Below are 438,175 nucleotides of genomic sequence, written 5' to 3' on the forward strand. Positions count from 1 at the left end.
ACCGAAATGACTCAAAAAGAGGCAGAAAGTAAAGGTTTGGAGGAATACGGTGTTGTAACTGGAAGACGTAGGAGAATTGGTTACTTTGATATGGAGCTTGCAAAGGAATCTTGCAGAATCAACGGTGCAACTCAAATCGCTTTAACTTGTGTTGACAGATTATTTGACTGTGCTCGTGTACAGGATTACGGCGAATTGTCCGCTGAAACCAAAGCTTTCATTGAAGATATACAAACTGAAACTGGTGTGCCGGTAACTATCATTTCTACTGGGCCTGATTTAAAAGACACAATTGATTTAAGAAAAGAATTATTATAATTCTTTTTTCCACTATTTTTCATTGATTCATGATTATTTGTGAAGATAAGATTATCTTTTACAAGTCAAACGATTAATTATTGAATAGGCTAATTTTTTAGGAAGAGTCTTATCTTTTCAAGATTCAACAAGAATTCAAAATAATAATCATAGATGTGATATTATTTATTATGAAGAGTTTCGCCTTCGTATCTGATTATTTAAAATAATTAAGTGAAATTCTAGACAGTACCAAAAACATCAAATAAAGTAGAAAATTACTACAGACAAATCAATCCAGAATAAATAAAAATTATACAAAACTAAAAATGGATTTTTGACATTTTTAGACTATTAAATGAAAAATTGGTCTTAAAAACACATAAAAAATCAAATAATTCTATAAAATTTTACAGACTCTTTATTTGAAAAATTAGCTAATATTAATTAATTTAATATAAATATTAGTTGTTATAAAATTATTATTAAAAACAATATTGTTTTTAACTTGTAATATTAAATGGAGCTGGTTATATTTTGTATAATGAAAATTCCTACGAACAATCAATAATTGAATTGTTTCAGAATTTAGGATATAATCATTATTATGGTCCAGATATTGAAAGAGATTATACTACTCCTTTATTCAAATCAGATTTGGAAAATTTATATGATATTAATTTTTCATTAGATGAAGAAGCTGTTGATAAAGCTATTGAAGCTATTCAAGATTTTGGTATTGGATCTTTAGAAGAGAAAAACAATAAATTTATGAATTTTCTTCAAAATGGTATAAATGTAAATTATTGGAAAAATAATAAAGAAGAGTCTACTCATGTTAAACTTATTAATTTTGATAATTTAGATTCTAATTTATTTACAATAATCAATCAATGGACTGTTGTTGATAATGAAACTAAAATTCCAGATGTTGTTGTATTTATTAATGGGATTCCTTTAGTAGTTTGTGAGTTAAAATCACCTTCTCGTGATGATACTGATACTTCAGAAGCATATACTCAATTAAAAAAATACATGAAAGTAATTCCAAATTTATTTAATTATAATGCTTTTTGTGTAATGAGTGATTTATCAATATCAAAAGCAGGAACAATAACTGCAAATGAAGACAGATTTATGGAATGGAAAACAACAGATGGAAGTTATGAAACAACACAATGGGCAGATTTCACGACTTTTTTTGAAGGGATATTTGAAAAAAATAGATTCATTGATATTTTAAAGAATTTTATTACATTTTCAAATGATTCAACTAAAAAAATTAAGATTTTAGGTGCTTATCATCAATATTTTGCTGTTAATAAAGCGGTGGAATCTACTATTAAAGCTATTGGAAGTAATCATAAAGCAGGTGTATTTTGGCATACTCAAGGAAGTGGAAAAAGCTTATCGATGATATTTTATGTAAATAAACTCCAACAAAGACTTGAAAGCCCCACTTTTGTTGTAATAACTGACCGTAATGACTTAGATGATCAATTATTTTTACAATTTAGTAAATGTAGTGACTTTTTAAGACAAACTCCAAAACAAGCATCAAGTATGAAAGATTTAAAAGCATTGCTAAAAGACAGACAAGCTAATGGCATATTTTTCACAACAATGCAAAAATTTGATGATTATGATGAATCTTTAACTGAGAGGGATGATGTCATAGTAATTTCTGATGAAGCACACCGTAGCCAATATGGTTTTGAAGAAAGAGTAAATCCTAAAACTGGTGAAATGATAATTGGCGCTGCAAGAAGAATCCGTAATGCTCTTCCAAATGCAACATATATCGGTTTTACAGGCACACCTATATCAAAAGCTGATAAAAGCACTAGGGAAGTATTTGGAAATTACATTGATATTTATGACATGACTCAATCAGTTGAGGATGGTGCAACAGTACCGATAAGTTATGAAAGCCGTATTGCTGAGGTTAAATTAGATGAAACCATATTGCAAAAAATCGATGATAAATATTGGGAGCTACGTGAACAAGCTGAAGAGTATAATATTGAGCGAAGTAAACGTGAATTAAGTAAAATGGAATCGTTACTTGGAGCTCCTGAAATAATTGAGGATATTTGTCAGGATATTGTACAACACTATGAAAATAATCGAGCTATTGAATTAACAGGTAAAGCAATGATTGTTGCATATTCAAGAGCAATTGCAATAAAAATGTATAAAAAAATATTAGAGTTACGTCCAGATTGGGAGGAAAAAGTAAAAGTAGTGGTTAGTGATTATAATAAAGATCCTGAAGAATGGTATAATATCATTGGAGGTAAATCTTATAGAAAAGAACTTGAAAACAAATTTAAAGATGATGAAGATCCAATGAAAATAGCTATTGTAGTAGATAAATGGTTAACTGGATTTGATGTTCCGTCACTTGCGACAATGTATGTCTACAAACCAATGAAAGGTCACAATTTAATGCAAGCAATTGCTCGTGTTAATAGGGTATTTAAAGGGAAAGAAGGTGGACTTGTCGTTGATTACATTGGAATAGCATCTGAACTTAAAAAAGCCATGAGTGAATATACTGAAAGGGATAATAAAAATTATGGGGATATGGATGTTGATAAAATTGCTTATCCAAAGTTCCAAGAAAAATTAGAAATTTGTCAGGATTTGTTCCATGGTTTTGACTACTCTAACTTCTTTGGTGAAAGTAATTTAAAGAGATCACAAGTTATTTCTGAGGGAGTAAATTTCATGGAAGATTTATCTCGTGGGGAAACTAAAGATTCATTTTTAAAAGAAGCATTGATTCTTAAAAAATGGTTATCTTTGTGTAGAAGTAGGGCAAATGAAAAAGAAAGATTTGAAGTTGCATTTTTTGAAGCAGTTAGGACTGTAATTGTTAAAGTATCTTCTGATAATAAATTATCCTTTAATCAAATCAACAAACAAATTACTGAATTACTTAATCAGTCTATTAAAAGTACTGGAGTAATTAATGTAATTAATGTTAGTGATGAAGTATCCTTATTTGATTCTGAATTTTTAGATAAAGTACGTGCAATGGAATCATCAAATTTAATAATTTCTCTTTTAGAAAAACTACTTAATGACCAAGTTAGTGGTTATAAAACTACAAATATTGTAAAATCAGAGGAATTTTCTGAATTGCTAAAACAAACTATGAACAATTATATTAATGGTCATATAACAAATGACGAAGTCATTGAAGAGTTGATTAATATTGCAAAACTTTTACATGACGCACATTTAGAGGGAGAGAAATTAGGGTTAACTGAAGAGGAATTAGCTTTTTATAATGCTATTGCTTTGCCAAAGAACATTCATCAATTTTATGATGATGAAACATTAGTTAAAATTACTCAAGAATTGACTGAGTCTTTAAGAAATAATCGGACAATTGACTGGCAGAAAAAAGAATCCGCAAGAGCGAATATGAGAAGAACAGTAAAAAGATTACTTAAAAAATATGATTATCCTCCAGAGGATATGAATTTTGCTTTAGAAAAAGTTATAGCACAATGTGAATTATGGGTTGATGGAACAGCATAGGTGATTAAATGGTAGAAAATAGTAGTGAAATAGGATTTGAAAAACAAATTTGGGATGCAGCAGATGAACTTAGAGGTTCAATGGATGCTGCTGAATACAAACATGTAGTATTAGGTTTAATTTTTTTAAAATATTTATCTGATAAATTTGAAGAAAAATATCAAGAACTTGTCGATGAAGGGAAAGGATTCGAGGAAGACATTGATGAATATACTTCAGAAAACATATTTTTTGTTCCATCTGAAGCAAGATGGGAAGAAATTGCTAAAAAAGCAAACACGGAAGAAAATGGCCTTACAATAGATAATGCAATGAAAGCTATTGAAGATAATAACAAATCTCTTAAAGGAATTTTACCTAAAAACTTTTCAAGACCTGAATTAGATAAAAAGAAATTAGGTGCGGTCATTGATATATTCACTAATGTGCAGATGTCTGATAAAGGAGATAAAAAAGATATTTTAGGACGTACTTATGAATATTGTTTAAGTATGTTTGCAGAAACTGAAGGTAAAAAGGCAGGAGAATTTTACACACCAGCATGTGTTGTAAAAACATTAGTATCAGTTTTAAAGCCGTATGATGGAAGGGTTTATGATCCATGCTGTGGTTCTGGAGGAATGTTTGTCCAATCCAAAAATTTCATTGAAAATCACAGCGGAAATATTAAAAAAATCTCTATATATGGACAAGAATCAAATCCTACTACTTGGAAAATGGCAAGAATGAATTTGGCAATACGAGGATTAGAAGCAGACCTTGGAGGACATCAAGAAGATACATTTCTCAATGATTTACATAAAACATTAAAAGCAGATTTTGTAATGGCGAATCCACCATTCAATCTTAAAAAATGGGGACAAGAACAATTACAAGATGATTTAAGGTGGAAATATGGAATTCCACCAAAAGGAAATGCAAATTTTGCATGGATGCAACACATGATTCATCATTTATCTCCAAGAGGAAAAATAGGTCTTGTTTTAGCTAATGGTTCACTTTCTTCTACAAATTCTGGTGAAGGGAAAATTAGACAATCTATTGTTGAAGATGATTTGGTAGAAGGTATTGTTGCATTACCAACACAATTGTTCTATACTACAGGAATACCAGTATGCTTATGGTTTTTAAATAGGGATAAGAAACAAAAAGGTAAAACATTGTTTATTGATGCACGGGAAATGGGAACAATGGTTTCACGCAAATTACGTGAATTAACTGAGGAGGATATTGAATTAATTGCTGATACATTTACTAAATTTGAAGAAGGAACTTTAGAAGATGAGAAGGGGTTCTGTAAAGTAAGTGATTTAGATGAAATTAAAAAACATGACTTTATTTTAACTCCCGGTCGTTATGTTGGATTTAAGCCTGAGGAAGATGATGGAATCCCATTTGAAGAAAAGATGAAAACATTAACTGAGGAATTGGATGAACTGTTTAAAGAATCCAATGAACTTGAAGAAAAAATTAGGAAAAGTTTAGGGGAAATTGGGTTTGAGTTCTAGAGAATATTCTAAAGAAAAAACAATTGATATTATTAATGAAGTATTAAATCAATTCATGGAAAATGATATTATTCTTTTAGATATAGGGGCTAATGAAAGAACAATATCTCATAAGATTGCATGTTATTTAGATAAGAAGTTTGAAAATTTGGATGTTGATTGTGAGTACAATCGTGATATAAATAATATTAAAAATATATCTGGAATTTGTAATAACTTCAATCATGTTCTTCCAGACATTATTGTTCATAAAAGACTTGAGGATTTTAATCATTTAGTTATTGAAATTAAAAAAGATGCTTCAGAATATGATAAAAAAAGAGATATTCAAAAGTTAAATTGTTTAAAAAAGAAATTTAATTACAATTTTGCTTTATTTATTTCTTTTGATGCAGAAAAACAAAATCCAGAAATTACATGGGATTTTGATAGGGAATTTGATGAATTACTTGATATTAATTGTTTTGATGATGAATTATAAAAAATAAATGATGTGATAAATTTGAGTTTAGAGTTTAATGAAGATACTTTAATTGATTTATGCGAATTAGTAACAGATGGTTCCCACCATAGTCCACCTTCACAAGTAAAAGGTTATTATATGGCCTCTGTTAAAGATATGGGAACATATAAATTTAATTATTCTGATTGTAGAAAAATATCTGAAGAGGATTATAATAAATTAGTTAAATCTGGATGTTCTCCTAAAAATGATGATATTTTAATTGCAAAAGATGGATCGCCTTTATCAAATATTTTTATTTACAAAGAAGAATATCCTATGGTTCTTTTATCGTCTATAGCAATCATAAGGGCAAATAAAAACAAGATACTGCCAGAATTTTTAAAATATTATTTAGAAAATCATTCTATTAAAAGATATATTCAAACTACTTATACATCAGGATCAGTTATTCCAAGAATTATTCTTAAAGATTTTAAAAAATTTCCAATAATTTATCCTAATATGGAGAATCAAAAGAAAATAATTGGAATTCTAAGAACTATTGATAAAAAAATTGCTATAAATGAAGAAATAAACAAAAATTTTGAAAAAACTTTGAGTGAAATATTTAAAAGTTGGTTTATTAATTTTGAAATTTATGATAATACTGTTGGAATGAAAATTGATGAAAATTTTGGTGAAATTCCTAAAATATGGACAGTTGAAATGCTAGATGAATATGTTGATTTTGTATCTGGTATTGAACCTGGAAGTAAAAATTATCACGAAGAAAAAGAAGATAATTGCATACCATTTATACGTGTAGGGAATTTAGGATCAAGAGATAATATGGTGTATATAGATAAAAATCTTTCAAAAAATAAAATTTTAGAACCAACAGATATTGTTTTATCTTTAGATGCAACAATAGGAATTGTTAAAATAGGATTGAAGGGTGCATATTCCACAGGTATGAGGAAACTTGTAATAAAAAATGATAATATAACTAAAGTATTTTTATATTGTCTTGTAAAATCAAAAAGAATTCAAAATATTATTGAAACTTTTGCTACTGGAACAACTATATTACATGCTGGAAAATCAATAACTCATATGGATTTTGTTTTACCGGATGCTAAAACAATGAAAAAATTTAACAAAATTGGAGAACCAATTTTCTTAAAAATATTAAAAAATAAAAAAGAAATAACAAAATTAATAAATCTTAGAAATTTACTATTGCCTAAACTAATGTCTGGAGAAATAGATGTGTCTAGTATAGAATTATAATTAGTAAAGAATATTCTGAATTAATATTCTAAATTTGAGTTTAGAATGGAATGTTACAACTGTTGGGGAATTATGTTCCAATGTTTCAAGTGGGGGCACACCAAAAAGTACAAATGAAGAATATTATGGTGGAGACATTCCTTGGTTGAATACTAAAGAAGTTAATTTTAATAGAATCTATGATACTGAAAAACATATTACAAATGAAGGTTTTGAAAATAGCGCTGCAAAATGGGTTAAAAAAGATTCTGTGATTGTTGCAATGTATGGAGCAACTGCTGCAAAAGTAGCAATGAACATGGTTGATCTCACTACAAATCAAGCTTGTTGTAATTTAACTATTGATAAATCATTAGCAAATCCGAAATTTGTTTATTATTATCTTTATAGCAATTATGAAAAATTATTGAACTTAGCATCTGGTGCTGCACAACAAAATTTAAATTCAAATATAATAAAAGAATTTCCAATCAATATTCCCTCTTTAAAAGTTCAAAATAATGTTGTTAATTTATTATCTACAATTGATGATAAAATAGAAATCAACCAGAAAATAAACAAAAATTTAGAGAGTATTATAAAAATTTTTTACAAAAATTGGTTTGAAGATTTTGAACCTTTTAAAAAAATGGAATTTCATAATACTAAGTTAGGTAAAATTCCAAACGGTTGGAATGTCTTACCATTGAAAGATTTTATTAAGTTTCAAGAAGGTCCAGGTATAAGAAATTGGCAGTATGTTGATGAAAATGGTGTTAATTTTTTGAACATTAGATGTATTCAAAATAATGATTTGATTTTAGATACTGCCAACATGATTTCAAAAGAAGAAGCTGAAGGAAAATATTCTCATTTCATGCTTGAAGAATGGGATCTCGTTATTTCATCATCAGGAACATTAGGTAGATATGCAATTGTTAGAAGAGAGCACCTTCCATTATGTTTAAACACAAGCATTATAAGATTTAGTCCAATGCATTCATTTAATCATTATTCTTATATTTATTCATATTTAACTTCAAGAGGTTTTTATCATCATCTTTTAACAATGGGTAGTGGTAGTGTTCAATTAAACTTTGGACCAACACATTTGAAAAAAATTGATTTAATTGTGCCTCCAAAATATATTTTAAATGAATATAATGATTTAATTTTTCCTTTAATTAAAAAAAGTGTAACTATAAAATCAGAAATTACTAAATTAATTAAGTTACGAGACACATTACTTCCAAAATTAATGTCTGGTGAAATTGATGTTTCAGAGGTAAATTGTGATTTAGAATAGGCATTATCTTCTATTCACTAATTTTTTTTTATCAATTTGGTATCATTATTGATTAATTCCATAGATTTAATAACACTGTTATATTATTTTTAATAAAATATAAATCTATTTAATTATCTTTTTAATTTTATCCTATGAATTTCCGATGGGCAAGTTTAACATTACTTTGATTAACCATTGCATATTGCATTGTTGTGTCAATTTGAACATGTCCTAGTAATTTCTGTACTTGTTCTATGGGCATTCCTTTATCAATGGCATTTGTTGCCATTGTTCGTCTAAATTTATGTGGATGAACATTATTTATATTGCATTTTTTACCAAGTTCCCTTAATCTAGTTTCTACTCCATTTATTCCTAGCCGTTTAAATGGTTTATTTAGCGAAACAAATAATGCAGGATTTGTGTCAGTCCTTGTTTGCAGATATTCCATTAAATGTATTTTTGTTCGTGCATCGAAATATACTACTCTTTCACTTTCACCTTTACCAAAAACAACACATTCTCTTTCATAAAAGTCAACATCATTTATGTTTAGATTTACTAATTCCCCCACCCGTATTCCAGTTGATATTAATAATTCTACCATAGAAAGATCTCTTATTTCATCACAGTTGTCTCTTAAAACTTCTAAATTTTCATCGGTCAATACTTCTTTAACAACGCGCCCTGTTTTCACCCGGTGTATTCTTCTAACAGGATTTTTAAGTATGTAATCCTCATCCTCTAACCATGAAAAAAAACTTGAGAATATTCGTCTTATATTATCTATGGTTGTTTTTGATGAATTTTTGGCATATTTATGATCAAAAAGATATTTTCGTAAATCATCAGTTGTAATGTTATAAACTTGTTTTTTTAACTTTAACAACATTTTTTCAATTGTTGATTTATAATAAACAATTGTTTTATCAGAACAACCTTCTACTTGCTTTGCTGATAAAAATAATTTCAATAACTTGAAATTATCTGTTTCATTCATTTCATTATTATTATCAATCAATTCAATATCTTTAAAAGAATTTAATAATGAATTTGTCAATTTTAGATATTGACCTTGATTTAAATAAGGTTTCATTTGGTTTTGTATTTTTGATATTATTTTTGTTTTCATTTTATCACTCCTTAATATCAAATTTTCACTCTTTTTATATAAAATAGGTGAGATAATTTTCAAATCACAATTTACCTCTGAAACATCAATTTCACCAGACATTAATTTTGGAAGTAATATGTCCCTTAACTTCTGCAATTTTTTAATTTCTAAATTGTTGTAATAAATTTCTTTAAATAATGGTTCTGCAATTGCATTGAATTTGGATAAAATGATATCGTCTGGCAAAACAAATTCGATTAGTTTCGTGTCTTTATTATTAATCGCTTGCATTGTTGTTCCAGTACAAAAATTATTTTTAAGTGTATCAAATGTGTCAGATAATAAAAATGTCCAAAGATAATAAAAATAATTATCAGAACATTTTAAACCACAAAATCCAGTAGAAAAAATGTAATTATTCAATAAATCATGGCAGTAATCATCAACCATAATCAATTTCCGTGAATCAATCATTTTTGCAAACCAAATACTTTTTTCAATTGGTTGCATATTAGCTCTACTAGGTTTATTTTCAATGGTTATTAATGTTTCGTCATTTGTAATAATGGAGTTGTCTACATCGGCAGTAGCAATATAAATCTTAGAATTATTAAATTCATTAATTCCAGAACCAATAATAAAGCATGATCTTTTACTGCCCAAATAATCAACAACCCAACCTTTTGGTATTAATCCTAATGTAGATTCAATAAATTCATCAGATAAATCAAACTGAAAAAACCAATTATCAAAAATTTTTAAAATTTGTTCCTCTAAATTTTTGTTTAACTTTTTATTAATCTCGATTTTTCTGTCAATTTCACCTAAAAATGAAGATATTTTCTGTTGTTTATCAATTGAAAAATTAGGTACTGTATAATTTTGAATAGCTTTTTTATCTCCTCTTGGCATCTTTGTTCCTTTTGCATTTGCCATTACATAATTGAAAAAATCATCTGAGGATAAAACATAGTACAAGAACTTAGAATCATAGTTTTCATTAGATCTTAAAACATAAATATCATTAGAACACCCACCTTCCATATCAGAATACCATATTTTTTTAAAGTATGGACGTATGTTATTAATTAATATGTCTTTAGGCATATATTCTCTGACAGACTTTGTATCAGGCAATGAGCTAGCTATTGTAATTCCTCCTTTATTTGGGAGCATATTTTCTGTAGAAATATAATTGCTTTCATTTATTTCAGATACTTCAATTTTTGAAGATACAAACTTAGCAACATCATTTAATACTAAACTCAAATTTATCGGAAATTTAAAATATGCCAAATAAAATAATAAATTTAAATGTCGGAATTTTTATTTCTCAGATACTTGCTGTGCAGGGAATTCTTCTGATATAACTGTGATTCTATATTTATTGTAGTGTATGTCAGATTTTATCAAGTATTACGAATTTGATTGGTAATACTTTTCTTATTTTGTTCAAGTAATAGATTAGTCATCGTTATTTTGATGATCGACTTTAAATATCAAGTTAAATAAAATAATACGTTTTTAATATAACAATTATTATATTGAACAAAATATTAATTTTATTATCTTTTTTAACTAATTGGGTAAATCATAACTTGGCATTATTACTTTCCTCCGCTTTTATAAAAAAAAGTAATAACAAACTTATATATTATTATTACTTTTTATAGTAACTTGAGGCATGTTTATATTAGCATGTTTTAAAAATTATGGGGGGTTTTTACAATACCGAAAGTGTTGATTGGCGGACGGGGAGGTAGTGGTAAAAGCACTATTGTTTCATTACTTGCTCGAAAGCTAAAAAATAATGGAAATAAAATTTTAGTGGTGGATTGCGATGAATCGAATTTAGGATTAAACAAAATTTTAGGTGTAAAAAAATCAAATGAGACATTAATGGACAATTTAGGTGGTAAAGAAGTTATTACAAGTAAATTGATTGATATTATTCAAAAAGAGAATAAGCAAATTAATATTTTTGATGAAATGTCATTAGATAGTCTATCTGGGGAATATGTATCTTGGAATGAGAATTTGGGATTTTTGGAGATTGGTAAAATTGAACATGTAATGGAAGGATGTGCATGTCCAATGGGAGCTGTCGCACGTGATTTTTTAAATCATATTGTAATTAATGAGGATGAATGGATTTTAGTTGATACTGAAGCGGGCATTGAACATTTTGGAAGAGGTGTTTTAGAGGGTGTTGATTTTATAATTATCATCGTTGACCCTTCTGAAGATGCAATATTATTAGCAAATAAAGCATTTAAATTGGCTTCTGAAAATAATAAGAATTTCGGCGCTATTTTAAATAAAATTGATGATAGTATAGAAGAAATATTAAAAAGTAAATTAGATTCTAATATTAATATTTTAGGCATTATTGATTATTCTTCAGATATAGCTATGTCAAATCTCAAAGGAAATTCATTAGAAAGTGTTTTCATTGATGGATTAGATGATATTCTAAAGTGTATTAATTAAAAAGAATATTTGTATTTAAAGGGTGAATTTATGAAATTAAAAAATTTTAAAAGAGAAAATATGATTCCCTTGCCTGTAACCTTAATATCTACAGCAAATAAAGAAGGAATCAGAAATATTGCTCCATATTCATGTGTAGTGACTATATTAAGACCTACAAATCTTGTTTGTATAGCTTCTGCAATGATGAGGGATACATATGTAAATATTGAAGAGACTGGTGAATTTGTTATTAATATGATATCAACTGACATGGTGGATACGGTTATACCAACTTCATCTCATGTTGCTTTTGATGTAGATGAATATGATTTAGCAAATTTAGAATCCACAACATCAAAAGAAATAAATGCTCCAGGCATTAAAGGCGCGTATTCTAAAATGGAATGTAAATTAAGAAAAATTTACAAAGATGAGGATCCGATTGGGATTCCCTATCTGTTAATAATTGGAGAAGTGGTTCATCTTGAAGTTGAAGATGATTGCTTAGATGAGGAATATGGTGTTTTAGATTTAAATAAAGTAAAACCTTTGATGATGTTGGAATCTGATAAAGGAATGCATTTCTGTACAATAGAAGACATTAATAAATTTGAAACTTTTGGAGCAATGTTTCCAGATGGAAATGATCCTTTAGAGTGGATGTATGGAGATGATTAAATGAAAATTGAAAGTATAAATGATTTTAAGAAATTAGAGGGTCCTCGCGTTCAAGAAACACCTGGATTTTATGGTGAAAAACTTATAGAGGGGGTTGTTATTAAAAAACTTAAAATGTTTAGTGATGAAAGAGGATTTTTATGTGAATTTATTAGACTAAATGATGAGGAGTTAAAAGCAAGTAATATAAAACAAATGATAGCTTCATATTCTTATCCTGGCATGATAAAAGGATGGCATCTTCATTCAAAACAGGAAGATCATTTATTTTGTGTTAGTGGAATGGTTAAAATTGTTCTTTATGACTTTAGGAAAGAATCTCCAACTTACGGTTTGATAAATGAAATTTTTATGGGGGATAAATCTCCAAGCATTGTGTATATTCCGCCAGGAATATTTCATGGAACAAAAAATATTGGAGTTGATATATCAGTTGTTATTGGCATGCCGTCTTTATTATATGATATAAATGATGTGGATGAAAGAAGAGTCAATCCAATCGATAATGATATTATTCCTTATGATTGGGATTGTAAAATGGAATAATTCAATAAGGGGGAAATTTAAATGAATAAAAAAGCTGTTTTCATTATAGGTGTTTTGATGATTTTCACATTTATCAATGTTGTGGCGGCTGAAAATTCAACAGATATTGATTTAGAAATTAATTATGAATATGATGAGGATATTAATCCAGAAATATCAATATCTCATAATAGTAATAATATAAATTATACAAAAAACCTAGTTCCATCAAATAAGTATAAAATTAAGATTGATAAATTGGATGATGGGGATAAATGTTCTGTTTCAGTTTCTGCTTCAGGATACATAACTCAAATTCAAAATATAACCGTTAGTTCTCAATCAGGCACCAATGCTATTTTCAATCTAAAAGCTAGAGATATTTATAAAATCGGTTATGATGTTACAAAATCTGCGGATAACTTACTTCATTTTTCATCAGCTGATGATGTGTTAGTTATCACTACTGCAGGAATGACAAGAATTAATGGTTTTACAACAGAAGATGCATTAGATGGCATTTATAATGCTGCTAATGGGCATATAACTTATGGAAAAGGCAATATTTTAACTTTATCCTCAATAAGAACAGATACTACCGATTTTGCATTTTTTGTTAAAAATGGAAGTTCATTAACAGTGGCATTCTATAAAAACGCTTCTACAACTCCAATATATACTGGAATTGGAGGTGTTGGATTAAATGCAAATAAATGGAAACAATTAAAAGATTTATTAGGTGCAGATGAAGCTTATACTTATATAAGTATAGCTAATGCATGGAATGCAGGATTATATTCAGATATATTAACTTTAGCTGCATATCATGGGCATGTTTGTACTGGTTTAATCAGCGGTCAGGCTATGGTTAATACTTTAATGAAATATTACCCTCCACGTGGCGAAACTGGTGCTCAACCTCTTGAAAATACTGCATATTATGTTTTAGGAGTTCCAGGAGGTTCTGATGATGATGCATTTACATGGACGATGGATGTTACTCCTGGTAAAATGGCATACATCGGTTTTGACACAATGAAAAATAAAAATATGAATGGATTTATTAGATGGAATACCTCATCAAATACAGGAATTTTAGTGATAATGTCCTATGATGAAGCAAAAATAAAAAATACATTCAAAAGCTTATATCCAAATGTTAATCCAGACAATAGTGTTGCTGAAGATTTAAAATATCAAAATTGGTTGGTTACAACTTTAATGAATAATCCAGAATCATTAGTTACTATTGAAGCTGCTTATAAGAATCTTACATCAGAACAGAAAAATCAGTTAATAGGAAATCAATTATGGGCTGCACAAAATGTTTCTGCTCGAGGTTTGGATTTAGAGTATATCCATAGTTTAAATTTACCATATGCGCAAATCGAAATAGAACACATGAATTACACACATTTGTCTGGGTCACAGTTAAAACAGATGGGAGTTACGGCTTCTCTAAAAGCTATAGATTATTTTAAAAGTATTAATATTACAATAGAAAAAGACATGTTTAATTTCTATGCTTTAACCGGTGCCGGATTTGTACGTATTAATGACACTTCAACATCAATGTTATTTGATGGTATTGAAGAGGTGTTAGGTCTTAGATTAAGCAGAGGTAATTTATTACCGGTCCATACGGCATTGTGGAAAGATCTGATAGTTGAATTTTACTGGTTAAATACGTCTGATATTTATAAATCAATTACATATAGCTTAAAATATAATTCAACTAATGGCCAATTTCAGGAATGTTTGCAACAATACAATATTCAAGATCGTGCTTTAAGATATGATCCTCCTTATGATGCATTAATTGGCTGGTTATTCCATAATCATGTTTGTACGGGTAGTTCTCCGGGAATATTGTTGGCAGATAAAATATTTGATGAAATGCCTTTAGATGAAAACGAAAATTATGTTTTAGTTTCAACTTATACTTATTGTAAAGATGATACTTTATCTAGATTGCTTGGTGTATCTCCAGGTATGGGTAATTATTATAACTTGGCTTATTCTAATAAAGATGTTAATGCCGGAAAATTATGGACTGCTGATTCTAATATTATTATTAAATGGAATTCAAAAACAAATACTGGAACTGCTACAATCATAAGATTTGGTTATCCGATTTTTAAAGAGGGTGCTGATGAATATGCTGAATGGATGAGATTTGTAAAAGGGGATTATTCGTCTGAAAATATTGTATCTTTACCAACATTGCATTTTGAAGTCACCAAACCAATTACTAAATCAGATTATGATAGGATTGTTTCTGGAAAATCAGGTAATGTCGGAATTAATGTATTGAATTATATTAAGAATTTACCTGATAAAATTCCTCCTGTTTCAAATATTAACAATGAAAAATCAAATGAAACTGATATTAACAAGAATTATCATTCTAATATTAATAAAAATAATGGAAAATCTAATAAAACTTATATGAGTAGTAAGGTTACTTCTTCGTTTTTAAGTAATACTGATGGATTTAATTATGATGTTGGTGTTTCTAAAAATTCTCTTGCAAGTAATGGTGATGCTGAATCTGGAGAGGATGGATCAGGTGATGAAAAATCATATGAAGTTTCTAAAACAATAAATAAAAAGCAGAATCCTGATTATATTCTTCCGGCTATTATATTCATGGTTGTTTTGGGTATAATTGTTGGATATGGGTTTATAAGAAATAAAAATTAAACAAATTTTGTATTTTCACATTGTGGAAATACATTTCATTTTTTTTTTAAATTTTGCCTTGTAGAGATATTCTCACCAGATAATTGTGATTTTGGCATCTTTGACGTTTGTTCAATTTTACTTAGTATATTCCTTGGTGGGAAGAGACTTCCCAGCATTCATCACTAGATATTGATGGCGTTTTAATCTAAATATTTCTTCTTAATTTTTTAAGAACATCCATAAATCCGTATAATGCGGTTTCATATGTTTTAAAGTTTTTACCAGTAATCAATCCATTCGCATTGATTGTAATGTTGTTTAATTCTAGCTTGTCATGTGAATCTTTGAATATTTCGTTTTTAAGTTGTTTTTTTGTATTTTCAATGTTTATTGTATATGGCAGTTTATACGAAAATGAGCCCTCAGCATAGTCGAGAGAGATGCTTTCATTATCATCAATTTCCGATAAATTTAAAGCAACTTTTTTATAATCTTGTGCTTTTAATTCATCGTTGATTTGAATATATTTATCACTGCAAACTAATTCAGTGATATTGTCTACTTCAACTATACAGGTTTCCTCAAAGTCTCTGACTTTTACAATTTCGCAATCAGTGTTTTTTAGGATATAGTCTTCACAGTAACTGATCCTATTGATCTTTTCTGCTGTTGTCCGGGTGTTTGTTGGAATTCTGGTTGCAAGACAGGTAGTTGATCTTGAATATGGGATATTTTTTTTATCTAAATATTCATGGATTTCTCTAGAAGTTAATTTTGCTTCAATAAAAGGTGTTTTGAATCCTTTTTCATAAGTAATCAAAATTCCGGGCCGGTCAACAGTCAAGTCGCTAATGTTGCTCCCGTCACAAATAAAATCAAAACCTTTTTCATTGGCTATCTTTTCAATTTCATCATACATTAGCTTTCTACAGGTATAGCATCTCTTAGAGTTATTTGATAAGAAAAGTTCATCTTCATAAAAGTCAATACTGATTATTTCCTGTTTTATTCCAAAGGTTTCGGTTGCTTTTTTAGTATTTTCGACAAAACCGGTAGGCAACAAATGGTTGTTTATGGTGATTGCCAATGTGTCCTTTGCTGTTTGTGCGGATAAATAAGCTATTAATGTTGAATCGGCACCGCCTGAAAAACCTATGGCAACCTTCTTATCTTTTAAAATATTTTTTACAATATTGATTTTATCTTCTAAATTCATTTCTATCAGTTTTAAGTTTCTATTCTAATATTTAAATATATTGAGAGCATCAAAGTTGCCAGTTTCGGATGAAAAGGTTATTTGTCTATCAAGCATGTTTGAAACGTATTTGGGATATATCATGTTTTGATAGATAATGAAAAAACGGTGAATGTATGGGGATTCAAATGATTATTTTTGAGCAATAATCACTAAAAGATGTTCATTCTTTTTTTTATAGTTTTCAATGCTGTTAAATCCTGCATTAAGCAGGTATTCATTTAATTCACCAGCATTATAAATTCTCATTCCTTCAATGGTTGATATCCATTTTTCATCATCGGGATGATTGCCATCAGTTCCCTGAGCAATCATAAATCGCCCCTTAGGTTTGATAACTCTTGCCACTTCTTTAAATGTTTCATCGAGTTCGGGCCAGAAGTAAATTGTTGAAAAAGCACTTATTAAATCGTAACTTTTATCATCTATTGGCATATCACTAACGTCCCCTTGAATAACACTGCATCTTCCACCATCAATGGCTTTCTGATTTCTTTTAATGGATTCCTGAACTGAAATGTTGGAATAATCAAGACCGTCAACATTATTTTCTGTCAGTTTAAGGAATTTTTCAATATTGGCTCCTCCGCCACAGCCGATATCTAATATTTTATCATTTTTGCCAACATCAACACTTTCAAATGCAAATTCAGAGATGTGTCTATGTTCTTCATTCATATCTTTGATAGTTTTTATTCCCTCTTCACCGTGAGGTTTCATGTACTGATCAATCTTTTTTGCAGCCATAATCAAAACCTTTAATAATTTTTTAAATATATTTAATATTGGTGATTCAATGGATAATAAAGTTATCGTAATTATTATAGCAATAGTCGTTGTTGCTGTAGGTGCATATTTCCTTTTAGGAAGTGGAAGTAATGAAGTAACTATTGGGTACTTGCCATCAGACCATGATGCAGCATTGTTTGTTGCTGATGCACAAGGACAATACAAGGCTAACGGAATTAACACAAAATTGGTTCAGTTTAATAATGGTGGAGATTTAATGACTGCCATGGCTAGTGGGGATGTTGATGTGGGTTATGTTGGAATAACTCCAGTACTGTCTTCAATTGCCAATGGAGTTCCAGTTAAAGTAATTTCCGCCGCTCAAACTGAAGGATCTGGAATTGTTGTTGCAAAAGATTCGGGAATTAACTCAGTATCTGATTTAAATGGTAAAAAAATAGCAACTCCCGGTGAATCTTCAATTCAGCATATGCTGCTTACATACTATTTAAAACAAAACGGTATGTCTTTAAGTGACCTGAAGATTTCCTCTATGAAAGTTCCATCAATGAATGATGCTTTAAAAACTGGTAAAATAGATGGAATGATTACTTTTGAACCGTACGTATCTATTGCCGAGAAAAACGGTGCGAAAGTATTTGTGGATTCCTCTGAAATTATACCTGATCATCCATGCTGTGTTGTAGTGGCTTCTGATAAGTTTATTGACGAACATCCTAATGAAACTCAAACAATATTGGACATTCATGAGAATGCAACCAATTACATCAACAATAACACAGATGAAGCCGCAAGTCTTTTACCAAGTGATATTGTAAGTGATGTTGAAGTTGAAAAGGTGGCCATGTCCGGTTTTCCATTTATTTCTGGTTTGAATGATACTTATAAACAAAAAGTCATGGATTTTATGAAGTTGGAAGTTGATTTGGGTGTTTTAAAAAAGCCATTGTCAGAAGATGAAATTTTTTATCAAAGTAGTTGATTAAACTACTTTTTATTTTTTTCTTGATTGTTGATTGTTATTGAAATTACCTTTGTGATGAACAACGGTTGATGGGCAATATGATGACAATCTTTCTGTTTTAATTCAAAATAAAGATATAGAATCTAAAACAGATTTTTTGATTAATTGTTATAACAATTCATGTTAATTTATTTATAACATGCCGATTAAATATATTACTGCATTTAATTTAAATTAATTTTTGGTGAAAAAAATGAATAAAAAGATTATATTTGTTTTAGTGTTGGCACTTGCAGTATTCCTTGTAGCGGGTTCAGCTAGTGCAGGTTTTTTTGATTTTTTAGGAGGAGAATCTAACAGTACTGTAAAAATAGGATATTTGCCTTCAGATCACGATGCTGCATTATTTGTGGCAGACGCTCAGGGTTTATATGAAAAAAAGGGAATCACTACCGAACTTGTTCAGTTTAACAATGGTGGTGATTTAATGACTGCCATGGCTAGCGGGGATGTTGATGTAGGTTATGTAGGTATTGCACCGGTATTGTCTTCTGTTTCTGCAGGAGTTCCTGTAAAAATTATTTCTGCCGTTCAAAATGAAGGCAGTGGAATTATGGTGACCTCTGATTCCAATATTGATGATGCTAAAGATTTAAAAGGAAAAGTTGTCGCAACTCCCGGTGAATCGTCCATTCAACATGTATTGCTTTCTGATTATTTGAATAAACATGAAATGTCTTTGGATGACATTAATGAATCCGCAATGAAAGTGCCATCTATTAACGATGCTTTAAAAACTAAAAATCTTCCAGCGGCCATTACATTCCAGCCATATGTAAGTCTTGGTGTAAGTGATGAGGGTATTGAAGAATTAGTTGATTCTTCTGAAATCATGCCAAATCATCCATGCTGTGTTGTAGCGGCTTCTGATGATTTTTTAAATAATAATAAAGACACTGCTAAAGAAATTATTGCAATTCATGAAAATGCAACTAATTTCATTAATGAAAAAATAGCGGCTGGTGAGACTGGTGAAATAGTTAAATTATTGCCTAAAGATATCGTTGCTGACGAGGATGCGGAAGTAAAATCTTTAGAAAGTTTCCCATTCATATCCGGAATAAATGAAACATATAAATCTAATGTAGATGCATTTCAAAAATTAGAAGTTCAATTAGGTATCTTAAACGAAACTATTGCACATGATGATTTGTATTGGGAAGCATAGTTAATTAGCTATGCTTCATTTTTTTTTTTAATGGGGATGCCTGGTTTTTTCATATTCCTCTCTTAAATCGGCGATAGCCTTTTTAGTTTTTTCATCGGATACTTTATTTATGATCCTTTGATTTTCAATTAATATTTTCATATATTCCTTTCTTTTTTCCTCATCAACCATTTTATGCCTTGAAAAGTTAACGAGGCATTCAATTAGTGCAGATAATCCTCTATTAAACGGCATTGCATTTTCATCATTTTTCATGACTTTTCTGATTTTGCCGGTTATATAATAAATATCACTTCCTTTTATTGGAAAATCCTTAGGTGTTTCTTTTTTATCAATATTTTCAACATCCACAATAATGTAAGCGGGAGTATTTTTAATAATGGCAATGTCTGTATCGTCAGTATAATATTCATCGCTTAAGCAGTTTAGTGTTGAATAGGTAAAAACTAAGGAATTCTGTGTAATATTGACCACATATTCATTAGTATCTAAGATATTCTTCAGTGTCTTTGATCCGTCAAATATCCTGCAGAATACTTTATCCTCTCCAAGGTAGGTAAATGCAAAGGCACCTGCATTTTTTACACCCTCTTTATTAATGGTTGTTGTAATGCATTCATATTGGATATTTTTTTCAATTCCGATTTCACTTAAATCATAATTCATTTTATCAAGCCTGATTATGGAAATAGAGTATAGTTATAAGTCGATTTTCCCATCAACATAATCATCTTCATGGGATTTTAAAATATAAAAAAATAGTTAATTTCTCAAAAGAGAAATTATAATTTAATTTTAATGTCAAGTGCGCTTGACCCTTCTTCATAGACAAAGATTGGGTTAATGTCAAGTTCTGATATTTCTGGGAAGTCTAGGGTTAATCTAGCTACTCTTTTAATGGCTTCTTTAACTTCTTCAACATCACAAGGTGCTTCTCCCCTGTATCCTTCAAGTAATTGGGATACTTTGGTTGATGCAATTTGTTCTTCAATCTCTTCAGAACTCATGCCTTTTGCAAGGTTGAATGATACATCCTCAATAAGGTTAACATAGATTCCACCCATACCAAATGCAATCATAGGACCGAATTGTCTGTCGCGAATCATACCGACAATGACTTCTTCACCTGAATCCATCATTTTCTGCACTTCCACACCATCAGGAACAATATCTGGGTGTGCGGCTTTAGCATTAGCAATGATCTCATCATAAGTTGCTTTTGCCTCTTCAACGTTATTAATTCCTACTTTCACGCCGCCAATATCGGATTTGTGCAAAATTTTATCGGATGCGATTTTAAGTACAACCGGGAATTCCATTTCTTCTGCAAGTTTGCCTGCTTCATCAGCACTTGTTGATAATTTAATCGGCGCTGCTGAAATTCCATAAGCTTCAGCTACTGCATATGCTTCACTGCCAAGTAATGTGTCTCTGCCATCTGCTTTTACTTTGTCAAATATTCCAGTTACTGTATCTCTGTCGACATCATCAATTTTATCAATGATGTCATCATAGTTTCTCTCTTTCAATCTTGCAAATTTAACCATGGCCTCTACAGCATTAACTGCAGTTTCAGGGAATACATAAGTTGGAATGCCGTTTTCTCTTAAAACATCATTTGCATTTTCAAAGGACGGTCCTCCCATATTAACAACAATGACCGGTTTGTCAAATTTCTTTTTCTCTTCTACGATTGCATCTGCAATTCCATCAGGATCAGCTGATGCTGTAGGGCAAACCATCACGATTAAACTGTCAACGTCCTCATAACCTAAGACAAGTTCTAATGATTCTTTGTATCTGTGCACTGGTGCATCTCCTAATACGTCAATAGGGTTTTTAGCACTTCCTTCATCAGTTACACATTCTTTTAGTTTAGCAGTGGTCTTTTCATCGAATTGGGCAAGTTGGAGTCCTGCCTTTTCCATAGCGTCCACGGTAAGCACTCCTCCACCACCGGCATTAGTGATAATGGCCACTTTGTCTCCTTTTGGAAGCGGCGCTTTAGAGAATGCTAATCCTAAATCGAACAATTCCGTCATAGTTTCAACACGCATAATTCCGGATTGATGGAATGCGGTGTCAAATGCCAAATCACTGCCGGCTAATGCTCCGGTGTGTGAAGATGCTGCTTCTGCTCCTGCTGAACTTGAACCTGATTTGAGAACAATAATAGGTTTTTTATGTGCAGTTTCTCTCATAGTTCTTACAAAATCGTCATCATCAGAAATAGATTCAAGATAACAAATGATTACATTTGTTTCATCATCGTCAGCTAAATATTGCAACAGTTCAATTTCATTTGCTCCTGCTTTGTTGCCTAAACTGATAACTTTACTAAATCCAATTCCTGAAGTTACGCTCCAATCGATGATAGCTACCATCATGGCTCCACTTTGTGATATAAATGCCATATTTCCAGTAGGCGGCATCATCTGTGAAAACGATCCGTTTAATGGAGTGTGAGAATCTGTAATTCCTAAACTATTTGGTCCAATAATGTTTATACCATATTCTTTACCAAGAGCAGTTAATTCCGCTTCCAGTTTAGCACCTTCTCCTCCAACTTCTTTAAAACCAGCAGTAATAACAACCATGTTTTCAATGCCAACTTCACCACATTCTTTAACAGCAGTATTCACGAATGGGGAAGGGATAGTTATAATTACTAAGTCTACTTTTCCAGGTACGTCTTTTATATTTGCGTAAGCTTGTTTTCCAAGGATTTTCCCACCTTTAGGGTTTACAGGATATATTTCTCCTACAAATCCATCGTTGATAAGATTATCTACAATGATATATCCTACTTTCCCTGGTGTATTTGAAGCTCCAATAACAGCTACGGATTCAGGTTTAAACATTTTACTGAGATCTATCATTAGTTTCTCTCCTGTTGTTTTATATTAATGATGTCAATAATTTATAATGATAAATAATTAACATTTAATATACCCATATTTATTGTTATATTATTATTTAAATATTTTCTTTAATCATTAAAAAAAATAAAGGTTTATTTTTCTTTTTAATTAATTTTTAGGTGAAAATCTATTTTTGTTTATATAGTTATTAACATTTATAATATATGATAACAAAAATTAAATATAAATAATAAATTATTGATATTACAATATTTTTAAAAATATCAAATTAGGAGATATTATGAGCTTGATTATCGCTTATGTTGGAAAAAAAGGATGTGTAATGGCAAGTGATAAAAGAAAAATAGGATATTTCGGTGATAAAAAAAATTTAGCTACATTAGAGGAAGAATTATATAGCGGAAGCATTGATAATGATGAAGACTTTTTAACTAGGGCAAACGAGCTTGGCATTTCAATTAAAATTACAGACGATGCTAACAAACTTAAAATAATCGGCAATACCATTCGCGGTGAAGTAAGTACTAAAGGAACTATGGAAACAAGAAGAAGGCGCATTTACGGAACCACTAACGGATATCAAATAATTGAATTGTTAGGTTCTGATACCGAATCCCGTAAAGCCGGAAGTGGAGGAGTCATTATATTTGGAAATGATTACGCAAAACGTATGGCTGAAACATTGATTAAACGGGAATGGAAAGCTTCTCAAAGCTTAAGATACATGGGGGAGATTTTCAAGGGAATTTTAGAGGAGGTTGCTTCAAAAACTCCCACTGTAGGCAATAAAATAGATGTATTGATGAGACAGCCCAAGTTTGATAAAAGTGCCGCTCAAAAACATCTGGACGTTACAATTGACCATGATATTAAGGTTCTAATTAAATTCAGGCAAGACTTAACAGAAAGATTGGTTCAACAAAATTTGGAAATTGAAATGGCCAGCAAAATCATTAGCAAAGGGGACATTGGCAAAGTTGTTGACATTGATGGAAACATGCTGTTTGTACAGTTAAATAATAAAACCCAGGCAGTTGATGGAAATTGGAAACAGCTTGCAGGTCCGGGTCAAAACGTATTGATGTTTACAGACAGTGATAACGTTAAAACTGGAGACAAGGTGGTCATTGAAAATGAGGATTTGTGCCTAAAAAAAGACAAGTCCTCTTTGTCCTGTGATATAATTTTATGTTCCTTATAGTTGAGGTTTAAATGAAAATTACATTTTTAGGTAGTGGCGGAGGAAGATTTTCCGCTATCAGCCAACGAAGGATGACCGGGGGTTTCAGATTGGACAATCTCGGCGGAAAAAATTATCACATTGACCCAGGTCCTGGAGCACTAATAAGAACTTACCAGTTCGGGTTTGACCCTCGTAATTTAAGTGGAGTCATTGTTTCACATTCTCATACAGACCACTACAATGATGCAGAAATTCTCATTGAAGCAATGACTAAAGGAATGACTAAAAGACAAGGAACTATCGTTGGTGGGGAAAGTGTTTTGGAAGGATATGAAAGATGGGGGCCATGCATTTCTGATTATCATAAATCGAAGTCTGACAAAATAGTCTTAAAGCCTGGGGAGTGGAATAGATTAGATAATGTTTCAATTAAAGGTACTGAAACCTCACATGGCGATCCAACAGGTGTCGGATTTCAGATAGATTGCAATGGCTTTAAAATTTCTTACACTTCCGATACAGGTTATTTTGATGGTCTGGCCCAAGACCATGAGGGTGCTGATATCTTAATAGCTAGCGTGTTGAGGCCGGGAAACAGGTCGATTAATGGACATATGTGTTCCCGCAATTTCGTTGATTTAATCAATGAAGTCAAACCGAAGGTTGCCGTAATGACACATTTGGGTCTAAAAATGATTTCAAGCAATCCTGTTACAGAAGCTAGAAAAGTTTATAAACAAACAGGTGTTAAAACTATTGCTGCATATGACGGTTTATCATTCAATGTGAATTATAATAATCCTAAAAAATTCAGGCTAATTTCACTTAAAGACACACAGTCTTCAATTCACAGCACCAGTCATGCCTTGTTTGAAAATGAAAGAAAAAATTCTTACCAATTGTCCTTCAAACATAATGAGTTTGATGAAGTTTTAATGGCAAGAAAAGATTAGGATCATTTTTCTAGATTGCTGGGGTGGATAAAACCTGAACGAATCATATGATCTGCAAGAACAATTGCAGTGCTTGATTCGGCAACAACGCTAACTCTGGGACATATGCATGGGTCATGGCGGCCTTCTATTTCTATTTTTTTATTTTCCATTTTTTCTAAATCAACAGAATTTTGACATTTGGAAATGGAGGGAGTAGGTTTCACTGCAATTCTTGAAACAATTTCCATGCCATTGCTCATGCCTCCAATGATTCCACCGGAATTGTTTGTTTTTGCTGTTGCTTTATTTTCATTTATTTGATATTCATCATTTGTTTGCGAACCACTTTTAGTCGCCATGTCAAATCCAAGACCGATTTCAACTCCTTTTATTGCCCCAATGTTCATTAAAATTCTTGCTAAGTCCCCATCAAGTCTTCCAAATACAGGTTCTCCTAATCCTGCAGGCACTCCAATAGCTATTGTTTCAACAATCCCTCCAATAGAGTCTCCTTCTTGTTTTTTAGCCAAGATTAATTCTTCAATTTTCCGGGCTGCCTTTAAATCTCCGCAACGAACAGGATTTTTCTCGACATTTTCTTTGATAATTTCAAGATCATTAATTTCAGCTTTAATATCTCCAATTTGAGCAACATGTGAAATAATTTCAATATTTTGGGTTTTTAAAAGTTTTTTAGCTATTGCTCCACCAATCACATGTCCAATAGTAACTCTGCCGCTTCCACGACCTCCGCCGTTATAGTCATAGTTGCCATATTTCATCATCCAAGCAAAATCTCCATGAGATGGGCGTGGTGTATTTTCAAACATTGAATAATCTTTTGAATGTTGATTTTTATTAAAAACAACTCCAGTAATTGGAGTTCCATCTGTTTTACCATTAAAAATACCAGATAAAATTTGAACTTCATCTGCCTCTTTTCTGGAGGTGGTTATGCTGCTTGTTCCGGGTTTTCTTTTATCAAGCTCTTTTTGAATGTCCTCTTGTGTTAATTCAAGATTTGCGGGGCATCCATCAACAACAGCTCCAACCGCTTTTCCATGGCTTGACCCAAAGCTTGTTATTTGAAATTTTTCACCAATTGAATTTGACATTTTTAACCTCTTTAAACTTGGTTTATTTTTTTATATTTTAAACTTTTTAAATGTTTAATTTTGATTGTAATGGATTCTTTCAAAAACTTTGTTGATTTGAAATTGGGATGTTATTGTGGGGTTGCTCAAAACATCATGATTTTGAATCTTTATTATTTGCATTCCTACTTATTATGTATTGTTTAATAATAGCTTCATTATATTGAACTGTATTCTAAAAATTATTTTTTATCATAATATAATGTTTAATATTTTGTATTTGGATGATTTCCATAAATTTAATTAACTCATCAATTCAAAAATTATTATAGAAATGTTACGAGAGAAACAGTATAAGTAACTGATAATTAAGTGATTATTATGGAATTTCCAACTACAAGAATGAGAAGACTAAGAAAAAATGCTAAAATAAGAAATATTGTTCGCGAAACTAAACTTCAAAAGGAAGACTTAATTTATCCGATTTATTTTAAGGAAGAGCTTCAGGGGAATGAAAGGGAAGAGATTTCATCACTTCCAGGGGAATACAGATATTCTTTAGATAGCGGGGTTGAATTTGCAAAACAGTTAGAGGCGAAAGGTTTAAAATCCATTATTGTATTCGGAATTCCAAGAGAGGAAAGTAAAGATGAAATAGCAACACCGGATTACTCTGCAACAGGTATTGTTCAAAAAGCCGTTCGGAAACTTAAAAAGGAAACTGACTTGGTTGTCATCACTGACGTTTGCCTATGCCAATATACTTCTCACGGACATTGTGGCATGATTGTTGAAAACGGGGATAGCGACGATGGAATTGAAATATTAAATGATGAATCCTTACCTTATCTTGCAAAAGTTGCCTTGTCTCATGCTGAAGCCGGAGCGGATATTGTGGCTCCGTCTGATATGATGGATGGGAGAGTTGATGCAATACGTAAAATATTAGACGAAAATGGATATTGTAATGTAATGATAATGTCTTATTCGGTTAAATATGCCTCTGCATTTTATGAACCCTTTAGAGTTGCAGCTTGCTCATCACCTCATGCGGGAGATAGAAAATCTTATCAGATGGATCCGGCTAATGCAGTTGAAGCAATTCGTGAATGTGAACTTGATGTAATTGAAGGATGCGACTTTTTAATGGTTAAACCGGCACTTCCATATTTGGATGTTGTTCGCATGGTCCGTGATGAGTTCATGTTGCCTTTAGTTGCTTATAATGTAAGTGGAGAGTATGCAATGATTGTGGCAGCTATTGAAAAAGGATTTTTAACCGAAAAAGCAATCACCGAATCATTACTTTCAATTAAAAGGGCTGGAGCAGATTTAATAATCACTAATTTCGCATCTTATTTGCTCTTGAATGATGTGATAGAATGAATGCAGATGAGATTGCAAAAATTGCTCAAATTGCATCTGCACTTGAAGTAAGTGGATATCCAAAGCCGGGTAATGTTCATAGAACTCGTAATTATGATGATATGGTTTTTGAAGACTTTTTGATAAGTGGAATTGTAATTGGAGATACTATTCGTGAAGCATGTACAAATGTTGATGTTAAGAATCCACAATTGGGCAAATACATCTTACAGGCAGTTGGCGAAACTGATGGATGGATTAAAAACAACACAAATTTGGGCATTGTTATGATGCTGATGCCAATTGCTGTTGCATCGGCCGTTAGTGATTCATTTGAGGATATACGTGAAAATATTAAATTGCTGATGAGCAATACTTCCGTTGATGATGCATGTGATTTATATGATGCAATCAATATTGCAGATGCCGGAGGGATGGGTGCTCAGGATGAATATGATGTTGCAAGTGATGATGCTAAAAGGGAATTGAGAGAGAATAATCAAAGCATGTTTGATGTGTTAAAAATCTCAGCTCCATGGGATATGATTGCACGTGAAATGACTGATGATATGCCGGCTGTTTTTGAAGTTGGATATCCTGTTTATCACAAGTTGAAACAGGAAAAATCTCAAAATGAAGCTTGTATTTTAACATTCTTAACCATATTGTCCCATATTCCGGATACTTTAATTTCAAGAAAATATGGGTCAGATGAAGCTTTAAAAATATCAATGATGACTCGTGATGTTCTTAAATTAGAAGGTAGCGAAGACTTTATGGATATGGTCAAAGAATTCGATGACTATTTATTTGAAAATCATTATAATCCAGGCACTACTGCGGATTTAACTGCAGCATCAATTTTTGTAAGTTATTTGAAATCAAACTTCAGGTAATTTTAACAAAATCAGTATATGTTGAATATGTTTTTGGATTTTGTATTGATGAACAGGGATATTGTTGAAACAAATATTGATGGATTATACTGATAAAAGAGTATTGTACTTGAATTAAGAAATGATTGGCATTATGGGGAGGTTTTAAAATGGCAGAAAAAATAGCTTTAGCATCATGTAATGGCATGAGTTCAAATGGATTAGTATCACGTGTGGCTGTCGGGGATTGTAAAAAACAGAATGAAGATGTGATTTCAATATGCATGGGTTCAACTTCAGCGGATGTTGATGGATTTAATGATGGAATGCTTAAAAAATTCCCTATTGTTGCCATAAATGGTTGTGCTAATGGATGTGTTAATAAAATTTTAGAAAATAAGGGAATTGATGTAGCTAGGACAATTGGTGTTGGCGAAGTTTTAAAAGATCATGGACTATCTTCAAATAATCCTTTCAGATTAGACGGTGAAGGGGAGGAATGTGTTAAAATTATCGTTGATGAATTAAATAAAACAATTGATTCGATTGATTGATTTTTCTTTTAAAGTGCTTCGATTATCACTATCTTTATAAATTACTTAAAACATAAATTGTCTTGTTATTAATCTTAATATATGGTGTCTAAATGAGTGAGGATATTAAAAAAACCATTAGTGAATTACATATTTATGAAAAAAAACTGTTAAAAGAATTAGAGGCGAATACAGAAGCAACTCCTGGTGAAATTGCTGAAAATTCTGGTATGGATATTAAATCTGTTATGAGCGCATCAGGTTCTCTTGCTTCAAAAGATATTATTGAAGTAAATAAGAATGTTCAGGAAACTTATTTCTTAACTGACGATGGGATTAGATATGCTAACGAAGGCCTTCCCGAAAGAAAAATTTTAGATGTTTTAGCTACCAAAGGCTCAATCGGCATGAAAGACTTAGTTAGTGAAACTAATATCGAAAAAAAAGAAAAGGGCATTGCTATTGGTTGGCTGCGCCGTAAAAATTGGGCTCAAATTGATAATGGCGTAGTTAACATTACAGACACAGGTAAGGATTTTGCCTCTAAGGTTGGTGTTGATGAAAAGGTATTGGTGTATCTTAAAGCTAATGCTGGAGGGGTAAAAAGTTTCAGTGATGATTTAATTGACGGTTTTAAAAAGTTAAAAGGTAGGAAAAATATTTTAGATATTAAAAAAGAAACCTCACATTCATTTAAAATCTTACCTAATGGAAATGCTATCTTAAAACAAGGTTTTGAAATTAAAAAACAAGCTACTCAATTAACTCATGAACATTTGAAAGAAGGGGAATGGAAAAGCTTAGAATATCGTCCATACGATATCAATGCAGAATCCCCGGCAATATTCGCTGGTAAAAAGCATCCCTTAAGGGTAATTATTGATGAAATTCGTGAAATCTTTTTAAACATGGGTTTTTCAGAAGACAATGGTGAATATGTGGAATCCGCATTTTGGAACTTTGATTCACTTTTCCAACCACAAGATCATGCTGCTCGTGAAATGCAAGATACGTTTTATCTCAAAAATCCATTAACATGTGATTTGCCTGATGATGATTTAGTAAAACTTACAGCTGAAACTCATGAAAATGGAGGCATGACAGGTTCTATTGGTTGGAAATATGATTGGAGTGAAGATATTGCACGTCAAAGTGTCTTAAGGACCCATACAACAGGAATATCTACTAAACATTTATTTGAACATGAACCTCCAATTAAAATGTTTTCAGTAGGAAGGGTATTTAGAAGAGAAACTTTTGATTATAAACATTTGCCTGAATTTCACCAGGTTGAAGGGCTTGTGTGTGATGAGAAAATAAGCTATCAGAATCTTTTGGGCACTTTAAAGGAATTCTATAAAAAATTGGGATTTGAAGTAAGATTCCGGCCCGCTTACTTCCCTTATACTTATCTTTCAACAGAAACCGAAATCTATTTGGAGGAAAAAGAAAGCTGGATTGAACTTGGTGGTGCGGGAATGTTTAGGCCGGAAGTATTAAAACCCTTAGGAATTAATCAGCCAGCTTTAGCATTTGGTTTGGGTATTGAAAGGCTTGCTATGATTAGATATGATGTGGAAGACATCCGTATGCTTTATAAAAGTGATATTAAATGGCTTCGTGAGTTGCCTATTGTCAATGGGGTTCGTTTATAATGTCAATTAAACTAGTTTCTTGGAATGTAAATGGTATTAGGGCAGTTTCCAAAAAAGAAGAATTCTGGGACTGGTTTGACAATACTGATGCAGATATTATTAACTTTCAGGAAGTAAGGGCAACAGAAGATAAAATCCCTAAGAAATTAGCTGATGTTGATGGATTTCATCAGCACTTTAATGAAGCTGAAAAGAAAGGATACAGTGGCGTTGGAACATACTCTAAAATCGAACCTGTTGATGTAGCATATGGTTTAGGGGTTGAAGAGCTGGACCGTGAAGGAAGAATATTGAAAATCGCATATCCTGACTTCATGTTATATAACATTTACTTTCCAAATAGTGGAATGAATGCTAAAAGACTGGATTTTAAGGTTGATTTCTGCAATGCTTTACTAGAACAGTTGGTTGAACTTAAAAATGAAGGTAAGAACCTAGTTATCACAGGGGATTATAATATTGCTCACAATCCAATCGACGTATACAATCCTAAAAACTGCGAAGGCAAATCAGGATATTTGCCGGAAGAAAGGGCATGGTTAGACCAACTGGAGGGGGCAGGTTTTGTTGATACTTTCAGGATGTTTGATGAAGGTGAAAATAACTTTACTTGGTGGAGCTATAGAACCCGTGCACGTGAAAGAAACGCTGGATGGAGACTGGACTACTTTTATGTTAATGAAGAAATGAAAGAAAACGTAAAATCAGCAAAAATTCTATCAGACATTTATGGTTCAGATCACTGTCCTGTAACCTTGGAATTGGAATTTTAAGATTTGGCGATTATAAGATTGTGTTTACATCACCAATATTATCTATTATGGTTATATCTAGTTTTTCTTTTTTAATGTAGGCTCTGTCATCTTCAGTAACATCGGAATTTACAAGGATTGCACTCATTCCAGCATTAACGGCGCCAAGTGCATCTTCTTTAAATTTGTTTCCAATCATAAGTGATTTTTCAGGGTTGCCTTTCATTTTTCTAAGTGCTACATCGTAAATTAACTTGTTTGGCTTGTTTTTTCCAACCTCTTCAGATGTAATGACCTCATCGAAAAATGAATGGATGTTGAGCCTTACTAGCTTTTCCCATTGCTTAATGGTTATTCCATTAGAGATTACTGCAAGACGATATCCTTGACTTTTAAGGTAGATTAATGTGTCTATGGTTTCTGGAAATGGCCTTAACAATGCCATTTTAACATTATGGTATGTAACCATCCCAAGAGCAACTAGCATAGGGTCTTCATGGCCTAAAACAACTTGAGTTAGTACATTAAAGTGTTTGCCATAATTGGATCCTTTTTCACGGATAATTGTTTTTAAAACACCATATGCTTCATCTTTATCAAGAGGTAAACCGTTATCTACCATCAATCCTATAGCTGCTTTTCTTGCAGTTTCAGCAAAATCTGAAGTGTCAAGCAATGTACCGTCTACATCGAAAAATACAACACGTTCATCATCATTTTTAATCATATGATTTTAATTATTGTCTTGGAAATATTTAAATTTTTAGAAAAATGCATCTAGGCTTTGCTGGACTTCACCTTTTGCCATGTCCTGCAAGTCTTTTTTACTATATCCAAATGAATACATAATCCTTTCAACTGCTGGAATCAACTGGTTATTGATATAATACTCTTTATCATAGTCATAACCTTCACTGTACTCGTATGGAACTGCTCTTTGACTGATGGTTCCTTTTCCTTTCACAATAATGTATTGGATGATGGTTCCGCGGGATACTTTAACTCCATGTTCCTCAATTCTTTGAGCGGCAACAACATGTGGACCAATCTGCTTGTATTGGTTTAATGGTTTGGTTATTTGAGTGTGGATGATGAGTTCTTTTTTATCAACTTCACCTTTTCTTATTCGTTTTAAGACTTTTTTAACTTCACCAATAGCTTTATTGGAATCCCCTTCTTTTAAAATGGCCATTAAAATAGATTCCTGGGTTTTCTTTACAATAGGCGCCCAATCTCTTCTAACTAACTCTAATCCCTTAGCTATAATTTCTCCATCTTCAATTACAGCATATCTTTTTTTGCTTACAAAGAATCCTCTTCTGTAAAATCCTTCGTATTCAAGCTCCATGCTTTCGGGAAGATTTGAGTTAAGATACTTTAAGAATTTTTGAGCTTGTGCTTTAATTTCAGCTTCAAGTTCTAATTGTTCTTTTGTTTCAACAGCCATTTCGACACCTTAATTTTAATATATCTTTTGTTGTTATAATACTTTTCTAAATCAATTTTTTAAAGTAATTTCAATTTAATTGCTTTTATATGGTAATATCGGCCTTAAAAATTTATTTTAATACTTTTAAAATGCTCTAGGGCATTCTTTATAAGTCATGTTGATTATACTATATGTGAGGTTTGATATTATGAAAAAACGATTGATTTCAAGCTATGATGAAAAAAACGACACTTTTGTTGGAAAACTTCAGGAAGAATCTGGATACTATGTGGACTATGAAATATCTGATGGGATTTACATGGGAATTAACAATTTCAATTTGCCTTCAGCAATATTCATTCCAAATGCATCTAAAGTCCTGAACATTTCCAAATCAGTTTTAGAAAGTCCCGACGTATTGATAAATATTAAATGTGATGATATTTCATTGTCATTTAAGATGTTTATTGAAAATTTAAAAATATTTTCAGCAATATGCAGAAACAACTTTGACATTCCAAATATAAATTATGAGATGGACAGCAACTTTTAAGTTGGAGATAATTGTTTTGCGAAAGATTTTAAATTGTAACCTATTTCGGGTTATTCCTTTTTTTTATTTTTGGAGATGGCCACAGGATTTGTATATGTCAGTAATATTAAATAATCGTGATGAGATCTGGTATATTTTCCTATTTAAACGCTTGACCACACACATGGAAAATACTAATGATGATGAAACCGAAAATGACCTCCTAAAAATGTTTAAGTCGTTTCAACCTGAAATCACTATTTAAATACCTGATTGATAGCTTCTAAATCACTCAAGTTTTTCAAATAGCTTATCTTTAATTAACTTTTAAATATAACTTAAATTTAATAGTAATATAAGTTAGGAGATGATATAAATGAAAGATCCAAAAATCGATATTAACTCTGGAGATGAAATTGTTATTGTCGTACCTGAAGGAGCTGTTAAAGATGGCGAATTAGAAATAGATTTAGATGAATTGGGTATTGATATAGAACAATTAGATGAAACTGTTAATATTGTAATTCAGGTTGAAGGTGAAGATTTCATTGAAACAGAACTATTAGATGATGACGATTTTCCTGATGAACCGAATGAATGGTACTTTGATGATGACCCATATGGGATTGTTTATTACGAATTTCCGGAATAATGGCGAGGAGTAGTTATATGGCAAAAGAAATTCCATATTATATTCTTGATGGTGAAGACAAATTCGAATGTATTGCTTCAGATGGACAAGCATATATTGATGATGAAGATTTAAGAAATTTATTAATAGATATTTTGGGCGATAAAGTTTCACATGATGACATTCAAAAAATTCTTGATGCTGCATCTGATGAAAACATGTCTGAAAAAGAATTCGATAAGTTAGTTGATGAGTTTATTTTAAAAAATTCTAATTAAAACTTCTATTTTTAGCCAAAAAAATAAAACATTTATATATGATGATGAAGTAATATTTTATTATCATTATTCTTTAAGGCTCTTTTTTGCTCTCAAAAATTAGGCTGTTATCTTTCTTGCTTACGGTTTAATTGAAAAGAGACTTACAGACAGCGATTATTATATTATATATTATATTTATTAGGTGAAATAATGGCAATTTCTCAAGGAAAATCAACAAGAAGTCCATCAGGTGCAAGAAATGTTGCACACCGTGGAAAAAGGAAATCCGAATTAGGAAGAGATCCTGCTGAAACTAGGGTAGATGAAAAAAGATTAAGAAAAATCAGAACCCGTGGCGGAAACGAAAAACTCAGATTAGCTACAGGTAATAAAATCAACGTTACAGATGCCGATGGTAAAACCAAAGTTACAGATGTCTTAGGAGTAATTGAAAACAGAGCTAACCCTAACTACGTAAGAAGGAACATCATTACCAAAGGTGCTATCGTAGAAACTCCTGAAGGCAATGCTAAAGTTACATCTAGACCTGGTCAAGACGGTGTTATCAACGGAATTTTAATTTAAAGATTTTTATCTTTAAATACTCTTTTTTTACTATCTTTTTAAATTTATATACTTGTTTTTACATATATTTCCATGTCAATTATTTAATTGGGAGATATAATGTCAGAAGATAAAATCAATATGAATCATGGTGCTGGCGGAGAAGTGATGGCTAATTTAATAGCCGGCACAGTTCTAGATAATATCACTAAAAAAAGTGTAAATGGTGGAATTAGTCTAGATGACTTAGATGATGGTGCATCAATACCTGTTGGAGATTATGAAATTATTTTTACCACAGACGGACACACAATTGATCCGTTATTTTTCCCAGGTGGAGATATTGGTAGGATTTCAGCATCAGGAACAATAAACGATGTTTCTGTAATGGGTGCTAAACCATTAGCCATTTCCAATGCAATTATCATGCAAGAGGGTTTTCCTATTGAAGATTTGGATAAAATCATGAAATCTTTAGATGAAGCTTGCCGGGAAGTTGATGTGGCTGTAATAACTGGCGATACTAAAGTAATGCCTCAGGGTAAGCTTGAGGGTATTGTCATGGTCACTACAGGCATTGGAATAGCTAAAAAAGGTGAAGTTGTCCGTGATTCTGGTCTTGAAGTTGGCGATAAAATTATTGTCACTGGTAGTTTGGGGGATCATGGAATGAGTCTCATGTCATTTAGGGAAGGTTTTGGTTTTGAAACTGAGTTGAAGTCTGATGTTGCTCCCATGTGGAATATAATTAAAAAAGCTTTAGAGATTGGTGGAGTTACAGCAATGAAAGACCCTACCCGTGGCGGATTTGCAAACGCCATTAATGAAATGGCTTCAAAGGCAGGTGTGGGGGTTGTCCTTGAACAGGAAGCAATTCCAATAAAAGAGGCAGTTCATGCTGTATCTGAAATGTTAGGCATTGATCCATTTGAAGTAGCTAATGAAGGAAAAGTAGTTATGGGAGTTAAAGCAGATAAGGCTGAAGCGGTCCTTGAAGCCATTAAAGGCGAAAAATATGGTGAGGATGCAGCAATAATTGGTGAAGTTGTTGAAGGGAATTATGTTGTTGTCAATACTCCGATTGGTGGCGAAAGAATTCTTGAAGCACCAATAGCCGATCCAGTTCCTAGAGTTTGTTAAGGTGATAAAATGGCAACTATGTTTACAAGAAGAGTTATTTCATATATTTTTGATTTTATTGTGGTTTCAGCATTAATGGGGGTTTTATCTTTCTTTATATTTTCAATTATGGGACCGAAAAATGTTCATTTGGTTTATCAGTATCTGCCTTATGTGGTGCCTTTTGGAATATTTGTTTACTTTGTCCTTTGTGAAAAATTAGCTGGTGCAAGCATTGGCAAGTCTATAATGTATCTTCAGGTTAAATCTAAAAATGGTGCGGATATCTCTTGGCCGCAAGCTATTGTACGTAATTTAACTAAAATTTACTGGATTCCAATAATTTTCGACTGGCTGATTGGTAAAATATTACATACTGATAGATTATTCAACGACATTACAAAAACTATCGTGATAAATGATAACAGATAAATTTGAGACAGTATTATGATTAAAAAAGTTCAGGTTCTTTGGTATTTAAACAAAGAGGATTTGGAGAATTATTGTATAGATTTTAAAGAATACAAATCTCATAAGCTTGAAGGATATGAAATCGTTGAAGTCGATGAGGATTTAATTTATGATTTATGTGATTATAATCCGGATAGATTGGAACCTTTAGGTTATTTTAAAAACAAAAAAGAACTTGAAAACTATTTGGCCGATACAATAACAAATAATGAATATGATTTAGAGCTTGATTCTCCGGAACTTAGAGAAAAAATTGATAAGGCAATTGGTTCTGTCGAATTCAGCGGTGAGGATTATTATATTTCAATCGGTGAATGCATTGGTTGTGAGGATACTCAAATAGCCAGCTGGTATGATTCACTCAGGAAGGAATATGATAGCTCTTCAAGGGACAATGTGTGGGTTTTGGCCGTAACTGGTTATGATCCTTATGAATTGTCCTTAACCGGAAGAACCTTATCTTATGTTCTTGCAGATATTTTAAATGTTACTGAAGCATCACTAGATAATTTAATACCGAATAAAGGCCATATCACTGTTGAAGAATGGAATGAAATTTTAGACAAGGTATATAAGAAAAACAAAATCTATTTGGGTTTGGATAGGGTTGTTTGACTATACTTCTCCATTTTCAAACTCACTTGGACTAAAATAAGTGGCCTTTGCTAGATTATTGTCCAGCAATTCTTTATTGATGTCCATATTGTCAGTATATACAATAGCTAATGTGCGGCCATATCTGTCTTTTGGCTGTTCATCATCAATATTTAGATATACGGTTTTTCCAAGGCAATTGTCACTAACAAAATTCTTTGCCTGACTTAATCCCGGTTCATCCTCCGGTGTTTTTACTTGTGTTAGTTGCACCCTTCCGACACCATAAACTTGAATCGTGTTTCCGTCAACAACTTCAAGACATTTTCCCACTTTTTCATAGTGTACTGTTTTGCTGTTTATTGTTAAGGTTCCAGTTTGGTTTTCTTGAGTGCTTGTGTCTTCTATAAATACGTTTGCAACGGTCACTATCGTTGTCATTATGGATATGATTAATAGGATAATGGATATTGTTTTCTTATTCATTCTTCACTTCCTCCTTGCTGTTAACTCAACTTATGAGGAAATTTATATGTTTAGTTATTCTTTTGTTAATTTTAGTATAAATTAATTAACATTGAAATTCAAATTAATTTCATGCATTATGTAAATTCTAAAAGTATATTGTCCGGTCAAAATGGGATGAATCTTTATAGGGGATGTAGTCATGGCTGCATATATTGTGATTCTAGAAGCGAAATTTACGGCATGAATCATTTATTTGAGGATATTGAAGTTAAAGAAAATTCACTAGAATTGCTTAAAAAGGAATTGATTAAACGTCCCAAATCCATGATTGGATGCGGTTCCATGAGCGATCCATACATTCCTCTTGAAAAAAACATTAAATTTACTAGAAAAGCATTGAAATTGATAGATAGATATGGATTTGGATTTACATGCATTACCAAGTCGGACCTGATTTTAAGGGATTTGGATTTGCTCAAAAAAATCAATGAAAAATCCAAAGTCGTTGTTCAAATTACCTTAACAACCTCTGATGACGAGTTGTGCCGTATTTTAGAGCCAAATGTTTGCGACACTTCAAGACGTGTTGATGTCCTAAAAATTTTAAATGATAATGATATTCCAACAGTAGTGTGGCTATGTCCAATTTTGCCTTTCATTAATGATACTGAGGAAAATATAAACTCTATTTTAGATTATTGCATTGATAATAATGTTCATGGAGTGGTATGCTTTGAAATGGGACTTACTTTAAGAAAGGGAAATCGCAAATATTTTTATGAAAAATTAAATCAACATTTTCCGAGCCTTAGAGAAAAATACATCACAAAATATGACAATAATTATAATTTGTTAAGTCCCAATAATAATAAATTAATGAATATTTTTAAAAAAAGAACAAGTGAACATGGTATTTTGAATAATAATGATGAAATATTCGGGTATTTATCCGATTTTCCTCAAAAATCTGTTCAATCGAAATTAATCTAAATTATTAAATAACTTGTTTTTCATAACTAATACTGATGAATTTTGATGATTTAAATATTTCAGATGAAATTAAAGATGCAATAAATGATATGGGGTTTGAAAGGCTAACTCCAATTCAGAAATTGTCAATACCTGAAGTTTTAAAAGGAACTGATGTAACTGGTCAGGCACAAACTGGTTCAGGTAAAACTATAGCTTTTACAATTCCTATACTTTCAAAAATATTTATTCCAGACAGATCGCCTCAGGCCATTATCTTATGTCCAACAAGGGAGTTATGTATGCAAGTGGCATCGGAAATTGCAAAAGTTGGAAATAATATCCGGAAACTTAAAGTTTTAGCGGTTTACGGAGGCCAACCGATCGGCAAGCAAACACGTGTTCTTAAAAAAGGGGTTCATATTGTTGTTGGAACACCGGGTCGTGTAATTGACCATATTGATAGAGGCAATCTTGATTTGATAGGTGTTGAAAGTGTTGTTTTGGATGAAGCTGATGAAATGTTGGATATGGGTTTTAGAGAGGATATTGAGACAATTTTAGAAAGTACTCCTCATCAAAGACAAACTTTACTTTTCTCAGCAACAATGCCAAAGGATGTTATAAGAATTGGCAAAAGCTATCAAAAGAATCCTAAATTTATAAAAATTGCCAATAAAAAGAAAAATATTCCAAAAATAACTCAATATGCATTTAAATGCAATATCAAAGATAAGTTTGATGGATTGACCAGATTGATTGAATCATATGATGTCAGGTTGGCTTTGATTTTCTGCAATACTAAAAAGAGTGTTGACTTTGTAGCTAAACACTTGAGAAAACAGGATTTCAATGTGGATAGCCTTCATGGAGACATGAAACAAGTGGTTAGGGATAAAATTATGAATAAATTTAGAAACGGCAACATTAATATATTGGTTGCAACTGATGTTGCTGCCCGTGGTTTGGATGTTGTTGATGTTGGTGCTGTTATCAATTATGATGTCCCTCAAAACAGCGACGATTATGTTCATCGTATTGGAAGAACTGCAAGGGCTGGAAAAAGTGGTTTAGCTTTCATGTTAGTTTCAAAAGATGAAATTCAAAGGTATAATAAGATTAAAAAGGACAATAACATTAAAATAACAGAAAAAGAATTGCCAACTTTTCAGGATATTGAATACATTAAAAACAAGCGAGTTTTAAATAATGCAAAATCACTGATTGAAGAGGGCAATTTAGATGAATATTTAAAAATAATTAAAAATGAGTTGGAATGCAGCGGTGTTGATATGGCCGCCGCATTATTAAAGATGATTAGGGAAAATTAATTATTTTCCACCATCAATAATATTAAATTTAATTTTTTGGTTTTCAAGTTCACGAGTAAATGCCTTGCTCATGTCCCCAACGCAAATTGCAAGGACATTTAAACCTTTACGGGCAGCATTTGCAGTTGCTTGTGGTGCAGCATATTCAATTGATATTGGCATGCCTAGTTTTAAAGCAACAGCACGTGAAACAGTGCCGGCAATGGCAATTCTATCTATTTTTTCACCAGTGTTGGTTCCTTTTTCATATATGTTTTTAATGAGTTCAAAATCACAGGATTTAGATCCTCCATCTTTTATAGTAGGAACATTGATTACAGTAACTTCACCAAGTCCCATGTCAATTATTCCAGTTAAATTAGTTAAAGCAACATCCATTCCTTCTTCTGCATCGTCCAATACTACGCCTGTTGCATTTTCTTCTTTTTTATGAGCATATAAAACTCCATCTTCCATAAATAATCCAACAATATCATCTTTATCAAGATTTTCTTTTGCTATTGCCGGCCAGATGGTTTTATAATGATTCATAGTTTCTAAAACAGAATCCGAATATTTTCTTAAATTAATTGCATCTTTTTTAACTTTGTCAATACCGTCTTGGGTAATTTTATATGGGGATCTACCGTCTTTTGAAGTTATATAGCCTAATTCCATCAATGTTTTAATATTTTCTGAAACAGCTTGGACAGTGATCCCTAACTTTTCAGCCAAATCTTTCTGTTTGAGATGAGGGTCTTGTTTTGAAATTTCACTTAATATTTGGAAATGTGTTAACGCACCTCTTTTTTTAAATGCTCTCATCATTTTTCATTCCTCAATTAAAGTTGATTAATTACTATTTTTATCTTTACTAATATATATACTATTTTGTTAGTTTGCCTTCAAGAGAATTGTTGAATTGTTTAATAAATTCAGACTTTTTATCAAAAGGTATATATGCACCACATGCCATGGAGTGTCCACCACCACTTCCTCCAACTTTACTTGCAATATTACGTATAATATTTCCAAAGTGAATTCCATCGTATGATAAAAGTCTTGAACATCTAAGTGAAACTTTAATTCCTCCATCATCTGTTTGAGTAAATCCTATAATTGGCTTTTTCCAATTGCAATATCCCAGTATCATTCCAGTAATGGTACCAACTATTTCCGGTTTAATGCCTGTGCCGTCAAAGTATTGTAGGTTTTCAAGTTCAACTATATTTGAGTCTGCATCCTCAGCAACTTGTTCAATAGATTGGGCTAAATTGTGTCTATGGTCGCGGTTTACGACTTCAAGCTCGTCTAAAGCTGCAACTCTATCTCCTTTCAGCACTTCCATTGCTATTTTTTCTTCATGGTTTCTTCCACAAGCATTCATTGCTGTTGAAAATTCAGAAGCATCTCTTAGAAAACTGTCTTTGGATTCTTGTAAAAATGTGTACGAATCACCAATAATCAATTGTGAGATGTATTTAACATAATTCCCAGGGACTTCTTTAGCTATCATTCCTGAAAGTTTTTGGTAAAGTTTACCCTTATCTTCCATTGTGAGTTCATTCAGTGTTTTTCTATTATTTTTCTCATCAATGCCAAGTTCTTCTAAAATAGCCATTGTTTCTGAAGTATTGTTGGTTATGGGGAGTTTAACATCATTGAAATAAGATAGGGCGACGAATAACGGACGTGTATTCCTTCCATAAATGTTAATGTCATTTTCAATGACTTCAAGGTATCCTCCATCAATTGCATCTTGCTGAATTATTTTGTTCAATCCTTCAAAATGACCGCTGTGAGTATTTTGCATATCTCCAATAGCAGATAGGACTCCAATCCAACTTAAATCATCATATCCAAATTCTTTTGAAAGGAAATAGCATAATCCTCCTCCACAAACATAATATGATCCGTCAATTCCATGGTGAATAGGATTAATTTCTAGATAAGTGTAGTCTTTACCGTTTTTATAATCCAGGTCTCTTAATGGAGGATGGTGATCTAGAATAATTATTTTCTGACTCTTCTTTGCATTTGTATCTATTAATTGGCCAGAACCTAAATCTGAAAATATTGTTAAATCATGGTCTAAGTCAATGTTGTCCAGCACGTCTAGATTTACAAATTCAATTTCATGGTTCTTGTTCAGTCTGTCTAGTATGGTTGATAATATTGCGCCTGAACAAATTCCATCACAGTCAATATGGGAATAAACTTTAATGTCCTCACTTGATTGGATGATTTTTTTAGCTTCTCTGTACTGTTCAGACATTAATTGTGGTATTTGCATAATAATCAGTTTCTCATTTTTTTAATCTCTAAACTAACTTCACGAATAAGTTCCAGTTTGGTTTTGTCCCATTCAACAAGGGCTCTTCCAGATTTTTCATACCATTTTCCAGGATATGAAAACTCTTTTTGAATAGTGTGGGTTAATCCAAGTCTTTTCAATGCTCTTTCGATGTCATTGAGTGTAGGTTCTTTTACAGCATCTACTTTGGCGATTTTTCGACCTTCTTTAAGGGTTAAATTCTTATTTAAATATTGTGGCCAAACAGTTATCATATTTTCACCTATTTAATTTGATTTTCAAAGAGATCTAGTGCATCTTTAACCACTAAATCCATATTATAATATTTATATTTTGCAAGTCTACCTGCAAAAATCACATTTTCTTCTTTTTCCATTTCCGCTTCGTATAATTTAAACTTGTCCAAATACTCTTTTGTAGGATAAGGGTAACATTTCTCACCGTTAAATCCGGGATATTCTTTCATAATGGCTGTTTTCCCATCAACCTTTTGTTGAGTTAGCTTTTTAAATTCAGTAATCCTTGTAAAGTAGGGATCGTTTGGATAGTTAACAACGCCTGTTTCCTGATAAGAATCTTGGTCCAGTATATCATATACGAAGTTTAAGCAGCGATATAATAATTCTCCATATTTGTAATCATAAAAGTAATCAATTGGGCCGGTATAGATTAAGGTGCTGTAATTGATCTTGTGGATATAATCTTTATAGTCTGAGTTTAGGCCAACATGGATTTCATCTGATTTAATCATGTTTTTACACATTTGGGTAAATCCTTCCTTTGGCATTCCCTGATAGGTATCTTCAAAATATCGTGTGTCATGATTAAATCTAAAAGGAATCCTTGAAATAACACTTGGACTTAAATTGGCGGCAGATGTTCCCCATTGCTTTTCAGTGTAGTTTTTAAATAGTTTTTCATAAATGTCACGACCGGCATTTTTTAAGACAACATCCTGTGAGGATTTTATCTCATCAATATCTTCTTTATGTTCGTCAATCCATTTTTTCATAGATTCTTCATCCAAATCAAGGTCGTAAAGTGCATTTAATGTATCTATGCAAATGGGCATTGGAACTAGTTTTCCATCAACATAGCTTAAAACCTTGTGTTCGTAGTCTATCCATTTGGTAAATTGTGATAAATAATCATGAACGTCTTTATGATTGGTATGGTAAATGTGGGGGCCGTATTTTTGAATTAGAATGTCGTCTTTGTAGAAATCATATACGTTGCCTCCAATATGGTTTCTTTTTTCAATGACTAATACCTGTTCGTCTAATTCATTTGCAATTCTCTCAGCAAGTGTTAAACCAGAAAGTCCAGCACCAACAATCACATATTTGTAATCATCCATTCTTCATTGCTCCTTTAATTTTTCGAATAATAATTCCATCATATCCGGAACTGTGTATGTGTCGGGGTAAATGTAGGCAACATTATATTTTTCTAAAACTTTTGCTGTAATCGGACCAATTGAAACGGTTATTAAATTGTCAGACAAAAATTTGGCTATTTTTTCCTTATCTTCAACGATTTCAAAGAAATTCTCAACAGTCAATGGACTTGTAAATGTTATTGCATCGATTTTTTTATTTTCGATTTTTGAAATCAAATCCTTGACTGCTTTACTGTCCATTGGAAATAGGGATTTATATGCTTCAGCTAAAATAACTTCATTTCCAAGTTTTTCCAGCTCTTCAGGTAAAACCGGCCTTGCTGATGCAGTTCTTGGAATTCCAATAACTTTGCCGGTTATTCCATGTTTTTTAAACTCGTCAATAAGGCCTTCTGCGGTAAAGTCAGCAGGTATTAAATCAATAGTTAAACCTTGTTTTTCAAGTAGTTTTCCGGTTTTATTTCCAATGGCTGCCAATTTGCAAGTTATGGATTTGATAAAATCCGGGTAGAACTTGTTGAGTGAAACTATTGTTGTTGGTGAAGTAAATACAATCCAATCAAATTCATCTTTTTTTGCAACAAAATCTTTTAGGGATCGTGTGTTCACCGGTTTTAAATCAAGTGTTGGAGCAAGAATTGCCTCACCACCTAATCTTTCAACAATTTCGCAGGCTTTTTGAGCTCTGTCTTTTGGTCTTGTTATTGCAACAACAGGTTTTGACATATTTCATTACCTTCATTAATTTAATAATGTGATATACTATGTTTTAAGTGTTTAATATTATTTGTCATTGTTATTTTTCAACCTTGTAGAAACCATGTTAAAATTTTTAGATGAATATTGATTTTTAACTTGTTTTATTCAGATAATCATTTATTTACAGAAGAATCCAAGTATTTAAAATGAGTGTTTCTACAAGTTTAATAAAAGGTTTCATCTGAAGTTTCTAGGAATGAAGGTCTCTTTCAAAAACTTGTGTGATTTGAATTTTTACTATTTTTTGAGCCACGAAATTTTTTCGTTCTATTTTTTCTTTATTTTTAATTTAAAAGTAGTAAAATTAATATATAAGGTGGAACTTAAATATTAATATGTCTAATAAGAATATTAAAGCTTCATATGAATGTATGGAGTTAAAAGAATATAAACTTTCCGATTTTATTCCAGAGTTTTTTCTGAATTCCGCCAATATGATGATCTTTCTCGATTTGGTTGTGAAAAATATTGCTGATAATCTATATTAGACTGGAAAAAAAGAGGAAAAAACTTATTTTTGAAAAATAGAATTAGTATTTTATCCAAGTTGTAAATCAAAAGATGCTGTTAAAAATGGAACTTACGAAAGGAAACTAATCTTTTTTTAAGAATTGGAGAACAAATTTGTACTATTCAAAAATATAAATGCAAAAAAATGCGGCAAAGTTTTTTTATATACTGATTTTATCTTCACTTGTTTATCCTAATTCTAATATTACATTGCCTGTTATTGAGTGTATTGAAAATTTATATCAAATTTTATGGTGCAGGGCTCCCACAAAATACGATTTGACTTAAAAAATCAACACAACATCGAAATCTCACATCAAAGCATAGAAAACATATTATTAAACTCAAATTATCAATTTAACTATCAAAATTGGACTTATTTAAGGTTTATTATTTATTCGACAGTCTTTGGGTTAAAATTAATGGGATTTGGATATTATATTTTTAGCATTATTCGACGTTAAACTGAATACTTTAGTTTCAGTCAAATTAGTCGAATCAGAAGATTCCAAGACCATTTATCAATTCTTAAACGAATCACTAAGAAATCAAAAGAAAATATCAATATGAACATGACTTAAAACATGAATATCGAGAAGCAATAGATAAACTAAAAGTAAAACATCATTTCTGCAAATTTCACGTGAAACAAAACATAAACAAAAGATTTAAAGACTATTTTAATAAAAACCAACTAACAGATGAAGAAAAAGAAATCTTAACAGAATTAAAACAAGACATTTATAAAAATATTGGATGCAGAAACACTCAATGATGCTAAAAAAACTACGTGACATGTTAATTGATAAAAAAATACCCTCCAAACAACTTCACAATACAAAATACTATGGAAATTCATCATTCCCAACTTTAAAAAATTAACAAACCACCTTGAAAACACAAATATTCCATCAACAAACAATAAAATCGAAAACATCCTCCAAAAAGTATTTTCAAAACATATAAAAAGAACAATGAAGATAAAACAAGAACTTTTAACAAGATTCATCCTAACTAAATTATTGGAACATAAAAAATGAAAAAGAAAAAAATCACACAAGTTTTTGAAAGAGCCCAAGGTCATAAAATATAAAGATTTATATTAGATTAATTACAAAAGAACTATTAATTAACTTAATGGAGGTACGTACAATGGTTAGTTCAATAGTTGCTGCAATTATTTCCTTTTTCTTACCTGGAATTGGTCAAATAATTCAAGGAGAAACTAAAAAAGGAGCAATAATGTTTGTAGTTGCAATTATATTGTGTGCTGTGTTAAACTACGGTTTAGGATCAATTGGAAGTATTATATATTTAATATATGCACTATATGCAGCTTACGATGCTTATAATATGTAGAAAAAATTAAAAACATCACCATTTAAACATCACATATTCATTAATGATGATTAAAATGACAAATCGTATTGGAAAAGTTTTCTCAATAACAACATTTGGATCAAGTCATGGAAAAGCTATTGGAGCTATTATTGATGGCTGTCCTGCAAACCTCGAATTAAGTGTTAGAGACATTCAAAAAGAACTTGATAAAAAAAAGCCTGGAAATAATAGTGTTTCAACCCCTAGAAAAGAATTTGATAAAGTAGATATTTTATCAGGTATGTTCAAATGGAAAACAGATGGAACACCAATTGCAGGAATTGTTTTTAATGAAAACCATCACTCAAAAGATTATTCTGATTTTGAAAAGACACCTCGCCCTTCCCATGGCGACTTTGCTTGGATGATGAAATATGGCAATTATGATTATGCTGGAAGTGGTCGCGTAACTATTGGTCATGTAATTGGAGGAGCAGTGGCTAAAAAACTCTTAAAAACACAAAATATTGAAATAATATCTCATGTTAAGCAAGTTGGAAATATTATCGGTTGTGAAAATGATTTTAATAATATAAAAGAGAATGTTGAAAAAAATCCTGTTCGTTGCGGAGACCTAAAAGCTGCAAAAGAAATGGAAGAGTTAATTTTAGCTAAAAAAGCTGAAGGAGATTCAGTTGGTGGTGTTGTTAAAACTATTGCCTGTGGTGTTCTTGTGGGATTAGGAGAACCTATATTTAGAAGACTTGATGGAGATTTATCAAGAATTTTAATGAATATTGGATCTGTTAAAGGTGTTGAGATTGGTTGTGGATTTGATGTAGCTAATCATTGTGCAAGTGAAATTAACGACGAATATGAAATAGTTAATGATAAAATAAATATTAAATCTAATAATTCTGGTGGAATAATTGGTGGAATGAGTAATGGAATGCCAATAATATCAAAAATAGCTATTAAACCTATATCTATCTCTAAATGTCAAAATTCGATTGATTTTGATTCAATGGAAAATAAAAAAATAGAGATAAAAGGAAGACATGACCCTTGTATTTGCCCAAGAGTGTGTATTGTAGTTGAATCTTCAACAGCCATTGTCCTTGCAGATCATATGATTCGCTCTGGTTTTATACATCCAACAAATTTAGATTTTAATAAGTCAATATAATAGAAAATCTATTTACTTATGGTTTTTCCAATTTTTAACTCATCAAATTCCCTATTATCTATTACTGCTTGAAATGTGTTTTTTCACTCATTTTTAAATAATGTTTTATTACTACCATGAGCATTAGAATTAACATCTTTAAGAGAAGTCATTTTAAGTTTTCTTGGATTATTATAATTAGTATTTAAAGACATTCCATCAAATGCAGCTAATGTTTTAACGCCTGTTTCTTTATTAACTTTTTTAGCTTCAGTTACTGGATTCAATGCTAACATTTTAAGGCCCAAATGTGTCATAATAGCTACTTTGGGTTTTACTTCATTTATTAAATCAATGAAATTTAGTGTGCATATATGGCCATTAATTGATTTAATGCCTGGTCTTAAAACACTAGTGATTAAAATATCTGAACCTTTATGATAATCAGATAATTCATCAAAATAAGCAGTATCTGATGTATAAGATATTTTAAATCCTTTATAATCAATTTGAAAGCCAACACCTGCAAGGTCTCCATGGCGTGTTTTAGTACATTTATAGTAAATCCATCTAATTTATTTACTTCATCAGGTTTTAAAATAAGTTTATCAGACATGCTTTGATGATATTTAGATATGCAAGAACCCCATTTTTGATATCCTCCAAGAACACTAGGACTTCCAACAATAGTTCCTGTTCTTTTAGTCATTCCTTTAGTTATGGCTTCAATGAGGATTTCTGCATCATTATAATGGTCTGTGTGTGCATGAGAAACAAAAACTCCATTAATATTTCTAGGATCTAATCCAAATTGATAAGTTCTAATAAGAGCTCTTGGACCTGAATCAACATGATAATTTTTACCAGCTAAATTATCAATTCTAAACCCACCAGTCATTCTACGCTGAGAGATAGCAGAAAATCTTCCACCCCCCCACTGCCTAAAAATGTAAGTTTCATTTAAACCTCCTACAACGAGCATAAAATTATATCACAACTTAAAGGAGATTTATTTTTTTTAAGACATAAAATTTCATTATCAATTATAACTTTATCTCCAAGTTTATCATCATTATCACTAAACATTAAAACATTTTCACTAGGACCTGCTAATTGTTTCCAATCACCATTCATTGCTCGTGTTTTATCATTAAGTTCAACTTGAATCATATTTCCGTCTATTAAGACAACTTTTCCAATTTCACCTTTATTAATAATATTACTTGCCATTTCAATAGCTAAATTTTGTTGAATTAGTTCTTCGGTTAATTTTTTTCTAAATTTAGTTAAAACTTTGATATCGTGATCTACTGTGACATTAGATGTTTTGAGCTTCATTTTCATCAAAATTTGGGCTTTTAATTAACACATCAAAATGTCGACCAATTGATGGTGTTTTTTGAGAAATTTCTTCTAAAATATTTCCAAAAATTTCACCTATGTATTTTAAATTTTGAGAAGATTTCCAGTATCTATTAATTAAAGTTTCAGCTTTTTGTTTTGCAAATTTATTTCCAAATATTATAATACCACTTTTACCTGCTTGGCGTGATGATACCTCAGAACCTAATAACTCTACGATTTGATAACCATTTGTAGTTCCATAAATTCTTTTTCTTCTGGTTTCAAAGGTTCCTTTAGTACTTACTTCACCTCTTACAGAATTTTCAACAATATTAATTTTATTTGCGTCATCTGTTATTTGTTTTGAATAATTCAGGAGAAAACATTCAGTAAATACTAGAAGAAATGGAAACTTTTAAAGGATTTTCATGTTTTTTTGGCAACAGATGGATCCTATGTTGAAATTCCTGATCATCCACAAGCACGTGAAGAAATGGGAGTTCCACCAAATAATGAAGTTGAAACATTTGCTGCAAATGCAAGAATCTCTTGCACAGTCGATACAAAAATGGACTTTGTAATATCAATCAATAATTGAAAAATCAAACCGTAAATGAAATAACATTTAGCATTAAGACACTTAGATGATGTAAAAAAAAACAAAATTAATATGAATATATAGTAATCACATGCTATTGATAGATTACTATATATTCCACAGAAATCATGTTAAAAACAGAAAAACATTTGAATTCATACTATTTAATCCGTGGAAAAACAAGTACATGAGTGTTGGCAGAAATTATTAGATTTTGAACATTTTTCATTTTATCCTTTAGCTTTTTTCAATATTTTTTTAAGTTAGTGATATGAACTTTATTGCACTAATGACTGAATGTAAATCCATTTTATTCTCTTTAATAAGATTAAACAATCTTATTAGGTTGTATGATGCTACGATTGTGAACATTTGGTTTTGTACTCTTTTTAAACCAACTATTGGAAGATAATCATAGTTGTAAATTCTTTTGAAAGTTCCGTTATGTGCTTCTACAGTCTTTGAACGTAATTTATAGTCTTTTATTCTATCTTTAGTAGACATTAATCTTTCAACTTTGTATGTAACTTCGTGGACGTACCTTGTTATTGCTCTATGGTTGGTTGTATAGCATTTCACTTTATATTTGTAATTTTTGCAGGCTAGGTAGTTTGAATAGACTAATTTGATTTTATTTCCTCCTCCTTTTTTTTGTGGGGCAGGATATGCTCCATCAAGAGTTAATTCTTCATTATTGGGACAAATAAAAACATTTTTATATTCATCAAAAACAAAATAATCTATAGCAAATGGATTGTCAGGTAGATTACCTGAATTCTCTCTATTTTACTGTTTTGTTGGAATTAAAGCAGTTATACCTAATTCCTCGAGATATTGTAAATTTGCTAGTGTTGAATAGATTGTATCCGCGCTAATTTTTGTGGGTTGTAATTTTAGATTAACGAGGATTTGATTCATTAATGCAGGAATTTGATAATGATCCGTAGGATTTTGAACTGCATTAACTCCACATATTAACTTCGATTTCGTATCAGTTCCCAATTGAATATTAAATGAAAATTTAGGATACTTTTGTCCATTATCTTTAACTTTCATCAGTCGAGCATCATGATCATTCAAAGCTAACGATACCTGTCCAGAATAGTCCAACAACTGCCACCAATAAAAAAAGAATTTCAACTTTTTCTTTATCTGATTTTGATTTATCATCTAAAAATTTTCGTACGGTTCTTCTAAGCTTTTTAATTTCATCTTTTGTTAATTCTTCGACCAAATAATGCTTTATTAATAAAATAATATCTTTTTTCTTTGATTATATTGAATGAAGAATTGTAAGCATTTTTTTTATTGTTCCATCAATTGCAATATGTTCAAAATCAGTTAATCCAATTCTATTTGCCACAATCAGAATAAAACTCATAATTAATTGGTAAATTTGTTGAAAAATACTTACAATAATCTCGTATTGTTCTGTCACTTGGTTCTATAAAATGTGAAATTAAATTATACAAATAATTGTACTTTGCATTATAAGCTAACTCCACAGTGCTTGTTATTTTATTAATATATCCATAAAAAATTAGTTTTATCATATCTTTGAGGTCAAAAGGTGGTTTTCCAACATTGGAAATTTTTCGTTTGATTTTAAAGAAATTAAACGCACCATCAACGATTGTTGATGCAAGATACATAAGTTGAAATTCATCTTCCATTTCTTCAATTTCCCTACTTTTTTCGCTCAAAATATAGTTATCCAAAATCATATCAATCAAAAACTCCTATATTAAATTAAACAATTATAGAATTAACTATAACTAATTATATATTAGTTATTTCTAATATAAATAGATTTAAATAACTTATAGCTAGAATAATAAGTAATAAAATATTAAAATTAAATATTAATAATTTTTACAAATAATTAGATTAAAATACCCATAATTACAAGGCCAATATAAAAAAAAGTATGAATTTATGGAAAAAAATTTTCACGAATTAAAATTGAACAAAGTTTAATAAAAATAGGAAAATAGGTTAAAAATTAAATAATATTTAAATCTCAATAATTTCTGCCAACACTCTACATTCAAAAAAAAGACAACAAAAAAATGGGCATGGAGAAAAAAATCATGATAATATTAGGATATAAGCTTGTAATAATGCAAAAATAAAAAAAATTTCCACGACGAAGAACTAAAAAAAATTGCAAGAAAGGGTGTCCGCCAAAAATCTAAAATTAATTTTTGAAACTGATTAAAACTACTTCAATTCAAAAACAAAGAAAAATTTGCATTAAAAAAATTACTTTTGGCGAACACCCGAAAACAAAAAAAGGTATTCAAGTTCAGAATTAATTAAAGTAAAATTAAAAACTGGAGAAACAGAAAATACTATTTAACCAATTTTACCAAAAGAAATCGCAACATCCGAAGAATTAAAGCATATTAATAATGGTGAAAGATGGAAAGTAGAAACCGATTATGACATGTTTAAAAAAAACAAATTATACATTGAAAAATTCAGTGGAAGAAGACTAACCATAATAGAACAAGACTTCTACAGCCACATATTCCTACTAAACCTACTAATAGGAATAAAAAACTATGCAGAACTAAAAAAATAACAAGAAAACCAAAAGAAACAGCAAAATACGCCTACAAATACCACTCCAATATCAACACACTCATCGGAGAAATCAAAGACCAACTACCAAGACTCCTAACAAACAACCAAGACGAAATACAACAAGTAATAAAAGAAATAATGGAAATCGGCTCAAAAGAACTTGTAGCAACGAAAATACTTGCACAAATAAATGCAGAAAGAGATAAAGATAAAAATTGGAATAAAAATTGTAAAACAAGCAAAAGCCAGGGATTTTAAAAATCTGAAAACCTTAACTTGATAGTACTGGAATAAAATAGACTTTGTTGAAATCCTATATTTTACACTTGAAATTTCACATCGACTTTGTTTTTTATGATGTTAAATTCGTGTTTTTCTTGTTTTAGCATATAATTCTTTTTATTTTTTTATACTTGAAATATTACTGAGTATTTTTTAAAAATAAACATTAGTAAGTTATTTATAGTTAAATGTAGAATATATATTATTATGAATCAGAAAAATACACATTCTCCAAGTATACTTAGGTTTTCAGAGCATAAAAGTCTTTTGGATTTTTGCTTTAAAAAGCAGACAAAAAAATTTTTCAAAAAATATAAAAACGCATGTAAAAGTGATATTAAGCATAATGAATTGATAAAATTCATTGAATATTGTTATAGTTATGCTAAAATTGTTTTAAACAAATATTCGTGCAAATATTCTAAGAAATTATACTCTCAACCAGCATTATTCACAATCATTGCTTTAAAGATTTACTTAAAAATAACTTATCGCTAAATAATGGATTTTATATCCTTTTCAGACGCATTAAGAAAATATCTCAAGATTAAAAAGGCTCCAGATTACTCAACAATACAGAAATTCTTTAAAAGAATGCCAACAAACATGTTTGAAAGAATAACAGAACAAATAATTCAACATTTAGAAATTAAACCCACAACACTTGCTCTTGATGGTACAGGATTCACCAATGACTACACAGACAAATATTATGCACAAATAAGGGGCAAAAAACGAAAAAGCTACACAAAATGCCATATTGCAATTGAAGTAGATACAAGAATAATCCTTTACTCACAAGCACTAAAAGGCCCAAAACACGATACAAAATTCGAAATAGCATCAATAAGAAGCTTAAAAAAATATAATATCAAATACATAATAGCAGACAAAGCTTACGATGACAACAAAATAAGAGAATGCATAAACGAAGAAATAAAAGCATCAGACCAAATACCACTCAAATCCAACTTCAAACACGGATGGTACATAAGACTAAGCATAAAAACCTTCGATAAAAAAATATATTCAGGAAGAAACAACGTAGAAAGCGTATTCAGCGTAATTAAAAGAAAATTCTCAGGAACAAACAAAAGCAAAAAAACAAGACAACAAAACAAAGAAACAAGACTCAAAACAGCAGTTTACAACATCGACAGAGTAGTGAAAATTTTAAATTAGGATTTCAACAAGGTCAGTCTCTTTCAAAAACTTGTGTGATTTGAATTTTTACTATTTTTTGAGCCACGAAATTTTTTCGTTTAATTTTTTCTTTATTTTTAATTTAAAAGTAGTAAAATTAATATATAAGGTGGAACTTAAATATTAATATGTCCAATAACAATATTAAAGCTCCATATGAATGTATGGAGTTAAAAGAATATAAACTTTCCGATTTTATTCCAGAGTTTTTTCTGAATTCCGCCAATATGATGATCTTTCTCGATTTGGTTGTGAAAAATATTGCTGATAATCTATATTAGACTGGAAAAAAAGAGGAAAAACTTATTTTTGAAAAATAGAATTAGTATTTTATCCAAGTTGTAAATCAAAAGATGCTGTTAAAAATGGAACTTACGAAAGGAAACTAATCTTTTTTTAAGAATTGGAGAACAAATGTGCACTATTCAAAAATATAAATGCAAAAAAATGCGGCAAAGTTTTTTTTATACTGATTTTATCCTCACTTGTTTATCCTAATTCTAATATTACATTACCGGTTGTTGATTGTATTGAAAATTTATATCAAATTTTATGGTGCAGGGCTCCACAAAATACGATTTGACTTAAAAAATCAACACAACATCGAAATCTCACATCAAAGCATAGAAAAACATATTATTAAACTCAAATTATCAATTTAACTATCCAAATTGGACTTATTCCGGTTATTACCTATTCGACAGTCTTTGGGTCAAAATTAATGGAATTTGGATATTATATTTTTAGCATTATTCGACGTTAAACTGAATACTTTAGTTTCAGTCAAATTAGTCGAATCAGAAGATTCCAAGACCATTTATCAATTCTTAAACGAATCACTAAGAAATCAAAAGAAAATATCAATAGGAACATGACTTAAAACATGAATATCGAGAAGCAATAGATAAACTAAAAGTAAAACATCATTTCTGCAAATTCCACGTGAAACAAAACATAAACAAAAAATTTAAAGACCATTTCAATAAAAACCAACTACCAGACAAAGAAAAAGAAATCTTAACAGAATTAAAACAAGACATTTATAAAAATATTGGATGCAGAAACACTCAATGATGCTAAAAAAAAACTACGTGACATATTGATTGATAAAAAAATACCCTCAAAACAACTTCACAATACAAAATCCTATGGAAATTCATCATTCCCTACTTTAAAAAATTAACAAACCACCTTGAAAACACAAATATTCCATCAACAAACAATAAAATCGAAAACATCCTCCAAAAAGTATTCCCAAAACACATAAAAAGAACAATGAAGATAAAACAAGAACTTTTAACAAGATTCATCCTAACTAAATTATTGGAACATAAAAAAATGAAAAAGAAAAAAAATCACACAAGTTTTTGAAAGAGCCGAATGAAGTATTTTAAAAATATTTAAATATTAATGAATTAAATACTTTTAAATATTGAAGTATTATTTAAATATTTTTTTGTATTACTACTATATTGTTTTTATTAATTTTTGTAATACTTTAATCCTTTAATATGGTGATGTTGATATGGATAAAAAAATTTATATTGGTATTGTAATTGTTATTGTAGCTATAATTACTGTTTTTGCAGTTAATTACAGTGATAATTCAAATGAAAGCGTAAATGGGATGATAACAATAAAAGATATGGCAGGTAGAACTGTTAATGTCCCAGATAATGTGGAAAATGTTGTAGGTGTTGGATGTACTGCAAGAGAGATTGTTTATCTTGATGCAGAAGACAAAATTGTAGGAATTGAACAGATGGAATCTGATTCTAAAGGAGGATGGGGTAATGAATTACCATACATAAAATCTAATGAAAAATTAATAAAATTACCAATAATTGGCAATGCAAAAACTGACACTGTTGATTATGAAAAATTATCAAGTTTAAAACCGGATGTTGTATTTGCAGGAACTCCTGAACAAGCTAATCTAATTCAAAATAAAACAGGTATTCCAACATTTGTTACATATGTTGGAGCTGTTGGAACAGAACAACAAATGGAAAAGTATGAAAACTCATTAATCATGATGGGGAAGATTTTAGGTAAAGAAGATAGAGCTAATGAATTAATCGGTTATATGGATGAAATTGAAGATGATCTTGAAAAAAGAGTCGAGCATGCTAAAAAAGATAAAACAGTTTATGTTGCAGGACAAGCATTTTACGGTGTTCATGGTATAACTTCTACTAATCCTTATTATCCTTCTTTTACACATTTAAATACTACAAATGTTGTAAATGGGGTTGGTGGAGATAATGCAACTATACATGCAATCCAAGTTGATAAGGAACAATTAATTAAGTGGAATCCAGATTATATTTTTATTGAAGGTGCAAGCTATCAGGTTATTAGAGAAGATATTTCTAAAAATCCAGATTATAAACATATGTCTGCTATAAAAGATAAAAAAGTTCATAATTTATTAACTTACTGTTTATACAGCTATAATAAAGAAGAAATGTTTTCAAACTCTTATTATGTAGGTAAGGTTTTATATCCTGAAGAATTTAAAGATGTGGATATGGATAAAAAAACAGAGGAGATATTCATTAAATTCAACGGAGATGGCGGTGAAAACGCTGCAAGAAATATAACCTCACATTATAAGGCATTTGAAGCTGTACCGGTTTAATTTAATATTATGGATGGTATTTATGGATATTATGGAGGAACCTTCAGTTTCTGTTTTGGAATTTGAAAAAATTTTAAATTTTGCAACTAAAGGAATTAAAGTATTTAATATTATTAAAACATCATTAAATATAGGATTATTTAATATTTTAGAAGAAGAACATAGCTGTTCAGAACTTTCTAAAAGATTTTCAATTGATCATGATGTAATTTATTATATTTTGGAAGCTTTGGTAAAATTAGAGTTAATAGAAAAAAATAATGGAAATTACAAAAATAAAGAAATTTCTAATATTTATTTAAACTCAAATTCATATTTTCAAAGAAAAACCATTATCGAATCTTTAAACCAACCTTTATCATATTGGAATGATTTGGAAAATATCCTGTATTCTAAAGAAATAAAATATGATGAAAACTTTTTTGAATTTATTATTAAAGCAATGGCTGAAGATGCTGTGTCTGGTGAGTTGCAAGAAACTTTAAATATAGTTAAAAAATATGATGAGTTTAAAGATTCTAAAACATTATTGGATATTGGAGGGGGTCATGGTTTGTATGCTATTGGATTTAAAAAATTAAATCCCGATTTAAAGGCATTTGTTTTTGACTTTCCAAATGTATTAAATGAAACTAAAAAATTTTGTGATAAATATGATTCGGATATAGTTTTAATTCCTGGAAATTTCTATGATGATGATTTAAAAGGTTCTTATGATGTAATATTTTCTTCTTACAATCCTGGTGGAAAAAATGCGAAAATTGCAGAAAAAATTTATGAGTCATTAAATATGAATGGACTTTTTATAAATAAACAATATTTCCCGACAAAAACAGAATTGAATTTAGATGATATTTTAAATAATTTAGAATGGAATTTCACTAATTTTAACATGTCAAATAAAGGAAAAATAAGATACACCTTTAAAAATGATTTGTCTTATGAGTCATATTTAAAGAATTTAGAAGATCTTGGATTTGAAATTTTAGATATATTTCCGATTAATCATCATAATGCTTCTTTTGGAACAACAGCAGAAGATAAAATCATAATTGCAAAAAAAGTGAGATAGTTGAAGTCAAGCACTAAAACATATCAAGAGTATATAAATAGAAAACTTATAATTATTTTAATTTTATCTATATTATTGGCAATAACAGCTTTATGTTCAATAAAAGTAGGAGCTACTAATTTAAGTTTTAAAGAAATATTATTATCTATTTTTTTAGAAACTAAAGATTCATCAATAATTTGGAATATTCGGATATCAAGAATTGTCGTTGCGATAGTTGCAGGGATTTTTATGGGGGTTGAAGGTACAATACTGCAATGTGTACTTAGAAATCCTCTTGCAAGTCCTTATACAATGGGCATTTCTCAGGGTGCTGCTTTTGGAGCTTCATTTTCCATAATTGTTTTAGGTGCTGGAACATTATATAGTTCCCAAGCAGATGCAGTAATACTGAATAATCCTTACCTAACTGTTTTTTTCGCGTTTATAGGTGCTTTAATTGGTGTAATTGCAATAATTATAATTTCAAAAATTCGGAATTTGACTCCGGAAGTAATGATACTTGCAGGAGTTGCAATGAGTGCATTATTTTCAGCAGGAACTATGTTTTTACAGTATTTTGCAAGTGATACTCAAATTGCTGCAACTATATTTTGGACATTCGGTGATGTAAGCAGAGCTGTTTGGAATGATTTTTGGATTATGTTAATAATACTTATTCCATCAATTTCCTATTTTATTTATCATTCTTGGGATTATAATAGTCTTTCTGCAGGTGAAGTTACAGCTAAAAGTTTTGGATTAAATACTGAAAAAATTCGTTTAACTGCTTTATTATTGTCATCATTCACGGCAGCTTTAACTGTTGCTTTTTTAGGAGTAATTGGATTTGTAGGATTAATAGCTCCACATATTATGAGAAGAATTCTTGGTAATGACCATAGATTTTTAATCCCGGCATCTGGATTGTTGGGAGCTTTGATTTTACTAATTTCAGACACATTGGCTAAGTCAATTCTGGCGCCAATCATTCTTCCTGTCGGTATAATAACTGCATTTATGGGCGGTCCTATGTTTCTTTATATAATTATAAAAATGAGGTATTAGGTGATTTTATGATTTTATCAGTTAATGATGTATTTTTTTCTTACAAGGATATTGAAGTACTAAGTGGAATAAATTTTACAGTTGAAGAGGGCGATTTTGTTTCTATTTTAGGGGTTAATGGTTCTGGGAAATCTACACTTTTAAAATGCATAAATAAAATATTAAACTATAAAAAAGGTTCTATTTTATTAAATGATGAAGATATTGTGAGCATGGATAATTCAGAACTAGCACAAAAAATCGCTTATGTTCCTCAAAAAGTTCCCATTGAAAGATCAACAGTTTTTGATGCTATATTGCTAGGAAGAAGGCCATATATAACATGGAATGTTTCTGAAAGTGATATAAAACTAACAAAAAATATAATGAAGCTGTTAAATATAGAATCTTATGCACTAAGATATATTAATAATCTTAGTGGTGGGGAATTACAAAAAGTTGTTTTGGCTCGTGCACTTGTTCAAGACCCTAAAATTCTTCTTCTCGACGAACCTACAAGTGATTTAGATTTGAAAAATCAATATGAGGTAATGAATTTACTTAAAACAATTGCAAAAGATAAAAAAATAACTCCAATAATTGTTTTACATGATATAAACTTAGCACTAAGATATTCTAATAAATTTATTTTACTAAAAGATGGGAAGGTTTTTAGTTGTGGTGGTGAAGATACTATTAATAGTGAGAGTATAAAGGAAGTATATGGTATTGATGCTTATGTTAAATATTTAAACGGTATTAAAACAGTTATTCCAAAACCATATTAATTAAAAAGCATTATATGTCCATTATTGTATTAATTTTTCATTTTCCACTAATTGAATTAATACATAATGGTTTGTTTTTAGGCATTTTTATTTCCGATAATTATTATTTTTCTTTTAGCTCTAGTAATTTCTGAATAATTGCATTGAAAACATTCAGTATTGACATTAATTTTGCAAACCATAACTATAAATCTTAAAAATGCTAAATTTCTTAAAGAGATAATTATTGGAGGTATTGAAATGGGTGAACTGTCTAAACTTCCGAATATTGGTAAAGTATTAGCGGGACAATTAAATGAAGTTGGAATAAACACTGTCGATGACTTGATTGATATTGGCAGTAAAGAAGCATGGTTAAAAATTAAAGGGATAGATGAAAGTGCATGTATAAATAGATTAATGGCATTGGAAGGAGCTATACAGGATATTCGTTGGCATGACTTATCTGAAGATGATAAAAATAATTTAAAAGATTTTTATAATAACTATTTGTAAGTAAATTTTTAAAAATATCCTTACTTGCAACGTGAAATTTTGTAGTACCTAACTAACCAAAAAATAGTTACTATACAATTTTTCGATGACCTACTTTAAATAAATATGGACTAACGTTAGTTTTCATAACTTATGTTTGTTTTTAATAATTCAACGGAAAACATTCAGTATTGACATATTTTTTTTTAGATAAAATTAAGAAAGGATTTTTAAAAATCCAGGTGAATATCGAATTTTTAGTTTGTTTTATTTATATAATCCTTTATTTGCATAAAAATCAAATTATTTAAGATAAGGGGTTCTACAAGGTTATCTTTTTAGATTTACTCTTTTCCATGAATTTTATTATTGTGAATGTAAACAATTATATAATATGAGAGATTATTTTTTTTATTAGGTGATAATTATAAGTAATGTATTAGTTGCTTATTTTTCAGCTAGTGGAGTTACCAAAAATGTAGCTGAGAAAATAGCTAATGAAAATGGATATGATGTATTCGAGATAGTGCCTGAAGAGTTTTATATTGTTGCAGACTTAGATTATACCAATAAAGACTCAAGATCAACAATTGAAATGAACGATAAATCATTCAGACCTCCAATTGTTGAAACTTGTGATGTGAGTGGATATGATACTGTTGTTATCGGATTTCCTGTATGGTGGTATAAAGCACCTGCAATCATCAATACATTCATTGAAAGTGTAGATTTATCTGGAAAAACAATCAAGGCATTTTACACTTCCGGAGGTTCTGGTATTGATAAATGTGTAAGTGATTTACAAGCAACTTACTCTGGACTTGACTTTGCAAAAGGAACACGCTTCACGAGGGATGTTTCAAAAGCAAAAGATTGGATTGAAGGATAAACTTAAAAAAATAAAATTAGGAAAGAACTAATCTTTCATATCCATTATATGGGATTCATCATTGATTTTGACTGTAATATTCTAAGAACTGCCAAAACTTAATTCCGTACTGTCTAAATTAATTGTATGATCAGTGTTGATTATGGGAATGATGCGATGCTGTAGCTGGAGAATCTTCAGCTATTGGGAGCTTGAAGTTTGTTTGATGGATGTAGAAGTTCCAACATCAGCATTTCCACTCATATTTTGATAGATAAATGCTCCACATAAATCAAGATATTCGCTTCAGGGGTCTATTTCAACCACTTGTCCAAGTTAGATAACATTGGTTAATTCAATGCTATTTTTGCATTGGATTCAGTTGAACATTTAATGTTGCTTTTCCATAATTGCTGCATTGTGTTGAACTGCTACTTTCACTATTTGCTTCACAATCAGTTATAAAATATTCCTAGATCATTTATTGTTTGTTATTGCATAAGCTCTTATACGAAATTATTTAATAGCTATAATTGCAGTTGTTACTTTTCTTCATAATATATTTTATACAGTATATTAAAAATCAGTCAAAAATTTAAATTTCGTTTTAAAATTTTTTTTATAAATTTAATTTAATGTGTTTATTCAAATGTTCGTTTAAACATAATTTAAATTCTAAATGAAACTAAAGATATTTAAAACTTTAATTACATACTGTTTAATATAATTTATAGGAATATAGAATTATGGCAGACAAAAACGAATGGGGCAGTAACATGTCATTCATACTTGCAATGATAGGTTCTGCAGTTGGTCTTGGAAACATTTGGAGGTATCCTTATGTACTTTATTCAAATGGGGGTGGTGCATTTTACATTCCGTATATTGTAGCTATCCTTTTAATGGGTATTCCATTTTTAATTTTAGAGTATGGTGTAGGATATAATTTCAAGTCTTCTTTTGCAAAGGCGGTAAAGAAGATTAACTCTAAATGTGAGTATATTGGCTGGTTTTTACCAGTTGCGGTTTTTATGATTATGATTTATTACTCAGCTATTTTAGGTTGGGATGGAATTTACATTATTTTAAGTTTCTTTAAGGGTTGGGGAGCAGATCCTAATTCTTATTTCATAACTTCTGTTCTACAATCTAGCGACTCTTATTTAGGATTATTACAGTTCGTTCCATTAGTTGCAGTTGCAATGCTTGCTGGTTGGGTAATTATTTGGTTTATTTCACATAGGGACTTAGAAGCGGGTCTTGGAAAGGTATCCAAAGTTTTAGTGCCTTTATTATTTATTATAATGGTAATCATTGTTGGATTTTCACTGACTTTGCCTGGTGCTTCAATTGGTCTATCTGAGCTATTTAATCCTGATTGGTCTTTACTTACACATTTTGAAATTTGGATGGCTGCATTTGGTCAGATTGTTTTTTCGTTGAGTTTGGGAATGTCGATTGCATTTACATTTGCAAGTTATACTAAAGACGATTCTGATTTGGTTACAAACACTATTTCAATTGTTCTTGCAAATTCTTTGTTTGAAAACTTTGCAGCATTGGGTGTTTTCTCAATTTTAGGTTATATGTCTTTGCAATCCGGTACAGCAGTAGCTGACCTTGTAACTCAGGGAACTGGACTTGTATTTATTGCATATCCTACAGTATTTAATGTACTGGGCAATTGGGCATTTATTTTAGGTCCACTGTTCTTCTTAACAGTTTATCTGGCGGGCCTTACAAGTATTTTATCTACTATTGAGCCGTTGTCTTTTTCAATTCAGAATAAGTTCGGTCTTTCAAGAGGAAAAACAATGACAGTATTGATTGTTGTTGGTGCAGCAGTGTCTATGCTTTATGCTACTGGATATGGTGGATCTCTTCTTGGATTTGTAGATACATTTATTAACCAAATTGCATTGTTGTTGGGTGTAGTTGCTGAATGTATCATATTTGCTTGGATATTCAAAGCCGAAAAACTAATTGACTTTTTAAATTCACACAGCAAAACAATTAAACTTGGTAAATGGTGGTTAGTGATTGTTAAATATATTCTTCCAGTTTTCATAGCTGTTATTTGGATTGGTGGAATGATTGACGTATTTAATAACGGTTCTATCGACCAATTAAATTTCACGATTATTTCAGCGTTGATATTGGTAATAGCAAGTTTAATGTTCACAATTCTTCCGGCACGTAATCCTGAATGGGATAATGCTAAAGAGAGAGTTTAAGTAAAATATTTGCTTAACTCATTTTTTTCTTTTTTTTCTAGGGTAACGGTTTCAACACCATTTTTTTCGTCATAAATCCTTTCATAATTATTTTCATGAGAATCAGCATTGCCGGCCTCTTCTGTGTAGTATACTCCCAGTATCAACCCTAATACTGAAAGTAAAAATATAATGAGGATAACGGTGTTTTTTATATTCATGATTAATAGTAACATTTTTATAATATATAAGTGCAACAGAAAAATATTTTAACAGCTATATTCAAATATCTATTGAAAGTTTAATGAGGTGAAAATATGAAAGGCTTTATTTTATTAATAATTGCAATCATTGCAGCAATATTGCTCGTTGGTGGTGCAGCCGCATTCTATTTTATTAAGAATGCAGGAATCAGTACTGATGATGCGGATTCAGATGCGGTAAATGATGTGGTAGATAAAGTAAGTAATGTTACATCTTCTGGAAGTTCCAACTCTTCATCAGATGATTCAGACAGCATTGTTGATGATATTGTAAGTGAAGAAGTTAAATTCAATGCTCAAAATGGTGAAGGATACTATCGTGAAGTAACATATAAGGATGGAGGATTTAGACAGTATGATACTGATTCCGGCAAATTGATAGGTTCATCCTATGGTTCCGATCAGGGTAAACTTCCAAGCATGGAATGAGATGATGATTTTTGAAGAATTGTTAAATCATTTTGAAATTAGGGAAACTTTCCCTAATTACCTTTTAAATCAAACATTCAACGATGTCTTTTTAGAGGGAGATATAACTAAAAAAGATAATATTTATGAAATAACAGTTACAACTCGCCAGGACTTGACCCATATGATGTTTATCAAACCGCGCGAGGAGTTTCCGGTTGTTATAATGTCTATTCTTCCTAACGGGCTTTTAAATGGAATGAAGTTTGGTCAAAATAAAGGTGATGAAATTCCGATTAATAAATTATAACACTATTTTTAACTATTTTTATATAATATTAACTTCTAAAATTACATTATAGTAATTTAATAATTTTGTTGATATCATGGACAAAAAAGAGTTAATTAACAGTGGAAAAGTAAAAAGCGTATTTGCTACTGATAAAGATGATGAAGTCATAATCGAGTTTAGAGATGATATGACTGCTGGTGATGGTGAGAGAAAAGAGGTTATGAATGATAAAGGAGCTTATAATGCTGTGATTTCTGCTAAAATCTTTAAAGTTTTAGATGAAAATGGCATTGCAACTCAATTTGTCGACTTAATCGAACCTAATGTCATGCTTGCAAAAAAGCTTGAAATGATTCCAATCGAGGTCATTGTAAGAAATATCGCAACTGGTAGTCTAGTTAGAAAATATCCCCTTGAAGATGGCACTAAATTAGAACCTCCCATTTTACAAATGGACTTTAAAGCAGATGAATACCATGACCCGATGCTTAATGATTCCATTATCAAATCCTTAGGAATAGCTACTCAAGAAGAAATTGATATTTTAACCGAAGAAGCTTTGAAAATCAATGAAATATTAATTGAATTCTTTGAAGATGCAGGAATTATCCTAGTTGATTTTAAGGTTGAATTCGGTAAGGATGTTAATGGAAACATTCTTTTAGGTGATGAAATATCTCCTGACAGTTGCAGATTATGGGACAGTAAAACCCTGCACATGCTTGATAAAGAATTGTTCAGAAAAGGCAAGGATGATGAAGTAATGGATGCTTATATTGAAGTATATAATAGAATCCTCACAGATGAAGAAAAGGTGATTTAAATGTTATTCGATATTGAAGTTAAAATTTCACTTAAAAGTGGCATGTTAAACCCTGAAGCCACTACAATTGAGAGATCTTTAGAATTATTAGGTTATAATGTTAAGAATGTAAGGACTAAGGAAATTCTCACATTCCAAATGGAAGGGGAAGACCGGGAGGTAATAAGAGCTAACGCTACTGACATGTGCGAAAGATTGCTCTGTAATCCGGTTATTCATAATTATAAAATCAGCGTTATTCCACAAAACTCCGCTTGCGGTAAATAGGTGTAAAAATGAAAATTGGAGTAATCAGATTTCCGGGAACCAATTGTGACCGTGATGTGGCACAAGCATGTGAACTTGCAGGTCTCACACCTGAATATGTCTGGTGGAGTGAAGAAAAATTAACAGACTATGATGGCATTGTCATTCCTGGAGGATTTTCATATGGGGATTACCTAAGGGCAGGTGCAATTGCATCTATCACTCCGATCATTGATGGAATCAGGCAATTGGTAAAGGAAGAAAAACCTGTTTTAGGAATATGTAACGGTGCACAGATTTTAGGTGAAATTGGACTTGTTCCAGGCATTTTCATTACAAATGAAACTCCCAAATTCAATTGTGAATGGTCTAGATTAAAAGTCGCCACCAATAGGACTCCATTTACAAAAGCATTTAAGAAAGACCAGATTATTGATCTTCCGATTGCACATGCTGAAGGGAGATTTTACACAGAGGACATTGATTTGTTAAAAGACCAAGACCAAATCGTTTTACAATTTGAAGGTAAAAACCCTAATGGTTCTATGGAAGCTATTACAAGTGTCTGCGATGAATCAGGTCTTGTCTGTGCAATGATGCCTCACCCTGAAAGAGCATGTGAGGAAATATTTGGTTCAGATGATGGTTTGAACTTCTTTAAAGGATTTTTATAAAGTGATTATATGGTAGTTTATTTGATTGGTGCAGGACCTGGAGATGCTGATTTAATAACTCTTAAAGCTGTAAAAGCTCTAAATAAAGCTGATGTTATTTTATACGATTATTTGGCTAATGAAGAAATATTGGCTCATGCTCCTGAAACAGTTGAAAGAATTTATGTGGGTAAAAAAGCAGGTGAGCATTACAAAACTCAAAATCAAATTAATGAGTTAATAATCGAGCAGGCCCAGACTCATGAAAATGTTGTTAGACTTAAAGGAGGAGATCCTTTTGTCTTTGGAAGAGGTGGAGAAGAAATATTGGCTTTAATGGAACATGATATCAAATTTGAAGTAATTCCAGGTGTAACTTCCGCTATTGGAGCGCCAACCTCTCTTGGACTGCCTGTAACTCACAGAGCATTAGCAACCTCAGTCACTATTGTAACAGGTCATGAAGATCCAACAAAACCTGAAAGTCAAGTGCACTGGGATTATACTGCTGATACTTTAATAATATTGATGGGTATTGGAAATATTAAAGAGAATACCTCGGAAATCATGAGATATCGTTCAGCTGACACACCGGTATGTGTTGTTGAAAATGGAACATTGGCTAATGAAAATCTTTTATTTGGAACATTAGAGGATATTTCGGATAAAAAAATCAACACTCCAGCCATCATGATAATTGGAGAGGTTGTAAATTTGTATAGGGATATTTACGATTATCAAAGGTGATTTAAATGTGCGGAATTGTAGGATGTATATTGAAAGAGGATAATGATGTAGCTCCTATTCTTTTTGAGTCCATATCCAAATTAGAATATAGGGGATATGATTCCATTGGTTTGGCTACATTTTTTGAAGATAAGATACATATTAAAAAGGATGAAGGCAAAATAGAAGAAGTTGACAAAAAATTAGATCTTGAAGACATGCCGGGAAGCTTTGGAATTGCACATGTAAGGTGGGCAACACATGGAAATCCATCCAAACTCAATTCACACCCTCATGTTGATGAAGACAATACTGTAGCTGTTGTTCATAATGGTATTATTGAAAATTACTTGGAAATTAAAGAAAAATTAATTCTTGAAGGTCATGTATTCAAATCAGACACCGATACAGAAGTCATTGCACATTTGATTCAAAAATTCATGAACGAGAAATTTGATTTGGAACATGCTGCTAGAAAAACAATTGATGTTATTGAAGGATCTTATGCAATTGCCGCAATATCCGTTAACGAACCTGATAAAATTGTTGCAACACGTAAAGACTCACCATTGATTGTTGGAATAGGTGAAGACGGTTATTATCTTGCATCTGATTCACCAGCTATTTTAAAATATACCCGTGATATAATTTTTCCTGAAAAAGGAGAAATAGTCATTTTAGATAAAGAAGGTTTTGTTGTTCATGATGAATTTGATAATATGGTCAACAAAGAGATAGTCACCATTGATTGGACTCCTGAAATGGCTGAAAAAGAAGGTTATGATCACTTCATGATTAAAGAGATTAATGAACAGGCAATAGCTGTTAAAAACACATTAACTCAAAAGGACAACATTCAAAAGATCATTGATGATGTGGGTGATGTTCAAAGGATTTGTTTTGTAGCATGCGGAACCTCTTATCATGCATCTTTGACAGGCAAATATTTAATCGAATCTCTTGCAGGCATTCCGACTGATGTTATACTTGCATCTGAATTCAAATACTCCGCCAATACTTTAAATGACAAAACATTAGTGATATTCATATCACAGTCTGGTGAAACTGCAGATTCTCTTAAAGCTTTAGACATGGCCAATCAGACTTCAAAAACATTAGGTGTTGTTAATGTTGTGGGATCATCAATTACTAGACGTGCAAAATATGTTATTCAAACTCAAGCGGGTCCTGAAATTAGTGTGGCGGCAACAAAAACCTATGTTGCACAGTTAACCGCAATTTATTTATTCGCAGCACTGTTGTCTAAAAATGTCGGACTTTTAAATGAGATTTATAGGGTGCCTGAATTCATTGATGAGGCGTTGGAGAGTGTTGAGTTAGTAAAAGACTTATCAAAAAGATATAATTATGCTCGTGACTTTTTCTATTTGGGTAGAGGATATTCATACCCTACAGCATTGGAAGGTGCTTTGAAACTTAAAGAAATCACCTATATTCATGGTGAAGGTTATGCTGCAGGAGAACTTAAGCACGGTCCTTTAGCTTTAATTGATAAAGACATTCCGGTGGTTGTTGTTATTCCTCCTGGAGAAAGTTATAGAAAAACAATGAGTAATTTGGAGGAAGTTAAGTCTAGAGGTGCTAATGTATTGGCTATTGGTTCTTGTGATGATGAATCTCTTAAATCAAAGGCCAATAATGTAATTGGAATAAATGGCAACGTTAAAGAAATTATTGCGCCATTGGTTTATATTGTGCCTTTGCAGCTGATAGCATATTATATTACTCTTGAAAAGGGTCACGACCCGGATAAACCTAAAAACTTGGCTAAATGCGTAACAGTAGAATAACCATTTTCTACTTTCAATTTTTATTTTAAATGTTTAAATTACTTTTTTTTATCTAATCTGGGCTGATTTAATTCAAATTACTTTAAACAATATATTTTTTAAAATAATCATTTATAATTGCCAGATGCATGTATTCACTTTGCAATACTTTAAAGCTATAATTTTCAATCGAAATCAATCTTTTGTTATTAATTTTAAGTAATATGAGCTTTTTATTATATTTATATTCTTTATATGGATTATTTTTTATGAATTAGGCTTATTTGAGCTTTTTTTAAAAATCAAAAGCTTTTTATACAAAAAAGTAAAATAGAGTATAATACAAAAATATATGTGGAGTTATATATGTTTGATAAAAAATGCAAATTAGTTTTAATGATATTAGTTTTCATGTTGTCTTTAAGTGCTGTTTCAGCAATTGATTCAAATACAACAGATGATATGGAAGTTAATGATATGGAGGAGGAACCTCCATCGGCGATTAATGAGGATTTATCTGCAGATGAAGTTCTGGCCACTTCAAATTCTTCTGGAAATTATAGTTTAAGTGGTAATGATGTAAAAATGTATTATGGTGGAACTGCTAACTATGAAGTGGTTTTATCACAAGATGGAAAACCTGTCAATAATACTCCAATCACTGTAAATATTGATGGGATTAATTATAATGAGACCACTGACGATAAGGGTAAAGTAGCTATTTCTTTAAATTTGAATGCTGGAAATCATGTTGTTTTTGCCTTTTATGGTAATTTAACTAATGTAACTAATAATGTTGAGGTATTGCCGGTTATCAAAGCTAGTGATGTTGTAAAAACTTATAAAAGTTCTAAAGAATACTCAGCAAAATTCCTAGATAGTAACGGTAATTTATTAAAAAACACCAAGGTCAAATTCAAACTAAACGGCAGAACATATAATAAAAAAACCAATTCAAAGGGAGTGGCCAAACTTTCTTTGAATCTCAAAGCAGGGAAATATATTGTTACGGCGATTCATCCTAACGGATATCGGATGTCAAATAATATTGTTGTAAATTCTTCTATTAAGACATCAAACCTTAAAAAGTATTATAGGAGCTCTAAGAAATTTAAAGCTACTTTTTATGGTAAGGATGGTAAAGTCTTAGCTAAAAAATATATTAAATTCAAATACAACGGCAATACTTTTTATAAGAAAACCAACAGCAAAGGGAAAGCTAGTTTAAACATTATCACTAAGCCTGGTTCTTATAAAATATATTCTATTAACACAAAAACTGGTGAAAAAGTTAAAAGTGAAATTAAAGTGTTACCAACATTGTCTGCTAAAAAAATGACTGTTTTTACAGGTTCAACCTCTAAATTCAAGGTTACATTGTATGTAAACGAAAAATTAGCCAATAATAAGAAAGTTCATATTTATATTAATGGAGCAAAGAAAAAAGTCAAAACAAACAGTAATGGAGTTGCAACTGTAAACTTTAAGTTGAATAAAGGAAATTATGTCTTCAAATCAGTTGATCCCTACACAGGTTACGTTTTGAAAACAAAAGTCAATGTTAAATTGGCTTCTATTAAAGCACATGATATTGCTGCAATAGAAAATGAATCTTCAACCTTTGAAGCTACACTTTTAAAGCAGAATGGTGCTGTTGCTAAAAATACCAATATGGAAATTACCATAGCCGGAGTTGCCCATACTGTTAAAACCAATTCTAAAGGTGTTGCTAGTATTGCTTTTAAATTGCCAAAAGGACAATATGGTGTTGTCTGTAAGGATTTAAATACGGGTTATACCTTAAAGGTTAAAATTACTGTTGTTGAAGATCGTCTAGGTCGTTCCTATAATCAATATGGTATTTCAGAGGACGGTTCAACAATTTTAGCTATTGGCAGGCCATCTGCCAGTGGTGAAGAATCTAAATACGGATATTCCTTTTATATGGTTGAGCTTGAAAGAACATGTCCATACTGCGGAAGTCATGAGCTTTACTGGGGTATTTTCTGGGCAGGTGATGAAAAAACTGACAAGGGAATATTCCCTGCTACCGGTCATAAGGAAGGTTCTTCAGCTGAAGGGGCAATTTTCTGCGCTCACTGCGATAGTGATTTTTCAATATTTGGACATAATCATGGCGGTATCGGAGGAAATTTGACTCCAATTACCCAACCTGTAAAGACCACTAAAGAAATGGCTTATTTACTTAAAAGTGGAAATTATGTAATGGTTTAATTTCCTTCTTTAATTTTTTTTAATCTTTTTTTCATCTCTAAAATCCGATTTCTGGAATTATTTTCAATGTCTTGTTTTTCAGTGTAGGCATTTTCAACTTCAACAATATAATTTGCTTCAGCAGAAGTTGTTGATGGAATGTTCATTTTAACTAGATTGCGCTCAACACGCCTTTTTGTTTTTTCATCATCTATTTCCTGACCTAAAAATATTGGTGTTTTAACTGCTGAAGATATTTTGGTGTTGTGGCGTGCAGCATGTCTTTTTTCAGCTCTATTCTCAAGAATGAATTCACTAGAATTGTTTAAACCGGGGTCTCTAAATGGTATTCCAACATCAGAGAGAGCTATTCTTATCTCATCATTTTTCGGAAGTGAATAATCGAGCATTAATGGATTTGGACTAGCCAGTGTTCCGCCTTGTTTTCTTCCAAATATTGGACCTAAACCAATATAAAATCCGGCTTCAATAAAGCCTTCTCTGACAGGTGCTGATGAGGTGTAAGTTGCTATTATTCCATTGTCTTTAATTATGCGTCTGAATTCTTTGAAAAATTCAAGTGAAAATAACTCGGGAGCCATGTTTTGACTAAACGGGTCTAAAAATATTGCATCATAAGAATTGCTTTCAAGTTTTTGAACTGTTTGTCTTGCATCTTCAACAAAAACATTAATGCTGATGTTTTCTGGAATTTCTGAAGTTTCTAAACTTAATCCTGCATAGTCTTGAGCGACTAATTCATCTTCAATTGCTTTTTTAGTAATGTCATGCTCTGGAATTGGAGATGGCACTAATAGTCCGCATGCCAGAGTCGGTGCGGATATTTCGACCATGTCAATGGTCAGATCAGATTCCGAATTTTTAATGAAATCCGCTATTGCCGCTGAGGAATTGTAACCTAGTCCGGCGCAAATATCTAAAATGACTATGTCTTCTGAATAGTCGAATTTCATAGGTTTAATAAATTTCTCAAAAGACTCACTTATTGCACCGGTAGATGTATGTAATGTTTCAACTTTATGATTTATTTCTTTTGAATTAATAGAATAAGATCCATCATCTGTTAAAACAAAATAATTCTTATAACTATTAAAAAAATTGAGTCTGTATTCATTATTTTGACTACTTTTTTCCTGAGCAAAAGTTTCGTTTATCAAATCAAAAATATCATCATTAATTATTCTGGCATCATTTTCATAACTCATTTTATCTAGATGTTATTTAGTTGTTGAAACTTTAAATATTTGGTTGTTGGAATATCTGTAATGTTATTTCTAGTGAAACATTGCATATTTGGTCATTTCCATTTGAGTTTTATCAAAATCCTCTTAAATAAGTATTATTGACGATTTCTTATATGTTAAATCTGATTAGTTACTGCATTGCTTTTAGGAGCAATAATATTTGAAGGCAGGATTTTGCATGGCGGATGGATTAATATTTTCAGATTTATCACTAAAATTTGTTAGAATCATATATTTTATCGTTCGTTTGTATTTTATTTTTTTTAGGTTAGATCAGTTCTAAAAAGGGATATTAAAAAATAAAGCTTGATATTGTCGTTATTTTTTATAGTTTCACTTTAAATTTAAATTCCATTTTAAGCTTGAATTTTAGAGTAAAAAGATGCCTAACCATTTTTTATGATTAAAAAGACATAAATTAAGCTTTTTTAATTGCCTGAGAATCAATTTCTTTAATTTTCACTTTAACTTAAGATGTTCAAAGTATATTATTTATGGCTTAATTTTATTAATACTCATTAATTTTGCTTATTTTAGAGTTTAGGAATATATATGGGATTTTCAAATTTTAATCCTTTTTTAATATTATTGGGTATTTATCGGGCATATTTTATTAAATGGAGCCATTATCTATTATATTTTATTTGAAATAGAATCACAATACAATATCAGGCATACTTAAAATTTATTTATCCTGCTTTGTATAGGTGAAGTTTCAAAGTGGTGAGTTGAATTTCATTTTAATTCAATTGAAAAGAGGGGATTTGGACTGGTTTTAGCCATTTAAATTTTGTCTGAAAATTCTTTTTTTAACTATATCATTTATATTTTCACTTATTTTTTAATAAAAACATTTATATATGACCTGTTTTAAAATACTTACTGTCAATCTTGAGTATTGTTGAATATTACTGATATTTGATGTAATACTTTTTTACATCAGCTTGAGGTTGACAAAAAGCGAGATGAGAATATGAGTTTCAATAAGAATATTATTACAATATTTTTGTTTGTTATGTTATCTTTCGCTATAATCTCTGAAGTTTCAGGGAGTAGTGGCGCTGAAACTGATGAAATGGAATTTGATCAGTCAGTATATCCAGTCAATATAACCCAACTGGATTTGCCAAGTGAAAGTGATGCTAACAATCATGATTTCAACAAAGATGTCAAATTCCAAAATGAACACGACTCATTTAAAAACTCTTCTAAATTTGATATAGAGTTGGATGGGGATGCAAATGGGCATACTCCTGATAATTTATCAATAGTTCATAATTTCAATGATGATGGTAAATATTTTGATGGTAACTGCCTTATAGAGAATTTCACTAATAAAAATACGACTCCTGAGGTTTTTTCGATTAGTTCCAATTTCTCCAATGAAGATACTCCTATGATGGATGGGGGATATAATGATTTCATGAAGGCTCCTACAGGCCAATTAATGAATAATATCATTTCTAGTCTATTAGGATTAAATAATATCGCACCAAATTTCAAAAAATATAATTATGAATCTAAAAGTTATAATAAGTATAATGCTATAATTCAGCCGTGCTCTGATATAAAAAACACAGCTACTGTGGCTGATGATATTAAAATCATAAAACCTCAAGTGAAAAAATCTATTAAAAAACACTCCCTTAAAAATAAATTGAAGTTGATTAAAATATTGAAACTTCGATTAGGTTAAGTTTAACTTAACCTCAATTTTCCTTTTTTTAATTTTAGAGTGTCCACCTAAATTGATTTTTAATTTTTGGTCAAAAAATTTTTAGGTGTGGATTTTACTTATTTTTTTATTTTTCTTTAAATTTTAATTTAACTTGTTTTTAGATGGTTAAGTTTATATACTTTGCTGTACCTATTTATTATTAAGTATAAGTAGATATGGTATTATTATTTATACTTAAAAGAACGCATGACACGAATCAATTAAAATTAGGTATTGAAACATTAGATTTTAATGCTCCAAAAGATCATATTTCGCGTTTGTCTTGAATTTATTGAAGAAATTTTTCCACTTTTGGAAATCAAAGATCCTAAGAAAAAGAGAGGAAAGGAATTTATTCCTTTAGATTAAATGTTAAAATTACTTGTTTATGCAAAAACATAACATATTGACTCTGCAGTAGTAATTGTAGACATGACAAGGTATTATGGCATTTATAAGTATGTTTCAGATGATGTTAAACCATCAAAATGTTCAATTCAAAGGTATAGTCGTGAATATGGGCAATATTTTGAAGTATTATTGTAAATGATCTTGAAAAAATCCTTTGATGATGGATTAACTGATCCTAATCATGTTGCTATTGATGGAACTATCAAAAAAGCATATAATTCCAACAACTATCCAATCACAAAAAAAGAAACACTAATATGCGCCGATTACTACGAAAGAGGAATTATAAGCAAAAAAACCATTGAAAAACTCAATAAAAAACCAATTACAACTCAAAATAACAATATTCTAAAAAAATAAATTATCCAAAAAAATCAATTTAGGTGGACACTCAATAAAATAATTTTCTAAAACACTATATTTTTTTATCATATTTTATTCAGGTAATTGCAAGTATGGTCTGAAGAAAATATATTTCCATCTTTTAAAGCTTGGCTTCTACAACCTCCACATTTACATTTATATAAACATTCATTACAAAATCCAGTTCTTTTATATCTTAGATTTTCCATTAAATTGGAATTCCAAATTTCATTAAAATCATCTTTTAAAATATTACCTATTGTTATGGGCAGATTGCTACATGGTAAAATATCTCCATTATATTTGACAGAAATGAGAGATTTTCCAACTTCACAACCTATTGCTTTTTTGTCCCAAAGAATCCATTGAGGATAAAACATGAAAACTTTTATTGATGGCTTTTGAGTTGTTAGATATTCATGAACATTATTTAAAAAGGTTTCTGTTTCTAAAGAGTTTAACATCAAATTTCTTAAATTTTTTCCTCTTCCACTTGGATTTAATGCTTCAAAAGTAATAGAATCTAATTTTAAATTTTCTGCCATATGAATTAAATTAATAAAATCATTTGCATTGTTTTTACTTACACAAACACCCATATCAACAGATATATTTTGATCTTTAACAATTTTCATGGCATTTAATGCATCATAATATGAATTGTCTCTAAATTTGTTATGAATATTAGCATTTGTTGATTCAAAACTTATGCTCATTCCATCAATACCAATTTTTGATAAGTATTTTGCTTTTTTTTTATTTATTAAAGATCCATTTGTTAATATTGTTGTTTTAAAGTATTTTTTTGATTCTTTGAGTATATCGAATATGTCTGGTCTTAAAAAAGGTTCTCCACCACTAATTATAAGTTTATCAATATTTAATTCATTTAAAGATTTAATAACTTCTAAAATTGTATTTAAGGATTCAAAATTATTGTAATATTTCATTGAGTCCATATAACAATAAGAACAATTTAAATTACAGTATTCAGTGACTCTCATTACACATTTCATCTTTAAACATCCAGCACTGAGGATCATTTCCTAAATAAAAACCATTTGAATGTGCAGCTCCTCTGCATCCTCCACAAAGATATTTATAAATGCAATTCATACAATTTTTTATTAAGTCCCTATTTCTTAAATTTTTAAAAATGACTGAATTTTCCCAAATTTCTTCCAAAGTCATTTTATTTAAATTTCCAGAATTGACTTGTAGTCTTGGACAAGAAAAAACAGATAAATCTTGATTAATACATAATGCAGATATTCCTGCTGTACATCCACCACAAACATGGTTTTTATCTAAGAAATTATCTAAATTTTCACTAAAAATTAACCATAAAGGGTCATTTGATTCAACATTTAATCCAGTTTCTAGAGAATAAGATTTCATTAAATTGAATACATTTAGCATATCCTCAAATGATAATATATTTGAGTTGTCCGATTTGTTTATTGGAGTAATTCTTTCTATTATGCATCTATCTACATCGTTTTCCAATGCTAAATTTAAATAATTTTTTACATCATCATAATTACTTTTCATCAATGTCATTCTTAATGAAGTATAAATATCATTTTTTTTCAAATTTTTTATTGCTTCAATTGATTTATCAAAAGTTCCAGATCCTCTAATTAAATCATTAATTTCTTTACAAGATCCATCTACACTAATTGTTACATCAACATTATATTTTTTCAGTTCTTTAATTGTATTTTCTGTTATTAGTGTCCCATTTGAAGTAATGTGGTTAGTTAATGACAGATTATTAGAATATTCTAAAATTTTAAATATTTCCGAATGTAGTAAGGGTTCCCCACCACTGAATATTACATTTTTTGTTCCTAAATCTTTTGCTTGATTTAATATTTCTTTAACTTTTTCTAATGATAAATCACCATATTTTGAATATTTACTAGCATAACAATAACTACAATTTAGATTGCATCGACCAGTTATGTGAAATACTAATAAAAAAGGAGTAAATTCCATGTTATCACCTTGTATTTGTGGGGCAAATAAGTTTAGCCCCACAATTTTTTTTAGTGGTTGTGTTTGCAACCTAACATCAAAAATTCTTCATAACTCATAATTTATCACCTGTTTTTGTTTTCACAATTAATATTAATATTACTAATTAGTAATAACTAATTAATAAAAAATTAATTGTTATTAATACAATTGTATATTTTAGTATATAATGTTTTTCATTGTATTACTTAATTTAATAATAATTATTATTTATTTGTATTATATTAATTTTTTGATAAATTAGTGGCTTTTTATTCATTTTATTTAATTAACTTCATTAAAGATAGATGGATTTAAAATAAGGATAGTTTAATACAATCATGATTTTTAAATGAAGGTTGTCATATTTTTTAGGAAGTTAGAAAAAATATTTTTTTTAACCTTGTAGAAACTTACTTTAAAATAGTTGTATTGCTCTTTAAATATTATATAACACCTCTTTGAGTTTTGTTTCTTTATTTTGGAGTTTTGTGTTTTGGCTATAGTTTCCTTCGTTTAATCTCCTTTTTATTACATATATTACGCTTTCTACATTCATAAATTATTAAAAAATTCAATAAAAAAACTAATATATTGAACATATCTTGTGCATATATTTTAAAATAACTAAATTTTTTTTAAAGTATCTATTTTTGGCATGAAAATATTTAAATAGTACTTAAATTATAGTAATAATATTAGTTAAAACTATATTAATTAATTAATACTTTTTTAATTATTAATAATAATTAAATGGTTTTGATAAAAATCTTGTTAGTATTTAGAAAATAATTCAGTTTTTTTTCTTTGATATTGCAAGTATTTTAATAAATGTTTATTAAATGGTGGAAGGATATGAATAATGATTTAAATAGAAATAAATTTTATTTTAGTAACAAAGAAATAACTTTGCTTGCTGCTTTTTTTGTTTTGTTGTTAGCAGATAATTTCATTTGGACATTAGGTCCAATGGTAGGTAATGTTATTTATGGTGTAGTTGAAGGAGTGATTTTAATAGTGGCTGCTATTGTTGTTGGTAAAAAATATACTATGGTAACATTAGGCTTTGTTAGGACTTTAGCAGAATTTATTATAGCTGGAGCATTTGTTGGAAGTTTAACAGCATTTTCATATATTATTTGTGCTATAATTTTAGAAGTTATTTTGTTAACTTCAGATTCATATGGTGAAAGTTTAAAAACAAATATTATAGGCACGGCAATTTATGGTATAGTAAGTAGAATTGTTTTTTTAGGAATTAGTATGATTTTTTATGGGATGGTTTTACCTAATTCATTACTTGCATTCATGGTCATCGTTCCAACTATTTCATTCACAATAGGTGGTTTGATTGGAACTTCTTTTGGTAAACGTGTTAAAACAATATTGTTTTCAATTTAGGTGATTTAATGGGCAGTATAGTTATTAAATTAAAGAATCTTATTTCAATTCCACGCCCACATTTATTTGTAATTCCCGCAGCAGTTGGTATTTGTGGATATGTTTTATCTTCATCAAAAGTTGATTTGTTTGGAATAATATTTAGCATACTTATACCCATTTTAATATGGTCTGGGGGTCAAACATTCAATGATTTTTATGATGCAGATTTTGATAAGGTTTATCATCCTGAATGGCCTATTCCATCTGGCAATATAACAAAAAAAACAGCTTTGGTATATGGTTCTTTATTTTATGCTTTGGGAATTATATGTTCATTGGGGTTTAATATTTATTGTACGATAGTCACTTTGTTTATAATATTTTTTTCATTTATTTATAGCAAGCTTAAAAGAAAAGGAATATATGGTAATATTTGCTTTGGTATTTGTGTTTCATTATGTTTACTAATAGGTTCAACAATCGCAAAAAATACTACATTCATGATTTTTTACATAATGTTAATATCTATTTTGATTCATATGTCTGATAATATTATAGGGACTTTTGCTGATATGGATGTTGATAAAAAATTAGGTTTCAATACATTACCTATTGAATTTGGGATAAAGAAATCTGCAAGGATTTGTCTTTTATTTATTATAATTTCTTTTATCATGACATTAATACTGTCAGGGTTTACATTAAATTATTTTTTACCTTTAGCGATTATTGCATTTATTTCAATTTTTTGGAGTTCATTGATGGTGTATTCTAATCCTAGAAAATTCACTAAAATTAGTGGCTTTTGGATTGTTTATTCTTTTTTCATGGGTGAAATATTATTTTACATGTCCTTTTTGGTAGGAGGATGATTATTCATGCATAAAAAAGTTGAAAATTCTTTAAATAATGGGTTGGAATATTTAATTTCCCAACAAAAAGAGAATAAATATTGGAATTATGGTTTTAAATCTTGTAGTTTTGCCACTGCAATAGCTTCTATTGTTTTTCAGGAATATGGGCGGAAAAAAGAATCAAAAAAAGCTATTAATTGGCTTTTAGAAAATCAGAATGATGATGGTGGTTGGGGTGATATAAAGGGAGGTCCTAGTGAAAAAAACTCTACTTTGTGTAGTTTAGCAACCTTTAAGTTAAATAATTATTATGAATCGAATTTAGATTATTTACTCAAATATTTTTTAAATTATGATGTATCTCCTCAAACATTATGTTATTTAGCTTATGTGGGGTTGATTAATTGGGATGATGTTAAAATTCCTAAATTATGCATGATGTCAAATCCTATTTTATTTAATGAAACGGAGTTTAAATTAGATGAACCAATGGTTTTCATTGAAAGATTCACATCAACAGCAGTAAGCCTTTTAAAAACTTTAAATTCAAGTGATGATTGTGAATTGGCTTTTGTCAAAAATGCTTTTGATAATATTTTTAAATTTCAGGCTTTTAATGGGTGTTGGTTTGGTTATACTCATATTACTGCTTTGATATTATTAGCCATGACAAATTTTAATTTTGATTGTAAAATTAATTCTTTAAATTGGATTTTGAATATGCAAAATGATGATGGGGGTGTGTCTATATCTGAGGGATTACCTATACATGACACAGCTTTAAGTTTAATAACCTTAAAAAATGGGGGTTTAGATATTAACAAATATGTTAATTCTAAAAAATGGATTTTAAATTCTCAAAAAACTAATGGGGCATGGGGTTGGATACCTGATTACTCACCAGTTGATTCTGATGATACTGCTCTTTGTTGTTTGGCTCTTGATTTATATAATAATTCCAATGACATTTTTGCTGCGAGGTATAATGCTATTAAATGGTTGAAATTAAGGCAAGTGGATGATGGGGGAATTGCTACTTTTCCAGTTGATTATGATGGATATGTTCCTGGTGGGGAAATCACGACATTGAGTGTCACATCTAGAACTCTTAAAACTTTTATTTCAATGAATGATTTAGATGAATCAAAAAAAGCAGAAAAATATTTGTCGAATAAAGTTTTTAATAAATTTTCATTGAACGATTGGTTTTTTGGATATTACTCTTTATCTTTGGCTATTGAAGTGTTAATTAAACGGGGTTTTAACGAAAAGAATTTTAAAGAAATTATGGCTTTTTTAGTTAAAAATCAGAATAAAAATGGGTCTTGGGGGGATGAATCAGATTCAAATAGTTGTGTGGAAGAAACATCTTTTGTTTTATATATTTTAATTTTGTTGGGTATGAACATTTTTGATGATGTTATAAAAAAAGGATTGGAGTTTTTGCTGAAAAATCAATTAGATGATGGTAGTTGGAAATCATCTTATTTAGGTTATATTCCTCCTGTTAGATATGATAATAAAATTTGGACAGAATATTCAGTAATAAGGTTGTTTAACTTGATTTTAGAGAGGTAATTTTTTTTTTAAAATAATTAAATTAATATAATGCATTGAACTTTTAATTTTAATAAATTTTTGGATAATTAATAAATATTTGGGGAAACATTATGAAAACTAAAAATTATGAACAAAATAATAAAAATAAGTTTTATTTTAGTAATAAAGAAATAGCTTTAATTTCTACTTTTTTAGTAATGTTGCTTATTGGGGAATGTGTTTGGTTTGCAGGGCCTATTATAGGTATTGTGTTTCATGGAATAGTTTGGGGAATAATCTTAACAATTGCTGCAATTATTATTAATAAGAAATACACGATTTTAGCATTGGGGGTAGCATATACATTAATTGATTTTACTTCAGCAAGTATGTATGGAGGAACACTTTCTGCACTTAATACTTTAGTAGGGGTTTTAATTTTAGAGTATTTCCTACAAATTACTAAAGATTATGGTTCTAATTTAAAGATGGATTTATTAGGGATAATATTATTTGCATTAGTTTCAAGATCGGTTTATGTTTTTATTATGACTTGCGTGTATGGTATGAATATTCCTTTTTACTTAGCAATATTTTCTTTTATACTGCCTCATTTATTCACTTTTCCAATTGGAACTTTGATTGGTTATAAAATGAGTAATAGAATAAAAAATGTAATATGAAAAGGAGTTGTTCTTATTATTGAATATGTTAAATCTAATTCGTTTGTACACAGACTGGATCCTCGTTCGAAGCTTTTATTTTCGTTTTGTATTTTAGGTGCTTCTGTTATAACATATTCAATGCCTTTTTTATTTTTGTTAATAGTTATTTCATTAATAATATGGAAATTATCAGATATTCCCATTAAAAATTTCAAGCCATTTTTTCTAATGATTTTTGTTATAGTGGTAATTGGAATAATCACTCAAGCAGTTTTTTTCACTGATAAACCAGGTTATAGTGGAACTAAAACAGTTATTTTTAATTTAATGCCGTGCAATATTCCATTTATTGGCTATTTGCCGGTTACTGTTGAAGGAATAAACTATGGTATTATTTTTTCAATGAGGATGGTTGCAATATTTATTCCCCCACTCATTCTTCCATTTACAACACATCCTAGTGAAATTATAATGATGTTGAGGAAATTTAGATTTCCGGAATGGATGATTTTGTTGTTTACAATGGCAATACGTTTTTTACCATTGACTATTCAAAATATTTCAATTACAAGAAACGCACAAAAAATTAGGAAAGATAAAATAAACTTACGTGACTTATTGTTACTTTTAGAATCAATTATAATCACATCACTTAGAACGGCTAAGCAAATGGCCTTAACATTGGATGTAAAATCTTTTGGGTATAGTGAAAAGAGAACATCAATGAAAAACATTAGCTTTAAGAAATTAGATTTTGTTTTTTCACTATTTTCAATTTCTATTTTTATTTTTTCAATAATGTTATATTGGGGAGGTTGGTGATAATGGAACCTATAATCGATGTTGAAAATTTGTCTTTTAAGTATTTTGGTTGTAATGATTTTGCTCTTAAAGACATTAATATAAAGATTGGAAAAGGTGAATTTATAGGCGTTATTGGTAAATCTGGAAGTGGAAAATCAACATTGCTTCATTGTTTAACAGGTATTATTCCTCATGAAATTAAAGGGGAAAAAACTGGATCGGTTATGATAAATAATTTAAACACTGATGAGCATGGAATATCTGAAATAACTAATCAATTAGGGATAGTTTTTCAAAATCCAGAAATTCAACTTTTTAATATTTCTGTTGAAGATGAATTAGCTTTTATTTGTGAAAATTTAGCATATCCTATTGATGAAATTAAAAAATCCGTTGATTTTGCATTGGATACAATTGGGATTCGCCATTTAAAAGATGAATATCCGTTTAATTTATCGGGTGGTGAAAAACAAAAGGTCGCTATTGCTTCAGTATTGACTGTACGTCCAAAAATATTAGTTTTAGATGAACCTACTTCTGAATTGGATGCAAAAGGAAAAGAAACAGTATTTAAAACATTAAAAAAGCTTAAAAATGATGGGATGACGATTATATTAGTTGATCATAACTTGGATGGGTCTTATAAATTAGCCGATAAATTAATTTTATTGGATGACGGCAAAATTGAGATGTTTGGAGAAACTGAAAATATTTTAAAATCTCCCATGATTGAATCATTAGGTTTAAGACTTCCACAACAAGTTCAAATGGGTTTAAAACTAAAATTAGATGGCATGTTAATGGATATAGAAAATATGGCAAGGCTATTGGATGAGAAAATAATAAATAAGGAATTTTCTATTAAATACTTAAATTTAGTCAATAATTCTAATGTTGAAAATACCATAAAAATTGAAAATTTGTCTTTTAAAAGAGATAATCATGTTATTTTAAAGAATATTGATCTTGAAATTAAAAAAGGTGATTTCATAGCTTTAATTGGAAAAAATGGTTCGGGTAAAACAACTTTAGCTTTGATTATAATGGGCATTCTAAAAAAAAATAAGGGGGTTGTAAATGTTTTTGGAGAAACTAATGGCGACATTAAAAAAATCAGGAAAAAAGTCGGATTTTTATTTCAAAATCCCGAACATCAACTATTTTGTAATACTGTGACTGAAGAGATAAAATACGGGCTTGAAAATGATATTGATATGAATAAGATAATGGAGAATATGAATCTTAAGAGATTGAAGGATAATCATCCGTTAACTTTAAGTAGGGGCGAAAGACAAAGAGTAGCAACAGCCACGGCAATTTCTAATAATCCTGAAATTTTAATAATTGATGAACCTACAACAGGTCAGGATTGGAATAATATAAAATCATTTATGAATATTTTAAAAGAATTAAACGATAATGGCAAAACTATTCTAATAATAACTCATGATATGAGAGTTGTTGGCGAATATTGTAAAAAAGTTATTTTGATGGATGATGGTGAAATATTGTTTAATTTAGAGACACGTGAAGCATTTGAGAAATTAAGCGCTTTTGAAAATTATGATATAAAACCTTCGATTATTGCAGATATAAGTATTAAATCCGGCATTAGTCCTCCTTTGTTGAATATAAATGAATTAATTGGTGATGATAATGTTTAGAGATTTATTAAAACTTGCGAATAAACGTAGAAATAAACTAATATTTGCATCATTTTTACATGTGTTGTCTTCCGGGATTTCAATTATTCCCTTTTTCATAATTTATTTAATAATATTGGTTTTTTTCCAAAATTCAATAGATTTTAAATATCTTACAGCTATTTTAATAGCCATACCATTGGTTTATGTTTTGGAATTTTTTATAATGATGTTTGCTTATAATGTTTCCCATAGGGCAGCTTATGAAATTATTTATGAGGTTCGGCTTGATTTAGCTAATCATTTAATTTCATTACCTCTTAGTAATTTTAAAGAAAAACGCACTGGGGATTTTGAAACGGTTTTAAATGAAAATTCGGAAATCTTGGAACTTTTTTTAGCCCATCATCTTCCTGAAATGATTAGTACAATTTTTGTTCCTTTTTTCACAGCATTGTTTTTATTTTATATTGATTGGAAAATGGCATTAGTTTGTTTATGTCCAATTGTTTTAGCTTTTATACCAATAATTTCTCAACTTAACTCTTTAAATGATATGATTAATAATCATTTAAAAACACAATCACATATGAATTCAACAATTTTGGAATATGTGATGGGTATAAAAGTTATTAAAGTTTTTAATAGGTCAAAAGACTCATTTGATAAGTATAAGGGAGCTATTTTAAAATGGAAAAATAGTATGAGAATATGGTCAACTCAAAGAGCATTATCTTTTACTTTATATCAGGCATTTATCGGTTCTACTTTGTTATTCATTATTCCATTTGGGGTTTATTTTTATATTGATGGAACGTTGATTCTAGAATCATTTATATTTTTCATGATAATGGGACCAATTTTTGGTAATCAGTTCATGAGAATATATGAGTTTATTAGGCATAATATGGAGGAACGGGAGTCTTTAAATAGGATTAATCAAGTGTTATCTCTTAAACCAGTTAAAGATTGTGGAACAATTGCATTGGAAGATATTAGATGCATAGAGTTTCAGGATATTTCCTTTTCTTATGATGGTGAAATCAATGCTTTAAAAAATTTAAATCTTTTATTTGAAGGAGGTAGAAAATATGCATTAGTTGGACCTTCGGGATCAGGCAAAACCACAATTATTAGGCTTATTCTTAGATTTTGGGATGATTATAATGGTAAAATAAAAATTAATGGTATTGATATAAAAGAAGTCTCATTAGAAGAATTATTGTCATTTATTTCAATTGTTTTTCAAGATAATTTTTTGTTTAATGACACAATTTTTGAAAATATTAAAATTGGAAATCCTAATGCTAGTTTGGAAGAGATTATACAAGTTTCTAAAGAAACATACTGTCATGATTTTATAAAAAATCTTCCTAATGGCTATGACACAGTTGTTGGAGAAGATGGTTCTAAATTAAGTAGTGGTGAAAAACAAAGAATTGCTATTGCTAGGGCAATTTTAAAAGATGCTCCTTTAATAATTTTAGATGAATTTACCGGATTTGTAGATGCTGAAAATGAATATTTGATACAAAAGGCGTTAAATAAACTCACAAAAAATAAGACAGTAATAATAATTGCGCATAAATTGTCTACAATACGAAATGTAGATCATATCTTTGTTCTTAATGAGGGGGAGCTTGTTGAAGAAGGCAATCATAATCAGTTAATTCATTTAGATGGGATTTATAAAAAATTATGGAGTATTCATAGTTCAGCTGATAATTGGAAGGTGAGATAATGATTAGGGATCTTTATTCTCTTTTTGGAAAGAACAAATATAAAGTTAAAAAATCTTTGTTATTTTTGTTATTGCATAGTTTTATTAGTATTGTTCCTCTTTTCATAATATTTTTGTTTATACTGGAATTTTTTAAAAGCAGTATAAGTATATCCAATTTAATTTATTTCACAGTCTTTTTAGCCGGAACTTATATTGTATTTAATAGTTTAGAGCACCATATTTATTTATATTTTATGAATTTGGGGTTGGATATTTCCTATGACTTACGTTTAGATATTGGTAAAAAATTAACAGAATTACATTTGGGATTTTTTAATATTAGTACATTAGGTGAGATAAACACAATAATAAGTGAATATGTATCTAAGGTTGAATATTTTGTTACATACACTGCCCCATTTATGGTTTCTTCAATAATTACTGTTGTTTTACTCAGCATGATTTTTTTCATATTGGATTGGAGGATTGCTATTTGTTCGTCTATGGTTTTTCCATTATCTTATTTGTCATTTAAACATTCCGATAAGGTTTCTAAGATTGTTGTTAAAAATAGGGAAAAATCTTTGATTAAATATAATTCTGCGATTGTGGAGTTTATTAGGGGAATAAATATAATAAAAATTTATAATTTAAATTCAAAACAGTTTAAAAAGTTTCATTTAGCTACAAAAGATTTTAGGGACAAAAATATTGAAAATGTTAAAGCTACAATGATTCCAAACATTTTTGTCCTATTTTTTGCAAGTATTAGTGTAATAATTTTATTTCCAATCGGAATCTATTTGTATATAACTAAATCAATAAGTCTTTTTAAAATAATATTTTTCTTTATTGCAACACCCAGTATATCATCGGCTATGACTGATTGTCTTTTTGGATATATTCATCTTAAAAATCATGTCGGATATGGAGTTAAATGTATTAATAATTTAATGGATGAAAAAATCATTTCAGAAAATAAAAATGAAGTAAAATTGAATAATTATGATATTATAATTTCTGAGGTTACTTTTGCTTATGAAAACGAAAAAGTTTTAAATAATATTAGTTTTAAATGCAACGAAAAGACTTTAACTGCACTAGTTGGACCTTCAGGTTCTGGAAAAACAACTATGATAAATTTAATTTTAAGATTTTGGGATGTTCAGGAAGGTTCAATAGTTATTGGAGGTTATGATATAAGGGAAATGCCTTTAAAACAATTATCAGATATAATTTCAATTGTTTTTCAAGATGTTTTTCTTTTTGATGCATCTCTTAAAGATAATATTAAAATGGCTAAAAAAAATGCAACCGATGAAGAGATTATTAAAGCATCTAAAGATGCAATGTGTCATGAGTTTATAGAAAAATTGCCTAATGGTTATGATACAATCGTTGGGGAGAATGGTTCTAAATTAAGTGAAGGTGAAAAACAAAGAATTTCTATTGCTCGAGCAATTTTAAAGGATTCTCCAATAATAATATTGGATGAACCTACTTCTTCATTAGATGCTGAAAATGAGTATTTAATTCAAAAAGCTATTGAAAAGATGATTAAATCAAAAACTGTTATAATGATAGCTCATAGACTCCATACCATAAGTTCTGCAGATCAAATAATATTTTTAAAAAAAGGAGAAATTTTTGAAAAAGGAACTCACAATGATTTAATGGATAAAAAAGGGCATTATTATAATTTTTGGAATATTCAAGAAAAAGTAAGGGAATGGAAATTTTAAAAAATATTATTTCTTCCAAGCATTGAATAAAGATTTTTTTAAGAAAAAACTGAATAAATTAACAAAAAAATACTGAAAATTAATAAAACAAAGAAAAAAACTAAATTGCAGAATCATGGGGATTCTCCTTAAATTAAATTTTGCAGATTAGCTATTTTTTTATAAAGGATTTACATTTTTTAAGTCTTTTATGAGCAAGATTTATATAATTTCTAATTTAAATCTTATTTTAACAAATAGAATATGGTTGAATAAATGTTTGAGATTAAAGCAAAAGATGGAAAAGGCCGTGTAGGTGTTTTAAAAACCAAACATGGTGATGTAAAAACTCCTGCATTAATGCCTGTTATTCATCCTCGAAAACAAGCACTTGATGTTGGTAAATATGGTGCGGATATCGTAATTACTAATGCGTATTTAATTTATAAAGACCATGAATTAAAACAGAAGGCAATTGAGGAAGGTCTTCATAGATTGATTAATTTTGACGGTCCAATAATGACTGATTCGGGTTCGTTTCAATTATCTGTTTATGGGGATGTTGAAATAACGAATAGGGAAGTCATTGAATTTCAAGAATTAATTAAAACTGACATTGGAACAAGTTTAGATATTCCAACCGCTCCATTTGTGGAAAGGGAAAAAGCAGAAAGGGATATGGAAATCACTCTTGAAAGGGCTCGTGAAGCGGTTGAGTTTAAAAAAGAGAATAATATTGAAATACTTTTAAACTCTGTTGTTCAAGGATCGACCTTTCTGGATTTAAGACGTGAATGTGCAAAAGAACTGTCAGCATTAAATGCAGATTTATATCCGATTGGGGCTGTAGTGCCTTTGATGGAATCATATCACTACAAAGATCTTGTAGATGTTGTAATGAATTCCATGAAGGAGCTATCCGACACTGTTCCTCGTCATTTAATGGGAGCGGGGCACCCGATGATTTTTGCATTATGTGTGGCTATGGGCTGCGATTTGTTTGATTCGGCAGCTTATATATTATATGCAGAGGATGATAGATTATTGACAAACAGGGGAACATTCAAATTGGAAAACTTACAGGAAATGCCCTGTTCTTGTGAAGTATGTACTAAATACACTCCAGATGATTTAAGGGCAATGCCCAAGGATAAAAGACGGGATTTAATAGCGCAGCATAATTTGCATGTTTCATTTGCAGAAATTAGATTAATCAGACAGGCAATTTATGATGGAAACTTAATGGAACTTGTTGAAGAGAGATGCAGAGCTCATCCTGCACTTCTTGAAGCTCAAAGGCAGCTTGGAAACTATACTGGGGATTTGGAAAAATACGAACCGAGAAGCAAGAAATCAGCATTTTTCTACACCGGTCCGGAATCTCTCTGCAGACCTGAAGTCTTGAGGCATATGCAAAAGTTACGTCAAATGCCTAAAAAACGTGATTTGGTAATATTGCCTCCAACAAGAAAGCCTTATTCTAAATTCATCTCAGGAAAACTTGGGGAGTTCTATATCTATGGATCTGAACAGGATTTGGATTTAGATGATTCTGATTTCATGGTTTTGGATATTCCATTTGGATTGGTACCTCTTGAAATTGATGAGGTATATCCCTTAAGCCAAAATGATGCTCCTAAAACTCGTGATGTAGACAGTATTGAATTTATTGAAGATTTTATAAATGAATTTGTTGAATATTATGATCAGGTTTTAATACATTCAAGAATCATTAAGGACTTGGAAATAGGCCTGTATAATAAATGCACTTCCTCAGATGAGATAAGATATAAAAAAGATGATGTTAAAAAGATTAAAGCTATTGCAGATTATCAATTTGGTGTTGGAGCAGGTGATGTGCTATTTACAGGCAATATCAACATAGAAAAAAGCAAAAAAACAGGCAAAATCCGACATATCTATGATGGAAAAGTGTTAATTGTAAATATGAGGGCATCTGATTCTTATTTGATTTTATCAAAAGAAGGTGCAAAAAGACTTCACAATGGTATTCCTTATCCGAAAAATAGGGTAGTTGTAAATAAAGACGCGGAACCATTTGCACTTGACGGAAAAAGCGTATTCTGCAAATTTGTAGTTGAATGTGATGAGAATATCCGCTCTAAAGATGAAGTTTTAATTGTCAATGAGGAGGATAAATTACTTGCTTATGGAAAAGCACTACTTGGAGCATGCGAAATAGAACAATTCGAAACCGGCCAAGCAATCAAAACCCGTAAAGGAATGAAACAGTGATATTATGAATGATAATGATAATAATGTGAATACTGGACGTCATGTTGAAAATAAGGAATTAATTAAAAATGCCAGAAACCCTGTTGGCGAATTGGGTCATCAAATACTTGATAGGATGAATAAATCCCATGAATCAATGGCGCAATGGGGAGTAACTCATTTTGATGTTAAGGAAGATTCAAAAATCTTGGACATTGGATGCGGAGGTGGAAGAAATCTTGAAAGATTTGCCGCACTGGTGTCTGGCGAAGGCAGAGTTGTTGGAATTGATTACTCCGAAGTAAGCGTTGAAAAATCCATTGCATTGAATAAGGAAGCTATTGACAATGGAATTGTCAACGTGTTAAAAGAATCAGTTTCTGACATGCCATTTTATGATGAAACCTTTGATATTGTAACTGGTTTTGAGACTATATACTTCTGGCCGGATGTTATCAATGATTTAAAGGAAGTTAATAGAGTTTTGAAGAAAGGAGGTTTAGTATTTTTCTGTAATGAAGCGGTCTATAGGGAAGGCGAAATGGAAAAATATGATGATTTGGTAGAATTGCTTGACATGAAGATATATTCCGAAGACGTTTTAAGGGAATCTCTTGAAAGGACAGGGTTTAAGGATTTCAAAGCATTTGTAAATGAAGAAAATGATTGGATTTGCATTACTGCAATAAAAATCTAATTTCTTTATTTTTTTAGATTATAACGAAACCTTTATATATCATTAAAACATAAGTTTATTTGTTGTTAGTTTTCATGCGGTGTTAGTCCAGCCTGGTTAAGACTCTAGCCTGCCACGTTAGAGACCCGGGTTCAAATCCCGGACGCCGCATTTTTATATGCAGTTGTGGTATAGTCTGGTTATTACTTGGGCCTTCCAAGCCTACAACCCGGGTTCGAATCCCGGCAACTGCATTTGGATTATGATTTTTTTTTAAAGTTCTTACATTGTTTAATTAATACTTATTTTTTAGTTACTTTTATATAATAATAGGAATATAATATTTATAATTAAATTAATTTTTAAGATTATAATTAAGGTGATTTAATGGTAGGAATAGTAGGATATGGGGCACATGTGCCATCATATAGAATAAAGGTAGAAGAAATTGCTAAAGTATGGGGGGATGACCCTATAGCTTTATCAAATGGTTTAATTGTTAATGAAAAATCTGTTCCTTCTCCTGATGAAGACACTGCAACTATTGCAGTAACTGCTGCAAGATATGCACTTGCAAGAGCTCAAATTGATCCGTCAAAAATCGGGGCTGTTTATGTTGGTTCCGAATCACATCCATATGCGGTAAAACCAACTGCTTCCATTGTTGCTGAAGCAGTTTGTGCGACTCCAAAATTGACTGCCGCTGATTTAGAATTTGCTTGTAAAGCTGGAACTGCAGGCATTCAAATGTCAATGGGATTAGTTAAATCCGGTATGGTTGACTATGCATTAGCTATTGGAGCAGATACTTCACAAGGGGCTCCGGGTGATGCTTTGGAATACACCGCATCTGCTGGTGGAGCCGCTTATATTGTCGGTGAAAAAGACACAATTGCTGATATTAATCATACCTGTAGTTATACAACAGATACTCCTGATTTTTACAGAAGGGAAGGTCAAGATTATCCATCTCACGGTGGACGTTTTACAGGAGAACCTGCTTACTTTAAACATGTTTTAAGTGCAGCAAAAATGTTATTTGATGAAACTGACTCAAAACCTGAAGATTATGATTATGCATGTTTCCACCAACCTAACGGTAAATTTTACTTGAGGGCGGGTAAAAAATTAGGATTCGGTTCAGAACAAATTAAACAAGGATTATTAACTCCTAATATTGGAAATACTTATTCTGGTGCTGTACCATTAGCTTTATCTAATATTTTAGACGTGGCTGAACCTGGAGATAACATATTTGTCATTTCATATGGATCCGGTGCTGGAAGTGATGGTTTTACAATAACTGTCAAAGATGAAATTGTTGAAAGAAGAGAATTAGCTCCAAAAACAGAAGATATCATCAGTAAAAAAACCTATGTTGATTATGCTGTATATGCTAAATTCAAAGGTAAAATTAAAATGTAAGGGGGCTTAAATATGAGAGATGTTGCGATTATAGGAGTTTCACAAACAAAATTCGGTGAATTATGGGATTCATCATTTAGAGATTTAATTGCTGAAGCAGGTGTAAAAGCGTTAGTAGATGCTGAAATAGATGGTGCAGACATTGAAGCAATGTTTGTTGGTAACATGTCATCTGGACTTTTTGTACAACAGGAACACATTGCTGCTCTTATCTCTGATCATGTTGGTCTTAATCCAGTTCCAACAACAAGAGTTGAAGCTGCCTGTGCATCAGGAGGTCTTGCATTAAGACAAGGTATTATGGCTGTTGCATCAGGATTCCATGATGTGGTAATTTCTGCAGGTGTGGAAAAAATGACAGATGTCGTTGATGCTACTCCGGCTATTGCCACCGCATCTGATCAGGAATGGGAAGCACAGCAAGGTGCTACTTTCCCATCATTATATGCAATGATTGCAAAAAGACATATGTACGAATACGGAACCACTCGTGAACAGCTGGCACAATTTTCTGTAGTGAACCATAAAAATGCATCTAAAAATCCAAATGCACAATTCCCCTTTGAAGTAAGTGTTGATAAAGTGATTAACTCAACAATGGTTGCAGATCCATTAACACTCTTGGACTGTTCTCCTGTAAGTGACGGAGCAGCAGCAATTGTAATGGTTCCTGCTGAAGATGCTAAAAAATATAGTGATACTCCAATTTATGTAAAAGCTTCCGCACAAGCTTCTGGAACCTTAACTTTACATGACAGAAAAGATTTAACTACCATTGAATCTACTAAAGTTGCATCCAGAAAGGCTTATGAAATGGCAGGGGTTACTCAAAAAGACATTGACTTGACTGAAGTACATGACTGTTTCTCAATCAATGGGCTTTTGGCTGTAGAAGATTTAGGATTTGCCGAAAAAGGTAAAGGTGGAGTGGCTATTGAAGAAGGACAGACTGAAATTGATGGTGATTTCCCTATCAACACATCAGGCGGTCTTAAGGCACGTGGACACCCATTAGGCGCCACAGGCATTGCTCAAGCTGCCGAAGTCATATGGCAACTTAGGGGAGAAGCCGGTAAACGTCAGGTGGATGGTGCGGAAATCGGTATGACTCACAACATTGGAGGTACTGGCGGTACTGCAGCTGTACACATTTTCGGAAGAGATTTATAAATCTCTTAAATTTTTATTTTTTTCATGATAATTAACACAGGTTCCAGAACCGATATTCCCGCTTTTTTTAGTAAATGGTTTTATAACAGGATTAGTGAAGGATTTGTTTGCACCCGCAATCCTTATAATGATGACATTTATAAATATCCGCTGGATCCTAAAATAATTGACTGCTTATGCTTTTGCAGTAAAAATCCAAAACCTATGCTTAATGATTTGGATAATCTTGATGATTTCAATCAGTTCTGGTTTGTAACTATTAATCCTTATGATAAAGACGTTGAAGTTAATGTCCCTAATTTTAAAAATGTTATTAAATCTTTTAAAAGGTTATCGGACTATTTGGGAATTAATAATGTGTCTTGGAGATATGATCCTATTTTTATTTCAGAAAAATATGATTTAGATTTTCATATTGAAATGTTCACTAAAATTGCACATGAACTTAGAGGTTACACTACTGACTGCACAATCAGTTTCATTGATTTGTATCGGAAGGTTTTAAGAAATTTTCCAGATGCGGTGGATGTTGCAACTGAAGAGAGATTAATTATTGGCAGTGAATTTTCAAAAGTTGCGAATGACTGCAATATTAAGATGAAAACTTGTGTTGAAGGAACTCTTCTAGATAAATTTGGTTTTGATTCAAGTGGATGTATGACTCAAAATGTGATTGAGAAAGCTATTGGTAAAAATTTAAAAATCCCTAAAGGAAAATATAGGATCCGTGAATGTGATTGTATATTTGGGAGGGATATTGGAGCATACAATACCTGCCTTCATGGATGCAAGTATTGTTATGCAACCGTAAATCCAAAACGGGCTCAGAAGAACTATAAGCTACATAACTCATGCTCTCCACTTTTGATTGGCAATATTAAGGATAGTGATATTGTGAAAGAAGTTAGGGAGCCAAGTTATATAGATACTCAACAAAAACTACTTTAAATGCTCTTTTTTTAAACATGCTCAATTAAATATGCATTATTTATTTTCCCTCTAGTCGTTTTATATCTAAAATCATTTGATCAAAGTCAGAAATGAAGTTCTTATCTTGTACAACTCGGAATTTTTCATATTTTTCAAGAACATGTTCTCTGGCTTCTTCGGCAGAGATTTTACCTTTGTCAACTAGGATTGGCAGCCTTCGAAGTTTAAGGTAATCATCCAGCAGTTCCTTCCAATCCTTCATGCCCATTGGGATTCTATCTTCTGCACGTGATTCAGCTAAATTTAAAAAACCTTCTACTAAACTGTTTAATCTAGATAATTCCTTCTGATTTAGATAATTTTTTGATATGACTACATCACTTTGGAGTATTTTTCCATTTGGTGCTTTTTTCCAAGTTGTCAATCCCATATGCGTTTTTTCAATATCGCTTCGTGTTTCTATGATTTCAGCAGCAGTATGGTTGCTTATTGCATATATCAGTTTGTTCTGCACTGTAGCAAAGAATTCTTTTGTGATATCTGCATTTTTGTCATAATCAAAACTTGTTGCATAAATGTCAGTGATTTTTTGATTGAATCTTCTCTCTGAAGCCCTTATCTCACGAATTGTTTCTAATAATTCATCAAAATAGTCTTCTGTAAATCTTCCACCTTTTTTCAGAAGTTCTTTATCTATGACAAATCCTTTTACCATATATTCCTTTAAAATTTTATTGGCCCAACGACGAAACTGGGTTGCTTCTTTACTGTTGATTCTATATCCTATTGATATGATTGCATCAAGATTATACCATTTTTGGGGCCTACCTCGATTATTTGATTTTTTTAAGGATTTCTTAATAAAATCAGAATTATCTTTAAAAAGGTCTTTAGAAGATATGCTTACTTCTTTTTCATTTAGCTCACCTTCCTGAATGATATTTGAGAAATGCATTGAAATATTGGCGGAAGTTGTTCCAAATATTTCTGCTATGACTTTTTGACTTGACCATAATGTTTCGTTACCAATTATGAATTCAGCTTCTATATCGTTCTGTTCACTTTTGTATAATAACTTTTCAATAAGTTTGAATTCTGGCATACATGTCCTCCTTGGTTTAATTTAAAAATTATATGATTGGTTTTATATATGTTAATTATAATTATATCCCTTTTTGTAAGAGCATTTGATAAGTAAGTGCGACGGGATAGGGTCTCCTTTTTCCCTACTCTTGTATCAGTGAGACACTTCTTGTATGAAGTTGTTTTAATCCCTGTTGTGTTGGGATTTCCTCCTGTGAAATTCTTAGCTTGGTAACGAGCCTAAGAAGTTGCATGAGCAAAATGTCTAATGAAACACTAGTATCCAGTGTTGTCAGGGCTAGAGGAAGAATAAGAATGGTTAATTAAAGTGAACGAATGCAAGCATCGTGACAAATGACGATAGGTAGGATACAAAGCACTATAAAGAGTGCTACTATCGATTGCAATTAGGAAATAAGTACTTTACTTATGCTTATAACGCACAACCCGTAGAATTGCCGGTGTAAAGTTCGGACCTTACCTTATTCGTATCTGATGGGAGATTAACCCGGTAAGCCATTTGAAGTCCTAAAAGAAGACTCTTTTTTTTTAGGTAAGCGGATTGCGAATGAAGTGGAATTCTTCAGGTGGTAGAGGATTTTGAAAAAAGCGAAAGCCGTTAATTATCGAAAGATAGCAGGAAAACAGGGAAATTATTAACTGTGAACGGATACCTGCCCTTTTGTGGTAGGCATGGAAACATGGCTAACTTTCAAAGAGTAGACAACGTGTAAATAAAACTATTAATGTTTGTTTGTTAAAAGGATGGTGATAAAGTTGAGTTATGCTCAAAACAACATTGTTTTAGAGTCCACAACATCATACGCTACGCTATGGTCTGATACTGATTGGAAGAAGACCTATAAGTATGTAAATAAACAAAGATTTAGGATATTTCGTGCCGAAAGTGAAGGTGATAGTCGAAAAGTTAGAGATTTACAGCGAATGTTAGTTCGTAGCCCTGCCGCATTAAAAGTAGCAATTAAAAGGGTTACACAGACAAATAAAGGTAAAAGAACTCCTGGTGTGGATAGATATCTTGCATTAAGCGATGCTGAACGAGGAAAATTGTTTATTAAGATAATAAATAGAAATATAAACAAACATAACCCCAAGCCTGTGTATAGGACTCAAATTCCGAAAAGTAATGGTAAAACTCGTTCTCTTGGTATTCCTACCATTATTGACAGAGTTTATCAGGAATTACTTCGTTTAGTCTTGGAGCCGCAATGGGAAGCTCGTTTTGAACCTATAAGTTATGGTTTTAGGCCTGCAAGACGAGTTCATGATGCAATGGAAAGAATTTTCCATGACATACATTATCGCAGATTCAATTATGTATTCGAGGGCGATTTCAAGGCATGCTTCGATACATTAAGCCATGAATTCATCATGGAACAATTAAAAGGATTTCCGTATGTCGGATTGGTTGAAAAGTTTCTTAAAGCTGGATATGTGGAAAATGGAGAATTTTTCTCCACCAATCAAGGAACTCCACAAGGAGGGTTGTTATCGCCATTGCTAGCAAATATTGCCTTACATGGATTAGAAAACTGTTTAAATATTTCATATTATGAATACCATAGCAGTAAAGGTTATATGACTTTTATTACTCGTGGAAAATATCGGGTTGTGAGGTATGCCGATGATTTTCTTATATTTGCAAGAAATAAGGAAGATATAGAAGCAATACCTAACATTCTTAAAGAATATTTGGATAGGAGAGGTTTAATCCTCTCTGAAGACAAAACTTGTTTCACAACCATCTTTAAAGGATTTGATTTCCTAGGTTTTAATGTTAAAATCGAAAGAGATAATAAATGCATTATTAAACCATCAAAAGACTCTGTTAAAAAGGCTAAAGCCAAAATTAAAGATATCTTCGAATATGCTAAGGGACAGAATGTGGAATATCTCATTGATAAGTTAAACCCAGTGCTTGATGGCATTGCAGAATTTTGGAAACCTATGGCTTCTTCTAAAGCATTTTCAAATCTTGACAATTATATTTGGAAGAAAAATTGGAAATTCCTAAATCATCTTCATCCTAATAAAAGTTCTGGTTGGATAGTTAATAAATATTTCCCCAGACCTGAGAAAGATGATGAACATCAAGATAAATGGATTTTAACTGACTCAAATACAGGTAAACAGTTGAATAAAATGTCATGGACTAATATTGAAAGGCATACAATGATTAAACATAACTATTCGCCTTTGGACAAAAGCAAATATGATTACTTTTACAAAAGAAGACTATCGACTGCAAATATTTTCAGATAAAGGTCTATTTGAGCCGTATGTATCGAAAGATACACGTACGGTTCTCGAGAGGGTGCGGATGAGTAATCATCCAATCCTATCTAACTATTTGTTCGATATATAAATAAATTCCAAAAAGTAATGGATAACTCTTATACTTTTAGGCATTGTTTGTTCGTATTATATGGAACAAGATTTGAATTTGAGGTAGATAATTTCTATACTTTTATGCAAACAGCAACATGAAACTGGTTAAAAAGAATCAGAAGTTGCATAATCCAAATTCTCCACTTTTAATTGGGGAGGTTAAAGATAGTGATTTTGTAAAGGAGATTTCTGAGCCTAGCTTTATTGATACTCAACAAAAATTAATATAAAAAAAGCAAAGCAGGATTATTCCGCGGTAACTTCAATAGTAAAAGTCATTGCTTCAAGAGTTTCGGTTTGACCAGATTTAATGGAGTAAATAGGTGAACCGTGTAAAATTAGATTATTGTTAACTTCTCTGATTTTGTTATCTTTTACTTCTTGCATGTGTGTTCCTTCATAAAAGAAACCTGCATTTGAGTCGCCTTCTAATTCGTATGAAATAACTTCGCCACTATTTTTGTTAGTTGCATTAATTTTTAAAATCATAGTTTTAATCTCCAATTTTTGATAGTTATTATTATGTTTGTTAATGTTTTTAAATAATGCGGTTTAAATTTAATAATAATGTATCAAATTCCGGATTTTACTCTTTTTTTGCAAATACTAAGTTATCAATAATGTCCATATCTAAATTTTCTTCAACAATTTCGGCCAATCTATTTAGGGAATAGTCCTTTTGCGTTTCATATGGATCTTCACCATATTTGGCTTCAAGACCTTTTTTAACCCGGATATAATTTAAAAACTCTCTTCTGAAATTGTAATTGTGGAATATTCCATGGAAATATGTTGCAAAGACATTGTCGTTAGATGCCCCATCGATTTTTCCGTTATCATTATTTCCCTGACCTTTTTCAATATTTAAAAGTGGTGTGGAATTTAAAAGTTTGCTGGTTCCTTCATGGATTTCATAGCCCCTTACCTCTTCGCCTACAATGTTTTTAAATATTTCACCTGCAAGTCCGTTGATGTCTTGAGGTATTGTTGCAATTGACTGTGTAACGATTTTTCCAGCTCTTGAAAAGCTTGATTCAATATCTAGGAGACTTAATCCATTTATTGTCCCATGACTGGACTCACGTTTATCTTCATCATTAATTACATTACCCAATATTTGCAGGCCGCCGCAAATTCCGATAATGGGAATTTCAGCTGATTTTTCAATTATTCTATCTGCAAGGCCGCTTTCACGAAGTGCATGCATATCCTCTGTTGAATTACGAGTACCTGGAATTAAAATAGCGTCAACATCTCCAATATCATCATTAATGCCAATCATTTTAAGGGAAACATCATCTTCATACTCAAACGGGTCGATGTCTGTGAAATTAGCTATTTTCGGAAGCCTTATTACTCCAATGGTAATTTCCCGATTCTCTGCAAATTCATGGGTTGTTAGGGATGCCGAATCCTCTTCTGGCAATTTTAAAGTTTCGTCATAGGGCAATACTCCTAAAACGGGTTCGCCAGTTATCTCTTCAATTCTATCAAGGCCAGGTTTTAGGATATCGAGGTTTCCTCTGAACTTATTGATTACGGTTGCTTTTAGGCGGGACCTGTCATAATCATCAAGCAATACATAAGTTCCGGCAATGGCTGCAAAAACCCCTCCCATTTCAATATCTGCTATCAATATTACATTTGCATCAGCGAGGTGGGCTATTTCCATATTGGCTATATCTTGATCTCGCATATTAATTTCAGCAGGAGAACCGGCACCTTCAATGATTATAATGTCATATTCGTCTGATAAAATCTTAAAACTTTCTTTTATTGCATTAAGTGCCGTGTCATGGTATTTATGCTGGTAGTCATAAAAGTTCATATCTCCAACGGATTTTCCCTGAATTATTACATTTGAAGTGAAATCTCCTTTTGGTTTTAATAAAACCGGATTCATATGTATACTTGGTTCAATCATTGCCGCTTCCGCTTGTAGCATTTGTGCTATGCCTATTTCTCCATTTTCTTTTGTGGTGTATGAGTTTAAAGACATATTTTGGGACTTGAAAGGTGCTACTTTATATCCTCTGTTTTTATAAATTCTACATAATGCTGCTACAAGCATACTTTTTCCGGCATTTGATGATGTTCCTTGAACCATGATACAGTTTGTCATGCATTAATATATTGAGTTGATATTATAAATAATTTAAAAATGAGAAAGTTTTAATCTTATTTGAAGTATGGATTTCGCATATTTTGGTGAATGTCAATAATTTTGGAATACAAAATCAGTAAACAAAACTATTTTCATGACACGTTAAAACAATTGTTGGAAATGGTACTCATTGAACGCATCAATCCTGAAGTCAAAACGGATATGGCCTATAAAGTAACAGAGAAAGATAAAAGAATACTGGGGGGAAATAAGTTACTTGCTCTCAATTAACATCCATCATCATTATTTAAAACTTCTTTTCTGGAACGATTTGGCATATCTCAGTGAAAAACAAGATTGATTTGTGAAAAGGCGGCCGTTAATGTTAATGTCACCTCATTAAATCAAATCTAAAAAAGTAGCTATTGAATTATCAACCTTATGTTAATGGAAACATAAAATTACTCCCAAAAACTATCTTATAAGTGAAATTAAAAACCATCAATCCAATATGATTAAATTTGAAAATGATAAAAAAGCACAAATTTATAGTGTAGAAAACCACAAAAATATAGTATAAAAAAGCACAAATTTATAGTGTAGAAAACCACAAAAATATAGTTTAATGAGGTTGAAAAAATATGTCAGAAGTATATTACGAAAGAATACTGGATGAAACAATTGAAAAAAGACTTAAAATGGTGGGGGCAGTTGTTATTGAAGGTCCAAAATGGTGCGGTAAAACAACAACTGCAAAACAACATGCCAAAAGTATTTTACAACTACATGATCCAGACAATAGGCAGAACTATTTGGAGTTAGCTGAGATAATGCCTTCAAAATTATTAGAAGGTGAAAAACCTCGATTAATTGATGAATGGCAGGTCGCACCAGTATTGTGGGATGCTGTGAGAACAAAAATAGATAATACTCCAGGATACGGTCAATTTATCCTAACAGGTTCAACAAGCATTAACAATGATGAGATTATGCATACAGGAACTGGACGCGTAAGCAGAATGACAATGCTGCCTATGAGTTTATATGAAAGCAAGGAATCTAACGGTAAAATATCCATTTTGGAATTATTCAAGAATCCTGACATGAACATTGATGGAATTGAATCAGAATTAACAATTGAAGATTTGGCATTTGCAACCTGTAGAGGAGGATGGCCAGAAAGCATCATACAAACTGATAAGGAAGCACAGTTATTTGTTGGTGAAAATTATGTGGATAATATTTGTAAATCAGACATATCCACAGTTGATAGAGTTAAAAGAGATCTAAACCGAGCTAAAAAAATATTAAGATCATATGCATGAAACAATTCCACAGAAGCAACAAAACAAACCATTTTAAAAGATGTTAGGGGAAATTATCCCGACATGGCTTACTCCACATTGGACGATTATCTAAAAGCACTATTCAAATTATTTGTCACAGTAGATATTCCTGCCTGGAATCCGAATATACGGTCAAAATCTGCAATAAAATCATCAGATAAACGAGAATTCATCGACCCTTCAATAGCAACAACTCTGTTAAATTTAGACCCTGAGGGATTACTGTTCGACCTAGACACATTCGGACATATATTTGAAAACTTATGCATGAGAGATTTATCCGCATACACTTCATCCATGGGAGGGCAAGTATTCTACTATAGAGACCGTTACGGCTTGGAATGTGATTGTGTATTAACTTTAAAAAATAAAGATTATGCATTAATAGAATTTAAATTAGGAAGTACAAAAATCGAAAAAGGAGTAAAAAACTTATTAAAACTTGACAGTCTCATTAAAAAGACGATTTCTGAAACTGATTTATATATTAAAGAGCCAAAATTTTTAGCAGTGGTAACTGGAGGAAAATTTGCCAAAACAAGAGAAGATGGAGTAAAAGTCATTCCAATAGGATGTTTAAGATAAAATCATAATAAAAAACATTTTGAAAATCCAAAATGTAAACTATACTCCGAAACTAACAGGAAACATAACATCCATCTTTTTCATTGACGATTGTGTTCAACTATTCAAACTAATTTCTGAAAGGATTCATATACTCGCAGTAGAAAACAAAATTGATTTGTTAAATCCTTGCTGTTAATGTTAATGTCAACTCTTTTTATTTTATTTAATTAAGACTCGTGTTTATTTCCTTTGAAACATTTAATAGTCTCGTGTAGTTTTTCACTTTCTTTTTCAACCAGAAACCTTAGTGTATCCTGAAAATTTATTCCTTTGGTGTATTCATTAACATTGTCGAGATAGTCTTGTATGGTCAGTTCAATGTTTCTTTTCCGCTGCATCCGCTGCTGACCATAAAAAGGATTGCAGATTGAAGCAGAGGTGTTGTGATTTCAAGGAACTGTCTGATAACCTCCTTGTCAGGTAAATCCTTAAAGCTAATTTGAACAGGAAGATGCTGTTCTTTTTGTTCAATCCAGATAATGTGTGGATTTCAATTTCAAAGTACCTGTAAAAGGATTTTACTGTTGAGAGATACAATACAGCTGATGAATACATCATTGTCTGCTGGAGATGATTGTTGTAGCTTATCAGTCTCCTTTTTAGTTTTCTGTGTTTTCATCTTGCTCCTTTATCTTCTTCAATCAATTCAGCCAATGTTGTTTTCTGGAACCGTTCATGGTGTTTCAACATGTAGGTGATTGGTTGTGCATTTCTTTTTTTAGTCTATTCTGATGCAGTATTCTTCTTTCAGGTCGCTCATGTTTTCATATATCATTTTTAACTACCTTTTAACTTGTCCGAGAGCATTTGAAAAGTAAGTGCGACGGGATAGGGTCTCCTTTTTCCCTACTCTTGTATCAGTGAGACACTTCTTGTATGAAGTTGTTTTAATCCCTGTTGTGTTGGGATTTCCTCCTGTGAAATTCTTAGCTTGGTAACGAGCCTAAGAAGTTGCATGAGCAAAATGTCTAATGAAACACTAGTATCCAGTGTTGTCAGGGCTAGAGGAAGAATAAGAATGGTTAATTAAAGTGAACGAATGCAAGCATCGTGACAAATGACGATAGGTAGGATACAAAGCACTATAAAGAGTGCTACTATCGATTGCAATTAGGAAATAAGTACTTTACTTATGCTTATAACGCACAACCCGTAGAATTGCCGGTGTAAAGTTCGGACCTTACCTTATTCGTATCTGATGGGAGATTAACCCGGTAAGCCATTTGAAGTCCTAAAAGAAGACTCTTTTTTTTTAGGTAAGCGGATTGCGAATGAAGTGGAATTCTTCAGGTGGTAGAGGATTTTGAAAAAAGCGAAAGCCGTTAATTATCGAAAGATAGCAGGAAAACAGGGAAATTATTAACTGTGAACGGATACCTGCCCTTTTGTGGTAGGCATGGAAACATGGCTAACTTTCAAAGAGTAGACAACGTGTAAATAAAACTATTAATGTTTGTTTGTTAAAAGGATGGTGATAAAGTTGAGTTATGCTCAAAACAACATTGTTTTAGAGTCCACAACATCATACGCTACGCTATGGTCTGATACTGATTGGAAGAAGACCTATAAGTATGTAAATAAACAAAGATTTAGGATATTTCGTGCCGAAAGTGAAGGTGATAGTCGAAAAGTTAGAGATTTACAGCGAATGTTAGTTCGTAGCCCTGCCGCATTAAAAGTAGCAATTAAAAGGGTTACACAGACAAATAAAGGTAAAAGAACTCCTGGTGTGGATAGATATCTTGCATTAAGCGATGCTGAACGAGGAAAATTGTTTATTAAGATAATAAATAGAAATATAAACAAACATAACCCCAAGCCTGTGTATAGGACTCAAATTCCGAAAAGTAATGGTAAAACTCGTTCTCTTGGTATTCCTACCATTATTGACAGAGTTTATCAGGAATTACTTCGTTTAGTCTTGGAGCCGCAATGGGAAGCTCGTTTTGAACCTATAAGTTATGGTTTTAGGCCTGCAAGACGAGTTCATGATGCAATGGAAAGAATTTTCCATGACATACATTATCGCAGATTCAATTATGTATTCGAGGGCGATTTCAAGGCATGCTTCGATACATTAAGCCATGAATTCATCATGGAACAATTAAAAGGATTTCCGTATGTCGGATTGGTTGAAAAGTTTCTTAAAGCTGGATATGTGGAAAATGGAGAATTTTTCTCCACCAATCAAGGAACTCCACAAGGAGGGTTGTTATCGCCATTGCTAGCAAATATTGCCTTACATGGATTAGAAAACTGTTTAAATATTTCATATTATGAATACCATAGCAGTAAAGGTTATATGACTTTTATTACTCGTGGAAAATATCGGGTTGTGAGGTATGCCGATGATTTTCTTATATTTGCAAGAAATAAGGAAGATATAGAAGCAATACCTAACATTCTTAAAGAATATTTGGATAGGAGAGGTTTAATCCTCTCTGAAGACAAAACTTGTTTCACAACCATCTTTAAAGGATTTGATTTCCTAGGTTTTAATGTTAAAATCGAAAGAGATAATAAATGCATTATTAAACCATCAAAAGACTCTGTTAAAAAGGCTAAAGCCAAAATTAAAGATATCTTCGAATATGCTAAGGGACAGAATGTGGAATATCTCATTGATAAGTTAAACCCAGTGCTTGATGGCATTGCAGAATTTTGGAAACCTATGGCTTCTTCTAAAGCATTTTCAAATCTTGACAATTATATTTGGAAGAAAAATTGGAAATTCCTAAATCATCTTCATCCTAATAAAAGTTCTGGTTGGATAGTTAATAAATATTTCCCCAGACCTGAGAAAGATGATGAACATCAAGATAAATGGATTTTAACTGACTCAAATACAGGTAAACAGTTGAATAAAATGTCATGGACTAATATTGAAAGGCATACAATGATTAAACATAACTATTCGCCTTTGGACAAAAGCAAATATGATTACTTTTACAAAAGAAGACTATCGACTGCAAATATTTTCAGATAAAGGTCTATTTGAGCCGTATGTATCGAAAGATACACGTACGGTTCTCGAGAGGGTGCGGATGAGTAATCATCCAATCCTATCTAACTGTTTGAAATGTACATATTTGTACATGATGTCGAAAAGTTAATTCTTTTAGTTACTTTTGTTTACTAAAATAGAAAACTTTTTATATATCTTAAGTTTAAATAAATATTTAAATAGTATATCAAACTTAATTTTTTAATGATGAATTCTATTAAAAGGGAGGTTTATTAATGAAATTTGAAGAGCAAGAATCCATTGAAGATTCTCAAAGTGAAGAAATTGTTGAGCCGGAAATAAAAGAAACTGGTGAAAGTGAAGAAAACCAACCCATGTTAGATTATGATAATATTAAAAGTTCACAAGATATTGAAGTTCCACCCTTATTAATTGATCAGGTAATTGGACATGAAGAGTCTATTGAAACAATTAAAAAGGCAGCTAAACAAAGAAGGAATGTTTTGCTTATAGGTGATCCTGGTGTAGGTAAATCAATGCTTGCAAAAGGTATGGCGCAAATTTTGCCACATGAAAGTCTTCAGGACGTGTTGGTATATCCTAACATGGAAGATAACAATCATCCACTTATAAGGTCAGTTCCTGCTGGGGAAGGTAAAAAAATTGTAAAAGCAACAAAAGGATCTGCAAAAGGTCATGAAGAAAGAAAAACCATTATTACAATGTTTGTAATTGGTGGGATATTGGTAATCGGATTTATGTATGGCAGATTGCTGGAATCTATTATTGCAGCGGCGTTAATTTTACTTATATCTATCCAAATCAAACCAAAAAATACAAGCATGGCTCCAAAATTATTAGTTAACAATGAAGAATCAAGATTTGCACCATTTATGGATGCGACTGGAGCACATGCTGGTGCACTCCTTGGAGATGTACGCCACGATCCATATCAATCCGGAGGGCTTGGAACTCCAGCACATGAACGTGTGGAAGCGGGAATGATTCACAAAGCTAATAAAGGGGTTTTATACATTGATGAAATTGGTACAATGAGCATGAAAACTCAACAAGAATTGTTATCTGCAATGCAGGAAAAACAATATTCTATCACCGGTCAAAGTGAAAACTCAAGTGGAGCAATGGTGAGGTCCCAAGCGGCACCATGTGATTTTGTTTTAGTGGCATCCGGAAACCTTCAAGTTCTTGAAGGAATGCATATTGCAATGAGATCTAGAATTAGGGGATATGGTTACGAAGTGTTCATGAAAGATTACATGGAGGACACGACTGAGAACAGAGAAAAATTAGTTCAATTCGTAGCTCAGGAAGTTAAAAATGATGGAAGGATTCCTCATTTTGCAATTGATGCTTTAGATGAAATTATCATGGAAGCCAAAAGAAGATCAGGTAAACAAAATGCATTAACTTTAAGGTTAAGGGACTTAGGCGGGCTTGTACGTTCTGCAGGTGATGTGGCTATTGAAAAAGGAGAAAGTATTGTAACTGCCGAACATGTGGTTGAAGCTAAAAAATACGCAAGAACATTGGAACAACAAATTGCTGACAGATCCATTGTTCAAAGAAAAGATTATAGTATGGTTTCTGCTGAAGGTGGAAGGGTTGGTCTTATTAACGGACTTGCAGTAATTGGAGACAGAAGCGGTATTGTATCACCAATCGCCGCTGAAGCAGCACCGACCCAATCTAAAAATGGCGGTCAAATCATTGCCACAGGTAAACTAGGTGAAATTGCTCAGGAATCAGTTCAAAACGTAAGTGCATTAATTAAAAAATACACCAACAAGGATATCTCTCAATATGATATTCACATTCAGTTTATCCAAACTTATGATGGTGTGGAAGGGGATTCTGCCAGTGTAAGTATTGCAACAGCAGTAATTTCAGCTATTGAAGAAATCCCGATTGATCAAACTGTAGCATTAACCGGTTCACTTAATGTGCGTGGAGATGTAATGCCTATTGGTGGAGCAACTGCTAAAATTGAAGCGGCAGCGGAAGCTGGAATGAAAAAAGTATTGATTCCAAAATCTAACCTAAAAGATGTTATGATTGAGAAAAAATATGAAGATATGATTGAAATAATCCCAACTGAAACTCTAAGTGATGTTTTGGAAAATATTTTAATTAGCGGATCCAGTAAAGATAAACTAATTGAAAAAATGAAAAACATCGGGTCTAAAGTTGTTAAAAAAGTTCCACAAACTAATTTAAACAATCCAACTACTCATTAGTTGGGTTTAACTATTTTTTTTATTTATATTGGGGACGTGACATGGCTCAAAATTTTGTATAACTTATTTGAATAATATTATATGATTCCTTGCTCTAACAGTTCAAAAATAAGTAAAATTTGGAAATTATAATTTATTCTGAACGCGAAATAATCATGTTCCGACATCTATTTTATGCATATAATTAACTTTATATATTTTTTAAATCTAAAATACTCACATGGTGAGAAAATTTAGATTTAATTTTGCTAAATTAACTAGTAAAGCTACTTCACAATTGGCTAAGTATGGTTCTGGTGAAGGTAAAGCTATACCAGGGTATATATTTTTAAAAGTTGGTGGAATCGAATCTTTGAGGGAATTGGCTAATGAACTTAAATTAGGTTCTATTTTAGTAACAGGTACTAATGGTAAAACAACTACAACAACTTTTTTAATTAAATTATTATCTAATGATCTGAAAATAAGAAAAAGTTTTGAAAGCAATACAATCAATTCAATCACAACTAGTCTTTTAAAACAGAAAGGGGATTTGGGTGTATTTGAATATGGGATAAGAAATGTCGAATTCGGAATTCCCGATAAAGTTCAAAATGTTCTAAAACCAATTGGTGTAGTTTACACGACTATTTCTAAAGAACATACTCAAGTTAATGGGGTTAAAAACCCGTTTTTATCATATTACCATGCGAAAAAATTGTTAACACAAGATATGGAACATGGAGTGATTGTAACTAATTGTGATGATCCAAGAACTGCATTAATAGGTATTAATAAACAGGATAGAGTTAAAATCAATTATTATGGAATTGATACTGATAAAATAAAAGATATCTATGATGTAGGCTCAGTAAAATGCCCTAAATGTAATGAACATGACTTAAATTACTCTAAAGTATTCATGAATCATAGGGGATTTTATGAATGTGAATGCGGATTCAAACGTCCAGAACCAAATGTCAAATTATGCGACATTGAGTTCGGAGTCGATTATTGGAAATTAGAAATTGAGGGTGATTTATTTAATTATCCTGCAAAAGAAAATGTTTCTTTTGAATTGGAATTGAATGTTCTTCCATTCGGATTTCACAATATCTACAATACATTAGCTGCAATTACTGCATATGCATCATTCACACCAAAAATTGATAATATAGAGAATACTATTAAAAATGTATTTGACAATTTAGACAGCTCATTTATTCCACCTGGAAGATTTGAAGTTGTCAAATTTAATCAGAAAGTCATCGGTTTAGGTCAGGGAGATAATGGAGACGCATTAAAAATAAATGGATTGTTTATGAGTCAATTTATTAAGGAACCATTGGAATTTATTTATACTACTCCTGATGAATATGAGGAAGAAATATTTCAGGACCATCTAAAAACAATTGAATGTCTAAATCCCGAACATATAATTGTTGTTCCGGGAAGAAAATCTGTAAAAAAAGCCGAAGAATATTATAATTTGATTAAAAAAGAATTTGATAATGTTGATTTTTATCCATTGAGTTATAAGGAAATGGATGTTAAAATTAAAAAATTAACAGAGTTGGCTACACATTCCAACTACGATTATGTTATGATGTCTGGCTGCGGCGAAGAACAAGCAATGTGGGAAAAAATAAAAAGAAATATAGTTAATAGATAATTTTGCTATCTATAATTTCTTTAATTGTTTTATAAAATTCACAGTCACTTTCTTCCATTTTTTCAAAGTTTGAATCAATGTTGCAACTGCAAATGTCACTTTTCCCGATAACATATTCTTGGGAGCCTTTTTTAACTAAGATCCCGAATAATTTTTCTTCAGGGTCACTATATGTATCAAATTCTTCCTGTGTGAGCTGTAGGTTATAGTCTTTAATAGAAAATATGTCGCATTCATTCAAAACAGGTACAAATGTCATCATACCGTATGGGAGGAATATATTTTCATTTTCATGGATTTTAATGAGTTTCTCTTCATATGAGTCCTCATCTGTTATTCCATAACCTTTCATCTCCAGGATATTATTTGTTTTCATGTAATTTTCATCATCAATGACAAAAGCAAGTAAATTAGGGTCAATATAATTATCGCATGTAGCTCTAATATTTTTAATAGTTTCACCAATGTTCATCACAAATCGCCTCGAACTTTTCACATAATGATTTTACTTCCTCAATTTTATCAATTTCACCGATCCACTCTACAGGTATCGAATCATAACCATAATAAATTCCAGCTAAACCGCCGCAAATAGCCGCATTCGTATCAGTGTCTCCGCCAATATTTACAGCTTCAAGTACTGCATCTTTGTAATTGTCAGTTGTAAGAAGTGAATGCACAACACATTCAAAGGTATAAATCACATAACCTTTGCCACTTAAGCAATCCAAATCATTGTTGAATATCTTTTCAAAGTATATTAGTTGATTGGAATCTTTATAATATTCTTTAATTTTATCATATGCTAAATGAAGGTGTTCTTCAATTGTTAAATTGTTTTTAAGCATGGATTTAGCTATTTCGACATATAGTACGCAGGCAATCTTTGACCTTGCATGGGCATGGGTTAAAGCTGAAACATTTTCAATAGTCTCATAATCAATATCTCCAATGTATGATAGCGGCAAAATTCTCATTAAGGAACCATTTCCATTGTCTTGCTCTTCTCCACATCCGGATTTTAATGCGGGAATTCCTCTTTGATAATTAGCAATAGCCGTTCCAACAGTTATCCCGCAATCGAATACTACGCTGCCTTGCATATATTTGGCATAATTATGCCAGTCACAGAATTTAATCATCATATCTTCCAGGTCAATTCCATTTTTTTCCACGATGCTGTCCATTGTAGCAAGTGTCATTGCAGAATCATCAGACCAGGTTCCTTTAGGCTGATTATATGTGCCATGACCTCTCATACCAGTGACAGGATTTTTCCTAAGTGTTTTTCCTGATTTAAACTCGACAGGAACTCCAAGTGCATCTCCAACAATAAAACCAATTATGCCATCCTGAACTTTCATGTCTAAATCTTTATTGATTATAGTAATTAATTGTGTTTATCGGTTAATTTTATAATTTCATAAAACAAATTTTATATAGATGATTATAAAAACAAAAAATCTCTGTTTAAGGCATTGGCACAAATCGGATGCCGAATCTCTCTACAATCTGGCTAAAAATCCAAACATTGGTCCTGTTGCAGGTTGGCCACCTCACAAAAGCATTGACTATAGCTTGAATATTATTAATACAGTATTTGCTCGTGATGAATGTTATGCAGTAACTAAAAATGATGATTTAATAGGTTGTGCCGAGCTTTTAATTCACCCGGACACTAATCATTGGTGGGGGGAGGATTCAGCTGAACTTGGTTATTGGATAGGCAGTCAATATCAGGGTAGAGGATATGCGAGCGAAGCCTCTAAGGCATTAATTTCAAGAGCTTTTAATCAGTTAAACATTAAACGAATTTTTGCAACATATAAAAGTGAAAATATCCAGTCTAAGAGAGTTTTAGAAAAATTAGGATTTGAATACTACTCCCAATTAAATAATATTGATTATTTGAATAGGCCTTTTCGCGAAATCGCTGTGATATTAGAAAAATAGTTATATATTAAAACATATTAACTTTAACTAATGACAAGAATATGTAAAAATTGTGATTTTGTTAATCAGGATGATTATGATTATTGTGCTAAATGTGGAACTCCACTTGTTGAAGGAATTAAACCTAAACAGATTTATGTTTACAAATCAGATCAACTTCAAATAAATAAAAAAGCACTTATTGCAGCTTATATTGTAACTATATTTTTGTCTTGGTGTGGTTTTGTAGTGGGTCTTATTTCAAAACATACTAATTTGGCAGTTTTCACATTCTTCGGTTTTTTCATGCCATTTTATCTGGTTCAATCACCTCATCCAACCTTAAGAAAGCATGGCATGATTATGATGGTAATATCTCTTTTTGGTGTAGCGCTCTCGTTTTATGTTATGCTTCATTAAAAATGAATAATTAAACTGGGATAAATTTGATGTTTCCTAACAATATTTGTATTGGAATCATAGGAACGTTAATTCCATTTTGAAGCATTGCAACACTCATGGAATCTCCTCTGGACATGGTTCCGGCAACATTTTCATTGCTTGCATAACCATTGTATGCATCATTTGACCTAATGTTGTCCACTATGCCAAAACCGAAAATGGCTTGAGCAGCATGATTGTTTACACTGACGATTAAATGAGGACTCTTATTATAACTGTATTCCATAATTTCCTTTACAGCCCCATATGGATCTTCAGGATTGTTTATATGGACATTATGCAATGTTTGTCCTTGTGAATTAATGGAATTTCCGGGATAAATCCATTCAAATCCAGTTATGGAAAATGATGCGGCCATATCGATACTTGCATCTTCCTCTGCATCTTCTGCAACCACTATCACAGGACTATTTATAGTAATTGTTGATAATAACAAGACCATCACTACAATTCCTATAAGGATAAAATGTATCTTTTTCATAATTATTCTTTTAAGAATTTTAAATATTAATACTTAACTTTTTTAATGAATTAAAACATATATAAATTCATAGAAATTTTGGTGATAATGTGATTATAGGCGGTTCATCTTCACAAGACTTAGCAGCTAATGTTGCAAAAGAACTCTCAGAAGAGTTATGTTATGTTGAAACTCGAAAGTTTCCAGATGGAGAAAGATATTTAAGAATTATTGGAGAAATTGAAGACGAAGTAACAATTATTCAATCAACAGGATATCCTCAAGATGAAAATTTAATGGAATTATTATTTATAATTTCAAACCTTAAGGATTTGGGAGCAAAAAAAGTCAAAGTCGTTGTTCCTTATATGGGTTATGCAAGACAAGAAAAACGATTCAATCCCGGCGAAACAATTTCAGCTAAAATCGTCTGTGATTTAATTCAAGCGGCCGGTGCTGATGAGTTTATCACTTTCAATATTCATGAAGAATGTGTTTTAAACTTTTTCGACATCCCTGCAAGAAACATATCAGCCATGCCTGCTATTGCAGAATACTTGGATAAAAAATACTTTAAAAAAAGTGGTGAAAAACCATTAATTATCGCACCGGATAAAGGGGCCTACGGTTTTGCACAGGAGATATCTGAAATTATCGGATGTGAATGCACTTATTTAACTAAAGTCCGTTTGGGGCCTGATAAAGTCGAAACTAAAATAGTTGATGTTAGATGTGATAGTGAGAGTGAAAACACTGTTAATGTTGATAGCGTAAAGGGAATGCATGCAATTATTATTGATGATATTATAGCAACTGGAGGAACTATTGTTAATGCTATTAACATCTTAAAACAATATGGCGCTTCATCAATCGATGTATGTTGCGTACATCCAATTTTAACCAATAACGGAGCTACCAGAATTTATTCTGCTGGTGCTGATAAAATCATTGGAACTAACACCTTATCTTCTGACACTTCACGGGTATCTATTGCAAAAGCGATTGCAGATGCATTGAGGCAGTAAAATGGATAAAGAAACTATTAAAAAAGAATTAACTGAGGAATCAAATAATATTTTGGCTAAGTATAGTGAACCTGATGTTGTTGATGGGGTTTCTGTAATGAATATGTCTTCAAAAACAGTATTTTTAGGTTCTCTTAGGGTTTACAATGAAGATGTTGTAGGTAATATTAAAAAGGATTTAGAAAAAAGATTTAAAAATTATGGGGATTTATCAATAAGGGATGAAAAAGTTGTTCCTTGCTGTGCTCCGAGATACATACATATTAGTTTCAATATTTCAATTTCCAACTGATATTATGAAGGAATTCAAATTAAAATCACCTTATAATCCATTAGGCGATCAACCAAAAGCCATTAACTCTTTAGCTCAAGGAATAAATGATGATGTAAAAGAACAAACACTTTTAGGTGTAACCGGTTCTGGTAAGACTTTTACAATGGCAAATGTCATTGAAAAAGTCCAAAAACCTACACTTGTCATTTCACATAATAAAACATTGGCAGCACAATTATATGAAGAATTTAAAGAATTCTTCCCAGACAACGCTGTTGAGTACTTTGTTAGCTATTATGATTATTACCAGCCTGAAGCATATGTGCCAAGAACGGATACATTCATTGATAAGGAAGCTTCAATTAATGAAGACATTGATATAATGAGACATTCAGCAACCCAATCTCTCCTTTCAAGAGATGATGTTATTGTTGTAAGTAGTGTAAGTTGTATTTATGGTATTGGGTCTCCTGAGGATTATGGCGAATTTGCTTTCGGAATTCATGTTGGCGACATTTATGATAGGTCTGAAATTCTAAAAAGATTGATTTTCATGCAGTATGAGAGAAATGATATTGAATTCGACCGTGGACAGTTCAGGGTCAGAGGAGATGTCATTGAAATTAATCCTGTTCATGGAACGCCGCCGATTAGAATTGAATTGTTTGGTGATGAAATAGATGCAATTAGCATAATTGACAAGGTCACTGGAAAAAAGCAGGAATCCCTTAAAAGATACATGATTTACCCTGCAAAGCATTTTGTCGTTGGCCAGGATAAGATGGATACCGCTCTTTTAAAAATTAATACTGAATTGGATGAAAGATTGTCTGAGCTAAATGCAACTGGAAAGTTATTGGAAGCTCAAAGACTGGAGCAGAGGACTCGCTTTGATATTGAAATGCTTCAGGAAATGGGGTATTGTCCGGGAATTGAAAATTATTCAATGCATTTATCAGGACGTAAATGGGGAGAAAAGCCATATTCCCTATTGAAATATTTTCCAGATGACTATTTGACCATCATTGATGAATCTCACGTTACTGTTCCTCAAATTAGAGGAATGTATAATGGAGACAGAGCGCGTAAAGAGACTTTAGTAGAGCATGGTTTCAGATTGCCTTCCGCTAAAGAAAATAGGCCTTTAAGATTCGATGAGTTTGAATCATCAATAAATCAGGTTATTTATGTATCGGCAACACCGGGCAAATATGAACTTGCAAAATCAAGAAATGTTGTTGAACAGATTATCCGGCCAACTGGTTTAGTGGACCCGGAAGTTTTAATAAGGCCAGTAACCGGCCAGGTAGAAGATTTGCTTAAAGAGGTTAGATTAACTACCAAGAAGGACGAAAGAGTTTTAGTCACTACTTTAACAAAAAGAATGGCAGAAGACCTAACAGATTATTATGCTAGAATTGGTATTAAAGTAAGATATATGCACTCTGAAATTGATACATTAGAGAGAATTGACATTGTAGATGATTTAAGGCGCGGCAAATTTGATGTTTTAGTTGGTGTAAACCTATTGAGGGAAGGTTTGGATCTTCCTGAAGTTTCTTTAGTAGCTATTTTAGATGCAGATAAGGAAGGATTTTTAAGAAATGAAACTTCATTAATACAGACAATCGGCCGTGCTGCAAGAAACGTTAACGGTCGTGTAATAATGTATGTGGATGACATGACAGATTCTGTTAGAAATGCATATGACACTACACTTAAAAGGCGCAAATTGCAAATGAAATATAATGAAGTTCATGGCATCACACCAAAATCCACTCAAAGAACATTAAAAGAGAAGTTAGTTGAAGATGACAAATACAAAGTCATTGGTGCTGATGTCAATAGTATGCCAAAAGATGAGCTTCGTTTATTAATTAATGATCTGGAAAAAGATATGAAAGATGCGGCTGCAAGACTTGACTTTGAAAGGGCAGCTGATTTGAGAAACAAGCTTTATGCCTTGAAAGGATTTGATAGGTAGTTTTTAATTTATTTTAGATAACGGCATCACTGAAGATGTCCTTATTGGAGATGAAACAATGCCATTCTATTGGGATTTACCGGATAATTTCTCAATTAAGTGCCGGACATTAAAACAATATTGATTTTAAATAAATTATTGATTATCAATCATATGTTAATTTTTACTTTCCAAATGCTCTGTCTAAATTATTTTATATATAATCAGATCTAATAATATTATGGAGTTTTATTATGACTAATGAAGATAAAAAGCAAATTATCATCAAAGGTGCACGTGAACATAATTTACAAGATATTGATGTTAGCGTCCCCCGTGATGAATTTATTGTAATTACCGGTCTAAGCGGGTCTGGAAAGTCTTCACTTGCTTTCGATACAATTTATGCTGAAGGACAGCGTAGATATGTTGAATCATTATCAGCTTATGCAAGGCAATTTTTAGGTCAAATGAAAAAGCCTGAAATGGAATCCATAGAGGGTTTGTCTCCAGCCATTTCAATTGACCAGAAAACTACAAGGGAAAATCCAAGATCTACTGTAGGTACAATTACTGAAATTTACGATTATTTAAGATTATTATTTGCAAGAATCGGTATTCCGCATTGTCCTAATTGTGGAAAAGAAATCTCACAACAGACTATCGGCCAAATTGCTGAGACTATCATTGAAGAAGGGGAAGGAATTAAAATTCAAATTTTATCTCCTGTAGTTCGTGATAAAAAAGGTCAATTCAAAGACGTTTTTGAGGACCTTAGAAATAAAGGATTTGTAAGGGTTCGTGTTGATGGGAAAATCCGTGATTTAGATGAGGATATTGGTCTTGCAAAGACTTACAGGCACAATATTGATGTTGTTGTTGACAGATTAAAAATTAGAAAAGATGTTGATTTTAAAAGGAGATTGGTTGATTCTCTAGAAACTGCAGCGGAATTCACAGACGGATTAATTAGTGTGTTATTTGACGGTGATGATGGGGAGTATGAGAAAAAATACTCTGAACATTTTGCTTGTGTTGATTGTGGAATAAACTTTGAAGAATTGACTCCAAGGATGTTTTCCTTCAATGCTCCACAAGGAGCATGTCCAGAATGCAATGGTATTGGTTCTAAATTAGAAATTGACCCGGATTTGGTAGTTCCGGACAGGTCATTAACTTTAAATGAAGGAGCTATTGTGCCATGGGCAAGTTCGGCTAAAAAAGAAAATTATTACTTCCAAATGCTTGATGCCGTTTCTAAACATTTTAATTTCAGCATGGATGTTCCATTTAATGAACTTGATAAGGAATATCAAAACATAATTCTTTTTGGTTGTGATGAGAAGATCCCATTCAATTTTAAAAGAAGAAATAAATCTTATATGGTTAATCGTAAATTTGAGGGTGTCGTTCCAAGAATGCAAAGATTATACTTTGAAACTAAATCAAGCTATTCAAGAAAATATCTCTCAAAATTCATGTCCGATAGGAAATGTTATGTCTGTGACGGCAAGCGTTTAAGGCCTGAAGTATTATCAGTCACTGTTGGCGGAAAATCAATCATTGATGTGTGTGATTTAGCAATCAAAGATTCATATCAATTTTTCCAAGATTTGGAATTAAGTGAAAGAGAAAATTTCATCGCAAAAGAGGTTTTAAAAGAAATCAAAGAGCGTTTAAGTTTTTTAGTTGAAGTGGGCCTTGATTATTTATCCATGTCAAGATCATCAGGTACATTATCAGGTGGTGAAGCTCAAAGAATTAGATTAGCTACTCAAATAGGTTCTGGACTTGTTGGAGTATTATACATTTTAGACGAACCAAGTATAGGGCTTCATCAAAGGGATAATATCAAACTTATTGATGCATTAAAAAGACTTAAAGACTTAGGTAATACTTTAGTGGTTGTCGAACACGATGAAGAAACCATTTTATCAGCAGATCATGTTGTAGATATTGGTCCGGGAGCCGGTGAGCATGGCGGTAAAGTCGTAGCTCAAGGAACACCATTGGATATAATGAATAATCCCGATTCAGTTACAGGCCAATACATCTCAAGGGTTAAAAAAATTGACATACCAAAACAGAGGAGACATGGGAATGGGAAATTTATTAAAATTATTGGAGCTGAACAAAACAATCTTAAAAATATTGATGTTGAAATCCCTCTAGGTAAATTTACTTGTGTAACTGGTGTTAGTGGTTCTGGTAAAAGTAGTTTGATTAATGAAATCCTATACAAGGGAGCTCAGGGCAAATTATCTAAAAAATTCATGTTTGCCGGCAAATATAAAGAAATTGAAGGGCTTGAAAACATAGATAAAGTTATTGCAATTGATCAAAAACCTATTGGAAGAACTCCCAGATCAAATCCTGCAACATACACTGGTGTATTTACTGATATTCGTGAGTTATTTGCAAATACTCCTGAATCAAAAGCAAGAGGTTATAAACCTGGAAGGTTCTCATTTAATGTTAAAGGAGGAAGATGTGAAGCTTGTTCTGGTGATGGTATTGTTCAAATTGAAATGCACTTTTTAGCTGATGTTTATGTTCCTTGTGAAGTTTGCGGTGGTAAAAGATACAATGAAGAGACTTTAGATATTCGTTATAAAGGTAAAAACATTTATGAAGTCTTAGAAATGACTGTTGAAGAAGCTTTAGAATTCTTTGAAAACATTCCTAAAATCACTAAGAAACTTCAAACATTATATGATGTTGGATTAGGATATATGAAGATAGGTCAACCTGCAACAACATTGTCTGGTGGGGAAGCTCAAAGAATTAAGTTGTCTAAAGAGTTATCAAGAACCAGCACTGGTAAAACATTATACATTCTTGATGAACCAACTACTGGTCTTCACTTTGATGATATTAAAAGACTTTTGGATGTACTTTATAGATTGACTGATGCAGGTAACTCTGTTGTTGTTATTGAACATAATTTGGATGTTATTAAAACTGCGGATCATATTATTGATCTTGGTCCTGAAGGGGGAGATGGTGGTGGAGAGGTTATTGCTACTGGAACTCCTGAGGAGATTGCTAAGGCTGGAACTTACACAGGTGAGTTTTTAGATCGTATGCTTGATGAAAATATCACTCCTTATGCTAAAGAATTAGTAGAGGATATTGGTAAATAATTTCTTCTTTTTATTATTATTTTTTTAAATTTTCATTAACATTTATATAGTATTTTTTTATAATATATTGTCGGAAGGTATATTCCGACGTTATACTTCCGTTAATTTATTTAGTGATTATTATGGTTTTAAGTACAGGAAATACTGCTTGGATGCTAGTTTCATTAATATTGGTTTTATTGATGAGTGTTCTGGGAATAACATTTTTTTATGGTGGTTTATCAAAAAGAAAAAACGTTCTAAACTCAATGTTTTTATCATTGATTGCATTTGCAATAGCTAGCTTAATTTGGATTTTGTATGGTTATCAATTTTCATTTTCAACCTCAAGTTTGGGAGATTTTATTGGAATACCTGCTAGTTTGTTTATGGATGGAATTGGAGTTGATTCATTAACAGGAACCATTCCAACACTGGTTTTTGCAGGATTCGAACTAACATTTGCAGCTTTAACCGCAGCTATTGTAGCTGGTGCAGTTGTTGGAAGGATGAAAACAAAAGCATGGATTATATTTACAATTTTATGGGTTAGTTTGGTTTATATTCCAATTTGCCATTGGATATGGGGTGGAGGATGGTTAATGAACTTAGGTGCGGTTGATTTTGCCGGAGGAGTTCCAGTTGAGGTTAACTCTGGTTTTTCAGCTCTTGCATTAGCATTGATATTAGGAAAAAGAAAAGATGTTTCATTACTTCCCCATAATTTAGGCTATTCGATTTTAGGAGCTGGATTTTTATGGTTCGGATGGATGAGATTCAATGGAGGATCTGCACTTGCAGCTAATGGTTTAGCAGGTTCTGCAATTTTAGTTTCTAATACTGCTGCAGTTGTTGCAATGCTTACTTGGCTGGCTTTGGATTATTTCAAAGTTGGAAAGCCAACAGTTTTAGGGGCAATCACTGGTGCAGTTGCAGGATTGGTCGCCATTACTCCTGCTGCAGGTTATGTCTCTCTTTCAGGTTCAATAGTAATAGGTTTAGGTGCATCTTTAATTTCTTACTTTGCTGTTTACAATCTTAAAGCAAGATTTGGTTATGATGATGCATTGGATGTATTTGGTGTTCATGGACTTTCTGGCGTTTGGGGATTGATTGCCACTGGTTTATTTGCATCCCCTGCAATAAATGGGGTGGCGGGATTTTTTTATGGAAACCCCAGTCAGCTAACACTTCAAATAATAGCTGTTGCTGCAACTGCAATTTATGCATTTGCAGTAAGTCTTTTAATAGCAAAAGCATTAGATATTATTATGGGATTGAGAGTAAACGATAGAGAAGAAATTACCGGTCTTGATTCAGCACTACATCAGGAATCAGGATACAGACTTTAACAATGTTTGGGATATTATGAAAAGAATTATCGCAGTAATAAGAGAAGAAATGTTTGAAAATGTTAAAATGGCACTTTTAGAAGCAGGTTGTGAGGGAATGAATGTTTCTGCTGTAAAAGGAAAGGGAAGACAGTTAGGCATTAGAGAATCTTACAGAGGTTCTAGTTATTGCATTGATTTAATTCCAAAAACAAGGGTTGAATTAATTGTCAATGAGAATGATTTGGATAGAATTATTGATGTCATTGTTGAAAGTGCAAGAACCGGAGATGTTGGGGATGGTAAAATTTTTGTCTCAGATGTAGAAGAGGTCATCAGAATCAGGACTGGTGAGAGAGGTTCTGACGCTGTTTAATTTATTAATTATAATTTATATTAACCTCTTATTTTTCATTATTTTTTTTAAATTTATTCATTTTTTAATCTGTTTTATAAACATTTTTTTTTGATTTTTTTTATTTTCTCTGATTATTTAAACAGATTTATATAATATGTTGAATAATTTATTATTATCTAGGTGTATTGAAAGTTTATGCTTGGATACACTTATTGCCTAGGTGATAATATGAGAGAGTTATATGAAAAAATGATTGACGAGGCAATGGCTGCTCAAAAAGCAGATGTTGCTGTTATATCAGAAAATAGATACAAAAACTTTAAAATTGTTGATGCAAAACCATATGCTGATGCTGTTTCAAATATGACAGTATTTGATGGTCAGGCGGAATCTGTTATAAATTTACACAAGGAATCTGTTAAAAACCATTTTGAGATTTTATCTTCTATTGCTGATACTTTAAAATGTGAAGATGATCCTTTCATTGAACATTTTCAAACTCCTCCAGTTTTAGAAATATTATGTGATGAAGATGGGGAATTTGCAGACAGTGTTGATAAATTTATACAAGCTATTGCAGATTCAGAAGCTATTGTGTCAAAAGAAGCAATTAGAAGATATGGGGGATTCTATGGACCTACTTGTGTTGTAGACTTTGCTTTAATGCCTGGAAGTACAAGTAATGTTGTAAATCAAATTTTACAAAAAACTGACATTCCCGTAGCTCACAAGCAAGCAATTTTATCTGCAAAATCATGGGGTATGAATACCTCCTATGGTATTGGTGATGCATTTGCTAATGCTTTAGAAGATGGTGCAACCGCTGCAGAAGCAACTGAAAATGAAGTTGCAACCTTGCAAATGATTTATAAGACTCCTATTGAAGGACAAGGTACTTTAATGGATGATGCTGAACATTCATCTTTTGATGTAAGAGATTACATGACCAAATATAAAAAAGCCATGACAAAAGCTGTTAAAGCTGCGATGGATGATGGTGTACACTATGGAAACATTGTAACCGTACCTGCATATTGTGTTGGGGACATTGGACATCATATTGGTCAATCTACTTATAACATGTGTAAAGATGATGTGACATTAGCTATTGTTCAAGCAACAGCTGATGTTATTGAGTCAACATTAAGAAATAATTTGGATAAGTATCAATCTCCATCAAATGTGTTAAATCTCGCTACTGGTTCATCTGCATGTGCAACAGAATTTATTTTAGAATTGGATGGATTTAATGCACCAATGGTAGTTGACTTATTTTCAAAAAGATTCCACAATTATGTACAGCTGTATCCTACTAGAGGGGCTGCTGCCGAATTGCACAACTGTGACTTTATGGACATGATCTACAGAGGATTTAATTCTATAAGTGAAGCCAGAAAAATAAGGGCAGGACTTAAAAAAGATCTGGTGCCTAAAATTAGTGGATTGGATGTTGATTTAAGTCCGGTTTTAGCTAATGAAATTGTAATGAATCCGCAATTATACACTTATCCTGCATGTGCAATAACTGTCAGATTCTCATCACTTATGAGATTGGCAGATTATCCATGTCTTTTAACCTCAGAACCAATTACTGCAACTATGATGACCAACCTCATTGCTCTTAACAAGGAAGTGGCTGGTTCTCCGGTAAGGGGATGTAAAAACTGCGCATCCGCTTCTTTAGTGGATAATAGACATGAATATTGTCAGTGGAGAGAGTCTGTATAGGAGGGTAAAATGACTTGCAATATACGAAAAAAATTCGTTGCAGAACTTTTGGGAACATTTTTTCTCGTATTGTTCGGTACTGGCTCAGCTGTTGTGACACTTTTAATTTCACAAAGCATTGACCCTAATAATGTTGGAATCGGTATTTTAGGAGGTCTTGGAGACTGGATTGCAATAGCATTAGTATTTGGTCTAACTGTAATGATATGTATTTACGTGTTCGGTAAGATATCTGGTGCACATTTAAATCCTGCTGTTACTATTGGTTTGCTTGTAACTAAAAACATTGCTTTAAAGGACAGTATTTACTATATTGTTGCTCAAGTAATCGGCGCATGTTTGGGAAGCCTATCATTATACTTATGTTTAGGTGCTCCGGCTGTAGCAATTGGAGGGTTAGGTGCAACAGCTCCGGGACTTGGCGTAACTTACCTGCAAGCTATGTTTGCAGAATTCTTAGGCACATTCTTCTTAATGATGGTTGTAATGGGTGTTGCAATTGATAAAAAAGCAGAACCTGGTTTTGCTGGAATATCAATTGGTATGACTGTTGCAGCAGTAATTGCAGTTTTAGGCGCATTCACTGGTGCTTCAATTAATCCTGCACGTACATTTGGACCATACTTAATGGATATGTTACTTGGTGGTCAAAATCTCTGGGTATATTACCCAATATACTTGATTGGACCAATTTTAGGTGCAATTTGTGCAGCATTTGCTTATGCATACCTAGCAAAAGATAGTGGAGTTTGCGAACTCCCGCAACCGTTTAGGGATGAATAATTCTTTTGAATTATTCTATTTTTCTTTTTTTAGAAAGCTATATAACATATATTAAACTAATAATGTTGTATGGTGATAATTTGAGTTTTGATATCGGAGAAGCAATTTTAATATTTATTCGTGGAATTCTTATGGGTTCGGCGGATATTATTCCCGGAGTTTCCGGAGGAACAATCGCATTAATTACTGGGATATATGGACATTTAGTAGAAGCAATAAGTAATATTCGTTTTGGATTTTTAAAACCATTGCTTAAAGGGGATTTTAGTGGTTTTTGGTCAAAATTATTGGAAGAAATCGATTTTAAATTCTTAATACCTCTGATATTAGGTATTGGAGTTGCCTTTTTAACACTTGCAAAAGTTGTAACTTATTGTATGGATTTCCACACAGCAGTAACTTATGCATTCTTTTTAGGATTGATTATAGCTTCAGCTGTAATATTATTTAAAAAACTCGATGAATTAAACATGAAAAATTTAATTTTTGCAATAGTTGGAGCTATTTTAACTTACATCTTTGTAAGTTTAAATCCAATAGCTGCAAATCACTCGTTAATTGTAATATTTTTCTCAGGAATAATTGCAATCTGTGCCATGATTTTACCTGGCATTTCAGGATCTTTCCTGTTATTTTTGCTTGGACAATATAAGTATATGTTAAATGCACTTCATCAACTTCAGATAACTGAAATAGTCACATTTGTAGTTGGTGCAGTAATAGGAATTCTTGGATTTTCAAAAATCCTTAATTTCTTGTTAAAAAATCATCAAGAAGTAACTATGGCATTTCTAATTGGCATAATGCTTGGTTCACTAAAAGTTCCATGTGTGGAAATCGTCAGTTCAGTGGGTATGGACTTTTCAGGTTTTATCCCCTGCCTTATTGTTGCAGTAATCGGTTTTGTAATTATTATTGTATTGGAAACTAAATTTGATTATAAAGAATAATCAAATTTTTCACTTTTTTAATGTTTATTAACCATTAACAATATAATTATAAACAATGCTAGTTTTAAAAAATATTAAAAAACAGTGGAAACTGTATCCTGTCGGCTCACCAAAAGGCGCATTGAATCATAAAAGAGAACCTGACTTTGTAGGCAATATTAAATTTAGTCAAGATGGAGATTCGCTGTCTATTTCTCGCTTTGTAGCTGATTATAATTTTAAAGATACCTCCACATTAAATGAAACACTACTTCCTCCAGGAGAGGTAATTAAACTATTGCGTTCTCAAGCGGTTTTTCTTGCAACACCTGATGAGAATGTTGAAAAATTTTTAACATCACTTAATATTAAAGTTAGGCGCACAAGGGTATGCGATTACTGTGCTTATGAGGGAAATATTACTGTTGTCAATTCAGATTATTCATATGGTTATCACAATCAATTAATTTGTAAAGATTGTGCTCATGATACTATTAAAGAAGAGTTGAAGCTTCAAGGATTTGATAAAAAGATTTTTAGAAATCTTAAAAAAACATTAGAAAAAACAAATAGTTTAGAAAAAACTTTATCAATCCTGGATCCTCATTTCGACCCCTTAAAAAATAGGAGATTAACATTATTTGATAAAACCCGCAAATCCAAACATATCATTCCGCCGGTGGATATGAAACGTTTAAAAATTCCTAAAAACTTTAAAAAGGTTCTTTTAGATTCTGGAAGCACTGAATTATTGCCAGTTCAATATTTGGCCATTAAAGAGGGACTTCTAAAAGGTGAGGATCTGCTGGTTGTTAGTGCAACGGGTTCGGGCAAAACTTTAGTTGGGGAGCTTGCAGGAATTGCAAAAGCCCTGAATGGCAAGAAATTTGTTTTCCTGACTCCATTAGTTGCTCTTGCAAATCAAAAATATCGTGATTTTAAAAAGAAATACTCAAAACTAGGTTTAAAAGTATCTATTAAAGTTGGAAGAAATCGCGTAAAAGCAAAAGGGGAACTCAATCTGCCGGATTCGGACATATCCAAAGCAGACATTGTTGTTGCAACCTATGAGGGAATTGATTACCTTTTGCGTAATGGAAATTCGGATACCTTGTCTAAGTTGGGAGTAGTTTTAATTGATGAAATTCACATGATTGATGATGAGGATAGGGGAACACGTCTCAATGGTTTAATTAAGCGTGTAAAACATTTGTATCCTAAAACTCAAATTATAGGCTTGTCAGCTACTGTTAAAAATCCTGAATTTTTAGCTTCTGAATTTAACATGAAATTGGTGGAGTATGCTGAGCGCCCAGTGCCTTTGGAGCGTCATTTAGTTTATGTAAGAAACGAATCCCAAAAAAGACACATCATGCAGAAACTTGTTAAAATGGAATTCAATACCAAATCTAAGAAAGGATATCGTGGACAGACTATCATATTTACTAATTCAAGGCGTAAAACTCACCAAATTGCTAATTATTTAAATAATAAACGTATCAATGCTCATGCATACCATGCGGGATTATCTTATTATAAAAAAGAAAGAATTGAAAAGGACTTTGATAGGGGCAGGATTTCTTGTGTTGTAACTACTGCAGCTCTTGCTGCGGGTGTGGATTTTCCAGCTTCCCAAGTAATTTTTGACTCATTAGTGATGGGCAATAAATGGATCAATCCAAATGAATTCTCACAAATGTTGGGGCGTGCTGGAAGGCCGTCTTATCATGATAGAGGCATTGTTTATTTAATTCCTGAAGTTGGAAATGATTTTCAAGGAGAATCTGAAGAAGCAATGGCCTTAGACCTTTTAGAAAGTAACAGTGAAGATGTTTATATTGAATATGATGAGGAGTCATCTTACGAACAGATCCTTGCAGATATTTCATCAACTTCTATCGGCTCTGTTGATGAGTTAAATAAATTTTATAAAAGCATCGATGTTCCGATTAGCATTAAAATAGCTATTGAGGAAATGGAAGACTTAGGGTTAATTGATAGGGTTTCAAACAGATTAAAAATAACTAAATATGGAAGGGCAACATCGGTATCATTTTTATCAATTGATGATGCGGAGTTTATTAAAAATACACTTCATGATGGAAATTACTTGAAAAGATATGTTGGCATATCTCCAATGTATAAGAAAAAAGACAAGTATGACAAGCTTAAAGTTTTAATTTTAGCAATAGCGCTGGATTTGGAAATGTTTGACAATGTATATTTGTCAAGCGTCATTCACAATCAAATCTCAAATGCTTTAAAAATCAAATTCTCGACAAGATTATTTGCAGAATCAACCTTGGATATAATATCTTCAGGAGAAGCAATTGACAAAATTGATAAAAAATTCCAAGAGGCATTAATAGCTCTTCAAAGTGATTTTATGCAATGCAGATGTCAGGATAGGCCATTTTGCAGTTGCATGCAAAGGGGAATTTCAGAAGTAATTGTCCATGAAAGGCTTAAAGGTAGAGATCCTCAAGATATTTCAAACAAACTATTTAAAAAATATCAGATTCAAGTTTATCCGGGAGATATTTTCTCATGGCTAGATAATTTTGTCAAGAACTTGGATGCAGTCAAAAGAATTGCAAATGCATATGGTAATGGGAATGTAGTTAAAAAAACTAATTACTTAATTAGGAAAATAGAAAATGGGTGATGTAATGCTGATGAAAAATATTAATTGGTTGCAATTACAATACTGATGTATATGGCAGTCGAAAAAGCAGTTTTTCAAGCAATGAATACTGCTGCATGTGAACTTGCCTGAGTATCATAATGGGAATCTTTGGACAAATGAAATAAGGTGATAATATGCCACATCCACATAAAAAAGCTATAGAAAACATGAGTCCCTCCTCATTGGTGGGAATAATTGAAGAATCTAAAGTTACATACGTTCGTGAAAATTTAAGTGTGTTTTTACATGAAAGTCAAATTAAACTATTAAAACAGGTTAAAAAACATGAGAAACCTCATCACAAGCGTATCAGAATTAGACAATATGAAAAAGCAGATAAAAATGATTTATTCAATCTACATTCAGAGCTATATTTAAAAAAATACCAAAAACTTGCTAAAAAAGATTTAATCGAAATTGATGAAAATCCTGAAAATGGCCTTGCATATGATTGTTGTTTGACGGATAAGGGAATTGAAATTTTAGAAGAGATTAATCGCCTTGAATGTCAATGGGAAGAAGTTGCAGGTTTCAATGAAAAGGATATTGAAGTTTTAAAAAATCTAGCATTGAATTCGTTTGAAATTTCATACAAACACAAGAAGAATCAAGGGTTTATATTTTAAATTCCATAGCTATTGGGTTAAAATATTTTCAACATTCTCAATAGCTTTATTTTCTATTTTTAAAATCTTCATATTTTAAATCACCACCATGCCTTAGGACTTTGTTTTGATGGATACATCTGTAAAATGTGTTTGTTAATCATTTTAGAGGGAATCTAGATTAAAAACACTTTATATTCATTTAAAACTCAAATTATAATGCTGATGTACACTTTATTTATACATTATTTTATTTAATTTCAAATATACTTTAAAACTTTATATATTTTTATCAATAAATCTATATGATAATTCATATCAATTAGGTTGTATTTTTATGAAAACAAAAAACTTTTTAATTGGTATTTCATTATTAATACTTATTTTAAGTATTGGTAGTGTTTGTGCAGAGGATTTGGATAATTCAACTTTAAATCAAGTAAATGGGAATGATAATTCGTCTTCTATTTTATCAAACAGTGCTGAAAATGTTATTGGAGATAATTTGGAAGAGATTACTGTAAATAATTGGGATGAATTGCAGTATTATTGTTATTTAAATGATGGGAATTATGTTTTAAAACTTAAAGAGAATACCAATTTTTATCCGACTGACGTTGACGATGTTAGTTATCAAATACAGGTAAATAATAATGTTACAATCATTGGAAGTTCCGGAGCTTATTTTGGAGATGCCTCTGCTAATGCACGTTCAATTAAATATTTGGCTATTAGTGTATCTGAAAACTCAGGTCATGGTATAACCTTAAAAAATGTCACATTTAAATGGATTTCCTCAAAATTTGAACCTAATGCAATATTTTTACAGATGGGAGGAAATGTAACTAACACTGTTGAAAATTGTATTTTTAATAATATTTCCATGACTGGAGGTCACTCTTCTATCCTGCATATTATGAAAGGGGATGTTGTTTTAACAAATTGCTCTTTTACAAACTGCACTACTGATTTCGGTTGCTTGAGTGTATATAATCCCGATGATGATCCTACAACATTATGCACAAGAGCTAGAGGTGAGGTAAATAATTGTTACTTTGAAGGTAATTACGCTAGAACCGAACCTGGATGCATTAATAATTGCGGAATACTGGTTGTGAGAAATTCCACTTTTTACAGGAACGCCGCTTTTTGGTGGGCAGGTGCAATACATACTCATGGCGGTGCAAATACAACGATATATGATTCTAACTTCACCGATAATGTGGCTGGTTGGAATGGTGGTGCACTATATACATATAGTTACTTGCAGATTTATAATACTATATTTGTAGGTAATAATTGCACTACTAATAATGGCGGTGGTGCAATAGGTGCCTGTAAATATTTACATGCTCCATATATTTATATTAAAGATTCATTATTTAATCATAATGAGAACTTATGTTGGAGTTTGGATGAACTATCAACTACCGGTACTGGTCGTGGTGGTGCTATATCAATTATGGATGAAGGAGGCATTACTGTATTAAATACCACTTTCATATCTAACAGTGCATCTATTGGCACTGCCATCTGTGCAATTCAACATGTTGATCATGGTTCACCTGATGTTACTTTGATTGGTAATAGGTTTATTAATCATACTCGTGTAGGTGATGCATTAGTTATCAGATTAGCGCATTATTCAAAATGCATATTGCAGGATAATTATTATTCTGGAAACTCAATTGAATTTTCAAAACTCAAACTCACAGCAGATGATAGGATAGGGAATGAAGTAACTCTACATATTGATGCTAGCTTAAAAAATGCAAATTATTATGATTCTGACATTTTAGACAAAGCCACTTATGATGTTTACATGGATGGCGAATATATTAAAACAGTAAATTCCACAGATTTCACACTGAATATAAAAAACATCATAAAAGCTCAAGTTTATGTGGTTCCATCCATATCTAATAGTACAAGTAATGAAGTTTCTGTAGGTTTACCGAAAGAGTATATTCATGTATCACAAAAATCAGGTAATAACAACAATAATGGATCTAAAGATAATCCGGTTGCAACAATCTCGAAAGCTATTGAACTTGCAAATTCAACTGGAAATATAAAAATATTGGATGGAACATTTTCAGAGACAAATCTTAATGTTAATTACAACCTATCAATTATTTGTGAAAATAATGTTGTAATTTCTGCCAATGGGAATATTTTCAATATTGGCAATTTTGAGTTTGAAATTGTAAATGGGGTATTTAGAAATTGTAAAAAGGCTGTTTCGTCTGATGAGAGAATTATTAATCATGAAGGAGGATTTTTAAAATTGAAAAATTGCACTTTCGAATCAAATTCATATGAATCTGCATTAATTGAGAGTGGAGGCACAGTTGAAGCAAGTAATTTAAATTTCAAAAGCAATACTGGAATTTTAATTTTAGCCAATACCTATACTATCCTTTCCTCGGTATTTGATTCAAATATTGCAAATATTGCAAAACGCAATGCATTAATTAAATCAACAGCTGGAACTCAATGTTTCATTTCAAATTCAGCATTTACAAATAATAATGTTAAAGAAGGATGTTTATATTATAATGCTAACAATAATAATCAGAAGACATTAACCGTCACCAATGTCGTATTTTCAAAAAATAGTGGGGATAGAGGAACATCAGGAATATATATGTCAACTGGAGGTGTTCTTTGGGTAAAATCATCATTATTTATAAATAACACTGATTCTGGGGCATATGGTGCCGTAATATTTTCTTCTAGTGAAATTCATGTAAGTGATTCCATATTCCTAGGCAATAATTTTGCAAATTCGAATAATGCGATTTTCAATTCTAAATCTAATGTAAATTTAAAGAAAATATATTGTAGTGGAAATTGGTTTGGAAATACTCAGGATAACTACAATATCGCTCCTCCAATTTCACCATTATCTCATTGTGATTATTGGTTGTTTTTAACTACATCTGCTAATGCAACATCTATATTCCAACAGGAAACTGCAATCGTGACCTTTGATTTAAATAATAAATATGATAAAGATGGAAACGTTTCTTATTGGGATTCAAGTAATTTGCCAACAGTTGAACTTGATATTTCAACAACCGGAGGTAATTCTAGTCAAGATAAAGTCACAATTGTTTATGGAATTGCAAATACTCTCTTTACTTTAACAGATGTTGAGGGCAGTTTAACCGCCAGCTATAATGGTGTATATGCTACAGTTAATTTTACAGAATCAGATATTGATCCCAATATGTTTGTTTCATTTGATGATGCTGTTTCAGTTGGGGAGACCACTACAATTGAAATAACTTTACATTACAATGCTACAGGCACTTTGACACTTAATTACAGCAATAAAACATTATCTAAACAAATTAAAAATGCAACAACATCCTTCAATATTGATGATTTGTCTGTTGGAGAAAATACTATTTTAATTTCCTATTCTGGTGATGGATATTATGCCGCAAGTAACAAAAACATTTCAATAACTGTAAACAAACTAAATTCAACAACCAATATTTCAGTTGGAGAAATTAAAGTTGGTGAAGATGTTATTCTAACAATTGAGGTTTCTCCAAATGTAACAGGAAACGTAACATTAATAATGAATAATGAGGAAGAAAATTTAACATTAACTAACTCTAAAGCTAATTATACAATAAATTCTATTTCTAGAGGAGATTATTATATTGTGGCTATTTATAATGGGAATGATAAGTATTTGCCAAGTCAAAATTCAATTGGTTTTTCTGTTGATAAACTGAACACAACCATATCGGCAAATGTGGCAGATATTACTTATGGTGAATCAGCAGTTATATACATAGTTTTAAATGATACTGCTTATGGAAATGTCACTGTTAGTGTGGATGGTAAAAATTACACAAATTCCACTATAAATGGAAGTGCCAGGGTAACTATTTCAGGTTTGTCTGCTGGAGATAAAGTTGCATCTGTATTTTATAGTGGAAATAATGTCTTCAATTCTAACAACTGCACATCTTCATTTAATGTAGCTAAAGCAACTACTACATTAACAATCACAGTAAATGATATAATGGTTGGAGATGATGAAAAGATTTCGGTAACTGTTTTAAGTGGGGTTAGTGGAAATATTACAATTACTTGTGGTGATTTTAATGTTACAAAGAATATTCCACTTACAGGTAAAGTTTCATTGGAACTTCAGGGACTGTCTTTTGGGGTTTATGATGTTTCTGCAATTTTATCCAGCGATAATTATTTGACAGTTCAAAACAGTACTCAGTTTAAGGTTTCAAATTATAACACTCCACAATGGTCAAATGAAGGTTATGATAGTCATAATACTGGAAAATCCCCATATGAAACTAATTCGAATGGGGCGATTATTTGGAATAATGATCTAACTGGTGAGGCGATTGGAAATTTGGTAATTGATTCTAATGGAAATATTTATGTGGTTACGACTTCAGGTATTTATTCATTTGATAATGATGGAAATCAATTATGGTATTATGGTATAGAAGTTGGAGGCAATTATTCTGGTTTGGCGGTTAGCCGTGATTTTATTATAGCTCCTGAAGTAGGAAATACTCTTCATTTAATTAATCAAAGCACCGGAAAAAAATATGGTTCTATTCACCAAGGATCAAGCAGGTTTGCACCTGTTGTTGATTCAAATGCAAATTTATACATAGCTGGTGAATATCAATATGAGCCTGGTGATTATAATTTAGTTATTGCACCATTTAATCTGTGGAAAAGTGGAGGAGATCCAAGATTGATTTGTTTGGGAAAATCTAGTCCAAAGTCAGCTCCCGTCATTGTTAATGATTATATTTGTGTTGTTGCCTGTAATGATAGTCTTAAAATTGTTGATATTTTAAATAAACAAATTATAGCAAGTATTTCTGGCAATACTAATGGTGTCCGTCCTGTTGCAGGTTCGGGAAATATGATTTATGGAGTATTGGATGATGACATTGTTGAAATTAACTCTGAAGGCAGTATAATCTGGAAAACCAAAGTCACAGGTGGCATTGGCAAGTATTTGGCATTAAATGAAGAACAAGGATTATATTTCATTAATTCACTAGGAAACTTATATAAATATGATTTGGTTAATGGTAATGAATCATTAGTTTCTAATTTGACTTTTACTTCGGGTATGCTAATTGGAAATGATGGAAATATTTATATTGGTTCAAAAGACATGTTTTATGCATTTGATAGTGAAAATAATTTATTATGGAAAAGTTACATTGGAAATCAAGTAATTGGAAATCCGGTTATGGGGAATAATGGAATAATCTATTTAACTACAACTAATGGAATTTATGCATTTTCTTATGCCAAAATGGAACCTTCAACTTTTAATGCTTCATCGAGCAATATCACTTTTGGTGAAACTGCTATAATAACTGTTTGTTTGCCTATTGATGCAATGGGAAGTGTATCTTGTGGAATTGGCAATGACATTTATTATGGTACTGTAAATAATGGTGTAGCCAATATTGAAATTCCAAATCTGTCTGGTGGAAAAAACATTGTTGATGTGACTTATTTGGGAGATAATAAGTATGAATCTATATCAAAGCCTTTGGAAATCCAAGTCAATCGATTAAATACTTACATTGAACTTTTAAATAATACTATTTATTATTCTGATAATCTAATAACTGTTTTAAAAGATATAAATGATAATGCTGTTGTTGGCGAAACGGTTCTTGTCAGCATTGATAATAAAAAGTATGTTTTAACTACTGATGATTTGGGCAGGATATACCTTAACTTAAAGTTAAATAAGGGCCGTTATGTGGCGGTTATTAATTTTAATGACAGCATAAAGTATTGTGCAAGTAATCTGACTTCAACTGTTAATGTATTGGGCACTATTCAAGCAAACGATATGCTTCGCGGATACAATAGTGGAGTTGATTTTAAGGCATTATTGCTTACAAATGATGGAAACCCTCTAGCTAATGCTCAGATTACATTCCTTGTAAATGGTGTTCCATATAATGCTACAACTAATGTTGAGGGTGTTGCTATTTTAAATATGAAATTAAAAGTTGGTGTTTGGGATATTGTTGTTTTAAATCCGTTCAGTGGTGAAAATTCAACTTATAAATCAACAATTGTTAAAAGAATAACAGATAATTACAATTTAAAGATGGATTATTTAGATGGATCTTACTTCAAAGTTCGCATTGTTGGTGATGATGGCAATTATGTAGGTGAGGGCCAGGTAGTTAAATTTAAGATAGGAAGTGATACATTCACGGCTAAAACCGATTCCAAGGGTTATGCCTCTTTTAAAGTAAAACATGTTCCTAAAACTTACACTGTCATGACTACTTATAAAGATTTCACTGTTTTCAATAAGTTATTTGTAAAACAGATTCTTAAAGCTAAAGATCTTTCTAAGAAGAAATCCAAATACTATAAGTACTCGGCCGCTTTAAAAACTTCTAAAGGAAAAGCTATTGTGGGTAAAAAAATTATCTTTAAAATTAAAGGTAAAAGATACACTGCTAAAACAAATAAGAAAGGCATAGCTACTATAAAAATAAAACTTAAGTTAAAAGTCGGCAAGTACAAGATACTTGTTAGATTTTCAAAAACAACTATCATTAAGAAATTAACTATTAAAAGAAGATAGTTGATTCTAATTTTTTCTTTATTTTCATAATTTTTATTTTATTTCAAAATTTAATCATTTATAGTTTAATTTAATTCAATTTGTATTACTTTATATATTACTTGGTATATACATTAATAATATAAAGTTCAGTTTAATTTTTCTTATGTGGGCTTTATAATTTTTAAAATCATTGAATCGAGTGATTGGATGAAAAGTTTGGATAAAAATACGTTTATTTGTATGGTTCTATTCGTATTGATGGTATTTTGCATCGGTACGGTTAGTGCAGAAGATATTACGCACGATACTAACTTAACCAGTGATTATAGTGGGGAAGTTGTAAGTGCGAGTGGAGACACTATCTATGTTGATAGTTCTTCAACAAGTAATGATGAACAAGGGACTGAGGATAATCCTTATAAAACCATTTCTGCTGCTGTTAACTCGGATAAAGTTACTGGTGGGGAAACTATTTTTATAAAAAATGGATTATACTCCGAAAATGTTGTAGTTTCTCCAAAAAAAAGCATGTCTTTTGTTGGTGAAAGCCAAGAAGGTGTAATAATTACTTCTAATTCTTCTAATGCAGGTATTTTTAAAATATCTGAGAATGGAATTGCTCTTTCATTTAAAAATTTAACATTTAAGGATGTAAATGCAGGTAAATTTAATCTTCCTATGAGAATTGGTGGAAACCAAGACTTATATATGGGGGATTGTTCTTTTATTGATTGCTCTAGTAAATTTGGCGCATTCCAAATATATACTTCAGCTGCTGCAACCATTGAAAACATAAAAATACTTAATTTCAAATCTAGCGCCACAGCTGGAACTGGGGGTATTTATTTAACTGGTAATGGTGTTTATAATCTTAAAAATATTTTAATTGATAATTCTACATATTCGGGATCTAGTGGCCAAATGCAGGGAATTGTTTATTTATATGGTAGTGGATCATCCATACCAACCGCATACTTCTCTAATCTTACAATTTCAAATTGTAATGTCATATCAAATTCGATTATTAGATCTTCAGGCAATCTTAATATTAAAAATTCAAGAATTGTTAATAATTCTGTATTGAAGAATTCAAATGGTGCTGCTGGGGATGGAATTTTTTATGATACTCATTCTATAAACATTACAACTTCAGTAATTGCAAACAATTCCTGTCCTAAAATTGCATTATATAAAACGCCTGATAAAGAGTTTACTATGAACTACTGTAACATTAGGGGCAATACTTACGGTACCGGATTTGCTGATGGGGGAGACTATGATGTAAATTATAATTATTGGGGATCTAATAGTTTGCCTGATGGTGTGGTTGCTGATGTTTGGGTTATTGATAACGATGGCACTTACCAATTAAGTAATGGTGAAGATTTAACAGTTGAAATTCCGGAACTTTATAATGCACCTCCTTCCGTAATAATTCATGTTGATGCTATTGCTGGTGATGATACTAATAACGGTAGTGCTGCTGCTCCAGTTAAAACCATAGCAAAAGCTGTAGAATTAGCTCAAGGAGAAGGAAAAAGTGGTAAAATTATTGTTAATGCAGGTACTTATGCTGTAAACAATATTCAAACTACTGCTGCATTATACATATCTTCTAATGGCACTGTCATCTTTGATGGTAAAGGAGGTAGGGCATTATATGTAAAATCTGGTAATTTACATATTTCTGGAATTACATTCACTAATTGTAATGAGTCTAATTCAGGTTCCATTATTCGTATGGATACTAATGCGACTTTAATTGCTGATAATTGTATTTTCACTAAAAATGGTGGTGAAACATATCGCCAATCATTGATATATGTAGATGGTGCTGATTTAACTGTAACTAATTCTGTATTTAGTGACAATGCCGCTCATAAAACTTCTACTAGTTATGGCAGTATTTATGTCAAAAATCAGGGTAAGTTACATGTGGATAATTGTAACTTTACTGATAATTTCTTAAAATATGGGTTATATATTTCAAGTTCCAATGCTGAAGTTTATAATTCAAACTTCTTTAGAAATAAAGGTACTTCCTCAAGTGGAAGTGCGGGTATTGGTATTTATGTAAGTGGTACTTCTTCTGCTTATTCTACAGGAAAATCAGGCAAGGCTATTGTTAAAAATTGTAGTTTTATAAATAACACTGCCATCTCTGGAACTTATTATGGAGGTAAAGGCGGGGCTATTTACGTAAACAATAATGCTTCTATGGATATTGATGGATGTTACTTTGAAAACAATGTTGCTCTTACTGGTGGGGGACCTGGTCAAGGTGGTGCAATTTATGCTTCTGCTGGTGCAATATCTGTTAATAATTCTGTATTCAAAAACAATGTTGCCGATAATGGTTCTGAAATCTATTTAAAATATCATGTTAGTAATTCCTCTAATCCTTTGTCTGCTGCTGGATTGAATAAACTAAACATTACTAATTCCATTATCCTCAGTGACGTAAATGGAGCAATTTATGCCGATAATAAATCATACGTTGCAGATGTTAATGAAAACTTCTGGGGAACCAATGTCGAACCTAGTGATAAGGTATCCGATAATATTGATATTGGAAATTGGATAGCATTAACTGCTAATATTAATCCGGCTGATGCTCAAATTGGTGATGAAGTGACAATTAATGCTGCTTTCAGTTCTTTAGTATATGCTGATGGTAGTGTTGTTAATTATAATAGGGTATTGCCTGATGGTTTAAAGGTAACATTCACTTCTAGTAGCGGTAACTTAAATGAAGAGGTCGATGTTGCAAATGGTGAAGCTTCTACAACTTACACAATTGATGCAAATGATAAGTATATTACCGCTTCGTATAAAGATGCTGTTGCAAAAATTCCATTGGGCACTGAATTTGTTTATGTATCTCCTGATGGTAGCGATGCTAATTTAGGTAGTGAAGCAGAACCTGTTGCAACCTTGGCACATGCTATTGAAATTTCTTCAAAAGGAAAAATCATTGTTTTAGCAGGCACCTATAAAACCGGCAACTTAGGATATATAAGTGAAAACTTAACTATAATTGGTGTTGGTAATGTAATATTTGATGGTGAAAATGCCAACAGGATATTATACTTTGGAGCTGATGCTAAGGGTTTCATAGCTAATGTTACCTTTGCAAATGGGTATGTTACCGGTGAAAGTGGTGCATTAATTGGAAATGCAGGAAACTTAACTATTGAAAATTGTACTTTTGCTAATTCCACTTCCGCTAAAAACGGTGGTGCAATTTACAACGCAGGTATTTTAACTATCAGGAATTCAATATTTGAAAACAACAAAGCTAAGGAAAATGGAGGTGCAATATTCACTCAAAATGCAGGAATAGGTGTAACTCCTGAATTAATAATTGAAGGTACTGTATTTAGTAATAATAGTGCTGTAGGTACAGGCAATTTCGGCGGAGGAGCCATTTTCGTACAACAGGCTAAGAATAATTTATTAATTTCTAACTCCAACTTCACTTCAAACCATGTTGAAAGATCAGGAGGTGGGGCTATTGAAATAGTAAACACCAATAAAGCCAATATTACTTCATGCAACTTTGTTTCTAACACTGCTAAAGGTGAAGATGCTTCAAGTAATCATGGTGGAGCAGCGATAAGTTTTGTTGGTTCATATGAGGATATTAAAGAAACCTTAACAGTTTATAACTCATTATTTGAAAATAACTCTGTTGAAGGTCTTGGTGGTGGAGCCATTTATGTCAGGGCTGCTACTGCGAATATTGCAAATTCCGTATTCATCAATAACTTGGATAATTCAAATTATACAATTTATTCAAGAGTAACTAGTTATACTACTCCTAAAGTAACTGCAAATGATAACTGGTGGGGAACTAACGATTCACCTAAAGGATTTGTTTCAGATAAAGTAACTTTAAACAGATGGGCTATTTTAACAGTTTCAAATGATACTGAAATTGTGGCTGGTGAAAATGTAACAATTACTGCCAATATCAATTCATACAATAATGGAGTTGCTGTTGGAGAATTGGAAAACCCAATTTGCATACCTCGTGATGTAACTATTTCAACATCTAATGGCGATATTAAAGGTAAATTAGAATCCGGTGAATTCAGCTATGTTTATAATGTTCCTTTAACCCTAAAATATATTAAAGTCACTGTCGATAATCAAAGTGAAATGATATACTTGATATCTTCCACTATTAATGTTAAGTTAGAAAATATCACTGTTAAAAAAGGGGATAGGCCAACTTATGTAATTAATGTAACTGATGATGGCGGAACAATCGTAAATCAAGGCAATATAGAATTATTCATTAATAACATCTCTTTTGCCAATTTAACAGTTGCAAATGGTATTGCAAAGGGCAAATTTGTTATTTCGTTAGATGAAGGTACTTATGATGTGGTTGCTAAATACAGGGATAATGGAGGATTATTTGAAGAAAACTTCGGAACAGGTTCTATAAAAGTCAGCGGAAACAATAACAATATTTACGTATCTAACTTCTTCGACTTCTTTGATGAAGATGGATACATGTACACTGATATTCCATTCAATTCTTTAACTTTCAGGGACACATTCAATGCTAAAGATTTAGGAATTAATAAAATAACATTCACAGCACCAATGACATTTAATAATTATGGTAAATTGGGCATATTTAATAATATTACTTTTGATGTTGTATCTCAGGATATTACATTAAGGGATCTTACTTTAATCCTTAATAATGGAATTTCTGGTTCTGCTATTTATGTTGCTGGAGATGATGTAAGTTTAAATGCATTAAAAATTAATTATGAAACTGTTGCAAATAGTGAAGCATATGGAATATTTGCTAATGGTGTAGATAACTTAACCGTATCCGGAATAGTCATTGACATTGTTAGTAATTCTATTGGAAGTGTTGGTTATCACCAATATGCTATTAAAGTTCGTGATTCAACCAATGTTGTTGTAACTGGTGGAAACATAAATGCTAATTTGCCTGCTTGTGATGTGGATTACGAAGAATCCGGCATTGATGCTGATTTAGTTTTAGCTATTGGTATTCAAGGCAGTGAAAATGTAACAATTGCTAATGCAAGAATAAATACTAATGTAATTGGTGCTTATGGAAGTTACCCAACACTTGATTCTATCATGGCTAAGGATGTAACTAATTTATTAATTAGTAAAAACACTATTGCTCAAACCGATTTCATAACTACCGGTGCAGGTTACTCTAATGTTGTAGATTTATACACTTGTAACGATGCTCAAATAATGGGCAACAACATTTTAGTTAACTCCACTGCAGGTACAAACGGTGCAGGCACTGCTTATCCAATTCAATTAACTGGTCCGTACAAAGGTCTTTTAGTTGACGGAAATACTTTAACCGCAATTAGTCGCGGTCCTACTTTAGGTATTTACTCACAAAACTATTATGGTGCATCTTATATTACTGTAACCAATAACTTAATTAATGTAACTGGTTTAGCAACTAATACTAGTTCCTGGTCTTTAGTTTCAGGAATAGAACTCCAAGATACTCTTGCTAAAGTATACAATAACACAGTTTACTCTCAAAGCATTGGTGATTATTATGAAAATAATTATTTATATGGTATAAGCTATGCTCAGAATATAAATGGGAATCATTCATTTGATATTAGGGATAATCAAATATTCACTAAAGGTAAATATTCAGTATATCTATTAAATGCTATTAATTCTAATGTAACCACTAACAATTTGCATGGTCATGAATTATGGGGCGATTCAGCTGCAACTATTGTGTCTGGTAATGGAAATGTTATTAAAAACAATTACCCTCCATATCTGGCTGAAATAATTATTGATGTTCCAAATGTATTTGCAGGATATGATGCTACCATTGTTGTATCTGTTACAAATGCTACTGGAGGTAATGTAACTATCAAAGTAAATAATAAAGAATTTAAAGATTTGCCACTTATTAATGGAAAAGTATCACAATTGGTTGAATTTGCTGATTTAATTGATGTTAACAATGTAACTGTTACTTATAATGGTAGTGAATTGGTTAATGCTGGTGAAGCCAATACTACTTTCAGACTTTTAGACGGAGTCATTACCAATTCCACATTCTTCAACTACTTTGATGAAAATGGATACTTATTGCCTACTCCTGAAGGAGCTACTTTAGACTTCCGGGGACCATTTATAGGTAATACTTACTCAGTATACATTAACTCACCTGTAAATGTTATTTCATCTACTGGGGATGCTGTATTTGACAGTGGAGTAAATCCTGGTAACTGGGTAAAATTCAATGTTGTTGAGGGTGCAAACCACACTAATATCACAGGCATTAGCATTATTAACGGCGATCTATTCATCAAAGGCGCTTCTTACGTAACTGTTGATGATATCTATATGAAAGCTAATATGAGCGGTGTTGGCGCAGGTACAGGATTCTTGTCCATACACTCTAATGCCTACTACACTACCGTTAAAAATTCAAAATTTGAAAACGGCGGCACTGGCTCAAGCTGTGTTGTTTTAGGTAAAGGCGGCAAATATGCAACATTTGACAATAATGAGTTCTTAATTACTGGATCTTCTGGTAATGTATTGTCTTCCAACATATTTGTGGGATCTGGAGAAATTCCTCAATTTGTAAACTACACCAACAACATAATCAACTCCCAAGTTCCCGCTTCCCCATTCATGTACGGAATTACTGTATGCGGACAAGGCAACATTATTGAAAATAACAGCATATTGAACTTTAAAGGCAATGCAATTGTCAATCAATGGGGCGCTACTTCAACCGAAAACATATACAGAAACAACACCATTACCGGCGGAGGATCAATGAGTGTCGGCACTTACAGTTTAGTAGAAAATAACAATATTGCCGAAGGAGCTTTAACTGCAACCGAAGGATGTACTTTAACTGGAAATACCGTTAACTCATTAGCAATTAATGGTAAAAATGTTGTTGCATCCAAAAACACTATTCTGACTACTGTAAATGTTGGATCTGCTGCTAAAAACACAACATTCACAGAAAATAATGTATCAGATCTTGTAACTGTAAACTCAAATGACAATAGACTTACTTATAATACGATTAATACTCAAACTGTTTATGCAATTGATTTAAAATCAACTTCTAATAACGTTGTAACTGATAATAAATTGTCTAGTGCTTCTTATTTGGGTGATAAAGCAGTTAATTATGTTGAAGGCAATAATAACACAGTTGTTAGGAATGGTGGCAATGCGATTATAACTATTGATGCCAATACAGTATTTGTTGGTAATAATAATACTATTGTTATTTCTGTTGTAAATGCAACTGGTAATGTAACTGTAAAAGTAAACAATAAAGAATACTTTGAAGTTGTTTTAGTAAATGGCACTGTAACTATTAAAGTTAATGCTTCTGATATTGCAGTTGGCGAAAATAACATTACTGTTACCTATAATGGCGATGACTATATTTGTGTTGGAACTGCAACTTCTACATTCACCGCATTAACAAATGTAGTAACTGAAGAGGTATTCTATGAATTCTTTGATGATACCGGATTCTTAAATGGGGATGTGCCATTTGATGAGTTAATATTCAAAGGAGAATTTAATAAACTTTCATATTACATATATCTTGATAAGCCGATTAAGATTACTGGTGAAAATGCTGTATTAAATGATATGTGCATTATTATTAACAATGATGATGTAATTATTCGTAATCTTACTTTAAATTCAACTATGGAATTTGGTTCATTGATTACTGTTGGTGGAAGTAATGTAACTTTATCTAACTTAAATATTACTTACATTGTTGGTGATGTATCTGCTGAAATTATTAATGTAAATGGTCAGAATAATGTAAAACTTTTAAATAACATAATCACATTTGAAAGTAATCACAGTGTAGATAATGATGATCATGCATTAGGTGTAAATATAGTTGATTCAAGTAACATTGTAATTGATGGAAACATAATTAGAGTTAAATATCCAGCATTATATGTAAATAACTGGGAAGAATTAGGATTAAATTATGTGAATGCCGTTAGAGTAAAAACAGTTGAAAACTTAAATATCACTAACAATATAATTACTGCAGCTTCAAATAACTTCAATGCTAGTTTCCCAACTATTCAGGCAATGTTAATTAGTACTGTAACTAACGGTTTGATTGACCACAATAATATCTCAATTATTGATGAATTATGTGAACAAGGTAAATCTAGCTATCTTTATGCAATGAACTTTGCTAAATCAACTAATTTGGTTATTTCTAATAATAACTTTAATTTATCCACCAAAGGTGGACAAAATGCTGCAGGTACTGCATATGCATTACAAGGTACCACTTCTGAAGTAAAAATTCTTGGAAACAATATAACTTCAGTATCTAACGGCCCTAACTTAGGTATTTATGTTGCAAGCATGTCTGGTGAACCATCTACTTTATATATTGCTAATAACTTTATCAATGTAACCGGTTATGCAAGTTCTTCTCATTCATGGGCATTAATATCAGGTATTGAAATTCAAAATGGGGATGTTAAAGCATATAATAACACTATTTACACTTACAATGTTGCAGGATATGTTGACGAAGCTCCGGTTTATGGTATAAGTTATGAACAATTCATGTATGGTGAACGTTCATTTGATATTCAGAATAATACAATTTTCACCACAGGCAAATACACAGTTTCAGTATTAAATGGAACTCCAGCCAATGTAACTGGTAATATTTTATATGCTAATGAATTATTTGGTGATAATTCAGTTGCTGAAGGTTATGTGGGTGTTGTTGAAAATAACTATCCTCCATTTGAAGCTGAAATTTCTATTGATGCTAAAATGGTATGGATTGGAACTAATGGTGTAATTACTGTTAATGTTGCTGGTGGTACTGGTAATGTAACAATTAGAATTGGAAATAAAGTATTTGAGGAATTGCCGTTAGTGAATGGTAGTGTAACTCAGGTTGTTGATGCAGAGGATTTAGTTGCAGGGGATAATGCTATTGAAGTAACTTACAATGGAGATGGGTTAATTGCTCCAACCATTGTCACTGGTAATTTACAAGTTATTAATGGCGTAATTACTAATGAAACATTCTATTACTACTTCAATAAGGATAATGGTAATTATTTAGTAGATATTGTTCCTGAAGGAGCTACTTTGGACTTCCAAGGATTATTTATTGGTGGAAACTACTCAGTATATATTGATACTCCTGTAAATGTTATTTCATCTACTGGAGATGCTGTATTTGACAGTGGAGTAAATCCTGGTAACTGGGTAAAATTCAATGTTGTTGAGGGTGCAAACCACACTAATATCACAGGCATTAGCATTATTAACGGCGATCTATTCATCAAAGGCGCTTCTTACGTAACTGTTGATGATATCTATATGAAAGCTAATATGAGCGGTGTTGGCGCAGGTACAGGATTCTTGTCCATACACTCTAATGCCTACTACACTACCGTTAAAAATTCAAAATTTGAAAACGGCGGCACTGGCTCAAGCTGTGTTGTTTTAGGTAAAGGCGGCAAATATGCAACATTTGACAATAATGAGTTCTTAATTACTGGATCTTCTGGTAATGTATTGTCTTCCAACATATTTGTGGGATCTGGAGAAATTCCTCAATTTGTAAACTACACCAACAACATAATCAACTCCCAAGTTCCCGCTTCCCCATTCATGTACGGAATTACTGTATGCGGACAAGGCAACATTATTGAAAATAACAGCATATTGAACTTTAAAGGCAATGCAATTGTCAATCAATGGGGCGCTACTTCAACCGAAAACATATACAGAAACAACACCATTACCGGCGGAGGATCAATGAGTGTCGGCACTTACAGTTTAGTAGAAAATAACAATATTGCCGAAGGAGCTTTAACTGCAACCGAAGGATGTACTTTAACCGGAAACACTGTTAAATCATTAACAATTGATGGTAAAAACGTTGTTGCATCCAAAAACACTATTCTGACTACTGTAAATGTTGGATCTGCTGCTAAAAACACAACATTCACAGAAAATAATGTATCAGATCTTGTAACTGTAAACTCAAATGACAATATAATTACTGGAAACTTCATTAATTCTACTACAACAGAATATGCTATAGATCTTAAATCTACTACTAATAACACTGTAGTTAATAACATATTACACTCTAGTGCTTTAACTGGAAATTCTGCTGTAACTTATCAAAATGTGAATAACACAGTTAAAAATAATTTCCCAATTGACCCTAAATTAAGTATTCAGGTTGAGAATATTCTCGTTGGTCAAAATGCAGAAATCCACATTAAATCTGGTGAAAATATATCAATTGCTGTTGAAGTAATTTTAGATGGTAAAAAATACTCTCTTAATCTTGTAAATGGTGAAGCTATATTAATTGTATCTGGATTAAATGCTAATACTTATACTGTATCTGCATACTCTGAAGGTAATTTATTCTATATGCATTCTAATTGCTCTAATCAATTCACTGTTGATAAATTAGCACCTGATGTAAATGTTGCTATTGGTGAAATAAAACTTGGTGAAGACGTTATTGTGTCTATTAACATTCCTCATGCTACTGGCAATGTTAATGTTATTGTTGATGGTGTTGGAGTGGTTGTTTCTTTAGATGTGAATGGAAATGCTACATATACTATTGATAGTATTTCTGCTGGAAATCATAGTGTTGTTGTTGCATATCTTGGTGATAATCATTATCTTCCTAAGGTAGAAAGTATTCATTTCAATGTTTCAAAAGAAATTCCTGAAGTAAATATCATGGTGCCTGGGGATATTAAGGTTGGTGAAGATGTGAAGGTAACTGTTAATATTCCTCATGCTACTGGCAATGTTAGTATTATTGTTGATGGTGTTGGAGTGGTTGTTTCTTTAGATGTGAATGGAAATGCTACATATACTATTGATAGTATTTCTGCTGGAAATCACAGTATCGTTGTGATTTACTCTGGTGATGAAAAACATGATTCAGTTTACAAAGCAACTTCAATCTTTTTAGAAGAATTCAGCACTAAATTTGATAATATCACTGTTGAATGTGGTAAAATAACTGCTACTTTACTTGTTAGTACTGGTGAATCTATTGCAAATGCTGCTATTTCATATACTATTGATGGTGTAAAGTATACTACTACAACCGATGAAAAAGGTACTTTTGCAATTTCTAATGTTACTGATAAATTAGTATGTATTAATTATGAAGGGGGAGATGCTTTGCTTGGATGCAATATCTCAATTTCATTAAAGAATATGGCTAAAGTAACTGATTCTAGTGTGATTACTTCTGAAGATTACACTCAATACTCTTGTGAAGCCATAACTGGTGAAAAAGGAGGATACTACTCACTGCGTCTCACTGATCCTAGTGGCAATCCATTAGTAAACAAATCAGTTGGTATTGGATACAATGGTATATTGGCTTGGTACACTACTGATGAAAATGGTACTGTCAATAAATTAATTGGTTTGCAAAATGCTGGAGTATACACATTTGCATCTGCATTTTTAGGTGATGAAGACAATAATGCTTCATTTGCGGTAAATAGAATTATTATTGTTAAAAAACCTACCTACATTAAAGCATCTTCAAAAGCATACAAAGCAACTGCAAAAACCAAAAAATACAAAGTAACACTTTCGACTGTCAAAAACATTGACGGTAAAATGTATTTAGCTGCTGGTAAGAAGATAACTTTAAAAGTTAACGGTAAAATATACACCGCTAAGACTAATGCGAAAGGTCAAGCAACATTTAAACTTAAACTTACCAAAAAAGGTAAATACACAGCTAAGATTTCTTATGCTGGGCAATACTTGTTGTATGAGGCATCTAGTACAAATGCAAAAATAACAATTAAATAGAAGAGTATTTCACTCTTCTAATTATTTCTTTTTTTATACTCAAATTTAATTAATTTTAAAGATAACTTTATAAACTAATTTTTATATATACTCTATTGCCTTTAAGTGATTTTTAAAAATATATTTTTAAAATCTCTGAAAAGAGTAAAACTTTTGAAGGGGGTGAAAAATATAGGTTTAAATTGGAAATTGATATTGGGATTAATAATTATATATGGTGTTCTGAGTATTTCTTCACTTTCAGCTACTGAAATTGATGATAATTCATCATTAGAAGGAGTAAGCATTGAAAAAGTTTCAACTATTGCTAATGGCACTGTATTAAATTCTATTGATGAAGAAATTCCCGATGAACCTGATTTGGTAGTTGATGATACCGTATATGTCACATCAAAGAATATTGATGATTATTTTGATAGTGGTGTTTTAAAATCAAGATTTAATGGCAAAACAGTAATTTTTGCTGAGAATTTTGAAAATTTAGGTAAATTAACAATTAATGCAGACAATGTAACTATTAAAGGTATGGGATATTCCTTAAAAAATTGCGTATTTAATTTAGAAGCAAAAAATATTACTTTGTCTGATTTAAATATCGATCTTGATAGTGAATTTGCAAATAATGATTATGCGGGTGTTTTAGTTTATTCAGATTATGCAAATTTGATTAATCTTAATATTAATTATGTTGTTCCGACTAATGTTCAAGCATATGGTGTTTATGTAGAAGGAATAGGCAACAGAGCTGTTAAAAATCTTCGCATGATTAATTGCAGCATTAATTTTGAAGGACATAATAATAATGTAAAGGTTTATAATTGTGCTTTAAAAATAGTAGATTGTGATAATGCTTTAGTTGCAAATAACACGATTTCATCAGCTTTGCCTCTTAAAGATATTATATTTGGCGCAAATGGTGCAGAACTTGCTTCTGATTTAGTATTGACTGTTGGAATTGGCGGATGTGATAACCTAACATTTGTAGGAAATAAGTTAATATCTGAAGTTAATAAACGCCCTCAATGTGCATATCCATCTTTAGATACAATGTTAATATCTAAGTCTCATAATTCATTAATAGCTAATAACTCTATCTACATGTCTGACTTTTTAACATTTCCGGGAGTAGATAATTATCTTTATGGATTGGATATTTATAATTTGGAAAATCTGACAGTTATTGGTAATAATATTTCAATTATCACAACTGGAGGTAAGTTAGCTGCTGGTACTGCATATCCGATTCAAATCACAGGTCCTATTGCTAATGTAAATATAACTCATAATGATTTGTATTCATTTTCCAATGGTCCAAACATTGGTGTTTATTCACAAAACTTCTATGGTGCAACTTCATTATCAATTACATACAATAAAATCAATGTAACAGGTTTAGCAGGTACACATGAATGGGCTTTAGTGGCAGGTATTGAATCACAAGATACTCACTCTATAATTCAACATAATATAATTGAAGTTCACAGTGTTGGTGATGTTTCAATTAATGATAATTTATATGGGGTTAGTTATCATCAAAGTACTTCTGGAGACCACCAATATGATATTCAAAACAATACTGTATTCAGTGATGGTTATTATTCAGTTAATTTATTAAGTTCTGTTAATTCAACAGTAGCTAATAATTTATTAGTAACTTATAATCCTAAGGCAAATAACACCAATGGATATAAATATGGAGATTTGTCCGCTCATAAAAATATGGAATTTTACAATAATCCGGTAATTTCCGCATTTAATTATTTTGCTAATCATGAAAATAATGTTGATAACGGAGAGGAATTTAATTATAATCCAACTAATAATAATGATATTTCAAATAATATTGACGGCAGTCAAATTTCCAGTGATGAAGATACAAATAATCATCATTACAATCCTTTAATTCCGGGATCTTCTAATCAATCTGGAAGTCATGAGGGTGAAGAAGGTTGGGTGATACCTATTGAGGAAAATGGCAATAATCAACACAATGGCGAGTCTCAGGGTAATAATGATGGAAATGGGAATTCTACCAAGACCATCATGTCTTTAAAGGAATTGATTATGAACTATATTAACTCCAATACTCAAAGTGGTAAAGTTAATAACACTTCCTATAATGGTCATAAGGTTAATGCTGATTCAAATAATTCTGATGATTCCCCATCCGATTCCGGAAGTGAATCAATTGCAAGTCAATCTAAATCAACCAAAAGTGTTGATGAATCTTCAACTGGCGAGTCTTCAAGTGTCAGTAAAAAGATTTATGAAATTGATGAGAAAAACGAGATAAATAAATTTATTCCATCAGTATTTTTCATTATACCTATGCTGATATTATTTGTTATTGGACTTAGACGGAAAAAATTAAATTTTAAATAAAATTAGTCATTTTTGACTGATTTTCTCTTTTTTTTATTTTTAATTTTTATGATACTTTTAAATACCTTGTTATTATATAACTATATCTATCAACGATAAATTATAATTTATAAAGTTAAAATTAAAATAAATGAGGTATTTAATTTGAAATTTAATAAATTGGTATTAATAACTTTCATTGTTTTAGTTTTATTAACAATATCTGCTGTAAGTGCAAATAATGTTAATGTTAATCAAACAGAGGATAGTTTAGACCTTTTAGGTGAAAATCAAAATTCTATTTATGTTGATGCCATATTTGGGTTGGATTCAAATAATGGATTTTCAAATGAATCTTCTGTTAAAACAATCTCCAAGGCTATTTCAATATCCGGTGGTGATGACAATATTTATTTAGCTGACGGAACTTATAGTGGTTTGGAAAATACTAGGTTGAACATTACCAAATCTTTAAATTTCATAGGTTCTGGAAACACGATTATTGATGGGAAAAATAAAAACTATTTATTTATTGTTTCAGATAATATAACTGTCACATTTAAAAATATACAGTTCGTTAATGCTTATAAATCTCCAAATTCTTATTCTGTGCATTATAATCATCAGGTTTATGGGGCAGCTATTGACATTAAAAATTCAAATGTGGTAATTGATAATTGTACCTTTAAAAATAATGTCTTATATTATGATACAATTGACGAGAGTATTTACGGTGGGGCAATTAGTAATTTTGGTGATTTGACTATATTGAATTCTTATTTTGAAAATAATACTGCATTATCTACATCAGGATTATTGTCATATGGCGGTTGTGTTTATAATAAAGGAAGATTATTAATCAACAGTTCAGTTTTAAATAAATCAAAAAGCGTTGATTTTGGTTATGGTGCAGGTATTGGTAACGATGGATATGCTGTCATTGATTCAAGTGTCATTACAAACTCCTACACTGCTCAAGAATGTAAGGGTTCGGCTATTTATAATGCCGGAGAATTAATCTTGACGAATTCGAAAATAGAAAATAATCATATTAAAAGAGCAAGCTTCGACACCATGTTTGGTTCTATTTATAACTCAGGAAACTTTACAGCATATGGCAACATATTTAGAAATAATACTGCACATTATCAAACACCAATGTCAGCATATAAAGGATCTCCTAACATATACAATTGTGGAAATTTAAATTTAACTTATAATGCATTTACGGATAATTTAGGATTTGAAGGCATCTCACAAGATGTTTATATTTATTCTGGTGATGAGTTATGCCTTGATTATAATTGGTGGGGTACAAATGAAAATCCATTCACTGATTTAAATAGAATTAATGTTGACTTAGTTAATTCTTGGTTAATATTTAATTTAATACCGGATTATACAAAACTTGACATTGGAGATGATGTTGAAATTTCTGCATTCTGGTCAAGTAGCAGTAATGTTTTGCCTAAAATTGAGTTATTGCCTATATTTAACGTGACTTTCATGCCGGATAACATTGTAAAAGCATTGACCGGTGGTGAAACCTCATTCATATTCAATCACAGTCAAGTTAAAAGTTCATGGATTGTTACCGCAAGCATAGGGTCTTTTTCTCAAGGCGTAATTGTTGATGTTGGTAAAATTTACACTGATGTAAACATTGCCAGCGATAATAATATAACTTATGGTGATGATTTAAACATTAATATTGAAGTTACCAGTCATGATTCAAGTGTTGTAGAGGGCAATGTCTCTGTAATTATTAATGATAATGTATATACAGTTAGTTTAACAAATGGAAAAGCCAACATCACTGTTTCAAATTTAGTTCCGGGAAAGCATATTGTTAAGGTAAGATATAATGGAAATGACGATTATTTTAAGGCATTTAACAATGAAACAGTTAATGTTGAAAAACAAGATGTTAACATGTCCCTAACAATTCCGGAAATATATATTGATCAAAAAGGAAGGGTGATAGTTACATTACTTCCAAAAGGGGTTCAAGGTCAGGCTTTTTTGTATATTAACGGAGTTCGCAAAAAAATAGTTTATCTATACAATGGCAACACTACTATTTCATTAAGCAACTTTGCTGAAGGGGAATACAAAATCACTGTTGAATTTGTTGAAACCATGTATTATAAATCGTTTAATGCAAGTGGTGTTTTAAAAGTCAATAAATATGTTTCAGCTTTAAATCTAAGTGTTGAAGATGTTTATGTCGGTGAAAACGTCACAATTAAAGTCATAGTTTCACCAGATTCACTAAGGGGTGAAGCGACTTTAATAATAAATAATTTTAATACAACAATTAATTTGGATAATGCAACAACCACGGTTAGTTTATCAAATCTTACAGGTGGAACTTATAATGTGATGGTTTTATTTAAGGGTGATTCAAAATATTACCCATCTAATGCTTCAGCAACATTTAAAGTATTAAAAGCAAATTCCAGTTTAAACGTGAAGCTAAATTATGATGAAAATAAATTAAATGGAACAATAACTGTTGAATGTATTCCAAATAATTGCACTGGAGTCGTGGGAGTTTATATTAACTATAAAGAATACAGATTAAACCTTACAGGTGGAAAAGCTACATTCAATGTTAATTATTATAAGGGAACCAATTATATCTATGTTTATTATGATGGTGATAAGTATCACTATGGTTGTAACTGGAATACCACAATTGGCGTGGCTGATGAGTTTGTATTTATAGGAAAAAACGTCACCGGATGGCAATATAATGATTTTAATTATACGGTAAGATTGCTGGAAGTAAATGGTGTTCCTTTACCAAGCAGAACTCTAACAATTACTTTTGAAGGCAAATCTTATAATGTTACCACTAATAGCCATGGATTTGCAGAGTTTAACTTGAATTTGCCTAGTGGGGAATATAGTATAGCTACAACTTATAAAAACACAACAATTTATAATACCATAACTGTAAAGGACATTAAATTTAATTTAACTAGTAAAAATATAATCTATGGTGAAAATGGAGAGTTTAAAGCCAGTTTTGATGAAGGAATCTCAGGTAAAGTTAATTTCATAATAGATGGCATTTTAAATGTCAGTGTAAATATTGTAAATAAAACTGCCGTATTTAATTTATCCGGAATTGATGCAGGTTCATACACTCTTAAAGCTATTTATACAAATGATTTATTTAGTTCAAATGAAGTTTTAACTACTTTCATAGTTAAAAAGGCAGACGCTAGTTATAATTTAGTTGCAAATGATGTAACTCCTGAAATGGATCAAATCATTTCATTAAGTAATCTTGGAAATGCTACAGGCGAAATAACATTCGTTGTTAATGGGACAGTTTATAGAGAATATATTAATAACTCACAGGTTTCTATAAAATTGTCTGGTCTTCAAAAGGGTAATTACTCATTTGTAATTAGTTATGGGGGAGATAAAAATTACAATAATTTCACCATATCCTCAGTATTTTATGTAAAATCTTCTTATTCTAATGTTGTTTTAAAAATTAACAATGCTCATTATGGTGAAAATTTAGCTGCAATAGTTATTTTAGATACAAATGCAACTGGAACTGTGAGATTTAGTGTGGGACATTTAATTAAAGATGTTGAAATCAAAAATGGAATTGCAAAATGGAGCTTCACGGGATTAAATGCAGGAAAATATAATATATCTGCAAATTATTTGGGAAATCATTATTATATATCTTCAGCCAATGTTACCTCATTTGAAGTTCAAAAAGCAAATTCAACAATTGTTTTATATACTAAAGGAGCATATTTAGGAGAAAATATCAGAATCTATGCTAATTTAAGCACTAATGCAACAGGTGTTGTTAGTTTTAGTATGTTGGGATATTATACTCCAAGAGATAAGGTGATTGTTGATTCAACTGCAAACTGGTATATTTCACCTTTAAAAACCGGTTCATACACTGTAATTGCAAAATACAAGGGAGATTCTAATTATTGCCCATCAAATACTACATTTATTTTAAACATTACTCAGAAAAAAGCTATTTTGAATGTTTCAATAAATGATGTTGGATTAAACGATAGGATAATTGCAAAAATTACATTAGTGTCAAGTGAAGGTGAAAAGTTAAATGCAACAATTAAACTAATTGTTAACTCAAAATCTTACTCTGTTACAATTAGAAATGGTGCATTAACATTTGTAATTGGCAAATTAAATGAGGGCAGTTATACATATAGCGGGACTTTTGAAGGTGATGATAATTATTCTTCAAGTTACTGTGAGGGCAATTTTGAAGTGAGTGACAATTTATTAGACGTTAATGTCACGGTTAGCGATATTGAAATGTTTTATAAAGGTAGTGAAAAATTAACTATTTCTCTTGTATCCGCTAAGGGAAAGGTTTTAAGTGGAGAGAATGTTTTTGTAATCATTAATAATAAAAATTATAAACTCACAACAGATGTTTCTGGAAAAGCTTATTTAATTTTAAATTTGACATCCGGAAATTACACAGCATATGTTTATTTCAATGAAACTACTAAGTACAAATCTGCAAATGCCAGTGCAAATGTCATGATATTCCCAACTGTTGAAGGAATTGATGTTGTTAAGCTATATGGAAGTGGAACACAATATTTTGCCGTATTTTGTGATTCAAATGGGAAGGTTCTAGCGAATACCAAAGTTACTTTTAAAATTGGCACCAAAACGTTTACCACAAAAACATTGCCAAATGGTATTTCCAGATTAAATATTAATTTTGCTCCTGGAAGTTACATAATATCAACTGTAAATCCGGTTACCGGTGAAAAGGTTACTAATAAAATATTTATCTATAATTATTTGGTGGAAAATAAGGACATAATCCAATATTGGGGTGCTAAAAAAGTTTATAAGGTGCGTGCTTATGGTCATGATGGCAAACATGTTGGTGCTGGAGTTTGTGTGAAAATTAAAGTAGGTGGAAAAACTTATAATGTTAAAACTGATAAAAAGGGTTATGCTTCTCTAGTAATTAATTTAAAGGTTGGTTTACATACTATTAAATCTACTTATAATAAATATTCAGTATCCAATAAAATCATGGTCAAATCAATCATAATCACTGATAATTTCAAAGTTAAAAAAGGTAAAAAAATTAAGTATGCAGTCAAATTAGTTAATAAAAAAGGCAAAATCCTTAAAGGTAAAAAGATTACTTTTAAATTCAAAGGCAAAAAATACACTTCTAAAACTAATAAGAAAGGAAATGCTATAATTGTCCTTAATATACCATATAAAGTTGGTAATTATAAAATAGTATATAAATATGGCAAAAAATTTAAAATAGCTAAGACCATTAAAGTTATAAATTAAGTTTTGTTAAAATTTTTCATTTTTATTTTTCCATGGTAGATTAACTCTATGCTATGTCCCATTTTTTTCAATAATGTTTTATTTAATTAAAAATACATATTTTTATTTTATATTTTTCATCAAAAACTATTAAAATAATCAACTGAATTTTTAAGCATTCAGTAGGAAAAATTTTATTAGTTTTTCTAACCAATTATTAATCATGATTTTCAAACTTAAAAGTAAAGGTCACAAAAATGTAACTTCACTTCACAAATCTACTTTTGAGATAACAAAAGATGCTGAAATTGGTCCGACTGCAGATTGTATTATTGGCACTGGTGCAGATAGTTCAATGTTGAACTTCCCACAGGAGTTTAAGGATAAAATAGCTAACTCCAATACTAAAATTAAAGTTATATTGGATACAGAAAACGGTCATGATGAAATAAATGGATATGGTCATGAAGATTTAACATTAACTCATCAGACGGATATTGTTTGTAGAACCAGTGATTATACATGCTCACGTACATTGATGATTAGAGCCGATAAAGCGGCATGTGATCTTGATAGCAACTTAATTGAAGATTTAAAAAATGAGAAAATTATGGAAATTTCCATAATATTAATTTAAAATCGTTAAGTTTATATAACTTAATAAACATAATTTTTAATAACTACTTTTGTTTTATGCGGGGGTGGTCGAGCGGTCAAAGGCGCTAGGTTGAGGGCCTAGTGGGTCAGTCCCTTCGCGGGTTCAAGTCCCGTCCCCCGCACTACTTGAACTTATTTTTCGGATCTTTCAAAAACTTAGGTTATTTAAATATCTGCAAGTTTTTTATTAAAACTTTTTCTTTGGAGTTATTTTTATAATTTAAAGCTAATTAATCAGTTGTTTTGAAAATTTTAAAGGAATAGATTAATCGAAAAAACTATTTATCACACAAGTTTTTGAAAGAGACAACATTTATATTATGATTTAATCAAATATACTTTATATATTTTTAAAGGTGATACTTTGTATAAAAAATTAACATTTGTTCTAGCAGTAGTGTCTTTAATATTAATTTGCGCTCCGATTATTAGTGCTGATGAGTTGAATACTACTGATTTTAATGAGTTAGATAGTCAAATTAATCTTGCTCCTGAAAATAACACTTTAATTTTAGAAAAAGATTATCGGTTAACCAATACTTCCCAAAAACATATTGTAATTGAGAAATCGATTACTATTGATGGGAATAATCATACAATTGATGCTCCCGATGTTTCAAGAGTATTTTGGGTTAAAGCAGATAATGTGGTAATCAAAAACATTAACTTTGTCAATTCAAAAGCAGATGGCCTTGCAGGTGGAGTTATTTCTTGGTGGGGGGATAATGGAATACTTGCAAACTGTAATTTCACCAATAACTCTGCTGTATCTGGTGGTGGAGCAGTTTATTGGGGTGGAACCAATGGTGTCATTACCGATTGTAATTTTAAAAACAACTCTGCTGTTACTGGTGCGGATTTAAGCTTGACTTGTGGTGAAGGATTTGATCCTCATCAAATTCACATTGCGACTGTAAACAATGACGGTGGAGCAATATGTTTAAAGGGGAAAAATATTTCAATCAATCATTGTAATTTTGAAAATAATCGCTGCGGATTTTCAGGAGGAGCCATTTCAGTTAAATTTGCTCGCAATATTAAAATTTTAAATTCCAAATTTGAAAACAATAGCTGTGGGGATTTTGGCGGTGCAATAGACTTAAATTCTGATAAAGCGATTATATGCAATTCTACTTTTACAAATAACTCTCCAAAGGATTTATTCAACAACTGTGTGAATACCTCAATTGTTTATTGTAATAAGTTGGCTGTTGACACACGGTATGAAATTAATTATGCTGATTCATTTGACGTGTTAGCTCGGTTAATTGATAATACTCCTGAAGGAGGTATTTTAACACTAACAAATGATTATCAATACGTTGACGGTGCAAATAAAGGTATTTTAATAAACAAATCAATCACTATTGATGGCAATGGCTATACTTTGAATGGTAATCACCTGTCAAGAATTTTTAATATTACTGCCTGTGATGTGGTAATTAGAAATATTAACTTTATTAATGGCAATGCCTATGGAAAATACTATATAAAGTATGTCGGAGGCGGAGCAATCTATTGGAATGGAGCAAATGGAGTTATGGAAAATTGTAACTTCACTGGCAACACTGGACAGGGAATAGAAGATGACCCATTTGTTGAGGATAAAAAATACATCGATAAAAATGGAATTATTGTCCATATACATATTCAGAGACCAGTAGGTGCAAAAACCAATGAAGGTGGAGCTATTGTTTGGAATGGTACAAACGGCACTGTTTTTAAATGTATTTTTACAAACAATAATGTTGGTTATCCTAACAGTGGTGGAGCAATCTGTTGGAGAGGTGATTTTGGCAGAATTTTAGAAAGTCAATTTTATTACAACCATGCTTGGAGTGGAGCTGCAGTCTCTTGGTTTGGGGATAACGGCACAATTCGATTTTCAAAATTCTTCAATGCAGGTTCAATTTTTTCAAAAGACTTAATATGGTTAGGTAAGAATGGAAACATATCCTATTCATTTTTAATATCTTCTAATGGTATAAATTCAATTTATGGAGATGTAGTTGCTGACTATAATTTCTGGGGAGATATATTGGGAAATGCTCCTATTTCTAAAATTGATAATTTAAAAAATTGGATCGTTTTGAATGTGACATATGATAAAGGATTTATAACTAAAGGTAAAACTGTTGTGGTTAATGGAAGCTTTTTGCTTTATGAAAACGGTTCTTTTTCAAATTTTACTGTATTTGATACTCCAAATGCCGTATCTATAAAAGCCAATCAGGACGGTTTTATAAAGGTTGTTTATAAGGATGGTAAAATCACAGTCAGAATTGTTCCAAAGACAAAAATTGTATCTGGGAACCTAAAAAAATATTATAAGCAATCTAGGCATTTTAAAATTCGTGTTTATGGAGCGGATGGAAAATTGGCCATTGGCAAATATGTTAAATTTACACTAAACAGGGAAACTTATAAGGTTAAAACTGATAAAAAAGGTTATGCAACTTTAAAATTAAACTTAAAACCTGGAAAATATAAAATCACTACTCAATTTGCCAATGTTAAAGTCAAAAATAAGATAACTGTTAAAACCACTTTGATAACTAAAGATATTTTCAAAAAAGTTAAGAAATCAGCAGAATTCAAGGTTAAGGTTCTAAATTTTAAGGATAAAAAATCTTCCACTCAATTAGTTAAAGTCAAATTCAAGGGCAAACTCTATAAAATAAAAACCAATAAAAAAGGAGTAGCCATATTTAAACTACCTAAAAATCTTAAAGTTGGAAAATACACTATTAAAACCATGCATGATGGTTTAACAAATAAAAACAGAATTATAGTTAAAAAATAACTATAATTTACTATTTTTTTATACTTTCTTTTTTCATAACTTATTTATCTTATTAAATTAAAATCTATAGATAATTAAACTTTATATGGTGATAATTATGAAAGCTGTAATTCCCGCAGCAGGTTTTGGAACTAGATTTTTACCTGCTACAAAGGCACAACCTAAGGAAATGTTGCCAGTTTATGACAAACCCACTATTCAGTATGTTATTGAAGAAGCAGTAGCTTCAGGTATTGATGATATTTTAATAGTAACAGGTAGAAACAAACGTTCAATTGAAGACCACTTCGACAAATCATTTGAACTTGAGCAAACCCTTCAAAGCGCAGGTAAAGATGACCGTTTAAAGCAAGTTCGAGCCATAACTGATTTGGCGGATATTTGTTATGTAAGGCAAAAGGAACAAAGGGGTCTTGGAGATGCTATTTACTGTGCTAAAAAACATGTCGGTGGCGAACCATTCGCAGTACTTTTAGGAGATTCAATTACTAAAGGTCCAACTCCATGCACCAAACAATTAATGGACGTTCATGAAAAATACGGCGCTTCAGCTATTTCCCTTGAAGCTGTACCAAAAGAAAAAGTGGAAAGATATGGCATCATTAAAGGAAGGGAAGTTGAAGATAATGTTTATAATATTGAACAATTAGTGGAAAAGCCATTAGCTCATCAAGCACCATCTAATCTTGCTATTATGGGGCGTTATGTTTTGACACCGGATATTTTTGATAAAATCGATGAAACTGAACCTGGCGTTGGTGGTGAAATCCAGTTAACTGATGCACTTCAAAAATTAGACGCTATTTATGGTGTAACCTTTGAAGGAAAGACTTATGATATTGGTAATAGATTCGAATGGCTAAAAACTTCTATTGAATTTGCAATGTATGATCCGGAATCTAAAGAGGATCTGATTAATTACATGAAAGAAATGATAAATGAGGAGTGAATATGGAAACTCAAAGAATTTTAGTAACTGGAGGAAGTGGGTTTATCGGAACAAACCTTTGTAATGAACTTAGAAGTCGAGGTCATGAAGTTTTGGCTGTAGATTTACTTCACCATGAAGGTGAAGCTGATTTATACTCTGATTCTTATTCGGATTATGTAAGGGGAGATGTGAGGAATTATCGTCAAATGGAACGAATTTTTGAGGATAATGATAAATTTGATTATGTTTACCACTTAGCAGCTGAATACGGCAGATGGAACGGTGAGGGATATTACGAAAACCTTTGGGAAACCAATGTAGTTGGTTTAAAAAACATGATTAAACTTCAAGAAAAATTAGGATTTAGAATGATTTCTTTTTCCTCAGCTGAAGTGTATGGGGATTATGAAGGAATTATGAGTGAAGATGTCATGGAAAACATACCTATTTCCCAAACTTACCAAATGAATGATTATGCTATTTCAAAATGGGCTGGAGAGTTAATGTGTATGAATTCAGCTACTATGTTTGGAACTGAAACAGTACGTGTAAGGCCGGTTAATTGTTATGGTCCTCATGAAGCTTATTCTCCATATAAGGGTTTTATCCCAATTTTTATTTATAAAGCTTTACATGGGCTTCCTTATTCTGTTCACATGGGTCATAAAAGAATCATCGATTATGTTGAAGATACTGTAAGAACTTTTGCAAATATTGTTGATAATTTTATTCCTGGGGAAGTTTACAATGTTGGAAGTAAACAAGAATGGGAAAGGGATATCAAACAATACTCTGATATGGTTTTGGATGCTGTTGGTGTTGATGATTCATTAGTTGCTTATACTCCTGCTGAAGAATTCACAACAAAAGTTAAAACTATTGATTTTTCAAAAGCTATTCGTGATTTAAAACACAATCCTCAAGTTCCACCTGAAGAAGGTATTAAAAGAACTGTTGAATGGATGAAATTTTATTATAGAATAGAATAAAATGAAAACCATTGTTGTTATTCCTGCATTTAATGAGCAGGCAACTATTGGAGGTGTTGTTGAGAAATCACTCCAATATGCTGATGATGTTTTAGTAGTTGATGATGGAAGTAAGGACAATACTTCTGAAATAGCTAAAAATGCTGGTGCATCTATTATAAAACATCCTACTAATTTTGGAAAAGGTGTTGCACTTAAAGATGCTTTTAACAATGTCGATGGCTATGATGTTGTTGTAACTATTGATGGTGATGGACAACATAATCCAGAGGAAATACCTGATTTAGTTAAGCCTATTTTAGAAGGCCGTGCTGATTTTGTAAATGGCAGTAGGTATATTGACGGATTTGAAGAAAATACTCCGGCTTATAGGCGTGTAGGTCAAAGAGTATTGGATATTGCTACTAATGTTACGGCGGGAACTAGTGTAACTGATTCACAAAGTGGATTTAGAGCATTTCGGGGCAATACTATTTTTTGCTATAAATTTAGAGATCCCGGTTTTGGAATAGAAAGTGAAATGATTGCTGATGCAGCTGAAAATAATTTAAGGATTCTTGAAGTTCCGATAACAGTTAAGTATGATGTTGAAAACTCATCTACTAAAGGGCCGGTCAGTCATGGTGTAGGCGTACTTTTAAAAATTGTTAAAGATAAATTTATTAGGATAACTAAAAGATAACTATGCAGAATAGAATTATTCTAAAGACAGGTGAAGAAATTTCCCCATTGGGATTTGGAGCTATGAGATTGCCATTAAAACATGGTAAAATTGACAGGACTAAAGCAAAAGGATTGATTTATCAGGCTATTGATAGGGGAGTTAATTTTATAGATACTGCTTATTTATATGGGGATAGTGAAAGCTTTTTAGGTGAAATTCTCACTGACGAGCATGCTGATGTTAAAATTTCCACAAAATTGCCTACAATCAATGTTAGAAAATACGAGGATATGGAGAAATTTTTAGAAGAACAGCTTGATCGCCTTCAGAGGGATTGTATTGATTATTATTTTATTCATGCAGTTGATTTAAAGGTTGTTAATAGATTACTTAAAAAAGATTTATTTAAATTTATTTCTAAAGCTAAAAGGGAAGGTAAAATAAAATATGTCGGTTTTTCATATCACGGTCCAAAAGAAGAATTCCCATTAATTGTTGATGGTTTTGACTGGGATGCTGTAATGGTTCAGTATAATTACTTTGATGAGGATATCCAAGCCGGCATGGAAGGAATCGAGCATGCTGCATCAAAAGGATTGGGAATTTTTGTAATGGAGCCATTGAAAGGCGGAATTTTAGCTGGAAAAATGCCTGCTGAAGCTGAAGAAATATTTAAAAAGGCAAACCCTAATAAAAGTAATGCTGAATGGGCTTTAGAATGGGTTTTGAATAATCGCAATGTTACTTGCGTGCTGTCTGGAATGAATAGTTCTGAGCAAATTGAAGAGAATTTAAAAGTAGCCGATAATACTCCTCCATTATCTATGAGTTTTGAGGATATGGAAACAGTCGAACTTGTTAAAAGAGTAATGAGAAATTCTTTAAGGATTAATTGTTCAATATGCGGATATTGTATGCCCTGTCCTAGAGGAGTCAATATTCCTGAATGCATGAAAATTTACAATGAAAAATATCTATTTGGCCATAAAGGATTAATCAATCAGTCTTTCCTTGACTATTATCAGTATGTTGGAGGAATCATGGGAAATGCAGGCAATGCGGGTAAATGTAATGGCTGTGGAAAATGTCTAAGGAAATGTCCTCAAAAATTAGACATTATAAAGGAGCTTAAAAAAGTTGAAAAGGAATTTGAATTTCCCGGAAGCAAATTTGCACTTTCTTTTGTAATGAATGTTGGGTTTCCGATTTATAAACATGTAATTAAATTTTTAAATCGTTAATTTCATTTTTATATAAAGTTATATATTTTAAAAATAAAAGTATTATTAAGGTGGAAAAATGAAACTCGAGGAATTATTGGCACCATGTCCTAAATGTGGTTCAAAGGATAAGATTGCTCACAGAAAATTATTAGATAATCACAGGGCTCATGCTGAGATGGATACTGTAAAATGTGAAGAATGTGGTTACATATTTTTCGTAAATGATGAAATGGATCCTGATGAAAAGAAAAAGTTATTAATGGAATTAAATAAAATTTACGGATAAAAATGACATTTCATGTAATGGTTATTCCTACCCTTAACTGTCCATCAAGATGCAAATATTGCTGGGGTTCTGAACATAAAAAAGAAATGATGGATACTGCAATTATTGACCAAATTGCTGATTGGTTAGTTGATTTTAGGGATGATAAAGTTCATTTCACATTCCATGGTGGAGAACCTCTCCTTGCAGGTTATGACTTTTATGAATATGCTTTAGAAAAACTTTCAAGCTTGGATAATTTTGAAGGATTTTCTCTTCAAAGCAATATTTGGCTTTTGACAGAGGAGTTAATTGATTTATTCCTTAGATACAATGTAGTTGTAAGTACAAGTATTGACGGGCCAAAGGAAATTAATGATTTTCAAAGGGGAGTAGGTTACTATGATAAAACTATGCATAATTATGAATTAGCTAAAAGCAAAGGTTTAATCATTAACTTTGTCTTAACAGTAACTGATTATTCTAAAGACTTCTCTGATGAATTATATGATTTTTTCAAAGGAGAAAAAATGAATTTAAAGATTCATGCCGCATTACCTTCTCTAAGGAGAGATAATGCAGATCCATGGGCACTTGATCAGGAGGAACATGGAAAGCTCTTAATCGATTGGTTGGATAAATACCTTTATGACTTAGATAAATTTACAATAATGGATTTGGATCATATCTGCAGAAGCTCACTTAGAAGAAGAGGTACTTTATGCACTTTCGCTGATTGTATTGGAACTACACTGGCTGTAGGTTTTGACGGTTCAATTTATCCTTGCTATCGTTTTGTGGGAATGCCGGAGTATGTTTTAGGCAATGTTGCCACAAATCCTAGTTTCGATGATTTAAAGTCATCAGATGCATGGGCAAAACTTCAGGAATTCAGAGAATATGTTGATGAAAACTGTAAAAAATGCAGGCATGTTAAATATTGTGAAGGGGGATGTCCTTACAATGCTATTGTTGCATATCAAACTCCACAGGCTGTTGACCCTCAATGCACCGCATATAAAATGATTTTCAATGATGTTTCTAAAAGAATGAATAAAGAATTTGCTCATTCTGCTTTTGGAATGGGAGCTCCGTCTCCTAGAAAAAAAGGAGGTGCATTCAGTATAATGGATTTGGCAATGAAACCTTAATTATTCTATTAGATTAAACTTTTCTTTGAGCTTTGTTTTTTCATGTTGAAGTGTTGTGCTTCTACTATAGTTGAATCTTCTTTTTATTACAAATACTGTGTGTTCTACATTTATCTTTCTTGCATATGACCTTCCAGAAGGTTGTGCTATTTAGCATATAATGTCCGGTTTTCGCAATTTTTTTAAAAGTATTTGGTCAAATGCATCTGTTTTTCATTTATGCATTATATTAGGTTTTTTCTGAATCAGATGATATGTCTGATAATATATAATGTGATTTATATGATTTTAATTGTCTCATGGATGGTATTGTGCATTGTATTTTGGATATTTATTCGCTGCTTAATTTATCATTCTTGTGTCGGATATTCTTAAGAAGAATTTCTGGATTGCTGTAATGGGAGTAGCTTCGTAAGTTTCAAAAATCTGGTTATTTTATCTTAAACTTCCAAAATTTTTATTATTTCAATATAAACGATTTATTGGCATTAGATTATTAAAGTTGCCTTCATATAAATAAAAGTTTTAAATGAAAAATTATTTAAAGTGAAATCACACAAGTTTTTGAAAGAGTCATGATTTCTACAAGGTCAAACTTTATATATTCCTTTTTTTATAATTAATAATAGTAATACTGAGTATTTAAATAAATTCAAAAAAAGTAATACTTTTTGGCTGTGAGTAATTACTTTTTGATTTTTTTTAATTGTTTCCTTATTGGTGGGGTTACCTTTAAAAAAATTTTAAGTAATACTGAGTATTTAAATAAATTCAAAAAAAGTAATACTAAAGAGGGTGTTAATGTGATTGATGAAATAACAGATTTATTATTTGGATTAAATATGACTATTATTTCAGGTATATTTCTATTGATTGCAATTGTTTTCATGATTTTTGGAATTGACACACCAGTTTACTTAAACCCGGCATGGGGAACAGTAATTATAAGTGGTATTCCAATGTTACTTTTAGCTTTAACAAGATTAATCCGTGAAAGATGGATTTCTTCAGCATTACTTATTGCAATAGCTATGGTAGCTTCACTTTTCATTGGTGAAATATTTGCAGCCGGAGAAGTTGCTTGGATTATGGCATTAGGAGCATTATTAGAAGATTGGACTGTTAAAAGAGCTAAAAAAGGTTTAAGGAATCTTATTGATTTAACTCCGCAAACAGGTAGGAAAATTGTTGGGGGAGTTGAAAAAGTTGTTCCTGTTGAAGATATAAAAATTGGGGATACTTTAAGAATACTTCCTGGTGAAAGTGTACCTGTTGATGGGGAGATAATAAATGGCGCTTCTTCACTTGACCAATCAATTATGACTGGAGAATCTTTACCGATTGATAAGGGAATGGGTGATGAAGTATTTTGTGGAACCATGAATATGTATGGAGCTATTGATATTGAAGCTACAAGTTTAGGTGAAAATTCATCACTTCAAAAATTAATTGATCTTGTAAAATCTGCTGATGAAAAACAAGCTCCAACCCAAAGAATTGCAGATAAATGGGCAACTTGGTTAGTTCCTGTTGCATTAATGATAGCTATTGTTGCATGGTTGGCAACTGGCAATATTGAAAGGGGAGTGACTGTTTTAGTAGTATTCTGTCCATGTGCACTGATACTTGCTACACCAACAGCAATCATGGCCGCTATTGGTCAGGCAACAAAATATGGGGTATTAATAAAGTCTGGTGAAGCTTTAGAAACCTTAGGTGGATTAAATACTTTGGTATTCGATAAAACTGGTACTTTAACTTATGGGGATTTGGAAGTTTCTGATGTTATATCTGTAAATGTTGATTTAAATGAATTTGATTTGCTTAAGATTGCTGCATCATGTGAGAAATTAAGTGAGCATCCATTAGCTAAAGCAGTTGTCAATAAGGCTCATGAAGCGAAAATTGATATTGAAGAGCCCCAAAGCTTTAAAATGTATCCTGGAAAGGGTGTTGCATGTCTAAATTCTTACGGCAGTATATATGCTGGAAACTCCAAATTCTTATTGGAAAATAAAATCGATGTTGATGTGGATAGTTATTTGGATGCACTAAAAAACGAAGGGAAAGCTTCAATTATCATTGCATTAAATGGCCAAATTGTTGGATTAATTGGTTTGTCTGATGTAATTCGTGAAGATTCTAAAAGCATGATTGATAAGTTACATGAATTAGGTACTGAAACTGTAGTGCTTACAGGAGATAATGCGGAAACTGCTAATTATTTTGCTTCACAGGTGGGAATTGGTAAAGTTTATGGAAATTTACTTCCAGAAGAAAAACTTGAATGGATTGAAAAACTTAAAAGTGAAGATAAAAAAGTCTGCATGATTGGTGACGGTGTTAATGATGCACCTGCACTTAAAACTGCTGATGTAAGTGTAGCTATGGGGTCTGTTGGAAGTGATGTAGCTATTGAAGCAGCAGATATTGCTCTTTTAGGTGATGATATAGGAAAAATCTCCTATCTTAAAAAGTTGTCCAATTCCACATTATTTACAATTAAGGTAAATATTGCACTTTCAATGACAATTAATGCATTGGCAATTATATGCTCTATTCTTGGTTTGCTGAATCCAGTTACAGGAGCAATTGTTCACAATGCAGGGTCATGTCTTGTAGTTTTAAATGCAGCATTGTTGTATGACAGGCATTTTGATGATTCAATTAAAAAAATCGATTCAGAAAATGTAGAACATAATCATTATCACTATCACAATGATGGTGAGCACACTCATTCTCATGAAGGTATTGAGATATTGGATGAAATTAAAACTGAAAATGGAATAAAACATATGCATTTTCACAAACATGCTTTAAATAGAGAAAGTTGTGAATTATATCACAACTAATTTTTATTTTTTATACTTTTTTACATATTTTATTATTTTTTTTATTAACTGTTCATTTGTAAAATTTAAATATCATTATAATTCATTAACATTTATAAAGTATGCTTAACATAAATAGTTACATTATTTTATTTAATGGGGATAAAACATGTTAACATCTGTTCAAAAAGAAATTTTACAAACATTAATTAATTTATATCAATCTTCTAAGGGTAAGTCTATTAAGGGTGAAGATATTGCAGAAGTTATGAGTAGGAATCCAGGTACGATTCGCAATCAGATGCAATCTTTAAGAAGTTTAAGTTTAGTTAAAGGAGTTCCCGGTCCCAGAGGAGGATATAAGCCAACAATTGAGGCATATCATGCTTTAAATATTTCAGTTTCTGATAATGATTCTACTGTTCCTATTTATATAAATGGTGAAAGATTGGATGATATTTCTGTTGCCAAAATCGAGTTTACAAGTATCCCTCAACCTACCGAATGTGAAGCCGCAATAAAAGTTTTAGGAAGTATTAAGAACTTGCATTTGGGGGATGAAATAAGAATCGGCCCCACACCTGTTAATAACTTGGGGGTACTAGGTACAATCGTCGGTAGAGATGATATGGACAATATCTTGTTGGTTGATACAACAACCATAAGAAGCATCCCTAAATTAACTGTTGGAGATATTGCAAGTCGTAGTGTAATCTCATTCACTGTAGATTGCTCTATTAAAGATGCGGCGAAAAAATTATCTGAAAATAAAATTGATGGCGCACCGGTTATTAAAGACGATAAGGTAGTGGGCGTGTTTACTTTAACTGATTTGGTAAATGCAATAGCTAATGATGAAGAAGAGAGTACTGTTGGTGATTTGATGTCAACAAATGTAGTTATTGTTAATGAAAATTTAAAGATAGCAAATGCTATTGAGGTAATGCTTAAAAAATCTATTTCTAGATTAATCATCGCCGATAATAATCAGGTTTTACTCGGAATTGTCACAAGAACAGATTTAATTGACAGCATAACAAATTTAAAACAATTCCCAATTATTACTAATTAAGTGATTTAATGAAAGTTAACCAAATAAATGTTGCTCAAGATATGAAAATATCTGATTTAGTTAGCCAATTTGATAAATCCGGTGTTTTAGGTGCAGGCAGAGTTGGAAGAGCTTGTAATATTTTAACCGATATGATTCAAGATGATGAAATGAAGGTATTCATGAGTCTTGGAGGTCCTTTAATTCCTGGAGGCATGAGAAATATTGTAACTCAAATGATTCGTGAAGGGCATGTTGATTTAATTGTATCTAGTGGAGCAAATATTACTCATGATTTGCTTGAAGCGTTTGGAGGAGCACATTATCGCCATGAAGGAAAAGACGATGAAGAGCTAAATGAAGAGGGTATCGGAAGAATTGCCGATATTAATGTCGGATCCGATGATTTCACTGTTTTTGAAAGTGAAATAATTAAGATATTTGATAATATATCCTCTACTAAAAGCCATATTTCAATTCAGGAACTGCTCTATGAAATCGGATTATTAATAGATGATGATTCTTCATTTGTCGCAACCGCTGCAGAAAATAAAATTCCTATTTTCGCTCCGGGTTTGATTGATTCTATGATGGGTTTGCAATTATGGATATTTAATCAGGATCATGACTTTGTAGTTGATGCGGTTGCCGATATGCATTATTTGTCGGATATTGTTTTCGAAGCTCCTAAAGTTGGAGCAATCCTTTTAGGGGGAGGTCTTACTAAACACTACACCTTGGCATCTAATGTTATAAAAGGCGGTTTGGATGCTGCTATTCAAATTACAATGGACAGACCAGAAGCGGGTAGTTTGGGAGGTGCTCCTCTTGAAGAAGCCAAATCATGGGCTAAGGCAAGATGTGGTTCTAGTCTAGCAAGTGTTGTTGGAGATGTAACTGTAATTTTCCCATTAATATATGCAGCGGCCTTAGATAAAATTTCAAGTGATTAAATGAGTTATATTATTTTAGCAATTTTATTCTTGTTATCCGGATTTTTCATGAAATATTCAGATGATTTATTTGATGTAAATCATGATGTATTGTTAGCCAGTGTCTATGGCATATTATGTGGTTTGGTTTCAGCTTTTGCAACTGTAAGTGATGCTGGATCAGCTTACATGTTTATGGCGATTCTGATAGGTAATTTAATCGCCTTTAAAGTTGATGGCATTCATCATATTATTACACTTATTGTATTTATAATAATTTGTCTGATATGTGGAATTCCAGATTTAAGTTTAGTTATTTTATTAACTTGTATTCTAGCGGCACTTTCAGATGAAGTAGGTCATGAAACTATTTCTAAAATCTCAGATAATGTTTTTTTAAATCTATTTTTTGAATATAGATTTGTAATGAAAATAATAATATTTCTACTTGGAGTTTTCGGAGCATTTGATATTTCAGTATTTATTTACTTCATATTCTTTGAAGTGGCTTATGAAATTGCAGCGATTGTTTTTGAAAATTTAAATTAAAAAAAAGTTAAAAAAGGAATTAAAAAAATTAATTTATAATTCTTATTTATTCAATTTCAATACCCATTCTACCAGCTACTCTTGCGAGTAATATGGTAATAATTACCGCTACAATAGTCACTACAATAGCATAAGTGAATAAACTTGGAAGAGCATCTCCAGCTCCGATAACGGATTCAATTAATTTTTGAATTGCTTCATTCCATGCTAAACCTGCAACGAATGCAAATGCAGTAGTAATTAAAGTAAGAATGGTTTCCATAATTAATTTTCCTACTTCTGATGCCATATTTCTGCCTCTATTTAATAATTTTTTATAAAGTTCTAAAGAACATTAATACTTTTATTTTTCTTAATTAAAATAGGTTTACTTTTGTTCAAGTGATTTAATTAAATTTTCACATGCAAGTTTCGGATTGTCTGATTCATATATGCTTCTTCCAACGATTATTGCATTTGAATATTCTAATGTTTTTTTACCGTCCCCTCCTTGTTTTCCAACACCTGGAGAGATTATATATGCATCTTTTCCAACAATATTTCTAATGTCGGATAAACGATCTAGTCTTGTAGCAGGCGCAACATAATTTTTAATTCCCATTTTCACACCCATTTTAGCTATTTCATCGGCATTTTTTTGTAAAAACATTATAGCACCTGGATGAGACATTTCTGTTAATAAAAATAACTCTTTTTCGTGTTTTTCTGCCATATCCAAACATGCCTGGACACTATCTTTTCCAACAAATCCATGGCAAATTATTGCATCGGCTCCTGCTTTAAATGTTTCGTCGCATATTTTTGAGTTTGTTGCATTGATATCGGCTACTTTAAAATCACATATCACTTTAAATCCAAATTTATCTTTTAATTTAGTGATTATTTCAAGTCCTTCAGCAAGTGCTAGTGGGTAACCAACTTTAATGGTGTCAATATGGTCTTTAACATTGCCACAAATTTTTATTGCATCTCTTTCATTCATTACATCAAGAGCCAAAATTAAGTTATTTTTTATAATCATAGTATCAGCTTTCTTTTTTTTAACTAATAATTTTTTAAGTTCGCCTAATTTTTCTTAAATTATTAAACAATATATTTATATGTAATAAGTAATAAAATATTGTATTATCAATAGAACTTTATAAAATTTTAATTTAAATTTAAGTTTTGATTGAGAAGATTATCAAATTATTTTGATATAAATTTGGAGGAAAAAATTTATGCATATTATGGAAGGATATTTGCCATTACAATGGTGTATTGTTTGGTTTGTTGTTGCAATAATATTCGTTGCTTATGGTATTTATCAAATTAGAAAAATCGTAGATGAAAATCCTGAATCCAAAGCATTACTTGCTGTGAGTGGAGCATTCATGTTCATCTTATCATCTTTGAAATTACCGTCTGTTACTGGAAGTTGTTCTCACCCTTGTGGTAACGGATTAGGTGCAGCATTATTCGGACCTGCTGTAACCTCAGTATTGGCAGCTATCGTACTTATTTTCCAGGCTCTTTTGCTTGCACACGGTGGATTAACCACTTTAGGTGCAAATATTGTTTCTATGGGTATCGTAGGTCCTATTATAGCTTGGATTGTATACAAAGGTTTAACTAAAGCTAATGTTTCATCAACTGTTGCAATTTTCTTTGCAGCATTTTTAGGTGACTTATTAACTTACGTAGCTACTTCATTCCAATTAGCTTTCGCATTCCCTGCTCCTAGTTTTGCAGCTTCATTAACTAACTTCTTAACTATTTTTGCAGTAACTCAAGTGCCATTGGCTATTGGTGAAGGTATTTTAACTGTAATTATTTGGGATAGATTAAAATCTTACAAACCTAAATTATTAAACAAACTCGGTGCATTAGCTCCTAATGAAGCATAGGTGATTAATATGAAAACATCAACATTAATAATATTAGCAGTTGTTTGTATAATTCTCTTCATTGCACCATTAGTAATGTTCAGTGGTCATGGAGAAGATGATGGATACTTTGGTGGTTCTGATGATGCAGCTGGTGAAGCTATAGAACAATCTGGTTTTAAACCATGGTTCTCTTCAATATGGGAACCACCTAGTGGCGAAATTGAAAGTTTATTATTCGCTCTTCAAGCAGCTATAGGGGCAATCATTATTGGTTACTTCTTTGGATACTGGAGAGGACAAGGTAAAGAAGAATAATTAATCTTCTTTACTCTTTTTTCTATTTTTTTTTAGTGATTTTATGAAATTTGATATGGATTATATAGCGCATCATAATGAACTAACTGAAGCAAATCCTTATTTTAAATTGTTTTTAACAATTTTCTTGTTAGTTTTAACATTGGCTCTTGATAATTTATATTTTGATATTTTTATCCTTATTGCAATGTCTATTGTAATTTTAGCAATAGCTAAAATAAGCTACCGTTCATATTTTAAATTTTTAACTATTCCCATGGCATTTGTTATTATAACATGTTTCTTTTTAATATTCTTCTTTGGAAAGGGGGAAGTAATTTATGAAACTGGATTGTGGGGTATTGTAGTTACAACAGATTCTCTACATTATGGTGTTTACACATTCTTTAGAGTAGCTGGATGTTTGCCGTTATTAGGTTTTTTAGCTCTAACAACACCTGTTGCGAAAATATTGCATTGTTTAGCCACTCTAAAAGTTCCAAAAATTTTCATTGAAATTGCACTTTTAATGTATAATTCAATATTTATATTCTTAAATGAAATAGACACAATGCAAAAAGCACAAGAAACAAGATTAGGTTATAATTCCTATTGGAATTCATTTAAATCTTTAGGTGCACTTGTAAGTACAATATTTTTAAGATCTCTTGATAAAAGTGAAACATTACAACATTCTCTTGATTCAAGAGGTTATACTGGCGAATTGCCTGTTTATACACCAAAAAAGAGGGATAATTAATGTTAGAAGTTAAAAATATAAAATACTCTTATAATGCAGATTACCAAGCACTTAACGGCGTTAGCTTAAAAATTGAAAAAGGAGAAATGGTTGCACTTGTAGGAAAAAATGGTGCAGGAAAATCAACATTATTTTTACATTTAAATGGCATTTACAAACCAGATGAAGGAAAAGTCTTTATTGATGGGGAAGAGTTAAAGTATGATAAAAAATCTTTACTTAAATTCAGACAAAAAGTTGGAATTGTTTTTCAAAACCCTGATGATCAAATCTTCGCCCCAACAGTAGAGGAAGATGTTGCTTTTGGACCTTTAAACTTAGGTTTACCTATGGAAGAGGTACAGGACAGAGTTGAAGAGGCATTAGCTCGTGTAGGAATGTCAGGATTTGAAAAAAAGGCACCTCATCACTTAAGTGGAGGTCAAAAGAAAAGAGTTGCAATTGCAGGCATTCTTGCAATGAAACCGGAAATCATGGTTTTAGATGAACCGACTGCTGGACTTGACCCGCAGGGTGTTGAAAACTTAACTAACCTATTAAAAGAACTTAACCAAGAAAACATTACAATAATTATTTCAACACATGAAGTTGATTTGGTTCCAGATTATGCAAAAAGGATTTTTGTTTTAGTAGATGGGTTATTAATTGCTGAAGGCACTCCTAAAGAGATTTTTTCACAACCTGAAATTCTTAAGAAAGCCAATTTGAAAGTTCCTATTGTTACTGAATTATTCCAACAACTTGAAGCGGAAGGCTTTGATATGGAAGATGATTATCCTTTAACAATCGAGGAAGCTAAGGAAAAGTTTCTCAAATTCGCAAAATAGAAACTATTTTTTTTTAAATAAGATTTTTTTCATAATTATACTTTCTAAATTATTACTCCAAGTAATACTTCATAATACTTTTTTATTTTAATTAAACATTTATATTAATAGAAACATAATTTTTTTATAAGGTGAATTTACATGAGGATTGGAATTTGTGATACAACATTTGCTCGTTTTGACATGGCTTCTGCAGCTATTGACGAGTTAAAAAAGAATGCTTATGATTTAAAAATAATTCGTGAAACCGTTCCGGGAGTTAAAGACTTGCCGGTCACTGCTAAAATCCTCATTGAAGAGGAAAACTGTGATGTAGTATTGGCTCTTGGAATGCCTGGGCCAATGGAGAAAGATAAGATGTGTGCTCATGAAGCATCGACAGGTTTAATTAACGCACAGCTTATGACAAATACTCATATATTAGAGGTATTTGTCCATGAGGATGAAGAAGAAGACCCAGTTGAACTTGCTAAACTTGCAGAAAATAGAGCACGTGAACATGCTCGAAATTTAATTAAAATGATGTATCATAGAAAAGCAATGAGGAAAGAAGCAGGTATGGGAATACGTGAAGGAAAAGAGGATGCTGGTCCATTATAAATAGGTGTAAGATGAATTTTGAAATTTCCGATGAAGATAAACATTCAACTTATGTTATTCTTCCAGCATATAATGAGGCAACGAGAATTCAACCGGTCATTGAAGAAATTGCTAAAAAAGGATATAAAATGATCATTGTTAATGATGGTTCTCTAGACAATACATTAGATGTAGTTATGGAATCCCAAAGGAAATATCCTAAAAATATTTACATATACTCCCACATTATCAATCGTGGTGTTGGGGTGGCAATGCAGACAGGTTTTGATGCAGTTTTAAGATATAATCCAAAATTCATTGTTAATATGGATTCAGATGGTCAACATTCAGCCGATGATTTAGAAAATGTTTTAGAGCCATTAATAACTGGTAGGGCTCAAGCCGTAATTGGAGTTAGGCCTCTTAAGGACATGCCTTTAAGTAGAAATATTGCCAATGCTATAATGAATTTGTTAACAAAAATATTTTATAAAGTAGATGTAAGTGACTCACAAACGGGTTTTCGAGCATTGACAATTGAAACTTTAAGAAAAATTAATATTAATGCTAGAGGATATCTTATTTCATCAGAATTCATCCGTGAAGTTAATGATAATGATATTCCATTTGTAGAAGTTCCTATTCAAACAATCTACACTCCGGAAACTCAAGCAAAAGGAACAAATATTACAGAAGCATTTAAAATATTGCTTCAAATGATTAGACATCAATTTTAAGGTGATTAAATGTTATTATATTCAATATTATTCCCAATAATTTCAGTTATTGCTATTGTTTGGTTTTTAATTAGATATTTAAAGGAAAAACAATCTTTGCTTACAACTATATTGTGGACTAGTTTATGGCTGTTTGTTATTTTATTTTCAATTTTCCCAAATTTTAGTGAGAAATTTGCAAACCTATTTGGCATAACCCGTGGTTTGGATTTTATCATCATTGTTGTCTTTGCAGTGTTGTTTTACATAATTTTTAGATTATTTAATAAAATTGACAAATTACAGGATGATACAAATAAGATAGTAAAAGAGATAGCTCTTTCAAATGAAATATCCCTTGATGATAAAGAGGATGAATAATGCTTTATTTTAGAGGTTGTACTGCAAGAGAAAAACAGACAGATATTTCAAAAGCAACAGAGAAATTATTAAATCTCGCAGGTGTTGGCTATCATATTCTAGAAGATGAAAATTGTTGTGGGTCAGTCTTGCTAAGGACAGGTTTTTTAAAAGAAGCACAGGAACAAATTGAAAAAAATACAGAATGTCTGAAGGATGAAAAAATCATAACATCTTGTGCAGGTTGTTATAAAACACTAAAAGAAGACTATGAAGGTTTGGATGTTATTCACATTTCACAATTATTGTCTCACTTAATCAAAGAAGGCAAATTTGATTTTAAAAAAAGCGATTTGGATGTTACTTATCATGATTCATGTCATTTGGGTCGTCATATGAATGTTTTTGATGAACCTAGAGATGTCATTGAAAATGTAGCCAATTTAGTTGAAATGGAAAATATTCGTGAAAATAGTTTATGTTGCGGTGCTGGAGGTGGTGTAAAATCAGCATATCCTGAAATTGCAGCACAAATGGCAAAATCAAGAATTGCTCAAGCTAAAAATACTGATTGCAATGTCTTAATAACTTCTTGTCCGTTTTGCAAACTAAACTTAGAAAACGAAGAGATGGAAGTACTTGATTTAACTGAATTTTTAGTAAAATATGGAGGGTTAGATGAAATCCAGTGAACTTGAAACTATGAGAAAATCATTTAACACAGTTAAAAATAGATCAGACTCTATTAAGGATTCGCACTCTTCTAAAAGACTGATTAAACTGGTTCAGGAAGTTAAAAAGTATTCAATTGAACATAAAAATGAGTTATTTGATGAGATTTGTGAATCATTTAGGCGTAACGATATTGATGTGAAATTTGCAAAAACCTCAAAGGATGCATTAGATTACATTGATGCTTTACTTAATGAGTATGATGCTAAAGTAATTGCTAAGGCAAAATCAAATACATTAGGTGAAATTAATCTTAAAGATCATTTGAATATTGAGGTTATTGAAACTGACCTTGGGGACAGGATCCTGCAGCTTAAAAAAACCGATAATAAACCAGTTCATCCGACAGGGCCGGCTTCACATTTAAATGTACGTGAAATTGCCAAGATTGTCAATGGTTCTCTAGATGCCAAGGTTCATGAGAATCCTCGTGAAATTATGGAATTTGTTAGAAGTGATGTTCTAAAACGCCTTGAAAATGCAAGAGTAGGTATAAGTGGAGCTAATGCAATTGCTGCCGAAGAAGGTTCTATTGTAATGGCTCACAATGAAGGTAATATTTCAATTGTGTCTCTAAAAGATTTGCATATAATTGTAGTTGGAATTGATAAAATAGTGCCGACATTGGAGGATGCTATTTCTGTTGTAAAATTGGAAACACTGTTTGCAACAGGAAATTATGTCACTTCATATATGAATGTAATTTCAGGACCATCAAAAACGGCAGATATTGAGAAAAAACTCCTAAAAAATATGTATGGTGCTGAAAGAGTTGTAGTTATTCTTTTAGATAATGGTAGAAGCGAAGCAATCGAAGAATGTTTATATTGCATTGGATGTGGAAATTGCATTGTTCACTGTCCAGTATATAATTCCGTTGGAAACGAATTTGGATTTAACAATTACTTAGGTGGCCTTGGTGTTGCGATGTCTAAATTTATTGAAGACGATGAAACTTGTTTTAACTCAGGACTTTATATGTGCACTTTATGTGGATTATGCACTTTAAATTGTCCATTGAGCATTCCTACAAATGAAATACTTGAAAATATGAGAAAACTGTCTACTGATATCGGATTTTACCCTAAAGCTCATGGTAAAATTAAAGACAATGTTAGCCAAAATAATTCCCCATATTAGTTATTTTATTATTAATTTTGCCAAACACTCTATTTTATTAAAAATTTCTAATAAAACAATAGTATTTATAAATAATAAAGGAATAATATTATTATATTATAATATTGGAGGAAATACATGCTTCTATTAATTAGTCCTATAAATCGTGAAGAAGCTCTTGAATCTATTGAAGGTGGAGCAGATATTGTTGATGTGAAAAATCCTAAAGAAGGATCTCTTGGTGCTAATTTCCCTTGGGTTATTAAAGAAATAAGAGAATTGACCCCTGAAGATAAGCTAGTTAGTGCTACTCTAGGAGATGTGCCTTACAAGCCAGGTACAGTTTCACTTGCAGCAATGGGCGCACACGTTTCAGGAGCAGACTATATTAAAGTAGGTTTATATGGAACAAAAGACCATGATGAAGCAGTTGAAGTCATGGAAAACGTTGTAAAAACTGTAAAAGATGTTAGAGAAGATACTATTATTGTAGCAGCAGGTTATGCTGATGCTCACCGTGTAGGTGCAGTTGACCCTATGGAAATACCAAAAGTAGCAAAGGATGCAAGTTGCGACCTTGCAATGCTTGACACTGCTGTTAAAGACGGTCATTCTTTATTTGATTATTTGGATTTAGATCAACTCAAAGAGTTTGTAGACGAAGCTCACAGTTACGATTTGTTAACTGCACTTGCAGGTTCTGTTAAAAAAGACCAATTGAAACCATTATATGATCTTGGTTGTGATGTGGTTGGTATTAGAGGAGCCGCTTGTGTTGGTGGTGACAGAAATACTGGTAAAATCCACCATACTGCCGTAGCTGAGCTTAAAGAATTAATTGATTCATTTTAAGTAGGTGTTATATTTATGTCATTTTCTAAAAAAGTACAAGAAGCTAGAATGTCTTACACTTTTGACGATTTTCTTTTAACTCCTAATGCAAGCTATGTTGAACCAAAAGATATTGATACTAAAATTGAATTAGGAAATGGAATCAAGTTAAATATTCCAATTTTAAGTGCTGCTATGGATACTGTTACTGAAGCAGATCTTGCAATAGCTATGGCGCAGGAAGGAGGGGTAGGTGTAATTCACAGAAACATCACACTTGAAAGACAGGTTGAAGAGGTTAAAAAAGTCAAATGTGCTGAAGATTTAACTATTCGTGATGTTGTAACTATTACTCAAGATTCAACTATTGCTGATGTTCAGGCAAAAATGCAAGATGAACTTATCAGTGGCCTGCCGGTTGTTGACGGTGATGAAATTATAGGCATTATCTCTAAAAGAGATATCAGGCCTGTTTTAAAATCAGAACCTGATAAGACGGTTAAAGATATCATGACTTCAGAGGTTGTAACTGTTGAAGAAGGAGTTACTGCCGAAGAGGCTTTGAATATTGCTTATGATAATAAAGTTGAAAGATTGCCTGTTCTTCGTGATGGTAAATTAGTTGGAATTATTACTATTAAAGATATTTTAAACAGATCCCAATATCCTAGTGCATCAAGAGACGATAATGGTGATTTTTTAGTTGCTGCTGCCTGTGGTCCATTTGACTTGGACCGTGCAATGGCACTTGACCAAGCTGGTGCGGATATTATTTCAATTGATTGTGCTCATGCTCATAATATGAATGTAGTTAAATTTACGGAAACTATTAAAGATAATATTGATGCTGAATTATGTGTAGGTAACATTGCAACTGCAGAAGCTGCAGAAGACTTAATATCAATGGGTGTTGATGCACTTAAAGTAGGTATTGGTCCCGGTTCAATGTGCACCACCCGTATTGTTGCAGGTGTTGGTGTACCTCAATTAACTGCAATTTCAGATGTTGCTGATGCAGCAGCTGAATCAAACATTCCAGTTATTGCTGATGGAGGCATTAGATATTCTGGTGATGTTGCAAAAGCAATTGGTGCCGGTGCAGATGCTGTAATGCTTGGAAACTTACTTGCAGCTTCATACGAAGCTCCGGGAGACATTGTTGTTATGAATGGTAAACAATACAAAAAATACCGTGGAATGGGTTCAATGGGTGCAATGACCAGTGAATTTGATGGTGGGGCAGATAGATACTTCCAAGGACAAAAAAGTAAAATGAACCATACTAAATATGTCCCAGAAGGAATTGAAGGAGCTGTACCATATAAAGGAACTGTTTCTGAAATATTATTCCAATTAGTAGGTGGTTTAAAATCATCTATGGGTTATTGTGGTGCTGAAAATATTAAAACAATGCAGGAAAAAGCAAACTTTGTTAGAATTACAAGCAGTGGTATTAAAGAATCTCATCCACATGACTTATTAATTACTAATGAAAGTCCTAATTATCCAACACTTGACTAGTTGAATATTATTTTGAATTTTTTTGATGGGAAGTTTGGAATTGACAAAAAGATTTATAGGTAATTATTTTTCTCATCAAAAAAGTAATTTTTTACTTAATATGCTATTTTTAAGCAAACATTTAAATATTAGTTAATCTAATATTGTAATATTAGATAGTTTTATGATTATTTTATATAATCAATTTATTTTAAATTATAATTCATTACGGAGAGAATATAAATGGCAAGAACTAAAAAAGTGGGTATTACAGGTAGGTTCGGTGCAAGATACGGAAGAAAAGCTAAAAGATCTGTTAAAATCATTGAAGAAAACATGAAAAAAAATCATGTTTGTCCTAAATGTGATAGGCCATATGTAAAAAGACAAGCTGCTGGAATTTGGAAATGCAGAAAATGTGGTGCAGTATTCACTGGTGGAGCTTATGTTCCTCAAACCCCTATGGCAAAATCTGCAGCACGCAGTATTAGAGATATTAAAGTGGAGGAATAGGCCTTGTATAGGTGTCCACGTTGTGGAGCAGAAGTAGACCATAAAAGCTACATGGAAAATAAATGTCCTAAATGCAGATATAGGATTTTATTTAAAAATGTTCCAGAAACCACAAGAGTTATAAAAGCAAGATAATACCTTTGCTTTTACTAAATTTTTTTACTATTTTTGATTTAAATGTTAATATCAACTTCTAGAAAACCTTCTCAAAAAACTAGAAAGTTTTGTAAAAACTTAGCACATGCTACAGATTCAATTTCAGTTAATAGAGGTAAAATGAATATGCGTGAGTTATTGTTAAAGACAATAGAAGTAGATGAATATAACTTAGCTGTTGTTAATGAGATTAAAGGAAATCCGAGTAGAATTTCTTTTTATTCAAATAAAGGTGAATTATTACTTACGATTCTTATTGGTGTAACATTAGCTAAAGAAAAATCAGATATTGCACCATATAAATTAAAATTAGTGTCTGAAGTTAAAGAACTTGATGTTTTAAGTGAAATTTTAGACTTAGATTTAGTAGACAAAGCAGAAGATAATTATATTTTAGTTTCTAAAAGCGATGATTCAGTAGCTAGAATTCATTTCATTAATAAGTTTGGAGATAAACGTGAATTCCAAATTAATGTTAAAAAGATTTTAGAGGTCACAAATGATTGATGAAAGTCCTCTGGAACATGTGAAAAGTAATATAGCTGTTGAATTTGAAAGTAGCAATCAAGCTGAAATTATTTATGATGCAATAATTTTAGAATTTGAAACTGCTCCGGATTTTAGATCATCCATGACAATTGAGTTAGATGGATCTAATATTATGATTAATATTGATGCAGATGATTCTACTTCATTTAGAGCTTCTGTTAACTCGGCAATTAAGTGGATTAAATTAGCATTAGAAATAAATACTTTAACAGATTAATTTTATATAATAATTAAAGGTGATATAATGGAGATTCCTGAAAATATTCAAGAACAATTAAACCAGTTTCAACAATTACAACAACAAGCTCAAGCTATAACTATGCAAATTCAAAATGTTGAAGTACAGGTTCAAGAAACTGAAAAAGCATTAGAAGAACTTAAAAAAACTGATGAAAATACCGAAGTATTCAAACAAGCTGGTACTTTACTTATTAAAGTAGAATATGCAGATGCTTTAGCTGATATGGAAGATAAGTTAGAAACTCTTCAATTAAGAAAACAAACTATGGCTCGTCAAGAAGAAAGAGTTATGAAAAAACTTGAAGAGATGCAAAGTAATATTCAAGCAGCTATGCAAGGTACGGGCCAATAGGCTTAAACCTTTTATTTTTTTTAGATTTTCATGTCAAAACTTAAAGTATTAACTCAAGATGATTTGGCAACTATTTCTGATGACTTTGGTGAAATTTTAGAAAATGAAGTTTCAAAAGCATTACCTTCAAAGGAAATCGAAGATTTAGATTTGGACATTGTTCTAGATTATAAAGACAATCAATTAGATGTTGATGTTGATGTTGGAGTTAGTTTTGATGAGTTATCTGATATTACTCAAGAAAAAATCTTTCAAGCCATTGATGAAGCTTATATAAGATTTGATTCCTATATTGATGATAATTGCAGAGTTTAATTATTTTTTTTAAAATTTTTAGTAATACTTTTATTATATTTTATATTATTATTTGTATTACTTTTTTTTAAAAAAGTATTTATATTATTATTTCATAATTATTATATAGAGTTTGGAGTAATATAATAGCTTAGCATAAATTGGACTTTTGTTGCCTACTAAAAAAAATAGGAGGTGAAAGTAGTAATATAATAGCTTAGCATAAATTGGACAAACACAAAATACTATCTTTCAAATTCCCTCTTCAATTACTTCAAACTTTAATTTATAATGTTATTTTTCAAATAAATTTTATCAAGTTACTTTTATTAATTTTAACCATTTTTAAGGTCTCTAAATTTTCGTGTTTTATTGTTTTAAAATTTTTTATACAATTTGTTAATGAAAATTATTTTTCTTTATATTTATGTTTAATATTGTCATAATTAAGTATAAATGATTTATTCAAGTTCACTTTAATTTTTTTAAATTATAGTAACATTTATATACTATGTAAATTAACTTAATAAGTAGGGGTTCATAACACATATTGTTATTACCGAAAAATTGATCATAAGTTTTATACTTCGGATGGACTGAATAATATTTCAGTTCATCTAACCTCCTTAAGTTTTTAATACTAGTTTTTTCTAATTTTATATCATGATTAAAAAAATTCCAGTAATAGATTTAAAACAACATCAAGCTGTAAGTGGCAAATCCGGAATGAGGGACACTTATCAACTTTTAAATACTGTTTTTGCAAAATCCGCTAGTCCTGTGGAAATAGCTCAAGGTTTAAAACTCAATGGTGCTGATGAAATGTATATTGCGGATTTAGATTTGATTGAATCAAAAGGACACAATATCAATGAGATTAAAATGGTCAACACAATACTTCCAGTAATGTTTGATGGTGGAGTTAAAAATTGCGAAGCATTTGAATTTTTCCTTGATTATGCCTACAAGGTCATTGTTCCAACAGAAACTATTGAAAGCATTGAAGAGATGGAAAAAATCTTTGAAAAATATCCAAAAGAGAGGATTGTTGTAAGTATTGACACTAAAAATAATGAATTGCTTGCTAATCATTTGGATATGACATTGTCTGAATTAAAAGATGTTTTAATAAGACTTGATTCTAATGAAATTATTCTTTTAGATATTAGTAGTGTCGGTACTGAAAAAGGATATAATGAAAAATTATTAAATGAATTCAGTGAACTGAAAGAAAAATTAATAATTGCTGGTGGAGTAAATAAAGATTCTTTAAGTGAATTAGAGTCATTAGGTATAAAAAAAGTATTAATTGGAACTAGTCTTCATTCAGGAGAAGTCAAACTCCTAGACTAGAACACTTAAAACTAAATATGGGAAAACACAAGCAATAATAAATAGTATAACTCCTAAACCTAATTTAGGATTATTGTTTTCTAAAGATCCAGAAATTATCAAAATAAATGCGAAAAATCCAAACATCACAGGAAGTATGTGGGAAAATATTGTTGTTCCAATTATTGCCATTTTAAATCACTATTATGATTTTACTTTTTAAATTATATATAATTAACTTAAATTTTCTTTAAAAATCATCCTCAAATTTAAATAACATTTTTATATTTCTTTTTTTAAATAATATATTCATGGGATTAGATACATATTTTCACTACAAGCTGGGTAAAATTTAGCATTTGTATTTTTCATGAATCTTATTTTTAATATCACTGCCATCATTTGCGGTCTTGCAACTAACAGTGTGGCAACATTAAGCGATTGTATTCATGAGTTATCAGAGATGTCTTTGAATGTGTTGCAATTTTATCTCATGTCATATATTATAGTTTTGGGTGGGGCGCTATATCAGATTCATTTGTTTCAATTGGAATTGCATTATGCTTTTATTTAATTTAGGGTGTAATTTAATAAATCAATCAAGTTTGCTTCAAAACACAGGATAATTTTGATGCAGATGAATTTAAATCATCCCTCGAATCAATTGGATGTGCAAGTGCAATTGGTGATTCATGTTTGGTCACTAGACGGATCGGTTCTGTTTTAACAATTAGGGTTTCCATTGATGAGTGAAATCAAAGATAAAATCAGAAAAGAGATTTATAACATTGTATCTAAATGTCATATTGTTGGTAGCACTATTGAATTTGATTAATTCATAGAACATTTCTTTCAAAAATTAGGTGATTTCACCATATTTGGATTTATTTTTAATAAATCCGTGTCGTGAAAATCCATTCACTTGATTTTTTGAAATTATCTAAAAAAAAATTTGGGATTTAATTTTCACATGACACTAGTTATTATTGGGCCGGTTACTAAAGATTTAGTTATTATTGGAGATGATGAGTTTCACAAAGTAGGTGGAGCAACTTACTTTCAAAGTTTTGTTTTTGAGGAATTTTACAAGGATTACTTAGCTATCACTAACTGTTCAGATGAAAGTTTAGTTAATGATTTTCCGGATTTGGAGAAAGTCAAAGTAATTAAGAAAGAAGATACTCATTTTTTTATAAACAATTATCCCAATAAAGATAATTTGGATATACGTGAGCAATCCAGTAATTTTGCCAATATTCCAATTTTACCTTCAGATTTGGAGGGGATTTTACCTGAAAAAATTGATGGATTTGTTATAAATCCACTTAACAGGTATGATTTTCCAGTTGAAACTATTGAATATTTAAAAAGTTTCGATGTTCCTGTGTTCTTATCAATACAAGGATTTTTAAGACTTCCAGATGTGCAAGTAAATGAAAACTATACCTTAAAATTAGATAGCTTTGATAAGTTGGACAGTATTTTATCAAATGTTAATGCAATATTCATGGATGAATCTGAAGCAAAGATAATCGGCGTTGGCTATGATGTAGATGAAATAGTTATAACTGATGGAAGTCATGGGTCTAGGATTATTTGCGGCCGTGAAATCAAAATAGATGCTGTTGAATGTGAGGATATAGTTGATACTACAGGATGCGGCGATACTTATATGGCCGCTTATGTTTCATATAGGCTTAACAATTATTCTATTGTAAAATCAGGTGATTTTGCTTCTTTAATTGCTAGTGAAAAATTAAGAAATTTTGGCCATTTTTAAAGTTAAATTCATATGTAAACTAAAAAATCATGGCTTAATCAGGCATTATTAAATATTGCTTCTGAAATTTAATTTTTCATAATGTTAATTAATCACTTAAGTAGGAATTTAAATTAAAAACAGCCAATATTCTTTTAAAGTTCAAAAAATAGAAATAGTACAATGCTAAAATTTAAAAACACTTAGTTTCAGCGAACATTCATTATTTTACTTCATTTTCAGGCATAAATTTTAGTTATTAGCTTTTTACAACATTTAGAAAACTTTATTAATCAAATAAATTATAGTTATACATACATTCTGAATTTTTTTTACACTTTTTAAAGGGTCATCATGTTAAACAAGTCAAATAATATAATCGAAAAGGAATTTAAAAATTTACGTAGAGAGTTATTGGATTTAACTTTAAGAAATCAACTTCTTAATTTTAAAACAAGGGCTAAAACTATTACTATAGTAAATCAAACACCAATAAATCTTTTTCAAACTTTAGTTTTACAAGACAGTAAAATGTACTTTGTAGCTAATAAAAAGGATAAAATAGAAGATAAATCCTCAGTTTGGGATCATATTCCATTTGATTTTTCAAAGTTTTCAGAAGGAGATAAGAAATTAGCCACTGATTTAACTCCAAAAGAACTCCAAAAAAGGTTATATTACATTAATAACCAAGCAAAAACAATGCTTCAAGAGCAAGGTTATAATATTTTATACTTGGCCATTGGCTTTTTAGAGTGGAAGGATAAATCTAAACCAAAACAAAAGAACAATGCTCCTTTAGTATTGATTCCTGTTGCAATGGAGAGGAAAAAAGTAGGGGAATCATTTAATCTTGAATGGACTGGAGAGGATATTCAGACAAATATTTCACTTAAAGCTAAATTATTGGAAGCGGGCATTGAACTTCCAGATTTTGAATTTAAAAAATATGGTGAAGTCATTGATCATTACATCGCTAGCGTACGCCGTGCAGTATCTAGGATGGATGGATGGAAAGTTAACAGTAATGTAGCTTTAGGTTTCTTTAGTTTTACAAAATTTGTAATGTATAATGATTTAAACCCGGAAGCATGGGAAGATAATGTTGATTTAACTAAAAACGAATTAATACAAGCTATTTTTAATCCTGCTAAAAATAATCAAGAAGCTTTTAGAGAAGAAGATATTGATACTCAATTAGAATATCAAAACATGTATCAGGTTCTTGATGCTGATTCATCTCAAATTGCAGCTATCCAGGATGTTAAAGCAGGTAGAAATTTAGTTGTAGAAGGACCTCCGGGAACTGGTAAATCACAAACAATCGTAAATTTAATAGCTGAATTATTGGCAGAAGGCAAATCAGTTTTATTTGTTTCAGAAAAAATGGCAGCATTGGATGTTGTAAAAGACAGATTGACTGCAGTTGGTTTAGGTAAATTCGTTTTAGAATTACATTCACATAAAACAAGACGTAAAAAATTCCTTAAAGACTTGCAAAAGGCTACAAATGTACGTGCTCAAGAGCCTTTAAATATCGATAATACCATTCGCAAATTAGAAACTTTACGTCGTCAACTTGATGATTATTCTCAAATTATTCATAAACCTGCATTTGCAGTTAATTTAACTCCATTCCAATTATATGGGATGAAAGAATCAGCTGATGACCATTTTGCTAGAAAAGATGCTTTAATGCCATTAGTCAGATTTGAAAATCCTGAAAGTGTTACTTTAAAAGATTTGGATGATATGAAAATAGCTTTGGAAAATCTATCTGAATTATATCAAACAATTTCTAAGGAGAATCCATGGAGCAAATGCGCTCCTAAAAGTTTGCTTCCAGCTGATTTAAGAGAAATAGAAATGCTTATTAATGATACTCTTCATGCGCTGGATACTTTCTTGGTGGAACGTGGAAGGGTTTATGATATTTATGGAATTAAAAAACCAAATACTTTAAATGAGTTTCAAAATTCTCTATCTGCCTTTGAAATAATCAAATCTCAAAATGCAGAATCGATTGACGGAAATATAATTAAATCAGGGGCATGGAATAATAATACTGATGATGCATTTAGATTGATTCAGGAGCTTGAAAAATACCAAAGATCCGCACCGGCATTAAATAAATTTAATCAAAGTATCCTACAGGCAGATATTGATAGGTTAATATATGAGTTACAGCATTTATCCACTAAGAAATTCCGTTTATTTAGCAGTAAACAACATATTGAAATTGTTGATAGATATTATGCCATTCAAGTTCCAGACAGTATCAGTGAAATCATAAATGATCTGCAACAAGTAAAAGCCGTAATTCACATGAGAAAAACTTTAGAAATCAATAGTCCTTTAGGTCAAAAATATTATGGAGGATATTGGCATCTAAATGCAAATCCTAATGATTTAAAAGCTATTGCTAGTTGGATGAATGAATTTACTGCATTAGTTAGGGAAGGAACATTTTCACAGAATACCATTGACTTAATGAGTAAAGATTTATTTGATATTAATCCTGAAAGAGATTTATCTGAGTATATTGATTCTGGTGAAGAATTCGTAAGAGTCTTATCAAGACTTAAAGATAAATTAAATCCAAGAAGTAAATTAATCTTTAAACGGGAAACCGGGGATGTACAATTTGAAGCATGGCAAGAACAGTTGTATAATTGGAGAGGACAACTATCAAGTCTTCATTTATGGTCCCAATACTTGAATACTAAAAATGCACTTAAAAGCTCTAATGCTAAAATGTTTGTGGATTCAATTGAAAAGAGAAACATTAAAAAAGAGGATATTGAAGCATTAGTTGAAGGAAACTTCGCAGATTCACTTTTAAATATATTATTCCTTGAAAATCATGAACTTGCAACATTTGTTGGTGAATTACATGAAAATCGTATTCGTGAATTTAAGGATTTAGATAAAAAGATTTTAACACTAAACCGTAAAAGAATTTACCATAAATTAAACAGCAATATTCCAAAGATATTTGGAGGAACAGAAAATCCACAAGCAAAAATATTAGCTGGAGAGTTTACAAGAAAAAGTGGGCACATGCCAGTTAGAAAACTCTTGGAAAAAACTGGTGGAATGATAAAACAAATTAAACCTTGTTTTATGATGAGTCCATTGTCTATTGCCCAATACTTAGATCCGACAAATGAGGAATTGCAATTTGATGTTGTTATTTTTGACGAAGCAAGTCAAGTTAAACCAGAAGATGCATTAGGTGCATTTATGAGAGGAAAAACTGCTGTAGTTATGGGGGATACTCAACAATTGCCTCCAACATCATTTTTCGACCAAATGTCTGATGCTGAAAGCGATGAAGAAGAGGCAACCTCTCTTGACATGGAAAGTATTTTACATTTATGTAAATTATCATTCCCAGTTAAAATGCTTAAATGGCACTATCGTTCACGCCATGAATCCTTAATTTCCGTATCAAATCGTGAATTTTATGATGATGACTTGTTAGTTTATCCTTCACCTTCACATTCAGATCCTGAACTTGGTTTAAAATTTAGATATAATCCAAATACTGTATATTTAAGAGGAACATCATCTAAAAATCCTATAGAGGCAAAAGATGTTGTTGATGAAATATTCAATCACTTTGAAAAGTATGGTGATAGTAAAAGTTTAGGTGTTGGAACATTTTCTGTTGCTCAGAAAAATGCAATCTTAGAGGAATTAGAGGTAAAACGTAAAGAACACCCGGAATATGAACCATTGTTCTCAGATAACAAGGAAGAACGTTTCTTTGTCAAAAACCTTGAAACAATTCAGGGAGATGAAAGGGATGTTATTTTGATTAGTGTAGGTTATGGTTATGACCAAGACCGTAAAATGTCTCTTAATTTTGGTCCACTAAACCAAGATGGTGGAGAAAGAAGATTAAATGTATTAATCACACGTGCAAGAGAGAAATGCGTAGTATTCTCAAACTTTAAAGCTCATGATATGAATCTAACAGCTAACCCACCATATGGTGTCAAATCATTAAAAGAATTCTTGGAATATGCAGAAAACTTAACACTTGGAACTCAAAAGGTTAGTGAATCAACTAAAGAACCTTTTGAAGATGCAATAGCAAGCTTTTTACAAGAAAATGGTTATACTGTTGACAAAAATATTGGTTGTGCGGGTTTTAGAGTGGATTTAGCTATTGTTGATGATGAAAATCCTGGAAAATATATTTTGGGAATTACAACTGATGGAAAAATGTATTCATCAAGTAAAGTAGCTCGGGACAGGGACAGGCTTCGTGAACAAGTATTAACTGGTTTAGGTTGGAAACTATATCACTTATGGTCTACTGATTGGTATAGAAACAGAGACTTAGGTCGTAAAAAATTATTAGAAAACGTTGAAAAATCTATCAAAGCGTCTCGTGAAGAAGAAAGATGTAGGTCTGAAGAAGAGAAAAGATTAGCTGAAAAAAGAAGATTGGAAGCTGAAAAGAAAGCTGAAGAATTACGTATTGCTCATGAAAAAGAAGAAGCTGAAAGAAAAGCGAAAGAAGAAGAGGAAGCTAATGAAATCAACATTGAAGATATTGGACCTGCTGACTTTGTTGAAGTTGAAAAAGTAGATGATGGAGATATTTTAGAAAAGCCTATTGATGTAAGTAAACTTAATCCCTCAGATTTATTCGGCAATGAGGATGAAGTTAATCCCTCAATTAATAATGACGAATCAGAAGTTAAAGGGGAATCTGAATTTGTCAGTGTTGAAATGCCTAAAAGTGAATTTGGAGAAGATGACTCGGAATTTGTCAGTGTTGAATCTCCTAGTGATGATGAAGAAATTCAAGGTAGTGATGAGTTATCAGACAGTAGTGAAGTTGAAAATTCTAGCAGTGAGGAAGAAGTTCACAAACGTGATGATTTAGTGGACAGTAGTGAAGTTGAAGCTTCTGGTGGTGATGAAGACACTCCAAAATCAAGTGATAATGCTAAAATAGGTGAATTTAATGAGGAGATATCTGCAGAAGATAATGCTGATGAAGATGTTGGATCTCAATCTTTAGGCAATAAAATAAAATCATTTATTAATCCTAATTCTGCCGAAGAAGAGGATAAAAAAGTATCATTCTTTGATTCTCTTAAATTCCATAAAGATTTAGGTGATAATTCTAATTTGGATGATGATTTAAAACCTAATTTGGATGAAACTCCCGATATTGATGTTAATTCTAGAGAGGAGTCTATAGTTGATAATAAAGTGGATTTAGGTTCTGATGATGATTATATTCCTGTTGACCATAATGAGGAGGTAGTTGAAAAGACAACAACTAAAGAAGTTCCGAATGTGAAATTTAGCAGTAAAATAGACAAAGATATTAAAGAACCTATTGTTGAAGAAAAACCTAAAAAAGGTTTAAAAACTAATGCTAATAAAAAGTCTTCCTCTAAAAAAGATAAAAATCTTCATATTGTTCCTGATGTTACTCCTGAAAAAGAACATGTAATTGATGATAAAGTGGATTTGGGTTCTGATGATGATTATATTATTGTTGATCATAGTGATGATGAAGATTTGAGTTTTAATATTAAACCTGAAGAAAAGGTTGATTTAGGTTCTGATGATGATTATATTGTTGTTGATCATGGTGGTAGTGATGTGGAATCTGATATTGATGAAAGGGTTGATTTAGGTTCTGATGATGATTATATTGTTGTTGATCATGGTGGTGATGATGTAAGTTCTAATGATGTGTCTAATGAAGAAAAGAATTTAGCATCAGATGATAACTCACAGATAATGGATAAACAACCAGTAAATAGCAAATCTAAACATTCAAATTTCGTAAAATCAATTATATCTGATGTTGTAGTCGGAGAAACTAAATTAAAACCTCAGGAAGTTAAAACGGTTAAAGGAGAATTCATTGATGATGTCACAGAATTGCACAAACCATCTCCTAAGGAGGATTTTGTTGTAGAAGCTGAAATTGTTAATGATGATGATTCCTATGCTTTGGGAGATGATTCAGAAGATGAATTGAACATATTCAATGATAATTTGCCTGATTGGGATAATGATGATTCCGATGATATTTTAAACATTGTTGAAGATGCTAAAAAAGAGTACATTGATGAAACTTTTGATAATATTGAAATCGATGGTGATAAAAAAGTATTTGATTTGGAAGATGATGATTCCAATGAAGAATATGACATTAACGAATCAGAAAGTGAAACTCCAAAAATCGATAATAATGATGTGGAAATTCAAGATGCTGAAACTTCGGAGGTAGTTGAAGAAACTGATATAAACGAAGCTACAGGTGATGGAGTTACTTATTATCAAGGTTCAAATGATGTTACAAGTAAACTTAGAAAAAACAATTTCTACTATGAAGATGAAAAGCCTAGAACCGTAAAAGAGTCTATAAAAGGAATTAAAAAAGACATGGCATATATTAATAAATCTTTAAAGGAAATTGAAAACCCAACGCAAATTGATTATGTTTCTGTAGTTGACAGAACTGAAGAATATGATCCTGCTGACTATTTAAATATGCCTGAGGATGATTCTGATTTAATAATTGAAAAGGAAGAAGGATTAACTTTCGCTGAAAAAGAAGAGCAAAGAATTGAAAAAGAAATGAAAATGGAAGCTCTTAAAAAAGAAATCGAAAGCGATGAAGATGTTATTGTTCCGGTTCATGAACAACATAGAAGAGAAGATTTGAAAGACCAAGATTTGGAGGACATTATTCTATCAGCTAATGAAGATTACAAACAAATTGAAAAAGAAAGACACAGACAGGATAATCAATTAAAAGCTTTTGATAATCATAAATTGCCGGGTAAAAAGAAACTCGAATCCAATATTTTTAATTATGTTCAATCTGGAGACATTGGTCTTAGTTCATCAGATGATTTATATAAAAAGTCTATTGATACTGTGGCTGATAGTGTTAAATTAATTGTTGATATTGAAGGTCCAATTCATGTTAATGAAGTAACAAAAAGAATTAAAGATAGTTGCCATATTAAACGGGCCGGATCTAAATTGAAAAAAACTGTTAATGCTGCCATTGATAATGCAGAAAGCACTGGAAGCATTATCAAAATTGGGGACTTTTTATATGATGCTTCAAATAATAATGTAGTTATTAGAAAAAGGGATAAACCAAACATTGAATTAATCTCTGATGAGGAAATAGCTAAAAGTATTGAGCTTGTATTGACTTATAATAAAAATATCACTACTGGTCAAATTGCAAAAAAGACCTCACGTAATTTTGGATTTAAATCAACATCTAAAAAGACAGCTTCAAGAATTAATAGTGTTTTGGATTTAATGATAGCAAATAACACTGTTAAAATCACTGATGATATTGTTGAACTTAATTAGGTGATTTAAATGTCCACCAAAGTTAAATCCCCTGATAATTTACCGAATAAACCTGGTGTCTACATAATGCGTGATTCAACAGACACCATTATTTACATCGGCAAAGCAAAAAACCTCATTAAAAGGGTTAAATCTTATTTTAGGGAAAAACTTGACAGGCCTAAAACTCAAATTTTAATGAGTCATTTTGATAGTTTAGAATATATTGTAACTAATTCTGAAAAAGAAGCTTTGATTTTAGAAGCTACTCTAATCAAAAAACACAGACCAAGATACAATGTTCAGCTTAAAGATGATAAACGCTACCCTTATGTTAAAATAACTGAAGAGGAGTTTCCTCGTTTAGTTATTACACGAAACATAACTAAAAATGGAATCTATTATGGTCCTTTTACGGATGTTGGTTCTGTAAAACAAACTGTTAAATTTTTAAAATCATTATTTAAAATAAGAACTTGCCGCAATATGGATGGGCCTTGTTTAAATTATCAAATTGATTTATGTTACGCACCATGTGATGGTAAAATCTCTAAAGAGGAATATTCTGAAATTATTCACAAAATCGATTTATTTTTCCAAGGAAAATACTCAACAATTGTTAAAAATTTAAAAAAAGAAATGATACAAGCTTCTGAAAATGAGGAATTTGAAAAAGCAGCTGTTATAAGAGACCAAATTGCATCAATTGAAGAGATTATGGAAAAACAATTTGTTGATTTGGTTGATGATGATTTAGACCAAGATGTAGTAGCTATTGCACCTGGCGAAAATGAGGTGGTAGTTATTATAATGCCGATTAGAAATGGTAAGATTGTTGGACGTGATGACTTTTTAATGAGTGCATCGGAATATGATTCATCATCTGAAATTATCTCTGCTTTTATCCAACAATATTATGGTTATAATCGTCATATTCCAAAGCAAATTCTTTTAGATGAAGATATTGAGGATAAGGATTTGCTTCAAGATTGGTTAAGTGATTTAAGAGGAAATAAAGTTAAAATAAAAGTTCCTCAAAAAGGTGTTAAATTAAGGCTTGTTAAAATGGCTAAGAAAAATGCTGAAATCATCAAACATCAAAAGAAAAAGATGGAATCATCATTAATTGAGCTTAAAAAATACCTTAAGCTTGATAAATCGCCTCGTGTAATTGAAGGATATGATATTAGTAATATTTCAGGCAAGTTTGCTGTTGGTTCAAAGGTATCTTTTAAAGATGGCAAACCTAATAAAAAAATGTATAAACATTTTAAGATGAAAACTCCCGGTCCCAACGATTTTGCAATGATGGAGGAATTATTGACTCGTAGATTAAAAATGGTTGATCGTGACCCCGAACCAGATTTAATAGTCATTGATGGGGGTAAAGGACAACTAGGTATGGCATATGGAGTTTTAGAAAAATTAAATCTCACACATATTCCAATTATAGGTCTTGCTAAAGAGTTTGAAGAAGTATTCACTCCAAATTCCAGTCGCCCAGTTATTATTCCAAAAAACAATAAAGCATTATACTTGCTTCAGCAAGTGCGTGATGAATCTCATAGATTTGCAATAACCTATCACAGAAAGCTTCGCAGCAAGAATATTTCATCCTCTTCACTTGATGATATAGTTGGTGTGGGTAAAAAAAGAAAGATTGCTCTTTTAAAAGAATTTGAAAGTATTGAAAACATTAAAAATGCTTCATTGGAGCAATTATCTAAAACAGAGGGCATTAATCAAAAAACGGCTGAAAATGTCTATAATTATTATCACTAACTTATATGTATTTTTTATGAAAAAATACTAGTTTTGCATTAACTTTAAATATAAGTATTTTTATAATGTTTTTATAATTGATATAAAAAAGGTTATGGTATATGGTAAAATGTCCGCGGTGTGGATATGAGAATTCATCCACAGCCGTATATTGTGATAACTGTACTTATTTACTTTCCGACTCTGATGGTAATAAAATAAAAAATACAAAAAGAGAAAGTAGTTGGAATATGAGTATAGGTAAAAAAATCGTAATAGTGTTGGGGATTATTGTTATAGCATTTTTATTATTCTCTTTTGTTTATAATAGTACTCAACCGTCAAATCAAGATTCATTAAATATTGTTTCTGATGATGGAAGTAATCACCAGACTTCTTCTTATCCTTATAAAACAGTAATCCAATATGGAGGCAGTTGGTATGCTGAAATGGGTGATCCAAATTATCTTGTAAAAGAATCAGGTTATGGTAATAAACGTTTTACACTTGATTGTGCTGCATGGGAAAGAGTTTCTCTTGATGTTCAAAAACAGGATTATGGTGAAGGAGAACTTAAAGTTCAATTATTGAGAAATGGTGAGGTGGTAGCTGAAAATTCAACTACTCAATCTAATGGAAGAATTGTAATTAACTACAATTATTAAAATTCCTTAATCCTATCTTCTAGAAGTTCGACTAATTCATCGGTTTTGTAAATCCTGATTTCCTGTGAATCTTTATCTTGAAATATTTTGATAAAGGTAATTAGGTCGTTACATAATTGGTCATATTGGATACTTAGTGTGTTAAAGTTATTTAGTAGTCCAAATGCTTTTTGCTGGTCTAATTTAGAGTTGTCTCTTAAAATCCTTTCAATATTAGCAAAATGTGTTTCAATCATGATTTTTTCTTCTTCTAAACTGTTCATGTATTCTTGAATTTTAGTGTCGCTAGCCATTTTCATCACTTATTTTAATTTTAATTATTAACATATAAATAGTTTCAAAAATATACCTTAATAAAGTATAAAGGGGCATTAATAATGATAAAAGTTGAAAATGTAAGTAAAGAATATGAATTAGCTGATGGAACTAAAGTTCCTGCTCTTAAAGATGTTAGTTTTGAAGTTAAAGAAGGTGAAATTCTTGGAATCATGGGAAAAAGTGGGTCTGGTAAAACAACACTTTTAAGAGCATTAAGAGGTGTTGAACATATTGATGATGGTAGTATTGAAGTTGGTAAAGTGAAAGTAACTTCCACATCTTCTCAATTTTATTATAATAATCTTAAAAAAGAAACTGCAATTCATCTTCAAAGATCTTTTGGGTTATGGCCGGATACAGTACGTGAAAATGTTTTAAGAAAATTATATGCACGTAAATACTTTGATGAAGGAGATACTAATTTTGAAATAGCAGAAAGTGAATTTGGCCATGAAGCTGATGAACTATTGGAATTGGTTTCACTTACTCATAAAGCTGATCATTATGCATCTGTTTTAAGTGGTGGTGAAAAACAAAGGCTTATCATGGCAAGACAGCTTGCAAAACAACCTAAAGCTTTACTTCTTGATGAACCTGCAACTATGGCATGCCCCAGAACAAAACAAGAAATTTTAGATGCGGTTAAAAAAATCAACAAGGAATTAAATATTACAGTTATTATTGTTTCTCATTTGCCTGATGTTCAAAAATACTTAGCTGATAGGGTAATTTTACTTGAAGACGGTGAAATTGCTGATGAAGGTTCAACAGATGAAATCTGTGATACGTTCATGAGAGATATGGATGATATTGTGGATATTCAAAATATTTCAACTGATGAAGACGTTATTGATGTAAAGGATATTTATAAAAGATTCTACCTATTAACTGGTGGTGAAGTTCTTCAAATTGAAGATATTAACTTTAAGGTACGAAATGGGAATATCTTAAGTATTATTGGTCCAAGTGGGTCTGGTAAAACTGTACTTTTAAGAATGCTTGGAGGATTAGATGATCCTGATGAAGGAGAAGTATTATATAAAGTAGAAGATGGCTGGGCTGATATTGACATTCCGGGATTGAATCGTATGAAAATACGTTCTAAATTAGGTTTCATGCATCAAGAATTTGCTTTAAGTCATTATGCAACGGTTCTCGATCAATTAGCTACACGTCTCGGATATAAAAATCAGGATATTGTTAAAGAAGCAAAAGTGAGAGCTAAAAAATTAGGATTAAGTGAAGAGTTGTTAGATTCATTTTATTTATTAACTGATTTGCCTGAAACTGAAGCTAAGGAACGTTTAAGACAAATTAATCTTGATGGTGAAATTTTAAATGATCTGTTCCCAAGATTCCCTGAAACTGCTACAAAAGAAGCTGTTGCGGATATCTTTGAAAGTCTTGACTTAGATATGGATATTTTATTTAGAAAATCCTATGAACTGTCTGGTGGTCAAAAAGTACGTGTAATGCTTGCTTTAATATTAGTTTCAAGACCTAAATTCTTACTTTTAGATGAACCATTTGGAGATTTAGATCCGATTACTTTAAGAGATGTAACTAATGCTTTAAAATCAATTTCAAAAGAATATGGTATTACAATAGTCATGATTTCACATAATACTGATTTTATTAAAGAATTATCCGACAGAGCAATATTTATGGATGAAGGTAAAATCATAGAGGATAGTGGAAATATTGATGAAATAGTGGATAATTTCATTGATTTCTGTCATGCAGATTATTTAAAAGGAGATTAATTAATGTTTGATATTATTGCAGTTCCGGTTGATGGTTCTGAATATGGATCTAAAGCGGCTGATGTAGCTATTGAAATAGCTCGGAAATTTAACTCAAAAATAGCCGCTGTACATGTTCTTGAAGAATTTTCATTAAATAGTTACGATTCAGAAGAGGATTCTGGTGATGAACTTTTAGGAAAAATCACTGATAAAGCTTCAAAAGCAGGTGTTGATGTGGTTGAACATTTACTTACAGCAGATCCTTTAAGGGACATGAAATTTGTCATTGACCAAACAAGAGCAGATTTAGTGGTTATCCATGCCCATGGGGCAAATAATAACAGGTTTGTTTCATTTGATAAAAACTGTGTTTCAGATACTCAAATTGGTTCAGTCTCAGAAAGACTTTTGAGAACTTCTGATGTTCCGGTATTGTTAGTAAAATAACACTTTAAAATTATTTTTTTTATTTATATTCTCTTTTTTGCTTATTTCTAACTAAATATTTAAATAATATAAGAATCTATATTATTCATAAAATAAACTATTTATATTGAATGGAGATATTTTTATGATTGTTAAAGATTGGTGTTCATTCTGTGGAGAATGTGCAGGTGTTTGTCCAAAAAATTTAATTCAAGTAAGAGAGTATAGTCTAGTATTTAACGAAGATAACTGTAAAGAATGCTCAATTTGTATTGAAGCATGTCCTATTGATGCTTTAGAAAGGGAGGACTAAGTATGATTGAAACTGATGTAATTGTAGTAGGTTCCGGACCTGCAGGTTCAAGCGCAGCAAAACACGCTGCTTTAGGCGGAGCAAAAGTAATTTTAATGGATAAAAAATCCGAAATTGGATCTCCAAAGAGATGTGCTGAAGGAGTTTCAATTGAAGGGCTTGAAAAATTAGGTATCGAACCTTCTCCAAGGTGGGTTACTCAAGAAATCGAAGGTGTAAGAATACAAACTCCTGATGGAACTGATGTGTGGTTAACTAGTGATGAAGTAAAATTACCTGAAGCTGGATATATTCTTGAAAGAAAAGTATTTGATAAACACATGGCAATGGATGCAGCTAGAGCAGGTGCTGAAATTAAAATTAAAACTTTAGTAACTGGTGTTGAAAAAATCAATGATGGATACATTGTTGAAACTGAATCAATGGGCGAGAAAATAGACTATAAATGTAAAATTTTAATTGCAGCTGATGGTCCTGAAGGACATATTGCAAGATGGGCAGGTCTTAGACCAGCAGCAAAAGCTAAAGAAATGGAATCTGGGGTTCAATATGAAATGTGTAATGTTGAGTTTGAAAGGCCGGGAATTATTGAATTTTACTTAGGTTCATGTGCTCCTGGTGGATACGTCTGGATTTTTCCTAAAGGAGATGACATTGCTAATGTTGGTTTAGCAGTATTGCCTCATAAAGCTGAAAAAACAGCTAAAGAATATTTAGATGATTTTGTAGCTACATGTCCTTACTTAAAAAATGCTCAGGCTGTTGAATTAAATGTTGGCGGAGACCCTGTCGGTGGAATGACTAAAAAATTATACGATGATAATATTTTAGTATGTGGGGATGCGGCAGGACAAGTAAATCCATTAACTGGTGGAGGAATTATCTCTGGCATGACTGGAGGAATGTGTGCAGGTCAAGTGGCAGCTCAAGCTATTAAAGAAGATTGTTCTAAAAAATTCTTAAAACAATATGATAAAATGGCTCATGAAGCTCTTGATCATGATATTAAAAGATATAAAAAAGTACAAGAATACTTACTCACTTTATCTGATAGTGAACTAAATAGTATTGCTCATGCATTCCAAGGTGAAAGCTTTGAGAAAATTTCAACTACTGAAATTGTTCAAAAATTAATTAAAATCTCTCCAAAAGCATTACTTAAATTGGGTAAATTTATTTAGGTGTTTAAATGATTTTAGTTACTGGTGGTGCAGGTTATATTGGTTCTCATACAAATAAAGCATTGCACAATGCAGGTTATGGGACTGTTGTTTTAGATAATCTCTCAAATGGTTATGAAAATTTCGTAAAATGGGGAAACTTAGAAAACTGTGACATTGGAAGTAGTGATTTAAGTGAAATTTTTGAAAAATATGACATAGAGGGAGTTATCCATTTTGCAGGGTTTATATCAGTAGCTGAATCTGTTGAAATGCCTCAAAAATATCTTAAAAATAATTATAAAAATACTCTTAATCTCCTTAGGGTAATGCGGGAGTATAATGTAAATAAATTTATTTTTTCATCAACTGCAGCTGTTTATGGAACTCCGGAAAAGATTCCAATTACTGAAGATTCAGATTTAAAACCTATAAATCCTTATGGGCAGTCTAAATGGTTAGTTGAAAAAGCTCTTGAAAGAGAAGCTCAAAAAGGCGATTTCAATTATGTTGCATTAAGATACTTTAATGCATCTGGATGTGACTTTGATGGTGAGATTGGGGAATTGCATGATCCTGAAACCCATTTAATACCGTTAATATTAGATGCGGCTATTGGAAAACGTGATTGCATATACATTTACGGGGAGGATTATGACACTCCTGATGGAACTTGTATTCGTGATTACATTCATGTAGATGACCTTGCAGATGCACATATTAAGGCATATGAATATTTATGCAATAATGGAAAATCCGATGTGTTTAATTTAGGGAATGGTCAGGGATTTTCTGTTCGTGAAGTAATTGAAATGTGTAAAAAAGTCACTAAAAAAGACTTTGAAGTTAAAGTTGGACAACGTCGTGAAGGAGACCCTGACAGATTAGTAGCGGATTCTTCTAAAATTCAAAATAATCTTGGTTGGACTCCAAAATATGATTTAGAAAAAATTGTAGAGTCCTCTTGGAAATGGCATCAAAAAATTAATGGAATTTAGGTAATAGTATATGGAAAGCGAAACTCATGAATCTAAAATTGATGTTCGTATAATTGTAAGTGGTTTGGATGTTGCACAGCTTGTATCAAAAGCCGTTAACAATATTCAACTTGCAAATGATTACAATATTATTGTTTCATCAATTATACCAACAGTGGAATTGAACATTGTTAAAAAAGTAGCTAGTGGTGCTGATATTTTACTCATTGGCGGTTATGGTCATGATGAAACATATAATATCCTATTTAATGAATTAAAAACTGATTTTAACAATATTGGATTGTTTGATTATAATAATATTATTGTTGAAGACGAATCTATTGATTTTAATTTGGCTGAAAAAGAGATTTTAAATTCAATAATAAAATCAACATTATCCTATTCTTTAAATTTAATTAACATCCATACTTTGGAAAATAAACTGATGAAAGTAACCCATAACTATAATAATCTTTTAGATGATTATAATCAACTTTTAAAAGAACAAGAAGTAATAACTCGTGAAAATAGTGATTTGCGTGAAGATTTTGATGAGATTAAAGCAGATTATTCCGTATTCAAATCACGTTATGAGGATATTTATTCAAGAGAAATTTTAGAAATTTTTAATTTAAATGAATTGTGGCAGGATAATTTTCATCAAGATTTGGTTGATGAGAAAAGGATTGTAATTGCTACAAACAAGTTTAAACCTGATAATATCATTGTTGGACAAGGTTACATTGCTGCGGAATCTAGAAATAAAGCAATTGAATGGTTAAATATTGTTAGAACTGCATTAATATTTGTTGATGATAATAGTGATGATTTAAAAAGAGAATTAAGTTCTGAAGAGACAAAATCTCCTGAAGTTGATGAGGAATATGAAATCCCTAACTCTTTTGAAAACTTTTGGGAATGAAACATTAATTATTTTATACTAGTTTGACTAAAAATACTATTATATTTTAAATTGGAGTTAGCACATGCAAGGCGAAATGGAAGACAAGTGTGGTATTGTTGGATTTCATTCTAAAGATGAATCTAAGGATGTTGCATCATTAGTTTATTATTGTTTATATGCTTTACAGCACAGAGGTCAGGAATCAGCAGGAATAGCTACTTTTAATCCTAAAAAAGGTTTAAATTATTACTGCGGTATGGGTTTAATCACTGATGTTTTCAAAGACTATGAAATTCAAAATTTGTCAGGTAGTATGGCTGTTGGTCATGTAAGATATTCAACCACTGGCCAGTCAAAACTTGAAAACTCTCAACCTTTTGTAACTGATTTTGATGATGGATTTATAGCGATGGCTCATAATGGGGATATTGTTAATTCAGCAGAATTGAGGGAAGAATTAATTGCTGAAGGTTATGAATTCAAATCTGACACTGATTCTGAAGTAATATGTTATATGCTTAAAAATGAGCATTACTATAACAATAAAAGTATCATCGATTCAATAGAATCTGTAACAAAAAAACTTGTTGGATCTTATGCTTTAACAATACTTGTCAATGGTGAATTGTATGGTGTGAGGGATCCTATGGGAATCAAACCTCTTGCAGTTGCTAAGCGAGGTGATGATTATATTCTAGCTTCTGAAACTGTTGCTTTTGACGTAATCAATGCTAAATACATCAGGGATATTGTTCCTGGGGAAGTTGTTTACTTTGACAATAATGAAATTAACTCCCATATGTTAGAAATTGCTGATAAATGTGGTTTGTCACATTGCATGTTTGAATATGTTTATTTTGCAAGACCTGATAGTACCATTGATGGTATTAATGTTTATCAGACTAGGATGAATATCGGCAAGCAATTATATGAATTATATCCTATTGATGCAGATGTGGTAATTCCAGTTCCTGATTCATCAATTCCTGCTGCTATTGGATTTTCTAGAGCTTCTGGAATTCCTTACGGTGAGGGATTAATTAAAAACCGTTATGTTGGAAGAACATTTATCATGCCGACTCAAGAAGAACGGGAATTGGCTGTTAGACTTAAATTAAATCCTATAAAAGAAGCCATTAAAGGCAAAAAGATTATTTTAATTGATGACAGTATTGTAAGAGGAACCACCTCTAAAAAATTATTAGATCTTGTAAAAGAATCCGAACCGGCTGAAATACACTTTTTAGTAGGATGTCCTCCTGTAATTTCTCCATGTTACTATGGTGTTGCAATGGCAACTAAAAAAGAGTTGATTGCAGCTAATTATGGCATTGAAGAAATTAAAGAGCAATTAGACATTGATACTTTAGGATACATTACTTTGCATGCTTTAGTTGAAGCCATTGGTATGCCTGAAGAAAATCTATGTTTGGGATGTCTTAATGAGAGATATCCTACAGAACTTCCTGAGGGTATTGAAGCTGAAACTTATTATAAACCTTAGATAATCATGGTTGAATTATTAGCTCCTGCAGGGAATTTTATTTCGCTACGCGCTGTTTTAGAAAATGGTGCTGATGCAGTTTACTTGGGTCTTGATGATTATAATATGAGGGCCAATGCTAAAAATTTCTCTTTAAATGATTTAAATGAAGTTTCTAAAATTTCTAAAGAATATGGGGCTAAAACTTATTTATGTACAAATATTATTTTAAATGAATCTTTAGCATGTCAATTGGAAGATAGCTTAGAGAAAATCTCCTCATCAGAAATTGACGGACTTATTTTATCTGACATTGGATTGATTGAAGATACTGTTTCACATGGTCTTGAAGCACATATCAGCGTTCAGGAAAATGTTACTAACTCATACACTCTTAAAACCCTTAAGAAATTAGGAGCTAAAAGGGCTATTTTATCTCGTGAGCTTTCCCTGGCTGAAATTACGGATATTACTCGCAAATCTCCAATTGAAACTGAGATTTTTATTCATGGTGCAATTTGCATGGCAATTTCTGGAAGGTGTTTTTTAAGCTATGGGTTGTATGGAAGAAGTGCTAATTGTGGGGACTGTTTACAGCCTTGCCGTAAAAACTGGACATTAACATATGAGGAAGGTGAGGATAATGTTGTTAATTTCTCTGATGTTGAAGATGAGAGTTTTATTATCTCCGGTAGTGATGATGGAAGTTATAGAACCAACTTTTTTTCACCAAAAGACATGTGCATGATCGAATACATTCCCGAGTTAATGAAAAGTGGTGTTGCATCATTTAAAATTGAAGGAAGAGCTAGAAGTCCTGATTATGGTGCTATGGTTACAGGAATGTACAGGCAAGCTATTGATAGCTATTCAGATAATCCAACTGGCTATGAAGTTAGGTCAGAGTGGATGGATGAATTAACAAGTGTGTTCAATCGTGGATTTGACACTAATTTTTACTTCAGCACTCCATTTGAGATAAGTGAGGATAACCAATCGAAATATATTAAAAAAGACATTGGTCAGGTGGTTAACTACTACAATAAAGTTAAGGCAGCAGAGCTTAGAATTTGGGATGATTTGAAGCTGGGGGATAAAATCATAATTCAAGGTAAAACTACAGGATCTATTACTCACACAATCGAATCCATGCAGATTGAAGGAAAATCTGTTGAAAGTGTAAATAAAGGTTGTAATGTGGCAATAGCTATTCCAGATAAAGTTCGCCAAAACGATTTTGTATATAAATTAATTAAAACATAATGAAGGTTTTTTCATGAATAAACTTATTGTAAACTTTCTGTCAGCTTCTAGACTATTTTTCGGATTATCATTTTTATATGTGGTTCTTTTTGAATTTAATATTATAAGTTTAATAATCATATTTGGATTAACTGTGTTAAGTGACATCTTAGATGGTTTTTGGGCTCGAAAACATGATTTGGCTTCTCCTAATGGTGCTCGGATAGATGTTATTTTTGATTTTTTATTTATATTCTTTTCAACATTGTCTTTGGTTTTGATTGATTTGGTGCCATTTTGGTTTTTATTTATTATTATTTTAAAAATACTAGAATTTTTCATAACTTCTGGACGTGATGGGTTAAAGTATGAGAAATTCGGCACTTTTGTAGCACTAATGTTTTATACTTTACCAATCGTAGTAATATTAATAAATTCTAAAAATATAACATTAATATTGTCTTTAATAATTACTATATGTGCAGTTGCATCTTCAGTTTTGAGAATTAAAAACATGAGCGATTTATAATGATTAAAAAAATAGCTATTTATGGAAAAGGTGGAATAGGAAAAAGCACTACAGTAGCTAATCTATCTGCTGTGTGGGCAAGTGATGATTTAAACTGTTTAGTCATTGGTTGTGACCCAAAAGCTGATACTACACGTACTTTATGTGGAAAAAGAATTCCGACTATTGTCAATACATTAAAGGAAAATAGGAATCCTGAAAAGGAGGAATTGGTTTTCAGTGGTTTTAAAGGCATTCAGTGTGTTGAAAGTGGCGGACCCGAACCTGGTGTTGGTTGTGCGGGAAGGGGTGTTATAGTGGCCATGAAAAGGCTTGAAAAACTAGGTATTTTTGATGAAGATTTGGATGTTGTTGTATATGATGTATTGGGGGATGTGGTTTGCGGCGGTTTTTCAGTTCCTTTACGTGAAAAATATGCTGATGAAGTTTTAATTGTAACTTCTGGTGAATATATGGCACTTTATGCTGCAAATAATATTGTTCGTGGTGTTAAAAAGCTTAAAGGTAATTTAAGCGGTATTGTTTGCAATTGTAGGAATGTGGAAAATGAAGAGCAAATTGTTAGTGAATTTGCCAAAAAGATAGGAACTCATGTAATTGGAATAGTTCATAGAAGTAATTTAATTCAAGATGCCGAATTGGATGCAAAAACCGTAGTAGAAAAATATCCTGAAAGTGATGAAACACAAGAATACAAGACTCTTGCTTCAAGTATTATGACAAATGAAAAGGTGTCAACTCTCGAACCTATGAGTGATGAAGATTTTGAAAAGTTCTCCAAATCCTACTTAGATTAAAATGATTCCGCTAAGAAAGATAAACAGTTTATTAGTAATAATCATGATTCTAATGTTTGTAAATCATGCTGTTTTATCTTTATTATTTTTATATGGTTTGATTGATTATTCTCCAAGTTTTAAAATAACCGGTAGAAGATTATTTTATCCCCTAGTTTTGCATATTATAATTAGTTCTTATCTTTATCTGAAAGACAAAATGAGGAAAAATAAGGTGTATCCTAAACTAATTGCCGAAACCACACAACAATTCATCACAGGAATTTGCATTGTCATCTTTGTAGGTTTGCATATTTTTTCATATATGATGCTTCCGATTAATTTCTCTTCAGAGTTTCATTTTAAATTATTGCATTTCTTAATTGATATTTTATTGTTCGCTTCAATTTCCATGCATTTACGTGTAAGTATTCCTCGTTTACTGGTATCTTTCGGATTTTTAGATAATAAAAATTCATTTGTTAATTTTAAAGATAAATTCAATCTCACTATCTGCATTTTGCTTTTAATAGCAATTTTAGCTGAAATAGTGTATTATGGGGTGATATTGTGAATGTTGTTGTTATTGGATCGGGTTTAGCCGGTTTAACATCTGCTATTAAAGCTAGTGATTTAGGTGCAAATGTAACTTTGATTTCACCAACATTCTCTGAATCTAGTCAATCTGTAATGGCAATGGGGGGAATTAATGTTGCACTTAACACCAAAGGTGAAAATGATTCAGTAGATAAACATTATCAAGACACAATCAATAGCGGCTGTGAAATTAACGATTCCAAATCAGTTTTGAAATTAACATATGATGCTTCAAAAATTGTCAAATGGCTGGAAAATATTGGAGTTAGCTTCACTCGTGATGATGGCAACATTGATTTAAGATACTTTGGCGGTCAAAAATTTGCAAGAACTGCTTATGCAGGAGCAAGAACCGGAAAACAAATTGTAACTGCCCTTACAGCATTATGTAGAAAAAAAGAAGCAGAAGATAAAGTTAAAAGGTATGTTGGCTGGAGATTTTTATCTCTAATCTTGGATAATAATCAATGTTTAGGGGTAATTTGTATTAATGAAGACACACAAGAGATTAAGGCTTTTACAGGTTCAGTTATTCTGGCAAGTGGAGGATTGAATAAATTATTTGGAAAAACCTCAGGGTCTGTTTTAAATGATGGATATGTAACGGCAAAAGCATTAATTCAAGGTGTAAGACTAGCTAATCTTGAAATGATACAATACCATCCAACAACTGTTAAAACACCTTCAAAAAGAATGTTAATAACTGAAGCAGCTCGTGGAGAAGGTGGAAACTTATATGTTAATCAAAATGGCGAGAAATACTACTTTATGAAAGAATGGTATCCTGAAATGGCTGAGTTAATGCCAAGGGATGTTGTCTCAAGAAGTATTTACAAGGCATCTCGGGGCGGAAAAAATCAAGTCTACCTGGATATAAGCCATTTAAGTGAAGATACAGTTAAAATCAAATTGGATGAAGTTTATGAGGTTTGCACCCGTTATTTAAATATTGACCCAACTTGTGATGCAATCCCTGTCTATCCTGGGGTTCACTACTTTATGGGAGGTATTAAAACTGATGAAAATCACAAAACCAATATTGAAGGATTATTTGCAGCTGGGGAATGTTCATGTCAGTATCATGGAGCAAATAGATTAGGTGGCAATTCGCTTCTTGGAGCAATCCATGGAGGTTATATTGCAGCTCAAAATGTTGTATTGGAAGAATATTTTAATCCTGATGTTGTTTTTAATTCTCTGAAAAATCAAATTGATTCATTTAATTCATGGAAGGATTCATTTGATGGTGAGTTACTCTCCACAATTGAAGATAAACTTGCAAATATTATGAATACCTCTATGGGAATTTATAGAAATGAAACGGAATTGTATGGGGCTTTAAAGCAATTGGATACTTTAAATTGTGATGTTAATACCAATTCGAGTTATTATGATTATGTGAAAATTAAAAATTTAACTACATTAGCTCGAGCTTGCATACTTTCAGCAATTGAAAGAAAAGAAAGCCGCGGAGCTCATCAAAGGGAAGAATATCTTCAAACTAAAGAGGAATATAGGAAAATAACCTGCATTGACTATGATGGGGAAATAAAAATTTCATTTGAGGAGTTAGATGAGTGAAATAACGGTTAAAATTAAAATTGATGGGGAATTCAAGGAATTTAAATATTCTGGCAATTTAAATATTCCAGTTACAACCATGCTTGATGAAATTGGGGCAATAGTATATCAATGCAGTTGTCTTCAAGGTTTATGTGGGTCTTGTGCAATGGTAATTAACTCACAACCAAAATTGGCTTGCCAAACATTTTTAAACGAAGAAATAATGATTAAAGAATATGGAGAAATAACAATAGAACCATTATCAAAATTCCCAGTTATTAAAGACTTAAAAGTTGATAAATCTAAATTGCACAATGATTTAATTGAATGTGAGCAATGGTTGGAAAGTAACTCTAAAATTAATCAAAACGATATTGATTTTGAATATGAAATGTCGTTGTGTTTAATGTGTGGATGTTGTGTTGAAGCCTGTCCGAATTATGGAGGGGGAGATTTTGTTGGAACTCCAATTGCAGTTTCAGCTTCTAAATTAATATCACAAGAATCTGATTCAAATCATATTAAACGTCTAAAAAGTAAATATAAAGATAAATTCTTCTCTCATTGTGTAAAATCCATTGCCTGTGAAGATGTATGTCCTAAAGGAATAAAAACTCAAAGAGCAATATCTAAAATGAATAAAAAAGCTGTCTGGAACTTGTGGCAATTAATCAGCAGGGATTGAATATTGTTTTCTTTACTTTGAAATTAAATCATATTGTAATTAACTATTTGTAGATAAAGATACATAGATTTGTCATGATAAAATGTATTATTCAACTAATTATGACTCTCCATTAGGGGAAATGTTAATTGTAGGTGACGCTGAATCTATTGTTGGGGTTTGGTTTTATGGTCAAAAATATTTTAAAGCTACAATTAATGAGGACATTATTCAGAAAGATGATTTGACCATATTTAAAAAGGTAATTAATTGGTTTGATGAATATTTCAATGGCAATAATCCCGAAATCGATTTTAAACTAAATCCTCAAGGTAGTGAGTTTAGGCAAAAAGTTTGGAAAATATTATCTGAAATTCCATATGGTGAAACTTTAACATATGGGGAAATTGCATCAATGATTTCTCCAACAATGTCTGCACAAGCTGTCGGGGGTGCAGTTGGTCACAATCCAATATCTATTTTAATCCCATGCCATAGGGTAGTTGGTTCAAATGGAAAATTAACGGGATATGCAGCGGGAATTGATAAAAAAATGGAATTGTTAAAATTAGAAAGAATCATCTAATGAATCTTCTTCCTAAAATTACATTCAAAATAATACATGCTTGTTGATGGATGTGACCGATAAGCGAACCTTTTGTTTCAATGATGTTTTAGAAATAAAAATAATTTATGCATAATTATTTAATTTAGTTAAACAGATGTTAACCTATGAAAAAACTTGCTATTTTTGATTTTGATGGAACACTAATGGATACGGTCAACGATGTTGTAATATGTTTTAATAAAGCTTTAACAATTCATGATCTTCCAACTTTAACTCGTGAGGAATATATTGGGGTAATTTAGGTGGAAAAATCGATGATATTGTTTCACTTGTTTTAAAAGATAAAAATACTCCTGAAAATATCGAAATGGTTAAAAAAACATATTTGAGCTTATATTATCCTTCAAAAAAAGAACATTCAGTTCCATTTCCCAAAAGTCATGAGATCTTAAAAAAATTAGAAAAGCAAAATGTAATACTGGCTATTAATTCAAATAGATTCACCGATTCGATTGAAACTTTTATGGATAAATTCTTTGGAGATATTGATTTTATTTTAATAAGAGGTCATGATTTTGACTGCCCCTCAAAACCGGATCCTTGTGGAGTTAATAAAATAATTAAAAAAGCTGGTGTTGGTCTGGATGAAATCCTTTATATTGGGGATTCTAATACAGATATAAAAACTGCTCAAAATGCCAGAATCGACTGTGTTATTGTTAAATGGGGTTATGGTAATCAAAATGATTGGGAAAATGAGTATATTTTAGAATGTATTGATGATTTTTCTCCAAATACTCAAATATTTTTAAATATAAATTAATTAGATATTATTAAACCATACTGTCACATTAATTATTTTTAATAGTATACTCATATTATTAATCATGGTAACGAAAAAGCATGAGATAATCAAAGTATTATTTGTACAATACCCTAAATGTTCAACTTGCCGTAAAGCTAAAAAATGGTTAGATGAGCACAATATTGAATATGACTCAAGACACATTGTTGAAGATAATCCGCAATCAGATGAAATCGAAATTTGGTGGAAAAAATCAGGTCTGCCACTTAAAAGATTTTTCAACACTAGCGGCATGAAATATCGTGAATTAAAGCTTAAAGATAGCCTTCCAGATATGTCCGAACAAGAACAATTTGATTTACTTGCAACTGATGGAATGCTTGTTAAAAGACCGATCATTGTTGGAGATGACTTTGTCTTAGTTGGTTTTAAAGTTAAAGAATGGGAAGAAAAATTGTTATAAAAGAAACCTTTTTTAATTCTTTTTTTTCTTTCTTTGAATGATAACTATTTAAATCATTATTAAGCATTTCTTAACACAATTTCTTTTTATCAAGAGTAAGTTTATATTAAGGGTCTGAAAACTTGTATGATAGATTATTTTTTGATTAATATGCGCTTAATTTATTTCACAATAAGCGATTTATTAGTATTAAATTATAAGAATGCCTCTAAATATCCGGAAAATGTTTTTAATGAAAAATTTATCAAAGTGAAATCACACAAGTTTTTGAAAGAGACATTTTAGCATTAAGTTTAAAAAACAAAAGAATCAAAATTATATTTGTATAAAATATTTTAGGGGACAAAATATTGTTAGATATAAAATTATTCAGAGAAAATCCCGAATTGATTATAGACTCTGAAAAGAAGAGATTTAGAGATACTGAAAATGTTGAAAAAGTAATAGAATATGATACTTTATGGAGGGAAGGTGAAAGAAAACTTAATTCCCTTAGGTCTGAAAAAAATAAATTATCAAAATCATTTAAAAAAGCAAAAGAGGAAGGTAATTTAGATGAGGTAATTAAGAGGTCAAAAGAAGTTGCAGCTGAAATCAAGGAGCTTACTGTAAAAGATGCTGAATGCCTTAAACTTCGTGATGATTTTAGATACAAAGTAGGAAACATAATTGATGATGATGTTCCAATTTCAGACACCGAAGATGATAATGAGGTAGTTAGAACCCATGGGGATATTAAGGAATTTGATTTCGAACCTTTAAATCATGTGGATTTAATTAATAGAATTGATGGTGCCGACCTTGAAACCGCAGCAAGTATTGCTGGAGCAAGATTTTATTACTTGAAAAGAGACATCCTACATTTAAACTTAGCTTTAATTCAATTTGCACTTTCAGAGCTTGAAAGTGAAGGTTATATTCCAATGCAAACACCATTCTTTGTAAAAGGTGAAGTCGCAGCTGAAACTTCTGAATTAGGCGAATTTGAAGAAACCTTATACAAAGTAGAAAATGAAGACATGTATTTGATTGCAACTGCAGAACAAACTCTAGCAGCACTTCACAGAGATGAAATTATCTCCCCTAATGATTTACCACTTAGATACTGTGCCCTATCAACTTGTTTTAGAAAAGAAGCAGGTTCTCATGGGAAAGATACTTTAGGAATCTTCAGAGTTCATCAATTTGAAAAAATTGAACAATTCATTTATTCAACTCCTGAAGATTCAAGAAATCAGCATGATCACTTAATGGAAGTGACTGAAAGGATTTATCAAAAATTAGGCCTTCCATATCAAGTTATAACTATTGTATCGTCTGCTTTAAATGACAATGCAGCTATTAAATACGATTTAGAAGCTTGGTTCCCAGGTTCTAAATCGTTTCGTGAATTAGTGTCCTGCACTAATTGTAAAGATTATCAAGCTCGTAAAACCAAAACACGTTTTGGAAGAGCAGGTTCTGGTGATGCTCAAATACTACACACTCTAAACAGTACAGCCATTGCTACTGAAAGAACCATGTGTTGTATTTTAGAAAACTATCAACAAGCTGATGGTTCTGTTAAAATTCCTGAAGTGTTAGTCCCTTACATGAATGGAATAACAGTTATTGAAGCTAAAAAATAGCTTCGATTCTTTTATTTTTTGCAATATTGAAGTATAATCCTTATTTTCATAAATACTAAATCATAAGTAAGTAATGCATTTTATGGAATAGATTTGCTGTTTATCTGTAAATAATTTTATCTCATATAAATGCATTTGAATTTGGTGGTTATTATTGTATTTCTCAATGTAGTTTTTTTTTTAAAATAATATCGTTTCCGTCTCTTTTTGTTTCAAATAATTATATAAGTTGTGTAAAACTGATTATTATAGTTTAAAAGTTACATTAAGTTTAAATAATTAAACAAATAATCTAAATATACTGTTGGTGATTATTATGGGTGATGAAACATTGAAATTTTTACAAAGATCTAAATACCGACCACTTCTTTTAAAATCTTTGGAAAATGAGGTGTTAATGCCTAAAGAAATATCTCAACATTGCGGTATTAGAATTAGTCATGTTAGTAAGGTATTAGCAGAGCTAAAAAGCAAAGAATTAATAGAAATCCTTAATCCTGAAGAATATAAAGGAAGATTGTACAGGTTAAGCGATAAAGGTATTTATTATTTAAAAAAATTAGATGAGTAATGTTTTAAATTTATACTTTGAATAATTTCATGTAATTTATTTTTTATAAATAAGATTTTATTGTCAATAAATAAAATATTACTATGGAGAGTAGTATTGCAAATTATTTAAATGGTAAATTTGACCCAATAGTTTTAATTAAAACTGATGAAAAGCCCAATGTGTTAAAGGTCCAAAAGATGCTCATGGTGGTTGTGTAATGTCTTTTGTTGCGCAAACTGTTTCTAAAAGAGAACCTACTTTTTTTGGTCGTGAAAATGCAACTTGCGCCGGCATTTATCCAGGTCTTGGATGGGGCAGTAGTTTTAAAAACGATAGTGAAAAAGCATTTCAGGCAATATTCTTGTCATGTGGTGTTGATTCAACAGATAATAAAAAAGAATATCTAAAAAAATTAGAAAATAGGCCTCCTCATGTAAAACAAATGTTTAGTGAAGGGGAGAGAATTTATAAAGATTTTGAAACGGCTTATGAAAACATCTCTTCAAGACCAATTTATGATACAGAAGACTATGTTGTTTTTAAACCGTTAGAAGACCTTGAAGATGGTGAAATTCCAAATTCTGTAATTTTTACAGTTGATGCATTTAAATTAATGTTACTTTTGCAACTTGATGGTTCTCATAGGTCTAAAAGTAACTATGTCTGTGTTCCACAATCTTCAGCCTGTCAAAGTATTGGTTGTTTTGTTTTTGAGCAAGAGGAGCAGGATGATCCTCATATGGTTTTAGAACCAGTTGACCTTTCAGTTAGAAGTCATATGAAACATTTTATTCCAAATGATTATGTTACATTAGCTATGCCTTGGAAGTTATTCTTAAAATTAGAAGAAATTAGTAAAAATAGCATTTTTCAATCATCATTATTACATAATATTGATAAATAGTAATGGTGGTGAGTTGTTTGAAAACAATTGTAGTTAATGCTAGTCCTAGAAAAAAATGGAATACTGCTGAAATAATGCAATCAGCTCAAAAAGGTGCTGAATCTGTTGGAGCTGAAACAGAATATATAAATTTATATGATTTAGTTTTTAAGGGATGTAGAAGTTGCCTTGCTTGTAAACTAAAAGAGAAAACCAAATGTAAATGTTATTGGAGAGATGATTTGACTCCATTAATTGATAAAATATTTGATGCTGATGCCTTATTGATAGGTTCGCCAATTTACTTTGGTCAACCTACAAGTGAGTTTAGAGCATTAGTTGAGAGATTAATTTTTTGTATCATGTCATATGATGATGGATCAAGTTATTTTGCAGGCAATGTTAATGTAGGGATATTCTACACGATGAACGCTCCGTTAGACTTTTACGAGCAATCCATGAAGGATAGTTTAACGAATACTGAGTTTTTATTCTCATTTTTAAATGGGGAGATAGTAACTTATCCTGTTTGCGATACGATTCAGGTTAGTGATTATTCAAAATTTAATATGAATGGTTTTTCGCAGGAACTTAAAGAAAAACAATGGGTTTTACAATTTCCTAAGGATTTAGAAAAAGCTTTTGAGATTGGTGCGCAATTGAGCAAATGATCCATAAAATTTTTACGTATACATTTTTCAAAAATGAATACATTTATATACTAGTTCTTTAAAATACATTATTGTATACAAAAACATATTTTGTAATACAAATAAATAGAGTGATACTATGGCAAACCAAAAAAGAACTAAAAAATTTGTATGGGGAAATGAAAATTTCGGGGGATCATATACTCCAGGAGCATTTGAAATAAACTTCCCTGATGATATGTCTCGTGAAGAATTTGAAAAAATGTTTTCTAGAAAAATGGAATATTTGCACAAAAAAGGTAGTGATTTTGCAGAAGAAATTTTTGACCAGAAATCCAAAAAAGCAAACTTAAAACCATTAAGTCTTCGTGTTAAACCACATACTAAAGAGTTTTTCAAAAATTATTCTCTGCTTTCACCAAGAGAGGTACTTGAAATGTATGAAGAATTCAATAATGGTTCAGAAGCATTTATTAATTCATTAATTGAAGAAGAAAAACACCTGCAACAAGATTTAGTTGACATTCAAGAAAAATTACACAATGCAAAACTATTCAAAGATAAATTATCCGAAATTGAACCTGAAAGTGATGTTTTAACCGACCAAGGTAAAATCATTAAACTACAAAATATCTATAAAAATACCGAGATTAAAACAATTGGAAATGAAACTCCAATTAAAAAAGCTAAAAACGATATCATTCATGATATTCAAACATATAATACATTAAATGTTCATGTTCATGGTAATGAGTATTTGATAATTACTGTTTATACTAACTCCCAACCAATTGCTTATTATTTCAAAAATGAATATGATGATGAGGATATTGAAGATATTGTCACACATGTCAAAGAGTACTGCATGGAGAATGATATTGAATTTAGATTAAGTGAAACATCTATTGAATAAGTGTGAAAACATTTTTCACACTTAAACTAATTTTATATATGATGAAATTATTATTTTTAATCATGTCTGATTTTGAGGAAATACTAAATACAAGAAGAAGCATTCGTGAATATAAAGATATGGATGTTGAAAATGAAAAGATTCTTAAAATATTAAAAGCAGGAATGCAAGCGCCAGGATCAAGATTAGGTGCTGAACCATGGGAATTTGTTGTTGTAAAAAATAAGGAAACTCTAGCTAAAATTGGTGAAATTAAACCACGTGTTACAAATGCGCCAGTTGCAATTGTTCTTGTAGCAAATATTGAAAGAGCATTTTATAAAACAGTATGGCAACAAGATATGGGGGCTGCAGCTGAGAATATGTTGCTTGAAGCAGTAAATCTTGGTTTAGGTGGACTTTGGAATGGAGTTGCACCTGATGAAGAGCGAATGGTTGAAATTGGTAAAATAATTGGAATTGAGGATATTTCTGAAACTAAACCGTTCTGCATAATCACATTAGGTTATCCAGCCGATGGTTGGCAAAACAGGTTCATGGATAAATTTGACGAGAGAAAGATTCACTATGAAAAATACTAAATATGATTTTACAACGGTTGTAGATAGAAAAAACACCAATTCCGTTAAATGGGATTTTTTTGATGATGATCTTCCAATGTGGGTAGCAGATATGGATTTTAAAGTGGCTCCTAAAATCCAGGAAGCTATTGTAAAGAGAGCATCTCATCCAATATACGGATATACTTTTATTCCAGATGAGCTATTTGAAGCTTATATTAACTGGTGGGAAAGACGATATGATTTTAAAATGTCAAAAGAGGAAATGGCATATTCTACAGGTGTAATGTCATCAATATCTGCAATGATTAAATGTTTAACAGAAATTGGTGAAGAAATATTAATTCAATCACCAGTTTACCATGTATTTTCCTATTTTATTGAAGATAATCATCGTAAGGTCTTAGATAATGAGCTGGTATATGAGAATGGAGGATATAAAATCGATTTCGAGGATTTAGATGAGAAATTATCAAGAGTTAATGTGATGATACTTTGTAATCCCCACAATCCAGTTGGTAAAATTTGGTCTAGAGAGGATTTAGATAAAATTGAAGACTTATGTCTAAAACATGATGTTACTTTAATATCTGATGAAATTCATTGTGATTTAACTAATCCTGATGTTAAATACAATCCATTCAGATCAGCTGATAATGTTATCAGGTGCTTATCGCCTTCAAAATCATTTAATATTGCAGGTTTTCAAAGTTCAATCGTTCAAACTCAAAATTTAGAGTTATTGAATAAGATTAAAACAGGAATACATCTGGATAATTCTGATTCCTGCAATGTATTTGCTACAACTGCTGTCATTGCTGCCTATAACGATTCTGAAGACTGGTTTGAAGAGCTTATGGAGGTATTATATGAAAATAAACAAATAGTTGATGAATTTTTAACTAATGAATTGCCTATAATTAAATTAGTTCAATGTGATGCGACTTATTTATTATGGCTTGATTGTTCTAAGCTTAATGTTCACTCAAAAGTATTATGTGAATTTTTAAGAGAAAATCAAGGATTATTCTTATCTCCAGGTCATGAATTTGGCGGTAATGGTAAAAACTTTTTAAGGATGAATATTGCTTGTCCTAAGGATTTACTGCTCCAAGGACTATATAAATTAAAATCAGGAATAATTACTTATAAAACATTCAATAAATAATATTTGTCTCTTTGTTAAACCAAATTTCAAAACTTCAATCTCATAGTAGGTATTTTTGCCAAAACTAAAAATTAACCATTAATAAAATTATCAATTAACCAATGTGAAATACTGATGTCAGATGGATGATTTTTAATTTCATCTCTACTAAGCCATTTAGCTTCAATCAATTCATCATCATCAATTTTCAGTTCACCAGATTCATATTCTGCTGTAAATCCAATCATTAAAGAATTTGGAAATGGCCAGGATTGACTTTTTTGATAAGTAATATTTTTAACTTTAATTCCAACTTCCTCATCAATTTCCCTTTCAACGGCTTCTTCAAGGTTTTCTCCAGGTTCAACAAAACCTGCAATTATTGTGTATGGGTGATTTTTGTGATAACTGTGTCTTGCCATTAGCAATTTATCGTCCTTAGTGATTGCAACAATTATGGCAGGTGCAATTCTTGGATAGTGAACTTGTCCACATTCAAGACATTTCATCATCATGTCTTTTTCATCTATAACGTTTTTTGCACCGCAATGTCCGCAATATTGGAAAATGTTGTACCAATCATTTACAAGGACAGCTCTTGATGCAATGTGGTATAAATCATGATTAAACTCATATACATCTGCCAAATTACAATATTCCTCTTCTGTTTCAACATGGGCTGCAAATGCTTTTTTATCACAATAGGTGCCAATGTATAAACAAAAATTAATGTCGAAGTTATCTAGAGATTTTGGCAATTTTTTATCGTCATCTAAGTATAATTCCCTATTTTTATTAAAAACAAATAAATAATCCTCACTGTCCGGTGTTATTGTTTCATCAAAATCAATTTGGTAATTTTCATAAAGTGATTTTTCTATCATGATATTTAATTTGTAGTAGGTTTTATATGAAATTAAGTACATATATTATATAGGTGATATTATGGTATCTGAAAATATGGAAAAAGCATTAAATGCTCAATTAAATGCTGAAATTTACTCTGGATATTTATATTTATCCATGGCAGCTTATTTTGAAGATGAAGACTTATCCGGTTTTGCTAATTGGATGAGAGTACAAGCAAATGAAGAATTGGATCATGGAATGAAATTTTATGATTACATTATAAGAAGGGGAGCTTCCGTAACCTTAACTGCAATCGAAGGACCTCAAACCGAATGGGATTCTCCATTAGCATCACTTGAACATGTGCTTAAACATGAACAAATGGTAACCGGTTTAATTAATAATTTAGTTAACTTAGCTATTGAAGAAAAAGACCATGCAACTAACAACTTCTTACAATGGTTTGTTGAAGAACAAGTTGAAGAAGAAGAAAATGCAATGGAATTACTAGCTAAAGCTAAATTAGCTGATGGTGATAAAAGATTAATGTATCAGTTAAACAATGAATTAGGTGAAAGAGTACCTTCTCAAGACTAGATTTTTTCTAGTCAACTTTTTTTTTAAATCCAGGATGGGACATGAAATTTTTTAATTTTTCATAGAATTTTTTTTATTTTAAAAATTTTTTTGCAATAATTTTATTTTTCAGTTGTTTCTATTGTTTATTTCGTTGTATATTCTTTTTTAAGTTGTGTCCTATTGTGTATAGTTTAAACTCTGTATTTACTTGTTTTAATCCTGTTGTTGTGAATTCTGTTAGGTGCATGTTTTGTTTCATGTTTTGCAAATGGTAGTTTCTGCTGTTTTTTTGAGCGTATTTTTGTAGATTTTTTTTGGTGGGGCTTTTGTGGTTTTCTATTTTTCTTTGCATTTTTATTTTTGAAATTTTTCCATAGTCACTGATTATTCTGTATCGTTGTGTTTTTACTGCAATATTCTTGTACTGGGCAGTTTTTGCATTCTTTGGTCCAATGTGTGATCCTTGTTTTGTTTTTGTATTGGTATTCGCTTTTTTTCTATAGTGGTTGACCAATGGGGGGGAAGATATAGGTCATTATTTCGTGATCATAGTTGATAATTAATCTTTGGAAAAATGGTTTTTTTTTCGGACAATTATTATACTATTTTTTTTCTTTTTTCTTGAGAGTTTTCGTGAGGATATGTAACTGTCAAGGTCCATGTTTTTTCAAGATATTCTGTGTTTTTCATCTGTTGAATAGTCATTATCTGCACTTACTTGGTAATTAACAGGCATTTTCATCGTTATATTTCTGTTAAATTTGATTGTGTTTGTTCCATTTAATGGAACAAGTTCGTAATGGTCTGTTGGATTGTATTGTTATGTATGATGCTAGGATTATTCTTTTATGTGAGTCTACAGTAATCTGTCTATTGTAATACAAATTCCCCATTTTACCTTTTTTTTTATTAATCATGAAAATCTTGAATCTGGGTCATTTATACTTAATTACATCATTTTTTTCCAGGATTCTTTAAGCTTTTCTTCGAGTGTTTCAAGCTTTTTTGTAAATTTTTTTTCAGGATTTTTCTTCTGGATTGTTTTAAGAGGTTTTTACTTGAAGTTCTCAATTTATCTTTGGTCTCCATCATTTTTTCAAAGGATTTTTTTTATTGATTTTCTCTTACTGTTTCTTGGAATTTTTGTTTGTTTGTTAATATGATTCAGGAATACTAATTTTTCCAGATTCATCGCCCAATTCCAAATCTTCTTCTTGATCCAATTTATAATACTTTTCTTCCAAGTGTTCTTTTCATGATTATTTTTAATTGTTGTTCATTGGTTATTATTTTTTAAAGATGTTTTTGCTTTAGTTCCATCTAAAACTCTAAATGGTGGATTTTTTTCTTTTGCAAATCTTTAAAAGTTGTTTTAAAAGATTCATCAATTAAATCAGGTATAATTCAATTTGAATCTTATAAAATTGTCCCTATAAACTGGCTTTTGCATGCCTGCTAAAGTACATATAAGCAATATTCAGTTCTTGTTCTTCTCTCAATTAGGAGAAGACAATCCACCATCAAATAACACTCATCAAAACCAATCCTAAGCAACATTTCACAGGGATAAGCAGGTTCACCAGGCTTATCACGAAAAACTCCTTGTTAGCTTCGGAACAATCAATTTGACCAACCACATTTTTAATAAAAATAACACGGATGACCTTCAAGAATCAAATTACTCAAGTCCATAGGCACCAACATAGTCTGATTAATAGTATCATCTTTTAAAACCATAAATAAAACAACCATAAATATTAATATTTATAATAAAAGATTGTACTTCATAATATATAAAATTAAAGGAAAAAAATAAGCGAAAAAAAAAATTTTAAAAATTAATGAGAGTCATGTCCCATCCTGCATGATTAAAAAAAACAAATTATACATTGAAAAATTCAGTGGAAGAAGACGAACCATAATGGAACAAGACTTCTACAACCACATATTCCTACTAAACCTACTAATAGGAATAAAAAACGATGCAGAACTAAAAAAATAACAAGAAAACCAAAAAGAAACAGCAAAAACACGCCTACAAATACCACTCCAATATCAACACACTCATCGGAGAAATCAAAGACCAACTACCAAGACTCCTAACAAACAACCAAGACGAAATACAACAAGTAATAAAAGAAATAATGGAAATCGGCTCAAAAGAACTTGTAGCAACGAAAATACCTGCACAAACAAATGTAGAAAGAGATAAAGATAAAAATTGGAACAAAAATTGTAAAACAAGCAAAAGCCAGGGATTTTAAAAATCTAAAAAACCTTAACTTGATAGTACTGGGGTTTTATAAAAAATTATTAATAATAGTTTTGTTTAAATATATCTTATAAAATGTATATTTAATAATTTTTTAAGATTTATTATATTATTATTTTTAGATTTTTATTAAATTTTACTTTATATTTCATGCTGGATAGTTTTTGACTATTTGGTGTATTGTTGATAGATTTAGAGTAAGGAGGAGATTTTAAAATTGAAAATTAATAAATTTTTATTATTAATTTTGATATTTGCTATTTTATTGTCTTGTATTAGTTTGGTTTCTGCTTCAACTGATCTTAAGGATAATTTAACTTATAGTACAAGTAGTAATGCTAATGTTGAAATTGGTAATGATGAATCTTATTCTTTTAGTGTCTCTGATGAATTGAAATCATATGGTAATGTTGTTGTTAATCAAAAGAATTATAAGATGTATTTTGATGATAATAATGTTTTAAAAAAGGAGTATGGTGGGAAAATTATAACTTTTAGTGGTAAGTTCACTGACAAAGGTGTGATTACTATTGATTCTCCTAATACTAAGATTACTGGTAGAAATACATTGTTTAACAATACAGTTTTTAATATAAAAGCTAATGGTGTGTTGTTAACTAATTTAAATTTTGTTTTAAATAAGGAATTTAGTGATAATGATTATGCGGGTGTATTAATTAATGGGGATAATGTCACTGTTTATAATGTTAATATTGATTATCATGTGCCTAAAAATATCACTGGGTTTGGAATTTATTCAAATGGATTAAATAGAGATTTATTTAATGTTAAATTAGTTAATAATACTGTTAAGATGTATGGTAATGCATTAAAAGAAGGTTATAATTATGGTGTTGTTTTAACTAATACTCGTGATGCTATTGTTTCGGGTAATACAATTGATTGTTCTCTTCCTTTGAGGGCAGTTAATTGGATGGCTGAAATTTATGGTGGAATTAGTATGGATTCAGTAGCCGCATTTGCTGCGGATTCCTGTCATGGTTTAAGACTATCTAATAATTATATTCGTTGTGTTGTTAATGGTTTTGCTCAAGGAGAACCTACATTAGATGCTGTATTAATTTATGCATGCCATAACTCAACAATAGAAAATAATAAAATTATTGAAAATGATTACATTACAAAGAAAGGTGATGTTAATTATTTGTATGGTTTAGATTTGTATTTATCTAATAATGTTGTAATTTATGGTAATAATATTCATATTCGCACAACTGGTGGTAAAGAGGCGCAGGGTACTGCTTATCCGATTCAAGTAACTGGTCAAGCTGAAAATATCCTAATTGCATTTAATAATATTAGTAGTTATTGTAATGGTCCGAATATTGGGATTTATTCTCAAAATTATTATGGTAAAACTCAAATTGATATTATTAGTAATTTTATTAATGTTACTGGATTTGCTAGTAAACATAGTTGGGCTTTAGTTGCTGGAATTGAAGTACAAGATTCTAATGATAAAATTATGAATAATACTATCATTGTTAGTACTGTAAATAAGTTTGAGAAAGGTTTTAATGTTTATGGTGTGAGTTATTCTCAAAAAACTAATGGTAATCATAAATATAATATTCAATATAATAATGTTTCAATTAATGGTGATTATGCTGTTGCACTTAAAGGTGGTAGTGGATCAACTGTTAGTGATTCCATTGTTGCTAATAATATATTGAATGGTAGAAAATATGGCGGTAATCGTGCAGTAACTATTATTGGCGGTACTGGAAATCTAGTTATGAATAATACTGATGGTTCCAAACCTGTTCGTAAAATGAGTAGTAATGAATATCCTAATAGTTTGAAAAATTATTTAAATAGTCCTTTTAAAGGAAATGGTTTAGGATTAGGTTGGTTAGATAATGGGGGTAATTCTTTTACTGGAAATAATAGCCATAAAACTGATGTTATTGGAAATAACCTAAATCATAGTAATTCACAATTACATAATGGTGATTTAAATTCAACACATTATTCTCATGGTTCTTCAAATATGGATATTGCTAGCGCTTCTTTATCTTCTAGTGGCGCAGGTTTCGGTGGCCAAGTTGATTCTAATAATCAAAAATCATATGAAGTGACCAAAAATATTGAAACAGAAAATACAAATTACATTCAAATTACTGCAAATGATATGATTGTAGTTATATTAGTATTACTAATTATGGGATATAGAATCAAAGAACGCAAGAAATAAGATTGCTAAAAATTAATTAAACTAAATTTAAACAAAAAAACAAGCATAATGTCTTGTTTTTTGTAAACTTTTTTTACAGATATTTTAAAAACTTGTTTTATTTAATAATTATCAAATTTTTAATATTTACCTTTATTTTTTATAATTAATATGGATTTGTCATTTTGTTAGTTGGGATTTTATTTTTTTCATCCAGCCATTTTTTCTGTTGGATATCTGATTAAATACTCCATTTTTAGTCCTATATCATTTTTTCTCAGCTTTTGGTAGTGTTGTGTGGAAGTACATTTCAGAATTATTGTTAGTTCTTGTTAATTTTCCTTTAAATTCCTTTTTAAGGAACCATAGGAATTTTTTGATATTCTGGGAAAAAATCTTTTATTAAGTAATTTTTTAGAACTTTGCAGTACTATCAAGTTAAGAGATTTTTCTGATTTTTGTTTTTTGTTAATTTTTGTTTATTTTACTTATATCTATGTATTATCATTTTAATTTTATTTTATTGGGTGTTAATTTATTTATATCTATTTTTAAGTATTATTTATAGTTAATATTATATATTATTTAATTATAAAGTATTATTATCTAATAAAATTATTTTTTTTATTTGAGAATTGTTGTTTTTGGGTGGTGATCTTTGATGGTTTTTGAATATGAATTTTCAAATTTTTTTTTAGCAAATTTTATAATAATTATTGTTGATGAAAAAATATTATATTAAGTGATAATGCTTTTGTTCGTAGTGGAAAATGGAGTTTAGAAACTGCAATTAAATTTCCTTTATTTAATCGTAAGAAAACAAAATTTAATGAAGTTAATAAGGTATTTAAGGAGTCAAACAGGTGATTATTCTTATGAAGATAACAGGTTCTGGCGTGTGATAGAATGCAATATAATTAACCCTAAAGTCTATTATAGACATGAATGACGGAGTTATGATGGAAATATACAACAATATAGAAGAAATGGAAACTTTTAAAGGATTTTCATGTTTTTTGGCAACAGATGGATCCTTATGTTGAAATTCCTAATCATCCACAAGCACGTGAAGAAATGGGAGTTCCACCAAATAATGAAGTTGAAACATTTGCTGCAAATACAAGAATCTCTTGCACAGCCGATACAAAAATAGACTTTGTAATATCAATCAATAATTGAAAAATCAAACCGTAAATGAAATAACATTTAGCATTAAGACACTTAGATGATCTAAAAAAAAAACAAAATTAATATGAATATATAGTAATCACATGCTATTGATAGATTACTTATATATTCCACAGAAAATCATGTTAAAAACAAAAAAAACATTTGAATTCATACTATTTAATCCAGTGAAAAACAAAACAAGTACATTCAAAAAAAAAAGACAACAACAAAAAAATGGGCATGGAGAAAAAAAATCGATGATAATATTATGATATAAGCTTGTAATAATGCAAAAATAAAAAAAAATTTCCACGACGAAGAACTAAAAAAAAATTGCAAAAAAACAAAAAAAGATATTCAAGTCCCAGAATTAATTAAAGTAAAATTAAAAACTGGAGAAACAGAAAATACTATTTAACCAATTTTACCAAAAGAAATCGCAACATCCGAAGAATTAAAACATATTAATAATGGTGAAAGATGAAAAGTAGAAACCGATTATGACATGATTAAAAAAAACAAATTATACATTGAAAAATTCAGTGGAAGAAGACGAACCATAATAGAACAAGACTTCTACAACCACATATTCCTACTAAACCTACTAATAGGAATAAAAAACGATGCAGAACTAAAAAAATAACAAGAAAAAACCAAAAAGAAACAGCAAAAACACGCCTACAAATACCACTCCAATATCAACACACTCATCGGAGAAATCAAAGACCAACTACCAAGACTCCTAACAAACAACCAAGACGAAATACAACAAGTAATAAAAGAAATAATGAAAATCGGCTCAAAAGAACTTGTAGCAACGAAAATACCTGCACAAACAAATGCAGAAAGAGATAAAGATAAAAATTGGAACAAAAATTGTAAAACAAGCAAAAGCCAGGGATTTTAAAAATCTAAAAAACCTTAACTTGATAGTATTGCTTTTTAGACACTTTCAAAAACTTAGGTGATTTCACTTTAAACAAGTCTTTTACTAAAAACTTTTTCCTGATATTTGGCTTTATTTTTATAATTTAAAGCTAATAAATCGTTTATTGTAAAATAATTTAAGTGCATAAATTAATCAAAAAATAATTTATCACTTAAGTTTTTGAAAGTGCCGCTTTTTAAGGACTGTCAAATAGTTAGTTGGTAGAATTTTTTTCTTATTTTTTTTTAGTTTTTTTTGATCTTTTTATTTTTTAATTTTTAATTTTCAGGAAAAATTTAAATAGTTTGATGGTTTTTATTATTGGGTTTTATTTTATACTTGAAATGTTACTTGCTTGTTTTTAAAAATAATAAATGTGGGAGAAAATTATTAATAAGTGGAGAAACTTAGTATATATTATGAGAATTAAAAAACAAGCTTCTCCATTTTGTAATATGTCTGATGAACAACTTATATTTTTCTGTTTTGATAATTTTGATTATCAAGTGAAAATGGATTCTCCGAAGGATAAATCTATTTTTGAAAGTAGTAAAGGAGTATTTACTTATAATAAACCTTTTTTGTAAGCATTGTTTTTCAAGAAAGGTTGTTAAAAATGGTTATAATACTCGTGAGTTTTATACAAAGGATGGTGGTAAAATTCATGTTAAAGTTCAAAGATATTATTGTAAAAAAATGCAAAAAATACTCTCAAACTGAATTTTTAGAAGATTATGCTGCTTATTCTCATTTTCACAAAGATACATTAAGCAAATCAAATGAAACAAAAGAATTAGAGAATGTTTCTCTTAGAAACATTTCAAAATTCCATAAAAATCTTTAATAAAATCACAATATCTTATGAAACTGTTCGTAAATCATTAATATTACTGGATAACTTATATTACATTAATAAAGATTTTGAATTATCTGGTTATTATAGTTATGATGTTCAATAGGTTCGTATAGAGCGTACATGATATTTTAGACATGTTCTGTTTGATATAATCAATAAAATGCCTGTTACCGAATTATTAGCTGATAATGAAAACGATGAAACAATTGAAAATTTCATAAAAAAATAATATTCCCTCACACAAAATAACAGCAATAATAACTGACTTAAAAAAGAGTTATGATAAAATAATGGGCAAATTAGGTTTTGTTCATCAAAAATGCATATTTCACTTAAGTCAAAACATATTAAATAAAATAACAACCTTTTTAAATAAAAATAAAATAAAATTTAAAAAAGAATACGAAAAAAAAAACATCCAAACGCTTCTGATTATAAAAAGAAAAAACAAACCAAAGAAAAAGTAGAAGAACTAAAAAAAGAAATAATGGAATATTATGAACTATTTTTCAAATTATTTGATCAACAAAGCTATGAAAAAGCCATATACTATATTAACTTATTAAAACAAGAAATAAATAATTTTCCAGAACCTTTAAAAAATTACATAAATGACAATTTTTTGCCAAATTATAATAAATTCTTAAATTTCCTTAAAAAAGAAAATTACCAAAAATTAGAACGAACAAACAACCAATTAGAAAATTACAATGGAAATAAATTACTAAAATCAGAAAAAAGAAAATTCAGAACATTAAATGGCTTATTTAATCAAATACTCCACAGAATAAAAAATTGGATAAAAAATCAAAAAAAAAACCAACTAACAAATTGACAGTCCCGCTTTTTAGTTATGTTTAATTAATATTAATCAGAAAAATATTTTATATAATTTAGTTGATTTTTATGAAATATTTAAAACATAAATTTTATGGAATTTTATTTAAGTTTTTTAAAATTTTTTCAATAAAAGATAATAGAGTAACTTTTATAATTGACTCAAATAAATCATTTAAAGGTAATTTTGACTATATTAAAAAAGAGCTTCAAAAGAAGAGGAACTTTTGAATTTAATTTATTTTATAAAAATAATCTCTCTTTTAAAAATTTTAAAAATTTAGCTACTTCTAAGTATATATTTTTAAATGATAATTTTTTTCCACTAGCTTTCATGAATTTTAAAGATGATTCAAAAGTTATTCAATTATGGCATGCTCCTGGTGCATCTAAAAAATTTGGAGCATCAGTATCTAGTAGTGATGAGTTAGAAATGCTTTTAAAAATATCTAATAATACAGATTTTTTATTTACAACATCTAAAAATATTGAAAAATTTTATCAAGAGGCATTCCAAATTGATTCGTCTAAAATAATACCTTTAGGAATTCCAAGAGTTGATTATTATTTTGAAAATCATGATGTTGAAAAGCTTAAAAAAGATTTCCTAGAAAAACATGGTTTTGAAGATAAAAAAATTATTCTTTATGCTCCAACATTTAGAAATGAAGAAAAATACAATAATGTTTTTAATTATTTAAATTTAAGAGAGTTTAATAAACATTTAGGTGAGGAATATGTTTTAGCTTTAAGACTTCATCCTAAAATTAAAGACTTTTCAAAAGAAAATATTTCCTATGATGGGTATTATATTGATTGTAGTAATTATGAATCTGAACAAGAACTTATGTTAATTAGTGATATTTTAATTACAGATTATTCATCTATCATGATTGAATTTTCAATCTTAAACAAGCCGATTGTATTTTTTGTTTATGATTATGATGATTACATAGCTAATGAAAGAGGATTTTACTTTGATTTTAAAAAAACAGTTCCAGGTGTTATTGTAGATAATTCAAATCAATTAGTTGAAATAATTAAAAATAAAAATTTTGATAAAGAAAAAAGTGATAACTTTGTAGCTAGTCAATTTGATACAATTGATGGTAAATCTAGTGAGAGAATTGTAGATTTTATTTTAAATAATGGTGCTTAATATGGATAATATTAAAGTGAGTGTTATTGTTCCAGTATATAATTGTTCAGAATATATATCAACTACACTCAATTCAATTATTAATCAAAATTTTGATAATTATGAAATAATTGTTATAGATGATGGTTCAAGTGATAATAGTTTAGATATTATATATGAAACATTAAGTCAAACAGATATTCCTCATAAAATTATTCACCAAAGAAATAGTGGTGTAAGCGTAGCTAGAAATAATGGAATGGAGATGGCTCGTGGGCAATATTTTGTTTTTGTAGATGGAGATGATTATATTTTAACAACTCACTTATCAGAGCTTTATAAAAATATAGATGAATTTAGTTTAGTTCAATTTGTTAAAAAAGATCAAGATAAAACTTCTAATCCATATTTTTACCATCAAGAAGAAATGTCAACTGAAGAATTTATTAAAAAAGAACTAATGATGGAAATGCCACTTAAATTATGGCAAGTGATGTATAAGGCAGATATTATTAAAAATAATGATTTGAAATTCACTCCAAGTGTTGTGTATGGTGAAGATACAGAATTTGCACTTAAAACATTAAGTTTTGGTGATAAGAAATAACTAATTAGTAATGAAATCACTTATTTTTATATTCAACATGAATCTTCAACTATAAACACTTCAAGCTTTAAACGCTTTGAATTTATTCAAATTTTAGAAAATTTAGCAGAATTTTTTAATAAACAAGGTAAAAATGACTTAGTTAGTTTAATTATAACTTCAAGAATTCCTAAAGCGATATTTGGAAATATGAATTATTTCTTTTATAATAATTATGATTTTAATGAAATCATGTTAAAAATGGAAGAATTAGATTTATTTAAAAAATTATCTAAATTCAAAGGAGATAAAAAATTTAATTTAAAAATAAAATTATTTTTATTTAATCCAAAATTATATTATAAAATGTGGATGAAATTTAAAAATTCAATTTGATTATTATGAAAGTTTCTATTGTTACTCCAAATTATAATGGTGAAAAATTCCTTAAGAATTATTTTAACTCGCTTAATGAAGATTGTGAATATATAGGCGAAGTTATTATCATAGATAATGGATCTAGTGATGATAATAGTCTAGATTATATTAAAAGCAACTCTTTTAATTTTCCAATTAAATTAATAGAAAATAAAGAAAATCTAGGGTTTGCACCAGCAGTTAATCAAGGAATATCTGAAGCTCAATATGAATATATATTTTCTTTAAATAATGATACTGAAGTTAAAAAAGGATGCATTGAAGAGTTAATAAAAATTATTTCATCTAATGAGAATATTTTTTCTGTACAAGCTAAAATGCTACAATATAATAATAAAAATTTAATAGATGATGCAGGAGATGAATATAATCTTTTAGCATGGAGTAAGAAGATAGGTGAAAATCAAAAATCTTCTAATTTTAATGAAGTTTCGCAAATCTTTTCAAGTTGTGCTGGAGCTGCAATGTATAAAAAATCATTATTAGATGAAATTGGATATTTTGATAGTAATTTTTTTGCATACACAGAAGATATTGATTTAAGTTTAAGAGCACATATTAATGGTTATAAAAATTTTTCATGTCCTTATGCTATTGTATATCACATTGGAAGCGCAACTAGTGGAAGTAGATATAATGAATTTAAAGTGAAATTATCTGCTAGAAACAATATTTGGGTTGTTTATAAAAATTTTCCGATTCCTCAAAAAATCTTAAACTTTATATTTTTATTTTTAGGATTTTTTATTAAGTATTTATTTTTCTTAAAAAAAGGATTTGGTCCAACATATTTAGAAGGTATTAAAGAAGGATTAAAAACTAGAAATAAAATAGATAAAGTTAAATTCAATTCTAAAAATACAAAAAATTATTTTAAACTTGAATATCGATTAATTATTAATACTTTAAAATTTTTAAAAAAATAAATAGTGAATTTTTATGGATCTTTCAGTTGTCATTGTAAATTATCAAACATTTGAGCTAACAAAAAACACAATAAATTCAATTTTCCAATATAACTATTCTTTTAGTCATGAAATAATAGTTGTTGATAATAACTCTAGTGATGATAGTTTAGCTAAATTACAAGAATATTTTAAAGATAAAGTTAAATTTATAGCTTCAAGTGAAAATAATGGATTTGCAACAGGCAACAACCAAGCTTTAAATATTTGTAAAGGCCGCTACGTCCTACTTTTAAATTCAGACACTATTGTTTGGGAAAATACCTTAAATAATATTTATAATTACATGGAAAAACATTTAGATGTGGGAGCTATTGGTTGTAAGGTTCTTTTAGAAAATGGAGAACTTGATAAGGCATGTAAAAGAAGTTTTCCTAATGTAAAAAACTCATTTTTTAGATTATTTCACATACCAATTAAAAGTAAAAATGATGATTATAATTTAGATAATTTAGCTGACGATGAAATTTATGAAATAGACTGTTTAACAGGAGCATTTATCTTCATGCGATTTAATGCTTTAGGAAAAACTGCTTTTTTAGATGAAAGCTTTTTTATGTATGGTGAAGATATAGACTTATGTTATCGTATTAAAAAAGAAGGTTGGAAAATAATTTACTATGGAAAATCTAGTATAACACATTTAAAAGGAGCAAGTAGTAAAAAACAAAAATCTAAATTAATTTATGAGTTTTACAAGGCAATGTATATATATTATAAAAAACACCAAGCAAGTGAAAACTTCTTTTTAATAAACATTATTGTTTATTTTGGAATAATCTTATTATGTTTTTTAAAATTATTTTTTAATTTATTCAAAAAGAAAAATTAATTATAATCTTACACTTTATGGAATAAAAGTGTTGATTTGATTGAAGACTTGGAGTTAAATGATGGAGATACAGTTAAAATACTTGCAGCCCAGTCAAGAGAAAGAAATGAAGAAATATCTTTAACACATTGGGATGGTAGAATAATCAAAGGAGATTATGATGTTCCTGAATTGACTCAAGAAATCTCTAAAATTGCAGATTTAACAGAACAAAAGGATGTATCAATTTTTGGCATTGTTTCTAAACTTCAAGATATTAAAACATTTCAAAGAAAAGCTGATGATTCAGAGGGAAAATTAAGAAATTTTGATATTTTAGATGATACAGGATCTATTAGAGTGACTGTTTGGGGTAAAGATACAGAATTACCAATAAATAAAGGTGATGTTGTAAAAATCATTGGGGGAGATGTTCGTTTTGATGATTACACTTCAAGTGGATATTCAATGAATACTAATTTTAATACTCAAATAACTATTAATCCAAATAATTTATCTGTTGAAGAAATGGATTTATTTGATAAATTAAGAGAACAATTAAGGCCTATTTCCATTGGTAAAGTTGAAGAAATGGATGAAGATGGAATTGAAGTTGATGTTATTGGAAGAATTATTTCTATAAGTGATGAAAATCAATTCCAAAGAGATGATGGAAGTGTAGGTATTGTACGTTCAGCAGTTTTTGCTGATGAAACTGGTAAAATACAACTTTCATTTTGGGATGCTAAAGCTCAAGAAGATTATGAAATGGGTGCTGCTTATCAAATTGAAAACGCAAGAACTAGATTAGGCATGTATGATGTGGATTTAAACATTGGATCTGCTTCTAGAGTTATTAAATTAACTGATGAAGAGGCTTCAGCGAGATTTATTCCAGAACTGTCTACTCTTGAAAAAAATGATTTATACAAATATGAAAATTGAAGATATTGAAGATGAAGATGAAGAAAATATAATAGTTTTTGGAAGAGTCATTGAGTCTTATGATATTAGAGAATTTGATAGAGATTCTGGAGATAAAGGTTATGTTAGAAATATTGAAATAGCTGATGATACTGGATCTATTAGGGTAGTATTATGGAATAACGATGCTAAAAAAGATTTTGAAATTGGAAAAGCTATTAAATTACAAAATCCACGTATAACTTTTAATGATGATCATCTTGAATTAACAGTTTCAAGAAACACTTCTATACTTGATTTAACTGAGAAAGAATTAGAAAACCTACCTTCTCATGAGGAATTAGTAGAAGCGATTTATATAGAAAAAACAATTGAATCATTAACTGAAGATGATAGAAATGTTCGTATAACTGGTATCCTTAAAGAAGTTTCTGGTGAAAGAACACTTCTTAGGAAATGTCCACACTGTAACAATAATCTTGATCAATTTGAAGAAAATATTGTTTGTGATTATTGTGGTGAGGAAATTGAAGAACCAAAATACATTTTAATGATTCCAGCTAAATTTGAAGATGATACTGGTGATATATCAATCACTTTCTTTGAAAAATTAGCTGAAGAACTTATTATGATGAAAAAAGAAGAAGTAATTGATATTGTTGAAGACGGATATGGAATTGAAGATAAAGTCGAAGATTTAGATGGATTAACATTAGAAATAATTGCTGATGTCAGTTTCGATGAATATAATGAAACAAATAGGCTTAGACCTAAGAAAATTTTATCCAAAACTTTTTAAAATTAAATAATTTAGAGGAATGATTATTATGGTGGAATTAGAAGATTTGCCAAGTGTTGGTGAAAAAACAGCAGAAAAATTAAGAGACGCAGGTTTTGCAGATATGATGAGATTAGCTACTGCTACTCCTAAAGAATTATCTGTTAAAGCAGAAATTGGGGAAGGAGTCGCTGAAAAAGTTATTGAAGCAGCCCGTAAATCTGAAAATATTGATTTTGAAACAGCATTTGATGTATTAGAAAGGAGAAAAGAAGTTGGTCATATTACTGTAGGTAGTCAAGAATTCAATGATTTAATTGGTGGTGGAATTGAAACTTTGTTTCAGCCCTTCTCTCAGCAGTAGTCTGACTAAAATGATTTAATTGGTGGTGGAATTGAAACTCAATCAATTACAGAAGTATTCGGAGAATTTGGATCGGGTAAAAGTCAAATTTCTCATGAATTAGCAGTTACAGTTCAATTACCTGAAGAATTAGGTGGTCTTGATGCAGAATGCGTATTCCTTGATACTGAAAATACTTTTCGTCCAGAAAGGATTGAACAAATAGCTAATGCTTTTGAATTAGATATTGATGAAGTTTTAAGAAAAATTCATGTTGCTCGTGCATTTAATTCTGCTCATCAAATTTTAATGGCAGATAAGGTTAATGAACTTATTCAACAAGGAAGTAATATTAAATTAGTCATTGTTGATTCATTAATGGCTCATTTCAGAGCAGAGTATGTTGGAAGGGAGTCTTTAGCTGTAAGGCAACAAAAATTAAATCAACATTTACATTCACTTCAACAAATAGCTAATACTTATAATGTAGCTATTTTTATTACAAACCAAGTTCAAGCTAAACCAGACTCATTCTTTGGAAGCCCTACTAAAGCTATTGGAGGTCACGTCTTAGGGCATGCGTCTACTTATAGAATTTGGCTTAAAAAAGGATTAGCAGGTAAAAGAATTGCACGTTTGGTAGATAGTCCTCATTTACCTGAAGGTGAATGTGTATTTAAAATTACTAATGAAGGTATTGTTAGTTAATTTTAAATTTTTATTTTTTTTTTGACGATTTCAAAAAATTATGTGATTTGAATTTTTCATAGTTTTTGAGTCATGAAATTTTTTTTTTTATTTTAGTTTTTAAAGGAATAAATTAATATATTGAATGAAAATAATATAATTCACATGTTTAAATTAAAAATAGAAGCTTCATATTATTGTATGGAGTCTAAATAATTTAAAACTTTTGATTTTGTTCTGGGGTTTTCTAATTCTATCAAATGATGATTTTTCCTGTTGCGAAAATAATTGAGGATAATTATTAATGTTAGAAAATGTGATAAATAGATTTTAAAAATAGGATTCTTGTTTATACAAGTTCTAAGTCTAAAAAATATACTTTAAAGAATTTCATGCTAAAATTAGAAACATGCGGAACATAAAAAACTAAAAAAAATCACACAGTTTTGAAAGAGCCTACTCTGTCAACACTCAACTTTATTAATAATTATTTAGTAAAATATAACTATATTTGAATTTTAAAATATAATTATATTTGAATTTTTTAAAAGTATATATTAATATTTAAATTATTTGTGTGGTAAAATGGAATATTTAAATAAAAATTTTAATTTTAACATTTATCTTAATGATTATAAGTATAGGGGGAGTTAATGCTACAGATATGGATTTAGTTAGTGATATTCAAACTTCTAATCATGTTGATAATAATTATTTAAGTCTAGCTAGTTCAGATTATCAAGAAGAATCTTCTGAAGAGGGTATTGGTATTTCTGATATTGAAACTAATTTAAATGATTCAATTAATAATTCAGAAACTAGTGGAAAAGTTATTAAATTAACAGAATCTGATTTTAATAAATATTTTAATGAAGAGGGATATGTGGATACTACTAAAGTTTCTCCTTATGATACTCTTGACTTATCTGGGAATTTTCATAATGTTGAAGTAATGATTTTCACTATCCCGGTAACTGTTATAAGTACATCTTGTGATGCGTACCTTAAAGATTGTACTATTCAATTTGATAAAGTAATAGCTTCTGAGTCTAAATGGGCAAAAGTTTCAAATTTAAGAATTAATAATACTATTGCTTCAGGATTTAATGGAGTGATTGCTACAAATTCTGCATATATTGAGATTACAAACAATGTTATTTATACTGAAAGTGCAAGTGGAAATCCAGTTCGTTTGCTTGCTTCAAATCATACAAGAGTTACAAATAATATTTTTGAAACTTGGTATCAATCTACAAGTGGTTTTAATGCTTCTTGGACTCGTTCATGTATTCTTTTAGGAGAATCTCATTATAATTATATTGCAAATAATAATGTCACAGTAAAAGAGTCTAATCCCATTTATTTATCATCATATGGATGTGGTCCTTCTAATTATAATATAATTTTTAATAATACTATTAGAAGTTCATCAAAAAGTACAAAAACAGGATTGTCAAATCCTTCCTCTTGGACATATGGTATTCAAATGTTTGGGTCTTATAATAAAGCATTAAATAATACAATCTATAATGTTTTTAGAGGAATTTCTACTGATGGTGAAGGTAATGAAATTGTAGGTAATATTATATTTAATATTACTGGTGGTTACAATGAAGGAAATGATGGTACTTTAGGTGGAGATTATGCAATTGTTGGATCTTTAGGGTCTTTAATTGCTAATAATACTATTTATAATTCTAAAATGTATACTTTTGGAGGTTCAGGAGGGTCTGCAATTTATGCAGGCCCTAATAATGAGATTTATGGCAATAAAATTACAGTAATTGCTTCAAGTAGAGGTATCCATATAGGTGCTTCTTCTTGTAATGTTAATATTTATGATAATATTATTAACACTGAATCTGGCAATGGTGTTTATACTTTAGGATATATGAATAATTTACGTATCATGTATAATGTTATTACTTCTGAGTCTGGTATGGGAATTCAAATTAAAAAACAATCTAATTCCAAATATCCAACAAATGTTTTTATTATAAATAATAATATTTTAACTTTTAATGATCTATTTATGGATTTAAGTGATGTTTTAAATAAAAATTCTCTCATATGTGAAAATAATACTTATAAAAAAATTTTTGTCGTGACTAAAAATACCTTCTTCTTTCGTTATTTTGATAATAATGGTAATTTAAACTGTGAGGATATAGATATTTTAGTATTTAAAGGACGTTTTGATAGTGACGATTTAAATATTAATTCTATTAATATTAATAAACCTATTTATATTTTAGGAAATGATGCTAATATAAAAAATATTCAATTTAATATTACTTCAAATAATATAATAATTGAGAATATTAATTTCGATGTTGAATATAATTCTACTATTTATTTCAATAATGTGAATAATGTTTCATTAATTAGAAATTTAATTGTATCTTCTTCCTCAAATCCTACAATAATTGTTTCTAAATCTATTACTACTATTTTATCTAATAAAATTCAATCAAATAATTTAGCTATTGTTGTGGATTATGGAAGCAAAGTAATTGTAAATAATAATTTAATTAATGTTACAGGAGATTATACTATTGATTTAACTAATAGTGGAGATTTCTCAAGTGATTTTGTTAAGAATAATATTTCTAATAATTATTTATTAGCTAATTTAAAAGGAGATGAGAGTGTATCTTATTCAAATAATTGTAAAAATAATAGTATTATATATGATAATGACGGTCTTATCTCTAATTTAGTGGTAAAAGATACTATATCTTTTATTAATCAAAATCCCATGTTAGTAATTAAATTAATCGATTTTGAAGGTAATTTTATCCCTAATAAAAAAATTAGAATTTATTTAACTGATTCAAAAGGTCAAGATAGGTTATATTCTTTATTTACTAATAATCATGGGATTGCTTTATTTGAAGAAGCTATCTCTATAGATAATTATACATTTTCTGTTATTCATGATGGAAATGATATTTATAAACCTTCTCAAGTATTAAATAAAAAATTAGATGTCATTTATATGAGTACTTCATTAGTTGCATCTGACATTAATACATATTATAATGTCCCTATTGTCATTAAAGCTACTCTTAAAGGTAAGGGTAATGTTCTTTTAGATGATAAAATAGTACATATTACAGTTAATGGAAAAACTTATAAAAATATCACTATTGATGGTGTAGTTACTTTTAATATTGGAATTCTTCCTAAAGGTAGTTATTCTATAAATTATTTATTTTATGATGATGAAAATTGTACAGGATCAGGTGGAAGCTCAAAGATTTTTGTTAATATGATGCCAACTAGTATTATTGCGAGCAATGTTGTAATTTTTTATAATGATGGTTCTGGTGTGGTTGCTTATTTAAAAGATAATACAGGGAAGGGTATTAATGATAAAAAAGTTGTGATAGGGATTAATGATAAGACTTATAAGAAAATCACAGATAAAAATGGTAAAGTTGCGTTAGCTATTAACTTACCTCCTAAAACCTACTCAGTTTCACTTAAATTTTCGGGGGATTCTAATTATAAATCTTCATATAACTTCATGAAAGTTAAAGTAAAAACAAGAATTACAAAAATTATTGCGGGCAATTTAGTTAAATATTATGGAGACGGTAAAAAATTAGTTATTTATTTTAAAAGATACTAATAATAAAGCTGTTGCAAGTAAATCTATAACTATCAAAATTAATGGCAAGACTTATAAGAGAACTACAGATAAGAAAGGCAAAGTTAGTTTAGCTCTTAGTCTTTCTAAAAAAACTTATAAAGCAACTATTAAATTCTCAGCTACTTATCATAAAACTTCAATTAAAAAAATAAAAGTTTCGGTTGTAGCTCCTAAAGTATTTGCTTTAAGTAAAAAGGTTAAAAAAGGTAAAAAACTTATTGTAGTATTTAAAACTTATAATGGTAAGATTATAAAAGACCAAAAAGTTTATTTCAAATTTAAAGGAAAAACTTATAATTTAATTACTAATTCAAAAGGAATTACTACTTTAACTTGTAATATTAAAAAAGGATCTTATAGTGGTGTTGTAGGATTTAAATCTACTTCAACATATGGTACTACTAAAACTAATATTAAGTTTAAAGTTGTATAAATTTAATTATAAAATTAATCTTTAATTTTATATTTTTAAAATAAATTTTAACAATGTATAATTTAAAAATTAATAAGTTATAAAATAATTATCAATAGAATCACAATTAATTTCAGATTTATCCTTAAAGCTATTTGGAAAATTCTGGAATCAAATTGGAAAGTTTAAATTGTTATCAGAAATACTACTATCTAAAACTTTTATATTTGTTTTTATTACTGTAATATGTTAGCTTCACTTATATATTAAATTTATTACTTTAAATCAACCCAGTTAATTTAAGAAATTTATTTTTTAATTTTTAATTATAGTATTTTATTTTCTTATTTTTCTTATTTAAATCTTTTATTTGATATTGTATTAGTTTATATGATTTATTTTTTATTTTTTTACTTGTTTTATGGGTTTTTGATTATTTTTTTTATTGATTTTTCATTTTTGATTATTTTTTTTGTTTTAAATTCCTTTAATTTGCTTGTAATTGGATGTGTTTATTTTAATAGTTTTTATATTTGTTTAAATTATTTTATGTTTGATTTTAAGTATTATTAATAGTTAATATTAGATATTAGTAAATTATATTTTTATCATATTATAGTTATTTATGATTTTATGATTGGATTTTTTTTTGATTTATGGGGGGAGTTTTTTTTGATGATTAAATATTTCAGGGAATATTTTTGTGATGAAACTTGGGAAATATAATTAGGATAAATATGAAAAATCGAAAATATATAATTGATGATGGAAAAGCACATTTTGTTCGTAATCGAAAAACTACTTTAGGAAGTATAATTAAGTATCCTTTCTATGATTGTGGTCGAACGACTGCTGTAGAGGCTATAAATTTTTATTAGAAGTGATAAGAAGGATAAAAATATGACTTTAACTAAATCCGATATTTCTCAAAGAAGAAAATTGCTTAATCATATTTGCTATGTTAGACATGAATGAAGACTTTATTGATGGAATTTACAATGACCCAGATAGAACCAGTCTTTATAAAGGATATTCAATACTGACAGGTGATACTAGCATCTGCGATGCACCATAATAATTGGATACAGTGAAAAACAACTAAAAGAATTAAACAATCCTCATCTCAATAGATTAAAAAAGGAATTAATCAGATTTATCATGTATAGCAGATACACAAACAGATTTCATTATTAACATCCACAATAACCAATAGGGTGTCCGCCAAAACTAATTTTTTTTATTTTGAATTTTTTATAACTGCGTTATAATTTTCTTGTTTTGTTAATTTTTTTCATTAAATTAATTAGAATTTAATTTTAATTATTTATTATTCATAATTTTTAATATGGATTATAATGATTTATTTATATTTGATTTTAGTCATTTTTAGAATAGTAATATTTATATACTATGATGTACATATTTTATATTAGATATGAGTTATTATGTGTTGGTTATTTATGGTTAGAAAGAAAGTTATTAAGAATCAGGCTGAATTAGGCATTAGGACTTATGATTTTAATGTTCCAGAGAATCATATTTCTCGTTTTGTGGTTGATTTTATTTGAAGAATTTTATCCGATTTTGGGAATTAAAGAGAATAAGAAAAAAGGCGGTAGGCCTTCATATCCTCCATGTTCCATGTTAAAATTACTTGTTTATGCAAAAATAGACCATATTGAAAGTGCTAGAGTCATTGCAGAAATGACAAAGTACCATGACATATATAAATTCGTTTGTGATAGAATTAAACCCTCTGAACGTTCAATTCAAAGGTATCGTGATGAATTTGGACGTTATTATGAAGTATTGCTTCAAATGACATTAAAAATGGCCGTAAAAAAAGGATTCACTGAATTTAATCATGTTGTAGTCGATGGGACCATCAAAAAAGCATTCAATTCTAACCAAAATATGATCAGCAAAAAAGAAACCAATTTGCTGGTCCAGTTCTACAAAGGACTGGAAGTTGACCTTAAAAAGCTTGAAAAACTCAATAAACCAGCTCAAAAAATACTAAATGACAAGGAAATGTCCAATGATGAAAAATTAGAAATATTATATGACATCAGAACTCAATTCAAATTCACAGGACAGGATAAAATACCAATGAATGATATTGAAGCACGCATGATGAAAGGCAAAAAAGGAAACTTCCTGGTTGCTTATAATATCCAATCTGCAGTCGATTACGACACCAAACTAATCTGCGCATTAAACGTCACACAAAACCCTACAGACCATTACCAACTACCAGAAGTAGCTGACAAAGCAATAAACAACATAGGAAAAGTACCAAAACACATGAGTGCAGATACAATATATTTAAATCAAATAAGCCTATCATACTTTGTAAACAAAGGAATAGATGGATTAATACCAACAAGAAAACAATCCAAAGAAAAAATAGGCAAATTAAATCCAAACCAATTCCATAAAGACCACTTTTACTACATATCCGACCTAGACTTATTTATGTGCCCATCAGGACAACCAATGTACTTCTACAAAGAATACACACAACCAAACGAAGAACCAGACAAACCCGACAAAATAAAAAGACTCTACAACAATTATACTGCATGTAAATACTGCATTCACAGAAAATCCTGCTTAACAGACAAACAAACACATAAAACCATCACAGAAAACGGTGGCAGATTAGAAAGAGCAATGTTCTTCAAAATGGAAAAAGAAGAATATAAAGAAGAATTCAAAAAAAGACCAAGTGTAGAAGGACCATTCGGAATATTCAAAGAACAATACCATGTAGAACAAGAAATAGTAATCGGAATGGTAAAAACCGGAGAAAGACTCAACCTAGATGCACTAGCATACAATATAAAAAGATTATATAATCTTATTCAAGGAGAACAAAATAATAAAGAAGATATTGTTGATTTTTGTGAAAGTATATCCACTACACACCAATTAAAGCTTGATGTGACCATTTACTAGAATCCACACTCAAAAATCATTTTTGGCGGACACTCAATAGTAAAAAAAAAATAAACGAAATAGAACTAGCATTAAAACATTTAGACATATTTAAATCAAAGAATAAACATGACCAACACCATCACAACCTACGACAGAGGATATGCTTCCATTGAACTAATGCTAAAACATATGAGCATAAATTCCAATTTCATAATACGACTAAGAGTAGATGACTTTGACCATGAACGAAAAAACATGAAAACCAACGATGAAACCATAGACATCACAATAAATGCAATACGCACACAAAACTTCCATGATGAATAAACCAAGAAAAAAAGCATTAGAATCACGAAGTGCTGAAATACGAATAACAGAAATAGAACTCGAAACCAAAAAAAAGGGAAAAAAATACACAAAAATACTTGCAAGCAATTTACCATCCGAAAAATTCACCACACAAGGATTTAAAAGAACTATACAACAAAAGATGGAAAATAGAAAACCAATTTTGACAGATTAAAAAACATAATCCACATAAGAAAACTTCAGCGGATACTCAGAACAAATCATACAACAAGAGACTTCTACCCCAACATATTCAATGTTTAATTACTTAATGGCCATGAAAATCGACGCGGACCAAAAAAAAAATACAAGAAAAACAAAAAAAACAAAAACTTAAAACACAAATACAAAACCAATCTCAATCTACTATTCGGATTAATCAAATTAGACATGCCTGACTTACTAATCTGACGATTATCAAGAAAGAAGAAACACCGTAAAAAGAATATTAAACACCACACAATCAATATTTAGTAGAAAAAAAATAGAGAAAATAACCGAAATCCTGATAGACTAATCATAAGATCCAACTAACAAATTCCCACCAACACAAAGAAGATGTGAATAAAAAAAAATATTTTTCAAATTATTTCTTAAATTAACTGGGTTGGATTACGAACAAAATGTGCTTTTCCATCATTAATTATATATTTTCGATTTTCATATTTATCCTAATTTATTTCCCAAGTTTCATCACAAAATATTCCCTGAAATTTATCATCAAAAACAATCCCCCTAAATCAAAAAAATCCAATCATAAAATTCTAAATAACCATATAAAAATATAATTTACTAATATTTAATATTAACTATTAATAATACTTAAAATTAAACATAAAATAATTTAAACAAATATAAAAACTATTAAAATAAACACATCCAATTACAAGCAAATTAAAGGAATTTAAAACAAAAAAAATAATCAAAAATGAAAAATCAATAAAAAAATCAAAAACCCATAAAACAAGTAAAAAAATAAAAAATAAATCATATAAACCAATACAATATCAAATAAAAGATTTAAATAAGAAAAATAAGAAAATAAAATACTATAATTAAAAATTAAAAAATAAATTTCTTAAATTAACTGGGTTGACTTTAAATTGATAATAAAGAAAAAAATGTAACATCCAAAATTTCAGTTTGATTCAATTCAATTAACTTTTTAAAAGAGTTCTATTTTTTTAGAAACTATTATATTATACTTAAAATATATTATTTTAATAAATGTGATTTATGAATTATTAAGTATACTTTATATTGTATTAAAATTTTGGTGATTAATAATGGAAAAATCTTTTAAGTTTTCATTGATTCTTTTAGTTGTTTTTGTACTTATTGGATCATTAAATATGGTTTCTGCCTCTATTGATATTGTCAATGAAGCAGTTTTAGATGATTCCTCTTTATCTTCTGATACGTTGGAAGATGTTGTTTCTGTAAATGATAATATTGTGTATGTCTCAAATTATGGTAATGATGAAAGTGGTAATGGTTCTATAGATTCTCCTTATGCAAGTTTATCTCAAGCAATTAACAAATCTGAAAATGGTTATGTAATATGCTTGAATGGTTCTTTTTCTGGTGAAAAAAATTGTAATTTATTTATAGATAAAAATTTATCAATTACTTCTTTTGGTCTTTCATATATTAATGGTGGTTCTAAAAATAGGATTTTTAATGTTTTAGAAGGATGTACTTTTTCTGTTAGTAATTTATCTTTTTCATATGCTGATGTTTCTAATTTAGATAATTCTAATGGTGGGGCTATATATTCAGAAGGTATTTTAATTATTCAAAGATGTGAATTTAACTATTGTACTGCTAATAATGGAGGAGCCATTTATTCTAAAGGCAAATTAATATTAAACAATTCTAGATTCTATTATAATAGAGCAATAGCATACGGAGGAACTATATACTGCTCAGCTGATAATAGTTTAGTTAATAATTCTATTTTTAAAAAGAATTGTGCTAAGAGTAAAACTACTGGAGTTTCTGGTGGTGCTATTTCTAATTTTGGTAATAATTTCACTGTTTCTTGTTCTCTATTTGAGGGTAATTATGCGAAAGAAACTAGTAAAGTTAAAAATGATCCAATTTATGGTGGTGCTATTTCTAATTATGGAAAAGGATTTTATGTCTATGGTTGTGACTTTATAGGTAATTATGTTGAAGTTAGAACTGATGCTGGTTCTGGTGAAGTTTGTTTAAATATTGCTGAAGGTGGTGCTATTTATACTGTTGCAGGTGCTAAAGTAGAAAATTGTCATTTTGATAAGGATACTGCTCATTGTAGATATTCTAGCAATCAAATTAATATCTATGGTAATAGATGTTATGGTGGTGCTATTAGTATTGCTTCAGGTAAAAGTTTTTATCTTTTAAATAATACTTTCACAAATTGTAGTTCTGCTAATGGTGTTGTGAAAAATGATGCTAATTATGCTATATTTGAAAATAACACTTTTGATAATAATAAAGCAATGTTTATGGGTTCTTCAATATATGATAATGGTGAAAATAATCTTTATATTGGTAATACTTTCTTAAATAATAATGATTCTAAAAATCAAGCTCAGGGAACTGTATATGCTAATGCTTGTAATGTAACTTTTGAAAATAATACTTTTCTTAATAATTATGATACAAGTGGTAGTGTATATTCTTTTAATAATGCTGCTATTTATATTTATAATCCTACTTTTAAAGGAGGATCAGATGCAGGAAATACTAATATTAAAATCTCAAATAATAAGTTTAATGGTAATGATATGGGTATTTATTTATATTGTTCTGGTGGAGCTAAAATTTCAAATAATAAATTCACTAATCAAAGACAAAATGCTATTCAAACTTATGCAGGTAGGGATTTAAATATTTTAGATAATTATTTTGAGAATAATCATGGATATCATGGTGCTGTTGATATAGGTTCTCGTAACACTCTTATTAAAGGCAATACATTTGTCAATAACACTGGTGTTGTTGCAGGAGCTATTGGTCTTTTATGTAGGGAAGATTTAACAATTGATTCTAATACTTTCATAGGCAATCATGTTACTTCTGAGGGTGGTGGAGATATTTACTCAATTTATGGGGATATGAAGATAACAAATAATGATTTTGTTATTAATTCTATTTATAAAGATGAAAGTTCTATCTATACAAAATATGGTAAGATTAATGCTATAAATAATAAATTCACTATTTCGAATAATCTACATAAAATTATTAAACAAAGAGGTCAAATTGAATATTATTTGAATAATGTTATTTATGATAATACTCCGGTAAATGATGATGGTAGTGTAAATAATTCTTCTGTTGAGAATCTTGTAGACCTTCATAAAAGAACTAAGGATGATTTTATTTATTATCGTAATGCTACTGAGAATAATGTTAATTTAGATGATGACTCCGACCCTATTGATTCTGGTAATACTGAACCAAAGCATATAGAAGAGATGATTAATGACATTGTTGATGATATAACTGATATTATTAATGATATAACTGATATTATTGATAATATAAATGGTTCTAGTGATGGAAGTTCTGATGGTTCTTTTATTTCTTCTGTTGGAACATTAAATTCTAATAGTTCTATTACTAATAGTTCTTCAGATGTTGGTAAATCTCATGAGCTTGATAAAGATCAAAGTATTGAAGTTAGTTCTCAACCAACTACTGATTCTGCTAAGGAAATAAGTTCTGAAGAACTTTCTCGATCAATTGCTTATGATTTATCCGAAAAAAAACCAGCTACTTCAATTAATTCTAATATGAATCTATTTGCTATTTTGATTATTGTTTTAGCCATATTGTTAATTTATGGATGTTATAGAGGTAGAAAAGATATTTAATATTTGATTATTATTTATTATCTATTCTTTTCTTTATTTTTGAGGCTGACTCATAATTTTTGTGTTTAAATTTTTTTCTTATTTTATTATCTTTTAATTTTATATATTAGGAAGTACAATTTATTATTAGAGTTAATTAACTTTTTGGTTGTGTTTCTTATGGTTTTGAGAGAGGATAAAATTGATCAGCAATTATTGGTTCCTTTGGACTTGAAAGATTTGATTCCAAAAGATCATCTAGATTTAGTAAAACTCAAACACATAGCAATAGATGGAATAAAAATCAAAGCCAAAGCATCCATAAATAATTTAACCAATCAAGAACAAATAGATTTACTTAAAGACATCTTAAAAAAGAGTATTGAACTCGATGAAGAAGAAGATGAACTTCTCGGAGACGAATCAGGAAATTCTGTACCAAAAGAATTAATTGACAAAAAAATCCTTTGAAGAAATCTACAAAAAAGTAACCAAAACCACAAAAGGAAATAGAAACGAATTCAAACTACGAAGAAGCAGTAAAAAGCTCCTTGACCAAGCAAAAAAAGATAAAAAAATCTGCCAAAAAAGTTTTGCAGAAAGTCGAAAAAATCGATTCAGAACTAAAAAAGACAAAAAAACGATGCAATCAGCATAAAAGACCCCGAATCACGATGAATGCTAAACAAAAAAAGCAAATGGGAATTCAATTACAATTTACAAATCGGAATAGACGAATACAAAGGAATAATAGTCTCATCATCACTAACACAAAATCCAACAGACGTATTCGAACTAATTCCACAAATAGAACAAATAAAAGAAACATTTGGTAATTTAACACCAAATACACAAATTTCACCCAACAACGACTACTCAACAAACGAAAACATAAACTATCTATCAGAAAATCATCTTGATGGATAACATATCCACCAGAAAACTCTCAAAAAAACTCAAAAAAATCAACAAAAAAGATAAACCATTCAAAAAAGACAAATTTATCTTCGATCATGAAAAAAAACACCTATATCTGCCCAATGGGTCAAATACTAGAAAACCAAAAAAAAGCTACAAAAAGAACACACGAATCGCATACTGGACAAAAAACTGCAAAAACATGCAAAAAACACCAAGAATGTTGTGGAAATAATTATTCAAGAGTAATAACAGATTATGAAAATCCAAATAAAATAAAAATGCTCAGAAAAATGGAAACACCATAGGCACAAGAAATCTATAAAAAACGATCAAAAACAGCAGAATAGCCATTTGGAAATATAAAACAAAATCTAAAAGTAACAGAATTCAACACAACTGGACTAAAAAGAACACAAACAGAAGCAAAATTACTCGCAATATCACACAATTTAAAAAGAATATACAACGAAACAATACAAAAAGAACTCATACCCCCCAACAAAACAAACAAAATACCTGAAAATAATAAAATTAATGCCAAAAAATTTTAAAAAAATAATTAATTTTGAGTCGCCCTCTTTTTTTAAAATTTAATCTTATAAAAATCATGCCAAGTTAATATCTATTTTTGTTTAAATAATTCTTCTAATTGTTTAAAAAGAATATCCTATTTAATTTGCTTGAATTAACTTTTAATTATAGTATTTTACGAAATGTTTACCCCAAAGAATTTCATCACCCAATTTTCAAAATATGAAATCTTATCTATTTTTTCATAAAATTTTGACTCAAAAAGTTTAATTAATTCATCCAATGATTTATGATCGGTGTTATATATTTCTCTCTTTATATCTTTCCATATGTCTTCTATAGGGTTTAAAAACGGACAATATGGAGGTAAATAAACAAGGTTTTACTGATAAAATTTCACATGCTTCTTCAACAATTTTCGCTTTGTGGATCTTTGCATTATCTAAAAAAAATATTCAATGGTTTTTCTTCTTTCATGAGTAAACTTAATTTTTTGTTGTTTAACATCTTTTGCAGGTGTTTTTTTATTATTTGATTGATTTTGTAGTAGTTAATATGGTATTTTTTGCATTTGGATTTGAATTTTTTTTTGGGATAATCTTTTGCTCATCATCAAACATTTGTTTGTATTCTTTTTCATCCATGCATTTTTCCAATAATTCAATTTTTACATTATCAATTTCTAATTTTGAACTTGATATGATCTCAGAGATTATTTTTAGTGCTTTTGGATTTTCTGTTCTGGAAATTAAATATTTACAGATAGTTAACACAAAATTATTAGCATTATTTTTTTTGGGTTGAAAAATATTGCAGATTCACAATTAATTCCTTGAAAACCAACTCCATTAACCCCATATCGCTCACCACTTTTTTTAAACCTATTTTTATCTTTAACACCATTAATTGTCGGATTACATAATCTCCTGGTTGTGTTAGTTGTATTTTGACATCTAGATTCATCAAGGACAATAACATCTTCAATTTCAAAATCAATTACGAACATTTTTTTAAAAGTATTTCTTCGGCATCTGCTGGAGCTTCATTGTAAATAAGGAACGGTTTACAATAATTAAACCCTAATTTCTTTCTTGTAATTTCCCAAACTTGTTTATAAGAATATTTGACTCCAAATCTCTCTTTAATTAGTTCTTGTGCACCAATAATGGTGTAATGTTTATCGGGATCACTTAAGAGTATTTTTAATTCAATTAACTGATCATTAGTTAATTTGGATTTTGTACCGCAATTTGAGTAATCTGGTATTAAACCTTCGATTCCATATTCATCATAATCTTTAACCCAATTTCCTACTGTTTTTCTATCCTTACGAATGAATTCCCCAACTGTAGTTCTAGTTTCACCCAATTTAACCATTCTAACTGCTAATAATCTCATATAAATATTGTGTGCTTGCCTATATTCTTTTAAATATTTATCAAGTTCTGCGATTCCTTGTTCTTCGAGTTTATCTATAATTTCCATGATTAAATATTTGTCACTCATTAGGGATAAAATTTTCGTAATATACTATAATATGGATGAGTTACTATAATCACAAGAATACATAGAAAATATCTCTCTAAAATCAATAAAAATTATTAACTATTTATATTATAAAAACTTACTTAAAAAGACATTTTATTAAGATAATTAAATTTTATAAGTTTTTGATAAAATGACTAAATTTTTAACTTATAATGCTATCATATTTACAATACAATCAAAAAATTCTTTTTTAAAAGTTCAAACACAAAATTAAAATATTTAAACAAATTAATCCTTTATATGGCAATAAATTATGGATTTAGCAGAATAGATGAGATTTGTTAAACCTAATAAAAAAATAAAAATGGGAAAAATAAAGAATAAAAATTAGTTGATTATAATATCCTCCCAAATTAAATTATTTTTTGATCACTATAAGCTTTCCAATTTTACTTACATGGTAATTTTTATTAGCAGAAGAAATAATTACTTTATGGGCACCTTTTGTAAGACCTTTAGTGCTAATTTTAGCTATTCCTTTACTATTAGTTTTTACTTTGTAAGTTTTGTATTTTTTACCATTAGAAACTTTAATAATAATAGATAATTTACTAATAACCTTCTTAGTTACTTTATTTTTAATAAAAACTTGGAAGTATTTAGCTTTTTTAACTTTTGCAGCAACTTTATTAGCTTTCACAGAAGTATAAACTTTATTTACTTTAATAGAAACTTTTTTAGTTGCAGTAACATATTTTTCTCCACTAACTTTAATATAAGCTGTATAAGTGCCTACAGCTTGTTTAATAGCTAAAGAAATTATTCCATTATTATTTGTAGTTACAGTGTAAGTAGATTTGCCAATAGTAATAGTTACCTTTTGATTTACAATAGCATTGCCTTTATTGTCTTTAATAGTAGCAACTAATTTATTAGCATTTCCATAAGTTTTAACAACATTACTTGCAGTAATCACAACAATGAGTGGGGTATTATTAGAGATAAGGTTATTAGCTTCACATCCTTTATCAAATGTGACACTATCATCACCAACTAATTTATTAGCAATTAAATTATTATTATAAATAGTATTTTGAGAAAATCCCTCTTTACAAGATTCAGTTAAATTAATAGTATAATTACCATTAGTATTGATTTTATTATTAAATGCAATGATTTTAGCATTATTAGTAGCTAGAATACCTGTAATAGTGTTGATTGGTAAGCCAAGTTCACAACAATTTTGTTTACATTTAGCAACAATGGTATTACCGATAAAATTGGTTTTAGTGGAAGTTTTAACGCCAATAGCGTCTTTGCCTGGAATACCAACAATATTAATTACATTTTCAATAATATTTGCTTCTTTAGAATCAGATAAAATACCATATTTAGAAGAATCAATATTATTACATGAAATAAAAACTCTGTTAGCATGAGCATTAGCATATATTCCTATGTTATCAGAAATAAATTCCTCTCCAGATGTAGCATTACCAAGAGCTAAACCTTTAGTAACAATTTCGTTACATATAATTTCAGTTAAATCAGAACTAGTTGCAATACCAATTGTATAATTACCTTCAAGATTAATTTTATTAGTTAAAAGAGTTACATCTTTACAACCATAAAGTCCTATACCATAAATAGAATTAGAACGGCCAGTTATTTTATTATTAATCATTAAATTAAAATGACCTTTATATCCTTCAACTTTCATAACATAAGCATTAGCAGAAGCTAAAATAGAAACATCATTGCTATTAAATGAAACATTAGTATTATCTTTTAAATAAATATTACAAAGATTATCAGAACCCTCGCCTTGTACAGTATCAACAACATTAAATTTATTACCTTTAATTACAATATTATTAGAATCTACAAGATACAAACCTAAATTAGTGTAATTAGATGCCAAAGTAATAGGGTCATAGTGAACAAGTAAAGATTTGAGATTTGCATCAAGTTTATTGTCCTTAAAGATAAGATTTTCAATTTCAGATAAACTTATAGCATATTGAGTAACTGTACCATTAGTATTAGCAGTGAATTTAATAGTATTTTCATTAATAATTAAATTTTGCACTGTTTTTGAGAATATGGCATAAGCATTAGAATCATTTATAGCATTAACAATAATATCATTTTTTAAAATACTAGTATTTGAAATTTTATCAATTGATGAAATATCAATAGCAACTGCAGTAGAATTGATAATATTATCAAAAATACTAACTCCAGTTATATTGTTCGATTTAGTATTTTTATATGAATTACCAATTTTAATACCAAATCTTCCATTAATCTTGTTGGAACTTATAGTTAAATTTGTAAGTGGTGTTTTACCAGAATTTGAAGTACCAGAATAAGCATAAATTCCTAATCCATTTTTAGCATCAATTATATTATTGGATATGACAGAGTTGTTAACAGGATGCAATTCAATACCTACTGTATTAGCAGATATATTTTCAGATTTAACATTAATATTATTATTAGTAATTTTCAAATTATTGTATGTCATTTTATTATTTTGAGCATCTTTACCTCCAAAAATACCTATTGAAGAGCCTTTTATAGCTAAAACATTAATATTATTACCTTCAATTGTAATGCCATTAATATCCTTAGCAGCAGACATATCAATACCCTTAGAATCAACGCCGATTAAGGTAATATTGTTATTGGAGATAAAAGTACCGTTGACTTTAGCATTGTTAAATTGAATACCTGTAGCAGTAGATGAACTATTTACAATGATAGTATTATTATAAACTTTATCTTCAAAATCTACTATAATTCCAATAAATTTAGCATTAATATAGTTATTATATACTTCCCAATCTATAGTGTTTTGAATTGCATTAATACCATTAGAAACGTTGGTTATATTATTGCCATATACTTTATAATTTATAGCATTTTGAACTTGGAATGCTATATTACCATTAATAATATTATTATATCTAAATGTATTGTTAGAAGTACTAGTTGCACTTAATCCATTACCATAAACTAACCATCCAGAACCAGAACCATCAATAGTATTATATTCAATAATATTATTACTTATGGTTCCATTTTGAGGATTTCTATACCATGTTGCCATAGAATGTCCTAATATACGAGTAATGTAAAATACATAGGGAATACCATTAACTCCGGGAACTGTTCCTGCATTGATATAATTATGACTAATTAAATTATCACAACCTAAAAGATAAAATGGATGTGATCCAGAAATCAATGTATTATTATATATAGTGGAATGAAATACATCACCTAAACCTAAAGCATGTGAATTAGTTGCATTATTGCGTATATAATTATCTTTAATTGTAATATTAGAAACTTGAATTGCTAAAATTGGCCATAATGGCAAATTATCTGCACCAGTATAATTCTTAGCATCTGTATCTACAGTTATATTCAAACCATAAATAATACTATTATCTGCACCTTTGTATAATTTAATCATACAATTATGAAGAACATCAGCAGAAGAGTTAGAAGTAATGGTTAAAGATTTATTAATATTAAATACTTTACCTTCTAAGTTAGATAATTTTAAAATATCTCCATCTTTAATAGGGGCATCATCTCTGATTGTTCCAGCTATATCATCTTCACTTTCATTATCAGCAACGAAATAATTAGCATAATTATCATTATCAATTACCCAAGTTTGAGCAGTATTATCACGATCACCAGAAGCAAGCGCATCATTTTCAAAAGATTGCTCACTTGCAGCAATTGTTTGATCATTTAAAACATCATCGGAAGAACCTACATCGGAAATAGCAACATCACCATCATCAATAGCAGAGACTCCACCAATACTTATAAGCATTAACATAAATGCTAAACAATAAATCAATTTAGAATTTTTCATAATTAACTCCTGATTTAAATAATTATTTTCAATTATATTTTATTAAAATAAAATTTAAAAAATATAATTAAATAGGTTTATAAACAACTAAATACATAAATGTTTCTAATATTACAATCCAGTTAATTTAGGAAATTTTTATTTTTTAATTTTTAATTATATTATTTTATTTTCTTATTTTTCTTATTTAAATCTTTTATTTGATATTGTATTAGTTTATATGATTTATTTTTTATTTTTTACTTTGTTTTATGGGTTTTTGATTTTTTTTATTGATTTTTCATTTTTTGATTATTTTTTTTGTTTTAAATTCCTTTAATTTGCTTGTAATTGGACGTGTTTATTTTAATAGTTTTTATATTTGTTTAAATTATTTTATGTTTAATTTTAAGTATTATTAATAGTTAATATTAAATATTAGTAAATTATATTTTTATTATATTATAGTTATTTATGATTTTATGATTGGATTTTTTTGATTGGGGGGGGGTTGTTTTTGATGATTAAATATTTCAGGGAATATTTTGTGATGAAACTTGGGAAATATAATTAGGATAAATATGAAAAATCGAAAATATATAAAATATGATGATGGAAAAGTGCATTTTGTTCGTATTCGAAAAACTACTTTAGGAAGTATGATTAAGTATTCTTTTCTATGATTGTGGTTGAACAACTGTTGTAGAGGCTATAAATTTTTATTAGAAGTGATAAGAAGGATAAAAATATGACTTTAACTAAATCCGATATTTCTCAAAGAAGAAAATTGCTTAATCATATTTGCTATGTTAGATATGAATGAAGACTTTATTGATGGAATTTACAATGATACAGATAGATCCAGTCTTTATAAAGGATATTCAATACTGGCAGGTGATACTAGCATCTGCGATGCACCATAATAATTGGATACACTGAAAAACAACTAAAAGAATTAAATAATCCTCATCTCAATATATTAAAAAAGGAATTAATCAGATTTATCATGTATAGCAGATACACAAACAGATTTCATATTAACATCCACAATAAACAATAGCAGGATGGGACATGAAATTTTTTAATTTTTCATAGAATTTTTTATTTTAAAAATTTTTTGCAATAATTTTATTTTTCAGTTGTTTCTATTGTTTATTTTGTTGTATATTCTTTTTTTAAGTTGTGTCCTATTGTGTATAGTTTAAACTCTGTATTTACTTTTTTTAAGCCTGTTGTTGTGAATTCTGTTAGGTGCATGTTTTGTTTCATGTTTGCAAATGGTAGTTTCTGCTGTTTTTTTGAGCGTATTTTTGTAGATTTTTTTGGGCTTCTGTGGTTTTCTATTTTTCTTTGCATTTTTATTTTTTTTTGGGAAATGTTTTCCATAGTCGCTGATTATTCTGTATCGTTGTGTTTTTACTGCAATATTCTTGTACTGGGCAGTTTTTGCATTCTTGGATCCAATGTGTGATTCTTGTTTTGTTTTTGTATTGGTATTCGCTTTTTTTTCTATAGTGGTTGACCAATTGGGGAGGGGGAAGATATAGGTCATCATTTTCGTGATCATAGTTGATAATTAATCTTTGGAAAAATGGTTTTTTTTTCGGACAATTATTATACTATTTTTTTTTCTTTTCTTGACAGGATGGGACATGACTCTCATTAATTTTTAAAATTTTTTTTTCGCTTATTTTTTTCCTTTAATTTTATATACTATGAAGTACAATCTTTTATTATAAATATTAATATTTATGGTTGTTTTATTTATGGTTTTAAAAGATGATACTATTAATCAGACTATGTTGGTGCCTATGGACTTGAGTAATTTGATTCCTGAAGGTCATCCGTGTTATTTTATTAAAAGTCTGGTTGATCAAATTGATTGTTCCGAAGCTAACAAGGAGTTTCGTGATAAGCCTGGTGAACCTGCTTATCCTCGTGAAATATTGCTTAGGATTGATTTTAATGAGTGTTTTTGATGGTGAATTGTCTTCTCCTAATTGAGAGAAGAACAAGAACTGAATATTGCTTATATGTACTTTAGCAGGCATGCAAAAGCCAGTTTATAGGGACAATTTTATAAGATTCAAATTGGATTATACCTGATTTAATTGATGAAGCTTTTAAAACAACTTTTAAAGATTTGCAGGGTGTTCGCCAAAAGTAATTTTTTTGATGCAAATTTTTCTTTGTTTTTGAATTAAAGTAGTTTTAATCAGTTTCAAAAATTAATTTTAGATTTTTGGCGGACACCCTGCAAAAGAAAAAAAATCCGCCATTTAGAGTTTTAGATGGAACTAAAGTAAAAACATCTTTAAAAAATAATAACCAATGAACAACAATTAAAAATAATCATGGAAAGAACACTTGGAAGAAAAGTATTATAAATTGGATCAAGAAGAAGATTTGGAATTGGGCGATGAATCTGGAAAAATTAGTGTTCCTGAATCATATTAACAAACAAAGAAAAATTCCAAAAAAAAGACAGTAAGAGAAAATCAATAAAAAAAATCCTTTGAAAAAATGATGGAGACCAAAGATAAATTGAGAGCTTTAAGTAAAAAAAACCTCTTAAAACAATCCAGAAGAAAAATCCTGAAAAAAAAATTTACAAAAAAGCTTGAAAACACTCGAAGAAAAGCTTAAAGAATCCTGGAAAAAATGATGTAATTAAGTATAAATGACCCAGATTCAAATCTTAAAATAAACTCCAATTGAAACCGGAGTTTTTAGTTAGTTCCTGTGTATTAACGAACTTGAAATATTTCTTTTAATTGTTTTTAAAAATAGCTAAAAATAATCAGGATAGTCTAAAATTTAAAATTGTGGATTTAAAAAAATAAAATGGGAGAATATTTAATTCTCCTTGTTTAAATTGAAATAATTAATGCAAGAATTAATGGCATAATTAAGGTTATATAAGCCACTAAAATCACTACATCAATGTCGTTTAAATTTTTAGGAATATTATCTTCAATATTCATAATTCTAATTTCTCATAAGTAGTATAAAATATTTTTTATTTTTCTTAAAGTTCAATTGAAATATTTAAAAAGTATATATAAATTCAAATACAAATATTAAAAAAGACATTATTAATTGAGGAAGTGAAAAAATGATAATTAAAGCACCTTCAAGAATACATATGTCCCTTATTGATATGAATGGGTCATATAGAAGAGTCGATGGTGGTATTGGGCTTGCTTTACAAGAGCCGCAATTCATCTTAGAAATTCAAAAAACAGAAAGCGGTGTAACACTTGAATTTTCAGATGAGGTTACAGATGAAGAAGCAATCGAAGAATGTAGAATAAAAATCCCTGAAGCGGCTAAAGCGGCTATGGATTATTTCAATATCGATTCTGGATTCCATTTTATCGTACATCAAACATATCCTCCACATTCTGGTTTTGGAAGTGGAACCCAAATTTCTATTTCAGCTGCTCATTTGATTACTGAAACTATGGGTATTGAAGTAGAAAGTCGTGAATTAAGCAGTATTGTTGGAAGAGGAGGAACCTCTGGTATTGGTACTTATACTCATGATTTAGGAGGATTTATTCTAGATGGTGGGCACAGTAAAGAAGAAAAACCATTGTTTTTACCATCTGGTGCATCTGAAGCAAAACCAGCAACTTTAATTGCAAGATATGACTTTCCTGAAGAATGGAACATTTTAATAGCTATTCCTGAAATTGAAAAACATATGGAAGGGGATGATGAAGTAGATGTTTTCCAAACTTATTGCCCTCTTCCAAAAGAGGAAGTAGAACAAGTATCTCACTTAATTTTAATGAATCTTGTTCCATTTATGATCGAAAAAGATATTAAAAACTTTGGTTGGTCTATAAGTCAACTTCAAAATGTAGGTTTTAATAAATTGGAACATTCTCTTGATGATAGTTACTTGCCTACAATGAAAGCTATTGAAGATGCCGGCGCATACGGTGTAGGAATTAGCTCATTTGGTCCGGTTTTATATACTATTTTTGATGAATCAAATGAATTCATTGTAGAAAAGACCAGAGAAATCATCGGGGATAATGGTACTGTATTTGTCACTAAAGCTCAAAATCATGGATTTGTTATTGAAAAATAACATTTCTAAACTTTTTTTATTTTAAGGAGAACCGTTTATGGATTGTTATGCTTATTATACTGATGGTGCTGCAACAATGAAGAATAAAAATGGCAAATATCTTCGTGAAGCTGGTGGTTGGGCATTTATTTTACTAAAAAATGGTAAAGAAGTATCAAGACAATCTGGGGGTTGTCCATTAACTACTAACAATGAAATGGAATTATATGCAATTTATGCTTCAATGAGAGATTTTTTAGATAATTCTAATTATGGTGATTTGGTCGAAATTTATTCTGATTCTTCATATTGTATAGATATTTTTACAAAATGGGCTGTAAACTGGCAGAAAAAGGGTTGGACGAAATCTGATAATAAACCTATTAAAAATTTAGAGATTATTAAAGAAATTTGGGATTTAATGGCAGATATTGGTTCTAATTTGACTTTTAAAAAAGTAAAAGGTCATTCTAATAATAAATTAAATAATATGGTCGATAAACTTGCTGTTGGAGCTAAAAAAATAGCGAAAAATACAGGAAAAACAATTGGTTATAATCAAAAACCAGATAAATTACTTGGAAATAAACAAAATTAATCTATAAAATTGGAATCAAGAGATATGTTAAATTCCATTTTTTTAGATTTATATATGTCTTAATGAGCTTATATTTCAAATCCTCTAATATCGCAACAATCTTTTTGAGGGCATATACGAAGAATGGATGAAAAGCGTAATATCTCTAATAAAGGATATTCGACAAAATAAACTATTATGGAAGTACAAAACTTTAAAACAAAGAATCTACTCAATGATGCACTATAATAATATTTACAAAACAATCCAAGTATTTTAAATGAAGTCTAAAGGGGTTTGTTTTTCAATATTTTTTAAAAGAATAAGGAATTTTAAAAAAAGAAGAGGTATGAAGCTTATAATTTATAAACTTCTTGAGCCGGTACGATTTTAATGTTATTTTCCGTTAAAATGGAAATTAATTTATCAATATTATCAGCATGTAATAATAAAATGGCCTTATTGGATTTATCATGTGAAAATGCATAAAGGTATTCTAAATCAATTGAATTTTCTTTAATAATTTCCAGGATGCTAGCTAAACCTCCTGGTGCATCATTCATTTCAACTCCAATGATTTCAGTTATTTTAACTAAAAAGTTATTTTCTTCAAGAGCTTGTTTACCTTTTTCTGGATTGTCAACAACAAGTCTTAAAATTCCAAATTCAGAAGTATCTGCCATGCACATTGCTCTAATATTAACATTTGCAACAGTTAACACTTCTAAAGGTTTTGATAAACTTCCCATTTTATTTTGTAAAAATATTGATAATTGTTTGATTTTCATATTATCACCTAATGCAAGTTTCTTTTATCAATTACTCTTTTTGCTTTACCTTCAAATCTTGGTAAGGTTTTTGGTTCTACTAATGTTATTTTCATTCTGATTCCTGTTTCATTTTCTATCGATTTAGCGATTTTTGTTTGAATTGCCATCATTTCTTTAACACCATCAAAGAAAATATCTTTTGATGCTTCTACTTTAACTTCGATTTCATCTAAGGTTTCAGGTCTTGTAACTATAATCATATAATGAGGCTCTGCATCACCAACTTTAAGCAATGCTTTTTCAATTTGTGATGGGAAAATAGCTACTCCTTTAACTTTAATCATATCGTCAGATCTGCCGGTAATTCTATTTATTCTTCCATGTGTTCTTCCACATCCACATTTTTCATAAGTAATTTTAGTTAAATCTTTAGTTCTAAATCTAATAACAGGCATTCCTTCACGTTCAAGATTAGTTAAAACTAATTCTCCAGGTTGATTTTCTCCTAAAACTTTTTCAGTGTTGGGATCAATAATTTCTGGATAGTAAATATCTTCCGCAACATGTAAACCTTCTTGTTGACTGCATTCTACTCCAACGCCAGGTCCCATGAGTTCAGTTAAACCATAGATGTTGTATGCTTTTGCACCGAAGAGTTCTTCTACTCTTTGCCTTATCTCTTCAGTCCATCCTTCAGCTCCAAATCCAATAGCTTTAATGCCTAGTTCTTTTGGGTCAATTCCATCTTCAAGGGCAACTTCAGCAAGGTGGATTCCATAGGATGGTGTAAAAATTAAACCTGTTGTTCCAAAATCGCTCATAATTTCATTTTGTCTGCGAGTTTGTCCTGTTGAAATTGGAATAATTGCTGCTCCGACCTTGTGTGAACCGTAGTGAACTCCAAAACCTCCGGTAAACATTCCATATCCGTGAGTATTTTGTAAAATATCATTTTCACCAATGCCCATCATGGTAAGTCCGCGAGCAATGGTTTCAGCCCAGGTATCTAAATCTTTTTCTGTGTAGCCTGAAACTACAGGTTTGCCGGTTGTACCTGAAGAGGAATGTAGTTCTTTAATTTCACTCATGTCTACTGCAAAAAGTCCAAATGGATAACTTTCCCTTAAATCATCTTTTGTTATAAATGGTATTTTTTCAATATCTTTTAAAGTTTGAATATCTTCAGGATAAACTTCTGCTTCACTGTATTTCTTGTTATAGTATGGTATTTTTTCAAATGCTCTTTTTACAGTCGCTTTAAGTTTTTTTAATTGTAATTCTTCAAGATCCTGTCTTGACATAGTTTCGATTTCTTCATTCCAAAACATTGTTTGCCTCATTTAATTTTTAATATAATAATCTATTTTGTTTTTCTAACATTAAAACTTTCAGTTATCCTTAACGTTAATACATTTTTTCATTTTGTTAATTTGGTTTTTCGTGTTGTTTTTTCAAAAACTTTTAATAATGTTATATTTAATATAATATTGATGATATGTTCTTGACATATCGCAGTTTGATAAAATTTTATATATTTTATTGATTAATATTAAATTGTAATTAATTAATTTTAATTTATTATGGAGAATTTACTATGGATATGATGAGTGTTTTATGGCAGGTTGGAATCTTTGCGTCTGTTTTAGTTTTTGGAATTAAGATAGGACTCGCTTCAGGATTGGCTAATTTGCCTAAAAAATTATTTACCGTAATTTGCATTGCTTATGGTGGAGGTGTTGTGCTTATTTCTGCTATTGCTTCACTTTACTCTGAACAGTTAGTTCAAGCAATCTACAGTTATAATACAATATTTTACATTATGATGGCATCAATAATGATTATTGCAGGATTATTCACAATAAGAGAGTGGAAAATACATGATAAAAATACTTCAACTGCAACTTCTTTAGCTATTATTGCTCCTTGTCCTTGTTGTTTTGGTTCAATTATTGCAAGTGTTTTAATTGTTGCACCAACAATTGGGGTTAGTTCTCTTAATTTAAGTTGGTATGCTGCTGGAGCACTTGTTGCTGTGATGATTGTAACTTATTTTGCATCAAATACTATTGTTAAAGTTATTAACAGGCCTTATCCTATTGTTTTAGGTAATTTCATGTTATTGCTTGGTGCATATTTCTTACTTTCAGCAATTGTTATACCAAATATTGCGGGAGCATTATCAAAAACAACAAGTCCAATTACAATGAGTTCTCCTCAAGACTTACTCATGATAGTCATAGCATTTGCTATTTTACTATTTTGCGGTATGGTTTTAACTAAAAGAGGTAAAAGTATTTTAGAATAGGTGAAAAATATGGCTTTAAATATACCGGGTGGAGAGTTTTTAACAGGTTCTCTTGATGTGATATCCCAGAGTTTGACAATACCAGTTTTGATTATTTTAATTGTTATTGTTATCATTTCCATTATTACATTAGGTGGGGCTATTGCAGAATATACATCAAGACGTAAAGTTCCAATTGGAACCATAAGAGATTTAATATATGATATTAATGCTACAGATTCTATTGAATCATTAAAAAATGTAATTTCAAATGCTAAAATTCCTAAATCACAAAAAAAAGTTTTACTTGAAATAGCTTCTTCAAGTGAACTTGGTGATACTTCCAGAGAAGCTTTAGCACGTAAATTATTCGAGTTTGAAGAAGAAAAAACTATGAATACTTTACAAAATACTGATATTATTACTCGTATTGGACCAACATTAGGGTTAATGGGTACTTTAATTCCAATGGGTCCTGGTCTTGCAGCATTAGGTGCGGGAGATATTAATACATTGGCATCATCCTTAACAGTTGCATTTAACACTACTATTGTAGGTATTGGTTCAGGTGCATTATGTTACGTTATTGGAAAAATCCGTTCCGGATGGTATGATAGATACTTATCAGATTTAGATGCTTTAATTGACACAGTATTAGATAAAATGAATGAATAGTGGTTTTATGGTAAGAAAACATAGTAGACGTAGGTCTAAACGTGTCGAAGAAGACCCGATGACTGGTACATCTAACCTTGTAGATGCGATGCTGGTTATTGCAGTTGGTTTTTTAGTTTTTGTTATCATAAGTTGGAACATGCAAGCTATGATTGATCCGGACCATAATGTTCAAGAACAAATGCAGAAACAAATGACTGAAGTAGACCAAGGTCAACAATTAAACGAGACTCCAGACACTTCAAATAGTTCTGGTCAAGGTTATACTGAAATGGGTAAAGTTTATAAAGACCCCGCTACAGGTAAGCTGATAATGGTGGAGGGCTAAGCCTTCCACATATAACTTTTTTTCTTTTTTTAACCGATTATTTTATAAACTTGTTTTTCTAAATGTAATATTTATTAATTTTTTAATGGTGTTTTTTAATATGGAATTCTGTCCTGATTGTGGTGCAATGTTAATGCCTAAAAAAGGCAAAATCAAATGTAAATGTGGATATGGGAAAAATTTAACTAAAAATGATATTGAAGAGCAATATACATTTGAAGGAGATAAAAATCCTCAATTTAAAGTCATTGTGACTGACAATAAAAATGTTGCACTCCCAACTACAAAAATAACATGTTATAAATGTGGGGGGACAAAAGGTTATTGGTGGACAGTGCAAACAAGATCTGCTGATGAAGCGCCAACTAATTTTATCCGTTGTGCAAAGTGCGGAAATACTTGGCGAAGTTCTAATTAGAAATGCCTTGTTTTCATGATAGTTTATCAATTGTAAAATTGTTATGCTTAATGTTAACTTCTCCATTAATTAAGGGCCTTTGTCTTTTTAAATAATTTAAACTTTGATAAATGCTGGGATAAAAGTATACAATGTCTTGCAAGGATATACCAATATTTTATGGACCGGGCTGAAAAAGATAAACCTGAATGTGAACGTTATGATGCAATCGCAAAACCATTAGCACTTGCACCATGCGCTTCTGATGGACATATTGTTTTTTTAAAATGTGTTGGTATTTATCAACTAAAAATGAATGCGTGTTTTTAAATTTAAGAAAGAGGAATGTTTCGAAATTAATTTATACTATTTGGGATATAAAGTATGACTAATGAAAAATCTTGAGAAAACATTAAGGTCTGTAAGTGAAAATCCAAAATATATTTTTAGATTAACCGTCCAAGGTGTTCTAGTTGGTTTTTTTGCAGGTTTAATGGTATGCTTATATAGATGGTTGCTTGCAGGTTCTGAAAGTGTTTTAAGAGGTTATTTAAGCATAATAAAGGGAAACATATTTTTCATTGTCTTATTTTTCATAGTTCTGGCAATTTTAGGTCTTTTAATAGATTGGCTAACTAAATGGGAAGCTGATTCAGCCGGAAGCGGAATACCTCAAGTTTATGCTGAGGTAAAAGGACACATGGAAGCAAATTGGGCAAAAGTATTATTTTCTAAAGTTGTCTCTGGAGTTTTAACTGCAATTGGCGGGCTGTCTTTAGGTCCTGAAGGTCCATCAGTTCAAATTGGAGGTATGGCCGGAAAAGGTATTGCAAAAATTTTTAAAGGATCAAAAACAGATGAATTGAGATTAATTCTTGTTGGTTCTGCAGTGGGTATTACAGCCGCTTTTAATGCACCTTTAGCTGGGGTGATATTCGTTTTTGAAGAAATTAATCATGGATTTGACAAAACTCTAGTTTTTATTGCATTAGTTTCAGCCATTGTTTCAGATTTCATATCAAAGATTATTTTTGGCCAATCCACCATACTTAATTTCCCAGTTTTAGATATTCCTTTAGATTCATATTGGGTTTTAATCATTTTAGGGGTTATTATTGGTCTTTTAGGTTATGGTTATAATATTGGACTGATTAAATCAAGTGATGTGCTGAATAATCTTAAAATTCCATCATGGCTTAAATTTGTATTGGTATTCATGCTTTCCGGTGTTGTAGCATTATTAATTCCGGAGATTAGCGATGGCGGACACTTTATGATGGATATATTGGATGTAGCTATTCCTTCACTAAGTGTATTATTGGTATTATTGGTTTTAAAATATCTCTTTTCAATGTTTTCATTCTCATCTGGAGCTCCGGGAGGTATATTTTTACCAATTTTGGTATTAGGAGCGTATATTGGAGCTATTTTTGGCTCTGTCGTGGTTCCGGCATTTGGATGGCAGCATGATTTAATTTATAGATTTATAATTATTTCAATGGCAGGATTTTTTGCAGCAACTGTCAGGTCTCCAATTACAGGAATAGTTCTTTTAGCTGAGATGTCAGGGTCAACGGAATCGTTGGTAGCTATGATTTTTGTTTCCTTAATAGCTTATGTTGTTCCAACACTTCTTGGAAACGAACCAATTTATGAATCACTTTATGATAGGTTATTGTTAAATAAAAATAAGGAATTGGTTAAAAAACCTTCAAAACATGTATTGTCAGAATATATAGTTCCTTTAGATTGTAATTATATTAATTTTAAAATTAAAGATATTCCTTTCCCTAAAAATGCAATTGTAGTGTCAGTTATAAGAAATGGAAAGTATATGATTCCAACTGAGGATTTTAATATTATATACAGTGATCAGATACATGTTTTAACTGATAGTAATGACTATCCATATGTGCGCCAAGAGATTGAAGAGTTATTCGGTGGTTGAATATTTCAATATTTATTCACAATTTTACTTTTCAAATGATCTTACATAAAATAAACGGATAATCCTATATGAAAAATAAAAATATGTCATCAAAGACTAAACAATTTTCCTGGAAAGAAATTTGGCATATGCAACAAGAGCAGGATATAACTCATCCATAAAACACTTTGAATCTTGTATAGGAAAAACTATTGATGAAATGATATCCATTACAAAACAAGAAAAAAATTAGATTGAATCTGTCCAATAAATAATTTTTTCTAAGTTTTTTATTAAGTGCTTCTAAAAAAATTCTTATTTCATGTTTTTTATTTTTAAAAATAGTTAATTATAAGTATGTGGGAAGATAAATAACTATTTAAGAACACGAAACCAAAACACTTCTCGTATCTTATTTTTATATACTTTGTGACACTTAAATGTTTGGTTTTGTTTAGTATTTTAGGTGTTTTGATATTATGAAAGTTTTATGGATTATATTTTATTCCTTTTAAAAATTTATAAATATTATTAATGGTATAATTTACTGTGAGGTTTTTTGTCTGTAATTTTTGTTTGACTTTTTAAGAACATTAGGTTTCATTGATTTTTAATATTTTTTTTAAATGACAAAATGTATCCTCAAAAAGCATTGAAAGTAGAACAAATATTGCCATATTAGGTGATTAAATGAGTGTAATTTTTAAAAGACAGAGTATTCGAAAATTTAAAGATAAGCCGGTTGAAAAGGACAAAATTATCAAATTATTAAAAGCGGGTATGCAAGCACCTTCAGCTTGTAATCAGCAGGCTTGGGAATTCATTGTTGTTTCAAAACTGGAGGATAAGATAGCTATTTCTGCCATGCATCAGTTTGCAAAACCTGCAGCTAATGCTTCACATTTAATCATCACTGTAGGTAATTTAAATGAAGCCAAAATTGTTAGAATGGTCGAACAGGATCTTGGAGCATGTAATGAAAATATTTTACTTCAAGCAACTCATGAAGGTTTAGGTGCTGTTTGGTTAGGTTTCCATCCAATTGAAGAACGTACATTAAAATTAAAAGAATATTTAAATATTCCTGATTACTGCATTCCATTTTCTGTAATTTGTGTGGGATATCCTGTTTGTGAAAGCGATATAAAACTTAGATATGATGAATCTAAGGTTCATTATGATAAATATTGGGATGGTGTTCATGATAACTTGTAGTGTTTGCGGACATTTAAATGACCCTTCAAGTGGTATGTGAAGAATGTGGGTCTGATTTATCAGATAGTCCGGATTTATTTGATTATGACGATATGTATTATGATGATTAAGCTTTTTTATTTGAATATTTTATATACTTTGTAATACATATTATTTTTTATAATTGGGGGGTTAATATGGCTAAGATTCACTTATATGATTTTGAACATTTCAACACTACTACAAGCAGTATTTACGAATTAGGGGAGTTTAATACACTTATTATTCTTAAAAATGGTGTAAATTTAACTAGTTGGGATGATGTTGAAAATAAGGAAGAAATTGTATATGTCAGTGAAGATTTGTTCGGTATAACCTCACTTGAAGGAAGATATGAAGGTTTAAAAAATTTAAAGGCTATTGTTACAATAGGTGTCGGGTATGTTGAAAGCTTAAAAAAAATGTTTGCTGGTTGTGAATCATTACAGGAAATCTCTTCACTTGGTTCATGGGATGTTTCAGGTGTTAGGGATGTTAGTTTCATGTTTGAAGACTGCAAAAGTTTGGAAGATATTTCTGCTTTGGTAAATTGGGATTTGTCGCATGTAGAAGATGCTTCTAACATGTTTTCTGGATGCGGCAGATTAACAGACATTACAGCTCTTGCAAATTGGAATGTATCTAATGTAAGACATATGTCTCGCATGTTTGCTGATTGCAGTAATTTAGTTAGTGTCTCTGCATTGTCTACATGGGATGTTAGCAAGGTAAGTGAAATGTATTATTTATTTGCTTATTGTGCTAAATTAAGGGATATTTCAGGACTGTCTTCATGGGATGTTAGTAATGTTTTGGACATGGGATGTTTATTTGATTTTTGCACATCTTTAGAAGATATTTCTCCTATTGCAAATTGGAACTTATCAAATGTATTCAATATAACTGCATTATTCAGGGGATGTAGTAGCTTAAAGGATATTTCACCATTATCTAATTGGGATTTAACTATCATGCATAGAAATTCGGCTCTTCTTGCAGTATTTTCCCATTGCATTTCTCTTAAAAATATTTCTCCTTTGAAAAATTGGGATGTTTCAGGTATAGCTCGCATGAGTGGTCTTTTTGAAGGTTGTATTTCTCTTAAAAATATTTCTCCTTTGAAGAATTGGGATGTTTCCAATGTTGTTTCTCTGGATTATTTATTTAGGGATTGTAATGCTTTAATGAATATTTCTCCTTTGAAAAATTGGGATGTTTCTAATGTTGAATATATGAGGGGAATGTTTGATAGCTGCATTTCTTTAGTAGATATTTCATCATTAAGTAAATGGGATGTTTCTAATGTTAAAGCTATGAATAAAATGTTTTATGGTTGTTCTTCACTTGTTGATGTTTCTAGTTTAAATGATTGGAAAGTAGCATATGGCACTTCAATCACATCTATTTTTAATAATTGCGGAGCTATTGAAAAGTATCCTGACTGGTTTAAGACGGAAATGATTAAGAATATTGAGGAATTCGACAATAAATCTAAACTTATCAATAGTTTAGATGAATCGTTTTTTAAAAAGTTCAATTTAAATGATTTTGATGAAAAAACCCAATTATATTTAGTTGAATTTCTAACTAATCAATCAATTCTAGCATTCATTGGTGATAGGTCTGAATACAGGTCGGTTCAGGAACTTGCAGTTGAAAAAATAACCGATGAAGTTGTATTGGCAAGTATTGCTATTCACAATCACAATTATGATGTTTTACCTGGGGAGGGCAATTCAAATTATAAATTCCATTTCTACAATAGAGAAAACGCATTGATAAAAATTAAAAATAAGGTCATGCTTGTTAAGGTTGCCTGTGAAGTACCGCACATCCTTGACAATATGGATCACATTGTAAAATTCATTGATTTAGAAAAAGAATGGGCAGATATTGTTATTAATGCTAAATGTGATGATGTTCGTTTGTTTGCTATGAGGCATATTAAAACAGACAATGCTCTTTTAAGAATTATTGATAAAAGTCAAGATAAAGGAATTGTAAAAATCGCCAAAGTAGTAAGAGAAATCAATGCCTCAAAACAATGATTTAATCTATTTTATTAAGATTCATTTAGGCAAATATAAATAATAATAAAAATAAATTTTTACTCAATAACTTAATATTTAAGTTAAATTTTTTTAGAGGTTAAAACTATGGTAAGTGTAAACTTAGAAGCTAAAAAAACCGTAGATGTAATGATTGAAAAAGCAGATGAAATAAACATCGCTGTTGCAACTTTAAAAAATGGTGCTACAGTTCTTGATTGTGGTGTTAATGTAGATGGAAGTTTTAAAGCCGGAGAACTTTATACTAAAGTTTGTCTTGGTGGAGTTGCCGATGTTGGAATTTCAATTCCTGGAGATTTATCTGAAAAATTCGCACTTCCTTCAGTAAAAATTAAAACTGACTCACCTTCTATTTCAACCTTAGGTTCTCAAAAAGCGGGCTGGTCTGTTTCTGTGGGTGATTTCTTTGCATTAGGTTCAGGACCTGCAAGGGCAATCGCTTTAAAACCAGCAGAAACTTATGAGGAAATTGGTTATGATGACAAAGATGCAGAATTAGCAATTTTAACTCTTGAAGCTGATGTATTGCCAGGTGAAGATGTTGCTCAATATATTGCTGATGAATGTGATGTTAATGTTAAAAATGTTTACTTGCTTGTAGCTCCTACTTCTTCTCTTGTTGGATCTATTCAAATTTCAGGCAGAGTAGTTGAAAACGGAACTTACAAAATGTTGGAAGCTATTAAATTTGATGTAACTAAAGTAAAACATGCAGCAGGTATTGCACCAATAGCACCAATTGACCCAAACGGATTAAAAGCAATGGGTAAAACAAATGATGCAGTATTGTTCGGTGGAAGAACCTATTACTATATTGAATCTGATGAAAATGATGATATTGCTGATGTGGCAGCTAAATTACCATCTTCTGCAGCTGATGGGTATGGCAAACCGTTCTTCGACGTATTTAAAGAAGCTGAATTTGACTTCTATAAAATCGATAAAGGAATGTTTGCTCCTGCTGAAGTAGTAATTAATGATTTAACTACTGGTAAAATTTACAAAGAAGGTTTTGTTAACGTGGATTTGCTTAAAAAATCCTTTGGGGTAGATGGATAATTTTTCATCTATTTTTTTTAATAAACATTTTAATGTTAATTTTGTATTACATTTTTTAAACAATTTATTCATTGTTTATTTTTCTTCCTTTTTTTAGAAAATATCTATCATTTATATTTAAATAGTATAAAATTTATAATATTTAATGGTGAATATTATGGAAATATTTGAAATTTTAAAAAATTCTATTAGATATCCATTTACAGACATTAAAACATTTTTAATTATTGGTGTGCTATTTTTTGCGAGTTTTATTTCTAATTTTCCCGGCACATTTCTTAAAAATGAGTTTATGGTTATAGTTGGAGGTATTGTTTCATTAATAATTACAATAATTGTTATTGGTTATGAATTAGATGTTTTAAAATTTGGTATTGAGTTAAAAGATGAATTACCTTCTATTGATATTAAAAGAAATCTTAAAAATGGAATTAAATTGTTTATTGTAGATATTATATATTATTTTATTCCACTGGTTGTTATTACCATAGCATTATTTATTTTCACTGGAATTGCTGCAACAAAGGTGACTAATCTGGAGTTTGTAGGTAATGTAACTCCTGTTGATTTGTTAAATACTATTTTAACACCAGATTTTGCTGCATCTATAATTATTGTTGCTATTGTTTTAATAATAATGTGTATAATGTTTTCATTATTGGCATTAATGGGACAATCTAGACTGGCAAAAACAGGCAGTATTGATGATGCAATACGTTTTGGTAAATCTTATAGGGATTTAAAAGAAATTGGTGTTGGAAAAACATTAGCTTTAATAATTTTGCTATATATTTTAATATTGGTTATTTTTTTAATAATGGCAGTTATCAGTTTGATTCCAGTTATTGGTATAATTATAGCATTTATTGTTGGCGATACATTTATTGCATTTGTACAATATAGGGCATTTGGTTTATTATACTCAGAAATAGCTTAATTTTTAAGCTATTTTTTATTTTTTTTAGGTTTGCCTAAAATTATGTTCATTTTTTTTAAAAAAGTTTTTAAATAATGAAACTAATATCATATATTATTGGAGATGTATATCATGACTGATTTAAAAGGTACTCAAACTGAAAAAAATTTGGAATACGCATTTGCTGGTGAGTCTCAAGCTCACACAAAATATCAATACTTTGCTAATAAAGCAAAAGAGGAAGGATATGTTCAAATCCATGATATTTTCATGGAAACTTCTAAAAATGAAAGGGAACATGCTAAAATCTGGTTCAAATTATTACACGATGAAAAAATTCCAGACACAATAGCTAACCTCAATGCAGCAGCAGATGGTGAAAACGAAGAATGGACTTCAATGTACAAAGGATTTGCAGAAACCGCTAAAGAAGAAGGTTTCCCAATGATTGCATTCTTATTTGAAAAGGTTGGAGCAATCGAAAAAGAACATGAAGAGAGATACAGAACATTACTTGCTAATGTAGAAAACAATTCTGTATTTGAAAAAGAAGAAGAAATTGAATGGAAATGTGAAAATTGTGGATTTGTTTTCAAAGGTCCTAATGCGCCTGAAAAATGTCCAGTTTGCGGATTTCCAAAAGCACACTTTGAAGAAAGAGCTACTAACTTTAAATAAGTGCTCTACTTTTTTTTATTTTTTTTAGATATTTATCATCTATTCGGTGATTAAATGAATAAGATGGTTGTATTTTTCATCAAACACCCTAATCATCCAGATGTATCAATTAAAGGATTAATTGATGGGGATTACTTATTAGATGAAGAAGCTATGCAATATGCAGGTGGAATTATTCAATATTATCAAGGAGATAATCTTAGATGGGATTTTCCAGTTAATCCATTTATGAAAAACTCTATTAAATGGAATGATTTTGAGGAATTAAAAGGAATTATCTCAAGAGATGAGAAATCTTTTGCTTTCATGGTATTTGAAGGTGATGAGAATGTATCTAATTTTGGTAATGATGAAATGATAATTGAAAGAGAAGTCATTACTTGGTGATTTTAGAGTAGAAGAGTCTTCATTGTTTAATTATTTAGTTGTGACTAAATTTTTTGCACAGTAAAAGGCAATATTTAAATATTATATTAAAAATAAAATTACTAACGGAGATGTTATTATGGCAGATTTAAAAGGAAGTAAAACTGAAGAAAATTTAAAAACTGCACTTGCAGGAGAATCTCAGGCACGTGTAAAATATGAATTTTATGCTTCTCAAGCTAAAAAAGATGGTTATGTTGAAATTAAAGAAATTTTCCAAGAATCATCTGACAATGAAAAAGAACATGCAAAAATTTGGTTTAAATTATTAAACGGTGGAAAAGTGCCGGACACTGAAACCAATCTCGCAGATGCGGCAGCGGGTGAACATGAAGAATGGACTTCAATGTACAAAGGATTTGCTGAAACCGCACGTGAAGAAGGTTTAGAGGATATTGCAGATTTATTTGATGCAGCCGGTGCAACTGAAAAAGCACACGAAGAAAGATATAATGCATTATCCTCTAAAATCAAAGCAGGTAAAGTATTTAAAAAAGATGAAGAAATTGCATGGAAATGTAATAATTGTGGATACATCCATTATGGAAAGGAAGCTCCAGAAGTATGTCCATTATGTGATCACCCACAAGCACACTTTAGAAAACAGGATACTAGTTATATCTAAATCTTTTTTTCTATTTTCTTTTTTTTTATTAACCGTCCCTCACCAATTTTAAAACAACTTTTTAGTTAAATATATATTTCATAATAATCTAATAACCTTTTAAAAGTGATATTATGATTGAAAACAATATTTGCCTTTTAACAGATAGTTATAAAGTAACTCATCACTATTTCTACCCAGAATGTACTGAAAAAATGTATTCCTATCTTGAAAGTAGATTAGGTGCTGAATTTAATAAAACTATCTTTTATGGGCTTCAATATATAATTAAAAAGTATTTGGAAGGTCAAATTGTTACACAAGAAAAAATTGATGAAGCAGATAAATTAATCACCGCTCATATTGGTGATGATATTTTCAATAAAAAAGGTTGGGAGTATATTCTTGATAACTGTGATGGTAATTTGCCTATTGAAATCAAAGCAGTAGCTGAAGGAACACCTGTTGAGGTAGGCAATGTTTTAATGACTATTGAAAACACTGATAAAAAATCTTTTTGGTTAGTAAATTATCTTGAATCATTATTATTGTAAGTTTGGTATCCATCAACAGTTGCAACATTGTCTGCGGAGGTTCGTAAATTATGTACTTTTTATTTAAATGTTACAGGTTCTAGCTTGGACAATTTAAATTTTATGTTGCATGATTTTGGATATAGGGGAGCTACATCTACTGAATCATCACGATTAGCTGGTTCTGCTCATTTATTGAGTTTTTCTGGAACTGATACTATTCCAGCATTAGCAATCCCCGATAACTATTACAATGATCCAGATGTATATGGTTTTAGTGTTCAAGCAACAGAACATAGTGTCATGACTTCTCTTGGTCCTGATGGTGAATTAACACAGGTTCTTAATGTGATTGATAATGCTAAAGATGGAATCTTATCTATGGTTATTGATTCTTATAATTATAAGAATTTTTTAACTCAGGCGGGAATTAAAGGTTCTGTTTTAAATAATGCCATCAATAATTTCTTAAAAATCAAAGGCAATAAAATAGTTTTCAGACCGGACAGTGGAGAACCGGTATCTACAACTATTGATTGTTTAAATATCTTGGAGAAAGTTTTGGATCTCATTTGACAGATAAAGGATATAAGGTATTCGATGCCAATATTGGACTGTTATGGGGTGATGGACTGGACTATCATAAAATCCGTGATATACTATTCGCCATGAAAACTAATGGATGGGCGGCTGAAAATATTATATTTGGAATGGGTGGTGGATTACATACTTCTGTTAATCGTGATACTCAGAGAAACGCTTTAAATGTTCCGCTCAATTATGCAATGGTGAATGGAAGGATATATTTAAAAACCCATTAGACTCAAGCAAAAAGTCTAAAACAGGTAGATTCAAATTAATAAATGAAAATAATTCATTTAAAACTATTCCAATTGATAATGATGGTGAAAACATGTTGCGCACTGTTTTTAGAAATGGGGAACTATTAATTGAGGATAAATTTTCATATATTAAAGATAGAACGTTAAATTATTCGAGCAGGTAGTTATTCTTCATATTTCAGGTTCTGCCAAATAGTGGAAGGATTATATATATTTATTGATTGATGATGAATTTAACTTCATTAATCAAATTCTTTTTTTTTCAAACCAACATTATTTATATTATAGTAAACTTAAATACAAATACTTTACACATTTTACCAAGTTTTTGTGTTTAATTTGGTATAATGGAGGAAATTATTAGATGAAATTTAAATTTATAGCGATTATATCAATATTTATATGTTTATTAATTCTAATTCCATCAAGCTTTGCAGTTGATAATGAAACAAATAATAATGGGGGTAATGTTTTAACCGCAGATTACTATTTTAATGCAAATATCGAAAATGACACTGGAAATGGAACTGCAGATAACCCTTACAAAAATTTGAATTATTATAACCTTAAAGATGATTCAATTATTCATTTAGCTAGTGGTACGTATGATTTTAATGGCCACAAAACAATTAGAAATGTAACGATTATTGGTGAAAATGCAAGTACAACATTTGTTAAAAATGCAATGTTTATCTCTTCAACTTCATTAGCTATTTATAATGTCACGTTTGTTTCATCAACTATTATTAGTAAAGTTAATTTTACAGCCGTCAATACAGTATTTAGGGACTCATCATCTACAAATGGCGGTGCAATCAGATCTAATGGCAATGTTAATTTGGATAGTTGTAGTTTTATAAACAATACAGCTAAATTTGGTGGGGCAATTTATATTAAAGGTGGTGTTTTGAATATTTCAAATTCTGAATTTATTAACAATAGTGCAACACTTTTCGGAGGAGCTATAATTTCTATAAGTTCAAATTCATCTTTAAGCAACATGTCTTTTAAAAATAACAAAGCTGGTTATTATGGTGGTGCAATATATTCGCTGTACTCTTTATTTAACCTAACCAATTCTTATTTGGATAATAATTCTGCAAAAGAAGGGGGAGCATTGTTCATTGATGATGCAGATTCATGTCATATTTACTTAAATACATTTTCAAACAATAATGCAAGTACTGTTGGAGCTATCTATTCAATATCTAACAATGTTGTAAGTTCTCTTGAAAATGGCAATACATTTATTAATAACTTCGGTTATTTTGCAAATGATGTTTTTGAAACTGATACTCCAAATATGACAATTTCTAATGGGGAGTATATTTTAGTTTATTGTAATTCAACATATAATGGTCAATTGCCAAGCAGTTATAATCTAAAAACTTTAGGTTACGTAACTCCAGTTAAAGATCAAAAGACTGGAGGTAACTGTTGGGCATTTGCAACATTAGCCGCACTAGAATCATGTATCCTAAAAGCATCAAACGTTACTTATGATTTGTCTGAAGAGAATATGAAGAATTTAATGTCATATTATTCAGATTATGGTTGGGATATGAAGCCTAATAATGGCGGATTTGATGATATGGGTGTTGGTTATCTTGTAAGTTGGTTAGGTCCTGTAAATGAAAGTGATGATGCTTATAATCCTTCAGGATTCTTATCACCAGTATTAAATAGTTTTTATCATATTCAGAATGTCGTGTATTTGTCAAGAAGTTCATATACTGATAATAATGCAATAAAAATGGCTATTATGAATTATGGTGCTGTTGCAACAAGTATTCATTGGAATGGTTCTTATGTAAATAATAATAATCACTATTATTATGGATCTTCAGGTGCAAATCATGCTATAACTATTGTTGGATGGGATGATAACTATTCTAAATATAATTTTAAAACTGCCCCGCCGGGTGATGGAGCATGGATAATTAAAAATAGTTGGGGGACTGATTCTGGAGATAAGGGATATTATTATGTTTCTTATTATGATACCAAATGTGCTCAACCTGGAAGAGTAGATATCACTTATACTTTTATTTTAAATGACACTATTAAATATGATAAAAATTATCAATATGATATTCCCGGAAAAACTGACTACTTCTTAAACTCCTCAAGCACTATTTGGTATAAAAATAAATTCACTGCAACTGATTATGAGTATTTAGCGGCTGTTTCAACTTATTTCAAAAAGGTAACTAATTATACATTTTATATTTATGTTAATAATGTTTTAAAGCATGCACAAAGTGGAATTTCTAATATGGGTTATTATACTTTGAATTTAAATCAATTTGTATCACTTAGTAAGGGAGATATTTTTGAAGTTGTCTTTAAAATTACTGTAGATGGCGAAGCGGAGTTTCCTATATCCGAAGCCGTTTCTTTAAATAAATTATTATATTCAAAAAACACCTCATTTTTAAGCTATGATGGGAAAAACTGGGTAGATATATTTAATTTAACTTGGAATTACTCATCTCATACTTATACCTCACAAGTAGCTTGTATTAAAGCATTCACTGTGTTAAATCTTATAAACACTACAACTAATTTAATTGTTAATATTTCTGGTGATAATTTTTATATTGCAGCAAATGTTTTAAATCAATATAACCGACCAGTAACTGGTGGAAATGTCACATTTAACATTAATGGAGTGGAATATGAAGTTCCAGTGGTAAATGGATTTGCCGTTCTTAATCTATCCAAACTTCCTTGGGAGATCAATATTAGTGCCATTTATGAAAATAATGGTTATATCTCATCAGATGATAATGATAACTTTGTGATTAATTTTTTAAATACTACAATTTCTTTAATGTCCAATCATTATAATCCTGTCAATATTACTTTTACAATTTTAGACCAAAATGGGGATTTAGTTAATGCAGGTAATGTAACTATTAAAATTGATTCTAAAGAGTATACTGTTAAGGTAGTTAATGGTACTGCTAGTTTAAATCATGTTTTTGAAACTTTTGGTTTACATAATGTTTCAGCTATTTATAATGGGGCATATGCTTATAATTCATCAAGTATTAGTTCAAATGTCACTGTTTATTCATCAATCATTTCACAAGATGAAGTCAAAACTTTAAATTCACAATATATATTTCAATTATTTGATAGATATAGTGTTCCTTTAAATAATGCTAAGGTATCTGTTATTATTAATTCTAAGTATTATCATGTGGTCACTGATGGGAATGGAATTGCTAGGTTAACCATTGGTTTAGCTCCTAATAATTATGTTATCCATATTATCAATCCGGCTACTGGAGAGATTAAAACTCAAAATATTAAAGTTGTAGCTAGAATAACCGAAAATGCATATTTAAAAATGTATTATGGGGAAGGTAAATATTATAAAGTTAAAGTTGCAGATGATAATGGAAAGGTTGCAGCAGGTGTTAAGGTAAAATTCAGCATAAATGGAAGAACTTATACTAAAAAAACTAATAGTAATGGCTATGCATCACTTAAAATATCCATAAATCCTGGAAAATATACTATCAAAACTACTTATAAGGGTTATAGTGTTTCCAATACGATCAATGTCAAAACCACCATAATCACTAAGGATCAGAGTGTTAAAAAAGGTGAAACCTTAAAATTCAAAGTTAAACTTTTAAACAAAAAAGGCAAAATCCTGAAAAAGAAAAATGTCAAAATAAATTTTAAGGGGAAAACCTATAAAGTAAAAACTAATTCTAAAGGAATAGCTACTTTAAAAATTAAAATCAAATATAAAATTGGAAAATACAATATTAAAACTAAATATGGAAGTTTAACAGTTAAAAACAAGATAAAAATTAAAAAATAAGGTTTCAAACCTTATTTATTTGTTTTAATTAATTTACGAGCTGCTTTTAAATCAGTATTATATATGTGGCCTGAGGTTGAGTGGTAGTGAACTCCACTGAAGTTTAATTTTTCACTCATAATTTCTTTGTTTACTTCATCTTTCATTTTAATTCCCAAATAGGCGATGAAAAACATGTTGGAGTAAAAAGCACCAAAAATATCATTACTTCTAAATAAACAATGGATGGTTAATTCCTTATTTCGAACAATACATTGTAAAAATTGAAGGCATGGGATATCTTCTCTGTCTGCATCTAAGTGTGGGTCAATTGTAACTGCAACTGCACGATTTGAACCGGTGGCAGTTAAAATTCTTTCTTTCATGGTATTGAATTGGTCAATATCAAAATGAGCAAAAATCCTGTTTGGATAAGTATAAACAAATCCTTGGTCATCTGAATTTTCTGCTGATTTAACATATTCGTATAGTGCATCGCTTTTAATTGGGCAAGCATCAATATCAAATTTCCCGGATTTAATATCTGCTAACATCATGTCGGTTGTGTAATGTTGATATTTTGCTTTGTATTTTAAGTTTAACGGGTCATCAATGATGTAAAAGTTCCCTAAACTTTCAATCAAATGATGATTTGAATCTTTGTATGTTTCTTTTCCAGTTTTTAAGATTTTATCAACAAAATCTAGGTAGCATTGATTAATACTTAACATATAAAACAGTCCTTAAAATTATTTAAAGTTTTGTTTGTATTAATATATATTTTTAATTAATAAATAAATCCTATTAAAATTAATAGTTGATGTACTTAATACTATTTCAAAGTTAGTATTTTTATTTTAAATGCTGTTAACCCAATTGTAGCTATTGTAATTTCAATACTTTCAATATTGACTATACTTTTAGTTGGTCATTAAATTGATAATCTGCAAAGTTATCATTCATCTATTTTTTTAATAATTTTTGCAGGAACACAGCCAACAATACTATTGGATGGAACATCATTAGTTACAACAGCTCCAGCAGCAACAACAGAATTTTCACCAACTCTCACTCCCTGGAGGAATTGTGACATTAGAACCTACCACACATGATTTTCTAAATGAATTGGAGCAGGTAGAAGATTGGCATGTTTTTTTGGGTTTAATTCATAATTTAATGTTAAAAGACAAACATTATGTCCAATAAGAACCTCATCACCAATATAAATTCCGCCTTGATCTTGCATAGAACAATTTGAATTAATAAAAACATCACATCCTATGTGGATATTTTTACCACCCATTTTTTTACTAATAAGTCAAATAATTTTTTTAGGTCTATTTGTTGAATCCTGGGAGGTTATATTTTCTGGAATTCATATGAGGATGGTCTTTTTCAACTTTGGCAACTTGACTAAAATCAGATCAAACAATTTTATTTTAAATAATTATTAAATGAAATATGGATTATGTATAAATTTCTATTAAAAATAATAAGGTTGGATAATCCAAACCTTATTTTTCCTCATTTACTAATATAGATTTTTCTACATAATGAATTGTAAAGAAACGGGGAAGATTCTCTACATTAATTCATTAATCCTCAAAGTATATATTATTTTTCTTTTATTTAAATCCAATATTTTCTTTTAAAGTCAATTCAATAGACGTGTGGCATTTAATATTGGCAATTGTATATTTGTATGAAATTCAAATCTTTTTTATCTGATCATGTTTCTATTCAAGTTTTTATATTATTTTTTTAATCAAAAATTAAAATTTTTAATTAAAATGCTTGAATTCAGATACTTTTAAATATATTATTAATGATAATTATACATACTTAAATATTTTTAAGTGAAAAAATCCAAAAAGTGAGAAAAATATGACAAACGAAGATTTTGCACAAAAAATCAAAGATATTAGAACTAGACAAGACATGTCTATAGATGAACTTGCTGAGACAAGTGGGGTAAAACTTGAAGTTTTACAAGCCATGGAAGAGGGAGAAGTAATTCCATCCCTTACACCATTAACTAAAATGGCAAGGGCATTAGGTGTACGTTTAGGAACATTTTTAGATGATACTCCTGAACTTGGCCCTGTTATAACTCGTGGTGGAAAAACCGAAAATTCATTATTCTTTTCCGGCAGGGAAGATGTTACAAATGCAACTAATTTAGAATTCCACTCTTTAGGGGCAGGTAAGATTGATAGAAACATTGATCCATTCTTAATTGATATTGAATATGAAGAAGGAGAAAAGGAACTGTCCTCTCACGAAGGTGAAGAATTCATTTATGTTTTAGAAGGGGAAATTGAAGTCATCTATGGTAAAGACACTTTTACAATTGGTGAAGGCGACACAATATTTTATGACTCAGTAGTGCCGCATCACCTTCATGCAAGTGATAAAAATAAAGCTAAAATACTCGCTGTATTATATACACCGTATTAAGGAGAATGAAAAAATGAATAAAATAACTTATAGTCCAAAAATTGATAGATTTTTCACAGCTAGTTTGGATTTGAGCTTAAAAAGATTGCAATTGAGGTTGCATTAATGAATTGTATTTTGGTTAGTTATTTTATTAAATAAATTTTGAGGTGAAAATATGAGCGAATTATTTACAGAACTGTCATTAGGCAAGTTCTTTGAATCAATGGTTGAAAAACAACCAGATCATGAATTCATTGTTTATCCAGATAGAAATTTAAGATTTACTTATAAAGAATTTGATGAAAGGGTGGATAATCTAGCAAAAGGAATGCTGGCTATTGGAATTGAAAAAGGTGACCATGTTGGTATTTGGGCTAAAAACGTCCCTGAATGGTTAACTTATATGTTTGCAACTGCTAAAATTGGAGCAACTATTGTAACGGTCAATACTGCTTACCAATCACATGAATTAGAATATGTGATTAAACAATCAGATATGAAAGCATTAGCTATGACTGAAACATTTAGAGATACAAATTATTTTGATATTATACATGAACTTGTACCTGAGATGAAAACTTGTGCTCGTGGAAGGTTAGTTGCTGAAAAATTCCCACATTTAAAATTTTTATTCCATGTAGGTCAAGAAAAACACCGTGGAATGTATAATACTAATGAATTATTATTGCTTGGAATGAATTATGATGAAGAAAAGTTCCAATGTGTTAAAGATTCTGTTTCCCAGCATGACGTAATAAATATGCAATATACTTCCGGTACAGAAGGATTTCCTAAAGGAGTAATGCTTACTTCTCGCAATATTGTAAATGATGGATATTATATTGGAGAAAACATGAATTACACTAACAAAGACCGTTTACTCTTACAGGTACCTTTATTCCATTGTTTTGGAACTGTGCTTGGGGTAATGGCTGTCATAACTCATGGTTCAACAATGGTTGTTCTTGAAGAGTATGATCCATTACTTGCTATTTCATCAATTCAAAAAGAAAAATGCACATCAATTTATGGGGTTCCTACAATGTTTATTGGAATGATGAACCATCCAATGTTTGACATGTTTGACATGTCTTCATTACGTACAGGTATTATGGCTGGTTCAACTTGTCCTGTTGAAACAATGAAAGATGCTATTGAAAAAATGAATATGAAAGAGATTACAAGTGTATATGGGCTTACTGAAGCGGCACCGGGTTTTACACAAACTAATGCTTCTGATTCATTTGAGAAAAAAATCAACACTGTTGGTCGCAAATTCCCTAATATTGAAGTTAAGATAGTTGATCCGGATACTGGTGAAGAGTTAGGGCCTGGTCAAAAAGGAGAGATCATGTGTAGAGGTTTCAATGTTATGAAAGGATATTATAATATGCCTGAAAAAACCGCCGAGACAATTGAGCCTGATGGATGGTTACACTCAGGAGACCTTGCAATAGTTGATGAAGAGGGATATTATTCTATTGTAGGCCGTATTAAAGACATGATTATTCGTGGTGGGGAAAATATTTATCCCCGTGAAATAGAAGAATTCCTATTCACTCATGATTGTGTTCAAGATGTTCAAGTAGCTGGAATTCCTGATGAGAAATATGGTGAAATAGTTGGTGCTTTTATTATTAAAGATGATGGCTTTGATGATGTTACTGAAGCGGATATTCGTGATTTCTGTATTGGGTCTATTGCAAGGTATAAAGTTCCTAAATATGTATTCTTTGTTGATGAATTCCCGCTTACAACTAGTGGCAAAATTCAAAAATACAAATTAGGAGATTTAGGTCTTGAACTGTTAGATGAAAGGCGCAAAAATGGAGAATTATAATTCTCCCATATTATCTTTTTTTAATTTACCTCAATTTTGGGTCATAAAAACAAAAACTTTATATATTATATGAAAATAATATGTAAATGTACTTTGAATTATTGATATACATAAAGACCATACCATTATATTAAATTTCAAATTAAAATCTATATGAACTTCTCAAATATTAGGGGTTGATAAAATGACACCACAAGTTAAATTAACTGCATACTGGAATGCAGTATTCTTTTAGATTTATTTATAGTTACTTAGTTTATATTTAGCTAATTCTAGACTTGTGACTATTATTATTCAGCCAAGGATTTAATCCTAAAACTTATAACCTATCATCATTTAGAGGAATAAAATGGAAATTAAGAAAAATTGTACTATAAATGTTAAAAAGACAGTTGAAAACTCAGTATGTGGAAATGATGAATTTCATTTCTTTGTAGATGAACTCACATCAAATAATTACATGCCGACTTATGCAGGTATGGCAGATGAAAAGTATGATTTTGATGAAATGAATGTGAACTTCTTTGAATTTTTGAATCGCAAAATCAATGAAGATGGAGCATACATTCGTCTTGTATATGCTACTGCTTGTAAAATTGATGGTGAGGCTGTATTTGAACTAGAGTATGGTGGAACCAGTGAAAAATTTAAAACAAGTGACATTGATAAAGTATTGGTATTTGAATTTGCAGATTTTGGTATAAAAGTTAAAGGAAATGAAATAACTTTTGGAGCTACAATTGATGGAGATTGTTGTCATACTCCTTACTTTGCTGAATTTGGATCCAGTAAAGCAAGTGAGGAATTTATATCACTTGAAAATCCTTTAAACAGAAGAATTATTGAGATTATGAGGGAAATGATTAAATGATTGTCAGAATATAACTGTTTTCATTGATTTTCTTATCACTAATACTTAAACTTTAATTTAGATGATATGCTCATGTAATGCTAATAATTTAAAGAGGTTTCAATGAAGCTTGATTTGTTTAAATATTCAGAAGAGGTTGTTGAATTTTTAAATGTTGAGACATTAAGAAAAATTGATTATGGAATCTTGGACTTATCAAAAATCAAGAATTCTGAACTGAAAGAAATTTTTCTATATTATGAAGAACTTCTCACATTGGAATTAAAATTTAATTATATGGATAATGATACGGGAATATTTAGAGTTCGTATAATTGGAGATGTGTATTGTTATGAGGAATCTGCCTATGTAATAAAAGCAGATTCTCTTGTTGAGTTAAAAAAATTAGTATTGGAGGAGAATAGGATATGGTATGTATTTGATGATATTTCAGCTAGTAAATTAGCAAAATCTCATCAATAATACTTTTATTTGGATTAATTGAATTTAGAGAGCATTATTTAAAATAATTATGATGGCCGATGTTTGTTTATTGTATTCATTTTCTATTTACCTATAATTTTTTATTTAAATATCTTAATTATAGGATTCAATTCAGTATTTATCAAAAAAATAGCACTACACCTATATTAAACTAATATATCTTCCACCAGACTCTCCAACTTAAATCCAATCGAACAAATATGGAGACAAATAAAGAGAAATAAAACATTATTGCCTAGAATCTAAAGGATATTTGCAAAAATTAACTATTACAACACATGTTGAGTCGATTTCAAAAACAGAAGTTCATTACAAATGGCTCGAAACATTTATGCCGAAAGTTTGATAATTAACTATAAAAACATATTCACTTTGATTTTTAAAAAATTCGGCTCCCTAAATTATTTATCTTATTTTAGATAAATTATAAACAAATATGATTAATGAAGTTATTATAAATAGATTAGATGAACTTATAGGTGATTATGATACTCCTTTTTTTAATTACTTGCTTTATTCTTATGATTTAAGTTTAAACGAATGTGAACTTATTATTGAAGAGTTAAAAAGTGATATTGACTCTAATAAATTTGTTTCAGACAATATTGTAGCTACATTAGATGATTACTTTAACAGGAGAGTTACAAGTTTAGAAAAACAAGATAAAATTGAGTATTTATCTAAACTCCTCCAGAAAGACAGTCCATTTTATATCAAATGCCTGAAAAAATATGATCTTTCGGATGAAGATGTTAATTTGATTTATTCTAGGGTTGAATCTAAAATTTATGATGATAATATTAGTGATTTTGAAATTAAAAGGTATTTGGAGTATTATTTTGATAATTCAGTTAAGCAAGTTTCATATCTCAATGAATTAGATAATATTGTAGGAAGGGATTATGATACTTTATTAATAAGCAGGGTTAAAAAGAAATATCCGATTTTACAGGACAGGGACATTGTTGGAATTATTTTCAATATTCATGGGGAAATAATTGAAGCTAAAGAATTTAAAAAAGGTATTAAACATGAATTTAAACGTCAATGCTTACTTAAAAGTGAAGAAAAAAAGGCTAAATGTCGTTTAAATTTAAATAAATTTGTTGAGGGTAGTGGGGATTCATTTTCTAAATTAATCGAATTTAAAAAACTTTCTAAAAAAGACGGCATGATTATTGTATCTCAAATAGAAGAGGATATTTCAAAAGGATTGATTCAGCCTGAATGGATTGATAGTGTTTTTATAACTAAATGTTTTAATGATTATAATGAGAGAGAGTAGTGTTTTTACTTTTCTTAAACCTAAATTTAAGAAGTTGTATGACTTGTGCAGTGTCATGGAAAAATTGATTGTAGTTAAAAAATACAAACTAGCTATGGCTACGGCTAAAGTTATTTTAGATTTATTTTGCAGACAAACTAAAAAGGAACTTGTCTTTACTATTGATGTTTTCAACGACCCTTCTTTAACATTAACACTAAATGATATTGAAAGTGTTCATAAAATATTATTTGAATATATCTATGAAGATTATTTCGTTGGTTTTGAAGAGTTTTTACAAGTTGACTATGAGTTCGATTTCACATTTTTAGGTCATAATCCAAAAATAACAAATGAAGATATTTATTTGATATTTGATAGTCTTGAAGTAGACTCCATCATGCCTTCATTGATTAATCAGGAAGGTGACGATTTAATACTGATTGAAGATTTGTCCCCTAAGGATAAAGTGGATGTTTTAAACTTGGTTGAAGGCAATTTAAATAATTTTATTAATGAAAACATTTTAAATCTTAAATTGTTTGATAGTGAAGGAAATCTCCTTTCACATAATCTAAATTTTCAGGCTGTTAAAAAAACAGATAAGTGTATTGTTCGTGAAATCCCACCGTTAGTTGAATTGGATGATTATCAAAAAGAAGCTGTTGAGTATATTGGAAAACCTTTACTAATTAATGCAGGTCCTGGAGCTGGAAAAACACGTGTAATTATTGAAAGAGTATTGTATTTAATTGAAAATGGAGCAGTTCCCGAATCGATTCTTGTAATTACATTTACAAATAAAGCCGCTGAAGAATTGAGGGAACGCTTTAAAAAGGACACAAAATTAGAAGTAAATATCATTAACAAGATGAGAATAAGTACAATTCATAGTTTTTGCAGATCAATATTATTTGATTTCTGCGATATTCCATATAATTTACTTAAAAGGGAATCTGAGAGGAATTTATTTTTCAACAAACACAGAACCGACTTAGGTTTTAAGGGCAAGTCATTTTTAAGAAATCATGAATCAGGCCAGGTTCTTAAAAAATATGATGAATATGCATTATTTGAAATTGACTCTGATGCCTTAATTGACTATATTGAGTCAAAATATCAAATTGATGGAGAATATCTGACATATATTGATGAATTTTATAAAACTCACCCAAGTAATCAATATCCTTCTAAAAAAGAAATCAAATCATTAGGTTTTCAATGTGATGTTTACAAGGCAAGGTATCTGCAAATTGCAAAATCATACAGTGATTGGATCGAGCTAATGGAGAGGGAACATGTCTGTGATCAAAATTATCTGCTTGTTAAGGCATTGAAAATTTTATCTAATAAAAATAATTTAAAGCAAGTACAGTATCGCAATGTGTTAATTGATGAGTTTCAAGATACTGATGCTATTCAAATGCAGATTTTTGAACTTTTACGGGACATATCTGACACATTCACTGTTGTAGGCGATGAAGACCAAAGTATTTATTCATTTAGAGCAGCCAGTCCTCAATTTTTCAATGATTATTCAAGAAGTGATGAATTTGAAAATAAGATTCTCGTAAACAACTACCGTTCTACCTCTGATATTGTCGAGTTTAATGAGAAGTATATAACTGAAAAGCGTGTAAGTCCAAAGAGCTTGAAAACGGATAATAAATCTAAAATGCCTGTTTACATGCTTGAAAATACTCGCGATGAAGAGGAATATAAAGGAATAGCATATATTATTAAAAACTTAAAAAGTTCAGGTAAGATATCTAAATATAGTGATGTTTGTGTTCTTTTTAGAAGCCATAAAGATAAAAAAGATATTTTGGAAGAATTTGAAAAAGAGAAAATTCCATATTATCTTAAAGGAATTAATGATTTAATTTACCAGGATGAGGTAAAAGCGATTCTAGCTTTATTTTGGTATATGCTACCATTCAATCCAACTCGTATTGCTTATTATGGTGATGGAGGGCAATGGATTAACTTATCATCATTTACAGATAAATATTATGATTCGTCAAAGATATTTAAACTATCTAATAAGACCCAGGAAATTTTAAATGACATTGAGTTAAAATACCATGCCAATGTGGTTAATTTTAAAAATAACTTTAAACCATTGGTTTCATCATCAAAATCAGTTTCAATAATGGATGTTGTTCGTGATTATTCAGATGAGGATTTGGAGGAAATATTTAAAAAAGTTGGTGGAGTTGCTGATTTAAGCAGTTGTTCTCGCGAGGAACTAAAAGCTATTGGAATTGATGATGAACATGATTTGGATTTTTTTGTTTCTTTAAATGATTTAAAATCATCAATTAAGGAAGCCCGATTAACCTCTCTTCAGATATTTTATGAACTGCTAAAAACAACTGGTTATATGGATGAATTGCTCACCAGAAGTGATTTTGAAGCTAAAAAAGCTACACTTAACTTATCATTAATTTCTGAAATAATCTCTGATTATGAAAATATTATGGGAAAATACGATTTAATTGGTCTATTTAATTATATTTACCGTTCACTTAAGTATTATTCTTGTCCGATTAACGAAGAGGAAGACAATTCAAAAAAAGTTCATATAATGACAGTTCACAAAGCTAAAGGTTTGGAATATCCAGTTGTAATAACTGCATCTATTAAAGATAGAAGTTTTCCATTAAAATTTTCAGCTCAGAGAAAATCGCATATTTATAATAATTATCCGGTTTATCCAACACCTAATAGATTCTTAAAATATAAAATATCCGAAGATAAAGAGCCTTTTGAATTTGATCATGAAGAAGAACGTGTTGTTTATGTAGCCAATACTCGTGCTGAGGAATTATTGATTTTATCAACAGTACTTCCAAGAACAGGTAGTGAGATGCCTATGGTTTTAAGAGATTTTGAAAAGGATTTAGTAAAAATAGAACCATCTGATGTTTTTGACATGAAAAAAATAACTTCTCACATGCTAAGGGATACAAAATTGTTTAACCAAATTGAATTTGAAAACATTCTGGATGATTATCTGGTCTGTCCTTTGAAATACAATCTTGAAAATAACTTGAAGTTTAAAAATCCAAAGAACATTAATAAGTTCATTGATTCAAAGCTTAAAATAATCGTAAATCGATTGCACAATGATAAACTTGTAACTGACTGGGATAGGGAAAGTATAGAAAATCTCATCTCGCAGGTAATCGAATCATATTCTTTTGCTTCAGGTAAAGGCAATTTAAAAAAATTATTCAGTAATTTTGCTGATTACTGGAAAGAGTATGGTGAAAACTTTGAAGCGGTTAACACTTCCTATCCTGTTAGTTTAGAAGTTAATGGATATGATATTAATGGAGTAATTGATTTAATTATTAATGATGGTGATGGTGTGAGTTTAGTTCATTTTATTCGCACACGTGATGATATGAGAAACTACCATTCATTTTACATGGAATTATTAAGCTATTATGCATTGGCTTTAAGTGAAAGGGAAGATGTTTGTGTTGAAAATTTGATTTTATATGTGTTAGATGAAGGAAAACTGTATGAAGAAGAGTATGTTAAAAATGAGTTTATTTTAGAGTATTTAAGTAGTGTAGTGGATAAAATATCAAAAGATAAGTACTCAAAATTTACAACAAATTGTCATTCCTGTGAATTTAATGGATTATTATGCCAATTTGAAAAATAGTTAAATATCTTAATTACCTAAATTAAATTTATGAATATCCAAGAAAGAATTTTAAGTCTAAACCAGGAATATACTCATGAAATTGTTGATATAAAGGATTTGTTATTAACAATAATTACTGAATCCCAAATATTCGAACCCTGTTGTTATTTGTCTGAAGATGATGAATGGTTAAATGTAATTATGCTCTTTCTAGAAGATACAGAGGTTTCTCAAGCATTATCTATTAAAAAAAGTGAGATTGCTGCTTTTGGTGTATTTAATAAAGAAGAAATCGAACTTGACTTCATACTTCAAAAAGGATCAGAGGATTTATACCAATGAAAGAAGTGTTTTTAGACGAAAATTTTGATGTGGATAAACTCACAACTCGAATTAATATTATAATGACTAGGTGGTCAATTAAACTTTTAGATATTAATGGTCCTACTTGGGTAATATATGACCAGAATATGGAAATTAAATATGTTTTTGAGTTTGAAGTAGATTTTTCAGATGTTGAAACCCGTATAAAATTAGAGGATTTAAAATTAAATATCATTCATCATATTGAAGGATTAAGGGACGACACGACTTATAGGGATAATTTAGTTAATTCTGTGTTTTTAAAATAAAAAAGAAAAAGAATTAACACTTAGTTAATTCTTGTATTGTAGTATCTTACTCCGTCAGTGTCGTAAGTATACCATCTGTCAACTTCATCATCATAACCTTCGCCGATTACAGTTACATATGAATCAGATTGAGGGTTATAGACTCTGTGCGTTTTATTACTTTGATTAGTGTCGTTTCTTTTGGAATCATCTCCAACAACAGTATCATTTTTAACATTACCCTTTTCATCAATCATAACAACGCCTGTTGTGTTAGTGGTATTGTTTTCAGTAGTATTATTTGTATCTACAGTATTTCCATCGTTAGTGATGATATATGCACTAATTATTATAAGAGCGACAACTAAAATAGCAATTGTGACTAAAATAATATTTTTATTATCCATCATATCACCTTAATTAATAATTAGATTAAACTAGTATTTAATCACTTATATCATAATCATCAATCATACAATATTCAAATTGCGGGTGTTTAAATTTTATTTCATTTAATATTTTGTTTTTAACTATTTCACGATCAGCATCGAAATCAATGATAATATCAAAAGTAATGAAATTTTCCTCTTCATAGACTATAAATCCATGTATTTCTAAAACTTCAGGGTATTCAGAAGCTATTTTCTGTAAATCATCATAAATTTCTTTGTATGCATCATTATGAGCATATATTCCCACAGTTAAAATAATGGAGAATTCATTGAATATTTTACCTGAAATTTGTCTTGTTAACTTCTGAATTTCTAAAGCAGTTAAATCATCATCAATTTCAACATGAACAGATCCCTGCATATCTTCAGGTCCGTAATTATGTAAACTTAAATCATATGCACCATAAACTTCTGGCACTTCACAAATTGATTCTTTGATTTTTCTGGATAATTCAGAATCAACTCTAGCACCAATCATACTATCTAAGGTTTCTTTTAACATGTCGATACTTGCTTTAATAATCACGATTGAAATAATGACTCCTAAAATACCTTCAAGTGAAATATGGAATAATATTGAAATAATTGCTGCGATTAGAGTAGACAAAGATAGTATTGCATCGAAAAATGTATCACTTCCGCTTGCAACAAGTGCTTGTGAATTAATGGTTTCTCCAACACTTTTCACATATCTTCCTAAAATAAATTTAACAGCTACTGCGACTGCAATAATTATAAGTGAGACAGAAGTATATTGTTACATCAGGAATAAATATTTTAGGCCATGATTCTGTTAATGCTGTAATTCCAGCCCATAAAACAATTGCTGCAATTATTTTGATGAAAAATACTCAATACGACCATAACCATAAGGGTGTTTTTTATCAGGAGCTTTATCTGCAAGTTTTGTTCCGAGAATTGTAATAATTGAAGAAAGTGCATCAGTTAAATTGTTAACTGCATCTAATGTGATTGCAATTGAATTTGTTAAAATCCCAACAAATGCTTTAAAAGCAACAAGAATAAGATTAACTACAATTCCAATCATGCTAGTTTTAACTATTTTTTCTTGTCTTGTCATAGTTTAATATATTATCTGTTTTTTAATTTAAACTAATTGGAATTTTGGTATACAAAAATATAAATATATTATAGTGTTATATTAAAATTAAGGAGGCATTATTATGTCAGTATATGATTTTGAAGTAAAAGATGGAGATGAAAATACTGTTTCATTATCTCAATATGAGGGAAAAGTACTTTTAATTGTAAACTCAGCAATAAAATGTGGATTTACACCACAATATACTGAGTTAAATGAAATTTATGCTGAGTTCAATGAACAAGGTTTTGAAATACTTGATTTCCCATGTAATCAATTTGGTAAACAAGCACCAGGCACAACAGAAGAAATCACAGAAGTTTGCAGAAGTAAATGGTTAGTTCCATACACAATCTTTGACAAAATTGATGTAAATGGTGAAAACGCTTCTCCATTATTCGAATATCTCAAAAACGAACAACCTTTCACAGGTTTAACTGGCGATGGTGCAGGCAAACTCAAATTAGTTGTTAAAATGATGGATAGGCATTATAAAGACAACAATGACATTAAATGGAATTTTACTAAATTTTTAGTCGATCGTGAAGGAAATGTAGTACGTAGATTTGAGCCAACTGAAGATTTAGTTGATGTAAAGGAAGCTATTAAAGCTCTTTTATAATTTTTTTTATAATGGCAGTATCGGACAAAATTAATTGTTGGTTCTATGTTTTTTTCATTTTTTGAGCGTTAAGAGAATATTAAATCTTTTCAATTTAAATACACTAAATTGATTAATGATGGTATTGTAAAATTAAATTTTGACGGATACCTCGATTTTTAATAGTTTATACTATTTAACAAAGATTATAAACTATTAAAAACAAAATTATTATTACATATTAAAAGGTGTAACTAAATGTATAAAAAAATTTTATTGCCCACAGATGGTTCAACCTATGCAGATCAAGAAGTCGAAAGAGTAGAGAAACTAATTGCTGACGATGGTGAAATAATCATTTTATCTGTTGCAGGTCAATTAACTTCTAGTGCTTTTCAATTTAAAAGCAAAGTTAAAAATGTTAATAAAAAACTTAAAATTGAAGCTAAACAAGCAGTAGATAATATGGCATCTAAATTTGATGATAGTTATAATGTTAAAAAATTAGTTTTAACAGGTTTTCCAGCTGAAACAATTAATAAAGTTGCTAAAGATGAAGGTGTTGATTTAATAGTTATATCCGCATCTGGAAAAAGTGGAATTCGTAAGTTTATCATTGGAAGCGTTGCTGAAAAAGTTCTTAAAACTAGTGAAATTGATGTTTTATTAGTTCATAATAATTAGATGATCTATGAATTCAAATAAGATTGTAATTGTAGTGATTATACTTTTAATTATTGCAATTGGAGTGTTTTTATTCATCCAATCTAACTCACATAATACTCAAGTTGATGTAATTAGCAATTCTACTTTAAAAAATGGAGATAGTGTTGAGATAGTGTTAAAAGATGAATATAGAAATGTTTATCCAAATGAAGTAGTTCATATTAAAATTTTAGATGATTCTGGTTGGGCAGATAATTATGATGTCACAACTGATAATGAAGGTAAAGCATCAGTTGCAGTATCTGCCTTGGAAAATGGAAATTACACTATTCATACAAATTATAATGGAACTTTATTTAATAAAGCTTATCATGGCGTAAACTCTTTAGTAATAGATGATGGTTACTAATTGTGGTATAATGGGTTTTAAATCTAAATTACAGAATATTAAAGATTGTGCTATAAATTCAATGATTTATAATGAGTATTATAATGGTAATTTAGATGATAATTTGGTTTATTTAGAATCTCGTGATGGTTTGGATTTTACAGGAAACATATTCCGTATTGTTGAAGAGTTATCAACAGGTGAATATGGTAATTTAAAGATTAATGTTCATGCAAAACCACATGTTGTTGATAAAATAAAAGCATTACAAAAGAATTATAATTTAAAAATTGATAAAATCATCACTAAAGAGGCAATAGCAACCAAAACATTAGAAAAAGCCAAATATATTTTTACAGATTCAGGAATCAGACCTAAATATGTTAAAAAAGAAGGACAGATTTTCATCAATACTTGGCATGGGACTCCTTTAAAATTAATGGGTAAGGATAACATTGCTGAAGAGCATCGTTTGGGTAATGTACAGCATCCGTTACTTTCTAGTGATTATTTAATATTTCCGAATAATTATATGATGAATAAAATGCTCAAGGCATATATGATTGAAAAGATTTTTCCAGGAAAAATATTACTTGCGGGATATCCAAAAAATACTGTGTTTTTCACGGGATCTGAATTAAAGCAGAAATTAAATCTTTTTGATTTTGAAATATTTGTGTATATGCCAACATTTCGTGGAATTTTAATGGACCGTGATGATGAAGTGCAAAAACAAGATGTTGAAAAGTATTTACGTCAATTAGATTCTCAACTTAAAGATAATCAAATTTTATTTGCAAAGTTACATGTTTTAAACGAATCTTTAATTGATTTTTCCCAATTTGACCATATTAAATCTTTTCCTGTAGGTTATGAGACATATGATGTTTTAAATATGGCGGATGTATTAATCACTGATTATTCAAGTGTTTTTTTTGATTTTGCTAACACCAAAAGAAAAATAATATTATTTAATTATGATGAGGAGGATTATATCTCTTATAGAGGTTTTTATTTTGATTTAGATGAATTACCCTTTCCTAAAGTTCAAACTGTTGATGATTTAATCATTGAGTTGAATTCACAAAAAGATTATGATGATTCAGAATTCTTAAAGAAATTCTGTACTTATGATAATTCAAATGCTACTAAAAATATATGTAAAACTATTTTCAATGGGGAAAAAGTTTGTAAGATGAGGTATGTTAAAAATAAGAATCCTAATATTCTAATTTTTGCAGGAGCTTTATATAAATTCGGTATAACTTCATCATTATTTAATTTACTTAATAATCTTGATAGAAAGAATTATAACTTCTTTATTACTTTCAAGCAATGGGAAGAAAATATCTTAGAAAATCATGAAGAAATTTTTCAATCAATCCCTAAAGGTGTTGAAGTATTGCCCATTCGTTTTAATTTAACTCCAACTGTTAGGGAAAAGATAGATTATAATAAATACTATTTATCTAATGAGGATATGGATTGTCCTAAATCACTATATAATCTATTTAAAAGATCTTTTGTAAAGCAATTTGGTAATGTTGATTGGGATATGGTAATTGACTTTGATGGTTATAATCATGATGAGACTTTAATGTTTAGTTTATCTGGTTTTAAAAGTTCTATATGGGTTCATAATGATATGATTCAAGAGATTAAAACTAAAGGAAATCAAAACAGAAACATTTTAAGAGAATCATATTCTCATGCTGATAATGTTTGTATAGTTTCACCTTCTCTTTTAAATCCAACTAGTCAAATTAGTGGGAGAGATGATAATATTAAAGTAGTTCATAATCTAAATGATTATGAATCGGTATTTATTAAAGCTGAGGAATGTTTAAAAATTAATGAAAATACTAATGTTTATAATAATGATATTTTTGAGGTATTAAAAAAAGATAGCTTTAAATTCATTAATATTGGCAGATTTTCACCTGAAAAAGGGCATATTCGTTTAATAAAGGCTTTTAACCGCTTTTGCAATGATTTTCCTGATTCTCAATTAATCATAATTGGTGGTTATGGAGTATTATATGAGGATATTTGTAATTTGATTGATTCTATTGAGTATGGAAAAAACATTACTTTGATTAATAATATTTCTAATCCTATGCCAATTTTAAAAGAATGTGATTTATTTATTTCATCTTCTTTTTATGAAGGTTGGGCAATGGTTTTAATGGAGGCGGATATATTAAATATTCCTATTATTTCAACCGATATTGAAGCCACACGTGAGATGGGAGATTATGCGGGGCATATTGTTGAAAATTCAGAAGAAGGTATTCTACAGGGGATGCATGATTTTATAAATGGCAATGTTGTTTGTAAAAATTCTAATTTTGAATATTACAATCAAAATGCAATAAGTGAGTTTAATCAACTATTGGATTAATTCTTTTTGCTTTGCAGCAAATCCTTTGTAATTTTTGAAAAAATATCTGAAGTTTTAAGTGAAATATGTTTATTTTAATTGGTTATTACAGGAAATAAAAGGATTTTATAGATATTGATGAAGAAATTTCAGGTTCAATATTAGAACTGCTGAAGAGGTTATTTGTGCTTTAGACAATTTTGATGAAATAAATTTACAACATTTAAAAAAATATGATAATTCTACAATAAATATTACTGTATTTAAGAGTTAAATTCATTGAAGATATTTTTTGATAGGTTTTGGAGTAGAAAAGTATAGATATAAAACTAATGAATTACTAATTTAAATATAATTAAATTAATAGAGGAATAAAATGATTATAGGATATACTGCAGGAGTATATGATTTATTTCATATAGGTCATTTAAATTTATTAAAAAATGCAAAAGGAATGTGTGATAAACTAATAGTTGGTGTTACTGTTGATGAATTAGTTTCATATAAAAACAAAAAAGCTTTTATACCTTATGATGAGCGTATTGAAATGGTTAGATCATGTAGATATGTAGATGCAGTTGTACCTCAGAATGATATGGATAAATTAGCTATGTGCAAAAAATTAGGTGCTTCCTATTTATTTGTTGGTGATGATTGGTATGGATCTGAAAAATGGAAAAATTATGAAAAAGAATTTAATAAAAATAATATTAAAATAATTTATTTCCCATATACAAAAGGAATTTCATCAACAAGAATTAGAGAATTATTATTACAAGAAAGAGGAGCTTCTCTATCTGATTTAAAATAATTAATATTAATTGATTATTATGGTTCAAAACTAAAAGAATTTTTTATTCCGATGCTTTGTGGACAATTCTGTTTAGCTGTTTTTGCTTCAGCATCATATCTTATTACTTAATATCTGATGCTAATCATAGTTTATTGTTATTGGGAAATTTCTCTAAATTTAATTTCCATCCAATTTTTACAGAGTAATTATGGAAATCGTTCGTTGATATTTTAAACATGAATATCATTCGTCCATGTTATAGTATTGTTTTTAGCAACATTTTTCATAACTTTGGATAGGATGATTTGTAATAAGAGCTTTTATTTAAATGAAATAATAATTCTTTTTTGAAAGAGTCTGAGTTTTTACTTTAACTATTAATAAGATAAAAAACAAATAATATTAATATATTATTATTTTATCACAGAGGATACTATGGAAAACTTAAAATTTAATGAGCCAATTTTAGTTACAAGGCCTTTATTACCGCCTATTGAGGAATATGAAGAAAAATTAAATGAAATTTGGGAAAATAGATGGATTACAAATAATGGTCCAATAGAACGTGAATTTCAAGAAAAACTTAAAGAATTTTTAAGTGTCGATAACATTGAATTATTTGTTAATGGTCATTCTTCATTGGAAGTAGCTATTAAAGCTCTAAATTTAACTGGCGAAGTAATTACAACTCCTTTTACTTTTGCATCAACTATTCAAGCTATTGTTAATAACGGTCTAACTCCGGTTTTTGCAGATGTTGACAAAGAGTATTATAATTTAAATCCAGATAATATTGAAGAATTAATCACTGATAAGACTTCAGCTATAATGCCAGTTCATGTTTTTGGAAATCCTTGCGATGTTGATAAAATTGAAAAAATAGCTAAAAAACATGATTTAAAAGTTATCTACGATGCGGCTCATGCATTCGGGGTTAAAATTAATGATAATCCAATCGCATCTTATGGGGACATTAGCATGTTCAGTTTCCATGCAACTAAAGTATTTAATACTATTGAAGGTGGAGCACTTATTTATGATGATCCTGAATTAGAATATAAATTCAAATCAATTAAAAATTTTGGTATTACTCCTGATAAGGAAGAAATTCAATTTTTAGGCATCAATGCTAAAATGAACGAATTTGAAGCAGCAATGGGTTTAATTAACTTAAATCATATTGAAGAGGCCATTGCAAAAAGAAAAATAATCTATGAAAAATATTTAGAATGTTTATCTGGTCTTGAAAATGAGGGGGTAATTAAAGTATTAAGGCCAATGAAAAATGTGGATTATAATTATTCTTATTTCACCGTTAAATTGAATACTTTTGAAGAAAAAAATCATTTATTTGAAAAATTACCGGAATATAATGTATATGCTAAAAGATATTTCTATCCTCCATGTAATGAATTTCCAGCATATGACTTTGACAAAAATACTCCAATAGCTAAAAATATTAGTGATACTATCCTTTCTTTACCTTTATATTTAGATTTAACAGTTGAAGATATTGAAAAGATTTGTAAAATAATTGAATATGAATTAAAATGATTGTGGTGTTTTGTTAATGAATATTAAAAGTAAAGGAAAAAATCTAGCCAAAAAGCTTTTAATGAGACATTTTGATTATTATTTGCAACCAACTATTGATTTAAAAGTCAATGGTGATGAAATAATAATTAAAACTAATCAAAAAGTTATATCTCATTCATATATAGAAATTAAACATAGAACAAGTGGCAGGAGATTAGTTTCAAAAATAAAATCATCAACTGCAATATTTAAGGTTTCTGAGTTACTTGAAATGGCTGATAAAGGATTATTGGATTTTTATTTCAAAATTATGGGTAAATTAATATTTTATAAAAAAAGAATTTTATTTATTCCTACAAATCACTTATTCAAAGCAATATTTTACGAGAAAAATCTTGTTTTAAATGCTTATAAAACTAATTACGGTAACTTATCTGTAAAAATTGAAGATATTGATTTTGATTATACAATTAATGAGCTAAAAACTGTTGATGATAATAAGATATTAATTGAAGGTACTTTTGATGTTTTAAATGAGGATATTCATAATATTGATAAAACTACAATAATTGCTAATCATCGTCTTGAAAGTCAAAGTAATGTTTTTGACCTTGATTTTAAAGTAGATGAAACAAATAAAAAACATTATACTTTTAAAGGCGTCATTGATGAGATTAAAAGTTCATCAGATAACATATTAGATTTGAGAATGGATTTCTATTTAAGAATTTATGATGAGGATATTTATTACCAGTCTTTAATTGATTTATCAACATTCAAGTACTTTGAGAATGATGAAGATAGGTTTCTAATTAAGTTTGAAAAAGATGGTAAAGTATATTCATTTTATGCAACTGAAAATAGACATTCTCTTGCATTATGGATTACTACAGAATCTGCATGGTTGAAATCATATACTATTGCATGTGGGAGAACTGTTTATTCAAAAACTTTAAAAAAACCATTAAATAATAAAATGATTTTCTTTGAAAGCTTTTTCGGCAAATCATATTCAGGCAATCCTAAATATTTATATGAAGCAATGCTTGAAATGGGGATGGATAAAGAATATACTTTTGTATGGGCTTATTCTGGAAAAAACAAAGATATTATTCCGGGTAATCCAATTATAGTTGATCGATTCGAATCTGGGGATTATTATAAGTACTTAGCCTTATCAAAATATTGGATTAATAATATTATTTTCCCAATTCATAAAAAAAGGCCTGGAAATGTCTATTTACAAACTTGGCATGGTACTCCACTTAAGAAATTGGGTTATGATATTACAATTCCTGGGCCTGAAGTTCAAGGAAGGCAAAATTTCTATAACGAATCTAGAAACTGGGATTATTTAATTTCATCAAATCATTATTCAACAAAAATATTTAGAAGAGCATTTAAATTTGAAAAAGAAATTTTAGAGGATGGTTATCCTATTAATGATATATTCTTTAGAGATAACATGGACTTTGTTAAAACTTTAAAATCAAAACTAGGCATCGATGAGGATAAAAAAATCATTTTATATGCTCCAACTTGGAAGGATGATGAACAAAATGGATCATGGGAACATTATTTTAATTTAGAAATTGATTTTGAAAGGTTATATAAGGAATTTTCAGATGAATATGTCATAATTTTAAAAATGCATCATTTAGTTTCTGAAAATCTCAAAATTGATGAAAAAATGAAAGATTTTGCAATAGATTTATCAAGTTATGATGATATTCAGGAGTTATATGTTTTATCTGATATATTAATAACTGATTATTCGTCAGTATTTTTTGATTATTCACATTCAAGAAAACCTATTTTATTCTTCGTTCCTGATTTAAATCATTATATTGAAAATGTACGTGGTTTGTATTTAAATATGGAAAAGGAACTTCCAGGACCACTTATAAAAGATAATGATGAATTGATTGAGGTAATTAAAAATATTGATGATGTTTCAATAGATTATCGTGATAAATACAATGAATTTTATAATAGATTTTGTAATTTATGTAGTGGGGATTCTGCTAAAATAATTATCGAAAAAATTTTCAAATAAGGTGTTTTAATGGGAATTAAACAAAAAATAGGAAATAAAATATTAAACAGTAGTGGCTCAATTCAGCATTATAAATATGAAATTAATAAATTAAGTAAAAAAGTTGAAAGACTTGAAAAAGAAAATAAATCAACAAACAGACTTCTTAATACATTATTCCTTGATTATGAATTAACTCCATCTCCTTTACTTAAAAATTTTAGGGATTTATCTCTGGAACTTTTAAGATTCATGGATAATATTTGTATTAAATATGAGTTTGAATGGTGGATAAGGGGAGGAACATTCCTTGGTGCAATCAGACATGATGGATTTATTCCTTGGGATGACGATATGGATTCTGGAATGATGAGGGATTATTATGATAAATTTATTGATGTGCTCCCGGAAGAAATTGAAAGAAACAATTTACAAGATAATATAACATTTGAATTTAGACAAAGGAATGCATTTGTTCAAGGTGCAACTTCATTTTTACAACTGATATATTATGATGATTTAAAAAATGGCACTGATTTAACTGCTTTGGATATTTTCCCATTTGATTATATGAAAGATTATAATGGAGAAGATTTTGGTCAATTATATGAAGATGTTAGATTACAATATTATCATGATTTGGTTGATACGGGGGATTATGAAGCATCTATTGCTAAAGTTTATGAAAGTTTGAATTTAACAAGAGAAAAAACTAATTTCATATTAAATGGGGTTGAAGGATCCGCTGGTCCAAATAGGATTAATAAACTTCAAGTTTTCAATACTGATGACATTCAACCTTTTAAAAGAGTTAAATTTTGTAAATATGAGTTTCCAGGACCTAAAGATAAAGATTATTATTTAAAAAATTATTATGGTGATTATTGGAAAGTTCCCAGTGTTTTAACATTCCATCCAAGAATGGGTAGACTTAGAAAATATCAAGATATTGTTGAAATTTTAGAAAATGAAACTATTAAATTTAAAGAAATTAATGATAATTTTGAATAGATAATATGAAAAATATTTTAGTGTTTCCATGTGGTTCTGAAATAGGGTTGGAAATCCATAATGCTTTAAAATACAGTAAAGATTTTAAATTATTTGGTGGGTCTAGTGTAGATGATCATGGTAAATTTGTATATGCGAATTATATTTCAGATATTCCCTTTATTGACGATGAAAATCTTTTAGATTGCTTAAACAGCATTATTGATGAATATGATATTGATTTAATTTATCCTTCACATGATGATGTTGTTTTAAAATTAGCAGAACTTAAAAATGATTTAAATGCTCATGTAGTCGTATCTAATGATGAAACTTGTGACATTTGCAGATCTAAAAGTAAAACTTATAAATATTTCTCAGATTTTGATTTCATACCTAAAGTGTATGATATTTCAATAGATAGTTTTAACAACATGGAAAAAGTTATAAAAGTTGCAAAAGATGAATTTCCTATATTTTTAAAACCTGATATAGGTCAAGGAGCCAAAGGAGTTGCTATTGCAAATAATGTGGACGATTTAGAACATCATTTCACGGAAAACCCATCTTTAATAGCTGTCGAGTATTTGCCCAATGAAGAATATACTATTGATTGTTTTTCAGCTAATGGGGAATTATTGTATTGTGAGATGAGAGAAAGAATTCGTGTAAAAGACGGGATTAGTGTAAATGCAATAACCATTAAAACTGAAAAGCGTGTTAGAGAAATTGCTCAAATTATTAACTCTAAATTAACTTTTTATGGGGCATGGTTTTTTCAACTTAAAAAAGATAAGAATGACGAATATAAACTTCTAGAAATAGCTCCAAGAATTGCCGGCACCATGGCATTACATAGGAATACTGGAATAAATTTCCCATTATTAACATTATACACTCATTTAGGAATAGATGTAAGTATAATTTCTAATGAAAATAAATTAACCATTGATAGGGCATTAACTAATTGTTTTATTTATGAAATTGATTATGATAGGGTTTATCTTGACTTTGATGATACAGTATTTGTCAAAGGTAAAGTTAACACTTATCTAATGATGTTTTTATACCAATGTGTAAATGAAAACAAACAGATTATCCTGATTACAAAACACCTTAAAGATATAAATGAAACATTAGAAGCTTTAAAAATAGATATTAACTTATTTGATGAGATTATAACATTGACAAAAGACGATGATAAATTTAAATATATGGATAATGATGTGCCCTCAATTTTCATTGATGACTCATTTTCAGAAAGATTAGCTATTTCAAATAAACTTAAAATCCCCGTATTTGATTTAGATGCTGTAGAATCATTAATTAATTGGAGAATGTAGAACATGACTAATGAATACAAATTATCTGTTGTAGTTTTAGTTTACAATACGGAATATTACTTAGATGACTGTTTAGATTCACTTATAAATCAGACATTGGATGATATTGAAATTATATGTGTTAATGATGAAAGTACAGACAATAGTTTAAATATTTTAAAACAATATGCAAGAAAATATGATAATATCAAAATAATAGACCAGAAAAATCAAGGTGGAGCTATTGCTGGAAATAATGGTTTAAAAATTGCTAAAGGAGAATATATAGCGATTATTGATTCCGATGATATTGTTGTAGAAGATGCTTATGAAAAATTATATAAAAAAGCTAAGAAAACAGATTCTGACATTGTTGCAGGTAAGCCAGTTAAATATGTAAATCAATATCAAAGACAAATTGCATTTAAAAATAATATCTGGGATGAAGAAAGAACATTTACTGTTGATGAATTTAAAGAAATATATTATGATGTTTTCTACTGGAATAAAATCTACAGACGTAAATTAGTTGAAGAACATGACATCTACATGATTCCAGGTAAAATTTATGCTGATGTGCCATTAGTATATAGAGCTTATTCCTTTGCTGATAAAATGAGTATTATTCCAGATGTGGTATATTATTGGCGTAGACGTGCACAAGAAGACATTATTAAAGGAAATAGCGATACATCTGTAAGTAAAAGTTTACTTGATATTCCGAACATGAAAGATAGACTTTCAACTTATTATTATGTAAAAGATTACTTTATTGAAGCCGGTTTGGAAAAATACTTTAATTATGTTATTAAAACCTATGTAGAAAGATTTTTCTATCCAATAAAAGGCATATTAAAAGATGATAATTTCAAAGAAGTTTATTTAAAAGAGATTAAATGCATATTGTCTGAAATTGATGAGTTATATGATAATAATTTGGATAAAAGATATAATCTGTTTTTTTACTTTATTTTAAATGATATGGATGATGAGTTAGAAGATTTCTTAAATTTTGATTTAGATGAAAAATCAACCGTTACTCGTGATGGAAAAGTATATTGGAATGTTAAATTCTTTGACAATCCTGAATATAACATTCCAGATGAAATCTTTGAAATTAAAAAAGTTGAAGATAATTTCATAAATGTTGAGGATATTTCTGCTGATTCAGAATATATTTACTTCCACAATATTTCTTTACCTTCAAACTTAAAAATTAAAGATGTAAAAGCTTCTTTTATGGGTTTAACTAAAAGAGATACAGTTAAGGAAAATAATGTTTATGAATTTAGTTTAGACAACACAGGAAATAACATTTATAATGGTAAAGTTGAAATTAGCAAGATAAATAACATTAACAATTATGATGTTCACTTAAAAGTTATTTATGACAATGATACTTATGAACTATTTAGATTAAAAGAAATATTATTTGAAAAGAGCAGTGATGAGATAGTTAAATTAAATAAAAATGATAATTTAATATTCTTTTTTACATCTTTAGGTAATTTTTCAATAACAAAGGGATATTGTAAAAATTTCTTTGAGTATAATATTGACAGTAATGGAATGTTTTTAATTCCAAAAACAAATGGTGCGGCTATTTATAAAGTTGTATTCAACTATAAGTATGATAATGTTTACTTTACTCAGACAGATAACTCTCCAAAGATTAGATTGCAAAATGAATTAGAATTAATTTGGAAGTATAGTATTGATGAAAATACAAAATATAATCTTTTTGTTGAAATTCATAAGAAAAAATTTAAATTAAAGAAAAATGCTTTTGTTGATTTTAAAAATCAAGAAATAGAGTATAACGGTAAAAAAATTAGAATTTTCGAAGACCCTGAGGGATATATTGCAATAATATTAAAATAATAATGAAAATCATTTGGTTAGTTAAAAATCCTTGTTTATGATGGAAAGTATCTAAAATAGAATTTTTAAAATGATTTAATGGTGTAAAGTGATATAAAGAAAAATATATTTCATATTTTGGAGATAAGTGCAGAAAACAATTGAAAAGATCTATTCTATACAAATCCTGAATTATTTAGTGAAATATTGTATCACAGATCTGGGCCATTTTATTTACAAGCTTGGCATGGAACTACATATAAAAAAATAAATCCCATTAAAAATCTTCTCCACATTAGGCTAAATCCACAGGTAGGGGTGTGTTTTTAATTGAATTATTATTTTACAGAAAAATTTAAATCTTGTATATTAGAAATGGAATATCAGGTTAATGGTATTTTTTACAATGAATGAAATATTAGTCAAAAATAAGTGAAATTCGCAATAAATTAAAAAGTAAAAAACCAGTTATTTATCATGCTTCTGACTTGGAAAGCATGAAAATGTAACTTGATGGCCATACTTTGATGTTAATGAGGTTATGAAGTAGTTTGTAAAAGTGAAGAAGAATTATCTTGATGTAGAGATGTCCAGTTCTATGAAGAATTTTTCAATGGGTTTTGTAGTTTTCATGATGGAACTAAAACATATAGAGTCATTGAATACATTTGGGTGAAAACAACGTTTCTACAGAAGTTTTGCTAAAATGTACTGAATTTGGTGATTTAATGACATTTATAACTGTAATTATTCCATTTAATAGATCTAAAAGATATTTAAAAGATTGTTTAGATAGTTTATCTCAACAAAATTTAGAAGATGAAGAAATTATATTAATATTAAATGGAGTTAAAGAAGATATTGATGATTTATTGGCGTTTTATGATTTAAATATTACTATTAAATCATTTGAAAATGAAATTACTGTATCAAAAGCAAGAAATGAGGCATTAAAAATAGCTAATGGAAAATATGTCTATTTTATTGATAGTGATGATTATGTTTATCAAGATGCTTTGGCTAAACTTATTAATGTTGCTAAAGCAACTAATGCTGATTTTATTAATGGGGAAAGGATTAGTACGTTTTTTATTAGAGAAAGATTTGATGAGGAACTTGAAAAATTAGTAGAAAAGGGAAATTATCTTTTAACTAAAAATAATTTAAGTGATGAAGAATTTTCTTATAACTTACTTGTCGGAGATAAGACTGATTCTTTAGAGGTTTTATCGGTTTTGCATTCTTTAATTAAAAAAGAAAGAATTAATAATATATTATTCGATGAATCTAGAAGATATTTATGTGATTATGATTTTATGACCGATATTTTAGAAAATATTGATTCATTTGTAGGAGTAGAAGATGCCTTATATGGTAAAAGAAAGAGTGATGATTCAATTAATCTTGCATCGCTTAATCAGGAAATGGCTAATGATTCTTTTGTAATTTATGTACAGAATTATAAAAAAGCTATTCAAAACATCAAAAATGACGTATTAATTGATGTGATGAATTCAAAACTATTTAAATATTATTATGAAAATTTTGCGTTTGATTTTTATTCCCATCCCAATAATAAATGGAGAAATGAATACTTTGATATGTTAAGTGACTTATTTATAAATCTTAACTTTAAAAAAATATCGTGGGTACAAAAAAGAGAATTAAAAGCTATTAAATCTCACGATAAAAATAAACTTCGTAAAATACTTAAATTAAGGATTAATTTTGTTAAACTTCTTGAAATGAATAGTATTTGGAGAATAAAAACTGCAATATACTATAAAATTTTCAATAAAAAAGAAATCAACAATAATCAAATAATATTTTGTAGTTTCATAGGGAATTATTACTCAGATAGTCCAAAATATTTATATGAATATTTATATGAAAATTATAATGATAAATATGATTTTGTATGGGTTTTGAATAATAAAAATGTTGAAATTCCAGGAAATCCAAAGAAGGTTAAAAGATTTTCTCTTGATTATTATAGGGAAGTTGCACGTTCAAAATATTGGGTTATTAATGGGAGACAATCAGATATATTAGTTAAAAGAGACGATCAGGTAATTGTTTCAACTTGGCATGGAACCCCCCTTAAAAAATTAGGTCTGGATATTGGAAACATACACTCCAGAAATCCTAATCTTAAACAGTCATATATTGATGTTTCAAAAGAATGGGATTATCTAATTTCACCAAATAAATATACTACAGATATTTTAAAAAGCTCATTTGGATATCAAAATGATATTTTGGAAACAGGTTATCCAAGAAATGATATCTTGTATAAATATAATGAAGATAAAGTTAACCAAATTAAAACTTCTTTAAATATTCCAGATGATAAAAAAGTCATTTGTTATGCTCCAACTTGGAGAGATGATGAATTTGTTGATGCTGGTCAGGTTAAATTTAAATTAAAGCTTGAATTAAATAAATTAAAAGAAGCGTTAAGTGATGAATACATTATTTTAATTAGAACTCATTATTTTATTTCTAATAACCTTGATTTAGAAGGGGTTGGAGATTTTGCAATAGATGTAAGCAAATATGATGATATTGGGGAGTTATATTTAATTAGCGATATTTTAATCACCGATTATTCCAGTGTATTCTTTGACTTTGCAAACCTTAAACGACCAATATTATATTATACATATGATTTAGAAAAATACGAAAATGTTTTAAGAGGATTTTACATTGATATTCATGAAGAAGTACCTGGACCACTGTTAAGAACAACTGAGGAAGTTATTGATGCTATTAAAAATATTGAATCTTTAAAAGAGGAATATGGTGATAAATATGATATTTTTTATGAAAGATTCTGTAGTATTGATGATGGTAATGCTTCTAGAAGAATAGTGGAGAAAATCTGGGAATAATTTATAATAGGTGTTAATGTTGATTAAAATTTCAGTTATTATTCCGGTTTATAATACTGCAAAATATCTAAAAGAATGTTTAGACAGTGTTTTAAACCAATCATTTGATGATTTTGAAGTAATATGTGTTAATGATGGCTCAACGGATAACTCTTTAGAAATTCTTGAAAGTCATGATGATGATAAAATTGTGATTATAAACCAAGAACATAAGGGAGCATCTGCTGCACGCAACATAGCTATTAAAAAATCACAAGGAGAATATATATTATTTATTGATTCTGATGATTATATTGCTTTAGATACATTAAATGAAGTTTATGAATTAGCAAATTCTAAATCACTGGATTTATTGTTTTTTAAACTTATCAATTTTAATGAAAAACGTGACAAGATTAAATTAGATTATTTTGAAATGGAGTATATAAAAGACATTGTTGATGGTGAAGTTTTTGATTGGCATTGTGTTAAAGATTTCTTATTTAAACTTCCGGTAACTGCACCTTCAAAGTTATTTAAACGGGATTTAATTAAAAATATCGAGTTTCCGGAGGATGTAATCTTTGAAGATAATGTATTTTTCATAAGAACTATTTTAAATGCAAAAAGAATGTATTTTTATGATAAACATTTATATTTCAGACGATTAAGGGATGAATCAATAACAAACTCATTTTTTGAAAACTTTTCTGATTGCATAACCATATATGGATTTATTGCTAATCATCTTAAGGAAATGGGTGTTTATGAGGAGTTATTTACCCAATTTTTTAATCGTCAATGCAGTAACATCCATATCAGATTCACACAACTGCCTATTGAATTTAAAAAAGATTACTTTGATAAAGCAAAAGAATACTTCTTGGAAAATAAAAACTCGTTTGAAAATGAAGAAACCTTTGATAAATGTCCTAAAAGAAGTTTGATAATATTTAATAGCGCTATTGATTCAGATACATATAAGGAATTTGAATTGTCAGTAGATATTGATTTTGATTTGAAAGTAAAAAAAGATAGTTTAAATAAAAAACTTCGTAAGTTAAAAAAAGAAAATAAACAGTATAAAAAAGAAATTAATGCATTAAAAAATTCCAATAAATTTAAGATTACAAGTATTTTTAGAAAATAATTGTGTATAACTAAAATTTTATTAAATATTATTAATTAAAATAAGTATATGAAAAATTGTGATGAATTATATATTTCCTATTTATTCCCACCATCTAGTGAAGTGTCTGGAATAACTGTTTTCAAAAGAATTGTTGAGAATAATAATGTTGTTGATGTTCTACAAGGAGATTTCAAATCAGATGATTCACAATTAAGTAAATATGTTAAAGAATTTACAAATGATAGATTTTACATTCAAATAGATGAAAAGTTTGATTGGCCTGTATTTATTGATAAATTTATTAAAAAAGGATTGAATACAATAAATAAAGACTATAAAAAAATTTATTCAAGATCATGGGCAATGGCAAACCATTTTTTAGCTAGTGAATATAAATTTACTCGTTCTAACACTTTTTGGACAGCGGAATTCTCAGATCCACTTATTTTTGATTTAAACAATAAACTTAAAACCTATAAAAATATGATAATCAAAAACCAAGAGTATATTTCAAAATTAAACAATAAAATTAAAATTTTTAATGAAAATACTGGAAATAATTTTTCTTATATTGAGGATAACTCTTCAGCATATTTCATTGCTGAATATTTGGTTTATTTATTTGCTGATAAGGTAATTTTTACAAATGAAAATCAAAGAAAAATAATGTTAAATCAGTTTCCAATTGATGTAAAAAATCTTGTTTTAAATAAAAGTGAAGTAAGGATGCATCCTACGCTGCCAAATAAATATTATCAAATTATTGAATCAAATTTAAAATTAGATGATAACTATATAAATATTGCTTATTTTGGTAAGGATTATTATTCAAAAAGACATTTTGAAAGTTTATTTTATGCTGTTGGTGCTTTAAATCCCATAAATTTAAGGACAGAATTAATGTTTATTTATATTTATCTGAAGAAAAACTTTTAGATAGGGTACTGCCTTCAGATAATTTTATTATAAAAAAACCTATCGATTATCTTGAATTTTTAAATGTAACAACCAAATATGATGTTTTGATTGTAAATGATATGAATACCAATGATAATTTTGAACTAAATCCTTATTTGCCTTCTAAGCTTTCGGATTATCTTGGTTCTGGAAGAGATATATGGGCATTATATGAGGATAGAAGTGTACTTTCAGAATTTAATTTAAAATATAAATCAAATATTAATGATTATGATGCTTGTTTAACCCAATTAGTTAAAATTCTTGATGATTATGGATTTAAAGATGAGAATTATTCCATTAATCAAAATTATCTAAATAATCGATTAACATTTTTCAATGAATTGTACGAAAATGAATATAATTCCAAACGTGATTTAAAACGTAAAGTTAAAAAACTTAAAAAAGAAAATAAAGAATTTAAATCATCTAATATTGGTAAAATAAGCAAAACTTTAAGGAATTTTATAAAATAATTTCAGCATGTTAAAATGTGTGAAACTTCTTTTTATGAGGATTAAAATATCTGCGAACATGTTTATATTCTATGTAATCAAAGTTTTTGTGATATTGAAATAAATTGTATTAACGGTTCAACAGATAATCAAATGATTTTTATAATAGTTTGGAATGAGTTTATTTTATTAAATTGTGCAAATATTAATGTATATCAAATTAACTTCAAATGATTATTGTTTTAAAAAATCTAGAAATCAATATTCAAATTTAGAGATTAAAATGAAAAACTGTTAAAAAACATGCTTTAACGGAATATAATCATGTTTTAAAATCAGATAATTGCTAGGAATAGTTAATTAATGACTGTAAATTAAAAATTTCAAAAGAAAAAGAAGAATAAGAAATTAATAAATGAAAATAAAAAATCGAAATAAATTAATGAAAATATTTTATTGTCTTCAAGTTGGAAGATAACAAAACCATTTAGATTTTTAAAAAATATTAAAAAGTAATAATTCATTTTAAACATTAAATAATTAAATTAATATATTTAATTAAATAAAATTAATATTAGTAGATATTTTCTACTGTATAGTTATAACTATTTTGGTGTTTAAAAATGAAAAAGATAGGTATTATATTTGCTTTAGTATTGGTAGCTTTCTTAGTTATGGGTACTGCAAGCGCTGGTTTATTTGACTTTTTGGGTGGAAATGATGCATCTAGTGATGCTTCTGCTAATGATGATAAAACTTTCATTGTTGGTTTTGATGCGGAATTCCCTCCATATGGATTTAAAAACGATAGTGGAAACTACACTGGTTTCGACTTAGACTTGGCAAAAGAAGTTTGTAAAAGAAACAATTGGACATTCAAAGCTCAACCTGTTGATTGGGATGCAAAAGATGCTGAATTAGAATCTGGTTCTATTGACTGTATTTGGAACGGATTCACTATGGATGGAAGAGAAAATGATTACCTCTGGTCTGACCCTTACTTTGACAACAAACAAATTTTTGTTGTAAAATCTGATTCAGGAATTAAAACTATTTCTGATTTAGAAGGTAAAACTGTTGAAACACAAAAAGATTCCTCCGCACTTGCTGCTCTTCAAGGAGATAACAAAACTATTGCAGATACTTTTGCGACCTTAACTGACGTAGCTGATTATAATACTGCATTTATGGATTTAGAATCCGGTGCATGTAATGCAGTTGCTATGGATATTGGTGTTGCAGAGTATGATATCAAAAACAAAAAAAATCCAGATGATTTCTCTATATTGGATGAGCATATCACAACTGAAAAATATGGTATTGGATTTAAAAAAGGAAATGACGATTTAAAAAATCAAGTACAGGAAACATTAAATGATATGTTTGAAGATGGTACTGTTTTAAAAATCGCTCAAAAATATGGTATTTCTGAAGATGCTTTAATCCAACAATAAATTAAATTAGTTTGAGAGGGGAGAATTAGTTATATGATATTAGGTAATGTAATTGCTCAATTATTTGGAGGTTTGGTTACCTCAATTGAAATATTTTTACTTACATTATTATTCTCTCTTCCTCTAGGTTTAGTTGTGGCTGGAGGAAGAATGAGTAAGTTTGGACCACTTAGATGGTTAATGAAGATATATATTTCAATAATGAGAGGTACACCTTTAATGTTACAATTAATTGTTGTATTTTTTGCACCATATTATGTATTTGGTTGGAGTCTTTCTGCTGACTATAGGTTTATATCAGTTATTATTGCATTCACAATTAATTATGCTGCTTATTTTGCTGAAATCTATAGGGGAGGAATTGAATCTATTAACAGTGGTCAATATGAGGCTGCACAAGTACTTGGTTATTCAAAATTAGAAACATTTTTTATAATTATCATGCCTCAAGTATTTAAGGTAATTCTTCCTTCCGTAACTAATGAAGTAATTACACTTGTAAAAGACACTTCACTATCATTTGTAATTGCAATACCAGAAATGTTTACAGTTGCAAAACAAATTGCAGCTGCTGATGCTTCAATTGCAGCATTGCTAGTTGCAGGTATTTTTTATTATGTATTTAATGTTGTAGTTGCATTTGCAATGGAATATCTTGAAAAAAGAATGGATTATTATGAATAGGCGATATTATGAGTTTACTGGAAATTAAAAATCTTAAAAAAAGCTTTGATGATAATGTTGTTTTAAAAGATATTTCATTAAGCGTAGAAAAAGGTGAAGTTTTAGCAATAATTGGTCCATCAGGTTCAGGCAAATCAACATTACTTAGATGCATCACTGACTTAGAACAAGAGGATAGTGGGGATATAAGATTTGATGGAACTTTCGGTTTAGTTTTCCAAAATTTTAATTTGTTTCCACACCATTCTGTAATAAAAAACATTACTAATGCACCATTAAGAGTTCAAAAAAGAGATAAAAAAGAAGTTTATGCCTCTGCAAGAGATTTACTTAAAAAAATGGATTTGGAAGATAAGGAATATGCTTATCCATGTGAGTTATCCGGAGGTCAGCAACAGCGTGTTTCTATTGCAAGAGCACTTGCAATGAATCCAGATATTTTATTCTTTGATGAACCAACATCAGCATTGGATCCTGAATTAACTGGTGAAATTTTAACTGTTATTCGCAATCTTGCCGCTGAACATATGACAATGGTAATTGTTACTCACGAAATGGCTTTTGCTCGTAAAGTTGCTGATAATATTATTTTTATGGACGACGGAGTCATTGTTGAGCAAGGCACTCCTGAAGAAGTATTTTCATCTGATAATTTGAGGATGAAAGAATTTTTAGGAAAATTCTATGATTAAATCATTTATTTAATCTTTTAACTCTTTTTTTACCTTCACTTTTTTTTGAATTCTAGCTGAATTGATTTTAATTTCTAGATTTGAATTCAATTACATAACTTTATTAAATATTGTTACTAAAATATTATTATCTAATTAATTTCATTGGTGATAATATCATGCGTTGTCCTAAATGTGATAGTGAAAATAATGATGGTGCTAAATTTTGTAAGAAATGTGGAACTCCTCTTAAGAAGAAGGCTATTAATCATGAAAACATGATTAATTCAATGAATAATAACTCCGGTAATGATAACACTACTAAATATGTTATTGTTGCATTAATTGTTGTAGCTATAGTTCTTGCTGGGGCTTTTGTTTATGTTTATGGATTTGGAGATAACTCTCAAGATGATTTTAAGCCAATAGCTAAAAATAATAATTCTGGTCATGTTTCAGATGATGATTCTGAAAAAACTTCTTCTCAATCCAGTTCTTCTTCTATGAGTATTTTGGGCGGAATTTTTGAAACAGGTGGTGGTCTTAACGATTTAACTTATGCCAGTATTTATGTTGGTCCGCAACACTCTGGCGAGAAAGTGGTAATTCAGATTTTCTACTCTCGTGACGGATCTACTTTAAATGATGGAAATATGGTTCCAAAAACTGTTGATTCTTCAGGATATATTAATGTAAGAAGTGCGGATGCATATAAATACTTCCCGGATTATGCTGAAATTAATTTATATGATGAAGGTGGAACTAAATTATTAGATTCGCAAAGTGTAAATTTATCTCCAGAAAGCGGTACACAGACTTTCTAATTTTTTTTAGAAGTCTTAACTCTTTTTTGGAGTGTCTATCAAATTAATTATTTTGAATTTCAGTATTATTTTTTGAGGTTTATAATAATGTCAACAGTTTTTAGTTAAAATTTTTGATAACAATTTAAATGATTATTTTGATTAAATCATACATAACAATTATTTTTATTTGTAGTTGGTTATGTTATTAATTAAATTCCTTATTTTAATAAATATCTAGTTATCGTTAGTTTATTATTTATGTTTTGAAAATAAAATAAAATTATAAGAATTATATGGTGTATAATGAGCTTAGATAAAAAACCTTTAGTCAGTATTATTGTTCCTGTTTATAATGCTGAAGAATATCTCGAAGAGAGTTTGGATTGTTTAGTTAATCAAACACTTGAAAATATTGAGATAATTTGTATTAATGATGCTTCTAGTGATGGATGTCTTGAAATTCTTGAAGAATATGCTTTAAATGATTCAAGAATTAAAATTTTAAATAATGAAACTAGTTTAGGACCATCTATTTGTCGCAATATGGGTTTGGATATTGTATCTGGTGAATATATTGCATTTTATGATTCAGATGATGCTATTGATTTAGATGCCTATGAAAAATTATACAATTTTTCAGAAAAATATAATCATGATTTTGTTGTATTTAATGCAATAAGAACTAATGATAATGGTAGGCAATTTCCAAGTGTTTTACACTCAAAATCAATCACAGGTGAAACTTTTATAAAAACAAACATCTTAGAACATGAAGAGTTGGTTTATGATACTACTTCATGGAATAAATTTATTAATAGAAACTTTTTTGAAAAATATGATTTTAGATTTGCTGAAGGAAGGGTATATCAGGACATATTATTTTCTATGCAACTGTTCTGTTCAAGTGAATGTATAGGAATTTATCCTGAAGTTGTGTATTACTGGAGAATTCGTGGTAAAAACAGTAAATCAATTACTCAAACAGTATATGATACAAAAAATTTACATGATCGTATTTTTATTATATCCAATACCATACAAGTTATTAAATCAAATGAAAAATATTTGCCATTATTGGATCCGTTATATGTTAAATTAGTTGAAATTGATGTCTTACAGTTTATAAAAGAATTAGATAGATGTAATGATGAATTTACTGATATCATGTTTGGTGAAGTTAAATCATTTGTCGAATCGTTGCCTTCACATGTTTTTAATACAATTAGTGAAGAAGACATGGTCAAATATGATTTATTCTTAAATGATTGTAGGGATAGTTTAAAATTCATTGCGAATAAACAAAGACAAGATAAGATTGAGAATCGAAAAAATAAGTCTGAGAAAAGAAAATTAGAAAATAAAGTTACTAAATTAAAAAACAAAAACAAGAAACTCAAAAATAAAAAATGAAGATTTAAAACAAGATTTGGAGTATTTAAAAACTCCATATGGTTGGGTCAAGCATAAGATTAAAAAACTTATTTTAAAAATTTACTAATTTTATTTTTCAAAGTTTTATCTCATTTTTCTATGTGAGTTTTACTGCTTTTTCTGTTGAGTTGCTTTTGTGAAGTGAGGATTTTATCATAAAATGATGCATTTCACATTCAAATTAGGATATTTTTTCATAAATATCTTGAGAAATGTCAGTATATTGTCTACAAGATTGCTTCTGAATCTTTTTTTGTTTTATTACAATAGTCATGAATATGTTTCTGTAAATTTTTATAATTTCACAAATTAATATTAACTTATTTATAAGTTAAAAAACTTATTATTAATATTGAGTTTTTTATATTGAATGGTGAAGTTAATGAATATTACTGTTATTGGAACAGGTTATGTTGGGCTTGTAACTGGGGCATGTTTTTCAAAAATGGGAAATAAAGTTTTTTGTGTTGATGTTGATGAATCTAAAATTGAAGGATTGAAAAATGGGATTTTACCGATTTTTGAACCTAATCTCGGAACATTAATTAAAAGCGGGCAAGAAAAAGGAGATTTAATATTTACAACACAAATTAAAGAAGCGCTTGATGAAAGTGATATTATTTTCATCGTTGTCGGAACTCCAATGACTGAAGATGGATCAGCTAATTTAGACTATATTTTCTCAGCGGCATCCGATATAGCCAATAATATTTCCCATGATTCATTAGTTGTTATTAAATCAACGGTTCCAATAGGTACCTGTTTTAAAGTTAAAGAATACATTGATGATATTTTAGCGAAGAAGAATTCCCGAGTTAAAATCGAAATCGCTTCTAATCCTGAATTTTTAAAAGAAGGAAGGGCTATCGAAGATTGCATGCATCCTGATCGTGTAGTGATTGGTGCTGAAAATTATGAAGTTTTTGAAACTTTAAAAGATTTATACTCCTCTTTTATTTTTAACCATGATCGTTTTATCTTAATGGACATTAAATCCTCTGAAATGACAAAATATGTTGCTAATGCAATGCTTGCAACTAAAATTTCATTAATGAATGAAATAGCTAATATTTGTGAAGTTACTGGAGCAAATATCCAGCAAATACGTCTTGGAATAGGTTCAGATAAACGTATTGGGTATGATTTTATTTATGCAGGTTGCGGATATGGAGGAAGTTGTTTTCCAAAAGATGTGCAAGCTTTAAGAAATACTGCTCAAGTTCATGGTTATGAACCAAGGATATTGTCAAATGTTGAAGAGGTTAATTTAAAACAAAAAAAGGTATTAGCAAACAAGGTAGTTGGTAGGTTTGGCAGTAATTTAAATGGACTTACTTTTGGAATTTGGGGATTGTCATTTAAACCTGAAACTGATGATGTACGTGAAGCTACATCACTTGTAGTAATTACTTCACTTATTGACAGTGGTGCAAAAATTAAAACATATGATCCTGAAGCTATGATGGAGTTTAAAAGAACGATTGAGGATAAGTATTTGGATTCAATAGAATTCTGTAAAAATCGTTATGATGCAGTTGAAAATTGTGATGCATTAATCTTGATTACTGAATGGAAAGAATTTAGAAATCCTGATTTTGAGTTATTATCTGATAAATTAAATGAAAAAGTCATATTTGATGGTAGAAATATTTATGATAAAAAAATAAGTAATTTAGGATTCGAATTATTCCAAATTGGTTGTTAATTTTTATTTTTGAAAACATGTTTGATTAAAATTTTAAAAAATAATTAGTAGTTAATTAGGTGATTAAATGGTGGAAGTTTCTGTAATTATTCCTGTTTATAACTCTGAAAATTATTTAGATGAATGTTTAGACAGTGTTATTAATCAAACATTTAAAGATATTGAAATAATATGTATTAATGACGGGTCAGCTGATACGTCTTTAGAAATTTTAGAGAAATATGAAAAATTAGATAATAGGATGTCTGTGTTTACACAAGAAAATAGTGGCCAATCAGTTGCTCGCAATAACGGAATAAAAAAATCTAAAGGTAAATATATTTATTTTATGGATTCTGATGATTATTTAGAATTAAATGCACTTGAAGAAATTTATAATATTTCTGAGAAAAACAATCTGGAGTTATTGATATTTAAAATGATTAATTTCAATGATGGAAGTAACAAGAAGTTCACTTCTAGATATTATGAAATGAATTCTTTAAGCCATTTAGATGGTAAAATATTTAATTATGCAGATATTGGTGAAAATGCACTTGATTTTGCTGTTTCCCCTCCAGGTAAACTCTTTAAAAAAACATTGATTGAAAATATTCAATTTCCAGAAAATTTAATTTTTGAAGATAATTTGTTTTTTGCTAAAGCTATGATAAATGCTAATCGTGTATCATTCTATGATAACCATCTGTATAACAGAAGAATTAGAAAGGATTCTACAACTCAGGTCAAGGATATTAGATTTGCAGATTCTATTGTTATAACTAATAAAATAATTGATCTAGCTAAAGAACATGGAATTTATAATGATTTTAAATTTGGTCTTGCTAAAAAAAAGATTGATAAAGCTTTTTTAAGATATTCTATGGTGGATGAAGAATTTAAAGAAGAATTTTTCAAAATAGTTAATGTCGATTTTAAATCATATGAAGAGGAATATGAAAATAAAATTTTTAATGATGGATTTGATAATAGACTTAAATATGTTTTCAGAAGTTTTATTTCATCAAATAATCATGAAGAATTTGACTTAAAAATGGAAATCTTTGATCTTGAAAAGAATATCAAAAAAATTAAAAAGAAAAATAAAAAAAAACAAAAATAATTTAAGCAAGAAAAAGAAAAAAAAACACTTAAAATAAAAAAACAAAAACTTAAAATTTAAAAAAAAAAAATAAAAAGAACAAAAAATAAACAAAAACCTCTAAAAAAATAATTACCATCATTACCCGCCGTAACATTAGTTTTGGAGAATATAATGAATTTTGATGATTGGAATTTGACTAAAAAGGATAGCTTATACTTAATGTTTGTATTTTTATTTTCCATTGGATTAATGTATATTAAAACTAGGTATGTCATGTCTGGAGGATTGATTTATCCAGATAAAGCACATTATTTAATGAATGCTTTACTTTATAGTGGATTAGACTATTATAATATTGTAAATCACTATGATTTATTTTTAAGTCCAGTTATTGCATTTTTAACATCCATATTATTTAGATTAGGCATAGTTAACCAATTAGCTATTTCATTAGTATCATCATTTTTTGCATTATTTGGTTTTTTAGGATTATATATTTTACTAAGATATAGGTTTAACTCTTTATTGTCTTTAACTGGAGTTATTATTTACGGTAGCCTATCTGAACTTTTGATAAATTTGTCCACTGGATTATTAGATGTTCCGGCTATTTCTATTTCTATTTTAATTCTTTTATTTGGAATAATGGCTATTGATAAGAATTCAAAATATTTTATCATAGCGTTTCCATTATTTATCCTAGGTTTTTTTACAAGGTATACTGTTATATTTATGCTTCCGACACTATTCTTGTATTATGTTATAAAAAGAGATTTCCTTGAAAATTTAGAAGATGTATTGTATAATAAATCAGAACTTTTTGTAAAAGTAAAAAATTATCTAACAAGTAAAGAATTTAAACATATTTTATTATCACTTATTTTAGGTGCTATTTTAACTGTTTTAATTTGTAAATTTTTGATTTTTGATTTTGGCAGTTCTTTAATATTTCTTGATAGATTTCATAATTCAGCAACTAATATTGGATATGGTAAGGCTGGAATAGATGTTATTTATGATAAATTATTTTATGTTATTAATTTTTCACAAATTTTATTTAGGGATTATCGTCGTTTGGATGGAACTTTAAATTTTGTATTGTATTTTATCATTGGTTGCGGATGCTTATTTAAATTGGTTAATGTATTTAAAAATCGTAAGTATTATTTTAAATCAGAAAATACCTATTTCAAACATAATGCTTATAAAAATTTATTAAAAAACTTCTCATTGGTAATATTAATGATTTTTGCATTTTTTGCATTTAAAGTACTTTCTATCCATTTGATTACAAATATTTGTTTTTTGGTTTCATGCGCAATATTTTATTCTTTAATTAGAGAATTCAAATTTGATGATGATAAAATGGCATTAAATATCCTATTTTTTGCATATTTTGTTATAAATCTCATTTTTATAGCTATACTTCCCACAAAAACGCTTAGATATTCATTACCATTATTGCCTCCTTTAATTTATTTTATTATTTATGGTCTTGAAGAAATTTTAGATATTTTAACTAATTTAAGTATATTTAAAAATAAATCTTATAGAAAGTCTTTAATATCTAAAATTATAATAGTGTTTTTGATTTCACTTTTCATGATATCTGCCTTTTCATTTAGTTCACATATGAAGATACAAGAATGCCATAATGATTTGGTTGATGTGACAGATTATATTATTGAAAATGATGGTGATTATCACAATGAATCATTTGGATCTAATAACCGTGATTATAGAATAATTAAATGGTATTTGAAGGATAATGTCACGTTTGATGATAATTATACGGCATTCGATTCAAGTAATATATCTTATGTTATCTCGAATTCTACAGTTGAATTAGAGAATTATACTGAACTTTATAATAAAGGAATGTATCATGTTTATTATAGAAATCAATATTAAAAAATGTTTATATTCATGCAGGTTACTTGAAACTGATGTGGATGATTTGGCACTGATTTTCTAATTTAATGTATGATTTTTTATTATTTTTCTCTTTTTACAGTTGAAATTTCATTTTTCATGATTTGATTTTATCCTTGATTTGCTTTGGCATTGTTTTATTGATTTTCTGTTGAATTATAGTTTTGGATAAAAAATTTTTTAGTTAAGGTTGGTGAATTTTTTAATCCAATTTTTATAATATGAATCATTATTTATAGTCCTATAAAATTCTTTTTCGAATTGTTCTTCCATGGATTCTATTGTATCAAATAAATAGTTTCCTATGTGTTTTTTTTATTGATTTCCAGACTTGTTCTATTGGGTTTAAGTGAGGGGAATGTACTGGTAAATGAATTAATTTTATATTTAATATTTTTGATGCTTGAATCACTAATTTAGCTTTGTGAACTGAGTAATTATCCAATATTGCTACAATTTTTCTTTCTTTTTGTAGATTATTGATTAAATGTTTTTTGTTTAGTGATTCAATTAGTATTTCTTTTTGAATATTTTTCTATGTTTGTGTGCTTTTCAGGATTTAATTTATTTGCTTTATTTTTTATTTTTACTAAAAATTATTTCTTCAGAACTATTATTGTTTGCTATAAATTCTTTAAATTCATTTTTTAATGAGTTAAATTGTGTTTTCAGATTTTAGTTGATTATATATTTCAGTTTCATCTAATTTCGTATCTGCCAAAATATTTTTAAGTTCTAATATTAAATTTTCATTTTCGCAATTGACAATTTTAAGCTGGATTAATGATTTTATTTCCTTAAATGTGCGTGTATTTGGTTGAAATAAGATTAATGAATTGCCATTTACTGCTTGGTATCCATTTGTGTTTAATTTTATTCTCGTAGTTATTTTTGTCTGTCTATTTTTTTTGTTCCTAATAAATAGTATAATCGGCTTGTATTATCTTTATTTTGCACTGCTGTTTGATCTGCGAATACTAATATTGTCTTTTTTCAAATCTATTTTCTTTTGTGTTTTTTTTTAGTTGTTCTGAAGCATCTTTTGGTGCTTCAGCAGGAATAATATAGGGTTTTCCATTATCCGAAGCCTAAATTTTTCATTATCCGCCTAATTTGTCTATCACTATAAGTAACGCCAAATTCTTCGATTATTTCGTGTTTTACTTCTCTAACGCTTGTTAATTGTTTTTTTATAATGTTCTCTTTTAGTTCTTCAAATTGTTTTTCTGATAATTTTGTTTTTCGTCCAGATCCTTCTTTTCTAAGTAATCCATCAAATCCTTCTTCATTCCAAGCTTTTAACCATGCATGGCCTGTTGGAATTGTTTTCCCACGTTTTTCTATTGCATATTTTACTGTTTCACCAGCATAAATGTCTTCAATGAATGTAATTTTTTCATAAAATTCTATATAATGTTTTAAATCAGCTTTAACTTCATGAATTTTAGAAAGTGGGATTTTTTTGTTAATATAAGCATTCCTACTCATATTAATATTTTAGTCACATTTAATATAAATATTTTTTGTCCAAAACTATAATAAAAACATATAGAAATTAATAGTAAATCTATACAAACAAATATAAGGACTTGACTATGCTGAATCAACCCAGTTAATTTAAGAGATAATTTGAAAAATATTTTTTTATTCTCCTATGTGTTGGGTTGGTTGGATCTTTGACCAGTCTATCAGGGTTTCGGTCATTTCTTCTATTTTTTTCTACTAAATTTGATTGTGCCATGTTTAGTATTCTTTTAACGGCATCTTTTCTTTCTTTTGGGTCGTTTGATAAGAGATCAGGCATGTCTAGTTTTATTAGTCCGAATAAAACATTGAAATTGGTTTTGTATTCGTGTTTTAAGTTTTTATCTTTGTGTTTTTCTTGTATTTTTTGGTCTGCGTCGAGTTTCATTGCCATTAAGTAATTAAACATGAATATGTTGGCGTAGAAGTCCTTGTTGTATTATTCCTTCTGAATATCCACTGAAGTTTTCTATGTGGATTATGTTTTTTAATCTGTTAAAATTGGTTTCTATTTTCCATCTCTTGTTGTATAATTCTTTTAAATCTTGTGTGGTGAATTTTTCGAATGGTAAATAGCTTGCAAGTTTTATTCTTTGATTTAAATTGTCTAAATGTTTTAATGCTAATTCTACTTCGTTTATTTTTTTACTATTGGTTATTGTAGAGGTTAATATGAAATCTGTTTGTGTATCTGCTTATGCATGAGGACTCTAAAATCTGATTAATTCCTTTTTTAATCTATTGAGGTGAGGATTATTTAATTCTTTTAGTTGTTTTTCAGTGTATCCAATATTTGGTGCATCGCAGATGCTGGTATCACCTGCCAGTATTGAATATCCTTTATAAAGACCAGGTCTATCCGGGTCATTGTAAATTCCGTCGATAAAGTCTTCATTCATGTCTACATAGCAAATATGATTAAGCAATTTTCTTCTTTGATAAAATATTGGATTTAGTTAAAGTCATATTTTTATCCTTCTTATCACTTCTAATAAAATTTTATAGCTTCTACAGCAGTTGTTCGACCACAATCATAGAAAGGATATTTGATTATACTTTCTAAAATAGTTTTTCGATTTCGAACATAATGCACTTTTCCATCATCATATTATATAATTTTCGATTTTCATATTTATCTAAGTTTGCCCAAGTTTCATTACATTATTCACTAAAATTTATCATCAAAAACAACTCCTAAATCAAAAAAATCCAATCATGAAATTCTAAATAACTATTATATAAAAATATAATTTACCAATATTTAATATTAACTATTGTATAATACTTAAATTAGATATAAAATAATTTAAACTAATTTAAAAACTATTAAAATAATTATGTCTAATTACAAGTAAATTAAATTAATTTAGAACAAAAAAATAATCAAAAATGAAAAATCAAAAACCCCTAAAACAAGTAAAAAAATAAAAAATAAACCATATAACATAATATAATATCAAATAAAGGATTTCAATAAGAAAAAATAAGAAAATAAAATAATATAATTACAAATTAAAAAATAAATTTCTTAAATTAACTGGGTTGAGGAGTTGTCATTAATAATAAATACTAAAAATATAATATATTATTATATTTAATATTTTTAATTATAAATTTTAAATTTGGTTATTATAATGAAATTAATTAATCTATCTAAAAAATCTAGGAATATTCTTAAAAAATATAGAAATGCGCAGAATAATTTATTTTTAAGATATTATAACTTTGATGACTACAAGGATTTTGATTTAAATATTGATGTAGATGGTATTGTTTTTAATTTTCAAAATGATAAAGTCATTAAAAATTTATTTTTATGTGTTGAACATAGATTATCTAAAAGAGTTTTAGAAAAAGAGATTAATTCATCTGTGGTTTATTTAACTTTTGAAGAATTATTTGGATTGGCAAACTTCGGTATTTTTGATTTTTATTTTCAAGTTAACATAACATCATTTAAAATCAATGAAAGAATTAAATATAAATTAAATACTTGCCCAATTTTTTTAGAAAAGATGATATGTTGTTTAAATTTTATTCAACAGTTGATTCTGATTTATCATTAAATATTACTAAAGCGTATATCACTGAATTAGATGTTGTTGATGATAAACTATTAATGAAAGGTAATTTTGAGGGTTTGGATGAAAGTATTGATAGGTATTTGGTGATTAAACATAGATCTTCTGGATTGAGGTTGGAAGAGAAAATTGAATCTTCCAAAGTATGTGTCCCTATAAATAAATTATTAGAAATAAGTGAAAACGGTATTTTCGATTTTTATTTTCAATTTAATGAAGAATCCTTCAATGCCCAAGACAGAATTAAGTATACCTTAAATAGTCAGTGCTTGAAATCTTTTAAAAAAGAAGATACCTTATTTGAATTTTATCAAACAATCAACTCCAATTTATCATTAAAGATTAATAAAGATTATTATATTAATGAATTAAAGGTAATTGATGATAAATTAGTATTGAGAGGTAATTTTAATGGTGTTGATGAAAAAGACAATAGATTCATTGAAATTAAACACAGATCTTCTGGACTGAGGTTAGAACAAAAAATTAAATCTTCTGCAGCATGCTTTCCTATAAATCAGTTGTTGGAAATAAATGAAATCGGTATATTTGATTTGTATATGAAAATTAATGATGATAATGAATACAACAAAATAAGAATTAAGTATTGTTTCAATAATCAATCTTTTAAGTTGCTTTTCAAAGAACAAAATCTTGTATTAACTACTTATTCAACAAAATTCAATGAATTGTCCTTTAAACTTCAAACTATGGATTTTGATCATAATATTACATATTTGGATAATTGTGATGATAGAGTATTAATTAAAGGAAATTTTGAACCTTTAAATGAAGAAATAAAAAATATTGATAAAGTACTGATATTCAGTAAAAATCGTGCAGATTCCAGTATAAATTATTATAAAATGGATTTTAATGAAATTAATGATAATTATTTTAATTTTGAGGGTTTTATTGATGAAATAAATGTTTTAGATGAAAAAACTGTAAATTTGAGACTAGATTTTTATATTAGAATTTATGTTGATGATATTTATTATCAAAGTTTAGTTGATTTATCTAATTATAAAAGTTTTAAAAATCATGAGGATTGTTTTTTAATTAAAAAAGTATGTTGTAATAAGGTTTATTCTTATTATGCAACAAGTGATAAATATTCTTTTGCTCTATGGATTACTAAAAGTACTTCTTGGAATAAAGCATATGAAATAGCTAAGGGGAAAACAATTTATGATAAAACTTCAAAAGAAGAAATATTAAATGAGAATATGGTTTTCTTTGAGAGCTTTTTAGGTAAGTCTTATAGTGGTAATCCAAAATACATTTATGAAACTATGCTTGAAATGGGTTTGGATAAGAAATATACATTTGTTTGGGCATATTCCGGTGAAAACAAAGATCTTATTCCTGGCAATCCAATAATTGTTGATAGATATAAAGCAGGAGATTATTATAAATATCTTGCCCAAGCTAAATACTGGGTAAATAATATTATATTTCCGATACATAAGAAAAGACAAGGAAATGTTTATTTACAAACTTGGCACGGTACCCCTCTTAAAAAATTAGGTTTTGATATTACAATACCAGGACCTGAAGTTGATGGCAGACCAAATTTTTATAGTGAGTCAAGAAATTGGGATTATTTGATTTCTTCTAACGAATATTCCTCTGAGATTTTTGAAAGGGCTTTTAAATTTAATAAAGAGTTTTTGGAAGTAGGATACCCTATCAATGACATATTTTTTAGAGACAATGCCGAGTTAATCGATAATTTAAAGTCTAAATTCAATATTTCAAAAGATAAAAAAATTATTCTTTATGCTCCAACTTGGAGAGATGATGAACAAAATGAATCATGGGAGCACTATTTTAATATAGAAATAGATTTAAAGAGGCTTTTCATGGAATTTAAAGATGAATACGTTGTATTGTTAAAAATGCATCATTTAATTTCTGAAAATCTTACTATTGATAAAGAACTGCAAGATTTTGCTATTGATTTATCTGATTATGAAGATATACAAGAATTATATCTTCTATCAGATATTTTAATAACAGATTATTCATCAGTATTTTTTGACTATGCTCATTTAAAAAAACCTATTTTATTTTTCACACCAGATTTAAATAATTACATAGAAAATATAAGGGGATTATATTTAAATATGAAAAAAGAATTGCCTGGACCAATTATAAAAGATAATAATGAGGGGGGGGGGGGGGTATATATAGGTTATATAAAACTTTAATAAATACAATAAGAAATATTGATAATGTTAAAAAAGAATATGAAGAAAGATATGATGAATTTTATGAAAGATTTTGTTCATTATGTGATGGAACATCAGCAAAAAAAATAATTAAACAAGTTTTTAGATGATAATAATTTTTTAAGTGTTTTGAATGATATAGCTGAAAAGTATAGATTTATGGATAATATTAAATCAATTATTGATGATTCCTTTATTGAAAGATTATCTATAAAAAAAACTTAATATTTGTTTGATTTAGATGTTATCGAATCATTAATAGATTGGAAAATGTGAATATATAGGGGATGTATTTAATGTTGAATGAATTTGAATATAAATTATCTGTAGTGGTTTTAGTTTATAATACTGAGGATTATCTTGAAGAGTGTTTAGATTCACTTATTAATCAAACATTAGATAATATTGAGATAATTTGCGTTAATGATGAAAGTACAGATAATAGTTTAAATATTCTTAAAAAATATGCTAGAAAATATGATAATATTAAAATTATAGATCAAAAAAATCAAGGTGGTGCTGTTGCAGGCAATAATGGTCTTAAAGTAGCTAAAGGAGAATATGTAACTTTAATTGATTCAGATGATATTGTTGTTAGGGATGCTTATGAAAAAATGTATAATAAAGCTAAACAAACAAATTCAGATATAGTAAGTGGAAAACCTTATGTATATTCAGGTAATTATTTATTTAATCTGGTAGGTGCAAGGCATGACCTGTGGGATGAAGAAAGAGTTGTTGATGTTAAAAAAGATTTGGATATTTTTTATGATGTTTTTTATTGGAATAAAATTTACAAAAAAGAGTTTATTGAAAAAAACGATATTTACATGATTCCTGGAAAATTGTATGCTGATGCCCCATTTGTTTTTAAAGCATATCTCAAAGCAGATAAAATAACTTTAATTACAGATCTTGTTTATTATTGGCGTTCTCGTCGTAAAAATACTTCAATTACAAGAAATATTTTGGATTTATATAATTTAAAAGATAGGATGGATAATTTTTATGTTTTGAGGGATTATTTTAGTGACGATGATGAACTTTTTAATAGGGTTATTAAACTGTATCTTGAGAGGTTTTTTTTCCCTATTACTGGGATTTTAAAAAATTCATCTTATGAAAAAATATATTTAAATGAATTATATGAAATATTGAGCAATATTGAAGATATTTATGATAATGAATATATTAATATTGTTTATAATTTATGTGCTTATTTTATTCTAAATGAGGAATTTGATAATTTAAAAGAATTTTTATTAAATTCTACCACTTTAAAAGATACTTTTGTTGAAAATGGTAAAGTATATTGGGATTTAGAATACTTTAGGAATCCAAAATATAATATCCCAGATAAAATATTCGAAATCAATAATATTCATAATAATTTTATTAATATAAGTGATATAAAAGTTGATTCGAAATATATTTATATGGATGATATTTCCTTACCAAATAATCTGGAAATAGATGAATCTAACGTTATATTTGAAGGTTTAACTAAAAAATATGAATCAAAAGATAGGAATACCTATAAATTTAATTTAAAACGAGTTGAAAAGAATAAATTCAATGTTAAAATACCTATTAAAGAAATTGATAATATTAATAGTTACGATGTATTTTTAGAATTTAAATATAATGGAAAAAAAGAAGATTTCAGAATAAATAAAAAGAATTTTACAAAAAAATTAGATGAAGATGTTATAAATCAGAATGATAATGTTTTAGTTTTTTTTACAAAGTTTAACAACTTATCATTTATAAATGCAGATGTTAAAAATATTTTTGAGTTAGACATTAAAAAAGATAGGTTAAAAATAATTCCTAAAAAATATGACAGTATAAACTATAAAATATCTATTGATTATAAAAAGAAAATTGAACGGGTATATTTTATTAATAATGATAGTCAGTCATGTAATGATTTTGAACTTAAATGGAAATTTTCATTAGATGAAAATGTTTTATATAACCTATATATAGAAATTAATAAAAATAGATTCAAATTAAAGTCTAGACATTTTGAAAACTTCACTAATGAAATAATCCATGGCGATAAATTTAAAATAAAGATTTTTGAAAAAGATAATGAGATTTTCATTGTTAAAAAATTAGTGGGTTGATTTTTATGTGTGAAAATAAGAAACCTTTTGTAAGTATTATTGTTCCAGTATATAATACGGAAAATTATCTGCGGGAGTGCTTAGACAGTATTTTAAATCAATCACTAAAAAATATAGAAGTAATTTGCATCGATGATAAGTCATCTGATAATTCACTGGATATACTTAAAGAATATAGTGAAAAGGATAAGAGAATTAAGATAATTGAAAATGATGAAAACAAAGGAGTATCAATAACTAGGAATAATGGTTTAGATAATGCAAATGGAGAATATTTGTCTTTTGTTGATTCTGATGATAAAATGGATTTGGATGCATGTGAAAAATTATATAATTTTGCTAAAACGAATGATCAAGATTGTATACTTTTTAATGCTTTTAGATTTAATGATGACGGTAAAGTTTGGTCAAGTGAATTACACAGTATTTCAGTATCTGATCATATAATAACTTCTACAAATATTTTAAAGAATAATGAATTTATTTATAACACAACGGTTACTTCCAAATTCATCAGAAAAACTTTTTTAGATGATAATGAAATTAGATTTGTTGAAGATAGAGTATATGAAGATGTATTATTCTCAATGGAATTGTTCTTTGCAACAGATTATGTTGGTGTTTATCCATATGTAAATTATTACTGGAGAGTTAGATTAAATAAGGAGAATAAATCCATCACACAAAGTTATGATGATACAACTAATATTGCTGATAGATTATTTATTATCCACTCAATATTTGATATGCTATATTCATCAGAAAAATATGGAATATTAATTAATGAATTCAATAATAAATTATTAAAAATTGATTATAGACATATTATTAATCAATTGCCTTTCATAGATAAAGAAATAATTAATATAGTTATAAATAAAATTATGCCTGTTATAAAAAATATGGATATTGAGGCATTTGATGATTTAGATGATTTACTTAAACTTAAATATGATCTTTTAATAAGTGGGAAGTTAGAAAATTTGATTTATTTAATTAAATATGAATTAAATAATAAAAAATGGAATGTTAAAAATTCAGAATTGAAAAATAAAAATAACATATTAATTGAAGAAAATAATTATTTAAAAAGTAAAATCGAAATACTAGCTGAACAAAAAGAAAATTTAGATAATGAAAATGATTCTTTAAAAGAAAAAAATAAAAATTTAACAGAAAATAACATAAAACTAAAAAATGAAATTAAAACTGTTAAATCGACAAAGGGATGGTTTAGATATAAAATAAATAATATTCATGTAAGACTAAAAAATAAATTTTAAAACAGAATAATCTTAAAAATCAACAAAGTTCTTTAAAGTGTCCTAAAATTTTTACTGGTTTCTACAAGGTTATTTTTTATATATTTCAATAAATAAACAATTACTATGAATAAAATTTCAGTAATACTTCCTGTTTTCAATGGTGAAAAATATATTAGGAAAGCTATTGAAAGTGTTTTAAACCAAACATTTACGAATTTCGAGTTAATAATTGTTAATGATGGATCAACTGATGATTCGTTAAATATTATTAATGAATTTAGAGACAACAGGATTAAATTCATTAATCAAGTTAATCAGGGTCCTGGAGCTTCCAGAAACAAAGCTTTAAAAATCGCCAGTGGAGAGTATATAATGTTTCTTGACAGTGATGATTTTTTCACTAGTGATGCTTTAGAAGTTGCATATGGGGAAATTACAAAATTCAGTGCTGATTTAACATTTTTCCAAATGATAAACTTTGATGGAGAGAGATACTATGAAAATGATTGGTTTGAGATGAAAACATTTGATGATTCTTTTGAGAATAGAGTTTTCACACCTCAAGAAACTCCAGGTTCTATTTTCGACCTGTCAGTTGGTGTTTGTCAAAAAATCTACAATCATGAATTTCTAAAAAATATTGATGCGCAATTTCCAGAAGGCATATTTTTTGAAGACATGCCATTTTTTTATTATGTTTTCCTTAAGGCTAGTAAAATTTCAATTGTTAAAAAGAAGTTGTATGTTAGAAGAAAACATCCAGATTCAATTACTAATCGTGTAGATGAAAAATTCTTCGACACGGTTAGGGCTGGCCAAATATTGATGGGCATGTTTATTCAGAATGGATGGTATGAACGCTACAAATATGATTTGCTTGCCTATAAAATAAACGGTCCCCGTTTTGCTTTGAGGGACATGCCATTTAAACACAAAAAACACATGTTCGATTTAATAAAAAAAGACTACGCAGAAATTAAATCAACAAAATATTATGATGACTTTTTAGTTGAGCTTGGACCTGTAAAAAGGAAGTTTTTTTTAGACGTAATTAATGCAAGAGATTATGAGGAGTTTAAAAAAACATCCCAGTAAATCCAACATTTTTACATACACAATATCTGCAAAGTGATTTTTCATCATGAATAGCGGTCATTCGAGTTTTGCAGAAATATTTCCCATTTTGATAATACACTTCGTCGCGTTTATCATCTGTGAAAGGATGAAGAGGTTTTTTCACAATAAATGCTAAATAAAGAGATATGTTTTCGGTGAATCGTTTAGTTTCACTTTCTCCATCACCATATCTGTTAAAATAAAACCCAATATCTGAGCGCATGTTTTTTATCACTGCATCTTTTATTTCAAAATCATCTAAAATTTCTGTGTCATATATATTGTCATATACATTGGAGTTATACTTTGCAAGTTTTTTAGTTAATGGGTCTTTATATCTTGGGTCTGTTGCCTTGTTTTTTAAATAATCAATAGGATAGTCTTTCAAATCCTCTTTTATGATTTTTAAAAGTTTAGATGCTTTCATAAAATGCCTTTGCTTTTTAAAAGTTCACGGGGATTATCAACAAGTGCCTTCATTGCTTCTTCATGACTTAAACCAGCGCCTAATGCTATTTCATATGATTTTTCAAATGTTATCAAATCACCTGGTGCATGAGTGTCTGTATCAACAACTAATTTATTTCCAACTTCACGTGCCATATTTGCAACATGGCCGTTTCCAAGGCAATGACCTTTACGAGCGGAAATTTCTAAATAGACATTGTTTTTAAGTGCAATTTCAGCTTCTTCTCGGGTAATTAATCCAGGATGACCTAAAATGTCAACATATTCAGATTCAACTGCAGCCCTATTTGTTCCAGGTGTAACAGGTTCATTTAATGTTTCACCGTGAACAACAACAATTTTCGCACCTAAGTCTTTTGCTCTTTTAGCTATTCCATCTATTGACTCACAAGGGGCATGAGTAACTTCAGCACCTAATACCACGGTTATGTCCCATTTTGAATTAATATCATCAATCGCATCTTGAATTGCAGGGATTGTATCAACATTTGACCAGTCAACATGATCAGTAATAGCAATCACTTCATGGTTAAGTTTTAAAGCTCTTCTTGCAAGTTCTGAGGGCAGGAGTTCCCCATCACTAAATAAACTATGCATATGTAAATCTATTCTTTTTTTCATGTAATAATTTATATAACATGTTTAATATATAGTTATATAAATTATATTATTGGAGATATAACATGAAAGCTAACGCAGTAAAAATTGCAGAAGGAGTATATTGGGTAGGTGTTATCCACTGGAATAGCAGAACTTTCCATGGATATGGCATTCCAGGCACCACATACAATGCATATTTGGTATTTGGAGAAGAAAAAAATGTATTGATTGACAATACCTATAGGGGATTACAAGATCAATTAGATGCAAGAATTGAAGATGCATTTGCACAGGAAGGCAAAGAAATTAAAATAGACGTATTTGTACAGAACCACTCTGAAATGGATCATTCCACTTATTTAAGAGATACTATTGACAAATATAATCCTGATGCTGAAATTTACGCATCTCAAAATTGCATTAACTTTTTAGAAGCACAATATCATAACTTTTCTGATTTAGAATTAATTCCTGTAGCAACTGGTGATGAAATTGATATAGGAGGCAGAACTTTAAAATTCATTTCAGCACAAATGCTACACTGGCCGGATAGTATGTTTACTTTTTTAGCTGAAGATGGAATATTGTTCTCAAATGATGCATTTGGTCAACATGTATGCCAATCCAAAAGGTTTGACAGTGATTACTCAGTTGATTACTTACTTAAAGAAGCTCAAAAGTACTATGCTAATTTAGTAACTCTTGGATCACCAATGCTTAGAATGAAATTACAGGAGTTAACTGATAATGGTATACTTGAACAAATTAAAATGATTGCACCATGTCATGGACAAATTTGGACTAATCCTGGTCCTGTTGTAGAGAAATATTCTGAATGGGCATCTGGTGTATGTAAAGATAAAATCACTGTTATTTATGATACTATGCACCATTCAACTGAAAAATTAGCATATCAAATCGCTGAAGGCATTATGAGTGAAGGTGTAGAAGTAGAAATGTACTTCATGCAAGAAGACGGCCCTGATGATGCAATAACTGATATTTTAGATAGTAAGGCTATAGCTATCGGTGCTCCAACCATGATGAATAAGCCATTCCCAAGAATTGGTAATATGGTCTATTGGTTGGATTGTGTTAACTTTAAAGGAACTGGTAGTGAGAAAAATGCTTTAATCTTTTCATCTAAAGGATGGGGTGGAGGTGCTGTTGCCAAACTTCAAAGAGATTTAGAAGAAGCTGGTTTTACAGTTACTGATACTATGGATGTTTTATTTGTACCTGATGAAGAGGTTCTTGCTGAAGCATTCGAAAAGGGCGCTGCATTAGCACGTTCTATTAAAGAATAATTTAATTATTCTTCTTTTTTTATTTATTGGGATTGAATATGAGTCAAAGTTTCAGAATTTCATATAATCTATTTAAATAAAATTATACGGTTCCTTATTTAAACAATTCAAAATAAAATAATTTTTGGAAATATAAATTATTTTGAACACTAAATAACCATATTTCGACTATGTTGGTTATTGTATTTATTTTGTTACTGTCGTAACTGTAATATTATTTTTTAAATTTTAATTGTTGCAAATCACAATATTAAAATACAATATTTATATAAATATTGACTAATGGAGTTAATATCATGTCAAGTTTAGTAATCTATTTTTCAAGAAATGGTGAAAACTACTTTGGTGGCAAACTTAAAAACATTGAAAAAGGAAACACTGAAGTAATAGCAGAATTTATACAGGAAATTGATAATGCTGAGTTATTTAAAGTTGAACCTGTAAACGATTATCCTGATGATTATATGGAATGTATTGATGCTGCTAAAAAAGAACAAAATGATAACTTAAGACCTAAAATTAAGAATCCTTTAGATAATATTGATGCATACGATAAAATTTATATTGGTTTTCCAAATTGGTGGGGAACACTTCCAATGCCAATGTTTACTCAATTAGAAAGACTTGATTTCACAGGCAAAGTTGTGAAACCTTTTGTAACTCATGAGGGATCTGGTTTTGCTTCATCACAAAAAGACTTAAACAATTTATGCAGTGGAGCTGAAATTAAAAATGGTTTATCAATTGCAGGGGTGAATGTGGCCAATTCTAAAAATACTGTAAAATTATGGATTATGGAATAATGCCTTAAGAAGCATGTTGGGTTTGTCAAAAATTTTAATTAACAAAAAAACAAATTATATATTATGTCAAATTCAGTTTTCGTACCTGGCCATATTACTGGCTTTTTCACTATTGAAGACCATGATATTTCCCTAAAAAAGGGATCTTGCGGTGCTGGCTTTTTACTTTCACGAGGTGTTAAAACAACTGTTTCGCCATCAAACAGATTTGAAATCAGTGTTAATCGGGGAGATTATACAGTAATTGATGAAGTTTTAAAGATTTTAGAAATTGATGATGATTTTAAAATCACACAAGACATTCAATTGCCTATTGGTGCTGGTTTTGGAACTTCAGCCGCTTCAGCTTTAAGTTTAACATTATCATTAAATGAATTTTTAGATTTAGGTTATTCACTTGATTTATGCGGTCAAATTGCTCATATGGCTGAAGTGAATCTTGGTGGTGGTTTAGGTGATGTAATAGCTCAAACTGGTCAGGGTATGGTTTTAAGAGTTGAATCAGGTGCTCCAGGCATTGGCAGGATAAAATCATTTAAACAAGATGCCTATATTGCATGGAAAAGTTTTGGAGGGATTGAAACTTCAAGCATTATTCAAGACTCTTATCAAAAACAGGTAATATCTGATGTGGGGTTGAAATATCTTGAATATTTTGAAGAAAAGTCTAGTTTGAGAAATTTTTTAGATTTTTCAAATAAATTCTCCTATGAAACAGAATTAATGTCAGATGAAGTTAAAGGTTTGGTTGATTATTTTAATTCTATCTCTGATATTTTAGGCAGTTCCATGGCCATGCTTGGAAATACTGTATTTGCAGTTGCAGAAAACGAAGATGATTTCAAAAATTTAGAAGTTGAAAATTTACATATTGATAAAATTAACAATATTGGGATTAGTTATGATTAAATTAAGTTATGATGTTAAAAATTACCGCAAGGACTTGCTTGAAATAGTTAAACCTGATGATGTTGTAATTGAATTAGGATGTCATATAGGCGGTTCAACAAAATTAATTTCAAATTCTTGCAATGTAATAGCTGTAGATAATTCACCTGAAGCAGAAAGTGAAATGAGTAAACTTGATGTTAAATTTATAACCGGAGATGTAAGATTGCATGAGGTGTTAAGTGAAGTTTTTAAGATCACTCAGTCATGTGATGTTTTGGCAATTGATTTGGGTGGGGGATATCATCCTGATACTGTTTTTAAAGTATTTTACATATGGTCATCAACATTTAAACCTGCTCATACGCTAATTAGAAATCGTGGAATATTGGAATTTGCCAATTCCGCTTTAGGCAGTGGGGAAAATTACATTAGTGAAAGGGGCTATTTAAAGTCCTACCATGATTCGGGAATTCCATCTCAAATAAAAGAGTTTAGTTTATGGACTTCTTCACTATAAGTTGTACTAATTGTATAATACTTTCTTAATCTTTGGAAGTTTAAAACAAATTTATAAATTAAAATATAACTTGTTTAATAATTATTCATTGATTTTAATTGCTTATTTAAATTAATCAATAAAAGGATGTATTTTTGTTAAAAAATATTATATATCATTAAATAGAGAATATGACTAGAGGTATTAAAATGATAGGTAAAAAGATTCGTTTAGAAAGAATCATTAACAGAAACACTGGAAGAACTGTTATAGCGCCAATGGATCATGGTGTATCAAGTGGTCCGATTCCAGGAATCATTGATATAGATGACACGGTTGAAAGTATCTCCCAAGGAGGAGCCGATGCAATTTTGATGCACAAAGGAATTGTACAACAGGGTCACAGAGGGTACGGTAAAGATATAGGATTAATCGTTCATTTATCAGCAAGCACTTCCCTTGCACCGGATCCAAATGATAAAGTAACTGTCACCAGTGTTGAAAAAGCAATTCAACTTGGTGCAGATGCAGTATCAGTTCATGTAAACTTAGGTTCTGAAACTGAAAGTCAAATGTTACAAGAATTAGGTCAAATTGCTGAAACTTGTGATTTTTGGGGAATGCCTTTACTTGCCATGATGTACCCTCGAGGTCAAAAAGTTGAAAATGAACATGATGTGGAGTTTGTAAAACACGCTGCACGTGTTGGTTCTGAACTTGGAGTGGATATTGTAAAAACCAACTACACAGGAGATCCCGATAGTTTTAAGAAAGTAGTTGAAGGAGCAATTGTACCGGTAGTTATTGCAGGTGGTCCTAAAGTAGATACTGATGAAGATTTGTTAAATATGGTTAAAGATTCTCTTGAAGTTGGTGGAGCAGGTGTTGCATTTGGACGTAATCTTTTCCAAGCAGCAAACCCTGGAAAAATTACAAGAGCAATAGCCGAAGTTGTTCACAATGATCTTGATGTTGAAGATGCTTTAAAATTCTTAGATTAGGTGAGTAATATGCAAAACAAATTCGCTTGGATTTCAACTCCTGATGAATTATGGGATGATAAAAAAGAGATGATTACTGCAGCATTAGAATCGGGCATAGATCATGTTCTTGACTTAGATGATGGTAAAAACATTAAAAAATTAGGTAACGTTAAAATAATTGCCAATAATGATGATGCCGATATCTATTTAGTTGGAATTAATGGTGAAGGTGATGGAGTTTTAAGGCTAAGTGAAGATTTCACTGATTCCATTGATATTGCTGATGCAAAAAAGGCAAAAAGCGAAGGAAAAACAGTATGTGCATATATAATCATAACGGATAAAGCACATGAACAACTGGCTGTTAAATTAGGTTCAATTGTAGATTATATAATCCTTGTTGGTACTGATTGGACTATTATTCCACTTGAAAACATCATTGCTGATTTGCAAAAAGATGATGTTAAAATTATTGCTGCAGTACGTGATAGTGAGGGTGCTAAAGTGGCTTTAGAAACATTGGAACATGGTACTGATGGAGTAATATTTGAAGCATCTGACTTTAACAATACCAAAAAAATAGCCGAAGAGGTTATTAAATTATCACAGGAAAGATATGAGCTTACAGTTGCAACAGTAACCAATGTCAAACCTTTAGGTTCAGGAGACAGGGTTTGTGTCGATACAACAGACATGATGAAACCTGGAGAGGGAATGTTGATTGGTTCATATTCAAAATCTTTATTTTTAGTTCACTCTGAAAGTTTAGAAAGTGAATATGTAGCGTCACGTCCATTTAGAGTAAATGCGGGACCTGTTCAGGCATATGTAATGGTGCCTGGAAATAAAACAAGATATCTATCTGAACTTGTTGCAGGTGACGAGGTTCTAATAGTCAATACAGAAGGGGAGTCTAGAACCGCTTATGTTGGAAGAAGCAAAATTGAAAGACGACCATTAATTTTAATCGAAGCGGAATGTGAAGGTCAGGTTATCAGAACTTTGCTTCAGAATGCAGAAACAATCAGGATTGTTGGTGAGGATAACCGTCCACTATCAGTAGCAGATGTAAAAGCAGGGGACAAGGTAAAAGTATTCATTGATGTAAGTGCACGTCACTTTGGAATTGCTATTGATGAGACAATTATAGAACAGTAGGTGTTTCAATGTCCCAAGTAAGAGCATTTCTTGCAATTGATTTATGTGATGATTTAAAACCAAAAATAAATAAAATCATCAGGGAATTTAAATCTGTTGATGCAAAAATTAAATATGTGGAGTTAACTAACCTACATTTGACCTTAAAATTCTTCGGCGATATTGATACAGATGGATTGGAGCTGATTAATAATGCAATATCAAATGTGGTTAGTGAATTTAGACCATTTAAAATTAAAATCTCAGGTTGCCGAGCTTTTCCAAACAATAATCATATAAAAGTTATCTGGATTGGAATAGAAGAGGATGCTCTTTTAAAGAATTTGCATGATGCATTAGATAAGGAATTTGCCAAATTAGGTTTTCAAAAGGATAAAAAATTCTCAACACACCTAACAATTGGGCGAATGAAATCTTCTAAAAATAAAAATAAGGTCAAATCAATCATTGAAAAGTATGGGGATTTTGAAATTGGTGAGATGGAAGTGACACACATTTCTTTTAAAAAATCCACATTAACACCCTCTGGACCGATATATGAAGATATGGAAATATTTGAATTGTGATTATATGGATTATGATGATATTCTGAAAGATATTAAGCCAACAGTTGATGAAAAACAACATATTGATAATGTATCATTGAAAATAATGAATTTCATACAGGATATATGTGATAGGGAAGGTATTGATGCAAAAGTAACTCTTGTAGGATCCGTTGCTAAAAATACTGCTCTTAAAGGTAAATCTGACATTGATATTTTCATAGCCTTTCCATTGGGTGCTGATAAGAAATATTTAAAAGAAACAGGTCTTGATTTAGCACATAAATGCTGTGATTATTTCAATACTCGTCCAAATCATCATTTTGCTTCACATCCTTATGTTACAACCTGCATTGAGGATTGTGAAGTTGATATTGTGCCATGTTATAAAATTGAAAATGGCAATCAGCTTAAATCAGCGGTTGATAGAAGCATTTTGCATACTCTCTATGTCAAAGACCATTTGGAGAAATCTCAGGAAGATGAGGTTTTATTACTTAAACGCTTCATGGCAATGACTGGAACTTATGGATCTGAGTTTAAAGTCGGAGGATTCGCAGGTTATTTATGTGAATTGTTAATAATCCATTATGGGGACTTTGAAAGCTGTTTAAATGCAGCCATTAAATGGCGTTTTGGTCAAAGCATTGATTTAGAAGGTTATGGAACTTCTGGTAATTTCAAGGATCATTTAATTGTCATCGATCCAACTGATAAGAATAGGAATGTTGGTGCTTCTTTAAGATTGGACAAAATGGCTGAATTTATCCAATCGGCAAGAAATTATATATTTTCTGATAATAAAAAGGATTATTTCTATCCATTAAATAAATCTTTAAATAAGGAAGGTATTTTAAATGAATTCAAATCTAGAAATGGCGAATTGATTGCATTCAGATTTAATATTCCAGATATTCCCCTGGATACATTGCATCCTCAGCTTAGAAAAACCTGTCAGGCACTGGAGAGGAAATTAAATCATGAGGAATTCAATGTATTTAAAGCTGATTACTGGAGTGATGAGCTTACAACTTGCATAATTCTTTTAGAGATGGCTTCTTCTAGACTAAACAATGTTAAAGTCAATATTGGGCCAAAAGTTTTTATTACTCGTGCTTGTGAAAATTTCACTAAAAAATATGGCCGTGAAAACTGCTATGTTCAAGGCGATTTTTTAGTTCACACTCAAAAAAGGGAATTTGTCTATGCAAAAGATTTGATTTCTCATATTTTTACAGAAGATCATATTGGGTTGATAAAGGTTGGCAAAAACCTTAAAAATAATATTATAAACACTTACGAGTTTATTGATATTGATGAGGTTGATTTGGAATTTTTAGATGATTTTCTAAATCCGGGTCAATATATTGTGCGGTAAAGTAAGCCGGACTTACCTATCATTATTACTAACTTATTTAATTTTTTATATTTGATTTATATACTATTAATTTATAATTATTATTTAGGCATACCTAAAGTGATATTATGGCTGAGAAAACATATTTATATGAATGGAATGAAAATGACTTAAAAGACATTGAAAAAGAAGCTTTCAAAAAAGCAAACGAATTAAATGATAAAATTCTTGATGTTAAGATATTCATTGATGAAATAGCCAGCGAATGGGAGGAATATATTAAATATTTAGAAGATAATAAAATATCAAAAATCTGTGAATTTAGGGGAGGAAACTGCATTGATTTTAGTGATGAGCTAAGAAATGCAATTGTAACCACTTTAAAGCAATCACTTAATGACACTAATAAATCATTAAAGTACAATTCTAAAAAAATTGGAATAAATCGTGTAATAAATGGATAATTTTTATTAATTAATAGTTGCTAATCAATAAATCTTAATTTAAATTTAAAAATTATTCCCGTTGCATAATAACTATTATAGAAAGTTTTATTATATTCAATGTAGAGATAGATAATCATGTCAGAGATAAAAAAGCTCATGGCCGATGTGGATGTTGAGGAGTATTATGAAAAATATGTGGATTTTGAAAAATTTTCAAAATTATGCATGGAAGAGCAAGAGATGCTTGGATATAATTGGAGTTATCCTCCATTTGATTTTGATGTAGATGAGCTTTGGCATTCATATAATAAACTTAAATTAATTGCTTTTAAAATTGAATTTTCAGCTGATGAACTTGAAGCCACATTCAGTGATGACCAATTAAAAATGGTTTTAAAGAGATTTGAGCGATTTAAAGTCAGATTAATGAATGATATTTATGCTTTAGAAGATGAGGATTCAATGGGTTTATTTTTGGGAAAATGTACTCTTTGCATGAGATGCACAAGAGAATTTGGAATGCAATGTAAAATGCCTCTTAAAATGAGATATCCAATAGAGGCATTAGGAGGGGACGTAGATAAAACTGTTGAGGATATTTTTGGATATAAAATTATTTATGCTCATGAAGGTAGGCTACCTGAATATTTGATATTCGTTGGTGGCCTGCTTTATGATAAAAAATAGGTGATTAAAATGAAGGTAAGTGTAATTGGAGGAACTGGGCCACAAGGTCTTGGAATTGTAGAAAGATTAGCTATTGCTGGTGTTGATGTGATTGTAGGTTCTAGAAAAGAAGAAAAAGCATTAGATGTGGTTGCAAAAGCAAAAGAGGATTTATCGGACTATGATTTAAACATGATTGGTATGGCAAATGAAGATGCTGCAAAAGAAGGAGATATTTTAATACTCACAGTACCATTAGCTGCACAAAAACCAACTGTTGAAAGCATAAAAGAATTTTGTACAGATAAAATAGTAATGGATGCGACGGTACCTTTAGAAACAGCAATTGGTGGAAAACCATTTAGATTTGTTGATTTGATGGAAGGTTCTGCTGCTGAAAGAACAGCTAAACTTTTAGAAGGAACTGGTGCAAAAGTAATCTGTGCATTCTGTAATATTTCAAACTCTCACCTCTCAAATATCCCAGAAGAAATAGATTGTGACTGTTTAATTGCAGGTGATGATGCAGAAGCAAAAGCAACAGCTGCTGAAATTATCGATAAAATCCCAGGAATTAAAACAATTGATACAGGAATGTTGGAAAAAGCCAGAATTATTGAAAAAATTACACCATTGTTAATTGGATTAAACATTAAATACAAATCTCATTATGGTGGTTTAAGAATTACTGGTATTCCAGCTTTAGATAGATAATAATTTGATTAAAATGAATTCATTTGAGGCAGTCATTGGTAAAAATATTAATGAAGTCACCTTGAATGAATCCATAACTTTTTTTGTTGCACCATTAAAATACTCAACTAAACACTGCGGTAGACATTATCCTCAAGATAAATTTAAAATAGCCGGCATTGACTTTTTTAACTTAATTTCTTTTTCTCAATTATTTAATCGTGAAGCTATTTTAATTGTTTTGTATGGCGAAGATAATATAATTGCTGATTCGGGAATTTATTACTTAAGTAACGATTTTGATATTTTTTTTGATGATTATACTATTATTAAAAAAGCTATTGATGATGGGGAAGTTCATTTGTTAACTGAAGGAGATACTAAGTATTTAGGAGCTTCTAGGTTAAATGAAAAAATTCCTCAACCAAATAGTAAAAAATTAGCTAATAAAAGAGTGTTTGTTTTTAAAAAGAAATACTTACAGAAGATTTTTGATGAAATAAATTTTTGTAATTTTTAAGTTCATTGAAATATGATGTTGCTGTAAACTGATTTTTTTCAAAATTTTATGTGATTTCAATAATTCATCAATTAATATTTTGAAAGTGCCAATGAGCCTAATTTAGGTAATCATATATATTTTGTTAATAAAAAATTATATTGATATTTTTTTATAATGTAGAGTGTCCGCCAAAAATGATTTTTGAGTGTGGATTCTAGTAAATGGTCACATCAAGCTTTAATTGGTGTGTAGTGGATATACTTTCACAAAAATCAACAATATCTTCTTTATTATTTTGTTCTCCTTGAATAAGATTATATAATCTTTTTATATTGTATGCTAGTGCATCTAGGTTGAGTCTTTCTCCGGTTTTTACCATTCCGATTACTATTTCTTGTTCTACATGGTATTGTTCTTTGAATATTCCGAATGGTCCTTCTACACTTGGTCTTTTTTTGAATTCTTCTTTATATTCTTCTTTTTCCATTTTGAAGAACATTGCTCTTTCTAATCTGCCACCGTTTTCTGTGATGGTTTTATGTGTTTGTTTGTCTGTTAAGCAGGATTTTCTGTGAATGCAGTATTTACATGCAGTATAATTGTTGTAGAGTCTTTTTATTTTGTCGGGTTTGTCTGGTTCTTCGTTTGGTTGTGTGTATTCTTTGTAGAAGTACATTGGTTGTCCTGATGGGCACATAAATAAGTCTAGGTCGGATATGTAGTAAAAGTGGTCTTTATGGAATTGGTTTGGATTTAATTTGCCTATTTTTTCTTTGGATTGTTTTCTTGTTGGTATTAATCCATCTATTCCTTTGTTTACAAAGTATGATAGGCTTATTTGATTTAAATATATTGTATCTGCACTCATGTGTTTTGGTACTTTTCCTATGTTGTTTATTGCTTTGTCAGCTACTTCTGGTAGTTGGTAATGGTCTGTAGGGTTTTGTGTGACGTTTAATGCGCAGATTAGTTTGGTGTCGTAATCGACTGCAGATTGGATATTATAAGCAACCAGGAAGTTTCCTTTTTTGCCTTTCATCATGCGTGCTTCAATATCATTCATTGGTATTTTATCCTGTCCTGTGAATTTGAATTGAGTTCTGATGTCATATAATATTTCTAATTTTTCATCATTGGACATTTCCTTGTCATTTAGTATTTTTTGAGCTGGTTTATTGAGTTTTTCAAGCTTTTTAAGGTCAACTTCCAGTCCTTTGTAGAACTGGACCAGCAAATTGGTTTCTTTTTTGCTGATCATATTTTGGTTAGAATTGAATGCTTTTTTGATGGTCCCATCGACTACAACATGATTAAATTCAGTGAATCCTTTTTTTACGGCCATTTTTAATGTCATTTGAAGCAATACTTCATAATAACGTCCAAATTCATCACGATACCTTTGAATTGAACGTTCAGAGGGTTTAATTCTATCACAAACGAATTTATATATGTCATGGTACTTTGTCATTTCTGCAATGACTCTAGCACTTTCAATATGGTCTATTTTTGCATAAACAAGTAATTTTAACATGGAACATGGAGGATATGAAGGCCTACCGCCTTTTTTCTTATTCTCTTTAATTCCCAAAATCGGATAAAATTCTTCAATAAAATCAACCACAAAACGAGAAATATGATTCTCTGGAACATTAAAATCATAAGTCCTAATGCCTAATTCAGCCTGATTCTTAATAACTTTCTTACTAACCATAAATAACCAACACATAATAACTCATATCTAATATAAAATATGTACATCATAGTATATAAATATTACTATTCTAAAAATGACTAAAATCAAATATAAATAAATCATTATAATCCATATTAAAAATTATGAATAATAAATAATTAAAATTAAATTCTAATTAATTTAATGAAAAAAATTAACAAAACAAGAAAATTATAACGCAGTTATAAAAAATTCAAAATAAAAAAAATTAGTTTTGGCGGACACCCTGTAAATTATAAAATAAATATCCTATTTTAAACGGATTGATATAAAAGGGGGTGAAAATGTGAATAAAAACAAAAAGGTCATAGTGTTAATTTCAGTACTTTTCATAGTGTTCATGTCAATTAATTCTGTTGGTGCTGTTGAATTAGGTGACAATTTAACATCTGATGGAAGTGTAAATGTCGATTTTCCACAAAATGAGAGTGTTATTGATGAGAATATGTTTGCTGATAGTGAAGATAATTTAAATACTCATGAATATTTTAATAATTCATCTTCAAATTATAGTATTATAAATAAAAACAACCTTTTAGGGGCATCTTCAATTGATGATATACTTCGAGCTGGAAACACTTGGTATGTTAGTCTTAATGGTCATGATCGTCCTGAACCTCAATTTGGTTCATTTCATCATCCTTTTGTTACATTAGAATATGCATTAACAAGGGCGAGTAATGGAGATACTATTTACATTAGGGGTGGAACGTATAATGATTATAAATGGTTTAGTTTTAATTCTAATATTCATATAGAGATCAATAAAGCTGTAAATATCTTAGCATACAATGGTGAAGAAGTTATAATGGATGGTACAAATAGATATAGTATTTGGTCAGTATCTGCAAATAATGTAAATATATCAGGAATAACATTTAAAAATGGAATATCTGCTTCTGGAGGTAGTGCATTATATTTAAAAAATTCAAATAGCAATATTAATATTCAAAATTGTAGATTTATTAATAATAATGTAGTATATAATCCTTTTTATACTCCTTATTATGGGGGAAGTATTCTTGCTAAAAATAATAGAGGATTATTGATTAATAATTGTGAATTTATTGATAATACTGTTAATACTTACGGTGGAGCTATTGATTTATATAACTGTAGGGATAGTGCAATATCTAATTGTATTTTCACAGGCAATAATGCAAGCCAGTCTGGTGGAGCAATTATATTTCAACAATCTACTAATATTAATATAGATGGATGTAATTTTACAAATAACCATGCTAATAAGAATGGTGGTGCGATTTATAGTAAGAATAGTGATGTTACCATTAACAATTCCAAGTTTAATAATAATAAAGCAACGGATAATGGTGGAGCTGCATATATAAATAGTTCAAATAATTCAATATCCAATTCATTATTCAATTATAATGGTGCAAAATTTGGTTCTGTAATTTATAATGTACAAGGATTAACAATAACCAATTCAAATTTAACAAATAATAAGGCAAATTCAAATAATATTAAGATTAATGTTGGTGTTAATTCTAATGAAGTTACAATTACCACAAATTTCACAGGCAATGATAATTTAATTAATGCTATTTATAATATTGGTAGTGTTGAATTAACTAATGTTAGTTATTATGGTTTCAATAATTATATGAATACTGGTAATAGTCCAGTTACTCCAGTTGTTGGCGCTGTTAATAGTCAAAATGGTGCTCTGGTATATCAAGATAATCATGAAGCTGGTCAATATATTACAATAGAAATATATGATAGTAGTAATAACCTAATAAAAACATACACAAATAAAACTGGTATTATGGGAATATTACATTAGATGTTAATAATCTTGATATAGGTGAGTATAGTGTTATTGCATATCATATAAGTGATGAGTATTACTCTAGTATATATAATAGTACAATATTCACTATCACTAAATTAAAAACTAATACTACTTTAAATGTTAATACAACCAGTATATACATAGGTGATAAAGTTATGATTACACCTGTTGTTAAGGCAGGTAGCATTACAATTACAAGTGGTAATATTGAAATTTATGATGGCGATACATTAATTACTACTATTACAGCTGGTGATAGTTTTATATATGAACCTACTTCAGTAGGTACTTCCACTATAACTGCACACTATTTAGGTGATTCTAATTATGGTTCAAGTGTTAGTGGTGCAGTTGATATAATTGTAAAAAAACTTAATGTAAATGTATCAATTGATGTAGATGAAGTTACCTATCCAAATGCACCTATTACAATAATTACAGCTAATGCAACTGGAACATATGATGTTTATATAAATGGTAAACATTATACTGTAACTCTAAATGAAGGTGAAACAACAAAAAGTGTAACTGGCATTACTTTAAATGTTGGTGAAGGATACATAGCTAATGTAAAATTCAATGAAACAGATAAATACAATGAAGCTAATGCTAGTACAACTTTTAATGTTATAAATGGTACTATTAATGTTAGTGTTGTTGTTAATGATGTGACTTATCCTGATCATGCTGTTGCTGTTGTTTCTGGCAGTGTTGATGGTGAGTATGTGGTGACTGTTAATAATAAGAATTATACTGTTGCTGTGTCTGGTGGTACTGGCAGTGTTGATATTGATGTTTTACCTGTTGGAAGTTATACTGCTGTTGTAACTGCTAATATTCCTAATTACAATTCAGTATCTGAATATGATACATTTAAAGTTGTTAATGGAATTATCAATGTTCATATTGAAGTTAATGATACAGTTTATCCTAATCATCCAATAGCTAATGTTACAGCTACTTTAGATGGCGATTATGTAATTGTTGTTACTTTAATCAATTCCAATTCCTCATCAACTAATAAAACATTTAATATTCATGTTGCTGATGGTAAAGCGATTGTAGATTTAGGTCGTTTAGATGCAGGTAACTATTCTGCTACTGTAACTGGTGATATTGAAGGTTATAGTATAGTGTCTGACACTGATGAATTTGAAGTTAAAAAAGCTAATTCTTGTTTAGATGCTATTAGTTCTCCAAAAAATCCAGTATATAACCAAGATAATATACATATAGATCCTTTGCTTCCTAGTGATGCTACTGGTACTGTAACTTACATTGTTGATGATAATAAACCTATTACTCTTGGTTTAAATGAAACATTTAAATTTACTCCAGATAAAGCAGGAAAACACAAAATAGTAGTTATTTATAATGGAGATAATAATTACTTAACTGATAACATGACTTTATATGTAAATGTTTTAAAAGCGGATACTCTTATGAACATTAATACTGATAAATCCAAACATGTAACAGGCGATAAAATTAAAGTTATAGTTAATCTGCCTAAAGGTGCAACTGGTACTGTAACTTACTATGTAAATGGTAAAAAAATGGCTACACTTCCTGTTGGGGAAATCTTTGAATTTACTCCTATAGGTTCTGGTCAATACACTATCACTGCATTTTATAGTGGAGATGAAAATTATAAATCAAATTATACTACAATGAGCATTTATGTAGGTAAATCACATAATAAGAACAATTCAACAATTCCAGAAAAGATGAATAGTATTGATTTAATTCCAGCTACTGGAAATCCGATATTATTATTAATCTTAATGATCATGATGATTTTAGGTGTATCAATACGTCGGAAAAATTAAACATTTGGGAATTTATATTCCCATTACTTTTTTTATAACAATTTAATGTTTGCCAAAATTTAATTTTCTAATAACCTCTTTATCAAATGCAAAAGCAGCTTCGGAAAATATTATCATAATTTAAAACTAGAATCTGCTTCATGATATGGTGGTTTTGAAGGTTTTTTTAAACTTATTTCATTTAAAATTCTAATTGTATCCGTATTAGGTAGATTGCGGGTAATTTTTTACAAGCAAATACTCTAAACTATGATGTTTTTTCCACACTATCTTTTAAATTTTTAGTCATTTTATCACCATAATAGAAAAGTATTAAAGTTTAGTTATACCTAATTATTTTCATGTCTAAGTTTAATAAAATATCCAAAACTCTTTTTGTACCTATGATGGGAAGAATTTATTCAAGTGAAAATTTCCCTAATATCCTGTATGATGAAACAGCATTAAAACTAAAAGATACATTGCCAGATATCAACAAAGACCAATCAGAATATACTTTTATGGCTAGTGCTGTTAGAAGTATGAATATTGATAGGTATGTAAAAGATTTTTTAAAAAGAAATCCTGATGGGATTATTGTAGAGTTAGGTTGTGGACTTGAAACAACTTATAATAGGTGTTATGATGGAAAAACAAAATGGTATGAATTAGATTTACCTGAAGTAATTGAATATCGAGAAAATTTGCTTCCCCCAGGTGAAAACCAAATTTTGATTAAAGGATCTATTTTAAATGATGATTGGTTAGAATATTTTGACCTAAATAATCCTGTGTTATTTGTTGCAGGTGGAGTATTCCATTATTTTCCACATGATGATGTAATAAAAACATTTAAGATACTGCAAAACTTTAAAAATGCAGAACTAGTTTTTGATACATTAAATAAATTAGGAATTCGGGGAATAAAAAGATATATGAAAAAATTAGGTCATGATGAAGCTACAATGTATTTTTATGTTGATGACGGTGAAAAATTAGCAAATAAAATTGATGCTGCCCTTTTAAAAGAAGAAAGGTATTATAATCATACTTCTAAAAAAGGTATGAAATTTATGACAAAAGTGTCAATGACAGTATCGGACTTATTATATATGGTTAAAATGATTCATATTAAATTATAATGGTGTATATGAGGTTATTCATAAAATTACCCAAAATCTAAAAGATTAATGGCCACTTTAGAGACATGAATATAACACAAAAAGAAAGTGTCTATTCTGTAAGATTAATAATAATTTAAATCATAATAATAAAAATTACAATTCATAAGACATATAATGATGAAAGTAGAAGCAACAGATATTGAATCACTTCCAAAATGAATTATTAAATTCTTTTTGAGCATTTTCAAAAAAGCATCCTAAATCTCGACCATTAACAAAAATATGACTTACAGTAATGGAAACACTCATCTCATAGTTTTTATTTACTTTTCCCCATGTGATTAATGGTTGAATTGCTTTTCCATCAATAATGCAGTTAGTTAACGTGTCAAAATCAACCCATGGAATACATGAAAAGTTAGCAACATTTGTTAAGTCTCGTTTTTCCATTTCTAAGTTAAAGCCTTCATTTTCACCATCTAAAACAGATCTTGAAAGATTTTTAACATAATCATGCCAATCTAAAATATCACTAAATTCCGGGGGTGTTTTAACCCTCATTTCTTTGTAAATTTCATGGTTTTCATCCATAATTGGAGTTAAACCTTCAAGATAATCGTATTCAATTACTTCACCATCAATTATTCTTCTTTTAAGTTGACAAACAGAGTTTACAGCATTCATTAAACAACTTAAACTCATAATAAAAAAAGATTTATCGTTTTCATGACACCACTCCCACAAGTTTTTCACATTCATTCTTGCTGAAACGGAGTATCTTGCAGATTGAAAATTAATAAAAGGATTGTTTTTTAAATCAAATTCTATTTTTTTCATAGTTAAACCTTAATCTTTTTATATCGTTTTAAATAAATATAACTTTGTATAAATCTTATAGGGTTATGTTAAAATGAAAGTAGTAATCGTTGGTGGTGGAGCTGGAGGAATCTCTACAGCTTCAAATATTCGTAAACTTGACAAAGATATTGAAATTGTAGTTCTCACAAGAGATAATAAAGTAGCATATTCCCCATGCGCTATTCCTTATGTATTGTCCGGTACAATAGAATCATTTGATGATATTATTATGAGAACTCCTGAAGACTATAAGAAAAAGGACATTGAAGTTATCATTGAAGTAGAAGTAATCGCAGTTGACTCTGATAAAAAAACAGTTACTTATGAACAAGATGGTAATGAAATTGTCATGGATTATGATAAATTAGTCTTTGCAACTGGTGGCAATCCATTTGTTCCTCCAATGCAGGGTGTGGACTTAGAGGGAGTATTTAGAATCCGTAACATTGATGATGGTATTCGTGTACAAGAAGCAATGAAAGATGCTAAAAGTGCAATTGTCACTGGTGCAGGATTAATTGGTATTGAAATTGCATTTGCTCTTAAAAAACAAGGTTTGGATGTAATTTTAAGTGAAATGTTGCCTCAAATTGTTCCCAGGTCTCTTGATAAGGATATGTCTGATATATTAGTTAATTACTTGGAAATGGAAGGTATTAAAGTAGTATTGGGCAAACCAATTACTAAATTAATTGGTGATGGGAAAGTAGAAAAAGCTTGCTTTGGTGATGAAGATTTATATGATGCTGATATGGTTATCATGGCAACAGGAGTTAGAGCTGAATTAGATCTTGCCCGTATGGCTGGTTGTGAACTTGGTAGATGGGCAATACTTGTAAATGATAGAATGGAAACTTCAGTAGATGATATTTATGCTGTTGGGGATTGTGTTGAATCCAAAGATTTAATTTTAGGTTCCAATACTATTTCTCAATTAGGCACTACTGCTGTTCGTGAATCAAAAACATTGGCTCGTACAATTTGTGGTAAGAAATCTAGATTTAATCCGGTTTTAAATTCAATGGTTTCTAAAGTAGGTAAATTAGAATTTGGTGCTGTTGGTTATACCACTAGTTTCGCTCAACAGAATCGCATTAGACCTGTTGTTCAAAAAGTACAAGCACTTACAAGAGCACGTTATTATCCTAATGCAAAACCAATGGATATTAAAGTTATTTGTGATGGAAATGGAACCATTATCGGCTGTCAAATCATTGCGGAAGAAAGAGTAGCTGAAAGAATTGATACAATGACTTTGGCTATTACAGAAGGACTCACTTGCTTTGATTTAAGTAATATGGAATTTGCTTATGCGCCACCTGTATCCATGGTTACAGATCCGTTAATCCTTGCTGTTGAAGAAGTTAGTAAAAAATTTAGTTAAATAATGGAGAGATGAGAAATATGCCTGAACATGGTCATCACGGTCATGGGGGTCAGATGACTCCCGAACAACAAATGCAAATGATGCAACAAGAAATCAGATTAGCTAAGAATTTAAGTCAAATTAAATATAAAATCGTTGTAATGAGTGGAAAAGGTGGAGTTGGAAAATCTACTGTTGCAGCCAATATTGCTGAAACATTACAAGCTATGGGATATAAAACTGGCATTTTAGATGCTGATATTCATGGTCCAAACATTCCTAAAATGCTTGGAATTGAAATGCTTGAAGAACAATTCAACCAATATCAATTTGATGCTTTCAAAGCTATTGTTGAAGAGGGTATTATTGAGAAAGGTTTATCTCAAGAAGAACAGAAAAAATACATTGAAGAAAAACAGGAAGAATATAAAAGTTCAATGTTTCCGGTAGTTACTGAAAGTGGTCTTAAAGTAATGTCAATGGCTTTTTTAATTGACAGTTTAGATAGGCCAATTATTTGGAGGGGGCCTCAAAAAACCGGTGCAATTAAACAATTGATTTCTGATGCACACTGGGGCAAGCTTGACTTTTTGGTTATTGATAATCCTCCTGGAACTGGTGATGAACCATTGACTGTTCTTCAAACTATTCCGGATACTGATTTAGTTTTAATGGTTACTACACCAAATGTTGTTTCACAAGAGGATGTGCTTAAGTGTGTTAAAATGGTTGAAATGATGAATATAGATAAAATTGCTTTAATTGAAAACATGGCATACTATATTTGTCCGCATTGTGGTGAAAAATTAAACATCTTTGGTGAAGGTAATGGTAAAAAATTCGCTGAGGAAATGAGTATAACTTATCTTGGCGATTTGCCGATTGAAGAAAACGTTTCTGACTCACCAAATAAAAATGGAACTATTTCTGTACTTGATTCTAATGATGAGGTATCTAAAAGGTTTAGAGAAATAGTTGATGATATAAAAGAAGAGTTTTTAGAGTAAACTGGTGTTAATAATATAGCTTGCACTACTAATATTTACAAGATATCCTAAGAATTTAGGATCTTCTTTTAATTTTTTAAAATAATCTAATTTTTCAAGGAGGTATTCCTTATTTTCATCCATAACATTTAAAGAGAAATATTGCATACCTAATGTGTATTCTCTAAGGTCTGTAAAAACAGGAACTACATATTCAGCATCATTACCATAAGGAATTTTAACAGCCTCATTATTTTCAATTGAGATTATAAAAACATTACTTTTAATATATTCTTTGATTTCTTCTTCTAATTTTAAAATAGCTTTTTTGTTGTCGTTTTCTCCTTGCATGTATACTAGGTTGATATAATTTTTAAGCTCCGGATGTTTGATTTCTTCAATTTTCATTGTATTATAGTTTATTGTTTTTAGTATATAATCATTCGATTTAGATAAAACTAAACTTTTATTAGATATCATATTCATAGATGATAATGTAGTGCTTGAGGTGAAAAAATTTTAACTAATGGAAATAAATTTATTTTATTCCTATTATTCTTATATATTGTCGGAAGGTAATTTAAAAAACCTTGCTTGTTTTTATTCAGATATTGGATGGAGGTATGATGTAAATAATGGGGGGGTGTATCTATTTTCCCTAGGTTATCTAACAAGCTGCTGGGCAGGTTCTTGAATCATATGTTCCGGCTGATGATTATGATATCATTGCTCCAATAATAAATAGTGCAGTTCACATACAAAACATATTGTTCTTGCAGCATACTTCTTTCACTGATAATTCAGCTATTAAAAGAGTCATAATGGATTATGCTTCAGGTGAAGTATTTAAAATTAGGGTTTATGGTGATAATTCACTGGTGGTTGGTGCTGGTGAGATTGTTAAATTTAAAGTAAACGGCAAAATTTACAAAGTCAAAACTGATAAAAATGGTTATACAACTTTAACAATTAAAAATAAAGAGTTAACTGTAAAAACTCATACTGTTACATCACAATATGGTGTTACAGTTAAAAATAACCTTTTTGTAAAACAAATTTTAAAAGCCGAAAATGTTGAATTCAAAAAATCCAAAAAAGCTAAAATATACAAAGTTACTTTAAAAACTTCTTCAGGAAAAGTTATTGGCGGTAAAATGTTTACTATAAATGTTAAAGGTAAAACTTCAAATGCTAAAACCAATAAAAAGGAGTTGCAACTTTTAAAGTTAAACATTTGACAAAAATTGGTAAGTATAATGTAAAAATAACATATCTTGAAGAATCTATTAGGAAAACTATTAAAATTAAAAAATAGAAATGTTAAATTTCTATTTATTTTTCTTTTTTGGTATAAATTTCAAAGAAGAGGAGTTTATACAATATCTTGGAGTTCCTCCTGGACCATCATTAAAAACATGACCTAAATGCGCATTTGATTTTGAACTTCTAACTTCAACACGTGTTGTGCCATGTGAAAAGTCTCTGTGTTTTGTAATTGCATCCTCTTTAACCGGTTTTGAAAATGCTGGCCAACCGCATCCTGAATCAAACTTATCATCTGAAGAAAATAAAATTTCACCATTTATGACATCGACATACACACCATCTTCAAAAAAATTATCATACTTTCCACTAAATGGAGGTTCTGTCATAGCAAGCTGTGTTATTTCATACTCTTCACGAGTCAGGTGGTCGAATTCTTTATCATCAATTAAATTTAAATCAACATGACAGTAGCCGTGAGGATTCTTTTCTAGGTATTTTTGATGATATGCTTCAGCTGGATAAAAACAACTAATTGGGTAAGCCTCTACCACAATTTTTTCAGATGCTTCTTTCTGTTTTGATTTTAAAAAGTTAATTACAATATCCTTCTGTGATTCTTCCTGCCAATAAATGCCTGTACGATATTGTGTTCCAATATCCGAACCTTGACGATTTTTTACATAGGGATCAATGATTTTAAAAAAATTCTCCAAAATTTCAACAAGGGATATAATTTTAGGATTATATGTTACTTTAACGGTTTCTACATGGCCAGTTTTACCAGTGCATACCTTTTCATAAGTTGGAGCTAAATCAATTCCGTTAGCATATCCAACTTCGGTATTGTTAACGCCTTGGAGTCTTGAAATAAATGCTTCAACACCCCAAAAGCATCCTCCAGCAAGATAAATCACATATTGTTTTTCGAACATGATTAAGTATTTATCATTAAACATAAAATATTTTTATTATATTAATCAAAGATTATTAGTAATTAGGAGGAAAACTCATGTTTTATAGTACAATTATGAAAATTGATTCAATTGACAGATTAAGAGATATTAGGGATGCATTACTTGTAGAACAAGGTATTAATCCTACTCGTCAAGGTGAACAAGCTATTAAAGTTGTAGTTGAAAGAATTGATGAAATTCAATCTACTTTAGATAAATCCGCTACTAAAAATATAAATAGAACTTATAAGTGATTTTAATGCTAAGAAGAGTTACTAGTAATAGAAGGCTAGTTAGAAAAAGAATGTTTAAATCACCACATGTTAGGCATAGAACTTCTCAATTCAAAAGAGAAAATAAAAACATGGCTAAACCATTTCAAAAAAAATTCAAAGAAATGAATGGTCCAAATATAAAACGTAAAAAAAGACCTAAAAGAGAAGTTATTACCGGCTTTAAAATGTCTTATAGGTATAAATATTATCAAAGTCAAATTCCAGATGAAGTTGATGAAACAGAGGAGTCAGAATAACTCTTCTTTAATAAACTTTTTTTTACAATCAGGTGTTCGCCAATAGTTATTCTGAATTGAGTTTTAAAAGAATATGAACGGTTTTTAATTAAATTTAATAAGAGCATTACAAAATTAAAATTTGCCATACTTATTAATCAGATTTAAATATTGAAATGTATTAGATTAATTTCTGCTGATTTGATAATGTTAAAAACAGCATTTACTCTAAAAAGGAATAAAGATATTACTCATTCAGGAGTAAATCTTCTTTCGGTATTATTTTATTTTGGTTGTGAATATCTAAAATCAAACCACTGAATGCATCATCGTTTTTTGCAAGTTCCCTAAATAATTCATCAGGTACTTTAGTAGGTTTATAATCGACTAATTCTAAATATTCAAATCCTTTGTTGTATTCTTTCCTGTTGGAAAAAACAATAATTTTAAAATCATCTAAAGATCCGCTTACAAGGAAATCTTTTTCATGGCTCTCTCCAATTGTTGGGCAGATATACATTAGAAATCGCCATTTCTGTTCATATTAAAGTTTTGTGAATGGGGATTAATAACAAAACCTTGGAAATATTCATCTTCACTAGCTAAATCAGCAATGTCTTTTGGAGTTATTACTTTTAGGTCAAGTTTGTCTAAAAACAATTTAGATATTTTAGCACTACCTGCTGCATATTCTCTCATGTCGGTAAATAGGGGAATGACATATTCTTTGCTAATTTCTGTAATTGTTAATTTAACAGGTTTTAACGCCTCATCGACAAGCGTAAAGTAAATTTCAGTTGGATAAGTATCACGAATATTATTTTTAACAGCTTCAAGCTCAATGGCATTTTCACTTTTAAGTTTTTTAGCCATATCTGCATATATTTGAATATATTCTTTTAGTTGGCTTTTAGAAGCTTTAAGGTTATTTTTCTTGTAATCTTCGTAATCTTTAGGGTTCATATTTATTCACAGCAATCGTGTACACTTTCACCAAAAATGACAAAATCACATTGTGGAGCGTTAATGGCGAGACCTAAGAATTCATCGTCATCAGCATATGCTTGAACAATTGCATTTCCAACTACTTTGTCAAATGCAAAATTAACTTCGCCAGATTCTTCAATAAAAGTTTCAATAGCTTTTTCGGCTTCTTGTTCGGAAGTGTAAACCGGAATAAAGAATTCTTCACATTCATCTTCTTCATTAGATATAATTAAAGCAACAACTTCATCATTTTCAGTATCTGCATTGTATACAATAACGAATTCTTCGCTATAAACCAAATGATCAATTTCATGTCCTTTGCCATCTAATTTTTCAGCAATTTTATTATATTCTTCGCTTTCATCATCTTCGATTTCGTCTAATTTTTCTTCAAGTTCGATGTATTCATCTATTAATTCTTTAAGTTCACTCATGATTTCACCTAAGTACTTTATAATCATTAAAAAATAGTTTTTTTCATTTTTAAAACAAATGAACATTCTCTTCCTAAACACCACTAAAGGAATACAAACGAATGCTCATTTCAACCATCACCATTGTTCATATTATAAAAAAATAGTATATAACAATATGAACAATACTATTTTAATTTTCAACATATATAAAGTTTTAGTTTTTTAAAAAGGTACTTTCAATAGCTTTTATAAGATTATAAATAATTTCATGAGTAATTACATTAACATTATATGTCTTCCCCAGTTCGATTACTTTGCCGTTTAGAGAATCTATTTCGGTTTTATTTTTCAAATGGATATCCTGGTGTGTTGATGAGTAATGGTTATAGGTATCAGGGATTAGTTTTTTATAAAATATTTCTTTATAGTCCTCTGAATCATCCCACAAAGTTCCATATGGGCTTGATTTTATTACATTAAATATTTCATCAATGAGGTTGTTCATTATTTCCAAACTATATGGGTTTTCGCTGAGCTGTCCGTAAGTCACATCCAATATGGCGCCTAAAGGATTCAATGTGCAGTTATATATCATTTTAGCCCATAAATATTTGTCCAGTTCATCTGTAAGTTCACATTCTATTCCAGATTTTGTAATTAAATCAGCAATTTCATCTAGACATTCCGGATTTTCATTTTTAATGGAACCTAGAAGGATTGGCTCGGTATAGACTGTTACTTCACTAACATGTCTTTGGGGTCTTGTAAAACCAGTTACTACACGTGCTGAGAAAACTTGCTTTTTAGTAAAATACTTTAAATAAACTTCATCGTTTCCAAATCCATTTTGGAAAATGATGATTTTAGTGCTGTCTTTTAAGATATCTTTATGGTTATTTAGATTTAATGCAATATCTTCATTAGCTGTGGTTTTTGAGCATATGAAGATATAGTCAAAATTATTTTTTGGAATTTCATTGTAGTTTTCATAAACTGGTACATTTTTAATTTCAATGTGGGCAAATAATCCCGTTCTTTTAATTCCATTTTCTTTTATTGCATTTGCAGTTTCTCCTCTTGCATAAATTGCGATATCAGCTCCTTGTGATCCAACAGATGTTGCAAGTCCAATTCCAACTCCGCCTGCACCTATAACTAAATGTTCATAGTTAAAATATGTTTTTTATTTTATTAAGGGTGTCCGCCAAAAATCTAAAATTAATTTTTGAAACTGATTAAAACTACTTTAATTCAAAAACAAAGAAAAATTTGCATCAAAAAAATTACTTTTGGCGAACACCCCTAAATATTTTATCAAATTTAAACAAAATGGATAATTTAGGCATTACGGATTTATATTTCAGATTTGTGGGGTTTATTTATATGTTGCCTGAATTTGTTAATTGCATAATCGAAACTCATGTTGACATGACATTTTTGCCATATGGGTTGGAGGTTTGCAGTCTAACAGATCCAGGTCTTCTACTTCATATAAATTATTTTCAATATTTAATTTAGTAATAACTAAACTGTTGACTTTTTTTTAGTTAATACAAAAATATAAATCGATTATTTTATATATAATTAAATAATATATAGTTTTAACCACAAACATTTGATTCACTGAAGGTTTTTAATATGAACAAAATTGATTATATTATAAAAGAGGATAATACTCAAAATGTATTTTTGAGCGAAAATGCCTTGGATATTTGTGGAATTTTACAAAAGTATTACAAATATCTCTTAGACTCTATGGAACACGAGGATTTAATTTTAAAATATAGGGAGTGCAATCTTTTTAAAGAATTAGTTTATGACAATAAAGTTGTCGGATTCTGTTCTTATGACTTTTCAAGAGAATTTATAACGGCAGCATTGAATAATGTATATGTCCTGCCAGAATTTAGAGGCAATCATATCTTTTTAAATGAGCTTGAAAACACCATGGTGGAACATAACAAACCCAGTATTATGGAACCAACTCGATTGGTTGTTGAATTGTTAATCAAGTATGGATTTGCAAGTAAAATTAATGAAAATATTGTTGCAAGCGCTATTGAATTTGTTATTCCAGGAGATCATGTATATTCAAATTTTGATTATGATAATGATGAGTTATCAACTCATTTCTATGATTTAAGTATATGTGGAAGTATTCATATTTTAGACATTGATAAATCCCATATTGCTTACAGCGCCCCTTTAAACTATGATATTGTTAATTATGATTGTCTTGATAATAGGAACAATATTGATGATGATTATTTTCGTGAAATCACTCAATTATTTAAAAATCAAGATGTTGAACTGATGAATATTATCTTGGATTTGGAGGATAACCTTCCAATTGTTAAATTGTCTTTGGAAGATGTGATTGGCGGTGAAGGTGGATTTTCTTTTTATATTGAATCTTTAATCGATGATGCTCATGTAACTCGCAGTAAGGCATTCGAAATTAAAAATCAGATAAAAGAGGAGTATGAAAGTGGAATGATATTAAATGATTCATTGCTGATCAGATTGGCTTATTTATTTAATGAAAACCATGAACCTACAATAACTTCCCATGAGGATATTTGTTCATATTGTAGCATGCCGATTGACAGCCATGATAAATTCTGTCACTTTTGCGGTATTAATTTGGACTATGATCCTGATGAAATGCAGAAAAATTTATTTAAGTCAATCAACACTCAAAAAAATGATTTTAGAGAGGATATCCGATTCATTGCATATAAATTTTTAAGGTCAGTTGATGAGGGGATTGATTTAAAGTATTCTATTTTTACAATCGAAACTACATATAACATTAATTATAATACTTTAAAGCACTTTTTAAATTCAAATAATTATTTTAATCAGGATTCAATAACCAATAAAGGTTATGAGTTTTTAAATTCACATCCGCTTCATTTTTGGGAGAAATATCATATGGATATTATTAATTACACTGATTTTGAGAGTTATTTCTACGAACATTCTCATTTAAATATCCTAAAGATATATGTTTAAATTTTTTAAAGCAATATGGTGATGAAGACTATATTTTAGAGATAATTGATGAAATTAAACATGAATAATAAATAAACCATGATCATTATTATAAAATTATACTTTTAACAGCACTTTTAGTTAAAAAACTACTTTTTTATAGATTTTTATCATTATCAGGTATATAATATTTTTATACTATTAAAAACAATATTAGTCTGTACATAATTATGTTAATTTAAATTAATTATTTTAATAAATGTATAGGAAAATGGTGTGATAATAAATGAATAATAATATGAGATTAGGTTTAATTGCAGCTGTTTCAATTATTGCCCTCTTTGTATTGTCATTATTAATTTCTCAAACCCCTGCTGGTGCAGATAATTCTGTTAGATTAGGCATATTAACGTTATTGCCTCCTCTTGTTGCTATTATTTTGGCATTCATAACAAAAGAAACAGTTTTATCTCTTTTCATTGGTGTTTTCATTGGAGAATTTATGTTATGTAGTAATGATTTGAACATTATTTCGACAATAATTAATGCATTTTTAAAATTAGGTTCTCAAGTTATTTCTTGTATGGCTGATCCTTGGAATGCAGGTATTATTCTTCAATGTTTACTTATTGGAGGAGTTATTCAATTGATTACAAAGATGGGTGGAGCAAAAGCTCTTGCAGATGCCTTTGCTAAAAGAGCTAACACTCCAAGAAAAGCTCAATTATTTACTTGGATTTTAGGATTATGTGTGTTCTTTGATGATTATGCAAATTCTTTAATTGTCGGACCTATTATGAGACCTGTAATGGATAAACTTAAAGTATCTAGAGAAAAATTAGCATTTGTTGTAGATGCAACTGCTGCTCCTGTAGCTGGTATTGCAATCATTTCTACTTGGATCGGTTTAGAGATTAGTTTAATTGCAGCTGGTTTTAAATCTGTTGGAGCAACTAACGTAACTGGGTTTGGAATATTCTTACAAACAATTCCATATAGATTCTATAATATTTTTATTTTACTTTTCATTGTAATATCTGCATTAACATTATATGAATTCGGCCCAATGAAAAAAGCAGAACAAAAAGCTCGTTCCAGAAAAGATGATGAAGAAATAATTGTTCCGGAGGCACCTGGTTTTGATCAAGTTAAACCTGTTGAGGGAATTAAATTATCAATATGGAATGCGATTATTCCTATTGGAACATTAATTATTGGAGCATTAATCGCATTTTACTGGAGTGGATACACTTCTATTTTAGCTGGTAAAGATCAAGCACTTATTAATTTAATGCATAACTCTCCATTATCATTTAATGGTATTTTTGAGGCATTATCTGCTTCTGATGCTTCTGTAGCTTTATTCCAAGCAGCACTTTTAGCATCTATCGTTGCGATTGTAATGGCTGTTGGTGAACAAATATTAACAATTGAAGATGCAATTTCTGAATGGATTGGAGGTATGAAAACCATCGTTATCACAGGTGTAATCTTACTTCTTGCTTGGTCTTTAGGGGGAGTAATTGGTGAAGTTGGAACTGCTGATTATTTAGTTGGTGTTCTAAGTGATACGATTCCTACATTTATCGTACCTGCATTAATTTTCGTTTTAGGTGCTTTAATTTCATTTGCAACAGGTACTGCTTATGGTACTATGAGTATTTTAATGCCATTAGCTATTCCATTAGGATGGGCTGTAAGTACTGGTGACATGAGCTTTACAATTGTTTGTACAAGTGGAGTATTAACAGGTGCTATTTTCGGAGATCACTGCTCTCCAATTTCAGATACAACAATCCTATCTTCTATGGGTACTAGTTGTAACCATATTGACCATGTTCAAACACAAATTTACTATGCGATATTTGTAGCTATTTTATCTTTATTTATTGGTTACATTCCAGCAGGATTAGGTGTACCTTGGTACATTTGTATTCCATTAGGTGTTATAGTAATGTTTGTTGGTCTTAGATTCCTTGGGGAAAAAGTAGATTTTGATGAAGTTGAGGAAGCCTCCCAATAGCTTCATTATTTTTTTTAATTTTTAGGTGTAACAAAATATTTATATTCTTATTGATAATATTATTATCATGATTGATAATAATAAGCATATGTCTGTTTTTGGTATTGGACCACTTATGGTTACTCCAGTCATGGTTACAGTTATTTTAATATTTGTTCTTAATTTTTATAATTTCATTCCCAAATATGAAATAATCTCTTTAAATTGGTTATTGATGATTTTAGGGTTTTTAATTATTATCAATGGTGCTGTATATTGGATTAGTGCAGTTACATCAAGCATTTATCATAAAATAAAATCCACTATATTGGTAACTACTGGTGTTTATGGAATTGTTAGACATCCTATTTATGCTGCTTTTTTATATTTTGCAACAGGATTAATTTTAATTTCAAATAATATTTACCTATTTGTCTTACCTATAGTATACTGGGTATTTTTTTCAGTTGTATTGAAGAATACTGAAGAAAAAATGTTGATTTCCGTATATGGTCAGGATTACCTCGATTATTCAAAAAATGTTAATAGATTCATTCCGAAAATGGTGAAATGATGGGCATTTTTGAAAATATGAGAAAACCAAAAGGAAAACTTGGTAATTTTCAGTTAAGATCCATGAATAAAGAACACACTCCTGTTGCTTTATGGGGTTTAAAACACCTAGATATTCAACCAGAAGATCTAATCTTAGATATTGGATGTGGTGGTGGAATAAATATAAATCGTATGGCTAAAAATGCTAAAAAGGTTTATGGTGTTGATTACAGTATTGAAAGTGTAAAATTGTCACGTGAAGTTAATGATGACTATATCAAACAGGGTAAAGTTGAAGTTCTTGAAGGCAATGTTGCATGTTTGCCTTTTGAGGATAATACATTTGATATTATAACCGCATTCGAAACTGTTTATTTTTGGCCGGAAATTGAAAAATCATTTAATGAGGTAAAAAGAATCCTCAAACCGGGAGGAATATTTCTAATAGTGCTTGAATCTAATGGATCAGATAATCTAATCATGAAGATATTTGAAAAATTAATTAATATGACTGCCTATAATGACAGGCAATTAAATAAATATCTACATAATAATGACTATAGTGAAATTACAGTATATTTAAGGGATGCAAAAAATAAACAAGAGATTGTAAAATCTAATGGTGAAACTAAACGGATTGCTGATGATTATGGCCATTTTTCATTTTCAGACAGATTTGTCGAATGGATGAGTGTGGTTGCAAGAAAGTGAAATATTGAATTAAATCTATTCAGATAACCATCGAAAGATGTCTTCTGCATGCATATTGCACAGGTAAGATATTATATTGCATTTAAAGTTATAACTGTTAATATTTCTCGCAGATATGTTTATAAGTACAATATTTGCATAAAAATTGTTGTTTAGGATAAAAATTACCTTTATTCACTTCACATCTTACATGATAAAAGGTATCAATGGCTTCAGCGATTTCACGTGAATGTAAAAATTTACGTTTATTTTCTTCATCACAAACATCAAGCAGTCTTAAACGACCGTTTTTAGTAAAAAACACTCCTACAGTAGCAACATTTTTTTCATAAACATTTTCTACAAGTAATTTGTAATAACATAATTCACGCCTATATTTAGAAAAAGAATTAGAATTACTAGTTTTATAATCAATCACTACTAAATCTCCATTTTCATCTTCAAGAATTATGTCACATATTCCTGAAAAACGATGAGTTTCATCAATCAAATAGTCTTCTTGGCTGTAAAGTTTATAATTGCCATCAACAAATACTTCTTTAAAAAATGAGCCCAAATTTTCGATATGATTATCTAAATCATAATTTAAATTTATTTCATGAGCTATTTTATATAATTCATTTTCAATATTAACATTATCGAGATTATCTCCAAATCTATCAGCAAAAGCTTCAGCGATTAGGTGAACATCTGTTCCCAATGCCATGTATTTATTAGGTTCAACCTCTATTCCATCAATGTATTGGAATTTAAACTCAAGAGGGCATTTTAAATAAGTATTAATCTTTGATTTTGATAATTTCATAGTAATTTTTTCCTTAATCTTTTAGAATAGCTATCAAGACACGATTCGAACTTCTGATTATTGCACAGTTAAACTATGTTTTAAAATAAGAATCATTTCTCCATGTCTTTACTTTAAGATAATCTCTTTTTATTCATTTAGAGCATTTAAGTTATATCAGTTGAGCTATCTAAACAATGATTCATATCTTCAAATGTTTCATTTAAAATGCTGTCTACACTCATTTAAATATTTATCAACATTATAAACAGCTACGATTGCAGATATTTTAAACATTAATCACTTGAATAATAACTTATTTAAATTTTAAAGTATATAGTATTAATCATAATTTTTAGGAGAGTAGTTAAAAAATGAAAATTATAGCACTTCAAGCAAGTCCTCGTGTAGATGGAAACTGCGATGTATTAATGGACGAAATGATTAAGGGTATTGAGGAAAATGGTGGAGATGTAGTTAAATATTACTTGGAAAAATGTGAAATTGCACCTTGTAAAGCATGTATGCACTGCGCTGAAAACCTGGAATGTGTACGTGGAGATGATGGAAACAAGATTATTGATGAATTAGCAGCTGCAGATGGCGTAATATTTTCAACACCAATCTATTACGGTCAAATGACAGCACAAGGTAAACTTATCATTGATAGATTTTATGCAATTGGTCAAAACCCTAATAAAAGTTTATCAGGTAAAGCTGCATTGATCTTTACTGAAAATCAACCGGAAGGAACCTATGCTGATTATATTGAACTTACAAAGTTTTCACCATTTACATTTATGGGATATGATGTTATAGGTCATGTAGATGCCGGTAGTGCAGGCCCTGCAGGTATTGTTGCTAGCGAACAACCTGATAAATTAAAAGAAGCTTACGAATTAGGTTTAAAATTTTAAACCTGATTTACTATTTTTTGTTGTAGAATACAACATTATTTATATTGTTATTTCTATAACTAGTTATTAACTATTAAATTGTGGTTGATGATATGACAGAATTGAAATTAACTAACATATGGGATAAGGTGTTTCCTAAATCTGAAAATGTATGTCATGAGAAGGTGTCATTCAAAAATAGATACGGTATTGAATTGGCTGCTGATTTATACAAACCATTAGATAATGATTCTAAATTACCAGCAATTGCATGTTCCGGACCATTTGGTGCTGTTAAAGAACAGGTTTCAGGATTATATGCACAAAAATTAGCCGAAATGGGATTTTTAACCATTGCATTTGATCCATCATTTACAGGTGAAAGCGGAGGCGAACCACGCTTCATGGCGTCTCCGGATATCAACACTGAAGATTTCCAGGCTGCAATAGACTTTTTAGCTACAAATGGTGATGTTGATGCCGAAAGAATTGGCATTTGTGGAATCTGTGGATGGGGTGGAATAGCTTTAAATGCTGCAAGTCTAGATACTCGTGTTAAGGCAACTGTAACTTCAACCATGTATAACATGACTCGCCAAATTGGAAAAGGATATTATGATGAGGCGGATAATGCTGATGCAAGATATGAAATGAAAGTAGCCCTGAACAATCAAAGAACTGAAGACTTTAAAAATGGTGAGTATACAAGAATAGGTGGAGTTGTAAAAGAAGTAACTGATGATATGCCGAAATTTGCAAAAGATTATCATGATTACTATATTGAGTTAGGATATCATCCAAGATCTCCTGGTTCAAACGACGGATGGAATGTTATTGGCTGCATGTCCTTTATATCCCAACCGATAATTGCATATTCAGATGAGATTCGATCTCCTGTTTTGATGATTCATGGTGAAAAAGCGCATTCTAGGTATTTCTCAGAAGACGAATTTGCTAAATTAACTGGAGACAATAAAGAATTAATGATTATCCCAAATGCGGTTCACACTGATTTGTACTATAAAACTGATGTAATTCCATTTGACAAAATTGCAGAGTTTTACAATAAATATTTGTAGCTAGTTTTTAACTAACTACTATTTTTTTATATTACTTTTGAGATATTATTTAATATGGGTTTAGGTTCATTTTTTAAGAGAGGTAAAGAGAGTAAAAAGGAAGAAGTAATTGAGGATTGCCATATTAATATTAGAATGGAGGATTGTGATGCTTGTGAAAAGTGTGCAATCGCTTGTCCAAATAATGTTTTACAAATAAATAAGAATGCCTGTTCTGTTCGTGACTCCAGAGTATGTAAGAACTGTAAAATATGCATGGCAATTTGTCCAAATGAGTGCATTACTATTAATTAATATTTTTTAGCTATTTCTGGGATTAATTAAGATATATTCAATTTTTAACATGATAATTATCTGATTGAATTAGCTTAGATGACCTTAAGGTCTGGCATTTATTCCAACATTTGCTTTATCAATTAATTTAGAAATGCCACATCCATACTCCGTCCTACATTAGTATTTTTCTTAAATCGGTTATTTTGCAAAAATACTAAATAAAAAAACAAATATAATTATATTAATAAAAAATTTTGGAGAAAAATGATGATATATTCAACTGAAATTGAAAATATGTGTCCTGTAAGAAAAGGTGCAAATCACGACCCTGCTCCAATACCTGAAGAAGGAAAATGGGTAAAAGCAAAACAAATTGGAGATATTTCTGGTTTTACTCATGGAATTGGATGGTGTGCACCGCAACAGGGATGTTGTAAATTGACTTTAAATGTTAAAGAAGGGATTATTGAAGAGGCATTGGTTGAAACATTAGGTTGTTCTGGAATGACACACTCAGCAGCAATGGCTGGTGAAATACTTGTTGGAAAAACCATCCTCGAAGCATTAAACACTGACCTTGTTTGTGATGCAATTAACACAGCAATGCGTGAATTATTCTTACAAATTGTTTATGGAAGAACTCAATCTGCATTCTCAGAAGGTGGACTTCAGATTGGTGCTGGACTTGAAGATTTAGGAAAAGGTCACAGAAGTCAGGTTGGAACAATTTACTCAACAAAAGCAAAAGGTCCGAGATATTTAGAACTTACGGAAGGTTATATTACTGAAATTGGTCTTGATGAAGATGATGAAATCATAGGTTATAAATATATTAACTTAGGAGTAATGTTAGATTCCATTAAAGAGGGTGTTAATCCAATGGAAGCTATTGAAAAAGCAACAGGTCAATATGGTAGATTTGACGATGCAGTTAGAAAAATAGATCCGAGGAGTGAATAATATGAGTTTATTTGAAAGTTATGAAAGGAGAATCAACCAAATCACTCTTGTACTTGAAAAATATGCTATTAAAGACCTTCAAGATGCAAAACAAATATGTCTTGACAAAGGTTTTGACCCATATAATATTGTAAAAGGTGTTCAACCTATTTGTTTTGAAAATGCATGTTGGGCATATACACTTGGGGCAGCAATAGCTATTAAACAAGGTTATGTGAAAGCATCTGATGCTGCTAAAGCTATTGGTGAAGGTTTACAAGCATTTTGTATTCCTGGAAGTGTCGCTGATGATAGGCAGGTAGGTTTAGGTCATGGTAACTTAGCTTCCATGTTATTAAGTGATGAAAGTAAATGTTTTGCTTTTTTAGCAGGACATGAGAGTTTTGCAGCTGCTGAAGGAGCAATAGGTATTGCAAACTCAGCAAATGAAGTTAGAGAAAAACCATTAAGGGTAATATTAAACGGTCTTGGAAAAGATGCTGCATTAATTATTTCAAGAATTAACGGATTCACTCATGTTGGAACTGAATTTGATTATTTCACAGGAGAAGTAAAAGTCGTTAAAGAAAAAGCATATTCTGATGGTGAAAGAGCAAAAGTAAGATGTTATGGTGCTGATGATGTACGTGAAGGTGTAGCCATTATGCATTTGGAAGGTGTGGATGTATCTATCACAGGCAACTCAACTAACCCAACTCGTTTCCAACATCCGGTGGCAGGAACATACAAAAAAGAATGTATATTACAAGGTAAAAAATACTTCTCAGTTGCTTCAGGTGGAGGGACTGGTAGAACATTACACCCAGATAATATGGCGGCCGGACCTGCTTCATATGGTATGACTGATACTTTAGGTCGTATGCATTCAGATGCTCAATTTGCTGGTTCCTCATCAGTTCCTGCCCATGTGGAAATGATGGGATTAATTGGAATGGGTAACAACCCAATGGTGGGGGCATCCGTAGCTGTTGCAGTGGCTATTGAAAAATCAATGAAATAAGAGGATAAATTCTCTTAAATTTACTTTTTGGTGATTTTATGAGCATAATGTGGGGTTTAACTGCAAGAGGAATTTGTGAGTATAATAATAAAATTTTACTTTTAAAAATAAGATCTCATTCAGTTCATGATGCAGGTAAATGGGAAATTCCAGGCGGTAAAGTTAAAAAGTGTGAATTTTTTGATGATGCTTTAAAAAGGGAATACCTAGAAGAAACAGGTTTGGAAATTGATGTAGATTCATTATATAATGTTGTTAGAAATGATTATACTGCATGTAAAACCAATGAAGAAGTTAAATCAATTCAGTTGATTATGAAAGTAACATGCCAAAGTGATGAAGTTACTATTAGTAAAGAGCATGATAAGCATGGGTGGTTTAGTAGGGATGAAATTAACGAAATGATTGAAAATGATTTACTAACTCCTCCTGCTGTAAATGCATTTAAAAAATGATGAAATTATTTTTCAGGAGAAAACAAAATATATTAAGGTTGTTTATAATTAAATTATGCAAATTTTCCCATTAATTTATAAAAGTAATTCTAATAGGTTGTTTAGATTAATACATAATTGAACATATAATTTTCTCAATTATTTCATGATTTTTTTTGTTTGATAATATGTGAACTAAAATAATCTTTATTATCGAATTTCTATTAACTTAATTTTATAAAATAAAAAATTTAATCAATATCTAATATCCTTGAGGCGTTTTCAAATAAAATTTGTGATTTTTCTTTATCAGTTAAATCAAGTTTATTAAAGTATTCCATTTCACTTGCAGAGTCCCACATTGGATAATCAGTACCCCAAAGTACTTTTTCACTTCCATATGCATGGATTAAATCAACCGCTTCAGTTGATGTTAAATTATATAAGCTTGAACTTAAATCAACATATAAATTAGGCGTACCGGCTAATTTTGCAGTTGCTTCTTTCCAAATACTCCAACCTGCAAAATGAGCTCCAATGAATGTTATGTTTGGAAATTTTTCTAAAAATGCTTTAATCTGTTCAGGATTTGAGTAATTATATCTAAAATCTCCGCAGTGAACAAGCATAGGCACATTGGCTTTGTCAATTATCTCACCTATTTTAAATGCACGGTCTTCATCCATAGCGAATAATTGAAAATCCGGATGAAGTTTAACACCTTTTAAGCCTAATTCTATTAAATAATCAAAATCTCCCTGTAAATCTTCACTATCTGGGTGTAAGGTTCCAAATCCAATGAATTTGTCAGGATGTTTGTTAACTGATTCAGCTATAAATTCATTAATAGATTTAACTTGTTTTGGGATTGTTGCAACAGAATGAACTAAATAATGGGTTACTCCAACTTTTGCCCCATCCTCTAGTAAACCATCTACTTTACCGTTTAATGACATATCTAAATCATAAAACTCTCTGATTCCCCTCACTGCTTTATCTGCTATTTTTTCTGGGTAAATATGACAATGTGCGTTTACTATTTTTTTCATATTATTTAACCACCTTAAGATAATTTTACTTGTTTATAACTAAAATATTTATTTGTATAAATGTATATATTAATTAACATGAAAGTTGATAGATGTCCAGATTGCAATAAGATTATTTCACCTCAGGAGACTGTTTGCAGTAATTGTGGTGCTAAATTGGATAACCGCTCTGTAAAAAGAATCAATTCTATTTATCATAGGAGCAATGTTGCGACTTTTGCCTATTTAATTATTTTTTTAATTGCAGCATTAATTTATTCATTTTTCAATTGGGTTTTGTCTGTAGTTGTCGGTGTAGGATTATTTATTATATTGGTGTATTTTACATTTGTTAGATAATACTATTTAGATGAGTATCAACCGTTAATACATTTTTTCACCAGAATACAAGTTTTCTCCACTGTATATTCTAATTAGCCTGTCAATTAAATCATCATACATTAATCTATGACCTACTGCTCCACCTTGGGGTGTTTGAACATTATTTAGGGATTTATCTGCATATTTTCCACAATTATTTATTATATACCACATGCCATGAGGTGTGTATATGAATAATTCACCTTCACCTTCACTAGCTCCATTTTTAAAACTATCTTGAGGGTCATATATCTTAGTAGAGTGAACTGCCAGTCTGGATAAGTCTTGTTCAGGTCTTGTTCCGCTTTTTTCAAATAACATTTTTAACCATTCGTAAGATTGATCAATTAGGTTTACTTTTTTAATCGGATCTTTAAATGCTTCTTTTACTTTATTTTGTCTTTTTTCTAAAGTGTTTGTTATTCCAAGAATTTCTTCAACTTTTGACACATTCTTTTCAAGACATCTCCATCCTTCAGGCCTTCCAGTTACTTGTACATTGCCTTCTACAAAGTCATTTCTTTTAAATTTTCTGAAATAGGGTATTACTTTTTCAAATTCTTCGTCAGGTATTCTTTTATTTAATTCGTAAAGATAACCGTACTCATTAGCGTCATAGCATTTTGTTTCAAGTTTCAAATCTTCATCTGCCATGTTGTTATTTAAATTTTAAAATAATATAAATCTATTGTAGAATGAATGAATTTTATTATTGTCAATTAAATTTAATATTTTTATTAATTTTAAGTTATTTTATTTAGTTCAATAATTATTTTAAATCAACTTTTGACATATTTTTTTCAAGACATCTCCATCCTTCAGGCCTTCCAGTTACTTGTACATTGCCTTCTAGAAAATCATTTCTTTTAGATTTTTCTGAAATAGTGTTTTACTTTTCGTCAGGTATTTTTTTATTTAATCCGTAAAGATAACCCTACTTATTATCCTAATTGCATTGTTTTGGGTTTCAAATCTTCATCTGCCATGTTGTTATTTAAATTTTTAAAGTAATATAAAATCTATTGTAGAATGAATGGATAGTGTTTTTAGTATCAATTAAATTTAATATTTTTATTAGTTTTAAGTTATTTTATTTAGTTCAATAATCATTTTAAATTTTAGTAAGCTATTTTTATATTGAAAACAGATATAACAATATGGTTAAAGTAAGTATTTTAGGATCAACTGGAGTTATAGGTAAGAATGTTGCATTTACTCTTGCACGTGAAGACACAGTTGATGAAATTGTCATGTTTTCAAGACCTGAAAGTCTTGAAAGAGCAAAAGGGGAAACCTATGATATGTATGATGCATTAGCTGCCCGTGATATTGATTGTAAGCTAACCCCATCATCAGATTTTAATGACATTGCTGGTTCGGTCATTGTATTGATTGCAGCTGGAATTCATAGGGAAAAAGGAATGAAAAGATTAGACCTTGCTATTCCAAATGCAAAAATCGTTAAGTATTATGCTAAAAAAATAGCGGAATATTCTCCAGAGTCTATAATACTGGTTGCAACAAATCCTGTTGATGTCATGACAACAATTGCACTTAAAGCATCCGGATTTAAAAAGAGTAAAGTTATTGGTGTCGGAAACCACTTAGATTCTTTAAGATTAAAAAATTATTTCTCAAGACAAATAGATATTAACAGTTCTGAAGTCCACACTAGGGTTATTGGAGAACATGGGGATCATATGGTTCCACTTTTAAGCTCAACAACCATTGGAGGTATTCCACTTAAATATTTCGTTGAATATGTTAATCTGGACATTACGGGACTTGTAGACCAGCTAAAACGTGCTGGAAATACAATTATTTCTAAAAAAGGAGCAACAGAATATGGTCCTGCTTTTGCTATTTCAAATTTAATGTCAACTATTATCACTGATTCTCATAGAGTTTTAACAGTTAGCAGCTTTTTAGACGGTGAAATTGAAATGGTTGAAGATGTATCTTTAGGTGTTCCGGCGGTTATTACTAAAAACGGAGTTGCTCTTATTGTTCAAATTCACATGAACGACATTGAGAAAAAAGAGTTTTATGAAGCGGCACATACGGTTAGAGATGCAACATGTGAAGTTTTAAAAGAACTTGATTTAGGTGATTGAGTGAAACTTGTTGTTCAAAGAGTTACTTCAGCCAGTGTGGAAGTTGAGGGGAAAATAGTTGGCGAAATTGATGAAGGTTTAATGGTTTTAGTGGGTTTCGGTGATATGGATACCACTAGGGAAGCTGATTATTTAGCTCGCAAACTGGCTAAATTAAGAATTTTTGAGGATGAACATGGTAAAATGAACAAATCTGTCATGGATATTGGAGGTAAAGTTTTATTGGTACCACAATTTACTTTATATGCTTATACAAAGAAAAATAGGCCTTCTTTTCATAAGGCTCTCTCATCTGATAAGGCAACGGAACTATTTGATTACTTCACAGATAGATGTAGTGAATTAATCTGTGTTGAAACGGGCATGTTTGGGGAATTTATGAAAATTAATTTATCAAATAATGGTCCTGTCACCATTCTTTTAGAAAAAGAATTTAATTAGTAACAAATTAAATACAAATATTTAAGAACATTTATTTCAATATATTAATTTATATAATCATGGACGTAAAATTCAATGACAAGTGAAACACCAAAATCAAGTGAAATTAAAAGATTAACTTCGCCTTTAAAGTTTGAAGGATTGAAAGCTTATGATAGTTATGGAAAACCGATTAAATATAGTGAAACCTTGTCTGACATTAGATTAACTGTTGAGCCAAAAAAAGGTATTTTAACAGACGATGAAATTTTACAATATGCTCCACTATCAAAAGCGGCTTCACAAGTAAGACTTAAAAGAAGTTTTGGTGATACTCAAGATGTATTATACTTACATGAGAGTATTCCTTGGATTTTAGGATTATATTATGTAATTTTAATTTGTGTAAGTATTTCCATTATATTCGCAAAAAATGCACTATTAATGGCAATTTTACTTATTCTATTTATTATCCCTTTAATCTATTTATATCATATTTTTAAATTAGATAAATATGTGGAAGCTCAAACCAAAGGCATTGCTTCAACTTCTAAGACATATAAAAAAGATACGAATAAAATTGAAGTGGATGAAATTGTTGGACTTGAATCTCTTAAAGAATATGAAAATGAAATTAGTAATTTGAATGTTTTATTTAGTGTCAAACAGGATGTTGTTCGCAATTTAATTAAAAAACGATTTGAACCTCCTCAAATTACTCATGACAAATTTATCAGAATTATTGATAATTGTGAAAAGTTATTTAATATTCAATCAAATGCTGCATTAAATATTATTAATTTGGCTGCAGAAGATACTCCAAGAGTTAGGGGTGAAATTAATAATAAAATTGATGCTATGAAAAGAATCATCAATCAAATTGAAGATTTGACAAATGAATTGGTTATTAATATCAGTTCTGATGAAAACTCAAAAGATGATGTTGATGATTTATTAGATGATATGGAAATTTTAATAGATTCTGTCAAAGAGTATTAGGTGATGATATGACTAAAAATTGTCCAAAATGCGGAAAACAATTGCCTGAAGATGCAAAATTCTGCATGGATTGCGGATATAGTATGGATGATGAGCAAAGTAAATTCAATTCTAATTTGTTTTCAAATGGTTCAATATTTATTATCTTAATCGCTATTGTTTTGGTTATTGGTGGAATACTTATTTTAACTTCATTTGCAGATGTAGATGACCATGATAATCAGGATGTTGGTCATGTTGATTTAACAGTAACTGAAGTTGGCGGATGGGATAATAATGACAGTGATTCAAAGGCAAGCTACACATTATATGCTAATGCTATATTTAATAGTGTTCCAGATGATATTGATGGATATAATGTAAAAACTTCGTATTATGATTCAAATGATACGGAAATTGGTCATGATATAGAAACTTTAGAAAATATTTATTATGAATCTGAGTTTTCAATTAGTTTTGGATATTATACAACCTATAAATTGCCTAATCCTGACCATGTGACTGTAGAAATTATTAAAGATGGTAAAGTTATTGATACTTTTAGAGAAAAAGTTGATAAGAATAGTATAGATTTTTTAAATTAGTAGGTGATAAAAATGGCTGAATTCTCACTTGATGTAGATGGAATAAAACAAGATGTAGAAATTTCTTTAAATGAAGAAAAAGGAAAATTAGAAAATTCTAATCTTAAAAAACAAGCAAATGATAATGCAGGAGCAATATTTGAAACAGACTTAGACAATCCTCAAGCAAGAGAAAGTATTTTAAAACCATTAGATAATTTTGGTTTAAATGAAATGTCAAGATCTGCTTCACACAATGAAATGCTATCAACAAGATTTGTTGATTTAACAAAAGGTGGAAAAGATGCTGACAATATTGGAGATCAATTATTGGAACTTAATAAACAAATGAAAGATTTAGATCCAAGTAAAGTTGATTTTGCTAAAAAAGGTGTTTTAAGTAATTTCATGAACCCAGTTAGAAAATACTTTGCAAAATACCAAAAAGCGGAAGTTGCAATTTCTGAAATTGTAGAATCTCTTGATAAAAGCAGTAAAGTATTACAAAATGACAACACTACCCTTTTAAATGAAGAAAATTATTTAAGAGAAGTTACAAATAAATTACTTGCTGATATTGAACTTGGTAAGCAAATGGACCAATCAATCGAAGCTCAAATTCAAACTGCTGAAATTGAAGGAGTATCAGAAGATAAAATTGCATTTGTTCGTGAAGAAATATTATTCCCATTAAGACAGAGGATTATGGATATGCAGCAAATGATTGTTGTAAACCAACAGGGCATTGTTTCTTTAAATGTTATAAGACGTAACAATAAAGAATTGATTCGTGGAGTCAACCGTGCTAAAAATGTAACCATTTCAGCTTTAAGAACTGGCGTTATGGTTGCAAGTGCATTATATGACCAGAAAATTGTTATGGATAAAATCAATATTTTAAATCAAACAACTGAAAATATCATTGAATCAACTTCCCATATGCTTAAAGAACAAGGAAGTGAAATTCAAAAACACAGTGCTGAGACTATGATTTCACCTGAAGTTTTAAAAACTTCTTTTGCAGAAGCTATTCAAGCTATTAATGATGTAAGTACTTATAAAGTTCAAGCATTACCTCAAATGAAGGAAACAATAAATATGTTTAGCGACATGGCTCAGGAGGGTCAAAAAGTCGTTGAGAAAATTGAGATATCCAATAATAATTTAATTGAATAATATGAATATATTCGAAAAATTTTTAAAATCGTGGTGGGTTATTCTTTCATTTATAATGTTTATAAATGGTTTTGGATTTATTTACATAGGCTCCAAGCATAATAATAGAAATTGGATTATTGAAGGAATAATCTATGAAATGCCATGGTTTTTCTATGTTATTTATCTAGTAATTTATGAATTGCCACCATATTTCACTGCCAATCCAATTTATGTGGTATTCCTATTTGCTTTTTTGATTATGTTTGTTGGAATTATAAGGTCATTTTGGGTTGCGATTAAACTTTGGAATGTATATAATAATAATGAAAAATATGCATTAAATCCAACTGAGTTAAAAAATCCAAATAAAACTAAAGGAAACAATAATTATTCTATTATATTTTCATGTTGCTTATGTGTTATTATAATATTTTTAATATTTGCAATCAGTGCTATTTTATGAATTTTAGAGGATGTCATGTTTAGAAAAATGAGAAGAAAAGGTCAAGAGATCACAGAAAGTGAATGCATTGAAATATTAACTAATCAACCTAGTGGAGTATTGGCTCTTTTAGGTGATTATGATTATCCTTATGCAGTTCCTATGAGTCATGTATATGTTGATGGTAAAATATACTTCCATGGGGCTATGGAAGGACATAAAAATGATGCTATAATGCGTTGTGATAAAGTTTCCTATTGTGTTGTGAACAATGGAGTTTTAAATGATGATTGCTGGTCTTATACATTTAAAAGCGTTATTGTCTTTGGAAGAATCAGAATATTGAAGGATAATGATGAAAAAATTGAAAAATTAACCTGTCTTGGAGATAAATTCAACAAGGCACATGGAGAAACTGCTGATGAAATCAGAAGACTATTGGATGAAACTGAAGTCTTTGAAATTACTATTGAGCATATGAGTGGTAAAATAGTTGAAGAAAATTAAACGGGGTTTATTATGATTGGAAATGATTGGGATTTGGTTTTAGATGATGAATTTAAAAAAGAATATTTTAAAAATATTAAATACTTTGTTGATAGTGAATATTCAAATAAAAGCATTTATCCTCCATATGATGAGATTTTCAATGCTTTTAAACTAACTCCACTTAGTAATGTTAAAGTGGTTGTTTTAGGGCAAGACCCATATCATGAAGCAGGTCAAGCTCACGGTCTTGCTTTCTCAACACCAAATGGCAGGCCAATTCCAAGATCTCTTAAAAATATTTTTAAAGAAATCAATGCTGAATATAATTGTCCGATTCCTGAATCTGGTTGCTTGGAATCCTGGGCAAAACAAGGGGTTTTTTTACTAAATACTGTTTTGACAGTTGAAGAGGGTAATGCTAACTCCCATAGTGAATGTGGATGGCAAACATTTACTGATAATGTAATTAAAATATTAAATAATCAAACACAACCTATTGTATTTTTATTATGGGGAAAACAAGCTGAAAGGAAAAAGGAATTAATAACTAACTCAAATCATTTAGTTTTGATAACTTCACATCCATCTCCATTTTCTGCAAGACGTGGATTTTTTGGGTCTAATCATTTTAAGTTAGCTAACGAATTTTTAAGTGAAAATGACGTGGATGAAATTAATTGGGAGCTTTAAGTCATTACTCCAAAATTAATTCCGTTATTTCCAACAGATATAAAAGAATGATGTTCATTATAACCACTGCGTGGATAGTCGTTTCTTTGTGATTCAATTCCATGTACAATTTTGTAGTTTTGATATTCTTTGTTTAAAATATCATAAAACTCATCATGAGAATATTTTGAATCAGAAACGCTTTTAACTACTTCTTCAACGGTTTTTGTAATGTTAGTTCCTCTCCATGTAATATAATAGAACTCTTCACCTGCTGAAAACCATAATTTTGAATTATTTTTTCCATCATGCCGGTCATAGTTAGTGAAATGAACTGCATCACGGCCATCTACTTTTACTTTTTGTGCGTGGTTATGTTCAAGGAAATATCCATATAACTCCATTATTGAGGGGTTAACATATCTTATTGTAAATTCATCAATATCTTCGCTGTATTCATACATATTAAAGTCACTGCTATAAGGATTTTCATATTTTGGAGGTATTTTAAATTCCTCATATCCTACAGTCGAGGTTGTCCAATTTGATGGATCAATTGCACTAACTGCATTCATTAATATGAATAATACTAAAAGAAAAATTAAGATTCTTCGAAACATGATAACAATTTATGATTATTCCTGTATAAAATATTTTTAGATAACAATATCATAATCTGTTTTTCTATTATCTCTCATTCTTGAGTCCATATCAACTAAATCATAAACTAGGGGGTTTGCCATAATCATTGTCCATATTTCATAAGTAGTTTGGATGAACTCCTCATTTAGTTTAATATGGCCATTAACAATAGGGCATTTGTATGGAAATTCGCTGTCATCAAAAATTAAGTGAAAAATACCATTTTTATCTAAAGTGAGGTATTAATGGAAATGTTCTACATTGAATTGGTCTAATTGATCTATCACATTTTGGCGGATTTCTACATTTAACTAAATAAATTTTGCCTTTCCAGGAATGGGGATATTTAATTTCAGATGAATCAATATAATACAGGTCAAAATCAGAGCTGTCTTCATACATCAATTCTTCACTAGGAAGCAGATATAAAGCTAGTTCTTCGTTTTTATAGTCTTCTGAATCATAAACGCAGCATATTTCCCCACATAATTTTCCGCAGTCAAAATTAACAGGAGAGACTTTATCAAGTTTTTCATATATCCTTTTAATTGATTTTTTCATTTCACTAGCTGTAATTTCCATATTTTTTTTAATTTATTTTAAATATTTAAATAATTTGTTAAATCATGTTCTTTCAGAAACATGTGGATATTTTCTGTTTTGATATTGGATTCATTTAAGTGAAGTATGAATATTTTTAGATTATCAGTTAATTTTTCTAATTTTATTTAAATATTAGATTATAATTATAATTATTAAATATATTATCATATTATTTTTTAAACATGAAATTCTAAATTATATTTTATGATATATTGAATATATAAAATTCAAATCCCACAAGTTTTTAAATGAGTATAAATTATTTAAATTAAACAAAAATTTTATATATATATTATTTATATAAATAATGAACATGATTTAAATAAATTGTTTTTTGTTTAAATCTAAAATTGTAATATGTTAATAATTATATCTAACATAGAGAAATCTTTAGGTTGATGAAATGAATAATATATTTTACTAAAAATATAGTTTCTCATTTGCAATTTAAATATAATTTAGAGAAAGGTAGTATATTATATATTTAAAAATAAGTCTAATTGGATTAAGCTAAATTTATTTTAAGAATTTAGACAGAATCACCATTGATTTATTTAAAATTAAATGTATATGAAATTCCTATCTAAAAAATAAGGAGTTAAAAAAATGAAGAAAAAAATAATTATATTACTATTAATGCTTTCATTATTTTTAACCATTTCTTCAGTATCTGCATTAGACACAGATGATACTGTGATGATGGAAGATAATAATCTAAATTCTAATGATGCTATTAGTAATATTCATGATGATGGATTCAATAGCGGCAGTGTTGATAAAACATCTGATATTGGTACTGACCCAAGTGAAAACATCATAAATACTAATGAAAATGCTATTCTTAATAATAAAACAGTCTCTTTTGAAAATGATTCAACAAACACTATTGAGCATAGTATTAATAAAATGTTAAAATCAGGTCCATCAAGATCAGGCAATACATTTTATATTAGTTCTAATGGTAACGGTACTGGTTCGTCTAGTAGTGATCCAACAAATTGGACTAATGCATACTCAATTGCTCATGATAATGATAAAATTTATTTCCTTGATGGAACTTATATTCTTGAGAATATTAATATAAATAAAAATTTAGTTCTACAGGCTATAAATGGTGGAAGTGCAATAATCAATGCTAATGGCATAAATAGAGTATTTTCAATAGGTTATAATAAAAATATTATTATAAATGGTTTAACATTTATAAATGGAAAAACTACTGGAAATGGAGGAGCAATATCTTTTAATTCAGGAAATCTTACTATAATTAATTGTAAATTTTTTAATAATAGTGCAGATGGTTCAGGTGGGGCAATATACCTCAGATCTGGAAATTTGAATATATCTAATACAAGTTTTATAAATAATTATGCAAATGAAGATAATGGTGGAGCAGTACTGGCAGATAATATTCGTATTACTCATTCTAATTTCACCAATAACGTTGCAGATGGTTCAGGTGGAGCTATAAGAGCTTATTATAATTTAATCATATCTGATTCTATTTTTACTAATAATACATCTATAAAAGGTCAAGGTGGAGTTTCATATGCTAAAAATACTACTGTAAATAATTCTGTTTTTGTTAATAATACTTCAATAAACGGTGGAGGAGCAATATATTCCAATGTTGAATACTTAATTAACAATTCTGAATTTATTGGTAATAAAGCAAACAGCGATGGTGGAGCTATTGCATCATATGACACTGGTCGCATATTTAATTCAAACTTTACTAATAACTCTGCTACATCAAATAGCGCTGGAGCAGCATATGCTAGAATCAGTATTGAAATTGTTAATTCAAACTTCAACAACAACTCTGCTACATCAGGTAGTGGTGGAGCAGTACATGCACAATCAGAAGTCAAAATTAATAATTCAAATTTCACCAACAATGTTGCTGGCAATGGAGGTGCAATATACTCCAATAAAAAAAGTGTTGTTAATAATTCAACTTTTACTAACAACTCTGCTACTGATGAGGAAGGTGGAGCAATCTTTTCTGTAAGAGATGTTGAAGTTGATAACTCCAATTTTATAAATAATCATGCAAAAAGCTTGGGTGGAGCAATAAGTGCTTATAATGAAATTATCGCTAATAATTCTAATTTCAATAATAATAGTGCAGAATATGCTGGAGCAGTATATTCTCCAAAATTAAATTCTAAGAATAATAACTTCACTAACAACAAGGTAATTTACCATGGTGGTGGAATTTATGCAGATGTGTTAAATTCAGAAAATGATAACTTTATCAATAATTCTGCAAAATACGCTGGTGGTGGTGTTTTTGTTGGATCTAATGCAGATATAAAAGAATCCAATTTTGAATCAAACACTGCAGTAAATGGTGGAGGATTATTTAGTCATGTCAATGCTACTATTAATAAATCTAATTTCACTAACAACAATGCCTACGATGGATCTGCAATCATTAGTGGAAATTTAGTTTTAACCAATAGTAATTTAGAAAACAACACCTCTAAAGGATATGGAATTATCTATGCTGAAAATGCTACTATTAAAAACAATAAGTTTAAAAACAATAATGCATTAAAAAATAAAGAAATTTATGTATTAAATGAATTAAATCAAAGCAATAATACTTTAACTCCTAATCAAATAGAAGATATTAACACTACTACAGTAAAAGTGGAACATGTTAATAATGTTACTTATTTAGTTGATTTAAAAGAAGGGTTAAAAGGATATTGTTTACAAAGAACATTAAACTTCCCAGATTATGTCTATTTATTAAATAATCTTAGTTTAGCACTTAATCAATTAACTGGTGAAGATGTTAGTGAATACTTAAAGATTTTAATTTATAAAAACTATTTTACTGATAAAAAAGATAACATAACTTTCAGTTTATGGGACTTTACAGATGGTGATTTTAGAAACAGTAATAATACTTTAACTAAAGAAGTAATTGCATTATATAATTCTGGATTCCGCGTACCAAATTACAATGCTAGTTTAATATTAGCTAATGGTACTCAAGTATTATTTAATTTTTATAGTGCAGGCAGTTCAACAACTCAAAATTTATTCCTATTTAATATTACATATATGGGAAATAATTATGATTTGAAAGTTGAAAAAATTACTTTAAATAAGACTGTTATAAATGGAGAAAAAGTGAAATTCATAATTAGAGTAACAAATATGGGTGATACAATCCTTCATAATGTTACTGTATTTGAAAAAAAATATGATGGTTTAATTTATGATTCATATATTGATGAAGGAAATAATTGGAATTATAAAAATGGTAAGTGGATTTACAAAAATCAATTGAATATTAATGAATCTGTAGAATTTGTTGTTGTGTTTAATACATTTAAATCCGGTAATTTCACTAATGTTATAGTTTCTTCATCTAATGAAACTAAAAATAAAACTACCAATAACACTACTTCCGTTCGCACTCCAAAAATGTCTATTGTAAAAATTTCAAATAATAAAACTGTTAAAGTAGGTGAAACTGTTAGTTTTACTATTATTGTAACTAATACTGGTGATTGTAATTTAACTGGTGTTTATATTAAAGATAATAAATACTCTAAAGGCTTAGTTTATTTATCTTACATAGATAAACATAATAAATGGACTTTTGATGGAAAAAATAAATGGACTTATAAAGGAGTATTGGCTCCTGGAGAATCTATAAGTTTAGATATTCTATTTAATACAACTAGTACTGGTATAAAAGTTAATACTGCTATTGCAGGAAATAATATAACTAATGAAACTGTTAATAGTACAAATAAAACTAATGTAACTAAGATAATAATAAAAAAACCTGATAATAATACAAATATTAGTAATAAAGAACCTGATAAAAAAACAGTTCTAAATGTTTCAAGTTCACCTAGAACTGGAAACCCATTAGTAGTTTTTTTTATTTTTAAGTTTAATTTTAGTATTAGTTCCATTTAGAAAAAGATAAATTTTATGTGTTTAATAAAAACACATATTATTTGTTGTTTTTCTATTTTTTTTATTTTTTTTATTAAAGGTTATCCTTTAAAATTTGTTTTAGAGATTTTTTGATTTTTTTATTAGATTGAAACAATCCAATTTATTATTCTGAATTTTAGTAGTATATTTTTTTCAGTTTTGAGTTTTAAAGAATATTCAACAATTTAATAATCTTGACAAATCAAATCTACCATTATGCATTTATCACTATGTGCTTTATTTTTATAATAAACAACTAACTATAGTTACTAACCAAACTTTTATTATAGATGTTGGATAAATTATAAAATATGTCTGGAAAATCTAAAATTAATGTTTTTAACAAAATGACAAAAATCGCTTTGGATGAAGAAATCAGCAATTATGTGGCTTACCATAGGTATTATCAAAGGCTAATTGCAGTCAAAATAGTTAGTGAAGGAAATACCATAACTAATGCCGCAAATATATTGGGAAAATCCTACCAAACAGTTCACAGATGGATTAAAACATGTGAATCTGATAGGATTAGAAGGTTTAAAACCATCTTTTGGTGGTGGAAGACCATCAAAATTAACTTATGATCAACTAATTGAATTAGACAAAATCATTGAAAAAACACCCAATATTTCAATGAAAGACGTACATAAACTTGTTAATGAAAAATTCAATGTAGATTATAGTTTAAAGCAAATAGGAAAAATTATAAAGAAATTAGAATACAATTATAGCAAAGCATATCCTAAATTTTCAAAATCCCCAAAAGATGCTGAAGAACAGTTAAAAAAAACTTAGAAGAATATAATGTAACAACAAATGATATTATAATCTTATTTGATGAAGCATCATTCCAAAATGAACCCTATACTCAAAAATCACTATATAAACAAGGAACAAAACACACACAAACTGTGTAAATCCATACAAATTCAAAATCAACGCCACAGGATCACTAACAATAAATGGAAATTCAACCATCACAATCACAAATTCATCAACAGCACCAGAAATTGCAATAGCACTTTTAAAATTAAGAGTAGCAAATACTAACAATGAAAAATACAGTAAAAATATTAAACAAAATAATATCCGATGTTAATCTAACTGATAAAGACATAAACAAATTATTAATGAAAAATAACAAAAATAATGAAATTTTTACAGCAAAAATTTTAAAAACATTAGAAAAAATATAAAGACAATACCACATCCACAATCACTAGAATCATTGGAAAAACACTGCAATAGAGAATCCCTCAATAATGTGAAAAAAAGAAGAGAAATAAGAAGAAAAATAACATTAAACCTATTACAAAAAGAAGACATAATAACAAAAATGCAAACCGAACAAAGAATATGTTTAATTCTAGATAATTACAATGTCCACAAATCCGTATTTATCAAAAAAAATAGCATTTATATCTTAATATTGAACTAATATACCTTCCACCATACTCTCCTCACCTAAATCCAATCGAACAAATATGGAGACAAATGAAAAAAGAAATAAAACATTATTACCTTAAATCAAAAGAATTTCTACAAGAATTAACTATAAAAACATATAATGAATCGATTTCTGGAACAAAAGTTTATGACAAATGGCTCGAAACATTTATACCAAAAGTTTAGTAATTAACTATAATTCTTTTTCAGAATTATTAATTGGTTTTATATATTGTTTTTTTTTTGATTACTCTTTAAACATTTTCAATGGGGCTTAAATCAGGACAATATTGTTTTAAATATATTAGATTTATATTTGATATTTCTGCAACTTTTTGAACCATTTTTGCTGTGTGAATCCTTGTATTGTCTAGAATTATATTAATTCTTTTTTTCTTTATGAGGTAGGATGGGACATGATTCTCATTAATTTTTAAAATTTTTTTTTTTCGCTTATTTTTTTTCCTTTAATTTTATATACTATGAAGTACAATCTTTTATTATAAATATTAATATTTATGGTTGTTTTATTTATGGTTTTAAAAGATGATACTATTAATCAGACTATGTTGGTGCCTATGGACTTGAGTAATTTGATTCCTGAAGGTCATCCGTGTTATTTTATTAAAAATGTGGTTGATCAAATTGATTGTTCCGAAGCTAACAAGGAGTTTTTCGTGATAAGCCTGGTGAACCTGCTTATCCTCGTGAAAATGTTGCTTAGGATTGGTTTGGATGAGTGTTATTTGATGGTGGATTGTCTTCTCCTAATTGAGAGAAGAACAAGAACTGAATATTGCTTATATGTACTTTAGCAGGCATGCAAAAGCCAGTTTATAAGGGACAATTTTATAAGATTCAAATTGGATTATACCTGATTTAATTGATGAAGCTTTTAAAACAACTTTTAAAGATTTGCAAAAGAAGAAAATCCGCCATTTAAGTTTTAGATGGAACTAAAGTAAAAACATCTTTAAAAAATAATAACCAATGAACAACAATTAAAAATAATCATGAAAAGAACACTTGGAAGAAAAGTATTATAAATTGGATCAAGAAGAAGATTTGGAATTGGGCGATGAATCTGGAAAAATTAGTGTTCCTGAATCATATTAACAAACAAAAATTCCAAGAAACAGTAAGAGAAAATCAATAAATCCTCTTAAAAATGATGGAGACCAAAGATAAATTGAGAGCTTCAAGTAAAAAAAACCTCTTAAAACAATCCAGAAGAAAAATCCTGAAAAAAAATTTACAAAAAAGCTTGAAAACACTCGAAGAAAAGCTTAAAGAATCCTGGAAAAAATGATGTAATTAAGTGTAAATGATCCAGATTCAAGATTTTTATGATTAATAAAAAAAAGGTAAAAATGGGGAATTTGTATTACAATGGACAGATTGCTGTAGACTCACATAAAAGAATAATCCTAGCATCATACATAACAATACAATCCAACAGACCATTACGAAACTTGTTCCATTAAATGGAACAAGTACAATCAAATTTAACAGAAATATAACGATGAAAATGCCTGTTAATTACCAAGTAAGTGCAGATAATGACTATTCAACAGATGAAAAACACAGAATATCTTGAAAAACATGGACCTTGACGGTTACATATCCTCACGAAAACTCTCAAGAAAAGAAAAAAAATAGTATAATAATTGTCCGAAAAAAAAACCATTTTTCCAAAGATAAATTATCAACTATGATCACGAAATGATGACCTATATCTTCCCCCCCCCAATTGGTCAACCACTATAGAAAAAAAAGCGAATACCAATACAAAAACAAAACAAGAATCACACATTGGACCAAAGAATGCAAAAACTGCCCAGTACAAGAATATTGCAGTAAAAACACAACGATACAGAATAATCAGTGACTATGGAAAAATTTCAAAAATAAAAATGCAAAGAAAAATAGAAAACCACAAAAGCCCCCCAAAAAAATCTACAAAAATACGCTCAAAAAAACAGCAGAAACTACCATTTACAAACATGAAACAAAACATAAACCTAACAAAATTCACAACAACAGACTTAAAACAAGTAAAATACAGAATTTAAACTATACACAATAAGACACAACTTAAAAAAGAATATACAACAAAATAAACAATAGAAACAACTGAAAAATAAAATTATTGCAAAAAATTTTTAAAATAAAAAAAATTCTATGAAAAATTAAAAAATTTCATGTCCCATCCTGCCAGAATAAAAAAAAATCGCAAAAAAATCGCGAAATAAAAATTTTTGAAAAAATTAAAAATAATACTTTAAAATAGAGTATAATGAAAATAGAGAATAATTTAATTTAAAAATAGGAAAAATAAGTAAAATTATTAAATTACAGATTTATTGACAAACCTCTTAAAAAAAGAAAAATGGAAAATCAAAGATTTTCCTAAAATTATTTTTTATATTTCGGTATTATACAGTTTATAATTAATAAAAATCCAGCTAATATAATAGTTACTGGGTTTCCAGTACTTTTTATAACACTTTCTGAAGCTTTATTAATATTGTCTGTTTTATTAGGAATTATTTTATTTTCTTTAACTATGAATTCTGTTGAGTTAGAAGAAGCTGTGTAATTTTCACAACCTGGGTAATAAACACTAATAGTATATTTTCCTGAATCTAAAATTGGGCCAATAAATGTTCCTTTACCATTTACTACTTTAACTTTGTATTCAACACCATTTAATTTAACAATTACAGTGGCAGTTAATGCTTTGCCATTGATATCAGTTAAGGTAATTTCAGCTTTTGTTTTTTTACCATGACCTACATTAGTAACTTTTATTGTAATGATTGTTTTCAATGGTTTAACATTGAAAGTATCTGAAGCATTTGAACTATAATAATTATTATCACCTAGATAATAAACACTAATAATATATTTGCCACCTGCTAAAACTGAACCAATAAATGTTCCTTTACCATTTACTACTTTAACTTTGTATTCAACACCATTTAATTTAACAATTACATTAGCTGTTAATGGGTTTCCATTTATGTCTGTTAGTGTGATGCTTGCAGTTGCATTTTCACCATAAGTTTTATCATCTGCAGTAATTGTAGTAATTGTTTTTAATGGTGTGACTTTGAAAGTATCTGTGTCGTTGGAACTATAATAGTTATTCCCACCTAGATAATATACAGTTATATTGTAGTTTCCTGCGTCTAAGATTGATCCAACAAAGATTCCGTTTCCGTTTATCACATTAATAGTGTAATTTACCCCATTTACATTAATGGTTACATTAGCTGTTAATGGGTTTCCATTTATGTCTGTTAGTGTGATGCTTGCAGTTGCATTTTCACCATAAGTTTTATCATCTGCAGTAATTGTAGTAATTGTTTTCATTTTAGATAAAAATATAGATAATATCACATGTTCATCATCAGATAAAGATTGTATAGAGAAATAATTATCAGTACCTATAGCAAAATAACTTAAAGTAGTATTCCTTATATCTCCAGTTGTTGTTTGATTGTATGGTCCAATAACAGCAACATTGAAATAAGGTAATAAACTTGGATCATTTAAAATATCAATATTAGTATTTAATTTATATCCTAATGTTACATTATATTTATTAACTGGATTTAAAGTTGCATTAACAAATGTAGTATATTCATCAGCAGATAACATTAAAACATACCAGTGACTCAATGTTAAGTTATTTCCAGTATCTGTTATTTGTGATAAAGCATTATTAACACCCCACCAATTTAATTCAGAATTGGTGTTGTTTCCAGTATTATTTAATCCATTAGAGTTACAATTTTTATAAATGCGATTATAATTTAAGGTATTGTTAGTTCCATTAACAATGAATCCACCATTATTTTTTAAAATAGTTGAAGAAATAACAACATCATTGTTACTTTTCATTATAATACCAGTACCATTGTTAGAAGCTATATAACTTCTGTTTAATGTATTATTTCCATTATTTTTTTGCTTATTTTTATTTTCAACAAAAATAACTCCATTACCATTATTTATAATAGTTAAATTAGATAAATAATTATTCCGTCTCCTTCTATAGTCAATCCATTTAATTTGTTTCTATTAATGATATTATTTATTATAGTATTATTATCACCAAAAACACGAATACCATCTTTAGAATTATCAGTAACATTATTATTTGCTACTTTGGATTCAGATATTTTGTAAGTATTTTCATTATTGTTAGTATAATGACCTAATGCAATACCAATTTCAGATTTAGATATGTTATTAAATTCAATAGTATAATTTTTACCATTGCTTACAGATATTCCATAAGTATTGTTAAAAATTTCATTACTTGATATATAAACATTATTCCCTTTTTTAATTAATATTCCATTATTTTCATTATCAAAGATTAAATTATCAATAATAAAAAGGTTTTTTGCATTTGTTGCACTAATTCCATTAGTATTATTATAAATTTTATTATTTTTAATAATTGTAGTTGCATCAGAATCACTTTCAATTCCAGAATATGCGTTGTGGGAAATAGTGTTATTTTCAATTAGGACAAAACCACCATATGTGCCTTCAATATAAATACCACTCTTAGTTGTTGGTTTATAAGAAGGTATTATGAAATCAATTTGACCTTGTGCTGTGCTGTTAAATATAGTATTATTTATAATTCTCACAGAAGTATTCATATTTTCTTTAATATAAATACCTGCATTAATAAGGTTGTTGTTTTCAATTGTAATATTACTACCACCTTCTAAAACATAAACCCCATTACCTCTCATATGGAATACAAAATAACTTTTTTTAACTGTTACAATTTGAGGATCTTTTACGGTATTATTGTAAACACGTCCATTATGTCCGTTACTAAATTTTATACCCCAAAATGACATGTTTACTGTGTTATTATAAACATTTGAGTATGAAGAATTCTTTGCATTATCAAGTGGTTCATAAAATTTTTCAACATAATTATTGAAAATTTCACTATGAGTACTGTTTTGCATTAAAATACCATAATGATTACCTGAAGATACTAATGGATCGTTATATTGTCCCCTAATCTTAAATGAAACAACACGATTATTGTTTACATTAAAATAATGTGTATTTTGAATAATAATTCCATAATGATAATATTCACCTATATTATTAAAAGAAACATCAATATTTCTAGAATCTTTTATTAAAATAGCAGTACCAACACCAGATGTTTTATTAAAGATGTTATTATTAATCTTTAAATCTGTAATCGAAGAAAAACTACTGTACATATTTATTTCTAAAAATTTTGAATTTTGAAGTGTTATATTACTAATACTATTAACATTGGTTATTGCTGTTTTATATCCTTCAAAAGTAGTATTATCGATTAAAATATTGTTTGTTTTTAATGTAATACCAACAATATTATTTGAACCTTTAAGTTTAATACCATTACCTAAAATTTTAACTTCTTTATTTACATTGAATTTGATGTTATTGAAGTTATCTATAGATGTTGTATTAAAAGAGACTGTATCACCATCAGAAAGGTTATAACCCATTGCAGAATTATGATTGAATAAATTATTTACATCATTACTAGTCCAATTACTATCAATAGTTATATTATTAGCTGAAACAGAACTAATACTCATAATTAAGATAAACAAAAATATTATTCCTAATGTTAACATTTTTTTATTAATCATATTCACCCCCTTTTATTAGTTAGTACATTTCAATAACTTAACTGATATTTTTATAGAACCATCAATTTTAATTGAAAAAAGTTAAAAATATATTAATTAATTTTTTTGAAATGCCCTAAATCAGTTATATAAGTATAATAATATTTATAAATTGTGGTTAATTTAAGTATTTTTTAAAAATTTGTCAGGATGGGACATGACTCTCATTAATTTTTAAAATTTTTTTTCGCTTATTTTTTTCCTTTAATTTTATATACTATGAAGTACAATCTTTTATTATAAATATTAATATTTATGGTTGTTTTATTTATGGTTTTAAAAGATGATACTATTAATCAGACTATGTTGGTGCCTATGGACTTGAGTAATTTGATTCCTGAAGGTCATCCGTGTTATTTTTATTAAAAATGTGGTTGATCAAATTGATTGTTCCGAAGCTAACAAGGAGTTTTTCGTGACAAGCCTGGTGAACCTGCTTATCCTCGTGAAAATGTTGCTTAGGATTGGTTTTGATGAGTGTTATTTGATGGTGGATTGTCTTCTCCTAATTGAGAGAAGAACAAGAACTGAATATTGCTTATATGTACTTAGCAGGCATGCAAAAGCCAGTTTATAGGGACAATTTTATAAGATTCAAATTGAATTATACCTGATTTAATTGATGAAGCTTTTAAAACAACTTTTAAAGATTTGCAAAAGAAAAAAATCCGCCATTTAAGTTTTAGATGGAACTAAAGCAAAAACATCTTTAAAAAATAATAACCAATGAACAACAATTAAAAATAATCATGAAAAGAACACTTGGAAGAAAAGTATTATAAATTGGATCAAGAAGAAGATTTGGAATTGGGCGATGAATCTGGAAAAATTAGTATTCCTGAATCATATTAACAAACAAAGAAAAATTCCAAGAAACAGTAAGAGAAAATCAATAAATCCTCTTAAAAATGATGGAGACCAAAGATAAATTGAGAGCTTCAAGTAAAAAAAAACCTCTTAAAACAATCCAGAAGAAAAATCCTGAAAAAAAAATTTACAAAAAAGCTTGAAACACTCGAAGAAAAGCTTAAAGAATCCTGGAAAAAATGATGTAATTAAGTGTAAATGATCCAGATTCAAGATTTTTATGATGGGTGTTCGCCAAAAGTAATTTTTTTGATGCAAATTTTTCTTTGTTTTTGAATTAAAGTAGTTTTAATCAGTTTCAAAAATTAATTTTAGATTTTTGGCGGACACCCAGAAAAGAAAAAAAATAGTAAATATTGTCCGAAAAAAAAAACCATTTTTCCAAAGATAATTATCAACTATGATCACGAAATGATGACCAATATCCGCCCCCCCATTGGTCAACCACTATAGAAAAAAAGCGAATACCAATACAAAAACAAAACAAGAATCACACATTGAACCAAAGAATGCAAAAACTGCCCAGTACAAAAATATTGCAGTAAAAAAACAACGATACAGAATAATCAGCGACTATGGAAAACATTTCCCAAAAAAAATAAAAATAAAAATGCAAAGAAAAATAGAAAACCACAAAAGCCCCCCAAAAAAAATCTACAAAAATACGCTCAAAAAAAAAAAACAGCAGAAACTACCATTTACAAAACATGAAACAAAACATACACCTAACAAAATTCACAACAACAGACTTAAAACAAATAAATACAGAATTTAAACTATACACAACAAAACACAACTTAAAAAGAACATACAACAAAATAAACAATAGAAACAACTGAAAAATAAAATTATTGCAAAAAATTTTTAAAATAAAAAATTCTATGAAAAATTAAAAAATTTCATGTCCCATCCTGCTATTGGTTATTGTGGATGTTAATATGAAATCTGTTTGTGTATCTGCTATACATGATAAATCTGATCAATTCCTTTTTTAATATATCGAGGTGAGAATTATTTAATTCTTTTAGTTGTTTTTCACTGTATCCAATATTATGGTGCATCGCAGATGCTAGTATCACCTGCCAGTATTGAATATCCTTTATAAAGACCAGGTCTATCTGGATCATTGTAAATTCCATCAATAAAGTCTTCATTCATGTCTAACATAGCAAATATGATTAAGCAATTTTCTTCTTTGAGAAATATCGGATTTAGTTAAAGTCATATTTTTATCCTTCTTATCACTTCTAATAAAAATTTATAGCCTCTACAGCAGTCGTTCGACCACAATCATAGAAAGAATACTTAATTATACTTCCTAAAGTAGTTTTTCGAATACGAACAAAATGCACTTTTCCATCATCATATTTTATATATTTTCGATTTTTCATATTTATCCTAATTTATTTCCCAAGTTTCATCACAAAATATTCCCTGAAATTAAAATCAAACATAAAATAATTTAAACAAATATAAAAACTATTAAAGTAAACACATCCAATTACACATAGCAAATTAAACGAATTTAAAACAAAAAAAATAATCAAAAACCCATAAAACAAGTAAAAAAATAAAAAATAAATCATATAAACTAATACAATATCAAATAAAAGATTTAAATAAGAAAAATAAGAAAATAAAATACTATAATTAAAAATTAAAAAATAAATTTCTTAAATTAACTGGGTTGATTCAGAACAGTTAATTATTTATAGATGATTGTATAGAATCATTATTAATTATTTAAATATTATATTGATTCAATTTCATTTAATTATGAAAATATTAAGATCCGGAGGATTGATATAAAATGATTAAGAATTTAAATAAAGTTATAATAGTGTTTTTATTTTTAATATTTTTATCTATTTCAGTTGTTTCAGCACAAGACAATGCAACATCTGAAATAGATTTAAGTGAAAATACTACAATTTTAGAAGTTGAAGATAATGATAGATTAAATGTTGAAATGAACAAAAGCGATTTAAAAGGATCTACTTCAACATTTACTGATTTGCAAAACATAATCAATGGTGCAAGTTCTGGTAGTACAATAACTCTAAATAAAGACTATACATATGTATTTGGAGATAATGCGATAATAATTAATAAACCTTTAACTATTGATGGTAAAAACCATGTACTTAACGGAAAATTAGCTACACGAATATTCTGGATAGGTGGCGATCAAGTCACATTAAAAAATATAAGATTCATAAATGCTAATAATACTCAAACAGATTGGGGTGGTGCCATTGACTGGTTGGGAGATAATGCTAATTTAGAAAATTGTTACTTTGAAAATAACCACGCACGTAAACTTGGTGGTGCTATTTACTTACATGGAACACAAGGCAATATAAAAAACTGCACTTTTAACAATAACCATGCAGAGTATGGTGGTGCTGTTTATTGGAATGGTAATAATGGTGAATTAAAGGATTGTTCTTTTGTTAATAACCATGCAGAGTATGGTGGTGCTGTTTGTTGGACTGGTGATAATGGTTTTTTAAGTGCTTGTTCTTTTGTTAATAACCATGCTAAATGGTATGGTGGTGCTGTTTGTTGGACTGGTGCTAATGGTAAGGTAGTGGATTGTTCTTTTGTTAATAACCATGCAGATGAAGATGATGGTGCTGTTTATTGGAATGGTGATAATGGTAAGGTAGTGGATTGTTCTTTTGTTAATAACCATGCAGATGGGTATGGTGGTGCTGTTTATTGGAGGGGTGATAATGGTTTTTTAAGTGCTTGTTCTTTTGTTAATAACCATGCTAAAATGTATGGTGGTGCTGTTTGTTGGACTGGTGATAATGGTAAGGTAGTGGATTGTTCTTTTGTTAATAACCATGCTAAAAAATTTAAAGGTAATGTTATTTATTGGTTTAAGTCAGGTGATATATTTGCTTGTACTTTTAGTGTATTTCGTCCTAAAAATACAAACACTGTTACTGTTAATAACTTAATTTACTACGAAAATAATAATTACAATGTTGATTACTATGAAAATGGTAATAAAATCCTTAATAGTGGGATAAATAAGAATATTGCTTTTTCTAATTTAAACAGTGGAAAACACACTATTAAAATGATTTATAAAAAAGATGGTAATGATTTGACTAATGATTTAATTATTACTGGTGATTCTTATTTAAATTCTAATAATGTGTATATGTTTTATAATGATGGGACAAAATATAAGGTAAAATTAACAGACTACCAAGGAAAACCTTTAATTTATAAAAATCTTCAAATCACAATCAAAAATAAAAAATACAACCTAAAAACAGACAAATATGGCTATGCTACTATACTTCTCAAACAAAAACCTGGACAATACTCAATAATAGCTAAATTCAATGGAGATAAAGATTATGGTCCAAGCACCTTTAAATCCATGGTAAAAATCTTAAAATTCCCCATAACAAAAAATAAAAACATGAATATTTATTTCATGGGTGGAATATTTAAAGTACAAATAATACATGCAAATGGTAAAAATGTAGGCGCTGGAAAAACAGTAAAATTCACAATATCAGGAAAAACATACAGTAAAAAAACAGACAAAAATGGATATGCAAGCCTAAAAATCACACAAAAACCAAAAACACACACTATAACCACAAAATATGGCAAATTCATTACAAAAAATAAAATCACAATCCAACCAGTACTAACAGCAAAAAACATCATAAAGAAAAAAACAAAAACAACAAAATTCCAGGCAAAACTAGTAAACACAAAAGGAAAACCACAAGCAAAAAAGAAAATAACATTTAAATTCAAAGGAAAAAAATACAAAAAACTAACAAACAAAAAAGGAATAGCCACACTAAAAATCAAAAACCTAAAAAAAGGCAAATACAACATATACACACAATACACCAAATCAAAAATAAAAAACACAATAACAATCAAATAAAAAAAAAGAATAAGGAACCACCAACACTTCCTTATTTTTTTAACCTTTTTTATTATAGTTTTTCTCTAAAAGTTTATACTATTTAGATCATGCCAATTTTCATAAAATGATTTTTCTTTCTAAATAATTTCATAGAATTTGTTCTAAAATATTTTTATTATAGTTACTAACCAAACTTTTATTATAGATGTCGGATAAATTATAAAATATGTCTGGAAAATCTAAAATTAATGTTTTTAACAAAATGACAAAAATCGCTTTGGATGAAGAAATCAGCAATTGTGTGGCTTACCATAGGTATTATCAAAGGCTAATTGCAGTCAAAATAGTTAGTGAAGGAAATACCATAACTAATGCCGCAAATATATTGGAAAAATCCTACCAAACAGTTCACAGATGGATTAAAACATGTGAATCTGATAGGATTAGAAGGTTTAAAACCATCTTTTGGTGGTGGAAGACCATCAAAATTAACTTATGATCAACTAATTGAATTAGACAAAATCATTGAAAAAACACCCAATATTTCAATGAAAGACGTACATAAACTTGTTAATGAAAAATTCAATGTAGATTATAGTTTAAAGCAAATAGGAAAAATTATAAAGAAATTAGAATACAATTTTATATAGCAAAGCATATCCTAAATTTTCAAAATCCCCAAAAGATGCTGAAGAACAGTTAAAAAAAAACTTAGAAGAATATAATGTAACAACAAATGATATTATAGTCTTATTTGATGAAGCATCATTCCAAAATGAACCCTATACTCAAAAATCACTATATAAACAAGGAACAAAACACACACAAACTGTAAATCCATACAAATTCAAAATCAACGCCACAGGATCACTAACAATAAATGTAAATTCAACCATCACAATCACAAATTCATCAACAGCACCAGAAATTACAATAGCACTTTTAGAATTAAGAGTAGCAAATACTAACAATGAAAAATACAGTAAAAATATTAAACAAAATAATATCCGATGTTAATCTAACTGATGAAGACATAAACAAATTATTAATGGAAAATAACGAAAATAATGAAATTTTTACAGCAAAAATTTTAAAAACATTAGAAAAAATATAAAGACAATACCACATCCACAATCGCTAGAATCATTGGAAAAACACTGCAATAGAAAATCCCTCAATAATGTGAAAAAAAGAAGAGAAATAAGAAGAAAAATAACATTAAACCTATTACAAAAAGAAGACATAATAACAAAAATACAAACCGAACAAAGAATATGTTTAATTCTAGATAATTACAATGTCCACAAATCCGTATTTATCAAAAAAAAATAGCATTATATCTTAATATTGAACTAATATACCTTCCACCATACTCTCCTCACCTAAATCCAATCGAACAAATATGGAGACAAATGAAAAAAGAAATAAAACATTATTACCTTAAATCAAAAGAATTTCTACAAGAATTAACTATAAAAACATATAATAAATCGATTTCTGGAACAAAAGTTCATGACAAATGGCTCGAAACATTTATACCAAAAGTTTAGTAATTAACTATAATATAAAATAACTGAATGGTTTACTATACTAGGAGTGTGATTCCCACAACATGTTTTAACTTGAATTTATTTTTTAGTTTAGGGGGATTTATCTCAATTAAATTTATACATTAACGATTAATTTAAATATAAATTTAAATAGAATAAGGATTATATAATTTTTTTAAAATGATATATTGGGTAAAAACATGAGTGAAAAAAGTAGAACAAGTGCAATGATTTTATCATTCTTATTTACTGGAATGGGTTTTGTTTATCTAGGTAATGCCAAGAAAGGCATAGGATTATTTGCTATTGGAGTAATCTGCAATTTACTGGGAATGTTTTTATTTGGTTTTTTTCATTATATTTCAATTCTCACATGGATTGTATCCCTTTATCTGACATATAAAGAACCTATTATAACTAACAATGAAATGCCTATTGGTAGAAGACATGTTAACAGGAGATCTATTGATAATAGAATCTATTCCAATAGAGTTTATGATGGACCAGCTTCAAGGGAATATGTTAATGATAATTATCATAATGAGGGGTCTCTTCCAAAAGACTATTATGTTGATGAGAGATATGAAAGAGTTCATGGCGATGAAAGACATTCTAATATCCGCTATGAAGCTAGAAGCTATGATAATGAGGAACCTGTCACCAGGCAATATCATGATAATAGAAAATTTCATGATGAAGACATTATGAGTAGAAGACGTATTAAATAAAATATTGTAAATATTGCACTTTTTATATATTCTCAAAAATTGATTAAAAAACTCTGTATTAACTTAAAATTAGCTAAAATCGAGCATTTTTCTAATATTTCTTAAAATTCTTATTTTCCTTTAAATCTTACTTTGCTTTCCTAAATTTTAAATTCGATAATGTACTTTTTGGTATTTTTATCAAAGTTATATTAAAGTTCATGATTTCTGATATCATGAAATCCTGTTTAATTTGCCTAACTTTTAGATAAATCAGTAGCTTTAAAAATAATTTCCTATGGTAATATTTTTTTATAGGTTAATTCAGGTATACATTACTTCAATGTTTTATTTTAATATGGTATCAATCTTATTTTTAAAAATTGAACCCATTTAAAACTATTTAGCTAATAAAAAGGTTTATATAAGATATTTAATAAAAAATTTAACTGTACGAGATTAAGTTCTCGACATGGTTATGGAGGTAAAATATTTTGAACAATAAAATATTGCTCACTTCGATTTTTGTGCTGATTACAGCATTATCTATTGGTTCAATATATGGAAGTGATGTAAATACTACAGATTCTTATACTACCAATCTAAATGACAGTTATTCACAAGAATTAACTGTTGAGGCATATGAATCTGCCGTTGATAATGATACATCCGGTGATGTATTACAATCCGATACTTCAAGTAATTTATCAACTAACACTGAGAACAGTAATGTTTTGACAAGTGGTGATAATGATTCATCTATTGATGTGTCTAAAACAGTCATTTCTAAAGATGTTACTAAATATTATAAGGGAAGCACTAAATATACTGTAACATTCCTAGATGCTGATGGAATTGCATTAAAGAATGTCAATGTTAAAATTACGGTGAATAAGGTTATATATAATAAAAAAACTGATAATAATGGTGTGGCTTCCATAGATATTAATCTTAAGCCTGGAACATACAAAGTTGTTGCTTCAAATCCAACAACTGGCTATAATTTAACCACTACTTTTAAAATATTGCCTACAATTACTGCAGATAATGTTTACAAAGTTTATTTAGACAGTAAGAAATTCACTGCTAAATTTTACAAAAGTAATGGTGACGTATTAGCTAAAAAGTATATCAGATTTGAGATTAATGGTAAAAAATACAACGTAAAAACAGATAGTAAGGGAATAGCTAAATTATCATTAAAATATCTTAAAAAAGGAACTTATAAAATTAAGGTTTACAATAGGGATGGATTGTCTATAACTAAAAATGTTAAAGTTATCAAATCAGCAAAAACATCCTTAACCACGAAAACTTATACTTTCCTTAAAAAGGATTCTAAAAAAATTAAAGTGAAATTGCGGGATAACTATGGTTATGAACTAAAGGGTAAGGTTGTTAAGTTTAAAATAAATGGTAAAACCTACACGGATAAAACCAATAAATATGGTGATGCTGAAATTAAACTACCTTCTTCCATTGGTTCTGGTGCATATACTATTAAGTATAAATTTTCAAAATCTGGATATTATAAAGGATCTAGTGCTAAAAACAAGGTTTATATTTTACCAAGTAAAACACCTACTTTCACGATTAAAAGTGCAAGAACATTTGGCCATGGTGCAAGAACTCCATTTAAAGTTGCTTTAACTTCTGGAAGTGTTCCACTTGTTAAAAAAACTGTTATAATTTCTGTAAATAATAATTCATATACAAAAACGACAGACAGTAACGGAATTGTTTCACTTCCGATTAATTTGGCTATTGGTAAATATACAATATATTACACTAATAAGGCTGATTCTAAAGTTAATGCAAAAACCGGATCTGCAACTATAGATGTAGTTGAAAGATGCGCTACTTCTATGTCTTGGAAAAGTCCTAATTCATTTTATCAAGGTACAAAAAGTTGTAAAATATTGTTACTTGACTCTAAGGGTAAAGCTCTTTCAGGTGAAATTGTTAAATTAACTGTAAATTCAAAAACTTATAGTGCTAGGACTTCTTCAGGAGGTTATGCAACATTTAGTATAAGTTTTGCAATTGGTAATTACACTGCTTCATATAGCTTTGATGGGAATGATATGTCAGCTCCAAGTTCAGGTACAACTAGTCTTGTAGTGAAAAAGATATCATCAGTATCTGTTGCTAACATTGTTAAATCAGCAGCTAGTTTAAAATCTTATTATGAACACAATAAGAAATTACCGAGTACGGTTAAATCTGGTGGAATTACTTTTACAGTTCCTGAATTCTTATATTTGATGAATAAAGCCATTTGTCAATTAGGCAATTCTAATAAAAATGATATTGCATATATCAGTAATGTTAATGCACCTGCCTCTCCATTAGGTGACGAAATAAATTCGCAAAGTTTATCTAAAGCTAATTTTTTAAAGGTAGCTAATAATGTTGTAAATTATATAACTGATAATAAACAAGCACCTAATTTTGCTTCATCTGCTGTTGGTAAAATAATATATGATGAATTGGTCGAATCTTCTGCTAGAATTTTAACATTTTATGGAAGCAATAATCGTTTACCAAATTATGTTACAATTAGTTATACTACAGGCGGATCTTCTAGTTCACAATCTGGCACTGGTTTAAATGAGATAAATACTGAAACTAGTTTAAGCAAATATCTTAAGTCAACTACACATTGTGAAGTTGATAATCCAACCATTAAAAAATTAGTAAAATCTTTAACTAGTGGTCTATCAAGCACTTCAGATAAAGCTGAGGCAATATTTAATTATGTCAAAAAAACAATTTCCTATAGTTTCTATTATAATACTAAATATGGAGCTGTTAAAACATTGAAATTTAAGACAGGAAACTGTGTAGATCACTCACATTTACTTGTAGCAATGTTTAGGACTGCTGATATACATGCTAGATACGTTCATGGTACATGTAAATTCTCAAGCGGAAGTACATTTGGACATGTATGGACTCAAGTGTTAATTGATGGTAAATGGACTGTTGCTGATGCAACAAGTTCAAGAAATTCTTTAGGAAGTATTTCTAATTGGAATACCAAATCATTTAAATTAAAAGGTATTTATACCGGTATCGAATTCTAAATTTACTTTTTTTTCTTTTTATTTTTTTTATATATCATTTAAATAATATTAATGAACATTATTAAACATGAAACATTTAAAATACTTATTGGCAGCCATATTGCTTTTATCTGTACTAATCATATTTGTTAGTGTAGGTGATAATCAAAGTAGTAATGATTTAAATATTACAGATAATGTTACGCAAGCTTTAAAGGATGCTAAATTGCAAAATAAATCAGTAATGTTAGTTTTTAGTCAGGATAATTGTTATTACTGTGATTTGTTTAAAGATGAGGTTTTAGCAAATTCAGATGTTCAAAAACAATTAAATGAAAAGTATATTGTTGTTGAAGCTGATATAAACAAACAAGCATTTCTTGCCAGTCAGTATCATGTATATGGAACTCCATCTACTGTTATTTTAGACAGTAATGGTGATGAACTTTATAGAATTCAGGGTTATGTTTCACTTAATCAATTTTTAGATGATTTAAGGGAGATTTAAATGGAAATTCTTCCATTGATTTCATTTACCACAGGAGTAATATCAATATTGACTCCCTGTATTCTGCCAATTTTACCGATTTTTGTAAGTGTCAGTCTTAATTTAAGAACAAAGGACATTTTATCTTTTCTATTTGGTTTTATAAGTATATTTATAGCAATAATTTTTTTAACCGGATTTTTCACATCACTGATATATTCATATATTTCGTATGTTAGAGTTATTTCAGCTATTGTGCTGTTAATGGCTGGGATTTTGATGTTGTTTGATTATTCGTTTAATTTAAAATCAAAACAAACTAATAATTCATTTTTCCTTGGTGTTTTAACATCTATTGCATGGGCGCCATGTTATGGCGGATATCTGATATCTTTAATTTCATTACTTGTAAGTTCTGCTGATGTTTTTTATGTTGTATTGAATCTTATTGTATACACCATAGGTTTTGCTGTGACATTATTAGTTTTAAGTTATCTAATTTCAAAAATAGATTTGGAAAAGTTGATTTCAAAAACAAGGCATATTCCAAAAATATTTGCCATACTTATTATTGTTGGATCAGTTTATCTGTTATATAATTCGTTAATTGTATTTTTTTAGATATTTTAGGCAATAAAACCGAATAATTATTTTGTTTTATCAAATCAGTTCTCTGAGATAGTTTTCAGGCATAATATGCAACGTCGGATAATCTTTATTTTTTCACTATTCCCTATTTTAATTGGATAAGTAAGTATATATATTTCAATAAATATAATATATGTTATATTTTATTAGAGGTGAAATCATGGACAATATGGCTGAAGCAAGAAAAAAAATGCATGAAGTTGAGAAAAAAAGAGAGGAAGAAAAAAAATCTAAAACTAAAAAAATTAGAAATTTCTTTTTCGGATGTTGTAGAAACAAATAATTTTTCATTGGAAAATTTGGTTTATGCCAAAATTTTTCTAATCTATTTTTAACATTGTAGAAATCCTATGGAAATTTTTGTTTGTTTTATCTTAATAATCATTTTAAGAGATTTGTTCTTATTTTTAGCATGTTTCCATTAATATTATTTTTCACTTGAACTTTTGCTTTCGCGGAAATTTTTTCATAAAATGTGTGTAATCTCGGTGTGCTATTGCATAATTTCAAGAAATATGCTGTAATTTATCCCTCATAAAAATGGAAGTCAGGAATAAAACTATTATTTTAATGAATCAATTTTTACATTATCCTTAATGTTTTGAAAATAAATAGTATTTATTAAAATGTGAATGTATATGGGTTTATCTGTGAACTTATTTCTGATAAAAAAAACTATATTTTCAGATATAATTTTATATCATTTTTGACAGATTATAGATTTAGAGGTTATAATTATGAATTATGATGTTATTTATATTGGAAGTGGAAATGCAGCTTGGCAAGGCGGTCGTTTTCTAAGAAAAGCCGGACTTAAAGTTTTAATCATTGAAGAAAGTTTATATGGAGGGACATGTGCAAATAGAGGTTGCAACTCAAAAGCCATTATAGATTCGCCATATGAAATAAAAGCACTAGCAGATAATTTTGAAGGTTATGGAAAAGCAGGCAACTTTGAGGTTAACTGGCAGGATTTAATGAAATTAAAACGTAAAAAAATAGCCGGCATGTCAATATTTCTAGATAATAAATTCGATGAATATGATCTTGATGTAGCCCATGGGAAAGGTATTATTGTAGATGAGCATACTGTAAAAGTAGGCAATAAAGAATTTACAACAGATAAAATTGTAATAGCAACCGGATTAAAACCCATAATTCCAGATATTCCCGGAAAAGAATATTTGCATGACAGCAATGATTATTTGGATATAGAAGAGCTTCCAAAACATGCAATAATTATTGGCGCCGGTTTTGTTGGAATGGAGTTCGCATCAATTATGGCGGAAGCCGGACTTAGTGCCGATGTAATAATTAGAGGGGATATGGCCTTAAAATACTTCCACCAACCATATGTACAAAAGGTTATTGAAATTCTAAAGGAGAAAAATATTCGTTTCCACTTTAGAGAAAATGTTTCAGAAATAATAAGTAATGTTGAAATTGAAAATCCTGAAGCTAAATTATTAAATGTTACAAGTGCAATGAATTCAGATGAATTCTTAAGAGATCCTGAAGCTAAAATTGATAATGTTGCTTATGAAAATGGATTTACTGTTAACTGTGAAAGTGGATTAAGCTTAACTGGAGATTATGTAATCTCTGCAATAGGCAGAACTCCTAATGTGGAAGATATAGGTCTTGAAAATGTCGGACTGACTTATAAGGGAAGTGGAATTAAGGTAAATGGACACTTGCAAACTGAAGTGCCAAATATATATGCCGCAGGGGACGTTGCAGATGCAAATGTTGCTAAGCTCGTAACCGTTGCAATACATCAGTCTAAATATCTTGCAAAGGAACTGCTGGGTGAAGCTGATGACATTACATATCCTGTAATTCCTGCAGTAGCATACACCATTCCTAGAATTGGAACTGTTGGAGTGCCGGCTTATGTCGGCGAGGAAAGTGATGACTATGAAGTTCACACAATAAAATATGGAAGATCATACTCACCAGTTCTTAAAAACGATTCAACCGCTGAAGCTAAGGTGATTGTTGATAAGGACTTGCAAATTGTAGGTGCTGAAGTATATTCTGCTGAAGCTGAAAACATAGTTAATATGTTTGCATTTATTATTAACAAGAAAATAACCTTGGAAGAGCTTGATTATATGATTTACGCATTTCCTTCAAGTAGTTCTGTATGTTTATATAAATTACACAATATTCATTATGATTTATAGTTGTTGGATATGAAAAAAGAATATATAATTATTACAATACTGATAGTTATAATCTTAATATTTTGTCTGCTCATTATCACTACTCTTAATAATCAATCAAATTCAAATGGTAAATCCTATAGGGAAACTATAGCGAATAATTCAGATGAACCTGGCAGCGTTGAAGTAATAAAAAATATAGGCAATCCAAATTCTAAGAAAATAGCTTATGTGGTTGGAATGCACCCATTAGAACATCTAACCCATGAAACATTAGTTGAAATACTTCCAAATATGTCCAATCTTAATTATTGTTATGATATTTATGTTATTAATATAACGGAAGATGTTGGCTATTATGGTGATGGGCTGGATAATTATGAAAATCCAGGTAGACAAAACGGGCAAAATTTGGCTTATAAATATGTATATCCAGAAATTGTAAATGGCGATTATGAATTGGCTGTTGATGTTCATTCAAATATTGGAGCATACGATTTTAAAACATTTGTATTTTGTCCACTGAAAGAATGTATGGGTGCGGAATATGCAGATAATGTTTCTCAAAACTGTGAAAATATTACATATTATGCTCCACAATCAACAACCAGCGGACCTTATTTAACTATTCCATTGAATGAAAATGGAATACCTGCATTTTACTTTGAAGAATATAGCTTTGCCCCTCAATATGAAAAAGATAGGCATATGTTAGAATTAATAAATGCAGTGGATAATTTAAACCTTAATTAGGATAATATGGATGGAACTGCTAAACGATTAACACTTGGAAAAACATGTTAGATGATGTAAACATATCCTTGGAACACCTCAAATAGCCAAAAATGCAATAATGAATTAAATTTTGAAATATTTTTAGTTGATTGCAATGAAGAGGAAAAAACAATCTCCTAACAGGGACAATACCTATCAATCTAGATTAAACTTTTCAAAAACCTCAAACTTGAATCAATTGATAGCGGAACAAAAATTCAGCAAAGCGTTGAACTGATAGATGAAATTCTTAAAATTGAAAATGATTATAAAAACTGGAATCTCAAAGCAATAATTCTAGATAATTTATCGAGATATGATGAGTCAATTGAATGTTATGATAAATCATTAATGTTGCATGAATGTGATGAAGTAAAAACAAATAAAGCAAATACATTATATAAATATGCTAAAGTCAGCTATTTTCCAGATGCTGAATATGAAAAGGCCCTAGATTTGATCAATAAATCATTGGAAATACATCCTGAAGGTGAAGATTTAAGTGAATTTTATTTTTTAAAGGCGGAGATCTTAGAAGATTTATGGAGCTAGAAGATATTATTTGATTGCTTTTAAGGAATTTGATAAACTAAAAGAGCTGGAAAATCAAATCGAATATTTAAATAACACGACAGATACTTTGATAAATATTACTGGAAGCTATTTTTATAATTTTACACCTTCAGAAGGCCTTGTTGTTAGTTTGGTTAGAGAAGAGGATAATTAACATGATGGTGATGCAATTGCCGTTTGTTTGGATGGTGAAAAAATAGGTTATGTTGCTAACAGCGATTATACATTAATGAGAGGTGCTAAAAGTGCATCTCAAATTAAAAATAAGGTAAATGAAGGTAGAAAAGCAAAAGTATTATTTGTTTTTCTAGAAGAGTATGTTGTTGCTAAAATTATTTAATCTAGCAAAGTGTTTAAATTACTTCAAAATCAATTAGCCTTATTCTATTTGAAATTAATTCCGGATTATCATCAATTTCTTCAGATAATTTAGTGGTAATGTATTTTTTGTTGTCATCTGGAAAAACAGTAGCCATGGTCATATCATCATTATCCATTAATACTCCAGCTAAAAAATTAGCTCCACTGGAAATGCCAATTCCCAAGCCAAATTCTTTAGCTAATCTTTTAGACATATTAATAGCATCATAATCATGAATTAAAACAATATCATCAATTAAATCTTTATCAACTATTCTTGGAATAAAATCATCACCAATGCCTTCAATTAAATGATTCCCCTTTTCCATTCCCATCTTAAGGATTGATAATGTAGAAGGTTCTAGGGCGAACACTTTAGCGTTAGGATTATGCTCTTTGATTCTTTTTCCAATTCCCATAAGTGTTCCACCAGTTCCAATGCCTGATATAAAAGCGTTTACTTCAGGGATAGCATCAGTTATTTCCTGACCGGTTGTTTCATATTGAGCTTCAATATTTAATTCATTATCAAATTGAAGAGGTCTATATGCATTTGTTTCTTTTGCAAACTTGTCAACAAGTTCAAGAGCTTTTTTAAATCCACCTTCATCTCTGGATACAAGATGAACCTGAGCACCATACATTTCAATAAGTTTTCTTCTCTCAATTGATACCCAATCAGGCATGAAAATATGAACTTCATGGCCAAAAAGAGCGCCAATAGCACTGAAAGCAATACCTGTATTTCCACTGGTAACTTCAATTATTGATTGGCCATCAACTAAATTGCCGATTTCTTTTTCTTTTTCAATAATGTATAATGCAATTCTGTCTTTTATACTTCCAGAATAATTGTAGAATTCAAGTTTAGTGTAAATACTGCTTAATCTGCCTTCATATTCATAATTGATTTTTATCAGTGGCGTATTGCCAACTAACTTTCCGATATTCATAACTCTCATCCAATTTAATAATAAAATAATCTATTGCTATTTATGTAGATGGCCTATAAAATACTTTTTTATTCATTATTTGGAGTTATTTGAAGGAAGTGTTTAATTTGTCCCAATATCATTTAGTTATGATTATTTCAACACAATTAAAGAATTTGAAAAAGCATTTTTTAAGATAATGCAGAAATGGAACCTATTTTCATTAGGACAATCATTTATACAACAGAATTAGATTTAAAAACTACTACATAATATTAATTTAAAAAAAAGAATTGGATTGAAACACAACCGGTTCCGGCTAAACTGAGTTTAACAAAATTTTTCTAAAAAAATACTGAATAATTGTTTTAAAACAATCATTCATTTTTCTAAAACAGCAATATAATCCATTTTTCTTCTTAAAAATGGTAACCAAGAAACTAACCTGATTATTGGTTTATATTTATCCATTCCTTCAAACAAATTCACATCACGAATCCATTTAAAGTTAGAATTAATATTCAGCAATTCAGAACCTTCAGCAACACCCCACATATATTCAGAATCGGTTTGTTCAAATGATTTAGCCATGTTTTCAAGACAAACCGGAGGCATTATTTCAGCATATATTGTGCAATGTCTGAAATTGTCAGATATTATTTTTAACATATTTGAAATATCATTCTCTTGCAGATACATGGTTAGGCCTTCAATTATTATTAAAACATTGCCGCTTTCTATTCTAATATCATTGGGCCAGCTAGGATCCATTGCAGAGTATGCAAGAGTTTTAACTCTTTCACTATCCCTTATATATTTAAGCCGTAAATTAGCTGAGTTTTCTAAATCAATATTATACCATCTTATTAAACCGTTATCGATTCTATCGAATCTTGTATCCATTCCAGAGGCAATATTGATAATTGTTGAGTGTGGATGTGTTCCAATGTAGTCAGATACCATTTCATCAAGCAATATTGTTCTTGCTATTACGTCATATTTCATAAATCTGTCGTTGTCGGCCAGTGTAAAATCATAATCGATTTTTGATACTACTTCTATTGCTTTTCTGTCGTAAAACTTATGGTTCTTTTCTTTTGAATGCTGTGCTTTTGCAAATAATGTTAAAAACATGGTTTTTTCTACGCCTTCTAAATTCATAATTTTACCTCCTTGTTATTTTGGGTCATATAATAGTATATTTAAATACTATATAAATATTTAGGCATACCTAAATTTTCATAATGCTTAGGACAATAAAATTACAATGGATATTCTTATCAGCAATATTAACAATTAATGTTTTAAAATACTGTCTCCAATTTAATAACACTGTTTTTTTTATAATCGCTTTAATAATTCTTTTTATAAAAATAAAATTAAAAATATATATAGTAAAAGGAAAATAAAAGTATATTACCAATAAAATTAAAAATATTTTAAGGTTAGAAAATGAGGGATAATATAAAAATTTTAACTATACAGGACATATCTTGTTTTGGACAGTGCTCAATAACAGTTGCACTACCTATTGTTTCTGCTTTCGGAATAGAAACTGCTATTCTTCCATCTGCAGTTTTATCTACACACACATCCGGTTTTACAGGATATACAGTTAGAGATTTAACAGAAGATCTCCCAAATATCAAAAAACATTGGGAAAGTGAAGGGATCTATTTTGATGCCATATACACAGGATTTATTGCATCAGCAGAACAATTAGATTATATTAAAGACATTATTGATTCTAGATTAAAACCTGACGGACTCGTGTTTGTTGATCCGGCTATGGCTGACCATGGTGAATTTTATAATGGTTTTGACCAAGATTTTGCAGATAAAATGGCTGAACTTTGTAAATTAGGTGATTATATACTTCCAAACACTACTGAAGCCTGTTATATATTGCATAAACCTTGGAAAGAAGAATTTTCACATGATGAAATGTTGGAAATGGCAAATGAGCTTTCTGATTTTACAAAAAGACATGTTATTCTAAAAGGGGATACTCATAAAGAAGATGAACTAGGAATGGTTATCCTTGATAAAAAAGAACTTAGTTGTGAAATGGTGTATAATGAAAAAATAGATTATGTATCCCATGGAACTGGGGACGTATTCGCTTCATCTTTTGTAGGATCAACAATGATAGGTAAATCTCCAGCTTCAGCAGCAAAAATAGCTGGTGAATTTACTAAACTATCTATTGAAAAAACAATAGGTGATGAAAATCATACCTATGGAGTTAAATTTGAACAAGCAATTCCAAGGTTATATGAATTGTTAAAATCATTTTAGAATTGTTTAATTATAAAAATAGCAATTAAATCTCTAATTAACTATTAGAGATTAAATTTTTATAATTCACGCTAAAAAAGAGTTATTTCAGCATCACTAAACAGGAAAATTTGAATTAAAGTCTGTTAATTCGGCTCCAATAAAAAATAATTTTTTTAACTATAAAATTAAATATAATATTAATACAATTTAAGGTTTTGATATTATGAATATTTTAATATCTAATGATGATGGTATTTTCGCACCAGGGATACTGGCTGCAAAGCAAGCTGTTGAAGATATAGCCAATGTTGTGGTTGTAGCTCCCGATAAAAATAACAGCAGTGTCGGTCGTCGTCTAACATTATTTAAACATTTAAAAATTAATTCCTGCAAACTTGATGATGGTAGTTTGGCTTATTCTGTTTCAGGTAGTCCCGCTGATTGTGTTATTGTTGGTTCAGATTATGTAATGAACGAAAAGCCTGATTTGGTTATAACGGGAATTAATGCTGGAATTAATATAAGTTGCGATATTACTTCATCAGGTACAGTTTGCGCTGCTTTAGAAGCAGTTAGTTTAGGCATTCCTGCAATTGCAACTTCATTATTCATAGATCCTAAAACATCATATAAGAAAGATATGAATGGTGAATGGTATGTGGATTATGATTTTACTTTAGCAAAGAAAGTTCTCCATGATTTAGTTTTAAAAATAATTAATGACGGATTTCCAAAAGAAGTTGATTTGTTTAACTTAAATGTGCCAACAAATTATGAATCGGAAAGTGTTAAAATTACACATTTAGCTCCTAAAATGCTTAATAAAAATGTTATAGATAATAATGATAAGGAAAAAGCGGAAATATTTAATTATCCATTGGAAGAGAATCAAAAAAACGACGATTTAATCATGATTACTTCTGGTCTTGTTAAAGAATATGATGAAAATAGTGATGGGTATGCATTAATAGTTGAAAAAAGACCAAGTTTGACTCCCCTTAATGTTAATATGACTTATCAAGATTTAAAAGATTGGTAAATAATTAAATTTATGGGATTTTAACACAAATATTCTATTTATAAAACTTTCAACACAAATGCTATTGAAAATTGCATTTCATAAATCAATTTACAGACAAAAATATAATAAATATAAACAATAAAATCGAAAAAAACCTTCTTGAAAAACCTACCGAAACCATTAAGAAATTATTTCTTTGTCTATGGATTCTGGATTGGCGTGTTATAGACTCCTAGATCTCATTAGTAGTTGACAGTTCCAATCATTCCGGTATCTGTCTAAATCATCATCAATTATTCCATAAAATTATATTGTGTGTGGCATTCCTTAGACGCTATGAAAAAATAGCCAATGAAAATCAAACTAAAGAAATTGACAGATGAAATTCAACTAAAAGAAGAGATTATAAAAATTCAGATTTTTAAAAAGAGAGATAATAACAGTTCAGCTGGCATGTTAAACATGAATGGCGTTGGCGGATTTTTTTTAATTTTCCTCCCATATTGAATCATTAGAAAATTAAATTTAGATGGCTCTTTCAAAAACTTGTGTGATAACTAATTTTTTCGATTAATCTATTCATTAAATTTTTCAAAATAATGGATTAATTAGCGTTAAATTATAAAAATAACTCCAAATATTAAGAAAAAATTTTTAATAAAAAACTTGCAGATATTTAAATCACCTAAGTTTTTGAAATAGCCATTCTTAGATAGATATCTATAATAATTAAAAAACAGTTAAATATGATAGAAAAGATATTTAACAATAAATTATCAAGTGATTAAAATGGAAATTTTTATTTGGATAATCTTAGCTATTGTATTTTTTTCATTGGAAATGCTCACAGGCAGTTTTATTTTATTGTGGTTTGGTGTAAGTTCTTTAATTGCGGCTATATTGAATTATTTGCATTTTGATTTTTATACTCAATTTGGAGCTTTTTTAATTGTGTCAATAATTTTACTAGCTTATACTAAAAAATTCTCAATTAAAGTTACACCTGAAACTAATAAAAAGACAACCGCTGAGCGATTAATAGGAAAAGAAGCTAAAGTTATCCGTAAAATTGATGATGAAAACATTATTGTAAAAGTAAGTGGAGAAGAATGGTCTGCTTATGCAAAAAATAATGTGAATATTGGAGATATTGTTAAAGTGTGCGGAATAGAAAGTATTAAACTAATTGTAGAATAGAAGTGATTTAAAATGTTTTTAGAAATAATTAATTATAATTATAATTTTAGTTATTATAGGTCTTAGATACATTAAAATTCTCAGACCCTATGAAAAAGGTGTTGTTGAAAGACTTGGAAAATATAATAGAACAGTTTCAAGTGGTGTGGTTGTATTAATTCCATTTTTTGAAAATTTAGAAAAGGTAGATTTAAGGGAACAAGTAGTTGATGTTCCTCCTCAGGAAGTAATTACAAAGGACAATACAGTAGTTGTTGTTGATTGTGTAATTTTTTATGAAGTTGTAGATGCATTTAATGCCAAATATAATGTAGTTAATTTTTACCAAGCTATTACAAAACTTGCACAAACAAATTTAAGAAACATAATCGGAGATTTAGAACTCGATGAAACATTAACTTCCCGTGAAATGATTAATGCGGAATTACGTGATGTATTAGATGAAGCTACAGATAAATGGGGAAGTAAAGTAGTGTAGAAATACAAAAAATCGAACCTCCACAAGACATTGTAGAAGCAATGAGTAAACAAATGAAAAGCAGAAAGAATGAAAAGAGCATCAATTCTCGAAGCTGAAGGTTACAAACAGTCCGAAATTAAAAAATCTGAAGGAGATAAACAAGCCGCTATTTTAGAAGCAGAAGGTAAAGCAGAATCTATTAAAAAAATGGCTGAAGCAGATAAACAAGCTTCAATTTTAAGAGCAGAAGGTGAATCTCTAGCTATTGAAAAAGTATATGCTGCAATTCATGAAGGAAATCCTGATGATGGCCTTATAGCTATCAAATACTTGGAATCTTTAGAAAAGATTGCTAATGGAAAAGCTTCAAAAGTATTTTTACCATTTGAATCAAGTGGTGTTTTATCTTCAGTTGCAGGCATAGCTGAACTATTTAAAGATAATAAAGAGGAATAACTTTTATTCTCACATTTTTATTTTTTTCATTTATACATTAATCACCAAATTATCAAAGACATTAAATCACATGTTAGTTATGTATAAGTTATTTTAACTAAAATTTAAGTTATATGCATAAACAATCCCTAAATTTAAATCGTATTTTTGAAATACTAAAAAAATAAAAAAAATAATATCTAATGAGCAACATTAGATAAAAATTAAACAGATTAAATTACTACATCTTTAAAAATAGAACCGTCAGTAGATGTAATTATAACTAATTTTCCATCCCTTGCATAATTAAACATGTAAATGTTTGAATTTTCAAGCAAATAACCAGTTTGACCATTGTATGTAGTTTTATTTCCACCTAAATATCCTGCAAACTCATCATCAACTTTTTGTCCATCATACAAAGCTACAATAATGGAAATAACATCATTATCATCATTTGTAAAAGTTTTTCCATTTGATGTGTATGTAATGCCGGCACTGCTGTTAGTTTGATTGTTTATTGCTAATTTTTCATTTTCAGTATAACCTGCGGGAATTTGAAAATCAACACCATCAATAGTAACATTTTGAGCTTCTGAAGAATTATCTCCACCAAATAAAGAACCAAAGTCAAATGCAGAAGCTGAACCTAATACAATTATAGCCATCAAAAATATTGATAACAAGAACAAAATATATCTCTTCTTCATTTTAATACCTCCTAGCATATGCTAATAATTTTGTTAGTATTTATAAATAAAGATATATGATTTAGGTCTGTCAAATTAATTATCAGTATTTTTGTTCAATTATACTATACGCTTTGATTATATTGCATAAAAATTTAATTTTTCTTATCTAATAGCTGCATTTTTTTATTTTTAACTGGGTGTCCGCCAAAAGCAAATTCATCTAGGCAACATTTTCTTTATTTTTTACAATTGAAGCATTATTTGTGTTTGTCAAAAATTAATTTTTGAGTTTTGGCGGACACTCAACTATTTTTTAATTATTCAGGTTAATTCAATTTCTGAATAAACAATCATTATATACTTTATTAAAAATTTCTCTTTTAATAATAATTTTATTTATGAATTATCATATGTGAAAATTTAGACAATATAAGTAAAGAAAAGTATTAATAAAATACTGAATAAAAAAAGCATTATGAGATTATCAAATTGAAAATTAAGAAATTAAATCGAATATACAATTAATCAGATGTAATAAAATAAAAAAAATAAAATTTTTAAATTTTATTTTTCACGTTTAAATATGATGGAACCTGTAACCATGAAAACAGTTAATAAAAGTAGTAACGGATTACCAGTTTGATGTAAAGCAGTTTCTTTTACATTTTGCGCATTATCTGTAGAAGGATTATTACTTGCACCTTTATCAGATGAATTTGCACCGAGTAAATCGTCATTTACACTGCTGACATTATCACTACCTTCTTCATCGTCATCAATAAAGTCTTCAAATTCAGTTTCATTTTCATCTGTGGAATTATTTTCATCGGTTTCATTATCGTCATTTGTTGTATTGGCATTATCAGAACTTGTATTATTTTCTGGAATTGTTAAATTATCAAAAGATTTTGCAGAAACATCATTATCATATTGCATGATGCTATGGGAATCTATTGCACTAACCATACTAATTGAAATGAGGGATAACATAACTATTAATAAAAATCCCACAATTTTTGTGTGTTTTTTAATATTTTCACCTTTTATTTTTTTTTTTATTAAATTGACATTATTTGGCATAACTTGCCGAAATAATACCTACTTTTTTGTTTAATATTTTTAACTATAAATATTTTTTTAATATAAATCAAATTAATTTTATAAAAATGTTAATTTTAAATATGGATGTGAGTTTATTTATTTCATCACCGATTTTAGTTTCAGATGTTGCAAATACAATTTTACCATTGGATTAAGAGTTAACACTTTAATAAAATCCATGGTACTTTCTATAGTATTGATGATGATACGTATGTGAACAGATTGATTTATAGAAGCCAGGTTGTGGTTGTTATGCTTTGAAAGGACAAATACTTTGTTCATGGCTGAAAAAAATTCAGTGAAAGAACATGAAGATTCTTATGGCAGGCATCGAAAATTACATGACATAAGAATTCTACTCAAAGACGTATACAACAATTATCCAAGAACTAAAAAATTCCGAGATATAAAATCTTGTATCTAATTTTTTACTAAACAAATAATTATCATGCTTCTTTTTTATCTATATTCTGTTTAATTAAAGTTTATAAAAAGGTTTAAATACATAATTAACAAAACCATATTTATACATCAATATAATTTTATAAATTTTTCAAATAAAATATAGGAGGAAATGTGAAATGAGCATAATTGATTACTTTGCCAGGAATATCGTGCCTAAAATGTATCGTGGAAAAGGTGCTTTCCATCCTGCAGCTACAGGCGTGCTTGATTTTGGTGTAAAATGTATTCGCGAATATGATGTTAATATTTTTTTTATTCAAGAAGACCGACATCTTATAGCTATTGATGCAGGTTATAGGAATTATAGTAAGATTATGGAGAAATGCAATAGGATAGGCATTAATCCTGCTAATGTAACAGAGTTGTTTTTGACACATGTTGATCCAGATCATGCCGGCGGTCTTGATTGTCGATACGATTCCCCATTTAAAAACGCAAAAATATATCTTGGAAAACTGGAGGAAAATTATCTTACAAATACTTGGCATCGCAAGAAAATAGGGCCAATCGGATTAAAAAACCCTGTTAAGATTCAAAATAATTATCGTCTTCTTGAAGATGGTGAATCTGTAATGCTTGATGATTTGAAAATTACATCGCTGCTGGTGCCAGGACATACTTTGGGACATAGCGCTTACATTATTAATGACAATCTTCTATTTACCGGAGACTCCCTTGCCCTTAACGATACTGGAGGATACTGCTTCTTTGACATTTTTAATCTAGACAGTGATTTAAACAAAAAATCCCTTGAAATTCTAAAAGAGCGAATTAATGACTATGATATAAAAGCTGTTTTTACCTCCCATAATGGATGGACAAAAAATGTACAGCATGCATTTGCCCATATAGATACCATACCTACCCTTTCAAAAGAATATCCTTTTGATAAGACCGCACCATATGATTGCTTTGAAAATCCATAAGCAAAGTTGGAATTGTTGAAAATTTATTTTTATAATTAAGGATAATTTTAATCAATTAGTTTAGATAGATTTATTACTTTTTTAATTTGTAATACCTTCATTTTTATTAAAAAATAGCTAATTTCAGTTGATTTAAGTTAAAAATAAAGCTTTTTGTTTGATTGAATATAGTAATACATTTATAAAATTATTGAACATAATCTCGGAAAAATCAACTTAATTTTGTAATGTTACAAGAATTATTTTCCAGTATTACTTTTTTTAAAAAAACTATGAAAACAGTAATAAGATAATTTTATATCATTATTACTACTGAAAGAAACATAGGCTTGTTTAATTAACTTGTCTATTTTTTATAATTTATTATAGGAGGAACAAATAAATGAAACAGCACAGTCTTTATATTATAACATTATTGGTCATATTTTTAGCTATAATGAATAGTGTATCTGCTGAAAATTCGTCTAGTGATTTGATTTCAGATATTCAATATGATAACAATGTTGATATTAATATTGCTGATGATAATCAAAAGTCTTATCAAAGTGTATCTTCTGATTTGGATGATGATAATCTTAAACTAAATGATAATTCTCAAGAGAGCAATAGCATTCTAAAAGGTAATTCCTCATCTGATTTAAAAATATATAAATTAGGTTATGACGTTACACGTGCTGCAGACAAATTACTTAATTTCTCATCTGCTGATGACATATTAGTGATTACAACTGCAGGTATGACTTGGATTGATAATAAAACTACTGAAAGTGCATTAGGAGGAATCGTCGATGCTTCAAACAATTATGTAAGTTATGGTAAAGGTAATATATTAACATTATCTTCCACAAGAAAAGATCCTACCAATATTGCATTTTTTATTAAAAAGGACAATTCATTAACTATGGCATTTTATAAAAATGGGTCTTTAACTCCGATTTTCTATGGAAATGCAGGTCCAACATTAAGCGCCAGTGAATGGAAAAAATTACAAAAAGCATTAGGTGATGAAGATGCATATTCATACATTAGTATATCTAATGCATGGTCGGCAGGAATGCCTAATGATGTGTTAACTCAAGCTACTTATCATGGACATGTTTGTACTGGTCTTATTAGTGGCCAGGCAATGATTCAAACATTATTAACTTATTATCCACCAAAAGATGAATTTGGATTGCCATTAGAACACACTTCCTATTATGTGCTTGGAGTTCCGGGCGGGTCTGAAGATGATGCATTTACATGGTCATTAGACATTACTCCAGGAAAAAGGGCTTACATAGGTATTGATACCATGGTTAATAAAGCCATGACTGGATTTATCCGATGGAATACAACTTCTAATACTGGGATTATTATTATAATGAGTTATAATGAAACTGCAATAAAAGAGAACTTTAAAAAAATATTTGGTTTAAATCCTGATGCCAGTGCAACTAATGACTTAAAATACCAAAACTGGCTTATCAATAAATTACATACAAATCCAACCTCACTTGTTACAATGCTTTATGAATTTAAAGGATTGACTAAAGATAATCTTGAATATCTGATGGGATTAGAAATCGGTAAAGGTAATGTAGTTAAAAGTGCTCATGGTTTGGATATGGATTATATTCTTGGATTAAACTTAACTAAAGCAACTCGTGAAACTAAAGTTAATATTACTGAAACAAAATTGAGTGACAAGAAATTAAAACAAATAGGCATAGATGCTTGTAACAAAGCAATTGAATATTTTACTTCACAAGGAATTACTATTAAAAAAGATTTAACTAACTTCTATGTTTTAACTTCAGCAGGATATGTTAGAATTAATGGCACTCCTACTTCAATGATATTTGATGGTATTTATGAAGTGTTGGGTTCAGCATTATACAAAAAAACATTACTTCCAGTTCATACACCTATATGGAAAGATTTGGTATTTGATTTTTATTGGGTAGATGCAAATAATGTTAAAAATGATTCTTCATTTAGTTTAAAATATGATATTGATAACGATGAATTGGTTATTACAGGCAATACTAGTAAAAACGCAAATTACATTCTTCAGAATGCTATAAAATATGACCCTCCATATGATGTATTAATAGGATGGTTATTCCACAATCACGTATGCGGTGGAAGTGCGCCAGGTTATTTAATTGCCGATTATATATATGAAAACTTCCCTACTAATGAAAATGAATCATATATCTACTTAACAACTAATGCAAATTGTAAAGATGATGTAATTTCAAGAGTTTTAGGTGTATCACCAGGTATGGGGACATATTATAATTTAAGATATGATAATAATAAAACAAACTCAACAAATGTAGGTATTGCAATTAAATGGAATAGCAAAACCAAAACTGGAGAATTAATTATTATTAACCTTGATAATTGGGGTGCAGGAGCCCTGTTTAAAAAAGGATCCAATATGTATGAAGAATATATTAAATTATATAAAAAAGATTATTCCTCTCCAAATTTAATTTCCAGACCACAGATTTCAATAACCTCAAGAAAAGAAATTAATGAGGAAATGTTGAACAAAATTATTGGAGGAGCAACAGATACTAAAGAGGGAAATTCCATTGCATATATTATGGGTCTTCCAGACAAACTTCCAATTAAAAATGAGGAAAACAACAACAATAAAGATAATAAAAAAACACCAATAAATGAAAACAAAAAGAAAACAGATGGGAAGCTTATAAATAATAGCAGTTCATCTTCAAATTCTATTAATTCTAATACTCCTACAACTGGAACTTATGGAAAATCCTATGGTGAAGGGTTATCAGTTGGAGTTTCAAAAAATACTATAAATGCAAATAATGAACCTGAAAGTTCAGATGCAAGTTCCAGTGATGGAAAAACTTATGAAATAAGTAAAACCGGTGCCAATAAAGAAATTAATTCAAACAGCATCGTTTTTGCAATATTGGCAATTATTATTTTAGGCGGTATTGTTGGATATGGTTACATTAGAAAAAATAGAAGCAAATAAACAGTAAAGTATTTTCACATTTGTGAAAATACAATTTTTTTATTAAAGGAGTAGGATATTATTAATAAAGGATTAAAATACGTTTTAATTATTATAATAGCAGTTTCAATGGCATTATCTGCATCTTATGCTCATCCTGGGCATGGCCATTATGCAGATGAAGTTACCTCTGAAGATGTTAGTCATAGTGATCACCCTTCAAGTGATTCACATGCTAGTTCCAGTAAGAAATCATCATCAAAAAGTTCACCAAACGGTGGAACTTCCCACAGTAGCTCAAAATCAAACAAAGATTCAAGCTCGGATACTTCAAATTCGGAGTCATCAAATAAACACACTTCATCACAAAACACTGAAAGTTCAAAAAACTCTGCTGAAATTGTAACTACACAATCTGAAATATCGGACAATGCTCCGGAATCAAATAATACACCGGATAACACAAGTAACACCACCAATGATACAATAGCTGAAGAAGTGGAAAATACAAACTTGTTAACTCCAACAAACATATTGTTATTCGTTTTGGTTTTCATTGTTGGATTTGGCATGGTTATTTTATTTGATAAATTTAAAAATCGGCGATAATCATCAAATTTATTTAAAGTTTTTTAAGATTAGTTGTAATCTTATAAACTTTATAAAAGAATTTATGGTCTTTTGGGCGATTTTATCTGTCTTCATTTTTTAAACAGTGTGTTAGGCAAAATCAATTTCCCAGTATTTTATCTGTGTTCAGGATTTTACAAAAAAAGTGATTTTTTAAATCATAGTCAATATTAAACAGTAGATTGAACCTTTTTTTATAAGTATTGATATTGGTGAATCAATTCTGATGATGGGAATTAATTTATATATGAAAAACTCGAAAGTTATGATAAGAAACACTGAATTAGTCGGAATATTCAAAACGCCCTATTGCAAAAAAAGTATGGGGAAATGCCAAATATAAAGTTTATTTGAATCTATCCATGGAAAATAAAATACATGATTTCTGGAAATTGAATCTAGATTTTATTGAGGGATGTAAAGATTGTGAATTCCATTATTATGTTTTATAGCTCATTAGAAGAAAATTTGACTAAAAAAACATTATTCAAAGATACTATGTTCTTTAAGTGATTATCATGGTTAATAACTTTTTAAAAAACAATTTAGCAATTTTATTTGGAAATGTGTTCTTTAGAATTGGAGGATACATATATAAATTTTTAATGGTATATCTTTTAGATACAGTTTCTTATGGAATTTTAACTGTTGTTTCTCCTTTCCAGAATACTCTGCAAGTTTTAGCGGCAGGAGGTTTGCCTCCAACAATAAGCAAATATATTTCCGAGTATAATGCGACTAATAATGAAGAAGAATGTTATAAAATCATATTGGTTTCTTTTAAAATTGCAATATTATTAGGAATTCTTTTTGGATTGATAATGGTTTTTTTCATCGCACCAGCTCTTGCAAAAATTTATAAAAATCCAATATTATTGGTGCCATTACAATGCATTGGATTAATAGTTCCTTTTAGTGCAGTAGTAGGAGCATTCAGAGGAATATTTCAAGGGGTTTATAAGATGCAATATATTTTAGTTAGCCGTGGTGTTGAGCAAATCATGATGATACTGTCCTCAATTTTATTGATTATACTTGGGTTTTCAGTCGTTGGAGCATTATTGGGTACTGTAATTGGATTTTTTTGTTCATTAATTTCAGTTATTTTCATATTGCATAGATATTTTTTTGACATATATAACGGAATATTAAAATTAGAATTAGGTTTTAAAGAAGAGATTAAGATTGCATACAAAATAATTTCATTTTCCATTCCAGTTATTTTAACAGCTATCTCAGAAATAGGAATATATAGTATTACAACAACAATAATGCCATTGTTTATCACTATCAGTGAAATAGGATATTTTGGAATAGCTGAACCAATTGCTAGGCTGCCATTAATGATTTCTAATTCACTATCCACAACAATGTTGCCTGTTTCATCAGAAATGATAGCTACAAATAAAAAAGATACGCTTAAAAAATATATCTTCAATGCATTTAGGTATAATTTAATCATAATGGTTCCAATTTGTTTGTTTCTGATGATTTTTTCTAGAGAAGTACTTTTAGTAATGTTTTTTACAAAACCTTCATATTCAAAAGGAGCAAGTGTTTTATCAATATTGACTTTAGGAATGTTTTTTTATTCAATATTCTCCATATCTTCCAGTATGATTCAAGGTTCGGGGAAGCCTAAAGTTTCAATGTATCTTTTGATGGGTGCTTTTGTTCAAATATTAGTTTTAAGTTTTATATTAATACCTCATTTTGGTGTAAATGGCGGGGCAATTGCTACTGCCTTGACAACACTGACTATATCGTTAATTTCTTTATTTTATCTGAACAAATTAGTTTCTATTAATTTTAATATTTTATATTATATAAAAATATTATTCGCAGGATTAGTAACCGGAGTTTTTTTATTAGTTCTGCCTTCAAATATTTTGGGATTTTGTTTGGGATTAATATTCCTATTGCCAGTTTATATTTTAATCTTAATGTTAGTCAAAGGATTTATAGATGTTGATTTAGAGATTTTATCAAAATTTGAAAATAAAATACCTGTTAAAAATATCTTTGCAATTTTCAGAAAAATAATAATTAAAGGAATGGATTAAAACTATAACATCTATTCCTATTGATGATTTAAATTACGAAATTGTTTATTTTTGAATTCTTCGAATAAAGAATTGTATAATCATATTTAAATAATTCAAAACTTAAGTTATAAATTATTTTTTGATTAATTTAAGCACTTAAAATTATTTTCATTATAAGCTATCCATTGGCTTTGATAAAAGCAAATATCATGAAAAAACTGTTTTTGAGGAAATATTTATTTAAAGCGAAATCACAATAGTTTGAAAGGCATTCCTAGAAACTTAAGGTTTTTCTTCTTTTTTTATTCTTAATTTTTTTACTAAATTGCTTAGTTTTTACTTATTTTAATTGATTTTATCTGTGCTTATTATGATACTTTATTGAATAGTTTTAATTTACTTATAGTTAGTTTCAATAATTAAGCATAGTTTGTTTATATATTATTAACTATAAATATTAATATTAGTGATTAAAGTTTTTTTAGTTACTGATTAAGTTAATATGGAGGTGGACTGAGGTATTATTTTGATAGATTCATCATAGATTTTTTTAAAATATTCGATTGTTTTGTGTCAAAAAAATATATTACTGAGGCCAATAGATTCATTAGGGAAAGGAAAATGAACCAAAAAGATTGTATGGTTTTATATTCTTTCTCAAAGAGGATGTACAGGATTATATTGAATCGATAAGATTTTTCACATTAATGATGAAAAAAAGATTTCGAGACGATTTCAAGTCAAGCAATTGGAAAACAAAGAATGTTCATCAACCCACAGGCATTCATCGACTTAAATGAATGTTTTTATTGAGAAATTATATGGATAAATTTTCTGGATTTTACCCGTATACAGTTCCCTGTTGGTGATGAGAATTTGTTACGGGAAAAAAGAATTCGGGCAAGAGTTTCGCTTTTTAGATGTTCATTCTAAACATATTTATAACAGCAAAAATTGTTGAAACAACAGTAAAACGAAATAGATCTAGCAAATAGAACACTTAGAAAACATGAAACGTCGATTCAACATTTGAAAAATTAATCACCATTTTACGATAGAGGATATTCGTCAATTGAACTAAATGGTAAAAACCATGGATCTAAACTCTAAATTCCATAAATACGACGGCCAAAAAAATGTATTCCAACATCAAATCAAACAAATGAAAACTAATGATGAAATAATAACAATTAATCTAAACAAAATAGCAGATTAAGAAGTTTTCGTGACAAAAAATTAAAAGAAAAAGCACAGAAAATAGGAAGATTATAAAATCCGAATTGCACTAGTTGATATAGGAAAAAATGAACCATAAAATACTTGCAACAAATCTAACACCAGAAGAATTCTCAACAGAAGATTTAAAAGAATTATACAGAAAAAGATGGACAGTAGAAAACAGGATTCGACATATTAAAAAAATCTAAATCGAAAATCGAAGATTTCAATGGAACAAGAAGAACAATAATCGAACAAGATATTTTACGCACACATATTCATCTATAAACCTAGCAATAACAATTAAAAAACATGCAGAAAACCATATAAACACGAACACCAAGAAATAAAGATGAAAAAATCGTTTATCAATCAAATTTCGCAAAAATAACAGGGAACATATACCTGTATATTCTTCGACCTGATTTTTGAAACGAGACAAAAAAGAGAACAAATAATTAATTTCATAGTAAAAGAAGCCTCAAAAGAATTAACCCAAGAAAAAATAGACGAAAAATATAAAAAAGCACGAAAAGCCCCGGATGTTGAAAACAAACATCCGGGAAACAAGAAAAAAACACACTAAAGACACATTAACTTTTAGTGCATTAATCTTTTCTTGTTTACCTTTTTGTTCACAATACATATATAAATCTTACGAAAATTCAAATCCTCCTCTAAACGTGATAACACGGTTATTAATAATGATAATAATTAAAAATTTCATCTGGAAAACCCTTAAGTTTCTAGGAATGTCTGGCACTTTCAAAAACTTGTGTGATTTGAATTTTCACTAGTTTTTGAGTCACGAAATTTTTTCGTTCTATTTTTTCTTTATTTTTAATTTAAAAGTAGTAAAATTAATATATAAGGTGGAACTTAAATATTAATATGATTAATAACAATATTAAAGCTCCATATGAATGTATGGAGTTAAAAGAATATAAACTTTCCGATTTTATTCCAGAGTTTTTTCTGAATTCCGTCAATCTGATGATCTTTCTCGATTTGGTTGTGAAAATATTTTGCTGATAATCTATATTAGACTGGAAAAAAGAGGTAAAACTTATTTTTGAAAAATAGAATTAGTATTTGTCCAAGTTGTAAATCAAAAGATGCTGTTAAAAATGGAACTTATGAAAGAAAACTAATTTTTTTAAGAATTGGAGAACAAATGTGCACTATTCAAAAATATAAATGCAAAAAAATGCGGTAAAGTCTTTTATACAGATTTTATCTTCACTTGTTTATTCTAATTCTAATATTACATTGCCTGTTGTTGATTGTATTGAGAATTTGTATCAAATTTATGGAGCTGGACTCCATAAAATACGATTTGACTTAAAACAACAACACAACATCGAAATCTCACATCAAAGCATAGAAAACATATTATTAAACTCAAATTATCAATTTAACCATGAAAATTGGACTTATTTATGGTTTATTACTTATTCGACAGTCTTTGAGTCAAAATTAATGGAATTTGGAATTATATTTTAGCATTATTCGACGTTAAACTAAATACTTTAGTTTCAGTCAAATTAGTCGAATCAGAAGATTCTAAGACCATTTATCAATTCTTAAACGAATCCCTAAGAAATCAAAAGAAAATATCAATATGAACATGATTTAAAACACGAATATCGAGAAGCAATAAATAAATTAAAAGTAAAACATCATTTCTGCAAATTTCATGTAAAACAAAACACAAACAAAAGATTTAAAGACTATTTCAACAAAAACCAACTAACAGACGAAGAAAAAGAAATCTTAACAGATTTAAAACAAGATATTTATAAAATATTAGATGCAGAAACACTCAATGATGCTAAAAAAACTACGAGATATTTTGATTGATAAAAAAATACCCTCAAAACAACTTCACAAACAAAATTCTATGGAAATTCATCATTCCTTACTTTAAAAAATTAACGAACCACCTTGAAAACACGAATATTCCATCTACGAACAATAAAATCGAAAATATATTCCAAAAAGTATTCCCAAAACACATAAAAAGAACAATGAAAATAGAATTAGGTCTTTTAAGCCGATTCATGCTAAAACTAAATTATTGGAACATAAAAAATGAAAACAAAAAAAAATCACACAAGTTTTTGAAAGAGCCGAATGTCTAGGAATGGATAATATTATATATGTTAAAATATAAAAAATAATAATTAATGTGGTTTTAAAATGTTTTTATTAAATAAGCTTTTTGTAACAAATAATAATTGTAGTAAGCATATCATTAAAAATACACATACTTTTAACAATACATATAATGAATCAATTTACATCTATGTCCCTAAAAAAACTACAATCTTCAATAAAACTATTAAAAACATTAAGAACAAAGTTTATAATGGGAAAATATTTAATAATGCCACATTAACCAACGTTCAAAAAACTTTTATTTATAATATAAAAGTTAATAGAAACCCATTTTACTTTTTACCAAATCATAACTCAGCAATAATTAATTGTAGGGAGGGGAAACATCATGTTAATCTCCACCCTAAGCTATGGGATATAGATAATGTAATTAATAATGTTTTGAATATAAACTTTAGAGCTTTTATTAGCTTAACTTATTTTAATTATTTAAATGTTTATATTATCTTAAATAAAATTAAATCTTTTTTAAGTAATTTAAATGTTTTTTCAGTTAATACAAGTAAACATACTAATATAAAGTTCAATAATGTGGATTTAACTATTATTAAAAATCTTCCTTTTACAGATAAGATGATTACTTTGGTGTATAATAAAATGTGTTTTAGGTTCTATGGTTTATTTAAAAAATTAAAATGTGAGGTGTGTAATTGATTAAAATAAATCGTAAATTAATAATCTTAGCTTTAATTATACTTATATTTTATATTGGAATAACAAGTATTTCTGCTGCTAGTTTTGATGATGTTCAAGATAAAATTGACATAGCTACTAGTGGCGATGAGGTTTATTTAGAAAATACTACCTATGATGGTAGTGGTATGGAAATTACTGTCAATAAGGATCTTACGATTCATGGTGGTAGTGCTATTGATCATAATAAAAAATCTACTTTGGATGCAAAAAGATTAAGTCGTATATTCGATGTTACAGGTAACCATAATGTTTCATTTATTAATCTAATTCTAATTAATGGTAAAGCAAACAATAATAATGGTGGTTCAATCACTATTTCAAATAGTAACTTTATTTTAATAAATTGTACTTTCATAAACTCATCCACTACGGGTGATTCTTATAATGGTGGAGCTATATATCATAATGGTGCTGGTAGTTTTAGTGTTGTTAATTCTAGTTTTATAAATTCTTCAACTAAAGGTCAAAATTCTCATGGTGGAGATATATATCATAGTGGTGATGGTATTGGTAGTGTTGTTAATTCTAGTTTTGTGAATTCTTCAACTAAAGGTCAAAATTCTCATGGTGGAGATATATATCATAGTGGTACTGGTAGTTTTAGTGTTGTTAATTCTAGTTTTATGAATTCTTCAACTAATGGTCAAAGTTCTCATGGTGGAGCTATATTTAATTATGGTGCTGGTAGTTTTAGTGTTGTTAATTCTAGTTTTATGAATTCTTCAACTAATGGTCAAAGTTCTCGTGGTGGAGCTATATCTCATAGTGGTACTGGTAGTTTTAGTGTTGTTAATTCTAGTTTTATGAATTCTTCAACTAATAATATTAATTCTCGTGGAAATCTGGAGCTATATTTCATAGTGGTGATGGTATTGGTAGTGTTGTTAATTCTAGTTTTGTGAATTCTTCAACTAAAGGTCAAAATTCTCATGGTGGAGCTATATTTAATTATGGTGCTGGTAGTTTTAGTGTTGTTAATTCTAGTTTTATGAATTCTTCAACTAATGGTCAAAGTTCTACTGGTGGAACTATATATCATAATGGTACTGGTAGTTTTAGTGTTGTTAATTCTAGTTTTATAAATTCTTCAACTAAAGGTCAAAATTCTCATGGTGGAGATATATATCATAGTGGTGATGGTATTGGTAGTGTTGTTAATTCTAGTTTTGTGAATTCTTCAACTAAAGGTCAAAATTCTCATGGTGGAGATATATATCATAGTGGTACTGGTAGTTTTAGTGTTGTTAATTCTAGTTTTATGAATTCTTCAACTAATGGTCAAAGTTCTCATGGTGGAGCTATATTTAATTATGGTGCTGGTAGTTTTAGTGTTGTTAATTCTAGTTTTATGAATTCTTCAACTAATGGTCAAAGTTCTCGTGGTGGAGCTATATCTCATAGTGGTACTGGTAGTTTTAGTGTTGTTAATTCTAGTTTTATGAATTCTTCAACTAATAATATTAATTCTCGTGGTGGAGCTATATTTCATAGTGGTGATGGTATTGGTAGTGTTGTTAATTCTAGTTTTGTGAATTCTTCAACTAATGGTCAAAGTTCTCATGGTGGAGCTATATTTAATTATGGTGCTGGTAGTTTTAGTGTTGTTAATTCTAGTTTTATGAATTCTTCAACTAATGGTCAAAGTTCTACTGGTGGAACTATATATCATAATGGTACTGGTAGTTTTAGTGTTGTTAATTCTAGTTTTATGAATTCTTCAACTAAAGGTCAAAATTCTACTGGTGGAACTATATATCATAGTGGTACTGGTAGTTTTAGTGTTGTTAATTCTAGTTTTATGAATTCTTCAACTAATAATATTAATTCTCGTGGTGGAGCTATATTTCATAGTGGTGATGGTATTGGTAGTGTTGTTAATTCTAGTTTTATGAATTCTTCAACTAATGGTCAAAGTTCTACTGGTGGAACTATATATCATAGTGGTGCTGGTAGTTTTAGTGTTGTTAATTCTAGTTTTATGAATTCTTCAACTAATGGTCAAAGTTCTACTGGTGGAACTATATATCATAATGGTGCTGGTAGTTTTAGTGTTGTTAATTCTAGTTTTATGAATTCTTCAACTAATGGTCAAAGTTCTCATGGTGGAGCTATATATCATAATGGTGCTGGTAGTTTTAGTGTTGTTAATTCTAGTTTTATGAATTCTTCAACTAATGGTCAAAGTTCTCATGGTGGAGCTATATTTAATTATGGTGCTGGTAGTTTTAGTGTTGTTAATTCTAGTTTTATGAATTGTTCTACTATGGGTGCTAGTTCTTCTGGGGGAGCTATATATGCTAATGGAGGTAATTTTAGTGTTGTTAATTCTAGTTTTGTGAATTCTTCAACTACTAATGTTAATTCTCGTGGTGGAGCCGTTTATATGGAATCTAATGCTAATTTAACTAACAATATTTTTATTGGAAGTTCTGCTATTGCTAATGGTGGAGTTATATACAATGCAGGTACTCTCTACTTAAAAAATAATACTATGGAAAATTCTACTGTAAGCAATCCAAATGGAGGTAGGGAAATTTACAATAATAATGTTGTTTATATTGCAAATTTAACTTACTTAGATAATACAACTATTAATGTAATCTATGGCCATAATATTGAACTATGGGCAAATATTACAGATGATATGGGCAACACAATCACAGGAAAAAATATAAATTTCATAATCGAGGGTAATAATTACAATGCAAATGCTATTGAAGGATTAGCAAAAATTAATTTCAATGCAATTCTTAACCCAGGAGTATATACTGTTCATGGAAATTATTCTGGTCATGGCAATAAGCCCATTATCCTTAAAAATGGCACTCTTATTATTAATGCAATTGCTGATTTAACCATAACTAAAACTGTTAATGTTACTAATGCTAATTATGGTGAATACTTATCATATACAATAACTGTATTTAATAACGGACCAAACAATGTTACTGGTGTTATTGTTAATGAAAAATTACCTGATGGACTTGTTTATGTTAGTGATAATGGTAATGGTAAATATGATCATATTACTGGTCTTTGGACTATTGGTAATCTAACAGTCAATGATAATGTTGCTCTTGTTATTACAGTTCGTGTAAATAAGATAGGAAACATTATTAATGTTGTTAATGTAACTGCTAATGAGTATGATAACAATACTGTGAATAATAAGGCTAATATTACTGTTCTTATTAATGCAATTGCTGATTTAACCATAACTAAAACTGTTAATGTTACTAATGCTAATTATGGTGAATACTTATCATATACAATAACTGTATTTAATAACGGACCAAACAATGTTACTGGTGTTATTGTTAATGAAAAATTACCTGATGGACTTGTTTATGTTGTTAGTGATAATGGTAATGGTAAATATGATCATATTACTGGTCTTTGGACTATTGGTAATCTAACAGTCAATGATAATGTTGCTCTTGTTATTACAGTTCGTGTAAATAAGATAGGAAACATTATTAATGTTGTTAATGTAACTGCTAATGAGTATGATAACAATACTGTGAATAATAAGGCTAATATTACTGTTCTTATTAATGCAATTGCTGATTTAACCATAACTAAAACTGTTAATGTTACTAATGCTAATTATGGTGAATACTTATCATATACAATAACTGTATTTAATAACGGACCAAACAATGTTACTGGTGTTATTGTTAATGAAAAATTACCTGATGGACTTGTTTATGTTAGTGATAATGGTAATGGTAAATATGATCATATTACTGGTCTTTGGACTATTGGTAATCTAACAGTCAATGATAATGTTGCTCTTGTTATTACAGTTCGTGTAAATAAGATAGGAAACATTATTAATGTTGTTAATGTAACTGCAATTAATGAGTATGATAACAATACTGTGAATAATAAGGCTAATATTACTGTTCTTATTAATGCAATTGCTGATTTAACCATAACTAAAACTGTTAATGTTACTAATGCTAATTATGGTGAATACTTATCATATACAATAACTGTATTTAATAACGGACCAAACAATGTTACTGGTGTTATTGTTAATGAAAAATTACCTGATGGACTTGTTTATGTTAGTGATAATGGTAATGGTAAATATGATCATATTACTGGTCTTTGGACTATTGGTAATCTAACAGTCAATGATAATGTTGCTCTTGTTATTACAGTTCGTGTAAATAAGATAGGAAACATTATTAATGTTGTTAATGTAACTGCTAATGAGTATGATAACAATACTGTGAATAATAAGGCTAATATTACTGTTCTTATTAATGCAATTGCTGATTTAACCATAACTAAAACTGTTAATGTTACTAATGCTAATTATGGTGAATACTTATCATATACAATAACTGTTAAATTTAATAACGGACCAAACAATGTTACTGGTGTTATTGTTAATGAAAAATTACCTGATGGACTTGTTTATGTTAGTGATAATGGTAATGGTAAATATGATCATATTACTGGTCTTTGGACTATTGGTAATCTAACAGTCAATGATAATGTTGCTCTTGTTATTACAGTTCGTGTAAATAAGATAGGAAACATTATTAATGTTGTTAATGTAACTGCTAATGAGTATGATAACAATACTGTGAATAATAAGGCTAATATTACTGTTAAAGTAAACCAATTAGTTGATTTAGTAATCACAATAAGCTCTAATAAAAAAACAGTTTATATTGGAGATGTGGTTATTTGGGCAATCAAAGTCAAAAACAACGACCCATGCGATGCTATAGATACATATGTATTGAGTAAATTACCATCAGGATTTAAATATATTAGCAGTTCAACAAACAAAGGATCTTATGATAAAAAAACTGGAAAATGGAACATTGGAAACCTATCAAAAGGAAAAAGCGTAACATTAAAAATAATTACAAAAGCAACAAGCACTGGTAATTATACCATGATTGCTTCTGTAAATAGTACTGTTAATGATACTAACTCTTCCAATAATCTGGATAATGCTACAGTTAAAGTAATTAAAAAAGAAAACAAAAATCCTGAACATAATAATACAAAACCAAATAAAAGTATAGTTAGTACTTCAAATCATTTAAAAAGTACTGGTAATCCTTTGTTAATGGTTTTACTTGCATTATTATTTATTTCAGGAAATATCATAAGAAAATATAAAAAATAGCTAGAATTATTTTATAATTCTAGTTACTTTTTTTTTTTTTTTTTTGAGGATGTGACACGAAGTCACAATTTTTTCTAATTTTAATTGACTAATTTTCCTTTAATTTTATATACTATGAAGTACAATCTTTTATTATAGATATTAATATTTATGGTTGTTTTATTCATGGTTTTAAAAGATGATAATATAAATCAGACTATGTTGGTCCCTATGGACTTGCGAAATTTAATTTGATTCCTGAAGATCATCCTTGCTATTTTATTAAAAATGTGGTTGATTTAATTGATTGTTCGAAAGCAAACCAGGAATTTCGTGGAAAGCCTGGTGAATTTGCTTATCCTCGAGAATTATTGCTCAGGCTCATTTTAATGAGCGTATTTGATGGAGGATTGTCTTCAAGAGAAATAGAAAGAAAAACAAGAACTGACATTGCATATATGTATCTTGCAGCAATGGAAAAACCATCCTATCGGACAATTGCGCGATTTAAAGTCGATTATGCTGATTTAATCGACGAAGCATTCAAAACAACCATCAAAATTGCAAAGGAAAATGATTTAATAAAAATCCATCATTTGAGCTTGGATGGAACTAAAATCAAAGCAAAAACATCAATTAATAAATTAACTGATGAAAACCAAATTAAAATCATGAAAGAACACCTTGAAAAAAGTATTGAACTTGATCAGCAAGAAGATGATGAACTCGGAGATGAATCTGGAAATTCAGTTCCAGAATCATTAACAGACAAAGAAAAATTCAAAGAAACAGTAAAAGAAATTCAAAAATCTTCTAAAAATAATAGAAACAAAGATAAATTGCGTTCTTCAAGTTTAAATCTTTTAAAACAAGCAGAAAAAAATCCAGAAAAAGTTTTAAAAAAACTCAATGAACTCGAAGAAAAAGTAAAAGAATCACCAAAAGATGTAATCAGCATTAACGACCCTGATGCTCGCTTGATGATGAATAAAAAAGGCAAATGGGAATGGGATTACAATGCACAAATCATTGTGGATGAATACAAAGGAATAATCCTATCTTCATACATTACACAAAATCCAACAGACCATTTCGAGCTTATTCCATCAATAGAACAATTAGAAAACAATTTAACTGGAATCTATGATGAATTGCCTTCCAATTTCCAATTCAGTGCTGATAATGGATATTCAACTGATGAAAACACAACCTATCTTGAAGAAAAAGGCTTAGAAGGATACATATTCCCCAGAAAACTCTCAAGAAAAGAAAAAAATATAATCTGTGGGAAAAACCATTCCAAAAAGACAATTTCTGCTACGATGCAGAAATTGAAACCTACATCTGTCCTTTGGGAGAAATTTTATATCGAAGACGAACATATGAATACAAAAACAAACAAAGAATAACTTATTGGACTAATGAATGTAAAAACTGTGTTATGAAAGAAATCTGCTGCAAGAAAAAGAATTACAGAACAATTCAAGACTATGGCAACCCTTCCAAGATTAGAATGCAACGGAAAATGGAAACAGAATGGGCACAAAAAATCTACAAAAAACGATCAAAAACAGCAGAACTACCATTTGCACACATAAAACAAAACATGAAACTCCATGAATTCACAACAACCGGAATAAAAAACACAAATACAGAATTCAAATTATATACAATCGGACACAACCTAAAAAGAATATACAACGAAATAAACACTAAAAACAACTAAAAATAAGAAAAAATATAAAAAATCTAAGTATAAACACAAAATTCAATTAAAAATTTTGCGTCACATCCTCTTTTTTAAATGTTAACAGGATGGGGACATGACTCTCATTAATTTTTAAAATTTTTTTCGCTTATTTTTTTCATTTAATTTTATATATTATGAAGTATAATCTTTTATTATAGATATTAATCTTTATGGTTGTTTTATTTATGTTTTTAAAATATGATACTGTTAATAAGACTATGTTGGTGTCTATGGACTTGAAAAATTTGATTCCTGAAGGCCATCTGTGTTATTTTATTAAAAATGTGGTTGATCAAATTGATTGTTCCGAAGCTAACAAGAAGTTTTCGTGATAAGCCTGGTGAACCTGCTTATCCTCGTGAAATGTTGCTTAGGATTGGTTTTGATGAGTGTTTTTGATGGTGGATTGTCTTCTCGTGAAATTGAGAGAAGAACAAGAACTGATATTTTCTTATATGTACTTTAGCAGACATGCAAAAGCCAGTTTATAGGACAATTTTAAGATTCAAATTGGATTATGCCTGATTTAATTGATGAAGCTTTTAAAACAACTTTTAAAGATTTGCAAAAGAAGGAAGATTTAATTAAAATCCACCATTTAATTTTTAGATGGAACTAAAGTAAAAGCAAAAACATCTTTAAAAAACCTTTTAGAAACCATATCAAAATTTATGGTAACATCGAATTTATTTAGTTGTTTTGTCTAAATAAGCCATATAGATTCTTTATTTTTAATTTTAACATGTTTTTTATTCATTATTATTTTTCACTTGAACATGTACTTAGCAAAAAAATTTTCCAAAAATGCTTAGATTTTGATTTTAAGCGATTTTATTGCTTTAATTTTTTTACACTTGAAATATAATTTACTATTATCCAAATTATGCGATAAATAACTATATATAGTAAAATGGAGAATATATATTAATATGAAGACAAAAATAAAATATTCTCCATATTTATTATTTGAATTCAAGACAGTTAAACCTTTTGGATTTTGGACTTAAAATTAACAAATGAAACTCCAGAAGAAAAAACTATTTTCCATTGCTAAACATGAAAAAATATGCTGTTAAAATTTTGTTGAATTAACCTATAACTATTTCCAGATGGATTTTTCCAAAGTATTTCCTGTGATTACAGGCAATCTATTATGTACAATCAGCCCCGCAATTATTCACTATTTTAGCAATGAAAACCTATTTAAAGACAACCTATCGCGAAATAATTGAATGTTTGGAGCTTATAGATAAAATAAGAAAATGCCTAGGTCTTAATAAGCTACCACACTTCACAACTATTCAAAAAAATTCTTTGTAAAAGAATGTCAGACACCATAATTAAAAGATTTAAATGACTTAATTAATTTTTATGCATCCATCAGAATGTAAAATTAGTTGCCATGGATGGAACAGGAACACACAAGCGACTATGCTGATAAAATTATTATGCACATAATAATAGGCAAATCACGAAAAAGCTTACATTAAAAACCAATATTGCAATCAAATGTTGACACACGAATGATCCTAAAATTACGCAGCAAATAAAAGTCCAAAACATGATACACAATTCGCATTACCTTCAATTAGACAATTAATACCATACAAACCCCCTATTACATACTAGCAGACAAAGCATATGATTTCCGAAAATAAGAAAAATGCATAAAATGAAGAAGTAGGATCATTCGACCAAATACCATTAAAAAAAAGGTGCGACAACAGGACATTATAGATTAAATAGTGCTACAATCTTCTGGCATGATGTCTATGCACGAAGAATGAATGTTGAAAGCGTGATTTCTGTAATAAAAAGAAGGATTTAATGGCATTAATTTTAGTAGAAATACAAGACAATAGAATAAAGAAACAAAACTCAAAGATGTATTATATAACATTTACAGAGCCATACAAGTTTTTTAGAAGAGGGTTTCTACAAGGTTAAAAAATAATTACCTTTTTTCTTTTTTTTATACAACCTCCGATTATTTTGATTTAAATTCTAAATTTAATTTTATATAACAGACGGGCAATGAAATTTATGAATATTTCCCAATTTTTAACCTAGCATTATAATTGAGCAACGGCTTTCGTTGAATTTCTTTCAAAACTCAATTAAAAAATGGGGTACTGAAATTCAAAAATAATTAATTTTGGCGGATTCATAAATGGGGTTATTTAGAAAGTTTTAAAAATCTATAAATTTATATACAATATTATGAATTTAAAATACAATATTGAAGACAAACTTCCAAAGATGGAAATGTTTCTTTATGGTATTCAGTGGCTTGCAGTTACAATGCCTATAATATTGATAATTGGAAATGTGGTAGGTAATATAATTCCAGGTACAAATACAGTATTTTATATTCAAAGCTTATTTTTAATGATCGGTCTTGCACTGTTACTACAAATAAGTTTTGGGCATAAACTTCCAACTATTTTAGGTCCTGCAACTGTATTATTGATAGCGGTTCTTGCAACAATGGATCAAGGAATGGGGTCAATAAATTTTTCATTTGTAATAGGTGGTGTCCTTTTATCTATCCTAGCTTTTACTGGAGCAATTAAACATATTCAAAAGCTTTTTACATCTAGAGTCATAATTGTTATACTGCTTTTAATAGCTTTTACGTTAACTCCAACTATTTTAAATCTGATTTTAGTTGATAATGGTGTGTCCTCATCATTAAATTATGTTTTTGTTCTAGCAAGTTTAGTTATAGTTTTAATTGTAAGCAGACATTTAAAAGGTTTGTGGAACTCAACACTCCCATTATGGATAATGTTATTCGGAAGTGCAGTTTATTACTTGATTTTCAATCCAACAAATTTTGGAAATCTAAATCTTTCGCTAATAGCTGTTCCAAATATACATCCTAACTTAGCGGTTCCAGATATTGGAATAATTTTAGCTTTTATTATCTGCTTTTTAGCTTTAACTATAAATGATATTGGTTCAATACAAAGTATAGGTTCTATTGTTAATCTTTCTGAAATGGAGAAAAGAATAAAAAATGGGCTGGGAGTTACAGGTATAATGAATGTTTTTTCAGGAATTATAGGAGTTATTGGTCCGGTGAATTATTCAATGACTCCTGGAGTAATAGCTGCAACCAGCTGCTCATCAAGATATCCTCTTTATATAACTGGAACTGCACTGATCTTAATTGCTTTTTCACCATTTTTAGTGGCTGCAATAAGTTTAATACCTTCACCAATTATTTCAGTGGTCTTGATATATATTATGACTGCACAAATTGGAGCGGCTATTCTTTTAGCTAAAGAAAATAATTCTTTCATTGACATGGACGATGGAATAATTGTTGGCTTGCCTATAATTTTAGCTACCATCATTACTTTCTTACCTGACACATTAACAAGTCAATTGCCATTGTTAGTACGTCCATTATTATGTAATGCATTTGTTATGGGCGTGATTTTTGTTTTGTTATTGGAACATTTTGTATTTAAAAATCAGAACAATAATTAATTGATTTAGCATCATTATCACTGATTTTGGAAGCTATAAAAACAATGAAATGGATTTGGTAGTCATGGTTTTGGAAAAATTACTTTAATCCCACTTCAAAACTAATATTAAAATTCAATTTTTATATTTTCCGTCATTAATCCAAAAACAAATCGTGTACAGGAGTTATTAAATATTAATGCTTCTTCATCTTCACTAGCTCCCATAAGTATGCTAGTTAGATTTTCATGCCCTAAATACTGTGGGCATCATTTATTCCCTTTTATATCGATATTCATGTTGTGCATCTCTTTATTTTACCATGATTTTTAATTTAGTCTATTCAATGAGGATACAATTAAACAATACCTGTATCGGATTTGGACATCTTTTAGATTATGCAATTAGATAATCTGTGCTGATTGTTATTTTAAGAATCCAAATGAAGAATTTTATAGAATATAGCAAATATTTTTATATGATGAAATTAAATTTAGGTATACCTAAATATCGATGGTGATTTTAATGGATGAAAATATTAAAAAACTGGTCAAATATTCCTATTTGAATATGTATTCTCATGTTTTAATAGCCGCATTAGATTTGAATTTATTTTCAAATTTAAAAGATTTCAAAACTAGTAGCCAAATAGCTAAAATGATGGATCTGCATGAGGACAATACAAAATATTTCCTAAATGCATTATACAGTATGGATTTTATAACTAAAAATGATGACAAATATAAAAATACTAACGCTACATCAAAATATCTTATTGAAGACAGTCCATATTATATGGGCAACTTAATAAAAATTTTTTCCAAATTAAATGATTTTTCTAATGTAGATATTCAAAATCTAGTTAAAAATGGCCCCGATGAAAATTTTCAGTCTGGAGATGACGTTTCATTTGAGGAATTTTATAATGAGTTAAAGGATTCAGAAACAGGAATTCGTCAAGTTGAAATAATAGACATTGTAAAAAATCTTGAGGAATATCCAAAAATAAAAAATATACTTGATTTAGGATGTGGAGCTGGACTTTTAGGTTTGGCAGTTGTAGCATCAAGAGAAGACATTACAGCTACATTATTTGACATGCCGCCGATGGCTAGTTTAATAGAGGAATGCATATCTGAAAATAATCTTGAAGACAGAGCTGAAATAAAACTTGGAGACTATAAAACAGATGATATAGGTTCTAATTATGATTTAATATTTGCAATTAATACATTAAGCCTTGCTAAAAGCGACATGGAATCAATTATCAAAAAAATTCATGATAGCTTAAATGATGGTGGAGTATTTATTGCAATTTCAGATGAAGTAGAAAGTGATTTTTCAAAACCTAAAGAAATAATTGTATCCTGGCTTCCATATGTCCTTAATGGAATGAATTATTATTTGATAAAGGATCACGTCAGGAATATTGCATTAGATGTTGGGTTTGAAGAGATTAAAGTTGAAGAAAGATTTTTGTCTTCAGGACCTATGAGAATAAATATATTTAAAAAATAATGCAAAATATCATTAGACTAAATTGAAATCCCCCCTTCAATTGTAAATACTAATTTCATTGTTTAAGGATTTTCAACTTAGTTGGTTAGTTTCACGAGTTTTTGAAATTATTTGTACTTCTTGCTAACTCATTATTCAGTAGCAAGTTAATAGGTATTTTTGGGTTTTTCAATTTCAATTATTTCGTTGCTGGTTCTATATAAACAAGTAGGAATTATAAAATTAAACCTTGCAGAAACCATGTTAAAATTTAGAGGAGTATCCGAATTTTTAGTTTGTTTTATTTATATAATCATTTATTTAAATATTGTTTAAATTGTTCAATGAATTCATTTGTTGATTTTTGTATAAAATAGTTTTTTTTAATTCTTGCATTTTCGTAAATATGAACTTTTCTTTTTCATCAATCTTGTTTATTTTACCTCATATTAAAATACAACTTCAATATAAAATAATATTAACAATAAATTGATGTGAATATAATGAGTGAATATTTTAAATTTGAAAATAATAAAAGAGATTTTCCTTACTATAAGCATAATCCAGAACTTTCAAAAACAGCTTGGTTTGTATTATTATTAATGGTTCCTGTTTCATTTTTAGTTTATACTCTGCTCAGCGAAAAATCGGAAATTATTGGAAGTTTAGCATTTTGTTTAGTTTTATTAATACCTTTAATGTATTATTCCAAATGGGATTTTTCTTTAATGTTTTATAAGCCAACAAAAAGTGAAATTAAACTTGCTTTTCTCCTTTTTATTGGTTATTTAATTTATGCAACAGTTGTTGGAGAAATTTTAGAAGTTTTAATCCATACCCCCTCAGTTGTTGGTGGGGATTCTGCTGTTGTAAACTTAGAAACATTTAGTTCATTAATCTTCTCAATGATGGCTGAAGAATTAGTTAAATTTATCCCATTCATGTTTTTTATGAGATTTATCTTCAAATATAGTCATAATCGTAAATTATCCGTAATCATATCTATGATTATTGTTTTAATATTTTTTGGATTGCTACATTATGATCCTGCTACAACATCATTGATTTCTATATTATTAATTCAGGGGCTGGGTTCTATATTTGAGTTATACGGTTATATTAAAACTAAAAACATATTAGTTTCATATTTAAGTCATCTTTTAACTGATGGGGTGATTTTTTTATTAATATTGATAGGAGTTTAAAAGATTATTTAAATATATTGTTGTGATGAGAGTTAAGATTATAAACTCAAGTTATCAAATATTACAATAAAGTTTATATTTTGGTGATATGATGAGTTGTTATAAATATTGGGGCAAACTTGAAGAAATTGCTGATAAATTATCATCATGGTGATTTAGATAAATATGGTGATTCTGCATTAGACAATGTGGATATTAATGATATTATTGAAATTTTAGATGATGTTGAAATCATTGCTCATGACAGAACAATAGATTTTGATTCTGCAAAGCACATTCTTGATGATGAAAAGATGAATAAAGCTTTAAAATTAATTAGAAAATTTTATGTTTATATTGGTGCAAGACTTGAAACAGAAAATGCATTGGAAATTTTAAAATCTGAAAATGTTGATGAGACTTTAGATTCATTTCAATTCTATGATCGTTATGTTGGACTATTAAATAATGAAAGTCAATTAGCTAAATTTAATGAAAATAAAACATTTGTATTTTTAGGGTCTGGTCCTCTTCCAATAACTTTAATCATGTTTAATAAATTATTTGGATGCAAATGTATCGGAATTGAACAGCAAGAAAATGTTGCCGAACTTTCAAGAAAAGTTTTAAAGAAATTAGGACTTGAAAATGAAATTGAAATTGTAGTTGGGGATGAAACTGTCATCAAATCATTAGAATATGATATTTTAATGGTTGCCGCTTTAGCTGAACCAAAAGAAAGAGTATTTTCAAATATCTGGCAATATGTCGATGAAGGAACTCCTGTTATTTATAGAACTTATACTGGAATGAGAGCGATTTTATATTCTCCGGTTTTAGATAAGGATACAAGAGGATTCCATAAAGAAGTAATGATACTTCCAACAGGCAATACAAATAACACTTCTGTTTTAATTAGAAAAATTCTTTAGTAGTTCTGTCCAATGACTGATTTTTTAAAATTTGTGATGGTTTATTTAATGTTCGAAGTGCTTACACTTAAAATAGTACACTTCGAAAATATATTTTCCATAAATTGGTATTCTTTTAATGATATTTTGATGGAAAAGTCAGTTAATTATTAATGGTTTTTACGTAAATGTATTGTTTTTACTTGTGTTGATCTTAATTTAAATAAGTGTTGCATTTATTTTTCATGTATTTTCATATGTTACATGCATGGTCACCTAAACCAATGGTGTGTTTTCCATTATTATTTTGCTTTTAAAACATTCCAAAAATCAAGAACCTAATCCTAATCCTCCATATTAATTAAACCTGTTTTCAGAAGGATTAATTTTTCTTGTTTTTTTTATTTTGTTGAAATATCTGTGGATTTTGTACAAAATACTATTTTTATGGTCGTTTTCTAGATACATAAGATTTAATTGTGAAATTGAATACAATTTCATTTATATTGATGATTAAATAGTTTAATAAATATTAAGTATAATAAGTATTATATTATAATAAAACATTTATATATAAAGGAGATAAATTATGAAAACAAAATATGATGTAATTATCATTGGATTTGGGAAAGCTGGAAAGACACTTGCAGCGAAACTTAAAAAAGATGGTAAAAATGTTGCATTAATTGAAAAAGACGCAAATATGTATGGTGGAACTTGTATCAATGTAGGTTGTATTCCTTCAAAACGACTAATAACTGATGCTTCAAATTCCCCAAAAGGGGAGTTCTCTGTGAAAGCGGAATATTACAGAAATGCAATTGAAGAGAAAAAAAAGTTGACGGCAGCACTTCGTAAAGCTAATTATGAAAAATTAGTTCAGGCTGGCGTAGATATTGTAGACGGAATGGCATCTTTTAAAAATGAAAATCAAATTAGTGTTCAAACTAATGATGACATAATAAATATTGAAGGAGAACAATTTGTCATAAATACAGGATCTGTTCCGGTTATTCCTAAAATAGACGGAGTAACCGAAAGCAAAAATGTATATGTTGCTGAAACAATCATGAATTTGGAAGAGTTACCACATTCACTTACAATTGTTGGTGGGGGATATATTGGACTCGAGTTTGCTTCCATGTATGTTAATTTTGGAAGCAAAGTAACAATCATCCAACGTGGAAACATATTTCTTCCGAAAGAAGATGAAGATATTTCTGCATCCATTCGTGAAGTACTAGAAGAAAATGGAATACAAATTATCACAGGAGCAAAGACAACAGAAATTCAGGACGGAACACTTTATTATGAAGCCAATGGAGAATCTCATGTTTTGAAAGGCGATGCAATCCTACTAGCAACTGGACGCAGACCAAATACCGATGGACTGGGCTGTGAAAATGCAGGAATTGCTCTTACTGATAAGGGTGCTGTTGAGACAGATGAACATTTAAGAACTAATGTAAAAAATATCTGGGCTACAGGAGATGTCTGTGGAAACCTTCAATTTACATATATTTCACTGGACGATAGTCGGATCGTTTTGGATGACATGGAGGGGAATGGTAAACGCACGACGGAAAATAGAGGTGCATTTTCTTATTCTGTATTTATTGACCCTCCGTTTTCACGTGTAGGGATGAGTGAAAAAGAAGCAAAAAATGCACAAATTGAATATAGTGTAGGTAATCTTCCAGTAAACTCAATTCCAAAAGCAAAAGTTCTTCGAAAGACAGAAGGAATGCTTAAGGCAATAATTTCACAAGATGGAACAATTTTAGGTGTAGAGCTCTTTTGTGTAGATTCTCCAGAAATAATCAATCTGATTAAACTGGCAATGGATTATCAGTTAAAAGCTGAGGTAATCGGAGATTTCATATTCACACATCCAACAATCTCAGAGAGCCTAAATGATCTATTTTCAATATGATGTGAGATGTAATGAGTAGATTAATCTTTAAGAAAATAAATGTAGTTTTTGTTGATAAAAATAAATATTTTTGAATAAATCTTAATTTAAAGTTAGGTTCAAAGCCTATAGAAGTAGATGATTAATAAATTTTAGTGTATGTTGCTAATAATGATTTCGTATTCTCACTATTAATCCTGTTGACAATATTATTTTAGTGGATGTTAGTTCAATAGAGGCGGTGGGGGTATCTTATCAATGCTGAAAAAAAAAAAAAAATGGGGGAATTAAAATTTTCACTATTTTTTAATTTTTGTCTCTTATATACATCTGAAGCTGCCGACGAAGGCTTTGGTGTAGATCTTTGCTGTCCTCCTGTCTTTTTAAAAAAAAAAACAACCCCTGCCGTCGTTCCGCCTCCTTGTGTCTCAGTTTTAACCTTAAATGTTTTCTTATTGAATTTTAAAGTAACTTTTTTATATTTCAAATATTTATTATTTACTTTTTTCAATGAAATTCTAATTTTAATTGATTTTGCAGACTTTTTCACATTTAAGTTCTTAGCATATATAACACTTTTAACAGTTATTTTTTTAGCTATTCTAATACTTCCATAACTTACTACAACAGCATATACTTTGGGAACTAAAGATAATTTAATAGAAGCATATCCATTACGATCAGTTACAGCATTATAAGGTTTTTTGTTAATATATATGATAATTTTTTTTCCAATCAGAGGCATTGAACCTTGAGTTAATCTAACTTTAAACTCTGCATCACTGCTATAAAAGATAGTTAAATCATTAGCAGATAAAATTATTTTTGGAACAATAACAGTAATCATCTTACTGGAACTATTATATATCTCATCGCCAGAATAAGATACAAAAACCTGATAACTATTTGGAACTAAATTTTTAACAACAATACTTGCATGACCATTTATTAATTTGGAATTATAAGTATGATTGTTAATTGTTACACTTAAATTTCCACTAGCATTTGCTAAGTCTAAACTAAATGTTGAATTACCATCAAATTTAATTAAATCACCAATATCAACTGCAGATCTAACAACAAATCTAACAGGAACAGTTTTTTGATTAAATCTCATATCACCGCTATAAGTTACATTTAACTTATAAATCCCCGGTCTTAAATTAGATATTACTTTAGTAATTTTGCCATCAATTATAACTTCGTTGTAGTTAACCCCATTTAATGTAAATAAAACATTACCGGTAGTTTGATTATCTAAAGTAATGCTGAGTATTGCATTATTGCCTTGGGCAATATTAACTGAAACATTTAATTTAGAATCTTTTAAATTAGCATAGGTTAATGCAATAGCTTTATTGTCACTGGAGGTTATGTATATTAAACCATTTTTATCCATTATTGGATTGCCGGTTAAATTATATCCTAAATAGGATTTATATAAAATATTTCCATTAGAATTCATGGCATAAAATACTTTATTTGAAGCAAAGTATAATGTTCCATCACTACCAATTAAAATACCTGATGTAATTTTCAAATCAGAAATTTTACTTTCTTTACCAGTAGTCAGGTTATAATTATATAATGTCCCTTTAGAATTAACATGATACAACCCATGTTCATTATCCAATACTAAATGATTTCCAACACCATTTGTGACCTTTGTTTTCCAGAGTTGAGCACCGGAACTTTTAAATGCAACGATACTGTCTCCCAAAACACAATAAACAATATTGTCATTGCTGATTACTGGGCGAACATTCATAAAATTACCAGATTTAATGGCATTTATTTTAAGAGTTTTTGCATTGATGATTGTAAATCTATTTTCCGCTAAAACAACAATAATCTCATTACTGACAGTAGGGCTAGCTAATGGTTTTGAATTTCCTATGCTGATTAAAGTTGGTTCTCCACCATTTTCCCACATTTTATATGGAACAATTACTAGTTTATAATCATTAGAACCAGTTTGATATTCACTTACAATATATAAATTCGCGTTTGAATCAATGATTGGAGCAAATAAACTGGATCCCTGATAAATATTGGAGTTTCCGTATTTTTCACCACTGCTTTGGTTTATAAAGTATAATGTATCACCAGATTTTGGTGTGATAATCACATCACGTCCAATAGCAACACCTGAAAAATTACCTATTACATAATTATTTGAATAACACCATAATTCTGTAGTTCTGTTAAATGAGTAAATTTTAGATGCCGTTACTACATAGAGATTACCTTCACTGTCAATTGCAAGATCTCCAATAATTGTATCATTAATTGGAATAACAAATGCTACCTCACCATTAGTTGTAGATTCATGTGAGGATTGACCATTGTTTTGAGGGTTTCCACCTTCACCCGCCCATTGAGGTGTTGGATATTCTAAAACACTAAATGAAGTAGATTTGGAAACTGTATTATAATTATTACCATTATAAATGGCAACATATTCATAATCTCCAATTGCTAAATCTGGAATTATATATGTAATTTCACCAGAATATGGAATATTAATTACTTTTCCATCAATTGTAAAATTACCTTTGATCTTTGGAGGAACTTTAATAATAATTTCTGCGTTCTGACCAATTTTGACATTAATAGATGTAATATTAAATGTTAAATCTGCTTTATTAATTGTAAAAGTATTACTTTTAGTTAAGTTAAAGTAGGTGTTGTCCCCAGTGTAGAAAACATCAATGTTTTTGTTAACTCCTGCTTCTAAACCGTAAATTAAAACCTGAGCAATACCTCCAACAACGCTTGAAGTGTTAGATACTCCATCAATACTGACAGTTACATTACCTGTTGCATCATTATTTAAAACTATGTTGATAATGGCAACATCTCCATATGTAATGTTTTCTGCATTAATGTTCATTGTTGCATTTAAATTGTCAACTTCGATTAATCTAGAAACTTGGCTTGGGAAATATTTATCATCACCGTTATAAACAGCTTTGATTAAATAATCACCTCTTGGAACTTTTACCATAGTATAATTTGCAAAGGAATTATTCAATATTAATATTTGCTCATTCCCATTGATTGAAAGAGTAATATTGCCAGTTGCACTATTTGTAGTTGTAATTGTTAAATTAATATCTTCCCCTACTTCAATAGCACTAATATTTAGTGTAGTTGTTGACTCATATCTTTTTACTTTAACAGAAGAGCTAACTTCTTCTGACACATACTTTTTATCACCAGAATAACTAACTACCACATTATAAGTATTGGCTTTTAAGTTACTAAATGTAAATAAGACAATGCTTGAATTGATAACTTTGTTTTGAGAAATGTCTCCGACGGTAACAGTAATATTGCCAGTAACATCTTTTGGAAGATGAACTTGAACTGATAGATCATCACCGTACATAATATCATTGGTAGTTAAAGATATGTTTGGATTTGATTTTAAAAATTCAAATGATACATTAGTTTTAAAACCATTATATTCAGCAATTAAAACACCATCACCAAAAGCAGTTAATGTGTAAATTACATTAGAATTAACATATGTTGTGTTTTTATCAGATGTGCCATTTAAAGTAAGAATATTTAAAATAATCTCTGGTAAATTATTATATTTTGTAGAATTATTTAAATAAAAAGCAAAGTAAATTGTTGATGCATGATTATTTTCCAAGGCATAAGCACTTGCTGTTGCATTTAAAGTTATATGATTATTGATGTTTAAATCAGGTAAAGCATTACCCCACCAATTATAATCTAAGCTAATATTATTTGTATTTCCTTCAATGATTTTAGAATTATTTAGTAGAATAGAATTCTTAATAGATGCAAATCCATTATTGTAAATGAGAACTCCATCATTATTTATGAAAATTGATTTTGAAATATCGCTGTGTTTTCCATTAACGATTTTGTCTGCATGATTATCTTTAAAAATACAGTTATTAACAACTAAATTACCATTTGCCTGATTAATAAAAGTGTTAACATTTAAATTATTAATATTCATGTTTTTTAAGGTGAATTTATTTGTATTAACAATAAATGAAGTAGAATTAGTTAATGTTGCATTACCTTCACCTTTAATTGTTACTTCATAATCAATATTTATGTTATCTTCACTGTAATTACCATCTAGAAGAATAATATTTTGACAATTACTTGCAAGTTCTAATGCTTTTTTAATTGTACTTACTGGTGTATCTCTTGACAATCCATTATTATTGTCGTTACCTAAGGTTTTAGAGACAAAAATATAATCACGGGTGCTGACAATAGTAACATTATTAGATAATCTGTTGGATATTGTAGGAATCACATAAACGTTACAGATATCATAATCACCAAAATCAACCGTGAAAATAGTTGAATTTACCGTTTTAACATATTTATTATTCATATAAACATCAAATAATGTCTTATTCAGAATATCCTTATCATAACGGTTAGGAGTGGCTAAACTTATATTAATTTGTAAAGTGGCTTGTTCTTTACCTTCGCTTAACTTAGTAAGATTCAAAGTAGAAAATACAATGGAATTACCATAATAATAATTGTTAGAAATATTTAATATGGTGTTTTTTACTCTAACATTTAACACATCACCATGTTTAGTGTGGTTAATAAAAGAATTGTTTACAATAATAATGTCTGGAGATCCATATAACTCCACATCAAAAGCAGATATTGCAGTACCATAAGCAGCAGAATTAGCAATAAATGTAGTATTTAATACAGTGAGTGAACCAGCATCCATTAAAGCAATAGCTCCACCAAATCCCAAATCATTAGATAATGGGTCTGTTGACCAACAATTGTTGGCATTTTTCTTAAATAATGAATTTTCAATATAAATGTGTGGTTCACTAATATATTTACATGCACCTATTGCACCACCACCTGAATTTGTAGTACAATTATTACCTACAAAAGTAGAATTATAAATTTGTAAGTAACCATATGTGTATAATGCACCACCATTCCAACCAGCTACGTTATCTGTGAAATTGGAATTATAAATTGTTGTGTTTCCACCACCATGAGTATGTATTGCTCCAGCCCACCAATAAGACCTATTTTTAAAAAATGTAGTATTATAAACAGTCAACTTACCACAATTATTAATACAACCTGGTTCGGTTCTTGCATAATTATTTTCAAAATAACAATTACGGACAGTCATATTTGTAGATTTCACACTATTTGGATCATAAATACCAATAACTCCATAACCACTAGTACAATTTACAAAACTACAATTATCTATAATTGCCTGTCCTTTTTTGAGATGAACAATAGTGGCATGACCCCAGTTTGCATTTATATCATGAAAATAACAATTTTTAATAACATTTGTTAATTTACCTCCCATTTGAATAAAAATAGCATCAGGTTGGAAATATGAATATATCCATTTAAATGTTATATTATCTAATGTTAAACTTTTACGAACATCATTTTCTACAATAATTGCAACATATTCAATTTGAGTTGGATTAGATGAAGAATCTCCAAAGTATGAACCCTCACTTCCAATAATTTTCACATTATTTTTAATTTTTATTTGATAATTGGGATTACTTGGATCAGTTGGGTAAAAATTTGTATTTTCTTTTAGTTTTAAAACATAGTTTTTATCATTTAAAGAACAATAATATTGTAATTCATCCCAATTATTAACTACAATAATATCATTAGTGCCTCTAGTTTGTTCATTGGGAGAGGCTTTGAGTACATTATTATCATTTAAATTATTTTTGTCTAAATCAACAGTATCATTAACTGTTTCTATTGGAGAGTCAAAATCTGTTGATGTAATATTAGTATCTTCAATTTCATTTGCAGAAACATTACTTAAAACTAAAATCAGCGCAAAGAAAATTAAGATGAAAAAAAGTTTTTTATTCAAAAAAATCACATCCTCAACATTTTTTATAAAAAAAATATTGGAAGAGTATTTTCTACTCTTCTTTTTATTTAACATTTATTTTGATTGTTTTGTTGCTTTCTTTGTATGTTTTGTCTCCTTTGAATTTAATTTTTGCTGTATATTGTCCTTTTTTGTTCAGTTGGATTTTAAATGTTGCTGTCCCTCTTTTGTTTATTTCTGCTTTGTAGGTTTTACCTTTGATGGTTAGTGTTATTTTTTTGCCCGCTTTGAGGTAAGTTTTACCATCAATTGGATTTTTAACCGTGTTTAAAGTGACTGTTATTTTTTTAGTTTTTGTTTTAACTTTAAATATTTTGTTGGTTGCTTTGATTGTGGTTGTTTTTTTGTTTAGTGTTATTTTGGAAAATTTCACAGGTGCAGCATTGTAGTTGTTGTCTCCTGAGAAGGATATTATGCATATGTATTTGTTAGCATTTGCTAAGTTGATTTGTATGCTTGCTTTACCGTTGTTATCAGTTTTTATGTTGTATATTACATTGTTTATAACAATTTGGACGATTTTATTTGCTATTGGATTGCCATTAACATCTTTTAATATTGCATAAAAGATTGCTCCACGTTCACCGGCATAGTAATCATTAGCAAGACCAACAAATTCAGATCCAACATCCACTAAAGCATCTGCCTTTTTAATAGTTAAATTAATGTTTTCGCTTGTTTGTATGTAATTACCATTAACAAGAGTGGTTAATTCAACAATATATTTGCCAGAATCTAAAGTGTTAATTACAACTTCAGAAGGATTTCCAATTGTTTTTAAAACTTCAACACCATCTTTTAAGACTCTAACACTAACACCAGTGGCATTAACTGTATTAACTGGAATTACAATGTTTTGACCGTAAATAAATTCCATATCCTCAGCACTTATTGATGAAGTGCTTTTCTCAACATTAACATTATCAATTTTTTCATTTGAAGTGTATTTATCAGATCCGCTGTATGAAATATTAACTGGATAATTAGTAGCATTTAAATTACTAAAACTAACAACTATGGTTTGATTTGCATCTAAAACCCTTGTTTCATTACCAAATTTAATTGTAACTGTACCCACCACATCTTCTGGAAGTTCAATAGATATAACTGCATTTTCACCAACAACAACACTGCTAGGAATAATGGTGTTGAAAACATAATCACTAATTTTAGAAACGGTTAAAGTAGTAGTATTAAACCCATGAACTCCCATACCATTTAAGGTAACATTAACAGTATAGATTCCTTCTTTTAAAATATCTGGGATAATATAAGCAAATGAACTGGAATTATTAACAGTTAAATTGTAGGTTTTGTTATATTTATCATTATAAACGACAATACTAACAGTACCATTCAGTACTTGGGAGAAATTACCTGTAATCTTTTGTTCCTCACCATAATAAACACTCAAAGGATTTAACAGCATATTAGTATTGTTAAATTCTAAATTGATTATTGCCTTATTTAATTTTGCAGTTATTTTATGTTCAGTGGAATTTGTATTGTAAATAACTCTAAATGTGCCATTTTTTAAAATAGCAGTTTCAGAAATATTTCCAGTCATTGAAGATAATTGAACAATCATATCTCCTAAGTTTTCAATTCCATCGGTTGTGCTATCGTTCCACATTAGTTTTCCAATAATTTCATAAGTATTATCGTCAATGTAATTTTCAGAAACTGAAAATATTGCATATCTAGTAAGTGGAACTACATATCCATCTACCCAAGAACCTCCAGAATTTACTGCATAACCATGTGCTGGGAACATGTAAGAAGGTATTTCATTTTGTCCAAACCAAATACTATCAAATGAATTATTTTTAGTAGTAACTATCACGCCACTAGTTAAACCCCCCAATAAAGTGCAATATTCAAATTGCATACCATTAAGAACCGAAGTTATGTAACCGTTATTTACTTTACATTTGATTAGTTTTATATTTTCACTGTTATCAAAAATAGGGCTTGCTTTATACATATTGAAAGTACAATTATTAAATACTCCTATATTAACCCTACTTTTATATTGATAAAATGGAAAAAAAACGTGCAATCCTGGACTGTTATCATCCAATCCCCATCCACTTCCATCAAATATAAGATTTGAATAGGTAAAATTTACTAACGGTCCTGTTAAACTAATTCCCGTAATTAGGGGATTGCTAAAAATTGTAGCCCAATTTAAATCAGCATCAGTTATATTCAAACTCTTAATAACTACATTTCCCATTCCCTGAATTTTTAAATTACTCGTATTAAACTTTAAATGAGAATCCAGTACATAGCTTCCTTCAAAAATATTTAAAGTTACTTTATTTTTTCCATCACTAACATTTGCACAAGCTAATTTCAGTGTTGCAAATGGGTTTTCATATGATCCATTACCTCCATCTGAGGTGGTGTTTTTACCAACATATATAATATACTCTTCATCTGAAACATTACGATTAGAGGATTCTTCACTTTCTACATCATCATTTTGAGAATTTTCTAATAAATTATCAGCAGCATTTGTACTTTGATTTAAAATAGGTTCTGTGTACTTTTCGCATGTTAAATTATTTTCTGAATTGGAAACATCATCCATGTCTCCATCATCATCAGACACATCAACATCTACATCCATTGCACTAGCTGCACTAATACAACAAAGCAAAAGAGCAAATATTGTTAAAAACATTATTACTTTTGTTTTTTCAATCATTATTTTCACCATTTGATTTATTTAAATATCAATATTGATATTTAAAAAAAACTATTAATCCATTCCAAAGAAAGAAGAACAAACCAATATGGACAATTCATACTCAATAATATAATGAAGCTATATTTTTCAAACTTTAACAACATATAATTATTAAATACAAATTTAAATAAAATTACTTATATTTTATTAAAATTTACTTTAATTTAATATAAATGAACTTTATTTAATAAAATTTTTACAAATTTGAATATATAAATGTTTCTAAATTAATTTCATTTCTGGAAATTTAAGATTTTTCCCGATGAAATTTTTTAATCAATATTAGCAACATAAGTTGTTTTGAATTATGGTTTTGGTGTTTAAGGTGATTTTCAATAGTTCTTGATTTAAGATTTTTAATTAGCAAATTTTAATAATACATATTTAATTAATATTGTTTTCCTAGGAAAATGGAATTTGGAAACTGCAATTGAATTTCATTTATTTAATCGTGAGAAAATATTGATTTAATGAAATAAATAGGATTTTAAGAAATAGATGAATAATGCAATGAAAATAAGTGGTTCTAGATACCTATACTGATAAAGAAGTATACAGAGAAAAATACTGTAAGCAAAAACGATTCCATTGATGTGAATTTTCTATTGTGCAATAAGGGATACATTTATTGTGGATATCTGCCTCTTGTTTCATGTTTTATTTCTAACCATCTTTTCAACATGATATCTGATAAATAATACTTTCCATCAGCGGAGTATTCTATTATTCCCTTATTACTGAGAATATCAAGATACTTTGTTAATGTTACCTTTGAATAAGTTACATTATTAAGTATTGTAGTCCAATCCATTTCACCTTTTTCTACAAAAAGTATAATTAATTCTTTTTCCATGTCGGTTAAAGTTCCCCAAACACTTAGCCACAATAGTGCAATGTTATCTATATTTAATTTAAATGATTCTTTAATGATTTCATTTGTACATACCATGTTATTTGGCAATATATTGCAAAAACTATTAATATATGATGGAATTCCTCTAGTGCACTTATAGAATCGTTCAAATCCTTCTTCACTAAATTTAATGTTGTTTGATTTTTCGTCAATATAGTTTTTTGTCTGTTCTTTACTAAATTCATTTATATTCAATTGAAACATTCGTCCACCAAAAGCACCGGTTTGTCCATTAATCATCCCTATAATTTCAGATGTGTTCGATACACTTCCTGTGAATATATAACTGACATTGTATTGCTTTTGGGCATAACTACGAATTAACCAAAAAAACGCTTCAGGATTTTCGAGGGTTTTTAATAATTGAAATTCATCTACAACTATTATAAAACCCTTAATTTCCTCTATAGAATCGACAATTTTTTGAGGCAATTCCATAACATATTTGCTTAACTTATTATAATTATCTTCAATAATGGGAATAGGCAAATCCCGCAAGTTGGAATTATTAAAGTTATAATTCTTTAGTTTTAATTGATTAAAAGTATTGAATAATTTTTCTCTAGCATTTTTAAATGTATTGGTGTTTTTATCTATGCTTTCCTCTATTAAACATAAAAATTCTTTTATAACTTCTTCTTCAGATAGTTTTCCTTTTTGTCGTCCGTAAATATCTGACAAATCAAATATATGTTGTTAAAAACATGTCAGGCTGATTTTTTAATAGTTTTTTTAATAGTGATGTTTTTCCTATTCCTCTATTTCCAGTGATTAAGAATTGATTTGGAATTCCATCTTCCAACATTGCTAAATTTGCATTTAAAATTTTTAATTCATGATTTCTGTTATAAAAATACTTATCAATATTTTCGGGCATAACTATAGGCATGTATTTCATTTGAATCCTTCCCCAGCATTTAATATTAATTAATATATTATTTAATTATATAAATAATTAACTAGTTAATTATAGCTTAACTAACAAAATATCAATTTACAAAAAATATAATGAAACAAAAATTAACTAGTTAAGTATGACTTAACTAACAAAATATCAATTTACAAAAAATATAATGAAACAGATCTTAACTGGTTAAAACATCAATGAAATTCATGAAAAAATGTATAATTTTATTTAATCATCATCTGGTTCATCTAATTTTTTTATCTTCCAAAGTTAAAGTCAAATTCAAACTAATAAGCAAGTATTAAAATTGTTGAATACATATCAAACCCCATATCATCCTGAACAACTGCATTAACAATTAAGAAGTTTTGATTATTAATCTAATTATCATCAAACAATACATCTTAAGTTTCAAGGAATGCTTTTACACTTGATAAACTTGGCAGTTTATATATTAAAAAATACATAAATCAGTATATAAGTTAAGTAATGGAGGTTTTTCAAATGAGTATGAAAAAAATCGTTGTCGCAGGTGGAGGAGTGCTTGGAAGTCAAATTGCACTCCAAACAGTTTACTGTGGATTTGATGTTACAATTTGGCTTAGAAGTGAAGGATCTATTAAAAGAGCTCAACCAAAACTTGAAAGGTTTAAAAACATCTATGTTGACACTCTTGAAAAAATGAAAACAGATGCAGGCGCATACTGTAGAGGATTATCTAAAAAAGCAGATTTGAGTTCTGAAGAATTAGATGCTTTAAAAGAACAAGTACAAAATGCATATGATAACTTGAAATTAACAACAAGTTATGAAGAAGCAGCAAAAGATGCGGATTTAATTATTGAGGCTATTTCTGAAAATCCAGAGCAAAAAATCGCATTTTACCAAGAATTAGCAAAATACCTTGAAGATAAAACAATAATTGTAACAAATTCTTCAACGTTGCTTCCATCAATGTTTGCCGAATATACTGGAAGGCCTGAAAAGTACCTTTCATTACACTTTGCAAATACAATTTGGGCTAATAATACTGCTGAAGTAATGGGGCATCCTGGAACTGAACAAAAATACTATGATGAGGTTGTTAAATTTGCTGAAGACATTAACATGGTTCCTTTAAAACTTAAAAAAGAACAACCTGGTTATATCTTAAACTCACTTTTAGTTCCATTCTTAAATGCAGGTCAAGCATTACTTGCAAATGATGTAGCAGACCATGAAACAATTGATAAAACTTGGATTTTAGCAACAGGTGCTCCTGCCGGACCATTCCATATTTTAGATATTGTGGGACTTGAAACAGCATATAATATTGTCATTATGAATCCCGAATCAAAAGATCCTGAAACTACACCTGGAAAAATTGCTAAAATGCTTAAAGAAAAAATAGATGCCGGTGCAACTGGTATAAATACTGGAAAAGGATTTTATGAATATTAATCCTTTTTCATTCTTCTTATTTTAATTATTTCAATAGAACATATTAAATTCAAACCTGTTGGTGTTTTAGATAATTTATTTAAGAAATTCCTACAGTTAATAGTCATTCTAACTTTATCTTTTAAGTTTTCACCTTCATCAATTCCAACTGAACTTAATTGAAATTCATATTTATCTTCACCAACACTAGTTGCTCTTGAAACATCAATAAATTCTTTTTAATTTTTTTTATATGCTAAAATGAGTTAAATTGTGATGAGGGAGATTGTTTTATATTTATTTCCAGCGTATACTTTAATTTTAAAGTTTAACTCCAACCATTGGTTTGGAATCTTTAGTAACTTTTATTTGGAAATATTTCCCACTATCACTACCAGTACTTGCTGGGGCCAATTCAATTAATACTGGATGTTTTTCAGTTGAAATATTAAAATACTTTAATATTGATTATAAGAATAATTATGCAAGATTTTAACATGTGGAAACAATTTATTTAAGTTTTAAAAAAAAGTTAAAATAAGGAATTTAGATTCCTTATATTTTTATTGTTATTGTGTTTTTTATTTTTGATTTGGTGTATTGTGTGTATATGTTGTATTTGCCTTTTTTTAGGTTTTTGATTTTTAGTGTGGCTATTCCTT

At 29.4% G+C, this 438,175-nt stretch carries 370 protein-coding genes, 3 tRNA genes and 6 pseudogenes (1 of these 379 running past the window's edge); 298 read left to right on the plus strand and 81 right to left on the minus strand.

Going from position 1 to position 438,175, the window contains the following annotated elements:
- The 6 genes from Q9969_RS00700 to Q9969_RS00725 all read left to right on the plus strand — a co-directional run.
- Nucleotides 1-318 carry the 3' portion of an adenylosuccinate synthetase gene (locus tag Q9969_RS00700; protein ID WP_305513796.1) on the plus strand. 702 nt of this gene lie to the left of the window's left edge, so 318 of the gene's 1,020 nt are visible here — the last part of the coding sequence; the start codon falls outside the window, past its left edge; the stop codon is at nucleotides 316-318.
- A gap of 516 nt (nucleotides 319-834) precedes the next feature.
- Complete coding sequence (locus Q9969_RS00705; protein ID WP_305553327.1) at nucleotides 835-3,846, plus strand: type I restriction endonuclease subunit R; 3,012 nt, start codon at nucleotides 835-837, stop codon at nucleotides 3,844-3,846.
- Between the two features lie 8 nt (nucleotides 3,847-3,854).
- On the plus strand, nucleotides 3,855-5,354 hold the full coding sequence (locus Q9969_RS00710) for a class I SAM-dependent DNA methyltransferase (protein WP_305553329.1): 1,500 nt from the start codon (nucleotides 3,855-3,857) through the stop codon (nucleotides 5,352-5,354).
- Complete coding sequence (locus Q9969_RS00715; protein ID WP_305553331.1) at nucleotides 5,344-5,835, plus strand: hypothetical protein; 492 nt, start codon at nucleotides 5,344-5,346, stop codon at nucleotides 5,833-5,835. The genes Q9969_RS00710 and Q9969_RS00715 overlap by 11 nt, the downstream gene beginning before the upstream one ends.
- 21 nt (nucleotides 5,836-5,856) lie before the next feature.
- Nucleotides 5,857-7,089 carry a restriction endonuclease subunit S gene (locus Q9969_RS00720; protein ID WP_305553333.1) on the plus strand — a complete coding sequence of 411 codons (1,233 nt, stop codon included), beginning with the start codon at nucleotides 5,857-5,859 and terminating at the stop codon, nucleotides 7,087-7,089.
- A gap of 34 nt (nucleotides 7,090-7,123) precedes the next feature.
- Nucleotides 7,124-8,374: a restriction endonuclease subunit S gene (locus tag Q9969_RS00725; RefSeq protein ID WP_305553336.1), complete on the plus strand. Its 1,251-nt coding sequence runs from the start codon at nucleotides 7,124-7,126 to the stop codon at nucleotides 8,372-8,374.
- 127 nt (nucleotides 8,375-8,501) lie between these two features.
- Here Q9969_RS00725 and xerA read toward each other — a convergent pair whose 3' ends face one another.
- Nucleotides 8,502-10,739 (minus strand): site-specific tyrosine recombinase/integron integrase, encoded by a 2,238-nt coding sequence (gene xerA, locus Q9969_RS00730; protein ID WP_305553339.1) that lies wholly within the window; start codon nucleotides 10,737-10,739, stop codon nucleotides 8,502-8,504.
- Nucleotides 10,740-11,207: 468 nt separating this feature from the next.
- Between xerA and Q9969_RS00735 the strand changes: the two genes are divergently transcribed.
- The 4 genes from Q9969_RS00735 to Q9969_RS00750 are packed head-to-tail and all read left to right on the plus strand — an operon-like array spanning nucleotide 11,208 to nucleotide 15,848.
- Nucleotides 11,208-11,960, plus strand: a complete 753-nt coding sequence (locus tag Q9969_RS00735; RefSeq protein ID WP_305553342.1) for an AAA family ATPase — start codon at nucleotides 11,208-11,210, stop codon at nucleotides 11,958-11,960.
- 30 nt (nucleotides 11,961-11,990) lie between these two features.
- A complete protein-coding gene (locus Q9969_RS00740; protein WP_305553346.1) occupies nucleotides 11,991-12,620 on the plus strand; it encodes a flavin reductase family protein in 630 nt (209 codons plus the stop codon).
- Nucleotides 12,621-13,166 carry a dTDP-4-dehydrorhamnose 3,5-epimerase family protein gene (locus Q9969_RS00745; protein ID WP_305553349.1) on the plus strand — a complete coding sequence of 182 codons (546 nt, stop codon included), beginning with the start codon at nucleotides 12,621-12,623 and terminating at the stop codon, nucleotides 13,164-13,166. It abuts the gene before it with no gap.
- Between the two features lie 21 nt (nucleotides 13,167-13,187).
- Nucleotides 13,188-15,848 carry an FmdE family protein gene (locus Q9969_RS00750; RefSeq protein WP_305553352.1) on the plus strand — a complete coding sequence of 887 codons (2,661 nt, stop codon included), beginning with the start codon at nucleotides 13,188-13,190 and terminating at the stop codon, nucleotides 15,846-15,848.
- 187 nt (nucleotides 15,849-16,035) lie between these two features.
- On the opposite strand, the gene Q9969_RS00755 is transcribed toward Q9969_RS00750, so the two are convergent.
- Complete coding sequence (locus Q9969_RS00755) at nucleotides 16,036-17,046, minus strand: ATP-binding protein (RefSeq protein ID WP_305553355.1); 1,011 nt, start codon at nucleotides 17,044-17,046, stop codon at nucleotides 16,036-16,038.
- A gap of 171 nt (nucleotides 17,047-17,217) precedes the next feature.
- Entirely contained in the window at nucleotides 17,218-17,832 is a 615-nt protein-coding gene (locus tag Q9969_RS00760; protein WP_305553358.1) for a class I SAM-dependent methyltransferase, read from the minus strand.
- A gap of 49 nt (nucleotides 17,833-17,881) precedes the next feature.
- On the opposite strand from Q9969_RS00760, the gene Q9969_RS00765 reads away from it, so the two are divergent.
- Complete coding sequence (locus Q9969_RS00765; RefSeq protein ID WP_305553361.1) at nucleotides 17,882-18,817, plus strand: ABC transporter substrate-binding protein; 936 nt, start codon at nucleotides 17,882-17,884, stop codon at nucleotides 18,815-18,817.
- A 235-nt stretch (nucleotides 18,818-19,052) separates the two neighbouring features.
- Complete coding sequence (locus Q9969_RS00770) at nucleotides 19,053-20,027, plus strand: ABC transporter substrate-binding protein (protein ID WP_305553364.1); 975 nt, start codon at nucleotides 19,053-19,055, stop codon at nucleotides 20,025-20,027.
- A gap of 27 nt (nucleotides 20,028-20,054) precedes the next feature.
- Here the strand turns inward: Q9969_RS00770 and Q9969_RS00775 are convergent, their stop codons facing one another.
- Together Q9969_RS00775 and acs are read right to left on the minus strand one after the other, a co-directional pair.
- Nucleotides 20,055-20,693 carry a DUF447 domain-containing protein gene (locus Q9969_RS00775; RefSeq protein WP_305553367.1) on the minus strand — a complete coding sequence of 213 codons (639 nt, stop codon included), beginning with the start codon at nucleotides 20,691-20,693 and terminating at the stop codon, nucleotides 20,055-20,057.
- 116 nt (nucleotides 20,694-20,809) lie between these two features.
- Entirely contained in the window at nucleotides 20,810-22,906 is a 2,097-nt protein-coding gene (acs, locus tag Q9969_RS00780; RefSeq protein WP_305553370.1) for an acetate--CoA ligase alpha subunit, read from the minus strand.
- Between the two features lie 283 nt (nucleotides 22,907-23,189).
- On the opposite strand from acs, the gene Q9969_RS00785 reads away from it, so the two are divergent.
- Nucleotides 23,190-24,110: a DUF2121 domain-containing protein gene (locus Q9969_RS00785; RefSeq protein ID WP_305553373.1), complete on the plus strand. Its 921-nt coding sequence runs from the start codon at nucleotides 23,190-23,192 to the stop codon at nucleotides 24,108-24,110.
- An 11-nt stretch (nucleotides 24,111-24,121) separates the two neighbouring features.
- A complete protein-coding gene (locus Q9969_RS00790) occupies nucleotides 24,122-25,045 on the plus strand; it encodes an MBL fold metallo-hydrolase (protein ID WP_305553376.1) in 924 nt (307 codons plus the stop codon).
- Nucleotides 25,046-25,047: 2 nt separating this feature from the next.
- On the opposite strand, the gene aroC (Q9969_RS00795) is transcribed toward Q9969_RS00790, so the two are convergent.
- Nucleotides 25,048-26,142 (minus strand): chorismate synthase, encoded by a 1,095-nt coding sequence (aroC, locus tag Q9969_RS00795; protein ID WP_305553379.1) that lies wholly within the window; start codon nucleotides 26,140-26,142, stop codon nucleotides 25,048-25,050.
- 360 nt (nucleotides 26,143-26,502) lie between these two features.
- On the opposite strand from aroC (Q9969_RS00795), the gene hemB reads away from it, so the two are divergent.
- The 5 genes from hemB (at nucleotide 26,503) to Q9969_RS00820 (ending at nucleotide 31,322) form a co-directional block, all read left to right on the plus strand.
- Entirely contained in the window at nucleotides 26,503-27,507 is a 1,005-nt protein-coding gene (gene hemB / locus Q9969_RS00800) for a porphobilinogen synthase (protein WP_305553382.1), read from the plus strand.
- Nucleotides 27,504-28,382 (plus strand): triphosphoribosyl-dephospho-CoA synthase, encoded by an 879-nt coding sequence (locus Q9969_RS00805; protein WP_305553385.1) that lies wholly within the window; start codon nucleotides 27,504-27,506, stop codon nucleotides 28,380-28,382. Before hemB ends, Q9969_RS00805 begins: the two co-directional genes overlap by 4 nt.
- 149 nt (nucleotides 28,383-28,531) lie before the next feature.
- A complete protein-coding gene (locus tag Q9969_RS00810; RefSeq protein WP_305553388.1) occupies nucleotides 28,532-28,915 on the plus strand; it encodes a putative zinc-binding protein in 384 nt (127 codons plus the stop codon).
- A 92-nt stretch (nucleotides 28,916-29,007) separates the two neighbouring features.
- Nucleotides 29,008-30,549 carry a phenylalanine--tRNA ligase subunit alpha gene (locus Q9969_RS00815; protein WP_305553391.1) on the plus strand — a complete coding sequence of 514 codons (1,542 nt, stop codon included), beginning with the start codon at nucleotides 29,008-29,010 and terminating at the stop codon, nucleotides 30,547-30,549.
- Entirely contained in the window at nucleotides 30,549-31,322 is a 774-nt protein-coding gene (locus Q9969_RS00820; protein ID WP_305553393.1) for an exodeoxyribonuclease III, read from the plus strand. Before Q9969_RS00815 ends, Q9969_RS00820 begins: the two co-directional genes overlap by 1 nt.
- Before the next feature lie 10 nt (nucleotides 31,323-31,332).
- Here the strand turns inward: Q9969_RS00820 and Q9969_RS00825 are convergent, their stop codons facing one another.
- Both Q9969_RS00825 and Q9969_RS00830 read right to left on the minus strand, forming a co-directional pair.
- A complete protein-coding gene (locus tag Q9969_RS00825; RefSeq protein ID WP_305553396.1) occupies nucleotides 31,333-32,028 on the minus strand; it encodes a TIGR02253 family HAD-type hydrolase in 696 nt (231 codons plus the stop codon).
- A gap of 36 nt (nucleotides 32,029-32,064) precedes the next feature.
- A complete protein-coding gene (locus Q9969_RS00830) occupies nucleotides 32,065-32,748 on the minus strand; it encodes a DNA polymerase domain-containing protein (RefSeq protein ID WP_305553399.1) in 684 nt (227 codons plus the stop codon).
- A gap of 190 nt (nucleotides 32,749-32,938) precedes the next feature.
- On the opposite strand from Q9969_RS00830, the gene Q9969_RS00835 reads away from it, so the two are divergent.
- The 8 genes from Q9969_RS00835 (at nucleotide 32,939) to Q9969_RS00870 (ending at nucleotide 36,922) form a co-directional block, all read left to right on the plus strand.
- The gene (locus tag Q9969_RS00835) at nucleotides 32,939-33,283 is read left to right on the plus strand and encodes a hypothetical protein (RefSeq protein ID WP_305553402.1); all 345 of its coding nucleotides are present in this window, start codon (nucleotides 32,939-32,941) and stop codon (nucleotides 33,281-33,283) included.
- A gap of 94 nt (nucleotides 33,284-33,377) precedes the next feature.
- Nucleotides 33,378-33,527: a hypothetical protein gene (locus Q9969_RS00840; RefSeq protein ID WP_305553405.1), complete on the plus strand. Its 150-nt coding sequence runs from the start codon at nucleotides 33,378-33,380 to the stop codon at nucleotides 33,525-33,527.
- Nucleotides 33,528-33,638: 111 nt separating this feature from the next.
- A complete protein-coding gene (locus tag Q9969_RS00845) occupies nucleotides 33,639-33,914 on the plus strand; it encodes a hypothetical protein (RefSeq protein WP_305553408.1) in 276 nt (91 codons plus the stop codon).
- Between the two features lie 17 nt (nucleotides 33,915-33,931).
- The gene (locus Q9969_RS00850) at nucleotides 33,932-34,171 is read left to right on the plus strand and encodes a hypothetical protein (RefSeq protein WP_305513430.1); all 240 of its coding nucleotides are present in this window, start codon (nucleotides 33,932-33,934) and stop codon (nucleotides 34,169-34,171) included.
- 192 nt (nucleotides 34,172-34,363) lie between these two features.
- Complete coding sequence (locus Q9969_RS00855; RefSeq protein ID WP_305513432.1) at nucleotides 34,364-34,738, plus strand: 30S ribosomal protein S8e; 375 nt, start codon at nucleotides 34,364-34,366, stop codon at nucleotides 34,736-34,738.
- Nucleotides 34,739-34,837: 99 nt separating this feature from the next.
- A complete protein-coding gene (gene hypE / locus Q9969_RS00860) occupies nucleotides 34,838-35,857 on the plus strand; it encodes a hydrogenase expression/formation protein HypE (RefSeq protein WP_305513433.1) in 1,020 nt (339 codons plus the stop codon).
- Between the two features lie 9 nt (nucleotides 35,858-35,866).
- The gene (locus Q9969_RS00865; RefSeq protein WP_305513435.1) at nucleotides 35,867-36,268 is read left to right on the plus strand and encodes an RDD family protein; all 402 of its coding nucleotides are present in this window, start codon (nucleotides 35,867-35,869) and stop codon (nucleotides 36,266-36,268) included.
- Nucleotides 36,269-36,283: 15 nt separating this feature from the next.
- Complete coding sequence (locus tag Q9969_RS00870; RefSeq protein WP_305513437.1) at nucleotides 36,284-36,922, plus strand: hypothetical protein; 639 nt, start codon at nucleotides 36,284-36,286, stop codon at nucleotides 36,920-36,922.
- On the opposite strand, the gene Q9969_RS00875 is transcribed toward Q9969_RS00870, so the two are convergent.
- Nucleotides 36,923-37,387: a thermonuclease family protein gene (locus tag Q9969_RS00875; RefSeq protein ID WP_305553411.1), complete on the minus strand. Its 465-nt coding sequence runs from the start codon at nucleotides 37,385-37,387 to the stop codon at nucleotides 36,923-36,925.
- A 111-nt stretch (nucleotides 37,388-37,498) separates the two neighbouring features.
- Here Q9969_RS00875 and Q9969_RS00880 point away from each other — a divergent pair, with 111 nt between their 5' ends.
- Both Q9969_RS00880 and Q9969_RS00885 read left to right on the plus strand, forming a co-directional pair.
- Nucleotides 37,499-38,359, plus strand: coding sequence for a radical SAM protein (locus Q9969_RS00880; RefSeq protein ID WP_305553414.1), 861 nt, complete (start codon nucleotides 37,499-37,501; stop codon nucleotides 38,357-38,359).
- A 35-nt stretch (nucleotides 38,360-38,394) separates the two neighbouring features.
- Complete coding sequence (locus Q9969_RS00885) at nucleotides 38,395-39,669, plus strand: DEAD/DEAH box helicase (RefSeq protein ID WP_305553417.1); 1,275 nt, start codon at nucleotides 38,395-38,397, stop codon at nucleotides 39,667-39,669.
- Here Q9969_RS00885 and Q9969_RS00890 read toward each other — a convergent pair whose 3' ends face one another.
- From Q9969_RS00890 to Q9969_RS00910, 5 genes are all read right to left on the minus strand, one after another.
- Entirely contained in the window at nucleotides 39,670-40,473 is an 804-nt protein-coding gene (locus Q9969_RS00890) for a winged helix-turn-helix transcriptional regulator (protein WP_305513706.1), read from the minus strand.
- Nucleotides 40,474-40,534: 61 nt separating this feature from the next.
- Nucleotides 40,535-41,944 carry a single-stranded-DNA-specific exonuclease RecJ gene (recJ, locus tag Q9969_RS00895; protein WP_305554114.1) on the minus strand — a complete coding sequence of 470 codons (1,410 nt, stop codon included), beginning with the start codon at nucleotides 41,942-41,944 and terminating at the stop codon, nucleotides 40,535-40,537.
- Between the two features lie 2 nt (nucleotides 41,945-41,946).
- A complete protein-coding gene (locus Q9969_RS00900; RefSeq protein ID WP_305553420.1) occupies nucleotides 41,947-42,216 on the minus strand; it encodes a signal recognition particle subunit SRP19/SEC65 family protein in 270 nt (89 codons plus the stop codon).
- A gap of 8 nt (nucleotides 42,217-42,224) precedes the next feature.
- A complete protein-coding gene (gene glf, locus Q9969_RS00905; RefSeq protein ID WP_305513445.1) occupies nucleotides 42,225-43,319 on the minus strand; it encodes a UDP-galactopyranose mutase in 1,095 nt (364 codons plus the stop codon).
- 3 nt (nucleotides 43,320-43,322) lie between these two features.
- Nucleotides 43,323-44,087: a uroporphyrinogen-III synthase gene (locus Q9969_RS00910; protein ID WP_305553423.1), complete on the minus strand. Its 765-nt coding sequence runs from the start codon at nucleotides 44,085-44,087 to the stop codon at nucleotides 43,323-43,325.
- 1,186 nt (nucleotides 44,088-45,273) lie between these two features.
- On the opposite strand from Q9969_RS00910, the gene Q9969_RS00915 reads away from it, so the two are divergent.
- The 3 genes from Q9969_RS00915 to aroC (Q9969_RS00925) all read left to right on the plus strand — a co-directional run bounded on the left by Q9969_RS00915 (nucleotide 45,274) and on the right by aroC (Q9969_RS00925) (nucleotide 47,136).
- On the plus strand, nucleotides 45,274-45,405 hold the full coding sequence (locus Q9969_RS00915; protein ID WP_305553426.1) for a hypothetical protein: 132 nt from the start codon (nucleotides 45,274-45,276) through the stop codon (nucleotides 45,403-45,405).
- A 377-nt stretch (nucleotides 45,406-45,782) separates the two neighbouring features.
- Complete coding sequence (locus tag Q9969_RS00920; protein WP_305553429.1) at nucleotides 45,783-45,989, plus strand: hypothetical protein; 207 nt, start codon at nucleotides 45,783-45,785, stop codon at nucleotides 45,987-45,989.
- A 55-nt stretch (nucleotides 45,990-46,044) separates the two neighbouring features.
- Nucleotides 46,045-47,136 (plus strand): chorismate synthase, encoded by a 1,092-nt coding sequence (gene aroC / locus Q9969_RS00925; RefSeq protein WP_305553433.1) that lies wholly within the window; start codon nucleotides 46,045-46,047, stop codon nucleotides 47,134-47,136.
- A gap of 8 nt (nucleotides 47,137-47,144) precedes the next feature.
- Here aroC (Q9969_RS00925) and Q9969_RS00930 read toward each other — a convergent pair.
- The 3 genes and pseudogenes from Q9969_RS00930 to Q9969_RS00940 form a co-directional block, all read right to left on the minus strand.
- A pseudogene (locus Q9969_RS00930) lies at nucleotides 47,145-48,075 on the minus strand (MBL fold metallo-hydrolase).
- 9 nt (nucleotides 48,076-48,084) lie between these two features.
- Complete coding sequence (locus Q9969_RS00935) at nucleotides 48,085-48,453, minus strand: hypothetical protein (protein ID WP_305553436.1); 369 nt, start codon at nucleotides 48,451-48,453, stop codon at nucleotides 48,085-48,087.
- Nucleotides 48,434-48,835, minus strand: a complete 402-nt coding sequence (locus tag Q9969_RS00940) for a DUF2121 domain-containing protein (RefSeq protein ID WP_342766049.1) — start codon at nucleotides 48,833-48,835, stop codon at nucleotides 48,434-48,436. Before Q9969_RS00940 ends, Q9969_RS00935 begins: the two co-directional genes overlap by 20 nt.
- Nucleotides 48,836-48,895: 60 nt before the next feature.
- On the opposite strand from Q9969_RS00940, the gene Q9969_RS00945 reads away from it, so the two are divergent.
- A complete protein-coding gene (locus Q9969_RS00945) occupies nucleotides 48,896-49,057 on the plus strand; it encodes a hypothetical protein (RefSeq protein ID WP_305553439.1) in 162 nt (53 codons plus the stop codon).
- Between the two features lie 258 nt (nucleotides 49,058-49,315).
- Here Q9969_RS00945 and Q9969_RS00950 read toward each other — a convergent pair whose 3' ends face one another.
- The 4 genes from Q9969_RS00950 to Q9969_RS00965 all read right to left on the minus strand — a co-directional run bounded on the left by Q9969_RS00950 (nucleotide 49,316) and on the right by Q9969_RS00965 (nucleotide 50,760).
- Nucleotides 49,316-49,801 carry a transposase gene (locus Q9969_RS00950; RefSeq protein WP_342766050.1) on the minus strand — a complete coding sequence of 162 codons (486 nt, stop codon included), beginning with the start codon at nucleotides 49,799-49,801 and terminating at the stop codon, nucleotides 49,316-49,318.
- Between the two features lie 42 nt (nucleotides 49,802-49,843).
- Nucleotides 49,844-50,197 carry a transposase gene (locus Q9969_RS00955; protein WP_305554123.1) on the minus strand — a complete coding sequence of 118 codons (354 nt, stop codon included), beginning with the start codon at nucleotides 50,195-50,197 and terminating at the stop codon, nucleotides 49,844-49,846.
- Nucleotides 50,130-50,291 carry a hypothetical protein gene (locus Q9969_RS00960; RefSeq protein ID WP_305554156.1) on the minus strand — a complete coding sequence of 54 codons (162 nt, stop codon included), beginning with the start codon at nucleotides 50,289-50,291 and terminating at the stop codon, nucleotides 50,130-50,132. Before Q9969_RS00960 ends, Q9969_RS00955 begins: the two co-directional genes overlap by 68 nt.
- A 118-nt stretch (nucleotides 50,292-50,409) precedes the next feature.
- The gene (locus Q9969_RS00965) at nucleotides 50,410-50,760 is read right to left on the minus strand and encodes a transposase (RefSeq protein ID WP_305553442.1); all 351 of its coding nucleotides are present in this window, start codon (nucleotides 50,758-50,760) and stop codon (nucleotides 50,410-50,412) included.
- A gap of 1,666 nt (nucleotides 50,761-52,426) precedes the next feature.
- Here Q9969_RS00965 and Q9969_RS00970 point away from each other — a divergent pair.
- The 8 genes from Q9969_RS00970 to Q9969_RS01005 all read left to right on the plus strand — a co-directional run bounded on the left by Q9969_RS00970 (nucleotide 52,427) and on the right by Q9969_RS01005 (nucleotide 62,231).
- Nucleotides 52,427-53,107, plus strand: a complete 681-nt coding sequence (locus Q9969_RS00970) for a transposase (RefSeq protein WP_305553445.1) — start codon at nucleotides 52,427-52,429, stop codon at nucleotides 53,105-53,107.
- Between the two features lie 1,546 nt (nucleotides 53,108-54,653).
- Nucleotides 54,654-55,769 carry an ABC transporter substrate-binding protein gene (locus Q9969_RS00975; protein ID WP_305553449.1) on the plus strand — a complete coding sequence of 372 codons (1,116 nt, stop codon included), beginning with the start codon at nucleotides 54,654-54,656 and terminating at the stop codon, nucleotides 55,767-55,769.
- 22 nt (nucleotides 55,770-55,791) lie between these two features.
- Complete coding sequence (locus tag Q9969_RS00980; RefSeq protein ID WP_305553452.1) at nucleotides 55,792-56,841, plus strand: class I SAM-dependent methyltransferase; 1,050 nt, start codon at nucleotides 55,792-55,794, stop codon at nucleotides 56,839-56,841.
- A complete protein-coding gene (locus Q9969_RS00985) occupies nucleotides 56,842-57,888 on the plus strand; it encodes an iron ABC transporter permease (protein WP_305553455.1) in 1,047 nt (348 codons plus the stop codon).
- An 8-nt stretch (nucleotides 57,889-57,896) separates the two neighbouring features.
- The gene (locus tag Q9969_RS00990; protein WP_305553457.1) at nucleotides 57,897-58,655 is read left to right on the plus strand and encodes an ABC transporter ATP-binding protein; all 759 of its coding nucleotides are present in this window, start codon (nucleotides 57,897-57,899) and stop codon (nucleotides 58,653-58,655) included.
- A 240-nt stretch (nucleotides 58,656-58,895) separates the two neighbouring features.
- Nucleotides 58,896-59,150 carry a TfoX/Sxy family protein gene (locus Q9969_RS00995; protein WP_305553460.1) on the plus strand — a complete coding sequence of 85 codons (255 nt, stop codon included), beginning with the start codon at nucleotides 58,896-58,898 and terminating at the stop codon, nucleotides 59,148-59,150.
- Nucleotides 59,151-59,547: 397 nt separating this feature from the next.
- On the plus strand, nucleotides 59,548-60,018 hold the full coding sequence (locus tag Q9969_RS01000) for a flavodoxin (protein ID WP_305553463.1): 471 nt from the start codon (nucleotides 59,548-59,550) through the stop codon (nucleotides 60,016-60,018).
- 725 nt (nucleotides 60,019-60,743) lie between these two features.
- Nucleotides 60,744-62,231 carry a sodium-dependent transporter gene (locus Q9969_RS01005; RefSeq protein ID WP_305553466.1) on the plus strand — a complete coding sequence of 496 codons (1,488 nt, stop codon included), beginning with the start codon at nucleotides 60,744-60,746 and terminating at the stop codon, nucleotides 62,229-62,231.
- Here Q9969_RS01005 and Q9969_RS01010 read toward each other — a convergent pair.
- Entirely contained in the window at nucleotides 62,228-62,431 is a 204-nt protein-coding gene (locus Q9969_RS01010; RefSeq protein ID WP_305513241.1) for a hypothetical protein, read from the minus strand. The genes Q9969_RS01005 and Q9969_RS01010 overlap by 4 nt on opposite strands.
- 96 nt (nucleotides 62,432-62,527) lie before the next feature.
- Here Q9969_RS01010 and Q9969_RS01015 point away from each other — a divergent pair, with 96 nt between their 5' ends.
- The 8 genes from Q9969_RS01015 (at nucleotide 62,528) to Q9969_RS01050 (ending at nucleotide 69,646) form a co-directional block, all read left to right on the plus strand.
- On the plus strand, nucleotides 62,528-62,902 hold the full coding sequence (locus tag Q9969_RS01015) for a flagellar protein, FliL (RefSeq protein ID WP_305513243.1): 375 nt from the start codon (nucleotides 62,528-62,530) through the stop codon (nucleotides 62,900-62,902).
- Nucleotides 62,865-63,191, plus strand: a complete 327-nt coding sequence (locus Q9969_RS01020) for a hypothetical protein (protein ID WP_305553469.1) — start codon at nucleotides 62,865-62,867, stop codon at nucleotides 63,189-63,191. Before Q9969_RS01015 ends, Q9969_RS01020 begins: the two co-directional genes overlap by 38 nt.
- Before the next feature lie 76 nt (nucleotides 63,192-63,267).
- The gene (gene purC, locus Q9969_RS01025) at nucleotides 63,268-63,996 is read left to right on the plus strand and encodes a phosphoribosylaminoimidazolesuccinocarboxamide synthase (protein WP_305553473.1); all 729 of its coding nucleotides are present in this window, start codon (nucleotides 63,268-63,270) and stop codon (nucleotides 63,994-63,996) included.
- A complete protein-coding gene (gene purS / locus Q9969_RS01030; protein WP_305513248.1) occupies nucleotides 63,997-64,263 on the plus strand; it encodes a phosphoribosylformylglycinamidine synthase subunit PurS in 267 nt (88 codons plus the stop codon).
- Nucleotides 64,264-64,271: 8 nt separating this feature from the next.
- Entirely contained in the window at nucleotides 64,272-64,916 is a 645-nt protein-coding gene (purQ, locus tag Q9969_RS01035) for a phosphoribosylformylglycinamidine synthase subunit PurQ (RefSeq protein WP_305513250.1), read from the plus strand.
- 9 nt (nucleotides 64,917-64,925) lie between these two features.
- A complete protein-coding gene (gene cobA / locus Q9969_RS01040) occupies nucleotides 64,926-65,642 on the plus strand; it encodes a uroporphyrinogen-III C-methyltransferase (protein ID WP_305553476.1) in 717 nt (238 codons plus the stop codon).
- Nucleotides 65,643-65,647: 5 nt separating this feature from the next.
- The gene (glmS, locus tag Q9969_RS01045; protein WP_305553479.1) at nucleotides 65,648-67,432 is read left to right on the plus strand and encodes a glutamine--fructose-6-phosphate transaminase (isomerizing); all 1,785 of its coding nucleotides are present in this window, start codon (nucleotides 65,648-65,650) and stop codon (nucleotides 67,430-67,432) included.
- A gap of 345 nt (nucleotides 67,433-67,777) precedes the next feature.
- A complete protein-coding gene (locus Q9969_RS01050) occupies nucleotides 67,778-69,646 on the plus strand; it encodes a hypothetical protein (RefSeq protein ID WP_305553482.1) in 1,869 nt (622 codons plus the stop codon).
- Here Q9969_RS01050 and Q9969_RS01055 read toward each other — a convergent pair.
- A complete protein-coding gene (locus Q9969_RS01055; protein ID WP_305553485.1) occupies nucleotides 69,643-70,851 on the minus strand; it encodes an MnmC family methyltransferase in 1,209 nt (402 codons plus the stop codon). The genes Q9969_RS01050 and Q9969_RS01055 overlap by 4 nt on opposite strands.
- Nucleotides 70,852-71,863: 1,012 nt before the next feature.
- On the opposite strand from Q9969_RS01055, the gene Q9969_RS01060 reads away from it, so the two are divergent.
- Both Q9969_RS01060 and Q9969_RS01065 read left to right on the plus strand, forming a co-directional pair.
- A complete protein-coding gene (locus tag Q9969_RS01060) occupies nucleotides 71,864-72,586 on the plus strand; it encodes a hypothetical protein (protein ID WP_305553488.1) in 723 nt (240 codons plus the stop codon).
- Between the two features lie 567 nt (nucleotides 72,587-73,153).
- A complete protein-coding gene (locus tag Q9969_RS01065) occupies nucleotides 73,154-73,378 on the plus strand; it encodes a hypothetical protein (protein ID WP_305553491.1) in 225 nt (74 codons plus the stop codon).
- 68 nt (nucleotides 73,379-73,446) lie between these two features.
- On the opposite strand, the gene Q9969_RS01070 is transcribed toward Q9969_RS01065, so the two are convergent.
- Nucleotides 73,447-74,397, minus strand: a complete 951-nt coding sequence (locus Q9969_RS01070; RefSeq protein WP_305553494.1) for a radical SAM protein — start codon at nucleotides 74,395-74,397, stop codon at nucleotides 73,447-73,449.
- On the minus strand, nucleotides 74,372-75,379 hold the full coding sequence (locus Q9969_RS01075; protein ID WP_305553497.1) for a radical SAM protein: 1,008 nt from the start codon (nucleotides 75,377-75,379) through the stop codon (nucleotides 74,372-74,374). Before Q9969_RS01075 ends, Q9969_RS01070 begins: the two co-directional genes overlap by 26 nt.
- Nucleotides 75,380-76,252: 873 nt before the next feature.
- Between Q9969_RS01075 and Q9969_RS01080 the strand changes: the two genes are divergently transcribed.
- The 15 genes from Q9969_RS01080 (at nucleotide 76,253) to Q9969_RS01150 (ending at nucleotide 92,183) form a co-directional block, all read left to right on the plus strand.
- Nucleotides 76,253-76,798, plus strand: a complete 546-nt coding sequence (locus tag Q9969_RS01080; RefSeq protein ID WP_305553500.1) for a hypothetical protein — start codon at nucleotides 76,253-76,255, stop codon at nucleotides 76,796-76,798.
- A gap of 8 nt (nucleotides 76,799-76,806) precedes the next feature.
- Nucleotides 76,807-77,652 (plus strand): UbiA family prenyltransferase, encoded by an 846-nt coding sequence (locus Q9969_RS01085; protein WP_305553502.1) that lies wholly within the window; start codon nucleotides 76,807-76,809, stop codon nucleotides 77,650-77,652.
- Nucleotides 77,653-77,658: 6 nt separating this feature from the next.
- Nucleotides 77,659-79,212: a prenyltransferase/squalene oxidase repeat-containing protein gene (locus Q9969_RS01090; protein ID WP_305553504.1), complete on the plus strand. Its 1,554-nt coding sequence runs from the start codon at nucleotides 77,659-77,661 to the stop codon at nucleotides 79,210-79,212.
- 92 nt (nucleotides 79,213-79,304) lie between these two features.
- Nucleotides 79,305-79,856 (plus strand): hypothetical protein, encoded by a 552-nt coding sequence (locus Q9969_RS01095; RefSeq protein WP_305553507.1) that lies wholly within the window; start codon nucleotides 79,305-79,307, stop codon nucleotides 79,854-79,856.
- An 18-nt stretch (nucleotides 79,857-79,874) separates the two neighbouring features.
- Entirely contained in the window at nucleotides 79,875-80,660 is a 786-nt protein-coding gene (locus Q9969_RS01100) for an energy-coupling factor transporter transmembrane component T (protein ID WP_305554126.1), read from the plus strand.
- A gap of 2 nt (nucleotides 80,661-80,662) precedes the next feature.
- Nucleotides 80,663-82,306: an energy-coupling factor transporter ATPase gene (locus Q9969_RS01105; protein WP_305553510.1), complete on the plus strand. Its 1,644-nt coding sequence runs from the start codon at nucleotides 80,663-80,665 to the stop codon at nucleotides 82,304-82,306.
- Nucleotides 82,299-84,026, plus strand: coding sequence for an ABC transporter ATP-binding protein (locus Q9969_RS01110; protein WP_305553513.1), 1,728 nt, complete (start codon nucleotides 82,299-82,301; stop codon nucleotides 84,024-84,026). Before Q9969_RS01105 ends, Q9969_RS01110 begins: the two co-directional genes overlap by 8 nt.
- Complete coding sequence (locus Q9969_RS01115; protein ID WP_305553516.1) at nucleotides 84,026-85,750, plus strand: ABC transporter ATP-binding protein; 1,725 nt, start codon at nucleotides 84,026-84,028, stop codon at nucleotides 85,748-85,750. The genes Q9969_RS01110 and Q9969_RS01115 overlap by 1 nt, the downstream gene beginning before the upstream one ends.
- A 255-nt stretch (nucleotides 85,751-86,005) precedes the next feature.
- Nucleotides 86,006-87,985, plus strand: coding sequence for a tRNA guanosine(15) transglycosylase TgtA (gene tgtA / locus Q9969_RS01120; protein WP_305553520.1), 1,980 nt, complete (start codon nucleotides 86,006-86,008; stop codon nucleotides 87,983-87,985).
- Between the two features lie 4 nt (nucleotides 87,986-87,989).
- Nucleotides 87,990-88,661 carry a class I SAM-dependent methyltransferase gene (locus Q9969_RS01125; protein WP_305553523.1) on the plus strand — a complete coding sequence of 224 codons (672 nt, stop codon included), beginning with the start codon at nucleotides 87,990-87,992 and terminating at the stop codon, nucleotides 88,659-88,661.
- A 76-nt stretch (nucleotides 88,662-88,737) separates the two neighbouring features.
- Nucleotides 88,738-88,811, plus strand: a tRNA-Gly gene (locus Q9969_RS01130).
- A 9-nt stretch (nucleotides 88,812-88,820) separates the two neighbouring features.
- Nucleotides 88,821-88,894, plus strand: a tRNA-Gly gene (locus tag Q9969_RS01135).
- 133 nt (nucleotides 88,895-89,027) lie between these two features.
- Entirely contained in the window at nucleotides 89,028-90,065 is a 1,038-nt protein-coding gene (locus Q9969_RS01140; protein WP_305513269.1) for a hydroxymethylglutaryl-CoA synthase, read from the plus strand.
- Nucleotides 90,066-90,077: 12 nt separating this feature from the next.
- Nucleotides 90,078-91,235, plus strand: coding sequence for a thiolase domain-containing protein (locus Q9969_RS01145; protein WP_305553527.1), 1,158 nt, complete (start codon nucleotides 90,078-90,080; stop codon nucleotides 91,233-91,235).
- Nucleotides 91,236-91,259: 24 nt separating this feature from the next.
- Nucleotides 91,260-92,183 (plus strand): DUF1848 domain-containing protein, encoded by a 924-nt coding sequence (locus Q9969_RS01150; RefSeq protein WP_305553530.1) that lies wholly within the window; start codon nucleotides 91,260-91,262, stop codon nucleotides 92,181-92,183.
- A gap of 40 nt (nucleotides 92,184-92,223) precedes the next feature.
- Here Q9969_RS01150 and rhuM read toward each other — a convergent pair whose 3' ends face one another.
- Complete coding sequence (rhuM, locus tag Q9969_RS01155; RefSeq protein WP_305513275.1) at nucleotides 92,224-93,267, minus strand: RhuM family protein; 1,044 nt, start codon at nucleotides 93,265-93,267, stop codon at nucleotides 92,224-92,226.
- 758 nt (nucleotides 93,268-94,025) lie between these two features.
- On the opposite strand from rhuM, the gene ltrA (Q9969_RS01160) reads away from it, so the two are divergent.
- Nucleotides 94,026-95,531, plus strand: a complete 1,506-nt coding sequence (gene ltrA / locus Q9969_RS01160) for a group II intron reverse transcriptase/maturase (RefSeq protein WP_305553534.1) — start codon at nucleotides 94,026-94,028, stop codon at nucleotides 95,529-95,531.
- Nucleotides 95,532-95,903: 372 nt separating this feature from the next.
- On the opposite strand, the gene Q9969_RS01165 is transcribed toward ltrA (Q9969_RS01160), so the two are convergent.
- Together Q9969_RS01165 and cobQ are read right to left on the minus strand one after the other, a co-directional pair.
- Nucleotides 95,904-96,146 (minus strand): hypothetical protein, encoded by a 243-nt coding sequence (locus Q9969_RS01165; RefSeq protein WP_305553537.1) that lies wholly within the window; start codon nucleotides 96,144-96,146, stop codon nucleotides 95,904-95,906.
- A gap of 97 nt (nucleotides 96,147-96,243) precedes the next feature.
- Nucleotides 96,244-97,779 (minus strand): cobyric acid synthase CobQ, encoded by a 1,536-nt coding sequence (gene cobQ, locus Q9969_RS01170; protein WP_305553540.1) that lies wholly within the window; start codon nucleotides 97,777-97,779, stop codon nucleotides 96,244-96,246.
- 623 nt (nucleotides 97,780-98,402) lie between these two features.
- Here cobQ and Q9969_RS01175 point away from each other — a divergent pair.
- Nucleotides 98,403-99,692: pseudogene (locus Q9969_RS01175) on the plus strand (DUF4143 domain-containing protein).
- Between the two features lie 538 nt (nucleotides 99,693-100,230).
- Here the strand turns inward: Q9969_RS01175 and Q9969_RS01180 are convergent.
- A complete protein-coding gene (locus Q9969_RS01180; RefSeq protein ID WP_305553543.1) occupies nucleotides 100,231-100,353 on the minus strand; it encodes a hypothetical protein in 123 nt (40 codons plus the stop codon).
- Between the two features lie 861 nt (nucleotides 100,354-101,214).
- Here Q9969_RS01180 and ltrA (Q9969_RS01185) point away from each other — a divergent pair.
- The 3 genes from ltrA (Q9969_RS01185) to Q9969_RS01195 all read left to right on the plus strand — a co-directional run bounded on the left by ltrA (Q9969_RS01185) (nucleotide 101,215) and on the right by Q9969_RS01195 (nucleotide 106,605).
- Nucleotides 101,215-102,720 (plus strand): group II intron reverse transcriptase/maturase, encoded by a 1,506-nt coding sequence (gene ltrA / locus Q9969_RS01185; protein WP_305553534.1) that lies wholly within the window; start codon nucleotides 101,215-101,217, stop codon nucleotides 102,718-102,720.
- A gap of 254 nt (nucleotides 102,721-102,974) precedes the next feature.
- Nucleotides 102,975-104,954 carry an ATP-dependent protease LonB gene (lonB, locus tag Q9969_RS01190; RefSeq protein WP_305553546.1) on the plus strand — a complete coding sequence of 660 codons (1,980 nt, stop codon included), beginning with the start codon at nucleotides 102,975-102,977 and terminating at the stop codon, nucleotides 104,952-104,954.
- A 220-nt stretch (nucleotides 104,955-105,174) separates the two neighbouring features.
- A complete protein-coding gene (locus Q9969_RS01195; RefSeq protein WP_305513301.1) occupies nucleotides 105,175-106,605 on the plus strand; it encodes a Mur ligase family protein in 1,431 nt (476 codons plus the stop codon).
- On the opposite strand, the gene Q9969_RS01200 is transcribed toward Q9969_RS01195, so the two are convergent.
- Nucleotides 106,595-107,077 carry a hypothetical protein gene (locus Q9969_RS01200; protein ID WP_305513300.1) on the minus strand — a complete coding sequence of 161 codons (483 nt, stop codon included), beginning with the start codon at nucleotides 107,075-107,077 and terminating at the stop codon, nucleotides 106,595-106,597. The two genes, Q9969_RS01195 and Q9969_RS01200, sit on opposite strands and share 11 nt — an antisense overlap.
- Entirely contained in the window at nucleotides 107,064-107,969 is a 906-nt protein-coding gene (locus Q9969_RS01205; protein WP_305513298.1) for an ADP-ribosylglycohydrolase family protein, read from the minus strand. The genes Q9969_RS01200 and Q9969_RS01205 overlap by 14 nt, the downstream gene beginning before the upstream one ends.
- A 79-nt stretch (nucleotides 107,970-108,048) precedes the next feature.
- On the opposite strand from Q9969_RS01205, the gene Q9969_RS01210 reads away from it, so the two are divergent.
- Both Q9969_RS01210 and Q9969_RS01215 read left to right on the plus strand, forming a co-directional pair.
- Nucleotides 108,049-108,558, plus strand: coding sequence for a GNAT family N-acetyltransferase (locus Q9969_RS01210; RefSeq protein ID WP_305553549.1), 510 nt, complete (start codon nucleotides 108,049-108,051; stop codon nucleotides 108,556-108,558).
- 30 nt (nucleotides 108,559-108,588) lie between these two features.
- Entirely contained in the window at nucleotides 108,589-108,957 is a 369-nt protein-coding gene (locus Q9969_RS01215; protein WP_305513294.1) for a zinc ribbon domain-containing protein, read from the plus strand.
- Nucleotides 108,958-108,967: 10 nt separating this feature from the next.
- Here the strand turns inward: Q9969_RS01215 and Q9969_RS01220 are convergent, their stop codons facing one another.
- Nucleotides 108,968-109,480, minus strand: a complete 513-nt coding sequence (locus Q9969_RS01220; RefSeq protein ID WP_305513293.1) for a hypothetical protein — start codon at nucleotides 109,478-109,480, stop codon at nucleotides 108,968-108,970.
- A gap of 89 nt (nucleotides 109,481-109,569) precedes the next feature.
- Between Q9969_RS01220 and Q9969_RS01225 the strand changes: the two genes are divergently transcribed.
- The 28 genes from Q9969_RS01225 (at nucleotide 109,570) to Q9969_RS01360 (ending at nucleotide 164,488) form a co-directional block, all read left to right on the plus strand.
- Entirely contained in the window at nucleotides 109,570-110,484 is a 915-nt protein-coding gene (locus Q9969_RS01225) for a ribose-phosphate diphosphokinase (protein ID WP_305513291.1), read from the plus strand.
- Between the two features lies 1 nt (nucleotide 110,485).
- Complete coding sequence (locus Q9969_RS01230) at nucleotides 110,486-110,776, plus strand: hypothetical protein (protein ID WP_305513289.1); 291 nt, start codon at nucleotides 110,486-110,488, stop codon at nucleotides 110,774-110,776.
- Nucleotides 110,777-110,780: 4 nt separating this feature from the next.
- Nucleotides 110,781-112,742 carry an excinuclease ABC subunit UvrB gene (gene uvrB, locus Q9969_RS01235; protein ID WP_305553552.1) on the plus strand — a complete coding sequence of 654 codons (1,962 nt, stop codon included), beginning with the start codon at nucleotides 110,781-110,783 and terminating at the stop codon, nucleotides 112,740-112,742.
- A 233-nt stretch (nucleotides 112,743-112,975) separates the two neighbouring features.
- Nucleotides 112,976-115,864, plus strand: coding sequence for an excinuclease ABC subunit UvrA (gene uvrA / locus Q9969_RS01240; protein WP_305553555.1), 2,889 nt, complete (start codon nucleotides 112,976-112,978; stop codon nucleotides 115,862-115,864).
- Between the two features lie 119 nt (nucleotides 115,865-115,983).
- Nucleotides 115,984-117,195 (plus strand): ammonium transporter, encoded by a 1,212-nt coding sequence (locus Q9969_RS01245; protein WP_305554129.1) that lies wholly within the window; start codon nucleotides 115,984-115,986, stop codon nucleotides 117,193-117,195.
- 16 nt (nucleotides 117,196-117,211) lie between these two features.
- A complete protein-coding gene (locus Q9969_RS01250; RefSeq protein WP_305553558.1) occupies nucleotides 117,212-117,550 on the plus strand; it encodes a P-II family nitrogen regulator in 339 nt (112 codons plus the stop codon).
- A gap of 210 nt (nucleotides 117,551-117,760) precedes the next feature.
- Nucleotides 117,761-119,260: a DUF2193 domain-containing protein gene (locus tag Q9969_RS01255; RefSeq protein WP_305553561.1), complete on the plus strand. Its 1,500-nt coding sequence runs from the start codon at nucleotides 117,761-117,763 to the stop codon at nucleotides 119,258-119,260.
- 9 nt (nucleotides 119,261-119,269) lie between these two features.
- Nucleotides 119,270-120,043: an MIP/aquaporin family protein gene (locus tag Q9969_RS01260; RefSeq protein ID WP_305553564.1), complete on the plus strand. Its 774-nt coding sequence runs from the start codon at nucleotides 119,270-119,272 to the stop codon at nucleotides 120,041-120,043.
- Nucleotides 120,044-120,174: 131 nt separating this feature from the next.
- Complete coding sequence (locus Q9969_RS01265; protein ID WP_305554132.1) at nucleotides 120,175-120,993, plus strand: DUF368 domain-containing protein; 819 nt, start codon at nucleotides 120,175-120,177, stop codon at nucleotides 120,991-120,993.
- Nucleotides 120,994-121,048: 55 nt separating this feature from the next.
- Complete coding sequence (locus Q9969_RS01270) at nucleotides 121,049-123,637, plus strand: DUF5814 domain-containing protein (protein ID WP_305553567.1); 2,589 nt, start codon at nucleotides 121,049-121,051, stop codon at nucleotides 123,635-123,637.
- A gap of 155 nt (nucleotides 123,638-123,792) precedes the next feature.
- On the plus strand, nucleotides 123,793-124,284 hold the full coding sequence (locus Q9969_RS01275) for a hypothetical protein (RefSeq protein ID WP_305513278.1): 492 nt from the start codon (nucleotides 123,793-123,795) through the stop codon (nucleotides 124,282-124,284).
- Nucleotides 124,285-124,600: 316 nt separating this feature from the next.
- The gene (locus tag Q9969_RS01280) at nucleotides 124,601-130,891 is read left to right on the plus strand and encodes an Ig-like domain repeat protein (protein ID WP_305553570.1); all 6,291 of its coding nucleotides are present in this window, start codon (nucleotides 124,601-124,603) and stop codon (nucleotides 130,889-130,891) included.
- Nucleotides 130,892-131,080: 189 nt separating this feature from the next.
- Nucleotides 131,081-142,765, plus strand: coding sequence for an Ig-like domain repeat protein (locus tag Q9969_RS01285; RefSeq protein WP_305553573.1), 11,685 nt, complete (start codon nucleotides 131,081-131,083; stop codon nucleotides 142,763-142,765).
- 162 nt (nucleotides 142,766-142,927) lie between these two features.
- Nucleotides 142,928-145,147: a right-handed parallel beta-helix repeat-containing protein gene (locus Q9969_RS01290; RefSeq protein ID WP_305553576.1), complete on the plus strand. Its 2,220-nt coding sequence runs from the start codon at nucleotides 142,928-142,930 to the stop codon at nucleotides 145,145-145,147.
- Nucleotides 145,148-145,291: 144 nt separating this feature from the next.
- Nucleotides 145,292-150,463 (plus strand): Ig-like domain repeat protein, encoded by a 5,172-nt coding sequence (locus Q9969_RS01295; protein ID WP_305553579.1) that lies wholly within the window; start codon nucleotides 145,292-145,294, stop codon nucleotides 150,461-150,463.
- 202 nt (nucleotides 150,464-150,665) lie between these two features.
- Nucleotides 150,666-151,079 carry a DUF371 domain-containing protein gene (locus Q9969_RS01300; protein ID WP_305553582.1) on the plus strand — a complete coding sequence of 138 codons (414 nt, stop codon included), beginning with the start codon at nucleotides 150,666-150,668 and terminating at the stop codon, nucleotides 151,077-151,079.
- 58 nt (nucleotides 151,080-151,137) lie between these two features.
- Nucleotides 151,138-151,221, plus strand: a tRNA-Leu gene (locus tag Q9969_RS01305).
- Nucleotides 151,222-151,463: 242 nt separating this feature from the next.
- Nucleotides 151,464-153,902: a hypothetical protein gene (locus Q9969_RS01310; RefSeq protein ID WP_305513144.1), complete on the plus strand. Its 2,439-nt coding sequence runs from the start codon at nucleotides 151,464-151,466 to the stop codon at nucleotides 153,900-153,902.
- Nucleotides 153,903-153,999: 97 nt separating this feature from the next.
- Nucleotides 154,000-154,851 (plus strand): UTP--glucose-1-phosphate uridylyltransferase GalU, encoded by an 852-nt coding sequence (gene galU / locus Q9969_RS01315; RefSeq protein ID WP_305513145.1) that lies wholly within the window; start codon nucleotides 154,000-154,002, stop codon nucleotides 154,849-154,851.
- 2 nt (nucleotides 154,852-154,853) lie between these two features.
- Nucleotides 154,854-155,822 carry an NAD(P)-dependent oxidoreductase gene (locus Q9969_RS01320; RefSeq protein WP_305513147.1) on the plus strand — a complete coding sequence of 323 codons (969 nt, stop codon included), beginning with the start codon at nucleotides 154,854-154,856 and terminating at the stop codon, nucleotides 155,820-155,822.
- Nucleotide 155,823: 1 nt separating this feature from the next.
- A complete protein-coding gene (locus tag Q9969_RS01325) occupies nucleotides 155,824-156,504 on the plus strand; it encodes a glycosyltransferase family 2 protein (RefSeq protein ID WP_305513149.1) in 681 nt (226 codons plus the stop codon).
- A gap of 2 nt (nucleotides 156,505-156,506) precedes the next feature.
- Nucleotides 156,507-157,727 (plus strand): aldo/keto reductase, encoded by a 1,221-nt coding sequence (locus Q9969_RS01330; protein ID WP_305513151.1) that lies wholly within the window; start codon nucleotides 156,507-156,509, stop codon nucleotides 157,725-157,727.
- Between the two features lie 58 nt (nucleotides 157,728-157,785).
- Nucleotides 157,786-157,995, plus strand: coding sequence for a TIGR04165 family Cys-rich peptide (locus Q9969_RS01335; RefSeq protein WP_305513153.1), 210 nt, complete (start codon nucleotides 157,786-157,788; stop codon nucleotides 157,993-157,995).
- Between the two features lie 2 nt (nucleotides 157,996-157,997).
- Nucleotides 157,998-159,125: a TIGR04083 family peptide-modifying radical SAM enzyme gene (locus Q9969_RS01340; protein ID WP_305553585.1), complete on the plus strand. Its 1,128-nt coding sequence runs from the start codon at nucleotides 157,998-158,000 to the stop codon at nucleotides 159,123-159,125.
- A gap of 803 nt (nucleotides 159,126-159,928) precedes the next feature.
- Nucleotides 159,929-161,977 carry a cation-translocating P-type ATPase gene (locus tag Q9969_RS01345; protein ID WP_305513156.1) on the plus strand — a complete coding sequence of 683 codons (2,049 nt, stop codon included), beginning with the start codon at nucleotides 159,929-159,931 and terminating at the stop codon, nucleotides 161,975-161,977.
- A 148-nt stretch (nucleotides 161,978-162,125) separates the two neighbouring features.
- Entirely contained in the window at nucleotides 162,126-163,028 is a 903-nt protein-coding gene (locus Q9969_RS01350; RefSeq protein WP_305553588.1) for a CBS domain-containing protein, read from the plus strand.
- An 8-nt stretch (nucleotides 163,029-163,036) separates the two neighbouring features.
- Nucleotides 163,037-163,960, plus strand: a complete 924-nt coding sequence (locus Q9969_RS01355) for a deoxyhypusine synthase (RefSeq protein ID WP_305553591.1) — start codon at nucleotides 163,037-163,039, stop codon at nucleotides 163,958-163,960.
- Complete coding sequence (locus Q9969_RS01360; protein ID WP_305553594.1) at nucleotides 163,961-164,488, plus strand: hypothetical protein; 528 nt, start codon at nucleotides 163,961-163,963, stop codon at nucleotides 164,486-164,488. It abuts the gene before it with no gap.
- A gap of 46 nt (nucleotides 164,489-164,534) precedes the next feature.
- On the opposite strand, the gene Q9969_RS01365 is transcribed toward Q9969_RS01360, so the two are convergent.
- Together Q9969_RS01365 and pyrF are read right to left on the minus strand one after the other, a co-directional pair.
- Nucleotides 164,535-164,777 carry a DUF5654 family protein gene (locus Q9969_RS01365; RefSeq protein WP_305553597.1) on the minus strand — a complete coding sequence of 81 codons (243 nt, stop codon included), beginning with the start codon at nucleotides 164,775-164,777 and terminating at the stop codon, nucleotides 164,535-164,537.
- A gap of 78 nt (nucleotides 164,778-164,855) precedes the next feature.
- Nucleotides 164,856-165,509 carry an orotidine-5'-phosphate decarboxylase gene (pyrF, locus tag Q9969_RS01370; RefSeq protein WP_305513167.1) on the minus strand — a complete coding sequence of 218 codons (654 nt, stop codon included), beginning with the start codon at nucleotides 165,507-165,509 and terminating at the stop codon, nucleotides 164,856-164,858.
- Between the two features lie 199 nt (nucleotides 165,510-165,708).
- On the opposite strand from pyrF, the gene cbiM reads away from it, so the two are divergent.
- The 18 genes from cbiM to Q9969_RS01460 all read left to right on the plus strand — a co-directional run bounded on the left by cbiM (nucleotide 165,709) and on the right by Q9969_RS01460 (nucleotide 177,531).
- Nucleotides 165,709-166,374, plus strand: a complete 666-nt coding sequence (cbiM, locus tag Q9969_RS01375; protein ID WP_305553600.1) for a cobalt ECF transporter S component CbiM — start codon at nucleotides 165,709-165,711, stop codon at nucleotides 166,372-166,374.
- Nucleotides 166,375-166,383: 9 nt separating this feature from the next.
- Nucleotides 166,384-166,671: an energy-coupling factor ABC transporter substrate-binding protein gene (locus Q9969_RS01380; protein WP_305515777.1), complete on the plus strand. Its 288-nt coding sequence runs from the start codon at nucleotides 166,384-166,386 to the stop codon at nucleotides 166,669-166,671.
- A gap of 43 nt (nucleotides 166,672-166,714) precedes the next feature.
- On the plus strand, nucleotides 166,715-167,410 hold the full coding sequence (cbiQ, locus tag Q9969_RS01385) for a cobalt ECF transporter T component CbiQ (RefSeq protein ID WP_305553604.1): 696 nt from the start codon (nucleotides 166,715-166,717) through the stop codon (nucleotides 167,408-167,410).
- Nucleotides 167,410-168,237: an ATP-binding cassette domain-containing protein gene (locus Q9969_RS01390; RefSeq protein ID WP_305553607.1), complete on the plus strand. Its 828-nt coding sequence runs from the start codon at nucleotides 167,410-167,412 to the stop codon at nucleotides 168,235-168,237. The genes cbiQ and Q9969_RS01390 overlap by 1 nt, the downstream gene beginning before the upstream one ends.
- 141 nt (nucleotides 168,238-168,378) lie before the next feature.
- Nucleotides 168,379-168,837 carry a riboflavin synthase gene (gene ribC, locus Q9969_RS01395; protein ID WP_305553610.1) on the plus strand — a complete coding sequence of 153 codons (459 nt, stop codon included), beginning with the start codon at nucleotides 168,379-168,381 and terminating at the stop codon, nucleotides 168,835-168,837.
- A gap of 11 nt (nucleotides 168,838-168,848) precedes the next feature.
- Complete coding sequence (locus tag Q9969_RS01400) at nucleotides 168,849-169,553, plus strand: glycosyltransferase family 2 protein (protein ID WP_305553613.1); 705 nt, start codon at nucleotides 168,849-168,851, stop codon at nucleotides 169,551-169,553.
- Nucleotides 169,554-169,562: 9 nt separating this feature from the next.
- Nucleotides 169,563-169,913 carry a DUF2304 family protein gene (locus Q9969_RS01405; RefSeq protein WP_305553616.1) on the plus strand — a complete coding sequence of 117 codons (351 nt, stop codon included), beginning with the start codon at nucleotides 169,563-169,565 and terminating at the stop codon, nucleotides 169,911-169,913.
- The gene (locus Q9969_RS01410; protein WP_305553619.1) at nucleotides 169,913-170,584 is read left to right on the plus strand and encodes a heterodisulfide reductase-related iron-sulfur binding cluster; all 672 of its coding nucleotides are present in this window, start codon (nucleotides 169,913-169,915) and stop codon (nucleotides 170,582-170,584) included. Before Q9969_RS01405 ends, Q9969_RS01410 begins: the two co-directional genes overlap by 1 nt.
- Nucleotides 170,571-171,764: an LUD domain-containing protein gene (locus Q9969_RS01415; RefSeq protein ID WP_305553622.1), complete on the plus strand. Its 1,194-nt coding sequence runs from the start codon at nucleotides 170,571-170,573 to the stop codon at nucleotides 171,762-171,764. The genes Q9969_RS01410 and Q9969_RS01415 overlap by 14 nt, the downstream gene beginning before the upstream one ends.
- A 117-nt stretch (nucleotides 171,765-171,881) precedes the next feature.
- Nucleotides 171,882-172,595, plus strand: coding sequence for a (5-formylfuran-3-yl)methyl phosphate synthase (locus Q9969_RS01420; RefSeq protein WP_305553625.1), 714 nt, complete (start codon nucleotides 171,882-171,884; stop codon nucleotides 172,593-172,595).
- Nucleotides 172,596-172,610: 15 nt separating this feature from the next.
- Nucleotides 172,611-174,095, plus strand: a complete 1,485-nt coding sequence (gene guaB / locus Q9969_RS01425; protein ID WP_305553628.1) for an IMP dehydrogenase — start codon at nucleotides 172,611-172,613, stop codon at nucleotides 174,093-174,095.
- Between the two features lie 222 nt (nucleotides 174,096-174,317).
- On the plus strand, nucleotides 174,318-174,587 hold the full coding sequence (gene rpl37A, locus Q9969_RS01430; RefSeq protein ID WP_292874571.1) for a 50S ribosomal protein L37Ae: 270 nt from the start codon (nucleotides 174,318-174,320) through the stop codon (nucleotides 174,585-174,587).
- A gap of 3 nt (nucleotides 174,588-174,590) precedes the next feature.
- The gene (locus Q9969_RS01435) at nucleotides 174,591-174,722 is read left to right on the plus strand and encodes a DNA-directed RNA polymerase subunit P (protein ID WP_292608962.1); all 132 of its coding nucleotides are present in this window, start codon (nucleotides 174,591-174,593) and stop codon (nucleotides 174,720-174,722) included.
- Nucleotides 174,723-174,764: 42 nt separating this feature from the next.
- Nucleotides 174,765-175,250, plus strand: coding sequence for a ribonucleotide-diphosphate reductase subunit beta (locus Q9969_RS01440; protein ID WP_305553631.1), 486 nt, complete (start codon nucleotides 174,765-174,767; stop codon nucleotides 175,248-175,250).
- Nucleotides 175,243-175,509, plus strand: coding sequence for a KEOPS complex subunit Pcc1 (locus Q9969_RS01445; protein ID WP_305513505.1), 267 nt, complete (start codon nucleotides 175,243-175,245; stop codon nucleotides 175,507-175,509). The genes Q9969_RS01440 and Q9969_RS01445 overlap by 8 nt, the downstream gene beginning before the upstream one ends.
- 27 nt (nucleotides 175,510-175,536) lie before the next feature.
- The gene (locus Q9969_RS01450) at nucleotides 175,537-175,884 is read left to right on the plus strand and encodes a prefoldin subunit beta (protein ID WP_305553634.1); all 348 of its coding nucleotides are present in this window, start codon (nucleotides 175,537-175,539) and stop codon (nucleotides 175,882-175,884) included.
- A gap of 30 nt (nucleotides 175,885-175,914) precedes the next feature.
- The gene (locus Q9969_RS01455) at nucleotides 175,915-176,199 is read left to right on the plus strand and encodes a DUF3194 domain-containing protein (RefSeq protein WP_305553637.1); all 285 of its coding nucleotides are present in this window, start codon (nucleotides 175,915-175,917) and stop codon (nucleotides 176,197-176,199) included.
- Nucleotides 176,200-176,841: 642 nt separating this feature from the next.
- Complete coding sequence (locus tag Q9969_RS01460) at nucleotides 176,842-177,531, plus strand: HisA/HisF family protein (RefSeq protein ID WP_305513510.1); 690 nt, start codon at nucleotides 176,842-176,844, stop codon at nucleotides 177,529-177,531.
- Here the strand turns inward: Q9969_RS01460 and Q9969_RS01465 are convergent.
- Complete coding sequence (locus Q9969_RS01465; RefSeq protein ID WP_305553640.1) at nucleotides 177,523-177,702, minus strand: hypothetical protein; 180 nt, start codon at nucleotides 177,700-177,702, stop codon at nucleotides 177,523-177,525. The genes Q9969_RS01460 and Q9969_RS01465 overlap by 9 nt on opposite strands.
- 407 nt (nucleotides 177,703-178,109) lie before the next feature.
- Nucleotides 178,110-178,253 (minus strand): hypothetical protein, encoded by a 144-nt coding sequence (locus Q9969_RS01470; RefSeq protein WP_305553643.1) that lies wholly within the window; start codon nucleotides 178,251-178,253, stop codon nucleotides 178,110-178,112.
- Nucleotides 178,254-178,480: 227 nt separating this feature from the next.
- On the opposite strand from Q9969_RS01470, the gene Q9969_RS01475 reads away from it, so the two are divergent.
- The 4 genes from Q9969_RS01475 (at nucleotide 178,481) to Q9969_RS01490 (ending at nucleotide 189,048) form a co-directional block, all read left to right on the plus strand.
- Nucleotides 178,481-179,290 carry a PfkB family carbohydrate kinase gene (locus tag Q9969_RS01475; RefSeq protein ID WP_305553646.1) on the plus strand — a complete coding sequence of 270 codons (810 nt, stop codon included), beginning with the start codon at nucleotides 178,481-178,483 and terminating at the stop codon, nucleotides 179,288-179,290.
- Between the two features lie 333 nt (nucleotides 179,291-179,623).
- Complete coding sequence (locus Q9969_RS01480; protein ID WP_305553649.1) at nucleotides 179,624-186,643, plus strand: DUF3320 domain-containing protein; 7,020 nt, start codon at nucleotides 179,624-179,626, stop codon at nucleotides 186,641-186,643.
- A gap of 9 nt (nucleotides 186,644-186,652) precedes the next feature.
- Nucleotides 186,653-188,404: an excinuclease ABC subunit UvrC gene (gene uvrC / locus Q9969_RS01485; protein WP_305553652.1), complete on the plus strand. Its 1,752-nt coding sequence runs from the start codon at nucleotides 186,653-186,655 to the stop codon at nucleotides 188,402-188,404.
- Nucleotides 188,405-188,505: 101 nt separating this feature from the next.
- Nucleotides 188,506-189,048: a zinc ribbon domain-containing protein gene (locus Q9969_RS01490; protein ID WP_305553655.1), complete on the plus strand. Its 543-nt coding sequence runs from the start codon at nucleotides 188,506-188,508 to the stop codon at nucleotides 189,046-189,048.
- Here the strand turns inward: Q9969_RS01490 and Q9969_RS01495 are convergent.
- Nucleotides 189,045-189,341: a hypothetical protein gene (locus Q9969_RS01495; protein ID WP_305553660.1), complete on the minus strand. Its 297-nt coding sequence runs from the start codon at nucleotides 189,339-189,341 to the stop codon at nucleotides 189,045-189,047. The two genes, Q9969_RS01490 and Q9969_RS01495, sit on opposite strands and share 4 nt — an antisense overlap.
- An 84-nt stretch (nucleotides 189,342-189,425) precedes the next feature.
- Here Q9969_RS01495 and Q9969_RS01500 point away from each other — a divergent pair, with 84 nt between their 5' ends.
- The 24 genes from Q9969_RS01500 to Q9969_RS01615 all read left to right on the plus strand — a co-directional run bounded on the left by Q9969_RS01500 (nucleotide 189,426) and on the right by Q9969_RS01615 (nucleotide 209,936).
- Nucleotides 189,426-191,129 (plus strand): ATP-binding cassette domain-containing protein, encoded by a 1,704-nt coding sequence (locus Q9969_RS01500; protein ID WP_305553663.1) that lies wholly within the window; start codon nucleotides 189,426-189,428, stop codon nucleotides 191,127-191,129.
- Nucleotides 191,130-191,132: 3 nt separating this feature from the next.
- Nucleotides 191,133-191,558: a universal stress protein gene (locus tag Q9969_RS01505; RefSeq protein WP_305513523.1), complete on the plus strand. Its 426-nt coding sequence runs from the start codon at nucleotides 191,133-191,135 to the stop codon at nucleotides 191,556-191,558.
- A gap of 124 nt (nucleotides 191,559-191,682) precedes the next feature.
- The gene (locus Q9969_RS01510) at nucleotides 191,683-191,850 is read left to right on the plus strand and encodes a 4Fe-4S binding protein (RefSeq protein ID WP_305513524.1); all 168 of its coding nucleotides are present in this window, start codon (nucleotides 191,683-191,685) and stop codon (nucleotides 191,848-191,850) included.
- A 2-nt stretch (nucleotides 191,851-191,852) separates the two neighbouring features.
- Nucleotides 191,853-193,031 (plus strand): NAD(P)/FAD-dependent oxidoreductase, encoded by a 1,179-nt coding sequence (locus Q9969_RS01515; protein WP_305513526.1) that lies wholly within the window; start codon nucleotides 191,853-191,855, stop codon nucleotides 193,029-193,031.
- 8 nt (nucleotides 193,032-193,039) lie between these two features.
- The gene (gene galE / locus Q9969_RS01520) at nucleotides 193,040-194,008 is read left to right on the plus strand and encodes a UDP-glucose 4-epimerase GalE (protein ID WP_305513528.1); all 969 of its coding nucleotides are present in this window, start codon (nucleotides 193,040-193,042) and stop codon (nucleotides 194,006-194,008) included.
- A 10-nt stretch (nucleotides 194,009-194,018) separates the two neighbouring features.
- Nucleotides 194,019-194,909 (plus strand): hypothetical protein, encoded by an 891-nt coding sequence (locus tag Q9969_RS01525; RefSeq protein WP_305513530.1) that lies wholly within the window; start codon nucleotides 194,019-194,021, stop codon nucleotides 194,907-194,909.
- 64 nt (nucleotides 194,910-194,973) lie between these two features.
- Nucleotides 194,974-196,395 carry an amidophosphoribosyltransferase gene (purF, locus tag Q9969_RS01530; RefSeq protein ID WP_305513532.1) on the plus strand — a complete coding sequence of 474 codons (1,422 nt, stop codon included), beginning with the start codon at nucleotides 194,974-194,976 and terminating at the stop codon, nucleotides 196,393-196,395.
- A 6-nt stretch (nucleotides 196,396-196,401) separates the two neighbouring features.
- Nucleotides 196,402-197,637 carry a peptidase U32 family protein gene (locus Q9969_RS01535; RefSeq protein WP_305513534.1) on the plus strand — a complete coding sequence of 412 codons (1,236 nt, stop codon included), beginning with the start codon at nucleotides 196,402-196,404 and terminating at the stop codon, nucleotides 197,635-197,637.
- Between the two features lie 13 nt (nucleotides 197,638-197,650).
- Complete coding sequence (locus Q9969_RS01540; RefSeq protein ID WP_305513536.1) at nucleotides 197,651-198,145, plus strand: CDP-alcohol phosphatidyltransferase family protein; 495 nt, start codon at nucleotides 197,651-197,653, stop codon at nucleotides 198,143-198,145.
- On the plus strand, nucleotides 198,145-198,942 hold the full coding sequence (gene cfbC / locus Q9969_RS01545) for a Ni-sirohydrochlorin a,c-diamide reductive cyclase ATP-dependent reductase subunit (RefSeq protein ID WP_305553666.1): 798 nt from the start codon (nucleotides 198,145-198,147) through the stop codon (nucleotides 198,940-198,942). Before Q9969_RS01540 ends, cfbC begins: the two co-directional genes overlap by 1 nt.
- A 43-nt stretch (nucleotides 198,943-198,985) precedes the next feature.
- Entirely contained in the window at nucleotides 198,986-199,495 is a 510-nt protein-coding gene (locus Q9969_RS01550; RefSeq protein WP_305553670.1) for a hypothetical protein, read from the plus strand.
- Nucleotides 199,492-201,099 carry an FAD-binding protein gene (locus Q9969_RS01555; protein WP_305513540.1) on the plus strand — a complete coding sequence of 536 codons (1,608 nt, stop codon included), beginning with the start codon at nucleotides 199,492-199,494 and terminating at the stop codon, nucleotides 201,097-201,099. Before Q9969_RS01550 ends, Q9969_RS01555 begins: the two co-directional genes overlap by 4 nt.
- A complete protein-coding gene (locus Q9969_RS01560; protein ID WP_305513541.1) occupies nucleotides 201,092-201,766 on the plus strand; it encodes a 2Fe-2S iron-sulfur cluster-binding protein in 675 nt (224 codons plus the stop codon). Before Q9969_RS01555 ends, Q9969_RS01560 begins: the two co-directional genes overlap by 8 nt.
- Nucleotides 201,767-201,848: 82 nt before the next feature.
- On the plus strand, nucleotides 201,849-202,331 hold the full coding sequence (locus tag Q9969_RS01565; RefSeq protein WP_305513542.1) for a methylated-DNA--[protein]-cysteine S-methyltransferase: 483 nt from the start codon (nucleotides 201,849-201,851) through the stop codon (nucleotides 202,329-202,331).
- 146 nt (nucleotides 202,332-202,477) lie between these two features.
- On the plus strand, nucleotides 202,478-202,615 hold the full coding sequence (locus tag Q9969_RS01570) for an HAD hydrolase-like protein (protein ID WP_305553673.1): 138 nt from the start codon (nucleotides 202,478-202,480) through the stop codon (nucleotides 202,613-202,615).
- Nucleotides 202,616-202,680: 65 nt separating this feature from the next.
- Nucleotides 202,681-203,136 carry an HAD family hydrolase gene (locus tag Q9969_RS01575; protein WP_305553675.1) on the plus strand — a complete coding sequence of 152 codons (456 nt, stop codon included), beginning with the start codon at nucleotides 202,681-202,683 and terminating at the stop codon, nucleotides 203,134-203,136.
- A 64-nt stretch (nucleotides 203,137-203,200) separates the two neighbouring features.
- Nucleotides 203,201-203,581, plus strand: coding sequence for an arsenate reductase family protein (locus Q9969_RS01580; protein WP_305513546.1), 381 nt, complete (start codon nucleotides 203,201-203,203; stop codon nucleotides 203,579-203,581).
- Nucleotides 203,582-203,931: 350 nt separating this feature from the next.
- Nucleotides 203,932-205,209: a serine--tRNA ligase gene (serS, locus tag Q9969_RS01585; RefSeq protein WP_305513547.1), complete on the plus strand. Its 1,278-nt coding sequence runs from the start codon at nucleotides 203,932-203,934 to the stop codon at nucleotides 205,207-205,209.
- Nucleotides 205,210-205,525: 316 nt separating this feature from the next.
- A complete protein-coding gene (locus Q9969_RS01590) occupies nucleotides 205,526-205,780 on the plus strand; it encodes a transcriptional regulator (RefSeq protein WP_305553678.1) in 255 nt (84 codons plus the stop codon).
- Between the two features lie 199 nt (nucleotides 205,781-205,979).
- Complete coding sequence (locus tag Q9969_RS01595) at nucleotides 205,980-206,666, plus strand: DUF169 domain-containing protein (RefSeq protein WP_342766046.1); 687 nt, start codon at nucleotides 205,980-205,982, stop codon at nucleotides 206,664-206,666.
- A gap of 17 nt (nucleotides 206,667-206,683) precedes the next feature.
- Nucleotides 206,684-207,316 (plus strand): flavodoxin family protein, encoded by a 633-nt coding sequence (locus Q9969_RS01600; protein ID WP_305553681.1) that lies wholly within the window; start codon nucleotides 206,684-206,686, stop codon nucleotides 207,314-207,316.
- A gap of 118 nt (nucleotides 207,317-207,434) precedes the next feature.
- Nucleotides 207,435-208,208 (plus strand): hypothetical protein, encoded by a 774-nt coding sequence (locus Q9969_RS01605; protein ID WP_305512947.1) that lies wholly within the window; start codon nucleotides 207,435-207,437, stop codon nucleotides 208,206-208,208.
- 62 nt (nucleotides 208,209-208,270) lie between these two features.
- Nucleotides 208,271-208,789, plus strand: coding sequence for a nitroreductase family protein (locus tag Q9969_RS01610; RefSeq protein WP_305512945.1), 519 nt, complete (start codon nucleotides 208,271-208,273; stop codon nucleotides 208,787-208,789).
- Nucleotides 208,776-209,936, plus strand: a complete 1,161-nt coding sequence (locus Q9969_RS01615) for a MalY/PatB family protein (protein WP_305553687.1) — start codon at nucleotides 208,776-208,778, stop codon at nucleotides 209,934-209,936. The genes Q9969_RS01610 and Q9969_RS01615 overlap by 14 nt, the downstream gene beginning before the upstream one ends.
- 71 nt (nucleotides 209,937-210,007) lie before the next feature.
- Here the strand turns inward: Q9969_RS01615 and nudC are convergent, their stop codons facing one another.
- The gene (nudC, locus tag Q9969_RS01620) at nucleotides 210,008-210,799 is read right to left on the minus strand and encodes an NAD(+) diphosphatase (protein WP_305512943.1); all 792 of its coding nucleotides are present in this window, start codon (nucleotides 210,797-210,799) and stop codon (nucleotides 210,008-210,010) included.
- A gap of 61 nt (nucleotides 210,800-210,860) precedes the next feature.
- On the opposite strand from nudC, the gene Q9969_RS01625 reads away from it, so the two are divergent.
- The 19 genes and pseudogenes from Q9969_RS01625 to Q9969_RS01715 all read left to right on the plus strand — a co-directional run bounded on the left by Q9969_RS01625 (nucleotide 210,861) and on the right by Q9969_RS01715 (nucleotide 238,696).
- Nucleotides 210,861-211,361, plus strand: a complete 501-nt coding sequence (locus tag Q9969_RS01625; protein ID WP_305512942.1) for a ferritin — start codon at nucleotides 210,861-210,863, stop codon at nucleotides 211,359-211,361.
- 2,471 nt (nucleotides 211,362-213,832) lie between these two features.
- Nucleotides 213,833-215,830 (plus strand): hypothetical protein, encoded by a 1,998-nt coding sequence (locus Q9969_RS01630; protein ID WP_305553690.1) that lies wholly within the window; start codon nucleotides 213,833-213,835, stop codon nucleotides 215,828-215,830.
- A gap of 1,005 nt (nucleotides 215,831-216,835) precedes the next feature.
- Complete coding sequence (locus Q9969_RS01635; protein WP_305553693.1) at nucleotides 216,836-216,988, plus strand: hypothetical protein; 153 nt, start codon at nucleotides 216,836-216,838, stop codon at nucleotides 216,986-216,988.
- 1,583 nt (nucleotides 216,989-218,571) lie between these two features.
- Nucleotides 218,572-218,751, plus strand: coding sequence for a hypothetical protein (locus tag Q9969_RS01640; protein WP_305553696.1), 180 nt, complete (start codon nucleotides 218,572-218,574; stop codon nucleotides 218,749-218,751).
- Nucleotides 218,752-219,250: 499 nt separating this feature from the next.
- Nucleotides 219,251-219,598: a hypothetical protein gene (locus tag Q9969_RS01645; RefSeq protein WP_305553699.1), complete on the plus strand. Its 348-nt coding sequence runs from the start codon at nucleotides 219,251-219,253 to the stop codon at nucleotides 219,596-219,598.
- A gap of 189 nt (nucleotides 219,599-219,787) precedes the next feature.
- Complete coding sequence (locus Q9969_RS01650) at nucleotides 219,788-220,759, plus strand: CDP-glycerol glycerophosphotransferase family protein (protein WP_305553701.1); 972 nt, start codon at nucleotides 219,788-219,790, stop codon at nucleotides 220,757-220,759.
- A gap of 1 nt (nucleotide 220,760) precedes the next feature.
- Nucleotides 220,761-221,345 (plus strand): glycosyltransferase family A protein, encoded by a 585-nt coding sequence (locus Q9969_RS01655; protein WP_305553704.1) that lies wholly within the window; start codon nucleotides 220,761-220,763, stop codon nucleotides 221,343-221,345.
- Nucleotides 221,346-221,725: 380 nt separating this feature from the next.
- Nucleotides 221,726-222,688, plus strand: a complete 963-nt coding sequence (locus Q9969_RS01660) for a glycosyltransferase family 2 protein (RefSeq protein WP_305553707.1) — start codon at nucleotides 221,726-221,728, stop codon at nucleotides 222,686-222,688.
- 13 nt (nucleotides 222,689-222,701) lie between these two features.
- On the plus strand, nucleotides 222,702-223,559 hold the full coding sequence (locus tag Q9969_RS01665) for a glycosyltransferase family 2 protein (protein WP_305553710.1): 858 nt from the start codon (nucleotides 222,702-222,704) through the stop codon (nucleotides 223,557-223,559).
- A 36-nt stretch (nucleotides 223,560-223,595) separates the two neighbouring features.
- Nucleotides 223,596-224,483, plus strand: a complete 888-nt coding sequence (locus tag Q9969_RS01670; protein ID WP_305553713.1) for an OB-fold nucleic acid binding domain-containing protein — start codon at nucleotides 223,596-223,598, stop codon at nucleotides 224,481-224,483.
- Nucleotides 224,473-225,261: a hypothetical protein gene (locus Q9969_RS01675; protein ID WP_305553716.1), complete on the plus strand. Its 789-nt coding sequence runs from the start codon at nucleotides 224,473-224,475 to the stop codon at nucleotides 225,259-225,261. Before Q9969_RS01670 ends, Q9969_RS01675 begins: the two co-directional genes overlap by 11 nt.
- A gap of 28 nt (nucleotides 225,262-225,289) precedes the next feature.
- Nucleotides 225,290-226,291: pseudogene (gene radA, locus Q9969_RS01680) on the plus strand (DNA repair and recombination protein RadA).
- Nucleotides 226,292-226,934: 643 nt separating this feature from the next.
- Nucleotides 226,935-229,904, plus strand: a complete 2,970-nt coding sequence (locus Q9969_RS01685; RefSeq protein WP_305553719.1) for a right-handed parallel beta-helix repeat-containing protein — start codon at nucleotides 226,935-226,937, stop codon at nucleotides 229,902-229,904.
- 1,987 nt (nucleotides 229,905-231,891) lie between these two features.
- Nucleotides 231,892-233,295, plus strand: a complete 1,404-nt coding sequence (locus Q9969_RS01690) for a transposase (protein WP_305553722.1) — start codon at nucleotides 231,892-231,894, stop codon at nucleotides 233,293-233,295.
- A 108-nt stretch (nucleotides 233,296-233,403) separates the two neighbouring features.
- Entirely contained in the window at nucleotides 233,404-233,604 is a 201-nt protein-coding gene (locus tag Q9969_RS01695) for a hypothetical protein (RefSeq protein WP_305553725.1), read from the plus strand.
- A complete protein-coding gene (locus Q9969_RS01700; protein WP_305553728.1) occupies nucleotides 233,597-233,800 on the plus strand; it encodes a hypothetical protein in 204 nt (67 codons plus the stop codon). The genes Q9969_RS01695 and Q9969_RS01700 overlap by 8 nt, the downstream gene beginning before the upstream one ends.
- Before the next feature lie 1,111 nt (nucleotides 233,801-234,911).
- Entirely contained in the window at nucleotides 234,912-237,491 is a 2,580-nt protein-coding gene (locus Q9969_RS01705; protein WP_305553730.1) for a right-handed parallel beta-helix repeat-containing protein, read from the plus strand.
- A 159-nt stretch (nucleotides 237,492-237,650) separates the two neighbouring features.
- Complete coding sequence (locus Q9969_RS01710) at nucleotides 237,651-237,941, plus strand: hypothetical protein (RefSeq protein WP_052331826.1); 291 nt, start codon at nucleotides 237,651-237,653, stop codon at nucleotides 237,939-237,941.
- A 542-nt stretch (nucleotides 237,942-238,483) separates the two neighbouring features.
- Nucleotides 238,484-238,696, plus strand: coding sequence for a hypothetical protein (locus Q9969_RS01715; RefSeq protein ID WP_232817564.1), 213 nt, complete (start codon nucleotides 238,484-238,486; stop codon nucleotides 238,694-238,696).
- Between the two features lie 753 nt (nucleotides 238,697-239,449).
- On the opposite strand, the gene Q9969_RS01720 is transcribed toward Q9969_RS01715, so the two are convergent.
- The 5 genes from Q9969_RS01720 to Q9969_RS01740 all read right to left on the minus strand — a co-directional run bounded on the left by Q9969_RS01720 (nucleotide 239,450) and on the right by Q9969_RS01740 (nucleotide 245,670).
- Nucleotides 239,450-239,695 (minus strand): hypothetical protein, encoded by a 246-nt coding sequence (locus Q9969_RS01720; protein WP_305553784.1) that lies wholly within the window; start codon nucleotides 239,693-239,695, stop codon nucleotides 239,450-239,452.
- Nucleotides 239,689-239,928: a hypothetical protein gene (locus Q9969_RS01725; protein WP_305553787.1), complete on the minus strand. Its 240-nt coding sequence runs from the start codon at nucleotides 239,926-239,928 to the stop codon at nucleotides 239,689-239,691. Before Q9969_RS01725 ends, Q9969_RS01720 begins: the two co-directional genes overlap by 7 nt.
- Nucleotides 239,919-240,407, minus strand: a complete 489-nt coding sequence (locus tag Q9969_RS01730; RefSeq protein WP_305553790.1) for a helix-turn-helix domain-containing protein — start codon at nucleotides 240,405-240,407, stop codon at nucleotides 239,919-239,921. The genes Q9969_RS01725 and Q9969_RS01730 overlap by 10 nt, the downstream gene beginning before the upstream one ends.
- A 421-nt stretch (nucleotides 240,408-240,828) precedes the next feature.
- A complete protein-coding gene (locus Q9969_RS01735; RefSeq protein ID WP_305553793.1) occupies nucleotides 240,829-244,305 on the minus strand; it encodes a right-handed parallel beta-helix repeat-containing protein in 3,477 nt (1,158 codons plus the stop codon).
- A gap of 1,131 nt (nucleotides 244,306-245,436) precedes the next feature.
- The gene (locus Q9969_RS01740) at nucleotides 245,437-245,670 is read right to left on the minus strand and encodes a transposase (protein WP_342766047.1); all 234 of its coding nucleotides are present in this window, start codon (nucleotides 245,668-245,670) and stop codon (nucleotides 245,437-245,439) included.
- 380 nt (nucleotides 245,671-246,050) lie between these two features.
- Here Q9969_RS01740 and Q9969_RS01745 point away from each other — a divergent pair, with 380 nt between their 5' ends.
- The 3 genes from Q9969_RS01745 (at nucleotide 246,051) to Q9969_RS01755 (ending at nucleotide 248,960) form a co-directional block, all read left to right on the plus strand.
- Nucleotides 246,051-246,263, plus strand: coding sequence for a hypothetical protein (locus Q9969_RS01745; protein ID WP_305512941.1), 213 nt, complete (start codon nucleotides 246,051-246,053; stop codon nucleotides 246,261-246,263).
- Nucleotides 246,264-247,399: 1,136 nt separating this feature from the next.
- Nucleotides 247,400-248,383 carry a beta-ribofuranosylaminobenzene 5'-phosphate synthase gene (locus tag Q9969_RS01750; protein WP_305513189.1) on the plus strand — a complete coding sequence of 328 codons (984 nt, stop codon included), beginning with the start codon at nucleotides 247,400-247,402 and terminating at the stop codon, nucleotides 248,381-248,383.
- 37 nt (nucleotides 248,384-248,420) lie between these two features.
- Nucleotides 248,421-248,960, plus strand: coding sequence for a ribonuclease H (locus Q9969_RS01755; protein ID WP_305553796.1), 540 nt, complete (start codon nucleotides 248,421-248,423; stop codon nucleotides 248,958-248,960).
- A 335-nt stretch (nucleotides 248,961-249,295) separates the two neighbouring features.
- On the opposite strand, the gene Q9969_RS01760 is transcribed toward Q9969_RS01755, so the two are convergent.
- Complete coding sequence (locus tag Q9969_RS01760; protein WP_305513194.1) at nucleotides 249,296-249,727, minus strand: acetolactate synthase; 432 nt, start codon at nucleotides 249,725-249,727, stop codon at nucleotides 249,296-249,298.
- Between the two features lie 8 nt (nucleotides 249,728-249,735).
- On the minus strand, nucleotides 249,736-251,037 hold the full coding sequence (locus Q9969_RS01765) for a phenylacetate--CoA ligase (protein WP_305553799.1): 1,302 nt from the start codon (nucleotides 251,035-251,037) through the stop codon (nucleotides 249,736-249,738).
- 266 nt (nucleotides 251,038-251,303) lie between these two features.
- Here Q9969_RS01765 and Q9969_RS01770 point away from each other — a divergent pair, with 266 nt between their 5' ends.
- The 15 genes and pseudogenes from Q9969_RS01770 to Q9969_RS01845 all read left to right on the plus strand — a co-directional run bounded on the left by Q9969_RS01770 (nucleotide 251,304) and on the right by Q9969_RS01845 (nucleotide 267,518).
- On the plus strand, nucleotides 251,304-252,014 hold the full coding sequence (locus Q9969_RS01770; RefSeq protein WP_305515179.1) for a DUF2162 domain-containing protein: 711 nt from the start codon (nucleotides 251,304-251,306) through the stop codon (nucleotides 252,012-252,014).
- Nucleotides 252,015-252,023: 9 nt separating this feature from the next.
- Nucleotides 252,024-252,668, plus strand: coding sequence for a MotA/TolQ/ExbB proton channel family protein (locus Q9969_RS01775; protein ID WP_305515177.1), 645 nt, complete (start codon nucleotides 252,024-252,026; stop codon nucleotides 252,666-252,668).
- A gap of 7 nt (nucleotides 252,669-252,675) precedes the next feature.
- Nucleotides 252,676-252,996, plus strand: a complete 321-nt coding sequence (locus Q9969_RS01780) for a DUF2149 domain-containing protein (RefSeq protein WP_305515175.1) — start codon at nucleotides 252,676-252,678, stop codon at nucleotides 252,994-252,996.
- 100 nt (nucleotides 252,997-253,096) lie between these two features.
- Entirely contained in the window at nucleotides 253,097-253,414 is a 318-nt protein-coding gene (locus Q9969_RS01785; RefSeq protein WP_305553802.1) for a transcription factor S, read from the plus strand.
- Nucleotides 253,415-253,573: 159 nt separating this feature from the next.
- Nucleotides 253,574-253,723: a hypothetical protein gene (locus Q9969_RS01790; RefSeq protein WP_305553805.1), complete on the plus strand. Its 150-nt coding sequence runs from the start codon at nucleotides 253,574-253,576 to the stop codon at nucleotides 253,721-253,723.
- Between the two features lie 61 nt (nucleotides 253,724-253,784).
- Nucleotides 253,785-255,341: a ClC family H(+)/Cl(-) exchange transporter gene (locus Q9969_RS01795; protein WP_305553808.1), complete on the plus strand. Its 1,557-nt coding sequence runs from the start codon at nucleotides 253,785-253,787 to the stop codon at nucleotides 255,339-255,341.
- Nucleotides 255,342-256,010: 669 nt separating this feature from the next.
- A complete protein-coding gene (locus tag Q9969_RS01800) occupies nucleotides 256,011-256,535 on the plus strand; it encodes a nitroreductase family protein (protein ID WP_305553811.1) in 525 nt (174 codons plus the stop codon).
- A gap of 176 nt (nucleotides 256,536-256,711) precedes the next feature.
- Nucleotides 256,712-258,601 (plus strand): BspA family leucine-rich repeat surface protein, encoded by a 1,890-nt coding sequence (locus tag Q9969_RS01805; protein ID WP_305512996.1) that lies wholly within the window; start codon nucleotides 256,712-256,714, stop codon nucleotides 258,599-258,601.
- A 108-nt stretch (nucleotides 258,602-258,709) separates the two neighbouring features.
- Nucleotides 258,710-259,681 (plus strand): methenyltetrahydromethanopterin cyclohydrolase, encoded by a 972-nt coding sequence (mch, locus tag Q9969_RS01810; protein WP_305512998.1) that lies wholly within the window; start codon nucleotides 258,710-258,712, stop codon nucleotides 259,679-259,681.
- 157 nt (nucleotides 259,682-259,838) lie between these two features.
- The gene (locus Q9969_RS01815) at nucleotides 259,839-260,618 is read left to right on the plus strand and encodes a DUF4013 domain-containing protein (protein WP_305513000.1); all 780 of its coding nucleotides are present in this window, start codon (nucleotides 259,839-259,841) and stop codon (nucleotides 260,616-260,618) included.
- Nucleotides 260,619-260,729: 111 nt separating this feature from the next.
- Nucleotides 260,730-261,275, plus strand: coding sequence for a rubrerythrin (gene rbr / locus Q9969_RS01820; protein ID WP_305513002.1), 546 nt, complete (start codon nucleotides 260,730-260,732; stop codon nucleotides 261,273-261,275).
- A gap of 54 nt (nucleotides 261,276-261,329) precedes the next feature.
- Entirely contained in the window at nucleotides 261,330-261,662 is a 333-nt protein-coding gene (locus Q9969_RS01825; RefSeq protein WP_305513004.1) for a hypothetical protein, read from the plus strand.
- Nucleotides 261,663-261,780: 118 nt separating this feature from the next.
- Entirely contained in the window at nucleotides 261,781-262,326 is a 546-nt protein-coding gene (gene rbr, locus Q9969_RS01830; protein WP_305513006.1) for a rubrerythrin, read from the plus strand.
- A gap of 113 nt (nucleotides 262,327-262,439) precedes the next feature.
- Nucleotides 262,440-263,844, plus strand: a pseudogene (locus Q9969_RS11590) (nicotinate phosphoribosyltransferase).
- A gap of 200 nt (nucleotides 263,845-264,044) precedes the next feature.
- Nucleotides 264,045-267,518: a C1 family peptidase gene (locus Q9969_RS01845; protein ID WP_305553815.1), complete on the plus strand. Its 3,474-nt coding sequence runs from the start codon at nucleotides 264,045-264,047 to the stop codon at nucleotides 267,516-267,518.
- A gap of 11 nt (nucleotides 267,519-267,529) precedes the next feature.
- Here Q9969_RS01845 and Q9969_RS01850 read toward each other — a convergent pair whose 3' ends face one another.
- The 3 genes from Q9969_RS01850 to Q9969_RS01860 all read right to left on the minus strand — a co-directional run bounded on the left by Q9969_RS01850 (nucleotide 267,530) and on the right by Q9969_RS01860 (nucleotide 268,800).
- The gene (locus tag Q9969_RS01850; RefSeq protein ID WP_305553818.1) at nucleotides 267,530-268,228 is read right to left on the minus strand and encodes a thymidylate synthase; all 699 of its coding nucleotides are present in this window, start codon (nucleotides 268,226-268,228) and stop codon (nucleotides 267,530-267,532) included.
- Nucleotides 268,229-268,452: 224 nt separating this feature from the next.
- A complete protein-coding gene (locus tag Q9969_RS01855) occupies nucleotides 268,453-268,590 on the minus strand; it encodes a hypothetical protein (RefSeq protein WP_305513013.1) in 138 nt (45 codons plus the stop codon).
- A gap of 6 nt (nucleotides 268,591-268,596) precedes the next feature.
- Nucleotides 268,597-268,800, minus strand: coding sequence for a hypothetical protein (locus Q9969_RS01860; RefSeq protein ID WP_305553821.1), 204 nt, complete (start codon nucleotides 268,798-268,800; stop codon nucleotides 268,597-268,599).
- Between the two features lie 581 nt (nucleotides 268,801-269,381).
- Here Q9969_RS01860 and Q9969_RS01865 point away from each other — a divergent pair.
- The 8 genes from Q9969_RS01865 (at nucleotide 269,382) to Q9969_RS01900 (ending at nucleotide 278,684) form a co-directional block, all read left to right on the plus strand.
- The gene (locus Q9969_RS01865) at nucleotides 269,382-269,954 is read left to right on the plus strand and encodes a cupin domain-containing protein (RefSeq protein WP_305513017.1); all 573 of its coding nucleotides are present in this window, start codon (nucleotides 269,382-269,384) and stop codon (nucleotides 269,952-269,954) included.
- A gap of 157 nt (nucleotides 269,955-270,111) precedes the next feature.
- Nucleotides 270,112-271,776 carry an AMP-binding protein gene (locus Q9969_RS01870; RefSeq protein WP_305513019.1) on the plus strand — a complete coding sequence of 555 codons (1,665 nt, stop codon included), beginning with the start codon at nucleotides 270,112-270,114 and terminating at the stop codon, nucleotides 271,774-271,776.
- Nucleotides 271,777-272,125: 349 nt separating this feature from the next.
- A complete protein-coding gene (locus Q9969_RS01875; RefSeq protein ID WP_305513021.1) occupies nucleotides 272,126-272,647 on the plus strand; it encodes a hypothetical protein in 522 nt (173 codons plus the stop codon).
- A 102-nt stretch (nucleotides 272,648-272,749) separates the two neighbouring features.
- On the plus strand, nucleotides 272,750-273,109 hold the full coding sequence (locus tag Q9969_RS01880; protein ID WP_305513022.1) for a hypothetical protein: 360 nt from the start codon (nucleotides 272,750-272,752) through the stop codon (nucleotides 273,107-273,109).
- Nucleotides 273,110-273,566: 457 nt separating this feature from the next.
- On the plus strand, nucleotides 273,567-274,415 hold the full coding sequence (locus tag Q9969_RS01885; RefSeq protein ID WP_305553824.1) for a hypothetical protein: 849 nt from the start codon (nucleotides 273,567-273,569) through the stop codon (nucleotides 274,413-274,415).
- A gap of 55 nt (nucleotides 274,416-274,470) precedes the next feature.
- Nucleotides 274,471-278,070, plus strand: a complete 3,600-nt coding sequence (locus tag Q9969_RS01890; protein ID WP_305553827.1) for an ATP-dependent DNA helicase — start codon at nucleotides 274,471-274,473, stop codon at nucleotides 278,068-278,070.
- 30 nt (nucleotides 278,071-278,100) lie between these two features.
- Entirely contained in the window at nucleotides 278,101-278,394 is a 294-nt protein-coding gene (locus Q9969_RS01895; RefSeq protein WP_305553830.1) for a hypothetical protein, read from the plus strand.
- Nucleotides 278,391-278,684 carry a hypothetical protein gene (locus tag Q9969_RS01900; protein WP_305553833.1) on the plus strand — a complete coding sequence of 98 codons (294 nt, stop codon included), beginning with the start codon at nucleotides 278,391-278,393 and terminating at the stop codon, nucleotides 278,682-278,684. Before Q9969_RS01895 ends, Q9969_RS01900 begins: the two co-directional genes overlap by 4 nt.
- Before the next feature lie 20 nt (nucleotides 278,685-278,704).
- On the opposite strand, the gene Q9969_RS01905 is transcribed toward Q9969_RS01900, so the two are convergent.
- Nucleotides 278,705-279,070 carry a hypothetical protein gene (locus Q9969_RS01905; RefSeq protein WP_305553836.1) on the minus strand — a complete coding sequence of 122 codons (366 nt, stop codon included), beginning with the start codon at nucleotides 279,068-279,070 and terminating at the stop codon, nucleotides 278,705-278,707.
- 37 nt (nucleotides 279,071-279,107) lie between these two features.
- Nucleotides 279,108-280,196, minus strand: a pseudogene (locus tag Q9969_RS01910) (cation diffusion facilitator family transporter).
- Between the two features lie 103 nt (nucleotides 280,197-280,299).
- Here Q9969_RS01910 and Q9969_RS01915 point away from each other — a divergent pair.
- The 22 genes from Q9969_RS01915 to Q9969_RS02020 all read left to right on the plus strand — a co-directional run bounded on the left by Q9969_RS01915 (nucleotide 280,300) and on the right by Q9969_RS02020 (nucleotide 307,948).
- On the plus strand, nucleotides 280,300-280,839 hold the full coding sequence (locus tag Q9969_RS01915) for a glutathione peroxidase (protein WP_305553839.1): 540 nt from the start codon (nucleotides 280,300-280,302) through the stop codon (nucleotides 280,837-280,839).
- A gap of 237 nt (nucleotides 280,840-281,076) precedes the next feature.
- Nucleotides 281,077-281,502 (plus strand): universal stress protein, encoded by a 426-nt coding sequence (locus tag Q9969_RS01920; RefSeq protein WP_305553842.1) that lies wholly within the window; start codon nucleotides 281,077-281,079, stop codon nucleotides 281,500-281,502.
- A 7-nt stretch (nucleotides 281,503-281,509) separates the two neighbouring features.
- Nucleotides 281,510-281,893, plus strand: a complete 384-nt coding sequence (locus Q9969_RS01925; RefSeq protein ID WP_305553845.1) for a hypothetical protein — start codon at nucleotides 281,510-281,512, stop codon at nucleotides 281,891-281,893.
- A 10-nt stretch (nucleotides 281,894-281,903) separates the two neighbouring features.
- A complete protein-coding gene (locus tag Q9969_RS01930) occupies nucleotides 281,904-284,273 on the plus strand; it encodes a CDP-glycerol glycerophosphotransferase family protein (protein ID WP_305553848.1) in 2,370 nt (789 codons plus the stop codon).
- A gap of 355 nt (nucleotides 284,274-284,628) precedes the next feature.
- Nucleotides 284,629-285,063, plus strand: coding sequence for an adenylyltransferase/cytidyltransferase family protein (locus Q9969_RS01935; protein ID WP_305553851.1), 435 nt, complete (start codon nucleotides 284,629-284,631; stop codon nucleotides 285,061-285,063).
- Between the two features lie 417 nt (nucleotides 285,064-285,480).
- Nucleotides 285,481-286,599, plus strand: a complete 1,119-nt coding sequence (locus Q9969_RS01940; protein ID WP_305553854.1) for a DegT/DnrJ/EryC1/StrS family aminotransferase — start codon at nucleotides 285,481-285,483, stop codon at nucleotides 286,597-286,599.
- A 16-nt stretch (nucleotides 286,600-286,615) separates the two neighbouring features.
- Nucleotides 286,616-288,637 carry a CDP-glycerol glycerophosphotransferase family protein gene (locus Q9969_RS01945; protein WP_305553857.1) on the plus strand — a complete coding sequence of 674 codons (2,022 nt, stop codon included), beginning with the start codon at nucleotides 286,616-286,618 and terminating at the stop codon, nucleotides 288,635-288,637.
- A 9-nt stretch (nucleotides 288,638-288,646) separates the two neighbouring features.
- Nucleotides 288,647-289,627, plus strand: a complete 981-nt coding sequence (locus Q9969_RS01950; RefSeq protein ID WP_305553860.1) for a LicD family protein — start codon at nucleotides 288,647-288,649, stop codon at nucleotides 289,625-289,627.
- Nucleotides 289,628-289,632: 5 nt separating this feature from the next.
- Nucleotides 289,633-290,949, plus strand: coding sequence for an ATP-grasp domain-containing protein (locus tag Q9969_RS01955; RefSeq protein ID WP_305553863.1), 1,317 nt, complete (start codon nucleotides 289,633-289,635; stop codon nucleotides 290,947-290,949).
- A 3-nt stretch (nucleotides 290,950-290,952) separates the two neighbouring features.
- Nucleotides 290,953-292,809, plus strand: a complete 1,857-nt coding sequence (locus Q9969_RS01960) for a glycosyltransferase (RefSeq protein WP_305553866.1) — start codon at nucleotides 290,953-290,955, stop codon at nucleotides 292,807-292,809.
- 707 nt (nucleotides 292,810-293,516) lie between these two features.
- Complete coding sequence (locus tag Q9969_RS01965; RefSeq protein ID WP_305553869.1) at nucleotides 293,517-295,679, plus strand: bifunctional glycosyltransferase family 2 protein/CDP-glycerol:glycerophosphate glycerophosphotransferase; 2,163 nt, start codon at nucleotides 293,517-293,519, stop codon at nucleotides 295,677-295,679.
- 19 nt (nucleotides 295,680-295,698) lie between these two features.
- On the plus strand, nucleotides 295,699-296,808 hold the full coding sequence (locus tag Q9969_RS01970; protein ID WP_305553872.1) for a glycosyltransferase family 2 protein: 1,110 nt from the start codon (nucleotides 295,699-295,701) through the stop codon (nucleotides 296,806-296,808).
- 48 nt (nucleotides 296,809-296,856) lie between these two features.
- The gene (locus Q9969_RS01975; RefSeq protein ID WP_305553875.1) at nucleotides 296,857-297,726 is read left to right on the plus strand and encodes a hypothetical protein; all 870 of its coding nucleotides are present in this window, start codon (nucleotides 296,857-296,859) and stop codon (nucleotides 297,724-297,726) included.
- A 101-nt stretch (nucleotides 297,727-297,827) separates the two neighbouring features.
- Nucleotides 297,828-298,223 (plus strand): hypothetical protein, encoded by a 396-nt coding sequence (locus Q9969_RS01980; RefSeq protein WP_305553878.1) that lies wholly within the window; start codon nucleotides 297,828-297,830, stop codon nucleotides 298,221-298,223.
- 602 nt (nucleotides 298,224-298,825) lie between these two features.
- Nucleotides 298,826-299,656 (plus strand): amino acid ABC transporter substrate-binding protein, encoded by an 831-nt coding sequence (locus tag Q9969_RS01985; protein ID WP_305553881.1) that lies wholly within the window; start codon nucleotides 298,826-298,828, stop codon nucleotides 299,654-299,656.
- Nucleotides 299,657-299,689: 33 nt separating this feature from the next.
- Nucleotides 299,690-300,340, plus strand: a complete 651-nt coding sequence (locus tag Q9969_RS01990; RefSeq protein WP_305553884.1) for an amino acid ABC transporter permease — start codon at nucleotides 299,690-299,692, stop codon at nucleotides 300,338-300,340.
- 8 nt (nucleotides 300,341-300,348) lie between these two features.
- Entirely contained in the window at nucleotides 300,349-301,032 is a 684-nt protein-coding gene (locus tag Q9969_RS01995) for an amino acid ABC transporter ATP-binding protein (RefSeq protein WP_305513058.1), read from the plus strand.
- A gap of 158 nt (nucleotides 301,033-301,190) precedes the next feature.
- Nucleotides 301,191-301,835 carry a zinc ribbon domain-containing protein gene (locus Q9969_RS02000; RefSeq protein ID WP_305513060.1) on the plus strand — a complete coding sequence of 215 codons (645 nt, stop codon included), beginning with the start codon at nucleotides 301,191-301,193 and terminating at the stop codon, nucleotides 301,833-301,835.
- Nucleotides 301,836-302,120: 285 nt separating this feature from the next.
- A complete protein-coding gene (locus Q9969_RS02005) occupies nucleotides 302,121-303,227 on the plus strand; it encodes a glycosyltransferase family 2 protein (RefSeq protein WP_305553887.1) in 1,107 nt (368 codons plus the stop codon).
- 403 nt (nucleotides 303,228-303,630) lie between these two features.
- Nucleotides 303,631-304,953 (plus strand): UDP-glucose/GDP-mannose dehydrogenase family protein, encoded by a 1,323-nt coding sequence (locus Q9969_RS02010; protein WP_305553890.1) that lies wholly within the window; start codon nucleotides 303,631-303,633, stop codon nucleotides 304,951-304,953.
- A 67-nt stretch (nucleotides 304,954-305,020) separates the two neighbouring features.
- On the plus strand, nucleotides 305,021-306,055 hold the full coding sequence (locus tag Q9969_RS02015; RefSeq protein WP_305553894.1) for a glycosyltransferase family 2 protein: 1,035 nt from the start codon (nucleotides 305,021-305,023) through the stop codon (nucleotides 306,053-306,055).
- 153 nt (nucleotides 306,056-306,208) lie between these two features.
- Nucleotides 306,209-307,948: a glycosyltransferase family 39 protein gene (locus Q9969_RS02020; protein WP_305553897.1), complete on the plus strand. Its 1,740-nt coding sequence runs from the start codon at nucleotides 306,209-306,211 to the stop codon at nucleotides 307,946-307,948.
- Between the two features lie 1,098 nt (nucleotides 307,949-309,046).
- Here Q9969_RS02020 and Q9969_RS02025 read toward each other — a convergent pair.
- The 3 genes from Q9969_RS02025 to Q9969_RS02035 all read right to left on the minus strand — a co-directional run bounded on the left by Q9969_RS02025 (nucleotide 309,047) and on the right by Q9969_RS02035 (nucleotide 310,392).
- Nucleotides 309,047-309,457, minus strand: a complete 411-nt coding sequence (locus Q9969_RS02025) for a helix-turn-helix domain-containing protein (RefSeq protein WP_305553900.1) — start codon at nucleotides 309,455-309,457, stop codon at nucleotides 309,047-309,049.
- Nucleotides 309,458-309,581: 124 nt separating this feature from the next.
- Nucleotides 309,582-309,887 carry a hypothetical protein gene (locus Q9969_RS02030; RefSeq protein WP_305553903.1) on the minus strand — a complete coding sequence of 102 codons (306 nt, stop codon included), beginning with the start codon at nucleotides 309,885-309,887 and terminating at the stop codon, nucleotides 309,582-309,584.
- 316 nt (nucleotides 309,888-310,203) lie between these two features.
- Nucleotides 310,204-310,392: a hypothetical protein gene (locus Q9969_RS02035; protein ID WP_305513793.1), complete on the minus strand. Its 189-nt coding sequence runs from the start codon at nucleotides 310,390-310,392 to the stop codon at nucleotides 310,204-310,206.
- Between the two features lie 735 nt (nucleotides 310,393-311,127).
- On the opposite strand from Q9969_RS02035, the gene Q9969_RS02040 reads away from it, so the two are divergent.
- From Q9969_RS02040 to Q9969_RS02060, 5 genes are all read left to right on the plus strand, one after another.
- Entirely contained in the window at nucleotides 311,128-311,559 is a 432-nt protein-coding gene (locus tag Q9969_RS02040; protein WP_305553906.1) for a hypothetical protein, read from the plus strand.
- Entirely contained in the window at nucleotides 311,514-313,787 is a 2,274-nt protein-coding gene (locus Q9969_RS02045) for a CDP-glycerol glycerophosphotransferase family protein (protein ID WP_305553909.1), read from the plus strand. Before Q9969_RS02040 ends, Q9969_RS02045 begins: the two co-directional genes overlap by 46 nt.
- A gap of 317 nt (nucleotides 313,788-314,104) precedes the next feature.
- Nucleotides 314,105-315,937, plus strand: coding sequence for a glycosyltransferase (locus Q9969_RS02050; RefSeq protein WP_305553912.1), 1,833 nt, complete (start codon nucleotides 314,105-314,107; stop codon nucleotides 315,935-315,937).
- 5 nt (nucleotides 315,938-315,942) lie between these two features.
- Nucleotides 315,943-317,220, plus strand: coding sequence for a glycosyltransferase (locus tag Q9969_RS02055; RefSeq protein ID WP_305553915.1), 1,278 nt, complete (start codon nucleotides 315,943-315,945; stop codon nucleotides 317,218-317,220).
- A gap of 105 nt (nucleotides 317,221-317,325) precedes the next feature.
- Entirely contained in the window at nucleotides 317,326-318,297 is a 972-nt protein-coding gene (locus Q9969_RS02060) for a glycosyltransferase family 2 protein (RefSeq protein ID WP_305513220.1), read from the plus strand.
- Here the strand turns inward: Q9969_RS02060 and Q9969_RS02065 are convergent.
- On the minus strand, nucleotides 318,278-318,745 hold the full coding sequence (locus Q9969_RS02065; protein ID WP_305513219.1) for a DUF2115 family protein: 468 nt from the start codon (nucleotides 318,743-318,745) through the stop codon (nucleotides 318,278-318,280). The genes Q9969_RS02060 and Q9969_RS02065 overlap by 20 nt on opposite strands.
- Complete coding sequence (locus Q9969_RS02070; RefSeq protein ID WP_305513217.1) at nucleotides 318,742-319,407, minus strand: histidinol phosphate phosphatase domain-containing protein; 666 nt, start codon at nucleotides 319,405-319,407, stop codon at nucleotides 318,742-318,744. The genes Q9969_RS02065 and Q9969_RS02070 overlap by 4 nt, the downstream gene beginning before the upstream one ends.
- A gap of 62 nt (nucleotides 319,408-319,469) precedes the next feature.
- On the opposite strand from Q9969_RS02070, the gene Q9969_RS02075 reads away from it, so the two are divergent.
- From Q9969_RS02075 to Q9969_RS02130, 12 genes are all read left to right on the plus strand, one after another.
- Complete coding sequence (locus Q9969_RS02075; protein WP_305513216.1) at nucleotides 319,470-320,693, plus strand: FprA family A-type flavoprotein; 1,224 nt, start codon at nucleotides 319,470-319,472, stop codon at nucleotides 320,691-320,693.
- A 296-nt stretch (nucleotides 320,694-320,989) separates the two neighbouring features.
- Nucleotides 320,990-321,496: a flavodoxin gene (locus tag Q9969_RS02080; RefSeq protein ID WP_305513214.1), complete on the plus strand. Its 507-nt coding sequence runs from the start codon at nucleotides 320,990-320,992 to the stop codon at nucleotides 321,494-321,496.
- Between the two features lie 63 nt (nucleotides 321,497-321,559).
- Nucleotides 321,560-322,405, plus strand: a complete 846-nt coding sequence (locus Q9969_RS02085) for a pantoate kinase (RefSeq protein ID WP_305553918.1) — start codon at nucleotides 321,560-321,562, stop codon at nucleotides 322,403-322,405.
- Nucleotides 322,398-322,904 (plus strand): class I SAM-dependent methyltransferase, encoded by a 507-nt coding sequence (locus tag Q9969_RS02090; RefSeq protein WP_305513210.1) that lies wholly within the window; start codon nucleotides 322,398-322,400, stop codon nucleotides 322,902-322,904. The genes Q9969_RS02085 and Q9969_RS02090 overlap by 8 nt, the downstream gene beginning before the upstream one ends.
- A gap of 188 nt (nucleotides 322,905-323,092) precedes the next feature.
- Nucleotides 323,093-323,884, plus strand: coding sequence for a 2-amino-3,7-dideoxy-D-threo-hept-6-ulosonate synthase (locus tag Q9969_RS02095; protein ID WP_305513209.1), 792 nt, complete (start codon nucleotides 323,093-323,095; stop codon nucleotides 323,882-323,884).
- Nucleotides 323,885-323,893: 9 nt separating this feature from the next.
- A complete protein-coding gene (locus Q9969_RS02100) occupies nucleotides 323,894-325,024 on the plus strand; it encodes a 3-dehydroquinate synthase II (RefSeq protein WP_305513207.1) in 1,131 nt (376 codons plus the stop codon).
- Between the two features lie 8 nt (nucleotides 325,025-325,032).
- Entirely contained in the window at nucleotides 325,033-325,590 is a 558-nt protein-coding gene (gene thpR / locus Q9969_RS02105; protein WP_305553921.1) for an RNA 2',3'-cyclic phosphodiesterase, read from the plus strand.
- Between the two features lie 4 nt (nucleotides 325,591-325,594).
- Complete coding sequence (gene cca, locus Q9969_RS02110; protein ID WP_305553923.1) at nucleotides 325,595-326,947, plus strand: CCA tRNA nucleotidyltransferase; 1,353 nt, start codon at nucleotides 325,595-325,597, stop codon at nucleotides 326,945-326,947.
- A 107-nt stretch (nucleotides 326,948-327,054) separates the two neighbouring features.
- Nucleotides 327,055-327,390, plus strand: coding sequence for a hypothetical protein (locus Q9969_RS02115; RefSeq protein ID WP_305553926.1), 336 nt, complete (start codon nucleotides 327,055-327,057; stop codon nucleotides 327,388-327,390).
- Nucleotides 327,391-327,507: 117 nt separating this feature from the next.
- A complete protein-coding gene (locus Q9969_RS02120) occupies nucleotides 327,508-328,059 on the plus strand; it encodes a DUF2284 domain-containing protein (RefSeq protein WP_305553929.1) in 552 nt (183 codons plus the stop codon).
- A gap of 9 nt (nucleotides 328,060-328,068) precedes the next feature.
- Complete coding sequence (gene npdG / locus Q9969_RS02125) at nucleotides 328,069-328,752, plus strand: NADPH-dependent F420 reductase (RefSeq protein WP_305513198.1); 684 nt, start codon at nucleotides 328,069-328,071, stop codon at nucleotides 328,750-328,752.
- A gap of 13 nt (nucleotides 328,753-328,765) precedes the next feature.
- Complete coding sequence (locus Q9969_RS02130) at nucleotides 328,766-329,251, plus strand: hypothetical protein (protein ID WP_305553932.1); 486 nt, start codon at nucleotides 328,766-328,768, stop codon at nucleotides 329,249-329,251.
- Between the two features lie 196 nt (nucleotides 329,252-329,447).
- Here the strand turns inward: Q9969_RS02130 and Q9969_RS02135 are convergent, their stop codons facing one another.
- Complete coding sequence (locus tag Q9969_RS02135; protein ID WP_305515381.1) at nucleotides 329,448-330,944, minus strand: transposase; 1,497 nt, start codon at nucleotides 330,942-330,944, stop codon at nucleotides 329,448-329,450.
- Nucleotides 330,945-331,251: 307 nt separating this feature from the next.
- On the opposite strand from Q9969_RS02135, the gene Q9969_RS02140 reads away from it, so the two are divergent.
- From Q9969_RS02140 to Q9969_RS02150, 3 genes are all read left to right on the plus strand, one after another.
- Nucleotides 331,252-332,772: a right-handed parallel beta-helix repeat-containing protein gene (locus Q9969_RS02140; RefSeq protein ID WP_305553935.1), complete on the plus strand. Its 1,521-nt coding sequence runs from the start codon at nucleotides 331,252-331,254 to the stop codon at nucleotides 332,770-332,772.
- Nucleotides 332,773-332,921: 149 nt separating this feature from the next.
- Nucleotides 332,922-334,610, plus strand: a complete 1,689-nt coding sequence (locus tag Q9969_RS02145) for an Ig-like domain repeat protein (RefSeq protein ID WP_305554138.1) — start codon at nucleotides 332,922-332,924, stop codon at nucleotides 334,608-334,610.
- A 341-nt stretch (nucleotides 334,611-334,951) separates the two neighbouring features.
- On the plus strand, nucleotides 334,952-335,731 hold the full coding sequence (locus Q9969_RS02150) for a class I SAM-dependent methyltransferase (RefSeq protein ID WP_305553938.1): 780 nt from the start codon (nucleotides 334,952-334,954) through the stop codon (nucleotides 335,729-335,731).
- A 186-nt stretch (nucleotides 335,732-335,917) separates the two neighbouring features.
- Here the strand turns inward: Q9969_RS02150 and Q9969_RS02155 are convergent, their stop codons facing one another.
- Nucleotides 335,918-336,550 (minus strand): CatA-like O-acetyltransferase, encoded by a 633-nt coding sequence (locus tag Q9969_RS02155; protein ID WP_305553941.1) that lies wholly within the window; start codon nucleotides 336,548-336,550, stop codon nucleotides 335,918-335,920.
- 73 nt (nucleotides 336,551-336,623) lie between these two features.
- Between Q9969_RS02155 and Q9969_RS02160 the strand changes: the two genes are divergently transcribed.
- Together Q9969_RS02160 and Q9969_RS02165 are read left to right on the plus strand one after the other, a co-directional pair.
- Nucleotides 336,624-337,955: an FAD-dependent oxidoreductase gene (locus tag Q9969_RS02160; protein ID WP_305513406.1), complete on the plus strand. Its 1,332-nt coding sequence runs from the start codon at nucleotides 336,624-336,626 to the stop codon at nucleotides 337,953-337,955.
- Nucleotides 337,956-337,975: 20 nt separating this feature from the next.
- A complete protein-coding gene (locus tag Q9969_RS02165) occupies nucleotides 337,976-338,944 on the plus strand; it encodes an Mrp/NBP35 family ATP-binding protein (protein WP_305513700.1) in 969 nt (322 codons plus the stop codon).
- On the opposite strand, the gene Q9969_RS02170 is transcribed toward Q9969_RS02165, so the two are convergent.
- Nucleotides 338,936-339,331, minus strand: coding sequence for a hypothetical protein (locus tag Q9969_RS02170; RefSeq protein ID WP_305513404.1), 396 nt, complete (start codon nucleotides 339,329-339,331; stop codon nucleotides 338,936-338,938). The two genes, Q9969_RS02165 and Q9969_RS02170, sit on opposite strands and share 9 nt — an antisense overlap.
- 413 nt (nucleotides 339,332-339,744) lie before the next feature.
- On the opposite strand from Q9969_RS02170, the gene Q9969_RS02175 reads away from it, so the two are divergent.
- Nucleotides 339,745-340,161: a hypothetical protein gene (locus Q9969_RS02175; protein ID WP_305553945.1), complete on the plus strand. Its 417-nt coding sequence runs from the start codon at nucleotides 339,745-339,747 to the stop codon at nucleotides 340,159-340,161.
- A 90-nt stretch (nucleotides 340,162-340,251) separates the two neighbouring features.
- Here the strand turns inward: Q9969_RS02175 and msrA are convergent, their stop codons facing one another.
- Nucleotides 340,252-341,121 carry a peptide-methionine (S)-S-oxide reductase MsrA gene (gene msrA / locus Q9969_RS02180; RefSeq protein WP_305553948.1) on the minus strand — a complete coding sequence of 290 codons (870 nt, stop codon included), beginning with the start codon at nucleotides 341,119-341,121 and terminating at the stop codon, nucleotides 340,252-340,254.
- Between the two features lie 77 nt (nucleotides 341,122-341,198).
- On the opposite strand from msrA, the gene Q9969_RS02185 reads away from it, so the two are divergent.
- Both Q9969_RS02185 and Q9969_RS02190 read left to right on the plus strand, forming a co-directional pair.
- Nucleotides 341,199-341,396, plus strand: a complete 198-nt coding sequence (locus Q9969_RS02185; RefSeq protein ID WP_305515235.1) for a hypothetical protein — start codon at nucleotides 341,199-341,201, stop codon at nucleotides 341,394-341,396.
- Between the two features lie 5 nt (nucleotides 341,397-341,401).
- Nucleotides 341,402-341,674, plus strand: coding sequence for a hypothetical protein (locus Q9969_RS02190; RefSeq protein ID WP_305553952.1), 273 nt, complete (start codon nucleotides 341,402-341,404; stop codon nucleotides 341,672-341,674).
- Nucleotides 341,675-341,900: 226 nt separating this feature from the next.
- Here Q9969_RS02190 and Q9969_RS02195 read toward each other — a convergent pair whose 3' ends face one another.
- The 4 genes from Q9969_RS02195 to Q9969_RS02210 form a co-directional block, all read right to left on the minus strand.
- Complete coding sequence (locus tag Q9969_RS02195) at nucleotides 341,901-342,173, minus strand: hypothetical protein (RefSeq protein WP_305515231.1); 273 nt, start codon at nucleotides 342,171-342,173, stop codon at nucleotides 341,901-341,903.
- Nucleotides 342,173-342,616 (minus strand): hypothetical protein, encoded by a 444-nt coding sequence (locus tag Q9969_RS02200; protein WP_305515229.1) that lies wholly within the window; start codon nucleotides 342,614-342,616, stop codon nucleotides 342,173-342,175. Before Q9969_RS02200 ends, Q9969_RS02195 begins: the two co-directional genes overlap by 1 nt.
- A 2-nt stretch (nucleotides 342,617-342,618) precedes the next feature.
- The gene (locus tag Q9969_RS02205; protein ID WP_305515227.1) at nucleotides 342,619-343,074 is read right to left on the minus strand and encodes a hypothetical protein; all 456 of its coding nucleotides are present in this window, start codon (nucleotides 343,072-343,074) and stop codon (nucleotides 342,619-342,621) included.
- 196 nt (nucleotides 343,075-343,270) lie between these two features.
- Nucleotides 343,271-344,209: a 2-dehydropantoate 2-reductase gene (locus Q9969_RS02210; RefSeq protein WP_305515697.1), complete on the minus strand. Its 939-nt coding sequence runs from the start codon at nucleotides 344,207-344,209 to the stop codon at nucleotides 343,271-343,273.
- Between the two features lie 485 nt (nucleotides 344,210-344,694).
- Between Q9969_RS02210 and Q9969_RS02215 the strand changes: the two genes are divergently transcribed.
- From Q9969_RS02215 to Q9969_RS02230, 4 genes are all read left to right on the plus strand, one after another.
- A complete protein-coding gene (locus Q9969_RS02215) occupies nucleotides 344,695-346,071 on the plus strand; it encodes a GNAT family N-acetyltransferase (protein ID WP_305553955.1) in 1,377 nt (458 codons plus the stop codon).
- 265 nt (nucleotides 346,072-346,336) lie between these two features.
- Entirely contained in the window at nucleotides 346,337-348,073 is a 1,737-nt protein-coding gene (locus Q9969_RS02220; protein WP_305513185.1) for a Na+/H+ antiporter NhaC family protein, read from the plus strand.
- Nucleotides 348,074-348,140: 67 nt separating this feature from the next.
- On the plus strand, nucleotides 348,141-348,626 hold the full coding sequence (locus Q9969_RS02225; RefSeq protein ID WP_305513183.1) for an isoprenylcysteine carboxylmethyltransferase family protein: 486 nt from the start codon (nucleotides 348,141-348,143) through the stop codon (nucleotides 348,624-348,626).
- Nucleotides 348,626-349,318 carry a class I SAM-dependent methyltransferase gene (locus tag Q9969_RS02230; RefSeq protein ID WP_305553958.1) on the plus strand — a complete coding sequence of 231 codons (693 nt, stop codon included), beginning with the start codon at nucleotides 348,626-348,628 and terminating at the stop codon, nucleotides 349,316-349,318. The genes Q9969_RS02225 and Q9969_RS02230 overlap by 1 nt, the downstream gene beginning before the upstream one ends.
- Before the next feature lie 97 nt (nucleotides 349,319-349,415).
- Here the strand turns inward: Q9969_RS02230 and Q9969_RS02235 are convergent, their stop codons facing one another.
- A complete protein-coding gene (locus Q9969_RS02235) occupies nucleotides 349,416-350,123 on the minus strand; it encodes a PD-(D/E)XK nuclease family protein (protein ID WP_305553961.1) in 708 nt (235 codons plus the stop codon).
- 353 nt (nucleotides 350,124-350,476) lie between these two features.
- On the opposite strand from Q9969_RS02235, the gene Q9969_RS02240 reads away from it, so the two are divergent.
- The 6 genes from Q9969_RS02240 to Q9969_RS02265 all read left to right on the plus strand — a co-directional run bounded on the left by Q9969_RS02240 (nucleotide 350,477) and on the right by Q9969_RS02265 (nucleotide 354,768).
- Entirely contained in the window at nucleotides 350,477-351,019 is a 543-nt protein-coding gene (locus Q9969_RS02240; protein ID WP_305513177.1) for a flavodoxin family protein, read from the plus strand.
- A 92-nt stretch (nucleotides 351,020-351,111) separates the two neighbouring features.
- Entirely contained in the window at nucleotides 351,112-352,077 is a 966-nt protein-coding gene (locus Q9969_RS02245; RefSeq protein ID WP_305553964.1) for an alpha/beta hydrolase, read from the plus strand.
- Nucleotides 352,078-352,131: 54 nt separating this feature from the next.
- Entirely contained in the window at nucleotides 352,132-352,371 is a 240-nt protein-coding gene (locus Q9969_RS02250) for a 4Fe-4S binding protein (protein ID WP_305513173.1), read from the plus strand.
- Nucleotides 352,372-352,620: 249 nt separating this feature from the next.
- Nucleotides 352,621-353,313 (plus strand): hypothetical protein, encoded by a 693-nt coding sequence (locus Q9969_RS02255; RefSeq protein ID WP_305553967.1) that lies wholly within the window; start codon nucleotides 352,621-352,623, stop codon nucleotides 353,311-353,313.
- A 1-nt stretch (nucleotide 353,314) separates the two neighbouring features.
- The gene (locus tag Q9969_RS02260) at nucleotides 353,315-354,313 is read left to right on the plus strand and encodes a GGGtGRT protein (protein WP_305553970.1); all 999 of its coding nucleotides are present in this window, start codon (nucleotides 353,315-353,317) and stop codon (nucleotides 354,311-354,313) included.
- 38 nt (nucleotides 354,314-354,351) lie between these two features.
- Nucleotides 354,352-354,768 (plus strand): NUDIX domain-containing protein, encoded by a 417-nt coding sequence (locus Q9969_RS02265; RefSeq protein ID WP_305553973.1) that lies wholly within the window; start codon nucleotides 354,352-354,354, stop codon nucleotides 354,766-354,768.
- Between the two features lie 230 nt (nucleotides 354,769-354,998).
- Here the strand turns inward: Q9969_RS02265 and Q9969_RS02270 are convergent, their stop codons facing one another.
- Entirely contained in the window at nucleotides 354,999-355,796 is a 798-nt protein-coding gene (locus Q9969_RS02270; protein ID WP_305553976.1) for an amidohydrolase family protein, read from the minus strand.
- Between the two features lie 60 nt (nucleotides 355,797-355,856).
- Here Q9969_RS02270 and Q9969_RS02275 point away from each other — a divergent pair, with 60 nt between their 5' ends.
- A complete protein-coding gene (locus Q9969_RS02275) occupies nucleotides 355,857-356,135 on the plus strand; it encodes a zinc ribbon domain-containing protein (RefSeq protein ID WP_305553979.1) in 279 nt (92 codons plus the stop codon).
- Between the two features lie 24 nt (nucleotides 356,136-356,159).
- Here the strand turns inward: Q9969_RS02275 and Q9969_RS02280 are convergent, their stop codons facing one another.
- A complete protein-coding gene (locus Q9969_RS02280) occupies nucleotides 356,160-356,810 on the minus strand; it encodes a hypothetical protein (protein WP_305553982.1) in 651 nt (216 codons plus the stop codon).
- Nucleotides 356,811-357,313: 503 nt separating this feature from the next.
- Between Q9969_RS02280 and Q9969_RS02285 the strand changes: the two genes are divergently transcribed.
- The 8 genes from Q9969_RS02285 (at nucleotide 357,314) to ung (ending at nucleotide 363,031) form a co-directional block, all read left to right on the plus strand.
- Entirely contained in the window at nucleotides 357,314-358,270 is a 957-nt protein-coding gene (locus tag Q9969_RS02285; RefSeq protein WP_305513116.1) for a malate dehydrogenase, read from the plus strand.
- Complete coding sequence (gene dtd, locus Q9969_RS02290) at nucleotides 358,271-358,711, plus strand: D-aminoacyl-tRNA deacylase (RefSeq protein ID WP_305553985.1); 441 nt, start codon at nucleotides 358,271-358,273, stop codon at nucleotides 358,709-358,711.
- 75 nt (nucleotides 358,712-358,786) lie between these two features.
- Nucleotides 358,787-359,689 (plus strand): hypothetical protein, encoded by a 903-nt coding sequence (locus tag Q9969_RS02295; protein ID WP_305553988.1) that lies wholly within the window; start codon nucleotides 358,787-358,789, stop codon nucleotides 359,687-359,689.
- Nucleotides 359,690-359,697: 8 nt separating this feature from the next.
- On the plus strand, nucleotides 359,698-360,273 hold the full coding sequence (locus Q9969_RS02300; protein ID WP_305513110.1) for a zinc ribbon domain-containing protein: 576 nt from the start codon (nucleotides 359,698-359,700) through the stop codon (nucleotides 360,271-360,273).
- Nucleotides 360,274-360,285: 12 nt separating this feature from the next.
- Nucleotides 360,286-361,428, plus strand: a complete 1,143-nt coding sequence (locus Q9969_RS02305; RefSeq protein WP_305553991.1) for a toxic anion resistance protein — start codon at nucleotides 360,286-360,288, stop codon at nucleotides 361,426-361,428.
- A gap of 1 nt (nucleotide 361,429) precedes the next feature.
- Nucleotides 361,430-361,873 carry a hypothetical protein gene (locus Q9969_RS02310; protein WP_305553994.1) on the plus strand — a complete coding sequence of 148 codons (444 nt, stop codon included), beginning with the start codon at nucleotides 361,430-361,432 and terminating at the stop codon, nucleotides 361,871-361,873.
- A 15-nt stretch (nucleotides 361,874-361,888) separates the two neighbouring features.
- Complete coding sequence (locus Q9969_RS02315; protein ID WP_305553997.1) at nucleotides 361,889-362,359, plus strand: pyridoxamine 5'-phosphate oxidase family protein; 471 nt, start codon at nucleotides 361,889-361,891, stop codon at nucleotides 362,357-362,359.
- A 12-nt stretch (nucleotides 362,360-362,371) separates the two neighbouring features.
- On the plus strand, nucleotides 362,372-363,031 hold the full coding sequence (ung, locus tag Q9969_RS02320) for a uracil-DNA glycosylase (protein ID WP_305554000.1): 660 nt from the start codon (nucleotides 362,372-362,374) through the stop codon (nucleotides 363,029-363,031).
- Here the strand turns inward: ung and Q9969_RS02325 are convergent.
- Complete coding sequence (locus Q9969_RS02325) at nucleotides 363,028-363,585, minus strand: hypothetical protein (RefSeq protein WP_305554003.1); 558 nt, start codon at nucleotides 363,583-363,585, stop codon at nucleotides 363,028-363,030. The genes ung and Q9969_RS02325 overlap by 4 nt on opposite strands.
- 292 nt (nucleotides 363,586-363,877) lie before the next feature.
- Nucleotides 363,878-364,234: a hypothetical protein gene (locus Q9969_RS02330; protein ID WP_305554005.1), complete on the minus strand. Its 357-nt coding sequence runs from the start codon at nucleotides 364,232-364,234 to the stop codon at nucleotides 363,878-363,880.
- Nucleotides 364,235-364,861: 627 nt separating this feature from the next.
- Between Q9969_RS02330 and Q9969_RS02335 the strand changes: the two genes are divergently transcribed.
- The 3 genes from Q9969_RS02335 to Q9969_RS02345 all read left to right on the plus strand — a co-directional run bounded on the left by Q9969_RS02335 (nucleotide 364,862) and on the right by Q9969_RS02345 (nucleotide 369,016).
- Nucleotides 364,862-368,200: a hypothetical protein gene (locus Q9969_RS02335; protein ID WP_305554008.1), complete on the plus strand. Its 3,339-nt coding sequence runs from the start codon at nucleotides 364,862-364,864 to the stop codon at nucleotides 368,198-368,200.
- Between the two features lie 332 nt (nucleotides 368,201-368,532).
- Nucleotides 368,533-368,805, plus strand: a complete 273-nt coding sequence (locus tag Q9969_RS02340) for a helix-turn-helix domain-containing protein (protein WP_305554011.1) — start codon at nucleotides 368,533-368,535, stop codon at nucleotides 368,803-368,805.
- Nucleotides 368,735-369,016 carry a winged helix-turn-helix domain-containing protein gene (locus Q9969_RS02345; RefSeq protein ID WP_305554014.1) on the plus strand — a complete coding sequence of 94 codons (282 nt, stop codon included), beginning with the start codon at nucleotides 368,735-368,737 and terminating at the stop codon, nucleotides 369,014-369,016. The genes Q9969_RS02340 and Q9969_RS02345 overlap by 71 nt, the downstream gene beginning before the upstream one ends.
- Nucleotides 369,017-369,043: 27 nt before the next feature.
- Here the strand turns inward: Q9969_RS02345 and Q9969_RS02350 are convergent, their stop codons facing one another.
- Nucleotides 369,044-369,274, minus strand: coding sequence for a hypothetical protein (locus tag Q9969_RS02350; protein WP_305554017.1), 231 nt, complete (start codon nucleotides 369,272-369,274; stop codon nucleotides 369,044-369,046).
- A gap of 384 nt (nucleotides 369,275-369,658) precedes the next feature.
- Here Q9969_RS02350 and Q9969_RS02355 point away from each other — a divergent pair, with 384 nt between their 5' ends.
- Nucleotides 369,659-369,853 carry a transposase gene (locus Q9969_RS02355; protein ID WP_342766051.1) on the plus strand — a complete coding sequence of 65 codons (195 nt, stop codon included), beginning with the start codon at nucleotides 369,659-369,661 and terminating at the stop codon, nucleotides 369,851-369,853.
- Between the two features lie 68 nt (nucleotides 369,854-369,921).
- Here the strand turns inward: Q9969_RS02355 and Q9969_RS02360 are convergent, their stop codons facing one another.
- The 3 genes from Q9969_RS02360 to Q9969_RS02370 all read right to left on the minus strand — a co-directional run bounded on the left by Q9969_RS02360 (nucleotide 369,922) and on the right by Q9969_RS02370 (nucleotide 375,354).
- Nucleotides 369,922-370,107 (minus strand): transposase, encoded by a 186-nt coding sequence (locus tag Q9969_RS02360; protein WP_342766052.1) that lies wholly within the window; start codon nucleotides 370,105-370,107, stop codon nucleotides 369,922-369,924.
- Nucleotides 370,108-372,082: 1,975 nt separating this feature from the next.
- Complete coding sequence (locus Q9969_RS02365) at nucleotides 372,083-373,573, minus strand: Ig-like domain-containing protein (RefSeq protein WP_305554021.1); 1,491 nt, start codon at nucleotides 373,571-373,573, stop codon at nucleotides 372,083-372,085.
- A 119-nt stretch (nucleotides 373,574-373,692) separates the two neighbouring features.
- Complete coding sequence (locus Q9969_RS02370) at nucleotides 373,693-375,354, minus strand: right-handed parallel beta-helix repeat-containing protein (protein WP_305554024.1); 1,662 nt, start codon at nucleotides 375,352-375,354, stop codon at nucleotides 373,693-373,695.
- A gap of 2,716 nt (nucleotides 375,355-378,070) precedes the next feature.
- On the opposite strand from Q9969_RS02370, the gene Q9969_RS02375 reads away from it, so the two are divergent.
- Together Q9969_RS02375 and Q9969_RS02380 are read left to right on the plus strand one after the other, a co-directional pair.
- Nucleotides 378,071-380,182, plus strand: a complete 2,112-nt coding sequence (locus tag Q9969_RS02375; RefSeq protein WP_305554027.1) for a hypothetical protein — start codon at nucleotides 378,071-378,073, stop codon at nucleotides 380,180-380,182.
- 208 nt (nucleotides 380,183-380,390) lie between these two features.
- Nucleotides 380,391-380,663 (plus strand): helix-turn-helix domain-containing protein, encoded by a 273-nt coding sequence (locus Q9969_RS02380; RefSeq protein ID WP_342766048.1) that lies wholly within the window; start codon nucleotides 380,391-380,393, stop codon nucleotides 380,661-380,663.
- Between the two features lie 289 nt (nucleotides 380,664-380,952).
- On the opposite strand, the gene Q9969_RS02385 is transcribed toward Q9969_RS02380, so the two are convergent.
- Nucleotides 380,953-381,135 carry a hypothetical protein gene (locus tag Q9969_RS02385; protein WP_305554030.1) on the minus strand — a complete coding sequence of 61 codons (183 nt, stop codon included), beginning with the start codon at nucleotides 381,133-381,135 and terminating at the stop codon, nucleotides 380,953-380,955.
- Here Q9969_RS02385 and Q9969_RS02390 point away from each other — a divergent pair.
- The 12 genes from Q9969_RS02390 to Q9969_RS02445 all read left to right on the plus strand — a co-directional run bounded on the left by Q9969_RS02390 (nucleotide 381,135) and on the right by Q9969_RS02445 (nucleotide 390,473).
- Nucleotides 381,135-381,278: a hypothetical protein gene (locus Q9969_RS02390; RefSeq protein ID WP_305554033.1), complete on the plus strand. Its 144-nt coding sequence runs from the start codon at nucleotides 381,135-381,137 to the stop codon at nucleotides 381,276-381,278. The two genes, Q9969_RS02385 and Q9969_RS02390, sit on opposite strands and share 1 nt — an antisense overlap.
- 232 nt (nucleotides 381,279-381,510) lie before the next feature.
- Nucleotides 381,511-381,714 carry a transposase gene (locus tag Q9969_RS02395; protein WP_305554150.1) on the plus strand — a complete coding sequence of 68 codons (204 nt, stop codon included), beginning with the start codon at nucleotides 381,511-381,513 and terminating at the stop codon, nucleotides 381,712-381,714.
- Between the two features lie 200 nt (nucleotides 381,715-381,914).
- On the plus strand, nucleotides 381,915-382,442 hold the full coding sequence (locus Q9969_RS02400) for a hypothetical protein (protein WP_305554036.1): 528 nt from the start codon (nucleotides 381,915-381,917) through the stop codon (nucleotides 382,440-382,442).
- 473 nt (nucleotides 382,443-382,915) lie between these two features.
- Nucleotides 382,916-385,507 (plus strand): transglutaminase domain-containing protein, encoded by a 2,592-nt coding sequence (locus Q9969_RS02405; RefSeq protein WP_305554039.1) that lies wholly within the window; start codon nucleotides 382,916-382,918, stop codon nucleotides 385,505-385,507.
- Nucleotides 385,508-385,574: 67 nt separating this feature from the next.
- Nucleotides 385,575-385,994 (plus strand): thioredoxin family protein, encoded by a 420-nt coding sequence (locus Q9969_RS02410; protein WP_305513032.1) that lies wholly within the window; start codon nucleotides 385,575-385,577, stop codon nucleotides 385,992-385,994.
- On the plus strand, nucleotides 385,995-386,594 hold the full coding sequence (locus tag Q9969_RS02415; protein ID WP_305513034.1) for a cytochrome c biogenesis protein CcdA: 600 nt from the start codon (nucleotides 385,995-385,997) through the stop codon (nucleotides 386,592-386,594).
- Between the two features lie 187 nt (nucleotides 386,595-386,781).
- Entirely contained in the window at nucleotides 386,782-386,904 is a 123-nt protein-coding gene (locus tag Q9969_RS02420) for a hypothetical protein (protein WP_305554042.1), read from the plus strand.
- Between the two features lie 454 nt (nucleotides 386,905-387,358).
- Nucleotides 387,359-388,807, plus strand: a complete 1,449-nt coding sequence (locus Q9969_RS02425) for an NAD(P)/FAD-dependent oxidoreductase (RefSeq protein ID WP_305513036.1) — start codon at nucleotides 387,359-387,361, stop codon at nucleotides 388,805-388,807.
- A gap of 9 nt (nucleotides 388,808-388,816) precedes the next feature.
- On the plus strand, nucleotides 388,817-389,539 hold the full coding sequence (locus Q9969_RS02430) for a hypothetical protein (protein ID WP_305554045.1): 723 nt from the start codon (nucleotides 388,817-388,819) through the stop codon (nucleotides 389,537-389,539).
- A 372-nt stretch (nucleotides 389,540-389,911) separates the two neighbouring features.
- Nucleotides 389,912-390,112, plus strand: coding sequence for a hypothetical protein (locus Q9969_RS02435; RefSeq protein WP_305554048.1), 201 nt, complete (start codon nucleotides 389,912-389,914; stop codon nucleotides 390,110-390,112).
- 10 nt (nucleotides 390,113-390,122) lie between these two features.
- Entirely contained in the window at nucleotides 390,123-390,287 is a 165-nt protein-coding gene (locus tag Q9969_RS02440; protein ID WP_305554050.1) for a hypothetical protein, read from the plus strand.
- 27 nt (nucleotides 390,288-390,314) lie between these two features.
- Complete coding sequence (locus Q9969_RS02445; protein WP_305513045.1) at nucleotides 390,315-390,473, plus strand: hypothetical protein; 159 nt, start codon at nucleotides 390,315-390,317, stop codon at nucleotides 390,471-390,473.
- A 13-nt stretch (nucleotides 390,474-390,486) separates the two neighbouring features.
- Here the strand turns inward: Q9969_RS02445 and Q9969_RS02450 are convergent, their stop codons facing one another.
- Nucleotides 390,487-391,446 (minus strand): cysteine synthase family protein, encoded by a 960-nt coding sequence (locus tag Q9969_RS02450; RefSeq protein ID WP_305513046.1) that lies wholly within the window; start codon nucleotides 391,444-391,446, stop codon nucleotides 390,487-390,489.
- 360 nt (nucleotides 391,447-391,806) lie between these two features.
- Complete coding sequence (locus Q9969_RS02455; protein ID WP_305513047.1) at nucleotides 391,807-392,586, minus strand: class I SAM-dependent methyltransferase; 780 nt, start codon at nucleotides 392,584-392,586, stop codon at nucleotides 391,807-391,809.
- 291 nt (nucleotides 392,587-392,877) lie between these two features.
- Between Q9969_RS02455 and Q9969_RS02460 the strand changes: the two genes are divergently transcribed.
- The 5 genes from Q9969_RS02460 to Q9969_RS02480 all read left to right on the plus strand — a co-directional run bounded on the left by Q9969_RS02460 (nucleotide 392,878) and on the right by Q9969_RS02480 (nucleotide 396,839).
- Entirely contained in the window at nucleotides 392,878-393,723 is an 846-nt protein-coding gene (locus tag Q9969_RS02460) for a pyridoxamine kinase (RefSeq protein ID WP_305513048.1), read from the plus strand.
- A gap of 205 nt (nucleotides 393,724-393,928) precedes the next feature.
- Nucleotides 393,929-394,744: a 5'/3'-nucleotidase SurE gene (gene surE, locus Q9969_RS02465; protein WP_305513050.1), complete on the plus strand. Its 816-nt coding sequence runs from the start codon at nucleotides 393,929-393,931 to the stop codon at nucleotides 394,742-394,744.
- Between the two features lie 771 nt (nucleotides 394,745-395,515).
- Nucleotides 395,516-395,923 (plus strand): NfeD family protein, encoded by a 408-nt coding sequence (locus Q9969_RS02470; RefSeq protein WP_305554053.1) that lies wholly within the window; start codon nucleotides 395,516-395,518, stop codon nucleotides 395,921-395,923.
- Between the two features lie 76 nt (nucleotides 395,924-395,999).
- Nucleotides 396,000-396,401 (plus strand): paraslipin, encoded by a 402-nt coding sequence (locus Q9969_RS02475; RefSeq protein ID WP_305554153.1) that lies wholly within the window; start codon nucleotides 396,000-396,002, stop codon nucleotides 396,399-396,401.
- A gap of 69 nt (nucleotides 396,402-396,470) precedes the next feature.
- Nucleotides 396,471-396,839, plus strand: a complete 369-nt coding sequence (locus Q9969_RS02480) for a hypothetical protein (RefSeq protein ID WP_305554056.1) — start codon at nucleotides 396,471-396,473, stop codon at nucleotides 396,837-396,839.
- 212 nt (nucleotides 396,840-397,051) lie between these two features.
- Here Q9969_RS02480 and Q9969_RS02485 read toward each other — a convergent pair whose 3' ends face one another.
- Entirely contained in the window at nucleotides 397,052-397,528 is a 477-nt protein-coding gene (locus tag Q9969_RS02485) for a hypothetical protein (RefSeq protein WP_305554059.1), read from the minus strand.
- Between the two features lie 546 nt (nucleotides 397,529-398,074).
- Entirely contained in the window at nucleotides 398,075-398,500 is a 426-nt protein-coding gene (locus Q9969_RS02490) for a hypothetical protein (RefSeq protein WP_305554061.1), read from the minus strand.
- A 692-nt stretch (nucleotides 398,501-399,192) separates the two neighbouring features.
- Between Q9969_RS02490 and Q9969_RS02495 the strand changes: the two genes are divergently transcribed.
- The 16 genes and pseudogenes from Q9969_RS02495 to Q9969_RS02570 all read left to right on the plus strand — a co-directional run bounded on the left by Q9969_RS02495 (nucleotide 399,193) and on the right by Q9969_RS02570 (nucleotide 425,626).
- Complete coding sequence (locus tag Q9969_RS02495; protein ID WP_305554063.1) at nucleotides 399,193-400,002, plus strand: MBL fold metallo-hydrolase; 810 nt, start codon at nucleotides 399,193-399,195, stop codon at nucleotides 400,000-400,002.
- A gap of 382 nt (nucleotides 400,003-400,384) precedes the next feature.
- Nucleotides 400,385-403,000: an FmdE family protein gene (locus Q9969_RS02500; RefSeq protein WP_305554065.1), complete on the plus strand. Its 2,616-nt coding sequence runs from the start codon at nucleotides 400,385-400,387 to the stop codon at nucleotides 402,998-403,000.
- A gap of 108 nt (nucleotides 403,001-403,108) precedes the next feature.
- Nucleotides 403,109-403,588: a hypothetical protein gene (locus tag Q9969_RS02505; RefSeq protein WP_305554067.1), complete on the plus strand. Its 480-nt coding sequence runs from the start codon at nucleotides 403,109-403,111 to the stop codon at nucleotides 403,586-403,588.
- A gap of 539 nt (nucleotides 403,589-404,127) precedes the next feature.
- On the plus strand, nucleotides 404,128-405,672 hold the full coding sequence (locus Q9969_RS02510) for a flippase (protein ID WP_305554069.1): 1,545 nt from the start codon (nucleotides 404,128-404,130) through the stop codon (nucleotides 405,670-405,672).
- A 1,286-nt stretch (nucleotides 405,673-406,958) separates the two neighbouring features.
- A complete protein-coding gene (locus Q9969_RS02515) occupies nucleotides 406,959-407,081 on the plus strand; it encodes a transposase (RefSeq protein WP_305515162.1) in 123 nt (40 codons plus the stop codon).
- 863 nt (nucleotides 407,082-407,944) lie between these two features.
- Nucleotides 407,945-408,088 (plus strand): transposase family protein, encoded by a 144-nt coding sequence (locus tag Q9969_RS02520; protein ID WP_305554072.1) that lies wholly within the window; start codon nucleotides 407,945-407,947, stop codon nucleotides 408,086-408,088.
- Nucleotides 408,070-408,375, plus strand: coding sequence for a hypothetical protein (locus tag Q9969_RS02525; RefSeq protein WP_305554075.1), 306 nt, complete (start codon nucleotides 408,070-408,072; stop codon nucleotides 408,373-408,375). The genes Q9969_RS02520 and Q9969_RS02525 overlap by 19 nt, the downstream gene beginning before the upstream one ends.
- 1,325 nt (nucleotides 408,376-409,700) lie before the next feature.
- Nucleotides 409,701-410,648 (plus strand): hypothetical protein, encoded by a 948-nt coding sequence (locus tag Q9969_RS02530; protein WP_305554078.1) that lies wholly within the window; start codon nucleotides 409,701-409,703, stop codon nucleotides 410,646-410,648.
- The gene (locus Q9969_RS02535; protein ID WP_305554081.1) at nucleotides 410,645-414,898 is read left to right on the plus strand and encodes a hypothetical protein; all 4,254 of its coding nucleotides are present in this window, start codon (nucleotides 410,645-410,647) and stop codon (nucleotides 414,896-414,898) included. The genes Q9969_RS02530 and Q9969_RS02535 overlap by 4 nt, the downstream gene beginning before the upstream one ends.
- A 230-nt stretch (nucleotides 414,899-415,128) precedes the next feature.
- On the plus strand, nucleotides 415,129-416,286 hold the full coding sequence (locus tag Q9969_RS02540) for a transposase (protein ID WP_305554084.1): 1,158 nt from the start codon (nucleotides 415,129-415,131) through the stop codon (nucleotides 416,284-416,286).
- Nucleotides 416,229-416,603: a transposase gene (locus Q9969_RS02545; protein ID WP_305554087.1), complete on the plus strand. Its 375-nt coding sequence runs from the start codon at nucleotides 416,229-416,231 to the stop codon at nucleotides 416,601-416,603. Before Q9969_RS02540 ends, Q9969_RS02545 begins: the two co-directional genes overlap by 58 nt.
- A 2,244-nt stretch (nucleotides 416,604-418,847) precedes the next feature.
- Entirely contained in the window at nucleotides 418,848-420,122 is a 1,275-nt protein-coding gene (locus tag Q9969_RS02550) for a solute carrier family 23 protein (protein ID WP_305554090.1), read from the plus strand.
- Nucleotides 420,123-420,626: 504 nt separating this feature from the next.
- Nucleotides 420,627-421,619 carry a class I SAM-dependent methyltransferase gene (locus Q9969_RS02555; protein WP_305554093.1) on the plus strand — a complete coding sequence of 331 codons (993 nt, stop codon included), beginning with the start codon at nucleotides 420,627-420,629 and terminating at the stop codon, nucleotides 421,617-421,619.
- A 482-nt stretch (nucleotides 421,620-422,101) separates the two neighbouring features.
- Nucleotides 422,102-422,803 (plus strand): hypothetical protein, encoded by a 702-nt coding sequence (locus tag Q9969_RS02560; RefSeq protein WP_305554096.1) that lies wholly within the window; start codon nucleotides 422,102-422,104, stop codon nucleotides 422,801-422,803.
- Nucleotides 422,804-422,894: 91 nt separating this feature from the next.
- Nucleotides 422,895-423,714: pseudogene (locus Q9969_RS02565) on the plus strand (nicotianamine synthase family protein).
- A gap of 568 nt (nucleotides 423,715-424,282) precedes the next feature.
- Complete coding sequence (locus Q9969_RS02570; RefSeq protein ID WP_305554099.1) at nucleotides 424,283-425,626, plus strand: FAD-dependent oxidoreductase; 1,344 nt, start codon at nucleotides 424,283-424,285, stop codon at nucleotides 425,624-425,626.
- A 208-nt stretch (nucleotides 425,627-425,834) separates the two neighbouring features.
- On the opposite strand, the gene Q9969_RS02575 is transcribed toward Q9969_RS02570, so the two are convergent.
- The 4 genes from Q9969_RS02575 to Q9969_RS02590 form a co-directional block, all read right to left on the minus strand.
- Complete coding sequence (locus tag Q9969_RS02575; protein WP_305554102.1) at nucleotides 425,835-431,501, minus strand: Ig-like domain repeat protein; 5,667 nt, start codon at nucleotides 431,499-431,501, stop codon at nucleotides 425,835-425,837.
- Nucleotides 431,502-431,565: 64 nt separating this feature from the next.
- Nucleotides 431,566-434,232, minus strand: coding sequence for a hypothetical protein (locus tag Q9969_RS02580; protein WP_305554105.1), 2,667 nt, complete (start codon nucleotides 434,230-434,232; stop codon nucleotides 431,566-431,568).
- Nucleotides 434,233-434,899: 667 nt separating this feature from the next.
- Nucleotides 434,900-435,868, minus strand: coding sequence for an ATP-binding protein (locus Q9969_RS02585; RefSeq protein ID WP_305554108.1), 969 nt, complete (start codon nucleotides 435,866-435,868; stop codon nucleotides 434,900-434,902).
- A gap of 1 nt (nucleotide 435,869) precedes the next feature.
- The gene (locus tag Q9969_RS02590) at nucleotides 435,870-436,085 is read right to left on the minus strand and encodes an AAA family ATPase (protein ID WP_305554111.1); all 216 of its coding nucleotides are present in this window, start codon (nucleotides 436,083-436,085) and stop codon (nucleotides 435,870-435,872) included.
- A 513-nt stretch (nucleotides 436,086-436,598) separates the two neighbouring features.
- Here Q9969_RS02590 and Q9969_RS02595 point away from each other — a divergent pair.
- Nucleotides 436,599-437,534 (plus strand): 3-hydroxyacyl-CoA dehydrogenase, encoded by a 936-nt coding sequence (locus Q9969_RS02595; RefSeq protein WP_305514570.1) that lies wholly within the window; start codon nucleotides 436,599-436,601, stop codon nucleotides 437,532-437,534.
- The last annotated feature ends 641 nt before the right edge of the window (nucleotides 437,535-438,175 follow it).

Origin of the sequence: Methanobrevibacter sp. V74, assembly GCF_963082495.1 — an archaeon.
Taxonomy (GTDB): domain Archaea; phylum Methanobacteriota; class Methanobacteria; order Methanobacteriales; family Methanobacteriaceae; genus Methanocatella.

Bases quoted from the DNA above. Each gene is read 5' to 3' on its own strand.
- Q9969_RS00870 (WP_305513437.1), top strand. From the start codon at position 36,284: ATGATTAAAAAAGTTCAGGTTCTTTGGTATTTAAACAAAGAGGATTTG.
- Q9969_RS01860 (WP_305553821.1), bottom strand. From the start codon at position 268,800: ATGGGTGGTAAAAATATCCACATAGGATGTGATGTTTTTATTAATTCA.
- Q9969_RS02255 (WP_305553967.1), top strand. From the start codon at position 352,621: ATGATATATTCAACTGAAATTGAAAATATGTGTCCTGTAAGAAAAGGT.
- Q9969_RS02590 (WP_305554111.1), bottom strand. From the start codon at position 436,085: ATGAAATACATGCCTATAGTTATGCCCGAAAATATTGATAAGTATTTT.
- Q9969_RS02010 (WP_305553890.1), top strand. From the start codon at position 303,631: ATGAATATTACTGTTATTGGAACAGGTTATGTTGGGCTTGTAACTGGG.
- Q9969_RS01090 (WP_305553504.1), top strand. From the start codon at position 77,659: ATGCATAAAAAAGTTGAAAATTCTTTAAATAATGGGTTGGAATATTTA.
- Q9969_RS01020 (WP_305553469.1), top strand. From the start codon at position 62,865: ATGGTTCCGATCAGGGTAAACTTCCAAGCATGGAATGAGATGATGATT.
- Q9969_RS00790 (WP_305553376.1), top strand. From the start codon at position 24,122: ATGAAAATTACATTTTTAGGTAGTGGCGGAGGAAGATTTTCCGCTATC.
- Q9969_RS00765 (WP_305553361.1), top strand. From the start codon at position 17,882: ATGGATAATAAAGTTATCGTAATTATTATAGCAATAGTCGTTGTTGCT.
- hypE (WP_305513433.1), top strand. From the start codon at position 34,838: ATGTCAGAAGATAAAATCAATATGAATCATGGTGCTGGCGGAGAAGTG.
- Q9969_RS02370 (WP_305554024.1), bottom strand. From the start codon at position 375,354: ATGATTAATAAAAAAATGTTAACATTAGGAATAATATTTTTGTTTATC.
- Q9969_RS00820 (WP_305553393.1), top strand. From the start codon at position 30,549: ATGTCAATTAAACTAGTTTCTTGGAATGTAAATGGTATTAGGGCAGTT.
- Q9969_RS02235 (WP_305553961.1), bottom strand. From the start codon at position 350,123: ATGAAATTATCAAAATCAAAGATTAATACTTATTTAAAATGCCCTCTT.
- Q9969_RS02305 (WP_305553991.1), top strand. From the start codon at position 360,286: ATGGCTGAATTCTCACTTGATGTAGATGGAATAAAACAAGATGTAGAA.
- rbr (WP_305513002.1), top strand. From the start codon at position 260,730: ATGACTGATTTAAAAGGTACTCAAACTGAAAAAAATTTGGAATACGCA.
- Q9969_RS02270 (WP_305553976.1), bottom strand. From the start codon at position 355,796: ATGAAAAAAATAGTAAACGCACATTGTCATATTTACCCAGAAAAAATA.
- Q9969_RS01760 (WP_305513194.1), bottom strand. From the start codon at position 249,727: ATGAAAATCAAACAATTATCAATATTTTTACAAAATAAAATGGGAAGT.
- Q9969_RS01915 (WP_305553839.1), top strand. From the start codon at position 280,300: ATGTCAGTATATGATTTTGAAGTAAAAGATGGAGATGAAAATACTGTT.
- mch (WP_305512998.1), top strand. From the start codon at position 258,710: ATGGTAAGTGTAAACTTAGAAGCTAAAAAAACCGTAGATGTAATGATT.
- Q9969_RS01250 (WP_305553558.1), top strand. From the start codon at position 117,212: ATGAAAAGAATTATCGCAGTAATAAGAGAAGAAATGTTTGAAAATGTT.
- Q9969_RS00885 (WP_305553417.1), top strand. From the start codon at position 38,395: ATGAATTTTGATGATTTAAATATTTCAGATGAAATTAAAGATGCAATA.
- Q9969_RS00785 (WP_305553373.1), top strand. From the start codon at position 23,190: ATGAGCTTGATTATCGCTTATGTTGGAAAAAAAGGATGTGTAATGGCA.
- ung (WP_305554000.1), top strand. From the start codon at position 362,372: ATGATTGGAAATGATTGGGATTTGGTTTTAGATGATGAATTTAAAAAA.
- Q9969_RS02490 (WP_305554061.1), bottom strand. From the start codon at position 398,500: ATGTTATCCCTCATTTCAATTAGTATGGTTAGTGCAATAGATTCCCAT.
- glf (WP_305513445.1), bottom strand. From the start codon at position 43,319: ATGGATGATTACAAATATGTGATTGTTGGTGCTGGACTTTCTGGTTTA.
- Q9969_RS02245 (WP_305553964.1), top strand. From the start codon at position 351,112: ATGACAGAATTGAAATTAACTAACATATGGGATAAGGTGTTTCCTAAA.
- Q9969_RS01455 (WP_305553637.1), top strand. From the start codon at position 175,915: ATGTCAAAACTTAAAGTATTAACTCAAGATGATTTGGCAACTATTTCT.
- Q9969_RS00840 (WP_305553405.1), top strand. From the start codon at position 33,378: ATGTCAGTAATATTAAATAATCGTGATGAGATCTGGTATATTTTCCTA.
- Q9969_RS00990 (WP_305553457.1), top strand. From the start codon at position 57,897: ATGATTTTATCAGTTAATGATGTATTTTTTTCTTACAAGGATATTGAA.
- Q9969_RS00975 (WP_305553449.1), top strand. From the start codon at position 54,654: ATGGATAAAAAAATTTATATTGGTATTGTAATTGTTATTGTAGCTATA.
- Q9969_RS00995 (WP_305553460.1), top strand. From the start codon at position 58,896: ATGGGTGAACTGTCTAAACTTCCGAATATTGGTAAAGTATTAGCGGGA.
- msrA (WP_305553948.1), bottom strand. From the start codon at position 341,121: ATGTTCGAAAAACAATATGTGATTTATCTTGCTGGAGGATGCTTTTGG.
- pyrF (WP_305513167.1), bottom strand. From the start codon at position 165,509: ATGATTATAAAAAATAACTTAATTTTGGCTCTTGATGTAATGAATGAA.
- Q9969_RS01280 (WP_305553570.1), top strand. From the start codon at position 124,601: ATGAAAACAAAAAACTTTTTAATTGGTATTTCATTATTAATACTTATT.
- Q9969_RS01220 (WP_305513293.1), bottom strand. From the start codon at position 109,480: ATGAAAAAGATACATTTTATCCTTATAGGAATTGTAGTGATGGTCTTG.
- thpR (WP_305553921.1), top strand. From the start codon at position 325,033: ATGTCCCAAGTAAGAGCATTTCTTGCAATTGATTTATGTGATGATTTA.
- Q9969_RS02160 (WP_305513406.1), top strand. From the start codon at position 336,624: ATGAAAGTAGTAATCGTTGGTGGTGGAGCTGGAGGAATCTCTACAGCT.
- Q9969_RS00850 (WP_305513430.1), top strand. From the start codon at position 33,932: ATGGCAAAAGAAATTCCATATTATATTCTTGATGGTGAAGACAAATTC.
- Q9969_RS01515 (WP_305513526.1), top strand. From the start codon at position 191,853: ATGATTGAAACTGATGTAATTGTAGTAGGTTCCGGACCTGCAGGTTCA.
- Q9969_RS01945 (WP_305553857.1), top strand. From the start codon at position 286,616: ATGAATATTAAAAGTAAAGGAAAAAATCTAGCCAAAAAGCTTTTAATG.
- Q9969_RS01750 (WP_305513189.1), top strand. From the start codon at position 247,400: ATGATAATTAAAGCACCTTCAAGAATACATATGTCCCTTATTGATATG.
- Q9969_RS02155 (WP_305553941.1), bottom strand. From the start codon at position 336,550: ATGAAAAAAATAGAATTTGATTTAAAAAACAATCCTTTTATTAATTTT.
- uvrB (WP_305553552.1), top strand. From the start codon at position 110,781: ATGAAGGAATTCAAATTAAAATCACCTTATAATCCATTAGGCGATCAA.
- Q9969_RS01740 (WP_342766047.1), bottom strand. From the start codon at position 245,670: ATGGAAAACATTTCCCAAAAAAAAATAAAAATGCAAAGAAAAATAGAA.
- Q9969_RS00910 (WP_305553423.1), bottom strand. From the start codon at position 44,087: ATGTCAAAACCTGTTGTTGCAATAACAAGACCAAAAGACAGAGCTCAA.
- Q9969_RS01255 (WP_305553561.1), top strand. From the start codon at position 117,761: ATGAGAGAGTTATATGAAAAAATGATTGACGAGGCAATGGCTGCTCAA.
- Q9969_RS02375 (WP_305554027.1), top strand. From the start codon at position 378,071: ATGATTAAGAATTTAAATAAAGTTATAATAGTGTTTTTATTTTTAATA.
- Q9969_RS01975 (WP_305553875.1), top strand. From the start codon at position 296,857: ATGAAAAATTGTGATGAATTATATATTTCCTATTTATTCCCACCATCT.
- Q9969_RS01085 (WP_305553502.1), top strand. From the start codon at position 76,807: ATGGGCAGTATAGTTATTAAATTAAAGAATCTTATTTCAATTCCACGC.
- Q9969_RS02035 (WP_305513793.1), bottom strand. From the start codon at position 310,392: ATGAATGAAGACTTTATCGACGGAATTTACAATGACCCGGATAGACCT.
- Q9969_RS01950 (WP_305553860.1), top strand. From the start codon at position 288,647: ATGGGAATTAAACAAAAAATAGGAAATAAAATATTAAACAGTAGTGGC.
- Q9969_RS01005 (WP_305553466.1), top strand. From the start codon at position 60,744: ATGGCAGACAAAAACGAATGGGGCAGTAACATGTCATTCATACTTGCA.
- Q9969_RS02330 (WP_305554005.1), bottom strand. From the start codon at position 364,234: ATGGAAATTACAGCTAGTGAAATGAAAAAATCAATTAAAAGGATATAT.
- Q9969_RS01065 (WP_305553491.1), top strand. From the start codon at position 73,154: ATGATCTTGAAAAAATCCTTTGATGATGGATTAACTGATCCTAATCAT.
- Q9969_RS01230 (WP_305513289.1), top strand. From the start codon at position 110,486: ATGGATAAAGAAACTATTAAAAAAGAATTAACTGAGGAATCAAATAAT.
- Q9969_RS02060 (WP_305513220.1), top strand. From the start codon at position 317,326: ATGAATAAAATTTCAGTAATACTTCCTGTTTTCAATGGTGAAAAATAT.
- Q9969_RS01730 (WP_305553790.1), bottom strand. From the start codon at position 240,407: ATGGAAATTATAGATAAACTCGAAGAACAAGGAATCGCAGAACTTGAT.
- Q9969_RS01805 (WP_305512996.1), top strand. From the start codon at position 256,712: ATGGCTAAGATTCACTTATATGATTTTGAACATTTCAACACTACTACA.
- galE (WP_305513528.1), top strand. From the start codon at position 193,040: ATGATTTTAGTTACTGGTGGTGCAGGTTATATTGGTTCTCATACAAAT.
- Q9969_RS02315 (WP_305553997.1), top strand. From the start codon at position 361,889: ATGTTTAGAAAAATGAGAAGAAAAGGTCAAGAGATCACAGAAAGTGAA.
- Q9969_RS00825 (WP_305553396.1), bottom strand. From the start codon at position 32,028: ATGATTAAAAATGATGATGAACGTGTTGTATTTTTCGATGTAGACGGT.
- Q9969_RS01195 (WP_305513301.1), top strand. From the start codon at position 105,175: ATGGTGAGAAAATTTAGATTTAATTTTGCTAAATTAACTAGTAAAGCT.
- Q9969_RS02050 (WP_305553912.1), top strand. From the start codon at position 314,105: ATGTTGAATGAATTTGAATATAAATTATCTGTAGTGGTTTTAGTTTAT.
- Q9969_RS01725 (WP_305553787.1), bottom strand. From the start codon at position 239,928: ATGTTCGTAATTGATTTTGAAATTGAAGATGTTATTGTCCTTGATGAA.
- Q9969_RS01580 (WP_305513546.1), top strand. From the start codon at position 203,201: ATGGTAACGAAAAAGCATGAGATAATCAAAGTATTATTTGTACAATAC.
- Q9969_RS02595 (WP_305514570.1), top strand. From the start codon at position 436,599: ATGAGTATGAAAAAAATCGTTGTCGCAGGTGGAGGAGTGCTTGGAAGT.
- Q9969_RS02570 (WP_305554099.1), top strand. From the start codon at position 424,283: ATGAAAACAAAATATGATGTAATTATCATTGGATTTGGGAAAGCTGGA.
- Q9969_RS02295 (WP_305553988.1), top strand. From the start codon at position 358,787: ATGACAAGTGAAACACCAAAATCAAGTGAAATTAAAAGATTAACTTCG.
- Q9969_RS01965 (WP_305553869.1), top strand. From the start codon at position 293,517: ATGACATTTATAACTGTAATTATTCCATTTAATAGATCTAAAAGATAT.
- Q9969_RS01850 (WP_305553818.1), bottom strand. From the start codon at position 268,228: ATGTTAAGTATTAATCAATGCTACCTAGATTTTGTTGATAAAATCTTA.
- Q9969_RS01355 (WP_305553591.1), top strand. From the start codon at position 163,037: ATGAAAGTTAACCAAATAAATGTTGCTCAAGATATGAAAATATCTGAT.
- Q9969_RS01685 (WP_305553719.1), top strand. From the start codon at position 226,935: ATGGATTTAGTTAGTGATATTCAAACTTCTAATCATGTTGATAATAAT.
- Q9969_RS00855 (WP_305513432.1), top strand. From the start codon at position 34,364: ATGGCAATTTCTCAAGGAAAATCAACAAGAAGTCCATCAGGTGCAAGA.
- Q9969_RS01985 (WP_305553881.1), top strand. From the start codon at position 298,826: ATGAAAAAGATAGGTATTATATTTGCTTTAGTATTGGTAGCTTTCTTA.
- Q9969_RS01890 (WP_305553827.1), top strand. From the start codon at position 274,471: ATGGAAAAATTGATTGTAGTTAAAAAATACAAACTAGCTATGGCTACG.
- Q9969_RS00830 (WP_305553399.1), bottom strand. From the start codon at position 32,748: ATGGCTGTTGAAACAAAAGAACAATTAGAACTTGAAGCTGAAATTAAA.
- Q9969_RS02510 (WP_305554069.1), top strand. From the start codon at position 404,128: ATGGTTAATAACTTTTTAAAAAACAATTTAGCAATTTTATTTGGAAAT.
- Q9969_RS01330 (WP_305513151.1), top strand. From the start codon at position 156,507: ATGCAGAATAGAATTATTCTAAAGACAGGTGAAGAAATTTCCCCATTG.
- rbr (WP_305513006.1), top strand. From the start codon at position 261,781: ATGGCAGATTTAAAAGGAAGTAAAACTGAAGAAAATTTAAAAACTGCA.
- Q9969_RS00775 (WP_305553367.1), bottom strand. From the start codon at position 20,693: ATGAATTATGATTTAAGTGAAATCGGAATTGAAAAAAATATCCAATAT.
- Q9969_RS01525 (WP_305513530.1), top strand. From the start codon at position 194,019: ATGGAAAGCGAAACTCATGAATCTAAAATTGATGTTCGTATAATTGTA.
- Q9969_RS00980 (WP_305553452.1), top strand. From the start codon at position 55,792: ATGGATATTATGGAGGAACCTTCAGTTTCTGTTTTGGAATTTGAAAAA.
- Q9969_RS02410 (WP_305513032.1), top strand. From the start codon at position 385,575: ATGAAACATTTAAAATACTTATTGGCAGCCATATTGCTTTTATCTGTA.
- Q9969_RS01105 (WP_305553510.1), top strand. From the start codon at position 80,663: ATGGAACCTATAATCGATGTTGAAAATTTGTCTTTTAAGTATTTTGGT.
- Q9969_RS02075 (WP_305513216.1), top strand. From the start codon at position 319,470: ATGAAAGCTAACGCAGTAAAAATTGCAGAAGGAGTATATTGGGTAGGT.
- Q9969_RS01775 (WP_305515177.1), top strand. From the start codon at position 252,024: ATGGCTTTAAATATACCGGGTGGAGAGTTTTTAACAGGTTCTCTTGAT.
- Q9969_RS01895 (WP_305553830.1), top strand. From the start codon at position 278,101: ATGAATATCCAAGAAAGAATTTTAAGTCTAAACCAGGAATATACTCAT.
- Q9969_RS01715 (WP_232817564.1), top strand. From the start codon at position 238,484: ATGAAAAAAAACACCTATATCTGCCCAATGGGTCAAATACTAGAAAAC.
- Q9969_RS01880 (WP_305513022.1), top strand. From the start codon at position 272,750: ATGAAGCTTGATTTGTTTAAATATTCAGAAGAGGTTGTTGAATTTTTA.
- Q9969_RS01745 (WP_305512941.1), top strand. From the start codon at position 246,051: ATGGTTTTAAAAGATGATACTATTAATCAGACTATGTTGGTGCCTATG.
- Q9969_RS01500 (WP_305553663.1), top strand. From the start codon at position 189,426: ATGATAAAAGTTGAAAATGTAAGTAAAGAATATGAATTAGCTGATGGA.
- Q9969_RS01480 (WP_305553649.1), top strand. From the start codon at position 179,624: ATGTTAAACAAGTCAAATAATATAATCGAAAAGGAATTTAAAAATTTA.
- Q9969_RS01050 (WP_305553482.1), top strand. From the start codon at position 67,778: ATGTTTGATAAAAAATGCAAATTAGTTTTAATGATATTAGTTTTCATG.
- Q9969_RS00970 (WP_305553445.1), top strand. From the start codon at position 52,427: ATGGATTTTATATCCTTTTCAGACGCATTAAGAAAATATCTCAAGATT.
- Q9969_RS01210 (WP_305553549.1), top strand. From the start codon at position 108,049: ATGATTATAAAAACAAAAAATCTCTGTTTAAGGCATTGGCACAAATCG.
- Q9969_RS01360 (WP_305553594.1), top strand. From the start codon at position 163,961: ATGAGTTATATTATTTTAGCAATTTTATTCTTGTTATCCGGATTTTTC.
- Q9969_RS01165 (WP_305553537.1), bottom strand. From the start codon at position 96,146: ATGATTTTAAAAATTAATGCAACTAACAAAAATAGTGGCGAAGTTATT.
- acs (WP_305553370.1), bottom strand. From the start codon at position 22,906: ATGATAGATCTCAGTAAAATGTTTAAACCTGAATCCGTAGCTGTTATT.
- Q9969_RS02325 (WP_305554003.1), bottom strand. From the start codon at position 363,585: ATGAATGCAGTTAGTGCAATTGATCCATCAAATTGGACAACCTCGACT.
- Q9969_RS02300 (WP_305513110.1), top strand. From the start codon at position 359,698: ATGACTAAAAATTGTCCAAAATGCGGAAAACAATTGCCTGAAGATGCA.
- rhuM (WP_305513275.1), bottom strand. From the start codon at position 93,267: ATGCCAGAATTCAAACTTATTGAAAAGTTATTATACAAAAGTGAACAG.
- cobA (WP_305553476.1), top strand. From the start codon at position 64,926: ATGGTAGTTTATTTGATTGGTGCAGGACCTGGAGATGCTGATTTAATA.
- Q9969_RS00935 (WP_305553436.1), bottom strand. From the start codon at position 48,453: ATGAAGCTCAAAACATCTAATGTCACAGTAGATCACGATATCAAAGTT.
- Q9969_RS01550 (WP_305553670.1), top strand. From the start codon at position 198,986: ATGATTCTAATGTTTGTAAATCATGCTGTTTTATCTTTATTATTTTTA.
- Q9969_RS02055 (WP_305553915.1), top strand. From the start codon at position 315,943: ATGTGTGAAAATAAGAAACCTTTTGTAAGTATTATTGTTCCAGTATAT.
- Q9969_RS01415 (WP_305553622.1), top strand. From the start codon at position 170,571: ATGAAATCCAGTGAACTTGAAACTATGAGAAAATCATTTAACACAGTT.
- Q9969_RS02195 (WP_305515231.1), bottom strand. From the start codon at position 342,173: ATGTATATCTGCCCAACAATTGGAGAGAGCCATGAAAAAGATTTCCTT.
- Q9969_RS02250 (WP_305513173.1), top strand. From the start codon at position 352,132: ATGGGTTTAGGTTCATTTTTTAAGAGAGGTAAAGAGAGTAAAAAGGAA.
- Q9969_RS02225 (WP_305513183.1), top strand. From the start codon at position 348,141: ATGATTGATAATAATAAGCATATGTCTGTTTTTGGTATTGGACCACTT.
- Q9969_RS01955 (WP_305553863.1), top strand. From the start codon at position 289,633: ATGAAAAATATTTTAGTGTTTCCATGTGGTTCTGAAATAGGGTTGGAA.
- Q9969_RS02170 (WP_305513404.1), bottom strand. From the start codon at position 339,331: ATGAAAATTGAAGAAATCAAACATCCGGAGCTTAAAAATTATATCAAC.
- Q9969_RS02550 (WP_305554090.1), top strand. From the start codon at position 418,848: ATGAATTTAAAATACAATATTGAAGACAAACTTCCAAAGATGGAAATG.
- Q9969_RS00815 (WP_305553391.1), top strand. From the start codon at position 29,008: ATGAGTGAGGATATTAAAAAAACCATTAGTGAATTACATATTTATGAA.
- Q9969_RS01140 (WP_305513269.1), top strand. From the start codon at position 89,028: ATGGTAGGAATAGTAGGATATGGGGCACATGTGCCATCATATAGAATA.
- Q9969_RS01270 (WP_305553567.1), top strand. From the start codon at position 121,049: ATGCTAGTTTTAAAAAATATTAAAAAACAGTGGAAACTGTATCCTGTC.
- Q9969_RS01990 (WP_305553884.1), top strand. From the start codon at position 299,690: ATGATATTAGGTAATGTAATTGCTCAATTATTTGGAGGTTTGGTTACC.
- Q9969_RS01535 (WP_305513534.1), top strand. From the start codon at position 196,402: ATGGTTGAATTATTAGCTCCTGCAGGGAATTTTATTTCGCTACGCGCT.
- Q9969_RS01640 (WP_305553696.1), top strand. From the start codon at position 218,572: ATGTTAAAGTTCAAAGATATTATTGTAAAAAAATGCAAAAAATACTCT.
- Q9969_RS02205 (WP_305515227.1), bottom strand. From the start codon at position 343,074: ATGAGTGAACTTAAAGAATTAATAGATGAATACATCGAACTTGAAGAA.
- Q9969_RS01995 (WP_305513058.1), top strand. From the start codon at position 300,349: ATGAGTTTACTGGAAATTAAAAATCTTAAAAAAAGCTTTGATGATAAT.
- Q9969_RS01470 (WP_305553643.1), bottom strand. From the start codon at position 178,253: ATGGAAACCCTAATTGTTAAAACAGAACCGATCCGTCTAGTGACCAAA.
- Q9969_RS01885 (WP_305553824.1), top strand. From the start codon at position 273,567: ATGATTAATGAAGTTATTATAAATAGATTAGATGAACTTATAGGTGAT.
- Q9969_RS01260 (WP_305553564.1), top strand. From the start codon at position 119,270: ATGACTTGCAATATACGAAAAAAATTCGTTGCAGAACTTTTGGGAACA.
- Q9969_RS01265 (WP_305554132.1), top strand. From the start codon at position 120,175: ATGGGTTCGGCGGATATTATTCCCGGAGTTTCCGGAGGAACAATCGCA.
- lonB (WP_305553546.1), top strand. From the start codon at position 102,975: ATGAAATTTGAAGAGCAAGAATCCATTGAAGATTCTCAAAGTGAAGAA.
- nudC (WP_305512943.1), bottom strand. From the start codon at position 210,799: ATGATAGAAAAATCACTTTATGAAAATTACCAAATTGATTTTGATGAA.
- Q9969_RS02005 (WP_305553887.1), top strand. From the start codon at position 302,121: ATGAGCTTAGATAAAAAACCTTTAGTCAGTATTATTGTTCCTGTTTAT.
- Q9969_RS01785 (WP_305553802.1), top strand. From the start codon at position 253,097: ATGGAATTCTGTCCTGATTGTGGTGCAATGTTAATGCCTAAAAAAGGC.
- Q9969_RS01490 (WP_305553655.1), top strand. From the start codon at position 188,506: ATGGTAAAATGTCCGCGGTGTGGATATGAGAATTCATCCACAGCCGTA.
- purC (WP_305553473.1), top strand. From the start codon at position 63,268: ATGGACAAAAAAGAGTTAATTAACAGTGGAAAAGTAAAAAGCGTATTT.
- Q9969_RS01365 (WP_305553597.1), bottom strand. From the start codon at position 164,777: ATGGCATCAGAAGTAGGAAAATTAATTATGGAAACCATTCTTACTTTA.
- Q9969_RS01340 (WP_305553585.1), top strand. From the start codon at position 157,998: ATGACATTTCATGTAATGGTTATTCCTACCCTTAACTGTCCATCAAGA.
- Q9969_RS01795 (WP_305553808.1), top strand. From the start codon at position 253,785: ATGAAAAATCTTGAGAAAACATTAAGGTCTGTAAGTGAAAATCCAAAA.
- Q9969_RS01855 (WP_305513013.1), bottom strand. From the start codon at position 268,590: ATGTCACAATTCCTCCAGGGAGTGAGAGTTGGTGAAAATTCTGTTGTT.
- npdG (WP_305513198.1), top strand. From the start codon at position 328,069: ATGAAGGTAAGTGTAATTGGAGGAACTGGGCCACAAGGTCTTGGAATT.
- Q9969_RS00770 (WP_305553364.1), top strand. From the start codon at position 19,053: ATGAATAAAAAGATTATATTTGTTTTAGTGTTGGCACTTGCAGTATTC.
- hemB (WP_305553382.1), top strand. From the start codon at position 26,503: ATGGAATTTCCAACTACAAGAATGAGAAGACTAAGAAAAAATGCTAAA.
- Q9969_RS01205 (WP_305513298.1), bottom strand. From the start codon at position 107,969: ATGAAAGTTCAGGATGGCATAATTGGTTTTATTGTTGGAGATGCACTT.
- Q9969_RS02340 (WP_305554011.1), top strand. From the start codon at position 368,533: ATGTCTGGAAAATCTAAAATTAATGTTTTTAACAAAATGACAAAAATC.
- Q9969_RS02555 (WP_305554093.1), top strand. From the start codon at position 420,627: ATGGATGAAAATATTAAAAAACTGGTCAAATATTCCTATTTGAATATG.
- Q9969_RS01450 (WP_305553634.1), top strand. From the start codon at position 175,537: ATGGAGATTCCTGAAAATATTCAAGAACAATTAAACCAGTTTCAACAA.
- Q9969_RS01700 (WP_305553728.1), top strand. From the start codon at position 233,597: ATGAATAAACCAAGAAAAAAAGCATTAGAATCACGAAGTGCTGAAATA.
- Q9969_RS01055 (WP_305553485.1), bottom strand. From the start codon at position 70,851: ATGAGTTATGAAAATGATGCCAGAATAATTAATGATGATATTTTTGAT.
- Q9969_RS02130 (WP_305553932.1), top strand. From the start codon at position 328,766: ATGAATTCATTTGAGGCAGTCATTGGTAAAAATATTAATGAAGTCACC.
- Q9969_RS02515 (WP_305515162.1), top strand. From the start codon at position 406,959: ATGAACCATAAAATACTTGCAACAAATCTAACACCAGAAGAATTCTCA.
- Q9969_RS00920 (WP_305553429.1), top strand. From the start codon at position 45,783: ATGGTTAGTTCAATAGTTGCTGCAATTATTTCCTTTTTCTTACCTGGA.
- Q9969_RS01145 (WP_305553527.1), top strand. From the start codon at position 90,078: ATGAGAGATGTTGCGATTATAGGAGTTTCACAAACAAAATTCGGTGAA.
- Q9969_RS01115 (WP_305553516.1), top strand. From the start codon at position 84,026: ATGATTAGGGATCTTTATTCTCTTTTTGGAAAGAACAAATATAAAGTT.
- Q9969_RS01790 (WP_305553805.1), top strand. From the start codon at position 253,574: ATGGACCGGGCTGAAAAAGATAAACCTGAATGTGAACGTTATGATGCA.
- Q9969_RS02200 (WP_305515229.1), bottom strand. From the start codon at position 342,616: ATGAACCCTAAAGATTACGAAGATTACAAGAAAAATAACCTTAAAGCT.
- aroC (WP_305553379.1), bottom strand. From the start codon at position 26,142: ATGTCAAATTCAATTGGTGAAAAATTTCAAATAACAAGCTTTGGGTCA.
- Q9969_RS01665 (WP_305553710.1), top strand. From the start codon at position 222,702: ATGGATCTTTCAGTTGTCATTGTAAATTATCAAACATTTGAGCTAACA.
- cbiM (WP_305553600.1), top strand. From the start codon at position 165,709: ATGCATATTATGGAAGGATATTTGCCATTACAATGGTGTATTGTTTGG.
- Q9969_RS02265 (WP_305553973.1), top strand. From the start codon at position 354,352: ATGAGCATAATGTGGGGTTTAACTGCAAGAGGAATTTGTGAGTATAAT.
- Q9969_RS02420 (WP_305554042.1), top strand. From the start codon at position 386,782: ATGGACAATATGGCTGAAGCAAGAAAAAAAATGCATGAAGTTGAGAAA.
- Q9969_RS02085 (WP_305553918.1), top strand. From the start codon at position 321,560: ATGTCAAATTCAGTTTTCGTACCTGGCCATATTACTGGCTTTTTCACT.
- Q9969_RS01460 (WP_305513510.1), top strand. From the start codon at position 176,842: ATGATTAAAAAAATTCCAGTAATAGATTTAAAACAACATCAAGCTGTA.
- Q9969_RS00865 (WP_305513435.1), top strand. From the start codon at position 35,867: ATGGCAACTATGTTTACAAGAAGAGTTATTTCATATATTTTTGATTTT.
- Q9969_RS01800 (WP_305553811.1), top strand. From the start codon at position 256,011: ATGAGTGTAATTTTTAAAAGACAGAGTATTCGAAAATTTAAAGATAAG.
- Q9969_RS02425 (WP_305513036.1), top strand. From the start codon at position 387,359: ATGAATTATGATGTTATTTATATTGGAAGTGGAAATGCAGCTTGGCAA.
- Q9969_RS02285 (WP_305513116.1), top strand. From the start codon at position 357,314: ATGGTTAAAGTAAGTATTTTAGGATCAACTGGAGTTATAGGTAAGAAT.
- Q9969_RS00875 (WP_305553411.1), bottom strand. From the start codon at position 37,387: ATGAATAAGAAAACAATATCCATTATCCTATTAATCATATCCATAATG.
- Q9969_RS02485 (WP_305554059.1), bottom strand. From the start codon at position 397,528: ATGAAGAAGAGATATATTTTGTTCTTGTTATCAATATTTTTGATGGCT.
- Q9969_RS02080 (WP_305513214.1), top strand. From the start codon at position 320,990: ATGTCAAGTTTAGTAATCTATTTTTCAAGAAATGGTGAAAACTACTTT.
- Q9969_RS02480 (WP_305554056.1), top strand. From the start codon at position 396,471: ATGAAAAGAGCATCAATTCTCGAAGCTGAAGGTTACAAACAGTCCGAA.
- Q9969_RS01125 (WP_305553523.1), top strand. From the start codon at position 87,990: ATGAATGATAATGATAATAATGTGAATACTGGACGTCATGTTGAAAAT.
- Q9969_RS01930 (WP_305553848.1), top strand. From the start codon at position 281,904: ATGGGTTTTAAATCTAAATTACAGAATATTAAAGATTGTGCTATAAAT.
- purQ (WP_305513250.1), top strand. From the start codon at position 64,272: ATGAAAATTGGAGTAATCAGATTTCCGGGAACCAATTGTGACCGTGAT.
- Q9969_RS01300 (WP_305553582.1), top strand. From the start codon at position 150,666: ATGATTTTCAAACTTAAAAGTAAAGGTCACAAAAATGTAACTTCACTT.
- Q9969_RS02215 (WP_305553955.1), top strand. From the start codon at position 344,695: ATGAACAAAATTGATTATATTATAAAAGAGGATAATACTCAAAATGTA.
- Q9969_RS01150 (WP_305553530.1), top strand. From the start codon at position 91,260: ATGATAATTAACACAGGTTCCAGAACCGATATTCCCGCTTTTTTTAGT.
- Q9969_RS02230 (WP_305553958.1), top strand. From the start codon at position 348,626: ATGGGCATTTTTGAAAATATGAGAAAACCAAAAGGAAAACTTGGTAAT.
- Q9969_RS02190 (WP_305553952.1), top strand. From the start codon at position 341,402: ATGCTAAGAAGAGTTACTAGTAATAGAAGGCTAGTTAGAAAAAGAATG.
- Q9969_RS01180 (WP_305553543.1), bottom strand. From the start codon at position 100,353: ATGAAAACACAGAAAACTAAAAAGGAGACTGATAAGCTACAACAATCA.
- Q9969_RS01655 (WP_305553704.1), top strand. From the start codon at position 220,761: ATGGATAATATTAAAGTGAGTGTTATTGTTCCAGTATATAATTGTTCA.
- Q9969_RS01770 (WP_305515179.1), top strand. From the start codon at position 251,304: ATGGATATGATGAGTGTTTTATGGCAGGTTGGAATCTTTGCGTCTGTT.
- Q9969_RS02240 (WP_305513177.1), top strand. From the start codon at position 350,477: ATGAAAATTATAGCACTTCAAGCAAGTCCTCGTGTAGATGGAAACTGC.
- Q9969_RS01980 (WP_305553878.1), top strand. From the start codon at position 297,828: ATGAATACCAATGATAATTTTGAACTAAATCCTTATTTGCCTTCTAAG.
- Q9969_RS01565 (WP_305513542.1), top strand. From the start codon at position 201,849: ATGTATTATTCAACTAATTATGACTCTCCATTAGGGGAAATGTTAATT.
- cca (WP_305553923.1), top strand. From the start codon at position 325,595: ATGGATTATGATGATATTCTGAAAGATATTAAGCCAACAGTTGATGAA.
- ribC (WP_305553610.1), top strand. From the start codon at position 168,379: ATGAGGATTGGAATTTGTGATACAACATTTGCTCGTTTTGACATGGCT.
- Q9969_RS01350 (WP_305553588.1), top strand. From the start codon at position 162,126: ATGTTAACATCTGTTCAAAAAGAAATTTTACAAACATTAATTAATTTA.
- Q9969_RS01400 (WP_305553613.1), top strand. From the start codon at position 168,849: ATGAATTTTGAAATTTCCGATGAAGATAAACATTCAACTTATGTTATT.
- Q9969_RS01865 (WP_305513017.1), top strand. From the start codon at position 269,382: ATGACAAACGAAGATTTTGCACAAAAAATCAAAGATATTAGAACTAGA.
- Q9969_RS01845 (WP_305553815.1), top strand. From the start codon at position 264,045: ATGAAATTTAAATTTATAGCGATTATATCAATATTTATATGTTTATTA.
- Q9969_RS02040 (WP_305553906.1), top strand. From the start codon at position 311,128: ATGAAATTAATTAATCTATCTAAAAAATCTAGGAATATTCTTAAAAAA.
- Q9969_RS02495 (WP_305554063.1), top strand. From the start codon at position 399,193: ATGAGCATAATTGATTACTTTGCCAGGAATATCGTGCCTAAAATGTAT.
- Q9969_RS02415 (WP_305513034.1), top strand. From the start codon at position 385,995: ATGGAAATTCTTCCATTGATTTCATTTACCACAGGAGTAATATCAATA.
- Q9969_RS02390 (WP_305554033.1), top strand. From the start codon at position 381,135: ATGAAAAATACAGTAAAAATATTAAACAAAATAATATCCGATGTTAAT.
- Q9969_RS02455 (WP_305513047.1), bottom strand. From the start codon at position 392,586: ATGAATTTAGAAGGCGTAGAAAAAACCATGTTTTTAACATTATTTGCA.
- Q9969_RS01940 (WP_305553854.1), top strand. From the start codon at position 285,481: ATGGAAAACTTAAAATTTAATGAGCCAATTTTAGTTACAAGGCCTTTA.
- Q9969_RS02435 (WP_305554048.1), top strand. From the start codon at position 389,912: ATGTTGCATGAATGTGATGAAGTAAAAACAAATAAAGCAAATACATTA.
- Q9969_RS01015 (WP_305513243.1), top strand. From the start codon at position 62,528: ATGAAAGGCTTTATTTTATTAATAATTGCAATCATTGCAGCAATATTG.
- Q9969_RS02015 (WP_305553894.1), top strand. From the start codon at position 305,021: ATGGTGGAAGTTTCTGTAATTATTCCTGTTTATAACTCTGAAAATTAT.
- Q9969_RS02150 (WP_305553938.1), top strand. From the start codon at position 334,952: ATGTCTAAGTTTAATAAAATATCCAAAACTCTTTTTGTACCTATGATG.
- Q9969_RS01710 (WP_052331826.1), top strand. From the start codon at position 237,651: ATGGTTTTGAGAGAGGATAAAATTGATCAGCAATTATTGGTTCCTTTG.
- Q9969_RS01660 (WP_305553707.1), top strand. From the start codon at position 221,726: ATGAAAGTTTCTATTGTTACTCCAAATTATAATGGTGAAAAATTCCTT.
- Q9969_RS01900 (WP_305553833.1), top strand. From the start codon at position 278,391: ATGAAAGAAGTGTTTTTAGACGAAAATTTTGATGTGGATAAACTCACA.
- Q9969_RS01110 (WP_305553513.1), top strand. From the start codon at position 82,299: ATGTTTAGAGATTTATTAAAACTTGCGAATAAACGTAGAAATAAACTA.
- Q9969_RS02100 (WP_305513207.1), top strand. From the start codon at position 323,894: ATGCAAAACAAATTCGCTTGGATTTCAACTCCTGATGAATTATGGGAT.
- Q9969_RS02045 (WP_305553909.1), top strand. From the start codon at position 311,514: ATGTTGTTTAAATTTTATTCAACAGTTGATTCTGATTTATCATTAAAT.
- Q9969_RS01705 (WP_305553730.1), top strand. From the start codon at position 234,912: ATGGAAAAATCTTTTAAGTTTTCATTGATTCTTTTAGTTGTTTTTGTA.
- Q9969_RS01275 (WP_305513278.1), top strand. From the start codon at position 123,793: ATGCCACATCCACATAAAAAAGCTATAGAAAACATGAGTCCCTCCTCA.
- Q9969_RS02335 (WP_305554008.1), top strand. From the start codon at position 364,862: ATGAAGAAAAAAATAATTATATTACTATTAATGCTTTCATTATTTTTA.
- Q9969_RS01010 (WP_305513241.1), bottom strand. From the start codon at position 62,431: ATGAATATAAAAAACACCGTTATCCTCATTATATTTTTACTTTCAGTA.
- Q9969_RS02380 (WP_342766048.1), top strand. From the start codon at position 380,391: ATGTCTGGAAAATCTAAAATTAATGTTTTTAACAAAATGACAAAAATC.
- Q9969_RS00755 (WP_305553355.1), bottom strand. From the start codon at position 17,046: ATGAATTTAGAAGATAAAATCAATATTGTAAAAAATATTTTAAAAGAT.
- Q9969_RS01390 (WP_305553607.1), top strand. From the start codon at position 167,410: ATGTTAGAAGTTAAAAATATAAAATACTCTTATAATGCAGATTACCAA.
- Q9969_RS01075 (WP_305553497.1), bottom strand. From the start codon at position 75,379: ATGGAATTTACTCCTTTTTTATTAGTATTTCACATAACTGGTCGATGC.
- Q9969_RS01495 (WP_305553660.1), bottom strand. From the start codon at position 189,341: ATGGCTAGCGACACTAAAATTCAAGAATACATGAACAGTTTAGAAGAA.
- Q9969_RS01510 (WP_305513524.1), top strand. From the start codon at position 191,683: ATGATTGTTAAAGATTGGTGTTCATTCTGTGGAGAATGTGCAGGTGTT.
- Q9969_RS02275 (WP_305553979.1), top strand. From the start codon at position 355,857: ATGTATATATTAATTAACATGAAAGTTGATAGATGTCCAGATTGCAAT.
- Q9969_RS01410 (WP_305553619.1), top strand. From the start codon at position 169,913: ATGCTTTATTTTAGAGGTTGTACTGCAAGAGAAAAACAGACAGATATT.
- Q9969_RS02165 (WP_305513700.1), top strand. From the start codon at position 337,976: ATGCCTGAACATGGTCATCACGGTCATGGGGGTCAGATGACTCCCGAA.
- Q9969_RS02525 (WP_305554075.1), top strand. From the start codon at position 408,070: ATGCAAAAAAATGCGGTAAAGTCTTTTATACAGATTTTATCTTCACTT.
- Q9969_RS01570 (WP_305553673.1), top strand. From the start codon at position 202,478: ATGAAAAAACTTGCTATTTTTGATTTTGATGGAACACTAATGGATACG.
- Q9969_RS02120 (WP_305553929.1), top strand. From the start codon at position 327,508: ATGTCAGAGATAAAAAAGCTCATGGCCGATGTGGATGTTGAGGAGTAT.
- Q9969_RS01635 (WP_305553693.1), top strand. From the start codon at position 216,836: ATGGATCCTTATGTTGAAATTCCTAATCATCCACAAGCACGTGAAGAA.
- Q9969_RS02065 (WP_305513219.1), bottom strand. From the start codon at position 318,745: ATGAAAGCATCTAAACTTTTAAAAATCATAAAAGAGGATTTGAAAGAC.
- Q9969_RS01935 (WP_305553851.1), top strand. From the start codon at position 284,629: ATGATTATAGGATATACTGCAGGAGTATATGATTTATTTCATATAGGT.
- Q9969_RS01320 (WP_305513147.1), top strand. From the start codon at position 154,854: ATGGAAACTCAAAGAATTTTAGTAACTGGAGGAAGTGGGTTTATCGGA.
- Q9969_RS01465 (WP_305553640.1), bottom strand. From the start codon at position 177,702: ATGGCAATAATTGGAACAACAATATTTTCCCACATACTTCCTGTGATG.
- Q9969_RS01625 (WP_305512942.1), top strand. From the start codon at position 210,861: ATGGTATCTGAAAATATGGAAAAAGCATTAAATGCTCAATTAAATGCT.
- Q9969_RS00740 (WP_305553346.1), top strand. From the start codon at position 11,991: ATGAAATTAAAAAATTTTAAAAGAGAAAATATGATTCCCTTGCCTGTA.
- Q9969_RS00745 (WP_305553349.1), top strand. From the start codon at position 12,621: ATGAAAATTGAAAGTATAAATGATTTTAAGAAATTAGAGGGTCCTCGC.
- Q9969_RS01560 (WP_305513541.1), top strand. From the start codon at position 201,092: ATGAGTGAAATAACGGTTAAAATTAAAATTGATGGGGAATTCAAGGAA.
- Q9969_RS01615 (WP_305553687.1), top strand. From the start codon at position 208,776: ATGAAAAATACTAAATATGATTTTACAACGGTTGTAGATAGAAAAAAC.
- surE (WP_305513050.1), top strand. From the start codon at position 393,929: ATGAATATTTTAATATCTAATGATGATGGTATTTTCGCACCAGGGATA.
- Q9969_RS01610 (WP_305512945.1), top strand. From the start codon at position 208,271: ATGTCTGATTTTGAGGAAATACTAAATACAAGAAGAAGCATTCGTGAA.
- Q9969_RS02400 (WP_305554036.1), top strand. From the start codon at position 381,915: ATGAGTGAAAAAAGTAGAACAAGTGCAATGATTTTATCATTCTTATTT.
- Q9969_RS01095 (WP_305553507.1), top strand. From the start codon at position 79,305: ATGAAAACTAAAAATTATGAACAAAATAATAAAAATAAGTTTTATTTT.
- Q9969_RS01870 (WP_305513019.1), top strand. From the start codon at position 270,112: ATGAGCGAATTATTTACAGAACTGTCATTAGGCAAGTTCTTTGAATCA.
- Q9969_RS01215 (WP_305513294.1), top strand. From the start codon at position 108,589: ATGACAAGAATATGTAAAAATTGTGATTTTGTTAATCAGGATGATTAT.
- Q9969_RS01070 (WP_305553494.1), bottom strand. From the start codon at position 74,397: ATGAAATGTGTAATGAGAGTCACTGAATACTGTAATTTAAATTGTTCT.
- Q9969_RS02090 (WP_305513210.1), top strand. From the start codon at position 322,398: ATGATTAAATTAAGTTATGATGTTAAAAATTACCGCAAGGACTTGCTT.
- Q9969_RS01645 (WP_305553699.1), top strand. From the start codon at position 219,251: ATGGAATATTATGAACTATTTTTCAAATTATTTGATCAACAAAGCTAT.
- Q9969_RS00710 (WP_305553329.1), top strand. From the start codon at position 3,855: ATGGTAGAAAATAGTAGTGAAATAGGATTTGAAAAACAAATTTGGGAT.
- Q9969_RS02000 (WP_305513060.1), top strand. From the start codon at position 301,191: ATGCGTTGTCCTAAATGTGATAGTGAAAATAATGATGGTGCTAAATTT.
- guaB (WP_305553628.1), top strand. From the start codon at position 172,611: ATGTCATTTTCTAAAAAAGTACAAGAAGCTAGAATGTCTTACACTTTT.
- Q9969_RS02185 (WP_305515235.1), top strand. From the start codon at position 341,199: ATGTTTTATAGTACAATTATGAAAATTGATTCAATTGACAGATTAAGA.
- Q9969_RS01765 (WP_305553799.1), bottom strand. From the start codon at position 251,037: ATGTTTTGGAATGAAGAAATCGAAACTATGTCAAGACAGGATCTTGAA.
- Q9969_RS01675 (WP_305553716.1), top strand. From the start codon at position 224,473: ATGAAAATTGAAGATATTGAAGATGAAGATGAAGAAAATATAATAGTT.
- Q9969_RS00810 (WP_305553388.1), top strand. From the start codon at position 28,532: ATGGCAGAAAAAATAGCTTTAGCATCATGTAATGGCATGAGTTCAAAT.
- Q9969_RS01590 (WP_305553678.1), top strand. From the start codon at position 205,526: ATGGGTGATGAAACATTGAAATTTTTACAAAGATCTAAATACCGACCA.
- Q9969_RS02580 (WP_305554105.1), bottom strand. From the start codon at position 434,232: ATGATTGAAAAAACAAAAGTAATAATGTTTTTAACAATATTTGCTCTT.
- Q9969_RS02095 (WP_305513209.1), top strand. From the start codon at position 323,093: ATGATAGGTAAAAAGATTCGTTTAGAAAGAATCATTAACAGAAACACT.
- uvrC (WP_305553652.1), top strand. From the start codon at position 186,653: ATGTCCACCAAAGTTAAATCCCCTGATAATTTACCGAATAAACCTGGT.
- purF (WP_305513532.1), top strand. From the start codon at position 194,974: ATGCAAGGCGAAATGGAAGACAAGTGTGGTATTGTTGGATTTCATTCT.
- Q9969_RS02430 (WP_305554045.1), top strand. From the start codon at position 388,817: ATGAAAAAAGAATATATAATTATTACAATACTGATAGTTATAATCTTA.
- Q9969_RS00900 (WP_305553420.1), bottom strand. From the start codon at position 42,216: ATGATAACTGTTTGGCCACAATATTTAAATAAGAATTTAACCCTTAAA.
- rpl37A (WP_292874571.1), top strand. From the start codon at position 174,318: ATGGCAAGAACTAAAAAAGTGGGTATTACAGGTAGGTTCGGTGCAAGA.
- cfbC (WP_305553666.1), top strand. From the start codon at position 198,145: ATGATTAAAAAAATAGCTATTTATGGAAAAGGTGGAATAGGAAAAAGC.
- uvrA (WP_305553555.1), top strand. From the start codon at position 112,976: ATGACTAATGAAGATAAAAAGCAAATTATCATCAAAGGTGCACGTGAA.
- Q9969_RS01595 (WP_342766046.1), top strand. From the start codon at position 205,980: ATGTCTTTTGTTGCGCAAACTGTTTCTAAAAGAGAACCTACTTTTTTT.
- Q9969_RS01335 (WP_305513153.1), top strand. From the start codon at position 157,786: ATGAAACTCGAGGAATTATTGGCACCATGTCCTAAATGTGGTTCAAAG.
- Q9969_RS01825 (WP_305513004.1), top strand. From the start codon at position 261,330: ATGAATAAGATGGTTGTATTTTTCATCAAACACCCTAATCATCCAGAT.
- Q9969_RS01605 (WP_305512947.1), top strand. From the start codon at position 207,435: ATGGCAAACCAAAAAAGAACTAAAAAATTTGTATGGGGAAATGAAAAT.
- Q9969_RS00750 (WP_305553352.1), top strand. From the start codon at position 13,188: ATGAATAAAAAAGCTGTTTTCATTATAGGTGTTTTGATGATTTTCACA.
- Q9969_RS00845 (WP_305553408.1), top strand. From the start codon at position 33,639: ATGAAAGATCCAAAAATCGATATTAACTCTGGAGATGAAATTGTTATT.
- Q9969_RS00835 (WP_305553402.1), top strand. From the start codon at position 32,939: ATGAAAAAACGATTGATTTCAAGCTATGATGAAAAAAACGACACTTTT.
- Q9969_RS01475 (WP_305553646.1), top strand. From the start codon at position 178,481: ATGACACTAGTTATTATTGGGCCGGTTACTAAAGATTTAGTTATTATT.
- Q9969_RS02460 (WP_305513048.1), top strand. From the start codon at position 392,878: ATGAGGGATAATATAAAAATTTTAACTATACAGGACATATCTTGTTTT.
- Q9969_RS01925 (WP_305553845.1), top strand. From the start codon at position 281,510: ATGAATTCAAATAAGATTGTAATTGTAGTGATTATACTTTTAATTATT.
- glmS (WP_305553479.1), top strand. From the start codon at position 65,648: ATGTGCGGAATTGTAGGATGTATATTGAAAGAGGATAATGATGTAGCT.
- Q9969_RS01380 (WP_305515777.1), top strand. From the start codon at position 166,384: ATGAAAACATCAACATTAATAATATTAGCAGTTGTTTGTATAATTCTC.
- Q9969_RS01445 (WP_305513505.1), top strand. From the start codon at position 175,243: ATGATTGATGAAAGTCCTCTGGAACATGTGAAAAGTAATATAGCTGTT.
- Q9969_RS01755 (WP_305553796.1), top strand. From the start codon at position 248,421: ATGGATTGTTATGCTTATTATACTGATGGTGCTGCAACAATGAAGAAT.
- Q9969_RS02500 (WP_305554065.1), top strand. From the start codon at position 400,385: ATGAAACAGCACAGTCTTTATATTATAACATTATTGGTCATATTTTTA.
- Q9969_RS00805 (WP_305553385.1), top strand. From the start codon at position 27,504: ATGAATGCAGATGAGATTGCAAAAATTGCTCAAATTGCATCTGCACTT.
- Q9969_RS01920 (WP_305553842.1), top strand. From the start codon at position 281,077: ATGTATAAAAAAATTTTATTGCCCACAGATGGTTCAACCTATGCAGAT.
- Q9969_RS01200 (WP_305513300.1), bottom strand. From the start codon at position 107,077: ATGAACATTGGTGAAACTATTAAAAATATTAGAGCTACATGCGATAAT.
- Q9969_RS01405 (WP_305553616.1), top strand. From the start codon at position 169,563: ATGTTATTATATTCAATATTATTCCCAATAATTTCAGTTATTGCTATT.
- galU (WP_305513145.1), top strand. From the start codon at position 154,000: ATGAAAGCTGTAATTCCCGCAGCAGGTTTTGGAACTAGATTTTTACCT.
- Q9969_RS02365 (WP_305554021.1), bottom strand. From the start codon at position 373,573: ATGAAAAGTAACAATGATGTTGTTATTTCTTCAACTATTTTAAAAAAT.
- Q9969_RS01735 (WP_305553793.1), bottom strand. From the start codon at position 244,305: ATGAAAAATTCTAAATTGATTTATTGTTTAGCATTTATGTTAATGCTT.
- Q9969_RS01815 (WP_305513000.1), top strand. From the start codon at position 259,839: ATGGAAATATTTGAAATTTTAAAAAATTCTATTAGATATCCATTTACA.
- Q9969_RS02260 (WP_305553970.1), top strand. From the start codon at position 353,315: ATGAGTTTATTTGAAAGTTATGAAAGGAGAATCAACCAAATCACTCTT.
- Q9969_RS01080 (WP_305553500.1), top strand. From the start codon at position 76,253: ATGAATAATGATTTAAATAGAAATAAATTTTATTTTAGTAACAAAGAA.
- Q9969_RS01960 (WP_305553866.1), top strand. From the start codon at position 290,953: ATGACTAATGAATACAAATTATCTGTTGTAGTTTTAGTTTACAATACG.
- aroC (WP_305553433.1), top strand. From the start codon at position 46,045: ATGACAAATCGTATTGGAAAAGTTTTCTCAATAACAACATTTGGATCA.
- Q9969_RS01440 (WP_305553631.1), top strand. From the start codon at position 174,765: ATGTTAATATCAACTTCTAGAAAACCTTCTCAAAAAACTAGAAAGTTT.
- Q9969_RS01325 (WP_305513149.1), top strand. From the start codon at position 155,824: ATGAAAACCATTGTTGTTATTCCTGCATTTAATGAGCAGGCAACTATT.
- Q9969_RS00760 (WP_305553358.1), bottom strand. From the start codon at position 17,832: ATGGCTGCAAAAAAGATTGATCAGTACATGAAACCTCACGGTGAAGAG.
- Q9969_RS02030 (WP_305553903.1), bottom strand. From the start codon at position 309,887: ATGGCAATGAAACTCGACGCAGACCAAAAAATACAAGAAAAACACAAA.
- Q9969_RS02280 (WP_305553982.1), bottom strand. From the start codon at position 356,810: ATGGCAGATGAAGATTTGAAACTTGAAACAAAATGCTATGACGCTAAT.
- Q9969_RS01420 (WP_305553625.1), top strand. From the start codon at position 171,882: ATGCTTCTATTAATTAGTCCTATAAATCGTGAAGAAGCTCTTGAATCT.
- Q9969_RS02560 (WP_305554096.1), top strand. From the start codon at position 422,102: ATGAGTGAATATTTTAAATTTGAAAATAATAAAAGAGATTTTCCTTAC.
- cobQ (WP_305553540.1), bottom strand. From the start codon at position 97,779: ATGACAAACTGTATCATGGTTCAAGGAACATCATCAAATGCCGGAAAA.
- Q9969_RS00890 (WP_305513706.1), bottom strand. From the start codon at position 40,473: ATGAGAGCATTTAAAAAAAGAGGTGCGTTAACACATTTCCAAATATTA.
- Q9969_RS02470 (WP_305554053.1), top strand. From the start codon at position 395,516: ATGGAAATTTTTATTTGGATAATCTTAGCTATTGTATTTTTTTCATTG.
- Q9969_RS02175 (WP_305553945.1), top strand. From the start codon at position 339,745: ATGGATTATGCTTCAGGTGAAGTATTTAAAATTAGGGTTTATGGTGAT.
- Q9969_RS01505 (WP_305513523.1), top strand. From the start codon at position 191,133: ATGTTTGATATTATTGCAGTTCCGGTTGATGGTTCTGAATATGGATCT.
- Q9969_RS02220 (WP_305513185.1), top strand. From the start codon at position 346,337: ATGAATAATAATATGAGATTAGGTTTAATTGCAGCTGTTTCAATTATT.
- Q9969_RS01540 (WP_305513536.1), top strand. From the start codon at position 197,651: ATGAATAAACTTATTGTAAACTTTCTGTCAGCTTCTAGACTATTTTTC.
- Q9969_RS01780 (WP_305515175.1), top strand. From the start codon at position 252,676: ATGGTAAGAAAACATAGTAGACGTAGGTCTAAACGTGTCGAAGAAGAC.
- cbiQ (WP_305553604.1), top strand. From the start codon at position 166,715: ATGAAATTTGATATGGATTATATAGCGCATCATAATGAACTAACTGAA.
- Q9969_RS02025 (WP_305553900.1), bottom strand. From the start codon at position 309,457: ATGAGTAGGAATGCTTATATTAACAAAAAAATCCCACTTTCTAAAATT.
- Q9969_RS01060 (WP_305553488.1), top strand. From the start codon at position 71,864: ATGAGTTTCAATAAGAATATTATTACAATATTTTTGTTTGTTATGTTA.
- purS (WP_305513248.1), top strand. From the start codon at position 63,997: ATGTTATTCGATATTGAAGTTAAAATTTCACTTAAAAGTGGCATGTTA.
- Q9969_RS00880 (WP_305553414.1), top strand. From the start codon at position 37,499: ATGCATTATGTAAATTCTAAAAGTATATTGTCCGGTCAAAATGGGATG.
- Q9969_RS02505 (WP_305554067.1), top strand. From the start codon at position 403,109: ATGGCATTATCTGCATCTTATGCTCATCCTGGGCATGGCCATTATGCA.
- Q9969_RS02070 (WP_305513217.1), bottom strand. From the start codon at position 319,407: ATGAAAAAAAGAATAGATTTACATATGCATAGTTTATTTAGTGATGGG.
- Q9969_RS01695 (WP_305553725.1), top strand. From the start codon at position 233,404: ATGACCAACACCATCACAACCTACGACAGAGGATATGCTTCCATTGAA.
- Q9969_RS02135 (WP_305515381.1), bottom strand. From the start codon at position 330,944: ATGGTTAGTAAGAAAGTTATTAAGAATCAGGCTGAATTAGGCATTAGG.
- Q9969_RS02310 (WP_305553994.1), top strand. From the start codon at position 361,430: ATGAATATATTCGAAAAATTTTTAAAATCGTGGTGGGTTATTCTTTCA.
- Q9969_RS01905 (WP_305553836.1), bottom strand. From the start codon at position 279,070: ATGGATAATAAAAATATTATTTTAGTCACAATTGCTATTTTAGTTGTC.
- tgtA (WP_305553520.1), top strand. From the start codon at position 86,006: ATGTTTGAGATTAAAGCAAAAGATGGAAAAGGCCGTGTAGGTGTTTTA.
- Q9969_RS01575 (WP_305553675.1), top strand. From the start codon at position 202,681: ATGGTTAAAAAAACATATTTGAGCTTATATTATCCTTCAAAAAAAGAA.
- Q9969_RS02450 (WP_305513046.1), bottom strand. From the start codon at position 391,446: ATGAATATCGGAAAGTTAGTTGGCAATACGCCACTGATAAAAATCAAT.
- Q9969_RS02020 (WP_305553897.1), top strand. From the start codon at position 306,209: ATGAATTTTGATGATTGGAATTTGACTAAAAAGGATAGCTTATACTTA.
- Q9969_RS01285 (WP_305553573.1), top strand. From the start codon at position 131,081: ATGAAAAGTTTGGATAAAAATACGTTTATTTGTATGGTTCTATTCGTA.
- Q9969_RS01875 (WP_305513021.1), top strand. From the start codon at position 272,126: ATGGAAATTAAGAAAAATTGTACTATAAATGTTAAAAAGACAGTTGAA.
- Q9969_RS02115 (WP_305553926.1), top strand. From the start codon at position 327,055: ATGGCTGAGAAAACATATTTATATGAATGGAATGAAAATGACTTAAAA.